The following is a 453,602-nucleotide window of genomic DNA, read 5'->3' as shown; positions in this document are numbered from 1 at the left end:
GCATCACGGCAGCAGGGTTGGCGATATAGCGGTCAAGCGCTTCCGGGGTCCAGATGATGCCGGACGCGGTCATCGCGCCGCTATAGGCAAAGCCGGTTAAGCTGCCTGCTTTGCGGCCAGCGACGCCATGTAAATTCGGTCCAGCGCCTGATGCGCCATCTGCTGCAACCGAATGGCATCCGGCGCAGGCGGCAAAGGCGGCTTTCCCGGCCGCGACCAAATCCGCTGGGCCTGCGGCAACGGATGCTGCTGCAGCGTCGCCTGGTTGCCGCACGATAATTTGCTCGGTTGGCTCCTCTGCCGGCTTGGACCCGCAACTGGCCAACAAAGCGGCAAATATTGCGCCGCCCAAAAGACATGCCGTTTTTTTGGCGGGGCTGTGCATATCGGTGTTCCTTCTCATGCGAAATGCTTTGCAATCGGCAGCTGATATATCCGTTTGCCGCCTGCGGCCCGGATCGCATTGGTAACGGCAGGTGCAACCGGCGGCAGGCCGGGTTCACCCGCGCCGCCGGGACGATCCGGATCGCCGTTGATGATCTCCACTATGATCTGCGGCGCTTCATTGATGCGCAGCATTTGGTAATCGTGGAAATTGCTTTGCTGAACCGCGCCATCCTTCACAGTAATTTCGCCATAAAGCGCGGCGCTCAGACCATCTATCACGGCGCTCTCCATCTGGGCTTTTACGCCGCCGGGGTTCATGGCAAAACCCACATCGGCGCAGCAAAATACTTTTGTTACCCTAGGTTTAACGCTGGTTAAATCGACCTCTGCCACCTCGGCAACTATCGAACCAAAGGAGGCGGCGATGGCAATGCCGCGGCCATGCCCGGCAGGCAGCGGCTTGCCCCAACCCGCCATTTCGGCAGCTTTGTTGAGCACCGCCAGATGGCGCGGCGCATTTTGCAGCAGCATCCGCCGCATTTCCAGCGGGTCTTTACCTGCCGCCTCCGAAACTTCGTCCAGAAAGCTTTCAATGAACCAGCTATGCTGGCTATGATCGACCGAGCGCCACGGACCAAAACGCAAATGCATAGGGACGTCCACCTTGCGGATCAGATGATTGTCAATGTCATAATAGGGCATGGTCGGCGCTTCTTTGGGATCGAATGAATGCGTGTGGATATTATTCCAACTTATCAATTTGCCATTCGCGTCGATCCCGGCTTCAAACCGGCTAATGGCAGACGGGCGGTAATGATCTTGCGCTGTATCTTCTTCGCGTGACCAGATCATTTTGACTGGATAACCCGCTGCCTTGGCGAGCCGTGCTGCCATTACGGGGACGTCGCTATCGCTGCGCCGCCCAAATCCGCCGCCGAGATAGGCGTTATGCACGGTTACGTTATCTTCGCCAATGCCAATGGCCGCTGCGACATCGCGGCGGACGCCAAGCGGATTTTGCGTGCCCACCCACAGGTCGCAGCGCCCATCCTTCACCCGCGCGGTGCAATTCATCGGCTCCATCGTTGCATGGGCCAGAAAGGGGGCCTGATATTCGGCTTTCACCTTTTTTGCGGCGCTCGCAAATGCAGCGGCGGCATCGCCTTTTTCGCTTTCGACATCGCCGCCATCTGCGCCTGCTGCGTCCAATGCTTTGGCATAAGCCGCAAATATGGCCGTTTGATCGGCGCTATCGCCTTCGGTCTTGGAATAGGCGGCGGTGATGGTGCCCAACGCTTGCTGCGCCTGCCAATATCCGTCGGCAATCACCGCTACAAAATCGCCCATATTCAATATTTGCAATATGCCCGGCATCGATTTTGCCGCCGAAGCATCCATTTTTTCCACCCGAGCGCCGGTCACCGGCGGCGCTTTGACGGCGGCATATTTCATGCCGTCCACTTTGGCATCTATGCCGAATATCGCGCTTCCATCGACCTTGGCCGGAATATCTTTGCGCGCAATGGCTTTACCCATCAGCCGATATTGATCGGGTGTCTTACGCGGCGGTTTCACCGGCATATCTTGTAGAGCGGCGGCGGCGGCAAATTCGCCATAGGTCGCTGACTTGCCGGAAGCCGTGTGGGTCAGCATGGATTTGGCGGTGGATATTTCCGCTGCTGGCACACCCCATTTTTCGGCTGCTGCGGCGATCAACATTTGCCGAGCCGCTGCGCCAGCGGTTCGCAAGCTGCGGTTGCCCGCGCCCCGTATCGAAAAACTGCCACCGGTAAAACCAATCGACATCATGTCGGCAAGCTTCAGGAAAGTGCCCTGAACCGTGGGTTCCAAAATATTCGGCACCTCCAATTCGGGGACCAGAAATTCGCGGCCGATGTCTGCCCCGGCATAAAGCGCGACGCCGGGCGCTTCCATAATTTCAACCTTGTTCCAATCGGCATCCAATTCATCGGCGAGCATCTGGGCTAAGGCCGAATGCGCACCTTGGCCCATTTCGGCATGGGGGACGATGGCGGTTACAATATTGTCTGGGGCGATTTTGACCCAGGCGTTAATCAACGCTTCGCCATCGCCGGTTGCGAGCATCGATTTCAGCTTGCCCGTAGGGTTGCCGGGCCGCACCGCAACTCCGACAATCAATGCCCCACCGGTCAGCGCCCCTGCGCCAATAAACGCGCGGCGGGTCCATTTGCCTTTTTTCTTCGGCGGATTTTTTGCGGCGGCTATTTCCGCCTTTTCATCGGTGCCGCTCATGCCGTTTCCTCCGGCTGAGTCGGCGATTCAATACCAGCGGCGACCTTTATGGCGCGGCGAATGCGGCCATACATGCCGCAGCGGCATATATTGCCTGCCATCGCACTGTTGATTTGTTCATCGCTCGGCTGCGGGTTGCGGGATAATAATGCGGCGGCGGACATCAGCTGCCCCGATTGGCAATATCCGCATTGCGGCACTTGTTCGCTTATCCATGCCTGTTGCAGCTTACTCAGGCTGCCATCTGCGCTGGCCAGGCCTTCCACCGTGGTCAATGACCGGCCATCGGCCTGCGATAGGGGCGTGGAGCAGGAGCGGACCGGCTGCCCGTCCAGATGAACGGTGCAAGCGCCGCATTGCGCGATGCCGCACCCGAATTTGGTGCCCGTCATCCCCAAATGTTCGCGCACCACCCATAAAATAGGTGTCGCTGGATCGGCATCAACTTCATGCGCCTTTCCATTGATGTTCAGCGTGACCATATTGCTCTCCTATGCGCGGTGCCGACTTATTTTGCGAAGGCTAGCAAAGCCAGTTTCAAAAACAAACCTAATATAAAGCCTTAATGCCCTGATGCCCTAATTTGCTGCCGCTGCAATGCTATCGGCGATGGCAACTGTGCGTTTGGCTTCTTCCAAATGCAGTAGCTCGGTCATGCGGCCATCCACTTTGATGACGGCTTGCCCTGCATTGGCCGGATCGGCAAAGGCGGCGATGACGGCGCGGGCCTGTGCCACCTCTTCGGCCTCGGGCGAAAATATCCGGTTGCAATGCGCCAGCTGCGCGGGGTGGATGGCGGTTTTGCCATCATATCCCATCATTCGGCCCTGCGCGCATTCTGCTTCTAACCCGTCTAGATCGCCAATGTCGTTAAACACGCCGTCAATCGCAGCTAAACCAAACGCGCGGGCCGCCATAACGGTCATGTGCAGCGCGGTGAGGAAGGGGGCGCGGCCGGGCACCGATGTTGCCCGCATTTCTTTGGCCAGGTCATTGGTGCCAACGACAAAAGCGGACAGGCGGCTGCTGCGCGATGCAGCGGCGATTTCGGTAATGTTTAAGATGGCGGCCGGCATTTCGATCATCACCCAAAGCGGCAGATCGGACGCTGCCCCAGCGGCAGTCATGGCGCTGTCAATGGCGGCAATATCAGCGGCGCTGGTAACTTTTGGGGCAAGCACCGCGCCCACGCCTGATGCAACAGCGGCGCGTAAATCATTCTGACCCCAGATGCTATCGGGCGCGTTGATGCGGATGACGGTTTCGCGCGCGCCAAATTTTCGAGCGGATATCGCGTCGCAGGCGGCCTGACGTGCGCTATCCTTGGCATCGGGGGCGACGGCATCCTCCAGATCGAGGATGATGACATCCGCATCCACGCTTGCCGCCTTGGCCATCGCGCGTTCGTTTGATGCGGGCATATAGAGGCACGAACGGCGCGGACGATGCGGCGGCGGATTTGATATTTGGGTCATGCGCCAAACCCTATCAAGCTTTACAGGTCGCGGCCAGTGGGTTCATGGCATATGGCCTGACCCTAATGAAAATCCCGGGATTTTGGTAATATGCGCACATTTCGGGGATGACCGGCGCGGGGAAATGCCGTTTGGATTCGGGAGCGGTTATCCCCTTGCGTTCGGGCCGATTGCCGGTCCTCCTGACGGTAAACCGGGCGTTTGACTTCATCGGCATGGGCCATGGGCATCGGCAGATTTTCCTGCGCAGCAACGCCGTGAAGCATGGCGGTGCAATCTTCGACCCGGCTGACCATCAAATGGGTCACGCCCTCGCGGCTATGCTGCACCTCGCCCGATGCGACCATCAACCGCGCGGCCATAACCGGGCGCCGCATCCGTTCAAACAGGCGCGCCCATAACAGCAAATTGGCCACCCCGCTTTCATCCTCCAATGTGATGAAAATCGCATTGCCCTTTCCCGGCCGCTGCCGGATCAGGACCACGCCGGCAACTTTGGCAAAGCTACCATTTTTTGCTTTGGCAAGTTCGGCGCAGCTTAAAATGCCTTGGCGCCGCAGATCATCCCGCAGAAATTCCATTGGGTGGCCGGTGAGCGACAATTTGATGCTTTGATAATCGCTGACCACATTTTCCGCTTTGGTCATAATGGGTAGCCGGGCGTCGGCTTCTTCGGCCAATTCGCGGGCATTGGCCGCTTCGAATAAGGGCAATATATCCGCTTGTACCCGCCGCGCCTCCCACAATGCCTGCCGCCGGTTCAATCCGATGGAGCGGCAGGCATCGGCATCGGCCAGCAGCCGGAGCGCGCGCTGCGGCAGTTTCGCCTTATGCGCCAGCTGCTCCATGCTATCAAATGGCCGCGCTGCCAAAATGCGCTGCGCCCATAGGGTGCGAAAACCGTCAATCTGCCGCAACCCGATGCGCAGCGCGTGGAGATGCGGGCCGGTTTCGGCAGGTTCCAGGCTATTGTCCCAATCGCTATAGTTGATGTCTATCCCGCGTATCTCAACATCATGGTCGCGGGCATCGCGCACAATTTGCGCTGGGGCATAAAAACCCATGGGCTGAGAATTGAGCAAGGCAGCGGCAAAGACCGGCGGATGATGGCATTTGATCCACGCGCTGATATAGACAAGGATCGCAAAGGATAGCGCATGGCTTTCGGGGAAACCATAGCTGCCAAAACCCTGAATCTGTTGATAGCAGCGTTCGGCAAAGTCACGTTCATAACCCCGTGCAATCATGCCTTCGACCATTTTTTCCTGAAAATGGTGGATGGTGCCGACATTGCGGAATGTCGCCATGGCGCGGCGCAATTTATTGGCATCGGCGGGGGAAAAATCGGCGGCAACAATGGCAAGCTTCATCGCCTGTTCCTGAAACAGCGGAACGCCAAATGTCTTGCCCAATACCGATTGCAATTCATATGGATCATGCGGCGGTGCAGGTGAAGGTAGCGTAACCGGTTCCACCCCCGACCGGCGCCGCAAATAAGGATGCACCATATCGCCTTCTATGGGACCGGGACGCACGATCGCCACCTGTATCACCAGATCGTAAAATTCACGCGGACGCAGGCGGGGCAGCATATTCATCTGCGCCCGGCTTTCGACCTGAAATACCCCGATACTATCGCCCGTGCACAGCATATCATAGGTTGCGCTATCTTCACGCGGGATGCTGACCAGATCATAATCGCCCAGCCGGTGCGCGCGCATTAGGTCAAAGGATTTGCGGATACAGCTGAGCATTCCGAGAGCCAATATATCCACCTTCATCAGGCCGAGCGTATCAATATCATCCTTGTCCCATTCGATGAAAGTGCGCCCGTCCATCGCGGCATGATGCACTGGCACGGTCTCGTCCAGCCGGTCCTGTGTCAGGACAAAGCCGCCGACATGCTGCGACAAATGGCGCGGGAATTTCAATATGGCACGGACCAGATCGGCGAGCCGCGCTATTTCTGGATTGTCCGGGTCCAGCCCGCTTTCGCCATAACGCGCATCGGGCGCTTTGCTTGAATAGCTGCCCCATACGGTGCTTGATAGGCGGGCGGTGATATCTTCGGACAGGCCCAGCGCCTTGCCGACCTCCCGAATGGCGCTGCGTGACCGGTAATGGACCACGGTTGCGGCGATGGCGGCGCGGTGGCGGCCATAGCGTGCATAAATATATTGGATCACCTCTTCGCGCCGTTCATGTTCAAAATCGACGTCAATATCGGGCGGTTCGCGCCGCTCCTCCGATATAAACCGGGAAAAAAGCAGGTCATGCTGCATCGGATCAACCGAGGTAATGCCCAGCACATAGCAAACCGCGCTATTTGCCGCTGACCCCCGGCCTTGGCACAATATTCCCTGACTGCGGGCATATTGGACAATGTCATATACGGTCAAAAAATAGGGCGCATAATCCAGCTTTCCGATCAGGGTCAGCTCTTCGTCTATCTTTGCCGTTAACGCAGCAGGAGCAGCGCCGCCATAGCGGGCATTGGCGGCGTCATGGGCGATTTTACCCAGCCAGCTTTGCGCATCCCATCCCTCTGGCACCGGCTCTTCTGGATAATGATAGCGCAACTCGTCCAAGCTAAAGCGGACCTGAGCAAGCAGATTTTGCGTTTCGGCAATGGCGGCGGGATAGGCGCTGAACAGGCGGGCCATTTCATCGGGCGGTTTCAAATGACGTTCGGCATTGGCCGATAGCAATTTGCCTGCCCTGGTGATGGTGGTTTTTTCGGCGATGCAGGTCAATATATCATGCAAGGGGCGTTGATCCGGGGCGGCGTAAAGCGGATCATTGCTGGCCAATAGCGGCAGGCCCAATGCTCGAGCTGCTGTCGCCAGCCGGGCGATATGCCGTGCGTCCTGTCCCTTGCGGTGCATCGCCGCCCCGATCCATAGCCGCCCTGGCGCAGCGGCGCAAAGCGGGGTCAGCAAACCGCATTGTTCAGGCGTGGCCGCCGCGATCATTAACAGGCCATCCTGATATTCCAGCAAATCGGATAGAAGCAAATGGCACGCTCCTTTTTTGCTGCGCAAATTGCCGGCGGACAATAGCCGGGTGAGCCGCCCCCACGCGGTGCGGCACGTAGGATAGGCGATAATGTCGGGCGTAGCGTCGGCAAAACATAACCGCGCCCCGACGATCAGTTTCAATGGCGGGGGCGTTAATCCTTGCGCCTCCGCTTCTTCCTTTAAGCTGCGCAGACTGGCATGGGCGCGCACTACGCCTGCAACGCTGTTGCGGTCGGCAATGCCAATGCCGGTCATGCCCAATGCCGCGGCCTGCGTCACCATATCGGCAGGCGAAGAGGCGCCATGCAAGAAACTATAATGGGTGGCCGCGCATAATTCGGCATAGGCGGGCGGGTTCCTATCCGCTGTCATGCGAATAGCCCGTGAATATACCAATTGGGGTCGGGTCGTTCGCGGTCATATAGACCGTGCCGGAACAGCCAATAACGCCGCCCGCGCACATCCTCTACCCGGTAATAATCGCGGGTCAGGCCGCCTTTTCCGGCCTTCTGTCCGTCCTTATGCTGCCACCATTGTGATGCAATACGTTCGGGGCCTTCATAACGGGAAATATGATGCAGCCGCCGCCGCCATTTGAAACGGCGCGGCGGGCCATCGGGCACTTCGGCCATCACCTCAATGCGCTGCGGCGGATCGAACATATGTAAGGGCCGCAGCGGAGGTTGCTCCCCTGTGGCGAGTGGCCATTTATAGGGCGGCGGGCTATCGAGCGCGGGCAGGGCGAGCAGGGCTTGTTCGGGAATATGGCTGTCTGCCGGAGCAAAGCGGACAATCCGGCCGCGGCCCAGCCGGGTGCTCAACTGTCCGATAAGCGCGGCTTCATCGCCTTTCTGGTCTTCGCCGCCCTCCAGCTGATATTGCTGCACCGTCATATTTTCGGCAGCGGTGATGGTCAGCCGGATCAGGTCATAACCAAAACCGGGATTGAGCGGATCATCAAGCGCATGGATCCGTTCGCGCAATAAGCGTTTGAACAAGGCCTGATCGCGGGTCGCTGCGCCGGTTTCAATGGTCAGCCGCGCGACATCGCCGTCACACCGGAATAACAGCATCCGGATCATCCGCGCACCTTGCCCGCGCCGTTCCATTTCGCCAGCGGCCTCAGCAAATAATTCCGCCAAACAGGACAGCGCGAAATCCACATGCGTCGATGGTTCGGCAAAGCGGCGCTCGGCCATCACGTTACCCAATCGCCGCAGCGGATTTACCGGTCTATCTTCGCGGCCCAATATCCGGTCCAGTTTCAACCCCAGCTCGCTGCCAAAACGGGCGGCCAAATTGGCGCGGGGCCGCGCGGCTAGATCGCCGATATGATATAGGCCGGCGCGTTCCAATGCGCGGTGGGTTTTGTCATCCATGCCCAGCGCCGCCACCGGCAATTGCGCTTCGGCTCCTTCCCGAAGGCCATAGCGGGCAAGTGCAAGCGCCGCATCACCGGTGCCCGCGATCGCCCATAAAGCCTCAAAACCGGCGCGGTCTAGCCTGTCTTCTACATCTTCGGCCAAGCGGTTTTCGGCCTGTGCCCGCTGCGCCGCTGTATCTATTTTGCCAAAAAAATGGGTGCAGCCGCTAATATCCAATATCAATGCATCGGGCGGCATGGCGGCCGATAGGGGGGTGTAGCGCAAGCAGGCTTCGGCCAGATTGCCAAGCAGCACCGCATCTTCGCGCGGGTCATGGTCAAATGCGCGCAATTCGGGAATCTGCGCCCGCGCATCGGCCAGCTTCATCCCGCGCATTATACCCATATGCGCCGCGTTCCGGTCAGCCGCCATGATCGTGACCGCACCCTTTATCTTGGCGGTCAGGACAAAAGGCTCACCCGGCGGCAGGTCAGGCGCGTTTGCGTATATTTTCGATATGCGTTCCGTTTCCAGAAACGGCAGGAACAGCGCCAATATCCGGCGCGTCCCGAAAAGATTTTTGTTCACTATGCCACTCCAAACGGGCGGACAGCCCCTCCAACCCGCCGCGATGGCGCAGCAGGTCGACGTCAAAAACTGGATAGCCGGGGGCATTGGCCTCCAATGGCTGGGCAGGGGCAGAGGCAATGCGCCAGCGGCTAAAAGCGGCGCTGGCCATCGGTGCGGCATCGATGCGCAAGCAGAAAACCGGAATGCCCGATTTTTGCGCTGACAGCGAAAGCCGCCGCGTCGCCGTCAGGTCCAAACCCTTTGGCCTGGCCCCCGATAATTCGGCAATGACCGCGCAGGGCACATGGCTACGCAGGGCATCGGCGGCGGCGCATAGCAATGCAATACTATCGGGCGCATCGACATATAATATCCGCGCAGGGTCAATACCAAGTTCGGTCAGGCCGGGAGGATATAAATAACCATTTTGCCGGGCATGGCGGCTTTCCCGCGCCCATAATATCGGCCGGTCTGGAGCATTTTGTCGCTTACTGCCTTTGGCTTGTAATGCGGCGCTGGCCCGTTCGGCGCAGAGCAGGGTAAAGGCCGACGCCGCGCCCATATCCTCTGCCTCCGCGCTGTAAATTTCGTGCAGGGCGGCCAGCGGCAGGCCAGCATATCCCGCGCCGCCCGCCATAGCCCGGTCAAATATCGCCGCACCCAAAGTGAAATATTCGCCGCAATCGCGCTGATCCGCAGGCACGGAATCTGCTGCTATATTCCCTATATCCTTTGCCCGCGCCATAGTCCTGAGCGCCGCGATACGTTCGGGCGGAGGCGTTTTTGCAAGAAAGGACGAATCGATAATGTTCATGTTATGTTCTAAATTATAGGATATTCAGAACAGGTCAAGCGGATAGCTTTGCGGGCCATGACCTTTGCCATCATGGCCCGCAAAAATGGGATTAGCTTCCTATTACGGAATCTTATTTTGCGCCGAGATCCAGCACATAAACCTGTCCGATTTCGACAGTCTGTTTCGCGCCGGCCAGTTGGAAACCGACCACCGCGTCTTTCTTGGCAATGTCGCGATTGGCGCGCATCTGGACTTCATGCAGATACCATTCGTTGCCTAGTTTCACATCGGCCTCGCCAAAACCGGGATAGGGTTCTTTATTCTCGTTAATCCGCAGCCGCAAATCACCTTTGCCATCTTCGGTTTCGGCTTTGGTAACCCGCGCCCAAAAGGCAACATTAATGACATGGCCGGTTTTAATATCGCTCATCAACGGGATATTGATGCCCATATCATATTTATTCGCACCTTTTTTGGTCACCTGCATTTGCATGGCAAATTTCCCGGGTGTTTCGGGGGCCTCAACCTGTTTTGGTTTTTTGCTATTGCCATAAAATACCCAGTCAATGACGGTCGGGTCATTGATCAAATCACCGGGCAAAGCATCGTCAATGGCTTGCAATACCGGATTGCTATGCTGTGCGGCGATCAACGGGCTGGATGCCAATAACAATGCGCCCAAGCCCAATAATTTGGTTTTATGTAACATGATTCTTCCCTGTTATTTGCGACTCTTAATTTTGAACAACGCGCTGGGCTTTTTTCGGCCCAGTCGGCTATGGTTAAAGTCTGTGTAGCGCATGAATGCACAGCGGTGCCGCCGCTATTTACACTTGCCTCGTCCCATTTATCTCTATCGTCTTTTTTGCCTGACTATAGGATGAATAAAATGACATCCTTGTCATAACAATGTCAAAATTTTTTTCAGACAGGCATTGCAAAACTGGGCTTTGCAAAACTGCGCTTGATGCCTTTGCAGACACGCCGTATCGCAGCATCCACCGGCATATACTGAAAGCCATTGCATGATGTTACCCTTGCCCATTGAATATCTGACCCGTCCAGAAACGACCGCGATAAACCGGTTGCCTTCCCGTGTGCCGCTGCGTGCCGATGGCGGTAAATTTTGTTTGGACCTAGACGGTATTTGGCGCTTCACCTTGTTGACCAACCCGGATCAGGCCGGTGACGACTGGCACAATGCAGATGGGCAGAGCGACGGTTGGCGCGACATCACTGTGCCCGGTGTATGGACGCGGCAGGGCACATTCGACAAACCGATTTACAGCAACGTGCGGATGCCATTTGCCGACCCACATGAACCGGGCGGCGTGCCGGATCATAATCCCACCGGGCTATATCGCCGTGACTTTACCTGGGACACCGCCTGGGATGGCCGCGACATCATCCTGCATATCGGCGGCTTTGAAAGTATGGCGCTCATCTGGTGCAATGGCAGCTTTATCGGCATGGGCAAGGACAGCCGCCTGCCGTCTGAATTTGACCTGACACCGCATATGCAGGCGGGAATAAACAAGTTGGCGATCATGGTGGTGAAATGGTCAGATGCCACATGGATTGAGGATCAGGACCATTGGCGGCATGGCGGCCTGCATCGCAGCATCCATATTGAAGCGCGGGCCAAGACGCGGATCGATGACCTGACCGTTATCGCGGATTATGACCCCGCTACCGGCCAAGGCGCACTATCCATTCGGGCAAAGGTGACCGGGGCGTTTGAAGGATATCAGGTGCAGGCGCGGCTTTATGATGCGCAGGGTAATCTGGCCGCCACCATGGCCGCCGTGCCGCCCGCCACATTTGCCCATGATGGCGGCTTGATGGAGCAGCTGCTGACCACCTATAGCTATCCAGGGCATGAGGCGCAGCTGAATGCGGTGGTTGATGATGCCGCGCTCTGGTCCGCCGAAAATCCGGCGCGTTACCGGCTGGTGACAGAGTTAGTAGATACCGCTGGCACGGTTGCCGAAAGCCATGAAAGCTGGACCGGGTTTCGCCGGATTGAGGTAAAAGACCGCCGCCTGCTGATCAACGGGCGGCCTGTCATCATCATTGGCGTTAACCGCCACGATCATCATGAAGTCAATGGCAAGACCTGCAGCATAGAGGATATGCGCGCCGATTTGGTGATGATGAAACGGCATAATATCAATGCCGTGCGCACCGCTCATTATCCCAATGACCATAGGTTGCTCGATCTGGCGGATGAGCTTGGCCTATATGTGATTGGGGAGGCGAATGTCGAATGTCATGCCCGCGCCCGGGCCGTGGCCAATGATCCGCGCTATCAATGGCCGATCATGGAACGGACGCAGCGGATGATTATGCGTGACCGTAACCATCCCGCGATCATCGGCTGGTCATTGGGTAATGAGGCAGGGCACGGTCCAGCGCATGACGGGGCGGCAGCGCTGGCCCGCAGGCTCGACCAGAGCCGCTTTGTGCAATATGAAGGGGCGGTCATGGACCGCTTCATTTCCTTTTGGAGCGACCCGGGCAGCCTGTCGCGTCAGGCGCCGGATCGTAGCGAGCGCAACACCACCGATATTGTCTGCCCGATGTATCCGCCCATTGACCTGATCGTAAATTGGGCGCGGTGGGCCGAGGAGACGAAGCTCGATGACCGGCCGCTGATCATGTGTGAATATTCGCACGCGATGGGCAACAGCAACGGTTCGATCACCGAATATGTCGATGCATTCTTCGCCGAGCCTGCATTGGGCGGCGGGTTTATTTGGGAATGGCGCGACCACGGGCTTGCCGAAACCGATAGCGAGGGCCGCTTTTACTGGGGCTATGGTGGGCATTTTGGCGAAGAGCGGCATGACGGCAATTTCTGCTGCGATGGGCTGGTCGGGCCTGACCTGACCCCGCATCCGGGACTGCGCGAATATATGTGGGCGGCGCGGCCGGTGACTGCCAAATGGCTCGGCGCGGGGCAAGTGCGGCTTCATAACCGTCAGAATTTCACCTCGACCGCGGGCATGGCGTTGACATGGTCGGTGCAAAAGGACGGCGAAACGGTCGAACGCGGAGAGATGGATTGCGATATAGCGCCCGGCGCTACCGCTGATATCACTGTCCCGATGCAGACGGTTCCAGATCAGCAGAATGAATATCATCTGACGGTGCAATGGCAGTTGAAGCAAGACAATAGCTGGGCCGAGGCCGGGCATATGTTGGCATGGGAACAGATGGCGATTTCGGATTTTGCCTTTGCGCCGCCGCCCATGCCGCTGCCTGCTATTTCCGTTTCCCATGATCTGGCTGGAAAGAAGATTACGGCAGGAGCGATCACAGTGACGCTCGATAACCGCGGCATGATCGGCGCAGTGACGCTGGCGGGAGAGCCGGTCATCGAAGGCGATGTGACCGCCTGCCTATACCGCGCGCCGACTGACAATGATGGGATACAAACACTGGAAGAAGGGGTGATGCCCAGCCGCTTAACCGAATGGCAGCAGTGGGGTCTGGACCGGCTGACTATGCAGGACGCATGGAGCCAAATGGCGCATACCGACGGCGAGACGCAGCTTTTGTTTGAACGCCACTGGGCGCATGAGAATGGACCGAAAGCTATTCACCGGTCGCGTTGGATATTGGCAGGGGACAGCGCCCGGGTTGACGAAGAAATTATCCTGCCCGGTGAATGGAAAGACAATCCCCGCGCCGGTATCCGTTTTACGGTTCCAGCAGGTTTTGAACAATTATCATGGACCGGTCTTGGTCCTGACGAAAGCTATAATGACCGGCATGGGGCGCAGCTACTGGGCCGATGGAGTAGCAGCATAGACGCGCAATATCATCCCTACTGCCTGCCGCAGGAACATGGCGCGCATCATGCCACGCGGGCCTTTACGCTGCGCAGGGAGGATGGAATGGGCCTAGCAATTGGCTTGCCGCGCCCGCTCAGCTTTGCCGCGCGGCATCATCATGATACCGATTTGGCCTGCGCGATGACTCTGGCCGATCTGGTGCGGCGCGATACGGTGGAGGTTCATATCGACGCCGGCTTGCGCGGTATGGGGACGGGAGCTTGCGGCCCCGATATTCTGCCGCCTTACCGTGTCGGGCCGGGTAGCTACCGCTTCAGCTGGTCGTTGAGCGCGGCATAATCAACCTTTGACCGGTGGCGGCGATCCATCGGAATCTCGGCCATCGCGGTGACGATAATATCTCCCAACGCAGCGGCTTTTGCCTGCCAATAGCCGGGGCTCGGTTCTTTGCCGGAAATAGCGAGGGTAGCCGGCTGGCGGCTGGGGATTAACGCTGCGGCCGTTACGCCGTCCCAACTGCGCGCTGCGACCTCCAACTCGAAGGGATAATAGGCGCCCGCCTTTGCCGACCATCGGCCGCGCAGCCACAGCCGCCCTTGCGCATCAAACCGTCCAGCATCGCCGGTGCGGTGCCAGATGTCTCCATCCATCGCGACTTTATTTTCTGCATCGCCGACGCCGTCCAAATAGCCTTTATTGACATGGTCGCCGGTCACGACAATTTCGTCGTCGATAATCCGCACGGCGGTTTCCGGAACCGGCGTTCCAGCTAGCAAGCCGCCCCCATTTTCCATCTCTGCCCAATCCGCAGCGCTCATATCCTCCAGCATCAAATGTGATATTGGTTCGGCCTCGGTTGACCCGTACACCGCCATGATGCGGGTACCGGGCATGGCGGCCATCATCCGGCGCATCAGGTCGGGGAATATCGGCCCGCCGCCGGTGAATATCGCCTGTAATCCGGGACCAGTGTTATGCCTTGCCAATATCTCACAAATTGACGGCGGGACCAGAGCGCGGCTGATATTCTCCCGCGCAATCAAACGGCAAATGGCGGACGCATCGGCGAGGTCATGCTGGCTGAGTTTCCAGTCGGGCAGCACCGATGTCACGCCGCTGCCCAAATTGGCGATGACAAAAACCGGAAAGGCGACAAGGTCAATTTCATTATCTTTGTCCGACGCGAGCATTTGTGAAACGCAATCATTTTGCGCCATCAAAAAGGCGTGGCTGCGCACGATGGCTTTGGGATTGCCGGTCGATCCGCTGGTGAAGGAGATGAGAGCAGGATGGTCGCTCACCACCTGTTCGCATATTGGAGCCCCCGTTCCCATGCCAAGGCGTAGTTTATGTTTCACCCGCCACAAGCCGGGGATAATGATGTTTAAGATACGATAGATACCGGAGGTCAGGACCGCTTGCGGCTCGGCGATGCGCACCGCATGGCGCAGGCCCTTTAACCCCATGGCAGGTTCCGGAAAAACAATCACCGCACCAAGCCGCCACAATCCCGCTATCGCCGCGTACAGATCAATGCCGACTGGCATAGCGAGCAGCACCCGGTCGCCTTTGCGTATACCCTTGCCTTGCCAATAAGCGGCATGCTGCGCCGACCTTTCGGCGAGTTCGCCATAGCTGATCCTTTGTCCATCGCCCGATATGACCGCAATCACATCGCGACGTTTTTCGGCTATATCCAGAAATTTGGAAAGCAGGTTCATATGGAGGCCTTTATAACTTCCGGCCCATCAGCGCATAGCGGCGGAATATGTGAGCGCGGTGCTTCTCGCTCGCCCAGCGGGATTTGTTATCCTCATGCATTAACGCATGGATGACATGAGTGAAGCCCATATCAATCGCGCGGCGGTGATAGCTATCGGCGAGCAAATGGCCGATACCGGGAATGGCGCTGGCATAGGTTTTGAGGATGCAGCTTTTTTCGTCTCCTTGCGCCAGATAATTGGGCGTGCCGAATAAAAAGCCCTGAATGTCCCCTGCCGTATCGCGGGCAAACAGCACATGATCCTTGTTAATGAATGGCAGGAGCGGCGTATAAATGCCAAGGAAGCTTTCGAAATCAATGGGCGTGAAAAACAGATTTTGTGCAAAGCTGCCCGTCGACATTTCAAACAGATATCGGATCAGCTTCTCCCCGTCCTGTCCGTCCCATGCTTCGATATGGATACCCGTTGGCACAGGCACTGGCGTGTCACCTAATGTATCGGTCAGGCGCGCTTTGGCGGACATATAATGCGAAACGGGGGCAAAACCGGCGGCGGTAAAAGCCGTCAGGTCATGGGCGCCGCTGACTGGCTCCATCATGAAAGGCGGTGATCCATCGCTGTCAAAAACAAGGCGGTAGCTATGCCATGTATCGCCGTCGAGCGGCCCCAACAGCGCCTCAAAACCCTCTGCCTTCGCCGCTATGCAAATTTGTTCCAGCAGCGCGCTACCCGCCTGCGATGATCCGAATTTAATGCCGCCAACGGCCGCAGTTTTCGTATCCTGCCATGCTGGACTGCGCCGATAAAATTTGGCCTCGGCATCGCCGGACGATACGGTTTCAAAATCACTCATAACATCACTCCATCAGCAACCAGTAAAATTGTGGGCACCAAAAAGGCAACGCCAAACGCCTTGGGGCTGCGCCAATCGGTGAACCAGCGTGGGCGGATAAAGGCGGCGGCCATGCATAGGCCAATGCTGACCGCTATGGGGGGAATAGCGCCGCCGTACCAAAAGGCATGGGCAGGCGTGAAATAGGCAATGCCCGCGCAAATGCCAAAGAGCAGCGCGGCCACCGGCAACACGGAGATATGCGCCCACCAGGATGCACCGTCCCGCCGGGCAGCCAGCGTTACGAAAATCATCGCGACGCCCGCAAAGCTGAGGTTGAAAAAGGTAATGGTGGTCTGCCCCAATGCTTCGCCGATCAGCAACCAGATCAAACCGCAGGCAGTGCCCGCCGCAAGGAAATCAAGTTCCGGCGTGCGGCTGCGCCCTGGATTATATTTGCGCACATAAATATGCGCCAATATCGCTGCTGCGGGCAGGATAGCGTTAATGCCATTGGTGAAGGTGACGAGCAAAAACAGCATAACCGCATAAGAGCGCACCGCATGTTTGGTCAGGCCAACATATTTTGCACAGTTAACCGCGATCAACACGGCAACAGTGAAGATCGCCGCAATGCCGAGCAATATCTCTGGACCTGTATATAAATGCCGTTCCAACAACAAATGCGCGCCCACCGGCACCAGCAAATTATCCAGCCCGCGCCAGCTATCGGCTTCCAGCGTCGCGCAAAATGCGGCGATTAAGAATGACAGGATGATGACATTCATCCGCCCCGTATCACTCATCAGCAGCAGCAGAATCATGCCGCAAATCCATGTCACCACGAAAAAGGCAATAACGCCTTCGATGCTTTTGGTTCCATCGGGAACCGCAAAACGCATCCGGCCATATGCGGTGCCGATCAGCGCGGATGCCGTGTCAGAAAGCGTCACCACCAACAGCGGCAGGACATATAGCACCGCTTGCCCATCGAGACGGAAAAATAGAAAAGCGACAGACAAAGCGAGATATATTTCGCCATAGGAGGGCCTGTCCACTTGATGCAGCACCGAACCCATACCGCCGCTTGCCCGCGCTTTTTTCCCGCGCAATTTGAACATCACTGCCAATGCGCAGGCGATCAGGATGAAGACCGGCAAAGGGCTGGAGAAGATCAACGGAAAAAATAAAGACGATGCCCCCACCGCAACATGGATAATCTTGCGCTGCAATTCAGGGGCTATGCCAAACCGGCCAGCACAAAAACGCACCGATGCCATCAATCCCAATATCGCGGCAATGACAACAGGGACGAGCGCGATTTCCCATGGATTGATAATCAACCACTTGTCTGTCAAAGCACATCCTCAACCACGAAATCGGAATAGAAAAAGGCTTTGTCCGCTTTTTTCCCTTCCATTTCCAAATCGCTTTGCGGCGCTATCTGAGTTGAAAATTTGGCTGGAACACGGCGCGGTACCATCATATTCCAATAGACCAGCCTAGCGCCCGGATTGGCGGCTTTCACGATGGATCCATAGACGCTTTCGAAAACCGATGCGTCCATATACTCGAAAATATCCGACAGGTTGAAGCCGTCGGCTTTCTCGCCCGTGGTCACAAAGGCTTCCAGCGATCCGCAGCGCAGATCCAGCCGGTCCAGACGGCTGCGTATCGTTTCATAATGCTCGGCGCGCCATGCCAAGGGCAGCGCTTCGCCCTGTATCCCCTTCAATATATAATGGAGATACGGATTGCCAGCTGGGTCCAAATCCACTCCGGCATGATACAGACGGCTGGCAACATGATCGGCGAGCGAACCTTCGACATGGTCAAAAAAGGCCGGATCACGGCCAAGCCGGCCCATGACGAAATTGGAGAAGAAAAATTTGAGCAGCCATTTCCAGCGGATATTATTCCAACGGCTTTCAAAAAACGCCTTGCGCTGCTCATAGGGTTTGGACCGAAATACCTCATCAATCGTGCTGCGCGACTGCGCGAGCGGCAACATCCATTTGCGAAACACCCGGAAATAGCGTTCAAATTTCCCGGTTCCACCCAGCCCGTAAGCGATGACATCATCGCGCCTATGCTGCCAAAATTCTGCGATATCGGCGTCCAATAGAGCCGCCGCGCGGTCCAACAAAATCCCGCGCTGTGCCGATGGCCTTGCTCCCATCAGCTCCAGAAATTCATCATGTGACAGGCTGCGATAGGCGGCGATGCGGATTTGCAGGCAAGCAATTTGGGCCGGTGACAAATCAATCGCTACCAGTTTCGCTGGATCGAGCAGCAGCATGGCAAGCGCATTGTCCCCCGCCGAACATATCGACACCAATGTCTGACCTTGCCGATTGCCCAAGGCGCTGGTCAGTACATCGGCATCCTCCCATAGCTGCGCATAGCGGATCGCATCAAAATTGGCGCGGGCGGCGATTGCGGCCTGTGGGAAGGCTTTCGGGGTAGCTTGCGGCGTGGCAGTGCTCATATTATCCTCCGAACCCGGCCATTGCCGCCGTCCACCTCAATCGTTTCACCATCTTTGATCCAATTCATCGCGTCCTTCATGCCGACAACGCAGGGTATGCCAAGCTCGCGTGCCACAATCGCCGAATGGGACAGCAGGCTGCCGCGCTCCACAACGATGGCCGACGCGTTGGCGAATACCGCAATCCAGCCGGGATCGGTATGGCGAGCGACCAATATGTCGCCTTTGGCCAATGCCTGCGTCCTGGGATCGCGGATGATCCGGGCTGTTGCGGTCACTGTTCCGGCGCTGCACCCCGTGCCGCTGCGGATCAATTCATCATTATTGCGGATGACAGGCGCGGGGACCAGCGCGGCCAAGTCAGCAAAAATCGCACCCCTGATTTCAATCCGTTCGTCTGGGTCGGGGCGTTTTGCGGCCTGCGCCATATGCGCACGGCGCAGTTCGATCAGGCCGCGCAAATCGCTATCCAGCCCAAATCCTTCAATCGCGCCCAAAATTTCCTGCACGCTTAGCAGGAAAATATCTTCGCGGTCGGCGATCACCCCCTGCGCAGCAAATTGCGCGCCTATGGTCCGAAACACCAGCCGCGCCCGTCCGAATATCCGTGTGCGTTCAAAGCGCAGATTTTCGCGGTCGCGCACCCGCGCCTTGGCCCAGCGCATTATCACACGCGCAATCATATGCCGCACGGGTTTCCCGCGCAGCAATTGTTTCAGCGCACCGCTTTGATCCGCGCTTTCCTTATGCCCGCCGCCGCCTGCTGCTATAGCGCGGTAGAGCGGGGTAGGATCACGGTCGAGCGTTACCGATTCCAGCTTCAACTCCTCTGTGCAGCGGTCGGCGAATTTTGCCAGATAGGATGCAATTTCAGCGGCTAGTTCAGGATGGGTTGCGATATCCACGCCGCTGCCACTTGCCATTTGTGCCTTTAATTCGGGATGGTCAGACAGCATCGCGCCCATCCGGCGGATACGCTGTGCCGGTTCGGCCGAGATAATGTCGCCTTGACCGATCATAATGTCATTATGCACCTCAAGCCCAAGCGGCCCGCCCCATTTTTCCAGCATTTTGCGCGACCCGCCAAAGGCCATCATGCATAGAAAATCATTGATCAGCGGCGCATCCCACCGGTCAAGTAAATCGGCCTCTATCCGCCGATATTCCTTTGCCAGCCCGGTCAGCGGCATAGCTTCAATCTCGCTGGCGGGAATAGCGAGGGCCGCATTGAGCCGCCTGTAAAAATCTGCCTTGGTCCGGTTCAGGCGAAATGCTTCAAAAGCAAGCTTGAAGCCCGACCGCGTGACCCGCAGCCATTCGGCCCACAATGCCGCGCCTTTTGCAGGCGGCGGGCCAATATTGTCGACCACCTCGGCGGGCAGGGGCTCGCTCACCCCCATCATCGTTTCCATATGGCTGCGGTTGATCGAAAATCCCGGCAGCAGCGCCAGCGCGCGGTACCAATTGACGAGATTATAATAAACCCGGCCATCAATCCGCCCGAGCATATTATCAAATACGGCGGCATTATGGGCGATTTTTGCCTCACCCACTCCCAGCAGCGACAGGAATGCCCGATACACGCGGGCATAGGCATATTGAGCGAAAGAATATGTCAGCGGCGACACCATGCCGGGATAGGATTCAACGATATTGCTATTATCAAAAATGGTCAGTGCGGTGTCCGCATTCACCGGCGGGAGTAAGGGCGTGGTAATGGGACGCGCTTGCAGCAGATAGAGGCGATCTCCTTCAAATGCCCATTCGATATCCTGCGGACCGCCGCAGGCTTGCTGCACCTCTATGGCGAGCTTGTGAAGCGCGCAGATGTCTTGCTGCGACAACACGCCCCTGGTTACATCGCCGTCGATGAGCTTACCGGAATCGCTGATGATATAGGTTTCACCATCCTCCTCGCCGCCGACCAACCGGTCGCCAAGGCCTGCTATTGCTGAGATAACAATGCGGTCGCGCCGTCCCGATACTGGATCGGCGGTGAAGGCGACGCCCGCTGCTCGGGCATCCACCATTTGCTGCACCAATACCGCCGTGCCGCCGCCTTCGCCGGTTAGACCCCTCGTGGCACGGTAACCTTGCACGCTATCTTGCAGCCCGCTTTTATAGACACGCTCGGCAGCGGCGGGGACCTCTTGTGCGGACAGGTTTAGCACAGAAAGAAATTGCCCTGCATGGCTGTGAGCATCGCCGTCCTCTTCCACCGCCGATGACCGGGCGGCATAGGGGCCGGGACCAATTTCAGCCAGCTTGCGTACCAAATCTGAATGAGCATTTTCCGGCAGGACATTTTTTTGGAACAAGGCAGGCGGCAATGTGAAAAATGCCGGTATATCGAAACCAGATGCGACCAGCCGCATTAAGGCAGCGGCCTTTCCGCCAGTTTGTGATATGTCGCAGCTATTGTTCATATCTACAATCATTATGCGGCCACCCAATTTGCCAGTGCGGGCGCAAATCCTGCCACCGCGTAACAGATAAACACCCACAGTCCGGCGATATTCTCAATCGCTTTTTCTCCTGCGCGGCTGGGCGCACGAATGAAGCGCAACGCTGTAATGGTCGCGATAGCGAGCGCGATAAAGCCCAATCCAGATATCAGCAGCGGGGCGCCCACCGCCCATCCCAACGCGCTCAGCAGCAGCCAAGCCGCCGCGCAAATGCCGCACCAGATGTAGGCCGCCCGCTTTGCGCCCCATAATCCCGAATAAGTCTCCACGCCCTCTCGTTCGCTATCCGGAGCCCAGATTTTGCGTCCGATTTCGAGGACGCAGCCATTGGTGAAGCTGAGCGCCAGGAACAGCCATAATCCGGCGGGCGGGCTATTGCCGTGCGGCAACCATTCGGCAGCAGTGATGAACAAATCGATCAGCGGCATAATCGCCATATGGGTGACCAGATAAATAAGCGGTCTTGCCTTGAGCCATTTGGGTGCGAAAAATTCGGCTGTCATCAATGCCAACCACACCCACACCAGCGCCAGTGGAAGCAGTAATAAGGGATAGATATTACCTGCCAGCAGCAGCGCCAAGCCAGCTGCGGCGATAGCGGTAATGATCACAAAGCGGAGCGAGATCAGCCCGCTGGGTATCGGTCGTTCGGGCCGATATGTGCGGTCATCCTCCAAATCTTTCCATTCGTCACAGGCGCGCATTTGGAAAAATAGGATGAATGTCACCGCCCAAACGGACGCAAAAACGGGCCAGCCGGGCAAAGGGCGCCCGCCCAAATGGGCCGATATACTGATACTGGCAGCAGAAAAAACCAGCAGCAATAGACCGGTTTTGAACAGCGGGAAGCGCTCGGCTTGATAAATCCACAGCCGTTCCGCCAAACCCGCCCCTGCCTTTGGGTGCCGCGCGATCTGCATTAACGAAGCCGGGCCAATTTATGATGGGCATGGGTGAAATGACCAGCCGCAATCGCAGCGACAATCGATATTTCGCCGCACATACAGGCGCTGGCAATCACCTCAGCCAAGGCCGGCGCATGGCCAGCTCCTTTTAGGCCCATGATAGCAAGGCCCGCCGATTGGCTGGGTAAACCGGTGCCGCCGCCCACGGTGCCGACCAATATATTGGGCAGGGTGACAGAGAAGAATATGCCCCCGTCGCGGCGTTCCATCCGGGTAAAGCCCACCGAGGATTCGGCCACACAGGCGGCATCCTGACCGGTGGCAATATATATCGCGGCGAGTGCATTGGCATAATGGGCCTGCGCCCCCATTTGCCCGCTTAAGATTGATCCCAATCCGGCAACCCGGCCATATGCCATCATCGCATCAGGATCAGCACGCAGATATTTGCGGATCATATCGTCGGGCAATGTCACACTGGCCGTTACTTTGCGCCCGCGCCCACTGTGCATTCCCAAATAGCTGGCTTTTTTATCGCCCGAAAAATTGGCCTCCACAAACCAATGGAGCGGTTTGATCGGGCAATGTTCGGCGATATAGTTGCACAATGCCTGCGTCGCCACGGTTACCATATTCTGCCCCGCCGCATCGCCCGTGGTGTAACGGCACATCAGGAAAACCAAATCGACATCCATAAATGGCTCTATCTGGATCAATTTGCCATGCCGCGTGGTTGCCTGTGCTGCGGCCTGCAGCGCGTCTTCATTTTCGGCGATCCAATTGATGAAATGTCCGGCTGTCAGCATATCGGGAAATATGAAAGCCGGAGTGCGCAGCACGCCTTCACGCAAGACTGCCGCAGAGACACCGCCGGCCCGGGAACATATTTCCGCTCCGCGCGCATACGACGCCACCAGCGCCGCTTCGGATGTTGCCATGGGCACAAAATAATCGCCTGCCGCGTGCAATCCATTGACGCGTAATGGTCCAATCACGCCCAATGGCAATTTGGTTGTGCCAATATAATTTTCGATATTGGCCGCATATTCGCTCGCCCTTGAGATCGACAGGCTATCGGCCAATTCGCCTTTGTCTGCGTCGCTGACCTGTGTGTCGCCTTGCAGTCTTTGCCAGATAGCCTCTACGCTTTTATCGCTCGCGGATTGCCGGGTCGGCATCCTTTGCGGCGGCGGCGCGTCCGACGGACCCATACGGCCGACAAAGCCATGCTCTGCCAATTGCTGCCGCAGCGATGCGAGCATTCGGTGCACATTATCCGGCAGCAAAGTCATGCAAACACCCTAAACCCCTATTCAAACAACATAGCCAAAGCTACGGATAGAAACTATTGATGAAAAAAGCCTTGTTGCAAAGAAATATATGCCGAGATTTTTCTCAGCCGGTCAAATAGGGGGAGGGTGATATGGCGGATAAGCTGAAACATCGCTGGAGTATTGGTCATAATTATATGACCGGTATCACCTTCGGAGCGTGGATGCGGGTGCTTGCAGAAAATAATTTCCATATATCTGCGCCTTATTGGCACCGCGCTGCTTTCATTAGCTTGACCAGTATGATGAACAGCGTATCCGCTGCGATGGAGAAGGCCCGATATGGCAAAGCCATTGATGCCGTTCAGATCAAACAGCCCCCGCTATTCATCCTTGGCCATTGGCGCAGCGGCACGACATTGCTGCATGACCTGCTGGCTCAGGATGATGCGCAGTTTAATTATGCCAACACCTATCAAGTGGTCAATCCGCTGACTTTCCTTACCACGGAAAATCTGATCACTCGGCTATTTCCGTTTTTGGTGCCGCCGACCCGGCCGATGGACAATATGGCGCTCAAATTCTCCTCGCCGCAGGAGGATGAATTTGCGCCGCTTTTGATGACGCTGAAATCGCTTTATTTAGGCACCAGTTTCCCAAGGCGGGAGGCGGAATATGAAAAATATCTGACCTTCCGTGATGCGAAGCGGGAGGAAGTGGAGGCCTGGAAAGCCGCGCTATATTATTTCTGTCAGAAATTGGCGTTGAATGATGACCGGGCGTTGCTGCTCAAATCACCGCCGCATACTGCGCGGATCCGCACAATATTGGAGGTGTTCCCAGACGCCCGCTTTGTTCATATTCACCGCGACCCCTACCGTGTGTTTCAGTCGCAGCGGCATTTTTTCGACACCGCCGGATGGTATACCTATCTCCAAAGGCCGAATTTGCCAGGCATTGATGAAGGCATATTGCAGCGCCAAGTGAATATGTATGATGCCTATTTCGAAGATTTGCCGTTAATCCCCAAAGGGCATTTTTGTGAGCTGCGTTTTGACGAGCTGGAAGCTGATCCTGTAGCGCAGATGAAATCGGTTTACGAGCAATTGGCATTGCCGGGTTATGGCGAATATCAACCCAAGTTACGCCGTTATTTGGATGGCATTAAAGGCTATCAGAAAAATGACTTTCTGCGCCTGACCGAGGATGAAAAGGCGATGGTTTATGACCGCTGGCGGCGCAGCTTTGACCATTGGGGTTATCCGCAATAGCCATGGCAACCGCTCCGCCTCCTGCCTCCCGCCGAACCGCTCCCGGTCCAAAAGGCGGATTGCTATGGGGTAATTTGCACGCATTTCAGGCCGATGCCACAGGCTTCCTGATGGAAACTGCGAGCCGTTACGGGGATATATCCCGGATGCGGTTTGGGCCGTTCCGGGCCTATTTGCTGAATAGTCCGGAATATATCCACCATGTGCTGGCCAAAAATGCGTCCAACTATGACAAGAAAACACGTAGCGTCGCGCAGATAAAGGAGACGTGCGGCGACAGCCTGTTATCTGCGAATAAACCCGCGTGGCAGCGGCAACGCCGCTTGATTCAGCCAGTATTCCAGCCCAAATATCTGGAAACGATCCTGCCCGCGATTGACGTTGAACTTGACCTGATGCTGGACCGCTGGCGGCAATGCGAACGGGAAGGACGGCCAGTTAACATCGTCGCCGAAATGCTGCATTTGATGATCCGTGCTGCCGCAAAAATGCTATTTTCGAGCAGCGTCGATGCGCGGCGGATCGAAGATGCGCTGGCCATCATATTGGACGATACATGGCGGCGGCTGCAAGCGCCGGTTGATCCTTCCTTCATTTCACCTCATTTTCACCGCCGCTCCTTCAAACGGGCAAAGGCTGAAATTGATAGCGTCATATTGGCCATATTGCGGGAAAGGCGGGACAGCGGCGGCAATCAGGATGATTTGCTCGCCCGGCTTTTGACCGCGCATGAGGCGGAGGGGGATATGCGACTATCCGATGCCGAGCTGCGTGATGCGGCGGTGACGTTGTTGCTCGCTGGCCATGAAACAACCGCCAATGCCTTGTCATGGGCATTTTATTTGATAGCCCGCTCTGCGCCCGGCATCGCGGCCCCCTATTCCCCGGCGCAGATATTTGCCGAAACGCTGCGGCTTTATCCGTCTATCTGGATCATGGAACGGCGCGCGGTTGGCCCTGATCACATTGGCGGTTACCATATTGAGCGCGGATCAATGATGCTAATGTCACCTTATGTGCTGCACCGGCATCCACATTTATGGGACCGGCCGGATGAATTTGACCCTGGCCGTTTTCATGATGATGGCAGCGATAAAGGCGCAAAAGGCCGTTATATACCCTTTGGCATTGGCAAGCATAAATGCGTTGGCCTGCATATGGCTAATATGGTGGCGCACCGTGTCATTCAATCGGTTACACAGTTATTTCAGTTGAAATTATGCGACGGCCAAACCATCACGGCAGAGCCTGGCATTACATTGCAGCATAAACACCCACTCCTAGTAACATTAACCGCTCATTGAAATTGATGGGGCGTTATCATTCTGGGTTATCCTCCGCATCGTTTGAGGCAGGTAGCTGTATCTCCATTATAGGTTGCAGGGGAGTGGTGTCTATCGGACGATAGCGGTCATCCGCCGACGGCATTGCGCTATAACCCTCCGCCGCGCCACTGCTGTCCCCGGCATATCCCGCGCGAAATGCGGCGCAGTCGTTGGAAGCCATATAACCTTTCAGGAAACTGCGGCGTGTGACGCCTGCAAAAACCGCCTCTTGGACTTTACGCCGATGGGCATTGGCACCCGACAGTCTGCGCACGATACCGCGAAAGGGAATGAAGCTACCAAGCAAGTTACCCCCCGCGCGCAACGCGGATTGCGCCACACCTGTTTTCTTCGCGTCCTCGTCGACATCGGGGCCCAATACGGCATTTAGCCGGTCGATTTCAGTGGCAACCATCGAACAGCTATTGAGCCCGTCCATCGAATAGGGATTATCTTGAATCAATAATAAGGCGGGCGGGATATCATCTTTGCTGAGGTTTAAATCATCGAGGGGCTGAACAATTGCTTGGGCTGCTTCCCCTCCAACCGAGCGCTGCTTCTCTCCGGATGTTTGCGCGATTGCCGTTATCGGGATCATCGCAGCCGCAATGGCCAAGGGTAGGCCGAATATATAGCTGCATTTTCTCTCGTTTGGCATAATGACCTTCCCGCATTTTGGGCCCGCATTTGGGCCCGGATCTGGGGAGAAGCATTTCCCAAAGAGCTCGCTCCTCCCCGGCACTTGCTCTTACGACCCAAAGAGCTTCCTGCCTAACCGGATTATAAGTTACGATTTAACTTGTGATGGAGCCGATCTGGCTGCGCTGTTCGGCATCCAATTTTAAAGACCTGCCCTGATCGACATCCGATTGGGCTTTTGCCAATGCAGACTGGGCTTTCGCTTGCTTTTTCTGAGCCTTTTCGAGATCAGCGCGGCCATCCAAGCGGCGGTCATCATGCTTGGCCCATTCGCCCGCGACCTTATCGACTTGGCGTGCCCACCGTGCCGCTTCATCGGCATCGGCGAAATATGGCACCGGCGAGGTCAGTTTCAAAAACTCATCCTTCGCATTATTGCCGATGGCACGGCTATTGTCGCGTTTCGACTGAGCCGCGATCACATCACGATTGGCATCGGCCAATGCTTTTTCGGCTTTTGCTCGCTCCTTTAGCCCCTTCAGCTCCAGCTGACTGCCCTTGTCCCACTGTTTTTGCAGCTTGGCCGTGACAACAATGGCAGGAGCACTCTCGTCCTGCTGAGCGACGGCCAATTGCGGTGTAGCAAAAGCCATTGATGCGGTGATCAATGATAGGATGATTTTCTTGTTCATATAAGGCTCCATTGGTTTGTTGAAACCAATATAGGGGCCGGAATATATTTTAGGAAACGGGATTGTTAGAATAATAAATTCGGTATATCCGAATTAAATGGATATTACGACCTTGAAAACATTTCTTGCCGCTGCCGAAACCGGCAGCTTTGCGGGCGCTGCGCAATCGGTTAACGCCAGCCCGTCCTCGGTTACCGAACGGATAAAGCAATTGGAGCATCGATTGGGCGTGACCCTGTTTGACCGAGACAGGCGTGGATGCCGTTTGACCTCGGCAGGGACGAAATTCAGGGATGCGGCGCGGCAAACGGTCCGCGCATGGGAATTGGGGCTGCATAATGTTTCATTGCCCGATGAATTTACCCGCTCCCTCTCTTTCGGGGGTCAATATGCACTTTGGCGGGCCTATCTACTGCCTTGGCTCGCCGATGCACGGCGGCACTTTTCTGATATCGCTTTCAACGTAACCGCTGGGGCTTCGCCGCGCCTCAACCGGGATTTGGCCGAGGGAAAGCTGGACATTGCGGTCATGTATAATCCGGTTTTTCGCCGCGACGTCGTCTCAGAATTGCTGTTTAACGACCCCCTAATATTGGTCGGACCGAAAGAGGACAGCAATTGGCGTGGACGCTATGTCCATATTGATTGGGGACCAACGCTGAGCCCCGAAATTGCGATCAACCATAAACTGCGTCCAATGACTGGCCTGAACATCGACCTGGGCGTGCTATCCAAAGAATGGCTGATCCACAATGAGATGTACGGTTTCATGCCATCAAGCCTTGTCCGGAAAGATATAGCCAACGGAAATTTATATCAAATCACGGAAATAGCCGAGATTGAAAATGCCGCCTATGTCTGCTGGCGGCGCGAGCTTGATAGCATTTTAGCCAGCGATATTATCACCCATTTGAAGACCCAGATCAGGTCCTGACCCTGCGCCCAGCTCATCAGAGTCCTAATCATCCGCTGCAAAAGTAAATGGCGGCAACATTTGAAACGCGCTGCGCAACGCATTGCCCCAGCCCGCAGAAATCTGCTGAAAATAAGGATCGTCCGCTTCGATGCGCTGCTGCGTTTTGATCCGGTAGCTGTCTGTTTCATAGACTTGCAAATCCAGCGGCAGGTCCACGGCCAAATTGGCGCGGATGGTTGAATCAAATGATACCAACATCAATTTGATGGCTTCTTCGAAGGACATCGCCGGATCATAAGCGCGGACCAATATGGGGCGGCCATATTTGGTTTCGCCGCTTTGGAAAAATGGGGTATCGGGGCCCGCCTCGATAAAATTACCCTCGGGATAGATCAGGAACAATCGGGGTTCGCTGCCTTTAATCTGTCCGCCCAATATCAACGTCGCGCCAAAAGGGGATTTTGCCTCTTGCCCTTCTTCGGCATAGGATTTGACGACTTCGCGCAATGTTTGACCGATAATGGTGGCGATCTGAAACATGGATGGCGCAGCCAGAATGGAAGGGCTACGGTCTTCGGGTGCCTTGCTGCGTTCATCGAGCAGGCTGATGACCGCTTGTGTGGTGGCTAGATTGCCGGCCGATAATAGCGTGATGACCCGCTCGCCCGGAATTTCCCAGCTGTTCAGTTTTTTGACCTGAGCAATATCGTCCACGCCTGCATTGGTGCGTGTGTCGGACATGAAAACCAACCCCTTATTGAGGCGGAGCCCTATACAATATGTCATTCTAATTTCCCCAGCGACCTCAATCAGGCCGCAGCAATGCGCTTATTGCTGAACTTGCAATTGCACAACCAGATTCTCTGACGACCCGCCGTAGCGCATACCCGAAACGGGCGACGCGTCTTTATAATCAAAACCGGTTGCAATGCGAATATAACGATCATCGGGTGAATAACCATTGGATATGTCAAAGCCGATCCAGCCAATTTCGTCAAAATAAGCTTCGGCCCAGCCATGCGTCGCATCTTGGTTCACGCGGTCGTTCATCATCAGATAACCGGACACGTAACGCGCCGGAAAGCCCAATTTGCGCATCGCCGCGATGAAAATATGGGCATGATCCTGACACACGCCGCCGCCAATTTGTAAGGCAGATTCAGCGCTTGTGCGGGCGTCGGTTTTGCCCAGAATATAGGGCACATGCTGCAGCACGAGCGCAGAGAGCGCATGGGCCTTGGCAATATCCCCGTCATACTCATCGCCCAGCTCTGCCAATAGCCTCGCCATATGCGGACCGGTTTTGGTTAGGGGCGTTTCGCGCCGGAAATTCCAGAGTGCCATGAAGCCTTGATGCTGCCCCACCACGCCGCCATTGTCGGTGACCTCAACCTCGCCCTCGCAATGGATGGTTAAATCAAGGCCGCCGGGATCAATACTGATTAAATCGACATGATTGCTATGCTGATCGACAAAACTACATTCTGTTTTGCCGCCGCTTACGGTCATTTGCCAATCAATAATTTTTTGCCCGCTGCGATCCTTAGGGGTTAAGCGCACTTGCTGTAGGCTGTAATCCAGCGGCGTGTCATATTGATAGCGGGTGGTATGATTGATTTTAAGCCGCATATTTATCCCTGAAACCGGAAATCTTTTTCAATCTGCGCGGCCAATTTGCCGTTCCGCAAAATGAAATCTTCCAAAAATTCGTGAAGCCCCTCTTCAAAAATTTGATCAATTGTAATGTGCTTTAACCTGTCGGCAGATGCCCGGGCGGCCGCACAGCTGGGATGATCGACACCATAATCACGCTGCAAATAGCCCAGATTATCTGCGATCTTTTCGCTACAGAAAATCAGCGAGCGAGGCATTTGGCCGTGTAAGATCAGGAAATCGGCGATGTTCAGCGGGCTCAGCTGCGCGCCATTGAGCCAGCGATAGGCACGCTGCGCCGATACCGACCGCAATATCGTCTCCCACTGCATAATATCGATCGCCGATCCAATTTGGGCAATAGACGGCAGCAGCAGATAATATTTCACATCCAATATGCGCGCCGTATTATCCGCCCGCTCCAAAAAGGTCCCCAGGCGGATGAAATTAAAGCCGTCATTACGCAGCAGCGTGCCCAGCGTCGCGCCGCGCACCTGAGCGCTTTGCTGACGGATCACCGTCAACACATCGGGCACTTCATTTTCATTCACCGGTTTCGACAGCAGCTGACGTAGCCGCATCCAGCTGTCATTGGTCGCTTCCCAAACTTCCCGGGTAAGCGCCGTGCGCACCAGCCGCGCATTGTCGCGCGCAGCTTTCATCGTTGATAATATACTCGATGGATTATTTGGATCACGCAGCATGAAGTTGATGACTTTGGCTGATTTGAACCCATCGTGGCGCGCCTCAAAATCGGCAAGGCTACCTGTCGTCGTTAAAATGGATTTCCACTCTGCCTCCGACGTTGCCGAGCGGGTCAGCGCAATACGAAATCCCGCATCCAGCAACCGTGCATTATTTTCGCATCTTTCCAGATAGCGGAACATCCAGAATAAACCGCCCGCTGTTTTACTAAGCATGCGCCCTATTCCTCCAATACCCAGGTGTCTTTGGTCCCGCCGCCTTGGCTGCTGTTCACCACCAGCGATCCGGGCGTCATTGCTACGCGGGTCAATCCGCCCGGCGTAATGTCAATCCGCTCTGGCGAAACCAGCACAAAGGGGCGCAAATCGACATGGCGCGGCGACAATCCCTTACGCGTGAAAATCGGGACAGTGGACAGCGCCAGCGTCGGCTGCGCGATGTAATTGCCGGGGTTGGCCATCAATTTCGCGCGAAATGCCTGTATCTCTTTTTTATTCGCGGCTGGCCCCACCAACATGCCATAGCCGCCCGACCCATGCACTTCCTTCACGACCAGTTCCGATAGGTTATCGAGCACATAGCGCAAATGATCTGCCTCGCTGCACCGCCATGTCTCGACATTGTTCAGCAGCGGTTTTTCGCCAGTATAAAATTCGACGATATCGGGCATATAGCTATATAGCGCTTTGTCGTCGGCGATACCGGTGCCCGGCGCGTTGGCGATGGTGATACCGCCCGACCGGTAGACGTCCATGATCCCGGGAACGCCCAGCACCGAATCTGGATTGAAATTCAGCGGGTCCAAATATTCATCATCGACACGGCGATAAAGCACGTCGATTGGCGTATAACCCTGCGTCGTGCGCATGGCGATGCGGCCATCCACCACGCGCAGATCATGCCCCTCGACCAGCTCCGCCCCCATTTGATCGGCGAGATAGCTATGTTCAAAATAGGCTGAATTGTGGATGCCCGGCGTCAATATTGCCACGACTGGTTTGCCATCACATTTATCCGGCATGCAATCCGATAGCGAGCGGCGCAGCTTAACCGGATAATCGCTCACCTGCTGAACCGAGATGCGCGAAAATAGCTCCGGAAACATTTGCAGCATCGTTTCCCGGTTTTCCAGCATATAGGAGACCCCCGACGGCGTGCGGGCATTATCCTCCAATACAAAAAATTCATCCACGCCGGTGCGTACAATGTCGGTGCCGACAATATGCGTATAAATACCGCCCGGTGGATTAACGCCAACCATTTGCGGTAGAAACGCGGCATTGTTTGAGATAAGCTCAATCGGGATACGGCCCGCGCGCAAAATTTCCTGCCGGTGGTATATATCATGCAGAAACGCGTTGATGGCGCGGACCCGTTGTTCGATCCCACGTGATAGCTTGCGCCATTCGGATCCAGCAATAATACGCGGCACAACGTCAAAGGGGATCAGGCGTTCGTCGGCATCTTCCTCTCCATAGACATTGAATGTTATGCCGGTGGTGCGAAAAAAAGCCTCTGCCTGCGCGGCTTTCTGCATAATACGTTTGGGGTTTTCCTGCTGCAACCAATGGCCATAGCCGGCATAGGGTGCACGCATATCAGGTTGCTGATCGGACCCACCCGGTTGCAGCATCTCGTCAAAATAATCGATCGTCATTCCCCCATGATTGGAGTGAAAAAACGTTCATCCCGTGATCACATTATTTTCTTGTTAGCCTAGCTTAACGCAAAAAACGCGCATTCATAGCATTTTGTTGAGGCGTACCGAATTATTAGGTGAGGGTCACGACTCCCGAGATCGATAGCCATAACTCAACATTTCAACAAGGAATTGGGGCTGCATGTTTCACGGTAATGCCCGCCGCTATTATTTCTTTACCGGTGGTTGTTTGCGGGTGAAAATTAGCTCGTCTTTGGTCGATGCCTTAATGTCATAACGATAGCCTTCGGCATTGAAATCTTTCAATCCGTCGGTGCGATCGATGCGGTTTTCGATGATCCAGCGGGCCATCAAGCCGCGCGCAAATTTGACATGATACATTAGCGCCCGGGCCTCGCCGTCTTTTATATTCAGGAACGACGCCGTGATGATGGGCACATTGAGCGCTGACCGGTCCACGGCCTTAAAATATTCATTTGACGCCAGGTTTACGATTGCCGGATGGGTATGACCGGCCAGATCGGCATTCAAGCTTTCCGCGATTTTACTGCCCCAAAAATCATAGAGAGATGCCCCGCGCGGATTGGCCATTTTGGTGCCCATTTCCAGCCGATAGGGCTGGATCGCGTCCATCGGGCGCAGCACGCCATATAGGCCCGACAAAATGCGCAGATGGTCCTGCGCATAATCCAGCGCCGCTGCGCTTAATGACCGGGCATCCAGCCCCCAATAAACATCGCCGTCAAAGGTCAGCCCGGCAGGCGCGGCGCTGTTGCTTTTGCCATCCAGGTCAAAGGCCTGGAACCGCTCCGCATTCAATTCGGCCAGTTTGTCGCTGATATGCATCAGTTTTTTCAAATTGGCGGCGGACTGCTGCTTTGCCACTTGCGCAATTTCCCGCATATCATCGGATAGCTGCGGCTTGGTCGTTTCCAACCCATGCATATCGGGAGTGAATTTCAATTTTTTGGCAGGTGAAAGCAGGGTGAGAATCTGTCTATCCTTTCCTCATAACATTGGCGGCCAGAAGAGCGCGCCGATATGCGTGGGTATTGTCTGTCTCCACAAATAAGCGCAGACTTTTGGATTGCAACCCAAAGCCCGAAAGTCTCAGCTATCGCGCACAATCAAGCTTTTCAGCTTTGCAAGGCGGGGCGTGACCATCGGGATCGTCAGCATTGTCGAACCGACCGCCATCAACAGCAGCGCAGTGAAGCTGGTGTTGCTGATAATCTGTTTATCGAGGAGGACATTGGCAAAGATAATCATAATCAATGCCTTTGTTTGCAGCAGCCAGCCGATGATGCTCGCCTCTCCCTTCTGCCATTTCAATATCCGCCCAGCCAGATGCACGCCCGCCAGCTTGCCCGCAATGGCGGCCACCAGCAATGCGGCGGCCGCGGCAAATACCATCACGCCGCCGCTTTCCCATTGGGTGCGCAGCCCCGTTGATAGGAAGAAAACAGGCATGAAGGCGAGCAATATATAATGGCGAAATAGGTCCATCCGCTCTTGATTAAACCAGCGCGCCTCCAGCACCATACCTGCCAAAAAGGCGCCAACCATGAAATGCAGACCGCACCAATCCGCGCCCAAGGCCACAGCCGCTAACCATACCAAGCTGACGGGCCAGCGGTCACGTTCCTGCAACGCCTCCATGAGCTTTCGGATCAGGAATGCCGCAATAATGAAAGCGACCAAAAATACCGCCTGTCGCCCGATCCTCTCCCAATCGAGGAGGATGAGCGCGAGTACGCCCCAAATGGCAATGTCATCAAGGCTGGCATAGCGCAAAATCCTCTGCCCCAGCGGCGCGCGCAAAATCTCCAATTTCTCCATAAACAGGATTAGGATGGGTAGCGCGGTGACGGCACAGGACATGCCCAGGCCCAATATCACTTGGACATTATTACCCTTATTTCCCGCCCAAATGTTGCTGCTATTTAACAGCCCCGCCGCAACCAAGCTGCCCAGTGCCATCGGTACGATCATCGCGAGGCCGGCCGTCACGGCGGTTTCACGGGCATTTGCCTTTGCCTTATGCAATTCCAGCTCTATTCCGGCTATCCACACAAACAGCATGACCGCCCATGTCGCAAGGCCAGACAACATCTTGATCACATCAGGGGTAAAGATAGTTTGGTAATAAGATGGAAATATCCCGCCCAATACGCCGGGGCCAAGCAAAATCCCGGCGACAATTTGGACCACAACCAGCGGCGCATAATATTCGGTTCGTCCCAATCGCCAGACCAAATAGGGCAGGCAATAAATTATGAGCATTGCCAATAAAAACAGCTCTGTGGTGGTGACAGGGTGCATCATCGCCCCATAGGCAAGCCGCTGCCCATAAACAAGCGGTTAGCTTTTGAGATTTTCTCGTCTCTTTGTAGGACTCGTTGCATCAGGCTTGGTTAATGCTCTGGAAGTTAACAGCGGCGTTATTGTATGCCGATACGAATTTTAATGACACAGGTGCCTTATGTCCAAATCGCCTTATATGATCGGTTCGCTTGTCGGTCTTGCCGCATTACTTGCTTGGGCGCATGACGCCTCCGCGCAGGCGGATCAGAATGCGCCATTTCAAATTGCCGAAACTGGACAGAAATTCAGGATATTGGACCAAGCGGTAAAAGCGATTGGAGACGGCGAGGGCACGATATTAATTCGGCCCGGCCTTTATCAACAATGCGCGGTGCAGGAAGAGGGCAGTATCGCCTACCGCGCGGCGGCCATAGGTCAGGTCATATTTGACCGTGCGACCTGCGAAGGAAAAGCCGCATTGGTGCTGCGGGGGCGCGGTGCAAGCGTGGACGGTATTATTTTTCAGGGCATGGCTGTGCCCGATGCCAATGGCGCGGGGATCCGTTTGGAAAAAGGCGATCTGGTCGTCACGCGCTCTATCTTCCGCGACAGCGAGCAAGGTATATTGACCGCGCCTGATCCATCGTCAAATATCCGCATTGATCAGTCAACCTTTTCCGGGCTTGGCCGCTGTGACCGCGGGCTTGATTGCGCGCATAGCATCTATATCGGCGATTATGGCTCGCTGACCGTCACCAACAGCCGCTTTGAACGCGGCAATGGCGGCCATTATGTAAAAAGCCGCGCCGCCCGCGTTGATATTCGCGACAATGCCTTTGACGACAGCCGGGGACGCACGACCAATTACATGATTGACCTGCCCGGCGGGGCAACCGGCACGATAAGCGGCAATAAATTTGTGCAAGGCGAGAATAAAGAAAATTACAGCGCGTTCATTACCGTTGCTCCCGAAGGCAAAAAGCATAGCAGCGCGGGGCTGTCTATTTTCAATAATGACGCGCGCATCGGTCCGGGTATTGATCGGAATAGCACTTTCCTTGCGGATTGGTCCGGCGATCAGATTAATTTGGGCGTCAATCGGCTCGGCTCCAATCTGAAAAGATATGAGCGCCGCTAACCGCACGGCCTTTAGTGGGCTCAGGCCCCTAAAACTTTATCACTATATCGATAGCCTGCCATTTGAGCAGCTTTTTCGGCGCATTACCATGCCTTACCCAAAATTGGTATAGCATACTGGTATTATATAAATGTCGGATTAGTTGCATAATTGGTCATATTTATTGGTTGACATCACTCTCATGCTGCCGCAAGAACGGATGAAAAGAATATTGACACCGGTGTCTTTTTCATTCACCGATGTTTGAGGGCGCTACCGATAAGGTAAGTCGGCGCGCATCTTGGAGAGCTTTTGGGAGGATTTTCAATGACTAAACACGCTATAACTACGTCTGGCCGGGATTCGCGGCGCATGCTTGCCGCCTTATTGGCCGGAACGGCACTCACTATGGGCGCGGCAACGCCTAGCTTCGCGCAAAATGTCGATGACACGGCTGCTGAAGAATCGAATGATAATGTCATTGTGGTGAGCGGTATCCGCGCTTCACTTGAATCCGCCCTCGGCGAAAAACGGGCATCGAACAATATCGTTGAGGTCATCCAAGCCGAAGACATTGGTAAGCTCCCTGACCAGAATTTGGCCGAAGTTCTGGAAAATGTCACCGGTATCCAAATCACCCGGCAGGCTGGTGTGGGTAATGCTGTGCAGATTCGCGGCACCGATGCAAACCGGACCGAAATTAACGGTGTTTCTACGGTAGGTTCAGGAGCTGGTCGTTCAGGTATTAGCTTCGAAGATTTACCCGCAGCGCTGATTTCTGCGGTTGAAGTAACGAAGGTTCCCGAAGCGAAAACGATTGAAGGTTCGGTTGGCGGCACAATTAACCTCAAAACAATCCGTCCGCTTAGCTTGAATGAACCTTTGATCGCAGCGCGTGTCCAATATGAAAATAGCGACCTTGCAAAAACAACATTGCCCCGCATCTCCGGCACGATTGGCAATCGGTTTGAAACGGGCATTGGTGAAATCGGCATCGTATTGAGCGGCAGTTATGCACGTCAGGATGTTGCGCAATTCGCCCCGCGTGTCGACCGCGACGCAATCAACCTGGCCAATTCCGGTCCAAGCTCCGAAAATTTCAACTTCCTGCAAATTCAGTTTTTCCAACAGGAAACCAACAATTTTGAATATGAAACCTACAATGGCACGGCGGCATTAGAGTGGAAACCAGCCGACAATCTGCGCCTGTATTTTGATGCAACCTTAAATGACCAGCAACGGTCGCAGGAAAGCAACCGCGTGCAGTTGTCTGGTGTATCTTCGCCGCTCGTTGTAAATACAACGAACAACACCGCCTTTGAAACTGTAAATCTGGGCAGTTTGAATGGCCCCAATGGCCCGATCAACCTGGGTTCGATCCAATCAACGGTCGCAGGGACGTTGGGCATTGGCGGCGTCAGCGGGGCTACGGTTGATCCAAATTTGCGCACTTCCAGTGATACCGGATCGCGGGTCACCAAAAGCCGGGTGTTCGATGCAGGGTTTGAATGGGAAGGCGAAAAGCTGACCGTCCGGGCAGAAGCTGCGCTGTCGACGTCAAAAACAACCAACCCCAATTTCTCGACGACGCTCGATTTTATCAATCCATTAGGACCGCAACCGGTATTCGGTAGGGGCAGCCTTGATAATGGCGTGCCGCTGGCATTCGACCTACGTAACGGGCTTACATTCGGAATTGACCAGAATAGCCCCTTTGCGCCGAGTGCGGAGCAATTGCTGAACCCTGCCAATTATCAGATTAACCAGGTCTCGCAGGGGGCCAGCAGGTCTGATAATAAGGAAAAAGCTGTTCGCTTTGATTTCACTTATGACACGACGGACCTGAACCCGTTTGTGACTTCAGTTGATTTTGGTTATCGGTGGAATGAAACCTCCGCGATCAACAATGACATCACAAATAACATTTCACTAACCGCAAATGGCAGCAATAACGCAGCTGCGTTGCTGGCGAACCGGTTTAATCGCCCAGAAGGAGATCTGTTCGCAGATATCTTAATCGCGGCGCCGACCAACTTTAACTCCGTTGATGGCCGCGAGTTATTTTTCCGCGACTTCCTGATCATTGATGGGGCGCTGTCCTTCAACGATCCGGCAGCAGTGCTGTCCGCGTTGAATGACGCAATCACCGCCAGCAATACGGCAAACCCAACATTACCCGCTGTGCCTTTGCTGGCTGGCCCGACCGAATCCGCCGTCGGTTTCTTCAGCATTAAGGAAAAAACCAACGCCGCCTATATTCAAGCGAATATGGAAGGTGAGATTTTCGGAATGCCTGCGCGGGGCAATATCGGCCTTCGCTGGTTGAGCACGACGTTGGCATCGACCGGCAACAATGTCGCAAACGGCGTTGCAACCGGAACAACCACGCGGCGGTCCAAATATAATTTCTTGCTACCACGCTTTAGCGCGGTGTTGGAGCCTGCATCCGATGTCTTGCTGCGCGCGGGTATCGCACGCGATATTCGTCGCCCCAATTTCGACGACCTGTCGACATCGAGGAATTTTTCAACATCCGCCGAAGCATTTGTCGAAGGTGGCAACCCCAATCTAATCCCGGAAGTGGTATGGTCATTTGACCTGTCGGGTGAATATTATTTCACACGGTCCAGCTTGATCAGCGTCGGTTTCTTCCACAAAAATCGGACCAATTTGTTCGGTACTTTGGTAGACGCACCGACACCGATCGGCTTTGTTGGTGTGAACCCGCAATTTTCAATCGATCCAAATTGCCCAGGCGGCGGCATATTTAACCCATTGGCCAACCGCAACATTAACAACGTAGCGAACCCCGGTAATGGTATCTGCGCACCGCTCAGCTCAAAGTTCAACGTACCAGGGTCGACAACTCAAACGGGTATCGAAATTGCGTTCCAGCATGATTTGTCGGCATATGAAGATGCGCTCGGCTTTGCGTCTGGTTTCGGCTTTATTGGTAACTTCACTTACCAAAAAGAAGGCGGTTCTGCTGAATCCTTCTTTACCGGCCTGCGCACACGTGAACTTGATGTTCGCTTGGGCTTTGATGCTGGTGAATTGCAAAGCAAGATCACGCTGCCCAATCTGTCGAAATATGCCTATAACGCCACTGTCTTCTACGACAAATATGGTTTGAACGCACGGCTGCGCTACACATGGCGTTCCGACTATGTCACCAATGAGCAGCAAAGATGGAATCTGCCGGTGATTGCTGGTGCACGCGGACAGCTTAATGCCAGCATCAATTACGACATTACCGACAATATCAATGTCGGAATTGAAGGGATCAACCTTCTGCGCGAAGATCAACAGCTTTTCTGCGTAAACAACAACGCCGTACTGTGCTTCCAAGGTTTCACCGACCGCCGCATCACGGGCGGGATCAGCGTGAAGTTCTAAACCGGTAAGAGCCCGGTTCGCATGAAAGGGAGCGCAGTTTAGCGCTCCCTTTTTTGTGTTTTATCGGTCACAGAGATGCGCCAAGAAGGCGGAGCGAAAATTGTCAACCAGGCTGTGTCCTGCCCCTAATCTGCCACGCGCCAGTTAATTTCTTCGCCACATGGAATAGGATGCATTTCCCTTTAAACCGCACACTTATGAGGTTTGCGGTCTATATTTTCTTTCGTTAAGAAGACGGATATAACAAACATAGGGTTCAGATTCGATATGCTGGGCGGGGTAGATCGATAGCAAAATATTATCTTGCTAAGGGGGCATCCGCAGTATGAAAGCACCATTTAAGACCTGATGAACATTATGGAATAACAGGGAGATATAATATGCGCACATCGGTGAAAATACTGGCAGCGATTTCCGCTTTGGCATTTACCACACCGGCTATGGCCGAATGGTGGCGGGCTCAATCCGACCATTTCGTCGTATATTCTGAAGGTAAAGAGCAAGAAGCGCTGGAACTAGCTACGCGCATGGAGCGGGTTGATATGGCGATGCGGGCTATGCAAAATATGACCAAAGATGAGGATCCGGTCCCGGTTACTATTTTTCGTTTCGGCGATACAGATGATATTGGCCGTCTGGCCGGAAGCCGCGGGGTAGCCGGTTTCTATATACCCAGTAGTAATGGTGCGGTGGCATTCATACCCGCCCGTAAACCAAGAGCAAGGGGATTGGGTACACGGTCCGATGGCGACCAACAACTGGATCCGAATATCATATTAGCCCACGAATATGGGCATCACTTCATGTTGCAGAATTTTCCGGCAAACTATCCGGCATGGTATGTGGAAGCCTATGCCGAAGTTTACGGAACCGTGGATATACAGCCCAAAGGCGTTTTTCGTTTAGGCTTGCCAGCGACGCACAGGGCCAATCAATTTCTATATGATGAGCGATTTCCTGCGAAAAAACTGTTTTTCCCCCCATCAAAATTAGAACCAGGTGACTCGCGGCATTTTTATTCCGTTGGTTGGTTGTTGGCGCATTATCTGACGTTTACCGATAAGCGGCCTGGGCAATTGACCGAGTATTTGAAATTGGTGAATGATGGCAAGACAAGCATGCAGGCGGCCGAGGCGGCATTCGGCGATTTGGAAAAATTATCGGAAGAGGTCCGCAAATATCAAAACACGGCTCTCGGGGCGATTGAATTTATACCAAATAATTACCAAGAGCCCATCATTTCTGTCCGCCAGCTCACTCCTGCCGAAGAAGCAGTGATACCCTATGTGATTAAATCCTCCAGGGGTGTGACAAAATCGACGGCTCCAGGCGTGGCTGACCGTATACGTTCTGCTGCAGCGCAATATTCCGATGACAAATTCGTTTTAGACGCGTTGATCGAGGCAGAATTTGATGCCAAAAACTTCGCTGCGTCCGATGCAGCAGCGGATCGCGCGTTGGCCGTTGATCCCAAAAATAGTAAGGCTCTGCTGTATAAAGGTATGATCCGAATGGAACGCGGCAAAACCGATAGTTCGGAATATGTCGCAGCACGACCCTATTTCGTAAAGGCATTTGAATCCGACGATCACAATGCGCGCTCGCTTATCCTAAACTATCTGTCTTATTATAAGGCAGGTGAGGCGATACCCGAGTCTGCGCTATTGGGGTTGGAGCAAGGGTATAAATTATCGCCATACGATCCTTATTCACGGATCGTGCTGGCACGGCAATTTTTGAACGAAAAAAAGGGTGATCTAGCCCGCTACATCTTAGGCCCTCTTGTGCAGGACCCTGATGAAGAAAAATCCGAGGATCGGAACAAGAAGGATGAAGACGACTTTATCGGTCGGTGTGTCAATTATATTGATGCTGGTGACTTAACAAATGCCAGCGCGGAACTGACTCGGATGCTGGATAAAGCGGAAGAAGATAACGGCTAAATCCGTTATCATTACAAAACCGGTGCCTGGCGGCTGGCTATTTTAAGCCCAGTCGCCAGTTAATTTCTTCGCCTGCGTGAAAGGGAACAATATCTTCCCCTGCCGCGGTCAATTTTTCCTCTACCTGGTGGCTTTGCCGGTGCAGGGTGATGGTGCCTTCATTCAGCGGTAGGCCGTAAAAGCGTGGGCCATTTTCGCTGGCGAAAGCCTCCAGCCGGTCTAGTGCATTTTCCTCATCAAATACCGCCGTGTAGCTTTCAATTGCATAAGGGGCGCCGAATATGCCGGCGCAGCCACATGCCGATTCTTTTGCGCCGACGCTATGCGGCGCGCTGTCGGTGCCGAGGAAGAATTTTCTGCTGCCCGATACAGCCACTTCGCGCAGGCGCAGCCGGTGTTCCTCCCGCTTGGCAATCGGCAGGCAGTAAAAATGCGGGCGAATGCCGCCTGCGAATATCGCATTGCGGTTAATGTGCAGATGTTGCGGCGTAATTGTCGCGGCTAAAGTCTCCGGACCGTCAATCACGAAATCAGCAGCATCGCGGGTGGTGATATGTTCGAACACGATTTTCAGCTCGGGCATATCGCGCACCAATTTGGACAGGGTGCGTTCGATAAATACCGCCTCTCGGTCGAAAATATCGACATGATGGTCGGTCACCTCCCCATGGATCAGCAGCGGCATACCGATCGCCTGCATTTTTTCGAGCACGGGATAGATTTTGGCAATATCGGTGACGCCATGCGCGCTGCCGGTCGTGGCGTGGGCGGGGTATAGCTTTGCTGCGACAAATACGCCTTCGCTGTGCCCACGCGCGACATCCATTGGATCCGTGGTGTCGGTCAAGTAACAGGTCATCAGCGGGGTGAAGTCCAATCCAGCCGGTATCGCGGCGATAATCCGGCCGCGATAAGCGGCGGTTTTTTCGACATCAGTCACCGGCGGCGACAAATTGGGCATCACAATCGCTCTGCCAAATTGCCGCGCAGTATAGGGCAGAACGGCCCGCATCATATCGCCATCGCGAAGGTGAAGATGCCAGTCATCAGGGCGGCGGATGGTGATGCTGTTGATCATGGTAATTGGGGATCCTGCGGATAGCTCTTGTTTGCGATTGCCGCTGTCCCTAACTCAGTGGGATGAATATCTCAAAAGATTTTGATGCCGCACACCTGAATGGCCGCCTTTTTGACCGCGCCGTTATCCGCCTGTCCCCCGCCGATGGGGGGGAGGATGTGCGCGGGTTTTTGCAAGGGTTGGTGACGCAGGACACGGCGCTGGTCTCGCCCGACCGCCCGTTATGGGCGGGGCTGCTGACGCCGCAGGGTAAGGCATTGTTTGATTTCATCCTGTTCGCCGACCGCGCAGCGCCGCTGGATATACTGTTGGATTGTCAGGCGGCGGCGGCAGAGGCGCTAATCACGCGATTGTCGCTTTACCGTTTGCGGCGCAAAATTACGATAGGGCTGGATACCACATTGGGCGTCTATTGGGCCGCGACGGGTGCAGGTCACGCCGCCTGCGACCCGCGCTTACCCGCGCTGGGCCACCGCTGGATTGCGGCTGTGTCCGATGGCGATGAAGATGTGAGCACTGCTTATCATGCCCACCGTTTATCGCTGGGCGTAGTGGAAGGGCTGAACGAATTGGGCGATGGGCAGACGTTATGGCTGGAGGCAAATGCCGCTGAGCTGAACGGGGTCAGCTTTACCAAAGGATGTTATGTCGGGCAGGAAAATACCGCGCGGATGAATTGGCGTTCCAAAGTCAACCGGCGGCTTGTGATCGTGCCGATCGACCAAGCCGACGAAAAACGGCAACGCGCCGCCTATCCGGCGCTCGGTCTTTCGGTGGAGCATCGCCGGATAGAGGATTTGGCCGAATTACAGCTGCCCGCCTGGTTATTGGACGCGGCGGGGCAGAGCAATGATATGTCCTAAAGCGGATCAGGCATACACGTTTTTATTGGCTTTGTTACCGGCCGTGCTGGCGGGATTGGGGCCATATTGATTGGCATTTTTATCGCCCGGGGTGCACATCGCAAAAATGTGGATAATGCCTGCCAAAAACCCAATATAGGGAATGGCGCCGATGACCATCAGGACAACAATCGTCCATCCCGAATTGCCAATATCATGCCAACGCCGCACGGTCAGCGCGATTTGTGGTAGCAGGAAAAACAGCAGATAAATGACTGATGCTATGACCAACGATGCATTGCCAAGCATTGCGGTCAACCATGCGCTGGATAGGAAAGGCGCGCTGATCACAGCGCTTGCCATGGCGACGCCGATACCCATGACCATCCCGACCAGCACTTGCAGCAGCATGAAGCTCCAATATTCGCGGCGGCAGGACCGGCCGGCGAAATCCATCATCCGCGCATATGGCAAAAACATATATTTCACGTAATTATCCCCGATAAACCCTACGATATCAAACAGGTTTATCCGAGAAGCGTTAATAATATATGACTGATTTTAAGTGGTTTAGCCAGTTGGTCATCCGACCAAATTTAGCTATCCACCATTTCCAACTTCACCCGTGCATGGCCGCTGCGGACCATACCGATTTCAACGGCGGCGGCATGGGAAATGTCGATAATCCGGCCGCGCGCAAATGGGCCCCGGTCGTTGATTCGGACCACAACATCGCGGCCATTGGACAGGTTGGTGACGCGGACTTGCGCTCCAAAGGGCAGGGTGCGGTGCGCCGCAGTCATCCCCGACGGGTCAAATCGCTCACCATTTGCGGTGCGGTTTCCCGCCAGCTCTTTTCCATAATAGCTTGCCATGCCGCTGCCCAATTCCATGATACTGGCTGATTGTGCCAACAATGGCACCCCGCCTGTCAGTAACGCAGCTACCGCAACAATTTTCAGCATTTTCATAGTAAAACCCTCACCCGGATTCGATCTTGGGGGCTTATGGGTCAGCGGTTGTTATGCGCCAATATTCGCTGCGATATGATGGCTGGCATTTGCGGCGGGGTGAGTGATTTCGCGCGTGTAGTCAGCATCTTTTGGTGAGCGCAAGCAAAAGTGCCAGCGGAAACACGCAATTTCCACTGGCCCCTAAACGTGTCAACGATGAGTTGGATCAATCGGCGATATTAAAAAATCTCAAACAATCCGGCCGCGCCCATGCCGCCACCGACGCACATGGTGACAACGGCATATTTGGCACCGCGCCGCTTACCTTCAATCAAGGCATGGCCGGTGCAGCGCGCACCTGTCATGCCATAGGGATGGCCGATAGAGATGGAACCGCCATTGACGTTGAGCAGTTCGTCCGGAATACCCAGTTTATCGCGGCAATAAATCACCTGCACCGCGAAGGCTTCATTCAGCTCCCACAGGCCGATATCGTCCATTTTCAGGCCAAAACGCTCCAGCAGTTTCGGGATAGCAAAAACAGGACCAATGCCCATTTCATCAGGCTCGGTTCCTGCAACGGCCATGCCGATATAGCGGCCCAAGGGGGTCAGACCTTTTTTCTCCGCCAGCTTGCTTTCCATGACGATGCAAGCTGACGATCCATCCGACAGCTGGCTCGCATTACCCGCCGTGATCGTCATATCTGGCCCCATGACAGGTTGCAGCGATTGCAGGCCTTCCAATGTGGTTTCCGGGCGGTTGCCTTCATCCTTTGCGATGGTCACTTCTTGCTGGCTAACCTCTTTGGTTTCCTTATTCATCACATTCATCATGGTGGTGACAGGAATGATTTCGGCATCGAACAAACCGGCGGCCTGTGCTGCGGCGGTGCGCTGCTGCGATTGCAGCGAATAGGGATCGGTCTGATCTCGGCCGACATTATAGCGTTTCGCGACGGTTTCGGCGGTTTGCAGCATGGGCATGTAAATGGCGTTATGCATCGCGATCAATTCACGGTCTGGGGCGACTCGCATTTCTGCGGTCTGCACCAGGCTGATCGATTCCTGACCACCAGCGGCCACGACATCCATATGGTCATGCACGACTTGCTTTGATGCGGTGGCAATCGCCATCAGGCCCGACGAACATTGCCGGTCCAGCGTCATACCCGATGTGGTGATGGGAAGACCCGCACGCAGCGCAACCTGACGCGCCAGATTGCCCGCTTGCGTGCCCTGTTGCAGCGCGCTGCCCCAGATACAGTCGTCAACCTCTGCGCCTTCAATGCCCGCCCGCTCAACGGCGGCGGCGAGCGAATAGCTGCCCAAGGTAGGGCCAGATGTGGCGTTAAATCCGCCGCGATAGGCTTTGCCGATGGCGGTGCGGGCGGTGGATACGATGACGGCGTCACGCATAATGGAAATCCTTGTTTGAAACGCTCCCTTGGGGACGGGAACTGGTGAAATAAACTGGTCCGTTGGCCGGACTATTATCGCGGGTTTATACGAAAATCTGGCTGATCCATTCGGCGATCAGGGCAGGCTTATCCTCGCCCTCTATCTCGACTGTGAATTCCAGTGTTTGTTGCCATTGGCCGGGGCGTTTTTCGACCATTTCAAGCAGCTTAAAATGGCCGCGCACTTTTTTGCCTGAACGAACAGGGGCCAAGAACCGGGTTTTGTTGCCGCCATAATTGACGCCCATTTTCGCGCCTTCGACCTTGGGCATTTCCGATTTGGCGGTCATCACCGGGAATAGCGACAGCGTCAAAAACCCGTGCGCGATCGTGCCGCCAAAGGGCGTCATTTTCGCCATTTCTTCGTTTACGTGGATGAATTGATGATCGCCTGTGGCATCGGCGAATTTATTGATCATCTCTTGATCGACCAAAATCCATTCCGAAGTGCCGATTGTTTCGCCAACCTTTGCGGCAAGATCATTGGGGCTGATAGTAGACATGCTGTTCTCCCGATTCTGTTATCGAGTTAACATTGCCTTGCCCTTAACGTAAAGACAAGGCTCTGAGCGCAGATTTCTGCTATTTTTTCGCCCTGACGCTACGGTTTTGGGGGATGGCCGCATAGGGCATGATCATCTCTCCATCGGGCGCGGCGGTGAAGGTGGTTTGCGTGGGATAGGCAAATTCCAATCCTTCCTGCGCAAAGGCTTCGATAATGGCTATTCCGACGCGGTGCCGCCCGGCGAATATCTCTTCAAAATCCGCAGACAGAATATCGAACAATAATTCAAAATCGATCGAACTGTCGCCAAAGCCGACAAAGCCCGCGCGCACAAAAACGCCGCCTTCGCGTTCGACAATTTGCTGGAGCAATGCCGGAATCGCGCGCGCCTTTTCCGGCGGGGTCTGATAAATCACACCGATAGGATATTTGGTGCGCCGGTAATTGGTCTGCGTGAAATTGGTGATCTCCATCTCCAACAATTTGGCGTTGGAGATAATCAGCTGCTCACCCGTGACAGAGCGCAGCCGGGTGCTTTTCATGCCAATTTTTTCGACCGTCGCAATATGGGTGCCGAATTGTACCACCTCGCCATTTTTGAATGGCTTGTCCAAAATGATGGCGATGGCGGCAAACAGGTCGGAGAATATACCTTGCGCCGCCAAACCAATGGCAATGCCGCCTACGCCAAGCCCAGCGATCAGGCCGGTGACATTGACGCCCAGATTGTCGAGGATCAATATCGCAGCAATGGCAAATAGGGCAAAGCTGACCAATAGCCGGATCAGCACCATGGCGTTGGAAAGCGTTTCATCCTGCGCGCCGCCCTCACTCACCCGGCGTTCGAGTAAACCAAGGATGATTTCGCGCAGCCATATTGCCGCTTGCATGACCGCCGATATGGTGAATAAAATCACCACGACGCGGGAAATTGGTGCCGGTGTCTGCGCCATTTCATTGACCAGCTCGGCCGAAACCATGATCCGGAAAAAACGGCTGGTTTTGCCCAAAGTCCGCATCGCGATGCTTTTCAGGGCAAATGGGTCCGCTGATTTATCGGCGATGCTGGCCGCTCGGCGCCGCAGGAAACTCAACAATGTGTAAATCAGCCCGCCCATGATGGCGGCCACCATCAATTCGAACCAATGTGTTTGCATCCAATTGACCGCAATATTGCCATAGCTTTCGAGCCGCGATGAAATTTCAAGCAACGGGTTGCTGGCGGAGGTCGCGGCCGGTTTGGCAGTGATGAAGCTAATAACGGTCATAGCGCCATCTGTTAGGGGGATTGGCGCGCTGTGACAACGCCGGATTTTACACCACCGCGGTGCTCGCGGTTTTGATCCGTTGCTTCTTAATGGGCCGCCAAGCGGCTTCTTTGCGCCGCCGGGCCAAATAGGTATCGAGCCCGATTTGCAAACCGATCAGCATATAGACAAAGGGCTGAAACGCGATGCCGACGAATAGCGACCCGACCAGATAGATGATCTGCGCATTTTGCAATGCCGTGGCCAGCGGCGCGACCCATGCCTCGTCATCGCGCGCCCGTTTGCGATATAGCCGGGCCAGAAACTCCATTCGCCACACCCCGCCAATATGGATAATCAGCCAAACGATCAGGCCGGGATAGCCCTGTTCCCCCAGCATTTCGAAATAGCTGCTGTGAAAAGCGCGGCTTTCATCGACCACCTGCTTGGGGCCGGTTTCGGCTGGATAAGCACCGGCGGGGGCATCGGGGTCCGCTTTTTGTTCAATATCATAAACGATTTTATTCTGGCGGTAGCTGTTGAAGCCGCCGCCCAGCGGGTGATCCTTGGCAAATTCCCATGTCCATTTCCAAACGGCTATCCGGGTAAAAGCGGATTCGTCCTGCTTGTAATTTTTGATTGTGTCCGCTCGCTCGGTAAAGCTTTGCGGCAACAACGGAATAGCGGCAAGGCCAAGCAGCGCCGCACCGCCCAGATATAGCATCCGGTACCGGACAAAACGCAGCATCAATATGCCCAATACCGCAATGCAGATAATTCCGGTTCGCGCCTGCGTCCCTACGGGAATAAGCAAGCACGCAAAGACGAGGGCAGCGGCATAGGCGGTGACTCGCCATTCCGGTTTAAATATCGTGCCATGTTTTGACAGCCACAGGATGAGCGGGATAACAGCAATAGCGACGCAGCTGATGATACTGCCTTCAAACAGGCCGCTATAATCGTCGATCAACAGGACGAGCAGGCCATATCCACCGCCGCCCGCCATCGTTTTGATGCCGCCTGTCACAATTAGCGCCGATGCGCATAGCACCATGGTCAGCACCAATGCTTCAATCCGCAGCTTTGTGGTCAGCGTCAGCGGGAGGAAGGCCGCAAAAACAAGCGCTTTCCACACCCAGTCCCATTTTTCCCAAACCGCCACCGGCTCCACTGCCACTGTCGTAGTATAGCCGCAATAGATCAGCAGGAAAACGAGCAGCGCCCATCGCGGCGAAAGGCGGACATTTTTCTTGTCATCGCTGACCAAAAATCCCAGCACCGCAAGCGCAAATACGATCAGCGACAAGGGAATGGAATTGAGCATAAAATAGCTGAGCCGCTGCGGCGAGCATATATCGATATAGGCATAGATCAGCGTGAAGATAAAAGGCCGGTTGAACGCCAGCAGCAAGATCGCCCCGACATATGCCACAAAAATGAGGTCACGCATCGCCTGCTCCCCCTTTTTTGTTTGGCGGAACCGCTGGCTTACGCTTGAAGGGATTTTGCGGTTTGGGCCGGTTCACTCTGCCGCTTTTGACGCGGCCATGGGCAAAACCTTCGGGCTCGCTATCGGGCACGGGTGGCTCCTCCACATCGGTGTCATCACGCCGGATCAATATCCAGAATGTAATCAGCAGCAGACCGTGGCTGAGTAATATCGAAAAATTGTCGATCATGATACGCGGCTGCAAATCCCAAATAATTGCCCGAAAAATATCGGCTCTTCCATCCCATAGACAGATTGGGTTGACGTCCCGTTAATCCTTTTCTGCCAAATAAAACGCCATCATGCCGCGTATATTGCACATTTTGGATCATAGCCTGCCGCTCCACAGCGGTTACACATTTCGCACCCGCGCGATTATGAAAGCACAGATCGCCGCTGGCTGGGATGTTGCCGGAATAACCAGCGTGCGGCAATATCAGCATGGCGAAACCCGCGGGTTGGACATCGAGGCGGTCGAAGGATTAACTTTCCACCGCTGCACCGCCGAAGCAAGTGGTCCCAGTCCTTTGCGCGAATGGCGCGAGGTTTCGGTACTGGCTGATGCCATTTGCGCCCTTCACCGCCGATGGCCATTTGACTTGCTGCACGCCCATTCGCCTGCGCTCAATGGTTTGGCCGCAGCTTGGGCAGCACAGCGGCTCGGGCTACCACTGGTGTATGAGATTCGCGCTTTTTGGGAGGATGCCGCGGTCGGCAATGGCACAGGCAGCGAAGGTTCGGCCAAATACCGCCTGACCCGCGCGCTTGAAAATCACGTCGTGGCAAAGGCCGATGCGGTTGCCGTGATATGTGAAGGATTGCGCGGTGATTTGATTCAGCGCGGCGTAGCGGCGGACAAAATTATCGTTTCACCCAATGGCGTCGATATGGAGCTGTTCGGAAATCCGGCTCCGCGTGACGATGCTCTTGCCGCGCAGCTGGGCCTGATTGGCAAGGATGTTATCGGCTATATTGGCAGCTTTTACGATTATGAAGGCTTGGATGACCTGATAGCTGCAATGGCGCATATGAAAGGCAGCGTGAAGGACGCCCACTTACTGCTGGTTGGCGGCGGGCCAATGGAGGCGCCGCTGCGAGCATGGGCGCAGGCGTCACCGGCGGCAGATAAAATCCATTTCGTCGGCCGCGTCCCGCATGATCAGGTTGAGCTATATTATAGCCTTGTCGATATATTGGCCTATCCGCGCAAATCGATGCGGCTGACCGATTTGGTGACGCCCTTAAAACCGCTCGAGGCCATGGCGCAGGGGCGGCTGGTGGCGGCATCCGATGTCGGCGGGCACCGGGAATTGATCGAAGATGGCGTGACCGGCACCTTATTCCCAGCCGACAATCCTGCGGGTATCGCGGCGGCATTGGAAGGCTTATTGGATTCGCGGGCTTTATGGGACAATCGGCGTCAAACGGCCCGCGCCTTTGTTGCCAAAGAACGGAACTGGCAAGAAAATATTCATCGTTACGATCCTGTTTACCATTTGCTGTTAGGTCAGAGCAGTATTTGTAAAGCAGCCTGACAGACGGGCAAAACCGGAGCCAGTGGATATGGGTATGATAAGCCCGAACAATAACCAGATGAAAGCCATAATGATGGCGATAGGCGGCAGCGTGATTGCTGCGGCTGGCACAATGTTTATTCCTGTATCCATCCTCGAATCGATCACCGGTGCCACCGGCTTATCCGAGTTATTTCCGGCGACCGCTGCGCCGCTCGGCGATACAGCGCGGGCGTTAATCGCATTTGGCACAGGCGCCGTTGCTCTATTGCTGTTGCTCGCACTGGTGCTGCGCCCCAAAGAGGGCGAGATGGCTTCCGAAGCGCGTAGCGAAGCCGTAGATCACCATGCCGCCCGCTCGGCCGCCGAAAGCGGTCAGCAAAGCGGCGGTGCATTTGCCGCAATCAAACAGCGCTTGGCCGGGCTTATTCGCCCCAAAATGCCCTGGCAACGCGGTGAAGATGACATATTTGATCTTGCCGACCTGCCGAAATTGCGGGGCCAAGATAGTCATCCGGACGCACCCGTGCGAAAACCCATATCGGCACTAACCGATCTGGCTGGAGCCGATTTAATGGGCGATCAGCAGGCAGCTGCGCCGAATATATCTAAACTTGCCGCATCGCCGGAACAAGAAGCTTGGATGGCGGCTCAGGAGCCAAATATTGCCGTCTCGCCCGAACCAGCCCAGCCCTCGGCCCCTCTACCGGCCCCGCCACTGCCTGCCACTCCTGTGGACCAACCCGCCCCCACCGCGAAGCCCGCCCCCACCACGAAGCCAGGGGCCAGTTTGGCCGAAATGGTGGCGCAAATGGAGGCTGCGGTTGCCGAACGCAAAAAACAATTGGATGAGCTGGAAAAAGTGGCCGCACAAATGCTGCGCGCACAGGCCGAACCACAAATTGCAGTTCAAGCGCATCAACAGGCTGATGCCGAGCCGCCCATTGCGCCGCCCGCTGCACCTTTACCGGTGCCATCGCCGGCGCAGGAGCGTGCCGATCCCAAACCGATGACACGCCCACCATTGGAGGCCGTGCCAGCCTCCCCGCCGCAACCCGTAAATGCCGCCGCCGAAGAAGAAATGGACGATGCGCTCAATGCCGCTTTGGAGACATTGAGGCGGATGAATAACCGTTAATAGGAAATTTCCTTTGGCTCATTATGCCTAATCCGCGATCATCAATATGCTAATCTCTGCCGTAGTTTCAGCGTCAAGATCCGAAATATTTTCAACGATGATGTCCGCAATAAAATGCCTTTCCAGCGGGAATGGGTGATCGGGCAATAGGCTTGCCAACCGGCTGACACCGGCTTGTCCTGCGCGCCCCTGCCACAGGATATCATAGCGCAGCTGCCGTCCCTGAAATGTGGCGCTGCACCAATCGCGGCTTTCAATTTTTGTGATTTGTGCAGGGGTAATTAGTTGCATCAATTCTGATTTCAGGCGCATTTCATCGGCTGTTCCGGTCATATGCCGCACTCCTGCCGATAACGGTTCATAAATGAGCGCAGCTTTACAATTGTGCCGCTTCGCAATTCGCGGCCCATGCGAATGTCGAGCACGAGGCGCGGGTCATGCGCGGCAAGACGGCCAAATTTTGTGGCGGGCATATCCTGTTCGATCAGGAATTTTTCGATTTCGCGGTTGATAAACATTTCATCTCCTTTTCTTGCAACCGGATCCGCCACGCTCCAGCCGGAACGAATCGATGCGAACAAATCAGGAACATCAATGATAGGCGAAATCCTACTTGTCTAGGAAAAATCCTATGCTATGAAGCCGAAATGGATGAAAATGACCCTAGGGTGGTTTTGGACCGTTTGATTACGGACAATGGCGATGATTATGCTGGCTTGTCCAAATTGATCGGCAAAAATGCCGCCTATATTCAACAATATATTAAGCGCGGCACGCCGCGTTTTCTGGGTGAACGCGAACGCGGGATATTGGCCCGATATTTCGGTGTTTCCGAAACGGATCTGGGCGGGCCAGAGGGAAGAGCGCAAATGCCTGCCGGGCTGCGGCTTATGCCCAAACTGGAAATTGGTGCGTCGGCGGGCGCGGGGGCATTGACCGATGAAGAATGGATTGCGGGGCAGATTGGCTTTGATGAAAAATGGCTGAAAAAACTGGCAAGCGATATATCGCTGCTTTCGCTGATCCGGGTGCAAGGGGACAGCATGTCGCCGACTTTGCTCGATGGTGATGACATTATGGTGGATCGCGGCGCAGCACAGCGGCCCTTGCGCGATGGCATCCATGTCATTCGCATGGACGATGTGTTGATGGTGAAACGATTGGCGAAGGGGCCCGCAGGACGTTTGTCGGTGCTATCCGATAATCCATCCTATCCGGATTGGCCCGATGTTGCCGGCACCGATATTTCGGTCATTGGCCGGGTGGTCTGGACCGGCAGGCGGCTGTGATAATTCTATCAGAAAACCTTGCCATGGCGGCCTATTCGCGCCAGATAGCCAGACATGACGAATAATCTTTCTAATAGCACAGCAGCGGTGCAGCCGCCGTTAAAAGCCGCAATCATTCCTGTGACACCGCTGCAGCAAAATTGCTCGCTCATCTGGTGCACCGCCACCAATAAGGCAGCGTTGGTGGATCCCGGCGGTGATTTGCATAAGGTCAAATCGGCGCTGGCGCAGACCGGGGTCGAGCTGGAAAAGATCCTGATCACTCACGGCCATATTGACCATTGCGGAGAGGCGGGGATTTTGGCCAAGGAACTGGACGTGCCGATCGAAGGGCCGCAAAAGGAAGACCGGTTCTGGATATCGCAATTGGCCGAGGATGGACGCAAATATGGCGTCAATGGACAGGTTTTTGAACCTGATCGCTGGCTGGATGATGGCGACACGGTCACCGTGGGTAATCTGACATTGGATGTCATTCATTGTCCGGGTCATACGCCTGGCCATGTTATTTTTTACCATGGCCCATCAAAGCTTGCGATTGTCGGCGATGTCCTATTTCAAGGTTCAATTGGCCGCACGGATTTTCCGCGCGGCAATCATCAGCATCTGATCGACGCGATCACCCAGAAATTATGGCCGCTGGGCGATGATGTGACTTTCATCCCCGGCCATGGCCCCGCAAGCCAATTTGGCCATGAACGGCGGACCAACGCCTTTGTCGCTGACGATGTGCTTGCGGCGCGGCGATAGCCCAGAAAAAATAGCTATAATCGAATTTTAGGATGGTGCGGACGGCGGGACTCGAACCCGCACACCATTTCTGATAACAGATTTTAAGTCTGTAGCGTCTACCATTTCGCCACGTCCGCATAAGGTGTCGGCTGCGAAAACAATATATTGCCCTGCAGGTCAAGCTTATTGGAAAGAAAAATGAAAAACGGGACCTGATTGGGCCCCGTATCATTGCGTTCAGCCATTCAACCGTTCGCGTACTTCCTTACCCGGTTTGAAATAGGGGACGCGTTTTGACGGAACGTCCACCGATTCTCCTGTGCGCGGGTTGCGGCCTTTACGGGGGCTGCGCTCACGGGTTGAAAATGCGCCAAAGCCGCGCAGTTCGACGCGGCCACCATCGGCCAGCCGCTGAATAATCTGATTGAAGAACAGATCCACGATCCGCTCTACTTCTTCTGTTTTGAGATCCTGATTTTCGCTCTCAAGCTTTTTAACCAATTCGGATCGGATCATGTGTTTATCCCTCAAAAATGACGAACCTAGTGCAACCAACCTGCGGATATACCCCCATATAGCCGCATGCACTTCACGGAACTTAGACCATAATTTTGGCAGACTTTTTTCGATTTTACAATGAAAATGGCAAAATTCTTCGTCCCAATTGGGGTAAGGCGCATAAAAAAACCCGCCGGGCAGAAGCGCGGCGGGTTTTTTGTTTTCATTTGAAGCAGTTGCTTATTTTTCCTGCTTCTTGAGCGCTTCGCCCAAAATGTCGCCAAGCGATGCACCGGAATCGGACGAACCATATTGTTCAACCGCTTGCTTCTCTTCGGATAGTTGCAATGCCTTGATCGAGAAATTCGGTTTTTTCGAACGGTCAAATCCAGTGACCATCGTGTCGAATTTCTGACCAACTTGGAAACGGTCGGGACGTTGTTCGTCGCGGTCGCGGCCAAGGTCGCTGCGTTTGATGAAGCCTGTGACGCCATCTTCGCCCGCCTGAACTTCGAGCCCGCCATCGCGCACTTCAAGGACAGTGACGGTAACGGTTGCGCCTTTTTTCAGGCCGCTTGCCGAAGGAGCAGCCGATGGCGCGCCTTTTTCAAGTTGCTTGATGCCAAGCGAAATGCGTTCTTTCTCAGCGTCGATGTCGAGCACCACGGCTTTGACCATTTCACCCTTGCGGTGCAGGTGAAGGGCTTCTTCACCCGAAATGCCCCATGCGATGTCGGACATATGGACCATGCCGTCCACATCGCCGTCAAGACCGATGAACAGACCAAATTCGGTTGCGTTTTTAACTTCGCCTTCGACGGTCGAACCGACGGGAAATTTCTCTTCAAAGCTGGCCCATGGATTGTCCTGAGCTTGTTTGAGGCCAAGCGAAATGCGGCGTTTTTCCATGTCGATGTCGAGAACGACAACATCGACTTCCTGGCTGGTCGAAACGATTTTGCCAGGATGAACATTCTTCTTGGTCCAGCTCATTTCCGAAACGTGGACCAAGCCTTCGATGCCAGCTTCCAGCTCGATGAACGCACCATATTCCGTGATATTGGTGACTGCACCGGTTAGCTTCGCGCCAACTGGATATTTCTGCACCGCGGCATCCCATGGATCAGCTTCCAATTGCTTCATGCCAAGCGAGATACGCTGTGTATCGCGGTTGATGCGAACAATCTGAACCTTCACAGTGTCACCGATATTGATGACCTCGGATGGGTGGTTGATCCGCTTGTAGCTGATGTCGGTGACATGGAGCAGGCCGTCAATGCCGCCCAAGTCAACAAATGCGCCATAATCCGTGATATTCTTGACGACGCCCTCGATAACCTGATTCTCTTCGAGATTCTGGATTAAGCCGCTGCGCTGTTCGGCGCGGGTTTCTTCGAGGATCGCGCGGCGCGATACAACGATATTGCCGCGCTTACGGTCCATTTTCAGGATCACGAAAGGCTGCACAATATCCATGAGCGGACCGACGTCACGCACGGGGCGGACATCAACTTGGCTGCCGGGAAGGAACGCTACTGCGCCGCCCAGATCAACGGTAAAGCCGCCTTTGACGCGGCCAAAAATGGTTCCGTCAACGCGGTTTTCTTGTTCAAATTCGCCTTCCAATATATCCCATGCGGCTTCGCGGCGAGCGCGATCGCGGCTCAGCATCGCTTCGCCATTCATATTTTCTACGCGGTCAACAAAGACTTCGACTTCATCGCCGACTTTCAATTCGGCGGGTTTTCCGGGCGAAGAAAATTCGCGCAGCGGCACGCGGCCTTCGGATTTCAGGCCGACGTCGATTGTGGCATGATCGTTGTCGATTGCGGTTACGGTGCCTTTTACAACGCGGCCTTCAAAGCCGCCATCGGCGCCGCCGAGTGATTCGTCGAGCATTGCGGCGAAATCGTCGCGGGTTGGTGTTGGCGAAGTTGCCATAGATAAATTCCTTAACATCATTTTTTCCGGCCAGCCGGTTGGTTCCGGCGGTCTTTGACCGACATGCCCAAATGACCGAATGTCATAAAGGCATCCACCGGACTAAGCCCAAGAAAACGCACCGATAATATCCCGCACATAGCAAATGGCCGCCGTCACTTCCCCGCCTTCTCAGGCCGGAAAATAGGCTGCCCCATTATACATATGCGATGCGCCGGTTTCTGTTGTCAGTAATTGCCCGACCGGCTGCGTATCTGTGCGTTCACCAAGGCGATGGCCCGCTGAACGGCTTCGCCTATAGTCAAATCGCCAGTATCAAGCAAGAGCGCATCTTGCGCCGCTTTCAACGGTGCGTCTGCTCGGTTTGTGTCTCGTTCGTCGCGGGCGATGGTGTCGGATAAAATTGTTTCGAAGGCGACTTGCTCGCCTCTTTCGACCATTTCGGCATGGCGGCGGCGCGCCCGTATTTCGGCAGGTGCAGTGATGAACAGCTTCACATCTGCGTCCGGCGCGATCACCGTGCCGATATCGCGGCCATCCAGCAAAGCTCCGCCCGGCTGATGGGCAAAATCCACCTGGCGTTTATTCAGCGCGGCGCGCACCTGCGGATGCACCGACACCCGGCTGGCGAGGCTGCCCACCGCTTCGCTGCGCAGCGCCGGATCGTCGAGCAAGCTTTCGTCAAAATCGGATGCGGCTAGTGCATCTGCGGCGCTATCTGCGTCGCCGCCATTCAAATCAACCTGCCGTCCAACCGCGCGATACAAAAGGCCGGTGTCGAGATAAGGAACAGCAAAATGCGCGGCCAATTGCCTTGCGATCGTGCCTTTGCCTGAGGCGGTTGGTCCATCGACAGCGATGATCATGGATGGGCCCACATATCAAAAGGGATTCCACGCTTGGACATAGACCCGAACCAGCTGATCTTTCCCGTCAAATGTCAATCCCACTCCGGCGTCATATTCATTGTCAAAGGTAAAATTACAATAGACCTCGTCTGACAAGCGCACCTTCTTGGGTCCATCCGAGTCATAACTATAGTCGCATTCCAGCTGCTTGCCGCCTGAATATTCGGAAAATGCGGCAAGCACCTCTTTTTGAGACCGGGCCAAGCCAATGCCCAAGGCCTTTATCGGCTGGGCTATGGCGGACGGATCAATTTCGATGCTCTTGCCATAAAGACCATCATAAAAATTGTGCAGGACGCCGGTCTCGTCAATTAAGACGCCAAAATCATCTTCATCTTGATTATAGGTGACACCCTCAATCTTCAGCTTCTGCGCCTCTTCCTCTTTCATATCGAACGGGAAACGTGACATGTCCTTGTCGATCCGGTCGAACAATTCCTGATTCTGCATCGGGGTATTTTGGGCGAAGCAGGGCGGTGATGCCATGGCCAAGGCTATTGAGGTTAAGGCCGAATAGATAGGAAATTTCATATACAGTTACCTTCCAGCGGAAAATGCCTCCAACATCCCTTCAAAAGTCGGGAAGCTTGTCGCAATGGGGGATACGTCATCGACGGTTACCGCATCCCGGCAATTTTGTGCGGCGATGGCAAAGCTCATCGCAATGCGGTGGTCAAGCGCGCTGGCGATAGTGGCTCCTCCTGCTAAAGCCGCGCCGCCGCTGCCGTCGATGACTAAGCCATCTTCGCGTTCCGTTACCGTTGCGCCATTGGCGGTCAAGCCCGTGGCCATTAACGCCAAGCGGTCGGATTCCTTCACGCGCAGCTCATCAAGCCCGCTGGTCACTGTCCGCCCCTGTGCCATGCTGGCCGCGACGAAAAAGACCGGGAATTCGTCAATCATGCTCGGCGCGGCTTCGGGCGGCACTTCAATACCAGTCAGCGCCGAATGCCGGGCAGTAATGTCGGCCACCGGCTCGCCGCCCACTTCGCGTTCATTGGAATAGGTCAGGTCGGCGCCCATCGCTTCGAGCATTTTATAAATGCCGCTGCGTGTGGGATTCAGGCCGACATTGCGCACGGTAATTTCGCTCCCCTGGGTGATCAGCGCCGCGACGATGGGAAAGGCTGCACTGGATGGATCGCCCGGAACATCGATATTTTGCGGATTTAACTCGGCCTCTCCGACCAAGCGAATGGTCCGCACACCATCTGCATCCACCTCAACCGTCAAATCCGCGCCAAATCCGCGCAGCATCCGCTCGCTATGGTCGCGGGTGGGTATCGGTTCGATCACCTCGGTAATGCCCGGCGTGTTCAATCCAGCAAGCAGGACAGCGCTTTTCACCTGCGCGCTCGCCACAGGCAGGCGGTAGCTAATCGGAACGGCAGGGCATATGCCGCGCACGGTCAGCGGTAATGTGCCGCCCGGGCTGCTGATAAATTCCGCGCCAATTTGCGACAATGGATCGGACACCCGGCCCATTGGGCGTTTCGACAAAGACGCATCACCGATAAAAGTTGCTTGTATCGCATGGCTCGCCACCAATCCCATCAGCAGCCGTGTTGATGTGCCGCTATTGCCCATATCGAGCGCGGTGTCCGGCTGCATCAATCCGCCGACGCCCACGCCATGCACCGTCCAAACACCGTCCGCACCGCGCGCTATGTCCGCGCCCATGGCCCGCATCGCTGCGGCAGTCGACAGCACATCTTCGCCTTCCAGCAATCCGGTAATGGTGCTTTTGCCCACGGCCAGCGCGCTGAACATCAATGCGCGGTGCGAAATGGATTTGTCCCCGGGCACACGCACATCGCCGCGCAGCGGGCCGGTATAGGAGAAGCTTTTGGGTCTTGCGATACTATCGGTCATGATGCGCGTGCTTTGCGGATAGTGGACGCGCAAGTCAACGGCTTCTGGCGGCAAGACGCATAACTTTTGACAGCGCGGCTTTGCTGTGGCAATGGCGGCGCAAATGAAGCGATTCAGGTTTTACCGTATCGCGTTTCTCGGAATTTTTTGACGAAGGATGAAAGCCCGACATGATTAAGGCTGAATGGGGAACCAAACGCGCTTGCCCGAAATGCGGCATCCGTTTTTACGATTTGGGTAAAGACGAACCGGTTGAATGCATCGAATGCGGCAACAAATGGACGCCCGAACCCGTATTGAAATCGAAACAGCCCTTGCCGTTTGAAGAAGCGGAGAAGAAGAAAGACGATAGCGATCTGGCGGCTGATGATGATTTGGACATTGATGTCGATGCAGTGGACGGCGACGATTCGCCTGACAATGATGTCGATTTGGGCGGTGATGACGATTTGGGCGTTACCAAAGCGGATGACGACGATAAGCCTGACGATACATGATCTGGCATCGTGAATGACGGGCAGAGCGAAAAAAGCCTCGTCGTCATTTACTGCTTGCAAAAAGGGATAGCCGAGCGCTAAAGGCGCTTCGCAACTTTTGCCGCGCTTTGCAGCAGCGGCATGGATGGGGCCTTAGCTCAGCTGGTAGAGCGCTACACTGGCAGTGTAGAGGTCAGGGGTTCGACTCCCCTAGGCTCCACCATCTTGCCTCCACCATCTTGCCTCCACCAGCCTTCGCCCTTCCGGCTTCGGCTGGCAAGCCGGCCAAAGCCGGATATAGGGCGGAGAGCTGTCCGCCCCCCGCAAACCATACCACAACAAACCATACGACAAAATGAGAGCGTAGCTTATGCTGGCCAAAATGGCGAGGCTCGCCTAAAGGGGCGTCATGCATTTCTTGGACCAAGCAAAAATCTTCATTCGTTCCGGTGCGGGCGGCCCGGGCGCCGTTTCTTTTCGGCGTGAAAAATATATCCAATATGGCGGCCCCGATGGCGGCAATGGCGGCAAAGGCGGCGATATTATTTTTGAAGCCGTCGCTGGACTGAATACATTGATCGACTTTCGCTATAAACAGCATTTCAAGGCGCAGCGCGGCATCCCCGGTTCGGGTCGTGACCGTCACGGTGCCTATGGCGAAGATATGATCATACAGGTGCCCGTTGGCACACAGATATTGGCCGATGATGAGGACCGCAGCTTGCTGCTCGACATGACCGCGGTGGGTCAGCGGGTGACATTCCTGCGCGGCGGCGATGGCGGCCGCGGCAATGCAAGCTTCAAAAGCAGCACCAACCGAGCCCCGCGCCAACATGGACCGGGTTATCCGGGTGAGGAAATGTCGGTGTGGCTGCGGCTGAAATTGCTGGCCGATGCTGGGCTGGTTGGCCTGCCCAATGCGGGCAAATCGACCTTTATCAATCAGGTGAGCAATACCAAAGCGAAGGTCGGGGCTTATCCTTTCACCACGCTGCGCCCGCAATTGGGCGTCGTCAGCCACCGGAGCCGCGAATTTGTGATTGCCGATATTCCCGGCTTAATCGCGGGCGCAGCCGAAGGTGTCGGCATTGGCGACCGGTTTTTGGGACATATTGAACGCTGTCAGATATTGATCCATTTGATCGATGCGACCGGCGATGATCCGGTTGAAGCATGGGAGACGGTCGGACATGAGCTCGCCAGTTACGGCGCGGGTTTGGAAGAAAAGCCGCAGGTCGTGGCGCTGAATAAAGGCGATTTGCTCGATGCGGAATTGATGGCTGATATTTCGGAGCAATTGATGGCGGCGGGCGCGGTTGACGTTATCGCGATATCCGGCGCAACCGGACAAGGAACCGATCAGGTGCTCGACCGGGTGCTGGCCGCACTGCCGGCAAAAAGCGGGTTGGAAAGCAGCCAAAGCGACGGGCTGGATGACGAAGGAGAATGGTCGCCGATATGAATGGCAATGAATTTGATCCCGAAAACTGTCCCTTTTTGGTGGTAAAAATTGGGTCGGCCTTGCTGGTCAATCCCGATGGCAGCGTGCGGCGCGAATGGCTGGAAAAGCTGGTTGCTGAACTGGGCCAACGCCACCGCGCCGGGCAGCAGATTATCATTGTCAGCTCCGGCGCTATTGCCCTTGGGTCACGCAAGCTCGGTTTTGAAAAGGGCGGCCGGGCGACGCTTTCCGAAGCGCAGGCATCGGCGTCGGTCGGGCAAATTATCTTGTCGAGCCTATGGGCCGAATTGCTGGCCAGTGAAGGCATTATTGCGGCGCAAATGCTGCTGACGCTCAATGACCTTGAAAATCGGCGGAGTTACTTGAATATTTCGGCGACATTCCGGCGGCTGCGGCGCAATCATGTTGTGCCGGTGGTCAATGAAAATGACAGCGTGACCACGCAGGAAATTCGCTTTGGCGACAATGACCGGCTGGCCGCCCGCGTGGCGCAGGCGGCGGGTGCAGACGGGGTTGTGCTTTTGTCGGATATTGACGGCCTATATGACCGGCACCCGGCTCATCCCGATGCGGAAATCATCGCAGAGGTGCCGAAGGTTGATGGAGAGATTGAAGCCATGGCCGACGATGGCGGGCCTTCGTCTGGCATGGGCAGCGGCGGCATGGCGTCAAAATTGGAAGCTGCGCGAATCGCCAATATGGCCGGGATCAGCCTGGCGATTATTTCTGGCATTGAAGACAGCCCGCTAACCCGTTTTGCCAAGGGCGGCCCCGGCACATGGTTCCACCCGCAGGAAGAACAAAGCGCTCGTAAGGTATGGCTTGGCGGATTGCTGAGCGGGGATGGGCAGATATTCTTGGACGATGGCGCGGTACGCGCGCTGCGTGACGGAAATAGCCTGCTTGCCGTGGGCGTAGTATTGATAAAGGGCGAATTTCAGCGCGGTGATGTGGTGGATATTTTGGACAAAGACGGCGTCATTGTCGCACGCGGTCTGGCCGAATATAAATCCGCTGATGCCCAGCGTATCATCGGCAAAAACAGCGATGAGATTGAGGCAATATTGGGCCATTCGCCGCGATCCTCCCTGGTTCACCGCGACCATATGGCGATGTTGTAGGTTATGCCGATGGGCGTTGTCGCATTAACCGGCGCAACCGGATTTGTGGGTAAGACAACCATTGAACGCTTGATTGAAGCGGGGTGGAATGTCCGCGCACTGACCCGGCGAGAGCAACCGGCAAAATCAGGCGTTACTTGGGTGCGCGGTTCCTTGCAGGATCGGGACGCGCTGCTGCAGCTATGTGATGGGGCGGATGCCGTTCTGCATATTGCAGGCGTTGTTAATGCGCCTGATAAAGCGGGTTTTGAGGCAGGCAATGTCAGCGGCACGGATCATATGATTGAGGCTGCGAAAGCTCAAGGCATCCGGCGCTTTGTCCATGTATCATCGCTGTCCGCGCGCGAACCGGCTTTGTCGCTTTACGGGGCCAGCAAGATGCGCGGTGAAAAGCTGGTGGCGACGTCTTTACTCGATTGGACGATAGTGCGGCCGCCCGGGGTATATGGTCCCGGCGATACCGAAATGCTCGATATTTTCCGGATGGCGGCAAAAGGTTTTGCCCTGCTTCCCCCGCGCGGGAAAGTGTCATTGATCCATGTTGATGATCTTGCCCGGCTGCTGACGGCGTTGCTGCCAGCGCATGAAGATGCCACTGCGCAAATATACGAAGCCGATGATGGTAAAGTAGGCGGCTGGACGCATAGCGGCTTTGCCCGCGCGATCGGATGGGGAATGGGCAAGAGGGTAAGCGCCGTGCACGCGCCCCGGCCGCTATTATTCGCAGCGGCCTATGGTGACCGGTTGCTGCGCCGTGATAAGGCCAAGCTAACACCCGACCGGGCCAGCTATTTGGCGCACCGTGATTGGACCATCGACCCCGCCCGCCGCCCGCCCGCCGCATTGTGGCAGCCGCAAATTGACACGCGCGCAGGGGTAAAGGAAACCGCTCGCTGGTACCGGGCGCAAGGATGGTTGAAATAGGATATAATTCACCCAAGCTTTTGCCCTTTTGCCGCCTTATTCCCTTGCCATAGCGGCTGGTGATACGGCACATGCTGCCTTTTACGGATTGGATTTATGATGACTGACCGCGCAACCATGTATGACAAGCTCGCCGAGCTGATTGGACCATTTAACAAAAAAGCTGTGGAACTGTCCGAAGCGACGACTTTTGCTGGCGATCTTGAATGGGACAGTTTGACGGTGATGGATTTTGTTGCCGAGGTGGAGGATGAATTTGATATTGTCATCTCCATGAATCAGCAGGCCGAGATTGAAAATGTCGGGCAACTGGTCGATGCCGTCACCAAACTGGTGGGTTAATTGCGGGCTTTGGGATAGACGATATGAACGATCTTTTTTCAAAATTTGACGCCTTGATTGCGCAGCGCGAGGCATTGCTTTCCACCGGCATTACCGATCCATTTTCGCTGGTGATGGAAGAGGTAAAGTCGCCGACCGTAGCGGTATGTAATGGGCGTGAGACCATATTGCTGGGCACGTATAATTATATGGGTATGACCTTTGACCCGGACGTCATCGCGGCGGGCAAGGATGCGCTGGAAAATTTTGGTGCAGGCACCACCGGCAGCCGCGTTTTGAATGGCACCTTCCAAGGGCATAAGGAATGCGAAGAGGCGCTGAAAGAATTTTACGGCATGGATCATGCCATGGTTTTTTCCACCGGATATCAGGCAAATCTGGGCATCATCAGCACGATCGCGGGCAAGGGTGATTACATTATCCTCGACATTGACAGCCACGCCTCCATTTATGACGGCTGCGCCATGGGTAATGCCGAAATTGTCGCTTTTCGCCATAATGATGTTGAGGCGCTGGAAAAACGGTTGAAACGATTGCCTGCCGATGCCGGTAAGCTGGTGGTGCTCGAAGGGGTCTATTCGATGCTTGGCGATGTCGCGCCGTTGAAAGAAATGATCCGCATTTCAAAAGAACACGGCGCGATGGTTCTGGTCGATGAAGCACACTCAATGGGCTTTATCGGCGAAAATGGACGCGGTGTGGCCGAAGAACAACGCGTGATGGACGATGTAGATTTCATCATCGGCACTTTTTCCAAAAGCGTCGGCACCGTCGGCGGCTTTTGTGTGTCGAACCATCCGAAATTTGAGGTGATGCGCCTCGTCTGCCGCCCCTATGTCTTTACCGCCAGCCTGCCGCCCAGTGTAGTGGCGACATCAGCGACCAGCATCCGCAAGCTGATGCATAATGGCAATAAACGCGCGCATTTGTGGGAAAATAGCAAGACATTGCACAAAGGCCTGCGCGATCTGGGCTTCAAGCTTGGCACCGAAACACCGCAAAGCGCGATCATCGCCGTCATCATGCCCGACCTGGAACGCGGTGCAATGATGTGGGAGGCGCTGCTGCATGAAGGGCTTTACGTCAACCTTGCAAGGCCGCCCGCAACGCCCGCCGGTATGACCCTGCTGCGCTGCTCGCTCTGCGCCGAACATAGCAGCGAACAAGTGAGCGAGATTTTGGGAATGTTTGAGGCAGCTGGGAAAAAAATCGGGATTATTTGATGTCATTGCCGAAGCGCCGTCACTGGATATATGCCGTGGCGACACTACCTGCGCTGGCCATTATACTAGGTTTATTTTTATCGCCAATATGGGCATTTTGGGTGATGTTATTCTGGCCGCTGTATCTGGCGATACGTTTCGACAATCATACCGGATCACTGCTGATCTTAGCCGTCATGCTATATGTAGTTATTGGAATATTGCTGGCGGTTGTCGTGTTGATGGGTGTCAGATCAACTGCGAATCTTTAATGCAGCAAATATATTACATTCGGAGAGCGATATATGACCCATTTGCTGAATATTGAAAGCCCGCTTGCTGGTATCGAAACCATCACGCTGAACCGGCCCGATAGCTTGAATGCGATGAACCGGGCGCTGATCATGGCATTGCAGGAATATTTCCGCAGCCTGCAGGATCGCCACGAGATCCGCATTGTCATTTTGCGCGGGGCAGGGCGGGCTTTTTGCGCGGGGTTGGATTTGAAAGGATGGGATGACGGGGCGAAGGCGGGCGATGAATTGGGCAGCGTCCATGCCGGCTGGGCCACGCAGCGTAGCATTGCCACGGTCATGGAGCTGATGCGAAAATGTCCGCAGCCGATCATCGCGCTGGCGCAGGGCGCGGCCTGCGGCGGGGGCTTGTCGCTGCTATTGGCCAGCGACGTGCGTTATGGTGCGCCGTCGCTCAAGATAAATGCGGCCTATATCAAAATCGGCCTTGGCGGATGCGATATGGGATCAAGCTATTTCCTGCCGCGCCTTGCGGGCGCGTCGCTGGCGTCGGAAATGATACTGACCGGAAAATTCATCTATGCCGAACGGGCGCTATCGGCCGGCTTGATCAGCGAGATTGTCGCCGAAGATGCGCTGCATGATAAAGGGTTGGAGCTGGCGCGCGAAATGCTGCTGACATCGCCGATGGGCCTGCGGCTCAGCAAAGACGCGCTCAACCGGAATATCGACGCGCCCAGTTTTGAAGCAGCGCTGGCGATTGAGGACCGGCAACAGATTTTGCTCAGCATGACCGAAGATTATGCCGAAGCCCGCGCGGCATTTATGGAGCGCCGGGCACCTGAATATAGGGACCGCTAAATACTATCGTACCGCGCCCTTGGCCAGCAGTTTCGGGACGAGGAACAATGCTGCGACCAGCGGCCATTTGCGTTGCCAGGGCTTGATTTCCAGCTTCGTTCCGGCATGGCGGTTGATCTTCCACGCAAGATAATCAATGCCGCCCTGATAGGTGAAGGCGGCCTTTGCCAACCGCGCAACGGTGAGCAATTTGCCGCGCCGCCGCAATGCAGGCCAGCGGCGGCGTTCTTTTTGCGCGCGCTGTTCGGGATCAGCTATCAGATACACCCGCTCGCCCCTTATTTCATTGGGGATCATGGTATGGTGTAGCGCGGCATGGCCAAATAGCTGATAGCGGTCGCGGTCAAATTCGATCACCGATGCGGGACGGCTTTTCCGCTCGGCGCGCAGCTCCGCTCCGTAGGTCATGGCATAGCCCGATTGCCACAGGTCGATCACATCAACCTCCCGGTCCATATGCGACAGAGCAGCATTGAGCAAAGTGGGCGCAGCGCCCGACACCGACAGCACCATTTTTTTGGCAGTCTCTTGATCACGATGCCACACAAGCCGGGAAGGCTGCGAAAACCGGGCCCATACGGATACGGCGGATGCGCTGGGCCGGTTGAGTTTATGAAAATCATCCTCACTCAACACGGCGACTTTCGCCATCAAACCTTGATATTGGAAGGGGAACACATTGGGCGGCAGGCGGCGATTCCATTTCGCCAGCCAAGGTTTTTGATAGGCCGCGTCATAGCTGGAAACGATCAAGTAGAAATCCAGCATTTCACCGGTCAATTGCTCACTGCGCAGGCACGAGCCATAGAAAAGAACCGCGCTGGCTGCATCGCCATATTGTGCGGCGATATGCTCCGCAAAAGCGGTCACATCGGGATGCACTGGTTCGGCCAATTCCTTGGCCACGAGTTGTTGAAGCGAAAGCATGGCCGCCGCCTAGCGCGAAAAGGCGCATATGTCGATTGCCGGTTTTAATGCACAGCCGACCGGCTGTTTGACCATAAGGGCTGGTTTACGCGGCGAGGCGCAAAAATGGCACGGGCGGCGTTGACCGCAAAATGATGGGTTTATTGTTGCTGGCTTCGAAAACCTCACCGTCCAGAACGACGCTGCTCCGGATGCTGTCGATGCGTATCACATCGCCCTGTTCGATGTGGATACCGTGCACTTTATGACGGCCCAGCCTGCCGCCTACCGCCGCCGCAACGGCGCGCAGCATGGTCCATGGCCGCTGATCCACGGCCATGAATTTTAACTGTCCCGCCTTTTGCGACACCGCTGTTCGGCCGCCCAACAGTAATTTTTCGAGCGTCGTAACGATCAGCACGGAAAAAATACCCTGCAATTCACCTTGCCGGAAAAAGGAAATGCGAACAGGTTCTGCGCGGCGGGGTAGGAAATTGGCCCGCAAACCGAATATCGCGCTCATAAAAACGGCGATAGCGGCGATAAAATGGCTAAATCCATTGGGCAGGCCGAGCGGATAAATTTTATGACGGCAATATAAAATTGTCTCCGCCAGCCCTGCGCCGCCCAAAAACATTCCAAGCACTGGACGAGCATTTTCGCTGCCATCCGATAACGCTATCAATTCGCGTACGACAACATGCGGGGAAAGGTCACCCTTGGCCACGTCCAAAATGCGTTGCAGCGCTTCGATCGGATCGCCTTCTGAACCCAGATCAAGCGCGATCAAATTGGTTTTGCCATTGGGCAGAACAGCGACGGGCGGCGGTTCGCCTTCAAAATGACCGCCATGGTATAATTCGGTCAGCGCCGATTGCACCGTCCCGTCGCCGCCATTGATCACCAACACTTTCGGTTTCACGCGGGCAATGGTTTCCAAGGCTTTTTTGACCTGCCCGATTTCCTCCACTTCATAATGGAAAATATCGGGGTTGCGCGCGCAAAAGCACCGCACCTTCGGCAATAGCGAGCGATTGCCGGTCGAATGCGGGTTGGACAGGAGCGCGACAAGGGCCAATCAGTTTATCCTTATCAAAAATATTTCATCGAAATCGACAATTGGGTGATGCCGCTGCCCGCGTAGAAAGATGTCTTGCTGACCGAAGGTTTGCCCAAATTGAAGATATTGATGCTGGGATTGTTCGACATGCCGCCGCCATCTTCGCGAATGTCGGTTTTGCCATTGCCATTTTTATCGTGACGAATGGCGATGGCATAATTGCCTGCCGATGGAACCGGCACGCAAAAACGCATGGTCGATCCGGTTGCTTTGGTTTCGATCCGGTGCAACCAAGCGCCTTTTTTCAGCCATGATTGCTTCGTCGCGGGATAGCTTTGGACTCGCATCTTACCGCTCGCGCCTTCAATGCCGGTTACCGTAATCATTACCGCTGGGCCCTTGCCAGCAGAACAATTGGAAAGGTTATTGGATATGGTTGTGCCTGCGTTTGCGCTACCCGAAACGGCCAATAATGCGATGGCAGTGGCAGCAAAACGAAAATTCAACATGACTAAACTACTCCTTGAGGTTATTCCGGCGCTGAAATTTACAGCGCCTTATGGAAAACGCCCCTGAACCTGTTATGGGTATGCTGGTGCTTTAAGGCAAAATTAGGGTGACAGGGCGTCAATAAGTTGAAATTCATACCAGCCACAGACCGATATATCGCCCGTTTAGTCTTCGTGCCCCTGATTGGTACGTTGGTGATCGCGTCGATGTTGCTGTTGCTGGAAAAAATGCTGCGCTTGTTTGACTTTGTCGCAACCGAAGGCGGACCGGTTAGCGTTGTGTGGCGGATGCTTGCCAATTTGATCCCCGAATATATGTCGCTGGGCATTCCCATTGGCTTGCTGCTCGGCATATTGCTGGCATTTCGGCGGCTGGCGACGACATCGGAATTGGATATATTTCGCGCCGTTGGGCAGGGTTATTTGCGGTTATTGCGTATGCCTTATGTTTTTGCCGTCACGCTGGCGCTGCTCAATCTCGGCATTGTTGGCTTTTTGCAGCCGGTATCGCGTTATTTATACGAGGAACTCCGCTTTGAGCTGCGTTCCGGGGCCTTGGGCGCGTCGATCAAAGTCGGCGAATTTAACAATTTGGGCAAAAACCTGACGATGCGGGTGGACCAAAGCCGCAATGATGGCAAAAGCCTGACCGGAATGTTCGTATCGGCAAAAAGCAATAACGGACAATCGATTGCCGTCACCGCCGCCCGGGGGCAGTTTTTGCGAACCGACGATCCCGACACGATCATTTTGCGGCTGCAGGACGGTACGCTCATCCATGATGCGCCCAATTATAAAAACCCCCGCGTGCTGACATTTTCCAATCATGATGTGCCAATACCGCTCCCCAAGATTGAGAGCTTTCGCGGGCGCGGCGGGTCGCTGGATGACAATCGCGAGCTGAAAATCCACGAATTGTGGCAAGTGGGAACCAATGCAAAATTGCCGATTGAGCGGCGCAATGGGGCTATGGCCAATTTCCATTTCCGCTTGGTCGAGGTGGCGATGATGCTGTTATTACCGTTACTGGCATTGGCGCTGGCCGTTCCGCCAAAAAGATCGACTTCGGCATTGGGCGTGTTTTTGTCGATTATCATGGTGGTGACCTATCATAAAGTGAATGAATATGCCGAAGATGTAGGCGCATTGGGCGTTATTGACCCTGCGCTGGCGCTTTGGGTGCCGTTCCTATTTTTTGCCGCGCTGATACTGTGGATGTATCATGTAATCGCCCACGTGCCGGGCGGACAGCCGATTGGCGCTTTGGAGGTGGTTGCGGCGAAAACCGGCAAACGACTGCGCAAGCTGCTGCGATTTGGGCGAAAGCGTAAATTGGCGGGGGCCGAAGGATAATTTATGCAATTTTTCCCCTCTCGGCAGATCACACTTTATATGGGGCGGCTTTTCCTCGTGCGGACGTTGGCGGTGCTGGCCATGCTCGTGCTCATATTGCAGACGCTCGATCTGCTGGGCGAAAGCGGAAAGATCTTGGCGGTTGCTGGCAATGACCAAGGCGATTTATGGGCTTACATCAGTATGCGTGCGCCGCAGATTATCGCGCGGATGCTGCCCTTCTCGGTCTTGCTCGGCACGCTTATCACCTTCACCACATTAAGCCAGAATAGCGAAGTCGTCGCGATGAAGGCGGCCGGTTTGTCCGCGCATCAAATCCTCGCGCCGCTGATCGTTGCGAGCCTGCTGGTGGCGGCGACATCATTTTTGTTCAATGACCATATTGTCGCGCCAGCAACGGCAAAGCTAAAACAATGGCAGGATGTTGATTATGGCCCTGTACCGCTCGACAGCGGGATTAAAACCAATGTCTGGGTCCGCGAGGGGCAGGATATTATCAATGCCCAAACGGTGACAGCGGATAATGGTGAAACAAAACTGACCGGTGTAACCGTATATTTGCGTACGCAAAATGTGCTGACCAAGGTGATAAAGGCGGATAGCGGCCAATATCGCGACCGGGCATGGCAATTGACCAATGCTTCGGTGTTTAACGCGGGCACATTGCTACAGGAAAAATATGAAACGCTGACCGTTGGTAAGGGGATCACCCCTGACCGGTTCCAATATGTGAAGGTTGACGGGGAAGCATTGGGATTTGTCCCGCTTTACCGCGCGATACAGGGGCTGAAAGAAGGCGGGCGGCGGACCAGCAGTTTGGAAAGCATATTATGGCATAAAATTTCCGGGCCTTTGTCCGCGCTGCTGATGCCGTTGCTTGCGGCGGTTGCGGCATTTGGCCTTGCGCGTTCGGGCGCATTATTCCTGCGCGCGGTGATCGGGATGGCGCTGGGCTTTATCTATTTTGTCGCCGATAATTTTGCATTGGCGATGGGAAATTTAGGGGCCTATCCGCCCTTTATCGCGGCATGGGCGCCTTTTTTGCTATTCTTCTTAATTGGCGAAACCGTGTTGGTGCGGACCGAAGAATAGGGGCCTATTGCCCGCGTTTGAACGTGCTGCCTACCAATTGTTTGACCAATCCGGGGAGCCCTGCATAATTGGCCCCATGATAGGAGGATGCATCCGGCAATGCGCCAATTAAACGGCGATGCGCTTCGCCCAAATTATGATAAGGAACGCCGGGCAGCAGATGATGCAGCGCATGGTAACGCAGGCCAACCGGAGCCCATAAAGCGGGCAGCGTCGCGGGCGGCGGCACATTGACACTATCCAGATATTGCTGCGTCGCATTCATTTCACCGCCGTCATTTTCCCATAAATGCGCCACCAATGTGCGCACCTGATTGATCACCATCGTTCCCGACGCGATGCCAAGAAAGGTTAAAAATGCCGCCAAGGGAATGATCCCCGTTGCGGTCAAGGTGAGCAGGCCGATGGCCCAGATGCTCGTGGCGATCTCCAACGCGATCCAGCGGCTGCGTTCTTCGCCCTCGGGCATGCGGCGGCGAAATTCTGGGTTGATGACCAACCCCGAATAGCGCTCCACCACAATCCGGCGCAGCGGCGGGATGGCCAGCGACAAAGGCGCGAGCAGCGCATAACGGATCAGCAAGCCAATGGGCCCCAGCGCAGCAACTAGCACAAATAACGGGACGGTATAAGGCTTCATCAATGCCAGCGGCAGATATTCGGGGTCCTGCACCGTGCCATAGCGTTTGGGCATATGATGCTGGTTATGGACGCCCTCATACATGAAAGACGGGATCATCAGCGGGATGCCAGCCATAATATTCCACGCCAAATGAAATCCCGGTACATCGCGCCGTTTGATATGGGTCAGCTCGTGTATGAAGCTACCAGCGCGGTATAAAGCAAGGATAGAAAGAGCGGCTGCAAGCAAGCACAGCCAGATGGAGGGCGCAAAAATAGCCGCAAATAGCGCGGCGTAGCCGGTGAGCGCTGATGCCACGAAATCGGCCCAGTAAATCACCGGATTGGCGGCATTGAGATCGCGGGTCAGCGATGAGGCAGCCTTAATCATTTCCATATCATTGCCCGCGCCGCGCAAATTTTGCGCGTCACTGGCCGGATTGGCCCCGGCGGCCGATTCTCTGTTTATCGTCGTTGCCTGCATCATCATTCACCTATTAAACCCTTTCGCCTTAACCAGATGTATATGGCAAGATAAAGGCCGCTTTATGGACGCGCATTTTGCGCTACGCGCTTTCTTGACAAAATGGCCCTGTACGGCGCAATAGCCGCGCAGTTGCAATTTGGCGGGGACAGCTTTTGGTTTCTTCAACTATAATGGTTAGGCCGGTCACAGGCGAGGCGGATCGCAAGGCTTTTGTTGCACTGCCCTACCGGCTCTACGCAAATGATCCCAATTGGGTCCCACCGCTGCGCAATGAGGCGGCAGATGCGATTACGCCGGGTAAAAATCCATGGTTTGAACATGGCAAAGCGCAGCTATTTCTGGCGGAGCGGGACGGGCGGCTTGTCGGACGAATCTCTGCCCATTATGACGAGCTGGCGCTGACGCAGCCCGTTGCACAGGGCATGGGGCCCGGTGTCGGCAATTGGGGGCTGTTTGAAGCAGAAGATGCTGATATCGCAGAGGCATTGATAGCAGCCGCCGAAAACTGGCTGCGCGAACAGGGTATGACCAAATCATTGGGGCCGATCAGCCTGTCAATCTGGGAAGAACCGGGCCTGTTGGTCGAAGGGCATGACCATCCGGCCACAATCATGATGGGGCATGATAAGCCCGAATATCAAAGCTGGATTGAGGCCGCCGGTTATCATCAGGTAAAAGATTTATATACCTATGAAATTCCTATCAAGACCGACTTTCCGCCGCTCGTCCAACGGATTGTTCAATCGGGCGAACGCAACGAGCGGATCACCATAAGGCGCGTCGATAAAAGCCGTTTTGATGAAGAAGCCGCGCTGATCTTAAGCATATTAAACGACGCCTGGTCCGACAATTGGTGGTTCGTGCCGATTACGGATAGTGAAATCGCCTTTACCGGCAAAAAATTGCGCCCGCTGGTATATGAAGATTTGATCCGCATTGCCGAAGTCGATGGCGAGCCTGTCGCCTTCATGATGACGCTTCCTGATGTGAATGAAAAGCTGATTGGCTATGGCGGAACGCTGTGGCCGTTCAACTGGCTGAAACTGCTCTGGTGGCTGCGCAAACCGCACGTGCGGACGATGCGCGTGCCATTAATGGGCGTCGTCAAAAGGCTGCAATCGACCCGCTTGGCGAGCCAGCTTGCATTTATGCTCGTGGAGTTTATCCGGCGCGATGCCGTCGCAAAATACGGCGCCGAGCGCGGAGAATTTGGCTGGGTGCTCGACGATAATGGCCCCATGCGGTCGGTGGGTGAAGCGATAAATGGGAAGATAAATAAGATCTATCGTATTTATCAAAAATCGCTTTAACATACAGGTTTAGGCCGCATCGCGACATATTGATATCTTCCGGATGCCGGGGATGCCTATGTTGTTTGGCGGCATCGGGTAACGCCTTCCAAAATGATCACCGCCCCGCCGCTTTCGGTCCTTGAAGATCTCAAGCGGCGGGACTGGGTGATGCTTATCGCAAGATGCTATCATTGCGGGTTGTGGCTGCCGCGTGCTTTTCTGCTTCGGCGGGCGCTTCATAGGGCATTTGGTCGTGGATCCAGTCGGCAACCTTGCGCCCATGACGGGTAACCGCGCCCATGTTAAAGAAATGCATCGCGCCCAAAACCAATGTTGCAATGCCAACATACCAGCCAAGGAAACGCATCACTTCTGCAACATTTTGCGGCTCGCCAGCGGTGCTGAGCGCCAATGCGATGAAGCCGAAGTTGACCAGGTAAAATCCGACAACGAGCAGATGATTGATGCTGGTCGCCAATTCCTCGTCATGGCCAAAGCAGCGGATGAGATAGACTTTACCATTACGAGATAAAGTAAACGCGACCCAAATGGTCATTCCGATCGCGATAGCGAGATAGAGGCTGTAAGCAATTTCCGTCATTTTCTTATCCTTTCGTAAATTCTGTAAATAATGAAATTTTTAGATATGGTTCGATATGGGCGGCATTTTGGTATCCTTTGCTATGGAATGTTGCGTGTCCTTCCGGCGCGGAGCCATCGCTCGCGTCGGATTTATCCTTTTGACGTTCCGGGAATGAAGCGGGTGATTTTTGACCCCAGCTTCATCAATGTGACCAGTGTATTTTTGTTGATCCGCCTAACATCATCATACCAGTTGGACAGGGTCGAAATAAATTCGTGCATCCGGCCAATGCGTTCCTGCACATGAACCGGCAACTGGCTATTGCTGCCCATACGTTCTTTCAATTCGGCGAGCTTGGCGATGGTCGGGTCAATCTCTCGGCGTTTCCGCTCAGCGGCCAGCGCCATGAAAAGGTCCCATAATTCGGTTTCGGCCACAAAATGATCCCGCCGGTCGCCCGCGATATGCGTGCGGCGCACAATGCCATAGGCCTGCAATTCCTTCAGCGAATTGGACACGTTGGATCGCGCCAGATCGAGCGCGCCGCAAATCGCCTCGGCGTCCAGCGGCTGATCAGACAGATACAGCAGGGCATGAACCTGCGCCATGGACCGGTTCGCACCCCAATGGGTTCCCATTTCCCCCCAATGAAGGATGAATTCCATAGCTTCCGGATATTTTTCAACGCCCATGACGTATTTCCATTTAGACTCAATTTTTGTTATTTCTGTTTTTCCAGAAATTGGGATAAGTGTCAATAGAGAAGAATTCAGCGGTATGATGCTGCGGATTCTTTGATGCCCATCTTACGGCTGATCACCCATCGTATAACGCGGACCCGAACCGAATCGCGCCGCCTTATCACCCGGATTATAGAGCGCACATTTTTTGAGCGATAAGCAGCCGCAGCCGATGCAACCATCGAGATTTTGGCGAGTTTGTTGCAATTGAGCAATTTGGTCATCCAGATTTTGACGCAGTTTTGCGCCGATTTTTTTCCAGTCGCTTTGACTCGGCGTCCGGCCGCTCGGTAGGCCTGATAATTCTTCTCTGATTTTGTTGATTTTCAGCCCGATGTGCTGCGCAATCAGGATGAAGGACAGGCGGCGAATATCGCTGCGAAAAAATAGCCTTTGATTACCGGCGCTACGCATCGGCTCTATCAAGCCTTTTGCCTCGTAAAAACGGATTGCCGATACCGAAATCCCGGTTCGCAGCGATAGCTCCCCGATCGACAGCCGGTCTGTGCTTCGCATGAACATTCCTTCCTATGTAACCTTGACCTCAATTTAGGTTGAGGTTGCATAACAGGCAATACCCGATTCGTAACGCTGACGGGAACCAATAAGGAGACATTAAAAATGAACAGCAATTTCATTGAGCATATCAATCTAACTGTCCGTGACCCTGATCGCATGGCAAAGTTGCTAACCCAGATATTTGGCTGGCATATCCGGTGGCAGGGCCCAGCGATGGATAATGGTTATACTGTCCATGTCGGGACGGACACATGCTACATCGCGCTATATACCAAATTGGGCCGAGATTATGCGGTTAACGAGTTCGACAAGGGTCAACCGTTAAACCATGTCGCTATTATTGTAGATGACCTGACCGCGGTGGAGTCAAAAGTAGCAGCAGCAGGGCTTATTCCTTTTGGCCATGATGATTATGATCCAGGGCGGCGCTTTTACTTTTACGATTATGACGGCATTGAATTTGAGGTGGTGAGCTATGCTCTGGCGCGCACAGGTGGGTAAATTGCTTCGGTCTGCGCTGCGACGACTCTATTTCGGCCCGCAGATTTTGCTTGTAACAGGCGGGCGTCGGCAGCTGCTATCGCGTCTTGGAGACTGCTTCGCGCTGGCCAGGCTGCGACGCCAAATGACGCGGTGATGTGCAATTCGGCAGGCCAACCAGTTTCGCTGTAATCTTCAAATGCTGTTCTTATCTGTTCAGCGATTTCGGCAGCCTGCATTTCATTTTTCGCCGCAAGGGCGACCACAAATTCCTCTCCGCCCCAACGTGCGGCGGCATAATCTTCGGACGCGGTCAGGTCATTATTCGACAGAACCATCCGCGTAAGATCGGCTGCCGCGATCAAAGCTTTGTCGCCGTCCATATGGCCGAAACGGTCGTTGATGGACTTAAAATGGTCGAGATCAAATATGATGATGGCACCGCTCTGTGCCGACCGATCAATATTCAGGCTTGTGGCCGCTCTGTCAAAATCGCGCCGATTTAGCAGGCCGGTCAAGCTGTCATGCCGCGATAAATATTGCGCTCTGTCCAATGCGGCAGCGAGCTCTGCTGTTAGCTCGTCTTTCTCCAATTCGGTTTTGAGATTGCGGACCGCCTCGCTGCGCATGATCGAAGCGATATTGAGCATCGCAACAAACATCAAAAATGCTCCTGAGGTCAGCAGCGCCCCTTCCATGTCATAAAAAATGATGGAGGACGGAACCGCAGTAATAATGAAGCCAGCGATGATTGATCGCGGCAGGCCGCTGGCGTTAGAGGATACAAGACATCCGGCGGACACAGTGACCATGATGACGGCGGTAATGATTGGGCGTTCTGGCCCCGATATTGCTGGATCGGTTACCGGCCACAGCATCAAACCCCATACAGCTCCGCACAGAAATTCCACCGTCAGCCATATATATCTTTCCGCATTGATATTACGCCCTTTTTCAATCGCTGTTTTCACGCGCCCCGCTGTATAGGCAGCGACAAAATTGACCGCGATAAAAATGCCGATCAGCGCCCATAATGTGAGCCGGTGAGGGATATTGACCGCCGCTATTCCAATAACAAGCAACGAAAAAAGCGTCGGCATCCGGTTGACAAAGGGACGTCCGATGGCGCGGCGGAGCAGCTCATTGCGGACTGCCACATCGGAAATGGGCGCACGGGAGATAATGTCATGGTCCGTGACGCATTGTGTCGATGATGCCAATTCCATTTCGGCTGCGCTCCGGCGTTGGTTCGCAAACGGACTAGCCGGATATGGTTAACAATATGCTATTGTAGCCGGATTTTTGGCACTGAGCGTTTGAGCGCTGACTTTAACTATCCAATTGGCCCTGCGGCTTTGGCGCGCTGTCAGGTGTATGTGTGGTCATATTCAGGCCAACCGCACCCACGATAATCAGCGCGATACAACCCATTTGCACGGCGCTCAAATTCTGTTTGAAAATCAACCAGCCGATCAGCGCGATGGCAAGGATACCCGCCCCTGACCAGATCGCATAGGCAACGCCGACAGGAATTTTGGTTATCGCCAAGGCCAGAAATGCGAAGCAGACCCAATAGCAAGCGATAGAGGCGGCACCGATACCCCAGCGGGTAAATCCGTCTGATGCCTTGAGAAAGCTTGTGCCCGCAATTTCGAAAATTATAGCTACGGCCAACAAAATCCATGGGTTCATCGTGAATGTCCTTTCTGTTAAAGGGGGTGGCGGCAACAATATCTGCTGTTTGCCGCCACCCGTTACCGATCAATATGCGTTATTGGCTGCGCATCCACGCAGGGACCGGGCCGATATCCTTGCCCGCGGCCAATGCTGCGGTTGTCGCAGCTGAAATGAAGTTCCATGCCTCGAATGAAAAGCCAGTATCCACGCGGTTTTGCCATTTCGGCATATCGGCATAGAATTTCCGGCTGCCTTCCCACATTTCGGGCGTTGACACCTGGCTGAAAGGTTCGAGCAAAGTGAACCATTCGCGCACGAAGGCCAGCGCCTCATCGCTTTCGGGGGCGAGCGGCTGGGCTGCTTCAATCCGTGCGCTTAATTCCTTCCACTGGGCAAGATAATTTTCCTGCTGAAAAAGATTTCCCAGCGGCTTCGTCTGCTCAAGCCAGCTTGCCTGCTCCTCTGGCGTATAATAATCGTCGATCAACTCTTTCCATTTATTTTCCTGTTTCATCATTTTGTCTCCACTTTCGATAAGCGAGCAAAAAGTCTCGGCGTCGATCGGCTCGCCTCGATCGGTGCGGGACAGAGCAAATTGGATAACGCCGCGCGCTTTGTCGATCTGCGCGGCTTCTTCATCCAGCATTTCAAGCTGCGCCCTTAATAAAGCGGCCAGATCAACAGGCCGCCCTTCAAACAGGCGCTTCATTTGTGCAAGGCTAAGCCCTGCGGATTTGAGGACGATAATCTGGTGCAGCCGTTCCAATTCCGCCTTTGCATAATACCGCGCGCCCGACGCAGTGCGGATGGGGCAGACTAGCCCTTTTGCTTCATAAAATCGCAGCGCCCGGCTCGTCAGGCCGGTTTGTTTGACCACTTGGCGGATGTTCATCGAATCATTCATGACGCCTTTATGGCGCTTGACCCTGCGTCAACTTCAAGCGCTTTTTTCAAATCGTTGCGCTTCCCCGCTTTCGCTGGCATCAGATGGGTTGAGCAGAGGAGCCGATATGACCGCCAACACGCCCCGTCCTTTTACCGTCAACATTGCGCAGCAGCAGCTGGATGATCTGCAGACGCGATTATCGCTAACCCGCTTTCCCGAAAAAGAGACGGTGGATGACTGGGATCAGGGCATCCCGCTGGCTTATGTGCAGGAACTGACCGAATATTGGCGGGACCAATATAACTGGCGCCGCTGCGAACAGCTGATCAACGGCTGGCCAAATTATCTCGCCGAAATTGACGGGCTTGATATTCATTTCCTGCATATTCGAAGCGAAAATCCAAATGCGCGGCCGATCATCATGACGCATGGCTGGCCGGGCAGCGTGCTGGAATTTGCCGAGGTTATCGAACCTTTGTCACGCGATTTCCATCTCATTATCCCCTCGCTTCCGGGGTATGGTTTTTCGGCTAAGCCCACAAAGCCCGGCTGGGATATTCATCAGATCGCCCGCGCTTGGCACACATTGATGACGCTGCTGGGTTATGACCGCTGGTTTGCGCAAGGCGGCGATTGGGGCGCGGCAGTCACCGATGCCATTGGACAGCAAAATCTGGGCGGCTGTGCGGGGCTCCATGTCAATATGGTGATCGCGCGGCCTGACCCCAAAACCATGGCGGACCTGACACAGCGGGAGCAAGGCGCATTGGCGCGCATGGCATGGTATCAGGCAAAGGATAATGGCTACTCGACGCAGCATGCCACCCGGCCGCAGACAATTGGATATGGCCTGGCCGATTCACCTACCGGGCAAATGGCATGGATTATTGAAAAATTTCACGGCTGGGCCGATTGCGGGCATAATGACCGGGCCAGCGCAATGGGCGGACATCCAGAAAATATTTTCTCCCGCGATCATCTGCTCGACAATGTAATGTTATATTGGCTGAATAATTGCGGCGCGTCATCGGCGCGGCTATATTGGCATAGCTTTCGCGATACGGAGCGGGCGGATATTATTTTGCCGGTTGGCGGGACAGTTGCGCCTTATGAAATATTTGGTCCCTCGCGCCGATGGGCGGAGCAGCGGATGAAGAATATTGTATATTGGAGCGAACCGGACAAAGGCGGGCATTTTCTGGCAATGGAAAGGCCGCAGCTATTTGTAGAAGAGGTCCGCGCCGCCTTTGCCGTGATGGAGCTATAGGGCCCGTCCGCAATGTTGCAACTTATCGCCCGCCGCCTGATGACTGCTATTCCCACATTGCTGGCGATTATCGTCCTGTCTTTCCTGTTGATGCGGTTTGCGCCGGGGGGACCATTTGACGGTGAACGGCCATTGGCACCGGAAACCCGCGCTGCGCTGGAAAGCGCTTATGGCCTGGACAAATCGCTGCCTGAACAGGTCGCGCTCTATCTTGGACGATTGGCGCAAGGTGATTTTGGGCCGAGCCTAGTCTACCGGGACTTTACCGTTACAGAGCTAATCGCGCAAAGCCTGCCTATATCCTTGCTATTGGGCGGCTTGGCGCTGCTGCTCGCGAGCGGCATGGGTATATTGGCGGGACTATGGGCAGCGATGCGGGCTGGACAATGGCAGGATCAGGCGTTGATGCTGACCGCCACCCTGCTGACCGCGTTGCCGACTTTTGTAACGGGGCCGTTATTGGCGCTTATTTTTGGGCTGTGGCTGGGCTGGTTGCCGGTATCGGGTCAGGGGGCGGGTACTGCGTGGCTGATCCTGCCGGTCGTCGCATTGGCTTTACCCGTGGCAGGCGCTATCGCGAAACTTGCCCGCGCTGGACTTGCCGAAATATTGGGGCAGGATCATATCCGCGCCGCCCGCGCCCGGGGCCTGTCACCGTTCATTGTGCTGCTCCGCCACGCCCTGCGTCCCGCTCTTGTGCCCGTGGCCAGCTATCTGGGACCAGCAGCGGCCGGATTGCTGACGGGCGCGGTGGTCATTGAAACCGTCTTTGGCCTGCCCGGACTTGGCCGCTATTTTGTGCAAGGCGCGCTCAACCGCGACTATCCCCTCGTGCTGGGCGTGGTAACGCTTTATGCCGGGCTTATCATCCTGTTCAACCTGATCGCCGACCTGATCTATGGCTGGCTCGACCCCCGTATGCGAGAGTGCGGGTGATGCGCATTCCGCTGATCATTGTCGGCTCTATTGCTTTGGCAGCGTTGCTGATGCCGCCATTGCTGCCATGGGGTCATGCGCAGATTGATTGGGATAATGTGCGCAGCGGATTGTTCAGCCATGGGCATTTGCTGGGCACCGATGATCTGGGCCGGGACCGTCTGGCGCGGCTGCTGGTGGGAACGCGCACGACGCTGTCGGTGGCGCTTGCGGCGGCATTGGTAGCACTAGTCATCGGGACCATTTGGGGCGCGATTGCTGGATGGGCGGGCGGGCGCACGGATGAGGTGATGATGCGGATTGTCGATGGCCTCTATGCTCTACCCTTCATGTTCGTCGTCATATTGTTGATGGTGGTGTTTGGCCGTTCGATTTTCCTTGTTTTTCTGGGTATTGGTGCGGTCGAATGGTTGACCATGGCCCGGGTGGTGCGGGGGCAGGTGATGGCGCTTAAAAACCGGCCATTCGTGCTTGCTGCCGAAGCCGCTGGTTCACCCGGACGCGTCACCCTGATCCGCCATATTTTGCCCAATGTCGCGGGCGTAGCGGTCGCCTATCTGCTGCTCACCGTGCCGCAAGTGGTGATGGTGGAGAGCTTTCTCTCTTTCCTCGGCCTTGGCGTGCAGGAACCGCTGACATCGCTCGGCATATTGGTCAACGAAGGCGCGGATGATATGGATATGCATCCCGCTGCGCTGCTGCTGCCTGGGGCGATGCTGGCGGCAATTATCATCTGCTTGACACTTGCCGGCGAGCGTTACCGCGATATCATGGCGAAAGCGGCCAGCCGGTGAGTGCGCTCTATTCCGTACAGGGTTTCTGCGCTCAGATCAACGGACAGCAGCTGGTTCGCGGCGTCGATTTTGAAATTGCGGCGGGGGAAATAGTGGCGCTTGCCGGGGAATCGGGGGCAGGGAAAAGCATGACCGCTATGACTCCGTTTGGTTTAAGCGCGGCCACGGCATCGGGCTCGGCGGTTCTAGGCGGGCAGCAGCTGATCGGCATGGGTGAGGCGGGCCTGCGCCGGATACGCGCCGCACATATCGGTTTTGTGTTTCAACAGCCGCTGACCGCACTAACCCCGCACCGGACAGTTGCCGCGCATTTAACCGAGGCGGTAATGCAGGCTGGGGGCGATAGGCCGTCCCAAGGCGCGATGATCGCCATGTTGGCGCAAGTTGGCCTGCCGCGGCCTGATGAAAAGCTGCGGCAATATCCGCACCGTTTGTCGGGCGGCGAAAGGCAAAGAGTGTTGATCGCGGCGGCCATTGCTCATGGGCCCGAACTGCTGGTGGCCGATGAACCGGTAAGTGCTTTGGACGCCGCGCTGCGCGGGGAGATTATGAATTTGCTCACCGGGCTATGCCGGAAAAATGGTATGGCGATGTTGCTGGTCAGCCATGATCTGGCCGGGATTGAACTTTATGCTGATCGCTTGCTGGTCATGCGCAGCGGGAAAGTGGAGGAAGCCGGCGAGGCGCGGCAAATCGCGAGGGCCCCATCGACCGATTATGCGCAGGCGTTAATGGCAGCCACACCGCGGATGGACGATCCCATGCCACCACTGCCCAAACCGAGCGATAGGATGTTTGAAGCGCGCGATATTCACGTTCGCTTTCGCGCGCCGAGTTGGCGCAGCGGCCATATTGATGCGGTTCAAAATGCCAGTCTTCAGTTGGCCAAGGGTGAGACATTGGCGATTGTCGGCGGATCGGGTTCGGGCAAATCCACGCTGGGTCGGGCGCTTTCGGGATTGGGACCGATGCAGTCGGGTCAGATTTTGTGGAATGGCACGTCCCTGCCGCCGCGCGGAAGGCGAAAGGCGGAACATCGCCGCCTGATCCAGCCGGTGTTTCAGGATCCGGTCGCCAGCCTCGATCCGCGCTGGACCGTCAGTGATATCATATTGGAACCGATGCGCTGGTTATTGCCGGATGCAGGCGGCGCGGCGCGGGTGGAACTATTGCTGCACGAAGTTGACTTGCCGCCGGACATAGCGCGGCGCAAACCAGCGGCACTGTCAGGGGGGCAGGCACAGCGGGTGGCAATCGCGCGGGCGCTGTCGGTGGATCCGGAGATATTATTGCTGGATGAAGCGACATCCGCGCTCGATCCGCTGGTTGCCAATGGCATCATGCAGCTATTTGTAAAATTGCAGGAAGAGCGCGGTCTTTCGCTGTTATTCATTACCCATGACCTGGCGCTGGCAAGGCGGAGCGCGCACCGGATTGCGGTGATGGAACAGGGCCAGATTGTCGAAACGGCCGAACGGGGTCAGCTATTCGCCGCGCCGCAGGCTGAGGCCACCAGGAAACTGATCGCGGCCAGCCATTAAATGCGCCGGACCCTAATTGCGCTGGACGGGGGGGCTTACTTTAGTTCTGTGGATTCAGTTTTAGTTTTGCGCGGCTTTGCTTTGGCGGCTGCTTTGGGCGGTGCAGCTTGTTCGCCGCCTGCGGCATAGCCCGGCGGTAAATTGCGGAAGTTAACATCGCGTTGCGGGAATGGAATTTCGATTTCATGTTCCTTAAACAGCCACCAGACCTCTTTTAGCACGGCTGAGCGGACATTGCCCACGCCTTCCTCCGGATCGCGTATCCATGCCTGAATTTCGAAATCGACGCTGCTGTCGCCAAAGCCTGTCATCCAAACCATCGGCGCGGGGCGTTTCAGCACGCGCGGACAAGCGACGGCGGCCTTTATCATCAGCTCTTCGACCAGCTTCATGTCGCTTGAATAAGATACGCCGACCGGAATTTTGACGCGCACATTTTTGGAAGAATAGGACCAGTTTTCGACCTCATTGGTCATCAAATTTTCATTGGGAATCAAATGCTCTTTGCCATCGCGGGTCAGCACCGAGACGGCGCGGATACCGATTTTATTGACCCAGCCGAAACTGTCGCCAACAACGATGACATCGCCCGGCTTGATCGAACGATCCCACAACAATATGATACCCGCGATCAAATTGCCGACGGTTTTTTGCAAGCCAAAACCAATGGCCAAACCAATAGCACCGGAAAAGACCGCCAGTGCAGTCAGGTCGATGCCCAGCATATCAATGCCGATGAAAAAGGCCGCGACGACCAGCGCAACCATGGCGAGCTTTTCGCCCAACAGCCGTTGGCCGTCATCTAGCCCCTTATTCCGGCGCAGCGCCAGCCGGGCGCCGCGATTGCCCAGCCGCACCAGCGCGATCAGGAAAATTGCGATCAAAGATGCCGTTACCAGCGTCAACAAAGAAAAACGGTGCGAGCCCACGGTGAAGCTGGCCTTGTCAAGCAAGCTGCTAAGCGGGGTTAATCCGCCGACACTTTGTGAAAATACAAAAGCGAAAAGCGCGGTAGCCGCTGGCATTGCGGTCCAAAAACCAAGACTGAGCGCCCGCAGCAGCCTGTAGGCCGACAAAGCCAATGCCAATGCAAGTGCCGCGCCGAGCAGCATTTCCGAATGGAATTGCCAGTTCCAGCTATTTTGCGCGATCATCAGCAGGATAGCGGTCACCGCGTGGCGCATGATCGCCGATGTTGCCTTCAACAAGGGATGGAAACGCTGATGCCAGTCATCATCGCCTTCGCCATCGGCAAAACGGGTGAAGCGGGCGGCGATGATACGGCCGATTAACAAGCCAATGACGGCTGCGAACAGGATGATTGCGGCGGCAATGCCCAATTCGGTGAAATCCATATTGCCGCTGAAATTAATGCGCAGCCGTTCTAACATGGTCAGGTCAACCGGGTCGACAATATCCTGGGGTCTATTGGTCATGCTATGTCTTTAGCAGCAGCAAATCCGTTTTCCAAATCGGCGATCAAATCGGCGCAGTCTTCCAGCCCGATTTGCAAACGGATGAGGGCATCCCCGCCTGTCCAAGGTTTTGCGCTGCGGAATTTTTCCGGGTGAACCGGCAGCGCGAGGCTTTCAAATCCGCCCCAGCTATATCCAATGCCAAATAGCTGCAACGCGTCGATCAACGCCGCTGCCTTCGCCTTGCTGCCATTGAGGACAAAAGAAAACAGCCCCGATGATCCGGTAAAGTCCCGCCGCCAATGGGCGTGACCGAGGCAATCGGGAAAGGCGGGATGCAGCACCTTGATCACCTCATCGCGGCCGTTTAACCAATGTGCGATTTTCATTGCCGATGCTTCATGTTGGCGAAGCCGCACCGCCATCGTCCGCAACCCGCGTGCCGCAAGATAAGCGTCGTCGGGTGACAAAACCTGTCCCATCGCCCGCGCTGTCTGCGCGACTTTATTCCAATATTTCTTGTTGGCCGTGACTGTTCCCGCCATCACATCGCTATGCCCGACAATATATTTGGTTGCGGCAAGGATGCTGATATCGACACCTTTTTCAATTGCCGTGAAGAAATAAGGCGTCGCCCATGTGTTATCGAGCAGAGTGCATATCCCCTTTGCCTGAGCGGCTGCGCATATGGCCGGAATATCCTGTATTTCAAATGTCAGGCTGCCGGGGCTTTCCAATAATATCGCCTTTGTACGATAACAAAAATAGGCGCTGATTTCGCCGCCTGCCATGGGATCGAAATAGCGTGTTTCTATGCCAAAGCGTTTCAAAAAACCCTCTGCAAAACTACGGCTTGGGTCATAGGCGCTATCCGTCATAAGCAGCACATCACCCGGTTTCAGAACGGCGAGCAAGGCGCAGCTGATCGCGGCAACGCCCGATGGATAGAGCATGGTTCCCGCCGCGCCGGGTTCCATTTCGGTCAGCGCATCGGCCAGCGCCCATTGGGTCGGCCCGCCGCGCCGCCCATAGAAAAATTCGCGGGCGTCGGCAGGCATGTTTTTCGATGCCTCCAAATGGGCGACATTTTCATATAAATGCGTGCTGGCCCGCCATACGGGCGGATTGACAACAGGGCCGGTCACCGTCTTGCTGCGGCCGCCGGTGATTAATTGGGTATCGGGCTTTGTGGGTGCTTTGCTTTTTTGGGTCAAGCCGCTGGGCCCTGTTCCTTTGGCGTGTCGTCGGCCATGCCCCATTCGGCCCAGCTGCCATCATAAAGCGCAATATCGGTTTTCCCTGTCAGCCGCGCCGCGAATAAAACCACGGATGCCGTCATTCCAGAGCCGCAGCTGGTCACCATGGGCCGACCAAGATCGACCCCGGCATCACGAAATATGGCGAGTAGCTCCTCACCTTGTTTCCAAGTGCCGTCGGCATTGAATAATTGGCTATGCGGGATGTTACGGCTGCCCGGAATATGGCCGCACGCCATGCCTTCGCGGGGTTCCGGCTCTTCCCCTGCAAAGCGGGCTGCGGGGCGCGCATCGACAATCTGTTCGGCATGGCTGTCCACGTTGGCGAGCATATCGGCTTTGCTGCGCACGTTGCTGTTATCGGCCCAAACGGTAAAATGGCGGTGGCGCAGCGCAGGCTTTCCGCTTTCAAGCGGGCGTCCTTCTGCTTTCCATTTGGCAAGGCCGCCGTCCAATATCGCGACATCATGCGCGCCGAACATGGTGAGCATGAACCAAGCCCGTGCGGAGCTTTTGAGCGGGCTATCATCATATAGCACAATGCGGCTGCCATCACCCAGGCCCAGCGATTGCATCCGGCTGGCAAATTTTTCTGGTGGAGGCAGGGTATTTTCAACCGCGCTTTTGTCATCGACCAGATCGGCGAGGTCCATGAAGATTGCGGAGGGAATATGGCCTGATTCATATTCGGCGCGTGCATCACGGCCGCTATCGGGCAGGAATTTGCTGGCATCAACGACGCGCAGATCCGATGCGCCAATTTCTTTGGCCAGCCATTCGGTGCTTACCAATAATTCCATAATATCGTCCTACCCGATTGTGATTCTGTTTTAACGGTTAAGATAACCGCTTTATTCTGACAGTCGAGGGGTAATCCGATCCGCGTCAGCTCAGCATTGGTCCTAAGAGCGGTCTTTGCCCCAGCGGCGCGAAGCTGCGCGGGCCAAGGTCAAGGCGGAACGGGGCCATTTTCGGCTGTGGCGGAACTGCCTCTCGCCCGATCAGGCACGACAGGCGCAGCTCTTGCCGGGCCGCCTGCGGGCCATAACCGATATTCACCAGAACGATGGGCACAAACAACCGGCGTTCCTGTAGCGCATAGGTTTTTAATTCATGCAGCGGAATGATCAGGTCGATTTCCAATTGGATAATCTCTGCGGCGGCCGCGTCACCGATGCTATTTGGCGGCGGCTGCGACCCTGCGTGAAAGGCGGCTATGGCCTGCTCCTGATCCTCGCTCGCCGATATGATTGAGGTGCGCAGGGTAATATTCCGCGCTGCGGTCTCACCGTTATTGGTCAGTTTTAACGCGCCTTTAATGGTCAGGTTGGCGAGGCTGATGGTCGCTTTGATAGGCGTGAAGGCCGCGTCCAAAATGGGCGCTTCAGCAGGCGTCACACTATCGGCTTGCGCGCCATCCGATAGGAATGCAGGCACAGTGAGCGGCTTTGCGAGCGACCTTGGGAGCGGCGTTTCCGGCGGCGCAGAGGATGCAGGCCGCACTGGCTCTGTCGGGGCAGGAGCGGGCGGGGCAGACCGATCATCGATGTGGTCGCCTGCGCGGCTGCGCGTGCTCCTGCGGCGCCAGAATAGGACCGCAATTCCCGCCAGTGCCAGCGCCATCAAAACAGCGATCATCTCCCATAATGGCCAGCCAGCTTCGGCGTTCGCCGCTGCATTCGCGCTTTCCCCCGCCGGTGCCGCCGCGGTTTCGGGCAAGGGCGCGGCGGCCTCTGTTCCTATGTCACTGCGCCCGGCGACATCATCCGAAGGTTGATTGGCGGCCTTGGGCGCGATGTCGCTGCTTTGCGCCGGAGCTGGGGCCTGCGGGCCAAGGTTGTTCGGCGCAGCTTCGCTATTGGTCTGGGGCGCAGGTGTGCGGATTGGCGCGCTTCGCTCTGCTGCGGCTTGCGGCCGGGGCGCGGTTGGACGGCGGCTGCTCGTTGCCGGGGGATCGGCCGCTTCAGGCAGGATCAGCGGGCTTGTTTGCGGCGATGTCTGGGGCCGAGGCGGGGCAGCTGGACGCGGATTTCGAACGTCGGGCTTATCAGGTTCCAGCTTAAAATCGCGCAGTTCAGGGGGACTATCTATAATATCGGGCGCGGCTTCTTGAGCCTGCAGAGCGGCAGGCATAAAGGACGGCAGACTAGCTGCCATCAATGTAGCCGCCATCCAAAAGCGGTCATTGCGCTTTTTTGTCCCTCCGGTAATCATAGCTGCCATTGCGTGCCGCGCGCCTGAATGGTGGGTGAATATATGGCCAAAGGCAATATGAACCGTTCCCATTGGGCGGCGAAATGGCTAAATGGCGGCCATGACCGATAAACCGAATCCGAAATTTCTGGGCAAGGATAGCCCGCTGCCGCAAAGCCCAGAAGAGGCTGTGCTCGATTATGTCCCCAATCCGCGCAAGGGAGCGCTTTACCTCACCCGTTTTGCGGTGCCCGAATTTACATCGCTGTGCCCAGTCACGGCGCAGCCAGACTTTGCGCATTTGGTGATTGATTATGCCCCCGATCAAGCAATCGTGGAGAGCAAATCACTAAAGCTATTTTTGGGCAGTTTCCGCAATCATGCCGCCTTTCACGAAGATTGCACCGTCGGTATTGGTCAGCGCCTGTTTGACGAGATGAAGCCGCATTGGCTGCGCATTGGCGGCTATTGGTATCCGCGCGGAGGTATCCCGATCGATGTGTTCTGGCAATCGGGCGAACCGCCGAAAGGGCTATGGATACCCGATCAGGGCGTGACGGGCTATCGCGGTCGGGGGTAAAAACACGCAAGGCTGCGCCTCCGCCGCCCGCGCTCCTCCGGCGCCTTAGGGCCAAGCCAATATCACCGCATCAAACCGCCCATCAGGTTGCGAGCAAAACGGCCAAGGCCGGGAAAACCAAAACTTTTGCCGATTTCGGTTGCGATTGTCCCGGCTGCCGCGCTCGCGGCGGATGCTTTGGGGTTGGCGCGGGATTTTTTGCCCATCATTGCGCTAGCCGCCATTGCCCCTGCCGATGATAGCGCCGCGCCCGCAGCGGCGCTGGCTGCCTTGCCCCAGATGGAGCTGGATTTGCGTTCGCGCTTGCCGACTTCCTCGGCGCCTTTTTCGTCCACTTCTATGGCTGTTTCAGCAGCATCGGCGGCTTTTTGCGCAAGCACTTCTTCGGCGCTTTCGCGGTCGACTTCTTCGTCATATTTGCCATCAAAGGGGCTAATTGATTGGATGATCGCGCGCTCTTTCTTGTCGAGTGGTCCGGTTCTTGAAGCGGGCGGTTTAATCAATGTGCGCTGCACGATGGACGGCGCGCCATCCTCCATCAACATCGAAACCAACGCCTCGCCGGTTTTCAGCTCGGTGATCGCCTGCGCAACGTCCAGATCGGGATTGATCCGGAAAGTTTCGGCTGCCGCCTTGATCGCTTTTTGATCGCGCGGGGTAAATGCCCGCAGTGCGTGTTGCACCCGGTTGCCGAGCTGCCCTGCGACTTTTTCGGGAATGTCGATGGGATTTTGGCTGATGAAATAAACGCCCACGCCCTTCGACCGGATCAGCCGGACGACCTGTTCAACCTTTAGCATCAACGCATCGGGCGCATCCTCAAATAACAAATGCGCTTCGTCGAAGAAAAAGACCAGTTTCGGCTTATCCGGGTCGCCCACTTCGGGCAGCGTTTCAAACAGCTCAGCCAGCAGCCACAAGAGGAAAGTCGCGTATAATTTGGGACTAAGCATCAATTTGTCGGCGGCAAGCACATTAACCTGACCGCGTCCTTTTTCATCAACTTGGATAAAGTCTGTGATTTCGAGCGCGGGTTCGCCGAAAAATTTGGCGCCGCCCTGATCTTCGAGGCTCAGCAATTGGCGCTGGATCGAGCCAACCGACGCTTTGGTCACATTGCCATATTCGCCCGCTATCTCGCTGCTATTTTCGCTGCACCACATCAGCATCGCCTGCAAATCGTCGAGGTTCAGCAGCAATAGCCCTTGATCATCAGCGACGCGAAAGGCGATGTTCAACACGCCTTCTTGTGTGTCGTTCAAGCCCAATATGCGCGCGAGCAATAAGGGGCCCATTTCGCTGATCGTGGTGCGAACAGGATGGCCTTGTTCGCCAAATAAATCCCAGAAAACAACTGGATTATCGGCATAGCTATAGCCTTCATAACCAATATCATCGGCTCGTTTGGTAAAGGGTTCATGCAATTTGCCGCTGGCCGATCCCGCCATGGCGAGGCCGCTCAAATCGCCCTTTACATCCGACACGAACACCGGCACGCCAGCGGCGGAAAAGCTATCGACCATGCCCTGAAGTGTGACCGTTTTACCGGTGCCCGTTGCCCCTGCGATCAAGCCGTGGCGGTTGGCGCGTTTCAGGTTCAAATATTGGGGGTTTGCTCCGCCGCTCATCGCGCCGATAAAAATGCCGTTTTCGCTATCCATGATAAATGCTCCTGCGCCTAATCGATCTTCTTTCCGGTGAACAACGCCAGCCGCCATGCGTCAAGTCAAATATTGAAACGCCAAAGCGCTCCATTCATCGCTGACACAGAATCATTCACCGCAAAGCGCGTTCATGCTGATTTCATTCGCCCGTTGCTAACGATAAGCGCTAAAGCCACATTTTCGGGAGATTTCATTTGGCCGCGCATCGCAATTTTAGAGCAATTTGGGGCAAATTTTGCGCATTGATAATGCTCGGTTCGATGATGACCGCTTGTGTATCGGCCGATGGTCCCCGCATTGTGCCCCGGCCCCCTGCTGACCGCCCAGTATCTTCGCCGCCGCCCAGTCAAACGACTATGCCCGCGCCCCCACCGCGCACCAGCACACCGCCGCGTAGCGCGGGTTCTATTGACCCTGCCTTGCAGCAGTTTATTTTTGAAGAATGGCGCAAATTTCCCGGTAAAACCGGCGTGGCCGTTCTGCGCATTGACGGCACTGGTTTGGTGGGACAGCGGCTGACCGATTTATTCCCGCAACAAAGCGTTTCGAAAACTTGGGTCGCCTTGACGGTGCTCGATCAAGTTGACCAAGGAAAGCTGAGCCTGAACCAAAATGTCCGGATTACCCCCGATGACGTCGCGGTATTTTATCAGCCGCTGGGTGACCGCGTCACGCGTGAGGGTGTGGTGAATGAAAGCATCGCCCGTTTATTGGAGCTGGCCATCACGAGCAGCGACAATACCGCCAATGACAATTTGCTGCGCGTGGCGGGCGGCCCCGATGCGGTGCGCGCTTTCATTGGCAAACATGGGCTGGGCCAAATCCGCTTTGGTCCCGGCGAAAGATTGCTGCAAAGCGGTATTGCCGGGATGGAATGGCGGCAGGAATATTCGGTCGGCCGCCGTTTCTATGCGGCGCGTGATGCTGTGCCCTATGACCGGCGCAAGGCAGCGCTGGATGCCTATTTGGCCAACCCGGTTGATGGGGCCAGCCCCGAAGCGATCGCCAATGCGTTGGCCCGGCTGGCGCGCGGGGAGCTGCTATCGGCTTCTTCAACCCGGTTGATGCTTAGCCTGATGGAACAAGTGAAAAGCGGCCCCAATCGGTTAAAGGCCGGAGTGCCCGCTGGTTGGCGCTTTGGCCATAAAACAGGGACCGGTCAGATATTGCCGCCGGTTTCCACAGGATATAATGATATAGGGATTATGACGGCGCCCGATGGAACGCGGTATGCCGTGGTCGTGATGATGGCGGACACAACCGCATCGGTTCCCGAACGTATGCAGTTTATGCAATCGATCAGCCGGGCCACGGCCAATCTGCATCAACCATAAACGGGTTTAACGGACGGCGGCGAGACGGCGGAAATTATCGGCACTGCTGCCTTTGGGCAGTTCGAAGCTGATCCGCCGGTTCGTGAAATCGATCACGACCTTATCAAACAGCCCGAGTGCATCCATGCCCAGGAAAATAGCAGGCTTATTCTCCAAACCCAATGTTTTCATTGCGTAATTTTCGGAAAAAGTAATGGGCAGGTCCATGATCTTCACCCCGCCAATTTCAATCGACCTGATTTGCGTAAATTGGCCGGTCATGACATCACCAATCACGCTTTTCATGGCTACATCCTGATAATCACCTTTGCGGTCGCGGCGGCGTAAAAGGTCGCGTAGCTTGTAATTGCCCATGCTCGATTGCGCGCCGGTATCAATAATTATATCGACCTTGGCACCGTTGACTAGGGCATTGGAGAGGATCATTCGGCCCGCTTTGCGCCGGGCGGTCACGACGATCATCCCGCGCTCCAGCTTGGTTGAGCCGCGCCGTTTTTCCGATGGCAGAACTTGCATTTCGCCCTTTTTGAAATCGAGGAAAATTTTATTTTCTTCAAGGCTGTCGATTCCGAGCAGCCCGTGCGCGCCCAAATTTTGTCGTTTCAATCCCGGCGCTTCGACGCTTTCCATGCTGATTGTTGCCGTTGTCAGCTTGTCGATCAAATAGCTATTGACCGTCGCCGGCCCCGATACCGTGGCGAGCCGCAGCATATCACCGGTGTCGAGATTCAGATATTCGGCCAGCTCCTGCGAAATTACCGTGCGTTCGGAACCGGTATCAACGATGAAGGGAAAGCTTTTGCCGTCATTGATCGTGACCGGCACCGTCAGCCGGTTGGTCCGATCCACGGTAAAATCCTGCAGCACCGGAACCAGCGCTGGCAAATTGCTATTGTCTGCGGTTTCGGATGGCACTTCAGCGGGAAGGTCAGCGGCAGCGGCGGGTAAAGGGGTGAAAAATGCGGCAATTCCCGCTATCCCTGCGGTAACATTGATGGCCCGACATATGCGGTCAAAACTGCGCATTTCCTCATCTCCTATGGCCCTAGGATAGGGTCATTTGGGCAGCAGGGCAAGCGTAGGAAAAACGCTTACAACGGCGGCGTTTATCCGACATTTTACGGGCGCATTGCGGCGGCGGCCATGGACTCGGCCTCAATTAAGAGCGCATCGTCGGTTGACCCTTGCGCCACGCTTTCGCGGCCGATCATCACCAGAACGGGGACCGCCATTGGACTGATCCGGTCGAGGTCAACATGCAGCATGGTATCCGCCGCCCGGTCCAGCAAATCGCCCAGCCGTCCAACATCGGTCATCCGCGCCCGGGCATCGGCCCATGCCGCCTCCAACAGCAAATGATCGGGTTCATATTTGCGCAGCACATCATAAATCAAATCGCTGGAAAAAGTCACTTGCCGGCCGGTTTTCCGTTTGCCCGGATGTTGCCGCTCGATCAGGCCGCTAATCACCGCGACCTCGCGGAATGCGCGTTTGAGCAGATAGCTACCTTCGATCCAGTCGGCAAATTCATCGGCCAATATGTCGGCGCTTAACAGCGGGGCTGGCTCGGTTATGGGATCGACGCTCCACACCGCCAGCGCATAATCATTGGCGACAAAGCCCAATGGCTTGAGGCCCCGGTCCTCCATCCGCCGGGTTAAAAGCATCCCAAGCGATTGATGCGCATTCCATCCTTCAAAAGGATAGAGCACCATATAATGGCGGTCCTGATGCGGGAATGTTTCGATTAGGAGCTGCCCGGGTTCGGGCATCTGGCTGCGATAATCCTGCATTTCCAGCCATTCGCGCACATCATCGGGAAAGCGGGCCCATCCGGCGCGGTCGGTTAAAAATTCCCGCACGCGCTGCGACAAATGGGTGGTCAGCGGTAAGCGTGCCCCCATATAGCTTGGGATCATCGCGGCTTTTTTTGCCGCGCGGACAATCAGGTCGGTTTCCTTGATGCTTTCGACCTCGAGCGGCATTCCGGCAAAGGTGAAACTGCTACCCGGTGTTAGCTGCGCGGCGAAATTTTCTTCGACCTTGCCCAATTTGCGGCCATTGCGAAATCGGACATCGAGCATCGGAAGGTCCACGATAATGCCGGCATTGAGCCGATATTGTGCGGCGAATTGAGGATGGGTCAAATGCCAGCATCCGTCCGCATCGCGGCGCAGCTTTTTGAATTTATCATAGGCGCGAAGTGCATAGCCGCCGGTGGCCACAAATTCGATCACGCGGTGCAGCGTTTCGGCGTCCATGCCGCTATAGGGCAGGGCCGACTGCACCTCTGACAAAAGCTGCGCCTCGTCAAACGGTCCGCTGCAGGCGCGGCCCATAATATATTGGGCCAGCACATCCAATCCGCCGGGACGAAAAACCTCCCCGTCCCGAACACCTTCTTCGACGGCGTCAAAGGCGGCCTGCGCCTCCAGATATTCGAAACGATTGCCCGGCACCAATATCGCCTTTGACGGTTCATCCATCCGGTGGTTGGACCGCCCAATCCGCTGCAGCAGCCGCGACGATCCCTTGGGCGCGCCCATTTGGATGACGCAATCGACATTACCCCAATCGACCCCGAGATCGAGCGAGGCCGTGCACACCAAAGCGCGCAATTCGCCGCGCGCCATCGCGCCCTCGACCTTGCGCCGCGCCTCGACCGATAAGGAGCCATGATGGATACCAATCGGCAGATTGCTGTCATTCAATTCCCATAATTTCTGGAAAGTAAATTCCGCGAGGAAGCGTGTGTTGCAGAAAATCAGCGTGGTGCGGTTGCGGCCAATTTCCTCCAGCAACTGCGGCACGGCATAATGGCCGCTATGCCCCGCCCAGGGCACCCGGCCCTCGGGCAGCAGGATTGCCAAATCGGGCTGCGCTGCGTCCATCCCCTCGACCAGCTGCACCGCGTCCATATCGCCATAGGGTGCGAGCCAAGCGCGATAGGCATCGCCATCGGCAACGGTCGCAGATAGCGCCACGCGCTGCATATCGGGCGAAAGGCTATGCAGCCGCGCGAGCGAAAGGTTGAGCAGGTCGCCCCGCTTGCTGTTGGCAAAGGCATGAACCTCATCGATGATGATCCGCCGAAGCTTGGCAAATAGTTCTTCGCTTTCGGGATAGCTTAGCAACAGTGAAAGCGATTCCGGCGTGGTCAGTAAGATATGTGGGGGCCGCGCGCGCTGCCGCGCTTTACGCTCGGACGGGGTGTCGCCGGTGCGGGTTTCGACGCGTATCGGCAGGCCCATCTCCTCAATAGGGACCAGCAAATTGCGCCGCACATCTGTGGCAAGCGCTTTCAGCGGTGAGACATAGAGTGTATGGAGATAATCCTCGCCGGGCAATTCGCACAGGGTCGGCAAAAAACCAGCCAGAGTCTTACCCGCCCCCGTTGCGGCGATAAGCAGCGCATCTTTGCCCTGCCGGGCGGCTGCTACCATCTCCAGCTGATGCCTGCGCGGTTTCCACCCGCGTTCGGCAAACCAGTCATTTATGATATGCGGCAATGTTGCCGCTGGTTCATCCGCCATTTATACCGCGTCTTTGGCCAGCCAGTGCTTCATCATTGCGGGCGCTGGGCTGGCGTGCATTTCGGTTTCATCAAGCGCAGCAATCGCGCGGGCGCGGTCGGCATCGTCAAAGCTGCCGGTGGTCAGGCAGAATTCGACCATATTGCCGTTAGGGTCACGGGTGTAAACCGAGTGGCACCAGTTATGGTCTATTTCCAGCACATCAAGCCCCGCCGCATTCCATTTGCTGTCATCGCCGTCCATGCGGTAGAAAAAATGCTTGCCCCATCCGCCGCCCATCACCGGCGCGATTTCCACCTTGACGAGTTCAAATCCCATCACGCCTTCGTAAAAATCGTGGACCGCCTTCATATCCTTCGCGGCCAATGCCAGATGGTGATAGCCCATATCCTGCTCCTATTTCTCTCTTTTATCGACCATACCCATGACGTCGGCGGTCGCGCCTTCGGGGGCGGGCACTTCGCTCACGGGATCATCCACATCATCATATTCGAGCCGCAGCGCCCGGCTCATAACCCCGTGCATCATATAGGTGCAGGTGATATAGGTTAGCTCAATAATCTCGGTCTCGCTCAAATACTGCTTCAACGCGTCAAATACCGCATCGGGCACCCGCCCATATTGCAGGACCAGCGCATCGGTATAGGCCAGTACCGCCCGTTCCTTCGCATCGAAACAATCGGCCACATTCCAATGATCTATGGCTTGCACCTGATCCTCTGTCAGGCCGGAAAAACGCGCGGCCTTCATATGCTGCGAATAGACAAAGCGCGATCCGACAAGGTAACCGGCGCGTGTCTGTCCCAATTCACGCAACTGATCAGGCAGCTTTCGGTTTTTGCTGCGGTAAAAGCCAAATCCTTCGGTTGTGTGTTTGAAGGCGTCGGGCACCTGCGCAAAAACGGTCCACCAATTGCCAGGGGTGCCGGTCGCGGTGCCCGGCTCTGCCACCGGGTCACGCTCCCCGAATAACGCGGTGTAGAGTTTCAAAATATAGGGATCTTCAACCTGATCCCGGGCCATTTCGGTCAATCGCGGCACATCATTCTCCTCTGCTCGTAAACTATAAGGCGAAGCGCAGCGAAAAGGGAAGGCAGGATTTATGCTGGCTAAGGAGAGGTCTATTCCGCTTTTCGCGCAAACCAGATTACATGGCGGGGGCCTTTGCCATTGGTGCGGGCGCGTACGGGGACTTCATCGACCGCAAAGCCCGCTTGCTTGATCCTTTTGGTAAAGCGGGGGTCGGGTGCCGCCGACCATATGGCCAGCACGCCGCGGGGGCGTAACGCCCGCTTGGCTGCTTGCAATCCTGCGGGTGAATATAGTCCGTCATTGCCCGCCCGCACCAATCCGTCGGGGCCATTATCGACGTCCAGCAATATGGCGTCATAGCTGCGATCCGCCGCGCCGATGACTTGCGCAACATCGCCCATGGTCAAAGTGACACGCGGATCATCAAGGCAACCATTGGCGATTTTGGCCATTGGTCCTTGTGCCCATGCGATAATTTCGGGAACCAGTTCCGCCACCGTGACGCGGGCCTGCGAGTTCAGTTTGGCGAGCGCAGCGCGCAGCGTGAAACCCATGCCATATCCGCCGATGAGCAAATGCGGCGCTGCGCAGTGACTGATCCGTTCGATACTCATTTCGGCGAGCGCAATCTCGCTGCCCTGCATCCGCGTGCTCATCAGCTCATTGCGGTCGAGCACGATCATAAAATCATCGCCGCGGCTATAGAGATGCAAATCCTCCCCGCCCGGGACATGGGCCGTGCCAAGATGGATGCGGGGGGTCATTTTCGCGTGCCTGCTTGTTTCAAGCTTTCATTGAAAAAACGGACGATGCGCTCCTGATAAACGATGTCTTCTAAATCGCTGAGTTGGTCATGCTCCAGCTTGCCAACAATCCAAAGCCAGCTTTGCCCTGTAAAAGCATTAGACAATGCCTCGCTCTCTGCCACGGGGGTGTAACTGTCCTTTTCGCCGCCAATGACGAGGACGGGTTTGTCGAATCTATCAGCATTTTTGATCGGGCTGACTTTATCTGGCGCGACCCCGAAACGAAAATAGGCCTGGTTGGTAAGTAACGGGGTAAGGAGTGCAGATAATATCGACCCGCCATGCACTGCTATTCGGTTGCGAATGGCGCGATCAATATCTGGATAAACCGCTTTCAGCACCATAGCATCAACTGGCAAGGGACCATTGGGGCCAGTCAGCGATGCCGCCCCGCCAAGCGACACGCCGATGACGCCGATTTTTGCTTGCGGCTGTTGTTGCTTGATCCACCGGACAGCTGCCTCGGCATCTCTTGATTCAAAATAGCCAAAGCTTTTTGGTTGCAATTGCGACTCCCCATGGCCCCGAAAATCAATCGCCATGGCCGAAAAACCAGACCGATTGAGCCACGCAACATGGCTCGTAAATTGGCGGCGAGATGCGCCGTTGCCATGCAGCAATAATATAACCGGCGCATCTGTTTGCTGGGCAGGGAAATAGCTTGCCGATATTCGGACGCCATCCTCGGCTGTTAAAGCTATTTCCTGCTCATTAGCGGCCATCCTGCCGACATTTGACGGGGTCGGGCGCGTGGACATATGCCCGAATAGCAAAATCACTCCTGCGCCGCATAATAGTCCGGATAGCGCAAAATAGATCAGCCCTTTTTTACTTATTTTCAATGCCCCACCGTCTCTCCGCGTTCCAGACCGCTGGCCGCAAGCTGCGCGTCGATTTGTGCCATTAACCGCTCTAGCCCCGCCTCACTTGACGCCTCTGCCCGCGCGACCAGCACGTCCTGCGTGTTGCTGGCGCGCAGCAGCCACCAGCCATCGTCGGTATTTACGCGTGCGCCGTCGGTGTCATTGACGTCCGCGCCCTCTGCTGACAACCGCGCCAGCACTTCATCGATAACAGCAAATTTGCGGCTTTCGTCCACTTGAAAGCGCATTTCGGGAGTGTTGATCATTTCGGGCATTTCGCTGCGCATCTGGGTCACGCTTTTGCCCAGATCAGCGCTCGCCCGAATCAAACGGAGCGCGGCGTAGATCGCATCGTCAAATCCATAATAATCATGTTTGAAAAACACATGGCCGCTCATTTCGCCCGCCAATGGGCTGCCCGTTTCCTTCATTTTGGACTTGATCAGGCTATGCCCCGTTTTCCACATCAAGGGCTTTCCGCCCAATTCGGCGATCCGGTCATAGAGCGCCTGACTTGCCTTCACATCGGCGATAATCGTTGCGCCGGGCATATCGCTCAGCAAATGTTCGGCGTAAATCTGTAGCAATTGATCGCCCCAGATCACGCGGCCCATACTGTCAATCGCGCCGATCCGGTCGCCATCGCCATCAAAAGCCACTCCAAAATCGAGCTTCTTTTCCGCGACAAGCCGTTTCAGGTCGTCCAGCGTAGCTTCGTCGGTGGGATCGGGATGATGATTGGGAAACTGGCCATCCACATCCACAAACAAAAGATGATGTTCACCTGGCATCTTCTTAACCAGACGCTCGATCACTGGTCCCGCCGCACCATTTCCCGCATCCCAACCGATGCGAAACCCGCAATCGGGAAGGCCGTGAAGGAGGCGTTCGACATAATCATCCATTATATCATAGGACGATGCCGAACCGGGAGCCGGGCTGTCCCAATCTCCCGCCGCCGCCATATGGCCCAGCCTTTGGATATCCGCGCCAAAAAACGGTCGTCCCTGAAATACCATTTTGAAGCCGTTATAATCGGGGGGATTATGGCTGCCGGTTATCTCTATGCCGCCATCGACATGATCGAGCGATGCTTCGGCATAATATAGCATCGGGGTTGGCCCCATGCCGATCCGCAGCGCGTCGATGCCGCTGTCATTCAATCCGCGCACCAATGCCTCTTCCAATATGGGCGAGCTCAGCCGGCCATCATAGCCGACCGCGACGCATTTGCCCCCTGTTCGCCCCAGTAACGTGCCAAAACTGCGGCCAATGGCGTAGGCGTCTTTATCGTCGAGCGTCTGACCCACAATGCCCCTGATGTCATATTCGCGTAAAGATGTGGGATGGAATATATGGCTTTGGGGGGAGGGCATTGCGGCGTTCCTCTGTTGTCTTATGGTTGTTGCTTGGTAAGTTCTGCCAATAGCAGATCGCGGGCCTTGTTCAACATGGCCGCGCGTTCGTCGCTACCGCCGGTATCGGGATGATTTTCGGTAATCAGCTTGCGGTGCTGCGCGCGCACTAGGTCGGCGTCATATTCACCGGTAATCCCTAACAAGCTGCGCGCCTGATCGAGCTGATAGGCGCGGCTTTGATGTTGATTGACCGGCTTTCTTTTGCCCGCAAACCACGCAATGCCAATCACAAGGACGGCGATCCCGCCCAGAAACTGCCCCTTTACGGTAATGCCTGCGCCCGCGATAATCAGCAACGCCGGCAAAAGCTGCGACGGCAGCAGCTTTTTCGTCCATAAGGCCCAGCCAAGCGCCACGGCGATAAGGCCCAGAAGAATGAGCATTATACCAATTCCGCTTTGCTACGGCTGGGCAGCGCCAGCCCCGTGACCAATTCGCGCAATTCCTGGCGTGCGGCGATATGTGCGGTTCCCAACTGTCCCAAATGCCCTTTGTCGATCAGCGTTAAGCCCGATGGGAATAGCTCACGGTAAATAACCCGCTCGTTTAATCCCGATATCGTCCGAAAACCAACCCGTTTGGAAAGCTCGTCTATCGCATCGCTCATCCGCTGTTGATTGCGGGCTTCGACGCTTTGCACACGGTTGCGCACGACGATCCAGTCGATCGTCACCCCGTCTGTTTTGGCCCGCGCCTTGCGCGCTTCCCAGATAAGTTCAGCATAAAAGCTGAGCCGCTTCACCTTAAATGTTTCGGGGTCAACCTGTCCGATCAAGTCAAAATCGACAAAGCTGTCATTGATCGGCGTGACCAGCGTATTGGCGCGGGTGGCCACGAACCGGGCATATTGATCGTCACGTCCCGGAGTATCGAACAGGATGAAATCATGGCTTTTTTCATAATGCTCGGTCATGCGTTCCAGCCGCGCGAGCGAATCATGTTCGAAAACTTCAAAATCGGGAATGGGCAATATGACATCGCGCCGTTTCATCGTTTCCTGGCGGTTTTCCAAATAGCGATAGAGCGTGCGCTGCCGGCTATCGAGGTCAATGCAGGCGACTTTGGCCCCGCGTGCGGCCAATGCAATGGCCACATGGACCGCGGTTGTGGATTTGCCAGTTCCGCCCTTTTCATTGGCGAATACTATATGATGCGCGCCAGCCATTTCGCTCTGCAATTGCCCCCTATTGTTTATTGGCTTAGATAAGCCGCAACTTCCATAATCAAGGGCAAGGCAGCGTGCAAACAATCAATCAGCTTGACTCATTGCGGGACAATATTCGCAGCTTAAAAGCGCAAGGCAAGAGCATCGCTCTGGTCCCGACAATGGGCGCGCTGCATGCGGGCCATATGGAGCTGGTCCGCCGAGCAAGGAACGAAGCGGATGCGGTGGTTGTGTCAATATTTGTGAATCCCAAACAATTTGGTGCGGGCGAGGATCTGGACGCCTATCCGCGCCCGATGGAGAAGGATCAGGCGATGTTGACGCAGGCCGGGGTCGATCTGCTGTGGGCTCCGGGGCCAGAGACAGTATATCCGGCGGGGTTTTCGACGAGCATCCATATGACCGGCCTATCTGATGATTTTTGCGGGGCGGCGCGGCCTGGGCATTTTGACGGTGTCGCGCTGGTGGTGGCGAAACTATTCAACCAAGTGCGGCCCAGCTATGCCTTTTTTGGCGAAAAAGATTTTCAACAGCTCGCCGTAATCCGCCGTATGGCGCTTGATTTGGATTTCAATCTTCAGATTATCGGTGTGCCGACGATGCGCGATACCGATGGGCTCGCGCTATCATCGCGCAACGCCTATTTATCCGCCGAACAACGGTCGGCTGCCGCCACATTGCCGGCTGCGATACATGCCGCCGCTGCCGATATACGCGCGGGCAGCGATGTGCCCGCCGCATTGTCCCGCGCGCGCGCGGCGATATTGGCGGCTGGCTTTTCGCATATAGATTATTTGGCACTGATTGATGCTGCCAATTTACAAAAATGCGACCACCTTCCGACAGGAGAAGCACGAATATTGGTCGCAGCGAAAATTGGCACGACCCGTTTGATAGATAATATTCCAGTTTAACCTATTGTTTAATAACAATAATAAAAATATATGAGCCGCGTTAACCTTTTATTATCCATATTCCGGTGAATTGGCCTCCTCATTTGGATGTGGGGGTTGAGTACATGGCTAACAGTATAAAGAGTGCAGATTTTCTGATGGAAAGTCGTTTGGCGGATGCCGCCAATGGCGACGTGAACGCTTTGTTTGATTTGGGCATTGCCTTTTCAACGGGTGCAGGTGGCGTGGATGTCGATATGATTGAAGCGCATAAATGGTTTAATCTTGCCGCTCTCAATGGCAGCGAAGAAGCAATGATGTGCCGTGCGGATATTAGCGACGATATGACCGCCCGGGAAATCGCAGAAGCACAGCGGCAAGCCCGCGCATGGTTGCAAGCGACCGACCGGCGGGCGGCCTAACCGTCCTTATCGGCGCTTTCGGCTAATGACTGCGCGATCCGCCGTTCGGCGATCATCCGGCCGGTATCTCTCGGCAGGCCGAGCGAACCCGATAGCGGTCCGCCCATCAGTGCATCGCCGAGCGCGAGCAACACCAATTCCAGCGTAATTTCGTGCAGATGATTGTCCGCATGACCATCCTCGGCAATTTCATCGACCAGTTTATGGATGGTGTCGACGATTGGGTTCAGGGCATCCTCATTGCCCGATAGCAGCATCCAAGACGCGAGCGCGCCAGCACCGCCCTGATCAAAACTGTCAAATATCAGGTCCGCCAATTGCCGCGGCGGCATGTCGCCGCCCTGCAGCCGCGCGACCGCTTGACCGATGGTGCGGCATATACCCTGCGTCAAATATTCAGCCAGGTCCCTTTGCAAGCCCGATGCTGAACCAAAATGATGTAGCAAATTGGCGTGGGTACGGCCAATGCGTCCAGCGACCGCTTTTAAGGTGACCGCTTGAGGCCCGGATTCGATCAACAATTCCCGCGCGGCTTCCAAAGCCAAAGTGCGGCTTGCCTCGGGGCTTAACCGTTTCGCTTGTTTAGAAGATTTTGCTGCGCTCACCCGGTGATCCATGTTTATTCATTATTTCTAACTGAATGAACCGCCAAATGCCCAGCGGCAACAGAAAAATGATCAAATGCACACTCATAGGCGAACAGAGTCGCTTCGGCATACCGACCAGAGACTGCGATTATAACCATCTATGCTCAGCAAACTGTTTGACGAGAATTTACACCCTTAATCCAGGCAAGCTATTGTCTTTCCGTGTCAAAAAGCCGGTTTTAAGGGTAAATTAATAACGTCTGTTATGCGTATATTTATAGGAATTTTCTAAAAATCCCTATGCGATCCAAATATCAGATAGACGACGACCAACAGGAGAGTGTTCCAGCGCGCGCAGCTGGGACCGGTGCTGTGATGCAAAAACGGGATTTTCGCACCGACACGCCGCCTGCGCCGAACCGGCATTGGGTGCGCGGCGATCCTTTTCACAGCGCCTTTTTCAATGCGCTGTCGGCGGTATTCCCGGCCGGTGAAGCATTTATGATCCGCAGTATAAAACCGTGGCAAAAACGCACGCCCCCGACACTTGCGGCCGACATTCGCAATTTTGTGGAGCAGGAAGCAGGGCATAGCCGCGAACATGATGTGATGAATGATTCCATCATCGCGGCTGGATACGATATTGAACCGCTGAAGCAGGTGATCCAGAAATTTATTGGCCGTTTTAAAAAAAGGAGTGCGCTTACCCGTTTGGGCGCGACCATGTGTATTGAACATTTGACCGCCATTGTTGCCGCAGAAGTCATGGAAAACGACCATCATTTAGAAGGTTCGGACCTTGATCTGCGTGAACTTTGGATATGGCATGGGCTAGAGGAAATTGAGCATAAGGCCGTTGCCTTCGATGCCTGGCAATATGCGGTTAAAGACTGGAGCCCGCTGCGCCGTTACGCCGTGCGGACAAGCTTTCTCACCGTTGTAACGATCAGCTTCCTGATCAACCGGACGCGCGGGCAGATGGAATTGCTGCGGCAGGATGGTTATGGATTCTGGCGCTCACTCTTCGGCCTTATGAAATCCGGATTTGGCCGCAGCGGAATAGGGCGCGCGAGCATTCGGCCATGGTTTGCGTTTTTCAGGCCGAATTTCCATCCTTGGGATATTGACGACCGGCATCTGATTGCAAAAGGCGAGCGCCTGTTGGCCGAGATTAAAGCGCGAAAGGCTAAGGCCGAGCCTGATCAGGATGCGGGGCAACAAGAATTTGCCGAGCGCCGCAAAAATCCTCGCATGGCGAAGGCCGCCTGATCCACCGATCAAGCGGCCATTGGCTGCGCATCATAGGGCATGACAGGGTCAGGGGCGTCATAATCACGCCCGGCAAATCCATCCTCTTCAGCCAGCGGCATTTCATATAATGCACAAGGCACTTTTGATCCGCGGCCTGCACTATGGCGCAGAACAACCTCGCCCGTGGGCCGAAACCCAATTTTGCGCAGCACGCGGCCCGATGCGGGATTGTCAGTAAAATGGCCAGAGATGAGGCGGCGGTGGCCGATGGCCCGCGCAATGCTGACCACAGCGCGGGCGGCTTCACTGGCATAGCCGAGGCCCCAATAGGGCCGGGCAATCCAATATCCGATTTCTGCGCCGCCTTCGCGCGCAACTAATCCGCAGGAGCCAATGATGCGAGGTGCGCCATCGGTGCGCTGCAACAGCAGAAAATTGGGGTAAAGCGGATCTTGGTCCAGTGCGGCAAATGAGCGCGCATCGTCCAGCGTATAGGGCCAAGGGACCATAGCGAGGTTGCGGGCAATGGCTTCATCACAGGCGGCCCGGTGCAGCGCTTCGGCATCTTCGGGCCAGCTGGGCCGCAACAGCAATCTTTCGGTTCTTGCGAACATTTCACTCTCCATTTTCCTGTCGCCGCGCCGCCACTAGCGTGGCTTCGTTACAGCATTGCGACAAAGTCCAATTGGCCCTTTTGGGGGCGGGAAAACAGGGAGGTTGAGGCAAAAAGAAAGGGAGACCGGTTGACCCGTCTCCCTGTCAGGTGAAGCGTTGCATAATGCAGACCGCTTCCGGGTCGTCCGATTGGACAACCCGTCATCGATTGTCCAAAATTATTCTGCGGCTTGGGCCGGCATATCCACCGACACATATTTTCGGCCGAGTTTACCGGCGTGGAATCGCACGCGGCCTGCGGCGAGCGCAAAGAGAGTGTGATCACGGCCACAGCCAACATTGGCACCGGGATAGACTTTGGTGCCGCGCTGACGCACGATAATATTGCCGCCAATAACTTCTTCGCCGCCAAATTTTTTGACGCCAAGACGGCGGCCTACGGAATCGCGGCCGTTACGTGATGAACCACCTGCTTTTTTATGTGCCATGGTCTAAACTCCTAAAATATCTTGCCCGAGCGGTTGCGGCTCAGTCGGCTTTCTTGGCGGCGGCTTTTTTGGCCGCTGGTTTCTTGGCAGCTGCGGCCTTTTTAACAGGCGCTGCTTTTTCTGCTTCGGCCTCTGCCTTTGGCGCGGCTTCTTTCTTCGCGTCGGGCTTGGCTGCTTCTTTGCCCACGCCCAATATGCGAAGCAAAGTCAAGCTTTGACGATGGCCCTGCTTGCGGCGGTAGTTATGCCGGCGCTTTTTCTTGAAGATGATGATTTTTTCACCACGTTCCTGCGCAATAATTTCGGCGGAAACAGAAAGACCCTTGGTATCGGCGGGTTTATCGCCTTCGCCTGCAAGCAAGACATCATCCAGCGACACTTTGTCACCAGCTTCACCGGGCAGCTTTTCAACTGCAATTTTATCTCCAGCGGCGACGCGATATTGCTTGCCGCCAGTGCGCACGATAGCGAACATGGCTAATATTTCCGTTCCAAAATTTGGCGTTCAATTCCGATTCTATGCCCTGTGAGGGGCGCAGAAAACCAACAGTGTTGAGCCGAAAGATGATTCGGTCTCGCCCCGTTAGAGAGCGGCCAGTTAGTCCGCCCTCCGCCTTTTGTCAACGCCTTTTGGCGGTTTTTCGGCAGTTTCGGGTAACTATTATCAGCGCGCTTTTTATGTCTGAATATATATCAAATGCGCTTGGGCCGCACCTATCACTTGCTTGCGTCCGTGCTGCGCCGTAAACGGTTTGCCATGACGCCGAAATCAGTCCTATCGATAATTGTCCCATTGACGCTTGCCGGATGTGCGACGCCGAGCGGCGAATTCCCGTCTTTGGAGCGGCGGCCATTTGAACAAAATAGCGCGATAGAAGCCCCAATTGTCCCGCCCACTCCAGTCGCCACCAGCCTGCCTGCCGACATAGCCGCCAAAGTAGACACACTGCGCGCGCGATATCGCGCAGCGGCGGGGGGCTATGCGGCGATGCTGCCAAATGTTCGGGCTAGGGCTAATGCAGCGGCCCGCACCCCGTTGGGCAGCGAAAGCTGGATACAGGCGCAGCTGCTTGTCTCCCGGCTGGATAAGGAGCGCAGCGATGCGGTCAATGCTGCAGCGGCCATGGATGATTTGGTGGTGGCGCAGCTTGATGTCGAATCGCAAAAGCCGATAATCATTATTTCGCCCCTGCTGCGCCCTATTCAGGCAGAGATGAACGACGGTGTTGCAAAACAAAATCAGGAAATTGACCAGCTTTCTAAAATAATCGGGCTTTGATTACCGAAAATTGAAACAAAAAGTTGCGAAGCGCTTGACCTGCGGCCTTGGCACAGCAATTAGGGCGGCATGACTGAAACTGCACCCAAATCGACCATTTCCCAAAATCCCGATATCCGCTTGCTGGGCAAAATGCTCGGCGACGTTATTCGCGCGTATGGCGGCGATAAATTATTTCGGCAGACCGAATATATCCGCTCGACCAGCGTTGACCGCTATCGCGGGGTTGCAGGCGCGGATAGCAGCGACCGGGGACTGGGCGCATTGTCGCTTGACGACACGCTCGATTTTGTGCGCGGCTTCATGTTATTTTCTTTGCTCGCCAATTTGGCCGAGGACCGCCAAGGCGTGGCGAAAGAGGAAGGCGCAAGTTTTGAGGAGGCGCTGATCCGGCTGCGCAGCGAAGGCGTGGATGATCACACATTGATGGAACTGCTGTCCAATAGCCTGATCGTGCCGGTGCTGACGGCGCACCCAACGGAAGTAAGGCGCAAAAGCATCATCGACCATAAAAACCGGATCGCAGCTTTGATGGCGATGCGCGACGCGGGGCGGGATGTGACCCCCGATGGTGACAATGTGGACGATGCCATTTACCGTCAGATTGCGCTGCTATGGCAAACCCGCCCGTTGCGGAATGAAAAGCTGTTTGTTGCCGATGAGATTGAAAATGCGCGCAGTTATATGCAGCAGGTTTTCCTTACCGCTTTGCCCAAGCTCTATATGCGGTGGGAGAAGGCGCTGGGTCACCGGCCGCCCGGTTTTGTGCGGCTAGGCACATGGATTGGCGGGGACCGGGACGGCAATCCGTTTGTGAATGCCGAAACGCTGCGCTACGCCATGGCCCGCGATGGCGGCACGGCCATTCGCCATTATTTGGAACAGATCCATATACTCGGCGCGGAAATATCGATCAGCAGCCGCAATAGCGATACGCCAGCCGCCGTGATGGAGCTGGCCGAACGCAGCGGCGATACCGCACCCAGCCGCGCGGATGAACCCTATCGCCGGGCAATGTCAGGCATTTATGCGCGGCTTTGCGCGACCCATGTTGCTTTGGTCGGGGATCAGCCGCCACGGCCATCGGCGCTGGCCGGAGAGGCTTATGCCACGCCCGATGACCTTCGCGCCGATCTGGTGACGTTGGCCAATGGTCTGGCCGCGGGCGGCGGGGGAGCATTGTCAACCGGCGGCGCACTGGGCCGGTTGATCCGCGCGGTTGAAATTTTCGGCTTTCACCTCGCGACGCTCGATTTGCGGCAGAATAGCGTTGTGCATGAACGGGTGGTGGCAGAATTGATGAAGGCCGCTGGGGTAGAGGCTGACTATCTGGCGCTGGATGAGGACGCTCGGGTCAAATTGCTGCTCGCCGAATTATCGCATAACCGGCCGCTTGCCGATGAATGGCATGACTATAGCGAAGAAACCGCAAAAGAACTCGCCATCGTGCGTGCCGCCGCATGGGCGCAAAAACACTATGGCGCCGGCGCTATCACCACATATAACATCAGCCAGACCGAAAGCGTCTCGGATATGTTGGAAGTATATGTAATGGCCAAACAGGCAGGCATGTACCGTGTGGCAGAAGACGGCACTCCGTCGGCGACGATCATGTCCGTGCCCCTATTTGAAACCATCGCCGACTTGCAAGCTGCACCCGAAACAATGAAGGCGTTTTTTGCGTTGGAACCGATGCGCGCTCTGGCGCAGGCACGCGGGCATCAGGAAGTGATGATCGGCTATTCCGATTCCAACAAAGACGGCGGATACATCACCTCGACATGGGAGCTGTATCAGGCATCGTCCGCGCTGGCCCCGGTATTTGCCGATGTCGGCGTGTCGATGCAATTATTCCATGGACGCGGCGGTGCAGTGGGGCGCGGCGGTGGCAGCGCGTTTGGCGCGATTAAAGCGCAGCCCAAGGATACGGTGCAAGGCCGCATCCGTATTACCGAACAGGGCGAAGTGATCGCTGCCAAATATGGCACGGTCGACAATGCCGTTACCTCGCTTGAAACAATGGCATCGGCGACGATGCTGGCCACGCTGTCGCCCGATAAAATTGATGCAGGCGATGAAGCCCGGTTTCGCGCCGCGATGAGCGAATTGTCCGCCTCCGCCTTTCGCCATTATCGCGGGCTGGTTTATGAAACCGATGGTTTCCGTCAGTTTTTCCGGCAAATGACACCGATTAACGAGATTGCGACCCTGAAAATTGGATCGCGCCCCGCCAGCCGTAAGGCGAGCGACGCGATTGAAGATTTGCGGGCCATCCCTTGGGTATTTAGCTGGGCGCAGGCGCGGGTTATGTTGCCGGGTTGGTATGGCACGGGTCAGGCGCTCGATGATTTTGCGGATAAGGGCCTGTTGAAAGCCATGGCCAGCGAATGGAGCTATTTCCAAACGATTTTGGCCAATATGGAAATGGTGCTGGCCAAATCCGATATGGGCATTGCGTCCCATTATGCGGGACTGGTTGAGGATCAGGCGATGGCTGGCACCCTGTTTGGACAGATCAAGGGCAGCTGGCAAAAGGCGCATGACAGCTTATTGGATGCGACCGGACAGGCGCATCTGCTGGACGCCAATCCCGCGCTCAACAATTCGATCCAGCTGCGGCTCCCGTATATAGAGCCGCTGAACCTGCTGCAGATTGAATTGATGAAACGGCACCGCGCTGGCGAAGCCGATCCGCGCATCGGCGAAGGTATTCAGCTGACCATTAACGCCATTGCAACCGCGCTGCGCAACAGCGGATAGCGCAGCAGCGGATAGGCGGCTTAGCTGCGTGTCCGCCCGCAAGGGCCAAGCGCATCGATGACATATTGATAGTCGGCCTGCGCCTTTGCTGCGCGCTCGCCTTCGTTGGCTTCTATCAGGCTGCTATCCAAACTGCGCGGCAATCCGCAGGCAAGCCGGTACCATAGCAACGTGTTGCGGCGGGGCGTTGCGGCGCCTTCTTCGATCAGCTCGCTGGTTGATACAGACCAGATTTTGGACTGACCGGGGCGGCTAGCGACGGAAATGGAAAAAGGCTGGTTACCCGCCGTCCGCAGGAATATTTGGCTAATGCCTTCGCCAATAACCGTGCCGGGGCTATAAAATGCGCTTGATACGCCCAGGACGGCCGGCGGCGCGTCCAATTTGACGGCTTCCTGCGTGATACCGCGCAGCAGCGCATTATTGGCCTCGCTATAGCTGACAAGCGCGTCGGGGCGCGACAACTGTATCATATCGGGGCGTCCGTTAACGCTTTTGCCTAATATAAAGAAACGCTGTTTTTTCAGCTTTGGAATTTTGCCTCGCGCATCCTTGGGAATATCGAGCAAAAACCGAACCTGGCCCGCCACGCCTTTTGTACCGCGAATCAGGGCGTTGATGTCAGCGATTATCACCGTTCGTTGGATATTTTGCGGCACGCCGACGCTCTGTTCAGCGGATAATTTCTGCACTTTTTTGACGGTTGCATCCAAAATCATGGGCGAAATTGTAACGAGATCGGCGACATCGGCATAGGCCGCTCCCTCTGCGGGAAGGGCAAATTGATTTTGCGCAAATGCTGCAGGTGCGGTCAAACAAATGATTGATAATGAGGTTAAAAGATAATTACTTTTGCCAAGACGCATTGCGGACTCCCATTGATTGCGGTGGATCATTGATCCTTACATCGCGGCTATATGATAGAATATTACATGAATTGCACATGAATCTTCTAAATACGATTGCACGGGCGTTTTTGCGCCGCTAAAGCTTTGAGGGATTCGAATGAAAAAATAATATTTCGATCAAATGGGTGAGCAAAGATTAAGGTTAACGCCGAGTCCTGCCCACCCGATCAATAAGGGAAGTTAGGAGAGTCGTTTCCGCATGGCATATGCTGACCAACAAGGAATGAGTACGAATCGCATGATTGCGATTTTTTTCGTCGTTCTTCTCCACGCCTTTCTGGGTTATGCTTTTGTTACTGGTCTCGCTTATGAGGCGGTGCAAAAGGCGAAGGAAAGACTAAACGTCGTCGACGTCAAGGAAGAAGAACCCCCCGAAGAGGAAGAGCCACCACCACCCGAGCCCGAAAAACAGATCGAGCCGCCGGTTGTCTCGCCTCCGCCCATTGTGCGTACGGTAACCCCGCCGCCGACGGTTCGGACGGTTGTTGACCCGCCGCCGCAAATTCCGGTGACTCCGCGTGCCGCTCCGCCAGCTCCGGCTGCGCCGAAGCCGCCACCGCCGCCTCCGCCGCCTCCGCCTACGCCACCACCGCAACGGGCGAATCCGGAACCTCGTGGCAATCCAGGCAACTGGGCCAACGCCAACGACTATCCTCGCCGCGCATTGCAGCAGGAACGTGAAGGCACGACTGGGTTCCGTTTGACCGTTGGGCCCGATGGCCGAGTAACCGATTGTCAGATAACGAGTCCAAGCGGACACGCTGATTTGGACGCGGAGACCTGCAAGCAAATGACACGTCGCGGTCGGTTTAATCCGAAGTTGGATGGGAATGGAAATCCAACGACGGGCACCTGGTCGAGCCGTGTACGCTGGGAAATACCGAGATAATTTTGTTCGGCGCGAGGGGGTCTTGCGCCGGACCTACATGAAGAGAATATTTTTCTGAGAGGAAATGAAGATGTCGTTAGCAATTTTACTACAGGCTGCTGAAGAAGCACCGAAAAACAAATTTGGCCTTATTGAGGCATTGAACGAAGGTGGTCCAATTTCATGGTCGATTTTCGTTGTGCTCGTGATCATGTCAATCGGGTCATTCTATATTTTGTTCACCAAGTTGCTCGAGCAGAATAAAGTGATGAAGCAGGCGCAACAGGTTCGCGCTGGTTTTTGGCGCGCAAACAGCCTGAAAGAAGGCGCTGCGAAATTGGATAAGAATAGCGCCTATCGTCAACTGGTTGACGACGGCATCGAAGCCGACGCGCAGCACGGTTTGCTGACCGATCCGGTTGAAGCGCATGACTGGCTCCACGGCGCGATGTCGCGTTCGGAAAATTCGATCAATAATAAACTGGCGGGCGGTCTGTCCTTCCTGGCAACGGTGGGTGCAACGGCTCCTTTCGTTGGTTTGCTCGGAACGGTTATCGGTATTTACTCGGCGCTGATTAAAATTGGTATCGCTGGTCAGGCATCGATCGATGCGGTTGCTGGCCCGGTTGGTGAAGCGTTGATCATGACTGCTATCGGTCTGTTCGTTGCTGTTCCTGCTGTGCTTGCTTATAACTGGCTTCAGGCCCGTAATAAATCGATCGCACGTAGCCTTGCGGCATTTTCGAATGACGTGCTGGGCTACATCAGCTCGGATGGTAAGGTGAAACCTGCCGCTCCAGCCGCTGCGCCAGCGCGTCCAGCAGCAGCGCCAGCTCAGCCAGCACCAGCAGCTAAAAAGTAAAAATGGGTATGGCCGCTCGGTAAACGGGCGGCCCATTGCCGGCATGTCCGGTCAATAATTTCCCATTTAACGAGAGAGGATTAGCCAATGGCTATTAGTTCAGGAGGCGGTGGCGAAGACACGCCGATGTCCGAGATTAACACGACACCCCTAGTGGATGTTATGTTGGTTCTGCTCATCATCTTCCTCATCGCCATTCCGGTGGTTATTCAGACAGTGGAGATGGAGCTACCCATCGTGCCTTTTGACCCCACAAAGTCAAAGGCAGAGAATATCGTGCTGGCCGTTACAACAACCGATGCGGCAGGGCGCGATCCCGGTGATCCGGCTTATGAAGGTGCCAATCCGGGCGGTGAATGCCGGGTATATATCAATGTTACGCCAATTGATTCAAACGAGCTGGTCGATAAGGCCGTTGCGCGTTTGAAACAGCAGGTCGAAGCATTGGGCGGCCAAGCCGCAATTGATGCCGGACAGGTGGCTATCGAAGATTTGCCAGAGGCGCATATTCGCGGTGACGTCAATACACCATGGCGCTGCATTGGCGGTGCGGTTTATTCGATGCAGTTGGCCGGATTTGCAAAGGTAGGCTTTATTTCATCGCCTATCGATCTGTCTGCGTCAGCAGTCAAATAACCACTTATCCTAAGGAGTAAATATTATGGCAATGAGTGGCGGTAAAGACGATGGCGAACCGATGATGGAAATGAACACGACGCCGTTGATCGACGTTATGCTTGTTCTCCTCATCATGTTCATCATCACCATTCCACCGATCACCCATACGGTCGAAATCGACTTGCCGGTGCAAAATAACGATCCTGTGGATCAGCCGATTGTTGATCCTGTGATCAACAAAATTGTGATTTTGCCCGACAATACGATTCAATGGAACGGCACACCCGTTTCATTGGACCAGATGGAACAGTTTTTGATCCAAACGACGTCCATGAAGCCTGAGCCGGAATTACAATTTCAGCCGGCACCCAATGCGGTTTATGATACCGTCGACCGGGCGTTGGCCAAGGTGAAGGGCAGCGGTATTACCAAATTCGGCTTTGTCGGAAATGAACAATATCGCGTCTTTGGTAAAGCGGCGCGTCCACCAAATTGATTTTGGTGATCGGTAACAAAACAAAACAAGGGCGGCCATTTGGTCGCCCTTTTTATTTTGGGGTCGCGCATTGTTCAAATGAGATGAATGTTGCGGGAGCTTGGTCAGCCACGCGAACAAATATCGTTGCATCGCTAAATAAGAATGATATATTATAACATACAGAGGAGACGGTAATATCGAAGGAGAGATGATATGGCAAAATTGCATTTTGGCAAATTCAGCATCGCGAAGGGCACCGGAAAGATTGGCGATCAGCCAAAAGGAGGCAATCCCATGATGGAAATGAACACGACTCCGCTCATTGACGTTATGCTTGTCCTCCTTATCATGTTTATCATTACCATCCCGCCGGTGACCCATGCGGTTACCATCGATTTGCCAGCCGCCCCGCCGCCGGGCGCCGTCGTCGAACCCAATCCCGTCATCAACAAAGTGGTGATCCTGCCCGACAGTACGATCATGTGGAATGGCACAGCGGTATCACTGGACCAACTCGACAATTATCTGCGCCAAACAACGGTGATGACGCCTGAACTGGAACTGCAATTTCAACCATCGCCGAACGCGGTCTATGATACCGTCGATCGGACCATGGCGTTGATTAAAGGCAGCGGAGTTCAAAATTTTGGCTTTGTCGGTAATGAACAATATCGGGTCTTCGCCAAGGCACAGCGCCTTCCGCGTTGAGCGGGCGATTAGCGGCAAAATCGGTGCCTTGCCGCGGATATGCAACTATGGACTATCATTACGCGGCATTATCGCCTTCCCATGATGAACGCCGCTGGCATGATCATCTTCCGCTTGCGCGATAGTGGTTCCCATAAAGTGTTTTTGCATATAGCATTATGCATGATAGCTGCTCAGCAGTGATAATGGAGGGGCAAGTAAACATGGGCAATATATCAAGGGTTGCTGGTATAGTAGCGATGCTATCGGTGTTGGGTGCCATTGCAATGAGCGGCGTTTCATCGCTGTTCGGCTTCAGCGGCGGGTTACTCTTGGCTGGGCTGTTGCTTGCCATAGTGGCGATGATTAGCTGGTTTTTCGGCCGCAAGATGGACGGTCAATCCAAGGCCGCAAAAACCGGCATAGTCACCGGGTTATGTGCCTTCATTAGCGGCTTTGCCTTCTCGCTCTACGCCACGCCGGTTTCCATGGATAGCAGCGATCCGGTTGGCGGCCCAGTAGACATGGCCGCGCCTGAATAACATATGATCAGACGTTTATCCTATATCATCACTATGGCTCTAGCTCTAAGCTGTTTGTCGGTAGGTGTCAGTCATGCGGAACCTGACAATGATACCGCTTTATCCTTATATATCGGCCAATATTATCCAAGCGGTCAGGCCTATCTGGTGCCACTGACCAACGAAGAGGATGGATCAGAAGAAGCCTCTGCGCAAACCAAGACCGCGCCCAAAACTATCCAATTGGCCTCCTTCCCAAATCAGGCAGAGACACCGCCGAGCGGATCGAATTCGCAAAGCGCGAAGCGGACTGGGTATCAGGGTGATGTTTACCCGCCCTATCTCGAACATATGCCTGCCGATGATATGTGTGGCTCAAATCACCGGGTTGATCCCCAAAACCAATATCTTGATATCACACAATACCCTCCCAACATGCCGTTCACCGATTTTTTCAATCGCGGCATGCCGGATAATTGCGAACCGGAACAAATGGTCGCACAATATATGGTGCCAAATTGGGGGCGCAAATCTATCCCCGTTATCGCAGTTGCGGACATTGCGAATTTTACCGTTGACCAGAGCAATGCGGGGAAACCAAGGCCATTAACCGCCACCGAACGGGAACAGGTCGCGGCATATAAAGCCGATTATATCAAAAGCTATGAAGCGGCCTATGATGAAAATTACGATATTGGCGATATACTGTCCTTGGCCGACGCCCATATCTTGTTTGAATTAAAGCTTTCGGATGACAGGCGAAGCGTCCGTGTTTCGCATTGGCAATCTGTGTCTATCGCTGACCATCTCTATCTGGTGATCGTTGTTGATGAGTTGGTCGACGGCATAGTTATCAACACAAGCGAATACCGGCGCGCTCAAGGGGTCCTGTAAAGTGACTGATGCATTGGCACCAGACCCGTTCTGTGCATCACGCATCAAATTGTAGGCTGGCGAGGCGGGCGTAAAGGCCGCCGGCTTTGCTCAGATCGTTATGGGTGCCTTCCTCGACGATCCGGCCTTTATCCATCACGATGATCCGCTGTGCCGACCGAACGGTAGCGAGGCGGTGGGCAATGACGATGGTGGTCCGGCCCTCCATAAGCTTATCGAGCGCATCCTGCACGAGCCGTTCACTTTCCGCATCAAGCGCCGATGTAGCTTCATCCAGTAGCAATATCGGAGAATCGCGCAGCACAGCCCGGGCAATGGCAATACGTTGCCGCTGCCCGCCCGAAAGCCGCGCTCCGCCCTCACCCAAATAAGTGTCGAGCCCATCGGGCAAATCGCGCAAAAATCCTTCTGCATTGGCTTTTCGCGCGGCTTCCCAGATCATGTCGTCGCTCGCATCCCAATTGCCGTAGCGCAAATTATCGCGCGCGGATGATGCGAATAGCACCGTATCCTGCGGCACATAGGCCATGCGGACGCGGATGTCGGCGGGATCCGCACTGGTCAGGGCGACCCCGTCCATGCGCACTTGTCCGCTTTCGGGATCGTAAAAACGCTGCGCCAGTTGGAACAAGGTTGATTTGCCCGCACCTGATGGCCCGACGACCGCCACCGTTTCACCGGGGCTGACTTTCAGGGTGAAATCCTCGAGGGCCAGAACCTCTGGCCGGGTGGGATAGCGGAAATTTACACGGTCGTAGGATAGCTGCCCGCGCGGCGGCACGGGCAATGCAACGGGTTTTGCAGGCGGCGCGATATCCGGCTCCTCATTCAGCAGCTCGGCCAAGCGGCTGGATGCGCCCGCGCCGCGCACCAGATCGGCATAAACCTCGCTCAATGCGCCAAATGCGCCTGCCACAATCCCCGCCGTGATAACGAAAGCAAGGATGGACCCGCCGCTCATCGTATTGGCGCGGACCGCCTCTACGCCTTGCCATACCAGGATCGTGATCCCGCCAAAAATGAGCATGATAAACATCGCGGTCAGCGTCGCGCGCAGGAAAATACGACGCTTTGCGGTTTTGAAGCTTTCCTCAACCGCGGTGCCAAAGCGTTCGCCCTCGCGCTGCTGCTGACCAAAGGCTTGCACAATTTTCATGGCGCCCAATGTCTCGGAAACGATCGTCCCGACATCGGCAACCCGGTCCTGGCTGGTGCGGGCGACCGTTTGCAATCTGCGGCCATAGAGGATGACGGGCGTTAGCACGAGCGGAATACCGATAAGCAGGCCGCCGGTCAGCTTTGGCGCGAGCCACAGCAAATAGCCAATGCCGCCAAGCCCCAGAAAGAAATTTCGAATGGCGACCGACACGGTTGTGCCCACCACTTGTTCAATCACCGCGGTATCGGATGTCATGCGCGATGCAATTTCGGCCGGGCGGTTTTCTTCAAAAAATTTTGGCGCAAGGCGCAGCAGGTTTTTCTGCACATCAGTGCGGATGTCGGCGACAACCCGCTCCCCCAGCCAGCTGACGAAATAAAAGCGAAAGGCCGTGGCGATACCCAACACAACCGTAATCCCCATTAAGCCGTAAAAATAGGGCGTGATGTCTATATCCTGATCGATAAATCCATTATCGACAATCGCCTTGAAACTGGCGGGAATTGAGAGGGTTCCGGCAACCGCGACAATCAAGGCAAGGAGCGCGAAGACCAGCTGTTTGGGATAGGCTTTCACCCGCTCCCAAATCATCCACAGGCTGGATAGTTTCGGTTTTGCCTTTTGCTCGGTCACTGCGCGACTTTGCGTTGAATCGGCATCATCGGATGAGATCAGGCTAGCGGATGCGGAAGGAGTATCATTCATGACGCCGCTCTAGCAGGCTCACCGCTGCGTCACAATTGAACATAGGTTCAATTTTGCAATTTGTCGCTTTTCTATGGTGCAATGCACAATTTATGCCTATGTATGCAGGCTAAGAGCTTGCAGGGTCGCATCTATGCAGGCCAGAAATAGGGGCAAATAATGCTATATACAGCTTATGAAATGCAGAAAAATATACTCGCCGGTGCAGGCAAGATCGCGGGCTGGCAGGCGCAGATACTCAATAGCCCGCTCAATCCGGTCAGCTATCTGGGCGGCAGCGTCGCTGCATCTGCGCTTGACGTATTTGCCCATTCGGTTGAAATTCGCGGCAAACCCGAATTTGGATTAAACAGTGTCACCATTGACGGCACGGAATATCCGGTCGAGGAAATGGTTGAAGCGCGCAAACCGTTTGGCCAATTGAAACATTTCGTTCATGCCAAAAACCGCAACGCGCCGCGTTTGTTGATCATTGCGCCTATGTCGGGCCATTTCGCCACCTTGCTGCGCGGCACGGTTGAGCGGATGATGCCGGACCATGATGTCTGGATTACGGATTGGCGCGACGCCCGTGATGTCCCGCTTACCGGCGGGGGTTTCGATTTGGAAACCTATATTGATTATATTATTGAGTGGCTTGAATTTCTGGGCCCGGATAAGGACGGACGCGGAGCGCATTTGCTCGCGGTGTGCCAACCATCGGTGCCCGCTTATGCTGCCGCCGCGATCATGGGGCAGAAAAACCATCCGCTCGCCCCGCGCACGCTGACCATGATGGGCGGACCGATTGATACCCGTGAAGCGCCAACCGCAGTGAATGATCATGCGACCGACAAACCGCATGAATGGTTCATCCAAAATGTAATCGCCACCGTACCGCGTTACTACCGGGGTGCAGGCCGCCGCGTCTATCCCGGATTTTTGCAGCTATATAGCTTCATGTCGATGAATTTGGGCAGCCACATGACCAGCCATTGGCAAATGTTCAACCATCTGGTCGATGGCGACGGCGATGGTGCCGACAAGCATAAGGAATTTTACGACGAATATCGCAGCGTTTGCGACATGACCGCCGAATTTTACCTGCAAACGATCGATGTCGTGTTCCAGCGTCATTTACTGCCCAAGGGCGAATTTAACTATCGCGGTATGCTGGTCGACCCAGCGGCGATTACCCGCACAGCAATCATGGCGGTTGAGGGCGAGCGCGACGATATTAGCGGCATTGGTCAGACAAAGGCTGCGCTATCGCTGGCGAGCAAATTGCCGGATGAGAATAAGCATTATTATCTAGTCCCCGAAGTTGGCCATTACGGCATTTTCAATGGCAGCAAATGGCGCACAAAAATTGCGCCGGTGCTGGAAGATTGGATCCGCAAACATGATGGCAGCGCCAGTTAACCGCGCGCCATCCACCAATAGCTGATCAGGGCAATTGCGGCGGCCCATAGCAGGATAATTGCGGCGGCCCCGGCAAAACTAACGGGCCGGTCTGCGGCTGCCTCTGCTTGTTCCAATGCCCGAGCATAAATTTCGGGCGGCGTTATCCGGCGGAACAACCAAATGCCTGCCGGTATCAGCAGGGCATCATCCATCAGCCCTAGAACCGGAATAAAATCAGGGATCAGGTCAATCGGCGACAAGGCATATGCAGCGATGCAGAGCGCCAACAATCTGGGCCCTGACCCTAAGCTCGGATCGCGCGCGCATAGCCAAGTCGCATGGGCATGTAATTTCAGCTTTTTGGCTATTCTGCGAAGATTTTTCATGTCATGACGCGCTCATGGGATTGATGATCAGCGCTGTCATAGAATGCTGGCCCGTGAATGGCGAGTTTATCATCGCGCGCGGGGCAAAAACGGATGTCGATGTGCTTGTCGTTGCGGTCTGCGACGGGGACTATACCGGCATGGGTGAAAGCACAGCCATTTACTATGACGGCGAAACCGCAGGCCGGTGCCTGAATCAAGTCATGTCGGTGGCAGATCAGCTGCACGATATGGAGAGTATGACGGCGAAGCAGGCGGTGCAGTCGCTTTTGCCGCGCGGTGCGGCGCGCAATGCGCTGGACTGCGCCCTGTGGGATTTGGCGGCGCAGCAGGCCGCAATGCCGTTATGGCAATTTGCGGGCCTACCGCAGCCGAAACCCTTGCTGACCGCCTTTACCATATCGCTGGGTGAAGCTGGCGCGATGCAGGCCGATGCAGCGCGGGCGGCGGAGCAAGGCTACCGCTTGCTGAAACTGAAACTAACCGGTGATGGCGATGCCGAACGAGTGGCGGCGGTCCGCGCCGGTGCGCCCGATGCGCGGTTAATTGTCGATGCGAATGAAAGCTGGACCGGATTGGACATCGCCGCAGAGGCACAGGCGCTGGCCGATTTGGGGGTGGAGATGGTGGAGCAGCCATTGCCGCATAGTGATGACGGCGCACTGGCGCGTGTCACCGCATCCTTGCCGTTGATCGCTGATGAAAGCTGTCACGATGCGGGCGACGTGGTCCGCTGCGCCCATTTATATGACGGTATCAATATCAAACTCGACAAAGCAGGCGGCCTGACAGAAGCCATCGAAATGGCGCATCAGGCACGGGCGGCGGGCCTGAAAATTATGTCGGGTTGTATGCTGTCAACCAGCCTGGGTATCGCGCCCGCGTTTCTTTTGGCGCAGCTTGCCGACTGGGTGGATTTGGACGGCCCGGCGCTGCTCGCTGGCGACCGCGACGATGCTTTTCGTTTCGCAGACGGGATGATATTGCCGCCACTATGATATATACAGCGCCCCGATTGGAGACTGAGCGGCTCATTTTGCGCGGGCATGAACGTGCTGATTTTGAGGCTATTTTTGAAATGGGCCAAGATGCCGAGCGGACCCAATATAAAGGCGGGCCGATTACTGTTCGCTCGCTCGCTTGGGAGAAATTCCTGCGCGGTCCGGCCATGTGGGCGCTTTTGGGTTATGGCATGTGGATTGTCGAGCGGCGCAGCGACGGCACCGTGCTGGGGCAGGTGGGCTATGCCGATTTCATGCGCGATATGGACCCGCCGCTTGCCGATATTCCCGAAATGGCTTGGGTGCTGGGGCGTGCGGCGTCGGGGCCCGTTGGGCAAGGACTGGGCTATGGCAGCGAAGCGTTAGCCGCGGCGCTGCAATGGGGGGATGCGCATATGTCGGCGCGGGCCTATCAATGTATCATCAGCGACGGCAATATCCCATCGATCCGGTTGGCGCAGAAATATGGATTTCAGGAGATACGCCGGACTTTATACAAGGAATCCGAGACGATCGTGCTTGAACGCCCGCGCCCCGCCAGCCCCCCTTCTAGCCCCACGGCCAAAATCTATTCAGCCTCATAGGGTTGGCAAGTTTGCAGCGGATCACACGTCCAAATTCGCCACATTAAGCGCATTTTCGACAATGAAGTCGCGCCGTGGCTCCACCACTTCGCCCATCAATTTGGTGAAAATATCATCGGTCAAATCGGCCTGTTCAACCGTGACTTGCAACAAGGAACGATGATTGGGATCGAGCGTGGTTTCCCATAGCTGTTCCGCGTTCATTTCGCCCAAGCCTTTATAGCGCGAAATAGCCAGCCCTTTGCGCCCGGCGGCCAAAACCGCATCAAGCAACTCGGATGGCCGCGTGATGAGCGTGCCCGCACCTGTATTTGCGTCAAATTCTTCCTCAACCGCTCCATCATCGCTGGCCGCCACATTGGCAGCTTTAACCAGCCGGGAGGGTACGGAATAGCTACCGCTTTGTTCGGCGGCAAGCTTGTGCAATTTACGCGCCTCAGCGCTGGTCAGGAATGCCGGTTCGATAATGTGATGGTCGGTCACCCCGCGCCATAGCCGCTCGAAATGATAGCCGCCTTCTGCTGAAATGCGTCCGGTCCACCGGCCTTCGCTATCCTGCGCCTGCATCCACAAAGCCGCTTTTTGCACGGCATCGCTGCGATCCTGGCTATCAATCTCGCCACTATAATCGGGATTTAGGGCGCCGGTGAGCGCCATCGCTTCGATGATCGTGCTGTCATAGCGGCGCGGCACATAAGCCATCAAGCTGCGCATCCGCCGTGCATGTTCAACCAGCGCGGCCAGATCATTGCCGCTGCGCGCGCCTTCGGATGTTTCCAAAATGACACCCGAAAGACCGGTTTCGACCAAATGAGCATCGAGCGCGTTATTGTCTTTCAAATAAATCTCACTGCGTCCTTTGGCGACTTTATACAGCGGCGGCTGCGCGATATATAAATGCCCGCGTTCAATAATCTCAGGCATCTGCCGGTAGAAGAATGTCAGCAGCAAGGTGCGAATATGCGCGCCATCGACGTCAGCATCGGTCATGATCACGATCTTGTGATAGCGCAATTTTTCGATGTTAAACTCTTCGCGGCCAATGCTCGTGCCCATCGCTTGAATCAGCGTGCCGACCTCTTTGGAAGACAGCATCCGGTCAAAACGGGCTCGTTCGACATTCAGGATTTTACCCTTTAGCGGCAATATCGCTTGATAGTGACGATCGCGCCCTTGCTTTGCGCTGCCACCTGCGGAATCACCCTCGACGAGGAATAATTCAGATTTGGCGGGATCGCGTTCCTGACAATCGGCGAGTTTGCCGGGCAGCGAGGCGATGTCCATCGCGCCTTTCCGCCGGGTCAGCTCGCGCGCTTTTTTCGCGGCTTCACGGGCCGCAGCTGCATCAATCACCTTTTGGATGACCATTTTCGCATTGCCCGGATTTTCTTCCAGCCACTCGCTCATTCGGTCAGCCATCAAGCTTTCCAGCGGTTGGCGCACTTCCGATGACACCAGCTTATCCTTGGTCTGTGAGCTGAATTTTGGATCGGGGAGTTTTACCGAGACAATCGCCGTTAAACCTTCACGCATATCATCGCCGGTAAGCGACACTTTTTCTTTTTTGAGCATCCCCGATTTGTCGGCATAATTGTTGAGCGTGCGAGTCAATGCGGCCCGGAATGCCGCCAAATGCGTCCCGCCGTCGCGCTGCGGTATGTTATTGGTAAAGCACAGCACATTTTCATAATAGCTGTCATTCCATTCGAGTGCGACATCAATACCAATGCCGTCCCGCTGCGATGAAATGGCGATGGGATCGGGCAATAAAGCCGTTTTATTCCGGTCCAGAAATTTAACGAAAGCGGCAATTCCGCCTTCGTAGAAAAGATCGACCTCTTTTGTTTCTTCATGCCGTTTGTCGCGCAGGAATATCCGCACGCCGCTGTTCAAAAAGGCAAGCTCGCGGTAGCGATGTTCCAACTTGTCAAAATCAAATTCGGTGACATTTTTGAACGTGTTGGTCGAAGCCATAAAGGTCACACGCGTGCCTTTTTTGCCATCGGGCGCAGGCCCGCGCTCGACCAGCGGTCCGACACTGTCGCCATGCTCAAATCGCATCCAATATTCTTTACCATCGCGCCAGATGGTCAGCTCCAAAAATTCGGAAAGCGCATTCACCACCGACACACCGACCCCGTGCAGGCCGCCGGACACCTTATATGCATTATCATCGCTGGTATTTTCAAACTTACCGCCGGCATGCAGCTGCGTCATAATCACTTCGGCTGCCGACACGCCCTCTTCTTTATGCATATCCACCGGAATGCCGCGGCCGTTATCTTCCACGCTGACACTGCCATCCGGGTTCAGCTCAATCAGCACCAGGTCGCAATGCCCGGCAAGTGCCTCATCAATCGCATTGTCCGACACCTCAAACACCATATGATGCAGGCCAGAGCCGTCATCGGTGTCGCCAATATACATGCCGGGACGTTTGCGAACGGCATCGAGGCCCTTCAGCACTTTGATGGAATCGGCACCATATGCATTTTTATTGGGATTGGCGGCGCTATCGCCGCCGGAGCCTATTTCGTTGGTTTCATCAGTCATCGAGTTACTATAGGGAAACGGGGCGGAAAACCCAAGCAAAACGGGTATTTTTCCACAGGCTTTTATGATTGTAAAACAATGACCTGTATATTCTTTGAGGTTATGTTGCAGTGATGTAAAGAAGGCACAAAGGAAAAAAGGCCACAAAGGGGGCTGGGCTATGCTCGAGAGGGCAGAGAAACTCGCAAGTATTGCGATTGACTGCGGGTTCAAGATACACACCGAGATTGGGCCGGGTTTGCTCGAATCCGTTTATGAGCATGTGTTGGCCAGGCGGCTGGAGCAGCGCGGGTTAAGGGTTGACCGGCAAAAGCCGGTCGGTATCAACATTGATGGTATAAGCTATCCGGATGCGTTTCGGTATGATCTTTTGATCGAAGACACTTTGTTGATTGAAGTGAAGTCGATTGAAAAGCTGGGTCCTATTCCTGTGAAGCAAACACTAACTTATATCCGGTTGATGCAGCTCCCTTTGGGTCTAGTATTCAATTTTGGAAGCGAAACTTTCCGGCAGGGAATAAGGCGCATCATGAACAATATTGCATAGAAATATTCCTCGCGCCTTTTTTTCTTCGTGCCTTTTTTACAAAATATGGCACTATCCTCAAGCTTGAGAGGAGAGAATAATTTGCAGGAATATCCAGTTACCATGACGATCGCGCTGCCGTTGCTTACAGGGTGTAGCAAGACGGCAGTGAGGGCTTCGGCGCGGATTGTAAGGAAACGCTTGCCTTGGTTGGCCGCAATATCCCGCCCAACAGCGTGCAATAACTTATGACCACCAATCCAATCGAATATCTCGAAGAGCCTTATGGCGATTTCTCCGCGCTGATTGCTGCGCATGGCGAACAGCGCGAGAGCCAAATTGCGCTGGATGATGGCGATGAAAAGCTGACTTGGGGGCAGGTTGATGCCTTGACTGCGCGCATCGCGGCGCAGTTGCAGGCGGACGGGCTGCAAAAAGGGCAGGCGGTCGCCATTCTCGGCACCACCACGGTGCATTATGCGCTCGCCTATCTGGCCGCGATCCGCGCAGGGGGATGCGCCGCGCCGCTGACCACCAGCGCCGCGCCGCAGCAATTAGAGGCGATGATGGCGGATTCGGGTGCGGTCCATCTCTTCATCGATGCCGCCAAGTTGGCCGATATGGCGGGGCGGACAATCGCGCCGAAACATATCATCATGCTGGACGGTGCGCAGGGTGATCACCCCGATTATCGCTGCTGGATGGCGGCACAGGGCGCAGCGCCCGCTGACCCGGATTGCACCGCCGACGACCCGTTCAACATCATTTACAGCTCCGGCACCACGGGCACGCCAAAGGGCATTGTCCATTCACGGCAAATGCGCTGGCGGCAATATGCGGGGCAGCCGCATTTCGGGGTGGCGGGGCAGGCCACGATGCTGTCCACGCCGCTTTATTCGAACACCACTTTGGGGCTGTTCCTGCCGACAATGGCCTATGGCGGCACCGCGCTATTGATGAAGAAATTTGACGTGAAGGGCTGGCTGCAACGCGCCGCCGCGGCCCGCGCGACGCATACGATGCTGGTGCCCGTCCAATATAAGCGCCTGATGGAATATCCGCAGTTTGATGATTATGATCTGTCGGCGATGCAGCTGAAATATTGCACTAGCGCGCCGTTCAGCGCGGAGCTAAAGGCCGAGGTGCTGGAGCGCATGCCGGGCGGACTGGTCGAGATTTATTCGATGACCGAGGGCGGCGTGGTGTGCCTGCTGCTGGCACATGAGCATCCCGACAAGCTGCACACCGTGGGCGTGCCGTGGGGCGGCAGCGAGGTTTTTACGATTGATGAAGAAGGCCGCCGCCTGCCCGATGGAGAAATTGGCGAGCTGGTCGGGCGGTCGCGCACGATGATGAACGGATATCAGAACCAGCCCGAAAAAACGCGAGACGCGAGCTGGTTCGATGCAGACGGCAGCCGCTGGCAACGCATGGGCGACATTGGCCGCGTTGATGCCGATGGCTTTATCGAGCTGCTCGGCCGGTCAAAGGATATGATTATTTCGGGCGGGTTTAATATCTACCCGGTCGATCTGGAAAATGTGCTGATGGAGCACCCCGATGTTGCCGAGGCCGCAGTCATTGGCGTCGAATCCGACCGCTGGGGCGAAACGCCCTTGGGCTTTGTCGTCGCGCAAAAGGGCGCGGCGCTTGATACAGATGAAGTGCTTGCGGCGACCAACGCCAAGCTAGGCAAAACGCAGCGCCTCTCCGCGTTGCACGTCATCGAAGAAATGCCGCGCAGCCATATCGGGAAATTGCTAAAGACCGAGCTCAGGGAGATGGCCTTAAATAAGGTGACCTGATTTTACTGGCAATGGCGGAGTCATGTGATAATATTACCTTCTGACAGAGGGATGAGATATATGAACCAATTCGGGTACCGGCACCTCGTGCTGATTTGCTTGCTTTTTTTGGTCTTGAATTTGTCAACAACGGCGCTCGCGGGCGACGGGGCTATGGCCAACCCTAACCTGACAGCGGAAATTGACGGTATAGACAGCGAGGAAACCCGAAGCGACATGCTGCGCTTCAGCGAATTTACGCTGGATATGAAAGCACAGGGCAATGTTGCGGATGCCGAATTGACGGTGACTATCGTAAATCCCAGTGAAAATGAGCTGGAGGCACAGCTGGCCTTTCATTTGCCCAAGGGGGCTGCGGTGACCGGCTATGCCATTGACCTCGAAGATCCAGATGAAGCCGCGAAAGGCCTGCTGATCGACGGGGTATTGCTGGAGGAAAAAAAGGCAAGGACTGCGTATGAAAATCAGGTGCGCGGTGAAGTGGACCCCGGTCTGGCTCAGGTTTCGCGGGCCGGAATTTTTACAACCAGCATTTATCCAGTAAATGAAGATGGCGGCACGCGAAGAATGCGCCTCAAATTCTCATTTGCTATTGGTCCCGATTTCAACTGGCCGATAATGCTTGCGCAAAAGGCGGACAAATGGGCGATCAATCTCGAACTGAACGGGCTCAAAAAACCGCCAGTCGCCTCACTGCCAAATGGCATCCAATTCAAGCGCTCCGGAATAGACGGCTATACTGCCCAGATTTCTGGCGCGAACAGTGTTATCGAAGGGGCGATACGCCTATCGGAGCTTCATCCTTCCGATGTGCTGATCAGCAGGCATAAATCAGGCGATGAAATTGTGCATCTTTCAGGGCCGCTTCCCAAGGCCGGAGTAAAGGCGCAGCGGCCCGAATTAGTCCGCGTCTATTGGGACAAAAGCCTTTCGCGCAACCAGGGCAATGTGCCCATGGAACGCAAGCTGGCGGTTGATGCTATATCCGCTTTAAACCCTGCGGGGATTGAATTTATTGCCTTTGACGCCGATGCGGTGGAAATTTCTGGACAGGCCGATAGCGCGGCATTGGGTAATGAATTGGACGCCGTCCGCTACAGCGGCGGTAGCGGGCTTGGCGCGCTTGCCAAGAACCAGCCCGAAGCAGAGGCTGAAATCTGCCTGATGTTTTATGATGGCCTGGCAACAGTAGACCGCAAGGCTGAATTTGACCCCAATTGCCGCCTGCATATTTTTAGCAGTGTTCCCGCGGCAAATACGGCGCGCCTGTCGGCGATGGCGCGGCAATATGGCGGACAATTTCATGCCATAGCCAGCAATGGCGATTTGGCGGCGGTTATTGCCAAGCTAACTTCGGGCAGGCCGATATTGCAGGCGATACGGGGGGAACGGGGAAAGGCATTGCCCTTTATCACATTGCCCGCGCCCGATGGGTATTGGGCTGCTGTTATCAAGTCGCAGCGTGATACGAAACTTGATGTCAGGCTGGCTGCGGGCGGCAAACGCTTTCGCCGGCAAATCCCGCTCGATGCAAGTGCAGAAAGCTATGACGGGGCGGGCGCACTATGGGCAAAATCGGAACTGGCGCTGCGTGATGATGGCATAGACCGCAAGGCCTTTCTGGAATTTGCACGCCGATATTCGGTCGAATATCCAGGGCTTAGCTTTCTTGTTCTTGAAGACCCGGATGATTATGTCCGCAACGACATTGCCCCGCCAGGCAGCTATCCTAAAGAAATGCTCTCCGACTTTCGTGAGGCGCGCAAAGACGCAGACGAAGAAATCCGTGAAGAGAGGGAGGAACGCTTTGCCAATCTGCTCAAAGACTGGGAAGAACTGAAAGAATGGTGGGCAGAGGAATATGACGAGGAAGACTGGAAATTCGCCAGTAAGAAAAGACGCAATAATCCTGAAAATGATACCGATGGCTATGCATTGGAAGACGCAGCCGATGCAGCTGCTGAGGGAGCGCCTCTACCGCCATCTCCGCCGCCGCCGCCTCCAGCGGGAGTAATACAATCTTCGATAGTTGCAGAAGATATCGCAGCGGCGGAACAAGAACCCGCATTTCCCGGCGGGGGTCGCGGTGGTTATTATGGTGATGACCATGACGTTGTTATAGTAACAGGCACCCGAATTGATCCGAAAATTGATGTCAAAATTGACGCGTGGCAGCCCGACCGCCCTTATTTGAAGGCGCTGGATGCTGCAGGCGATGATTATGCCGCTGCTTTCCTGATTGAAGAGAAAAAGCATGGCAGCCTGCCCGCATTCTATCTGGATGTATCACGCTGGCACGCCGAAAATGGCCGCGATCTGCAGGCACAGCAGACTTTGCTTTCTGCATTAGAATTGCCAGTGGCCAATGATGAAACGATGCTGATTGTGGCGCAAAGGCTGCTGCGCTTCGGGCAGCATGACCGGGCCATTGACCTGCTGGATTATCTCGCCGCGCGGCAGCAATTCCTGCCCCAGCCCAAACGGCACTTGGCCCTTGCACTTTTGAAACGCGCCCGCATGGCGGAAAGCAGAAACGCAAAAGACGATTATGAACGCGCCATCGCGCTGCTCTATGACATTGCCGTCAATCCGGTTCGCGACGGAGATGAAGGGATTGATCTGGTTTCACTGGTCGAGGCGAATGCCGCACTGTCCGCGGCAAAAAGCACAGGAGCCAAGATTGAAATGGATGAACGGTTGGTGGCGTCGCTTGATACCGATGTCCGCGTTGTTATCGATTGGACCACCGAGAGTACTGATCTGGACCTGTGGGTCATCGAACCGACGGGCGAGAAAGCCTATTATAGTAATCGAAGCACCAGCATAGGCGGGCATATGTCGGATGACATGACCGATGGCTACGGACCTGAGGAATATATGATCCGCCGGGCGATGCCGGGAGATTATCAAGTGCGTGCGCATGTCTATTCCTCAGACAGGATTAACCCCAATGGTGTGTCCATCTTGACTGCACGGTTGATCCGCAATTTCGGAAGGCCTGGCGAGAGTGAAGAATATGTTGATATTGAGCTGGGCAAGCCGTTGCCGCGCGATCCAGACGCTGACCCTGAGCAGGATAATGATGATGAGGAAGAAGACAAAAAGGTCGGTGTTATAACCGTCGCCAAGCCGGAATAATGGGAGTGCCTTTTATTTTCCTGATGCAGCGATCCGCGCCACCACATCATCGCGCACGGCGGGCGTCACGAATTTGCTGATATCACCGCCATAGAGTGCGATTTCCTTCACCAGCCGAGATGCAATGGGTTGTAGCGACACGTCGGCCATCAGGAATATCGTTTCCACGCGGTCATTGAGCTGCCGGTTCATGCCCGTCAGCTGATACTCATATTCGAAATCGGTCACGCCGCGAATACCGCGCAGGATTACGCCCGCCCCTTGCGCATCGGCAAAGTCCATCAGCAGCGAGTTGAAACCAACGACTTCGATATTGGAGCTGCCTAATGCCGCAATTTCGCGTTTTACCATGGCGATGCGTTCATCATCGGAAAACATGGGCGATTTTGCGATATTGGTGGTGACCCCGATTATCAACCGGTCAACCAGCTTTGCCCCGCGTGTGATGATGTCCATATGCCCCAGCGTGATGGGATCAAATGTCCCGGGATATACGCCAATCCGTTCTTTCATATCCGCCCCCTTTAATGATCGCGTTCCAGCACATAACGGGCAATCGCGCGCAGCAAATCGGCCTCTTTGCCATAAGCAGACAGATGCTCCATTGCTTGGTTGACGAGCATCGCCGCCTGTTCTTTTGCGCGGTCCAATCCCATGAGCGACAGGAACGTCGCTTTGCCTGCTTCGGCGTCTTTATACAGCGCTTTTCCGGCCAATTCCGGGTCGCCCTCCACGTCCAATATGTCATCGGCAATTTGGAAAGCGAGCCCAACATCCCGGGCATAGCCGCGCAAATGCGTGCGTCCGGCGGCAGGGACATGGCCCAAAATCGCGCCCATTTCCACGCTGGCGCTGATCAGGGCGCCGGTTTTCAACGCTTGCAAACGGGTTACGGTGGGCAGGTCGAAATTGGCCTTTTCCGCCTCCAAATCCATCATTTGCCCGCCGGCCATCCCGTCAGGACCGCTGGCCTGTGCCAGACACAGGATCAACTCGCTGCGCACAAACGGGTCAGCATGGGTCGCGGGGTCGGCCAATATTTCAAAAGCGAGCGCGTGCAGGCTATCCCCCGCCAGCACAGCCGCCGCCTCTCCAAATGCGCGGTGGACGGTGGGTTTGCCCCGCCGCATTTCATCATCATCCATGCAAGGCAGGTCATCATGGATCAGCGAATAAACATGGATCGCCTCAACCGCCGCTGCGACACGCAGTGCAACGTCCCGCTCGACATGAAATAGGCTCGCCGTCGCAACCAGAAGCAATGGCCGTAACCGCTTGCCACCGCCAATCGCCGCATGACGCATCGCTTCGTATAAGGGCGCGCGGGCATCGCCTGGAATTTGCAGCAAGCTATCAAATTCGGCGTCAATTTCGCCTGCGATCTGATCAATGGCGGACAATAGGTCGGCGGTCGTCAGCGGCGGCGATGGCGGCGATGTCATCGCGTCAGTCCTGATCGAACGGCTCTGTGCCAACCGGCGTGCCGCCCGCGCCCAGGCTGATCGCCTCAATTTTCGCTTTGGCTGCTTCGAGCCGTTTCTGGCATAATTCTCTCAGCGCATTTCCGCGTTCATAAAGCGCAATGGATTCGTCCAGTGGCGCTTCCCCGCTTTCCAGCTTATGGACTATCGCTTCCAGCGCTTTCAACGCCTCTTCAAAATTCAACGCCTGATCGGCGGATTGTGCATCGTCATTCATGGCGCACAGCTTTGGCGCGGCCATGCACGGCGGTCAAGCTTTTCAGCGAAGAGCCTGCAAAAGCGGCTGTGCCTGCGGAACGTCCATGCTGCCGATTTTGGCTTCACAATGAATATCGGTGCCGCTAAACGTCCGGGACTATGAAAAAAACTCTCTTCCTGATCGCCCCCGTTGCTTTGCTAGCTCTTGCAGCATGTAACAAAACCGAAACCCCCGCCGAAGGCGAAACCGAAACCGCTACGGCTGAACCCGCTGCGCCGATTGAGATGCCGCCGCCGATTACTGCGTCGGACACATATCGCTGTGCCGATAATACCATCCTTTATGTTGATTTTCTGGGTGAGAATGTTGCCGCAGACATTCGCATCGGCGACAAAACGGCCAGCGCAATTCGCGTGAGCCAGCCCAAAGCAGAAGTGCCCGCAGCAGGTGAAGCGTCAAGCGCGCCGGCTGCTCCCGAAGCAGAAGCCGCCGCTGGACCCTTGAAATCGGACGATGGCGAAGCATCGCTGTCAGGCAGCGGTAAGCAGATAAATGTGAAATTGCCCGGCAAAGGCGCGCAAACCTGCAAAGGCGCATAAGCTCAATCTATCCTATAATGAATATCGCAGGGGTCGGCTGGTCCGGCCCCTTTCTTTTTGCCCAAAAGCGGCTAGGCTGATCGCTCACAGCATAGAGGAGCGCGCAAATGTTCATTGGTCATTATGCTCCGGCGCTTATTGCGGCGGCCCATCCAAAGGCGCCGCGACTGGGCGTAACCTTCATTGCTGCGCAATTGGTCGACCTGGCTTTCTTCGCTTTTGTCCTGACCGGCACCGAAAAAATGCGGGTAACGCCGGGGCTGACCGAAATGAGCCCGCTGGATTTCTACCATATGCCGTATACGCACAGCCTCGCCGGCGGCATTATTTTCGCGGCGGTCATGGCATGGGTGATCTATTATTTTTCTCGCAGCGCAGCAGCAGCGATCATCGGCGGCGCGGTTGTTGTGTCACACTGGTTTGTCGATCTGCTTGTCCATGCTCCCGATCTGACCTTATTTGGCGGCCCGCCAAAACTGGGCTTGGCGCTGTGGGATTACCCGCTGATCGAAATGCCGCTGGAGCTTGGCATTACCGGAGCAGCGCTCGGATATTATTACACAAAAGTGAGGGCGAGGGACGGCGCGTGGGTCGGCGGCGTGATTAAAAAACCGCTATTGTCGCTGGGCGGCGTGATGCTGGTGCTGCAACTGTATAGCTGGTTGTCCTCCGAACCTGCGGAGGTTGGCCTGGCGTTGCCGCTGACGGCGCTGGCTGCCTATGGTTTATTCATCTGGCTTGCCTTCCGCGTGGACTGGGCGCGCCGCCAAGAAAATTGAATGCGCCGCTGCGCGAAATGGGTCTAGGCTTGAACTAAAATGGCCGCTAAAGGCGGGGTCATGTCAGACATTAAATCCCAAATCACCCCTCAGGTCGTTGCCGAACATGGCCTGAATGAAGAAGAATATGCGCGCATCCTAGCCGCCATGGGACGTGAGCCCAATTTGGTTGAGCTCGGGATATTCTCGGTCATGTGGTCGGAGCATTGTTCTTACAAAAGCTCGCGTATCCATTTGGCAAAGCTGCCAACCGAAGGGCCACAGGTCATTTGCGGCCCCGGCGAAAACGCGGGCGTCATCGACATTGGCGAAGGGCCGAATGGGCAAAAGCTGGCGGCGATTTTCAAAATGGAATCGCATAATCACCCGTCCTACATTGAACCTTATCAGGGTGCGGCGACCGGCGTGGGCGGCATCTTGCGCGATGTGTTTACCATGGGCGCGCGCCCAGTGGCGAATCTGAACGCGCTGCGTTTCGGAAGCCCTGACCATCCCAAGATGAAGCATCTGGTGCAGGGCGTGGTGGCCGGGATCGGCGGCTATGGCAATTGCGTCGGCGTGCCAACTGTGGGCGGCGAAACCAATTTTGATCCGGCCTATGATGGCAATATTCTGGTCAATGCAATGACGGTGGGCGTTGCCGATCAGGACAAGATTTTCTATTCCGCCGCCACCGGTGTGGGCAATCCGATTGTATATGTGGGCAGCAAGACGGGCCGCGACGGCATTCACGGTGCGACTATGGCCTCGGCCGATTTTGCCGATGATGCCGAGGCGAAACGCCCAACGGTGCAAGTCGGCGACCCGTTCACCGAAAAGCTGCTGATTGAGGCGTGCCTGGAGCTGATGGCGACCGATGCGATTGTGGCTATTCAGGATATGGGTGCGGCAGGGCTGACTTCGTCGAGCGTTGAAATGGCGACCAATGGCAAAACCGGCATCCGGCTCGACATGAATAAAGTGCCGCAGCGCGAAGAGGGCATGACGCCTTATGAAATGATGCTGTCGGAAAGCCAGGAACGGATGCTGATGGTGCTGAAACCCGGCAAGGAAGCGATGGCCGAGGCAATCTTCCAAAAATGGGAGCTGGATTTTGCTGTCATAGGCGAGGTGACCGATACGCAGCATATGGTCCTTGAGTGGAACGGTGAAGTAGTATGTGACATTCCGCTTGGTCCGCTGGCTTCCGATGCGCCGAAATATGACCGGCCTTCGATGTCCAAAGAAGAGTATAAAGCATGGGCGAATGTGAAACCGCTGGACCCGGCTACTATCCCAGAAAGCACCGACATTGGTGCGGATCTGCTGAAGCTAATGGCTAGTCCCGCGCTCGCCAGCCGCGCATGGATTTGGCAGCAATATGACAGCCAGGTTGGCGCGGACACGGCGCAGCTTTCGGGCGGTGATGCGGCGGTGGTGCGTATCCACGGCACCAACCGGGCGCTGGCGATGAGCACCGATTGCACGCCGCGCTATTGCTATGCCGACCCCTATGAAGGCGGCAAGCAAGCCGTGGCGGAAACCTACCGCAATATCTGCGCGGTCGGCGCAAAGCCGCTGGCGATTACTAATTGCCTGAATTTCGCCAACCCCGAACGCCCCGAAATTATGGCGCAGTTCACCGGCTGCCTCGAAGGCATGGCCGACGCCTGCCGCGCGCTCGATTACCCCATCGTGTCGGGCAATGTGTCGCTGTATAATGAAAGCAAGGCGACCGGCGGAGGGAGCGCAATTTTGCCAACGCCTGCGATTGGCGGCGTCGGCGTGCTCGAAGATGTAGCCAAAATGGCGACCATCGGTTTTAAGGCCGAGGGCGAGCATATCGGCCTGATTGGCGGGCGCGGCACGCACATGGGCCAGAGCCTGTGGCTGAGCACTTTGCATGACCGCAAAGAAGGCGCGCCGCCTGCGGTCGATCTGGCGGCCGAGCGGCTGCATGCCGAAATTATGCGCGATCTGATTGCCGCCGGGCTGGTGACGGCGGTGCATGATCTGTCCGATGGTGGGCTTGCGGTGGCGCTGGCGGAAATGGCGCTGGCCAGCGGCATTGGCGCGGAAGTTTATGACATGAAAGACGCTGGCCTTGCCGGGCGCTGGTTTGGCGAGGATCAGGGCCGCTATCTGTTCACGGTTACTGACCGGCAAGCCGCGATGGCAATGATTGCCGGGCGCGCCAATGTCGATTGGATTGGGGTTACCGGGCGCGACAATATGCAAGCCGGCGGGCAGGATATTTTCTTCAGCTTGACCGCGCCAGCCACTCATGCGGTTGAGCTTGGCACTTCGGTGTCGCTGGCTGACCTCAGCGCTGCGCATGAAAGCTTTTTCAAGGACTGGATGGAGAGCTGACCCAAAGGACCTGATATGGCGCATTGGGTGCAATTTTTGCTCCATTACAGCGGCCATTGGATCGTGCCCTTTGGCATCGCGTGGATGATCTGGCGCACACGGCCGGGGACGCAATGGCGCGCCGCGGGTCTTTATATGATCGCGGCCAATTTAATCGACCTCGACCATCTGCTCGCCACACCGATATTTGATCCCGGCAGATGCAGCATCGGATTCCACCCGCTGCATACCATCTGGGCGGCGCTGGCCTATGCCGCGTTGCTCGCCATACCGTCGTGGAAATGGCGCGCCTTTATGCTCGGATGTTTATGGCATCTCGCGGTGGATAGCGGCGATTGCGGGATGCAGATATTATCTGCGTGATATCCTATGCAGCAACCGCCGAACCAAAGCTGTGATTGGGGTCGATCCCGGCCCGGTGATAACCATCCAATATGGCGCGGTAAGTCACCGGCGGGCGGATATTCAACCGCGCCCGCACCTGTTCCAACGGCAGGGGCAGCAGGCTGACGATATCCTGATGTCCAATCTTGGCAGCGATGCGGCCATTGCGCTGACCTTCTTTGATCGCGCGGAAAATTGGGGTGCCGCGCGGCGTAATCCGTTTTTCCTCCAGCGCGCCCATCCATGCAATGAATAGAAAGCCGAGGCTTTTATTCTGCGAATAAGAAAATGCGAGCAGCGATAATTCACCCAGCGGATCGCGGCCATAACCGCTCAAAATATGGAACATATCATGCGTGTCGCGCAGCCGATTATTATACCAGTCGAGCTGGTCATCATAATGGGGCACTTGCGCGGCGAATTTTTGCTGTTCTTCGACAAGGCCAGCAGCACTCAGCCCTTCGGCCTCCATGAAATCGGCATAAGCATGGGCGAGCGAACCGGCTGGCATTTTGCGTAAAGCGTCATGGTCGTCCAAAATTTCGGGCAGATATTCGCCGCTTTCCTGCAGCCGCCGTCCCAAGGGCGATGTCAAAAATGTTTTCGCTTCGGCAACAAATTTCCGGCCGCGCAGGTCATTGGTAATGTGGAACACCTGTTCGGTATCTTCCTTATCGGCCACAAGCTGCCGAAAGTGGCGCAGCGCCTTAATGGGGCGCAGACCGGCGCCGGGGCGGCCGGGATGGATCAGGGGGAGAGTGGTCATATCATTATCCAACAATCATTTTCATGCTCGCCAATATCGGCGAAGAATCGGTCCTTGCATTTCTTATTTACATCGATGTCAGTAAATTTCAAGCGGAAAATGACGGCTTGGCTGCTGCTCAATCGGGCTTTCGGCTTTTCAGCGGCGCTTATGCGGTATAGGGAGGGCAGATGAAACCGCATGAACATATCCCTTATACGGCGCTGCCTGATTATAGTGACGCTGAACGGATCGACCGGGCGCGAATGGTGTATGAACAGCTGAAAACCCGGCGGACATGTCGCCATTTTTCGGATGCGCCGGTTCCGCGTGAGGTGATAGAATATGCGCTGCTGGCCGCCGGAACCGCGCCCAATGGGGCCAATCATCAACCTTGGCATTTTGCAGTTATTGAAAGCGCGGATAAGAAAAAAGCGGTACGGGAAGAAGCGGAACGTGAAGAGGCCGCTTTTTATGATGGTAAAGCCAGCGCCGAATGGATCGAAGCGCTCGCTCCGCTTGGGACGGATGAGAAAAAACCTTATTTGGAAACCGCTCCCTATTTGATTGTGATATTCGGGCAGCGGCGCGGCGGGATGTTTCCGGGCGAAAAAAAGCAAAATTATTATGTGACCGAAAGCGTCGGTATCGCGGCGGGCCTGTTGATCGGTTCCCTTCATGACGCGGGCCTCGCGACGCTGACTCATACGCCCAATCCGATGAAGTTCCTCAATGAAATTTGCGGCCGGCCGTCGGATGAAAAGCCGATGATGATATTGGTGGTGGGAAAGCCTGCACCCGGTGCGACGATCCCTGTTCATGCTACGCATAAAAAGCCGTTGGACCAAATATCATCTTGGCTATGACAACTCCGCTATGGCCGCCACAATGAAGCTTGCAGCCCCTTCGGATAATGCGCATAGCGGTGCGGCTGCAGCAGCTCCCGCCCCCGCTGCCCAGTCCCGCTTTGTCAGTTTGGATTTTCTGCGTGGCTGCGCGGTTATGGGTATATTGGCGATGAACATTGTTGCTTTCGCCATGCCCGAAATCGCATATATCAATCCGGCTGCCTATGGCGCAGGCGATGGCGGCAATATAACCGCATGGCTGTTTGGATTTCTGTTTTTTGATGGCAAGATGCGCGGGCTATTCTCGCTTTTATTTGGCGCGAGTATGATGATTGTCATCATGCAAATGACCGAGCGCGGCGAAGATCCGACGAAACGTCACTATGCGCGGATGTTCTGGCTGGCTATTTTTGGCTTACTGCATTTTTTCCTAATCTGGTGGGGCGACATATTATTCAGCTATGCCGCGGCTGGATCGGTTGCCTATCTGTTTCATCATTTATCATCGCGCAGTTTGATCAAATGGGGGCTCATCCTTTATGCAGCCGCTTTCCTGACCATATCGCTGGCTTCAGGGGCAATGCTCTACACCCAATATCGCGCATATCAGCCGGGCGCGAGCGCAACCGAAATTCGCGATTATCGGGTATTGATAGAAGATACAGGCTATGGGCAGGCCGCCATTGACCGTGATCTTGCGGTTCACCGGGGCAGTTATGCGGGCATATTGGATGATAAGCTGACGGAAAAGCTATTTGATCCGTTATTGGGAATAATTGGCGTCTTGTTGGAAACATTGCCATTCATGTTGATCGGTATGGCGATGGCGCAAAATGGATTTATCACCGGGCAAGCAAAGCCGCAAACCTATCGGAGATTTGCGATATGGGGATTTGGCGGCGGATTGATCCTGACCGCTCTATGCGCAGCGGTGAACATTCGAACGGCTTTTGATCCCGTGACCGTGATGGTGATTGAAATGAACGCAGCCATGCCAGCGCGGTTATTGATGACGGTGGGATATGCCGCGTTGCTGATATTATTCATTCGCCGTTTTTCGCTGGCATGCATCAGCCAGCATATATCAGCCGCCGGGCGAGTGGCATTTACAAATTATATCGGAACCAGTGTTTGCATGACCGCGATTTTCTATGGCTATGGCTTTGGCCTTTACGGCCAAGTGAGCAGGCCGTGGCTTTATGGATTTGTGTTATGCGCGTGGGCGGTCATGCTTTTATGGTCAAAGCCGTGGCTCGCCCATTTTCATTACGGCCCGCTGGAATGGCTTTGGCGGTCATTGGCGCGCGGGCGGTTGCAGCCGTTGCGGCGTGTCGCCTAGCCTGCGCGACAGGAGCAGGCCAGACTGTGACGCCGGGCTGCGCCTCTGGGCTGTGACTTTGGGCCGCGTGATTTCTAGTAACGCTGCAGCGGCGGCGGCATGCGTTCGCCCATGTCTCTTGCCTTTATGGCATCATCGGCGAGTTTGGTCATATCCTCCAATTTACGATTTCGCGCCGCGCGTTTTGCCTTTGGGGTAAGGCCAGAGATATTCTCCATTATCCGTTCGGCATCCTGGTTATCCATGCCGATAACAAGGGCCAGAAACACGGCTGCTAAACCGAGCGACATGAAAATGATTATTGCATTATCCGGTGACATATTTTTCTCCCTTTCCCGCACAATCATAACTGGGCCAGTTGGTAAAGATCAGCCTGTTGCCTTGGGTTAGCAAATACTGCAGCAGCAGCGTTAATCCCGAGCCAATGAAATTGGTGAATGCCGAATTGGTGATTTAAGTGTCTGAACTTGCGAGGTCTTGACCCGGAATGCTGACCCCAACAAGCAGATATGCCGCCGCTATCCGGCAGCCCCTGTTCATTCTGCCGCAAGCTACTTGTTTTTATCGTATTTCCAATCGGTCCATTATGACGTTAGTCTTAGCGTTGGGGAAGATTCGCAGATCAATCATGCTGGGGAGCAACTGGGTGAAAAAGAATGCGCGCAACATCGTTTATATGATCGCAGCCGCAGGAACCGTTGCGGCTTGCGGCGGGGGCGGCACCCCGCCGCCGCCTGTATCGGTCCCGGCAACGGCGACGGTTACACCTCCTACTCCGCCGGTTAGCTCGGCTTGCAGCCTTCGGTCTAGGCAGGATTGGGCCGCAGCGCAGATTCGCGAATGGTATCTGTTTCCCGAAACTTTGCCTGCTACGGCTGACCCGTCGGGCTTTACGACAGTGTCCGCTTATATTGATGCGTTGACCGCAACGGCGCGGGGACAGGGACGGGATCGGTTTTTCACTTTTATCACATCAATCGAACAGGAAAACGCCTTTTTCCAAACGGGATCAAGCGCAGGTCTAGGTATAAGACTTAACTATGATATCGCCAATGGCCGGGTATTTGTGGCCGAAGCTTTTGAAGGCGCTCCTGCGCTGGCTGCCGGGATCGACCGCGGCACCGAAATATTGGCGATTGGCACGAGCGCCAGTAATTTGAGCAATGTCAGCGTCATCTTGGGATCACAAGGGGCAGCAGGTGTGTCTCAGGCTTTAGGACCGAATACCCCAGGGACGACCCGTTTTCTGCAAATAAGAAACGCAGCGGGCACCAGCACGGTGAGCGTTGCAAAAGCAGAATTCAACATCCAGCCCGTATCGAGCCGCTATGGGGCTACCATCATCAATGATGGCGGAAAGCAGATTGCTTACATCAATATGCGCACCTTTATTTCTACGGCGGACGCGCAATTGCGCAGCGCTTTTGCCAATTACCGGGCGCAAGGCATCACCGATTTTATCATCGATTTCCGTTACAATGGCGGCGGCCTTGTATCCACAGCGGAGTTGATGACCAATTTGCTGGGCGGGGCGCGCAGCAATCGTGATATTTTGTCCCGCACGACATTTCGCGTAGAAAAAAACAACAATGACCGGACCGAATTTTTCACCCCGCAGAGCCAGTCGGTCGGCGCTTTGAAAATAGCCTTTATCGGGACGGGAAGCACCGCATCGGCCAGCGAACTGGTGATGAATAGCTTCACGCCGTATATAGGGGTCAATGCCGCCTTGGTGGGTAGCGACACATTTGGCAAACCCGTCGGTCAAATTGCGTTAGATCAGGCATCATGCGATGACCGATTGCGGGTCGTTGCTTTTTCGACGCAAAATTCCGCCAATCGCGGATTTTACTATAATGGCATAGCCAGTGTGATGGGCACCACTTGCCAAGCGAGCGACGATTTGACCCGCCCACTCGGCGATCCGGCTGAAGAATCAGTGGCTCGGGCAATTGATTTTATACAGGGACGTAGTTGCACCGCGATCAGCAGCGCGGCTTCCGCAAAGACACAAGCGAAGATTTCCGGCGGCAAGCGAATTAGCAGCCAAATGCTGACCCCGGATGCACCCACACCAGCGCAGCGCGAGGTGCCGGGGCTATTTTAGGTTGATGCCGTTTGGTTCAGGACGTTGATGGCGGAATGGACGCGCCGTTCAATTTCGTCTCGCGGCAGGCCCGCTGGGATTTCCTCACCAATGCGATATTGGATGACGCCGGGCCGGTAAATCCAGCTGCTGCGCGGAATACATTTGCCGCTATCGACCGCGATCGGAACCACGGGCAGCTTCAGCATTTTATAGAGACCTGCAAAACCCGATTGCAGCGGCGGGCGATTGCCGCGCTCCACCCTAGTTCCTTCGGGAAATATCACAATGGGCCTTTCATCGACAATGGCCTGCTTCGCCTGCGCCAGCATTTGCCGCAATGTTTGCGCGCCGCCATCGCGGTCAACAAATATCATACCATAACGGCGCGCAGCAAATCCCCAAAATGGAATACGCGACAATTGCACCTTGGCGACCACCGCCGGATAGTCGAAAAACCGGTGCATATCGATGGTTTCAAACATGCTTTCATGTTTAATTGCAAATAGCACTGGCTTGTCGGGAATATAGCCATCAATTTTCACATGGACGCCCAATATCCAGCGCGCGCAAAAAGTTTGATAGCGGCTCCAGCAACGGACCACCCAACGCATCATGCGAACCGAGAAAATACTACCGGCAAAAGCGATGATGACATGCAGCGTCGATCCGCCGTAAAACACCAGCAAGAATAATATGGTTCGTACCGCCGCCACCAATTATAAACCAATCAGCGCTGCGAGGGCACGCAGCCAATATTTATTATATTCTTTGAACAATATGGCCAGCGAGGGGCGCGTCATCACGGCGTCATTAACGATCCGGATATTGTCCGGAATGGCTTGGTCCAATTCCAACCGCGCGCGGCGCATATGCCAGTCATGGGTTATCAGCCGCAATGATTTCACCTGATGCTTGGACACCCACCGCGCGGTTTCGAGGGCGTTGGAGCGGGTGTCGACCGCACGGAAGCCCAATTCGACGCAGCATTTGAATTGGCGGCTATATCCGGGATATTGCGCGGCCAGTTCCCCCGGACGCACGTCGCGGTCGACGCCCGATATAAGCATTTGTTTGGCTTGCCCAGCCTCCAAGACGGTCAGGCCATGATCGATGCGGTTGGCGCCGCCGGTTAAGACAACGACGGCATCGGTTGTCTGGGTCGGCGCCGGCTGCGGCAGCAATAAGGCAAACCAAGCAAAGCCCAGTATCCAAGCCAATAGCGTAAAGGAGGCGATCCGTTTCATCATCGATTGGGTATCAAATTCCGTTTAGAGCATTTTCCTGAGGGCGGAAACCACCGTCCACCGTGCCATAAGCATAGCCAGCCCGGTAACCGCAAGCGGAATGAGCGCCAATATGATCCACCCATACCATGGCATCGACGCCGAGGTGAGCATGCCGGGGCCCAAAGCGGAGAAACGGCCGGCCAAAAACCAGAATATAATCAATGCCGCGACAAACCCAATCAGCCCGCCGAGAAGGGAATCCAGTGCGACCCTACGCTGAAATAAACGGGCCGCCTGAATATCGGTCCCGCCGAGCATATGCATGATGTTGATCGTCTCTCGGTGGGTGTTAAGCGCGCTGCGCACCGCCAGGATCACGGCGGCCGATGTCGCCAGCAGCAATAGGAAAATAACGCCAGCGGCAAGCCATAACAATGCGCGCATCAACTGTAGATAAGGGGCCATCCACACCGCATGGCTATCAATCCTTGCCGAGGGCGAAAATTGCCGGACGGCGGTGCGCAGTGCCTTTATCTGCTTTTCATCAGGGCGATCTTTGAATGTCACATCAACCAGAGCGGGTATCGCAATATCCGCATCGATGATGTCTCCGCCCAGCCATGGTTCGAGCAGGTCGCGAACTTCGGCGTCTGGCACGGCCCTGATGCTTTCTATGTCGGCATTTGCCTGCAATGCCTTGCTGATCGCTGTGCGCTGAGCCGCTCTGACCGATGGGTCGGGCTCGATAATCTGGACAGTAATGCGAGAGCTTAGATCGTCGCTGCCTTGCTGTGCCGCATCGACCAGCAATAATCCGGCAATAGCCGACAGCAGGGTCAGGAACATCATGATCGCAATGACCCACGGCATCGGCCCAGAAATCCGGCCTTCGGGGATCAGCTGTCTTTCATGATCGGGCAAGGCAAAATCGAGCAGCATCAGTTTTTCAGCACCAATGGCCGCGGCGGGTTTTTTAGCAAGCCCGATGGATCGGAAAGCCGGCCTTTATCAAGGCGCATCATCTGCGCCCCTTCAATCTCATTCAACAGATGAATATCGTGAGTCGCCACCACGACCGTCGTGCCCAGTTTGTTCAGCGCAGCAAATAGCTGTAGCAGGCGTCTTGCCATATCGGGATCGACATTCCCGGTTGGCTCGTCCGCTACCAATATTTCAGGGCGGCCGATGACCGCGCGGGCGATGGCAACGCGCTGCTGCTCTCCGCCCGACAAGGTGGCGGGCCGCGCATCGGCTCTTTCGGTGAGGCCAATCCAAGCCAGCATTTCGGTGACGGGACCTTTCAGGTCCTTTTCCTGTATCCCCGCAATGCGCAGTGGCAGGGCGATATTATCAAAGGTCGATAAATGCGGAACAAGGCGGAAATCCTGAAACACAACGCCGATCCGGCGGCGAAATCCGGGGATTCGGTCTCGCGGCATGGTGACCGCATCCTTGCCGAACATACGGATGGCACCCCGGCTGGGCCGGTGGGCAAGATAGAGTAATTTGAGCAGCGACGTCTTCCCCGCGCCCGACGCGCCGGTCAGGAAATAGAAACTGCCCGGATAAAGCGTGAAGCTTAAATCCGTCAAAGTTTCCGCGCCGGTGCCGTAACGAAGCCCGACATTATCAAATTCTACCACGCTCTGCATTGCGCCCCAAATGGCATAATATGCCCGCTTTGGCCAAGCGAATAGTTAAGCTGCGGATTCAATAACACTAGCGTTGAGGTTTGAGGCCATTTTGCTCAGGGATAGGAAGTAAGCCGCAGCACTGCGCAAAATGGATCAGATCCCGAAGGCCACCAAAATGGGTTTGATCTCGTCGCAAAAGAGGCTTGCGGGCAATATAACTACCTGACTGCGCGCATTTTGCCCCGATATGTTCAGCTACGCTGGCCTGCGGCTCCGCCATTTTGGCGTCTCGATGATGATATTTATGCGTTTACGGCTTAGCGTTCCTCCGGCTATACTTGGACTTATTCTGTACAGGAGGTTTTGGTGCGCCATTTTTTGTCTGCAATAGCGATGACCGCGATGATGACCGCAGCGCCAGCACATGCCGCCGCCTACTCGTGTAACTTTGAAAGTAGAGGCACTGATTACATGTTGTCGATCAGCGTTGCTGGTAAATCGGTCACTTCCCTCGCGTTATATATGTCCCGCGCCGTCAACGAAAGCGCCCATGAATGTGAGATGTCATTTGCCACGGGCGATGGATTATCAAGCTGGGTGAATGATCAGTCAGGCAGCTATGCAAGAGTTGAAGGCGGAGCGGATTTTTTCGAGCTGTTGTTCATCCCAAATGGTGACGAATGGTCGCTCACTATTGGCGGAGCTACGCCAGGAGAGGCCGCACGGTGTGGTACTTTTGCCCTACCAACGGAAATTAGCATATCATTGGAACCTAGCGGTCAATGCAGCGTGGCTGTTCGGGCCGACGATTGATCTGGCGCCGCCTTCTTTTGACAAAAATGCGCCGTATATTCGCGCGCTTCCCTACTCATTTTCCAAGCGGCATTTGACCTTATCTTCTTCGGGGATAGTGTCGCCCATTAAACCCCATTGGGACATATCAGGTGTGAACATGGCCGCTATTGCGCCATCATTGGTTTGATAGAAATAGGACCCGCTAGTTGCCGGATAAGTGACGCCCTTATAAGTGATTGAGCTATTATCCGGGCTGGTGTCTATCGTCACGGTCCCGGCAAGGGGGAAGGCGCATTGATATACGCGGCCTTTCGCCGTGGCGGGCGGTGCATTGTTCGGCGCGGCTGTTTGCGTTTCTGCCGCCGCCTGCTGCGTTTCGGAGGCCGAACAGCCGGTCGCCATCGTCATCGCCAATAATGAAGCCATCGCTTTTTCAAGCGTCATACCAATCCTCCGCGATAATCATGTTACAGGTCACATCCTTTAATCCAGCGGATGAAACAATAATCCGGCAAGGGTAATCAATTCACGCATGCCATCAAGCTCCAGCTTGCGGATGACATTATTCATATGCGTCCGCACCGTCGGTTCGCCGCAATCCAGCAGCAGCGCAATATCGCTATTGGCGCGGCCCCATCCCAATAGGCGCAATGTCGCAGCCTCCATTCGGGTCAGGCCATGCAACCCGGCAATCATGCTGTCGGGTACGCGCACGGCGGGCACCGAAAATTCGCCGATCACAATTTGCTGCGGAGCGTCGCTGCGGCTCTCTTCGGATTTTTTTATGAGCGCAATTAGCTTAGCTAGCTCCGCATTGTCGGTGATGCCTTCTCCGGCCAGCTGGCTGCCCCCCATACTTTTTTGGCCCGCCTGACTGCTGGGCCGCTGCGGTGCGGCGATTGTTTTTTGTTGGATGAGGTCGCGGGGATCGGTTGTCATGGCTCGCTCTGCTCATTGGTATTTTCCTGCGGCGGCTGGGGCGAGGCGGGGCCGGAGCCCGGCGTCCCTTGTTTGACGCCTTGGGCGCGTGGATCGCTCACCGTTCGTTGCAGCATTTCGGCGGCCACCCCTTCGCGCGACGCCATATCCGAGATAACCGCCTGCGCCAATAGCGGCAACAGCATGATGATGACCATCGTCGCGGCGACCGATTTGATCGGCAGTGAAAGCATGAACACATTAAATTGCTGCGCAAAACGATTGAGAAAACCAAGCGCGAGATCGACGATGAATAATATCGTGATGACGGGCATCGAAAAGAAAAAGGCCCAGGCAAAAAGCCGCCCCAGCTCGCCTTCAAAAAATATCACGCTGCCTGCCTCAAGATTAAGCTGCCCTGTGCCCATGGGCCAGATGAGGTAGCTTTGCATAACCGTGCCGACCAGAAGCGTCAGGCCGCCCATCGACACAAAGACGACCTGCGCAAAGCGGCCCAATAATATTCCGTTGAGCGATGTGTGCGTCCCCGACAGCGGGTCAACAAGCTGCGCCATTGTTGCGCCGACTTTCGTGTCGATAATCTCTCCCGCCGCCGCCATCGCCCACATGACAGTGCCAAAGAAAAACCCAATGATCGCGCCTGCGGCAACCTCCCGGATCAACAATAAAAGCCAGCCAGCGGCCGATAGATTGGCGGGCGCAAAATCGGGGCGCATAGCAAGGGCGACAAGGCCAAAGGTTACGATGATGCTGTTGCGCACCGTTGCGGGCATAACTTCGCGCGAAAATATGGGCACAAAGATAAAGGAAAAAGCGAAGCGTGCCGAAGCGACGCCGACAAGTAAAATCTGATCAAGCCAGGGAATGGCAGTCAGCAATGGTTCGCCGACATCACCGCTTAGCCCCTCGGTCATGCTAGCCGCTGTGGCGAAAAGCATATAATCAGCCAGCATCAGCGGCCCACCGTTGCAAGACCGCTGAAAATCTGGTCAGTATAGGCATATAAGCTGCCCGCAACCAGCCCGCCGGTAATGAATAAGGCGATGACAATGGCGAAAAATTTCAGCGTGAATTGCAGCGTCTGTTCCTGCAGCTGCGTCGCTGCCTGAATGATGGCCACCAAAAGGCCAACGACCGACGCCGCAATGATGGGCGGGGCCGAAAGCAACAGGACAAGCCACATGGCCTCTATCGTCAAACCCGTAAGGTCCAAGGTCATAAGCCGCCCCTCCGCCGCACTTGCCAGCTGTTTCGATCTGCGCCGCTAAACATAAGATAGCACCAGATTATGGGACAGTTTCACCCACCCATCGACCAGCACGAATAACAATATCTTAAATGGCAGGGAAATGGTCACGGGGGATAACATCATCATCCCCATCGCCAGCAATATGTTGGAAATCACAAGGTCGATTATCAGGAAAGGTAGAAATATCAGAAAACCGATTTGAAAAGCCAGTTTCAATTCCTTGACCACAAAAGCAGGGATCAAGACGACAAAATCATTTTCCGATATTGGGTCATCCCTGCCTTCGGCTTGCATGATGCGTTTTTGGGTGCGCAGGAAAAAACCGCGTTGGCCCGCGTCGCTATGTTTGATCAGGAATTTGCGCAATGGTTCCTTCGCCCGGTCGGCGGTGGCAAAAATATCGCCGCTATTTTCCAGCGGGCTGACCGTTGTAACGCTGTCGCCCTCGATGGTTGGCCCGGCCATATTGGTGCCTGTTGATGCTTCATACATTTGGTTCAATGTCGGATACATGACATAGACGGTCAGGATCAGCGCAAGGCCGTTAATGACAACATTGGGCGGCACTTGCTGCAGACCCAGCGCGTTACGCACGAGGCTCAGCACGACGGCTATTTTGGTGAAACTGGTCACCATCACCGCAAAAAATGGGGCCAGCGCGATAAGAATGACCGTGACGAGCGCCGAACCCGGTGTGAATTGTGATAAATCCATTTACCCCTCCTGCTCTGAAATATGGACCGTTTCATCGCCGTATATCTCATCCACTGCAACCGCCATTCGGTCGCGTAAGGATAGGATACGGCCCAGTGCGACCGCGCGGTCGGCGATGAAAATTTCGCCTGCCTGACCCTCCGCCAATGGGGCGATCACCGCTGGTTCGCCCGCAGCGATGTCTAATAACCTGTCGGCGTTGATACCGTTGAAGCTGGTATGGAATTGCCATGCAGCGCATTCACCGGCACTGCCCATATGATCTGCGCCTGCCCCGTCTGCTGATGGTTCGAACTGACCTGTGTGCAAAGCGAATATGCCGGTTAAGACGGGCGGGCAGCCAATGGCCTCTATGTGCTGCGCGACATTTGGCGCGGCCTGCCGGAGGGTCAATGATGCCGCGGCCGATTGCGGTAATAGCAACCAGTCACCGATGGCCAGCCCCTGCGCTCCGTCCAGGCTGAGCTCTCCTCCATGCAGCGCCAGCCTTGCGGGCAATTTCAACGTCGCCGGATCGGGCGGGAGCAGCGCCGCCGCTTGTTGCCACAAAACCTGACGGGGATGATTATCGGCGATGAATAGGATCATCGCTTCATCGCCCAAGGTGATGTGATAAGCGTTATAGGCCCCTGCGGCGGATTGCCATTGGGGAAAAGGGGCAATGGTCGCAGGATCGAGTGGTAAACCAATTGCGGCCTCGATGCGGGATAATAACGGATCAAAAAGGTCCAATATCGGCATCGCTGCCTCGGCACTGTTTGCCGGTAATAAGGGCGCTCCGGTGGATGCTACCGGCATCCATGCGGCATGACCGTCGATCCAAAATAGGCCTGCATCCAAAGCCGCATAATATCCGTCATCATTGCGAAAAGTAAAATCGCACTGCGCTGCCCTCAGCAACGCTGCCACATGTTGCGGCCCGCTGGCTGGACCGGCCGGCGCATCGGCGTCATCGCCGGGCTCATTCCAATCGGTCAGCAATTCGCGTGTCATAGGGCGCTTCGCTCCATAGCAGAGCTGCCGACTAAGGCATTCCCATCCTGATCCCAATGCGCGAGCAGCGATATATTACCCGCAGTAATGCCGATCAAAAACCGTTCTCCATCAATCTCGATAATCGCCACCCGTTCCCTTTGCCCCAATGGCAAGGCACGCACGAAGCGGATATTCCCCCTGCCATCGCCTTGATCGGCGAGGCCCATTTGGCGGTCCTGCAATTTTTTTAACAGCCATATTGCGCCCCACGCCAGAGCGATAACCAGCGCCAGCGCGATGATGATTGCCAATATTGATGAAATGACGGTTCCAATACCCATAAATGCCCCTGACTATTTTTGTGATGTTATTATGATGAGAGACAAGTTCATGATGCAGCATCTCCGCCCGCCAATTTTGCGGATTTTATTGATCTTGCCTGCTGCTGCGCCGGGGCCTGTGCCTTCGCTTGTCCCGAAGCTTTTGTATGGGCTACGCGGTCCATATCATACCACATATCTGCTTGGCCCTCCCGCGCGCGCTTCGCCCAAAGGATGATTTCGGCAATCGCATCAAACATATCTTCGGGCACCATTTCGCCGATTTCGCCGCGCGCCCAAAGTTTGCGGGCCTGCGCAATATTGCGAATGATCGGCACTTCGCAGCGTTCGGCCTCGGCGCGCATCGCGGCGGCAATATCACCCTGTCCTTTGGCGGCGATGACCGGAATGGGGCATTCGGTTTCATCATAATCCAGCGCGATGGCAATATGCGTCGGATTGACCAATAAAGCAGATGCTGATCCAGCCGCGCCAATGGCATTTTGATTGGCCCATTGCTGCTGCAATTCGCGGCGCTGTGATTTAATATGCGGATCGCCTTCATCATCCTTATGTTCCTTGCGAATGTCGCGCATGCTCATCATCATTTTTTTGGTGAAACGATGTTTCTGGTAAATCCGGTCCAGGACACCGACCAGCAGGAACATAATAACGACCAATCCCAAAAAGGTCAGCGTTAGACTATAATTAAATTTGGCTGCGGCCAATGCGATCTGCTGCCGCTGTCCGCCCACGGGCGTGGTTTCGGACAAAGACACAAAATTGAAAACATCGCGCAGCGCCATCTGCAAAATCGCATAGGCAATGATGCATACCACAATCACCTTGACCAGCGTTTTGACCAATTCGGCAAGTCCCTCCATGCCAAACATACGCTTCAACCCTTCAACCGGGTTAAGTTTGTCAAGGGACGGCTTCATCTTCTCACTCGTAATCACCGGGCCGACTTGCAAATATTCGGCAAAAAGGCCGAGCAAGGCGATAGGGACCAATATTATCAGCGATAATTTCATCAGCAGCATAACACCCGCCCATGCGGTAGAACGCAAAGCATGACTGAAATCGGTTTCCGCTGTGCTATCCAGCGTTTGTTCGAAAAAATGATATATTTCGGTTGATATATAGGAAGCGCCCAGCGCGATCAGGACAAACCAAGCGAGCGTTAACAGGCCAAGACTGACATCTTTCGACTTTGCGACATCGCCTTTTTTTCGGGCGTCGCGTAATTTTTTGGGCGTTGGTAATTCAGTTTTGTCGCCACTGTCGTTTTTGTCAGCCATAATCTCCCCTGTCAGGCAGGACTATTTGAAACAGTTTCGAACCGGCGGTTGTTTTACTTGGCTAACGGCAAACACAACGACTGGTTTCTCTGAAAGAGAATACAGCCGTTGCTGCGTCACGACACGTCGCGACATTTTACCAATGGTCAGGCCGGTTTGGGAGGGGACCAAAAGAATCCGGCTGCAATAGGGGTAGGACTGGGCCAAAAGCTTGTCAATATTCTTTATTATTCTGTTAACCTTAACGGATGTTCATAAAGGGACTGATACTGTCCCCCGCCGGGACATCGCAGGTGCAGCCGGATTTTACATTGTCGCCTATATCTGGGTGGTTATCTGGAAAATGGATGCGGCGAACACCGGCTGGGCGCACAGTAGCTAAGGCGCGGAATCTCTATAGTTGGGTGGTAATACGCTACAATAATATGACCCGTTAATGACAGTAATGTTAATATAAGTCATTGCACTATATAAACAAAAATCGCATTCATTTTGCATTTAATGCCATATTGGGGTTGCAAGCTCCGATTTTTGGGTGGTATCTATCGACTCACTCGATACGAAAGTTGTCTGGGTGGGGACCACAGTTCATTTGGCGGCGTGAATGCCGCGCTTGGGGAGTTGTGGTATGCGATATGTAGCTTTTGCAAAGCTGGTGGCGGTCTCGTCATTCGCTGGTTTATTGACATTATCCGGATATGCACCGGATGCAGACGCCAAAAGCAAAAAGAAAGAACCGGAACCGGTTGCTTGTCCGGTAGACACAGCTATTCGCACGGCGGATCCTGCGCTCCTGCGGCGCTTCGGCTTATTAGAAGGCTGCGCTGCACAGATAGCGGTCATGCCTGCTACGCCGGATGAGTATCTGGATCCCAATGTGGTCATGATAAATGCCGACGAAATTGAGCAAAATTATGGGCAGCCACCTGCTCAAGCACCGGGTAGTAATTTTGCTGGCTCGAAAAAGCGCGGCAAGAAAGATGAGCCCTTTTCCATGTTCAGCTACACCAACGTCAATCATGCGGATAAAGGCCAATTTTATTATGTCGAAGATGCGGTGCAGGCCGACTTTGATGATTATGCGCAAATGCCGTTGTCGGGCAATGGTGTCGCGGTCTCGGTTCGGCCAAGCGCGCGGGAAATTGCGGTTGACGCAAGATTATTGAGCAGCGGGGCGATGGACGGTCAATATGGGCTCGGCGCTGCTGCCGATTATGGAGATTATAGCAATGCGGCAGGATCGCTCGATATATTGGGGATGGAGCCGCGAAGTTACCGGACAATCCATGACAACCTAATCACCCGTACCGCCCAAAAGCACCGTATTGATCCGTTGCTGCTCCATGCGGTGATTAAACAGGAATCGGGATATAAATCGGGTGCGGTCAGCCATGCTGGCGCGCGCGGATTGATGCAGATCATGCCCGCCACTGGCCGCTCTTTGGGTGTGGCACCGTCTAACTTGCACAATGCAGAAGTGAATGTCGATGCAGGGGCACGGTTGCTGCGCAAACTATGGTTCAAATATGGCGGCAATGTCGATTTGATGCTCGCCGCTTATAATGCCGGTGAAGGCGCGGTAGCCAAATTTGGCAATAAAATCCCGCCGTACCGCGAAACGCAAAATTATGTGAAGGTAATCAAGGCGCATTATTATAAATTGCTTGCGGAACAAACAGCGGGCCAGGCGCAGCAGTGAATAAAAGCTCACGCCTGTCTTCTGTATTAGCTGGGGGGGCTATGCTCTCATCGCTTTGGCTGCCTATCGCGGTGCTGGCGATATTCCTGCTGTTGATCGTGCCGCTGCCTCCCTTTATCCTCGACATGTTTGTCGCGGTGAATTTGACCATCGGCGTCCTGTTGCTGCTCAGCGCTATTTACGTCACCAAGCCGCTCGATTTCAGCACATTTCCGACCGTTTTGTTATTCACAACTATATTCCGCATCGGGATTTCGGTCGCGACAACGCGCGCCATTTTGGCGGAGATGGACGCTGGTCACATCATTCAGCAATTTGGCGAAATGGTGGCGGGCGGCTTGCTTGCCGTGGGTCTTGTCATTTTCCTGATTCTCGCCATTGTGCAATTTATCGTGATTGCGAAAGGCGCAGAGCGCGTTGCCGAGGTTGCGGCGCGGTTCAGTCTGGACGCGATGCCCGGCAAGCAATTGTCGATCGACAGCGACCTGCGTTCTGGCCTTTTGAGCAAGGATGAGGCGCGGGAAAAACGCCGCGTTCTTGAAATGGAAAGCAAGTTTAACGGTAGCCTCGACGGCGCGATGAAATTTGTGAAGGGCGATGCGATTGCCTCCATCTGTATCGTGCTCATCAACTTAATCGGCGGCATTGCGGTGGGGATGTTTTCGCATGGATTGTCCTTGTCACAATCCGCAGAGGTTTTCTCCATATTGACCATCGGTGACGGGCTTGTGGCGCAATTGCCCGCGCTATTTTCCGCCTTGGCCGCCGGCATTTTGGTGACCCGTACAACCGATGAAGAACGGGAAAAAGAACTGGCCCCGGTCATTGCGCAGCAAATTGTCGGTAAACCGCATGTGTTATTCATTGCGGCTGCGGTTTGTGTCTTATTGGGGTTGATCCCCGGTTTTCCCATGCTGACCTTTTTCGGCCTCGCCGCTGTGCTCGCCGGGACGGGGCTGTTCCGGCATCCTGTTTCGGCGCCTGTGGTTCGGGCGAAATTGGGAATGCCAGAGATTCAGATGGCTCCTGTTGGTCAGGCGCGTATTGCCGCAGCGGCCCCGATAGCAGTTGAACCCTTGCGGCTTACCGTTGGCATATCGGGCAATAGCGCCGATTTTGCCGCGTTAAATGACGAGGTAACGGCCGCTGTGGACCGCGTGCAAGCGCGCAGCGGCGTTCCTATCCCCGCGCTATCGTTGCAAAGCGTGGATGGTTTGGACGCAAATGCCTGGGATTTGCAGGCTTTTGAAGCGCCGCTCGGGCAAGGTATATCGAAGGCCGAAAACCCGCCTTTGCATATCGCCTTGCTGACCGAGCACCTGCTGGAAAATAATCTCTCGATATTTTTGGGACTTCAGGAAGTCACCAATATGCTCGACCAGCTGGGCGAGGAATATCCCGAGGTTGTGAAAGAAGCCGTGCGAGCAGTGCCCGTTGGCAAAATAGCCGAGATATTGAAAATCTTGGCCGAAGAACGCGTTTCTATTCGCAATTTGCGCGACATCGTAGAAGCGATAGCCGACATATCGCAATATGAACGCGACACCGGACCAATGGTCGAACGGGTGCGCGTTGCCATTCGGCGGCAATTAAATGCCCCGCTATGCGTCGATGGCCGGTTGAAGGCTTTGATGATCGGCGGCGAATTAGAAGCAATTATCCGCGAAACTTTGACAGAAGTAGACGGCCAGTTCCGGCTGGCGATTAACCCTGCGCAAATGCGGGCCCTGATCGCTTTGGTGCGCAGCGAAAGCGAAGCGACGGGCGCGCAAGTTATCCTGACCTCACAAGATTTGCGCCGTCCGATGCGGCTATTGATCGCTGCCGATTTACCGGGGACGGCGGTGCTGTCCTTCAATGAATTAAACCCCACTGTCCCGCTTGATATTTTGGGCGAGATGAACCGCGCGGCTGACGCGTTGAACCATGATGAAAATATATCTGCCTCAGAGAGGAGCGCTGCATGACCAAGAGATTCTTGCCTTTGGCTGTTGCTATGTTGACACTATCTTTTTCGGCTATGGCCATGGCATCGGAGCCGCCATTTCCGTCCAAAAAGATTAAACTATCACCGCAGCAGGATAGTGTGCAGGCGACCGTAATGGATCTTTTTGCGCAATCCGGTTTGAAGGTGAAAATCAGCAACCGGATCAGTAAAAAAAATCTGTCGGCAACGTGGATAGATACGCCGAGCAATATTTGGCGGCAAATGGCGAAGACATTCAATATGGTGGCTTTTTACGATGGTTCGGTGGTCCGCATATATTCAGCCGATGAGATCAGCTCGCGCAGTTTTCGGTCCGACGCGCCCGCTACTGTCGTCGCGCAGGCGCAGCGGCAGAAGCTGACCGGAAATGGCAATTCGGTAAAGGCCGGCAATGGCAGCGTGATGGCATCGGGCGTGCCTGAATTTTTGGAGCGCATTGCACAGCTGTCGCAAACTGCGGCTGCGCCGCCTGTCATCGCATCGGCAGAGGTAACGCAGGCGGCGATTACGCCAGCGGTTCCCGATGGATCGACGATTGTTTCGCCGCTGAACAAGCCGGGTCAGGAATTGAGCGCGCGCAGAACGCTGCCCAAGAAATATGATCCATCGAGCTATGAACCTGATTTCAGCGTATCGAACCGATCAACCGAACGGCAACCGTATGAGGTACGGACCTATTTCCTAAAATATGCCGAAGCGCAGGACCGCACAATCGTAGCCGGCGAAGATAGTATCGTGATCCCCGGCGTTGCGTCGCAAATCACCGCTATAATGGGTGACGGTGCGGTGCAAAGCGCGGAGGTTATTGCAAAGGGGAACCGTCAGCTGCCATCGCGAGCGGAAGTGGATAGCGGGGTTTTATATGGCAATGACAATGCCAACCCATTTGCGCCGCCGGTAGTCGTGCAAAAAGATCGGGCCCGCCCTGATCCCAACGGTCCGCGCATCACCGCGGTGGCAGACCGCAATGCCGTGATGATCCGCGACCGGCCAGAGGCTATGGAGGTATATGACGGCTTGATCCGCACATTGGACCGGCCGAAGGTTCAGGTTGAAATTGAAGCCGTTATTTTGGACCTTGATGTTTCAAAGCTCAGCTCGCTCGGCATTGATTTAAGCTTTGGCGTATCGGCGCTGGGCGGAATATTTGGCGGGCGGTTGAATGATGGCGGCGCATCGCTCGACCTGCGTTCGGTTGATAGCCTGACTTCGCCGGCAGAATTTGTAACCGCACAGATCAATGCTCTTCAAAACAAAGGCTATGCCCGCGTGGAGCAGCGCCCGCGTCTCATCACCCGTGACAATGAACCCGCGATCAGCGACAATCGCCAAATCTATCCGGTGGTGGCGCAGGGTGAGCGCGTGGCGCAAATTGTGAATTACCGGTTTGGCACCTTCATGAAAATCCTGCCGAGCGTCACGCGGGAGACGGATTCTTTGATGGTCCGTTTGAATATCGATGTGCGCGATGGGCAGTTGATCGGGATTCAGCCCAATAGCAACCTGCCTATTATCAAGAATAATCTGCTCACCACCGCAACCGATATTCGCGAAGGGGAGAGTTTAATTATCGGCGGGATTTCGATTGAGGAAACGACACGGACGAAACGCGGCTTGCCCATTATCGGAACCCGGACAAAAGGATATCGCCGGATCGAACGGATTGTCATCATCACCCCCCGCATATTATCAAATCGCGCTGGGCCAGAGGTCGCATCCGATGCGCAAGGCGCAAATTTCAACCCGATTGATTTGAATAAATTGCCGGATACCGGTGGCAAGAAAACACGCGGAGAGCGGTATGATTGATGCCGCAGGCTGTATCCTCACATGGAGATGGCCATGAACGCGGCCAGTAACCGTCAAATGCAGACCGGTATGATTTTGCGCGTCCTGACGGGTCGTCAGCGCGATGCCCGTTACCGCCTGTCGCCTGGATTGAAGATTACGATCGGACGCAGTTTTTCGCACGACATTGTTTTGCGCGGAGGGCGCGGCGGTGATTTTTCGCTAATCCTTCATTCGGGCAAGGATATTTCCGTCATTGAAATGGTATCGGGTAGCATCACTTTATTGGGGCAGCAGTTGAATGAAGGCGCAAAAGCGCAGCTGCCGTCCTTTGTGCCATTTGAGGCAGGCGGCATTTTCATTGCCATTGGCGATGCTGAATCGAATAGGTGGGACGAAGCGCTGCGGTTGACCGAGCAAAATTGGCCTGCCGATGAGGTGCCAGATGACGATGCTGTGCCCGCCGCAGGTGATGCCGCAGAAGAGCAGCCGATGGCCGCTGCGGCTCATAATGCGCCGGCAAAGAGTGTGGCGGGACAATTGCTGACTAAAATACCGGTCGAAGGCGCGACATTCCAACATATGCTCACCCATTTTTCCGCACGTTACCGGGTGATTGAGGAACAATGGCAATTGGACCGGCGCTGGCCATTTTTGGCGGCCGCGGCGGCTTTATTATTGATCGGGCTGGTTATGTATAATCCGGCGCGTGATTGGATCGGGCAAACGTTTAACGATCCAGCGGCGGTAGAGGCGCGGTTGGAACGGGTCGGCTTTCCCGATTTGTCGGTAGAACGCACCGCCGATGGCCGCTTGATGATTACCGGCTTACTGCGCACCGATGCCGAATATAACCGTTTTCGCGATTATGCCCGCGAAAAATATCCCGATGCCGAAATTGCGGTGCAAAGCATGGACGGCCTCGCCGATTCTGCGACAGCTATATTAGAGGCGCAGGCAATTGATGCGCAGGCAAGGCCGGGTAATGGCCGGTCGCTGGTGATTGACAGCGAATATTTACCGGGCGATCGTCAGGCCGAATTAAAGTCAGCAATCTTGGCTGATTTGCCGCTGATTAAATCGGTTACTTTTGTCATGACGGGACAAAGGGGCGATGATAATTTGCAATATTTCTTCTCGAAAAGCGGATTTGGCTATGCCTCTTATGTCGAAGGTGATCCTTCCTATATCCGCACGGCGGATGGAACGACATGGATGAAGGGCGCGAAGCTTCCCACAGGTCATACGGTTCTGGATATTTCATCGGGCCGCATCCGGTTTGAGCGCATGGGCGTTACGGAGGAATTGGTGGTGATCGAAGGCGCCGACCCGGCCATGGATGACGGCACCAAAACCGATATAGAATCAACTGCTGCCCCCGGGGGCGGCAATGATAGTGAAGTGGTCGCAAACCAATGAAGATGTTTAGTCAGCAAGGAAGGAAATGAAGATGAGTAATCCTGTCGATAGTGTGAATAACAACAATATAATGTATTCGCCCATGCTGGTATCGGGCGGACAGCGCAGCAAAAACTGGTTTGAAGCATTTGCCAATGCGTGGGGTGAGGCATTGGACAAGCAAGCAGATGTGATCGTGCAGCGGTCGAATGCGTTGGGCCAAGAAGGGCTCGACCGGCCATCGGATATTACCCAGCTTACTGCAGAATCGATGCGCATGAGCTTTATGGCCAACAGCTCTCACACATCGCTCGACTCTGTATCGAAAGCGTTGGAGACGATGGCCCGGAAAGGATAAAATATGGCAGCCGAATCTATGGTCGTATCCGCTGTTGGCAATGGTTCGACATCGGGTGCAATGCGGACCCATAATCTGGATGAAATGTTTGGAGCAAAAACCGGCAGTCCGGAGATGAATGCCCGTTTCACCCAATCAATGCAGCGAGCCGAGGCAAGCGCACCTGTGGGCGGCAGTGAAATGCCTGCGCCTGTGAAAACCATGTTTTCCGCATTGGATAATGTGAATGTGCAGGCAAAGGCGGTGTCGGATTATGCCGCAACCGCCGAGGCAAGTGGCGGGCAATTGACGCCCGGAGAAATTGTCCAACTGACCATGAAATGTCAGGAGTTCATGTTCCAGTGTCAGTTAACCTCCAACATTGCCAACCGCAGTTCGGACGGGGTGCAGCAATTATTCCGTCAGCAATAAAAGGGGAGCAGACGTTTTGAACATTGATTTTCCGGCACATGCCGGACTGCAGCCGCTATGGCGCAAATGCCTTCTCTATATGCTGCTGTTAACGGGGATATTGTTTCTGGCGGCCTGTAGCGAACAAAAGCTGCAATCTAATTTGAATGAACAGGACGCCAATGAGATAATTGCGGTGCTGAACGAAAATGGTGTGTCGGCTGGTAAGACCGCTGCGGATGAAGGCAAATGGGATATTACGGTCGGCGACGGTGACTTTGCCAAATCGGTGGCTCTGCTACAGGCGCGGGGTTTGCCGCGTACGCAAAGCGATACATTATGTTCCGCATTTCAGCCCAGCGGATTCGGTGAAACACCGTTATCGCAGCAGGCCCGTTTGGTCTGTGCCACCCAAAATGATATCGCGCGCACAATCACGGAAATTGACGGCGTGGTCAGCGCAAGAGTGCAATTGGGGATGCCCGAACCCAATGCAAGCACAGGCGAGGTAAAGCCGACAACCGCATCGGTCCTTGTCAAATATCGCAGCGGCTTCGACGTGCGCCAACATACCAGCGGGGTCAAAACACTGGTCGCCAACGGTGTGGATGGCCTGGCGCCTGATAATGTCTCTGTCATGATGGTGGCGGCGGCATCGGGACCGCCGGCAGCAGCAAAGGCAGATGGCGCAAATGGCGGTTCCCTCTTGCGCATATTTGCCATTCTGGCTGCTCTGGCTCTGCTTGGTCTGGCGCTGAAGGCATGGTCGGCGCGGCGGAAAAAGAGCAATAGCAAGGTTCCTGCTCCTATGGACGGGAATCCGGCGGAATGACGGCGGCGGACGCTCTTGACCCTGCACCATCGCAGTACAGGAGCGAACGCAGCGCTAATTTTGCGCGCCGATTGCAAGTGGCCGGTATTGAAACCGGCAAATTGCGGAGCAGCCGGTTTCAAAAGGCGGATAATGCCAATGACGACCGGCTGGAATTATTGCGCATAATGCCGGCATGGATCGGCTGGCCAAAAGAGGCGCAGGACAAACTGGCGCAGGCTGTTGCCATTTTATCCTGCCGCAGCGCCATTGATCTGGAAATTTCTGGGCCAAGGCTCACGTCTTTTGCCGAAATTATGGGTGATGACCTGTTTGAAAGCTTGTGCGATCTGGAACTGGATGAGGAGGATCAAAGTCCGCTCAGCCATCTTTTGCCGCGCCCCGATATGCTGGTTCATTTGGGACGGAAATTATTGGCCGCTGGGTTGCCGCCCATGGCCGCTGGACAATTTGCAGGGGCCGCCGGGAATGTCCCGGCCGCGCGGCTCGCCGCTATTGCCGCGCCATTGGTGCAGCGCCGCCGCGAACAAGATGCGATGGAAGGTGCGCCGGTATGAGCTATTTCCTCCTCGACCTGCCCGAGGGGTGCTTTGCCGGGACCGGCAATGGCATATTGAAAGCGACAGAGCGGCAGCATTTTGACGATGCGGCGCAGCTGCTGGCGCAGGTCCGCGACATGGTGGCGGAGCAGCAATCGTTATTAGAGCAGGCGCGGCAAAATGCCTATGATGCAGCACTGGCAGAGGCGCGGGCCATGCTGACAGACGGTCTCGCCCAAAATGCCGAAGATTTTGCGCGGCAAATTGCGGCGATCGAAACCCGGTTGTCGGCCTCGGTCGCACAGGCAGCCTTGGCGGCGGCGCAGAGTATCATTGACGACCTGCCCAAACCAGTGGTGACGGAGCATATTGCAGCCAAATTGCTGCGCAGTTACGGCAGCGATGGACCGATCAGCTTATGCGTCAGCCCGGCCAACGCCGAATATCTCTCTGGCAAATTAGATATGCCGAGCAGCGTTAGCATTATCGCCGATCCGGCGTTTGGTGATACAGATTGCCGCTTGCTGGATGGAAAACGGACAATCGTTGCCGATTTGTCGGTGCAATTGTCGGCCATAGCGGAAAAATGGGGCATCGCGGCGGCCCCGATGGCGGAGGAGGAGGAATGACCCCTTCCGGCAGCAACCTTGTCGCTGCGCTCCACGGCGAGCCATTATTTGAACAACGCGGGCGGATTGTATCGGCGCTCGGCACCACATTGACGGTCAGGGGCATTTCGGGCCGTATCGGTGACAGCTGCCGGATTGTCAGCCCATCGGGTGAACATTTGTTATGGGCGGAGATTATCGGGCTGCACGGCGAGGATATTATCCTGACCCCGCTCGGCGAATTGCGCGGTATCGCCCCTGATAGCGAGGTGGTCCTGCGCAGCGGCCGAGCGGAAATTCCGTGCGGTGATGATCTGCTTGGCCGGGTCTTTGATGCCCGGATGCAGCCTATTGACGGGCTTGGACCGGTCGCACAGGACCATCTGCGCCCGTTAAATGGAGAGGCGCCCAATCCGCTCGACCGGGCGCCAATATCGCAGCCAATGGAAAGCGGTATTCGCACCATTGATGGCTTAATGACCATCGGCACCGGGCAACGCATCGGGGTGTTCGCCAGCGCGGGCTGCGGTAAATCAACGCTGATGGGTTTGCTCGCCCGTCAGGCAAAGGCCGATGCCATCGTCATCGCACTGGTCGGGGAACGCGGGCGCGAAGTGCGAGAATTTATCGAAGATGTGCTGGGGGAAGAAGGGCTTTCGCGCTCGGTCATTATCGCGGCGACTTCGGACCGTCCGGCGATGGAGCGTGTGCGCGCGGCGCGCGTTGCCACCAGCATTGCCGAGGGCATGCGCGACCAAGGAAAAAATGTCCTGCTGTTGATGGACAGCGTCACGCGTTATGCCCGGGCCTTGCGCGAGGTCGGCCTGTCGGCGGGAGAACCAGCGGTCCGGCGCGGCTTTCCGCCCTCTGTCTTTGCCGACCTGCCGCGCCTATTCGAACGAGCCGGCGTTGCTGCCAAAGGGTCGATCACCGGCATATATACCGTCTTGTTGGAGGAGGAAGATGGCGATCCGATTGGTGAGGAGGTCCGCTCTTTACTCGATGGCCATATCACCTTGTCGCGCCAATTGGCCGCGCGGGGCCATTATCCCGCCATAGATATTTTGGACAGCCTGTCGCGGCTCTTCACGCGGCTGGCGTCGCCCGAACAGCAAAAATCGGCTGCCTTGGTCCGCGCGATGCAGCAAAAGCTGCGCGATACCGAATTGCTGATCCAAATGGGCGACTATGAACCCGGGCGTGACCATATGGCGGACCGGGCCATAGACAACCGGGAGGCGATGGACGCGTATTTAAGGCAGGAATCGGGCGAGATCAGCAGCATGGCACAATCCATTGCGCGGCTGCGGGCATTTGGCGATGACGGATTATGACTTCCAATGACCGGATAGACCGCGTGGCGCAGGCCCGAAAAGTCACCGCCGCACGCCTGATGAAAGCAGAGCAGCTATTGTCCCGCGCATTGCAAGCCCATGGCGCCGCGCGGCATGGGTTGGAAAGCGCGGCGGCGGCGGTGCATGATTCCCGCGCGCGCCTATTGCATGCAAAAGAGGAAATGCGCGGTGAGCCGCAGTCCGAACATCTGCGGATTTGGGCGGGCGAGACGGAAAAACAGCTTGATCAGGCATTGGAAAAAGAGGCCGAGGCACGTGAGATATTGGCCGAAGCGGAAATAGAATTGCAGCAACGGCGGCGCATGGTGAAAGCATCCGAAGCCCGGATAGAGGCCCTGCAGCGCGAGCATAAACAGCTGCTGCGCCGCCAACAGGAACGCCAGGATGAAGCGGCGGCAGACGATATGCATAAAATAAAACAGCAGCCAGAAGCGATCGGCGCAGCGCAAAAAATTGCAGGAGCATTCAGATGATTTCAGGCAATAATAAAAATAACCCCGCCCCGGTAACGCAAGGCGGCATCGCCGCCCCGCCAAGCAACCGCAATGCGCCCGCCGCAACGCAGGAACGCCAAAATCTGTTCAAGAAAAGCCTCGACCGGCAAGCGGGCAAAATGGATGATAAGAAAAATCCCGACGCCAAAGAGGATGCGAAGAAAATAATGCAGCATCCGCAAGGCGGCCGGTTGAAGGACGAGCGGGAGGCAGGCGGCGAACGCGCCGATGCCGCGATGCCGGTGCGCAGCGCCGCCGCAGATCTTTCGGTGGCAACGGCGCAGCAAGCACAGCCGGGCGGTGAGCCTTTACCCGCGCATTTGGAAAAAATGGCCGCTGCCATCCAAGAGCTGGCTGGCCGCGGGCTGAATGCGCAGTTTCAGTTGCAGCTTCCCATGGGCGCTATGTCCGTGGAATCAGTTATCCTAGCACGTGATGGCGCAGGCCGCTTGGCCATTCAATTGCACGGACAGGGGCAATTGCCAGCCACAATCATGAACCGCGTCGCAGCGGATTTGGCGCACCGGTTGAAACAGAAAAAGCTGCGCATCGCGTCGGTGGAATTTGCACAAATGCAGCCGGGGAAACTGCCCGGCCACCCCGCCAAGGGGCAGGCATAAAGCCTAATCGGCTATACCGGCTATTTCCGGCGATATAGTTTGCTCCTGCAATAATAGCAGCCGCCGTTCGCTGGCCTTACGTTCTTCGGAAGACCGGTCAGCCGATTTATTCGCATCGCGCGCTGTATCATCCCGTTGCAGGTCATTTATCCTCGAATAAGCCATTGATACCGACATGATGGATAAATTGCGGACCATGATGGCGACGATTTTTTGCAAAAATTCCTGCCCGCTTTGCTTATCGGTTTGCGGCCCAAACCGCCCGCCTTCCATCGTTTTATCAAGCAATTTCTGATCCAGAACTGCGCCATTTTCATGCTTATAGTCGCCATCGCGTTTTTCGACCAACAGCAAGCCATCTTTATGGATTTCATCCAAGTGATAACCCGATTTGCCGCTGTCGATTGTCAATGGCACGCCGGGTTTGCCAAGCCCTGAAATGACGCTGCCTTTATGTTCCGACGATATGATGATGTCGCTGATTTTGACCGGATCGGTTTGCCCCGGCTTATAGTCCGTGATCAATGTTATTTTGCTGTCATTGCCAAAAGCGAGACTGGTTTTTCCAACGAAATTCAGCTTGTCTCCGCTCTCTGGCATGATGGCCGCATCTTGCGCAAAAATGGTAATGGCCGTGCCCAGCTTTTGATTTTCCAGTTTAACCGATGCGCCCATTTGATCGAGCGTCAATTGATAATCCCGCTCCAGCCGCGCCTCCAGCAGTCCGGGGGACGTTTGGGTAAAGCCAATTTCATTGCGGCTGGAACCGAGTTTTTGAACTGGTTGAAAATCACCTGCTAAACCGCCCGCGTTCATTGCAGGCAATCCGGGGTGCAATGATGGAGTGATGGTCATCATACCACTTGCCTCCGAATTAAGCTGGTTGCGCGGTCAACGGCATCAGCGATAGTGCGCAGCGACGCATCGCCCACATCGGGCGCTTTTTCGGCGGCCTCAATCGCTTTTTGAATGTGGCTTAAGGCCCGCGCTTCGGGCCGGGCCGCAAATAGCGCCGCTCCTTCAATGGCAAAATCATGCAAACTACGGGTCAGCCGCCCGCGATCGGCGGCGCTGCCCGGATATGTTTTTTGCAAGTCATCGCATATGGTTTCAATTTCATAGGGGTCCGTACTGTCGCCAAAGCCGCCATTGCCGTCCCCATCGACAAGGTTAAATGCGTCTGACAGAGCAGCGCCAATACGGCCTGCAATCCCCGACATTTCCTGTGCCGCAACATTATTTGCGCTCGCACCTTTTCCTGCCGCGCCGACATTGGAAATGATTTTGCGTCTTATACCGTCAATTCCGGTCACGATGTCGCCCCTTCATTCTGTCCCAGCTGCCAATTGGCGGCGGCCGGTTTGCTACATTTTATACCCCTATTGGCCTTTGTGTAACAGATTCATGACAGCCTGTATCTCCACATAATGTTTAGGTCCTGACCCTAGCCTGACCCTATGCCCCGCAGTCCAAACACCTAAACATTATGTCTAGTTACAGCGGGGCAGATTTAAGTCATATTGGCAGAATAAGTAAGAATTTTCGGCGGAGTTGAAGCAATGACATGGGCAGTAGGGCAGGCTTCCGGCCTGTCTGGGTCAATAACAGGGCGGGTTTTAACCGAAGCATTGCGGCATATGCCGCTGGTGCCGCGCGATATTATTGCCGATGCGATATTGGCCATTCCTTCCCGCGAGATTGCCGCCTATGCGCTGCCCTCTGCGGCGGTAAAATTGGCGACGGCGGGCATATCCGCGCTGCAATCGTCCAACGCCCCTGCGGCTGGACCGCAGCCGCGCGACCTCGCATTATTGGCGCAGGATGTATATCGGGACCGGGCCAATCCGCCATCGGGATACCGCGCGGCAACGCCGGGTGATTTAGGCGCTCTGGGTCTCAACCCGCAGGATTTATCATCGACGCAAAGCGCATTTAAGGCGCGGGTTTATGTGACTGGCACTGGCGCCGATACGCAATATGTGGTTTCGTTCCGCGGTTCGCAAAGCGCGAGCGATTGGCGATCAAATTTCCAGCAAAGCGTTGGTCTTTCCACCGATAATTACCGCAAAGCATTGGAAATTGGTCAGAAGATCGCGCTTTATGGCAATGGCAATGTGACATTCACTGGCCATTCGCTGGGCGGTGGATTGGCTTCGGCTGCGGCTATATCGGGCGGCATCCCTGCGGTCACTTTCAACGCATCGGGGTTAAGCGCCAAAACGATTAAAACTGCCGAACAAATGCGCATGGCGGCGGGCGTAGAGCAAGCCGGTGCAGTGGATGCCTATTATGTGCGCGGTGAGATATTGTCGCTAATCCAAGATGGGGGGGACCGGTTTATCGGCGGCGTGCTGGGCGGTTTGTTGGGGGCGGCGGTGTTGGACGCGCCCGAAGCCTATGGCAGACGCATCGGCATTGACGCCGTGCGGCCCGAAGGCGTGAAATGGTATCAGGATAATCCCGCCGCGCGCCACGGGATAGCATGGGTCATCAGCAGCGTTTGAAGCTGTAATGGCGGGTTGCAGGCAAGCGATTGCCAGCTATTCTTTCATGCGTTATCACCGATGGGATAAGCATATGCAAAGCCGCCTATATTCTCACACTCTGCTGCGGATGGCGCAGGGACGCCGGGTAAAAGCGGCTCTTTTGGGGGCGATGGCGTCTCTGCTGCTCGGAGGATGTGACTTGGCTCAGGATAATTTATGCTTTTCCGCCCGCCCTGCGGTTATTCGCCCGTCGATGCAAAGCGTGTCAGCGCATTTAAGCAGCGGGCAATCGGGCAAAATACTGGCCGAAGCCATATTCGCAGGCGATTTGGAAAAGGCCGCAGGGTTAATTGACGATGATCCCAAATTATTGGGGACGCAGGTGCTATATGACCCTGATATGGACGCGCCGCCGACGGGCCAATATGGCGATTTGCTAACCTTTGCGGTTGCCAGTTGCAACGCCGATATGCTCGGCTTGCTGCTCAGCAAAGGGGCAGAGCCGAACGGCGTGCAAAAAGGGGAGGCACTCACCCTTGCCTTATTGGCCGATAGCCCGGTGATGGCGGAAATTCTGCTCCAAGCGGGTGCGAGTAGCGATGCCGCCAAATTGGACGGCAAAAACATCATGAAGGAGCTGTTTGCTTTTGACGCGAAAGGCGGGGTGATGACCTTATTGCGGCATGGCGCGGACGTGAATGCCAGCGACGCTTTTGGTTTCACGCCCATTCATGATGCACTGTCCATGGAAAATTACGAAATCGCGCTTCTGCTGCATGAACATGGCGCGGCGCTATGGCAAATTGGCGGGGCCGGGGCATTGCCGGCGTGGCAGCTGACCAAGCCGTCGGTTCTGGATGCGGGTAAAGCGCAACGGGAGGCGAAGGCAAAGCTGCTCGAGAAAGCCAAGGCATCCGGCCTGCCATGGCCGCCGCCGCCGCCGCCAGAGGTGCGCAAATTGATACTATCGGGCAAATGGCCGACACCGGAATTGGAAAAATCCGGGCTGACCATTCACCCCAATGCAAAGCAGGATATTATCACGCGTTTCGGAAAATCCGCGCAATAAAGGATGATCTGTAGCCCTCTGGCTTTAATCGATGCGTTTAAACTACAAGTTCAGTTCAAAGGTGGGCCTCAGGTGAGGGACCCCCGCCTTCGCGAGGGCGACGGTATTTTGTTTTGGACTATAACCGTTTTTGGCACCGTTTCTGGAACCTCAATTGCCCCTAATTCAGGCTATTCCACAGCCGGTCAAAGTCAGCGGCTCCCATCGGGATATAGGCAAGGCTTTGGCCGGGTGCAGCGGGGCAGCTTTCGCCGGTGCCTATGGCGGTATAGCCCGATATATCCATCATCATCCGGTCATTAAAACTAAAGGCAATCAACGCCCCAGAACGCCGTTTGTCGGTGACATCTTTATAGAGATTTGCTGCCCGAAACGCCGCGCGCTCGCTGCGCAGTTGGCAGATATTCTGACCCTCTGCATCCCGGTAGGCGCCGCGCAGTTCAAAAGCACCTGCATCATTTGTCCGGCGCATCAAGATAATATGGCTGCTGGTACTGGTCAGCACAGGCGCGACTTGTTCCAATGCGGCCGCTCCGTCCGGTTTGCCGGTATCAAGCGCGGTTTCCACAAACACCGCATAAGGCGCGCTGCCGGACCAGGCTGGTGCGACAGCTGCAGGCAGCAAGGCCATCCGCCGCGCGGTCAGGGCTTGTTTCAAACAAGCGGACTTTGCCGCCATATCCTCGTCCGCGCTACAAGTTTCAATGGCTTGCTGATGCTCGCTTAGCGCCCGGAGCGCCGCACGGCGGCTATCGCCTGTGGGGGTCAGCATTGTGACATCGCGCGCTAATGCAAATAGGCCATCATCCTTTGTGTCGCAGGCAAAACGCGCCGCACTATCGGCAATGTCTTCGCAGTTTCTGGCCTGCATTTCGGCGAGTGTAGTAAGCGACGACGCGCTGATGCTGCTAATCTGTCCGGCGCCTGCGATCAAAATTCTGTCTTCTATTTTTGCGCCGGCAAAATAGGGCAGTTGGTTCAACGTAATGATCGCATTGTCGAGCCGAGTGGCCGACCAGTCGCTGTCCCAAAGCGCGAAATTTATCAGCGTCGAATTGCTGAAATCCGCGCCATTGATGATGACGCCCTGCCGGTCAAAGGCGCAGCCATTGCTTTCGGCATTGCCGCAACTGAAACGGAAACTTTGCAGCTTCGCCTGACTTAAATCCCAATTGGCAATGGACGCATCCCAGCCGCCATCAAATTGCCCAAAGCTGAAATCGGCATTTTTCGCATTGCTATTTTCCATTATGGTCGAGCGTATCAACACATGCTGCATAACGGCGTTCGATAGATTGGCGCCGGTCAGGTTGGAGTTGATAAATCCCATGCCGTCATACCGCTGCCCCGACCAGTTGCTGCCCGACAGGTCAGCATTTTGAAAACAAACATTGGACAGGTCTTTAATTTCACTCATGTCCCAATTTTTGAAATCGCCGCCATTGATGACCAGTAAGCTGCCATCTTTCGCCTTTTTGCGAATTTTCTTCAGCTGCGACTCTTTCTTCAACGCCGTGCCGTCGATGCTTTGCGGCAAATCTGCGCCGCTGCCGTCCAAATTGCCTGCTTTTGCAAGGCAGCTATTGGCAGGGATGTCAGACATATTGATACCGGCAGGAATGTCTGCTTGAACCTCTTGGGCAGCGGGCGGCGTTTCTGCTGCGGCTTCGGGCGCTGGTTCGGGTGCGGCTATTTCCGGCTCAGTGCCGGGTAGCTCCTGCCCCATGGCGACGGGGGATGCCAATAAACCGGCGGATAATAAAACGCCATAGCATGGCAGCTTTATCCACGGAGCGATGAAGGAAGAGCGCATAGAGAATCCTTTATCCATTGAAATATAGGATAGCCGACAAAAACCGGAAAACCAGAGGTTTATTTCGCTTAATATTTGTTTTTCCAGCAATGATACAGAACACGGCTATCGCGACTCGACAGTGCATTAACATTGATGTAAGTAACGGCCATGTCAGATATCGCTCCTGATTTGCCCGACATCATCCTATGGGCCATCCCCGCTTTTATCATCCTGATAGTGGCGGAATTGCTGCTGAATAAACGCGGCAAGGGCTATGAGCTGCGCGATACGGTCACCTCGCTTGCAATGGGTTTGGGCAGCCGCGTTGCTGGTTTTCTGACGCTTGGTCCGATATTGGCTATTGCTTATGCTGCGCATGATTTGGCACTGTTCGATATTGGCTATGTCTGGTGGGCATGGCCGATTTGTTTTGTGCTCGATGACCTGGCTTATTATTTGTTTCACCGCAGCGCGCACCGCGTCCGCTGGTTTTGGGCCAGCCATGTGAACCATCATTCGAGCGAGCATTATAATCTGTCCACCGCATTGCGGCAAACATGGACCGGTTTCATTGCCTTTGGCTTCATCTTTCGCTTGCCGATATTGCTGATCGGATTTCCGGTGGAGATGGTGCTGTTTTGCGGCGCGATCAACCTGCTCTATCAATATTGGTTCCATACTGAGGCGATTGATAAAATGCCGCGCTGGTTTGAATATCTGTTCAACACGCCCAGCCACCACCGGGTCCATCATGCGGTTAATCCCGCGTATCTGGACGCCAATTATGCTGGCGTGTTGATGATATGGGACCGGATGTTCGGCAGCTTTGTCGCAGAAGACCCGGCCGATCCGCCGCGCTATGGTTTGGTTGCTAACCTTGGCACGTTTAATCTGGTCAAGGTCGCCTTTCATGAATGGACCGCGATTGCCCGTGATGTCTGGTCCGCACCATGGCGGCATAAGCTGTCTTACATGATCCGCGAACCCGGTTGGAGCCATGACGGCAGCCGCGAGACGAGCGCAATGATTAGGGCGCGGGCGAACAGCGAAAAATCTTCGCCTACAGGATAAAACCCCATTGCTTCAATTTAATCGCGTGATTAAACCTTCCGTATGAGGAGACAATCATGGACGAGTTTGACATTATCGTAATCGGCGGCGGCAGTGCGGGCAGCGCGGCGGCAGGGCGGCTTTCCGAAGATGGAAAATATAGCGTCTGCTTGATCGAGGCAGGCGGCACGAATGACAATTTCCTTATAAAAACACCGGGCTTCATGCCGTTTTTGCCAGACAAATCCAACTATCGCTATGAAACCGTCCCGCAAAAAGGGATGAATGGACGCACCGGATATCAACCGCGCGGGCGCGGCCTGGGCGGGTCGAGCGCGATCAACGCCATGGTATATATTCGCGGGGCGAAATGGGATTATGACAATTGGGCGGCGCTCGGCTGTGATGGCTGGGCCTATGACGATGTCCTGCCCTATTTCAAACGCAGCGAAGGCAATGAACGCGGCGGCGATGACTATCACGGCGCGGATGGTCCGCTCAGCGTGATGGATCAACATTATTCCAACCCGGGCTCCGCCGCCTTTATCGAAGCCGCCGCTCGGCTCCAATATCCGCGCACCGATGATTTTAACGGCGCGCGGCAAGAAGGTTTCGGCATGTATCAAGTCACGCAAAAGGGCGGCGAACGCTGGTCGGCGGCCCGGGCCTATGTGGAACCGGCAAGATCGCGGCCCAATTTCACCGTGCTCACCGACAGTTTGACGGAGAAGATCATCGTCACCGGCGGGCGGGCGGCTGGCGTACAAATCCGTCAGGGCGGGAAAAGCAGACAGATTATGGCGCGCGGCGCGGTCATCCTGTCGGCAGGCGCGTTTAACTCGCCGCAAATTTTGATGCTGTCGGGCATTGGCCCTGCCGCGCATTTGCGCGAACATGGCATTGATGTCGCTCTCGACAAGGCCGCTGTCGGCAACGACCTGCAAGATCATATTGATTATGTCAGCCGATTTATGACGCAGTCGCGTGAATTTATCGGCGATTCGCTCCCTGGCACATTGCGTATGGCAAAGGCCGTGATCGAACACCGGCTGAAACGCACAGGCATTATGACGACGCCTTATGCCGAAGCTGGCGGCTTCATCAAATCCGCCCCCGACGTGCCGGCGCCCGATGTGCAATATCATTTCGTGCCCGCGCCGCTGGAGGATCATGGCCGGGAAAAGGTGAGGGGGCACGGCTTTAGCTGCCATGCCTGCGTCCTGCGTCCTGAAAGCCGGGGAACGGTGCGGATCGCCTCCGCCGATGCCGCCGCCGCGCCCGTCATCGATCCCAATTTCTTGGACGATGACCGCGATATGGCGGTCCTGCGCACCGGCGTCAAAGTCATGCACCGGATCATGCAAACCGCCCCGATGGCCTATTATGGCGGTGTCGATGTGAATAACACGCCGCTTGATGATGACGATGCGCTCGATGCGCTGATCCGCTCGCGGGCCGATACGGTCTATCATCCGGTCGGCACTTGCCGGATGGGCAGCGATGCTGATGCCGTGGTCGATACCCAGCTGCGGCTGAATGGGATAGCGGGGCTGTATGTCGCCGATGCCAGCATCATGCCCCGTCTAGTCAGCGGCAACACAAATGCGCCGAGCATTATGATCGGCGAAAGATGTGCCGATTTTGTCCGGGCGCATTTGCATTGATCTTGCGGTAAGCGCTTCCTATCGCTAACCGGCTTTCGGACAGCAGACGGGAATCCGCATGAAATATCTTAGTACCAGAGGAAATGCCTCCAATCTTGATTTCGAAGGCGTAACGCTCGCCGGGCTTGCCAGCGACGGCGGATTATACGTCCCCGAAACATGGCCGCGTTTCAGCGAGGCGGAAATCGCGTCGATGCGTGGGCTGAGCTATATTGATCTTGCGGTGCGGGTGATGACGCCTTTTACCAAAGGGTCGCTATCGGAGGCGGAACTGAAGGAATTATGCGAGGCGGCCTATGGCAGGTTTAGCCATGCCGCTGTCACCCCGCTGGTGCAGCTGGATAGTCAGCATTGGCTGCTCGAGCTGTTCCACGGGCCGACATTGGCATTTAAGGATGTCGCATTGCAGCTTTTGGGACAGCTATTTGAAAAATTCCTGTCGGGTTCGGATAAGGCGCTGACGATTGTTGGGGCGACGTCGGGCGACACCGGATCAGCGGCGATTGATGCGGTTGCCGGGCGTGAGCGGGTGGAAATTTTCATGCTGCACCCGCATAACCGGATCAGCGATGTGCAGCGGCGGCAAATGACCACCGTGCTGGCCCCCAATGTCCACAATATCGCCATTCAGGGCAGTTTTGATGATGCGCAGGCGATGGTCAAAACGATGTTCAACGATCCCGATGTCAATAGCGTGCTGAATGTGACTGCGGTGAACTCGATCAACTGGGCGCGTTTGATGGCGCAGATTGTCTATTATTTTGCCGCCGCGCTGAAATTGGGCGCGCCGGAGCGTAAGGTTGCCTTTTCGGTGCCGACCGGCAATTTTGGTGATGTGTTCGCTGGCTATGTTGCCGCGCAAATGGGGCTGCCGGTGGAGCGGTTGATTGTGGCCACCAACGTCAATGATATCCTGCACCGCGCCTTGTCACGCGGCGATTATTCGGTCAGCGGCGTGACGCCGACCAGTGCGCCGTCAATGGATATTCAGGTGTCGAGCAATTTTGAACGGTTGCTATTCGACCTGGAGGGCCGCGATGGGTCGACCACGGCGGCGCGGATGAAATGGTTTGAACAAATGGGCAAGATGGTATTGTCCGCCGATATGCGCAAACGGGCCAGCTTCTTTGCCAGCGCCCGCGCCGATGCCGACGAAACGGCAGGTGCAATGCGGTGGGCCTATGAACAATGCGGGCAGATTATTGATCCGCATACCGCGATCGGATTGCACGGTGCGCGCACCGCCAATATCGCAGCAGACGTGCCTGTAGTGACGCTCGCCACCGCGCATCCGGCAAAATTTCGCGATGCGGTGGAACAGGCAACGGGCATTCGTCCGGCCTTGCCCGGGCGCGTGGGCAATTTGTTTGAGCGGGAGGAACGCTACGAAGTCCTGCCCGGCGAATATGCGGCGGTGCGCGACTATATCCTGTCCAATGCCGCGCGTCCTGCATTGCTGTGAACGGCCTATCGCCCAATTTCGTGACGCTGATCAGCGAGCCGCGCACCGATTATACATTGATCGATAGCGGCGCGGGCCGCAAATATGAACGCTATGGCGATAAGAGCTTCATTCGCCCCGAACCACAGGCCATGTGGCAACCAGCGCTCAGCGACTGGGATGCCGACGCCGAATTTATCCCCGGCAGCGATGATGAAGGCGGCGGGCGATGGTATAATCATCGGCCCGTGCCAACCGATGGCTGGCCGCTATGCTGGAACGACGAAGTTACCTTCAACGCGCAATGCACGCCGTTTCGCCATTTGGGATTTTTCCCTGACATGGACCCGGTTTGGCGCTGGATGCGCGGAAAGCTGACCGGACTTGCTGAACCCGATGCGATGAATTTATTTGGCTATACCGGCGTTGGCACGCTCGCTCTGTCGGCGGTGGGAGCCAAAATGGTCCATGTTGATGCATCGAAAAAATCGGTGGCACAGGCGCGGGTCAATGCAGAAATGTCGGGCATGACGGACCGCCCGGTGCGCTGGATCATCGACGATGCCGCCAAATTTGCCGCGCGGGAGGTTCGGCGGGAACGGCGTTATGACGCGATATTGCTCGACCCGCCCAAATATGGCCGCGGCCCTGATGGCGAAATTTGGCGGCTGGAGGAAGATTTGCCGCCGCTGATCGCCGATTGCCGCCGGTTGATTGATGCCAATTCCCGCTGCCTTTTCCTAACCGTATATGCCGTGCGAATGTCGGCGATGGCGCTTGGAGCTTTGCTGAAATCGCATTTTGGCGACTTGCCGGGCAGGGTGGAATTTGGCGAGCTTGCGGTGCGCGAACAGACACGCGGCCTGTTGCTGCCCACCGCCATATTTGCGCGCTGGTCGCAGGATTGAGAAAGAAATTATGACCGATAGCCTCACCCTTGAAGTGCATGACCTTGTCGTCAATGTCCTGACCGGCATTTACAGCCAGGAAACCCATCTGCCGCAGCCGCTGCGTATTTCGATGAGCGTCGATCTGTCGATGGCCGATCATTATGCGCCCGGCACGCCTTTATCCGCATCGAAAAATTACATGGATTTGAAGGATGCCGCAACCAAGCTGCCCGAAGGTGTGCACTTCACCCTGATCGAAGCGGTGGCGGATCATATCATGGATAAATTATTCGCGCAGGATGACCGGGTGCTGCGGATCACCATCAAAATCGTGAAGCTGGCCATTGCCGAGGATGGCGAAAATATCGGCATCACCATGGTTCGGGCCCGCAAATGACGGCGCCGCGCCCGCTCGCCCTCATCACCGGCGGGATGCGCCGCGTCGGCGCGTATATCGCGATGAAACTGGCGCGGGAGGGCTATGATCTGGCGCTGTCAACGCATCAGGAATGTGACGTGAAGCCGTTATTGCTGGATGTGTTGACCGAAACCGATACCCGGTGGAAAGCCTTTGTCGCGGACCTGTCCGAACCCGCCGCAGCGCCCATGTTGCTCGATCAAGTCGCCCATGAATTCGGACGCACGCCCGATCTTCTGGTCAATAATGCCGCGATATTTGGGCAGGATGGGTGGCAGGATATGGACGTGAGCAGCCTTGAATCGCAATTCCGGCTCAACCTATTTTCGCCGCTTCTGCTCTCCCGCGCCTTGGTCGCGGCGGCAGGTGAGAGCGCCCGGCCTGCGATCGTGCATATATTGGATCAGCGCATCGTAAATCCGCATGGCGATCAGATCAGCTATACTTTGTCCAAACAGGCGCTCGCCGCGTCAGTGCGGTCGATGGCGGCTGCCTTTGGCGGGCGGGCGCGGGTCAATGGCGTGGCCCCGGGGCTGGTTATATCCACGCCCGATTATGACGCCGCGTTGGAAAGCCGGCTGGCCGGGATGATGCCGCTCGGCGCGCTTCCTGACCCTGCGGGCGTGGCCGATGCGGTTCACTATCTGGCCCATGCCGGGCATGTGACTGGGCAGATTTTATATGTCGATGGCGGCGCGCATCTCAAAAGCTTCGAGCGCGATTTTATGTATCTTTAATTTTTGACGCGCCAGACTTGGATGCCGCCGCCTACTGGTTTCATCGGCTCCAACCATAAAGGCGCCTTGCCTGCGTCCATTTGGCTCCATAGGCCGCCCGGATTTTTGTGTTTGTAATTGTCCAGTTCGGCCTCGCCCGGGCATAGGGCAATATGGGTAATTTTACGGCGGTCAATCACCGCTTTTGCTTTGGCTGGCTGCGACAGGAATATCTCAATCTGGTCGTGCATCGCGCCCTCGTTACGGTGATGGCTGCTGGCAAGCACTTCATGCGGCGTGGTCAGCAGGATCATCGGCCCCATGTCAAACGGGGCAAGGATACGGGCGTTCGGCAAAGCACTCAATGCCGCAACCGATGCGGCGGATTCGCATTGCTGCGCGGTAGCTTCGCCTTGTTGCTCCCCTTTCGCTTTCGCCTTTGGCACGGCGAGCGCGCTCAGTTGTCCGGCAATTGCGCCGGGCACGAGCAGGCTGAGCATAACAGCGACCATTGCAACGCGGCGGACAGGTTCTTTGCTGCGGCGGTAATTGTGGAATAGCGTCACGATAAAGACGGCCACCGCCGGAACCGCAAAGGCGGACGCGACCGAAACCGTGCGAAATACCAATAGGGACAGCAGCGCCGAATAGAGCATGAAAAATGCAGCAACGCGAAGCTGTTTGCGGGTTGCACCGGCCGCTTCGCGCAGGAGGAACATCATCGTGATCAAGGCGCAAATCGGGGCCGCGAGCAAGGCAGAGGCCGCGCCGAAATTTTGATGCCACACTGGCAGGCCTTCGTTGACATGGACATACCAATAATCGCGCACCAGCGGATCGAGATTGCCAAAAGCGCCCGCCGAACATTGCGGCGCGAGCAGCAGCAACGTGCCCAATGCCGCGGCTCCTGCAAGCGCGGCTGCGCCCAAACGGATGCGCCAATCCTTTGGCGTGGCCATGATCGCGGGAAGCATAATCGCCGCTGCCAAAGCGATTGCGGCGATATGCGGAGGGGAAACTGTGTCGCAAAAAGCGGGCGCACCTAGCGGAGAATTTTGCGTCCCAAAAAACAGCAGAAAGGACGCCCCAGCAAAGCTGCTAATCGTCCAGATCAACCGTTGGCCATGCGCCTTTTCAAATATCCAGCGCCAACCCAGCAGCAGAAAGAATGCGGCGGTCAGCGGTGCGCCTTCCAACGATATATGCAACCAGATGGCGAGCGCGATGCCAAGGACAATGCCGCCGCGCTTTTTATTGGGCCAAAATATTGTCCACAGCGCCAGCGTCGCCATGACAATCTGCCAACCATGATGATCGATCCGCATCGGCCGAAATTGCATCAACAATGCAGGCGACAATAACGTTACCAGCACAGCGACAATGCCCGCCTCCCGCGAGGCAAGCTGCGTTGTATTGCGTCCAATCATCCAAGCAACAAGGCCAAGGCCCAGCAGCGGGACCGCAGTGCCCGCAACCATTTCCGCGCCCGCTTGCCCGATCAGCGGTGATAGCAGGATGACGATAAGCGCAAGCGGCAATTCAATCAGCCGCGACCAATGCATCGGCGCACCGGCATCGCCATTCATCCGATATTGGGTGATATCAAACCAGCTTTGCCCGGCCAGAAAATCGCGCAGCTGCACCATGCGCAGTTGATCATCGGGATCCCATCCGCTGCGGGTGACGATATTGTCCCATCCGGTAATAATCATGATCGCCGATATCGCCAGCCACAGCGCCGCCACCGGCATCCATGGCAATTTGTCGGACCTGTTTTCGAACATGCCTATTGTGCTCCGCTATTGTCCTTGCGGCGCAGATACAGCCATGGCACGGTTTCCGGGTCGAATTGAGTGCGCTGATGCTTGTCGAAAAAGGGCGGCATATGGTCGCCAACGATCAATATGTCGGTATCGGGGAAATCCTTTGCGGTTATTTCCCGCACCATTGCGACATCAATATCGTTCCAGATCGCAAATTGGCGGCAAATCTGCGGAAATTCTTCGGCCAATTTGGGGGATACGCGCGCGCATTTATCGACATTCAGGTTCAGCCCCGGCGGTACCGGAAGATGCGAATTGAGCGTCAGCCAATAGAGGAAAGTCGGTTGTTTTGCGGCGCGTAGTTTCTCGCCCAATATCTTTACAACATCGCGGTCACAGGCCCCGGGGAACACGCCGCCGCATGGCCGGGCGCCTTGTCCTTTCAGGTCGCTGGCAAAGCTGCGTTTTTCAAATCCGATATTGGGATACCATTCTTCGCGCTTGAAAAAGGAGCCGACAAAGCTGTGCACCGCTTCGGTTGCATATCCTTTTTTGGCGAGCTGCGCCGGTAAGCAGCCTGCATCTTTTTTATCGAGCAAGTCATAATAATCACCCCAGCGCCCGCACAATTCGCGCACTTCACCGGCGGTGGTGCTGTTGTAAAAGGGCGTTGTCCCTTGCGACACATCATAGCGGGCACCGACCGCCGCGCTTTCTTTATAATGCGCGAATAGCAGCCGGTTCATCTCGGCATTATCCTTTGGCACGCCAAGCGATTCAACGATTACCAGCATCAGATGGCGTTTGCCATCTGTGCCCGCGATAAAGCCGCTTTTCGATGAAGCCGAGCCAAATACCGCGCCTTCGGGGGCGCTGCGGAAATAATGGCCGCGCATGTCTTTGCCCATTTGAATGTCAAGCGCCGCAAGGCTGAGGAACGCAGCCGCGCCGCCCAATATCATCCAAGGGTTGGCGAAATTTTGATCGCGGCGGATCACTTTGAACGCGAGCCCAAGGATCAGCAATATGACCACGCCAACGCCGATATATTCCACCGAATTTTCCGGCTTGAGCTCCAGGAAAAATTGGATCGAATAGAGCAATGATGACATCGTCAGGCTGAACAATCCGCCGACGAATTTCAGCACGGTCCAAACCATGAAGCCTGCAAAGCTGATGTAACGCAGCCAAAAGGGGAAGCGTTTGACGATCAGGCCAACGAAACCTGCCACAACAATGTCAAAAAAGCGCGGCGGCGCGCCGACAAACCAAAGCGCGACAAAGCCGATATTGGTCATAACGACCCAAGTGAGGAGCCAATTGCCAAAACGGCGCCATTCATCGTCAAAGGCAAAGGCCGGTTTGGTTTCGATCGCTGCGGCTGTCGTCACCGGAAAACTCCCCATTTACGCGCGGCATAAACCGCAACAAAGCTGATCGCTACTGCGGCGCCTTTGGCCGCGACGGCATGGATGCCAATTTCGGTGAGCAGAAATACGGTGGCAACGGTAATGCCCAGACCCAGCAGCGCCGATCCAGCAAATAAAACGCGTTGCCATTGCAAAGCAGCGCCCTCGCGGGTTTTGCCAGTGAATACGAAATTGGCGCTGACCATCCAATGGATCACTATTCCTGCGCAATATCCGATTGCCGAGGCATAGGCCGCCTCCATATGGAGCGCGACCGCGCTTGAAAATATCGCGACGTCAAAGGCAAGCGCAACGATGCTGGCCACCAGATACCGAGTGATGGTAAAACGGTGCCACAGGTCAAGCGCAGAGGATAGGGCGCGTTCCATGGATGTTATGCTGCTTTGCTATCGCTATTCTGGGCTTCATCGTCATCCTTGGCGATACGTTTTGGCACATCGCGTTCGGATTGCAGCGCGGCGGCTTGTCCTTCCGACAGCTCCGCGCCTTTGGCGGCGGGGGCTTCGGTAAAGACGGCTTTTTCGCCTTCGTCACCGCTTTCATGATATTCGGCGTCTTCGTTGACATTCCAGATATTATAGACCCGTGCACCGGCATCGATATTTTCGACGGTCAGCATCGCCGTCATCATGGCGTGATCCTGATTATTATAGCGGTGCATCCCGTTGCGGCCGACCATATGCAATGTTGGAAATTTGCTTTCCAGCTCGCTGCGCATCGCTTCTACATTGGCGGCATAGCTATCGTCATAAACAGGATAGGCTTTTTCCTGACGCACCACCACGCCGCGAATGACGTCTTCGGGTTTGCACAGGCCCAATATGCCCATTTCCTTTTTGCCAAGCTCAACCAAAGCTTCATCGGTTGACGACCAGAGGCCATCATTTTCGAAGCAGAAATATTCCAGGCCAACACAGGCAATCGATGGGTCGGGCACCATTTCTGGGGACCAGCTGCGATAATTTTGGACGCGGCCAACCTGCACCTTGCTGTCATGGATATAAATCCAATTGTCGGGGAACAGGTCATCCGATTTGATCATCAAAACAACTGTGAGGTAATCGCGATATTTCAGGTCCGACGCCTGCGGAATCGAGGTAGGCAGCGGATGGATACGCGCGGCCAGTTCGCGCATCGGCGCGCTGCTGATCACATGTTTGGCGGTAATCACCGTCTCGCTGCCATCGGTTTTTGTGGCGGTCATGCGCCAATTGCCAGCGGCATCCTGCGCCAATTGTTTGAAACTATGGCCCATCAGCACGTCATTGCCCGCCGCGCGAACCTTGTCCCGCGCCGCTTCCCACATCATGCCAGGACCAAGCCGGGGATAGCGGAAAGTTTCCAGCAAGGTTTTGGTCGCCATGCCGTCATTGGGCCGCTTATTCAGGCCTAGGCTGCGTTTCAATCCGTCGGTCACCGCGCTCCACAGTGACAGGCCCTTGATACGCTGCGCCGCCCAATCCGCGCTCATTTCGTCGCAGGGCATACCCCATACTTTCTCCGTATAGGTTTTGAAGAAGATCGAATACAGCTTGTAGCCGAATTGATTAACCGTCCAATCTTCGAAGCTTTTGATTGTCTTGTTGGGAAGCAGTTTCGCCTTCGCATAGCTCAGCATACACAGCGTTGAGCGATAGATGCCCAAGTTGAACAGCGCCTCAAACGCGCGCAACGGATAGCTGTAAAATTTGCCTTCATAATAAATGCGGCTCATCCGGGGGCGCTGAATAAAATCATCGGGCAGGATTTCGTTCCACAGGTCGACGACCTCTTTGGACTTTGAAAAAAAGCGGTGGCCGCCAATATCAAAACGATACCCGTCCACTTCGACCGTGCGGCTGATCCCGCCGACATAGCGTTCGTCTTTTTCAATAACGCTGACGGTATATCCTTTTTTGGACAGCAAATAGGCGGCGGTTAAGCCAGCTGGCCCCGCGCCGATAATCGCCACATCGACAATATTGGTATCTTTGGTCACGTTCACATCCCCAATTGATTTGTATAAATCCGGTGTTGAGGAAAGCTGTGAACGAAATATGCTAATGGATGGTTAACAAGCGGTTAGGAAATTGTGCCGAAATGGGATTTGTTTGGTGAACCGCCCCGACCTTAATCCTACCCCCGGTCCTTGGCCGCGCGTCTTTCGGCGAGCTGCTCTACGCTTGCGGCCCGCATAAACGGGTTGGTCGCTTTTTCCGCCGCGATGCTGGTGGGAACGGTTGGCTCGCCCTTCTCCCGCATCGCGTCAACTTGCTCCATGCGGGCCAATAAAGCGGCGTTATCCGGCTCGACCGTCAAAGCGAAACGGCCATTGCTTTGTGTATATTCATGCGCGCAATAAACGAGCGTGTCGTCGTCCAACGCCTCCAGCTTGCGCATATTGGCATACATTTGATCCGGCGTGCCTTCGAATAATCTGCCGCAGCCCATGGCGAATAATGTGTCGCCCACGAAAGCCGCTTTTTCGGAGGCGAAGTGATAGGCGATATGCCCCGCCGTATGCGCCGGAACATCTATCACGCGGGCATCGACATCGCCCAGCCGCACTATGTCGCCTTCGCGGACCAATATGTCGAGCGTGGGAATGCGCTCTGCTTCTGCTGCGGGGCCGGTGATGGTGCAGCCGGTTGCTTCCTTAATCGCCTTATTGCCGCCAGTATGGTCGGGATGCCAATGGGTGTTCCAAATTTGCGTTATCGTCCAGCCGCGCGCCTGCGCCTGTGCCAGGACCGGCTCGGCGACGGCGGGGTCCACCACCATTGTCTCGCCGCTTTTGGCTTCATGCACCAGCCAGACATAATTGTCGGATAATACCGGGATACGGACGACTTCGATCGCCATCACCATTCCCCGACATTGGGCATGGAGGCCCATGGTTCCTGCGGCGGCAGATTTCCGTCTTGTAACAGCTCAACCGAAATCCCGTCCGGGCTGAGCACAAAGGCCATATGCCCGTCGCGCGGCGGGCGGTTGATCGTCACGCCCGCATCCATCAGCCGCTGACAGGTTTCATAAATGTCATCGACGCGGTAGGCCAGATGCCCGAAATTGCGCCCACCGGAATAGCTTTCGGGCGCGCCGCCATCTTCGGGCGGCCAATTATAGGTGAGTTCGACCTCGGCAAGTCCGGCTTGCCCCGGGGCGGCCATAAAGATCAGTGTGAAACGCCCGGCCTCGACATCGAAACGGCGCACTTCCTCCAATCCAATCAATTTGAAAAAATCGGTGGCGGCATCGGGATCGCTGACGCGGATCATGCTATGTAGATATTTGACGGACATCGTAACTCCATTCATCGCTGTTCAGAAACGGTTCATCGCGGATAGCGCATTTCGCCGATCAGGGTGCTTCGCAATATTTGGACCGGAATAAAGGCATATACAAGCCCCCGGCCCGCTTTTTAGGACGGAGTGTAGGATGGTACAGGAAGATCAAAATAACAATGCGCCAAAAACGGGATTATTGGCGCGGATCAGCAACGATAATCGTAAGGCTTGGCTGGCGGGCAGTGCGCTGCTCGCAGGCGGCCTGATTATCGGCGGCTATTTAATGGGTGATGGGCTGGTGCGGATGAAGGGCGCGGACCGCGCGGTTACCGTGCGCGGATTGGATGAACGCGATGTAACAGCCGACCTTGCGACTTGGACGATCGCTTATTCGGCAACAACCGGCGATTTGCAGAGCGCGCAGGCAAAGGTGGACCGCGATACACAATCGATCCGGGCATTTTTCAAAATATTGGGTTTTGACGGCGAAGCGATCCAGCCAACCGGGGCCAACGTCACCAGCTATATCAACAATGGGGTTGCCACCTATACCGTGAAGCAGCGGATGAGCCTGCGCACCACCGACATTAAAAAGGCTCAGGCGGCGGTCAAACGGCAATTTGACCTAGTCAAAAGCGGCGTGGAAATGGAGGAAGGATCGGGCATGACCTTCACCTTTACCAAGCTGAACGACATCAAACCGCAGATGATTGCAGCAGCGACCAAAGACGCCCGCAAATCGGCCGAACAATTTGCTAAGGATAGCGGCACCGGCGTCGGCAGCATCAAATCGGCAACGCAGGGCTATTTTGAAGTCACCTCACGCGACGGCGATTCCGGCGGCTGGGGCGTGGCCGATTCGCCCTATAAAAAGGTCCGCGTGGTCACCACTGTGGAATATTATCTCGATTAACCCGCAGGCGCTGTCCTGCGGGATTATGGGCCGAGCGGGGGTTTTGCTAGGGGCGCCCGCTCGGTTCGCCCATCGGCGTTGACTGCGGCGCAGGGGTGCCCCGCGATGTCAGGCCAAAATGGTGATGCTAGCGTGTTTCACTGCCTGTGTCGGCGGCATTTGCTTCGATTGCATCCAGCTCGCTCAGCAATATTTTGGCGGCCTGTGCCTGCGGGCTGTCGGGGGCGATTTTGATGACTTGCTGCCATTGTTCGCGGGCGATGCGATAGGCACCAGCGGCGGCCGCAATATTGCCCGCCTCCAACGCCACTGCCGCGTCGCTGGGCGACAGGTCCGCTGCGGTTTTGATGTAATTTTGGGCATTCGCCAGATCACCGCTGCGCCGCGCCAATGTAGCGGATAACAGCCATGCCAAGCCATTATCCGGCGTGATCCGGCGGACTTCGGCCAAATCAGCATTGGCAGCGGCCACATCATCCTCGGCCACATCATTACCGTCGGCACCATCACTGGCAACCTGCGCTCTTGCCCGGTCGATCAGGATTTCGGCGCGTTTCTGCGGGGGTTGCCCGGCCCCGTCCAATGCTTTGGTCAGATAGGTTATGGCATTTGCGTTTTGTCCAGCGGCGATAGCGGCATTGCCCGCTTGCGCCCATAAATTTGCAGCGCGGTCGTCCTTTGCAGATGCGGCGAGCGCGGCGGCTTTCGCAAAAATATCGGCGGCTTTGGGATAATCGCGCGCCGACGCATGCGCCTCTGCTTGGCAAATATCGGCCAGATACCCACCGCCTGCACGGGTCATTATATCGGCATTGACAATCGCCGAGTTGGGGTCGCTGCGTGCCAGCTTTATGCAATCGCGCAGCTGCACTTCCTGAAAACTCGGCAAGGCTGCGCTTTGGAGCAGCAATAATGCGGTCAAAAACATGGGCCTTAAATTATCCTTTTGATGGTCAGGCCGGCATTTGGCTGAGGATATTGAGCAGCAGGTCAATATCCTGATCGCGGGAAAGCCGGTGGTCGCCATCTTTTACCAGCATTATCTGCACGTCGGATGAACGCAGCGCCGCGGCCAGCTGTAAGGAAATGTCAAACGGCACATCGGCGTCGCATTGCCCGTGCAGCAGGCGAACCGGACAATCAATTGCGATGGTGGCGCCCAGCATCAGCTGGCTTTGCCCATCTTCAAACAGCTTCCGATAAGTCGGCGTGGGTTCAGGGCCATAGGGGTTATCTTCATACACCACGCCTTGTTCCAATAGGGTTCGTTTTTGCGCTTCGCTATAACCCCAATTGGTAAAGTCCGGCGCAGCGGCAATGCCGATCATCCCTGTAACCCGGTCCCCCAATGCCAGCGCCAGCAGCAGCATCAGCCACCCGCCCATCGATGATCCGATCAGCAACACTGGCCCTGTAACCACCGCGGCCAAAATAGTCACTACATCGTCCCGCCAAACCGTGAAGCTGCCATCGGCAAAATCGCCGCCGCTTTCGCCGCAGCCCGAATAATCCAGCCGCAACATGGCGCGGCCGTTTGCCCGTGCCCATGCCTCGACCGCCTGCGCTTTGCCGCCCTGCATATCCGACATATAACCGGGCAGGAACAGGATCGCCGGGCCATCGCCGGGACTGTAGCGATAGGCGAGGCGGACGCCATCTGCGCGGGTCACAAAATCGGGCGGGGACGGGGCCTGATCCATCTCCATGACTAGATGATATATTCGATGCTGTGCATTTCGCCATTGGCCTTGCGCTTGGCCTCGCGCTGTTCGACCACGCTATCATTTAATTTGCGGATCGTGCTGCTGCCCGTGCTTTTGCAAAGGCCGGGGATGATGGCGTGAACGACTGCGCCCATACCCCCCCAAATCATCCGCAACCCAAATTTCGCGGCAAAGCGGAAATGTTCCAAATAGCTTTCATCAACGGTTTTCGGATGGTCAATGAACAGGCGCTTGAACATTTTCAGGGCTACTCCTTTGGGTCAGGGCCCCTATAATCGGGGCCATTTATGGCTTTTCCTTAGGATCCTTTTGCCCAAAGTCAAAACCGAAACCCGATTTCACATCTTTATCATCGCGGCACATATTACGCAGGTCATTCCATTCGGCCTTGGTCAATACGGGGCGGTAAGATTTTCCTTTAATCAGGCTTTTTTCAAATTGCGCCTTGCGATTTTCCGACAGCGGGTGGCTGGATAAATATCCCATCAGGGTTCCCGCATTATTCGTTTTTACGTCGGCTTTTTGTCCCTTGCCATTTTTGGCCGCGCCATCTTGCTCCCGCTCTTCCTCAAAGCTTTCCAATTGCGCGAGCTTGTCGAAAAACTGGGCGGTGGGAATGGGCGAAATATCGGACCGGGCGAGCGCTTTGATGGCGTGATTATCGGCCTCCGTTTCCGCCGCGCGGCTATAGCCCATGGATAACAGGCCGTTGAGCGTGCCGCCGACATTACCGTCCAGCCCGCCCATGACAACGCTTAAACCCATTTGCCGGATCAACGACTGCATCACATGGCGTTCGCGCACATGACCAATTTCATGGGCCAGCACGCCCGCGACCGCGTCGGCGGACGGGGTATCCTGCAACAATCCGTTGAAGATAATGACTTTCCCGCCGGGCAGGGCGACGGCGTTAATCATATCGATATTGGCCACCTCAATATCAATGTCGCTGACATTTTCATCAAGCTGACTAGCGAGCTTGGTCAATGCCTGCTTGCCCGGTTTGGTGTCGCAAAACCGGCCGCCAAAATCGCCGACCAGCGCGTTGCCCAATTGCTTCTCCACGCTCGGCGGAACCAGCGGCGCGAGCCATTGCGGGCTCCATAATATCACCGCAACGACGGCGGCGCTGACACCTGCAAAAACGACTATCGCTTTGCCGAGCCCAATTTTGTCAATCCACCGGCCATATTGACCGCGCGCCGGCAGCAAGCCCTCCAGCTCCGCCGGGACGGACCCTTGCATGCCCATGCGCCAACCGTCGATATCATCATGCTTATAGACATGGGAAACACCCTGTTGCCCCGCATAATGCAAATCGGCAAAGGCATAGGGGCCATGACGGCGTTCGACTTCGGCCAGATAGAAATTCTTGCCAATGGCTTGAATCTCTACATCGCGCCGCGCCGCCGTTTTGCCGTCATAAAACCATGCCTTTAACGACATTTATATCGCACCCACATCAAAGGCGTCGAGCAATCCTTCGCCATGTTTCGCGGTCGTTGTTTCCGATTGGGTTAGCTCATCGAGGTTAATTTCGCCGTAGCATTGCAAATAGGTGATGAAAAAACGCCAATGCCGGTACCGGATAAACGGCCCGATCAGCAGGAAGGGAATGACCGCGAAAATTATCATCGGAACAAACAGCGTCAGATAGACAGCGGCCGCATCGTCGCCCGGCTGCGGAAATTGAAAATCATTTAACCAGCCGACGGTTCCGGCCAGCGCGATCGCGGGCAGGGCGACCGCCGCCGCCGCCAGTAACCACAGGCCCGCATCGCCCAGGAACAGGATCAACCAATCCTTCGTCCGCGCCGAAAATCCGAAATCAAGCTTTTGCAGGGATAAACCGTCAATCGCCACACGGAAAAATTTGGCGTAAAATGCCATGGCGATCAGGCCAAGCCCGATGTAGAAAAACAACACCAACCCAATTACCGATACCGCTGCGGTGGTGGGTGATCCCATACCGACTGACACGGCACCGGCGAAAAAGCCGCCCACGATCAGAAGGAACGGTGACAGGTAAAAGAGCAAATAGCGTTTGAATGTATCGCTATAATCGCCAATCGCGTGGAATTGATGCTGGCCAAAACTCATTTTGCCCCAGCGTTCATTCCATAGCGACATCATCGACCATGGAATAAGCAGACCCATTACCGCATATCCGATGAAGGTTTTCCACATATAGGACACGCCGTAGCCCAACCCCTGATCATCGCTGCCGCCCCGGATCCCGTGCCAATAAGTGCGCGACAAACGATACCGCAGCGCGCGATAGCGGGCGAGGCCAGTGATGTAGAATATCAATATGAACAACACCATAGTCAGCGAACCCGCCGCCGCCAATTGATCACGCGCGACCAAGGCCTGCTGCAAAAATTGGATGCCGAGCAAAGGCACAAAAAACAGGATGATAACAAGGACAAAGCCGATCAGCAATTCAAGGCCCGTGCCCGTCCATTCCAGCCGGTCATCAATGAAACGGGTTTCGGCCCATAAATATTTGCGTTCCCGCGTCGTCGCCCAAAAACGATAGACGCCGAGCGTCACGATCGTCAGCAGCAAATTGGTGAGCGCAATTTTACCAAACGCGGCCCAATTGCCCTTAAATTCAAACGCGCTGCCCTCTGGCGTGGCCGGTGTTTCCTTGTCAATATGACCGTGCATACCCTTTGATCCCCTTATGCAAACCGAAAGTCATTTGTTCGCAGTTATACAGGGGGACTGTCAAGCGGGATAACAGAGGCGCAGCGGCGTTATTGGTGCAATATTGAAACGCAGGCGCTTGCAACGGCGCCGACCAACGGGCACATTCACCCGCCCCGCCGGATAATCTCATTGTCGAGCGTGTCGCGTTTATGGATCCAGTCGTTCAGTTCGGGGGAACGCTCTTCGGCGGGGAGATCATATTCCTGCTGTATCATTTTGTCATAGCTGTCCATTGCACCGCGCAGTTTTTGGATGGCGGCGGCATTTTGGCGGGCTTTTGCTTTTTCGGTCTCGGCCAGATGCTCGGTAAAATCCATATCGGCGGCGAACGGGCCAAAACGGCGGGATTGTGTCTGACGCAGCAAGAAGGTGAGCAGCCGGTTGTCATACCAGCGGGTTTCGCCCACCTTCTCGCCCTTATAATAATGCGGCACCGCAACGCCGTTCACCGCCCGATCCATTGCTATATCCTGAAGCCGTGCAAAACCGCAATTTTGCGCCTTGTCCCATGCCTCGGCAAATTCCTCTGCGCCATCGGCATCGCGCAGACGGTAGGCGCTGATCCGGTTCATGCCCACCCGTTCAGCCGCGGCAGAGACAATCCCGCAATCGGCCAGCGCCGCGATAAATTCGCGTTGCCGCGCCGCGCTCCACCCGTCGGCACGGCTACGTTTGCGGGGGACGGGGGTGAAGGGGAAGCTATTTGACATAAGGACAATATAACCATATAGGTTCGTAAATGTCAATATATTTTCCAAATACCATCCTTATCCGCCTATGCGCCGCCCTGCGCGGCTTTTTGCCTCGCCGCCTGTTTCCCTTTTTCTTTTATGATGCTGTTGCTTTTGTAGCTTTAACAGGATGGTATCTCGCTTATCTGCTCTTGCCGCGTGGGGACAAACTCGGCATAGGATTTGGCCATGACACAGATGATACAAATTACCCTTCCCGATGGCTCTCTGCGCGAGGTGGAAAGCGGCACGACGCCGGGCGATATTGCCGCTGCCATTGGCCCTGGCCTTGCCAAGGCAGCGATTGCCGCGCGCGTCGACGGGGAGCTATATGATATTATGCGCCCCTTGGAACGCGACGCCGCTTTGGCGCTTATCACCGCCCGGGATGAGGCCGATGCGTTGGAGCTCGCCCGGCATGATTTTGCCCATGTGCTGGCCGAAGCGGTGCAGGCGCTGTATCCCGGCACGCAAATCACGTTTGGCCCCGCCACCGATGACGGATTTTATTATGATGTCATGGCCCCTGCCTCGCGCGGGCCGTTTACCACCGACGATTTGCCCGCGATCGAAGAAAAAATGCGCGAGATAATCCGCGCCGACAAACCGCTGCGCCGCGAGGTTTGGAGCCGCGCCGACTTGATCGCCAAATGGGAAACGGACGGCGAAGCGTTTAAGGCGGAATGGGCAAAGGAGCTGCCCGAAAATGAGGAGCTTACGGTATATTGGTCAGGGGATAATTGGCTTGATATGTGCCGCGGGCCGCATCTTGCCAGCACTGGAAAGCTGGACCCCGATGCGTTCAAACTCACCCGCGTGGCTGGGGCCTATTGGCGCGGGGATCAACGCAATGCGCAGCTGACCCGCATTTACGGCACTGGCTGGCTCAACAAGAAACAGCTGAACGCGCATCTGACCATGCTGGAGGAAGCGGCAAAGCGCGACCACCGGCGGCTGGGTCAGGAAATGGACCTGTTCCATTTGCAGCATGAAGCGCAAGGCAGCGTCTTCTGGCATCCGCATGGCTTTACCATCTGGCGCCAGCTGGAGGCTTATATGCGCCGCGCAATCGATGATGGCGGTTATAATGAGATTAAAACGCCGCAGCTGATGGATGTGCGGCAATGGGAACAATCGGGCCATTGGGGCAAATATGCGGAAAATATGTTCGCGGTGCCCGATATTGTGCCCGATGGCGAAGATGGCTCGCCCCACATTGCCGATGACGCCGCTTGGATGGCGATGAAGCCGATGAATTGCCCGGCGCATATCCTAGTGTTCAAACAGGGTATCAAAAGCTACCGCGATTTGCCGCTGCGCCTGTATGAAAATGGCTGTTGCCACCGCAATGAACCGCATGGCGCGCTGCATGGATTGATGCGGGTGCGGCAATTTACGCAGGATGATGCGCATATTTTCTGCCGCGAGGATCAAGTGGTGGAGGAGGTGCGCAAATTCTGCGCGCTGGCCGACCGTATCTATCAGGATTTCGGATTTACCTATCAGGTCAAATTGGCGCTGCGCCCCGAAAAACGCTTTGGCAGCGACGCCGATTGGGACAAGGCGGAACAGGAAATGCGCGATGCGGTGGCCGCAGCGGGCATGGATAATGCGGAATATGGCTGGGAAGAGCTGCCCGGTGAAGGGGCATTTTATGCGCCTAAGCTGGAATGGCATTTAACCGACGCCATTGGCCGCACATGGCAAGTCGGCACGATACAGGGGGACCGCGTGCTGCCCGACCGGCTCGATGCCAGTTATGTCGGTGAGGATGGCGCACGCCACCGCCCCGTTATGCTGCACCGTGCGATCTTTGGATCTTACGAACGCTTTATCGGCATATTGATCGAACATTTCGCGGGCCGCATGCCCGTTTGGCTCGCGCCGGTTCAGGCGGTAGTAGCGACAATTGTGTCCGATGCCGATCCCTATGCCGAAACCGTAATGGCAAAGCTGAAAGCCGCAGGCATCCGGGTAGAAAGCGATTACCGCAATGAAAGCATAAATTATAAGGTGCGCGAACATAGCGTCGCCAAAGTCCCGCACATATTGGTGATCGGCAAACGCGAAGCCGAAGAGGGCAAGGTGGCGATCCGCACCTTGGGTAGCCAAGGGCAGCGGATTATGAGCGTAGACGAAGCGGTGGCAATGCTGTCCGAAGAAGCGACGCCGCCGGATTTGAAAGGACACCGATCATGAAGAAATTAGCTTTACTGCCGCTTTTGCTGCTTGCCGCCTGTACGCAGCCGGAACATGACCCCAACGCCGGCGAACGGGTGCCGGATCCAGAGGCCGCTGCGCCCGATACAGCGGGGATGAACGAAGCTCAAAAAGCCTATACCGCCGCCAATGACAAAATGCATAAAGGCATGGGCGATATTCCCGCGGATGCCGACGAAGCCTTTATGCGCGGCATGATCCCGCATCATCAAGGTGCAGTGGAAATGGCGGAAATTGCCTTGAAATATGGCAAGGACCCGGAAAGCCGGGCGTTGGCCGAGGCGGTGATCAAAGCGCAAAAAGCCGAGATTGCGCAAATGGAAGCTTGGTTGAAAAAACGGGGGATTGATCCTGCGGCGGCGGGCAGCGATGCTGTGGACCATGCAGCCATGGGGCATTGATAATCAATAGGGGGGAGAGGTTATATGTTGATTTGGGGTTCAAAGGGTAAAATGGTCGCCGCCGGTGATGGCGGCACGCAATATTGCGATGTGTGCAAGGAACAGCGCAGCTTCACCCATTTTGCCAGTTACAAAATGCGGCATATTTGGTTTGTGATCCGGTGGGCCACGGGCCTGCAATATCATCGGCGCTGCGCCACCTGTCACAATCTTTACGATATGCCCGCGCCGGTGCAGACAGACGGCCTATCGGGTGAGGCGGTCAAATCCAAAAGCCCGGTTCCGTTTTTTGACCGCTGGGGCTGGGCAATAGCCGCCGGAGCGATTGTCCTATTCATCGCCTCTGCCGTGGTTACTGGCAATCGGGAGAAGGCAGAAGAAAAATTGCTGATCGCCGCGCCAAAGGCAGGAGATATTTATCAGGTTGCGGTCGACCGGTTCATCCCAGAAGCAGAAAGCCAAAGCCTGGGATCAGATTATGGCGTGGTGCGCGTCGAACGGGTTGACGGGGATAGGGTAACGCTGTCGCTGCCCCGGACAGTATATAACCGCGCAAAAGGAGCCCGTCAGGATATCAGCAGCGGTCAGGCGCGTTCCGATACATATTATGAAGGCACAATTGAAATGCCACTTGCGACCCTAAAAGCGCGGCATGACGACGGCGCCATTTCGAATGTGGTCCGGTAGCGAAATATGCTGCGGCGCGGAAAGAATGTGGTCGTTACCGCTGGTCTGGGCACATCAATCGTGCCGCTCCGCTATGGTGCGCCGCCTGATGTGTGGCTGGTCACTTTGAAAAGAGCTGGCGGCAGCGAGGCAGTGCATTAGGATTCGATTAACCATGTTCTTTAGCCCCGCTTTCGGCATTGCTCGCTACGTCCATGTTAACCATGCGACCGCTGACGATCCTTTTGCTCTTGCTAGCTTTCTTGCACTCGGTATCCGCACGGGCCTTGAACGAAGACCTGCAATGTGTGCCCTATGCGCGGGCGCTGACCGGCATAGAAATACGCGGCGATGCGCACACATGGTGGGATCAGGCGCAGGGGCGCTATCAACGCGGGGAAAAGCCGCGTGTTGGCGCGATCATGTCTTTTCGTCCGCATGGATCGATGCAATTGGGCCATGTCGCTGCCGTGCGTCAGATTATCGACAGCCGGACCGTCATCATCAGCCATGCAAATTGGTCGACGATCAACGGCAAGCGCGGCCATGTTGAAGAAAATGTCAAGGTTGTCGATGCCTCCGACGCGGGCGATTGGAGCCGGGTGCGCGTATGGTACACCCCCAATGATGCGCTGGGCACGACCGAATGGCCGCTCAATGGATTTATCTATCCCAAACAGCGGCGCAGCGACCATGAGGCACTTTTGGCACTGGCGCAGCTTTTGGGGGGTAATGCACGGATCACTCCGGCCGGACAGCGCCAAGGTGAGGTGCGCGTCGCCGTCAAAGCAGACACCGCGCTGGCCCGCAGCTTTAACTTGTCAAGCCGGACCCTTTCGGAAGTCACGAGCAAAGCGGCCAATGAACAAAAAACCACATGGCCCCGCCCCGCAGCTCCGATAGGGAGAATGACGAAACCTGCACCCACCGCAGATAAGGACGTGATCGGCGACCTAATCGGATCGCTGGGCAATTAAGCGGCCAATAGCCCCGCCTTCTGAAGCAATTTGATTTGGTGGTCCCCGAGCAGACCGTTGAATGTTTTCTGTCGTCCGCTTTTTAAGATAGTATAGCCCCCTTGTCCCCGCTTAAGACCGCCTGGCCCACATAAGGAATCCCCAACAGTGCGCAATTTCATGACCTTGTCGGCCTTAGCTTTGCCAAAATGCACCTTGCGTATCTCGACAAGCATTGACGAAAAATTTTCTCCCGACGACGTTAGCGCCCTAATCTCAACAATAGCTTGAGAGTTTTGGGCGAAGTTTATGAAATCCTCTTCTTGCTGCTTTTCAATTTCAATTCTCTCCTCGTCTGTCAGCGACTGCGGTGGAGGTGGACTGCAAGCCAGACCGGGGTATGAAGAAGCCAAAATCAACACTCCTATTGCCTTACTGATTTGCATATTAACCTCCCCACTTCCTCTGCTTTCGCCCGTACCGCATTTTCCGCGTTCCGGGCATGCCTTCGGTTGACCGTCCCTTGGGCGTAGCTTTCCGGTCATCAGCTGGCAACCCCAGCTCGTCCGCTTCCAGTTTACGGATTTCGTCGCGTAGCCGTCCGGCTTCTTCAAATTCCAGGTCAGCAGCGGCGGCACGCATTTTGTTTTCCAGCTCCTCAATATAAGCGCGCAGATTATGACCCACGAGGTTATTCTCGCCCTCGGCATCTATCTCCACCAGCACGCCGTCGCGCGATGCGGTGTCGGCGACGATATTATGGATATCGCGTTTGATGGTGGCCGGCGTAATGCCATGCAGTTCATTATAGGCTTTCTGCTTCTCTCGCCGCCGGTCGGTCTCTGCCAGCGCTCGCTCCATGCTCCCTGTCATCCGGTCGGCATAAAGGATCACGCGGCCATCGACATTGCGCGCCGCGCGTCCGATCGTTTGGATGAGCGAGGTTTCGCTGCGCAAAAATCCTTCCTTGTCAGCATCCAATATCGCGACGAGTCCGCATTCGGGAATGTCCAGCCCTTCGCGCAGCAGGTTGATGCCCACCAGCACATCATACACGCCAAGCCGCAGGTCGCGGATCAGCTCAATCCGCTCGAGCGTCTCGACATCGCTGTGCATAAAACGCACGCGAAGCCCAGCCTCATGCATGAACTCGGTCAAGTCTTCGGCCATGCGTTTGGTCAGCGTGGTGACCAGTGTGCGGTAACCGGCTTCTGCCGTTTTGCGGCATTCGTTGATGCAGTCCTGCACTTGATCCTCGACCGGTTTGATCTCGACCGGCGGATCAATCAAGCCGGTGGGGCGGATGACCTGTTCGGCAAACACGCCGCCCGATTGCTCCATCTCCCAATTGCCGGGAGTGGCGGAGACAGAAACGGTTTGCGGGCGCATCGCATCCCATTCGTTGAAACGCAGTGGGCGGTTGTCGATACAACTGGGCAAGCGGAATCCATATTCGGCCAGCGTCAATTTGCGCCGATGGTCGCCCTTTGACATAGCGCCAATTTGCGGGATAGTCTGGTGGCTTTCATCAACAAAGAGCAGAGCATTTTCGGGCAGATATTCGAACAGCGTCGGCGGCGGTTCACCGGGCAAGCGGCCTGTTAGGAAACGGGAGTAATTTTCAATCCCGGCGCAGCTTCCGGTTGCGGCGATCATTTCCAAATCAAAATGCGTGCGCTGTTCCAGTCGTTGATGTTCAAGCAGCTTGCCTTCTGCCTCCAATTCTTTCAACCGCTCGGCCAGTTCAAATTTAATCGCTTCGGTGGCTTGCTTCATAGTCGGACCAGGGGTCACATAATGGGAATTGGCATAGACCCGAACGCTGTTCAACTTTGCGCCAGTGGTTCCGGTCAGCGGATCAAATTCGGCAATCTCTTCTATTTCATCGCCAAAAAAACTAATCCGCCATGCCATATCCTCATAATGGGATGGGAAGATTTCCAGATTGTCGCCGCGCACCCGGAAATTGCCCCGCGCGAAAGCATGGTCATTGCGTTTATATTGGAGCGCGACAAGCTGGCGGATCAATTCGCGCTGGTCAGTGCTCGTGCCTTTTTTGAGGTCGAAAATCATCGCCGAATAGGTTTCGACGCTGCCTATGCCGTAAATACAGGATACCGATGCAACGATAAGAACATCGTCGCGTTCCAATAGCGAACGAGTTGCCGAATGGCGCATCCGGTCGATCGCCTCATTTACGCTCGATTCCTTTTCGATATAGGTATCGCTGCGCGGCACATAGGCTTCGGGTTGGTAATAGTCGTAATAGCTGACGAAATATTCAACCGCATTATCGGGAAAGAAGCTTTTAAACTCGCCATATAACTGCGCGGCGAGGATCTTATTGGGGGCTAACACCAAGGCCGGGCGTTGCAACTCTTCAATCACCTTAGCCATCGTGAAGGTTTTTCCTGACCCCGTTACACCCAGCAGAACCTGATCCTTTTCCCCGGCCAACGCGGTTTGAACCAGTTCCTTAATCGCGGTCGGCTGATCCCCTGCTGGTTGATAATCCGACACAATGCGGAATGGCCGTCCGCCCTCAAGCTTTGGCGGACGTTCGGGCCGGTGCGGAACAAAATTATTCTGTGTATCGGGTTCTTCAAGCCCCCGCCTTATGATCAATTCTGACATATACCCTATATGCGCCCGGTAACGGCGGCTGTCATCCCCTGAGCATAGAAAATTCCGCCGCAAACCGATTGCCTTTTCGGTTGGCGCACGACATGGTGAAGCATAGAGGCGGGAGGAGCTTATTTTGCGTTATTTTGCGATATCAGATATAATTTCAGTATGATGATGGCCGGACGCCTTTACGCTATGCCCGCCGCGCTGCTTCTGGCCGCGACGCTGCTGTCATCTTGCTCACGCGAGGACGAGCCGCAACGATCACAGGTGGAGGCGAGCGCTCTGCCGATGAAACCGGGGCTGTGGAAAAGCGAGGCGGAGTTTACCGATGCTGAAATGACGGGAATAGGTGACAAGAGGAAACAGGAACTGCTTGCCGAAATGTCCAACCGGCTGTCTGGGGAGTCTTGTCTCACGCCGGAACAGGCGAAAAAGCCGGATGCGAATTTCTTTGCCGGTGGGCAGAGCGATGATTGCAAATATAGTAAATTTGAGGTGACCGATGGCCGATTGGATGTAGCGGTCAGTTGTTCGGTTAAATCGATGGCCACGCTGGATATGTCGATGACTGGGCTGGTATATGAAAGCGAATATAATCTCGACATTCAACCCGAGCTGCGCCTGCCGATGATCGGCAAGGTGACATTGAACGGCAAGATCAAGGGACGCTACCTGGGACCATGCGGCTCCGGGCTGTAACGGCTGCGCTATCCGTTTTTGCGGTGGCAGGGTGCGCTCCTATGACGTCGCAGCCGATATTACCTGCGCCAGCCCCGGTCAGCGGGTCTGTGCAGCCTGCACGGGTCAGCTTGCGGGTAACCCCCGATGGCAAGCTGTTTAGCAAGATAAGCGGCCATGCAGGAACAATGGACCGGATGGTGGCTGCAGACGATCCTGTCCGCATTGCGTCAATCTCAAAACTGGTGACGGCATTAGGGGTAATGGTTCTGGTCGATGACGCCACGCTCGACCTTGACCGGGATGTGGGCGATTATCTGGGGCAGCCTTTTCGTAATCCTAATTTTCCGGATCGTCCGATCAGCTTGAGGATGCTGTTATCGCACACATCCGGTTTGCGCGATGGCGGGGAATATTTCCTACCACTCGATGGAAAATGGACAGACTTGGTTGCGGGCCGCGCGGCTTGGGATAGCGCACATCCGCCGGGTGAATATTTTAGCTATGCCAATCTCAATTCACCGATTGTCGCGGTCATAATGGAACGCGCAACTGGTGAGCGCTTCGACCATTTGATGCAGCGGCTGGTAATGAAACCTTTGGGGCTCAACGCCTGTTTCAATTGGAGCGGCTGTGATGTCATAAGCCGCCAGCAGGCGGTCACCTTGCTGCGCCCGGATGGGGAATTGGCCAAGGATGCACCATGGACGCAAAGCGAGGAAGAATGCGTGTTCGTCGCTGCGACAAACGGAGGGTGTGACATCCGTTTATATGTGACCGGCGAGAATGGATCTAGCTTTGGCCCGCAAGGCGGCCTGCGCATATCGGCGCGCGATCTTCTGAAAGTCGCAAATGTGCTCACAAATAGAGGTGCCCCGTTATTTTCGGAGAAAAGCTTTTCCGAAATGACAAAACCTTATTGGCGTTTTGATGGGCAAAATGGGGACGTCGAGGGCGGCGCATTTCATGCTTATGGCCTTGGGATAGATATCCAGCCGGGCGGTTGGATCGGCCATGTTGGCGACGCATTCGGACTGCGCGCTGGCCTGTGGGTGAACCAGGGGAGCGGTGAAAAACGGGTGCAATTTGTAACCATGGTGGACGAAAAGCTGCCCGTTGGCCGCTGTCTCGATAATTGTCCATAAAGGCCCATATCGTGAGCAGCGCGCCCCTATTGGGAAATAGGCGGCTGATAGCTGAATAGCCCTCAGCCACCCATAACCGAACTCATTATTCAGCAGGCAAAATGTCAGGCTTGCCTTTTTCGCCGCGTGTTTTCCAAAGCGACCAACCGACACCGCCCGCAATCAGACCAGCTGTGACAATCAAGCTCAGCACCGGCGGAAATTTACCGCCGTCGAGCAGGAAGTCTGCAACGAATATCTTACTGCCAATGAATACCAGCACCAAAGCCAGCGCATATTTCAGATAATGGAAACGATGCACCATGGCCGCCAGCGCAAAATAGAGCGCCCGGAGACCCAAAATCGCCATTATGTTGCTGGTATAGACAATGAATGTATCGGTAGTGATTGCGAAAATCGCCGGTACACTGTCGATTGCGAACACGAGGTCAGCCAGATTGATGACGATCAACGCCAATAATAACGGCGTGATCGCGCGAACCATTTTTCCGCTTTTTTCGTCCTGCACTTTAACGATAAATTTTTCGCCATGCAGCTCTGGTGTGACGCGCATATGTTTTGAAATCCAGCGAACCACCGGATTTTTCGAAACATCCATTTCCTGCTCGCCAGAGAATAGCATTTTGATGCCAGTCGCAACTAAGAAGGCCGCGAAAATATAGAGCGTCCAGTAGAAATTTTGAACGAGTGCCGCGCCGCCGGCGATCATCAAGCCGCGTAGGACGATTACCGCCAAAATGCCCCAGAGCAATGCTCGATATTGATATTTGGCAGGGATAGCAAAATAGCTGAAGATCAAACTGATCACGAAGACGTTATCAATGGACAGCGCTTTCTCAATGAAGAAGCCCGTATAATATTTCATCCCCAGATCGGCGCCGCGGGCAAACCATATCCAGATACCAAACAGCAGCGCGATGCTGATGTAAAAAACGGAAAGCTTCAGGCTCTCCGAAATGCCCATTTCCTTGTCCTCTTTATGCAAGATGCCAAGGTCGAAAGCTGTGAGAGCGATGACGATGCCGATAAACGCGGCCCAGAACCAAATTGGCGTTCCCAGCCAGTCCATGAATAGAAAATCCATCAAAAATCCATTTCTTATAACAATGATATCGGGCCATTATGATCCGGCGAGGGGGTGCCGAGGTCATAACAGCCCGCTTATGCTCCACCTGTTAAGATGTAGCAAAGTTGTGTAGATGTGTTTTACGCTCCGGTGGTTCGTGGCCCGGATGCAAGGCGCGCAAGCCGATCTTTAACGGCCAGCTTTAGCCTTTTTAGCCGCTGAATCTGCAGCATATCCGGCCAGCGGCGAGCCATCTCGGCGCGCAATTTGCTGTCCAATTTCTGATGATATTGCATCAAACGGAATATATTTTGTGACACTGATTTTCTCCTCAAGAACTAAAATGTTCAATCGGATGAACCGGTCACAGCCAAGGGCTTGTTTGGGAAGGGAGGGTAAGACGCCCAAAGCCATGCACCGGTTCTATCCGATGCGGCCGACATCACGCTATCTCATTCCCGAAGACCTGCGAAGATCACTTTGGCAAATGAGACGAGCGCCAGAGGGGCCCGGTCCGCACTGTTTAATTAGAGTGATTCGTTCTAATTAGCAAGCGAAACCGGTTGTCATTTGTCGATAAATATTGGCTGTTAGTCGCGCAGAAGCTCATTAATTCCAGTTTTACTGCGGGTTTGCGCGTCCACTGTTTTGACGATAACTGCGCAATATAATGCCGGTGATGGGGCCGCCGCGCCCGCTGGGTCAGTGACAGAAGGCATAGATCCGGGAACGACAACTGCATAGGGCGGAACTTTACCAATATGAATTTCGCCGGTTTTGCGGTCGATTATTTTGGTCGATGCGCCCAGATATACTCCCATGGAAAGCACGGCACCTTCGCCGACAATGACACCTTCGGCCACTTCGCTGCGCGCGCCAATGAATGCGCCATCCTCGATGATGACAGGGCCAGCCTGCAGCGGCTCTAACACGCCGCCAATGCCTGCTCCGCCCGAGATATGGACATTTTTGCCAATCTGTGCGCAGCTGCCAACGGTGGCCCATGTGTCAACCATTGTGCCTTCATCGACATAAGCACCGATATTGACGAAGCTGGGCATCAAGACGACGCCTTTGGCGATATAGCTGCCGCGCCGCGCGGTCGCACCGGGGACAACGCGAAAGCCAGCATCGCGAAAGCGATTTGCGTCCCAACCTTCAAATTTGCTCGGAACCTTATCAAAGGCGGGCGCTCCAGCGGCCCCGCCATCCATGACCACATTGTCATTGAGACGGAAAGACAGCAGCACCGCTTTTTTCAGCCATTGGTTGACGGTCCATTCGCCACCGGATTTTTCCGCCACCCTGACCTTGCCTGCATCCAGCATGGCCAAGGCTTCATTGACCGCGTCGCGCACTTCGCCCGCGGTGCCATGGTTTATCTCTGCGCGATTTTCCCAAGCGGCATCGATGATTTGGGCAAGCTGAGCGGTCATAATAATGGTTTCCTTATAGAGCAGAGATTTGGAGCGTCTCTATAGCGCTCTCTAGCCAGCCTGCAAGGCTGTCGATCCGGTAATCGACATGGGCAAATCGATCATCGCCGCCGCCATCATGGCCCCAGGTGGATTCATGCCAGCCACTGTCAATCCACACAGTCTGCATCCCCATTTTTTTTGCGGGCAGCAGATTACGGGCCATATCCTCAAAAAATATCGACCGGGCAGGGTCAATCCCGGTTTTTTCGAGCAGCGTATCATAGGCCGATTGCGCAGGTTTCGGTTCATAGGAGATGGTGTGAATATCAATGATTTGTTCGAATATACCTTCAAGGCCCAACCGGTCCAAAACTCGCGCAGCATAGGGCGCATCGGCGTTGGTAAAGATAACCTTCCGCCCGGGCAGGGCCGATAGATGCTCCGCCAAACGCGGCGCGTCATCTATAGCACTGAGCGAAAAATCATGGACGTCAGCCAAATATTCATAAGGGTCGGTGCCATGTTCAGCCATCAGTCCGGACAGGGTGGTGCCATAATTTCGGAAATAGTCTTTCTGAACCCGGTGGGCCGCGTCGTCATCCAGCCCCAATGTGCGTCCAACAAAAGCGCGAATACGCATATCCATTAATTTATGGAGGCCGGAACTTACTGGATAAAGCGTGTTATCGAGGTCGAATATCCAATTATCGATTTGGTGAAGCGCGGCGGTCAAACCATGAAGCTTTCACCGCATCCACATGCCCCCGTCGCATTGGGATTGTTGAACACAAAACCGGCGGTGAAATCATCTTCCACCCAGTCCATGGTTGATCCGACCAGATACAGCACGGACCCGCCATCAATGTAAAAGTCGCCGCCGGGCGTAGAGATATGTTCGTCAAATTTATCGGCTTCGGTGACATAATCGACTGAATAAGCGAGGCCGCTGCACCCCCGGCGCGGGGTGGAAAGCTTCACACCAATCGCATCGCTCGGCGCTTTGCTCATCAATTCGGCAATGCGTGCTTCGGCTGCGGGCGTCAAGATAACGGCGGCGGGGCGGGCTCTTGTACCTGTGGTCATGCTGCCAACTCCTTTTGCCAGAATAATGCATGTCCTTTGGCCGGGTCCAATGCATAATCGCCATACCCAAGCGATGCATATAATGCCTTGGCCGGTTCGTTGCCGCTCAATACTTCCAAGGTCACTTTGCAGGCATCTTGGGCCTTTGCGATCGCTTCAATTTCGGCAAATATTGTCTTGGCGATCCCCTGGCCGCGATACTCCGCTTTCACGACAATGTCATGGATGTTGATCAGCGGTTTTGCGGCAAAGGTGGAATAGCCAATAAAGCAATTTGCTAGCCCTGCTGCGCTGCCATCAACATACGCGATCAGCGAGAAAGCATTGGGCTGCTTGGCCAGTCCGCTGGCAAGGTTGTCGCGGGTATTATCGTTCAGCGGTTTGCCACCGCCCATCGGATCGCAGGCATAACTATCCAGCATCTCGACCAGATCAGCGGCATGCTGCGGATTCTCATAATCAATACGAATTATCTCCAACGCCATTACAACATCCCCAATTCGAGCCGAGCTTCATCGGTCATATTGGCGGGCGACCATGGCGGATCCCAAACCAGATTGACCTCCGCATCCATAACGCCCGGCACGGCGGCTGCGCGCAATTCGACTTCGCCTGGCATAGATTCAGCCACGGGACAGTGGGGCGTGGTCAGCGTCATCGTGATAATGGCTTGACCTTCATTGACCTCGACATTGTAAATCAGGCCAAGATCATAGATATTCACTGGAATTTCTGGATCATAAATCTCCTTGAGCGCGTCTATAATAGCGGCCTGCAAATCACCGCCCGCGCCATCCAGATCGGGGGCCGCTGGTTTTTGTGACAGGAAACCTTCGAGATAATCCTTCTTCCGCTCCAGCTTCGCCGATGACGTCTCGCTCACGTCCCCGCCGCCATTTTGCGCCGCCGCCATCTCGTCCAGATCAACGCGGGCTTTGGGCGGTTTTTCGACGCTGTTCACTGTTTCGGTTTTAATATCGTTCGTCATCCGAATATCCTTGATACACGTTCTAATCCTGCGATCAGCGCCTCTACATCGCTTTCATCGCTATATAATCCAAAGCTGGCCCGCGCCGTGGCGGGTATGCCATAATGGTCCATCAAAGGCTGCGCACAGTGATGGCCCGCGCGGATTGCCACGCCCTCTTCATCCAATATAGTGCCGATGTCATGTGGATGCACCCCTTCCATGGTGAAGGAAACAATGCCCGCCGATTTTTCCGGCCCATAAAGCGTGATTGAATTTATGTTGCGTAGCGCGGTCCGCGCCGCCGTAACCAATGCGCTTTCATGGGCAAAGAGCGACGCCATGCCGCCTTCACCGGCCACTGCCGTCACATAATCAATTGCGGCATGGAGCGCGATGACCTCGGTAATCATCGGCGTCCCTGCTTCAAACCGGCCAGGCGCGGGAGCATATGTGGTGCCGGCAAAGCTAACCTTGTCGATCATCGCGCCGCCGCCTTGATAAGGAGGCATCGCCTCCAATATGTCGGGCCGGGCCCAAAGCACGCCAACGCCGGTTGGGCCATACAGCTTATGGCCCGACCAGACATAGAAATCGCAGTCCAGCTCCGCCATGTCGATCCGCATCCTTGGCGCAGCCTGACATCCGTCGAGCAGTAGCTTTGCGCCGACCTTATGCGCAGCCTTTGCCGCACGCTGTGCGCCGAGCACACTGCCTAGCACATTGGATACATGAGCCAGCGACACGAGCTTATGCGCTTGTGTCAAATTGGTTTCCAACCAGTCAAGGTCAATCCGGCCATCGGCGGTGAGCGGGCAGACATCAATATGCGCGCCCTTTCTTTCGGCGAGCATTTGCCACGGCACGATATTGCTATGATGCTCCAGCTGGCTCAGCATGATGCGGTCGCCCGCGCCAATATTCACGCCGCCCCAGCTGCTGGCAACCAGGTTGATCCCTTCGGTCGCACCGCGTACGAAGATGATCTCATTCTCGCTGCCCGCGCCCATAAATTCCGCTGTCCGCCGCCGCGCCGCCTCAAAAGCCAGCGTCATGTTGGCCGAACGTGCATAGACGCCGCGGTGCACGGTGGCATAATCTTCGCCCATCGCGCGCGCCATCGCATCGATAACAACCTGCGGTTTCTGCGCGGTCGCTGCGGTATCGAGATAATGCCATCCGCCCGCAAGGCCGGGGAAGTCGTCGCGGATATTCCCCTCCCGCTTGCGGGAGGGGTTAGGGGTGGGCGCGAGAGAGGCGAGCGAAGAGCCAGCTTCAGACCCACCCCCAGCCCCTCCCGCAGGCGGGAGGGGGGAATTGGCTTGCTGCCCATTCACACCAGCTCTCCCAATTTTGCCAGCGCCGCTGCTGTCAGTTGTTCTTCATCGGCCGCGCCGACAAACACATCGGCAACAAATGCCTGCAGCAACAACTTCTTTGCTTCAGCCGGCGGTAGCCCGCGAGAGGCCAGATAAAACAGCGCGCCCGCGTCCAGCTCGCCTACCGTCGCGCCATGCGCGCACAGCACGTCATCGGCGTAAATCTCCAGCTCCGGCTTTGAATTGGCCGTCGCCGTGCGGTCAAGCAGCATGGACTTTACCGACTGTTCGCTGTCGGTCTTCTGCGCGTCACGGGCCACGGCGACCTTGCCAAGATAGCTGCCGGTGGCCTTGCCCGCCAATATGTTGCGGACGATCTGGCTCGAAGTCGCGTTGGGCTCGGCGTGAGTAACGGTGGTGACGATTTCCAGTGTTTGCGCATCGCCGCCAATCTGCACCGCGCCCAGCTTAAAATCGGCGCCGTCATGCAAGGTCACATTCAGCTCAATCCGGCCAAAATCGCCATGGATATTCAGCGCATGGATGGCTGCGCGTCCACCCTTGCCAATGGTCAGATCAATCTGCGTTATGCTGCCTTCAGACATGAGCAATGTGCGCGCAAATTCGCCGCCTGCAGGCACGACAATGCTTTCGGGCGCGGGCAACGGCCATGCCGCGGTGAGCGCGGCAATATCGCTATAGCGCCAAGCTTCGTTGCGGTTGGTGGGAATTGCGTTTGTCATCACGCGGCCTCCGCAATCGCCTCATAGCCTTCGGCCTCAAGCTGTTTTGCCAGCTCCGGCCCGCCGGTTTTGACAATCCGGCCACCTGCTAGCACATGGACAAAATCGGGCTGCACATAATCGAGCAAGCGCTGATAATGGGTGATGAGCAGCACGGCCTTATCGGGGCTGCGCATGATGTTGTTAATGCCGTCGCCGACAATGCGTAGCGCGTCGATATCCAGCCCGCTGTCGGTCTCATCCAATATGGCGAGCGTGGGATCAAGGATGCCCATTTGCACCATCTCGTTGCGTTTCTTCTCGCCGCCGGAAAAACCGACATTCACGGGGCGCTTGAGCATCTCCATATCCATTTTGAGCAGCGCCGCTTTTTCCTTCGCCAGTTTCAGGAAATCACCGCCCGACAAAGGCTCCTCCCCGCGTTCCTTGCGCTGCGCATTCAATGCCTCGCGCAGGAATTGAACGTTGGAAACGCCCGGGATTTCCACCGGATATTGGAAGCCGAGGAACAATCCGGCGGCTGCGCGTTCATGCGGGTCCATGTCGAGCAAATCCAATACCTCACCGTCGCCCCGCACTTGATGCGGGGCTTGGCTTTTTTCTGCACCGTCCGAAGCAGAGCCTAACCCCGTGTCAAGCACGGGGTGACGAGGTTGGAATGTAGCGCTGCCCTCGGTCACCTCATAACCGGGCCGCCCGCCGAGCGTATAGGCAAGCGTGGATTTACCCGCGCCATTGGGGCCCATGATCGCATGAATTTCACCCGCATTGATGATGAGCGACAGCCCCTTCAGGATCGGCTTGTCAGCGATGGTGGTGTGGAGGTTAGTTATGTTTAGCATTTTGATCTCATCATTTCTTCTCCCCTACCGCTTGCGGGAGGGGTTGGGGGTGGGCTTGTTTCGGCAAGCGTTTTGGCAATCGAACGAACTACGCCTTCAAGATTATCCATCACATCCGCATTGGTAAAACGCAGCACATGAAAACCCTGCTGCGCCATAAAGGCATCACGCCGCTGGTCATATTCCTGACTTACGTCGTGCGAATACCCATCAAGTTCAACAACAAGCTTTGCAGCGCGGCATAGGAAGTCTGCGAAATAGGGGCCAACGGGCATTTGGCGGCTGAATTTATGGCCCTCCAATTTTCGGTTACTGAGGGCGGTCCACAGCAAGCGCTCCGCAGGGGTCGCTTGATTGCGCAATTCGCGGGCGCGGCCTGTGTCGCGTGATTTGAATTCGCCAGTCATGCTAGTGAACCCGGCTGGCCCACCCCCAGCCCCTCCCGCAAGCGGGAGGGGAGTGCCAGCGTCGCCCCATCAATCCCCCTCCCGCCTGCGGGAGGGGTCAGGGGTGGGTGGGAGCCAAAAGCGGCGTGGAGGTTATGGACTTGGAGCATTATTGCTTTTTCATCCTGAAAACAAAAATAAGTATAGCCGCCACAATCAATGCACTAGCAAAAATAACAAATATCGGACTCATCACCCCACGCTCCCCTCAAGCGAAATCTCAAGCAACGCCTTCGCCTCCACCGCAAATTCCATGGGGAGCTGGCTCAGCACTTCCTTCGCAAAGCCGTTGACGATCAAACTCACCGCTTGTTCTTCATCCAGCCCGCGTTGCTGCGCGTAGAACATTTGGTCGTCGCTGATCTTGCTGGTGGTGGCTTCATGTTCGATGGTGGCCGATGGGTTGCGCACTTCGATATAAGGGACGGTATGCGCGCCGCATTGATCGCCGAGTAAAAGGCTGTCGCATTGCGTGAAATTGCGCACGCCCTCTGCGGTCGGTGCCACGCGGACGAGGCCGCGATAGGTGTTGTTGCTGTGCCCGGCGCTGATGCCTTTGGAAATGATGGTGGAGCGGCTGCCCTTGCCGTTGTGGATCATCTTGGTGCCGGTGTCGGCCTGCTGATAATTGTTGGTGACCGCGACCGAGTAGAACTCGCCGACGCTGTCCTCACCGTTCAACACGCAGCTGGGATATTTCCACGTCACCGCGCTGCCGGTTTCCACCTGCGTCCAGCTCACCTTGCTGCGCGCGCCCTGGCATAAAGCGCGCTTGGTGACGAAATTGTAAATGCCGCCTTTCCCTTCCGCATCACCCGGATACCAATTCTGCACAGTGCTGTATTTGATCTCAGCATCGTCCAGCGCGACCAGCTCCACCACCGCGGCGTGCAGCTGATTCTCATCGCGCATCGGCGCGGTGCATCCTTCGAGGTAGGAGACATAGCTGCCCTTATCCGCGACGATCAATGTGCGTTCAAACTGGCCGGTATTTTCGGCGTTGATGCGGAAATAGGTGGACAACTCCATCGGGCAGCGCACGCCTTCGGGAATGTAGACAAAAGTCCCGTCCGAAAAGACCGCGCAGTTTAGCGTCGCAAAATAGTTATCTTGCATCGGCACAATCTTCCCTAGCCATTTTTTGACCAGATCGGGATATTCGCGGATCGCTTCCGAAATGGAGCGAAAAATGACGCCGGCTTTTTCCAATTCCTCGCGAAATGTCGTCGCGACGCTGACGCTGTCAAATACCGCATCGACTGCAACCTTACGTGCGCCCTCAACACCGGCGAGCACTTTCTGCTCCTCAATCGGGATGCCCAGTTTTTCGTAGACGCGCAATATTTCGGGGTCGACCTCGTCCAAGCTGCCCAGCTTTTCCTTTTGTTTGGGCGCGGCGTAATAATAGGCATCCTGATAATCAATCGGCGGGACATTGAGCTTCGCCCAGTCGGGCGGCGTCATCGTTTTCCACATCGCAAAAGCTTTCAGTCGCCATTCGAGCATCCATTCCGGCTCATTCTTCTTGGCCGAGATGAAGCGGACCGTATCTTCATTCAGACCCTTCGGCGCAAAATCCTGCTCAATATCGGATGACCAGCCATGTTGATAATCAGCAGCACGAGCGGCGGCGTCATGCGCGGCTTGATCCTTGATCGGGGCGTCCTGTGTATCGGTCATGCTTCTATCTCAATCTGGTTACGGGCTGGCGCGGCGGATAACTGGCTCAGCGATATATTGGCAAGCGCGCCGCGAATGGCGCTGTTTACGATCGTCCAATGGGGTTGCACGGTGCACAAGCTTTCAATCGCGCAATCATGCTTGTTACCGTCAACGCAAGCGGTCATGGCAATTGGTCCTTCCACTGCTTCGATAATGTCGGCCAGGCTGATCGCTGCGGCGGGGCGGGCCAGCTGTATACCGCCGCCGCTGCCCCGCGAAGATCGCAGCAGGCCGGCCCGGCTTAATATGCTCACCAATTTTTGCGTAGTGGGAAGGGCAATGCCGGTTTCCTCCGCAAGTTCCGATGCGCTGCTGCGCGCGCCCCCGCAATGACGCGCAGCGGCGCTCATTGTAACAACGGCGTAATCAGCCATATTGGAAAGGCGCATGGTCCGCTCCTGCGAATCTAAATCAGACTAAATTGTTCTGATTAAACATATGCACCTGCATTGCAGCAAAATCAAGAGGTCTGCGGCATTTTCCATGGAGGGTGTTTGGAGGAATTATTGGCGCAATTCGCGGATATTTTCTTTATCGAGCCACATGCTCAATAATGTCCCTTCCTCGCCCGAAAGACGATAGGGTGTGCGTCCCGCAAAATGGCGAATTTCCCGGATCATATGGGGTTGATCATAAAATAAATCCTGCACCTTGGCGGCTTCCTCATCGCTGCAACTTGGATCGTTGAGCAGCATGGCGGCGCGAACTGCCCGGTATTTGCGCATCAATTGTTTGGGGGCGCAGCCGAAATAATCACCGATCACCCGCTGCGCCTGACGACGCGCGACTGGCAAGCGGGCGTAAAGTTCTTCCACATCCGGAGTTAAGGAACCATCAAGCCATGATGTGGTGGCGGAGATAATCTCCGCATGGCGGGGCAGGATAGGGCGCAAGCGGGGCAACAGGAATTGTTCCGCCTTGGCCACCATCGCGGAATATTGCGCAGCGCCTTGAGTGGTTTTTTCGATATGTAAAAGGTCAGCAAAAAAGCTCGCCGCTGCGCCGCCAAACACAGCATCGCTGTCGGCAAACTGATCCGCGCTTTCGGTCGCAGACAGTCCGGTGACCGCGCGCCAACCTGCGGGGGTAAAGCCGCATCCGAGCACAATCAAAGGCCCTTTAACCACATATTGCATGGCTGCATTGGTCGGCCCGATCAGCGATACAGGTTGCCTTACATCTACCCGGCCACTTGCAAATCGCGCTTCGCCCTCGCCGGACAAGAACACCATCATATGTCCGGTATTGGCGGGTTGCACATCCTTGATCCATTCTCTATCGGAGTGGAATTTGAAGAAGGTTGTGACATAGGATGCAAGCGAAGGCGGCGGTTCGATAAAATCGAGGCGAAAGCTATCTGGCGCGCTCAATACGGCGCTGCGGTCTTGCCAAATTTCATCAAATACGGTGCGAAACATCGTTTGCGCGAAGCCCTGTTTTGAATGGAAAGCGAGTCATTCCGTTTCAAAAGACTATGGAATTGCTCAAAAATGCGCAACCCTTTTGGCAAAAATAATAAACATCACACAAGACAGCGTTATGGCTATTGTTGTTTTGTCACAGGTTTGTCGCGATTGGCATTTACCGGCAGATTGTATCAACCAGAGCTCTTTATTCTTCCGCTTTGGCCAACCCTTTTTCGGCGGCGAGCTCGTGCAATTCGCCTGCCTCATACATTTCCATCATAATGTCGCTACCACCCAGAAATTCGCCCTTCACATAAAGCTGCGGGATGGTTGGCCAGTCGCTATATTCTTTAATGCCCTGACGTATTTCCATATCCTGAAGCACATCGACACTTTCATATTTCAGGCCAAGATGGTCGAGAATAGCGATGGCGCGGGAAGAAAATCCGCATTGCGGGAATAGCGGCGTGCCTTTCATAAACAGCACGACATCATTTGCTTTCACAAGCGCTTCGATTTTTTCATGGGCAGGGTTCGACATGGTTCAATCCTTCATTCGGGTAAGGCAGTAGTGAGCTGTAATGCATGGAGTTCGCCGCCCATTTTACCACCTAACGCGGCATAAACGGCGCGGGTACGGGCGAGCCGGTTCATGGCAGCAAATCCGTCCCATACAACATGGGCCGCGTAATGGTCGCCGTCGCCTGCAAGATCCTTGATCTCAATAGTCGCGCCCGGCATTGCTGCTGCAATCATATTCTTTATGTCTTCGGCGGCCATCGGCATGGAACTAAACCTTATACACCTTCGATAAATTGCCGCCGTGCGACGGCCATATGTTCGTCCAATGCCGCGCGAATAGCGGCATCGTCAATTTCTACGCCAGCAGAGGTTAAATCGCCCAGCAATTTGCGGATCACATCTTCGTCGCCTGCCTCTTCAAAATCGGCCTGCACCACAGATACGGCGTAGCTATTGGCCTCTTCGTCGGTTAGCTGCATTTTTTCGGCCGCCCATAGGCCGATAAGCTTGTTGCGCCTTGCGGTTACTTTGAACTGCAATTCCTGATCATGGGCAAATTTATTTTCAAAAGCGTTTTCGCGGTCGTCAAAAGTGGTCATCATGGGTCCTTGCAAAGATGCTATAGTCACCTGTTACCTAATACTGCGGTGCCCATTTAACAAGGCGCACGCAGATTAAATTGGGGGCTGTTGTGGGGAGAGCCTGCTTAAAGAGTAACGACAACCTTGCCCGTGGCTTTTCGGTCCATCAGCAGTTGAATGGCCTCGCCGCCTTTATCCAGCTGGAACTTCCCCGAAATACGCGGTGTTATTTTACCGCTGGCATATAAACCGAATAGCTCAGCGATATTGGCATGATTTGCCTGCGGATCACGCGCCGCAAAAGCGCCCCAGAAAACCCCGCACACATCGCAGCTTTTCAACAGCGTTAGATTGAGCGGTAGCCTTGCAATTCCGGCTGGAAAGCCAACAACCAGAAACTTCCCTTCCCAGGCAATGGAACGCAGGGCAGGTTCAGAATAATCGCCGCCGACTGTGTCATATATGATGTTGAATCCATCACCGCCTGCTGCGGCCTTGAATGATGCGGCCAATGCCTTGGATGCGTCTTTGTCCAATGGTTGATAGGGATAGACCACAACATCATCGGCGCCGGCCTCACGTGCGATTTCGGCCTTCGCCTCGCTCGACACACCAGCGACCACGCGCGCGCCATAGGCTTTGGCAAGCTCAATCGCGCTGATCCCGATACCGCCCGCCCCGCCGAGCACCAGCACATTGTCACCGGCCTTGATATTGCCCCGCTGTTTATAGGCATGGATCGAGGTGCCATATGTCATCAGCAGCGACGCGCCATCTTCAAAGTTCATGTCATCGGGCATTTTGAAAGCATTGAGCGCACCAACCGCGACTTTTTCGGCCAACCCCCCGTTGCCGCATAAAGCAATGACCCGGTCACCCACCGCAAATCCTGTTACGCCTTCGCCCACGGCTTCGACTATGCCTGCGGCTTCCCCGCCCGGCGCAAATGGGCGCGGCGGTTTGAACTGATATAAATCCTGAATGATCAGGACATCGGGATAATTGATGGAACAGGCTTTGACCGCAATTACAATTTGACCCTTTCCGGCGACAGGGTCCGGCAATTCTCCGATGGTCAGCATATCGGGACCGCCTGTTTCCATTGATAGCAATGCGCGCATTATACATCCTCTCCTCGATCATCAGCGGCCTGAACGGTATGACGCTGTGCGCGTGCCGTCAGCGGGCCATGACTTTGACGGTCTCTATGGGATGAAAATAGCATAGAGACAAGTTCGCGCTTACTATTTTTATGGACCGAGCGCGGGGTCATCACCTGAATAACGGCCGTTGCGTGCGACGTTTTGTCGCGCTGCAACATAAAAGGTTGCTTTTTTAATATTTCAACGCCATATGCCGATCAACGCATGAGGCGAGCGGAGTACCGCCGCAGGTTGCACAGCGTGAGTATCGGCCCAAATAGGCTGGTTCCCGTCAACCGAACGAGATGCGTATGAGCAAAGAGGCTTCCCAAATCACGCGGGGTTGTTTCCAAGGAATAGTGAGCGGCAATTCGTTGCCCGGCGCTTTTCCTACAACCACCGCCTTGTCCCGTGCCGACGATAATGTTGGGCGCGGCGGGGCCGATATTATTGAAAGTTATTATGTCTTATTTTGAACAACTGGGCCTTGCTGCCCCGATATTGAAAGCATTGAACGCTGCGGGTTATGACAAACCAACGCCGATTCAGGAGCAAGCAATCCCATCCTTGATGCAGGGCCGCGACCTATGCGGTATCGCGCAAACCGGGACCGGAAAAACGGCGGCATTTGCGCTGCCATCGCTACACCATTTTGCCACCAAGCCAAAGCCGCGTCAGGCGAAGAGCTGCCGCATGCTGGTCTTGTCTCCCACGCGTGAGCTTGCGGCGCAGATCGCCGAAAGCTTCCGCACATATGGCAAATTCCTTGGCCTGTCGGTCCTATGTATTTTTGGCGGTGCACCCGTTTTTACCCAGAAAAAGAAGCTGGAGGGCGGTGTTGACATTTTGGTGGCAACCCCCGGACGCCTGATCGACTTGATTGAGCAGCGGGCATTGACGTTGAAAGATGTTGAAATCTTCGTTCTCGATGAAGCCGACCAGATGATGGATATGGGTTTCATCCACGCGCTCCGCCAAATCGACAAGCTGCTGCCCAAAAAACGGCAGAGCCTGTTCTTTTCCGCAACCATGCCGAAAACCATTGCCGAATTGGGCAACAAATTTCTCGACAACCCCATTCGCGTATCGGTTGCGCCGCAATCGACCACCGCAGAGCGGGTGATGCAATATGTGACCTTCGTCGAACAGCGCGAGAAGCAGACTTTGTTGACATTGCGGTTGCAAGAAGAGGGTATAGACCGTGCCTTGGTCTTCACCCGCACAAAACACGGTGCGGACCGCGTCGTGCGCGGCTTAAAAGGAGCCGGGATCGAAGCGGCTGCTATCCACGGCAATAAATCACAGGGGCAGCGGACAAACGCGCTGGAACAATTTCGGGCGGGCCGCATAAAGATTTTGGTTGCCACCGACATTGCTGCGCGCGGGATCGACGTGCCCGGCGTATCGCACGTATTCAACTTTGAATTGCCCAATGTGCCTGAACAATATGTCCACCGTATTGGCCGGACCGCGCGGGCCGGCGCAGAGGGCGTAGCGATGAGCTTTGTCGCCGATGATGAACGCGCATTTTTACGCGACATTGAACGGACAACACGGGTGAAGCCGCGGATATTGAAACTGCCCGAAGGTTTCCGCGAAGCCGTAGCGAGCCTGCCGCCACCTGCGAAAAAATCAAATAACGAAATGAAGCGCGAAGATGGCCGGGGCGGACCAGGGCGTGCAGGGCAAAACCGCCGCAAATCGCCAGCCAATGGCGGACGAGGCCGCAACGGCGACACGCGCGCGCAAAGCCGCCCGCCACAAGGCGGATGGCAACCCGCTGCTGGACCGCGTGACGGTGCACAAGGCGAAAATGACCGCCGCCCTGCTGCGGATAACAGAGGTGGAAAGCCAAATCGGAGCCGCAATTATCGCGGCAAAAGCGGCGGCGGAAATCGCTCATCGCAGGGCAATAGGTCCGCCGCGAAAGTATAAACTAGCACTGTGCTTTGAGTTTCGCTTTATAAATGCATTAAATACAATTGCATAGTTACCCCCGCGAAAGCGGGGGTCCATCACCTAACCTACCCGTTTCAGCTACTAGCCTGGCTCAAAATTGAACCGCAGGTGATGGATTCCCGCCTTCGCGGGAAAGACGAATTTATGTTTGGGATAGCCACTACTTTTTGAATTCCAATAGGCTGCAGGTTGGCTAGTTTTCGGGCAGTTACCCAATCGGTTTAATGCCGGAAATGCCGCATACCGGTGAAGACCATCGCTAGGCCCGCCTCATCGGCGGCGGCGATGACTTCGTCGTCGCGCATTGATCCGCCGGGTTGGATGACCGCAGTGGCCCCTGCTTCCGCGGCGGCGAGTAATCCGTCGGCGAAGGGGAAGAATGCGTCGGAGGCAACCGCGCTGCCGACCGTGCGCGGCTGCGCCCAGCCATAGGTTTCCGCTGCCTCTTTTGCTTTGATGGCAGCGATGCGGGCGGAATCGCGCCGGTTCATCTGGCCTGCGCCGATCCCTGCCGTTGCGCCATCCTTGGCATAGACAATTGCGTTGGATTTGACGTGCTTGGCAACGGTCCAAGCAAAGCGGCAATCGGCAAGTTCCTGCGCGGTGGGGGCGCGTTTTGTAACGACTTTCAAATCCTCGTCGGCGACATGGCCGTTGTCGCGGCTTTGCAGCAGATAGCCGCCGGCGATATTTTTCACCATCATCCCGGGCCGTTTTGCATCGGGTAATTCGCCGGTGATGAGCAGGCGGAGATTTTTCTTCTTCGCAAATATCGCGCGCGCCGCATCGTCGGCGCCTGGCGCTGCAACAACCTCGGTAAATATCTCCGTCATCGCTTCGGCAGTCGGGCCGTCAAGCGGCCGGTTGACCGCGACAATTCCGCCAAAGGCCGACACGCTGTCGCATTCCAGCGCCGCGCGGTAGGCTTCGATCAACGTGTCACCGGTCGCCACGCCGCAGGGATTGGCGTGCTTTACGATAACCACGGTGGGCGGGCCGCCGGCAAATTCGCTCACCAGTTCGAGCGCGGCATCGGCATCATTATAATTATTATAGCTCAGCTCTTTACCCTGCAGCTGTTCGGCCTGCCCAATGCCGTTTATGCCGCCAAAATGCGGGGTGTAGAATGCTGCTTGCTGATGCGGATTTTCGCCATAGCGCAGCGTTCCTGCAAGCTTTCCGCCGAAGGTAAGGCTGGCCGGAAATTGCTCACCTTGATCGGCGAAAGCGAACCAGCTGGCAATCATGCTGTCATAGGCGGCCGTCGCAGCATAGGCTTTGGCGGCCATTGCGCGTCGGAATGGCAATGTAGTCGCGCCGTTTGATTCCTCCATTTCCGCAATCAATGTATCATAGTCGGCAGGATCGGTGACGATCGTTACATAGTCATGGTTTTTGGCGGCGCTGCGCACCATGCTGGGCCCGCCAATATCGATATTTTCAATGATCTCTTCCCGCTCCGCACCCTTTGCGACAGTTGCGGCAAAGGGATATAGATTGACGACCACAAGGTCGATGGCGCCGATATCATGTTCCTGCATCGATGCGGCATGTTCGGGATTGTCGCGCACGGCAAGCAGGCCGCCATGGACTTTGGGATGCAAGGTTTTGACGCGCCCATCCATCATTTCAGGAAAGCCGGTGAGGTCGGATATATCTTTTACCGTCAGCCCCGCTTCGCGCAGCGTTTTTGCGGTACCGCCTGTCGATACCAGCTCCACGTGCCGCGCGGCCAGCGCGTGGCCCAATTCCACCAGTCCCGCCTTGTCCGAAACGGAGAGCAACGCGCGCTTAATGCCAATATCTGTCATAACTTATCCTAAAAATTTAAACTGCCATCCAATGGAGGTGCCGCCTTTGCCAACATTATTGGCAATGACCAGTTGCTGTGTGGGATGAGGACGGCCATTGCCGTCTACCCAGATGCTCTCGTCAATTTCTAAAGCTCCGGTTCCCGCCACAAACAGCCAGCTGGTGCCGTCGGGAAGGCGCAGCGTAATCGCTTGTTTATTGCCGCCCTGCGCCAATTCTATTCCGCTGCCCAAATGAAACCGGACATGCACGGGTATGCTATCCTTTGCCTTATACCGGCCGTGGGGCAGCAGCGTATCTTCGCCGCGCAGTTCCAGCCCGTCGCTGCGCAATATCAATGTCCTGCTATGCGTGAAGCCGTAGGCGCGGGCATAGCCGTCATGGCTCGCCTCAATGCGGGTTGCCTTGTCAATGTCCCGCCGGTCGAGCCCTACCTCTGTCACGCCGCGGCCCAATTGGCCCCCTGCTAATATCGCGGTTGAGTTGCTATCGTCGATGCACAGCGTGCTATGCGCCGCAGTAGTCCGCAGCCCCCGTGCCAAGGCTGCTGGAATGGCCGCGCCTACTAATGCCGATCCGCCGCAATTGACGATGATCCGGTGAGCGCCATGCGAGAGTTCAAAAGCCAGCGTCGATGCACAGCCAGCGGCAGATTGTTTCGCCAGTGGTGGCGGTCCGGCGTCGAGCAGCAACACCGCATTGCCCGCTGATATTCGTTGATAGCCCCAATCCAATGCCTGTCTTTGCGGGCGGGCGCGCACTGCCGATGCTTCGACCAGCGCCTGTATTTCCTCGGCATCGATTTGTGCTGATCCTTGCCACGCGCCCAACCCGCCATCGGCATGGGTCAATCCCAATAAGGCCGGAACCGAGCGGCCGAGCGCTGCTGACAGAAAATCGGGTATATTCTCATTACACGCAAGATAACATTGACGCAGTAAGCTGAGCAGGCCGATTAGTTCCATCAGCTGTAACGGGGAGCGGGATACCACGCCGCCATCGTCAAAGACGCATTGGTCAATGGCATCGGACAGGCCCGCTTCGCCAACGACGCGCCGTGCCTTACCCTCCGGCAGCAGCAGCGACGCCGCGACCACGCCCGCCCATCCGGTCAGCCGCGCATAGCGGTTTTCGCCGCGCGGCGCACTGCGATCCAAATGCCGGGCATTGCGGGCGATGTGGTTGAGGACCGAGGATCGATAAACAGGGTCGCTGCTGGATAGGATAAGCGGCGCCCATGCCGCCATATTGAGCAGCCGCCAAGCCGAATTGTCCACGCGCCAGGCAGGCGGCCTGACTTTCTTACTATTGCCGGCAATCCACGATTCGGTAATTGCCGCAGCAATTGGCGCCCCATCGGCGCGATTGGTGGCAGCCGCCAAATCACGCAGCCAATCAAAACGGTGGATATAGTCCGTCATCGCTGGCGGTAATGGCAGTTTGTCATACGCAATATCTGCGATGGATTGTTCCAGCCCGTGAAATCGGAACTTGCCCATACGCACGGCTTGTCCGCGCGGCAAATGGGGGGGCAGGGGATCGGAGGGGACGGCCAGCAAACGCAGCGGCAATTTACCGGTAAGCCGCATATTATGAAGCGGCGTGCGCCAGGTTAGCATGTAAAAGGCGCGGGTTACTTTTTCGGCCAAAGACTGCCCCGGTCCTGTTTGCCGGACGATCAAGGCCGAACTCCCCCGCATATCCCGATCACTGCCACGGTCGTTATTGTCAATATTATCCGGCTGCGCGTTCATTCACCCCTCAGGGCCCGGATATTCGCGGCATATTGGCTGGGACCACCGGTAAATGTTGCTGTCCCCGCGACCAGTACATCTGCGCCTGCGGAAATCGCCAGCGGCGCTGTGTCAACGGTGATGCCGCCATCCACCTCTAGATGGATGTCCCGTCCGGTCTGGTCGATCATCTTGCGGATAGCGTCAACTTTGCGCAGCTGGCTGGAGATAAAGCTTTGTCCGCCAAAGCCTGGATTGACACTCATCACCAGAACTAGGTCCACTTCATCGATCAAATAATCGAGCATTTTTGCGGGTGTTCCGGGGTTTAGCACCACGCCTGCCTTTTTCCCCAAAGCCTTGATCGCCTGAATAGTGCGGTGGCTATGCGGCCCCGCCTCTGGGTGGATCGTAATAATGTCGGCGCCCGCTTCGGCAAATGCCTCCAAATAGGCATCGACGGGGGAGATCATCAAATGCACGTCAAACAGCTTGTCTGTATGCGGGCGCAGCGCTTTTACGACTGCGGGGCCGATGGTGATATTCGGAACGAAATGGCCGTCCATCACGTCTACATGGATCCAATCGCACCCCGCCGCGTCGATTGCACGTATCTCTTCGCCCAATTTGGCAAAGTCAGCAGATAGAATGGACGGCGATATTTTTACAGAGGCGGTCATAGCGCCGCCATAGCGAAGTGGCGGTTTTTCAACAAGCAGTCAGGGGAAAAAGCTGTGGAAAGTCGGGTAAAAATTACGTCCGTTTGAAACGGGCGACAAAAAAACCATCAAGGCCGCCTTGGGCCTCTAACATGGGCGGTGCTGTGCGAATATATCCGGTTGCGGCTGGCGCAATGCCAGCAGGTAGATCATCGGCGTTCACAGGGTCGATCGCAAAATGGGTATTGCGTTCCAAAAAGGCTTCGGCCTGCGCCTCGCCCTCATGCGGTTCGAGCGAACATGTCGCATAGACCAAACTGCCACCGGGTTTGAGCCAGCCCGCTGCCCGGTCAAGCATCGCGCTTTGCAAAGCCGCCAACTCGTTAATCTGCCGCATTCCGATCCGGTGCAGAACATCGGGGTGGCGGCGCATGGTGCCGGTCGCGCTGCACGGTGCATCCAGCAATATTGCGTCGAATTTTTCGCTATTGTCCCATGTCATAATGTCGGCTTTGACCAGTTCCACATCCATCTGCGCCCGTTCCAAATTGCGCGACAGTCGCTCCATTCGCCGGGCCGACATATCAACCGCCGTCACTCGCCAGTCGGCGGCGGCCAATTGCATCGTCTTCCCGCCGGGCGCCGCGCATAGGTCAAGTACTGTGCGGCCTTCGCCCGGACCCAATGTCCGCACTGGGAGGGTTGCCGCCAGATCCTGCACCCACCATGCGCCTTCGTCATAACCATCGAGCTTTTCAATCGCCGTTCCGCGCGGACAGCGAACATGACCCGGCATCAGGCTCACTCCGCCAAGCCGTTCGGCCCATTCACTGGTCCGTGCAGGATCGCGCAGTGCAATGTCGAGCAGGGGCGGGTGGGCAAGCGCAGCCTGCGCCGCAACTAGCATATCGTCGCCCCAGGCCATTTGCCAGCGCAGCGCAGTGCCATCGGGTAATGACGGTAAATCGGGCAGCTTCACCTCGCTGCGCAGCAATGCGCCCAAAACGCCATGCACCAACCGGCGAGGTCCGCGCTCCATCATCGGTAATGCCGTTGCGATGGCAGCATGGGCAGGGGTGCCAAGACGCAAAACCTGCGCCAACGCCATGCGCAGCACCATCCGCGCCTTTGCATCATCGGGCAGGCGCTGTTTGGTCGTGCTATCGATCAACGCATCCAGATCCACCATCCAGCGCAGCGTTTCCTGTGCGATTGCAATGGCCAAAGCGCGGTCAGCAGGCGGAAGGCCCTTGCACGCGCCATTCGCGGCATGATCCATCGGGGTGCCCATTTGCATGACAGCGCCCAGCAGGCGCATCGCGGCCCGCCGCGCGGGAAGGCCGGATATTTCGGTGTCGAGATCGCTCATCCCTTGCGCCTTATGCGGCAAAAGGCGTCAAGGAAAGAGCCAATAGCGGCTAATTACGGCCAAGTGGGTCGAGCGCGCTGCGTTTTGGTCCGCCGGTGATGCCTGCATCACCGCGATAGCCGCCGCCAAATCCATTTTCACCCGCCATTTCTTGCAATCGGGCGATCCGTTCCTCGGTCGCTGGATGCGTCGAAAACATGTTCGATAGTCCAACCGGTACGATGTAAAGCTGTGCCGTGGCGGGATTGCGTTCGCTTGCGTGATTAGGGATTTGCTGGGCCGGAAGGGCGATTTTCGATAGCGCAGAAGCGAGCGCCAGCGGTTTTCCGCTTATTTCTGCGCCCGCCCGATCAGCGCCATATTCGCGCGTGCGGCTGATCGCCATTTGCACGATCATCGCAGCGAAAGGTGCAACGAATACCGCAAGCAATCCGGCAAGGCCAGCATTGCGGTCGCGGAAGAATAAGCCGAAATTTGCGAGCATCGAAATGGCACCCGCAATCGTCGCCACCATCGTCATAATCAGAGTGTCACGGTTTTTGACATGGCCCAGTTCATGCGCCATCACGCCTTCAATTTCGTCACGGTTGAGCCGATTGAGCAGTCCCGTCGTCGCGGCCACTGCGGCATGTTCCGGGTCGCGCCCGGTGGCGAAGGCATTTGGATTATCTTCATGGATCAAATAGACTTTGGGCATGGGCATTTGGGCCCGCTGCGCCAAGGCGGCGACCAGTTGATAAAAATCGGTTCCTGGCTCGACTTCCTGCGCATTGTGCATTTTCAGGACGATTTTGTCAGCATTCCAATAAGTGAAAAAATTCATTCCCACCGCTACCAACAGCGCGATCACCATACCGCCGCGTCCGCCCAGCGTAAAACCCAGCACCATGAACAAAGCGGTCAATGCCGCAAGCAACATCCCCGTCTTCATATAATTCATCGTCAAATCTCCATACCGTATAATGCCGCTATTGTTTTTAGAGGCGGCACCGCAGATATGGGGAGGGTAAAACGTAATTTCAATTCTGACTCGGAAATGAAAAAATGGCAGATAAGCAATTAATAAAACGCGCGACAAAAAGGCCCGCGTATTTGGACCTGCCCTATCCGCTGTCCAAAAGCCCTCCAATCCCGAAAGCCGCCGAGGCTAAGGCACAGCAGGCCGGAGAGAAAGATCAGCGCACCCGCTATGGCGATTGGGAGCGCGAAGGTATCGCTTGGGATTTTTAGGCCTGACAGTGCCAGATAAGTCCCTGATAAAATCACAAATTAAACCTTCATTTACCATGACACGCTATGCCAATCGGCGTTGAGGTTTGTGGAGTGGTCATGTGGAAAATCAATTTACCCTGATTTGGCTATGCCTGTCGGTCATTTTGGTTGCGGGCATGCAAATAGGATTTCTGTTTGTGGAGGCGGGGTTCGTCCGGTCCAAAAACAGTATCAATGTCGCCATGAAGAATGTTGCCGATTTCGCGGTTGCCGTTCTTGCGTTCGTGATGTTTGGCGCTGCATTGATGTTTGGGACCAGCCATTCCGGCCTGGTCGGTTGGAGCAGCGGGCTCATCGGTTTTGGCACGAGCGATCCTGCGGATCTTGCCAAGCTCCTATTTCAGGCCATGTTCTGCGGCACAGCGGCAACCATCATTTCGGGTGCGGTGGCGGAACGGATGAGGTTTAGCACTTATCTCGCTATCACTTTGTTGCTCGTGCTGCTCGTATATCCGATAATCGGCCATTGGATTTGGGGTTCCGCGATTTTGGGTGCTGGTAATGCTGGTTGGCTTGAGTCGATGGGTTTTATCGATTTCGCTGGCTCGGCGGTTGTCCACATAACAGGCGGCATCGCGGCGCTTATCATCGCATTCATCATCGGGCCGCGTATTGGGCGCTATGATGAAAATAGCGGCATACCGTCGGCTATACAGGGACATAGCCCCGTGCTGGCGGCGGCAGGAGCGTTGATATTATCGGTTGGCTGGATGGGCTTTAACACAGGCGGTTTATCCCCGGGGAGCGCGGCATTTTCCTTCGCCATTGCAAATACCGTGTTGGCCGGCTGTGCCGGCTGCGTCGCGGCCATGTTGATGGGCCGTAAATGGGATGGCCTATACCGACCCGATCGCGCGATAAATGGTCTGTTATCAGGGCTGGTCGCGATTACGGCCAGCGCCCCTTATGCCTCGCCGTTACCGGCGATTGTATTGGGCGCAGCGGCGGGGATTGTAACCTTTTTAGCGGCAGAGTTTATCGAACGGAAATTGCGCATCGATGACGCTGTTTACGCTATCGCAGTGCACGGCGTTGGCGGCATTTGCGGTATATTGGCCGTGCCGTTTATTCGCCGCGCCGAACTGGGCGGATTGCCTATGTTCGAACAATTGGCGGTGCAGGCATTGGGTGTGGTGAGCCTATGCGCCTTTTTATGCCTCACCATCGGGGCCACGGCCTGGGCCTTAAAGCGCGCCGGATTGCTGCGCGTGAGCGAGAAGGACGAGATTGCCGGGCTTAATTATGCGGAACATGGGGCGTTGTTGGGCACGGCCCGCTTGCAGAAAATATTAACCGACCTGAATGCCGGGGACAGCAATTTGACCATACGCGTTCCGGTTGATGATTTTGATGAAGGCGCGGACCTTGCCCTTGCGTTTAATGATTTTCTGGCGCGGGTGGAGGCTGCTGAAATAGAGTCGCGGGCCCGCCTGCAAGCAGAACAAGCCGCAGCAAATGCTCAAGAGCAGAAATTACTGCGCGATACAGCAGAGCGTGAAAAACAACAGCGCAAGACAATGGATCAGACTTTGCAGAATTTCAGCACCGAGTTTGGCGCTCTCGTTTCTGCACTTAATCAGCAATCGCTGAAGCTAAATGAACAAGCCATACAGCTTGGCGAAAATAGCAGCAGTTCGTCCAAAGGAGCATCCGCCGCGCGCACAGCATCGCGCGAGGCCATGGCCGTCAGCAGCGAGATGGCGCAGGCAACAACGGGGCTCGCCGCCATGTTATCGCAAGTGGCAACCAATGTCTCGGCGGCGGGACAGTCGGCTGAACAGGCGCTATCGGCCAGCCATAGCGGAAGCGCCGCTGCCGCTGCGCTCGAAAATGGAGCCGCCGATATCGGCAAGCTGGTGGACGGAATTCAGCTCATCATGCGCCGCGCCAATATCTTGGCGCTTAACGCTGCGATTGAGGCGGCAAATGCCGGGGCGTCGGGGGGCGGATTTTCGGTGGTGGCGCAGGAAATAGGCGATCTTGCCAAACAAACTCAAAAAAGCTCGCGCGAGATTGCCGTCATCGTTGAACGGCTGTCCTCATTAATCGGGGACAGCGTGGCCCATTTCCGGATCATCAATGATGAGGTCAGCCTTATGGCTGGGGCGAGCCGTGAAATAGGTGAGGCTGCCAATGAACAGGCGCGAAATGGGCAAAGGCTAGGCGAACTTGCCGCCCGCGCCACCAATTTGTCCAAACAAGCAGAGCAGAGCGTCGCGGGAACCGCCGAAGGCGTTGATGCAACCGCATCTACGGCCACTCGGCTGGAGGATAGCGCCGAGGAATTAAATCGGATCGCCGCGCGTGTAGGCGATAGCTTTCAAGCTTTGCAGAACAGCTTGCGCCGGCAGGGATGAGATGCTGTTAACTGGGCGTCTGTAAAAACGGCGCCGCAACATCGGCCGGGATGCGCAGCAACCGGCCACTGACTTTATCGAGCATCGCCCAGCGGGTTTTGGCGCGGACAATGACTTTCCCGTCACTATTCACAAATTCAACATTGCGATCAAATTGCGCACCGCGCGGCGGATCCGAAATCCATGTCCGCCCGGTTACATGCTCGCCCAGCTTTATATTGCCCCGGTAATCAATCTCATGCCGCGTCACCATCCAGATATAAGCGGCTATATGCACTGGCGAGGCGGTGGCATCCCAATGCGCAGTCGCCATATCCTGAATCCACCGCACCCACACGGCGTTGTTCACATGGCCGAGCTCGTCAATGTCGGCGGGGGCGGCGGTAAAGGTTAGGGTGAAGGGAATTAGTGTCGCCCTTCAATCTCGTTTCTGGCCGCTTCGGTTAAAAATGCGCTACGCGTCAATTTACGTATGGCCGCTGCATTGTCGATAGCATCCAGCATGCCACGGTCGAGCGAGATATTCACCCGTGTCGGGCGGCCCTTTGTTATCATATAGGGAACGGCGAGAAGGAAAGCGCCTTGTGCCAGATCATCCGCCGCCAATTTAAGAATTTCTGACAGCGGAGATGGCACAGGCATTTTTTCGCCTTCAAGATATAATATGACGGCTTCACAGGCATTGGCCAGCAAATCATCGAGATTATCCGCTGCAGAAAAGCAGCCCGGCAAGTCGGGAAAATGCACGCCAAAGGCGCTATCTTCATCCTTGTGGACGATTGCTTGATAAACGATCATGGTGCAAACTCCTTCATATCCAGCCCGCCATTCTGGCAGTGCTGCGCGGTGCCTAACGGTAAATCTCGCTTGGGGTGAGGCACGATGACAATCATGCCTCCTTTGCGAAATTTATGATGCGATGCTTTGGTGGCAACAAGCTCAAAGCCCTCGGAAAGAAGGCGTTTGACAATCTTCTTGCTATTTCGTTCCATGGTTTCGAATAGCGATGATTTGCCTGAATGTCAATATAAATGCGCAAATATATACACACAAATGCATGAATTACGCCGATGCTAAAGCTTAAATCCACCACACCCACACGGCGTTGTTCACATGGCCGAGCTTGTCAATGTCGGCGGGCGTCGGGGTGAAGGTTAGGGTGAATGTGGAGAGACCAGAAGCTGCCACGGATTTCCTTTCAGTCATAATATAGCGTAGCAACTAAAGCCGACCCGGCTTGTGGCATCTCACTGCGCTTTTGAGAACATTTCATCGTTAAACCAAATGGGTCCGCCCTTTTCTTCTTGGAACATGGAGAGGATTCGAGTTTCTCCATCATCATAACTGAGATAGAGCGCGCTGCCTTTGACAATGTAACGGCCAGTTCGGCCTTCGCGTCCGCCGACGGAGGAAACAGCATCGCTCGTCATCGAAACGCTACTACCTTGAGCAAACCGGCCATCTGGTGCGAAGCTGTAATCGTCGTTGCCAACAACGAAAATGCCGCTGCCTGCATTGGTGATCCGTTCGCTGCTGTAAATGCCTGATAGAGCGTAACCATCTGGGAATAGAATTTTGGGCGACATAAATTTGCCGCGATAATTCAGGCTGATGCCATCTTTATCTTTGCGATAATCAATATCCTCAACATCACCAGAGGCATAGTTCAGAATAATTCTATTTCCCTGAATCACATACCGGCCCGCCGTATCAGGCTGTTCGCGCATAACCGCTTGGATACTTGCATCATCCATTCCTGTCCCTTCGCCTACTCCGAGCATGAAGAGGCCCGATTTAGAAAAAATGATGCTGTTGGAAAGCGCTACCAGCGTTAAGCCGCTTGGGTACCGAAATTGATTTTCAACCCAATCGCTTCGCCAAAGGCCGACAAGCCCGGCAGGGGTTTGTAACTCGCTGTCAACTGATGTGCGTGAATGAATGTCTTTGGACGAACTAGGCGTAGCGGCTCGTGCGCTTGAATTCGCTTTTGGTTGGCCCATTTTTTGCGCGAGCCAAGTTTTTACTGCGGCCTGCGTATCTGCGTTCTTTTGCGGCTTTGCAATGTACCCGACCGCATATAACCGGTCATTAAATTTGGTTATTGAGCCATAGCATTTTGCCCCTATTTCTGGACTATCCGCGGTGCCCTCCAGCGTATCACCGCCATTAAGCTGTCGCAGGCTCGCCGACGCCAAGTCAGGGCATAATTGTGGAACAAATAGAAAGGCCATATTTGTTTCCCACGCTTGCTTCAGTGATTGCCCATCCATATGCGGCGCTGTCACACCAAAGATAATTGCGCTTTCATCAGGGGCGACAAATATCTCTGAATCCGGGCGAGGGGTGCTTTTGGTCCAAGCCGATATATCCTGTGCCTGCGCTATTTCACCAGCCAAGCATGACGTGGCCAGCGCCAGTGCGATTGGCATCCCGGCACGCAATTTCAATGGCCGCGTCACTCCCCCATCCCCAGCTGCCACAGGATAAATGCTTGCTCCTCCGCTGTTTCATACAGGCTGTTCCAACGGCCTGATTTGCCGCCGTGGCCCGCGCCCATGTTGATTTTCAGCAGCAGCAGGTTGTCATCGGTCTTCATGCTCCGCAGCTTGGCGACCATTTTGGCCGGTTCCCAATAGGTCACGCGCGGATCGTTCAGCCCGCCGGTATAGAGCATGGGTGGGTAGGCCTTTGCCTCGACCTGATCATAGGGGGAATAGCTGCGGATCAGTTCAAAATCCTCTTTGCTGGTAATCGGGTTGCCCCATTCGGGCCATTCGCCGGGGGTTAAAGGCAGGCTTTCGTCGAGCATCGTGTTGAGCACATCGACAAAGGGCACATGGGCCACCACCGCGCCGAAAATTTCGGGGGCTTGGTTGGTGACCGCACCCATCAATTCGCCCCCGGCGCTGCCGCCGCTTGCGGTCAGCTTTCCTGCGCTGGTATAGCCGCGCTCGATCAAGCCTTTGCCAACATCGACAAAATCGTTGAATGTGTTGGTCCGCTTTTTCAGCTTCCCATCCAGATACCAGCCATAGCCCAGATCATCGCCGCCGCGGATATGTGCAATGGCATAGGCAAAGCCGCGGTTGACAAGGCTGAACCGCGTAGTGCTAAACCCGGGAGGCACGGCATAGCCATAGGCGCCATAGGCATAAAGATGCAGCGGCTGTGACCCGTCTTTTTTGAAGCCTTTTTTATACAGCACCGATACCGGCACCTGCACCCCGTCCCGCGCCGTGATCATCAGCCTTTCGGTTTCATAGCTGGCAGGGTCAAAGCCAGAGGGGATTTCCTGAACCTTTAGCGTTTCGAGCCGTTTATCCGCAATGTGATAATCATAGACCGTATCGGGGGTAACCATGCTTTCATAGGCAAGCCGCAGCTTTGTCACATCATATTCGGGATTGTCCGATAGGCCCGCGTCATAACTCGCCTCTGGGAATTTAATGCGGTCGGTAACGACGGCGCTCGCATAATCCCTTATCTCCACCTGATCGAGGCCAGCAATGCGGCTTTCGGTCACGAAGAAATTTTTGAACAGCGAGAAATCGGTTAAGTACACCTCATCACTGCCCGCGACCAAGGTTTTCCAGTCACTGGGCTGCGTCAAGGGCGCGGAAGCAAGGCGGAAATTGATGTGATCATCATTGGTCAGGATGAATAGTTGCCCATCGCGGATATCGACTGAGTATTGCAGGCCCTTTTTACGCGGCTTGATAAGCACGGGCTCTGCCGACGGGTTATTTGCGGGTATCAGCCGGATTTCGCTGGTTTCATTGTCGCCGGTGTTAATAATCAACCAATCTTCCTGCGCAGAAAGCGCGACCCCAGCGGCAAATCCTTCGTCTGATTCTTCGTAGATCAGCTGGTCCTCGCTTTGCGGCGTGCCCAATTTATGCATCATAATTTTGTCGACGCGCCAATTGTCATTGACTAGGCCGTACAATAGACGCGTGCCGTCTGAGGTGAAAACGATGTTGCCCAAGGAACCTTCAATAGCATCATCGCCCCATGGCGCACGGACGCCGCACAGATTGTCCTCCATATCCTTACCCTGATCCAAACAGCGGAAGCGGACCTGGTATCTTTCCGATCCGTTATCGTCGACCGAATAGGCTATGATCTTGGCATCTCGGGAAAGGGCAACCGCGCCTAGGCGGAAATAGTCTTTGCCTTCGGCCAGAGCGTTTTCATCGAGAATCAGCTGCTCGGTTCCGCTGCCATCGGCGGCTTTGCGGTAATGTTTGCGATATTGCGCGCCTTCGTCGAATTTGCTCCAGTAAATCCAGTCGCCATCCTTTTGCGGGACGCTGCTGTCATCTTCCTTAATCCGCGCCTTCATCTCTTCGAACAGGCTATCGACCAATGGCTTTTGTGCCGCCATATTGGCCTCGAAATAGGCATTTTCAGCCTTTAGATAATCCAGCACATCTGGATCATCCACAACAGGATAACTTTGATCTTTTAACCAATGATAGGGATCCTCCACCGTAATCCCGTGATGGCTAAAGCTAAAAGGGCGCTTTTCGGCAACGGGCGGCGAAGCAGCGGAAGTTTTTTCGGTCATTTTTCGGGTCGGCTTTCATTATTGGTTTGGGCAAATGCAATCGGCGCGGCGGGCAGCATAGACAGAAGGTAAAGCGCTGCTGCTGTTTTGATGACCTTCATATTTCGCTCCAGTTGCTTATGGTAAATCGCGGATAATGCGCTTATGTTATGGCTTAAATTGATATTCAAGAAAATTGGAGCAGCCCCATGTTGATGCAAACCCATGAAGCCCGTCTTTCCGCCCTGCGTGAAGAATTGAAACGGCGCGGCCTGTCCGGTTTTGTGGTGCCCATTTGCGATGAACATATGAGCGAATATGTCGGCGAATATGCGCAGCGCCTGGGCTGGCTCACCGGATTTGGCGGCAGCGCGGGGAGCGCCGTGGTTATGGCGAACAAGGCCGCGATCTTTACCGATGGCCGCTATACGGTGCAGGTCCGTGAACAGGTGGACGGCAATCATTATGAGTATGTGCCGGTCGGACAAACCAAACCGCATGAATGGATAAAGACCCACGCCAACGCCGGAGATAAAATTGGCTATGACGCATGGCTACACACCGAAGCATGGGTCAAAATGGCGAGCGATGCTGCGGCCAGCGTCGGCGCGCAAATGGTCGCGGTGGACGGCAACCCCATTGACGCGGTATGGTCCGATCAACCCACTCGGTCCGATGCCCCGCTCGCGGTGCATACCGATGCCGATGCGGGTAAGAGCAGCGATCAGAAGCGCAGCGAAATGGCCGAAGAATTGCGCGCAAAGGGCGTTGACGCCGCCGTTATTGCGGCACTTGATTCGGTTGCCTGGGTGTTTAACATTCGCGGCGGCGATGTCGCCAACACGCCGGTTCCGCTGGCCTTTACCTTGCTGCACAGCGACGGGACTGCCGAGCTTTTTGTGGCACCGGAAAAAATGACGCCGCAGGTGCAGGCGCATTTGGGCAATCAGGTTACCGTGCGCCGCTATGATGAACTGGCGGAGCAGCTGGGCACGCTATCGGGTAAAAAGGTTGCGGTGGACCCTGATATGTCGGTTGCGGCGATATCACAGGCTCTGAAATCGGGCGGTGCGCAAATCGTTCAAATGCGCGATCCAGCAATCTTGCCCAAAGCGATCAAGAATGAACGCGAGCGGCAGGGGACGCGCGATGCCCATATCCGCGACGGTGCCGCGCTCACTCGGTTTTTGCGCTGGTGCAGTGAGGAGCTGGTTAAGGGCGGGCAGGATGAGTTGTCGGCGGCGGCAAAGCTGCGCGAATTTCGTGAGGCGACGGGCGTGCTGAAAGATATCAGCTTCCGAACAATTTCAGCGACCGGCCCGCATGGCGCGCTGTGCCATTATTCGGTGAATGAAGAAACCAATCTTCCTATCGAAGATGGACATCTGTATCTGGTTGATAGCGGCGGGCAATATTTGGACGGCACGACCGATGTGACGCGGGTAGTTGCGGTCGGCGAACCGACGGCAGAAATGCGCAAACGCTATACGCAGGTGCTAAAGGGCCATATCGCGCTCGCTCAGGCGCGTTTCCCCGATGGCACGGCCGGCGGAGCGCTCGATGCGCTGGCGCGGCAATATCTGTGGGCGGACGGGGTCGATTATGCACATGGCACTGGCCACGGCGTGGGCAGCTATCTCGCTGTGCATGAAGGGCCGCAGCGTATCGGTATGAGCGCAGGGGTTCAAGCCGGAACGGGCGAGCCGCTGCGCGCAGGCATGATCCTGTCCAACGAACCAGGTTATTATAAAGAAGGCGCCTTCGGCATTCGCATTGAAAATCTGGTGCTTGTGCGCAAAGCCGATATTGATGGGGCAGAGGGTGATTATCTGGAATTTGAAAATCTAACCTGGGCGCCATTGGAACCCAAGTTGATCGACGCGGCTTTGTTATCACCCACCGAAATCGAGTGGGTGAATAACTATCATACGCAGGTTTTGGATATTGTCGGCCAGCAGCTTGATGGTGACGACAATATCTGGCTTGAAAAAATGTGCCAACCTATCGGGTAAAATGCTGAGCAGGTTTATCCTGCCAACATATTGGAATAAACGGCAATCAGCGCCATGACCGCCAGCCCCAATTGGGTGAGCATGGTGATGATCGTGCCCACCAATCTCGCTTTTTCGATCGAGCCGCCGTCCATACCAAAGGCGTGGGCAATGCGTCCGAAAATATAGATTACACCTACCGCCCATAGCCAAGTCGATGTTCCTCCGGTCAGTTCGAGCACTGCGATCAGGATCAGAACAATCGGCGTGTTTTCGGCAAAATTGGCATGAGCTCGCATCCGGCGGATCAGAAATTCGTTGCCGCCATCGCCAACCGAGATTTGATTTGCGATCCGCGCCTTGCCGCAACGCATCATCAACCATATGTTCAACAACGCAGCCGCCGCCGCGATGGTAAGCGTTATTTCTAATTTCATTGGTTCATTCCCTCTGTGAATTTTATCATTCTTCCTACACATCATGTCTATGGTTGCAAAGCTTTGAAAATTGGCTATACGCGCCGCTCACCCGAATGCTTGAGCAATGGGCTGGTGATTCTGGCGGGCTTAGTTTTTGCCCGTTCTTGCCACTAACCGCTTATTGGCTTATGCATTTATGACCATTATTTGATTTGAAACGGAACAGGTGCCGAAATGGCTGTCCCTAAGAGAAAAACTACTCCTTCCAAGCGCAACATGCGCCGTAGCCACGATTCGCTGAAAGCAGAGGCGTTTCAGGAATGCCCCAATTGCGGTGAATTGAAACGCCCGCATCATATGTGTGATGCCTGCGGTCATTATAATGGCCGTGAAATTTTGGCGGCTGGCTAATATTCCATTGGCTGGTTTCCTGACATTACGCAATTTCAGGGAGAATAGACAGTGACCATGAACCCGCGTATCGCCATTGACGCGATGGGCGGCGATGAAGGCGTGTCTGTTATGGTCGCCGGGGCTGCGCTTGCGCGGCATCGGCATAGCGATTTCAAATTCCTGCTGGTGGGGGACGAGGCGCGTATTAAATCCGCGCTGGATGATCATCCCAATTTGCGGAGCGCGTCGGAAATCCTGCACACTGATGAGGTTGTTTCGGGCGATGACAAGCCAAGCCAAGCGCTGCGCAAATCGCGCGGCAGTTCGATGGGCCTAGCGATCAATGCGGTAAAGGCAGGGGACGCAGCTGCTGCTGTCAGTGCGGGCAATACAGGCGCGTTGATGGCAATGGCGAAAGTTGCCTTGCGCACAATGCCGGGCATTGACCGGCCTGCGCTTGCGGCATTGCTACCGACATTGATCGACAGCGATGTTGTGATGTTGGACCTTGGCGCTAATACCGATTGCGATGCGGGAAATTTGGTTCAATTCGCGGTTATGGGCGCCGCCTATTCGCGGGTAATCTACGGATTTGACCGGCCACGCGTTCGCCTTTTAAACATCGGTACAGAAGATATGAAGGGCACCGACGAGCTGCGCGATGCCGCTGCGCATCTGCATGATTCGACCCGGCTTGCCATGGATTTTCAGGGCTTTATCGAAGCAGATAAGATCAACCGCGGCGAATGTGACGTTGTGGTATGCGATGGATTTTCGGGCAACATTGCGCTGAAGGCAATTGAAGGGTCGGCGCGCTTTGTGACTGATTTGCTAAAGCGGGCCTTTACCAGTTCTTTTCGGTCGAAGGTCGGGTTTTTGGTGTCGCGGCCAGCAACGGAGCTGTTGCGGCATCATCTGGACCCTAACAATCATAATGGCGCGGTGTTTATGGGCTTGAACGGCGTAGTCGTTAAAAGCCATGGCAGCGCCAGTGTCGGCGGTGTTGCTAATGCCGTAGAAGTCGCAGCGCGGTTGGTGGAGGAGGATATTACCGACCGCATCACCCGCGACCTTGCCAGTATCGCCAATGGCGGTGACACGGCTTCATGAGTGACGCTGCTTTCCGCGCTGTCATTAAAGGAACGGGGTCGGCCCTTCCCAAACAGCGGGTTTCCAATAGCGAGCTTGCCCAGCGGGTTGATACGTCCGACGCATGGATCACCGAGCGCACGGGTATCAAATATCGCCATATTGCTGGCCCAGACGAGACCACGGCGACGCTGGCTGCGAAAGCCGCTGAACAGGCGCTTGACGCTGCCGGAATGCAGGCCAGCGATATTGATTTGATCATTGTTGCCACGGCCACCCCAGATCAAACTTTTCCGGCAAGCGCGACTATCGTGCAAAATATATTGGGCGCAAATGGCGGTGTTGCCTTTGATGTAGCCGCCGTTTGCTCTGGATTTCTCTACGCTTTTTCTGTCGCCGAAAGTATGATCCGGGCTGGTTCAGCCAAAAATGCATTGGTCATCGGATCGGAAACATTCAGCCGGATTTTGGACTGGGAAGACCGGACAACCTGCGTGCTGTTTGGTGACGGCGCGGGGGCAGTGGTGCTGTCGGGAGAGACTGGTGAGCGCGGCGTTTTGGCCACGAAATTGCATGCCGATGGCCAGCATAATCAGCTGTTATATGTCGATGGCGGGCCTTCGACTACGGGCACTGTCGGCAAATTGCGGATGAAGGGGCAAGAGGTTTTCCGCCACGCTGTGACCAATTTGGCCGATGTCATGGCCGAAGTGCTGACGGCTGCCGATTTACCGGCCAGTGATATTGACTGGGTGGTGCCGCATCAAGCAAATGCTCGGATCATAAACGCAACCGTGCGTAAATTGGGGCTGTCACCTGATAAAGTGGTGCTAACCGTGGATCAACATGCAAACACGTCTGCTGCATCGGTGCCGCTGGCACTCGATGTTGCTGTGCGCGATGGCCGCATCAAAAAGGGTGATTTGGTCGTTCTAGAAGCGATGGGCGGCGGCTTTACCTGGGGCGCGTCGATCGTGCGTTTTTAGACGCTTAAATGGATCAGTTCAGAATTGCTTTTGTCAGATTTTACATTACAGTGTTTCGGCGGTATAAAAATAATCGAAGTTTAGCTGAACAAGTGCTGGAGACGTTGAATGGCTGACGCAGGAACATTAACACGGGCCGATTTGGCCGAAACATTAAATCGTCAAATTGGTCTTTCGCGGACCGAATCGGCGGCAGTGATCGAATCCATTTTGGATCACATGACAAATGCTTTAATCGGCGGAGAGAATGTGAAAATATCTGGTTTCGGCACATTCGTGCTCCGCGACAAAGGGGAGCGTGTTGGCCGCAACCCCAAAACTGGCGTTGAAGTGCCGATTACGCCGCGCCGCGTTTTGACCTTTCGTGCGAGCCAAGGTATGCGCGAACGCGTCAAATAATTTGTCGCGGGAGTAATATTTTGGACAAAGCATCCGGAGCATTCCGCACCATCGGTGAAATGGCAAGAATATTGGGCGTCAAAACCCATATTCTGCGATACTGGGAAGAACAGTTCCCCATGCTGCAACCGTTAAAACGAGCGGGCGGCAGGCGGCATTATCGCAGCGATGATGTCGCACTGCTCCAAACGATAAACCGGCTGCTCAATAGCGAAGGCTATACGATCAAAGGCGCGCGTAAATATTTGGAAAATGGGGCGCGCGCCCATAGCTCCGCCACTAACGGCAGTGGCAAATTGCCCAATTCCGATGGCGCGCCGGTCCCCGCCGACTCTAACGCTGTTTCTATCGATGCGTTAAAAGCGATACGAGCAAGGCTTGCTGATGCGCTCGCGGCAGCCTGACACTTAGGTCCTGACCCTTAAGCCATTACCCTAATATTCGTCATCTGGACCAAGTTCCGGGTCCAGATCGCGCGGCCGGATAAAGCGTTTCAAGCTTCCTGTGCCGCGATCAATTTCGGCCCAATGGTCAATGTCGATCGCAATTTGCGCGAGCGCAGCGGTGGGATATTTTGCATATACACTGGCGCGCAGGTCGCCGTCCTGTTCGGGCACCAGATCGAGGATCAAATCCTCCATTCCCGGATTGTGGCCCAACATCAAAATATGGTCCAATCCATCATCCATTTCGCGCAGAACATCCATCAATGTCGCCGACGAAGCGAGGTAAATGCGCCTTTCCCATTTGGGCTCAATCCGTTTGCCATAGCCCGACCCTACATGATCGATCGTTTCGATAACACGAATGGCGGGGCTAGCCACCACATGGTCGAACACAAGCTTTTCGCTGCGCATATATTGGCCCATGACGCGTGCGGCTCGTTCGCCCTTTTTATTTAATGGCCGGTCAAAATCGCGCGCAACAGGATCGTCCCAGCTCGATTTGGCATGCCGTAATAGGGTAAGAGTTTTCAAAAGGGTATATCCTCGTCCACCGGGTTAATAACACCCTCCTGCCCGAATTTTGTTGCAGGTGAAAGACCCGATTTCACCGCGATAACGGCCTGATCCAATGTGACACGGCGGATATTGGTTCCTGCGGGAAAAGCGGTCATTAACCGCGACGGGGCGGCTGCGGATAATAGCACAAAATGACCCTTGTCGTCCTTACTACGGATCAACCGGCCAAAGGCCTGCGCGAGCCGTGCGCGGATGATGCGGTCGTCATAACCGGTGGCTCCGCCCGGGTCATCCTTTGCGGCAAGGCGGCGGGCACGGTGAACAATATCAGGACGCGGCCAGGGAATTTGTTCCATGATCACACATCTGAGCGAATGGCCGGGCACGTCCATTCCATCGCGCAAGGCATCAGTACCCAATAGGCTGGCATGCGGATCATCCCGGAAAATATCCACGAGCGTGCCGGTATCGATCGGGTCGATATGCTGCGCATATAGGGGGAGGCCATCGCGCGCCAGCCGGTCGGCAATGCGGGCATGCACGCTTTTAAGCCGGCGTATGGCAGTGAATAGTCCCAGCGTTCCACCGCCCGATGCATTGATAAGCGCTGCATAGGCCCCGGCCAGAGCCGCTAGATCGCCGCGTTTAACGTCGGTAACTATCAGGACCTCGGCTTGGTTTGCATAATCGAACGGGCTGCCTGCGCTAAAATGCTGTGCACCATGATCGAGATGAACCGCGCCCGTGCGGGCATCGGCGTTGGACCAATCGCCGCCGCTTCGCAGCGTCGCTGAAGTAGCCAGCACGCCATGGCTTGGCTTCAATACAATCTGTGCAACCGGCTTCATTGGGTCGATCCAGCGCCGGTGCATCCCAATGTCAAATTCACGGCCCTCTATCCGGTCAATCGCCAACCAGTCGGCAAAATCGAGATCAGCAGGGCCGCTAATCCGGCCTAACATCGCGGTCCAAGCGCGTAAAGTGTCGGCGCGCCAGCCAAGACTGCCGATCGCTCCTTCAATCCGTGCCCGCGCCGCACCGTCGAGCCAATCCGGCGGATCGGTGATGATCGCCTCCAACCTTTGCCCCAATATGGTGAGCGGCCGCGCTATGGAATCAAGCGCCGCCTGCGCCTGCGCCGCTGCATCGATCAATAAGGCGGAGGGGTCGGCCAACTCGGTTTCCAAGCCATAGCCGGCCTCTGCATCGCCATTTTCGTCGCGGGCGAACACCATCGTACGAATGGCGGCGAGCAGCTTTTCAATAGGACCCGACGCCGCATTTTCCTGCAACCGGGAAAGCCATCCTTCGCCGGGTAATGCTTCTGCGGCGATGCGGGCCATTTCAATCGCCGTCCCGCCTTCACCGTCATAGCTGGCCACATCGGCCAGCCGCGCTGATAAACCCCGCCTGCGCCCGCGCGCTTTGCCCTCTGGGCCAATGATCCAGCGGCGCAGCTCAATTGCCTCTTGCCCCGTCAGCGCGGCGGCAAACATTGAATCGGCGGCGTCGAACAAATGGTGGCCTTCGTCAAATATGATCCGGGTCGGCCGGTTCGCCTCATCACGCCCGCTGCCAAAGCCCCCTCTGGCGGCGTTGACCATCATCAAAGCATGATTGGCGATGACGATGCTCGCATGCTGGCTCGACCGCGCGGATCGTTCGATATAGCATTTGCGGTAATGTGGGCATCCCGCATAGATGCACTCGCCGCGCCGGTCGGTCAGCGCCGCCGGGCCATTGCGGCGGAACAGCGTCGTTAGCCATCCCGGCAAATCACCTCCCACCATGTCGCCATCGGATGTATAGGCGGCCCAGCGGGCGACCAAATGCGCCAATATCGCTGCGCGCCCGGTAAATCCGCCTTGCAAGGCATCCTCCAAGTTCAACAGGCACAGATAATTTTCCCGCCCCTTGCGCACCGCGACCCGCCGCCGAAACTCGCTTTCATCCGGGCATATCCGGCGCGTTTCGCGCACCAATTGGCGTTGCAGCGCCTTGGTATAAGTGGAAATCCAAACCGCGCCGTCCGCCGCTTCACTCCATAGCGATGCAGGCGCGAGATAACCCAAAGTCTTGCCAATGCCGGTACCGGCCTCCGCCAGCAACATATTGGGTTCGCCCTTGCGCGCGCGGGGGGCAAAAATTTGCGCCGTGGCGGCGGCAAATTGGCGCTGTCCGTCCCGCGTTTCTGCGCCGCTGCCGACCAGCGCGGCGAGCCGGGCCTGCACCTCTCCCTCGCCAAGCGTTACTTGACGCGGCGCCGGTCTTGGCGGTGCCTCCTCCCATTCGGGCAAGCGGGAAAACAGGATACGCTCCGCCTTTTCAGGTTTTTTCAAATGTTGCAGAACCAAGTTGGCCCATGGCCAGCGCAGCCGCATTAACGCCTGTGCGCTGTCCCACGCGCCCTCGCGTTCGGCCCAATTAGGATCGGACAGGGTCGCGAGCAATTTTTGCGCAGCGGCAATATAGAGGCGGGGTATATCCGCCTCCCGTTCGTGCGAGGGACTAGGGGTGGGCGCGTCAATATGTGCAGCCCCCTCTCCTTCCGCAGCTCCGCTGCTCCCTCCTCTCCCCTGAAGGGGAGAGGGCTTTTCCAACCCCAAAACATCCGCCAGCCCTTTTGGTGTGGGGACCATGAATTGGGCCGGGTGGACAAATGCGAACAGCTCCAAGAGATCGAGCCCTGACAAATCCCCATAGCCCAGCCGCTGCGCCACCAGCGGCGCGTTGAGTAGGACCAAAGGCGTCTCCGCCGCCCGCCCAGCGGCCTCGCCCTTGCTGACCCGCGCAATATTCCCATCCGGCGCCGCGATCCAGATACCGGCATGGCTTGCATGCAGCGCAGGAAAGTTTAGGGACAAATCCACGCCGCTATGCATACGCGAATCAAGAACGAAAAGGAAACAGGTAAAGTGAACGAATTTCAGGAAGCAGCGCAGCAGAGCAAGGCTTGGCCCTTTGAAGAGGCGCGGCGGATTCTGAAACGGTTGCCAAATGGCAAGCCTGATGGCTCGCCTATTTTGTTTGAAACCGGCTATGGCCCGTCGGGCCTGCCGCATATCGGGACGTTTAACGAGGTGCTGCGCACCACGATGGTGCGGCGGGCGTTTGAAACGCTGACCGGCGGGGCGATACCCACGCGGCTGGTGGCGTTCAGCGACGATATGGACGGGCTGCGTAAGGTGCCTGATAATATTCCCAACCCCGACATGTTGACCGAAGATTTGCACAAGCCATTGACGCAGGTGCGCGATCCGTTTGGCAAATATGAAAGCTTCGCGCATCATAACAATGCGATGCTACGCGCGTTTTTGGACCGCTTTGGCTTCGATTATGAATTTGTGAGTTCGACAGAGCAATATACCAGCGGCGCGTTTGACGATGCGCTTCGCAACCTATTGCGCAATTATCAGGCGGTGATGGACATCATGCTGCCCACGCTGGGCAAGGAGCGTCAGGCGACCTATTCGCCGGTGCTGCCGATATCGGCGAAATCGGGTCATGTGTTGCAGGTCGCGGTGGAGGTGCTGGATGCAGACAGCGGCATGATCGCATTTGAGGATGCGGGCGAGCGCGTCGAACATTGCATCCTTTCGGGCGGAGCTAAACTGCAATGGAAAGCGGATTGGGCCATGCGCTGGGTCGCGCTGGACGTGGATTATGAAATGTATGGCAAAGACCTGACCGAAAGCGGCGTGCAATCGGGCCGGATTGCCAAGGCGCTGGGCGGGCGCAAGCCGGAGGGGCTGATCTATGAAATGTTCCTCGATGAAAAAGGCGAAAAGATTTCCAAATCGAAAGGCAATGGCCTGACGCTGGAACAATGGCTGGATTACGGCAGCGAGGAGAGTCTTGCCTTCTACATCTACCGCGAACCGAAATCGGCCAAGCAGCTGCATATCGGGGTGATCCCGCGCGCGGTGGATGAATATCTGCAAATGCGGGGCACCTACCCCGATCAGGATGCGGACAAGAAGCTCGGCAATCCAGTCCATCATCTCCATGCGGCGCGCGGTGAAGCGGTGCCGGCGGCGGTGCTTCCCGTCACCTATGGTCTGCTGCTTAATCTGGTGGGTGTGATGGGCGCGGATGCCAGCAAAGGCCAAATCTGGGCCTATCTCGGCAATTATACGGACGGGGCGAGCGCGCAGGATTATCCCGAACTCGACAAGCTCATTGACAATGCGATGGCCTATAACCGCGATTTCGTTGCGCCCACGCTCAATCGCCGCAAGCCCCTGGGCGGGGAGGTTGCTGCTTTGCAGCAGCTGGATGCGCAGCTCGCGGTGCTATCTGATGATGCAAGCGCGGAGGATATCCAAACCATCGTATATACCATCGGCAAGGAAGGCGGATTTGAAAATCTGCGCGACTGGTTCAAGGCGCTGTATGAAACGCTGCTCGGGTCCAGCGCGGGTCCGCGCATGGGCAGTTTTATCAAGCTATATGGCATTGAAAACAGCCGGCGGTTGATTGCCGAGGCGCTGCAGTAAACAGGCATTACTCTGGAAGGATTGAATAGAATGAAAAAATATGTGGCCGCTGTAACCCTTGCGATATTGGCTGCGCACCCTGCCTTTGCCCAGCCCGCTTATACCCAAGGCAATGATCCGGTTACGTTAAGCGCTATCGATGATTTGGACCCCTGCAGCTATGGCGTGATCGCCGATCAGGGACCGGAGGGCGCAGTCAATGTCTATTCCGGCCCCAGTCTAGAATTGGAACCGGTAGATTATATTTCCGGCGGACAAGCAGTTTGGATATGTGAAAGCAGCAATGATGATAGCATGATCGGCATTGTCTATACATTTGATGACAATATGGACTGCGGTGTCAGCTCGCCAGTGGCTGAGGATACCGACTATTTCGGGCCATGCCAGTCCGGCTGGATTGTCGCCGACGCTGCCGAGATGCAGGCTGGGTAAGCCCGCAAGGAGAGATGGTAGCATGGTTATAACCGCAAACAGGATCAGCCAGTGACGTTAATCGCTGCCCGCGTTTACCGGGACGGGCGCTTATTAACCGATGTATCGCTGGACCAGGCCAGTGCCAAGCTGGAGAAGGCAGGTGATTTTGTTTGGATCGGCCTGCATGAACCTGATGATCAGGAGTTGGACCTTGTTCGCAAACAATTCGGCCTGCATGAACTCGCGGTCGAAGATGCGCTCGATCCAAAGCATTTGCCCAAGATGGAAAGCTACGGCGACCACCTTTTTGTCGTTGCCCGAACGATGCTGCTGGAAGGGCCGCATGGCCAAGAACGCATTGCTTATGGCAATACCGCGATCTTTGTCGGGCGGCAATTTATCATCACCGTGCGCCATGGCAGCGACCGAGGCCACAACCCAGTGCGCAAGCAATTGGAGGCGACGCCATGGTTGCTGAAAAACGGACCTGATTATGTCCTGCACGCCATATTGGACTTCATTGTCGACGGCTATTTTGAGGTCATCGATCTGGTCGAGGAAGGCGTATTGGCCATGGAGGATCGCAGCTTTGACCATTTCCTGAACCGGGAGGAAACGGCGCGGCTATTTTCCCTGCGCCGTGACCTTTTTCGGTTGCAACGGATATTGGGGCCGATGGAGGATTTGGCGGGGCGCTTCATCAACATAGACTTGCCGCAGATTGATCATGAGATTGATCCCTATTTCCGTGATTTGGCCGATCATGTCCGCCGGGTCAGTTACCGCGTGGCGGGGCTGCGTGATACTTTAACCAGCGTGATTGAGACCAGCGGGCTATTGGAACAGCAGCGCCAGGGCGTGATCACCCGGCAGCTGGCGGCATGGGCAGCTATACTTGCCGTGCCCACCGCGATTGCGGGGATTTACGGGATGAATTTTGAACATATGCCCGAACTTGGCTGGGAATATGGCTATGCTGCGGTTTGGGGCATGATGCTGATCATTTGCGTCACGCTGTATATCCGTTTCAAACGCGCCGGGTGGTTATGATCGAAATTTTCACCACCGGCGGCACGATAGACAAGGTCTATTTTGACGCGCTATCTGAATATCAAATTGGACCGGCGGCGGTGCCAGACCTGCTGGCCGAAAATAACGTCCATGCCCCCCACCGCGTGACGCAATTGCTGCGCAAGGACAGCCTTGATATGACAGAGGCGGACCGCGCCGCCATTCATGCAGCGGTGGCCGCGAGTGATGCGGCGCAGATCTTGATCACGCATGGCACCGACACTATGGTCGAAACCGCCCGCGCGCTGTCGGACATTGACGGCAAGACCATAGTGCTAACGGGCGCAATGCAGCCTGCGACCCTGCGCAATAGCGATGCGGAATTTAACGTCGGTTTTGCCTTTGCGGCGGTGCAGACATTACCCTCCGGCGTTTATCTTGCGATGAATGGGCAGATTTTTGACCCGGCCAAGACGAGCAAGGACCGGACAGCGGGGCGGTTTATTTCACCCTAGACTCACCTGTTTGAGGACGTGTTGGTAATCGGGCGCAATCGTCATCCGGCCATGATAACCGCCCTTCCTAAGCAACGCATGGGCCGCAGGCAGATTATAGCAGGGAACACCCATGAACAGATGATGCTCGCTATGATAATTGACCCAATAAGGCGCCACGCTGGCCCGAGCCAGCCATCCCGCATAGGTTGTCCGGGCATGGGTGAAGGGATCGTCGCTACCCGTGGCGGTGCAGGCATGTTCGGCAATGTTGCGAATGCGCAGGAATAGCTGGAAACTTGTCGCCAGTGCGGTGAGCCACAATAGGAATGGCATCCATCCCAGCGTGACCAAGCTGAGGGTTAGTAATAAGATCTGGATCAGCAGGAAACGGCCGGCGGTTTTCGCAGTGATTTTTGCTCCGTCAATATTGGCGGTGGGCGCATCCACACCGCTGCGGCTTTGCAGATTGAATGTTCGCCCCGCGCTGGTGTCCCGTTTCCCGCTATTCGCGGATGCGCCCGCCATGATGGCTTTTAACCCGGTCCACGCGGCGGCGAATTGATGGCTGCGTTGTTTGAAGAAAGTTTGCCCTGTCAGGTCGCGGATCATTTTGCGCTTCAGGCTGGCTTTGCTGACCGGAAAGGGTGCCGATAATGACAGGTCTGGGTCTTCCGCTTGTTGTGTAAAGCGGTGGTGGGTCAGGTGATAGGCGCGGTAGGCATGAAGATCGCTGCCCGTTGCCGCGCCCGATAACCATTGGCCAAAGAAATTGTTGATCCGGCGATTGGGGTGGAGCAGGCCGTGGGCGGCCTCATGCATTAAGATTGCCAGCCCCAATTGCCGCCCGCCGATGATGGCGATGGCAAACGGTGTTGCCGCCAAACCAGCTGCGAAATGCCATCGCCACAGGAGCGCGCAGGCCCCCGCCGCACATAGCGTCACGAGCCAAGCATGGGCCACCAACCAAATGCCGCGCCAAGGCGATAGGCGGGTGATGCGGGCCCAGTCATCGGGCGCAAAAATATCCTTTGGTCTGGCGGCCTTTACTGCGGGCATGGTGCATCTCTCCAATGATGGAGAGCTTACGCCTTTTCGCCCCGATTGCCAAATCCGTTAGGGCAAAGCGGTGATGGCGATTTATTGCAGAGCCTCGGCCAATCGCTCCATAAAGGCTGCCCCTCGCTCTATTTGATCGGCGGCGATAAATTCATTGGGCTGATGCGCTTGTTCGATGGAGCCGGGGCCGCATATCACGGACGGGAAGCCTGCCTTTTGGAACAAGCCAGCCTCGGCGGCATAGGCAACCGCGCCCGCCGGGCCATTGTCGCCGGTCAATGCGCGGACGAAGGCTTCGGCAGCCTCATCTGCTTGCGGGGTTAAAGGCGGTGTGCCCGAAATCTTGTTGACCCGGATGCCCGTTCCCGGAAACGTCGCCGCCATTTCCCCGTCGAGCGCTCGGCATTTTTCCATGAAGGGCGCTAATATCGCGTCGGGATCATCTTGCGGTGGGCAACGCAGATCAAAGGCAAAACGGCAATGGCCGGCGAGTATATTGGTTGCCGTGCCGCCGCTTATTTCACCAATGGTCAGCGTCGAATGAGGCGGGACAAAAGGGCTGTCGCTGGGCGCTATATCCCAAAGCTCTCGCGATAAGCTTGCCAGATCATGCATCAGTTCGACGGCCACCATATTGGCGGACAATCCCAAATGCGTCAGGCTGCTATGCGCTTCATGGCCAGTGACGATCACCTCATGCACGACGATACCTTTATGCCCGTTAATCACGCCCATCATCGAAGGTTCACCGATGATCGCAAGACGGGGCATGGGCAATTTATCTGCAATATCTGCAATCATCGCAGGGGCGCCCCGGCAACCAATTTCTTCATCATAGCTGATCGCCAGATGCACCGGTTTTTGACCGGTTTTGAATAGGGGCACAGCAGCGAGGGCCAGCGCAATAAACGCTTTCATATCGCAGGTGCCTCGGCCGTAAAATCTGCCGTTGGAAAAGGTCAACTTGAACGGATCGCTGCTCCAGTTCTGACCATCGACCGGCACCACGTCGCTATGCCCTGATAATATCACGCCGCCTTCGACATTGGGGCCTATGGTGGCGTATAAATTGGCTTTTTCGCCATCCGAATTTGGCAGGCGCACCGATGAGACACCGTGACCGGCGAGATATTGTTGGGTCCATTCAATCAGCGCGAGATTACTGCCGCGCGATGTCGTGTCAAAGCCGATCAGCGTTTCAAGAATATCGATTGCGGAGGAGAATAAAGCGGAAGGCATGGATGGTCTGTATCAAGTTCATAGGACCGGTACCACCATTGTTAGAGTCAGCACCGGTGATAATGCCTCATTTCCGGGCGGTTCTCTCAACTTTAAAGCGGTGTATTCGCCAAACTATTTACGCAATATTTGCGGCGCATAGGCCGCCTGAGGGCCATAGCCAGTTTCGATCCAATTTACCTCCGGTTCGCCGATGGAGTAGGTACCGTGCAATTCATATATGTTACGATATCCATAACCATATAGATTGATAAAAGTGGGGATGTTCAATGCCAGTGCCGGTGCTTTGGTTAAAACCGGCCTTATGTTGTCACGAAAATTATTGTTGCAGTAAATCAATATTTCCCGGTCGGTATTCTCACCAATGATTTCGGCGAGCTTACCTTCTGTGAAATCGGAAAAAGGAAGGTTTATCGCGCCATCAATATGTCCCATTGCAAACGCAGAAGCCGAGCGCGTGTCGAGGATGAGCGTATCGGCTTTGGCCGCACGCATCTTAAATTCATCCAGCTTAATCAGCCGGTCATCGCGGTAGGACATGACTTCGGCAGACAGCTTGTGAAATCCGGGATAGTCGATAAGCGTTTCCGCCTCAGCGATTTTTGCATTATTCTGAGCTGCTGCGGGCTGCGCTGCGATCAATGCGGCTGTCAAAAGCAATGGCGAAAAATAGATTTTACGTGTCATATCAGTATTCTCCCTACACAGCGAAAATACTTATTCGCTGCTGAATAGGGAGTGAATGGTAACAGCAATTCTTCGCGGGATCAGCTTTTCGGAGTGGTCAGTTCCAACCAGTTATTTTGCCGATACCATTTTGTAATGATGTATTTTGTGCCTTTTTGGACTGGCGTTCCGCTATGCAGTGTTTTGTAATTCAACGTACCATCCATATTCATATTGTTCCAGATCAACAACATGCCTGCTTGCGGCCGAACGCCGATGCCAATATTTGGAAATTCGGTGTTTCCACCTTCTTCCGGTTCGTTCAGAAATATCATCGCGGTCCAGCTGCGTTGACCGCCTGCTGGCCCTTCTTGTTGCCAGTAATCTTGGGCTGGATGAAAAAAATCGTGATGCGCCTTAAACTCTTGCCCCACTTGATAGCGTTGGCCCTGCATGGTTTCGGCAAAGTCATTGTCAATGCCAAGGACGTCGCTCATCCGCGCCTCGATCCGGCCGACATCTGGGTCCCACCGGCTTAGATGGCAGCTATAGCTCGTTCGAAAGCCCGCTTGCTCTGTCCCTTTATACAGGGTGGAGGGCACCGCATCCGCGTCGATTTTATCGATCAATATTTTGCAATCTGCTGGTCCCAAGAACCCTTGGTAGACATATAATTGCACGCCCGGCGCTTCGACATCGACTACCAAGGAATTTGCCGCCAGCCGCTTCGTTACAAATTTGCTGATTTTCGACAGCTTTGCTGGATCATTATTGGGATCAAATTTTTTGGGTGGTGCAAGTGTTTCTTCCATGGTCCATTCCGAATCAGATCAAGGTGTATTTCCCCTTTATTATTCAATCACCCGCCCGCTGGCCATGACCCATTGGACTTTTTCCAATGTGCGGATATTTTCGAGCGGATTGGCGTCCACGGCAATCAAGTCAGCGGAATAGCCGGTTGCTATCCGGCCAATTTGGGTCTCCATGCCGAGCACCTTGGCGGCGATGGTGGTGGCGCTGGCAAAAGCCTCTTTTGCGGTTAGGCCAGTGTCTACCATCAACTGAAATTCCTCGGCATTTCGCCCATGGCCAAAAACGCCCGCATCGGTGCCAAATGCCACGGGCACCCCCATTTGTTTGGCTAGAGTTACTGCCTTGCCAACTTTGCCCAGAGTCTGGCGGATTTTTTCTTCGACCACCGGCGTGTATACACCTTTATCCAGCCCCTCACTCACGCCCTTAAATGCCATCAGTGTGGGGACAAGAACGGTGCCATTTGCCTTCATGACTTTCAGCGCCGCCTCATCGGCAAATGTGCCATGGTCGATGGTGTCAATACCCGCCCGAGCAGCGGCCTCAATGCCGCGTGCGCCATGGGCATGGGCCATCACCTTCAGGCCCAGCGAATGCGCGGTGTCGGCGATTGATTTCATCTCGGCATCAGTAAAATGTGCCTCCAGCCCGCGCCCTTGCTGAGACAGGACGCCGCCGGTTGCCGTTATCTTGATGATGTCGCTGCCCGCGCGGGACGCTTTGCGCACTTTCTCCGCGCATTCTGTCGGACCGGTGCAGCTATAGCCGCTGGCGAGCAGATCGTTGACATCTTCGGTAAAGCCTGTCGTATCACCATGCCCGCCAACAATGGCGAGTGCAGGTCCTGCAGCGATAATGCGCGGACCGGGGATTATCCCTTCGGCGGTTCCGCGGCGCAAAGAAAAGGCGCTATATTGCGATGATCCCGCTTCGCGCACCGTGGTGAATCCAGCCTTGGCAGTTACCAATGCGTTTTTGGCCCCGACAACGACGCCCCATTCAGCAGGCTCGGTTGCCTCTTTCCAGAAATCGCCGCCCGGATCACCCGTAAGATGGACATGAAGGTCGATCAGGCCGGGCACGATGGTTTTCGTGGACATATCGATGATATCCACATCACCCGCAGTGCTGATTTTAGAAATGCCTTTTACAATCGCGCTGATCTTGCCATCGGTGACCGTAATGGTCGCAGGCCCAATGGGACCAGTATCGGCGTCGGGAATCACATTACCTGCCAATATGATACTGGTTTTGGCCATTGCGGGCTGTGCGGTTGCCAAAAACAAACTGGCGGCGATCAAGCTGCGGATCATATTTTCCTCCTGTGCGGTTATCAGCGGGCACAGTGGGTTGTGTAGCGCAGGCTTTCAAGCAAAAAACAGACCCGAGGCGCAGAAGCGCCCCGGGCCTGCTGTTTCTGATTATCCTTGAGAGGTTTTACCAGAAGAAGTCGTGGATTACGTCGGCAACATACCCATTACGAACGTCGATCAATAGCACATCATCGTAATAACGGACCCAGCGGTAATTGCCATAAGCAGGCGGCAACCGGTAGCTATAAGGATCACTTAGCCAATAGCGGGAACTGTAGTAAGGTGTTCCGATTTGGAAACCAATGTTGAACCGGCTGTAACGGTGTCCGCGATATGGCGCATAATAGCGGCCTATCTGGTAATGGCTGCGATATTGGTTGCGATGTCCGTACCAATCATACCGGCGGTCATTGCGCCAGCTATGGTTCCAGCTCCTGTTGCTGCCTCGATTATATCCGCGGTCATAACCCCGGCTGTATCCACGATTATATCCGCGGTCGCGGTAGCGAGAATCATTCCGGTCATAGCGCCGATCGTTACGATTATAATCGCGGTCATTTCGGCTATAGCTGCGGTCGCCCCAGCGGCGGCCATCGCGGTAGGTGTCCCTGTTCCTGTCGCGCTGCACCGTACGATTTTGCACTCTGCTTTGCCGCTCGCTGCGGATTACCTGCTGTGCAGCTCGGTCGCCCATGACAGAACGGCGAAAACCATTGTCATTGCCCCGCACATTTTGTCCGCCACGCCGCGCCTCACCGCCGCGATTGCCGCCGCGCCTTGCTTCGCCGCCACGCCTGCCTTCGCGATTTTGGAATTGTTGTATATCGGCAATCGATGCCGCCTGGGTCTTGCCCAGCGCTGCGGTCATATCCGCTGCGCTTGCTGCTCCCGGAGTGAGCGATGTGGCAAAGGCCAGTGCGAGAATATATAAACTTCTCATAATCCTGTTCCCTTGTTGCGGGAAGCACCATGCCGCCCTGATCATGGAACAGGGATACAATAAAGATTCTGACGCTGACCTGAACCGAGCATAAATATTCAGGAAAGGAAGTGATTACGTGAACAGAAAAATCAATCGGCGTCTTTAGCCAACCATTCCTCAAGCCATTTGATCGTGTAGTCGCCATTTTGGAAATCGGGATCGTCAAGCAACGCCTGATGCAGCGGAATGGTTGTCTTCATCCCTTCAATCACAAATTCACCAAGCGCCCGGCGCAGCCGCATCAGGCACCCTTCGCGGGTATGGCCAAATACGATGAGCTTCGCGATCATGCTGTCATAATAAGGCGGCACTTTATAGCCATGATATAGGCCGCTATCTACCCGGACATACAGGCCGCCCGGTGGGTGATACCAGCTGACCGTTCCGGGCGAGGGCATAAACGTCCGTGGGTCTTCGGCATTGATCCGGCATTCGACGGCATGGCCCTTAAACTGAATCTGATCCTGAGTGAAACCGAGCGGTTTGCCTTCTGCAATACGGATTTGTTCACGGACCAGATCAATGCCGGTGATCATTTCGGTCACGGGATGTTCGACCTGCAGCCGCGTGTTCATTTCAATGAAGTAAAATTCGCCATTTTCCCACAGAAACTCGATTGTACCTGCACCGCGATAGCCCATATCAGCCATGGCTTTAGAGCAGATTTCCCCCATGCGGCTGCGTTCGGCGGCCGACAGGACGGGCGACGGGGCTTCTTCCAATACTTTTTGGTGGCGGCGCTGCAGCGAGCAATCTCGTTCGCCCAAATGCACGGCATTGCCGCTGCCATCGCCAAATACCTGAAATTCAATATGACGCGGATTGCCGAGATATTTTTCCAGATATACGGTGGCATCGCCGAATGCGGCTTTGGCCTCGCTCCCGGCCTGCTGCATCTGGGTTTCTAATTCTTCCTCATTATTGACGACTTTCATACCGCGGCCGCCGCCGCCCGATGCCGCCTTGATGATGACGGGGTAGCCGACATCTGCTGCGATCTTCTTCGCTTCTTCAACGTCGCTGATTGCGCCGTCGCTGCCCGGAACTAGCGGAAGGCCAAGAGCGCCCGCGCTGCGTTTTGCTTCCACCTTATCGCCCATGGTGCGGATATGTTCAGGCTTTGGCCCGATCCAAGCAATATCATGGCTTTCAACAATTTCCGCAAATTGCGCATTCTCGCTTAGAAAGCCGTAGCCTGGATGAATGGCATCGGCATGGCTGATTTCGGCGGCGGAAATAATTGCCGGGATGTTCAGATAGCTATCGGTCGCGGAAGGCGGACCGATGCAAATCGCTTCATCGGCAAGCCGCACATGCATGGCATCGGCATCGGCGGTGGAGTGGACAGCAACCGTTTTGATACCCATTTCATGCGCAGCGCGGTGGATGCGCAGCGCAATCTCACCGCGATTGGCGATGAGTATTTTCTGAATAGCCATATTTACGCAACCACCATCAACGGCTGATCAAATTCGACGGGCTGACCGCTTTCAACCAAGATCTCTTGCACTGTGCCTGCGGCGGTTGCGGTGATCGGGTTCATTACCTTCATCGCTTCGATGATCATCAACGTGTCGCCCGCTTTCACCGATTGGCCAACAGTGACAAAGGGCGCGGCAGACGGATCGGGCGTCAAATAAGCGGTACCGACCATCGGCGATTTCACCGCATTAGCGGGTACTAGTTTCGGAGCAGGTTCAGATGCGGCAGTTGCAGCCGCTGGCGCAGCCGCCGCAGGGGCTGCAGCAACCGGTGCGGGGACAGCCACGCTGGCGGCGGCGGTAATGGTGCGTGTTACCCGAATTTTACGGTGGCCATCCTCAACCTCAATTTCGGAAAGGCCGGTCTGATCCAGCATTTCGGCAAGTTCGCGTACCAAGTTGGTATCGACTTGCATTCCTTCACCATTGCCAGATTTAGCGGCCATTATTACGCTCCCGAAATTATTTTTACAGACCCGTTACGTTACGTCCGGCCCCCTTTAGTCAAAAGCGGGCGGCTGCGTCTAGAGCAAGTTCATAGGACTTTGCACCATGCCCCGCAAAGCATAATTTTGCCGCCATGCCGACATAGCTGATATGGCGAAATGGTTCGCGGGTGGCCGGGTCGGACAAATGGACCTCAACCACTGGCACGTTGATCGCTTTGATCGCGTCATGGATCGCGATGCTCGTATGGGTAAAGCCTGCGGCATTCAGCAGCACAGCCTTGGCTCCCGCTGCCTGCGCTTCATGTAACCAGTCGATCAAATGTCCTTCATGATTGGATTGGCGGAAATCAATTTCAATTCCCAAGGCCTGACCCTGATCCTCCAACCGTCCGGCAATATCATCAAGAGTGTCGGTTCCGTATATCTCTGGCTCCCGCGTGCCAAGCAGGTTGAGATTGGGGCCATTCAGAACGAAGATAAGCGGTTTGGTCATGGGCCGAGCCTATAGACCGTTATTACAAGGACGAAAAGGGGAAGTGATATATCCAACGACCGTCACAGCCATGCTGCTAAATAGGAGCAAAGGATATTGTCACTGGTCTTATTGAAATGGAAAGCTTGGCAAATTCATTCGCTTTCATATATCTTGCCGATCACGATGCCGCATAATCAAAGATCGGGACCAATGAAAATATTGTTAGCTTTATCGTCGGCATTGTTCATGTCCGCCGCGAACGCGAATAGCTTGCCAGAGGGGTGGACGGAGCAGCAAAATAACGGGATGACCCTTTACGAAAATGGAAAAGAGCTGAGCAGCATTTTAGCGACTGAGACCATTTTGAACGACGGCACGACATTTGCGGACTATGAAATTGGCATCCGGCAATTGCTGTCACAGGGCACTGGCTGCAAAGGATTGGATGAAGCGGAAACCACGCCGCTATTCAATAACAGAGCGATGGTTGCCAAAGTCAACATTACCGGCCCCAACGGTAAAGCCATCACCTGCATTTCTATGACTGGTTTTCAGGATAAGAAATTTTTCACGAAATTGTTGATCTCGGACCCCGCTTACGCGGCAAAAGGCGCAAAACTTATGGCCGATTTGATGACCCGAGATTTGGGATTAGGCGCTGGCCAGCCTGTTATAGCTGCCGAGGCCCCACAAACACCGAACGCCAATAATAGCCGCAACCCAAAGACAATAACCGCAAATGTCGACAGCCTGCGCTTCTTCTATTTCGCTGGCGGCCCGGGCGGAGTTGATCCCCGGCCAGTGGTGTTATTCAAGGGCGGATTGCTGTGTGACTGCGCCGAATATGCACTGGGAACGGCGAACCCCGAAATTTACAGGTCCAAATATCCCGGTGACTTCGGAAAATGGCGCCGAACGGCAGCCGGGGAATATGAGGTTCTGTGGGATGAGGACAGCAGCGGCAACTGGTCCGGCCTATCCAGTTCCGCCGCCAAACCTCTACCAGCAGCATGGCGGGGGCAGGGGACTTGGCGGCGCACGAGCAGCGTCGGCATGCTGGGCGGTGACGCACCGGTCACCTCGTCGATAAATCTTTTGACATTCAATTTGGATGGCCGGTTTTCAGAAGGCAATGTCATATCGTCAACTTCGCCGACCGTATTTGCCGGGGGTAGCTCGGCAGAGCGAGAGGGGCGTTATGATATCGACGGATATTTTATTGTGCTGCGGTATGATGATGGGGCTACCGAACGCATGTCTGCCGTTTGGGAAAGCGACGAAGATGTGATCTGGTTCGATGGTAAGGGATTTATCCGCTGATGAATGATAATTTGAACATCTCGCTGACGTTGAACGGGGAGCCGTTTCGCATTCAATCCGGGTCGTCAATCGCCGATTTATGCCTATTGATTGACCTTGATCCGGCCAAGGTCGCGGTCGAGCGCAACTTGGAGATTGTGCCACGTTCCACGCTTGCTGATGTGATACTATGCGATGGGGATGCGTTGGAGATTGTGCATTTTGTTGGCGGGGGGTAAGGCCCGGCCATGACTGATTCACCCAACATGACCGACCTCGCCGACAGCTGGACCGTTGCCGGTCGGACATTTCATTCGCGCCTGATTGTCGGCACTGGCAAATATAAAGACTTCGAACAAAATGCTGCGGCGTTGAAGGCTTCGGGGGCGGAGATCATCACCGTTGCTGTGCGCCGTGTGAATGTGTCCGATCCCAAAGCGCCGATGCTGACCGATTATATCAGTCCGAAAGACTATACCTATCTGCCCAACACAGCAGGCTGCTTTACGGCAGAAGACGCGATCCGCACGCTGCGTCTGGCACGGGAGGCAGGCGGCTGGGACCTCGTGAAGCTGGAGGTATTGGGGGAGGCAAAGACGCTCTATCCCAATATGGTCGAAACGATCCGCGCGACCGAGGTGCTGGCCAAAGAAGGTTTCCTGCCGATGGTATATTGCACCGACGATCCGATTGCGTCGAAACAGCTTGAGGATGCAGGTGCGGTTGCGGTCATGCCATTGGGCGCGCCGATTGGGTCGGGCCTCGGCATTCAAAACCGCGTGACCATCCGTCTTATCAAAGAGGGTGCGTCGGTGCCCGTGCTGGTTGATGCGGGCGTCGGTACCGCCAGCGACGCAGCGGTAGCCATGGAACTAGGCTGCGACGGGGTGTTGATGAATACCGCAATTGCCGAAGCGAAAGACCCAGTGCGCATGGCCCGCGCGATGCGTTTGTCGGTCGAGGCCGGGCGCGAGGCTTATTTGGCGGGACGGATGGGCAAGCGGCTTTATGCGGACCCATCGAGTCCTTTGGCTGGCCTAATTTGATGCCGATTTGCGGCGATCAACTGCAATAAAAATTACATGATTGGACTTTTGTCGACATGATTATGTCGTTGGTCGTGTCGTTCGTCGTTTTGACGGAAAGTCACAGAAGCTTATCGAAGCTGTAGTGCGTCTGTAATACAGTTCGGCTAACCCAAGATGGCAGGCCGGACTTAAAAATGCTCCCCAGCTATTTGAACCGGCCTGCAACCCTCTCCCACGGGATCGCGCTTTGCCGCGAACCTAAAAAGTCAAGGATTGCGAAATGATGACCCTTAAAAAATTAGCTCCCTTTGCCATTACCGGCTTCTCGCTATTGGCGGCCTCGGCGGCTTCTGCTGCTGATTCTTCAGAACTTACACCGATCAGCCGCACCGTGGAATATGGTGATCTTGATCTGGCAAGCGTTAAAGGCCAACAGCGTTTTGAAACGCGGATCAAATATGCGGTAAAGATGGTTTGCCAAGACAGCTACGCTCGTACGCTACAACAAAAAGCTCTTGCCAATCAATGTAAAGCGCAGGCAATGGAAGGCGCCATGAAAGACGCCAAAATTGCCATAGCCAATTTTAACAAAGGCCGGTTCGCATCTGGTCAGATGGTTGTCGCGGGAAATTGATAAGATATAGATTTTGTCGAAATTGAATTCGCTATTCCCCCTGATCGGGGAATGGCGAATTTTTTCAGGCCGTCCTTATTTGCCAGCCATTTTTTTCACATCGGCGAGATATTTACGGCCAATGCGCATCGAAACGTCGTTGTCCATCAAGGCGTGCCACACGCCGCCGCCTTCATGGCGCAGACCATTGATCAGGTCGCGTCGGACAATATGACTCCGGTGGATGCGCAGGAATTTTTCGGGATCAAGCCGTTGTTCCAATGTGGAAATTGTTTGGTGCAACAAATAGCTGCGCCCCCCGGTGAACAGCCGCATATAATCCCGCTCGGCTTCAATGCGTTCAATATCGATCGCCGCAACCCGAATTAGTTCAGAACGATGCGATACCCAAAACTCGCTGGCATAATCGCTTTCATCTTCAGGCTCTTTTGGCTCAGCGCCCATGGTCACACTGGCCGCCGCGTCCGCCGCGCGGCCAATGGCTCGCTCCAACCGTTCGGCCGAAACTGGTTTCAGCACATAGTCGGCTATATCGAGGTCAAAGGCTTCGACCGCAAAATTGTCATAAGCGGTCACAAAAATAATGGCTGGTTTGCGTTGCAATAGCGACAATGCGCGCGCCGCGCTCATCCCGTCCATTTTGGGCATTCCAATGTCTAGGAAAATTAAGTCGGGCGACAATTCCTGCACCAGTCGGATCGCCGCGGCTCCGTCGCTCGCCGTCGCGACCAAATCGATTGCCGGGATCGCAGCACATAATATTTGCAGCCTTTCGACGGCAAGCGGTTCATCATCGACGATGATGGTTCGCAACCGGCCAGCTTGTTCTTCTGTCATACCCTCCTACCCTCCAATGCTATGGTGATGGTCGCAATGAATCCGCCGCCGGGCTTGTTAAATGTATCGATCCGCGCCCTTTTGCTAAAGCGCGCCTCTAAACGGTCCCTGACATTGGGCAGGCCAATGCCGTTACCATGATTTTGATCAGATGGTTCCAATGCGTCGCCATCATCTTCAATGCGGATAATCGCGTTGCCTTCATGGCTGTGGGCGACAATTTCTATGGTAACCGGCCTGTTGGAACGGGACACTCCATATTTGATTGCGTTTTCGACCAAAGGTTGAAGGATCAGGGCAGGCACGGGCAGGTCAGCCAACGATGCTTCAATGTCGATTTTTGTGCGCAGTCTTTCTGGATAACGGACCATCTCAATATCCAGATAGAGTTTTTGGAGCTCCACTTCCTCTGACAAAGTCACATCTTCTAACGGGTCACTTGACAGGCTGTTGCGATAGAAATTGGACAAATTATGAATCATTGCCTCGGCCCGGTCATTTTGACCTTTGATGATCAGGCTGGATAGCGAATTGAGCGTATTGAATAGAAAATGGGGATTTACCTGATAACGCAAAGATCGCAGCTCGGCATTTTGCGCTGCCTGTGCGTAACGCGATGCCACACGCTCTGCTTCGCGCACTTCACGGGCATTGCCCACCGCTAGATAAAGCAGCGCCCAAGCGATGATAAAGAAATAGCGCGTAATCGCCACCTCGGCTATCTGCTGAAACGGTGTGACGGCAATAATGTCTTCCAATTCTTCGGCAGCCGGACCGCCATTGGCATCGTCGAAAAGGCTGACCGGATCGTAAATGTTGAAGATCAGATAATTGGCCGCAGCGAATATCAGGGCGATGGGAATGGACGCAATAAAGGCCGCCGCCACGCGCACGATTAACGGCTTTCTGTCGAATAGGCGCAGGAACAAGTATAATAGCCAGGTCAGGGCGATCCCCGCGATCGTTACGACAACGCGCCGCCCGGCTAATTCGTCTTGTGCAGGAAAATCCATAACGCTCGCACGCAAAGACACAATGAGCGCGTGGAAGATCCAAAACCCGATGATCGTCAAAAATGCGATTTTCGGGCTGACAAGTGCACTGCGCTTTTTCGGGCTTAACAACATACCTTTGTGATAGCCTATTTCTTGCATTTTGGGATAGCATTCCGGCGCAGAAACCGACTTTCATCGAAACCGGGGGCATATTGGTCGAACATCGCCGCCATTAACCATTTGCTAACCAAGTTTATGGCACGCTTTATCTGCATGAAACAGGGATATGGATTATGACGAGCGGTAATCGAAATACGCCGGGGCTTTTGACTTTGGCCGAAATCAAGGAATTTGCGAGCTTTAGTGCATCGGCACAGCGCTATATTCGCAGGTCGCTGGACGTGGCGTTTGATCGGATTGACGCGGTCGCGCTATGGTCACGCGATGCTGCCGAGGCGGGTAGCATATTGGCGCAGCAGAAAATATATCGGCGCTTGCCCGGCATCCGTGAAAAACTGCCCAAAAGCAGTTCGATTGAGGCGGCAGAGGATTTTTTCGCGTCGCTGGTCACCATATCGGCTTTTGATCTGGCGCAAGGTCGGATGGACAGCTTTGCGGCCTATCGTTTCCTATATGAACGGCTCATCGCGGCGGAGGCCCGTCCATGGCTACCTGCAACATTTTGCGCAGCGGCATCGATGCCGCATTTGCCGCCTGAGGCCCGCAAAAAATTGCTGCAATCGATTAGCGAAGCGGCGGCAACCGCGCCGGGATGGTCGAAACGCGAACCCAGTTTTTTCCCCGAATGGGTCGAAAAAGTTGAGGCTAGTAATTCGGCGCATTGATGGCCGCACACTGCTGTGACGGCAGCAACGATGCTCGTTCAATAACGCCGGTATCGGAAATACCAGACTTCATGCCCTTGCCGCCGCGCCTTTGCTTCGTAACGGGTTTCGGGCCAGCCGCTAGGCCGATTCAAGAAATTATCGGCCTGGTTGCACATCCACATAAACTGGTCGCGGTGCCGCTGCATCACCATCAATGCATGGCGCAGATACACCGGGTGATCGGTGCCAAAACGAAATTCACCGCCCGGTTTTAACTTGGCTGCAATCATGTTTACCGGGCCATCATTCATCATACGCCGTTTGGCGTGACGCGCCTTCGGCCAGGGATCGGGATGGAGCAGGTAGACGAAGCTGAGCGCGCCATCGGGAATACGCGCCAGCACCTCCAGCGCATTGCCCATATGCAAACGTACGTTGCCCAGCGGTCCAAGATCATTGAAATTATCTATATGCGCCAGCGCCGCCGCCACGCCATTTTCATATGGCTCGCAACCGATAAATCCATGGTCGGGCAGCATATCGGCCCGGGTTGCCATATGTTCGCCGCTGCCAAAGCCAATTTCGAAATGCAGCGGTTTGTCGGCGCCAAATAAGGCTTTTGCCGTAATCGGGCCTTGTTCAGGCACGCTCGCTTTTGGCAACAGCTCGTCCATCAGGTCGGATTGAAAGCCGCGCAGCTTTTTGCCCTTGGTGCGGCCATATAGGCGGTTCAATGTCGTTGGATCACCGGATTTATAAGCAGTCATAGCCCCGCGCATAAACTTTATGACAATTTTGGCAAGAGCATTGCGGGAGGGCAGCCGTGCTCTGACTAAACGATGGGAGGTCGACCACATTAACGCAATCGTTAACCCAATATTGGGCTTTACTGGCTAATGCCGCAGGGTGGATTTGCTGATGTTCAATTTGTTGATCGCAATGATTACCCTATTGTTTTTTATAGGTTTCATGACGATCTATTTCACCAACCGTCAAATGAAGGCGGCCGGTTGGATCTCTGCGACCTTTTTGTTCGGCATCATAGCGCAAGTGGCCGATCAATATCGGTCACTCCTGGCAAGTTTTTACGCTACATCATTGGCCCCTGCGGCTTTTTGGGGCAGCTGTATCTGCGTTGTCATGGCTTACAGCAGCCGCACTCAGGCCAAGCCAAATTTGAAAATGATAGGCGCCTTATTCTGCATTGGTATGGCGGTTGTCAATGCGACCGACATAACGCCAGTTCAAGCTGTTCTCATGGATTGGATCTCCGCAGGCATATTGATGTGCGGCGCCATGGTTTTGAAACATCATCGCGGCCAATATACGCATAATTTATTATTCTGGTTCAACTTGTTATGCGTGGGCGTTTTTGTAATGCGTCCGATGATCATCATCATGGATATTGCGCCAGCGCCTATGCAATATAGCTATGATTTCTATACGGCGGTTTTATATTTAAGCAGCTCCATCTTAAGTGTTATTGGCGCGAATATCATTTTTGTCGCTTTGGGAGCTGACCTTGTTGAACAACATCAAAAAGAGGCGCTGGCGGACCCATTGACAGGCTTATTGAACCGGCGCGGCATGTCCAATATTTTTCGTGACATGGATGCTGATCCAGATAAGCTCAGGCAGCCGGGGCGGGCGGTTTTGCTGTTTGATATTGACCATTTCAAATCGGTGAATGACGAATTTGGACATGATGTTGGGGATACGGTGCTCGCCAATATCGGTCATACTGTGACCCAAATCATGCAACAACATGGGCAGGCATCGCGGTCGGGCGGGGAGGAATTTGTGTTCCTGTTCAATATGGAAAGCAGCCCGGCGGCATTTCTGGTCGCTGAACATTTACGCGTCGCGCTATCATTGCTGAAGCATGAAGGTATGCCCGATGACCGGCGCGTTACCGCCAGTTTTGGCCTTGCATTCACGCGGCCCGATGAACCGATGAAGCGCCTGATCCGGCGCGCTGATGTCGCGCTTTATGCGGCGAAGGATGCCGGGCGCAATCGGCTTCGTATCGCGGAAGGGGACAGTTTACCCGACGCCGATGAAAGCATGATCCTGCCGCGCCCATCACAAAAGGAAAAGCGCGCGGCCAATATCAGCGTGATGTAGCTTCAGGACGCTTACGTCCTGACCTAGCCCTATCCGGCGCTGCTGGCGCCAGTGCTTATGATAGCGCAGCGTTGAGCTTGTCCACCAGATCGGTTTTTTCCCATGGGAAGAAATCACCTTCGGCTGCACGTCCAAAATGACCGTAAGCCGCGCTTTTGCGGTAAATGGGTTTATTCAGCCCCAAATGCTCCCGGATGCCGCGCGGCGTCAGGTTGATGAGCGACGGAATGGCTGCCTCAACCGCATCTTCGGTAACGCCTTCTTTCGCGGTGCCATGCAAGTCGACGTAAACCGATAATGGGTGTGCAACGCCAATGGCGTAGCTTAATTGGATGGTGCAGCGGCGGGCCAGCCCTGCTGCAACGATGTTTTTCGCAAGGTACCGGGTGACATACGCGGCTGACCGGTCAACTTTGGTGGGGTCTTTGCCCGAAAAAGCGCCGCCGCCATGCGGGCTGGCACCGCCATACGTGTCGACGATGATTTTGCGTCCGGTCAAACCCGCATCGCCATCAGGGCCGCCAATTTCAAAACGGCCAGTCGGGTTTACGTGGATTTCGGTTTTGTCAGTGATAAATCCGTCGGGCAGCACGCTGTGGAATACGCCCATTACATAATCGCGCAGCTCGCCATATTTGGCTTCGTCGCCTTCGCCATTGTGGAAAAAATATCCGGGAGCATGCTGCGTTGATACCACCAGGGCGGTTGCCTCAACGGGCTTTTCATTTTCGTAGCGTAAAGTAACCTGACTTTTTGCGTCGGGTTCCAGAAATGACACTTTGCCCGATTTGCGGTCGGCGGCCATTTGGGCCAGAATCTTGTGGCTGAAATCCAATGTTGCGGGCATCAGATCGGGTGTTTCGTCGGACGCGTAGCCGAACATAATGCCCTGATCGCCTGCGCCCTCATCCTTGTTGCCGCTCGCGTCAACACCCTGCGCGATATGCGCCGATTGACCATGGAGATGATTTTCAAAGCTGAACGTTTCCCAGTGGAAACCATCCTGCTCATAACCGATTTCTTTCACGGTTTTACGAACAACCGCCTCAATTTCTGCCAGAGCGCCATCCGCCCAAGCATCATTTTCAAAGACACCCTTGCAGCGGATTTCTCCGGCCAGAACAACGCGGTTGGTCGTGGTCAATGTTTCGCAAGCAACGCGCGCTTCGGGATCTTTTGACAGGAAAAGATCGACGACCGCATCCGAAATCTGGTCCGAAACCTTATCAGGATGACCTTCGGATACGGATTCAGAAGTGAATAAGAAGCTAGAGCGCATTGGGGGTGTCCTATATGATATAAAGAAAGCTTTATGTGTTGTTTGGGGCCCTTTAGCGCGATTTGCGAGCCGAGACAACAGGCAAGAATGCGAAAATAAGCATGAACAGCGCCAAGCAGACGGGCATGACATTTCCATATCGCGCAAATATCGTCGGACTGTCGGCGGCGGGCAATGTACCGTCGATACGCCCGGCTGAACCCAGTGGCAGGCTTTTCAATATGCGGCCATTGCTGTCGATTATCGCGCTGATGCCGGTCGGTGTCGCACGGATGACCGGCAGCCCCTCTTCGATTGCCCGCATCCGCGCCTGTGCCAGATGCTGCGGCGGGCCGGACGGACCAAACCAAGCGTCATTGGAAGAATTGAAGATGAAATCAGGCCGGTTGGCGCGGTCGACGACCTGACCAGAAAAAATGATTTCGTAACAAATTTGAAAGCCGACATTCGGGCGTCCTGGGCCAAGCTTTAATGTCTGCGGTCCCGGCCCCGGCCAAAAATCAAGATCGCCCGGGACTAGCCGCGCTAGGCCGAGGGGCGTCAACAGCCAGGACATCGGCAAATATTCCCCATAAGGCACCAGATGTGATTTATCATAGCTACCGATTACATCGCCCGCATCATTCAGGGTGATCATGCTATTGCGCGCGGCGATCAGCTGTCCTTCTTCGTCAACAACCAATTTGGCTCCGCCAGTGATCAATATGTCGCCTTCACCCATCAACTGCGTTAATCTTTGCCGAGCGCCGACCGCCGAATCTCCGGGTTGGCCTTGATAAAACCGATAAGGATAGCCGGATTCCAGATAATCTGGGATCGCGGCCTCTGGCCATAACAGCAACCGCGGTCCTTGGCCTTTTAACGGGCGGCTATATTGGGCAAGCCGTGCGAAGTTGATGGCATCATAGCCCGGTTCATATTTTTCGGCCTGGCTTATATTCGGCTGAGTTATCGTGATCGGGGTGCCGGCGCCTTTTTGGGCGATCCGATGGCCAGCGCCAATCCAACCAAAAAAACCTGTGACGATCGCCAGCAATACCAAGTCGAGCAGCCGGGCAAATATGGCCTTGCCATTGGCATTGAGCATGGATGCAATCAGCCCCCAGATCATCGCGGAGCCCAATATCACAAGCCCCGACAGGCCGTAGCTGCCAATGGTCCGCATCGCATATTCCCCGCTGGTGCCCAGCATCGCGGCGGACAGAGGGTTCCAAGCAAAGCCGGTGAAAAGCCAACTGCGAAGCCATTCGGTCAATATCCAAAAAGCGCTGAATGATAAAACGAAGCATATCGTAGGATTACCGCCTTTTTTGCGGACATAATCGCCGCAGCTCCATGCTGCTATACAGGCAAGGGCAGGGAAAACTGCAAGATAGAGCGCGAGCGCAAATACGGCGATATATCCCAGCCATACCGGCATTGTTGCTTGATAGGTAAAGGCAATGGCGATCCAGTCATTGCCAATCGTGAAATGACCCACACCAAACAGCCAGCCCAGGATAAAGGCAGATTTGCGCGTGGGCATCGCCGAAAGCAAATGAATGAGGAGCGCCAGGGCGGCGATCGTTACCGGCCACAGATGATAGGGCGCAAATCCGAGAGCGCTGAGCGCCCCGATAAGAGGCGCAATCCAATAACGATAGCGTTTCAGCTGTTCTAACAAGGCATTCATATCGGCTTGCACCAATGCCTTGCCGCTACGCGGATTGCAATTTAAAGATGGCCGATGTTTGTTTCCCTACTCCTCTTGTTGCAAGCCGCGCCGCCAGTGCCGCCCGCGCCGCCATCTGCACCGCTCGCAAAACCGCTCGACAAAATGCAGATGCAAACAATCGGGTGTATCGCAACATTGGGCCTTGTTGCTTATGACCAAAAACGCGGGGACAGCGGCGTGCAGAGATTCCCCGACGTTACCGAACGGGGCCGGAAATATGCCGGTATTATGGGGGACAGGATCGTGTTTGAAAGCGGGCAGCCCAAAGAGGTCGTCGCCCTTGCTATCCGTCAATCGGTACGCGATCAGCAGCAAATGGCGATAAATGCCGCTAATGATGCGCAGCGCATGGCTCTATGGGATCGGTTAATGGGCTCGTGCTTGCCGCTACTCGATGCCGAGGTTCCGGTGCAACAAAAGGTAACCGAATGATGGATTTAAGACCCTTTCACTTGGCTGTCACGGTCGATGACCTTGACGCAGCGCGGGCATTTTATGGCGACTTAATGGGCTGTGAAGAAGGGCGATCGGACGCGCGCTGGATTGATTTTAATTTATTTGGCCATCAATTTGTGGTCCATTTGGACGAGCATAAAATGCGCGCAGAGGCGAGCAATATAGTCGATGGCCACGGTGTTCCTGTGCCGCATTTTGGCATCGTTCTGACAATGCAGGATTGGCAGATATTGGCCGAAAAGCTGCGCCAGAGCCAAATGGAATTTGTGATAGAACCAGCAATCCGCTTTGCCGGTCAAGTGGGCGAGCAGGCCACGATGTTCTTCCGCGACCCTGCTGGCAATGCACTGGAATTCAAAGCTTTCGCCGATGACGCGATGCTGTTTGCAAAGCAGTAATATTCGGCGTTTGACTGTTCAAACGGAGAAGCTCGATCCGCATCCGCATCCCGCTTGCGCATTGGGGTTGGTTACTTGAAAGCTTTTTCCGCCCAATGATTCGACAAAATCGACCGCACTTCCCCGCACCAGATCAAGGCTCATCGGGTCGACCACCAATGTGGCACCTTTACCCGTAACTTGGACATCGTCCGCATCGATGTCATCGGCCAAGCCAAAACGATATTGAAAACCGGAGCACCCTCCGCCCTCCACCGACAGGCGCAGCACGGCGTCCTTGCCAAGTTTTTGGGCAATTTCTGCTACACGGCGCGCAGCATTTTCGGTCAGGATGATTTTCGCAGCATCTGTCATAATTGATATGTAGGCATAAACAAAAGGGGCGACAAGGCTTTCGCCCTGTCTGCCCCCAGATTTACACCCTCTCCCAAAGGTGATGCGTTAAGCGTTCCAGCTTAGTCAGCTGGGCCACCAATAGCATCGCTATCAGTTTCATTTGTCGCAAGCAACTCTTTTGACTCCGAGTTGGAAGCTTTATCTGGAGCCAAGAAGGACATTGGGTTCACCGCGACGCCGGAAATCCGCACTTCATAATGCAGATGGCTGCCTGTGGAATTACCGGTTGAGCCCATATAACCAATGATATCGCCTTTTTTGACGCGTTGGCCGGCGACTACGTTTAATGCTGACATATGCCCATAACGGGTCTCAATTTCATTGCCATGTGACAATTCAATATATTTGCCATAGCCGCGCACCCATTGTGACCGGTTAACGATCGCATCGGCGGTTGCATAAATCGGCGTACCTACGGGACCTGGAATATCGATGCCTTTATGATTGCGGCTTGCACCCCGCATTGGTGCACGACGATTACCGAAACCGCTCGACAGGCGCATCGATTCGACCGGGTCGATCGAGGGAATAGAAATTTCAATTTTGGGGGCGGTTAGCCCGTTCACTTTACCCCAGCTATTGTGCAGCGAACGAAAATCAGGGTCGGCCACACCTAATGCGGTTTCATTCGCCTTCACATCTTCTGGGTTAATCCGGAAGCTGTCCGACGTCGCCGCTGCCGAAGATGCCATTGCTGGAGACGCTGCTGCCGAAGCAACAAAAGCCAACCCCAAAGCAAGAACGGATTTTTGAACGAGTGAATGGCATGATGCCAAAGCGCTGCGTTTCATAAGCGTGTGTAACCTTTTATTTTTGCGACCCACGCCTAAACGCAGCCCCGAATTATGCGGCGATTATTCGCCTACCCCTTATCGTTGAAGTCCTTGTAAATTTAATTGGAACGACATTGCAACCTACGCGTAGTAATCTGTCGTTAGACCGGCCCGGGAACGCGCTGAGTCGTTGAATGGCCCCTTTAGGCCACCCCGAAAGTGGCTTTGGACAAGGCTTTTCCATGTTTCATGGGTTAACAAATCCTTACCACGACAAGCCGATTCAAACCATTTCGTCCCATATGAAACATGGCGAATTTCGTCCATATATATGCGCTGCAATATCTTTGCAGAGCGCGAATCATTTGCCTTCGTAAAATTGTCTATCGTAGCAGGCGTAACATCAAGGCCGCGTGCTTCGAGCACCATCGGCACAATCGCAAGGCGGGCGAGGACATCATCCTTGGTCTTTTCCGCTGCTTCCCACAATCCGGCATGAGCGGGCAGGGCGCCGTAATAGCTTCCCAATTGTTCAAGCCGCCGAGCGAGCAGAGCAAAATGCATAGCTTCATCCGCACCGACCCGCATCCAGTCATCCGTAAACTCGCACGGGAACTGTTCCCCGAAACGTCCGATTAAGTCAAAGGCCAGATCAATCGCTGCAAATTCAATATGGGCAAGCGCGTGAAGCATATTGACCCGATTGCGCTGTGACCCGGCTCCTTTGCGCTTGGGCATGTGGCCAGGCGGCAAAAGAACAGGTTGGTCTGGCCGCGCGGGCGCATCCGGCATGGAGCAATCAAATCGCGATTCTAACCGTCCCAGCCGCCATTCGCGCGCCGCACGCCGCGCCGCCATAATCTTCGCGGCTGGATCGGCGGTCAGCAGGACATGGCGGCAGGCATTGGCGACGCTGGACATTATCTGTGCGGCTTAAAGCGCTTGCGCAGCGGACAGCACTTCGGCGGCATGACCCTTGACCTTCACCTTGCGCCAAATCTGCGCCACTTTACCATCTGTGCCGATCAGGAATGTCGCGCGTTCAATGCCCATATATTTTTTGCCATACATATTCTTTTCAACCCAAACGCCCATTTGCTCGGTCGCATCGCTTTGTTCGTCGGACAAAAGAGTGATTTTGAAATCATACTTGGCCGCAAATTTTGCCAGTTTTGCGGGGGTGTCTTTGGAAAGGCCGTAAATTGAGACACCAAGCTTGTCGAAATCCGCCTTCAACGCGGTAAAATCCTTGCCTTCATTGGTGCAGCCGGGGGTGTCAGCTTTGGGATAATAATATAGCACGAAGGGCGGTTTCAATTCGGACAGCTTCACATCTTGATCTGCGCTATCTTTCAATGTCACATTTGGAAGTGGATCGCCAATTTCGGTCATAACGTCATCCTTTGCCGGGTTGATCTGTGCCCAGCGAATCGCGCGGCGGCAGATATTTGTTCCACTCCTCCAACACGATGCTGCGTGCCTTTTCAACCGCCAGCATCAGTTTATCCCAATCATCATATTTCAAAATCTGCGCGATCAACCGCTGCGTTGCTTCGCCCGGTATTTCGCAATCTGGTGCGACGAGCCGCAGGATGATAAGGAACCGGGATAATAACGCATCGGCCGGATTGTAGTTTTCCGGCAAATCGCCGCTATTGGTCAGCATCGCGATGGCGTCGCCCAATTGCGGCACCGGTTTTGCCCGCCCGGACAATTGCAGCATATGGACAATAAATTCACTATCAACGAGCCCGCCAGGCATCAGCTTGAAATCCAGCGGTCCTTTTGGGGGTTTGTGCCGGTCCATTTCTGCGCGCATTGCTGCGACGTCGTTAATCAGCTTTTGAATATCGCGCGGTTGCGCCAGCACGCTGTCTATCACCTGCTGCGCTGCACCGCGAGCGTTTGCCGAACCAAATACCGGCCTAGCGCGGGTTAGCGCCATATGCTCCCAGGTCCACGCGTCATTTCGCTGATACCGTTCAAAACTGTCCATCGAAACGCATAGCAGACCCTGTTCGCCCGATGGCCGAAGCCGTGTGTCTATTTCATACAGCGCACCAGATGCGGTCGGAACGCTAAGCGCGGCGACCACGCGCTGCGCCAGCCGGTTGAAATATTGCGTGGCGCCCAGCGGCTTTGGTCCATCCGATTCGGTTTCATAACTACCGGTAAACAGCATCACGAGGTCAAGATCGGACGCATGGGTCAGACCTTCGCCGCCCAGCCGTCCCAGCGCCAGAATAACGAGCTCGCCGTTAGGCATAGAGCCATGGGCCTTTTTAAATTCGGCGATGGTGGCCTGCGTCAATATTTGCACTGCGGCTTCGGCAAGATGGGCGTAGCCGCGTGCCACGCGCAAGGGGTCATGCTGCCCTTCGATCAACTGCACGCCCAAGGCAAAGCGCCGTTCGCCAACAAATATCCGTACATTGTCGAGCAGCAGCTGATAATCATCAATGCTCGTAAGCGTCTGCATTTGGGTCACCAGCTCATCGGTTCCAGCGGGCAGATTGAGGGCGGTTGCATCGATCAGCCCGTCGAGCAGCTCAGCGCGCCGGGCAAGCACATCGGCGAGCGTTGGCGCATAGCTCAATATATGACCGAGCAGCGTCCGTAATTTGGGCCGCGCCTCCAACAGCAGGAAGAAATTGACCGCGCTGGGCAGCGCCTCAATCAAGCTGTCGAACCGCGCGAGGGCGCGTTCGGGATCGGGAGAGGCGATAAAGGCGGTCATCATTTCAGGCAGCACCGCTTCAAAAGCATCGCGTGCGGCATCACTCCTCACCGCCCTTAATTTGCCAGAGCGCCAGCGGGCAATCCGCTTTGCCACATTGTCCGCATCAGTAAAGCCGATGGATTGCAGCTGATCCAACAGCGGCAAATTATCGGCGGCCAGCGGCGGCGCGCCTTCGCCGTCATCTTTTGCCAGCCCATCATAAATTTCCTGAACCCGGGCGATATGCGGTGCAATTTGGGCGAGCAATTCCTCTGCACTGCTTAGGTCATGGAGCCGCGCTACGGCTTCGCACCCGGCCAAATCATTTGGCAAGCTATGCGTTTGCCGGTCGTTCATCATCTGCAGCCGGTGTTCCACTTGGCGCAGCGTGGCATAGCTTTCGGACAATGCCTGCGCTTCTTCCTCACCAATCCATCCAGCCTGTGCCAGCGCCGACAATGCGGTGCGGGTGTCGGCAATGCGGAGCGCGGGATCGCGTCCGCCGTGAATTAACTGATGCGCCTGCGCGAAAAATTCGCACTCCCGAATGCCGCCGCGCCCCCGTTTTAAATCATAACCCGGCCCGGCTTTTTGCCCGCGTGAATAATGGTCGCGGATTTGGGCGCTCATTTGCTGAATATTTTTCAGCTGCCCAAAATCCAGGGACCTGCGCCAGATGAAGCTATCGATACTGCGCAGGAAATAGCTGCCAAGCGTTTCGTCCCCTGCCGCAAAGCGGGCGCGGATAAACGCTGCTTGTTCCCATGCCAAAGCGCTCGATTCATAATATCCGATGGCCGCCTCCACGGGCAATGCCACCGGGCTGACCTCCGGCGAGGGGCGCAGCCGCATATCGACCCGGAATACATATCCATTTTCATCGACATGATCGAGAAGTTGGATGATACGTTTGCCAATGCGGACCGCGCTTTCTTGCGGGTCATCGCCGTCGCGGCAGGGGAGCGTTTTCGGGTCGAACAGAAATATCGGATCAATATCGCTGCTATAATTCAGTTCGCGCCCGCCATGTTTGCCAAGCGCGATGACGGCAAAACCCTGAACCGGTGCGCCGGGCACTCGCTCCTCAATCGCCGCAGCAATGGCCATATCCAGCGCGCTATCGGCAAAGTCCGACAAAATCGCGGTAACCTTGGTCAAATCCCATAGGCCCGACAAATCCCCGATGGCGGTGACCAGCGCCAAGCCTTGCCGCCGCCGCCGCAGCATCGCTGCAATATCGTCCCCATCCAAAGCCAGCGCATTGGCAAGCGCACCATCCAGATCGCCCGCGGCGATCATTTCCAGCAACGCCGGATGCCGTTTCATAAGGCCGCTTAAAAAAGGGCTGTTGTTTTCAGCCCGGCTCAGGGCATCTGCAATATGCGTGGTCATATCATCATGCCGGGCAATCTAACGCTTTTTCTTGTCGATCAAGACGGCTTGCTGCCATTTGCTAGGCGCTTTGTCTGTGCGGTGGATGCACCCCGGCCAGCAACATGGCCGTCGTTTGCCCTCTTGCAACTCTTCCACTGCCCGAATGATCCGGCGTTCGCGGGTCTTTGCCTGCTTTGCGTCTTCCACCCAGCAGATAAATTCATTGCGGCCAAGCGGTGTAAGATCCTGCCAGAGTGCAAGCACAGCCGCATCGGCCTCTATAGCGCCGCGCATGTCTGTCTGCGCCTGATGCACCGTACCGTGGAGAAAATCCTCGCTCATCCCGCTACATTAGCCATTTCGTCCTGATCAGCGCAAGTATCTGCTACGGAAATCACGCGCGAATGCGGCAAAGCCGCCCGCCGCAATCGCATCGCGCATCGCCGCCATCAGCGATTGGTAAAAATGCAGATTATGCTGCGTCATCAACATGGCCCCCAATATCTCCTTTGACCGGATTAAATGGTGCAAATAAGCGCGGCTCCATGTGGAGCAGACGGGGCAGTCGCAATCCGGGTCCAGCGGGCCGGTATCTTCGGCATGGCGGGCGTTGCGGATATTGACTGGACCCTGCCACGTAAAGGCCTGACCATTGCGGCCCGACCGGGTGGGCAATACGCAATCGAACATATCGATGCCGCGCTCCACAGCGCCAACGAGGTCATCGGGTTTGCCGACCCCCATGAGATATCTCGGCCGGTCGGCGGGCAGCATACCGGGTGCATAATCGAGCACGCCAAACATCGCCTCTTGCCCTTCGCCAACGGCCAGTCCGCCCACGGCATAGCCATCAAAACCAATGTCGATCAGCGCGTCGGCGCTCTCCCGGCGCAGCGCCTCGTCCAGCGACCCCTGTTGTATCCCGAACAGCGCCGCCCGCGATGCGTGTTCGGTTCCGCTGTCAAAACCTTCACGCGATCTTTTGGCCCACCGCATCGACAGCGCCATGGATTTTGCGGCTTCATCGCGCGACACGCCATTGGCGGGGCATTCGTCAAAGGCCATGACGATGTCGCTGCCGAGCAGCCTTTGGATTTCCATCGACCGTTCGGGGCTAAGCATATGGCGCGATCCGTCCAAATGGCTTTGGAAAGACACGCCCTCTTCGGTGATTTTGCGCAAGGCGGATAAGCTCATCACTTGATATCCGCCGCTATCGGTCAATATCGGGCGGTCCCATCCGGAAAAAGCGTGCAGGCCGCCGAGCTTTGCCACCCGTTCTGCACCGGGGCGCAGCATGAGGTGATAGGTGTTGCCCAAGATGATATCCGCGCCGGTGGCACTCACCTCGGCGGGGCGCATTGCCTTTACCGTTGCAGCTGTGCCGACGGGCATAAATGCGGGCGTGCGGATCTCGCCGCGCAGCATCTTGATCGTCCCGGTGCGGGCCTTTCCGTCGGTAGCCGCAATTTGAAAGTCGAATCTTTTGGTCATGCCGATCCCCATAGCGTCACAGTTTGCCATTGTAACCTTTATCGCTTTATGTACGAACACAGGCCTTAGATGGCCGAACCGCCATCATCCAATTTAAAGGGAAGGTATACGCTATGAACAAATTATCCGGAATGGCCGCCGCTTTGGCTGGAGCCGCAGCCTTGGCGGCTTGCGGCAGCGCAAGTGATGCTCCGGCAACCAAAGAAGCATCGGCGGGCGGTGCAACCACCGCTGCGGCAACGACCAGCGAGAAAGTAAAATGCTATGGCGTTTCGCTGGCCAAAGGAAATGATTGCGCAGCAGGTCCGGGTACAAGCTGTGCCGGAACATCGACCATCGATTATCAAGGCGACGCTTGGAAATATGTGGAAAGTGCGGATGCCTGCACCAATGCGCAATTGCCCGATGGCAAAAAAGGCTCGCTGGAACCGTTGACCCGAGACCTGGCCGCATAATAACAAGACTGGATGATATTGCCCGATGCGGTTATAGTCGCGCTATGGGGCATTTATCTGAAACCACATTGAAAAAATATGCAAGCGCGCTCATTTGTTTGGGCGCGCTTGCCTCTTGTGGGGACAGTGGGGACACCGGAACGGTGACCGTTACCTATACCGCCGAAGGTGATGGAAAGCGCGTGCCGACGCCGAAATTGGCGGCGCGGGAAAAATGCTATGGCATCGCGCTGGCGCAATATAATGACTGTGCGGCGGGCCCCGGAACAGAATGCGCGGGAACAGCGGAAACCGATTATATGCCGGACCGCTGGAAATATGTCCCTGCAGGTCAGTGCACAGGTTTAGGCGGCACATTGGCGCCGCCGGGGGCAATGTACCAAAGCGAGAAATAGCTTAGGTCCTGGTCCAAATTTGAGGGCTGCTAACCAAATCACAGAAAAAACCCCGGATCATTGCTGACCCGGGGATAGTTGGTTGTTCGCGGGAGGAACAAGTTGAGGCGGCGAGTTTAAGAAGGAGAGAAGAGAGCTCGCCGCCAAACTATGTGCCGGATTGCGGTTCTTATTCAAACTGCCGCAATCCGGCTTATTACTTAATAATTATAGGCACGCTCGCCATGTTCGCCGAGGTCGAGCCCTTCGCGCTCGACTTCTTCGGTGACGCGGAGGCCGGTAACGGCTTTCGCGATGTAGAAAGCGATGGCCGAGCCAATGGCTGCCCATGCGATGGCCACAGCAACCGCCATAATTTGGATGCCGAGCTGCGCGCCCATGTTATAGTCATCGCCAGCCTGACCGCCGAGCGCAGGGATATTGACGATAGCCACACCGATGGAGCCGATGATACCGCCAACGCCATGGATGCCAAATGCGTCCAAGCTGTCGTCAAAGCCAAACTTTGCTTTCAGTTTCATGACGAAGAAGCAGCAAACAATGGCAGCGATACCGCCCAACAGGATGGCACCCGCTGGACCTGCGTTACCTGCCGCTGGGGTAATTGCGACGAGACCCGCAATCGCACCCGAACAAGCTCCTAGCATCGACCCTTTATGTCCAAGCGCGCGCTCAGTCAGCATCCAGAAGAGCACGCCGCCTGCGGTCGCTGCAAAGGTGTTGATCATCGCAAGGGCGGCGGAACCATTGGCTTCAAGCGCGGAACCAGCGTTAAAGCCGAACCAGCCCACCCACAGCAGGCCGGTACCGATTAAGGTCATGGTCAGGCTATGCGGTGCCATGATCTCTTTTTGGTAGCCAATGCGTTTGCCAAGAATGATAGCGCCAACCAAAGCCGAGATGCCCGCGTTAATATGCACAACGGTGCCGCCAGCGAAATCAAGTGCGCCCCATCCAAAGATCAGGCCAGTGGATGCCTCATCGGCGCCAGCATACCAAACCATATGCGCAATAGGGAAATAGACGATGGTCAGCCAGATTGCCGCAAATACCATTAGCGCGCTGAACTTCATCCGTTCTACCAGACCGCCGACGACCAGCGATACGGTAATCGCGGCAAAGGTCATTTGGAATGCGATAAAGACATATTCAGGGATTTTGAAACCGTCGCTGAATGTCGCTGCCTGTGAATCAGGGCCAACGCCAGCAAGGAACCATTTGCCCGTAGAAATAAACTGATTGGCATCACCGCCAAACGCGAGGCCATAGCCATACATGACCCAGATAACCATCGCGAGCGACGCCACGGCGATAATTTGCGTCAATACGCTCAGCATATTTTTGGTGCGGACGAGGCCGCCATAGAAAAGCGCAAGGCCCGGCACGATCATGGCCATAACCAGGACCGTTGCGGTCATCATCCACGCGGTATCGCCCTTGTCCACGACGGGCGCTGCCGCTTCGGCTACTTCTTGGGCAAAAGCGGGCATTGCGGCCAGTGCCGCCAGCCCCGCTGCGCCAAGATATTTGATTGATTTCATCATAGATTTCTTCCCTAACATCATTATTGCGCCTCTTGTTTCAGAGCGCGGTTTCACCGGTGTCGCCAGTGCGGATACGCAGCGCGCCCGCTAGGTCGAATTCGAAAATCTTGCCGTCGCCGATGGAGCCCGTTCCGGCTGCATTGGTGATGGCTTCATTGACGGCAGCAACAGTGTCTGCAGAACAGGCAATCTCAATTTTGATTTTTGGCACCATATTGGTGGTATATTCAGCGCCGCGATAATTTTCGGTCTGGCCTTTTTGGCGGCCAAAGCCCTTGACTTCGCTGACGGTCATGCCCGCGACGCCAATGCCGGTCAGCGCTTCACGCACCTCGTCCAGCTTATGCGGTTTGATAATGGCGATGATATATTTCATGCGTTACCCCCTAGATTATTATTGTTGCGAAAATTCCTGCAGCAAGGGGCGTGCCAAAATCGAAATATATGGGTTTTCTGGGGTTTTTGTTGCAATGCAACAAATCGGCAATCGGTGAAATGCTTAAAATTTAGTCACCAGATATTATCTGCTTAAAAAATAGGCAATCATGATAGGGATAAATCCGCCCATATAGGCAAATGATCGGAGGCCTTTTGCGATAGCGGGCTGTTATGCGCCCCATGTGCCAGTACGTTGACTTCGTGGCTCACGATAATCCGGTCCAGCCGCGCAACCGGTTTGCTCGCGTGGAAACTTTTGGGCGTGTCAATTATCCGGTGATGGTGAAATGCAAATTCGGACAAGGCGCCCCGCCGGGACCATTGATTGAAATCGCCCATTATAACGGATGGCATGTGACGCGGCTCATTATCCAAATGCGCCAATATCTGCCGTATCTGCCGCCGCCTCCATAGGCCCGATAGGTCCAGATGCACGCCAATAATGCGGATGACGCCGTGCCCGGTTTCAACCTCGCTACATACCGCGCCGCGTGGTTCCAAAGTCGGCAAATCCAGCGGCCGCCCGTTTTTTATCTCCATTTCGTCGCGAACCAAAATGGCGTTGCCGTGCCAACCAATGCCATTGGGCCTTACGCCCCACGGCACGTGCTTCCACGGCGTTTCTGCGTCAATTTTGGCGAAAGGCAAACAGGTTTCACGTTGTCCAAAACGCCGATCGGCCTCTTGTAAGGCGATAATATCTGCGTCCAACTCTCGCAATACGTCCAATATACGCTCAGGGTCGCGTTTCCGGTCGGTGCCGACGCATTTGCGGATATTGTAGGTTGCAACCTTCAGCGGTCTGTTCATGCAAGATCAGCTTCAAGCAGCAATTTTGCCGCTTCGTCCCTGTCTTCGTCCAGTACCATCAACCGCGTTTGGATCATGATCGGCACACCTTCGGCTCCGTTCATGCCGCTATCAAACACCACCGCGCCGATACCGTGCGATTCCAGATAAGTGCGCGCGATTTCGGCATTCATCGCAAAGGGGTAACGGGATAGTTCGACCAGCGCCATTCATTCATCCCCGGTAATAAACCGGTCGGTTGGACGCACGGGCAGGCCATCTATACTGCGCGTACGGCCCTTCATTTTGGTGACCCATTGTTCCGGCTCCGACTGACGATGTGCTTTTTTCAATGTTTCCCGTTCCGCGCTTAACGTCATAAACGGCACGCCCCAGCCGCAACTGTCCTGAACGCTGTCAATATCAATCACGAAAATCTGCCGGGTACCGGGCAGCAGGGTGAAATGCGCCGCCAACTGCTCCCATTCGGCATCCTGCGGCAATACGGGCCGGCCTCGTCCATAGATCCGCAGGATCAACGCAGGCCGGTCAAAATTGCAAAACATAATCGTGATCCGGCCATCCGCCGCCAAATGCGCATGGGTTTCATTGCCGGACCCGCCCAAATCAAGATAGGCGACCTGCCCCGGGGACAGCACGCGAAAGGCATCATATCCCTTGGGTGATAGGTTAATTCGGCCATCTGCCGCCGCCGTTGCGACGAAAAATACCGGCTGCTTGCCGATCATTTCCTTATGTTTGTCGTTCAGGCATTCATAAAATTCGGACATTGGACGCTCCTTTGTCCCTTTGGGTTCAGGCGGTTCCGCCAACGGTCAGTGCGCTGACGAGGGTCGTCGGCTGCCCCACACCCGCAGGAACGCTTTGCCCTGCCTTTCCGCACACGCCGATACCTTCGTCCAAAGCCATATCGTTGCCGATCCCAGTGACTTTGTTGAGCGCCGTATACCCATCACCAATCAGCGTTGCGCCTTTTATCGGATCGCCCAGCTTGCCATTTTTCACGCGGTAAGCCTCGGTGCAGCTGAAAACAAATTTGCCCGATACAATATCAACCTGACCACCGCCAAAACTCTTGGCAAATATGCCGTCTTTGACGCGGCTGAGCAGTTCGGCGGGATCATCATTGCCGCTGCGCATGAACGTATTGGTCATTCGCGGCATCGGGGCATGAGCATAGCTTTCGCGCCGCCCATTGCCCGTTGCCTCGACGCCCATCAGGCGGGCATTCATTCGGTCCTGCATATATTTTTTCAAAATGCCATCCTCGATCAGGACATTTTCCTGTGTCGGAGTGCCTTCATCATCGATCGACAGCGATCCCCGCCGGTCCGCCATCGTACCATCGTCGACGACAGTGACGCCCGGAGCAGCGACGCGCTGTCCAATTTTGCCGCTGAATACGCTGGAGCCCTTGCGGTTGAAGTCGCCTTCGAGGCCATGCCCCACCGCTTCATGCAGCAGCACGCCGGGCCAGCCGGGGCCAAGCAGAACCGTCATTTCGCCCGCAGGTGCATCGACGCTGCGCAAATTGGTCAGCGCCTGTGCCAAGGCTTCATCAATCGCGTGTTGCTGCATATCGTCGTCGAACAGCCGGTCGTAGAGATAACGGCCGCCAAAACCATAAACGCCCGATTCGCGTCTGCCATTTTCTTCCACGACAATATTGACGTTCAGCCGAACCAGCGGACGGATGTCGGTGGCGACAAAACCGTCAGCACGAACAATTTCAATGACGCTCCAACTGCCCGACATGGACACGCTGACTTGCGCCACGCGCGGGTCACGGGCGCGGGCGGCAGCATCGATTTTCTCACACAGCGCCACTTTTTGCGCAAAGGGGATCATTTCGAGCGGATTGCCATCGGTATATAAATGCCGGTTATTCTGACGCGGTGGCGGGGATGCGGCGCCTTTTGCCGGGTCAAGCAGTTGCAAAGTTTCGCCAGCGCGCCGGATCGCCGCTTCGCTAATCTCATTGGCGTGGCTGAAACCGGTCATTTCACCCGATACACCGCGCAGCCCAAATCCGCCGCCAGTAGAATAATCGGCAAGCTTCAACCGCCCATCATCAAAGCCAAAGCTTTCTGACGCGCTATATTGAAGATATAATTCGCCATCATCGCAATTGGCCAGGGCCTCCTTTGTGATGCGCAAAGCGCCATCGGGATCAATCAAGCCGGGTTGATATAGAAAAGAGCGCGGATCGGTATATGTCATTGCCCCGATATAGGCAGATTACCAGCCATTGAACAGAGGCTGTTTATCACGTGTGATGATTTAGGCGGCGGTCATTTTGCGGTTTTTACATCCGCTGGCCCGCCGATAAGGACGAACCGCCGGTCACAATAGCCGCATTCCACATATCCTTTTTCATCAATTTCCAAAAATACTTTGGGATGGCCCAATGCGGCAGGAACATCGCCACTACCGTCGCAGGCAACGCGTTTATCGCGGACAAGGATTGTTTCAGGAATATTGCTCATGCGCGGCCATTAGCAAAGCGTCTTGATTGCCGCAATCCGGCAAATGGACAAAAATTAGATTGCGCAACTATTGATAATTGAGCGTGATATTCCAAGTACCTGAATATTTCCCAGGTGCTTGGTTTGCAGCGACATTCAGCCGCGCCCCTACGGTGAATGCGAAAATACCATTTGCCGATGCAATGCGGAAACGTGTCGGCGTGGTTGTCAAAACAACCGATGGCGTGCTGCCGATGGTAAAGGTGCTGACCGTCATCGGCGTGCCCGCTCCGTTGATTACGATGGTGTTGGACGCCAGCGAGATATCGACCCGTTGGTTAAATGTGCCTTGCCCTGTAAAACGGGCGGCTTGATGATCTGTGCCGACCAGGACGATGTTACTGTTATTCGTGGTCCGCGTGCCATTTGGTGCAACCGTCACCGTCCCGGCGGTTGATGCTGGGATGATTTTGCCAAAATTCAAATCTTCATAGTTGATGAATGATAGCGGACGAATGATGACTGCGCGGCCGTCTGCGCTTTCAACATCTGCATGCGCTGGCATAGATACAAGAGCTGCAAGAGATGCACCCAAAATGGTTACGCTATTTTTCAAGCGAGAGAAGTTTGCCCCGTTCATGACGTTGGGATTACGCGGTAAATGGTAAATATTAGCTGTAGAGGATGGTTAACCGATGTTAACTTCTATACTATTAAATCTCTGTTTATATTAAATAATATATCCATTTCGGACCGAAAATGCGCTGAGGTTGCGATGCAAAATATTGTAAAATACTATTACCTACCGGATAAGCCGGGCCATAAGGCTCGCACCTTGTTCCTAGATCTTCCATTTACGGCTTAGGGCTTGGCCCTAATTACCCCAGCGAAGTTCCGTCAAACTCATCGGCTTTCAGGCCGATACCAATCATCCCTTTCGGGATTTCATTTTCCGATGACACTACGGGATAAGCGACTTGATCAGCGCTATAATAGCCGCCGGGCCGGCAATTGCCCGACAAGCCGACACCGCCGCATGGCGCCTGACCAATGCTGCCATTTGTCGCGGCATTCCAATTGACGATCCCGGCCCGGCTATTTGCCCAAAATTGGTTATATTGTTCGGGTGATCCGCCAATCAATGCCGTGGTCAGGCCAAAACGAGTGTTGTTTGCCTCGTCAATCGCCATCTCAAAATCGGGTACGCGCACGCATTGGAGCAGCGGGCCGAATAGCTCTATATCGGGCCGTTCGATCATCGTGCTCACGTCGATGATCCCTGGCGTTAGAAACGGCCTGTCTTTGATCGGGCGCGCCATATGTTTAATCGGCCGGCCGCCGTGGCTCATTAAAGCAACAAAACTTTCGGTCAGGCCGTCGGCCGTATCATTGTCGATAACCGGTCCCATAAAGGGTGCGGGCTCACCGTGAGGATCGCCAATTACGAGCCGGTCGGCTAAGCGCTTAACTTCGCTCACCACCACATCGAATAATTCATCTTTAACGATCAACCGCCGTGCAGCCGTGCAGCGTTGCCCAGCGGATAGAAAGGCCGATTGAACGATCAGCACAGCGGCGCTGTGAATATCCTTTGTATCCCAAACAATAATGGGATTATTTCCGCCCATTTCGAGCGACAACAGCTTATCGGGCCGGTTCGCTGACTGACGGTGTAGCTGTATTCCGCTATTTGCCGAACCGGTGAATAAAGTGCCGTCTATTCCGGGATGTTCGGATAATTTGCGCCCCGCTTCTCCGTTGCCTTGGACGATGCGCACAACGCCAGGAGGAATGCCGGTTTTGTGAAACAGGTCTATCAGAAATTGGCTCGTGGCGGGGACTTTTTCGGATGGTTTGAAAACAACGGCATTGCCGGCCACTAACGCGGGGATGATATGGCCCGCCGGGATTAGCACGGGCATATTGAAAGGCGTAATCACGGCCAAAACACCATGCGGTTTGTGACGCAGCGCGGAGCGGACGCCAGGCTTGCCGTCGACTCGCCGCTGCGAGCTGCGGTCGGCATAGGCTTTTACCGAAATATCGACCCGTTCGATCACGCCTTCTATTTCTGCGCGCGCTTCCCATAATGGCTTGCCCGTTTCGCGTGCGATCAGGTCCGCTAGTTTTTCCGTCTCTCCGCGCATCCGGCTCGCAACTGCACGGATGACGGTCAGCCGCTCTGACAGTGACGATGCCGCCCATCGCGGCCAAGCTTCACGAGCGGCGGACACTTCACGGTCAATGTCGCCCGTTTTTCCACGCCACAGCTCCGCCCCCGTTGCGGGTTCGTAAGAGATTAGGTCAGTGACAATATTTTGGTCCAAGGGTCGACTTTATGCTATTATCTAAGGGGCTTCGACCAAGCCGTAGCGTTTAAAGTTAAATAATTGCTTACCATTTCCGGGATTTTTTGCGAGGTTTGCGGCATTATCCGCCGCGCAGAGCAACGCCCATTTGCCTAATTTCCTCAATCTTTTGGGTCAGCGGGCCCCAATCGTCCCGTTCGGATATTGCATCCCAGATCATCTCCACCTCGTCGATCAATAGAGAGCAGGTTTTTTCTGATTGCCAATAAGGGTGGCCGTGCGTTTCGCCCTTATATCCGCGCAGCTGCCCCATCAAATTGGCATAGGCGTCGCTATGCCCCAATTTTGCATCGCTGCGCCCACCGTGATGGGCGTGGAACATGTTATCCACCGCAATATTATCTTGGATCATAGCCCGCTCGGCCGCCTCGACCAACGCCCGGTCTTGCTCATCTCCCGCGGATTTGACGCCAAGTCGCCATAAAAACCGACTAATCAGTCTTGATTGGAATAGCTGGGGAAATCGCTCCAATGCCTCAATCAGTGGCGGCGCATCACAAATGAGCCGCAGCGCGACGGCGAGCTGGCCTAGATTCCAGTGCATCGTTTCGGCCTGCCGCCCAAAGGCGTATAATCCATAATCGTCAAAATACGCCGCCGTGAAACGCGGGTCCCAAAATTGCGTGAAACGCCATGGGCCATAGTCAAAGCTTTCACCGGTGATGTTGATATTATCGGTGTTGAGCACGCCGTGAACGAAGCCCGCGACCATGAAGGCTGCTGCTTGATCCGCAATCCGCTCCATGGCTAGGTTCAACAAAGCCGCAGGATCGGAGGCGTTTTTTCGATCATTGTATAAAAACGTCATGCAATAGTGGACCAGATTTGCCATCATCTCTTCGTCTTGTTCAAAGGCGATGCGTTGAAATGTCCCAATGCGGATATGGCTGTGGCTTAACCGGACGAGCACAGCCGAGCGGGTGGGCGATGGTTCGTCCCCGCGCATCAGCTGTTCACCAGTTTCGATCAGGGAAAATGTTTTCGAAGTCTCTACGCCGAGCGCCTCTAGCATTTCGGTCGCCAATATTTCGCGGACGCCTCCCTTTAACGTCAATCGTCCGTCGCCGCCCCGGCTGTAAGGTGTTGTGCCAGAACCTTTGGTGCCAAGGTCCATCAACCGGCCTGCGCCGTCGCGCAGCTGCGCGAACAAAAACCCCCGGCCATCGCCGATTTCGGGGTTATAATTGCGGAATTGATGGCCATGATAGCGCAGCGCCAGCGGTTGCGGCAAATTACCGGGCAGAGGATCAAAGCGTCCGAAATGCGCCAGCCACTGCTGATCGCTGAGTTCGGCCAGGCCAACGGTCGCCGCCCACCGGTCATTACGGAACCGCAATTTGGTGTGCGGAAAATCGGCAGGGCGGACAGGATCACCAATTTGTGAACCAAGGCTGGTGATTTTCGGATCGGCGTTGTAAGCGCCAGGGGAAGGTTTAATATTCATATGTCCTCAATGGTCATAGCAATAGGGAAAGGCAAGCATGGCGCGGGCACGCATTTTGCATTTGCACAGCAGTTTTGATCTGGGCGGAAAAGAAGCCCGGTCGGTAAAGTTGATGAATCACTTTGGCGATTTGGCCGAACATGTGGTTTTGAGCGCTGATGCAAATGCGCTGGGCGCACGCGACGCGATTGACAAAAATATCAAAGTTGAATTTCCCGGCGATGCTGCGCCGTCGCTGCAAGGTGTGCCGGGCATGGGGCGATACCGGCAAATCGCGAAATATATGAAACGGTTCAACCTTATCCTTAGCTATAATTGGGGCGCGATGGATGGCGTGATGGCGCATACATTGCTGGGTAAGACAATGGGGCTGAGTCCATTGATCCACCATGAGGATGGATTTGAGGCAGATGAAATCGAACGATTGAGCCGCAAACGTAATTGGTTCCGCACAATCGCGCTGCAACGCAGTCACGCATTGGTCGTCCCGTCAAAAATGCTCCAAGAAATTGCGGTAAAACGCTGGCATCAACCATTTGAAAAAGTCGCGCGTTTTCCCAATGGAGTGGATGTTAAGCGTTATTCGAAAATATGCCAAAAAGGATCGTTCCCCGGATTTAAGAAACGGGACGGAGAGGTGGTTGTCGGCACCGTCGCGGGGCTGCGAGAAGTGAAAAATATCCCGCGCCTGCTGCGCGCGGTCGCGGCGGCGGGTGATCATGTAAAGCTTGCGATTGCCGGCGACGGGCCACAGCGCAGCAATATCGAGGCATTGGCCCGGCAATTGGGCATGGAAAAACGGTTAATGATGCCGGGGTTCGTCCGTGACCCTGCCCGATATATCGGCTTGTTCGATATATTTGCTTTATCATCCGACAGCGAGCAATATCCGATATCACTGATTGAGGCGATGGCGGCAGGCTGCGCGGTTGCCGCAACCGATGTCGGAGACGTGCGTTCTATTGTTGATGAACAATCCCGTCCCTATATCGTGCCAAGAGATGATGATGCGTTGGCGGAGGCGATACGGACGCTGGCAAGCGATCCAGATTTGCGGGAAAGATTGGGCGAACGAAATCGCAACAAAGCCTATAATGAATATGACGAACAGCGTATGTTCGCGCGTTATCGGCAGCTATACGGCAGTGCCATGGGCCGTGCCGATTTTGCGCGACAAGATTAGGATGATAGTCTAGCGCGAACCGCAGCAGCGGGATGCGCAGAAATTTTGCGAACAGAATTAAGATAATAGGGGTCGAATATTGTGTTTAAGGGTCTGAAACCCATACTATATGCTGGACGTGAAGTTTGGCCGTTAATCGAAGGCGGCAAAGGCGTTGCAGCAACGAATCATGCCAGCAGCGGCGCTTGGGCAGCCGCAGGCGGCATTGGCACAATTTCTGCTGTGAATGCCGATAGCTATGACGAAAATGGCAATGTCATCCCGCAAGTGTTCCATGGACGAACCCGCGAAGAACGACACGAAGAGCTTGTCGAATATGGCATAAGAGGCGCCGTAGCACAGATTAAGCGTGCCTATGAAATCGCCGGCGGTAAAGGCGCGATAAACATCAATGTCCTGTGGGAAATGGGCGGCGCTCAGCGTATATTGCATGGCGTGTTGGAGCAAACCAAGGGCATGGTGCAGGGCGTAACCTGCGGTGCGGGTATGCCTTATAAGCTCTCTGAAATTGCAGCTCAGTATGAAGTTTTCTATCTTCCGATCATAAGCTCCGCCCGGGCATTTCGCGCGCTTTGGAAGCGGGCTTATCATAAAGTGCCCGAATGGATGGCCGCTGTGGTCTATGAAGACCCTTGGCTCGCCGGAGGGCATAATGGCCTGTCCAATGCCGAAGACCCGCGCTCTCCCGAAGATCCCTATCCCCGGGTAAAGGCGCTACGTGACGTGATGCGTGCCGAGGGTATATCGGATGACTTGCCGATTATTATGGCGGGCGGCGTTTGGCATTTGCGCGATTGGAATGACTGGATTGACAATGAAGAGTTGGGCCAGATTGCGTTTCAATATGGCACCCGGCCCCTGTTGACACAGGAAAGCCCCATTCCGCAAGGATGGAAAGATGCGCTGACGAAAATCCCTGAGGACGGCGTGCTGCTGCATAAATTTTCACCGACTGGTTTTTATTCGAGCGCGGTGATCAATCCATTTTTGCAAGAGCTGCAAGCGCGCAGCGACCGGCAGATCGCGTTCCGCAAAGAACAAGATGATTTGCATAGCGCGCAGCTGGATGTCGGCGTAAAGGGTAAGAATTTCTGGGTAACGCCGGGCGATTTGATGAAGGCCCGCGAATATTATGCCCGCGGCTTTACCGAAGCGTTGAAGACGCCCGATGACACGCTGGTTTTCGTCACCCCGCCGTCGCGCGATGTGATCCGCAAAGATCAGAAGGATTGCATGGGATGCCTATCGCATTGCGGTTTTTCGTCGTGGAAAGACCATGACAATAACAGCACGGGCCGTCTGGCCGATCCGCGCAGTTTCTGCATTCAAAAAGCGTTGCAAAATATTGCTCATGGTGAACCGATTGATGAAAATCTGATGTTTGCGGGACATAGCGCGTATATGTTTGGCAAAGATCCTTTTTATTCCAATGGTTTTGTTCCTACCGTTAAGCAGTTGGTCGACCGGATTCTTACGGGCGACTAACCCGCAGCTAGTGCGAGATTTTGAACTGCTCCACTATGGACAGGTTGCAGGTGATCGTTAACCACCGGCCGCTTAACTAGCCCTCCGCTAAAAGGAGGCATTGACCATGCGGCATGAAAGATTACCCCAACAGCGGCGTGGCAACCGCGTGGACCGGCGCGAGGCATCGCGCCACATCGTCGCGCTGCGCCTCGTACAATTGCAGACGGGCAAAATGGGGCGGCATGAAGCCCATATTTCGGAGATTGCCGTCTATGGCTGCCGCCTTTACACGCCTGCGTCGCTTCTCCCCGGCGACAGAATCATGTTCAGCCTCGATAATATTGTGATGACAGGGGCCACGATTATTTGGCGCGAAGGGCAGTGCTATGGCTGCCGGTTTGATTTACCGATAGATATAGATTTGCTCAAAAAAATGGCATTCGATCTGGCATAGATGCGTCGTTCAAGATCAAACGGAACATGCAGGCTGTTATAGCTCCATTTTTCATTGACGCTCGGCAAAGCCAGCTTCATGTTTAATCACACGATTAAAAAGGAGATGGAGCCATGGATTTCAACCTTACGGAGGAACAGCTGGCATTGCAGCGCAGCGCACGTGCCTTCGCTCAAAAAGAGTTGGCGCCGCTCGTATCCCAATGTGAGGAGAATAACTCGGCTTTACCTCATACTATGGTGCAACGTATGGCACAAATGGGGTTTTTGGGGATAAATATCCCGGCTGAACTTGGCGGCATGGGGCTGGGCAATCTGGAAGCGCTCATCGTTTTGGAAGAGCTGGCCAAAATATCGAGCGCGGTCGCATTTCCGGCTTTTGAAGCAAATGTAGGGCCCGTCCATGCCATCCGCCACTTTGCGCCCGATGCGCTTAAAAAACGGGTCGTTCCGGCTGTATGTGCAGGCGAGATGATCGTCGCTGTTTCGATGTCGGAACCCGATGCCGGAACCGCGCTGACCGATTTGAAAACGCGCGGCATAACTGATGGGGATCACGTAATCCTAAACGGCACAAAGCGGTGGTGCTCGGGCGGCGGGCATAGCGATGCCTATTTGATCTATACCCGGCTATCCGATGCGCCGGGTGCCAAAGGGATAGGCGCGGTGCTGGTAGAAAAAGATACGCCGGGATTAAGTTTCGGAGAGCCGGAACAGCTGATGGGTTTTCGCGGGGTTCCGTCTGCGGATATTTATCTCGACAATGTCCGCGTTCCGCTGGGTAATATTGTGGTCCCGGCGGGCGGCTTTGCCAAGTTGATGGAGGCATTTGATCTGGAACGATGCGGCAATGCGACCATGGCGCTGGCACAGGCATCAGGGGCGCTGGAAGACGTACTGGCATATGTTCAGCAGCGGCAGCAATTTGGCAAGCCGCTCGCCGATTTTCAGGCGGTTCAGATGAAATTCGCCGAAATGCAGATGGAGGTGGAGGCCGCACGCCTGTTAATCCACCGGGCAGCGGTTAATGCCGATAATGGCCTTCCATCCATCCTCGACAGCAGCACAGCGAAATGCTTTGCCAATCAAATCGCGCGCAGCGTCACGGGCAATGCGGTGCAGATGATGGGCGGCTATGGCTATTCCAGCCAATATCCGATGGAACGCCGGATGCGCGACGCATGGGGATGGGGCATAGCGGGCGGCGCAATCGACATTCAAAAAGTGAATATCGCCAGCGCAATGATCGGCCGCCGTTTTGACCAGCGGCGGTGAACCTGCCTGCTAGAGTGGTGGCTATCGTTTAGGTCCTGACCCTAATCCAAATCCCATGCCCGCTCGCCATGGCTCGCAATATCGAGCCCGTCGCGTTCGGCATCTTCGCTGGCGCGCATCGGGATGACCATGGATACCATATAGCCGATAACGAGCGTGACCACCGCGGAATAGACCGCGACAATGCCCACAGCTTTCACCTGAATCCACAGCTGTGACGCCATGCTGGCGCCTTCGCCATAGCCCGCACCGCCAAAGCTTTCACTCGCGAAAATAGCCAATAGGATCGAACCCAATATGCCGCCGACGCCGTGCACCGCAAACACGTCCAAGCTATCGTCAATTTGCAATGTGCCTTTGACGAGGCCAACCGCATAAAAGCAAACCAGCCCGCCCAATAGTCCCAATATCACCGCGCCGCCCGGACCAACCGAACCTGCAGCGGGCGTGATCGTTGCCAGTCCGGCAATTGCGCCTGTCGCGAAACCGACCGCCGTTGCCTTGCCCACCTTTATTTTTTCAACAAACATCCAGATTAGCGCGGCCATGGATGCCGCGATATGCGTGTTGATGATCGCACTGGCCGCGCCCAGATCGCTCGCCGTCAGAGCCGATCCGCCGTTAAAACCAAACCAGCCCACCCATAACAGGCCTGCACCGGCCACGGTCAGCGCGGGGCTATGCGGTAGCATCAATGTTTTGGGGAAGCCTGCACGCTTGCCCAGCATGATAGCGACGACCAGCGCGGAAATACCTGCGGTCGTGTGAACGACAATGCCACCTGCAAAATCAATCGTGCCGCCTTCGGCCAAAAATCCATTGCCCCATATCCAGCGAGCAACCGGCGCATAGACCAGCAGCGACCATAGCGCCGAAAACGCCACAACCCACCCGAAACGCGCTCGTTCCACCCATGCGCCTACAATCAGCGCGGGCGTTATGATTGCGAAGGTCATTTGGAACAGCCCAAAAACCAGCTCCCCTATTGTTTGCCCTTCCCGTACAGCAAGCATCTGATTAAACATGAAATTTTGAACGGTTCCAATATAGGGGCCGCCATCGGAGGAAAATGCGAGGCTATAGCCAATCACCACCCATAAAAGCGACACAAGGGCCGTAATCGCTCCGATTTGCACCAGCACCGACAGGAAATTTTTGGCGCGGACCAGACCGCCATAAAATAGCGCCAGTCCCGGCAACGTCATCATCAGCACCAATGCCGACGCGGTTAAAATCCATGCTGTATCCCCGCTATCGGTCAGCACTTCAGGTGAAGCCGCTGCGGCATCTTGTGCAATGGCAGGCGCGGCTAGCAAGCCTGCACCCAATATTGCTGCTGTGAATAGTTTTCTCATTGCTGTCCCCTGAACCCGCTATAAGTTCTCGCGCCTGACTAAGCCAGAGCAGCGATTGGCTCAATCTATAAATTACAAAAGTTAAGGTATATTTGGCGTTTTATTATGGCGCTGGGATGGCCAGGCGATGGTGATCAACGGATGACGGTCCCCAATGGCCTAGGCCAGGCCACTGTTTGCTAAGCGCAAGGCCGTTGAACATAAAAAAGCCCCGCACTGACTGTCAATGCGGGGCTTTTTCTATTCGGTTCAGCTGGTTTATTCAGCGATAGCAACCGCCACATATTGGGTTGCGCCGCGCTGCGGTTTTACCCCCAAAAGAAGCGTGCGGCGGCCGGCAGTTTTGGCTTCTTTGATCGCCGCGACGAGGTCCGCTGTTGTGCCAATGTCCTTGTAATTTGCAGATACAATCACATTGCCCCGGCGCAGTCCTTTTGCTGCGGCAGTTCCGGCGCGCCCGACAATGTCAACCACAAGGCCTTTTTGGTCGGCGGGCATACCGAGCTGACGGGCGATGCGTTCATCCATCGGCAGGACGCTGATACCAAAGCTGTCACGAATGACTTTCGCATCGCTGCTTTCGGTATCGCCTTGAAAATCTTTTTCTTCATCTGGGTTGAAATTGCTTTGCGCGATTTCCTGTTCGGTTGGCCGTTCGCCAACGACAACATCGATCTTTTTCGGTTTGCCCTTGCGCAATATGTCGAGCGTGATTTTGGTGCCGGGTTTGATATTCGCAACAATGTAAGACAAAGTCTGCTCTGGGGTTACCTCTTTGCCCGCGACTTTGAGCACAATGTCACCTTCCATCAATCCAGCTTTCGCCGCCGGTTGATTGGGCTGAATATTACCTACAAGCTCACCGCGATTTTTTGCGATGCCCAGCGAATCGGCGGTATCTTCATCCACGGGGCGAATACCAATTCCCAGGTAACCACGCTGCAGCTTTTCGCCCTTGCGCAGTGCCTCTACAACTGGTTCTGCTTCTTCTGCGGGGATAGCAAAGCCCACGCCGATATTCGCGCCAATGGGCGAAATCAGGCGGTTGTTGATGCCAATGACTTGCCCTTTGAGGTTGAACAAAGGACCGCCGCTGTTGCCGGGGTTGATCGCGGTGTCGGTTTGAATAAACCGGTCATACGCGCCGCCCGCGCCGATATTACGTTGTAATGCGGAAATAATCCCTGCGGTCACCGTGCTGCCAAGGCCCAGCGGGTTGCCGATGGCAATCACCCAGTCACCGACGCGGCTTTCCTGCGATGACGCCATTTCCACAAAAGGAAGGTCCTTTGCCTTAATCTTAATCACCGCCACGTCGGAGGTCACGTCGCGGCCAATAATTTCCGCTGCATATTCCTTGCCGCCAAATAAGGTGACGGTGACGCTATCTACTTCATCATTCTGCCCAGTGCCGCTGGCAATGACGTGGTTATTCGTTACGATATAACCATCGGACGAAATGATGAAGCCCGATCCGCCGCTGGCCTGTTCGCGCTCAATCGGGCGTTGTTCGCCAGTGAAGGGATTGAAGCTGGTTGCGACGCGGACCTTTTGCTTGGTGGCGATGTTGACAACCGCCGGCTGCAATTGAGCGGCCAAATCGGCGAAGCTGTTGGGCGCGCCGGCCGGTGCGAGGCCGGCTTGCGACACGGGAACGGCGGTTTGTGCGGTAACCGGGTTTCCAGTGACCAAGGAAATCACGCTTCCCGTCAGCAACAAAGCCGTTGTTACAGAATAAGCAATACGCACAGATTTTTTCCTCTCTTGTTGTTCAAATGGCGATAACTCCGCCCTCTTGCCTGTCCCTATAGCGCGAAGCTGAACGGCAATTGAATGACGTTTTGCCGCATGGCCGTGATCCGTCCAAAATCAATATGCTTCGACAAACGACATTTGACTGGGTTATCCCAGCCTTTATTTACTGCCCTTCCTTAAACTTTCGCAGATAATCGTTGTTCGGCGACAAAATCATATTTGTTTCAGCATCAGGGCTCAAAAATGTCTGGCGATAACTTTGCATGGCGCGGTAGAAATCATAAAATTGCGCGTCCTTGCCATAGCTTTCGGCATAGATACGGGCCGCTTCGGCATTCGCCTCGGCGCGGATGATCTGCGCTTCTTTCAAACCTTCGGCCTGAATGGTGGCGCGTTCTTGCTCTCGGGCCGACCGCATCCGTTCATAAGCCGAATCGAGCGGGGTGCCGGTGGGCAGGTCCGCTCGCTTGATCCGCACATCAATGACGGTTGCCCCGTATTTCCGGGCTTCGCGGTTGAGCTGCGTTTCGATATTCTGCATCACCTGACCGCGTTCGGCGCTCAGCAATGTGTCAAATGACCGGCGGCCCAGCTCGTTGCGCAAGGATGAACCCAATGTTTCGGCCAAGCGTAAATTAAGCGCAGCTTCGGTCCGCACCGATTTATACATCATCAACGGTTTGGTAATCCGGTAACGGGCAAAGGCATTGACCTGCACCTGCAACTGATCGGTCGATAGCACTTCCTGCGGTTCCATCTGAACGCTCAACACCCGTTTATCAATTTCTTGTATCTGTTCAACAAACGGGATCCGGAAGGTCAAGCCGGCGTTGGTCGAACCGAAATTTTCATTTTCTTTATAGGCGTTCACGATGCGTTTTGGTTCACCGAAGGAGGTGACAATCGCCTGTTTCGTTTCGGGTACAACAGATACCGTCATGCTGCTCAAAACAACCAGTGCCAATGCGCCCAATGCAAGCGCAATCGGGTTTTTCATGATATTACGGTCCATCATTTCTTCCCCTGAACTTTTACATCACTTGCCGCTGGTTCGGCGGCTTTGCTGCGGCGCGCCAATTCGGGCAAGGGCAGATACGGCGTGACATTGCCTGGCTCTACGATCGTTTTGTCCGTGCGGCTCAAAACTTCTTCCATGGTTTCATAATAAAGCCGCCTTTTGGTAACCTCTGGCGCCTGCCGGTATTGTTCATAAATTTTGTCAAATTCGGCGGTTTCACCAATGGCTCTTTCGGTCACCTGCCGCGCATATTTGCGGGCTTCGTTCAAATAGCCTTCGCGCTGCTGCTTGGCGGCGTTGACGGCGCGGAACGCTTCTTTGACCTCTGTTGGGGCTTCCGATTCCTGAATATCGATGGCTTGAACCATGATGCCCGCGCGGTAGCTGTTCAAAATTTCCTGCATCCGTTTTTTCACGTCTGCCTGTATTTCACCGCGCCCGGGGCCAATCGCTGCGGTCAGGTCAAAATTGGCGACTGCCGCCCGCATTGCGCTTTCCGCGACTTCGCTGACCGTGTCATTGGGATTGTCCAATTGGAACAGGAACTGATCGGGATTGGCCACTTGCCAACGCACATTATACGCCATGTCGATAACATTGCGGTCCCGCGTCAAGATAAGATTTTCAGCTTTCGTACCTGGCGCCCCGATGGTGATCGTGCGCGACTCCCCGGTATTGACCTTTTCCATCATTTCAAACGGGGCCGGCAACGTCCATTGGATACCCGGACCCATGGTACGGTTATATTTGCCAAGCTGTGTTACCACTCCGCTTTCGGCGGCGTCTATCCGGTGAATGCTGGTAAAACCAATCCATAGCGCGGCCAATCCAATTACGATAAACGGCCAGTAGGATTTACCGTCGGCGCGTTTGGGCAAGCCGCCCCATCCGCCGCCGCCGCCCCCGCCGCCCGCACGGCGGAGCAATTCTTCTAAAGACGGGCCGCGTTCTTTGCCCTTCGCCTTGCCGCCCTCTATGGAAACAGGCTCCCAAGGATTGCCGCCTTTTTTGCCGCCATCGGCAGGCTGATTTCCGCTCCCCGATGGCGCAGGCGAACCGCCCTTGCCGGCACCATTTCCGCCCCCGGGATTGTCCCATGGCCCATTGCTTTCACTTTTGTGCGGTTTGCCCGCCCCGTTATCAATCATATTGTCCATAATTTCTTTATAGGAAGCATATTTCAGAAAAACAGTGTCAATCCTGCAAAACTGACTCTATTCGCTATTTTTATGGTTACTGATGAACAGATTTTCAAATTGCTCACCCCCTTTGCAGATGGTCGGGTGGGCGCGATCCGGACCAAAGATGGTCAGCTTACAGTGATGCTGGACATGTCGGGTCTTGCGCCATCCGCCCGCAATTACATTGCACAGCAGGCAGAGGCTGCCTTGGCCGGATTGGACGGCATAGATGCCGTGCGAATTTTGCAGACAGCACAGCGGTCTGCGCCTGATCTGATCGCGGTGGCGAGCGGGAAGGGCGGCGTTGGCAAATCGACGCTGTCGGCCAATCTGGCCGTTGCAATGGCACGGGCGGGCCGCGCGGTTGGCCTTGTTGATGCAGATATTTACGGACCATCACAGCCGCGTTTGCTCGGCATGGAAGGTTCAAAGCCAGTGGCGGAGGAGAAAAAAATGCTGCCGGTCATAGGCGCGGGCGGCATACCGTTTTTATCCATGGGTCAGCTCGCCAAGCCTGGGCAAGCGATTGCATGGCGCGGGCCAATGGCGGGCAATGCGCTGACCCAATTGGTTGACGCCCATTGGGGCAGCGTCCGCGAACTGATTGTCGATTTGCCCCCCGGAACCGGCGATATACAATTGTCGATGGTGCAAAAGCATAAGCCCATTGGCGCCGTTATTATCTCCACGCCTCAGGATCTGGCGCTGATCGATGCGGCCCGCGCGATTAGTTTTTTTGATCAGGCAAAGGTGCCAATCATTGGCGTTGTTGAAAATATGTCAGGCTATATATGCCCCAATTGCGGCGATGTCAGCAATCCATTTGGTGCCGGCGGCGCGGAAGCGGCGGCAAAAGAGCTTAATCTGCCCTTTCTTGGCCGCATCCCGCTTGACATTGCCATTCGCCATGCGAGCGACGATGGTGTGCCGCCCGCTCTCGGAGACGGGCCGATTGCCAAAGCCTATGCTGATATTGCGGCAAAGGTCGCGGACTGGGCGGACCAGCGCACAGCGAATATGGGCGGATAGAAACAGCAGGGCGGGACAATATGGAAGGCAAGCAATCAAAAGGATTAAGCCGCCGTCAGTTGCTGATCGGCGGCGGAGTGGGGGCAGGGCTTATCGTCGGCTACGCATTGTGGCCGCGCCAATATGCCCCCAATCTGGCCGCAGCTGAGGGTGAATATGTTTTTGGCCCGTGGATTAAAATTGCCGAAGACGGTCAAATCGTCGTCGCCATCCCGCAGGCCGAAATGGGGCAGGGCGTGTTCACGGTCTTGGCGCAGATTGTTGCCGGCGAATTGGGGGCAGATTGGCGCACGGTCGCGGTGCAGCCCGCCATGCCCAACCCATTATTTGCCAATACGCTTTTGGCGCGTGAATGGGCCGCGTCCTTTGTGGGTTCTGGCATTGATGTGACCAAAATCGATATAGGCGGCCTGATCGGCCAATATGCCGAACGGCACGGCTTTGTAATTACGGCAGGATCATCATCGGTGCGGCAATTTGAACAAGCCGCGCGGGAGGCGGGTGCGGCGGCACGGGTGCTGTTATGTCAAGCCGCAGCGGACCGGTGGGATACGCAGTGGGAAAATACCGACACGGAAAACGGCTTTGTAACCTTCGGCAAAAAACGGCTGGCCTTTGCTGAGCTGGTTGCGGCGGCGGCCGAGCTGACGCCGCCTGACCCGGTGCCGCTGCGCGCGTCACCCGATAATGGGATTAGCGGTAAAGATGTCATGCGGCTTGATGTCGCAGCGAAAGTGGACGGCAGCAGCAGCTTTGCCGGTGACATTCGGCTGCCCGATATGCTGTATGCTTCGGTTCGTGCCGGGCCCTTTGGCGACACCACATTAAAATCCTATAATAAAAAAGCACTAAAAGGTATGAAAGGCGTGCTGTCGGCAATCACTACGCAGCGGTGGATTGCGGTATTGGGCAGCAATTGGTGGGCAGCAAATCAGGCCTTAGATATACTCGCTCCGCTATTTGAGACAAAGGGGCGATTGGCCGAGAGCAGCTTCATCAACGAGCATCTGGAAAGCCGTTTTTCCAAAGGAAAAGGTTGGCGGCTGCATAATGTTGGGTCCTATGAAGGGACATTGGCAAAGGAAAATGGAACGCGGTTGATCGACGCCGATTATACGGTCAGCGCGGCGGTGCACGCGCCGCTGGAGACACGCAGTGCCACCGCACATTATAGCAATGGCCGTCTGCGCCTCTGGATCGGATCGCAAGCTCCCAAAGCGGCAATCGCGGCAGCGGCAAAAGCGATTGGTATAGCCGAAAATAACGTCGTGCTTTTCCCGATGATGTCGGGGGGCAGCTTTGGCCGCAATCTGGACGCAGAAATTGCAGCACAAGCGGCGATACTGACCAAGCAAGCGGGCCGTCCGGTGCAGGTGATCTGGTCACGGCCCGAAGATTTTATGCGCGACCATTATCGTTCGCCCGCCATCGCCAAAATGGCCGCCACATTGGATGTCAGCAATCAGGTGCAGGGGCTTTCCGTGCGTATCGCCGTGCCGTCAAGTGGCCGCGAATTGGCGCAGCGATTGGAGGGTGCGCCGCCGCTGGACGCGATTAAAACCGCCAGTGAGACGTTTGACGCTTCGGCGATTGAAGGCGCGCTCCCGCTATATGCGATTCCCAATCTGGCGGTGGAGCATTTCCCGGCAAAGCTGCCTATTCCATCGGGCCGGTGGCGCGGAAATGCAGATAGTTACACCGCGTTTTTTGTTGAATGCTTCATCGATGAACTGGCGGCAAAAGCCGCGGTCGAACCATTATCCTACCGGATGCAGATGCTCGTCGGGCAAACGCGGCTTGCCAGGTGCCTGACGGGAGTGGCGGCGCTGGCTGGCTGGGACGGCGGCGCGGATGGCAGCGGTAAGGGCATTGCCTGCCATCATATGCGTGGCAGCTATATCGCCGTCATTGCCTCGGCGCGAACCGATGAAAATGGCGTGCGCGTTACCCGCATTTCGGCAACCGTGGATTGCGGACGGATCATCAACCCCGATATTGCCCGGCAACAGATTGAAGGCGGCATTGTTTTTGGCCTGGCCCAGGCATTGGGCGCGTCGACAGAATTTGAGGCTGGCCTGCCCACGGCGCGGCGGCTGCGTGATATTGATTTGCCGATATTGTCAGACGTGCCAGAGGTTGAGATAGAATTTATCCGCAGCGACGAAGAACCCGGCGGGATCGGCGAATTGGGCGTCGCTGCTGTCGCTCCCGCCATCGCCAATGCGCTTTTTTCGGCATCAGGTGTCCGATTAAGAGAGCTGCCATTGCTTTCACGCGGTCTGTAACCCATAAGACGTTGATGCAGATACCTTCCGATCATCCGCCGATAAAATCACCCAAAACCGGGGTGTTGCTTGTCAATTTGGGAACACCTGACGCGCCCACGCCGTCTGCGGTGAAACGATATTTGAAACAATTTTTGTCGGACCGGCGCGTTGTCGAAATTCCGCCGCTTGTATGGCAGCCAATATTGCGCGGGATTATTTTGAATACCCGGCCTAAAAAATCGGCCGCCGCTTATGCAAAAGTTTGGACTGATAAAGGATCGCCCTTGGCATGGCATACAGCGGCGCAGGCAGAGGCATTGGCGGCGCGGATGGGCGACGCAGCTGACGTGCGTTATGCCATGCGCTATGGTCAGCCATCGATTGAGCAGCAATTGCGCGCCATGAAGGACGATGGGTGCGAACGAATATTGCTGGCCCCTTTGTACCCGCAATATTCCGGGGCAACGACCGCGACCGTGATGGATGAGGCATATCGCACGCTGGCGGGAATGCGCTGGCAAATGGCGCTCCGTTCGCTGCCGCCTTATTATGATGATCCGGTTTATATCGGCGCGCTGAAGACAACATTGGAGGCGCAACTGGCCGGGCTGGATTTTACGCCCGATGTGGTGCTCGCCAGTTTCCATGGTATGCCCGAACGCACATTGGAACTGGGCGATCCCTATCATTGCCATTGCCGTAAAACCGCCCGTCTATTGTCGGAGGCAATGGGCATTCCGATGGAGGTCAGTTTCCAATCGCGCTTTGGCAGGGCCAAATGGCTGGACCCTGCGACCGACGTGACGCTGGAGAGGTTGGCGCAAGAGGGTCAGAAGAAACTAGCCATTTTTGCCCCCGGATTTTCCTCCGATTGCCTTGAAACGCTGGAGGAGCTGGCAATGGAGGGCAAGCATCAATTTGAAGAAGCTGGCGGCACCCATTTTGCCTATCTGCCCTGTTTGAACAGCGGCGAGCCGGGAATGGATATGATCGAACATCTGGTGCGGCGGGAGTTATCTGGTTGGCTATAGATGCGCGCGATAGTCATGCGGCAAAATGTCATTATGCTGCGATTATTGTGCGCAATATATAACTGACGTTTGCGTCAACTTGCCGTGCGTCAAATCCCTGCTAGTCGTGAAAAACCAAATATCAGTTTTTCAGGAGAGAGCATCATCATGGGCAGAGTGGCAATTGTAACCGGCGGCACCCGGGGTATTGGCGAGGCGATCAGTTTACGGCTCAAAAAAATGGGTCATACGGTTGTGGCAAATTACGCGGGCAATGATGCCAAGGCACAGGAATTTGCCGACCGGACAGGAATAGCCACCTACAAATGGGATGTTGGCGATTATGACGCCTGTATGGAAGGTTGCGCTCAGGTCGCTGCCGATTTGGGTGACGTAGACATTGTCGTCAACAATGCCGGCATTACCCGCGATGGCACCTTACACCGGATGAGCTTTGACGATTGGAATGAAGTGATGCGGGTCAATCTTGGCGGGTGCTTTAACATGGCAAAAGCTTGCTTTCCCGGAATGCGGGAACGCGGATGGGGCCGGATTATCAATATCGGTTCTATCAATGGTCAGGCCGGTCAATATGGTCAGGTCAACTATGCCGCCGCAAAATCGGGTATTCACGGTTTTACCAAAGCGCTAGCTCAGGAAGGCGCGAAATATGGTGTCACCGTGAACGCGATTGCGCCAGGTTACATTGATACCGATATGGTCGCGGCTGTGCCCGAAGCGGTGCTCGAAAAAATCATTGCAAAGATACCGGTGGGCCGCTTGGGTCAAGCCGACGAAATCGCCCGCGGTGTTGGATTTTTTGCATCCGAAAATGGAGCATTCGTGACAGGCTCGACCATGTCGATCAATGGCGGTCAGCATATGTATTAAAAACTATCCCCGCCCAGCGTTGTGAACCGCTGGGCAGGGGTGTTGGCTATGTTAGCTTTTCGGCATTACCACGGTGTCAATGGTGTGGATTACGCCATTGCTGGCCTTAATATCGGTACCAGTGATAGTCGATTTTCCGCCATTGGCGTCGGTCAAGACGACCTTGTCGCCGTCCATTGTTGCGGTCAATTCGCCATTCAGCGTTTTGATCATCGCCTTTCCGCCGCCATCAGTGATCATCTTCACCACATCGGCTGCCATCACATTTCCGGCCACAACGTGATATTTCAAAATTCCGCCAAGCGCGTCCTTGCTTTCGGGCTTCATCAAACCGTCGAGCGTTGCTTTGTCCACTTTGCCAAAGGCATCATTTGTGGGGGCAAAGACCGTGAAAGGACCTGTACCTGACAAAGTTTCACCCAGCCCGGCAGCGGTGACAGCGGCAACCAAAGTCGAAGTCGCTGGATTGCCTTGCGCAATTTGAACGATGTTTTCTTCGGCGGTAGGCATCGCATCACCGCCCTCGACTGGCATATCTTCGACAGTGGTTGTGTCATCCCCGCTCGGCGCGGCTGTCTCGGATCCTGAACAAGCGGACAGTGCTAATGCGGATAACCCGGTGACCAAAGCAATGTTAAATTTCTTCATGGTGTTTCTCCTATTGTGGTTACTACCAACTATAGCAACGAACGAGAGCGCATAATGGATGCAATATTTTTTATATGCCGCAAGACAAGAGCGTCCGAGCGAGCTAAAAACGCCGCGTGATAACCGAAAAAACCATCATATCCCGCTTAGCAGAAGCCGCCACCGACCTATCGCTGGTTAGCGATACAGCGCGTTTGGACGCCGAAATTTTATTGGCCCATGCGCTGGGTATGGACCGGAATGAAATGCTGATGCGGCATCAGGATCTGCGCGTTCCTGCATCATTTGAAGCAATGCTGGCGCGGAGGGTGGCGCATGAACCTGTGGCTTATATCACCGGGGTCCAGCATTTTTGGGATCTGACACTTTGCGTCACGTCCGATGTTCTGATCCCCAGGAGCGATAGCGAAACATTGATAGATGCCGCTGAAAAATATTTTGCCGGCACACAACATCCAGCAGAAATATTGGACCTAGGCACGGGGTCGGGCGCGCTGATATTGGCGGCACTGTCTTTATTTCCGCGGGCACGGGGCACCGCAATTGACGCCAGCGCGGCGGCACTCGCCATCGCGTCGCAAAATGCCGATCATACTGGCTTTGCAAACCGGCTGCATCTATCCTGCCTCAGCTGGCATGAAGATGGCTGGACGCAGCAGCTTGGCGGCCGGTTTGATCTGATTTTATGCAATCCGCCCTATGTGGAAAATGACGCCGATTTGTCACCGATGGTGCGCGATTATGAGCCTGCCTCTGCATTGTTTGCGGGCGATGATGGGCTGCACGATTATCGGGTCATTATTCCGCAGATAGCCGGTATATTGGCACCGGACGGCGCCGCCATTTTTGAGATTGGCGCTGCGCAAGCACAATCTGTGTCAGAAATAGCACAAGCCGCTGGTTTCAAAGCGGTTTTGACGCATGACCTTGCCGGAAACCCAAGAGCATTAACCCTCACCAGGGCGGGATGAAATTTTTTTGCTTGGAATCGCCGGATCAAGCAGCTAAGGCACAAATTGCTTTGGTGCATTATTCCTTTTTAAGTGTTTGCACAAAGCCGCCCCCAGCGAAAGATGGAATTGACAAGGCCAAAGGGGCCTTAACGCGAGGCACAGCTTCATGGGTATTGGAAAAGCAGGGGCGGGCGAATTTTGCCGATCATGAAACAACAATATGAGGGTGGATAATCCCGGATGAATAATAATCGTCAATCGAATAACCGGCGTCGCGGTCGCAATAATAATAACAGGTCAAATAACAACAACCGCAGCGGTTTTGACCATCAAAACCGGATCGACAATCGTGCGCGCGGTAATGCGGCTCAGATGCTTGAAAAATACAAGAAACTGGCCAGCGATGCGCAGCATAATGACGACCGCGTAAATGCCGAATATTATCATCAATTCGCCGATCATTATTTCCGGGTATTGGCAGATTTCCGTCTCCGTCAGGAGGCAAAGCAGGAAGAACATCAACAGCGCCGGAAAAATCCGCGCGACGATGATGACGATCAAGACGAAGTCAGCCATGATTCGAACGATGGCAATGAAGATGCGGGCGATGAGGAAGAAGCGCCGAAGGAGCAGCGCAAGCCTCGTGAAGTCAGCGATAAACCGGCGCGCGGGCGGCGGAAGCCGAAAAACGATGATCGCGGGCAGGATAGCGATGAGGGCGGATTGGACGTGAGTGTCCTGCCGCCGTCTATTTCAACGCTGTCTGATGACGAAGAAAAACCTGCAAAACCAGCGCGGAAGCCGCGTGCACGGCGTGTCAAGTCGGCGGACGAAACCTTGGACGCAGCCGAATAGGTTATTGGCTCAATCCCAAAATTCGCAAATTTATATTAAGCTTGTAGCAATCTAGCGCGAAATAAGTCATCCTCTGGAAACTATCCAAAGGGGAGACACGATGATGCGCATATTCTTGCTACGCGGTTTGCTGTTGGGAATAGGGGGAGCGGCTTCTTTGCCCTTATTGGCGCAAAGCAGTGATATTCCCGTTCCAGGCGAAGATAATGCGCAGGGCAATGTTGCGGTTACCATCTATCAAAATGGCCAATCGCTGATCCAAGATGTCAGGCAGCTATCCCTTCCTAAAGGCCGTTCTAAACAAGAGCTTCCGGATGTATCGGCGGTCATCCGCCCCGAGACAGTTACCCTATCAGGCCCGGGTATCGGCATTGTGGAGCAAAATTTCGATTATGATTTGCTGACCCCGGCAAAATTGATGGAAAAGGCGGTGGGTCAAACCGTCACATTGTTACGGACTAATGTTGCAACCGGCGCGGAAACGCGGGTGCGGGCAAAGGTCCTCGCGGTCAATGGCGGCGTCGTCCTGCAAATTGGAGATACGATAGAAGTGCTGCGCGACGATGGCTTGCCTGTGCGCGTGATATTTGACAAAGTGCCGCCGAACATGCGGGCGCGGCCCACGCTGTCGGTGACGGTGGAGGCGCAGGGCGGCAATGTTCCCGCCACGCTCAGCTATCTGACGCCGGGTCTGGGTTGGAGCGCCGATTATGTCACGTTATTTGACGACGCCGCGCAGACTATTGATGTGCAAGGTTGGGTTACGCTGACCAACAATACAGGCACCGGCTACAAAGAGGCTAACGTGCTGCTCGTCGCCGGTAACACCAACAATGGCGGCGGCTTTAGAGGTGGCTACAGTTGGCCCACTGGTACCATTGATGAGGCCGGAACCGAAAGCAATGACCGCGAACGATTGGGTGACAATTATCTGTATCCTTTGGCGGAGCGGACAACGATTGCCAATGCGCAGCAGAAACAAGTTAGCTTCCTGGATGTGAAGCGCGCGCCGGCCAAAAGCACCTATGAATTTACCAATGGCTGGCTGTCCACGAACGAAGCGGCCAGTGCAGCGTCGGTGCTGAAATTTTCAACCACTGGCAAGGGCGGCGGATTGGGTGATCAACTGCCCCAAGGCACCATGCGCGTCTATATGAAAGACAAGCGGGGCGATCCGCAGTTCATTGGCGAAAGCATCATCGAAAATACGCCCATGGGCAGTTCCATGTCGATCCGCACAGGGGAGGCATTCGACGTGAAGGTGAAAACCGTCGTCGAAGAACGCACCCGGATTAACAGCCGCCGTTGGCGCACAAAAATGCGTTATGATCTAACCAATGCCAGCGCCAAGGATATCACCGTTGATTTGGCGCAGGCCGGTCTGTGGGGCGATGTCCGCGTCATACAGCAGAGCCAAGAAGGCAGCCGCGTTTCTGCCGATAAAATGGAGTGGAAAGTGCCGGTGTCTGCCAATGGCAAGGCGACGCTGAGCGTTACATTTGACAGTCGTTACTAATCCGCATGATTATGCGCTTCGTCTTTGCTTTGGCTGGCTCCCTTACCGCGCTATATGCCGCGTTACCCGCAGCCGTGCAGGCAAAAGGCCCGGCGCTGGTGACATCGGACGGACCGGCATCGGTGATTATGACGGTGTATCGTGATCCCTACCGGGGTGAGCAGGTGATTAACTCAAATTGGCCCGGGGGCTATGCGCTCATCACTGAAACGCGCACGATCCAGATTCCAGCGGGCGAATCGGTGATCCGATTTGAAGGCGTGTCAGAGGGTATGTATCCCGAAAGCGCCATTGTCACCGGCCTGCCCGAAGGGGTCAAAGAGAAAAACCGCGATGCCCGGCTATTGTCACCCGCCGGATTGATCGATGCCTATCTGAAGCGCGAGGTTGAGCTGACCCGCACCAACAAGGCAACCGGCATATCGCGCAAACAAAATGCGATGATTACCGCAGGTCCCGGCGGCGGCGTGATATTGGAAACTGGTGAGGGCTTTGAAGCGCTACGCTGCACCGGCCTTCCTGAAAAGTTGAATTTTGCGCGCGTACCAAAGGATCTGGCAGCAAAGCCGACATTGTCGGTTATCACGCAAAGCAGCAAAGCGGTGAACGCCACCGTCACGCTCAGCTATATGGCTGCTGGTTTTGACTGGCAGGCCAATTATGTGCTGAATGCAGGCGATATTGCGGCGGATCATAAACTGGATATGAATGTCTTTGCCTGGCTCACCGTGGCCAATGGCGGCAATCAAAGCTTTGATCAGGCGAGCCTGCAGGTGGTGGCAGGAAAGCTGAATAAAGAACGCAATGCTGCGCTTCCCGCTGGTCCTGACCCGTTTTTGCGACTACAATGCTGGCCAATGCAGCGCACCGATCAAGTGCCCTTTCGGCAGCCTTATGGCACCTTCACCAATCCATCCTTCGTCGAATATGAGGATGCGGCGGCTGAATCAATTATTGTCACAGCATCGCGGATGAAGGGGGCGCCTATGGAGATGGCGATGGCACCCGCGCCTCCTCCTCCTCCGCCAGCGCCCGCAATTGTGGCGCAGCAGGAGGAACTTGGCGATTTGAAATTATACCGCGTGCCCGAACCGATGGACGTGAAGGCCAAAGGGCAGAAACAAGTCGCGATGATCGTGCAGCCGGAGGCGGAATTTAAGCTGATATACCGGGTGAAGCGCGAGACCCTATATGGCGGCAACAATTATATTCCGGTCCTGCCGACATTGATCAGCAAAAATGACGAGGAAAAAGGCCTTGGCGTGCCGCTACCGTCCGGGCAAGGGATGGTATTCGAAAATGCCATGTCCGCTTATTTGCTGGCCGGTGAAGTAAAAGTCGCCGACCGCGCCGTCGGGGATAAGATTGAATGGGTCATGCCCGCCAGCAATCAGGTAAAGCTTCTCCATCTGATCACTGCAAATGACGCCAATGGATATGATATCAGCCTGAAACTAACCAATGCCAACCCGTTTGACATTGAGGCAGAGATTGAATTGCCAGAGGGGATAGGGAGGTTGCCCGATAATGTCCGCCGCGTGGATGGCAAGAATATCTGGTTTGTCACGCTGCCCGGCAATGATGAAATGAATTTGGCCTATCGCATCAGCTTTAAGCGGTGACCGCCTAATCCCGTTGCCAATCCTGGGCCTAATCCTGTGGTAGAGGCCGCGGCCGGTGATTTTCATCTAGCGCAACGAAAGTGAACAGACCTTCGGTTACCTTAACCTCTTGCTGTCCCCGGTCGCGCGTCGCGATCACTTCGATCCGAATAGCCATGGATGACCGCCCGCGTCTCTCCAATTTCGCATAGACAGAGATAATATCGCGCAGCAAAATCGGTGCGATAAATTCCATCGTTTCAATTGCGACGGTGGCCGTCGGACCTTGTGCAATGCGCGCCGCAACTATCCCGCCAGCGATGTCCATCTGGCTCAGCACCCATCCGCCGAAAATATGGCCATTGGCGTTAATATCCTTTTGCGCAGGCACCACCCGCAGCACGGGGTCGCTGCGTTTCGGCAGATTGCGTATTTCATCGGTCATAAGGATATACCTTTATTTGTCGGCTTCGTCGCGGAATGGGTCGTCGATGGATTCGTCATGCCCCGTACCGCTGGACAAGAAGACAAGCCCCATCAGGCTTGCGGTGAGTAATATCGCAGCAATCATCGCTCCGGCTGTGGCAATGTAGAAATGGATCGATACCCAGCCATATTTGAACCAAAATGCACCCAGCACCAATATGGTGATCGATATGGTAAACGCCGCCATCCAGCGCATCAGCCGCCAATAACGCTTCCACGCAAATTCCGCATAATCGGGATCATCAAGGGGGGAGGGGTTCACCATATTTTATCCTGACGCTTCTCTATGCTATAACCTTGCCCAGACGCAAGACGAATAGGAGAGGGATATGACAATATCAGCGATATTAGCAGGCCGCGAAGGCCCCATATATAATGCCACAGCAGATGAGAGCGTTGCATTAGCCGCGGCGCGGCTTGCCGAACAAAAAATTGGCGCGCTTCCCGTTATGGACGGAAATATCGTTGCAGGTATATTCTCCGAGCGCGATGTGATTTACGGTTTGGCCATGCATGGAACCGCAATGCTCGATAAAAAAGTGGGGGAGGTGATGACTGCGCCCGCCATAATGGTGAGCAGCGACACACCGATATTATCCGCGCTTTCGCTTATGACGCGGCGGCGTATCCGGCATTTGCCGGTGGTCGACGCAGGAAATCTGACCGGATTTATTTCCATCGGCGATCTGGTCAAACACCGGATAGAAAAAATCGAAGCAGAAGCGGCGGCAATGCGCGATTATATCCAAATGGCGTAAATGGGGCGGTGCATTTGGGACAAAAATACGAAAGACACTGGCCCTCCCGCTAATTTATCCGATCGGTTCGCTGCTGATATCTGCGGACGGGGCATAGCCTGTGGGAGCAAGGCCGCTGGCTTGCGCTGGCGCGCCGTATAAGCGGTTCCATTCGGCCAGTTTCGCCTCATATTGGGCATAGCTGTCGAAAAAGCGGATGAAAATTCCGTCTAGGTCGCTCAATGCACCGACGCTATATTCGGGCAAAACGCGCCAATCGACTGCAGCGGCTTCTTGGCTTTTGATCAGCGCAGCATCGCAGAATTCTTGTCTGACCGTTGGTAAGGAGAAGTAATTATATAAATCGGTCATTTTGGTATCGCGAACCCGCAAAGCATTTTCACCGGGATAGCGGGTTTTATATTCCTGATCGATCACCTTGCTGATTTTGCGCAGCGTCAATTTATTATTGCCGATGAAGCTGTTGTAATTGGTTGCAATTGCATCCCATACCGGACCCTGACAATTGAGCGCGGCGACGTTGATCGCGGAACGGAAATGCCACACGGCTTCATTGCTGCTGATAAACCTGTTGGGTGTTTCACGGACGCCGTCAATACCAACGGGAGGCATAATTAACGTCGCCGCAGCACCCGCAGGCGGAAGCGGCCGAGCTGGCGGCGGCGGGGGCGCGACAATGACTGGCGGCGGTGGCGGAATGGGAGCGGGCGGCGGCTTTGGCGTGCAAGCTGCAATGACCGTGAAGGCGAAAACCACACCCAAGTTGCGAAGCCCCAAGCTCATTTGATATTCTCCATTACCATTGCCCATTCCTGTTAATCACCGTTCAACACCATGTCGCCGGAAAAATAAAGGGGGCTTAGCTTTTGGGACAAAGAAAAAGGCCCGGAAGTTTCCAACCGGGCCTTTATAGCTGATTTTACATGAACCTTCGATTTAATGGTCGAACCATCAATCCTGACTGCCAAAGAAGCTCAGCAGAAACTGGAACATATTGATAAAGTCCAGATACAGGCTCAACGCACCCATGATGGCCGCTTTGCCGACCATATCGGAACCGCGCACCTGCAAATAGACATTCTTGATCATCTGCGTGTCATAGGCGGTCAATCCTGCAAAAATCAGGACGCCCAGAAAGCTGATAACCCAGCCCATTGTGTCTGAGCCCAAGAAAATATTCACAATCGATGCGACGATCAAGCCGACCACACCCATGATCAGAAAGTTACCCCAGCCGCTCAAATCCTTTTTCGTCGTGTAACCCCACAAGCTCAAACCTGCAAAAGCAGCCGAGGCAGCAAAAAAGGTTTGTGCGATAGACTCGCCGGTGAACATCATGAAGATACGCGACATGGACAATCCCATAAGGACAGCGAAGCCCCAGAAAATTGCCTGCAAAGCCGGAGTTGACAGCTTGTTCACGCCAAAGCTCATCACCAATACAGCGACCAGCGGCGAAAGAATGATTACCCAGCTAAGCAAGCTAGGGTTCAACATCAAATCTTGCGCAAATTGGGTTTGCGCAAATGTCATGGCGACAATGCCGGTCAAAAGCACAGCCGACGCCATATAATTATAGACTTTCAGCATATGGGACCGAAGTCCCTGATCAATCGCTGCGGCTTCTTGGACACCGGCCCGCGAAGCCATAGCGGCTTCCGCTTGACGTTGTTGCGGGTCTAGCCATTCGGACATAATAATCTCCTCAAAAACACGGCACGATAGCCTTATTCGATAATATCGGGTGTTTTTCAGTCTATTTCAAGCAAAACCGGACAAATTACGCAAAGAATATCGTGACCGGGGAGTTAGGGTCCGGACTCGATAGAAACAGCACCGAGGTTTGAAGCCATTTTGCTCAGGGCTAGGAAGTGAGCCGCCGGGATATACATATATCTCAAGGCTTGCTGACGCAGCACTGGGCAAAATGGGTCAAATCCTAAAGGACGTCAAAATGGCTTCGATCTCGTCGCAAAATACGCTTGCAGGCAGAATAACTGCCTGACTGCGCGCATTTTGCCCCAATATCTTTGCCATTTTGACGCCTCGATGCTGTTTCTATTGGGTCCGGACCCTAACCATTTTTTGCCAGCATATGCGCCAGACTTTCGGTGGCCGCCTGCACCTGATGCCAGCAGGAGGCAAAGTCATCTTCATCGCCATAATAGGGATCAGCCACGCTTTGCCCCTGCCAGCCCGGCAAATGGTCAAGCAGCAAGCTTAACTGCGCCGTCCCGGTCCCGCTCATGGCCTGTAAATCGGTAAGGTTATTGCTGTCCAAAGCGCAAATCAGATCAAATTCCACAAAATCGCTTTGGCGCACTTGCCGCGCCTTATATGCCGAAATATCAATGCCGCCATATTGCAGCGCCGCAGCCCTAGCGCGCCGATCCGGGGCATGGCCAATATGCCAGTCGCCCGTGCCAGCAGAGTCAATCTTCAGCGTCAAATCCTTCTGCTTAGCGGCTTGACGCATAGCTGCCTCGGCGAGGGGAGAACGGCAGATATTGCCCAAGCAGACGAATAAAACGGATTGTATCGGACGGATGACGGTCATGCGGCACTCTTCTTGGCTTGCGCTTTGTCTACGGCTTGCTTACGCATTAACGCAGAGAGAATAAAAATAAAGAGGAGAGCGAATATGGCCAGCAGCGCGGAAGCAGCAGCGGGATCAACCTCAACCGGTCAAGCGTTTGGCACGCCGGGTTATCGCAATTATGTCCTGTTCACCTTGTTGTTGTGCTACACCCTCAACTTCATTGACCGCATTTTAATTCAGGTCCTGTCTGAACCGATCATTAATGAATTTGGCCTGAAAGATTGGCAATTCGGCTTGTTATCAGGATTTGGCTTCGCGCTTCTCTACACCATTGCTGGTATACCTATCGCCCGGCTTGCGGAACGAATGAACCGGGTAAAGATCATCGCCATCAGCATCGTAATCTGGTCGCTGATGACCGCGCTATGCGGTCTTGCGGGCAGCTTTATCGCGCTACTCGCTTTCCGTGTCGGGGTCGGCATTGGTGAGGCGGGGCTGACGCCGCCGGCCAATTCGATCATCGCCGATTATTTTCCGCCGCGCAGCCGGGCCCGGGCGCTGGCCGTTTATGCCATGGGCGTGACGTTGGGCAGCGTGCTTGCGGCGGCCTTTGGCGGACCGATTGCGCAGGCCTTTTCATGGAGAGAGGCGTTTTTGCTGCTCGGTATTCCCGGCATATTGGTAGGTGTCGTCGTCTGGTTCACGATAAAGGAGCCGCCGCGCGGCTATTCAGACCCGGTGGGAACGCCCAAAGTGGAATCGCGTGGATTTGGGGAAACTTTGGGACGGCTGGCGGGCAACAGAAGCTACTGGCTCAACGTCACAGCGGCGACGATAGTCGCGTTTGTCGGCTATGGTGTTTCGTCATTTCAGGCATCTTTTTTTGTCAGGGCCTATGATCTCAGCTTAGCGCAGGTTGCTACGCAATTTTTGATACCTCTTGGCCTCGCTGCGGCAGGTGGGACATTTTTGGGCGGTTTCCTCACCGAAAAATTAAGCGGCCGTTTCGGCACTGCGGTGGCCTGGCTGCCCGGATATGGCCTTATCCTCGCCGTTCCTTTTTATTGGTTCGGATTTGGCAGCAGCGATCCGTTCATCGCATTCTGGCTGCTATTTGCAGCTGCAATCCTGCATTATAGCTATTTGGGCGCGCAATATACGATTTGTCAGGGTGTTGTAGGCGCCCGTTCACGCGCGACGGCGATTGCAATCATGCTCTTCGTCGTCAATTTCATTGGCTATGGCGCAGGGCCTTTGGTGGTCGGATTGCTGAGTGATCATTATGCAACGGCGTTTCTGGCCTCATCGCAATTTGCGGGTGAACTTACCATTCCGATGTGCAAAGGCGACGGAGCCACGTTGCTGCAAAATCTGGGCGCGACCAAAGCCGCATTTTGCTCGCAGATGAGCGCAGAAGGTCTGCGTCAATCGGTTAAGCTGGTGTCCTTGCTATTCGGCGTTGCCGGGCTCGTATATCTGATGACATCGAAAACTTTGCACAAAGACATGGTTGCCAAAATGAATTGACGGCGCGTTTTTCCGCCAAACCGTAATGGCGCGGCATAAGGATTTTACTGGCATTGCATGAATTTAATCGTGCGATTAAAAAACAACTTGACGTTCGCGTAAACAAGCTGTCAATTGCCGATAAAAATTCAGCTCAATAGGAGAATAGCCATGTCATTGGATAGCATCCCCCGCAGTGCCTATAACGAAGATCATGAAGCGTTTCGCCGCACCGTGCGGCAATTTATGGAAAATGAAATCGCTCCCAATGCCGCGAAATGGCAGGAAGAAAAAATTGTCCCCAAATCTATCTGGCCCAAGGCAGGGGAATTGGGGATGTTATGCCCGACTGTGCCGGAGGAATATGGCGGTCTAGGTCTCGATTTCGGTTATAACGCCATCGTTGACGAAGAAAGCAGCTACTATGGCGGTGCGGCCACTGGATTTTCGCTGCAAAGCGATATCGTGGTCAATTATCTCGTCAGCTATGGCAGCGAAGAGCAGAAGAAACATTGGCTGCCCAAATTGGTGTCGGGCGAGGTAGTAACCGCCATCGCCATGACTGAGCCTGGCACGGGATCCGACCTGCAAAGCATGACGACCACGGCCAAAAAAGACGGCAATCACTATGTCATCAACGGCAGCAAAACCTATATCACCAATGGGCAGAATGCCGACCTGATATTGGTCTGCGCCAAAACCGACACCGAAGTTCAGCCCGCTTGGAAGGGCGTTTCGATTATCCTGGTGGAGGCGGAACGCGAAGGTTTTAAGCGCGGCCGCAACCTCGACAAAATCGGCATGGATGAAGCCGATACATCGGAGTTATTTTTCGAAGATGTCCGTGTGCCGATGACCAATTGTCTTGGCGAAGAGGGCAAAGGCTTCATCTATTTGATGAGCGAATTGCCGCAGGAACGTCTGTCCATCGCCGTATCGGCCATGGCATCGACGCAAAAGGCGTTCGACGAAACCGTCGCCTTCGTGAAAGAACGCAAAGCGTTTGGCAAAACCGTGTTTGATTTTCAAAATACCAAATTTGTCTTGGCCGATATTAAGGCAAAGCTGCAAGTTGGCTGGGCGCATCTCGATTGGGCCTTGAACCGCCATTATAAAAAAGAGCTGACCGCCGAAGAGGGCGCAGCGGCCAAGCTGTGGCATACCGAATTGCAATGGGAAGTGATGGACAAATGCCTGCAATTACATGGCGGCGCGGGATATATGAATGAGTATGCCATTGCCAAAATGTGGCGCGGTGCCCGCGTTACCCGGATTTTCGGCGGTACCAGCGAGATTATGAAAGAGCTGATCGGACGCAGCCTGTAACCGGCAACCCAATCTTTGACTTGACGTCGCCACCCCTGATCTGTTTGGGGGCGGCGATTTTATTTTGATGAAAGTAAAAATATGGCCCGCCCTGAACCGTGGCAATTGCTACCCGAAAGCTATCCCTTTAGCCATTTGACCGAAACCCGCTTTGCCGACCTCGATCTGCTGGGCCATATCAACAATGTATCGATGGCCGGGCTGTTTGAACATGGCCGGGGAATGTTTAACCACAGCATCGCGGCGCAGCGCCGGACCGAGGGGCAACGCTGGTTAATCGCAGCGGTCGATATCAACTATATTGCCGAGGCACATTTCCCGCAGCCAGTGCGCATTGCCAGCGGGATCAGCCGGATCGGCAATAGCAGCTGGGACATTGCATCCGCCGCATTTCAGGATGGCGAATGCAAGGCCACCTGCCTGACCACAATCGTCCTCACGGAAGCGAGCGGCTCGGTCCCGATCAGCGACGATCTGCGCCGCGAATTTGAACGGCTCGGCATTACCCGCTGATCCCGCAGGCGAACGGCAATCAGGAGAGGCTGGCCCGTTAACAGCTAGAATATTTTCACGCGGGATGGGCGTTGCCCTTGTCCGTACCGGCGGCCAAATCATTCACATCATCAAGGCCAATCGCGCGCAGAAATACCATGCCTTCCACCCGCTGCATTAGAATTGCCGCTTCGCGCGCCCGCGCGCTCTCATTTTCGCTAACCAGCTGCGCCTTGGCCCATTCGAAATAGACGCGGCCCATCTGCTCGCCCACTTGCCGGTAAAATGGGTCGCCTTGCGCGGACAGTGATGCGATTTGCAGGAAAAGCTGCAAATAGGGCGTGAAGGCCGCCTGCCCCAAAATGGATATGGTCCGGGTGATGCAGGCATCCAGCGGCAACGGCGCATTCGCTCCGCCCGCCAACATCATGGCAGTCGTGCGCGCGGCGATCCGCTGCAATATGGCGGTCATCAGCCCAGCTTTGTCACCAAAATAATAGACCAGCATACGGTCGCTCGTCCCCGCCGCCTTGGCCAGCGGGCGCAGGCTTGCTGCATTGAGCCCAGCCGTAAGCACATGGTCAGCCATTTTCTCAAGCGACGCCTCGCGCTGCATTTCGGTCTTTTTCATTTTAGGCTTGTAGCAGCTGCTACAATATTGTAGCAAGTGCTACATAATCGGGGTTGAAAGGAGTATTGGAATGGACGACTCGGCATATATTTTGGGCAACGCTGGGTTTATCCTTTTCACGCTAGGACTGATTATCGGCGCGGTGATCCCACGCCTCCGGAATGCCAGAATGGCGTTATCGGCGCATTTGACCGCAGTCCAGTCGGGCCTAGCCTTGATGATATTCGCGGTCTTCTGGCCGTTTTTCGGATTGCCCGATTGGGCGGCTGCGCCGGTTGGCTGGTCATTGACCATGTCCTTTTATCTGCTGACCACTGGCATCACTCTTGCCGCCCATTTTGGGGCCAGCAAGGCGTTACCCATGGCGGGTGAGGGGTTTTCGAGCAGTAGAGTAAGGGAAAATTTGGTCTCCATACTCACAATCGGCAGCTCGGTTTGGATGTTGCTGACCTGCCTTTTCGTCTGCTTTTTCTTACTCACTGCTTAACTTCTAGAGGGAGGTATCGATGTCTGATTTATACCATAAATGGCTAACCACCTGGGGCTGGGGCGTTGTCCTGTTTGGTTTGGCCCTCGCGGGTATCGCATGGGATGCCACCAGCGGCTTCACGCGGATATTCTTCGACTTGGTTGGCAGCCCGATTGCCGAAGCACCTGATACGCAGATGCGTTTTGTGATCGGGTTGATGGGCTGCGTCACCGCCGGATGGGGATTGACCTTCATGGCCGTTTTTAAAGCAGCAGCGCAGCTATCGCCAGAAACCGCGCGGCCTATCTGGGGCGTGACCACCGCAGCCGCCCTGTTTTGGTATGGCACCGACAGCGCCATTTCGATTGCGCTCGGCTACCCGCTGAATGCCGCGTCAAACACGGTACTGTTGGCGCTCTACCTCATCCCCATATGGCGGAGCGGAGTGCTACGGGGAAAATCAACCTTCTCTCAATCATGCAAGCAATTTAATAGGTCCTGAGCCTAAACCCGGGCATTTCTATGGCGCGAGGAAATAGGTTTCACGCAAAGGCGCAAAGATTTTGAAGACGGCAGCGTAAGCGGTGAGGCAGCAGGCAGGCCCCGTCCCCTTGATAAACTTCGCACTCTTTTTGTTAAGTTCGGGGCTGGTGATCGGGACTGTTTGGTATTATGTGCCCTTAATTCGTGCTGAATTTTAGCGTTGGATGCTACTTCGATGGCTATGTGACTAAGTCTAAGGGTAGATCAGATATGTCCCTTAATCTTTTACCGTCTATCATCGTATCTAGTAACTCAAGCGTGTCTTCCCTCCTCAAATCAAGAAGTGCGTCTCTTAGTTCGGGTAAGGCAAAATGGTAAACACAGTCTATGTCTCCCGTGCCGAGAGCTAATGAAGCAATACGAGTCGGCATGGGTTCGCCAGTAATGACAGCGATGTGAGGCAAGCGTCCCTTACGATTTCTGACAAGGTTTAAACCTTCAGATCTTGCATTTTGAGCGCGATCGCTTCGAAGTGTCCATTTACAGCTGAGCGATGCATGGAGGATTGGCTGATTGTTGTTAAGCGCTCTTAAGCTTGACAATTTAGCTGTCTGATCATCGACTAACACAATGCTCCTATTTATAGTCTGATCGGTTTCGGGCATTCGTCCTACGATGATGTCTGGCTTTATTAGGTAGTCTGAACCTAGAGCAGTTGCGATTTGTTTGTTCGTTTTTGCAATTGCCTCAAGGTCGTCGAGGTGAGCATATTGATCGAATTGAGCAATCCCGCCGCCCTTATTTACAAAAAAGTTACCAGGCCTAAGGTGTTGCATCTGCTCAAAACAAAGTCTGACGAAGGTAGCAGTTATCTCTTCAAAATTTGAACCGGCAGTTTGTCCGGGTAATTTTCCCGCAGTTTTGGCAATTCCAATTCTATCCAAAATCGCGCTAGCAATGTCGACGCTTATTCTGCTGCCACTGTCAGCATTGCTTGGAACGCCTTTGGTGTTTTGTGTCAATGTTTCCAGCAAAATGGTGGCGTGGAATTCCGTTCTTGCTTTGGAAAGCCAAGCATCAGCCATTATGCGGCCCGTACAAGAAAATGTTTTTGTACCGACAATGCAATTTTCAAATTATGCGCCACGGCTCTCGCCACCGGCGGAGGAAAGGCGTTGCCAACTTGCCGGTAGCTGGCGGTTTTTCTGCCGTGGAATTGCCAGTCATCTGGAAAACCCTGCAGCCGCGCCACCATACGCACGGTGAGGCGCGGCGTGCCGACGAAATCGGGGCCGGGGGTTTCGTTGAACAGGCTTTTGCCCTCTACGCCCAGCGTGGCCCAAGCGCGGCGCGCGCGGGTGGGGCCAAGATCGGGGCCGCCATGTTTCTTGCTGCCGCCCACGATAGTAGGCGCGATGTCATCTGCGCCCGCCGCCCATTTCTTCGCACCGCGCCAGCCGCCCGCCGCCATCAGGTCCAGCAATGTTTCCCCCACAGTGGGCGGATTATGCGGCTGTGCTGTTGGCCAATCAAAAGCATCGACATATTCCCGGCGCAGGGCGACAATCACAACCCGGGGGCGCAGCTGCGGGACGCCATAATCGGAAGCGTTGAGCAAACGCCAGTCGGCTTTATAGCCCAGCTTTTCGAGCTGTGCCTTCAACCCGTTGCGATAATCCTCAAAGGCCGCCGATAAAAACCCGCGGACATTTTCGATCATGATCGCGCGTGGACGGATCTCATCGATAAGGCGGATGGCGGCGGGGAACAGATTGCGCTCGTCTTTTTCGCCCAGCTGCTTTCCCGCGATGGAAAAGGGCGGACAGGGCAGACCGCCGGCGAACAAATCGGTTCCAGCAAATTCGCGTCCGTCAAACGCATTCATATCGGCGCAGCGCACATCCCATGCGGGGCGATTGAGCCGCAGCGTCGCCGCGCAATCGGTGTCAATCTCCACCAGCGCGTTGTGATGAAACCCGGCCTGCTCCAACCCGAGAGCCTGACCACCGGCACCTGCGCAAAATTCGATAGAATGCATGATGAAGTTCCCTTTTTGCGAACTTCTATGTTCTTGCAATGTTCACGTCAAGAAGGAAGTTCGGGATGGCGGAGGAATCTTCGTGACTTTGCGCCTTTGCGCGAGATTATTTTGGTTCACGCAGAGGGCGCTGAGGCGCGCAAAGACAGGCGGTTAATTCAGTACATTGTGCCCGGAATTCCGAGAGTGAAAAACAATTTTACCTTAGCCGAGGCTTTCAATAATCATTTTTTCGGCATCAGCCATTGCACCTGCATAACGGTCAAATAGAGCTTGTTTTTCCTCATCGTTTAACACTGGCCAACCGCTTGCTTTCCACGTTTGAATGCTTCGCTCATTTTTAGAATAAGCGGCAACTGGGGTGCAGATTATTACCGCATCAGAACCTCGAAACTCCTCAAGCGAGAGAATCGCCTCCGAAATCAATGTGGACAGGATCCTCTTTTGATACGGCGTCAAATCCATTTTAGCCCAACATATCAAAAAGTAAGGAACAAGCTTGCCGTTGTCATTCACTACAAATGTCGGTTTTACTGGTACCCGAACGCCGGCAGAAACCGGGAAGAACTCTATCATGTCCCTGAAGATTTGGATACCGGCCCAACCTTTACGCTCTTTCTCAGAGTGAAATGCTTTGAGAATCCATTTTGCTCGTTGCTGTGCAGCAGGGTCTTTGATGCTGTCTGAGCACTTGAGAGCTTGTGTGATTGAAATGCCATCAACGACAATTGCCACGCATATGCTCACTGTAGAAAGCAAGCTCGTTCTTGGTGGGTTGATTGCGAAATTATGTAAGGCAAATGCAGTAGCATCCCGTCTCGGGCGAATGTTTTTTACCCAGTTGTGAACTGCTGGAGGCCTGCTTAGCTTTTTAAGCAATTTTGGGAGAGACTTTTTCATTTGCTTTACCTTACTATCTAGATGTCATCTTACTTTCTAAGATCAATTCGTCAGAAATCTCCATTCCTGGATTTGAAGAGCTTTTATGGTTCCAAACTTTTGACCATGCGCCACCCAAGTCGTGTGACATTTCACGAAGAATAAAGGCAGGGAGTCGAATCAAAGGTTCGATCGCCTCAACTATGATAGCTTGGTCAGAAAGCTCAATAGTAGGATTCACGTTTTCCACACTATTTGTTTCGGTATTGTACCGAGTTGCACGGTCTGTGATTGGATCTGCGCCAAATTTTTTGAATGCAGAATATACTTCCCTAAATACAGGACCATGATCCCATGCCTCAATTTTTGCTAGAGTAAGCTTTCTACTCTCTTTCAAAAGAGCATATTCATAAGCAAAATATATAAGCTTATTTAAAGCCATGTTGGTCGGCCGCTCCCCATGATTTTCGCAGAAATCTAAAATCCAGTTAGCAACCTCTTTTACGCTGTATGTTGAAGGGGAAGTCACTTTCTCACTCCGCCGCAACCCCTGCCGCTTCGAACATATCTGCGCCATCGTCGTCGGTGGCGGCGTCGTTGGCTACTTTCTTTTTGCGCTTGTCGAAGCTGCCCCATACTTCGCCCCAATTGCCACGGGTGGAGGCTTTGGAATATTCGGTGGCGCGGGTTTCGAAGAAGTTGGCGTGTTCCACCCCGTTGATCAGCGGTGCGAGCCATGGCAGCGGGTGATCCTCCACCATATAAACAGGTTGCAGGCCCAGCCCTTGCAGGCGCCAATCGGCAATATAGCGGATATACCGTTTAATTTCTTTGGCGGTCATGCCGGGAACGGGGCCCATTTCGAAGGCGAGATCGATGAAGCGGTCCTCCAGACGGACCACTTTTTGGCAGCAATCGATAATGTCTTCTTTCACCGCCTTGGTCAGGCAATCGCGTTCCTTGGTAAAGGCGTGGAACAGTTTGGTGATGCCTTCGCAATGCAGGCTTTCGTCCCGGATTGACCAGCTGACAATCTGACCCATGCCCTTCATCTTGTTAAAGCGTGGGAAATTCATCAACATGGCAAAGGAAGCGAACAGCTGAACCCCTTCGGTAAAGCCGCCGAACATGGCGAGCGTGCGGGCGATATCCTCGTCGCTGTCGATGCCGAATTCGTCGAGATAATTCACCTTGTCGGCCATTTCTTCATATTCGAGGAAGGCGCTATATTCGCTTTCGGGCATTCCGATGGTGTCGAGCAGATGCGAATAAGCGGCGATATGCACGGTTTCCATGTTGGAGAAGGCGGTGAGCATCATCTTCACTTCGGTAGGTTTGAACACCATGCCGTATTTTTCGTGATAGCAATCCTGCACCTCAATATCGGCTTGCGTGAAGAAGCGGAAAATTTGCGTCAGCAGGTTGCGTTCATGCTCGCTGATTTTCTGCGCCCAATCGCGGCAATCTTCACCCAGCGGCACTTCTTCGGGCAACCAGTGAATCTGCTGCTGCCGTTTCCACATGTCATAAGCCCATGGATATTCAAACGGCTTATAGCTTTTACGTGCTTCTAACAATGACATATTTTCTGCTTCCTCTTAAACTTTCAAACTCGATCAAAATACTATTTTGATCGAAATTATTACTGACATGCCAAACATTCATCATAGTCCGTGGTGCCGGCGGTGGTCATCAGCTCGACCTTTTTGGGGTCCAGCGTATTGTCCGCCTCGACGCCGCCGCCTGCTTGGCCTTCGGTATTGTCGCTACCTGCAAAACCGGCGCGCTGCATCGATTTGCTGCGCAGATAATAGAGCGATTTGACGCCCAGTTCCCATGCGCGGAAATGCAGCATCAACAGATCCCATTTTTCCACATCGGCGGGGATGAACAGGTTCAGCGACTGCGCCTGATCAATATAAGGCGTGCGGTCGGCGGCCAGTTCGATCAGCCAGCGTTGGTCGATTTCAAAGCTGGTTTTGAAGCTGTCTTTTTCCTCCGGTGAGAGGAAATCAAGATGCTGTACACTGCCGCCTTTTTCCAGGATGCTGTTCCAGACGTTGTTGCTGTCTTTCGATTTATCCTTCAGCAATTTTTCCAGATAGGGGTTTTTCACGATGAAGCTGCCCGACAGGGTTTTGTGCGTATAGATATTGGCCGGAATAGGTTCAATGCACGCGCTGGTGCCGCCGCAGATGATGGAGATGGACGCGGTGGGCGCAATCGCCATTTTGCAGCTGAACCGCTCCATCACGCCTTGATCGGCGGCGTCGGGGCAGGGGCCACGTTCCTTGGCCAGCATCATCGACGCTTCATCGGCTTGCGCGCGGATATGTTTGAAGATTTTCATATTCCACGATTTGGCCAATGCGCTTTCAAAGCCAAGGCCGCGCGCTTGCAAGAAGCTGTGGAAACCCATGACTCCAAGGCCAACGCTGCGTTCCCGGCTGGCTGAATAACGGGCGCGGGCCATTTCATCGGGCGCACGGTCGATAAAATCTTGAAGGACATTATCGAGCATCCGCATCACATCTTCGATAAAGCCTTTCTCCACGCTCCACTCATCCCATTTTTCGAGATTGAGCGACGAGAGGCAGCATACGGCGGTGCGGTCTTCACCCAAATGGTCGCGACCCGTGGGCAATGTGATTTCGCTGCAAAGGTTAGACGTGGATACTTTCAGGCCCAAATCGCGGTGATGTTTGGGCATATTGTTGTTCACCGTGTCGGAGAAGACAATATAAGGCTCTCCGGTGGCCAGCCGGGTTTCGACCAGCTTTTGAAACAGGCTGCGTGCATCAACCTTGCTGCGCACTTCGCCGGTTTTGGGGGATTTTAGTTCGAATTCTGCGCCGTCGCGCACCGCTTCCATAAATTCATCGGTAAGCAATACGCCATGATGGAGGTTCAGCGCCTTCCGGTTGAAATCGCCCGAAGGTTTGCGGATTTCCAGAAACTCTTCAATTTCGGGATGATGCACGTCAAGATAACAGGCCGCGCTGCCCCGGCGCAGCGAGCCCTGGCTAATGGCAAGGGTCAAGCTGTCCATCACGCGGACGAAGGGAATGATGCCGCTGGTTTTGCCGTTCAGGCCAACCGGCTCACCAATACCGCGCACGCTGCCCCAATAAGTGCCAATGCCGCCGCCGCGTGAGGCAAGCCAGACATTTTCATTCCACGTGTTAACGATGCCGCCAAGACTATCATCCACGCTGTTCAAATAACAGCTGATCGGGAGGCCGCGTCCGGTGCCGCCATTGGACAAAACCGGGGTGGCGGGCATGAACCACAAACGGCTAATAGCATCATATAGCCGCTGGGCATGACCTTGATCATCGGCATAGGCGTCGGCGACGCGGGCAAACAAATCCTGATAGGATTCACCGGGAAGCAAATAGCGGTCCTGCAATGTTTCCTTGCCAAATTCGGTTAGCAATGCGTCACGGCTGCTGTCGGTTACGATTTTATAACGGCGCGCGTTGACTTTTTTGCTGTCGTCTTTTTGCGCAGGCTTTTCAGGCGCAGCAGAGGCCGCAGCGCTTTGCTCCGATTTTGCTTTATCGATCAGGCCGTCTGCCTTCAACGCACCTGTGTCTGTTTGAGCGGCTGCTTTGCTGCTATTTTTTTCTTCTGCTATTAACATTTCGCTCACACCATCGGCTCCTTCGCCTGATCCGCTATCTCTGAAATCCATTTTCTTTGCGCTCCCCTAATGCCGTTTTTCTGGCGGCGCATGTCCGGTAAACGGACAACGCTGCTCTGACCCTGTCGGACAAGGCGATGTTCGCTACTTGTTCGACTCGGAGTGCGAACACTCCTGTTACCATATTTCCGAGCCCAGGAAGCATCAAAATTATGTTTTCCCACACTTATCAACGGGAATATTTGCTTGACTACAGAATCACCTTCTGCAGCGCTATAACACAATTTGTAGGTATGCCCCCTGTGGCCAACCGCTACCTATAGTGCCTCATTCATTTTGAAACGCAAGAGGGTAAATGGTTAATTCACCATTCGGTTCGTCGCTATTCTGATTCCACTCATCGCAGACAAATTTATGTTGCAGTGCAGCGACGCGTGGAGTTTCTATGGCTGCAACGATATGCAAGGCCCAAAACGGAGATAATGAATTTTTTCGGCCCAGCCCACCGTCCATGGCCGCTTGCACGCACAATGCCTACTAAATATGGGGGACGGCTGTTTCGGATCTAACCTTATCCGGCAATCTGGAATTTATCTGTGGAAAATTCAAATTCTGGACAAGGTCGCCGCGATTGATATGACAGTGGGCAACCGACTCTCCTAATTTGAAGGCCCGTTCATGACCGTCACCATCACCGAATCCGACCTGATTGAAAGCATCGCCGATGCGCTGCAATTTATCAGCTATTATCACCCGATGGATTATATTCGCGCGTTAGGCGAGGCGTATGAGGCGGAACAAGGCCCTGCGGCAAAAGATGCTATAGCGCAGATTTTGACCAACAGCCGGATGTGCGCCGAAGGCCACCGGCCGATCTGTCAGGATACCGGTATCGTCAATGTCTTCATCAAATGGGGTATGGATTGTCAGCTCGACAATCGGTCGCGCAGCTTGCAGGATATAGTCGATGATGGGGTGCGCCGCGCGTATCTGCACCCCGAAAATAAACTGCGCGCGTCCGTTTTGGCGGACCCTGCCTTTACCCGCCGCAACACCAAGGACAATACGCCGTCGGTTTTGTCGGTGGAAATGGTGCCCGGACAAACCGTCAGCATCGATGTCGCAGCAAAGGGCGGCGGTAGCGAGGCGAAGAGCAAATTTAAGATGATGAACCCGTCCGATAATATCGTGGAATGGGTGAAGGAAATGATCCCACAAATGGGCGCAGGTTGGTGCCCGCCCGGAATGTTGGGAATTGGCATTGGCGGCACGGCCGAACATTCCATGCGGCTGGCCAAAGAAAGCCTGATGCAGCCGATTGATATGGGCCAATTAAAAGCACGCGGCGCGAAAAATGATCTGGAACAGCTGCGCATCGACATCTTTGACGCCGTCAATGCGATGGGTGTGGGCGCGCAGGGGCTGGGCGGGCTGTCCACCATATTGGATGTCAAAATCCTCGATTACCCCTGCCATGCGGCGAATAAGCCCGTGGCGATGATCCCCAATTGCGCCGCCACGCGCCACGCGCATTTCACGCTGGACGGCAGCGGCCCTGCGTATCTGGAACAGCCAGACCTATCACAATGGCCCGATGTGCATTGGACACCCGATGCCAGTGCAAAGCGGGTCAATCTCGACATTCTGACCCGTGCAGAAGTGCAAAGCTGGAAACAGGGCGACCGGCTGCTTCTGTCGGGAAAAATGCTTACCGGACGCGATGCTGCGCATAAACGCATTGCCGATATGCTGGCCAAAGGGGAGGATTTGCCCGTTTCGTTCAAGGGCCGAGTGATTTACTATGTCGGCCCGGTTGACCCGGTGGGCGAGGAAATCGTCGGTCCTGCTGGTCCCACCACGGCGACACGGATGGACAAATTCACGCGCATGATGCTGGATCAAGGCCTGTTGGCGATGGTGGGTAAGGCCGAACGCGGGCCAGACGCGACAAATGCAATCCGCGAAGGCAAAAGCGCCTATTTGATGGCGGTCGGCGGGGCGGCTTACCTCGTGTCCCGCGCGATCAAGGGCAGCAAGGTCGTCGGTTTCGAAGATTTGGGCATGGAGGCGATTTACGAATTTGAAGTGCAGGATTTCCCTGTCACGGTCGCGGTCGATAGCGAAGGCCATAATGTGCACCAACTCGCGCCCGCGATGTGGCAGAAGAAGATCGCCGATGAGGGTTTGTTGAGCGATGCATAAAGGCTCCTGCCTGTGCGGTGCGGTTAACTTTACCGTTGCAGGCGATCTTGCGCCGCCCGATGCCTGCCACTGTTCGCAATGCCGCAAACAATCGGGGCATGTTTGGGCCTCCACCGATGTGCCGGAGGAGCGGATTAGCATTTCGGGGCAGGAGCATATCAGCTGGTATGCGTCATCCGAAAAGGTGCGGCGTGGCTTTTGCAAAAATTGCGGCTCGGTGCTGTTCTGGGACCCTATCCACCATCCCCGCATCGCCGTTGCCATGGGCGCGTTTGATCCGCCGACGGGGACAAAGCTGCACGTGCATATTTTCACCGCCGACAAGGGCGATTATTATGACATTGCCGATAATGTCCCGCAGGAGTGAATAATAACAGATGGCCGATAGGGTAAAAGCAAAGGGCCCCAATAGCCTAACCCTGCCGGTCCGGTTGTTTTCGCCGCATGACCCGGTAAAATTGGCGACCATATTGAAAAATGCGGGGTCAGAAGAAACCAAAGCCGCTCACTCAAACCGGCGCACCTCAGGATATATTGGATTATCTGGCAAAGACAGTGGATGCGCGGCCAATGCAAGGATAAGGCGTGCACTGAAGAATTGAGTGCGCGCCTTCCCGTAAATCAGAGCTCCGGTGCGATTGCTCGAACCCTGCCGATAAGCTACCGCGATTATTGTGCCTGCTGGCCGCGCATTTGCGCTTCTAATTGGGCTTGGATTTCCGGAGGAATACCTTGGCTCGCGCCCGCGCCCGCGCCCGCACCGCCGCCCGCTTTTTGTGCGGCTTCTTGTTGTTCACGCATCTGCGCCATGCCTTTTTGGAACTCTTCTTGGCTGATAAAATCTTTCAGCTCAATTTCGAAGATTAACACGCTGTCGCCCGGCATAATGACTTCACCGGTTTGGGGGTTGGTCCGGTCATCGGGACCATAGCCGAGCGCCGATGGGATCCAGACTTTATATTTGCCGCCCTTTTGCATTTTTTTAAGCGCTTCGGAAAAACCAGGAACCACGCCATTGACGGGCAGCGGCGCTTGTTCATTCTGATCAAATACGGTGCCGTCGCGCAGCGTTCCTTTATAGGCGATCAGGGTCACATCGGTATCGGTGGGTGATTTACCTTCGCCTGCGCGAATGGTTTGGAATTGCAGGCCCGATTTGGTGGTTTCTACACCGGACGTTTTGCCATTGCTCGCCAAAAAGGCTTCGTTGCTTTGATATTTGCTGCGGACATCCGACGTGCCGAACCATGCCAGCGCGCCTGCCGCGATCAGGACAAGCGCAATGCCGACCCAATATTTGGTCAGCGAGCCTTTGGCAATCGGGCGGATTGGAACGGTGGTGACGGACATGAGCTATTTCCTATTATGTGAAGCGGTTGTGTTTACCGGGCTAATGCTCAGCAGCTATAGACAGGGAATGCGGACAAAAAAAGAGCGCCGATCAAAGGCGCTCTGTTTTTTATCCAGAATGACAGCTTACTTTACGCCGTCACGCTCTTGCTGCTTGCGCTCCATCTTGCGGGCGCGGCGGACAGCGGCGGCTTTTTCCCGAGCGCGCTTTTCCGAAGGCTTTTCAAAATGACGACGCAATTTCATCTCGCGATAAACGCCTTCCCGCTGCAATTTCTTTTTCAAAGCGCGTAGGGCTTGGTCTACATTGTTATCGCGTACCATGATTTGCATAAAAAACTTCACTCCAAACGATTCGGTGCAGCGGGTGGTAAAGTCCCGTAAATCTGCGGAAAAAATAAAAAATGCCGCGAAAAATGCGGCCTGTTGAGCGGGGCATTAACCGCGCTCTCAACCAATATCAAGTGTTTATAGCAGGAAAAGCCCGCATTTGGCAAGCTTTGGCGGGCTAGTGCGACTGTTTTGCAGCAGCTTGCCAACCGCATTGCGCCGCTGTAGCGACATACACCATATGACCAAATTCACTGTCAATGAACGCCCGGTGCAATTCAACATGGATCCGCAAACGCCGCTTTTATGGGCGCTTCGCGATGCCGCCAATTTAACCGGCACCAAATTTGGATGCGGCGCGGGTGATTGCGGTGCTTGCATGGTGGATATTGACGGCGAAGCAATCCGAAGCTGCCTTGTCACTATTGCCGAAGCCGAGGGGCGGTTTGTAACAACGATCGAGGGCTTAAGCCGTGACCGGAGCCATCCGGTGCAGCAGGCAATGGTGGCATCGGGCGCGATCCAGTGCGGATTTTGCACGCCCGGCATCGTGATGGCGGCGCAGGCATTGCTCAAATCCAATCCCAATCCAGTGGATGCGGATATAGACGCGGCCATAACGAATATCTGCCGCTGCGGTGTATATCCCCGGCTGCGCGATGCGATAAAGCAAGCCGCGCGGATTGCCCGGGGTGAGGCCCGCGCCCCAGCCGCTGCACCGCCGCCGGGCATCACGCCCGAAGACGCGGCAAGGGCTGTTCCCGCGATGACTATATCGGACAAAAACAAAATCTAACTTATATCCTCGCGATAATTACTCTTGTTCGAAACAGTGTTGGCATTTACGCTGCCGTCAAACGCAAAAGAGGGTCGTTGTATGTTGGGGAAAAATAACAAGCCGATAATTTATTTGTGCTTGGCTGCGGCCGCTGTGGCAGGCTGCGGCGGAGGCGGTGGGAGTGGTTCAACGCCTCCAGTTGCTGTGCCGCCACCTCCGCCCCCACCACCGCCACCTCCGCCCCCACCACCGCCTCCTACTGGCAATGTTACTATTTCGGGGGTTGCGACCTTTGACCGGGTCCCGCACAGCGCTGTTACCAATGCGCTAAATTATAACGCCATCGTTCAGTCGCCAATCCGCAATCATGTCGTCGAAGCCGCCGACGCGGCTGGCACCATTATCGCGACAGGTTCGACCGATTTGACGGGACGATACAGCCTATCGGTGCCCGCCGGTACGCAGGTTCGCGTTCGCGTTCGGGCGCAATTGCTCAGCACCAGCGGCGCGACTTACAATATAGAAATTCTCGATAATACCAATAACCGTGCGCCATATATTCTGGCGGGTAGCCTAACAACTTCGGGTAGTGCCAATTCGACCCGCAACTTGAATGCAGCATCCGGCTGGGGCGGCACATCCTATACCGGAACACGGGCGGCCGGGCCGTTTGCCATTTCGGATTCGGTCTTTGAAGCTGTTCGCGACATCATCGCCGTGGACAGCAGCGTCGCGTTCACCCCGCTCGATATTTATTGGAGCGTGAATAACCGCCCTGCGAGCGGCGATTTCGCCAATGGGGATGTTGGAACATCCTTTTTCTCGGATACCGGGCAGGCTGGGTTTCCGGGGCCGTTAATTTCTATTCTTGGCGCGGCTGATAATGATTCAGATGAATATGATGCCCATGTTATCGTGCATGAATTTGGCCATTATTTCGAAAATACTTTGTCCCGTTCCGATTCGATCGGCGGTAGTCACAATGACAGCTTTGCGCTGGACCCGCGGCTGGCCTTTGGTGAAGGATTTGGCAACGCATTTTCCGGGATGATCTTAGACGATCCTGAATATCGAGATAGTTTTGGCGCGCGGCAGGCCAACGGTTTTGAGGTAAATGTCGAAGATAATACCTACAGCCCAACCGGATGGTTTAACGAAGGTTCAGTAGGGTCCATCCTGTATGACGTCTATGACAGCAATTCAGACGGCTCGGACAATATCTCGGCAGGCTTTGGCCCCATTTACCGGGCATTTCGCAGTGCCGATTATCAGAGCACTCCGTTAATAACCAACCTGCACAGCTATTTGGGCGCCTTGTCGGCCCAACCCGGGGTCAGCGGAGGCTCCCTCGACGCTTTGATAGCACAGCAGTCAATCGGCAGCCGCAATGCCGATATGTCAGGTGAGACAAATAATGGCGGCATTGCAGCCATTCTGCCCTTCTATAAAAATGTCTCCGTCGGCGGCGGGCCAGTGACGGTGTGTTCGACAAATGCGGCTGGCACCAGAAATCGGCTGGGCAATTATGATTTTGCCAGGTTGAATAACCCGACCGCCCGAAATGTGACAGTAACCGTCACGGCCTCCAGCGGTCCAAATGCGGCCACCACCGATCCGCTGTTTCAGATTTTTAACCGTGGTGTGCAGGTGACGCGCCGGGATGTTAGTGCTGGTACATCGGAAACGCAGACATTGTCCCTTCCCGCCGGTAACTTTATCATCGCGGTCGCAAGCTTTGTGAATATAAACGGCGATCCAACGGGCGACAACGCATGTTATAATCTGACGGTGACAGGATGACGGGAGAATATGTGATGACCCATAAATATGTGATCGGCCTCTCGCTGTTGGTGGCGGCAGTTACGACAAGCGGTTGCACCGAAAATAAGGTTGCGGCGTTGCAAGATGGCGCAGCTGCTGATGCTTCAAAGGCAGCCGAGCATGGAGGCAAAGAGCATCGGACGGTAAAAGTCGGCGCTGGCCTTAGCTTCACCCATGATATGCCAACTGGAACGCTGCAACCGGGTGGTAGTTATAGCACGACTGTGAAAATTGTGCATGGCTATACCGGCGGAACATTGTCGTTAACCGCCAATGCCGATGACGGCCTAACGCTGGGTGCTCGGCAAACCGCGATGCAATTGGCGAAAGGCAGCGCGGCCAGCTGGACGATACCGTTCAAAACATCGGCCAATGGTGTATATTATATCAATATGGTTGGCACGGTGACGAAAGCAGACGGCGCATCAGAAGCGCGTGCTTATTCGATCCGCGTCGAAGTGGGCGATCAAAGCCGGCAACAAAAACCCGCGCTGAAAGAAGTGATATTACCTGCCGAAGAGCAGATTTCCGAGTAACCCATTACGGGATCGCCAGCGCGTCAAACAAGCGCGCTGGCTATTGCTCCAGTTCGACATCCCAATAGAGCCAGTCCCGCCATGTTTCATGCAGATGGTTGGGCGGGAACGCGCGGCCAATATGCTGCAATTGCCAGCTGGTTGGACGAATGGGTTTGCTGTGCAGTTGCATATGCGCTTGCTGCGGCGTGCGGCCACCCTTTTTCAAATTACATGGCAGGCAAGCCGCAGCGACATTTTCCCAGCTGGTTCCCCCGCCCAAACGGCGCGGTATCACGTGATCAAAGGTTAAATTGTCGCCTGAGCCGCAATAGACGCATTGGAATTTATCGCGCAGGAACAAGTTGAACCGGGTGAAGGCCGGATATTCGGAAGGCTTCACATATTGTTTCAGCGCAATCACCGAAGGGATTTGCATATCCAAGCTGGGGCTATGGACCTGTTCATCGTAGCTCGCGATAATGTCGACCTTGTCGAGAAAAACGGCTTTGATCGCGGTTTGCCACGGCCATAGGCTGAGCGGATAGTAGCTGAGCGGCGTATAATCCGCGTTCAGCACAAGGGCCGGGCAGTTTTCCGGGTGCCTCGCTGGTGCTGCTGCTTCTAATAATCCTGCTTCATACATGGCTTCGATCACTCTCCCCCGTTTTGCAACTCCGTTATGAACCCCTTTGCAGCTTTTCAAAAGCTACTTTTGCTCTTCCTTCATTGTCGTTACAGCTTTTTGACATATGCCACATTATTTACAACAAATATGACGTCAAGAGGGCAAATACCCCAATATATTGCGTTGCCCGATGCTGCAGCGGATATGTCACAAGATCCGAAAGCGCGGATCGTAACCACGCGCTTTGCACCCAGCCCCAATGGTCATTTGCATTTGGGACACGCTTATGCGGCAATTTGCGCGCATGATTTTGCCCGCGCCCATGGCGGCCGGTTTCTGCTGCGGATAGAGGATATTGACGGCACACGCAGCCGCCCTGAATTTGTGGGTGGCATATTGGCGGATATGCAATGGCTTGGTCTCTGCTTTGATGGCGATGTGATTTTTCAGTCAGCCCGGGTGGACAGTTACCGCCAAGCGTTGGAACAGCTTCACGCCATGGGATTGGTTTATAAATGTATCTGCACACGCGGCGATATTGCCGCAGCGATACAGGCGAAGGCCGTGCGCCATGGGCCAGACGGGCCGGTCTATCCCGGGACGTGCAGAGGCCGCGATGTGCCCGCGGACAAGCCTTATTGCTGGCGGCTCGATATGGGCAAAGCGTTGGATCGGGCGGGCCCTATTGGTTGGACCGACCTGATCGCTGGGGATCAATTTGGCGATGCGGCGCAATTCGGGGACATCGTGCTGTGGCGTAAAGATGCTCCGGCGAGCTATCATTTGGCCGCAACGCTAGACGATGCGGCGGACGAAATTACATATATTGTGCGGGGCAAAGACCTGTTTGCTTATACGGCGGTGCACCGGCTGTTGCAAAATCTGCTGGGTTTGTTGCAGCCTGCGTATTGGCATCACGAGTTATTCTGCGATGATAATGGCGAAAAACTGGCCAAGAGCCGCAGTTCAGCGGCGCTTTCGGCCCTGCGTGCTGGCGGCAGGGACGGGAAAGAAATCGCGCAAATGCTGCGTTCGGGCAAGCTGCCGCTTGGAATCTCCTTATCCAATAGCTAGATAGATAATGTCCGGGCCGCCGGACATGGCTCATCCTATGACGGCATGGGCGAAAAATAAGGAATTCCCAATGGGTATTATTTTGATCCTCCTCCTCATCGTTGCCATGGGCGCAGTTGTGTTTGCGGTGATAAAAGGACTGCACGCCTTTGCCAATCTGGAGCCGGAAAATGTCGACGAAAATGGCGTCCCGCTGTCCCTGAAAGTTCAGAATAAGGCGATGTTCGCGCGTGTGAAGTGGCAGGCCATTGCCATATTGCTGGTAGCTGCATTGTTATTGCTTAGCCAGACTGCTTGATCGGTTTTATCGATGGTAAAACTGAATAAAATCTACACCCGCACTGGCGATGACGGCACCACCGGGCTGGTTGATGGATCGCGCCTGTCCAAATCCGATGCGCGCCTTCATGCCATTGGTGAGGTGGACGAGGCGAATAGCGCATTGGGCATCGCCATTGCCGAGCTGGATGAGGACGGTGTGGATGACGATCAGATAGAAAGCCTGCAGCGGATACAGAATGACTTATTCGATCTGGGCGCGGATATCGCGACGCCGGCTTGTGACGACGACGTTTTCACCCCGTCGCAAATGCAACTGCGGATCGTGCAGGAACAGGTGGAATGGCTGGAGGCGGCAATTGATGCCGCCAATGAACAATTGGAACCGCTGACCAGCTTCATATTGCCTGGAGGCAGCGAGTCCGCGGCGCATATGCACCTGGCCCGCGCGGTTACGCGCCGCGCCGAACGCGCTTTGGTCGCCGCCGCGCAAGATGTACGGATCAATCCGCTCGCCATCCAATACCTCAACCGCTTGTCGGACTATCTGTTCGTTCTGTGCCGGTTGATAAACAGCACGCGTGACGGCGACATACTATGGGTACCGGGCCAATCGCGGTAACATTGCTTGATAGATACCGCGCCGTCCGTAGCTTGACGGAGGCGTTGGTGTATGGGCTGTCCGACGCCGACGCCACGGTGCAGTCCATGGAGGATACCTCACCCACCAAATGGCATTTGGCGCATGTCACTTGGTTTTGGGAAACGTTTATCCTGCGCGACAATGTCCCGGGCTATGACCCGTTTAACAATCAATATGCTTTTCTGTTCAATAGCTATTACGAAGCCGAAGGTCCGCGTCATGCCCGGCCCAAACGCGGGCTAATAACGCGGCCGTCGCTGGAATGGGTTATCCGATACCGTCATTTTGTCGATGAGCATATCGAGGCCGCATTTGAAAGCCTGCCGCCCGAAGCGCTGGTGCTTTTCGAGTTGGGCTTGAACCATGAACAGCAGCATCAGGAATTGCTGCTAACCGATATTAAGCATTTATTCGCGCAAAATCCATTGAAACCAGAATTATGGCCGGGTGATTCCGATCGCTACACCTCTTCCGAGACGCCAATGGAATGGGTCCGGGGCCGCGAAGGCGTGGTGCAGATCGGCCATGACGGGCAGGGTTTCGCCTTTGACTGCGAAGGACCGCGCCATGATGTTGTCTTGACACCGCATGCGCTGGCCAGCCGTCCGGTGACCAACGCCGAATGGATAGAATTCATCGCCGATGGCGGCTATCAAAAGCCGGAATATTGGCTATCCGACGGCTGGGCCTGGGTTCAGCAGGAGAGTATCATCGCGCCGCTTTACTGGGAAGAGGTGCGCCCAGGGCGCTGGTGGAGTTTTCAGCTCAACGGAATGCATCCATTGGACGCGCACGCGCCGGTAACGCATATCAGCCTGTATGAAGCCGACGCCTATGCCTGCTGGGCGGGGTGCCGCCTGCCCACCGAAGCCGAATGGGAAAGCGCGGCACAGGATATGGCGCCGGATAACCCCCCGAATGGCGGAGGGTTATTATCAAGCGATGGGATGGTCCGGCCCTATGATGCACCTTATGACACTGCCGCGCTGAAACAGATGTTTGGCAGCGTGTGGGAATGGACCGGCAGCGCCTATCGTCCTTATCCGGGGTTTCGTGCCGCACCGGGCGCAGTGGGCGAATATAATGGCAAATTTATGAGCGGTCAGTTTGTTCTGCGCGGCGGCAGTTGTGCAACCCCGCGCGGACATATGCGTTCCACTTATCGTAACTTTTTCTATCCCCATCAACGCTGGCAATTTACCGGATTAAGGCTCGCGCGTGACTGTTGAAACAATGTTGAATGGCCAGGTTGATCCGCAATTCCGTGCGGACGTGCAAAAGGGGCTGCGCGGACCAAGGCGCGCCATATCTGCGCGCTGGTTATATGACCGGCGCGGATCGGAATTATTCGACGAGATAACGCGGCTGCCCGAATATTATCCAACGCGGGTTGAGACCGAGCTGCTGGCCAAGATTGGGACCGAATTGCAGGAACATATCGGCACATCAGGAGCGGTCGTGGAATTTGGCGCAGGCAGCGTGACAAAGACACCGTTGTTGCTCCGCGCGGTTCGGCCTACCGCCTTTGTCCCGATTGACATATCGGGCGATTATTTGCGCGCTGAAGCGGCGAGTTTGTCGGGCGAATTTCCTGACCTTCTCGTCAGTCCGGTAGAGGCTGATTTTACCGGTGCAGTGGCATTGCCCGCCGCGATAGCTGATATGCCAAAGCTGGGTTTTTTCTCCGGTTCGACAATTGGCAATTTTGTCCCGCGCAGTGCAGTCAATTTGCTGCGCAATATGCGTCAAACGCTGGGCGAGGGAGCGATGCTGCTGATCGCTTTCGACCGGGTGAAGCCGCTTGACCTGTTGATCCCGGCCTATGATGATGCCGCAGGCGTGACAGCGGCGTTTAACCTGAACCTATTGGAACGGATCAACCGCGAATTGGACGGCACGATTGATATCAGCAGCTTCGCCCATAAAGCGATTTGGAATGACCGGGAATCGCGGATTGAAATGCATTTGAGGGCGGGTCGGGACATGGAATTTTCCGCCGCTGGAGAAGATTTTGCGATCAAAGCGGGCGAGAGCATTCACACTGAAAATAGCCATAAATATGACCTGCGCAGTGCCCGCATATTGCTAAGCGCGGGCGGGTGGACGGCAAAGGCCGAATGGAGCAGTGACGACGATGGCTTCAGCTTGATATTAGCTGAAGCCATGCCGGTTTATGATGCGCCTTAATTGATCCCAAGCGACGCCTTATTGCTCACGGTTATTTCCTTGTGTGCCTCGGCGGGGCGGTAATATCCGTTCGCTGCGCGCTGGTCTTGCGGCAGGTGCAGGCTGGGCCGATGGTGCAGGGCGCGAGGCGGGTGGCGGCGGTGCGGGCCGTGCAGCTTGTTGTTGACGGGCCGCTGGCGGCGGTGATTGCGGCGCTGCGGCCCGGGCCGCGCGGCCCATGATGCTTTCGCGCGCATTTGCTGGCCGCGCGGCTGGTGCGGGCCGTGCTTCTTGTTGTTGACGCGCCGCTGGCGGCGGTGTTGACGGCACAGTGTTACGAGCGGCGCGGCCCATAACGCCGCCCCGCGCATCTACTGGTGGCTGAGGCGCTACGGCCGTGTCACGGGCACCACGCTCGCGACCTTGATAGCCGCTATCGCCATCACGCCGGCCACGCGGAGGGTTGGCTTGCCTTGCCGCCCTGTCGCCAAGGACGGCCCGGCGGAACCCGTCGGAATTGCTGTTGTCTCGGTCGTTATCGGCATGACCGCCATTGTTACCACCATGTCCATTACCACCATGGCCATTTCCGTGACCGTTTCCGCTATGTCCACCACCGTGACCGCCACCGTGACCGCCACCGTGGCCGCCACCATGACCATAGCCACCATTCCCGCCATGACCGTAACCGCCGCGTCCATATCCACCGCGATGACCATGCCGACGTTCGCGATACCAATTATACCGCTGCAAACCCCAATAATCTAAATAGCGGTCGCGAAGCGGGAAACGGCGGCCGTAATTGTCGAATAGGTACATTCCGTAGCCGGGATAATAAAAGTCATTATACCAGCCACCACCAAAGCCGATATTGACGAAGCCATAACCATAATCGCAGCCATAATAATCGTTATAGTCATAGTAAGGATCGCATTCGTTGGCGGCATAGCCATCGGTATAATAGCCTCCCTCACCAACCGTATAGGCGCATCCCGAAACAGCCAGTCCCAACGCCGTGACCGCGGCCAAACGAAGCGCTGCTTTGCGATTTAGCTTGCTCAATGATATTTTCATTATCCTGCCCCTTTATTCTGTACCTCAGCCGGTCCATTCACCGACTCACAGGCACATTTCATCTTATATCAACATTTATGCTCGATCAGTTGAATTGCAGGTGAACATAGCTGTAGCCTTTTATTCAGCAAAGCGGATTTCAAGGCTTGTGCCATATTGACAAGAATGGCAGTAAGCATTTTAATCGCACGATTAAACCGGAGATGTCCCATGCCGTATGCCCACAGCCAAGCCGCCAACCCGCATTGGGTGCCGCGCGCGAATCTTGATGCCTTGTCTCATATCCCAGGCGAAATCGGGCCGCCTGTCATCGGCACAACGCTGCGCGTGCTGAAAGATCCGCCAGCCTACGGTAAGCATATGTTCGAAACCTATGGCAAAGTGTTTAAGGTCAATAGCTTTGGCAACCCCAGTGTCATGTTGGTGGGGGCAGAGGCCAATGAATTGATGCTGTTTGACAGGGACAAGCTATTTTCATCCGAGCAAGGGTGGGGACCGGTGCTCAACCTGCTATTCCCGCGCGGATTGATGCTCATGGATTTTGACCATCACCGGCTCGACCGCCGGGCGCTGGGCATTGCATTCAAACCCGAACCGATGCGTGCCTATGCCATCGATATGAATCAGATTTTGGGGGAACAGATTAAGGCGTGGAATGGCGAAATGCTGTTTCAACCTGCCATCAAACAATTGACGCTGGATGTCGCGGCGCGGAGCTTTTTGGGCATCCCGCTGGGCGATGAGGCCGACCGGATTAACCATGCCTTTGTCGATATGGTGCAGGCATCGATTGGCGCGGTGCGCACGCCCCTACCGTTCACCAAAATGCGTAAAGGGGTGAAAGGACGCGAATATCTGGTTCGCTATTTCAGCCCGCAAATTGAGGAGCGGCGCAATAACGAAAACCGTCAGGATATGTTCAGCCAATTCTGCCGCGCGCGGCGCGAAGATGGCGAATATATGACCGATGGCGAATTGGTGGATCATATCAATTTCCTGATGATGGCGGCGCATGACACCATTACATCATCGCTGACATCGATGGTTTGGTATCTGGCCAAAAATCCCGAGTGGCAGGAAAAGCTGCGCGCCGAATGCCTGTCCATTGCGCCAGCTGGCGCGGATATTACGCAGGACCATGTTGCCGATTTCGTCCTGACCGAATATTTTTTCAAAGAAGTGCTGCGGCTGGCATCACCAGTGCCATCAATCCCGCGCCGGGCGCTGCGTGAATTTGAATTTATGGGCTATAAAATCCCGGCCGGAACACCGGTGGGCAGCTCCCCCGGTTTCGTCCATACGATGGAGGAATATTGGGAGGAACCCCTGAAATTCGATCCTATGCGCCATACGCCGGAGCGGACCAAAGCACGGCACCGCTATGCTTTTGTCCCCTTTGGCGGCGGCGCGCATATGTGTCTTGGCCTGCATTTTGCTTATTTGCAGATGAAGATATTCATGCACCATCTGCTGACCAGCAGGCGGATCGAGGTGGAGGATGGCTATGCGCCGGAATGGCAAGCCTGGCCTATGCCATTGGCGAAGGATGGTTTGAAAATACGGTTGGCACCGCTGTAATTGCTCTACCGCTGCTTTTGGCTGCTTAGCAGAAAATCGCCACCGACTGCATCCCGGTCATCACTGGCTGCCCGCTGCTATTCCATACGGTCATATATTGGCTGCTTGCGCCATGCATTGCGTGATGCGTTTCGCTGGTCAGATACCACCAGCCATCTTCGGTTGCGGGCGCTTCGGTCAGCATATTTATCTGCCAATTCATGGAGCTGACCATGCCTTTTTCGGTCATCAGCCCCATAGCTGATGGCGGCAGCGCATCACCGATACAAATAAGCTCCGCAATGGCGTCCAATCCATCACGTTCAGTAATCCTGTGCCAATTAGCCAGCTGGTTGGTCGCCATGCCCAATTCCAGCCTTTTATTTGGATATTGCAGATGGCCGGTAAAAAATTCCGGCGGACCGCTGCGTATACCATCTGCATCAGGGATGGGCGGGAATTCCGGTCGGTTCAGCCCTTCATAATCCAAATGGCTTTGGCGGCGGTTCATAAAAATAAAGTTGCAGCTGAGCCCGGTATCATCGCCGCTCACAATGTCGGAGCGAATGAAGGCGGTGTTGCGGCCCCGGCGCAGGGTTGCCGCGTTTATCGCTACCTCGCCCGCCAGCGGCCCTGCAAAAGCGATCTGCGCCGATTGTAACGGCGGCAGGTCGTCTGCGCTATGCACCGCCGCCTGATAAGCAAGCACGGCGCTGAGCCCGCCATAGCAGGTGCGGCCCTGATGCCAGCTGGGCGGGATAGTGATATTTTGATGGTCAGCGCCGGGCGTGAATGTCGCCAAAAGGTCGGGAAGGTTCATAGGACCATGACTAACAAGCCCCACCACGGAGCGCTAGCGCAAATTTTTAAGGTGCAGGTGAAGGGAAAATGGTGGACGTAGCAAGGTTTGAACTTGCGACCCCTGCAATGTCAATGCAGTGCTCTACCGCTGAGCTATACGTCCATGGTTCGGTCCCTCTAGCGAGGCTTGCGATTCTGGGCAAGAGTCAATTAAGCCCGCTTGCGCTTTCGGGGGCAAATATGCGTTCTACTTCGAGGACTAGATCTTTGAGGTGGAATGGTTTGGATAGGATTTTGGCATTGGGCACGCTCTCACCAGCGCGCAGCACCACGCCCGAAAACCCCGTGATGAACATCACCTGCGTTTTGGGCGACACTTTGCTGCAATGGCGGGCAAGCTCGATCCCGTCCATTTCCGGCATGACAATATCGGTCAGCAGCAGGTCGAAATGCTCATTTTCCAACAAAGGCGCAGCTTCGGTACCGCGATCGACAGCGACCACTTCATAACCATTTTTTTCCAGCGCCCGGGCCAGATATTCGCGCATGGCCTGTTCATCTTCGGCGAGCAAAATACGAGTCATCTTACATCCTGTGTTATTGGCCGCTGTATCCTACGCGGTTTATGGTTATGCCCTATAGCGTGATAGATTTAATTTTTTCTACATGAGGTGCATTTTTCTGTCAAAAGCGTTAAGGATAAGAAATGACCAGAGAAATGCATACGGATGGATAGCGATCAGGCTGCATTACAGCTGTGCCGACAATCGGACGCATTTGCTGTCTATAACGTTTCTAACCCGTCGATCCCGATTTTGATCTCTGTACCCCACGCTGGACGCGATTACCCAGCAGGTATCATTGAAAATCTGCGGTTACCCGCCGACAGCCTTGTTCGTTTGGAGGACCGTTATGTCGATCTATTGGCGCGCGGCGCTGTTGCAGCGGGTGTCCCTGTTATCATGGCCAAATATGCGCGTGCATGGATCGACCTGAACCGGGATGAGCAGGATATTGACGCCGAAATGGTCGCGGGATTGGATAGAACCGAATTACCGTCACCCAGCGCGAAACAGCGCGGCGGTCTTGGCCTGATCCCACGCCGATTGTCGGGGCTAGGCGATATTTGGAAGCGGTCGTTGGAGCGCGAGGATGTAGAACAACGCATTGGCATGGTCCACCGGCCCTATCATGCCCAGATTGACCAGATATTGTCCGCCATGCGCCGCCGCTTTGGTGCGGCGTTGCTGCTCGATCTGCATTCTATGCCGCCGGTCGATGATAAAATAATCCCCGATCCGCCGCGCTTTGTCATTGGCGACCAATATGGGCGCAGCGCATCCAGCCGATTTTCCGAATTGGCGCTCTCTCATATTCGAATGAGCGGTTTTGCGGTCAATCTCAACTATCCCTATGCGGGCGATTATATCCTGCGCCGCCATGGTAGGCCCGCCGCCAATATTCATGCTATTCAATTGGAGGTGGACCGCTCGCTCTATCTCGACGAGCTACTGCGTGAACCAGTGGACGGCGTTGCGCGGATTGCAAAGCTAGTTACCGATTTGACGCAGATATTGGCCGACGCGGTCCTTGATAATGATGTACCAATTGCTGCCGAGTGAGAGACGTTCGGTCACAGCCATTCTGTCACGGCCGCTGCGCTAGAAAAAACCACCCGGGAAAAATCCCGGGTGGCCAAGGTTCAGGGAGTTGGGGCCGAGTTTCGGCACCCATAGGACAGGATAGAGGGAGGGAGGTCATCCTGTCCTATCCGGTATTTGGCCCTCGCCGTCGGCAAAATCAATAGCATAAACGTAAAAAATGCTGCGCTGCGACGAAATGGGCTGCAAATGCTGCCAATTCGGTAAAGTTGACGGCATATCGGCCAAATTTCTCCTCGTTTGCAGTGGTAGGAAAAACAGGCCTTGACGCCCTCTCCAATTGATATAATGATAATGCGAACGATTTGCATTAAAGGGCTGCCGATATGCACAGTCCATGTTTCGGAGATGTCGATGCTGCTTTCTAAAATCTTCCCGGCTGCTGATAACTGTTTGTATGATGTGCCAAAAAATGATGCTTGTTTGATCTTGTCGGTGCGCAGCTGGTTCGTAATGCGCCATGCCGGAGAAGATCCCTTGCCGCATATATCGCGCTATTTGGGATCATCGATTATCGCAATGCGTTTTGGTGTGATGATGGAGGTTGTACAACAAATTTGGCCAGACCGGTTCGCTATATGCAGGCCCTGCTGCCGGGGTGTCAGCATTGACGAAATGCTGCTCATTCGCTTAATCCGCGCCGCTAGAGAAGGAGCCGCCCCGGTTTTTGATCAATTATGCGCCGAAATGATCGGCCGCGATGGCCGTCATTTGCTGTATCATCATGACGTCCGGTTATGCGTGGATGAATAACGGCAGGGCCACTATTGTTGTTACGGCCACATACGCTGAATAAACGGCATACGGTCGATTAACTGATGTTTGAGCGCGGCAAGAATATGCAGGATGACCAGTATCAGCATCGCCTTGCCGCCTATCTCATGCCCTTCATGCAGCAGGTCGCCCAAAGCCTCATTGCCGGTGACAGGCAGAACCGGCATCGTGAACAGGCCAAACATATCAATGGCGGCTTTGTCGCCATGAGTCGACATCCACAGCCACCCGCCCAGCGGCATCCCGATTAGCAGGACGTAAAAGACAAAATGTACAGCTTTGGACAGCAACCGTTCCCACCCAGCAAGCGATGCGGGCAAGGCAGGGCGCGGGTGCGTCCAACGCCAGCCCAATCGTAAAAAAGTCAGGAACAAGATGCATATTCCAAAGGATTTATGCAGGTCCATATAAGGTCCCCGAGCGGCGCGGGTCATATCCTCCGTCAATTCGGCAAGGCCAATATTGGCAATCACCAACGCAGCAATGATCCAGTGAAAAGCGATCGCACCTTTTGAATATTTGCTGATGTTCATATGGTTCATGCCGTCCTCCTTAAAAACAGGTGACGACATGAACCAAGGCTGGCTTACTTAAATCAGGCCGCAGGTGCTTGTGTCACTTGCGGCACTTTACCCTGTTGAACCTGTTGTGCAAATATATCGCGCATCAATTGCAGCGAAAACAGATGCGCATGGATCAAGGGTAGCATACCATTCTGGTTTATTTTGCGCAGCTTGTCGCCTGTCATATCGCGCAGTTTTTCTTCATCGACCATTTTGAACCCGCGATAGACAAATGGAGTGTCGTTGCCCACTTGGCTGATCGACACTTCGCCGTCCATCAACAGGTCAAGCTTCTTCAATTCTTCCATAAATGCCTGTGTGCGAGCACCGGCCTGTTCAAAATCTTCACAGAATTTCAGAATATTCTGTGTGTTTTCCGAGGGCTTATTATCTTCGAACAAAGGAAGGGCGTCCTTCTCCTTCTTCATCTCACCCACTGCTTCGCTGGTCGGGTCAAAGCAGAGTGACAATTCGTCACTATCGGGATTGAGCCGCGCCAACAGAAATGGATAGCGGCGGATATAAGCCGGCAGATAAACCGGATTGGTGAATTTCCCGGCGTCATCCATGAAAATATTGACGCCTTCATTCAGGCCCATCAACACCAATGGTACTGGCGTGTCCGAATCCGAAAAAATGATCGGGAAATGACGGCCCGCAGACACAAATTCTTCAATGGTCAATGGGATGGCATGTTGGCCTTCCATGAATTTTGCATCGTCCAGCGATTTGGTTTTCCAATCCGAATGCTCTTTACTGTTCAAAGGAATCAGGTCTTTGTAGAATAAGGGAAGGGATTGTTGTGCCGCTGCGCTCGCCATTTGAAAAACTCCGTTAGAAAAAAGCTATTGACCGAGCGCTTTACGTATGTGTCCGCCGCTAGGCAAGAGGAACAAGCTTTCCAGGGTTCATAATTCCGTCCGGATCCATTGCTTTCTTAATCGCACGCAGCGTTAACAACCGCGCTGGATCGGCCAATCGCGCCAATTCTCTCACCTTTAACTGACCAATGCCATGTTCGGCCGAAATGGACCCTTTATAGCTGGTAACCCGGTCATATACGGCGGCGCTGATCGCTGCCATATTATTTTCATACCAGTTTTTCGGGTCGGCATCCTTTGGCGCTTTCACATGAAAATGAATATTGCCATCGCCCAAATGACCGAAGGCAACAATTTGTGTGCCTGGAAAGGCGGCTTCGATTTGCGGGCTTTCATCGGTGATGAAGCGGGCCATATCCGCAACCGGCACGCTGATGTCATGCTGTAGTGCGGGCCCTTCGGCGCGTTCGGCCTCCGCGACCGAGTCACGAATTTTCCAAAAGGCTTCGGCTTGCGTTTCGTTGACCGAACACGCAGCATCTTCGATCAAATTCTGTTGCAGCGCCTGCGCCATAATCTCGGCGGCAATATCGCCCGGCGCGTCGGCGGCGGGATCATCCTGCACAATTTCCATCAAGACATGCCATGAATGATTGCCCGTTAACGGCGGCCGCGTGCCATCAATATGTTTGAGCACAGCGGTCAGCGCACGGCGCGGCAATATCTCGAAGCCTTCCAACTGCTCGCGCAATTTTGACTGCATGAATAATAGCAGCTGATGTGCGGCCTGCGGGCTTTCCACCCCGGCCCATATAACGCAGCGATCAATGAGCGCGGGCACCAGCTGTAAATTTGCAGCGGTGACAATGCCCAGTGTTCCTTCTGCGCCAATCATCAAATGCTTCAGGTCATAACCGCGATTGTCTTTTTTCAGCGGCGACAGACCGTCATAGATCGACCCGTCGGGCAGCACGGCTTCTATACCATTTACCAACGCCCGCATGGTCCCATGGCGCAGGACCTGTGTGCCGCCCGCATTGGTGGAAATCAGGCCGCCAATCGTCGCCGACCCTTTGCCGCCCAGGGTCAGCGGAAATCGTAACCCGCGGCTCGCCGCAACGTCATGCAGATTTTGTAAGATCACACCCGCTTCGCAGCATATCGTGCGCTCGCCTTCGTTGAACCCTATGATCTGATCCATCCGCCGCATCGACAATAGCACGGCGTCGCCTGTCTCATCGGGGGTAGCGCCAGCGACCATACCGCTATTGCCGCCCTGAGGAACCAGCGCGATTTTATGGGCGGCGGCGATTTTTACCAGCGCAGATACCTCAGCACTATTGGCAGGCGACAGCATTGCCGCCGCGCGGCCTGTATACCGTCCGCGCCAATCGGTCAGCCATGGCGACAGGACATCCGGATCATCGCTATAGCCTTTCGGTCCCAGCAGTTTACGAAAAGCATCCAATGCGTCCTGTTTTGATCCCATGCCGGTCATATTGTCCTTTCCGCTATTTTATCGCCACTTTTATCGGGTTATCGGCGTATCAATTAATGCCATGTTCAATCGCATGGTCTAAATAATCACGCTATACAGGATTTTATGGGATTCGGATTGCGGAAATTCCTCATCTTTTTAAGCTTGGCCGGCGGGGTAATGGCGGGCAATGCAGCGGCATGGAGCAAAGAAGGCATCAGCTTTCTGGGCCGTCAGATGATTCCGCAAATTGATGCAAGCAACGGTTATTTTCAGGTGCGGGTGCAAAGCCGCGTCATCATCCGCGTATCGCCGATCAATAACCGGGATACCTTTGGGCGGACCGTCCCGTCATCGGAGAATTTTTCCGAAAAGAAAGCTCGCAAATGCTATGCAATGTCGCAATTTATCGGCTTTCGCAGTGGCAGCGGGAATAAACAAAATCTGGAATTACTGACCCGTGATGGCAGCTTGGTTCGCGCCTATTTGGCTGATGGCTGCCTATCCCGGGAATTTTACGCAGGCGCGTATATGGAACGCCCCTCCGATGGCAATTTATGCGAAGATCGCGACATCATGCACGCCCGCACGGGTGCGAAATGCGAGATTGATAAATTCCGCCTGTTGGTCGCAAAGCGGTAGATGGGTTCAGGACCCTGCGGCCGCTGTTCGCTTGGCCTACCGTCTTTTTACCCGAAATTCCGTCGCGGTCATAGCGGGCCAAGTGGCTATTTTCTTGACATTTGGCGGGATCATCGCCTAAGCGCAGGCCCAGCTGAGGCGGATGCGACATGCTCAGCCAGATACTCATTTTCCGGAACCCTATATGCTATTTGCCGACATCGGTCTTTCTGACGAATTATTGCGTGCCGTGACCGAGGCAGGTTATACCGAGCCAACCCCTATTCAGGAACAGGCGATCCCGCCGGTTTTGATGATGAAGGATATTATCGGCATTGCCCAAACGGGCACCGGCAAAACCGCATCTTTCGTCCTGCCGATGATCGATATTCTGGCGCAGGGCAGGGCACGGGCGCGGATGCCGCGGTCGTTGATTTTGGAACCGACCCGCGAACTGGCCGCGCAGGTGGCCGAAAATTTCGAAAAATATGGCAAATATAGCAATCTATCCATGGCGCTGTTGATTGGCGGCGTGTCGATGGGGGATCAGGTAAAGGCGCTGGAAAAAGGCGTCGATGTGCTTATCGCGACTCCCGGACGCCTGATGGACTTGTTCGCGCGCGGCAATATCTTGCTGACCGGCTGCGACCTTTTGGTGATTGATGAGGCGGACCGGATGCTCGATATGGGTTTCATCCCGGACATCGAAGAAATCTGCACCAAGCTTCCGGCGCAGCGTCAGACATTGTTATTCAGCGCAACGATGCCGCCGCCGATTAAAAAGCTGGCCGACAAATTCCTGACCAATCCCAAATATATTGAGGTTGCCCGCCCGGCGACGGCGAATGTCAACATCGAACAGAAACTGGTCAGCGTTGCGGCCAACCGCAAACGGGCAAAGCTGAGCGATTTACTGCGGGCGGAAAAGGTTGAGACAGGCATTATTTTTTGCAACCGCAAAACCACCGTGCGCGATTTGAATAAATCGCTAACCCGCGATGGTTTCCGCGCCGGCGAAATCCACGGCGATATTGATCAGGCAACACGCCAAGCGCAGCTGGCTCTGTTCAAAAGCGGGGAGATTAATCTGCTTGTCGCATCCGACGTTGCCGCGCGCGGATTGGATATTAAAGGCGTCAGCCATGTGTTCAACTATGACGCGCCTTGGCATCCCGATGATTATGTCCACCGCATTGGCCGCACCGGACGCGCCGGTGCCAAGGGCAAGGCCTATACCTTCGTCACCAAAGCCGATGAAGAAGCGATCGACAATATTGAAAAGCTGGTCGGCTATAAAATCGCCCGCGACAGCGGCGCGCCTGAATCTGCGTCCGGCGCAGACGAAAAAGCGGAGAAACCCGCTGATAAAAAACCGGCAGATAAAAAAACGGCGCGGGCGAAATCCGATAGGCCAAAAGACGACCGTCCAAAACGTCCAGCGCGCAGCGATAGCAAACCCAAAACGCCCCCGCCCGCCAAAGCCAAGTCAGCCAAAAAATCCGATGTCAATGACGGCAATGACGATGGCTGGAACGGCCCGCTGCCCGATTTTCTGGGCGTAGGTTTCGGCGATTAAGCACAAAGGCGCAGGGCCATTACGGCGCGGCATGGCCGGTAACCCCGCCGTCCCCATTCCGTCACCCCCGCGAATGCGGGGGTCCATCACCAAAGCCGCAGGTTTACCCTGCAAGCCCGGACCAAAATGTGGCCTTGGGGGAAAGATGCCGTCCCAGGCCACCGTTATTTATTGATTGTCTTTACGTAATCCCAACTATATTTATTGGTAATGGATAATGCACTCGTGTGAGTGCGTTAGCGGTGACGTGGGAGGATGGAATGGCGAAACATACTGGCTTGGTGCGCGTAATTGTGGGAACAACAGTTTGCGTTGCCGTTGGCTTGTCGGCGACAACTGCATCGGCTCAATGGACGCTTAGTTTACCGCCTCCAGTGCAAACCGCATCCTATTTTGCTGCTGACAATATTGGTCGGGAAGTTGCCGAAGAAAATTCTAACACAGAAAATGACCCAATAAGATCAAAGGTAACCGCTCCTGTATCCTCCCTCACCTACACCCCCTCCTCATCACGCACCCGCGCGAACATGCAGGCCTTTATCGCCCATGCGGAGAAGCAAAATCCGGGCAATGGGGCGCAGTTGCAGCTGCTGGTGAACTCCATGGATGTCATCGGCACCGTCAGCGGCGCAATTAATCAGCTTGGGCTGGACCCGAATAATGTCGCCGATGTCTATGCCATTTACTGGATCGTATATTGGGGCCTGGCCAACCGCTATTATGACGACCCATCGCCCGCCTCTTATCGCGCCGTTGCAAATCAAGCCGCGCGCGGCTTTGCCTCCTCCCCTGAATTCGTCGCCTCTTCGGATGCGGATAAGCAGAAGATGGCCGAAGAATTGATGCTGAATATCCTGTATTTCAGCAGCATCGCCGAAGAGGCCAAGACCAACAAAGCGGTGGCCGACCAATTCGCCAAAGCATCGATGGAAGGCAGCCGGAAATCTGGGCTGGAACTCGACAAGATGACGCTGACCGAAGACGGCTTTGTGCCTAAGTCAAAAACGACCGGCGGATAATGCAGGGCGCGGGGGGTGATGGCAAGAAACCATTTTGGAAATGTTAAGAAACAGATACTTAAGGCTTGCGACGTTAGCACGATATCAGAAAAAAACAGCAATTTTAGGATACAATTATGAGATTAATTTTCTTATCACTTTTGCTCTTATCTGCCCCGTGTTCTGCTCAATTCTATGATTTTGTGGGAAGCATGTCTCCTAATTCTTGGAACAATACTACCCAATATTTGGACACCTCGACCGTCTTAGATACTGATGAAGACTCGAGTGACAATGACGATACGGACAAAAATTTTGGCCAGCTATCCTCCCTCACTTACACCGCCTCCGCTGCGCGCACCAAAACCAACCTTCAAAGCTTCGCCAACAAAACACGCGCATCTGACCCTGAAGGGGCGGCGAAAATGGAGCAGTTGTTCGCCTCCACCGATATTATCGGTGCGATTGGCGGGGCGATGGACGGAGTTGGGTTGAATCACAGCAATGCGGCAGATGCCTTTGCGCTTTATTGGGTGTCGGCATGGAAAGCCGCCAACGGCGACAGCAGCAGCGCGGCGGCACGCACCTATCAAGCCGTGGCGCAGCAGGCGGCGCGCGGGCTTTCCTCCTCCCCCGAATTTGCCCGCGCCACCGACGCCCAAAAGCAAGAGATGGCAGAAGCGATGATGATACAGGCCGCGCTTATTGATGCCTATGTCGAGGAATATGCATCCGACCCCGCGATGCTGCGCAAAGTCAGCCAAGCCGTGATGCAAGGCGCGAAAGCGTCGGGCTTGGAACTCGACAAGATGACGCTGACCGAAGGCGGTTTTGTGAAGGCGAAATGAAATTGCGCGGCTCCGCTGGTATGGCGGCGCAATCATTGATGGGTGCGGCGACCGGTTAACGGCCTTCGCCGGTTATCGTTTTATCCTGGCTGTCTTCATTACCGCTTTTGACAGCGCTGCGTTTATAGACCGGGCGGCCGCCGACCCATGTTTCTTCGACGATAGTGGCGCGAATGTCGCGGGGGCTGGCGAGCAGGGGGTCGGTGTTGATGAGGATGAAATCCGCGCGGTATCCGGTCGCAAGCCGTCCGACTTTCCCTTCGGCAAAGGCCGCATAGGCCCCGCCGGTGGTAAAGCCCGCCAGCGCCTGTTCACGGGTCAGCCTCTCTTGAGGCCGCCATCCGCCAAAGGGCGCTCCATTGGCATCTTCGCGGGTGATGGCGGCGGCGATCCCGGCAAAGGGATTGGCCGGTTCCACGGGCACGTCGCTGCCCAAGGCAAGCTTTCCGCCCGCTTTCAATATGCTTTGCCAGGCATAAGCGCCGCCGAGCCGGTCGGGCCCCAGCCGCGCTTCGGCCATTAACCGGTCGGATGTTTGATGCACTGGTTGCATCGACGAAATAATGCCGTGTCGGCCCAGGCGGGGCAGGTCCACTGGATCAACAATTTGGGCATGTTCAATGCGCCAACGCCGGTCGCCAGTGAAGGTATCCGACAATTCCTCTACCGCATTGATCACTTCGGCATTGGCGGCATCGCCAATCGCGTGGACGGCGGGTTGGAAACCGTCCATGACGGCGCGGACCATCAAATTGCGCAGCTCCGCACTGGCCAGAAATTGCAGGCCTTTTTCCTTGGGCGCATCGGCATAGGGTGCCTTGAGCGCTGCGCCCCGGCTGCCCAATGCGCCGTCGAGATACAGCTTCACGCCGCCCAGCCGCAGCTTGTCATCATACAGCCAGGGGGTCGGGCGCGGTCCGGCTATCGCAACCATATTGTCGATGCCGCCCGCATATCCGAATATCCGGATCGACAGCCAGCCGTCGTCGCCCGCACGGCGATAGCTTTGCCAATCGTCAATCGTGGTGCCCATATCGGCAATGGCGGTAATCCCTTGCGACAGCAAAATCTCCTGCGCCTTGGCCAGCGCAAGGTCACGTTCAGCGGGTTTTGGCGTGGGCACGAATTTTTGGATCAAGCCTGACGCTGCATCAATGAAAACGCCAATGGGCTTGCCATCCGCTTTTTCGATCCGCCCGCCATCGGGGGATTTTGTTGCCGGCGTGATGCCCGCGATTTCCATCGCCCGGCTATTGGCCCAGCTGGCATGGCCGTCGACCCGTTCCAAAAGGACAGGGCGGTCGGCGACCACGCTATCGAGATCGGCGGCGGTGGGAAAACGACCAAGGCCCCATTTTTCCTGATTCCATCCGCCGCCAATGATCCAGCGGCGATCAGGGTATTTGGCAGCATAAGCGGCAATTGCCGCCTGCGCCTCGGCAAGGCTGCTGGTATCGCTAAGGTCGAGCGTAAGCGCCTGAAACCCGGTGCCCATGACATGGCCATGCGCGTCGATCAGGCCGGGCAGCATCGTCATACCCTTGCCATCGGTTTTATAATCCAATTGCTTGGGCGGTTTATCCTTGCGGGTCAAAAGCTGCGACACCTTGCCATCGCGGTCGATCAGCAAGGCGGTAAAGCGCACCACCTTGCCATCTTCGTCCAAGGTGATGCCGTTGACATTGTCGATCAGGCCGTCGGCATGGGCGGGCGCGGCGAGCAGGCATAATGCGAGTGCCGCCGATGTGATTGGCCATTTCATCTTTTGGGTAATCTCCTGACCAGCGCGCTGGTATCCTGTCTGCCGCCGCCCATATATTGGACGTCGGAATAATATTGATCGACCTGTGCCGCGCACGGGATAGACGCCCCATTGGCGCGCGCCTCGTCCAGCGCCAGCCCCAAATCCTTGCGCATCCAATCCACCGCAAAGCCGAAGTCAAATTCGCCCTTTGCCATCGTTTGCCAGCGGTTATCCATTTGCCAGCTTTGCGCCGCGCCGCCGGATATCGCCTCAAATACCTTATCCAGATCAACCTCTGCACATTGTGCAAAATGGAGCGCTTCCGACAGGCCTTGCAGGACGCCGGCAATCGCAATCTGATTGACCATTTTCGTGGTTTGCCCGGCGCCAGCGCCGCCGACATGGACGATCCGTTTGGCATAGGCCTGCATGATAGGTTCGCCGGCGGCAAATGCCTCGGCACTGCCCCCACACATGATCGACAGCGTGCCATTTTCCGCACCCGCCTGTCCGCCCGAAACCGGCGCATCGATGCAATGCAGACCGCGGGATTTGGCCTCTACCGCCAATTGCCGGGCAATCCGGGCCGATACTGTGGTATGGTCAATGAACACAGCGCCTTTCGCCATTGCGGCAAATGCGCCGTCGCGGCCCAGCGTAACGCTGGCCAAATCATCATCGGTACCGACGCAGGCGATCACCACATCTGCGCCCGTTGCAGCCTCCGCCGGAGTGGATGCAACAGTCCCGCCGTGCGCCGCTGCCCAAGCGTCTGATTTAGAGCGTGAGCGGTTATATACGGTCATCTCATGCCCTGCCGCCTTCAAATGACGCGCCATAGGCCCGCCCATTATCCCGATTCCAATGAAAGAAATTCTTGCCATATGTTTGTCCTAATGACTGTTTTCTCTTTAGGCTAGATAAGATAAGGGCCATTTCCATATGACCGACCAATTGACCTTAACGCACATCCGCGCCGCGCATGAACGGATTCAGGATGCCATCGTAAAAACGCCGACTTTGCACAGCAAGACTCTGTCCAATCTGACGGGCGCGAATATTTATTTAAAATTCGAAAATCTTCAATTCACCGCTGCGTATAAGGAACGCGGGGCGCTCAACGCCTTGCTGCTGCTGAGCGAAGAAGCGCGCAGCAGGGGGGTGATAGCGGCATCAGCGGGCAATCATGCGCAGGGGTTAAGCTATCACGGCACGAGATTGGGCGTGCCGGTGACCATCGTCATGCCGGTCACAACGCCGACGGTAAAAGTGATGCAAACCGAAAGCGTTGGCGGCACTGTGGTGCTGCATGGTGAAACCTATGACGATGCCAGTAAATATGCGCGGGAATTGGAAAAGGAAAAAGGCCTGACCTTTGTTCATCCATTTGATGATCCCAATGTTGCGGCGGGGCAGGGTACGGTCGCGCTGGAAATGATGGAAGCGGTGCCCGATCTGGATATGATCGTCGTGCCCATTGGCGGTGGCGGGCTACTGTCCGGCATGGGAACCGCCGCCCGCGCTCTCAAACCCGATATTGGAGTTATTGGGGTGCAGGCGGAACTTTACCCATCCATGTATGCTCAGCTGAATGGCAAGCAAATGGCATGCGAAGGCGATACGCTCGCTGAAGGTATCGCCGTGAAAGTGCCGGGCGCCTTTACATCGAAAGTCGTTGAAAAGCTTGTCGATGAAATTTTGCTGGTGTCCGAACCGGCTTTGGAAACAGCGGTAAGCCTGCTGTTGCAGATTGAAAAAACGGTGGTGGAAGGCGCAGGCGCGGCGGGCCTTGCGGCGATCATGTCGCATAAGGAAAAATTTGCGGGGAAAAATGTCGGCGTGGTGCTGTGCGGCGGAAATATCGACACCCGGTTGCTTGCCAATGTGCTGCTGCGCGATTTGGCGCGTTCGGGCCGGTTGGCGCGGCTGCGTATAACGCTGCAGGACCGGCCCGGTGCTTTGTTTAAGGTGATGCGCTTATTTGATGAGCATAACGTCAACATCATCGAAATTTACCATCAGCGGATATTCACGACTTTGCCCGCAAAAGGTTTAATTACCGATATTGAATGCGAAGCCCGCGATGCGGCGCAGTTGCAGGGATTGGTCGATGGCTTGGCGCAAAGCGGATATGAGGTGGAGCGGGTTGAGTTAAATTAATTCACAAATTTCTTGGTAAATACTCTTTTCACATAGGTCCGCTGCGGGCATAAAGAGGTGGTCCAACAATAATAGCATCGGTTCACGGGTCAGGCATGAGCGCACCAGTTAAATTTCCTCGATTCTTCGTCACGAATCCAGGGCCTTGCCCTTATTTGCCGGGGAAAACCGAACGTAAAGTTTTTACCGAATTAAACGGCCCGCACGCCGATGAGTTGAATGACGCGCTTGGCCGTATCGGATTTCGGCGCAGTCAAAATGTTGCCTATCGGCCTAGCTGCATTGATTGCAAAGCGTGTGTGTCGGTGCGCGTCCTGACCGAAGAATTTGAACCCAATGCGACGCAGCGGAAAATCCTGCGCCGCAATGCGGATTTAACGGTCAATGCGTGCCGCCCATGGTCAACGTCCGAACAATATGATTTGCTGCGCCGTTACCTGCAACAACGCCACCCTCATGGCGGTATGACCGATATGGACGATATGGACTATGCCGATATGGTCGAACAATCGCCGGTCAAGAGCCACATCGTTGAATATCGTGAACCTGGCCGTTTTGGTCAGCCCGGAAAATTGGTGGGCGCGTGCCTGACCGATCAACAGGGGGACGGGCTGTCCATGATCTATAGTTTTTATGATGCAGATATTGAGGGCCGCACGGGTCTTGGCAATTTTATTATCCTCGACCATATCATCCGCGCACGTAAGGCTGGGTTGCCATTCGTCTATCTTGGCTATTGGGTCGAAGGTTCACCGCGAATGAATTACAAAACCCGCTACCGCCCGCTCGAACGTCTTGGTCCCGATGGTTGGAAGCGTTTTACCGGGGAATGAGCTTTTAACCCCAGCTCCACATCGCAGCGGCACCTGCTGCGCCTGATAGCAGCGCCAGCCCCAAATAGCGCCAAAAACCGCCCCCACTGCGTTCCTTTTTGTCCCAGATCAGCTTCACCTCGGGCAGGGGCGGGGGATCGGGCGCGCCGCCCTTGCGCGGTAATTGCGCATCGAGGCGGCGGATCAAATCGGGGATCAGCTTGATCGTTTCGGCCTGCTTACGGATTTCCTCGGCAACCGCAGCTTCGGGGCCAAGCTCACCGCGTATCCAGTCCCTGACATAGGGCGCGGCCACATCCCACATATTGATGGCAGGGTTCAAGCTGGTCGCGATACCCTCCACCATCACCATAGTTTTTTGCAGCAGCAACAGATGCGGCTGGGTCTGCATATCGAAATCGCGCGTGATCGCGAACAGGCTATCGAGCATTTGTCCGACCGAAAGCTCGCTCACGGGTTTGCCGCGCGTTGGTTCGCCGACAGCGCGCAGTGCCGTCGCAAATTCATCGACATTGTGATAATCAGGCACATATTTTGCCTCAAAATGGATCTCTGCCACCCGCTTATAGTTGCCGGTGGTCAGGCCATAGAGGATTTCAGCGAGCCAGAAACGCGCCTGCCGGTTGATCCGTCCCATAATGCCGAAATCAATGGCGACAATCGTGCCGTCGGCGCGGACGAATAAATTGCCCTGATGCATGTCGGCATGAAAATAACCCTCAGCAATGGCTTGCCGCAAAAAGGTAAGGACCAATTTTTCGGCCAGCGCATTAAGATCATGCCCGGCGTTGCGAAGACCCTCCACATCGGCAATTTTAATGCCGTCAATCCAATCGAGCGTCATGACCCGGCCCGATGTCCGGTCCCAATCGATGTTGGGTACTTCATAACCTTCCACCGCTACCATCGCTTCTTTCAGTTCGGACGCGCTGGCCGCCTCGCGGCGCAGGTCAAGTTCGCGCAGGGTCCAGCGTTTCAAATTGGCGATGACCAGCTGCGGCCGCAGCCGTGCTGCCTCTCCGCCCAGCGCCTCCAGATGCGCTGCCGCCCATTCATAAGTTTCAATATCGCGGCCAAATTGTTCGCGGATGCCGGGACGTAATATTTTTACTGCGACATCACGGCCATCGCTGGTGCGTGCTTTGTGCACCTGCGCGATCGATGCGGCGCCAACGGGTTCGGGTTCGATATGTTCGAACAGCTCAGCCGCCGGTGCATTTAAGCTGGTGTCTATCGCTTCATAGACCAGATTGAAATCGGCGGGCGGCAATTGGTCTTGTAGGGTCAGCAGGTTGATCGCCGGTTCTACCCCAATGATATCGGGCCGGGTTGCCAATGTCTGCCCCAGTTTGATGGCAGCGGGGCCGATCGCCCGGAACGCGCCTGCATAATCGGGCTGTTTGGGTTGGACTGTGCCGAGACGCGCGATGCGGCATAGCCGTTTCACCTGCGCCGGTGTATTCCGGTCGGCCTCAATCGCCCGCAATGCGCCATGACGGGCCAAGATGCGCCCCCATTTCAGCAGGCGGAATATGTGAGTGATGGGACGTGTCATGAAGCGGCGATCAAACCTTCCATCCCGAATGGATGGCGACCAATCCGCCCAATATCGGCTCGACCTTCACCTGCGCAAAACCGGCATCGACGATCATGTGTTTGAATGTTTGCATATCGGGAAAACGCCGGATTGATTCGGCCAGATAACGATAGCTGTCCTCGTCATTGGCGAGCAGCTTACCCAGTTTGGGCAGGATATTGAGTGAATAAAGATCATTTAATTTCGACAGGCCGGGCCATTCCATCGTTGAAAATTCAAGGCAGTAAAAACGCCCGCCATAGCGCAGCACACGGTGCGCCTCACGTAGCGCCTTTGGAATGTCGGTGACGTTGCGAATCCCAAAAGCAATGGTGTAGGCATCGAAATGGAGCGCCGGAAACGTCAACTCCTCGGCATTTTGCTGGCTCCACACCATGCTATCAAGGCCGCGCTTTACCGCCCTCTGCATCCCGACATCCAGCATCTCGGCATTGATGTCAGAGACGGTGATATTCGCGCCTGATTTTTCCATGCGAAAGGCGATGTCGCCCGTGCCGCCCGCCATATCCAGTATATCTTCGCCTTCGCGCGGGCGAACGCGGGCGACGAATTTATCTTTCCACAGCCGGTGCGTGCCTGCGGTCATCGCATCATTCATTAAGTCATATTTGCTGGCCACGCCGGAAAATACTGCGCCCACACGCCGCGTTTTTTCATCGGGCGCGACTTGTTCAAAACCAAAGGATACTTTTTCGCTCATGCTAAGCGCCTTAGACAATAGTTGCGGCAACCGCAAAGACTGTTAGGTGAATTTCATTATGCCTGAATTACCTGAAGTGGAAACCACCGTTGCGGGCCTGCGCAATGTGATTGATGGTCAGATATTGATCCGCGCCGAACCGCGCCGCGCCGATTTGCGATGGCCGATGCCGCCCGATTTGCGGCAAAGGCTCACTGGCGCACGGGTCGTGTCGCTCGGCCGCCGCGCAAAATATGGGCTTATTTATACCGACCGGGATGATGTGCTGATTTTCCATTTAGGAATGTCGGGCCGTTGGCGTGTCGATCCTGTAGACATTGAAAAGCATGATCATTTTATTTTGGAAACCGAACAGGGGCGCGTTGCGGCGCTGAATGATCCGCGCCGATTCGGCTCGCTGGACCTGATACCGGCGGCGCAGCTGGCCGAATATAAGGCCTTCGTGACCATGGGCCCGGAGCCCTTGTCCGATGCCTTTGACGCGGCAGCGCTGCACACGGCCATCGCCAGCCGGGCTGCGCCGATAAAGGCAATGCTGCTTAATCAGAATATCGTTGCGGGACTTGGCAATATCTACGTGTGCGAGGCGCTGCATATGGCCGGAATTTCTCCGGTGCGCCCGGCAGGCAGAATCAGCAAAGCGAAATTGACCATTCTGGTTGGCGCGATAAAAACCGTGCTGCAATCGGCCATTGAAGCTGGCGGATCGACGCTGCGTGATTTTGCCGCGCCCGATGGCGAGCTGGGCTATTTTGCGAAACAATGGCTGGTTTACGGTCGAGAGGGGCAAGCCTGCGCCTGCGGAGCAGCGGTAAAAAGGCGGGTTGATTCGGGCCGCTCCACCTTTTACTGCAGCCAATGTCAGCGGTGAAAAACAGGGAAATCCTTCACTTTGCCGTTGACGTAGTGATAGATGATGGCTAATGGCCGCGTCTTCCAAGGGTGTTTTGTGATTCTAACCGCCCTGCACAACATTCAGTTTTTTGAGGTTATCTATGGCAAATACGCCGCAAGCAAAAAAGCGTATCCGTCGCAACGCGCGCCGCACCGATGTAAACACGAGCCGCATCAGCCGCATTCGTTCGTTCATTAAGAAGGTCGAAGTTGCAATCGAATCGGGCGATAAAGAAGTTGCCGCTGCTGCATTGAAAGCAGCGCAGCCCGAAATTATGCGCGGCGTTTCGAAAGGCGTGTTGAACAAAAACATGGCTTCGCGCAAATTTAGCCGTCTTAACAAGCGGGTAGTTGCCCTCGGTTAACTCGCCGCTTCGGCGCATTAGAAAATTGGAAAAGCCCGCCCTTTGTTGGCGGGTTTTTTTTGCCCAGGGTACCGGTTATTTTCACTGGTGTTAACACCCTAGGGATTCCGGCGATTCGGAACAGCATGAGCCAACCGAATTCAATATTATTACTATATATCAATATTTTATGGATTATTTAACGCAAATCCTTGGCTTGGTTCGAGTCAATGGCATTTATTTCATTTTTTTTACGCCCCTGCTCTTGATCGACTCGTTTACCCCTGCGTAAAGAGTTTAACCGGTGACGCAATTCTTCGTGATGCTTCGCCCTATATCACAGTGATATTCTGCTTGTTTCATTTGTATGCGCAAATGGGCCGTGTCTTATGTCGCCAAAATATAGGAGAATGAAGCACATGGTTAATTGGTGGATCCGAAAGGGGTGACAAAGGGGCGAATTAGGGTGAGAGCACAGACAAATACCGGGCCGCAAAAATCAGCATTTGAAAATAACAATATAGAGGCTGGCGCGTTGACCGCACAATTTGAAACAGATTGGCAAAGCATTTCTTCGGGCCTGCGCCGGGATTTGGGTGCACAAATTTATGGTCAGTGGATCAGGTCGATCACATTGGGCGATTTTTGCGACCTTACGGGCACGCTGGAGCTGATCCTTCCGTCCGAATTTTCGGCGAGCTGGGTTGCCGATCATTATGCGGACCGGTTGAGCCTCGCGTGGAAAAGCACCAATAAAGCTGTCCGCCAATTGAAAATCCGCACGCGGCCGGGATCTGTGCGCGTCGAAAAATTGCCGGATGACAGCAACGCCGCAAAATTGACGGCGATCTCATCATCGCCGGTCCGCGCGACGCTCGATCCGCGCATGACCTTTGCCAATTTTGTGAAAGGCCAAACCAATATTTTGGCGCTGAGCGCTGCTGAACGGGTTGCTGCGGCGGACAAGCCCCTTTTTAACCCGCTGTATCTGCAAGCCGCAACCGGGCAGGGCAAAACCCATTTGATGCACGCCATTGGCCATGCCTATGCCGACATCAATCCCACTGCGCAGATTTTATACATGTCTGCTGAAAAGTTCATGATGGAATTTGTGACCGCGATGCGGGCGAAGCAAGTTATGGATTTCAAGGCGCGGCTGCGCGCGGTCGATGTGCTGCTGATCGATGATATCCAATTTATCATTGGCAAAGTTTCGACACAGGAAGAATTTTTGCATACGATCGACGCGATCATCGGAGCGGGTAAACGCTTGGTTGTCGCCGCCGACCGGGCGCCACAAGCGCTGGACGGGGTTGACCAGCGGATATTGTCGCGTCTGTCCATGGGGTTGGTTGCCGATATTCAACCGGCTGATCTGGAGCTGCGCCGCACGATATTGGAACAGCGGCTGGCACAAATGCCCGGAACAATATTGGGCGAAGATGTGATAGAATTTCTTGCTCGGACAATCAGCCGTAATGTCCGCGAGTTAGAAGGCGGCCTCAATAAATTGCTCGCTTACGCGCAGCTCACTGGACGCCCTATTACCCGCGCATTGGCTGAAGAGCAGCTGAAGGATATATTGAGCGCGTGCCGCCGCCGGATCACCATCGATGAAATCCAGCGTGCAGTATGCGAATATTACCGCATCGATCGTAGCGAAATGTCATCTAAACGCCGTGCTCGTGCGGTGGTGCGCCCGCGTCAGGTGGCCATGTATATTGCGAAGATTATGACACCGCGCAGCTATCCAGAAATTGGCCGTAAGTTTGGTGGGCGCGATCATAGCACCGTCATCCATGCTGTGCGTCTCGTTGAGAATCTGCGCGATCAGGATAGCGAAATGGACAATGATGTCCGCACGTTATTGCGGCAATTGGAAGCCTGATCGATACGCAGGGGCTTTTCATCGCGATAAAGTGTCTCTATCCATGCCTCGGTCAACACAGGAGGCATGATTGCTTAGATATTGTACCGCTTGCGGATCTGAATTGTCGCCCGAAATGCGTTTTTGCGGCTCGTGCGGAACGGCAGTAAAAGCACCATCGGCACCGCCGCCCGCCGCAGCAGCACCGCCCGCCAGCATACCGCCGACACCGCCAGCTCCCACGGCCCCGCAAACGCCAGTTGCTGTGCCGCCACCGCCTCCACCTCCACCTCCACCTCCACCTCCAAATGGTGCTGGTGACCCGCCGGTTGAGGCTATGTCAATTTCGGCTGCGCCCATTTCGCCGACACCGGCCGTGCCGCCCGAAAGCGTTAGCATCCCGGGATATGCCCTTGATGACCCGGACGATCAGGATGGGCCGGGATTTAACAAATTGTGGATCGGCATCGGTGCGGCGGCTGTGCTCGTCCTCGCCTTGCTCTATTATTTCTTGTTTATCGCCGATGATATTGGCGGACGGGAGGGCGGAACGCCCACAGCACAGACCGATCCTGAACAAGTTGTCACCGCCGAAACCAAATTATTCTATGCGAATAGCGCGGCCAATATTCGAGATGCTGCGTCGGTTGAAGGCAGCAAGATCACCGGAAAGTTGAAACGCGGGGATGAGGCAAAGGGAAAAATTATCGCCAGCGAAAAAGATGGCGATCAATGGCTCGAACTCGAAGATGGCCGGGGATTTGTCAATCTGGTCAATTTGAGCGAAAATGAAATGCCAGTTTTGGCGACCGATCTGGCGCGCAAGTCTATAACCTTGGGCGGCAATGTCGAATTATGGAATGCACCGGCCGATGACGCAGTGATTATGGATCGCCTGTCCAAGGGGTTGACGGTGACCGCGTCGGGAATCACTCAAAATGACTATATCGAAATCATCCTAAAAAAAGGCGGAGTAGGCTACATTGCAAATGGCGCATCGGTGCTGGCTGAGGCAGGGAAGGCGGCGATGGGGCCGCCAATCGCGATCAAGCTTGATCCCAATGGCTGCGCAGCCGGACCGGACATAAAAGCGTTGTTCGATCAAATCTATGCACGTCAAGCGGCGCAGCGCAAAGCGATTGAGGATGCCGACTATCCCAATGATGAGGCCCGGGACGCGGCGCTGACCAAATTTGAAAATGGGCAGGAAGGCAATAGCCGATTCTTGAAAGTGCAGCGCAGCTTTAAGGGGCTCAGCGTTACCGGTATAGCGCAGCATTACGAATCGCAATCGGTTTACTTTGCCGATCCGCCCGAAAAAGTGCGGGAAGTATTTCGTTCGCTCGGTGTTAAAGTGGGTGATGATGGCCAACTGCCCTCGCGGGAAATATATGCTGGTATCGACCCGTCGAATAACCCAGCCTATGGAAAAACCGATTTGGGCTGCGGCGTTTAGGGGGCGGGGCTGTCCCGCATAATACCTTACCTCATATCAAAAAAAGGGCGGGATAACCCCGCCCTTTTATTTTGATATCAGCAAATGCCCCGCTATTTTTTACCCTTGGGCTCTGGCGCCACGGAGATGCGAACGACTTCGCCGCTATTGCCCGGGAAGCCGGTGAACATCGCCTCAATCAAATTGGGCACCAGATAGGGCAGTTTGTTCGACCGCGATTTGGCCTCTGCCTTTCCTTCGAACAGGCTCTTGCCATCGCTATTGCGGGTGATTTTCATGTCGATGTCGCCGGTATAGACCGTGAAACTCTCAACATCATAGCCGCCGTTAAAGCCGTAGCCGCCAAACAGGAACGGATCATAAAAGCCGTAGACATAACGGCGCCCATGACGGCCCCTAAAGCCCACCGGGCGGTAAAACCCGCGATAGCCAAAGAAACCAGCGCGGCCATAGCCCCAAAAGGGATCGTAAAAAGGATCAGCACGCAATACGCGGCGTTCCTTGCCATCATCCACGCCATAATCAAGCGACACCGTCAGGTCCGCATTTGCTCGGTCAGCGGCAGGAACATAGCCAAGCTCCGACATTTTTGCGGCGACCAATGACGCATATTGATCAAATTCAATACCGCCTTCATTTTTTGGATCGGCTGGCGCAATCGCAAAGCTTTGACCCTGTGTCTCGGGCAATTGTTGAAAGCGTGATACTTCCGCCCGGAAAGGCGTGGCGCAACCCGACAGGGTCAGCAAAGCTAATGGGGCCGCCATTAATGCGGTTTTACGGATGATGTTTCGGACCTTTGCCATCATATGTTCCTTTTCGCAGCAAGCTGATCTTCCCCAATAATGAGGTAGATCATATCCCATATAGGATGAACCGCAATTGAATATCAGTGCTGTCCTTGCCGCTAACGCAGCAAGCCCAGTGCATTATATGTGGCATCTAATGTTGGTTTCGCAAGGGCTGCCGCTTTTTCTGCACCTTTTTTCAGCAGCGCGTCGGTGGCGGCCTGATCTTGTTTCAAATCAACAAACCGCTCTCTTATCGGGCGCAGAGTTTCGACGAGCAATTCGGCCAAGGCCGGTTTGAATGCACCGAATCCTTGTCCCGCAAATTGGTTCAACACCGCCTGCGGTTCCATATTGGCGGTTGCCGCATAGATATTCACCAAATTGCGCGCCTCCGCCCGGCCTTCCAAGCCGTCCAATTCCGAAGGCAGCACATCAGCATCCGATTTCGCTTTGCGGATTTTTTGCGAAATCACGTCGTCATCATCGGTCATATTGATCCGGCTCGCGTCGCTGGGATCCGATTTCGACATTTTCGCCTCACCATTGCGCAGGCTCATCACCCGCGTGGCGCTGCCGGTAATATAGGGTTCGGGCAGGGGGAACAGACCGGTATCATAATCCGTATTGAACTTTGCGGCAATGTCGCGGGCAAGTTCCAGATGCTGTTTCTGATCCTCTCCCACCGGGACATGGGTTGCCTGATATAATAAGACATCCGCCGCTTGTAGGACGGGGTAAGCAAACAGAGCGATGCTTGATCCTTCTCGGTTTTTGCCGGCTTTATCCTTAAATTGAGTCATCCGGTTCAACCAGCCCATGCGCGCCGTCCCATTGAGCAGCCATTGCAGCTCTGCATGAGCGGGAACGCGGGCTTGATTGAATAATATAGACTTATCAGCATCCACCCCCGCCGCAATCAACGCCGCCGCCATTTCACGGGTCGACGCGCTGAGTTCAGCAGGATCATGCGGCATGGAAATCGCGTGCAGATCAGCGAGGAAGAACAGGCATTCGCACTGATCCTGCATTTTCACCCAATTTTTAATCGCGCCCAGATAATTGCCCAGATGCAAATTTCCGGTGGGCTGTATGCCCGATACGACACGCATGATGATTTTCCCTATTCAGTTGATGCTGGCGCGTTATCCTGATTGCGGCGGCGGCGCAACATGCTGACAATATCATCGCGGTCGACGGCGCCAACCATCCATCCGGTGACCGCATAGACGAACAGTCCCGATCCGCACAGCAACAGCAACGACCAGATTTTTTCGAATATACTGCCGGAAAAATGCGGCATCAAGACATCCATCAACCACCATAACAGAGCGGACATCACCGCCACGGCAACCAATTGCCGCAGGATGCGGGCAAACAGCTTTCCAGTAAAATAAAACCACCCGCGCTTGTGAAGCACTGCATAAAGTAGCAGGCAGTTGAGCGTCGCAGACAGGGCGGTCGCGCCCGCCAATCCAACAATTCCCCAGCCGAGGCCCCAAATGAACCAGATGTTGAGGCCGATATTAAAGGTCAGCGATATCAGAGCCGTAATGACGGGTGTGCGGGTATCGGAGCGCGCAAAAAATCCGGGGTTCAATATTTTGACAATGACATATGCCGGTAGGCCCGCGACCAGCGCCATAGTGATATTTGCCATGATTGCGCCATCATTGGCGGTGAATTTCCCCGCCACGAAAAAGGCGCTGGTAAAGGCCGGCGCGCAAATGGCGAGCGCAGCGGCGGCGGGCAGAGTTAACAAGGTTGCCATTTCAAAGGCATTGGATTGCAGGCGCTGCGCCTCCGCCTTATCCTCGCTTTGAATATAGCGGGATAACATGGGAAGGATCGCCGTGCCCAGCGCAATGCCCACAATGCCCAGCGGCATTTGGTTTAGCCGGTCGGCAAACTTCAGCAGCGTCAGCGACCCTTGCGGCAGTGATGTCGCAAAGAATGTGTCGACAAACTGACTGATTTGGTAAATCCCGGCACCAAAGGTCGCAGGCAGGATAACCATGCCGAGTTTTTTGACCTCTGGAGTCAGGCGGGGGCGCGAAATATGTAGCTTCAATCCCGCACGGCGGACCTCCCAAAATAAATAGACCATCTGCACAAAGCCGGACAAGGCTACCGCTGCAGACAGGGCATAGACAACATATGTATCGTCGCCGCTGTTCCCGCGCCAATAATAGCCAGCCGTTATGCCGCCGATCAGGACGAGGTTGAACAGGATTGGTGCGATGGCGCCGGGCGCAAATCGGGAGCGGCTGTTCAAAAGGCCGGTGAGCATCGCAACCACGCTGATAAAAGCGAGATAGGGGAATGTGACCCGGCTTAAAAATACGGCCAGATCAAATTTACCTGGGACCGATTGAAATTCGCCGGCGAGGAGCCACACAACGCCGGGCATGGCCAGCATCATGATGGCCGAGAATATCAGCAATATCCAAACAAACACCGACAAAACATCATCGGCAAATTTCGCCGCCGCTGCCTCACCATCTTCACTGGCGAGCATCCGCGAATACATAGGGACAAACGCCACCGAAAATGCGCCCTCGGCGAATAATCGGCGGAATGTGTTGGGGAAAGTGAACGCCAATTGATAGGCGTCGGCGGCAAGCCCCGCGCCCAATACCCGCGCCAAAATCATGTCGCGGATAAAACCGAATATCCTGCTGATTATGGTGAAACCGGCGATGGTCGAGGTGTTTTTAATCAGACTCATGGAAGGAATCCTGATAAACAAAGGGGAGCATTATTGCTCCCCTTGTAAAAAACGTCTAATTTTATGCTTCGCCTGCTGGCTGTTGTTCGGCCATTTGTGCGGCTTGTGCGCGTTGTTGGATGTAGAGCTGATTAAAATCAATCGGCTCCAAGACCAGCGGCGGAAATCCTGCGTCGCGCACTGCATCGGCAATCACGCGGCGGGCAAAGGGAAACATCAAGCGCGGCGCTTCGCCAAATAGGAATGGGTGCGCTTGCTCGTCATTGATATTGCGCAGGCCAAATAAAGTCGCATAATCCAGTTCGACGTTAAACTGCACGCCTTCATCGGTTGCTGCTTTCACGCCCAACGTCATGACGACTTCGTTCACTTCTTCATTAATCGAATTGACCTGGATATTCACTTGCACGTCGACCTGCGGCTGGCTGGTCCAGCTATAGCTGCGCGGGGCGTTGGGGTTTTCGACCGATAAATCTTTTATATATTGGTTCAGCATGCCCACTTGCGGTGCGGTATCCGCTCCATTTGCGGCAGCCGCATCTTGATTTCCGGATGTGATATTGCCCTCTTCTTCGGCCATTGTCTTAACTTTCCCATCAATTGTATGATTAGGGCAAATGCCCCCGAATTTATCAACCGCCGCGCCTAGCAGGGGGTTAAGCAAAGGGCAATCTTTTGTGCGCTATTGCGTGCAAAAACCTTATCGTGGCTTTTATTTGGCAAAGCGGTTTGAAACTTTGCTTAATAATGCCTATGTGGGGGTTATGACCGTATGGAAAAGTTGGCTTTTCCATGCTTAATCGATCCAACAATTCCCAATTGGGCGGAGGCTTTGTGTCTACATCAATATCAATCATCTTGCTGGCGATGGTAGCTGGTTTTCTAGGTCTCCGGCTTTATTCTGTGCTGGGTAAACGGACGGGGCATGAACAAGAGCCTGTTGCACGCCAACCATTGGATGAACAACGCAGTGCGCCCGTAATTGCGCCCGCCCCGATGATGCAGCCAGCGGGAGCGAACAATCCGCCTGCTGGGTTTGACATGGACCAAGGCGCCGAAAGCGGCTTGCGGGCAATCATGAATGCGGACCGTCAATTTGATCCTGCCCTATTTGTCGAAGGCGCGAAATCCGCCTACAAGGTGACATTGGAAGCTTTCTGGAAGGGCGATCGCAGCACGTTGCAATTTTTATGCGATGACGATGTTCTGGATGATTTTGTTGAGGTGATTGCGGAGCGTGAAGAACGCGGGGAGGTATTGGAAAACCGCCTTATCCGTATTGAAACGGCGCGTATCGTCCGCGCTGAATATGATCATCCACTGGCCCGTATCACAATGCGTTTTGACGCCGATATTGCCGCATTGGTCAAAGATGGCGAGGGCAATATCATTGGCGGCACAATGTCAGATGCCGTCGAAGCGCATGATATTTGGACATTTGTTCGCGACGTAAAAAGCGGTGATCGCAATTGGAAACTTGACGAAACCGATGCTGTGTAAACGGTTGCCGCGCCCTGCGCGCGCGTTCGTCCTGCTGATTCCATCATTATTGCTATTTTCGGCATGTTCCAGCGGCATCATACCCAATGGCGGGGTGAATCCCGCCTCATCGCCGCCTGTGTCAAGCGGACCGGAGGAGCGCGCGGCGCAGCCTGTTGCGTCCACACCCAATGCTACGTTACCAGCGCCCGTCCCGGCGGGCAGCGGCGAAAATGCGGCGGCGCTGGGCGTGGTGCGCGGTCCGCAAATAGCGACCTTACAAATCAGCCGGTCTAAAGCGGATTCCGCCATGGCGGCTTTTCGAACAAGCTGTCCCGGATTGCTGCGCCGCACGGACCAATCGGGGCTAACCCAAAATTCGGATTGGCAGGCAGCCTGCGATGCGGTCAAAAGCTGGACCGGGGATTCCATTTCCTTCTTCGCCACCTATATGGACGCGGTACAGGTGGGCGATGGCAAAGCGTTTGCCACAGGATATTTCGAACCAGAAATTGCGGGATCACGCACCCGGCAGCGCGGCTATGAAGTGCCCGTTTACAAACGCCCATCGGATTTGATTGACGTCGATTTGGGCCAGTTTTCAGACGATCTAAAAGGTAAGAAAATCCGCGGAAAGGTGCAGGGTAGCAACCTGACCCTATATGATGACCGCGCGGCGATTGAAAGCGGTTCCCTATCGGGACGAGGGCTGGAAATTGCCTATGCCGCCGACCCTGTCGAGTTTTTCTTCCTGCAAGTGCAAGGCTCCGGCAGGCTCCGCTTGCCCGACGGGAATGTGATGCGCATCGGCTATGACAGTCAAAATGGCCGCGATTATACTGGCATTGGCAAATTGATGAAGGATCGCGGCCTGCTTGGCCCCGGCGAATCGTCGATGCAGGGCATTGTCAGCTGGTTGCGCCGCAACCCCGAAGAGGGGCGGAAAATTATGCAGGAAAATAAAAGCTTCATTTTCTTCCGTGAGCTGACCGGACCCGGGCCTTTGGGCGCGATGGGATATCCGGTGGTGGGCGAAACCAGCGTGGCGGCGGATGTGAAATATGTGCCGCTCGGCGCGCCGGTGTTTCTGTCAATGGACCGCGCGGAGCCCAACGGGCTTTGGATTGCGCAGGATACCGGCGGTGCGATAAAAGGCAGCAACCGATTTGATACATTTTGGGGCGCAGGTGACCGCGCACGCAGCATCGCGGGCGGGATGGCGGCGCGCGGAGCGGCCCTAATCTTCCTGCCCAAGGCGTCGGTCCAGCGCCTCGGGCGTTAGGCGGCGGGCCATGGCGCGTCCGCTAAATGATGGCGAAAAGGCGCTTTGGAGCCGGGTGATCGAAACGGTGCAGCCTTTGCACCGGACCGCTCCGCACAAACCGCCTGCATCGATTGGCCAACCTGATTCTCCCCAGCCCAGAGCAGATTCGCTCTCCAGCCCAAAGCGATTACCGGACGCGGCGGCCCTGCCTGCGAAAAAATCGAGAAGCACAGCGCCTGAGCGGCCGCCAGCGCCAAAGGTGCTGAACCATAATCTCGATGGCCATTGGGACAGGCGGATCGGCAAGGGCGCGATCATTCCCGATGTTCATGTCGACTTGCATGGCACGGCTTTGTCGGGCGCCTATAATCGGCTCGACGGCGCTCTGGAGCAGGCGATAGCGCAGCGTGCCCGGGTTCTGCTGCTCGTTACCGGAAAGCCGCGCAGCCATGACCGGCATAGCGGCGAAGGTCGCGGCGCAATTGCCAGTGTAGTGCGCGATTGGCTAGCCGCGTCGCGCCATGCTGGATCGATAGCCGCCGTACGCAATGCCCATCCCCGCCATGGCGGTGCAGGCGCGCTCTACATTATTTTGAAACGTTAGGTTCTGACCGTAAGTATCGCCGTCACTATCCGGCGGTAAATTTCGGTGAGCTGGTCGAGATCGGCAATCGCCACGGCCTCATCCAATTTATGCATTGTTGCATTGCATAGGCCAAATTCGACCACGGGGCAGATTTTTGACAGGAAACGGGCATCGGACGTACCGCCAGTGGTCGACGGTTCGGGGTCGAGACCCGTGACCGCCTTCACTGCCGATGCAATCGCATTCGATAATTCACCCGGCGGCGTGAAAAATGGTTCGCCGGAGATGACCGGCTTTAATGTACCGCCGCCCCGTTCAACAATTTCTGCAATCATTTTGGACAAGCTGTCACCGCTATGCCGGTCATTAAACCGAATGGACAGCCGCGCTTCGGCCCGCGCGGGGATTACATTATGCGCCGGGTTGCCGACGGTCAGGTCGGTCACCTCAATGTTGCTCGGTTGGAAAAACTCCGTGCCTTCATCCAGTATGAGCGCGTCAATCTCCGCTAATATCGCTGTCAATTTGGTGATCGGATTGTCGGCCAGATGCGGATAAGCGACATGGCCTTGGACGCCTTCGACGGTGATCCACATATTGACGCTGCCGCGCCGACCGATTTTCATCATATCGCCAAGTCGGTTGACGCTGGTGGGTTCGCCGACAAGGCACATGTCTGGAATGGTGCCTCGCGCCTGCATATGATCGATCAGCGCGCGGGTGCCGTAAATGGCGGGGCCCTCTTCATCGCCGGTGATAATCAAGCTGATCGTACCGGCATCCTCCGGTATATGTTTCAGCGCGGCGATGAAGGCCGCGATGCTGCCCTTCATATCCACCGCGCCGCGCCCATAGAGCAGGTCGCCGCGAATTTCTGGTTCAAATGGGTCGCTGGTCCATCCGTTGCCCGGCGGCACCACATCGAAATGGCCGGCAAAGGCAAAATGCCGCCCCCCATTACCGCGTATCGCGAACAGATTTTCCACCGGCGCGCCATGATCGGGATCATCGTCCCCTTCGCCCGCCAAAAACCGTTCAACAGTAAAACCGAGCAGTTCGAGCATGGCTTCGGCGGCGTCAAACACGCTGCCGGTTGCAGGGGTGATGCTGGGACAGGCGATCAAAGCCTTGGCGATGGAAAGGGGGGTATGGTCATTCATGCTTCCCCACAAATGGCAATATGGCTAGCCTTTGTCCATTCAATTTATGCTTGCTGTAGGAAAGGAAAATGCCATGCCGAAAATCAACTTGAATGCCATAGAGCAAGTGAACAATACCGGCTATCCGACACCGTTCGACCGCGAGGTGGCGGGACGGTGGTATCGCCGTCTTGCGCCGCCATCAGGGCTAACACAAATGGGTGCAAGCCATGTTGTGTTGAAACCCGGGGCTTGGTCGTCACAGCGCCATTGGCATGACGGCGAGGACGAACTTGTGATCATGCTGTCCGGAGAAGCTGTCCTTGTCGAGGACGCAGGCGAAACGATCATGCACCCCGGGGATATTGCGGCCTTTCCAGCGGGCGTCAACAATGGACATCATTTGCAAAATCGTAGCAAAGCCGATTGCATATTCATTGCCGTCGGTGCGGGGGACCGGTCAAGGGGAGGGGGCTATAGCGATATTGATATGATATTTGGGGAGGAGGGATACTTCCATAAGGATGGAAAGCCATATGAAGCACAGCGTTTGCCATAATCCGTTTATGTTGCCGGCGTTTCAAACTTTTCGATTGTCCATTCCTCTTCACCGGCGGCTTGAAACCATTCTTCCATCCACCTGTGCCCCATCATCGTTTCAGCATAGGCGGCGGCAAAGCCGGGTAGGGTGAAGCCATAGGTGATGAAGCGGGTAACCACGGGCGCAAACATGATGTCGGCCGCGCTGAATGTGCCGAATAAATAGGGGCCCTCTTTGCCGAAACGGCTGCGCGCCTCGGCCCATAGCTGTAATATGCGGATGGCATCCTGCCGTGTTTCACCGCTGATCGTGACATCTTCGAATGTCTTGCGAATGTTCATCGGGCATTCGCGGCGGAGCGGCAAATAGCCCGAATGCATTTCCGCACACATGGACCGCGCCATGCCGCGCGCAACCTCATCCTTTGGCCAGAAACGGTCGCGGCCAACCTTGTCGGACAGATATTCGATGATCGCCAAACTGTCCCAGATGACCGCATCGCCGTCCCATAATATCGGCACTTTGCCCGATGAAGGGGCCAGGTCTTCTTCGCGTTTGCGCTCGTCCCAGCCTTCATCATAGAGCGGCACGGTAATCTCTTCGAATGCAAGACCGGATTGTTTCGCCGCCAGCCATCCGCGTAAGGACCAGCTGGAATAGGCTTTATTTCCGATGATCAATTTCATGTCATACCCTTTATACGGCCAGCGGTGCGGGATTTAACTTCAAATATATACTGCCTCTAACACGGCGCTGCGCAATTCATCAATGCCGCCCTTTTTTTCCGCCGATGTCACCGACATTTCAGGATAGGCGGCGGCGCGTTTGGCGAGAGCAACCTGTGTTTCGGCGACGACCTTCTCCAGTTCGCTAGCCTTTATCTTATCGGTTTTGGTCAGGACAATGCGGTAACTTGTAGCGGCGGCATCCAACATATTGAGTATCTCTTTATCGACATCCTTTATACCATGGCGGCTGTCGATAAGAACAAATACGCGTTTGAGCACCGTGCGCCCGCGCAGGTAATCGTTGATCAAATACCGCCATTTTTTCACTGTTTGCACCGGTGCCTTCGCATAGCCATAGCCGGGCATATCGACGATACGGAACAGCAGCGGGTCGCCGACGTCAAAGAAATTCAGCTCCTGCGTCCGGCCCGGCGTGTTTGATGCACGCGCCAATGCCTTGCGCCCGGTCAGCGCATTGATCAGGCTCGACTTGCCCACATTGCTCCGTCCGGCAAAGGCAATTTCCGGTACTTCCGCATCGGGCAAATGCTGCAATTGCGGCGCAGATTTCAAGAAGGAAATCGGCCCGGAGAATATCTTTATGTCATTGGGGTCGTTGGTCACATGGATCAGCTTTTTATCTTGGCGCTATCTTTTTCCTCGGCATCCTTCGCGGCTTGTTGTTTCAAAACCGGATGGCGGGAATAGAGCCATTTTTGCTGCAATATCGAAATACAGTTGGACACAACCCAATATAACTGAAGCCCCGCCGCAAATGGCGCCATGATGAACATCAGGAACCAGGGCATGATCGCAAAAACCTGTTTCTGCACTTCATCCATTGGCTGCGGGTTCAATTTCTGCATCAACCACATGGTCACGCCCAGCAGGATTGGTAGGACACCAATGGCTAGGAAGGCGGGCAAGACTATCCCTGTGCCCAGCGCATCCCAGATAATATGCGCCGATGGATCCGGCGCGGACAAATCCTGCAGCCACAATGCAAAAGGTTGGTGACGCATCTCAATCGACAACATCAACACTTTATACAGCGCGAAGAATACCGGGATTTGGAGCACGATTGGCAGGCATCCAGCCAGCGGATTGACCTTCTCATCCTTATACAGCTTCATCATTTCCTGCTGCAGCTTCGGCTTGTCTTCCTTATATCGTTCTTGCAGTGCTTTCATCTTCGGCTGCAACACCCGCATCGCGGCCATACTACCAAACTGACGCTGCGCGACAGGGAACATAAACATCCGAACGATAAGCGTGAGGCCAATAATCGCGACCCCGAAATTGCCGAAAATTCCAAACAGCCAATGCAATATCCAAAAGAACGGAATGGCAATGAACCAGAACCAGCCCCAATCGATCGAATAGTCGAGATAGGTAATGCCCAGCTTTTCGGTATATTGATCGAGGACCTGCACCTCTTTCGCCCCGGCAAAAAGGCGGGAGCTTTGCGTGGCGCTTTTGCCGGGGGCAATCGCGGTTTTTTGGGCAGTGACCATATCGGTTTGATAATTGTCGCCGCCGGCCCGCATATTGGCCTCGATCGGTGTTTTTTGATCGGGGATCATTGCGGCGAGCCAATATTTATCGGTAAAGCCGATCCAGCCGCCAGTGGTCTTAAAGCTTTGCTGTTTACCCGGTGCTTCATCGAGATCGTCATAATCCCATTCATAATTCGCTGCGCCGCCAAATACGCCCATGGGGCCTGCGTGAATGTTAAACGTGTCGGGATCGGCCGATTTTCCGTCGCGGCTGATCAGGCCAAAGGGCGCAACTTGAACTGCGGCTGCACCGCCATTGGTTACGCTTTGCTGTGCAGTGATCAGGTAATTTTCGTCGATCGACAATGCGATGCCAAAGGTCTGCCCGCTGTCATTTTTCCAGCTGAGTGTGACCGGCGTTGTCGGGGTCAGCTTTGCGCCGCTGGCCGTCCACAGTGTGTCTGCGCCCGGAACTTTTATCCCCGATGCTGTCCAGCCAAAGCGCGCGAAATACGCTTTTTCGGTGCGCGACGGAGAAAACAGGCGCACAGGCGGCGAGTCTTTGGCCAGCTCCGTGCGGTGGGCGAGCAGCAGTAGGTCGTCAAACTTCGCGCCCTGCAAATTAATGGAGCCTTTTAACTTAGGCGTCTCAATGGCAACCCGGGGACTTGCGGCAAGAGCAGAAGCCAGCGTAATTTTCTGCTTTGGTGCAGGCGCAGAGCCAATGCCGCCATCTGTAACCGGAACATTTCCTGCGCCGCCCGCAGATGGAGCAGAGCCGGGCGCAGCCGAGTTGTTGCCCGTGGCCGCAGGTGCGCTTTGTTCAACCGGCGGCGGGACGAGGTCTGGGAAAAATATGCGGGTCAGCGGCCCCCATGCAAATAGAATCAGCGCCGCGAATAGCATGGCGATTATGACGTTCCGCTTGTCTTCCACTGGTATATATTCCCTGTTTCTATCTGTCAGTCATTCAAATGCGCGGCAGGTTGCCTTTCATTAAGGCACCGGATCATGTCCATGGCCGCCCCATGGTTGGCAGCGCAATAGCCGCTTGAGCGCGAGCCAGCTACCCTTAATTGCCCCATATTTTTGTAAGGCGATAATTGCATATTGCGAACAGCTCGGGCTGTATCTGCAACTTGGCGGCAAAATCCGCGATGGTCCCAATTGCCAACCGCGCGCGATCAGGATGAACAGCTTTGCAATCATTGGGCAATCCGGTCAAAGGCCATGTATAAATCACGGCGTAGCTGGTCAAATTCCATCTCTATGCCGCCATCGCGGCCGATCAATATATGGTCCGCACCGGCTTTGCCTTTTTCCTCCAGCATCTCCCGCATCAAAGCGCGAAAGCGCCGCCGCATCCTGTTACGCACCACGGCATTACCGACTTTTTTGGTGATGGTAATGCCAAGCCGTTTTGTTGGATCATCGTCGCGCCGGTCGGATACCAGCAAAACAAAACCGGGACGCGCGAATCGCTTGCCCCGGTTGGCGCTGAGAAAATCAGCGCGTTTTTGTATCACGGTATAAGGCGGCATCAGCACGCCTCCGCCAGATCAGTGATTAAGCAGACAGCTTCTTGCGGCCACGGGCCCGGCGTGCGTTCAAAATCGCACGGCCAGAGGCAGTCGCCATACGGTGACGGAAGCCGTGACGGCGTGAGCGGACTAGGTTGCTCGGTTGAAAGGTGCGCTTCATGGCGGTAATCCTTAGAATATTCGATGTCTAAAAAGCAAAAGGCCGCCGAATCTGTACGGCGACCGCCTTTGTTGATGGGCGCATTATGGCGGCGGGCGGCAAAAGTCAACCGCGCCTGATCCGAAAAAAGCGCAATATATCGCGTTTGAGCGGTGGAACAGGAGGGCGCGTGCCTTCTTTTTTCCTGCGGAGCGCCCAATCAGTCCACCGCCCATATTCGGGATGGCGGTCACGCAGCTTCAAATATTGCTTTTTGGCCCAGCGGGAATTTTTCAAAACCATGGCCAAACCGATAGGAAATAAAATCAAGAAGCCCGGGCCCGGTAAGGCGCCGATAATCGGCGATGCAATGATTAAAAGCCATCCGATGACGAGCATGAGCATCCGCCACCCCGCGGTATTGCGGCGCTCTTTCGGGCTCAATTTGGTATATTCGGGTTCTTCGTGGTCCATATTCCTGATGTGGTGCGATGCGCAAATGAATGCAAGTGCGCTTCATCGGCGGATATGGGGTGCTGATCGATTGGTTGCCGGTGTGAAGTAGCTTCCGGTCAATCCAAAGGAATATAAGCTGCGATATCGGAACGGCCGAGATACAAGGCATCATCATGCCCGACGCTGTTGGTCAATGCATAGAATGCATTTGCCTTGTCCTGTGGCAATCCCATTTCGGTGTAGAAGCGGATATATTCCATATTGACCGGATCATCGGCGGCATAATCATCCGCCTCCATCCCGTCGCTGTCGCGCCAGCTATGCACCGCAAATTCCGCCGTAGGTGCAGCGCTGCGTTTGGCTCCGGACAGGAACAGCTCAACCGCGCCCGATGCAACAAATCCGCCATCGGGGACATGGGTTGCAATTCCTGCGCGCCTGACCAAGCGGGCAATAGCAAATATCGCGGCATCATCGCCGGTTCCGGGGCAATCCACCATGTCGATCTGCATAATCCCTGGCCAAGCGGACAGCATCGCGCGAAATTGCCCAACACTGCTGCTTTCGATACTGCCGGCGAGCTCAACCCGGTCATGACCCACTACATGAAAGGGACCATAGCTCGCCAGCAGTTTGCGACCCGAATCGACCTGTTGCGGCAGCATAGTCGGAGCAGCAGCAAGTTCCTGTTCGGGGACAGATTCTGTCCATTCGTAAATTTCAGTTTCAACGGTGATCGAAGCGGCGCTGCTGGGCCCTGCATAAAACAGCAGAGACAAAGCAGGCAATGCCGCCCTGAACGCTGTCGTCTGCAATCCTGAGCGCATATTCATTACCCCCTTTTATACCGCGCAATAGGAGTAGCTGAGGCACAGTTGAGGGCGCGTAACCGGACAGGGTTTCGCAAAATTTAACCCTATCCCATCGTATATGAACGGCATCGCTGGACTCGGAGGAAAAATCGCGCCATGTCTATAGGAACAAATAGGGGGTATTATGGTTTCCATTGTTTCGACCGTGGCGTATCTGGGGCTGGAGGCGCGCAGTGTAGAGGTGCAGTGTCAGGTCGCGCCCGGTATGGTCGGATTTTCAGTTGTTGGCTTGCCGGATAAAGCCGTTGCGGAAAGCCGGGAGCGGGTGCGGGCCGCGATTTCTGCGCTGGGCCTATCGCTGCCGCCCAAACGAATTATCGTCAATTTATCGCCGGCGGACCTGCCCAAGGAGGGGTCGCATTATGACCTGCCGATTGCGCTTGCGCTGCTGTCCGCGATGGGCGTGGTCGATGCCGAAGCATTGGCGCAATATGTTGTTGTCGGCGAGTTGGGGTTGGATGGCCGCGTTGCCGCGTCACCCGGCGTATTGCTGGCGGCGATTCATGCGGGATCGCAGGATATGGGGCTGATCTGTCCTGCCATGCAGGGGGCAGAGGCGGCTTGGGCCGGGCAGATTGAGGTATTGGCCGCGCCCGATTTATTGACTTTGCTCAATCATTTTAAGGGGCAAGCGATCCTGTCGCCGCCGCGCCCGGGGGAGGTCGAACCACCAGCGGCTGGCCCGGATCTGAAAATGGTCAAGGGACAGGAAACGGCGAAACGCGCGCTCGAAATTGCTGCAGCTGGCGGGCATAATCTGCTGATGTCCGGGCCGCCCGGGGCGGGGAAGTCGTTGCTGGCGTCGTGCCTACCCGGAATTTTGCCCGAACTGACACCGTCGGAGGCGCTGGAGGTGTCGATGGTGGCATCGGTTGCCGGCATGCTGGAGGGCGGGCGGCTATCGCGCACCCGCCCCTATCGCTCACCACATCATAGCGCGTCCATGCCCGCGCTGGTCGGCGGCGGATTAAAAGTGCGTCCGGGTGAGGTGAGCCTAGCGCATTTGGGGGTATTGTTTCTCGACGAACTGCCCGAATTTCAGCGCGGCGTTCTGGATAGTTTGCGGCAACCATTGGAAACCGGAGTGGTCAGTGTGGCACGCGCCAACAGCCATGTTACCTTCCCCGCCAATGTGCAGCTGATCGCTGCGATGAACCCATGCCGATGCGGCCATTTGGGCGATCCTGCACTCGCCTGTTCGCGGGCACCGCGCTGCGCCGCCGATTATCAGTCGAAAGTGTCAGGGCCGCTGCTTGACCGGATTGACCTGCATGTTGAGGTGCAGGCGGTGAGCGCGGCTGACCTTGTCCTGCCGCCTGCCGCCGAAGGTTCGGCCGAGGTTGCGGCGCGGGTAAAGGCGGCACGGGACCGCCAAAGCGAGCGATTAATGGGCATGGCGGCGCGCACCAACGCTGAATTGGACGGGGATGCATTGACTGATCATGCTGCGCCTGATGATGCAGGGCGAACATTGTTGGCGCAGGCCGCAGAGGCAATGCGTTTATCGGCGCGCGGCTATACGCGTATATTAAGGGTTGCAAGGACGATAGCCGATCTGGCAGGAAACGATGCAGTGGGCCGCATTCATATCGCCGAAGCATTGTCGTACAGGCGGCAAGCTCCGCGTAATTAATGACGAGGAATAATCATGGCCTATTTAATGTTAAGGTATAATTTGAAAGACGGCGTTACGCCGGAGCAGTTTGAACAATGGGTGCGCGAAACCGATCAACCGGCAATGCGCGGATTGAAACGAGTGGAAAGCTTTGAAACTTTCCGGGTAACCGGCTTGCTCATGGGTGAAGGCGCTCCGGCGCAAAGCTATTTTGAGATTTTTGAAATTTCTGATCTCGCTGGATTTACGGGCGAAGATATGCCCGGCGAAACGGTACAGGCGATCATGGGTGCATTTATGCAAATGGCCGACAATCCGGAATTTAATATCGCCGAACGGCTGTGATTCTAGGGGCTGGATCCTAACCCTCATTCTGGCAAGAAAAGATAAGCAACTCATTGGGCTGCTCCGGTAATATATCGCGCAGGCTTTGGTTCATTCGGGTGATGCGCTGCGCCTTATCCTTGCTGGTGGAGCAGCCTTTCACATTAAACTGCTGCCGCGCTGAACGCGCCTTTTGCATGGCGTCGAGACCAAGCAGATAGCGTTCGATGCGGTAGCTATTATTGTCGGGATTATAGCTGACCAAAGAGACCTGTTGATCACTGCCCGGAACGAAGCCGCGTGTCCAGTTGCTGCCATCTAACGCATATTGGGTGCGGTCATTGACGCAGCCGGTATTTTTCCAGTCAAAGCGAATATCGGCTGTGCTCGAAACGGTTACCTTGCTGCGGTCAGGCACGAAGACGCAGCTTTTTGCGCCGCTGCTATTGGCGTCGGTGCTGGTAGGGGTTTTGTCATCTGCGGCCTTCTGCTGTGCTGGCTTCTCATTCTTCATCCGGTCGGCGACATCGGCAAAACTTGGCCGCCCAGCAAAAATAAGCAGCGCAGCAAAGGTCAGCGCCCCGCCAACAATCGCGGCTATCTTTCCATGTTGCCCGCGTCCTGCCTGAAACAGCGCATAGGAAATGCCCCCGCAGCCGAGCGCAAACAGCAACAATAGGCCCGATAGAGCCATCCGGTTTTCCCGCTCGGCAATAATGTCCAGCTCCGCGTCACGCCGCGCTTGCGCCTCGGCTTTGTCACGGGCGGCGTCGGCGCTGCGCTGCTCCTCCGCAATTTTGGCGCGGGCGGCTTTTTCCCGCTCTGCTTCGGCTGCGGTCAGTTCGGCGACGGAACGGCAAGGTCCGCTGACGCTATTATAGGCGACTTTTTGCGCGCGCAAAAATGCGGTCAGCTCTTTGACCGAAATGGCAAAGTAAAATTCCGATCCGCCATTTTCGTTGGTCGAACCAAAACTGTTAATACCGACCACCCGTCCGCAGGCATCGACCATTGGGCCGCCGCTATTACCCGGCGCAATAGGGGCGGTATGCAAAATAGTGTCAAATGCCTTTGCCGAGCGGCCCGACGATACCGTGCCGCGCGTTTTGACGGGGGATTGCGGGCGCATTGTCTCTGCTTCATCCAGCTGCATGGCGATATCGACGTTGGCGGGATAGCCAATGGCAAAAACATCGCTGCCATCGGGCGCGTCGCCCGTTAACAGGCTCGCCGCTGGCAGGCGGGCTCCTACCTCCAATTGGAGTAAAGCCAAATCATTTTCGGGCGACCATTTGACCAAGGTTGCAGTATAGCTGTCGCTTCCTTGTGACGGGACAATGCGAAATGTGATGCTGTCATTATAAAGCGATTCTTCGACAACATGGGCGTTGGTGATAATTTTATCAGGTGCCACGACCAGCCCCGAACCATGGCCGATCATGCGCCGTTCGCCGTCTACCTCGCCAAAAATTGCCACGCGCACGACGCTGCGGCTGGCGGCCTGAATATCCCCGCTATCGGCTTGGGCGCACGCCGGAAAAAACATCGCCAGCAGCAACAAAAGACAGGAAAGCATCGGCGCAGGTTTCATCATCATCCCTGTTTGCCCCCATGTCCGTCCGCTGGCAAGAGCAGTTACAAAAAGCTGTAGGGATCGACATCGACCCCAACGCGCACTCCGCGCGGCCAGTTTAGCTCGTTCAACCAGTTGCGGATCATGGATTGCAGGTCGACGCTGCGCTGCGCATGGACCAGCAATCGGTGCCGGTAACGCCCGCGCAGCATGGCGAGTGGTGCGGGCGCAGGGCCATACACATATATGCCGTCCGCTTTTGGCGCGGCCGCCCCTATCGCACGAGCAGCCTCAATGGCTTCGCGTTCGTCCTCGGATGAAATGATGATTGCGGCATAGCGGCCAAAGGGCGGTGCGCCTGCGCTTTTGCGCATTTCGGTTTCGGCATCGTAAAATGCGTCGCGGTCGCCGTCCACCAACGCGGCGATCACGGGATGCGCTGGGCTGCGCGTTTGGATCAGCACTTCGCCGGGTTTTTCGCCGCGCCCCGCTCGTCCAGCGGCTTGGGCTATTTGTTGGAAGGTGCGTTCGGCGGCGCGCAAATCCCCGCCCTCTAGGCCAAGGTCAGCGTCGATCACGCCCACTAATGTCAGATTGGGGAAGTGATAGCCCTTAGTCACCAGCTGCGTCCCGATGATAATGTCGACCGCTCCTGCCTCAACCCTGGCGACAAATTCGGCCGCTTTTTCGGGTGACCATAATGTATCCGATGTGGCCATGATCGTGCGCGCATCGGGGAATAGGCGCTGCACCTCCTCAGTGATCCTTTCGACCCCAGGACCGCAGGCGACAAGGCTGTCTTCCTCGTGACATTCGGGGCAGGCGCTGGGCGGCGGCATGACATGGCCGCAATGATGACAGGCCAGCCGCTTCACGAGCCGATGTTCAACCATCCAGCTGGTGCAATTGGGACATTGGAAACGGTGCCCGCAGGTCCGGCACAGCGTCAACGGCGCAAAGCCCCGCCGGTTGAGGAAGAGCAGGCTTTGTTCGCCGCGTTCGATCCGCTCTTGCAAAGCTTGAACCAGCGGCGGGGCGATCCAGTGATGGCGTTCGGGCGCATCGAGCGTCAGGTCCACCGCCTTTATCTCTGGCAATTTTGCCGCGCCAAAGCGTGATGGAATTTCCAGACCGGTGTAAATGCCGGTCTGCACCATATGGCGGCTTTCCAATGCCGGCGTGGCGGATGCCAAGATGACTGGAAAACCTTCAAATTTGCCGCGCATCACCGCCACATCGCGGGCGTGATACCGCACGCCATCCTCTTGCTTGAAACTGGTTTCATGGGCTTCGTCGACGATGATGAGGCCGGGGTTCATATAGGGTAGGAATAGAGCGGAGCGGGCGCCGACCACGACCTTTGCGCTGCCGTCTGCAACGGCGCGCCAAACACGGCGGCGCTGCGTGCTGCGCATCCCGCTATGCCATGTGGCAGGTTGCGTGCCGAAGCGTTCTTCGAACCGTTTCAAAAAAGGCTGCGTCAATGCTATTTCAGGCAGCAGAACCAATGTCTGCTTGCCCAGCCTAAGCGCAGCAGCGACCGCTTCGAAATAGGTTTCGGTTTTGCCTGATCCGGTTACGCCGTCGAGGACAAAGGGCGCAAATTGTTGCTGTTTGACGGCACCAACCATCGCGGCGGCCGCTGCCGATTGTTCGTTGTTCAAAACCGGCGCGGCAAAATCGGGATCGGGCAGGAGAAGCGGCGTATCGATGCCAACCTCGACAGGTTCAAAGGCCCCTGCTTTTATCAACCCGCGAATGACAGCGTCGCTGACACCCGCTTCGGAGGCCAATTCGCGCACCAGCCCCTGCGCGCCTTCCAGCTGATCAAGTGCGGCGGCGCGCAATTCGGTCATTCGCGTTGGCACTCGGCTAGTTGCGCGATATTCGGTGATGGTTGCCGCTGACGATAGCGCCGATGAAGAGGACAGCACCATCCGCAATATATTGGCATGTGCGGTGATATAATAATCGGCGGCCCAGTTGACGAGCTGGCGCAGCCCCTTCGCCAAGGGCGGCGTGTCCACCAATTCATAGACCGCGCGCAATTTTTTCGGGTCTACCGGGTCCAGCGGGAAGGCATCTTCATCCCAAACCACGCCCACCATTTTGCGCGGACCCAGCGGAACGACCACGATGCTGCCGGGCTTTGCCGCCATTCCGGCGGGCAATTTATAGTCGAGCGGGCCGACAGCCTGAGTAAGCAAAATGACGCGGACGCGATTCATAATGCTGCTATAGGTTGCGGCGGCCACCGCGTCATCAATGCTATCGGCTTTCGTGAAATTCTGTTAGCAAGCAGCGAGTCATATGGGAGAGAGTTTCATGCAAATAGAGATAGATCGCCGTCAGCTATTGCTTGCCGGATTGGCCGGGGCGGCGCTGACCCTGCCGGGATGCCAAAGCTTGCCGGGTTTCAGCTTGACCGAAGCGATCAGGCGGCTGTTGACATTGTCGTCGCAAAATGCCTTCGCGTTATTGCTGCAGCCCAATGGATTTTATGACAGCCAAGTGGCGCGCATCGCCTTGCCGGACCGATTGGGCGGCGGCGCAGGTAGCGGGATTTTGTCGGCCGTGTTGCAGAGCGGCGCGTTTCGCGACAAGCTGCAGCGGCAATTGAATCGCGCAGCGGAAAAGGGCGCAGAACGGGCCGCGCCGCTGGTTGCCGAAGCGGTGCGCAATGTCAGCATAGAGGATGCGGCGAGCATCGTGCGCGGCGGGCCGCAAGCCGCCTCGACTTTCCTGCGCGGTAAAATGGGCAGCGCGGTGCTCGATGCGATGCTGCCCGGTATATCTGAAGGGCTGCGCTTATTTGACGATGCCACGATCAGCCGCGCGGTGCAGTCGGTGTCGGGTTTTGACATTGGCGCTTTGGCCAATGACATCACGCAAAAAGCCGATAATGCCGTGTGGGCGGCGATCGGCGCAGAGGAAGCGAATATTCGCGCCAACCCTAGGTCCACCAATGATCCTGTGCTGATCGGGGTGTTCGGGCTTGGCAGCGCGCTGAAATAAACTGTTGGTACCGCGCTTTCCGGGAGACTGCGTCAGTCGCCCTTCATTCCAAATGCGTCGCCGCTGGCATCGCCCAATTCGCTGCCGCCGTCGACATTGATGATCGCGCCAGAGACGTAGCGAGCTGCGTCGCTGGCCAGCCATAGGCACGCATCGCCAATGTCATCTTTGGTCCCCCAATCGCGCAGGGGGATTCGTTTCTTGCTGGCCTCAACCGCTTGTTCATTCGGGGCGAGCCGTATCATGCCTTCGGTGTCGCCAATCGGGCCGGGGGAAATGCCGTTCACGCGGATATTTTTCGGGCCCCATTCCATCGCGAGGCATTTTATCACCTGATTAACTCCCGCCTTTGCGGCGCAGGCATGGATTTGATACATCATCGGCCGCACTGCCTGACCAGCGGTAATCGCCACCAACGATGCGCCGCCCTCGTTCAAATATTCATAGCAGCCGTGAAAGACATTAAATGTACCAAGCAGATCAATGTCGACAACCGTCTTAAACGCATTCGCGCTCATCCCCAATGCAGGTGCAATGAAGTTTCCAGCGGCCCCCGACAATACGATATCAATCGGACCATAGGCATCGCGGCAAGCGGAGAGAGCCTCTTTCAACCGCGCCGCATCGCGCACGTCGCAGGCCATCCCGGTCACGTCCAAGCCGTCACCGCGAAGCTGCTGCGCTGCGGCGGCAATCTTATCCTCGCTGCGGCTGATGATGAATACGCGGGCACCCGCTTCGGCATAACGGCGCGCGCATTGCAGGTTTATACCCGATGATGCGCCGGCAACAAAAGCAGTTTTGCCTTTCAGCAAATCAGGTAGAAAAGTCTGTGACAAAATCGCGTCCTCCGTGGATTTTTATAAAATAGCCTGTGCAAGCTGACTGCATTTTGCCATGAAGGCAATAGAGTGATTCCTCCTATTCCAATCTACCTGAAGGTACCTATTTTTATGAAGTTTTTTGCCGACACTGCCGACACTGCTGAAATTGCTGATCTTGCCGAAACAGGTTTGCTTGACGGGGTGACGACCAACCCTTCGCTGATTAAAAAATCGGGCCGCGACATTATCGAGGTAACCAAGGAGATATGCGGGCTTACCGATGGCCCGGTGTCGGCTGAAGTGGTGGCTCTCGACCATGCGGGCATGATGAAAGAAGCGGAGATATTGCGGAAAATTGCGGATAATGTCTGCATTAAAGTGCCGCTGACCATTGATGGCCTGAAAACGTGCAAAGCGCTGACCAGCGACGGATCGATGGTAAATGTGACCCTGTGCTTTTCGGCCAATCAGGCGCTGCTTGCGGCAAAGGCGGGCGCGAGTTTCATTTCCCCCTTCGTTGGACGGCACGATGATAACGGCTTTGATGGAATGAGCCTGATTGAGGACATCCGTTTGATTTATGACAATTATGGTTTCGATACCGAAATATTGGTCGCCAGCATTCGTCATGGCATCCACGTGTTGGAGGCCGCCCGTATCGGCGCAGATGTAATTACGGCCCCGCCTTCGGTGATTAAAGGCCTGTTCAAACATGTCTTGACCGACAAGGGTATGGAAGCATTTTTGAAAGATTGGGCTGATACCGGTCAGGCCATCGGCTGATCGGCGTATCGTGAGTCAGGGGCGGCGTTGATTTGGGGCTGTTTGGCAATTCAAAACTGAAATGCGCGGCATGCGGAACGGAATTGCCACCTGTTATGACGGGCGGCGGTGACCGTGAAGATGATTTGCTGAAACGATCCGAGATCAACCTCCCCAAATATCGTGCCGCCAAATTATGCTACAAATGCAGCGAACGAACAGCGCGCCATAGTGGTTATCACGCAACGCTAAATGTTTCGCCGCCGCCGCCGTCAGCTCCTCCAAAATCAGTTTCAGCTCCGCCCGTTCCGGCTCCGCCGCCTTCAAACCCGGCGTCACCGAACTCCCCGCCGGCTGCACGCGTCAGCACCGCCGCGTATTCAGCTTCCAGCGAAGATGGCCGTAAAAACACCTCCCAAGCGCGAAATCCTTGGGCCGATAACGCGGGGCAAATAAACGAGGCAAGGGCCAAATATCAACGCGGCGGTGGCTATAAAACAGAAGAAGAATTATACGCAGAACGGCAAGCGTCATACAGCAGCTCGGAGCCGCCCAAAAAATTGGCAGGCAATGATAGCCCGGCCGGCGTCAGTCTGTTTGACTGGCTGATTTGGCTGGTTACCACGAAAACCGGCCGCAATATCCTGTTCGGAGCTGCTGTTTTGTTTTTCATCCTTCCATCCATGTGCAGCCGTGACGAGGATAATGATGAGCGGGGCGATTTTCGGCCAGTTTTTGAGTCATCCAAAAGCCAGCAATCGGATGGTGCGCCGGACGGCAGGCGGGCGGGACGAGGTCAAGAGACGCCGACTTCGTTTCCCAGTCCCTCACCGCCAATAGTTTTTATGGCGCAGCGCGCGATGCCGCGCGGTAATATCAGCAAGTGGGTTACAACCAATGACTATCCCGCGCAGGCTTTATCCGAAGAACGGGAAGGCGTGACAGCGGTCCGCCTTGACATCGGCAAAAATGGAGAAGTAACCAATTGTGCCATCACCCGAAGCAGCGGACATGAAGATTTGGATCAAGCCACCTGTTCATCTTTGCGGCAGAGGGCTAGGTTTAATCCTGCATTGGACGGAGCAGGCAATTCCTTAGAAGACGGCTGGGCCACCCGTGTCCGCTGGCAAATACCGAATTAGAGAAAGTGAATAATGCCCAATACACCGCAACCCAAAATCGATGTTCCCGACCATGTGCAGGATGCAATCCGCACGTTATTGGAATGGGCGGGTGATGACCCGAACCGGGAAGGCCTGCTCGATACGCCCGCGCGAGTCGGTCGTGCTTGGAAAGAATATTGCAACGGTTATCATGAAGACCCCGGCGTGCATTTGTCTCGCACTTTCGAAGAGGTCGGCGGATATCATGAATTGGTCCTGTTGAAAGACATTCCGTTCCATTCGCATTGCGAGCATCATATGGCGCCGATTATCGGCAAAGCGTCCATCGCCTATATGCCCACCGACCGGGTTGTTGGCATCTCCAAACTTGCCCGCGTGCTGCATGGCTATGCCCGCCGGTTGCAAGTGCAGGAACGCCTAACCGCCGAAGTGGCCAATTGCATTTACGATCATTTGAAACCCGAAGGCGTCGCCGTGGTGATAGAGGCGCAGCATGGCTGCATGACGGGCCGCGGCGTTCGCACGCCCGGCGTTGGCATGGTAACGTCGAAATTGCTTGGCTGCTTCCTGGACGACCAAAGCAGCCGTAAAGAAGTCATGAGCCTGATGGGATATTGATCGAAAGAGCTACGGGTTGAAATTACAAATATCAGCAATAGCTGAGTGGCGATTTGCCAGTTTTTCAACCCATTTCATGGCTGTTTTCAACTCACCACCATGCCGCATCTTTGCCTCGTTTTGCACATCACGGCGTAGATCGGCGCTATAACCATGTTCGGGGGCCTTGGAATAGCTGCGCATGATCGGTCCCTGCAAAAGAGCGGACACAAGTGGCTGTTCGACGGAAAGATCAAAAAATTCTGCTATTTCAGTTAACTGGGCGTTTGGCATAGCGAGGAAACGATCAAAATCCTGCCATTTTACCGATCCGGTCGGGGCTGTTTTCTCGGCCCGATGCAACGTTACCATTTCGCATAACCAGCTCATCGCGACGCGCTGCGCAGGTGTCAGCTCCCACAACCGTGCTGGCGGTTCGTTCAGCGTCGCTGTGAGCCTTTCAAGCCGCGCAGGCGCCATCGCCATCGTTTCATGCATAGATGCTTCGCCAGCCAATATGGTCAGCATATAGCTTTCCAAATTGGTCTTTAGGAACAGCGCTTTAGTGTCGGACTTTATTAGCTGCGGCGCGAGCGGGCTAACGAAGCTGCTCGCCTTGACCATCGGGCGTTGTTCATCGTGGAATGATCGCGATAGCCAGCGGGTGATCAGATCGCGCCGCGCCGCATATTGTTCGGGTGACCAACGCGAGTGCGGTGCATCGAGCGTCTGCCAAATCTCGGCTAAATTGCGCAATATCAATGGCTCGCGGAGTGCCAAAATATTACTCCATTCGCCGAGTAAACGGGAGATCAGGGTCGATCCAACATGGCCGATATGAAAGATATAATAGGGCGTAGGGGCGGACGGTAGCGGAATATTTTCGACATCGCTCCATTCCAACAGATTCCGTTTGAGCTGCGGCGTGAACATTCTCTGGTCCAGAAAGCTCGCCGTGTTGAAATTTTCCTCGGTCAGATGCGACATCAATATTCGGTCGGATATCAATTCCAACATATGAGGAAAAAGCACCGCATTACTTGCAAAAGCTTGCGCCAGACTGTCTGCCATTCGGGATTAAGCGCCCCACATTCGCATTAGATTATATTGCACCAGCTGCAGCCGCGAAAAGTTCTCTGCCGTCATATTATTGCCCTCCAATGCGGCGACCTCATTCAAATCGAACAGCAAATCGCGTTTTGCATTATCGGCAATTTTGCTTTGGATGAAGGTTATCGCGACGTGACGTTCGCCGCTGGTCACCGGTTCAACCTCGTGCAGCGTGTTTGATGGATAAATGACAGCCCTACCAGCATCAAGGCGGAAGCGTAGATCATCATCCCCAAGGCGAATGTGTAGTGCTCCGCCTTCGTATCTATCTGGTTCATTTAGAAAAATTGTACAGCTGAGGTCTGAACGTAACGGGCCATCAGGCAGGTTAATTGTCGCGCTATCGGGGTGGAGGCCATAATTCTGGCCTACTCCATATTTTGTCATCAATGGCGGAGCTACGCGCTGAGGAAAGGCAAATTCATGAAATTCCGGATTGGCGACCAGGGCATCGAACAATAATTTGGAGGTTTGCTGATAGGCTTGTGGGTCGTGCAGCTGCTGATTATTTTTAACTTTGCTATGAGGGTTGCTAATTTTTCCGTCCACATAATTGGCCGATGCGGCGATCTTCATGAGCTGCGCAATTTGTGCGTTGTTCAATATCCGAATTTTTCTGATCATGGACGAAGGGCTAATCCCTTGTTGTCGATTTGTCCAATTCGATCATTGGTTCCGAGCCAAAAAATTCAGCATCTAAAAACAAAAAAACCGCCCAGTCTTTCGACTGGGCGGTCTCATTTTGTATTGGATTGAAGCTTAGTCTTCCTTGGCTTCGTCTCCGCCGGAAAGGCCTTCGCCTTCGCTTTCGGCGGCGCGGGCTGCTTCAGCGGCGGCTTTCATTTCGGCGCGCTTGGCTTGTTCAGCTGCTTCGGCTTCATCAGCGGCCACTTCCGCTTCTTCTGCCGCTACGATGGCTTCTGCTGCGATCTCGGCCTGTTCTTCTTCGAACATTTGATCGATCACGTTAACGCCGTCTTTTTGCAGTTCGGCTTCATCGTCGCTGCGGGCGACGTTGACGCTTACCTTCACCGATACTTCGGGGTGCAAAACGACTTTCACGTCATATACGCCGAGCGCCTTGATCGGGCGTTCCAGAATGATCATGCCTTTGTTCACATCTGCACCATCAGCATTCAGGCCTTCGGTAATGTCGCGCACCGTTACCGAGCCATATAGCTGACCCGTGTTCGATGCGGCACGGATCAGGACGATCTGTTTGCCTTCAACATTTTTCGAAGCAGCTTCTGCTTCGGTGCGGCGATCGGCGTTATCGGCTTCGATCTTGGCACGGTTTGCTTCAAACAGCTTTTTGTTGCTTTCATTGGCGCGGAGCGCTTTTTTGTTGGGCAACAGGAAGTTGCGGGCATACCCGTCCTTCACGGTTACAACATCGCCGATGGCGCCCAATTTTTCTACGCGTTCGAGAAGTATGATATCCATGTCGCTTCTCCCTTAACGTACGATATAAGGCAACAGGCCGATATGGCGTGCGCGCTTAATGGCTTTGGACAGCTCACGCTGTTTAATGGCGGAAACGGCGGTGATGCGCGAAGGCACAATCTTGCCGCGTTCGGAGATATAACCTTGCAGCAGGCGTACATCTTTATAATCGATTTTCGGTGCGTCCTTACCTTGGAATGGGCAGGATTTACGGCGACGGAAAAATGGACGTGACATTATGCATTCTCCTCTTCGCGTGAACGGCGGGGCGCGCGGGGTGCCCGTTCGGTGCGGTCATTTTTGCGCATCATCACAGATGGACCTTTTTCATGGGCGTCAACGCGCACGGTCATGTAGCGGATCACGTCTTCGTTAAGACGCAGCTGACGCTCCAGCTCGGCAATAACATCGCCGGGGCCGTCAATTTCAAGCATCACAAAATGCGCCTTGCGGTTCTTCTGAATCTTGTAAGTAAGCGTGCGAAGACCCCAGGTTTCGGTCTTTACGACCAGGCCTTTATTGTCTTCGATGATTTTGGTGGCTTCCGCCGCCAGCGCATCAACCTGAGCCTGGCTCAGGTCCTGACGCGCCAAAAATATATGCTCATATAGAGCCATTGGCACTTCCTTTATATTACCGATCGCTGACGCCGCACCATGCAGACACGCCCCTCCGGCCTTCTTCTGATTCCCGCTAGGGAGCGCCGCGCATAGGCGAAGGGGCCTACATATGCAAGTGAAGAGTTACTATCTGAAGCATGAACCTTCGGTCAAACCGATGCCTTCACCAATTGTCCCAATATATCCGCGGCAAAAGCGCTCAGCGTGTCATCGCGGGCGCCCATGATGACGATGCGGTCGCCGGGTTTGGCGAGTTCGACGATGCGTGTCCCGCAATCTTCGCGCGACGGGATATGTTCGGCGTGGCGGCCGGCGGCGGCGACGGCGTCGGTGATCGACTGGCTGCCGATGCTTTTGTCGACGGTGCCGCCAAAATAAACCGGATCGCATAGAATCAATATGTCATCGCGGCCCAGCATCCGGGCGAAAACTTGCGCCAATTCCTGACCCATCACGCGGATCGGGCCAAAGCCATGGGGTTGGAAAAAGGCGATGACGCGGCCGGGAAAGGCGCGCAATGTGGCGAGCGTTGCTGCGGTTTTATCGGGATTATGCCCGAAATCATCGATCACCGTAATACCGCCTGCAATGCCGACAATATCGAAGCGGCGGGCAAGGCCGGTAAAGCGTTCCATCGCGGCCACGGCCTGCGGCGCGGTGACGCCCATGGCTATGGCGGCGGCAATTGCGGCGAGCGCGTTGCTGATGTTATGCCGTCCGGGCACTTGCAAAGTTACGGGCAATTCGCTGCCATGCGCTTGCAGCGTAAAGCGGCTGCCTAGCGGAAGATCGACTACATCGGCGGCGCGTATATCGGCGCGGTCAGAAAAGCCGAAGCTGATCGCGCCTTCCAATTTCAGCGTCCCTATCAACGCCACCGTTTCGACGTCATCCGCATTCCAGATAGCGGTTTTGGCGCTGCGAGCGAAATCGCCAAATAGCTGCCGCAATTCATCGAGGCTTTTATGGTCCAGGCTGACATTATTCAGCACCGCAACCTCGGGTGTGTAAAGCGCGATGGAGCCGTCGCTTTCGTCAACTTCGCTGACAAAAATTTCCCCGCAGCCCACGCGCGCACTGGCAAAGGGAGCGTCGGCGGAGACGAAATTTTTCATCACGCCGCCATTCATGATGGTGGGGTCCATTCCGGCATGGGCAAGTATCCATCCGGCCATGCCTGTCACCGTTGATTTGCCGCTGGTCCCGCCAATGGCGATGCTACGCGGCGCAGCGTTGAAAATTTCGGCCAGCAATTCGGCGCGGGTCATGCGTTTGCATCCCAGCTCCTTGGCCTTGGCAATGTCGGGCACGCTATCCTCTATTGCGGCAGATGCGACGAGTATCTGATCCCCACTGACAAGGCCGCTGCCATCCTGATCATGCAGCGATATCCCTTTGGCTTTCAGATATTCGAATTTATCGGCCAGCCTGCCTTGGTCCAATGCGCGGTCGGACCCGGCCACCGCCGCGCCGCCTTCGCGCAATATCATGGCCAGCGGTAACATCCCCGAACCGCCAATTCCGCAAAAGAAATAGGATTTGTTTTTGTTCATCCGCTTCGCCTATTGAAAGGGAGAAGTTTTGGCAATTGGCAAGGTAAAGAAAAAGGGCCTTCGAAAAATGAAAATCGGTATTTGCGCCCCATCCACGCCCTTTAGCAGGCCTGATGCCGCGCGGGTGACGAGCTTGGCCGAAAAAGAATTTCCGCACGTAAAGCTGATCTGGCACGAACAATGTTTTGCCGAGCAGGGCCATTTTGCCGGATGCGATGCCGACCGGCTGGCCGCTTTCACATCAATGGCCAATGATGCAACAATCGGCGCAATCTGGTTTGTGCGCGGCGGCTATGGCGCTTGCCGTATTGCCGAAGATGCCGTGCGCCGCCTTGGCGATACGGCGCGGGATAAAATCTATATGGGCTATAGCGACGCGGGCAATATGCTCGGCGCGTTATACCGCGCCGGAATTGGATTTCCGGTGTACGGCCCGATGCCGACCGACATCAGGCGCGAAGGCGGTGAAGTGGCGGTATGCCGGGCGTTAAGCTGGATAACCGGGGCGGACAGGTCCGCGGTTGAGCCAGCGGTTCAGCTGGGCGCACGCTATGCCGCATTTAACCTGATGACGCTCAGTATGATGATCGGCACGCCGGTCATGCCCGACTTATCCGGCCATGTGCTGATGATAGAGGAAGTGTCGGAGCATCTCTATGCCTTCGACCGAGCGATGTTTCATGTCACCAGCGCTTTATCGGATGCGGGCCTTGCCGGTATCATGCTTGGCCGGGTGGGTGATGTGCCCGAAAATGACCGGCCATTTGGTGAAGAACCGGAGGAAATCGCCCGCCGTTGGTGTGCGCGGACGGGTATAGCCTATCTGGGGCGGGCCGATATTGGCCATGATGCCGATAACAAGGTCGTACCTTTCGGGCTTGCAACCGCGCCGTCAACGCCATAACCGCCTTTGCCGAAACGGCGGATAGCCAACTAAAATATATTGGAGGATCAAATCATGCGCGCATTTATTTTTCCGGGACAGGGCAGTCAGGCGGTCGGTATGGGCCGCGATCTCGCCGCCGCAAGCGCCGCCGCGAAGGCTGTGTTTCAGGAGGTTGACGATGCGCTCGGTCAAAATCTGTTCCGCCTGATGTGCGAGGGACCAGAAGAGGAGTTGACCCTTACCGAAAATGCGCAGCCAGCGATCATGGCCAACGCGATCGCTACTTTGCGCGTGCTGGAGGCAGAGGGCAGGGTCACGCTGTCCGATAAGGCGGCGTTTGTTGCGGGGCATAGTTTGGGCGAATATACGGCGCTCTGCGCGGCGGGCAGCTTTGACCTTGCCACTACGGCACAGCTTTTGAAGCTGCGCGGCCGTGCGATGCAAGCGGCGGTGCCCGTGGGTGTGGGCGCGATGGCGGCTTTGCTGGGCGCCGATATTGAAAAGGCGGAAAGTCTTGCCGCCGCTGCTGCGGACGGTGAAACCTGCACAGTTGCCAATGATAATGACCCCGGCCAAGTTGTGATTAGCGGGCATTTGGCGGCCATCGAACGGGCGATTGACCTGACCAAGGAGCACGGCATTAAGCGCGGCATCAAATTACCGGTCAGCGCGCCATTTCACTGCCCATTGATGCAACCGGCGGCAGAGGCCATGGCCGCAGCGCTGGCCGAAACCGTTATCAACGCCCCTGCCGTGCCGCTGTTCGCCAACGTCACGGCTGCACCGGTTCGCGATGCGGATGTCATCAGGACGCAGCTTGTGGAACAAGTGACAGGCCGCGTCCGCTGGCGGGAAAGCGCGATTGCCATGGCGGGCGCAGGGGTCAGCGAGTTCGCCGAATTTGGCGGCAAAGTGCTGTCCCCGATGGTGAAACGCAGCGCGGGCGGCGATGTGAATACCGTCAGCTTAATCAGCATGGATGATATAGAAGCCTATTTGGGGACGCTATAAAAACGGCACTACCCTCCGCGTCTTCGCGTCTCCGCGTGAACCAATGATTGGATAACACATGACTGACCTTATTCTCGAAAAACGCGATGGCGCTGTGTTGACGATTATTCTCAACCAACCCGAACGCCGTAATCCTGTGTCCGATAATGCGGTGATTGACGCGCTGTCGGATGCGTTGCTGGCGGCGGATGCGGATATTGATATACGCTGCGTGATCCTGACGGGGGCGGGGCATGTCTTTTCATCGGGCGGGGATTTGAAGCAGATGAAGGACGGCACGGGGCTGCGTTCGGACAAAGCGGTGCAAACAAGGCGCAATTACCGGCAGGGGATACAGCGGCTGCCGATCCTGTTTGAAGGATTAGATATTCCGGTGATTGCCGCAGTGAACGGTCCGGCGATCGGCGCAGGATGCGATCTGGCGCTAATGTGCGACATTCGTATCGCCAGTGATGCGGCTAAATTCGCCGAAAGTTTTGTAAAGCTGGGCATTGTGCCGGGCGATGGCGGAGCATGGCTCTTGCCGCGCATAGTCGGTTTTTCGCGGGCCTGTGAAATGGCGTTAACAGGTGAGATGATCGATGCCCATACCGCGCTGTCCCATGGCCTTGTCAGCCATGTGACGGCGGCGGAAGATTTGCTGCTAAAGGCGCAGGAAATTGCCGCGAAAATCGCCGCCAACCCGCCCCATGCCGTGCGGATGACAAAGCGTTTGCTGCGCTCTGCGGGGAGGACCGATTTGGCCACCAATCTGGAAATGGCCGCCGCGATGCAGAGCCTAGCTCATGCCACCAAAGACAATGCAGAGGCGATCGACGCCTTTCTGGAAAAACGCGATCCGAAATTTACAGGAGAATAAAATGTTTGATTTAACAGGAATGACTGCGCTTGTAACCGGCGCATCGGGCGGCATCGGCACCGCGATTTGTGAGGCTTTGGCGGCGCAGGGTGCGCGGCTGGCGGTTTCGGGCAGCAATGCGGAAAAGCTGGCGGCTTACCGTGATACGCTTGGAGGCGATCATGTCGCCATCCCTTGCAACCTGTCCGATCCGCTGAGCGTCGAGGCGCTGGTTCCGGCGGCGCTCGAACAGCTGGGCAAGCTCGATATATTGGTCAATAACGCCGGAATTACCCGCGACAATCTGACCATGCGGATGAAAGATGATGAGTGGGCCGATGTGATCGCGGTCAATTTGGAGGCGAGCTTTCGCCTGATGCGCGCCGCCGCTAAGCCGATGATGAAGGCCCGCCACGGCCGGATGATCTCAATCACCAGCGTGGTCGGTGCGACCGGCAATCCGGGTCAGGCCAATTATGCCGCGTCCAAGGCGGGAGTGGTCGGCATGTCCAAGGCGTTGGCGCAGGAGCTGGCAAGCCGGGGCGTTACGGTCAATTGTGTTGCCCCCGGCTTTATCGCTACACCGATGACCGATATCCTGCCCGATGCGCAGAAAGAGGCGCTGAATGCGCGTATTCCCATGGGACGTATGGGCGAGGGTTGCGATATTGGCGCAGCGGTTGCCTATCTTTCAAGCAAAGAGGCGGGCTATATCACTGGACAGACATTGCATGTAAATGGCGGCATGGCGATGTTGTAACAGCGTGGTGCTGACGCCAGGAAGCCAGAACTGTATGGCTTGATTTAACCGCAATTCGCATTGCCCTCTTGCCAATGGCGCGGCTGGGTATTAGGGCGATGGCACAAATTTCATCCTCCCAAGCTTTGAAGGGGCAAATATATGAGCGACACCGCAGACCGGGTCAAAAAAATCGTAGTCGAACATCTGGGCGTCGAAGCCGACAAGGTGACCGAAGCGGCTAGCTTCATCGACGATCTCGGCGCAGATAGCTTGGACATTGTCGAGCTGGTCATGGCGTTTGAAGAAGAATTTAACGTCGAAATTCCCGACGATGCTGCCGAGAAAATCTCGACCGTCAAGGATGCGATTGATTTCATCGACGCCAATGGCTAAGCCTTCAAACGGCGCGGTATAGCGCTTTTTGGAAGCTACCCAATGTATTAAACGGCTTTCCGGTTTGTTCCGGAAGGCCGTTTGCATATTTGCTAACCCGAATTCGCCTGTTAAGAGCGAAAAGGTTGATGCTCCACGATAGGGGCGTGAGCAGGAATATAAATGGGGATTGGCGGAAAACCGCCTTGTTTGGAGAATGTTATGCGCCGTGTTGTTGTCACCGGATTGGGTCTTGTTACGCCTTTGGGCGGGGATGTCGAAACCAGCTGGGCCAATATTTTGGCGTCGAAATCTGGTGCTGGCCCGATCACCCGTTTTGATGCCAGCGACCAAAAATGCACCATCGCTTGCGAAGTGAAGGGCCCTGACCATGAATATGGCTTTGACCCTGCCAAGCGCGTCGATCACAAGGTGCAGCGGCAGGTTGATCCCTTCATCATCTTTGGCATTGATGCCGCTGGACAAGCATTGGAAGATGCCGGCCTGACCGAAATGACCGATGCGCAGAAATTGCGCGCTGGCTGTTCCATCGGTTCGGGTATTGGCGGATTGCCGGGCATAGAAAGCGAATCGCTGGTGCTGGCGGAAAAAGGACCGGGCCGGGTTAGCCCGCATTTCGTCCATGGCCGCTTGATCAACCTTATCTCTGGTCAAGTCAGCATTAAATATCAGCTGAAAGGCCCCAATCATGCGGTAGTGACCGCTTGTTCCACGGGTGCCCATTCGATTGGCGATGCGGCGCGGATGATCCGTGATGATGATGCCGACATCATGCTGGCGGGCGGCGCGGAAAGCACGATCAACCCGCTGGGCGTGGCGGGATTTGCTGCGGCACGCGCGCTGAACAGCAGCTTTAACGACCGTCCGGAGCAGGCGAGCCGTCCCTATGACAGGGACCGCGACGGATTTGTTATGGGTGAAGGCGCGGGCGTTGTTGTGCTGGAAGAATATGAGCATGCCAAGGCACGCGGCGCGAAAATCTATGCTGAGGTTGTTGGTTATGGCCTGTCGGGCGATGCCTATCACGTCACGGCGCCGCATCCCGAGGGCGACGGAGCCTATCGGTCGATGGAAATGGCTTTGAAAAAAGCCGGGATGCAGCCATCCGACATCGACTATATCAACGCCCATGGCACATCGACCATGGCCGATACGATTGAACTGGGTGCGGTCAAACGCTTGTTCGGCGACGATATTGGCGGCGCATCGATGAGCAGCACCAAATCGGCCATCGGTCATTTGCTGGGCGGCGCAGGCGCGGTGGAGAGCATATTTTGCATCCTTGCCTTGCGCGATCAAATCGTTCCGCCGACGCTCAATCTCGATAATCCGGATGAAGGTTGCGAGGGCGTGGACCTAGTCCCGCTGGTCGCTCGGAAACGGGATGTCCGTGCGGTGCTGAATAACAGTTTCGGTTTCGGCGGCACCAATGCCAGCCTTATTATGAAGAAAGTGGATTAACCGCCCATGCGCGCCGTCAAGATATTGTCCGTCATCGGCTTGTTGCTGTTCCTGATTGTTGGCGGCAATTTCGTATACGGCTGGACGGCGGCTGGACCATCAACCCGTGATGTGACGATTATAATCAAACCGGGGTCAAGCATTGCGCTCGCCGCGCAGCAGCTTGAAAAAGGCGGGATCATCAAATCCGCCGACGCCTTTGTTACCCGCGCCAAAATATTGGGCCGCGGCAAAACAATAAAAGCCGGAGAATTTGAAATACCCGCTCGCGCGTCCAATTCCGACATATTGACTATATTATCAGGCGGGAAAACGGTTCAGCGGATGGTGACGATCCCCGAAGGCATGCCGTCGATCATGGTCTATGAACGGTTGATGGCGAATGAACAATTGAAGGGCGAAATCGCTGTGCCGGCCGAAGGTTCGGTCTTGCCCGATAGTTATGCTTTTGAAAAAGGTGAAAGCCGCGCGGCGGTGTTGAAACGGATGCAGGATGCAATGAGCAAGGCTTTGAACGAAGCCTGGGAAAACCGCAGCAGCACGGCCGCTGTCAAAACGCCGCAAGAGGCCGTCAATCTGGCCGCGATCGTTGAGAAGGAAACGGCAAAAAAATCGGAACTGCGCAAAGTGGCTGGTGTCTATTCCAACCGGCTGTTCAAAGGAATGCTGCTCCAAGCCGACCCGACGATCATCTATCCGGTGACCAAGGGTAAGCCGCTGGGCCGCCGGATCCGGCGTAGTGAGATTGAAGCGGTGAATGGCTATAACACCTATACAAAAACCGGCCTGCCCGATGGACCGATCGCAAATCCGTCGAAAGCGGCGATAGAGGCGGTGCTCAATCCTGAAAAAACCAGCGCACTTTATTTCGTAGCGGACGGAAAAGGCGGGCATATTTTTGCCGACACGTTGGAAGAACATAATGCCAATGTCGAAAAATGGTTCGCGATTCGGCGGCAACGCGGAGAGATGTGATGGGCTGCAGAATATTATGAAGGCTATGGCGGAGCAACTATCAATGGCCGGAACCGGTAAGTCAATACCAACCCATCTGGCATTTGAAGCTGCTATGGAAGCAGGAGAGATTCTCAATGGGCCCTTCGGTGCTATTGGCGAAGACAATCGGGGTCCGGACCGAAGTGCATTTTTACTTTAACTAACAATTTGTTTAACCTCTCATCTTAAGAGTGCCATTGGGAGTAAGTAACAATGGCAATTTCACTGATAACGCATTCACAAGATTTGGTGTTCGAAGCGCGGGTTATTAGTGCAACGCCCTCTGAGAGCGTTTTCGATGAACTCGAAGCTTCCATTGAGGCACTTAAAGAACATATCGATAGCAAGCCGTCGACTTATTACATCGCACTCAACGTATGCGTAGCTGGGGCCGATAACTACCCCTTCCTAAAAAAACGTGGAAAAAAATGTACAGTAGACAAATACGTCCCTTACAACATGTTTTCGTCGACCTTTTGGGATGTTATGATTAAGCAGCGCAGCTCACGCAAAAGGTTAGAGTTGTTTCTGAAGAAGGTCGAGGATTTCTCGAAATATGCCACCCGGCCGGGCGGCATGTATTACCTGAACGAGCATGACGACATTCTATTCTGCCAGCCGCTTTTCTTCTATCTGGCCATGCAACACAAACGTTACATCCGCCACTATTGTCGAATGCTACGTTATTGGCAATTTGACGGGGCAGGCGGATGGCTTGACGATGATTTGATCAAAATCATCGAGAGGTATGGACCTCGGCCGAGTACGTTCAAGATTTATTGGACTGCGATAATGCGTTTACGGTAACACATTCCCTTACCCCGCAACAAATCTCCTGTGCCAAGCTTCGCCCACTTTGTGCTTTCGTGCCATTATGTGAACCAAAAAATACTCACACGAAGACACGAAGGTCATGAAGGAGGGATAAGGGTGCTCCACCGCCCTGCACAACTCTGCGGACCTCTGCGCCCTCTGCGTCAACCTAAAAAAGTTTCACGCAAATAATATCCAGAGCCATTCGGTGACAGGCAGGCAGCAGATGAAATAAATTTTAATGGCAGTTACAGTGCAGGATTGTGCCGTCGGGTTTTACCGACAATTCTTCCAAGACACATCGCCGCGCCGCTGCTATCGAATGGCGATGCCTGATGATTCCGAAACCCCGCAAAAGCATCTCTACCTCGTCGATGGTTCGGCCTTCATTTTCCGCGCTTATTATAGCCTGCCGCCGCTGACCAATCCCGAAGGGACGCCAGTGGGTGCGATTTTGGGCTATAGTAATATGCTGTGGAAACTTGCCGATGATCTGCACGCCGCCGATGGCCCGACGCATATGGCGGTCATTCTGGATAAAGCCGGGACCAGTTTCCGCAACGACATTTATGATCAATATAAAGCGAACCGCCCAGAAGCGCCCGAGGATTTGAAACCGCAATTCCCCATCATCCGAGACGCCACGCGCGCCTTTTCCCTGCCCATGGTGGAGGAGGAAAATGTCGAAGCCGATGACATGATCGCCAGCTATACCAAGGAAGCAGTAGCGCGCGGATGGAAAGTCACGATTGTGTCGTCGGACAAGGATTTGATGCAGCTGATCGAGCCGAAAGAAGACAGCCTTGTCGACATGCTCGACACAATGAAAGACAAGCGCATCGGCGCCGCCGAGGTGGAAGAGAAATTCGGTGTTGGGCCGCAGCTTGTCGGAGATATGCTGAGCCTGATGGGGGATAGCAGCGATAATATACCCGGCGTTCCCGGCATCGGCCCTAAAACCGCAGAAAAGCTTCTGACCGAATATGGTAGCTTAGAGGGCGTTTTGGCCGCCGCGCCGGAAATGAAGAAATCGAAAATGCAGGAACGGCTGGTGGAGTTTGCCGACATGGCGCGATTGTCGCGGGTGCTGGTCACGCTGAAGGATGATTGCCCGCTGCCGATCGCGCTCGACGATATGGAACTGCAAACCATTCCCGAAGGGCCGCTCGTGCCGTTCCTCGAAAAGCACGGATTTAAGGCGCTGCTCAAACGGGTTGGGCAAGTCACCGATACGGACGCCGCGAATAAGGCGATCGCCGGACAGCCGAGAGCGACCACCATCGGCAATGCCGCCGCGCCCGCTGTCACTGTATCTGGTGCGCCGATGGCCGCTCGTCCGCCTAAGATGCCGCCCATTGACCCGGCAGCTTATGAATGTGTCACGACGCTCGATGCGCTTGGCCGCTGGATTGCCGAGGCCCGGGCCGAGGGGCTGGTCGCATTCGATACCGAAACCGACAGCTTGGAGGCGGTGACCGCGAATTTGGCGGGTTTCAGCCTTGCCGTGCGGCCAGGTCAAGCCTGCTATGTGCCACTATCCCACGGCGGCAGCGATATGTTCGCGGAAAAAGCCGATCAGGTGCCATTCGATGAAGCGATGGCGATGCTAAAGGATTTGCTGGAGGATGACAGCATCCTGAAAATTGGGCAAAATCTGAAATATGACATGAGCGTACTGGTGCAGCATGGCATCACTATTGCGCCCATTGATGACACAATGGTGATGAGCTTCAACCTTGATGCTGGCGAACATGGGCATGGTATGGATGAACTGGCTAAGCTGCATCTGGGGCATGAATGTATCAGCTACAAAAGCGTCACTGGTACGGGCAAGAGCCAGATTCGATTTGCTGAAGTGCCCTTGAGCGAAGCAACCAAATATGCCGCCGAAGATGCAGATGTAACTTTGCGCTTATGGCATCATTTGAAATTGCGGATGGCGCCTGAACGGGCAGTGCGTATTTATGAATTGACCGACCGGCCGGTGATCCAGGTGCTGAGCAAGATGGAGTGCCGCGGGATAAAAGTGGACCGCGCAGTACTCGCCCGTCTGTCTGGCGAATTTGCCGAACAGATGCAATCGTTGGAAAGCGAGATTCACCAAATAGCAGGCGAGCCTTTCACCATTGGCAGTCCAAAGCAGCTGGGCGAAATCTTATTTGAAAAAATGGGATATAAGGGCAAGCGCAAGGGCAAATCGGGGCAATATTCGACCGATGTTACCATATTGGAAGACATGGCTGGACAAGGGATTGAAATTGCGCGCAAGGTGCTCGACTGGCGGCAATTGGCGAAGCTGAAATCAACCTATACCGATGCGCTCCAAGAACAGATTAACCCGAATACCGGACGGGTGCATACCAGCTATGGCTTAGTCGGGGCGCAGACCGGGCGGCTCTCCTCGACCGATCCGAACCTGCAAAATATCCCCATCCGCACCGAAATCGGTCGGCAAATACGCGACGCCTTTGTTGCTGAGCCGGGCAATGTCATCCTGGCGGCTGACTATAGCCAGATTGAACTGCGCCTTGCCGCGCATATCGCCGATGTGGCGCAATTAAGGGACGCATTTGCAGCGGGAGAGGATATTCACAACCGCACCGCGCAGGAACTATTTGGTGAGGTAAACCGGGATACGCGGGGACGGGCCAAGACGATCAACTTTGCAATTCTATACGGTATCTCCCGCTGGGGCCTAGCGAAACGGTTGGAGGTGGAACCCGACGAGGCGCAGGCGATGATCGACGCCTATTTCAAAAGCTTCCCCGGCATCAGCGCCTATATTCAGGAAACTTTGGCGAGCGTGCGGGAAAAGGGATATTCCGAAACGCTGTTCGGGCGCAAAACATGGTTTCCCCGGATCAATTCGAAAAATCAGGCGGAACGACAAGGCAGCGAACGCGCCGCGATTAACGCGCCGATACAGGGGACCAGCGCCGATATTATCAAACGTGCCATGGCCCGTATGGATGATGCGCTGGCAAAGGCCGGTCTGGCCCATGTCAAAATGCTGCTACAGGTGCATGACGAATTGGTATTCGAATTGCCCGAGTCCGATGTCGCAGCGGCAAGCGAAGTTATCCGCAATGTAATGATGGGCGCCGCTGAACCCGCCGTCACCATCTCCGTCCCGCTGGGCGTCGACATCGGCACCGGCAAAAGCTGGGGCGAGGCGCATTAGGGTGGGTGCCGTATTTCGAGCGGCCCGAACAAATGTCTGCGTCTGCTGCGTTTGATGCCGGATGATACCTTTAATGGCTCATCCGGCGATCCAGGTTCATTTTGCGGCTTCGACCTCGGCGCCTGCGGCGGGTTCAGCCGCCACTTTAGCAGGATCAACAATCATCCGATAACTGCGCCGGTTGGCATCGGTCAGGTATTTTTGTGCCGCAGCCTGTATCTGTGCAGGGGTGACGGATTCATATAATGCCTTTTCCCGGCGCCAGCGGTCGAGCCGTTCTGGCCGGCTTTGGGCTTCCTCGGCGATGGCCAGCCAAGCGCCATTATCGCGGCCGCTCTGCTCAATTTTTTCAAGCAGGGGTGCGCGCGCTCTTGTCAGCGCATCGTCGCTAGGCGCGCCGGCCCGTAGTTCAGCGGTGACGCGGCTAATCGCAGCCTCGACATCGGCGATTTTAGCGGGATCCACAACAATCGTACTGCTGATATGGCCGTAACCAGTATAGGTGGAGGACGCCAAATTTGTTGTTTGCGGGGAGTAAGTGGCCCCCAATTTTTCGCGAATTTCATCGCGTAACGCCGATTTGAATACTTCGTTTAACATATCGCGCACAATTTCTGCGGCATGGTCACTATCATCGGTTGTTGGCCAATAGGCGACGACCATACCCTGATCCGCCTCACCTTGGTGATAGAGCGTTTTGACCGCGCTATCGGCGGTGAACGACATTTTACGCCGTTTGCTATAATCGGGTTTTGCGGCGGATCGTTTGGGCAAAGCGCCGAAGGTCCGAGCAACTATATTTATAGCGGATTGTTCGTCAAAATCACCGACGAGGGTGATTTCAATCGGAGCGTCTTTTGCTGTATCCAGTGCTGCTTTCATGTCCGACAATCCGACTTTCGTCGCATCACGCAGGTCGGCTATCCCAAAGCGGGGATCCTCGCCTGTTAGATAATAAGGCGGGATGATTTGAGCCAGAACCGGCGGCTGTGCCTCGACCGCTGGAATGACCTGCGTCATTTGACTTTGATAAAGCGTATCGGCCTCTGCGCGATAGCCAGGATCGGTCAGCATAGCGGCCAACAGCTGCATCTGCAGCTCTAGATCGGTAGCGGTCGTCGCGCCGGTAGAGTTGAAGCTGTCCTCGTTTAAGTTCAGTCCAAATTGCACGGCTTTACCAGCGGATAAGCGTTGAATTTCGCCAATATCGTGCTTTCCAAGACCGGCCAGTCCAGCCGATAGCTGGAAAAACAAATCCAGCCCTGGCTTGGGCTCAGGCAGGGCCAGTTGCCCGCCGCCAAAGCGCACCGAGTAGCGCAGTTTGCCGGCCTCAAAATCAGTTTTTTTCAGGTTTAATTTGACATTATTCGCAAACCGAATGGTGCGAATGCCAAGGTCCGCGATGGTTTTGTTTTCGGTAATTTTCCCGGACGGCCCAAAATCGCTATAGGCAAATGCAACAGCCTTAGCCTCTTCGGGCGCAGTGACTGCAACCTTGGCGCTTTCGGCCAAGACTTGTGTTGCTGCGGTTTTGACGTCGGTAATGTCGGTCTTGCTGCTGATATGCAGGCTGCTCGGCGCGGTCCCAAATGCGCTGCGCAATTTGGCGTTGACCGCTTCGACGGTCAAGCTGGGTTTAACCGCGTCAAATATCTCCAATTCGGTCTGCGGGGAGGCTGTGACATCACCGCCATAAATGCTACCCATCAACTGTTGAGCGAGCGCGTCGCTTTTCCGGGTTGCAGCCTGCGCTGCGGCGTTGCGGACAGTGGTATCGATATTGGCCAGCTGTTCCTCAAGCTCGCTTTGGGTAACGCCGAATTGTAGGGCACGGCGCAGTTCCTGCTCACCAGTGGCAAGTGCGCCTTGCCAATTATTTTGGGTGCCAATGGTGATCAGGCTGGCCAGATCCGCAACCTCGATCAATGAGCTTATACTTATGCCGCCGCCCAAAATCTGTGCGCCGGGTTGCCGTGCAATTTTTTCGAACCGCTGCGCCATAATTGCCGATGCCAATTGCGTCACATATTGATCGCCGCGTTTGGCGATGCTGTCGGGTTTTTTGTCAATCGGTTTGGCAAAGTCGATTGAAACAAATGGCTGAATAGCCGGATCGGTGAAGCTATCAAACACCATGGGTTGATCAACATTTACGGTTCCCCGGGTCATGCGGCCTGCCGGACCAGTGCCTTTCCAGTCGCCGAATTTCGCTTTGATCTCCGCTTCCATCTGTGCGACGTCGAAATCACCTACCGCAACCAGCGTGGCATATTCCGGACGGTAGAAACGATAATAATAGGATTTGAGCATTTCTGGGCTGATGCTGGTATAGGTCTCTGCGGTCCCACCTAATCCGGGTTTGCTGAGCGGTGTGTCAGGCAAAACGGCGCCGAGCAAATCAAAGGCTCGCCGCCTGTCTGGTGTGTTGCGAGTTTGAACTTCGGATAATAATATACCGCGCTCGCGGTCGACTGCTTCAGGATTGAAGCTGATATTGCCGGCAACCTCGCGCAGCAGGAACAAGCCTGTATCAATTGATTCCGCATCGGTGCGGGGCAGGTCGAGTTCAAAGCTGGTGAAATCCAAACTGGTGGTTGCGTTGCTGTCTGCACCAAAGGCTAGACCCTGCCGCTCTAAGATGCGCACCATTTCGCCTTCCGGGACGTTTTTTGTGCCGTTAAAAGCCATATGTTCGATGAAATGAGAAATGCCCGCTTCCGGTGCCGTTTCGGATATATAACCCGCCGCAATATGCAGCCGCAGCGAAGCGGCGTTTTTTGGGGTCTGGTTTTTCTGAATGGCGTATTTCATGCCGTTGGGCAGGACGCCATAAACGATTGACGGATCGGCTGAAACATCGACCGATTGAACGCCCCATGCCGTGTTGGTCGCCATTTCAGATGCGCCCATCGCCGGGCTTTCGGACCCATCCTGCGCGGCAGCCAAGGGTGCCGTGCCAAGTGCCAGCGTCAATGCCAGCGCGGAACTTACGGATAATATGCTAGATTTAATCGTCGGTTTCATCATGTGCTCCCCATAAAATATGCTAATAAATTGAGAGGAAAACCGCATCGATTGCATATCGTTTTCGATGAACGGCATCATAGTCCCACGAAGGGGGAAAATCGGTCGACCAACAAAAATTTGGCCCATATTCAATGAGCAACATAGTTGCCATACTCACAGAAAAAAAGGCAGGCCGTATGACCGGGCCTGCCTTTCTCAATTTTTGCAACCGGACTAAATTAGCCGATTGTATGAAGACTCACTCTGTTCCTGATTGTGTCTTGTCGCTTACAATCCGGAATTCCAGATTATCCGCATCTTTCAAATATTGCTGAGCTGCTGCTTGAATATCGGCGGTGGTAACCGCTTCGAACAGGGCTTTTTGCTGGCGATAGCGCTCCACCCGGTCTGGTTTGCCTTGGGCAATTCCAGCGAGCCCAAGCCAGAAGCCATTTTCGCGCAATTGTTTTTCAAACCGCTCCATAATCGGCTGACGCGCGCGCAGCAGAACATCGTCGCTGACTGGCGCATCGCGCATTTGCTGGGTCACCTCTTTGACAGCTTTGGAGATGACATCCATCTTATCTGGCGCGGCGATGACAAAGCTGCTGATATAACCATAGCCGGTAAAGTCATCCGAAGCGAAGCTGCTGGCGCTGGGCGAATAAGTCGCGCCCAATTTTTCGCGGATTTCATCAAGCAACAATAGGCTCATCGCCTCTGCGGTCAGATCACGGATGGCTTCGGATTTCAAATCGCTATCGTCGGTGGTCGGCCAATAAGCGAGCAGTAAGCCCTGATCGGCTGCGCCTTTATGATATAAAGTTTTCACACCGCGATCGGCGGTGAAGGACACTGCCCGGGCCGCAGGATCAACTTCGGATGATGCCAACCGCTGCGGCAATGCGCCAAAGCTTTCCGCCACGGCCTTAATCGCGCCATCTTCGTCAAAATCGCCGACAATCGCAATTTCAACTGGTGCCGTCATCGCAATCGGTTCCAGCACAGCCTTTACATCTGCAATATTGCGCGCTTTTAATTCCTCCGCGCTGCCGATGCCAAAGCGCGTGTCGCCATTGGCCAGCATCCTGGGAACAGTGAAGCGAGCAATATTTTGCGGCAAGGCGTCAAGCTGCGCCGCAAAGCCATCAACCGCATTTTGCCAAACGCCGTCGGCTTCGCTGCGGTATCCGCCCTGAGTGACGAAAGCGGCGAGGATTTTCATCTGCATTGAAAGGTCGTCGGCGATGGTGGTTCCCGATGTGCCAAAGCTATCTGTTCCTGCCGATAATCCGGTGCTGACATTGCGCCCGGCAAGGATCCGGCGCAATTCGACAGCATCATGTTCTTTTAGCGCGCCTGTGGCCGACATGGATTGCATAAAGGTGGCTAAGCTGCCCTTATCTTGCGGAAAGGACAATTGCCCATTGCCAAAACGCAGCGAGAAACGGACCTTACCTTTTTCAAAGTCGGTTTTTTTCAGGTTCAATTTCACATTATTGGCAAAGCGGATCGTGCGAATGCCCAAATCGTCAATCATATTGTCGGCAGCAATGGTGCCTGCTTTGCCAAAATTGTCATAGGCAAAGGCTTTCGTCACGACCTCTTCGGGGGCGTCGACCGCAACCCTCATGCTTTCCGCCAGAACCGCCATTGCTTCGCCTTGGACATTTTCAATTGCCTTTTTGTCCGTGATGAACAGAGTATTTGGAGGACGCGATACGGCCGATTTGAAAAATTCGTTGATGGCATCCAATGTCATCGCTGGACGCAATTCCATATAGATGGCGAGATCATCCTTAGGCGCGGTGATGATGGTTTTTTTGTCAACCGACCCAATGATTGCATCGGCCAATTGCTGGTTACGCCGGGTATCCGCTTGCTCAGCCTGATCTTTAAAATAAGTGTCGAAATTGGCGAGCGTTTCGTCCAGCTCCGCCTGGGTAAAACCGTAAGTCAGGGCGCGGCGTAATTCCTGTTCACCGACCATCAAACCGGTTTTCCAATCACCCTCCTTTGCGTTGATGGCAAGACTGATTTGGTCAACGACCCCGTAAAGGTCGCTAAACGATACAGAGCCGCCCCGGATTTTCGCATCACTGGCCAGCGCCAGTTTCTGAAAACGGCGGCTCATGATGCTGTTGGCTACGGATTTAAAAAAGTCCGTTTTATATTTTGCTTTGCTGTCGTCTTCGCGGGCATAGGGTTTGAGGATAGTCATTTCCACTTCGCTGCTGACCGCGGGGTCGGCAAAGCTGCTGATGGCAAAGGCCCGGTTGGGGTCGACGGTGCCAAATTCCATCGGCGCGCCGGGTTCGCCGACGCCTTGCCAGTCTGCAAAATCCTTTTTGATCTTTGCTTCCATCGCATCGACATCAAAGTCACCAACAATGACCAATGTCGTATTTTCCGGGCGATAATAGCGTTCATACAGGCCTCTGATCCGCTCGGCAGGCGCGGTTTTCAAAACCTCTTCCGCACCGATGGGAAGGCGCGTGCCAAAAGCGGTGTCGGGCGCTTCAAATTTAATCTGTTGCTTAAACTGCCGCAGGCCAGGGCTGTTTCGGAACTGCATTTCGGATAGGACAACACCGCGCTCCCGGTCCACTGCTTCGGGCGCGATAGTCAAATTGCTCGCCGTTTCGCGCATTAGGAATAGCGCCGTATCGACAGTTTTATCGTCGGTTTTGGGCAGGTCGAGCTTGTATACCGTCTCATCAAAGCTGGTATAGGCGTTGGTATCGGCCCCAAAGCTTAAACCTTGCCGTTCCAATATCTTGACCATCTCGCCTTCGGGAACATTTTTGGAACCGTTAAACGCCATATGCTCCAAAAAATGCGCAAGGCCTTGTTCGTTGTCGGCCTCTGCGACTGAACCCATGGCGACCTTCATCCGAACGACCGCTGTGCCTTTCGGTGTTTCATTTTTGCGCAGCGCATATTTCATACCATTTTCCAGCACGCCGTAACGCACAGCAGGATCGGCAGGGATATCGATCGATTGATGGCCCCATGGCGTTACAGTCATCGGGGCAGCAGGCGTTGTTTGTGCGGCCGTATTTTCCTGTGCGAGCACTTGCGATACGGGCATGGATACCGACAGGGCAATTGCCGATACAATGAATAAGCTGCTGCGTTTCAAACGAAATTTCATCAATAATGCTCCCCAGTTTGGAATATGGCATATCTATTACGGATAGCGGCGGTTTAGCCTATGGCCGTTCGACAAACGACATATCTATCCGGCGAAAAACGCAAGGCTTTTTTGCCCTGCGTGCCGGTACCCCCTTTATATCAGCCCGATAAACTGCCACATGGAAACCATGGACGAAGACAACTGGCCCGATAGCATCCGTGCAGGACAGACGCAGCAGCATGAGCCGCTGGTCCGCCGCGTGCTTGCGCCCAATCCGTCGCCTTATACCTTTACCGGAACGCAGACATGGCTGGTAGGTGCAGGCTCGGAAATTGCGGTGATTGATCCGGGGCCAGCGGGCAGCGGGCTGAGCGTTGGGGATCCGCTTCAGCCCAATGACGCCAATGGGGAAGGCCATGTGGAGGCGATATTGCGGGCGGTGGGAACGGCGAAAGTCACTGCGATTTTGTGCACCCACACGCACCGCGACCACAGCCCCGCCGCCGCGCCGTTGAAACAGGCAACCGGTGCGCCGATCATCGGCTGTGCCCCATTGGCATTGACCGACACCGGCCCGCGTGCCGATAGCGCCTTTGACCCGGATTATAACCCCGACCACGTCCTCGCCGATGGGGAGCAGGTTACTGGCGCTGGCTGGACATTGGAAGCCGTGGCAACTCCCGGCCATACCAGCAACCATCTGTGTTATGCCCTGACCCAAAGCGGCGCTTTGTTCACAGGCGACCATGTGATGAAATGGTCGACCAGCGTGGTCAGCCCGCCCGACGGCGATATGGCCGCCTATATGGCCAGCTTGCAGAAATTATATGAGCGTGAGGATGCCGTTTATTATCCCGCGCACGGCCCTGCAATCACCAAACCGAAACAGCTTGTGCGCGGCATGATCGGGCATAGGCGGCAGCGCGAGCGGCAGATACTCAAATGCCTTGGCGACGGGCCGCAGGCGATAGCCGATATGGTCGCGGTGATGTATAAAGGGCTCGACCCGCGCTTAAATGGCGCGGCGGGGCGCAGTGTACTGGCCCATTTAATTGATTTACAGCGGCGCGGAGTGACGGTTGCAGAGGGCGAGAGTTGGCGGCTGATCGATGCGTAAAGTCGCGATCATCGTGCTCGTTCTGGCGTTACTCGGGGCGCTGCTGTGGGGGTGGCAGGCACGCCGGGGTCAGGAACAGGCCGAGTTGCAATTGGGCCTCGACAGCAGCCGTGTGTTGGAACAGCAATTTCGCGCCGCGCGGCAGATTAAGGTCGCGGCAATTGACGGCCGGATCGTCGCGAGAAGCAGCGATGATGGCTTTTTCGGGATATTGAAATCGACGCAAACCAAATCCGTGCCGTTCACCGTCGATTATCTGGTCGACCTTTCGGATGCGGACGCGAGCGATTGGCGCTGGGATGAGGACAGCCGCACGTTGATCGTTGCGATTCCTGATGTTCAGGTCGGCTCGCCCAACGTCGATGAAAGCCGCGCCGTGACGCAGCAATCGGGCATTTATATTTCACGGGAGGCTGGGCTGAACCTTAATCAACGCGCGGCATCGGCGGTGCGGGCGCGGGCGCAGAAATTTGCCCGCTCGCCTGAAAATCTGCAAAAAGCGCGGGCGGGCGCGAAAGAGGCCGTGGCCGCATTGGCGCGCCTGCCCTTGGAGGCGGCGGGCAAAAGCAATATAAAAATTGTGGTCAAATTCCCGTTTGAAGGCGGAGAAAATCTTGACCGATGGGATGAATCGCGTCCAATTGCGGATGTCATCCGCGAAATCGAAAGCCAATAGGAGCAAATGCAATGAACGCCCCCGTTTCTCAAAAAAGCGCCATGCCCACCGGGACCGACTTGCTGGACGAGATCGCGCGGCTGAAAAATGAGCGTAATGCGGTTATCCTAGGCCATTATTATCAAAAACCGGAAATTCAGGATCTGTCCGATTTTGTTGGAGACAGCCTCGAACTATCGCGCAAGGCGGCGGAAACGGATGCGGATGTGATTGCCTTTTGCGGGGTGAAATTCATGGCCGAGACCGCAAAAATCCTGTCCCCGCAAAAAACCGTTATCCTGCCCGATATGAAGGCGGGATGCAGCCTGGAGGATAGCTGTCCGCCCGAAAAATTCCGCAAATTTCGCGAGGCGCATCCCGATCATATCGCGCTGACCTATATCAACTGTTCGGCGGAGGTGAAGGCATTGTCCGACATCATCGTGACCAGCAGCAGCGCCGAGACGATCATCGCCCAAATCCCGCCGGAACAGAAAATCATCTTTGGTCCCGACCGGCATCTGGGCGGATATATGAACCGCAAATTCGGCCGCGATATGCTGTTATGGCCGGGCGTGTGCATCGTCCATGAAGCGTTTAGCGAGACCGAGCTGCTCAAGCTGATTGCGCAGCATCCCGGCGCGCCCGTTGCCGCCCATCCCGAATGCCCGCCGCATATTATCGACCATGCCGATATGGTGGGCAGCACCAGCGCGATCCTGAAATTCGCCAAAGAAACAGACAGTGATACGGTGATCATCGCCACCGAACCGCATATCATCCACCAGATGGAAAAAGCAGTGCCGGGAAAAACTTTCATCGGCGCGCCCGGCGCGGACGGCAATTGCGCGTGCAATATCTGCCCTTATATGGCGCTCAACACGCTGGAGAAACTCTATGTGGCATTGCGCGACCTGACCCCGCAAATCCATCTGGAAGAAGACGTGATGAACGGCGCACGCCGCAGCCTGACCCGCATGCTCGATATGACCGGCGGCAAAGCCACCTATGGCGATCTGGGCCCGATGGATTTGATGCATAAATCATGACTTCGCACTGCTGTTAAATCAGATTAGCAAGGGAGAAGTGTGCAAACGGTCCTTATGCTTGGAAAACCATGGGAGAGAAAGGCATGAATAGATTAAACTTTCCCATAGCATTGTTCATTGCGCTGGGTGCTTGCAACAGTATCCCGCCAGAATTTACTAAGGAACAATTGTCTGAATATCAAAATCCGTCGGTCCAGACCCGAGTAAAAATAGACGCTCAGTTTCCCGCAGCTTTGCAGTTTTTTGAAAAGACACAGGAAGCAGCGTTAAAACTTGGAAGATCTTTAACTCAGGCCGAAATAACCGATGCTAAGGCTGTTGGTGTAACCCATCCTGAAAAAATCCGCATTTATGTAACCGGCAATTTTCCTATCTTCACTGATCCCGTTACTGGTAAGAAAGACAATCAATCACGCGCAGGCGCGATGGCAATGGGGTACGGAATTTTTATAAAACCCAAATATAGTTCGGCGCGTTGGGTCAAGGCACATGAATTTGTTCATGTCAGGCAGTTTGAAACGCTTGGCCCTAAAGATATGATCCGGCAGGTTTTGTTGGAAAAACAGGTTTTCTCCAATAATCTCATTCCGACCGAGAGAGAGGCGATTGAGGTTAGTGAAGCTTATATCGGTAAAAGTGCCCCGAAATACGCCTATTGATTGGCTTTGCTCTTGAATACATTCGGCAAATCAAAGTTAACACGCTTATCGCCCGCATAAATCTGCGATATAAAGCCTCATGGCGCAGCATATCTTGAAACGGCCCCGGCGGCGGGCATCGGTGCATTGGCTTTGGCTGGGCATACCGCTCGTGCTGGCGGTGCTTGCTGCTTACGTATGGCTGCGGATATTGGGCGAGGAACAGGCGCTGGCCAGCGATAGCGGCGTTGTCGCGGCAGAAAGCAGCGTCCAACCCGGATCATCCAATGACACGGCCTCCGCCCCCGAACCGCCCCGGCTACTGGAGCAGCAGGTAGCCGCTTTGGGCGAAGCTTTCGGCGGTGATGTCGGCATTATTGTGCAGCCTGCCGGTGGCGGCTGGAGCGCGGAATTTAACGGCGATATGGTCTTGCCGCAACAAAGCCTGTCAAAATTATGGGTCGCTGCCGCCATATTGGACCGCGTGGACCGGGGCGAATTGACGCTGGATCAGCAGCTGACCCTGACCAGCGCGGACCTGTCGATATTCCACCAACCGATCCGAAAACAGATATTGGCCGCCGGGCGTTATCAGGTCAGCATTGCCGAATTGCTGCGCTATGCCATGACGCAAAGCGACAATACCGCCAATGCCGTGCTGTTCCGGCAAGCGGGCGGGCAGGCCGGGGTAATGCGCTTTTTGGCATCGCGCGGCCTCAGCGAGATACAAATGGCGACGAGCGAGACCGATTTGCAAATGGGCATTGCCGGGATGCAGTGGCGCAGCGCCTATAGCTATGGCCGGAATTTCTGGACCGCGCGGGCGGCGTTGCCCTTTGACCATCGCGCCAAGGCGCTGGGCGCGTATCTCGCCGATCCGCCCGATGGCGCGACGCCGCGCGGCTATGCAAAGGGGCTGGGCCTATTGGCGCAGGGCAAATTGCTGCGCCCGCAGACATCGGCTTATCTGATTGGTTTAATGGGCCAGTCAAAAACCGGGCCGCAGCGGCTGCGCGGGGGATTGCCCCCTGCTGCGCCCGGCGCTGATCCCGGCCTTACTCCCGATGCGGCTGGCGTGGCGCAGTCCGGCTGGACCCTGCCGCATAAAACCGGCACGGGTCAGGTGCTGAAACAGCTTGCCACCGCCTATAATGATGTCGGCATTCTGACCGCGCCCGATGGCCGCCGCTATATCCTGACGGTGATGATCGGTTCCACCAATCGCAGCGTGAAGGAACGGCAGGAGATGATGCAGGCGGTAACCCGCAGCGTGATTGCTTGTGATGAGGCGGGGATGTGCCGGTCTTGATCCTCGATAAGCGGATCATTCGAAGGCTGGGGCAAAATTTCTGTTCTTCCGGTTTGGCTTCATGCTAAGCCCGCTCCATGCCATTATCTCTCGATATAACGTCTGCAAAAACTCTCATGAAATGCCCCTACCGGGCTGGTAACTTTGGCAACTTTGGAATCAACAGACTATGAGCTTCAATATTCCCCATTTTGATCTGCCCGGCTTTATTGCCTCCACCTTTGCCGAAGATTTGGGCGATCCAGCTTATGGCGGCGGGCATGATGTGACATCGGAAAGCGTCATTCCGGCGGATGCGGTCTTCACCGGTGTGATGGATGCGCGGCACGAATGTGTGGTTGCGGGCTTGCCCATTGCGGAGGCGTTTTTCCGCCATCTGGACCCAGATGTGGAGATAGACATTCTGGCGAAGGAGGGCGAATTGGTCCCGGCGGGCAGCGACCTGATGCGCCTGCGCGGCAGGGGGCGAGCCATGTTAACCGCGGAGCGCAGCGCGCTCAACACGGTGCAGCATTTGACCGGCATCGCCACGATGACCCGCGATTATGTGCGCCGGATTGAGGGGACGGGTTGCACCTTGCTCGATACCCGCAAGACGATACCCGGGCTGCGCTTGATCGAAAAATATGCGACGCGGATGGGCGGCGCGGAAAATCACCGCATGGGCCTATGGGATGCGGCGATGATAAAGGATAATCATGTCGCGGTTGCTGGCGGCGTTGCCGAAGCCGTGCGCCGTGCGGTGGACCATGGGGTCAAACGGATCATATTGGAGGTGGACCGGACCGATCAGATTGAACCTGGCATTGCGGCTGGTGCGACCCATTTGCTGCTCGACAATATGGATGCCGATATGCTGCGAGAGGCAGTGGCGATAGTCGCGGGCCGCGTGGTGACGGAGGCATCTGGGGGCGTAACGCTCGACACTATCAGGGCCAAGGCCGAAACCGGCGTCAATTATATCAGCGTCGGCCGCCTGACGCAAAGCGCCCCTGCCGCCGATATAGGGCTGGATTTTGCGCAGGTTTGATGCGGGCTTGCGCTATGGTCTGCTCGCCGTGATGGCAGCGGCCATGGCCTCATCCGCGCCCTATGCGCCATTGGGGGCACAGGCATGGCAATGCCGGGCTCCTGCCAATTTGCCGAGGCCGCAAATCGAATTGCCGCCATCGGGATCGGTCCGGCGAACGCCGGTGGACGGCTATATCCTTGCGCTCAGTTGGAGCCCGGAATATTGCAAGGGACGGCGCGGCAAATCGCTGCAATGTGATGGGAAAATCGGTGATTTCGGGTTTATCCTGCACGGATTATGGCCAGAGGCAAAGGGGCCGGATTATCCGCAATACTGCCGTAAAACAGCGCTGCTGCCGCGAAAGGTTGTTGCCGAAAATATCTGCATGACCCCCGATGTCCAGCTGCTGCAACATGAATGGGCGAAGCATGGCAGCTGTATGGCGCGGCGCCCCGAAACCTATTTTGGCGCAGGCACTTTGATGTTCGAAGCGATTGAATTTCCGGATATGGACTGGTTGTCACGGCGCGGCGCGCGTGAAGCAAGGGCTGGAAAGCCGATGACCGCAGCGGCATTTGCCGATGAATTTGCGAAAATCAACGACGGGCTGCCCGCCAGCGCCATTCGCGTTAAAGCCAACGGCCGCCGCTGGCTTCAGGAAGTGCGCATCTGTTTGGGTAAGGATTTCAAGCCGCGTCCCTGCCGCGCCTTCACTGGCGGGACGCGCGCCGGGGCAGAGGTTAAGATATGGCGCGGAGGTTAAGCGTCAATCGTCATGCTGCCCGGATGATTCTTATCTAAATGCTTTTTGATAATGCGTAGATTTTTGCTGTTGGAACGCCAGACAAAGTCAAACGCGTCGCCCACGAGAGGTATCGCACCGAGCGCCGTATCGATACCAATATTGGCCGCCATACGGGTCAATTGCCATTTGCTCATGCCGAGATTGCGCGCTTCCCAGACCATATAAGCGCCCATGGCTGCGGTGACCAGATCGCCTACCACTGGGATGAAGCCGACGATCGAATCGAGGCCCACCGGAATGCGTGTGCCCGGAATATGGAAAGACCGTTCAAGCAGCAGCTCCAACGCCTCCACCCGTTTTCGTACTGCTTGCGGATCGCGGCTCATCGCTGGGATCTGATTGGCTATCTTGTCAAATTGTTCCTGCGACATCGGCATGGACAACACTCCTTTGCCCCTATGTGGGAGGGCGGCCGAGATATTGCAATAAGTGCAGCCCGCGCGGATTGGGGGAATGACCGAGCAGCCCATCGCGGGTCAACGACCACCGCATCGGATTGGCGAGCGGGATGAAGTTACGGCTTTCCTGCAATTTCGTCTCCGCTTCGCCCAATAGCCGCTGCCTTTCTTCGGCGGTGCGGGCCATGCGGGCGGCTTCGACCAATGCGTCTGCCTCTGCGTTACAGACCGACGTTATCTCACAGCTCATCTGCGCCAGATACCAGCTGGGGCTCGACATTTGAGCTACCCGGTCGACCAAGACCAGATCGGCATTGTCGCCAAATGAAACCCGGCGGGCGTCCAAACCAATCGCGACAAAATCACGCCGGATACGAGCGAATAATATTTTCCCGCCCGGCCCCGCGGGCAGAGCGATCCGCAATGGGCGGACATTGCCATTGGCCGTTTTCCAGCGGGCAATAGCATCCCGCGCCAATGTTTGCCGCTGGTCCACTGATAATGGTGCCCATGTTGGCGGCGCGACACTCGCCCGGTTCTGCAATGTGTCGGGCATCAATAAGATATTTTCTTTCCAAGCGAAATTTTCGAAGGAAGTAAGCAGTTTGGGCCGGTCAATTGCCATGGCAATCGCCTCCCTGTTGCTTCTAACGCTTAAAAATGGTCCAGCTTCTACAAATAGCAATCCAAACAGACCCGGCACTGGGTCCGATTGCACAACGCCGTCCGATATTTTTGCAGCGGTCAGTTCGGGCAGATGCTGAAAATGTCCGCCATCGACCAAATCTATTTGCCCGGCCTTAAACCGGGTCAGCGCCACCGACGCCCGATTGGCTTGCAAGGTGATGCGATCATTTTCGAGCACGGGATTGCCGCGTTCATCAATGCCTTTCAACCGCAATTGCATCGCGCGGCCCGATTTGGTGGCTATCATCGGCCCCGACCCAGTGGATTTGAACACAATGCCAAATTGGGGCTGTGCCAACAGCTCTAGCAAATTCGGCATCGGCGCTTTCAACCGGATTTCGACAACTTTACCGGTCATAGACACGGCGCGATCAATCCCGATCAATTCATCGCCAAAGGCGCTTTGCCGCAATTCTGTGATGCGGCTATTTAATATATCCGCGACTTGTTTTGCGGTGACTTGCCGCCCGTCGTTCCAGCGTATTTTGTCGAGCCGGAAAATGTAGGACAGGCCGTCATCTGTTACGATCCAGCGTGATGCCATCGCCGGTATAACCTTTCCCTGCGCATCAAAGGCAACCAGGCCCTGCGCTGTTGCGGCGCGCAAATATGCCGACGCCGGATCGAGCGGCAGGCGGCTAATGGCGAAACCTGCGGCTTTGTCTTCGATGATATCGACCGATAAACGGCTATTGTCGATCCCGCGCGAACAGCCAGTAAGCGTCAACGATGCGATCAACCCCAAAATGGCGGTTCTCAAGATGATAGGACGGGCGGGGGAATTGGACATTATTTCGCTATTGCCAGATTATAGCTGGGATGCACATTGGCAATATTATCGTGCCACCCAGAAATTTTCGGATGGACCAAGGCGGTGCTCACATAAAAATAGAGCGGCAATATGGGCATATCGCCGATCAATATTTCCTCGGCAGCGCGCATCTTTGATGCGCGCCGGTTGGGGTCCGCCTCGGCCAAAGCCTTATCCAATGCAGTGTCGAACCGGGCGCTGGCATAGCCGGAATAATTTTGCGGTCCCGTATCGCTGCGGTGGACCAAAAGAAAATTTTCCGGTGCGGGTAAATCCGCCACCCATCCCGACCGCGCCAGTTCAAAATCACCCCGCTTCAAACTGTCGAAATGCAGGCTTGCCTCGCTATTCAGCAGCGACGCCTCCACTCCCAATGGCCGCCACATGGTAGCCATTGCGGCGGCGGCGCGGCGATGTTCGGGGGAGCTGTTAAACCTGATTTCGAAACGGAGCGGGTTTGCCGCGCCATATCCTGCGCTGGCGAGCAATCGCCTTGCCTGTGCCAAACGGCGTTCCTTGGTCCAATTGGCCCAAACCGGGCGGAAAGCGGTATCACCGCTAAGACCCGGCGGCAATAATCCCCATGCAGGCGCATTTCCCGCCGCGATCATCTTGTCTGTCATCCATCGCCGGTCGGTGGCCATCGCCAATGCCCGCCGGACGTTGGCATTGTTAAACGGCGGACGGCGGGTGTTGAATGCGAAATAATAAGTAGCGAGATAGTCGCTGCCATGCACCATCTGCGAATAATGTTTCGTCAGCCATGCTTGGCGATTGGCAGGGTAGGCGGTGCTGATATGCGCCCCGCCCGATAGCATGAGCCGCATCGAGGACAGCGGATTATCCATGCTTTTCCAAATCAGTTTCGGTGTTTTGGGCTGTCCCCCTGTCCAATGTGGATTGGCCTCCATCTCCATTCTCTGGTTCAACTTCCAATCGGTCATGCGATATGCACCGCTGGTGACAAGCGGCCGCATGCTTGTCCATTTTTCGCCCATTGGACCGATCAAGTGAAATGGCAGTGCGGCCATTGCGGGATGCGCCAATAGCGCGGGCAGTTGCGGAAACGGGCTGTTCAGACGGATGATCACCCGCCGCCGATCGGGCGATTCAACCGTTTTAATTATCGCGAACAGCGCGGCATGCGGCGAGCCAGTTGCCGGGTCGTTGATCCGGGCCAGCGCCTTTGTGAAAATCTCTGCCTCAACCGGCGTTCCATCCGAAAATCGCAGATCGGGCTTTAACTGGAACGTCCATTCCAGTCCGTCTGCTGATACTGTCCATCCTTGCGCCAATGCGGGCTCGACTTGCCCCGTTGCCATATAGCGGGTGAGCCCTTCAAATTGATCGGATGCAATGCGGATCGAGGACAGGTCGGACACCATTTGCGGGTCAAGTCCGCGTGCCTCCGATTCGGTTAACCGGACGAGCGTATCGGCGGGCAGTCCAGAGCCCTTTGGTCCATCATTGGAACAGCCCGTCAAAATCAACAGGAAAGTCAGCAGAAGGAAGCGCATCGGGGGATGATTGCCCGAAAAACCTGGCAGCAACAAGAAGAGAAAGCTCGTGAGTTTTTTATCGATACAAAAATTCGACGATCCAAAATTTCTCGTCTCACTCGATAAGGCGCTCATAAATTTGCGGAAATGGCCAATCACACTAATATTACAAAAATATTGCAATAGATGTCATAATACTGTAATAAAGAGGCAAGGATGATGAGGAGACATACCGTGAAAATATTATTGATGGGTTTGCTGGCAGTTACCATTTCCGGAAGCGCGATGGCGAATGAGACCAGCGGCGAAGTGGGTTATGAGCGCGGTTCGCTAGGCTATGATGCACTGTTAGCGGGCGAGAATAACAAAGCGTTGAAGCAGATTTTGGCATCGGACGTGGAAATGACCGACCCGGCGAAACTTATCAACTTAGGCGTGGCTTATGCCCGTGTCGGACAAACGGCTAAGGCAGAGGCCGCGTTTCAAGCGGCCCTTGATTGCCGGAATCATGGGGATTTGGAATTGGCAGACGGCCGCATCATGAACAGCAGGACCGCAGCAGCGTTATCGCTGAAAAATTTGCAGTCGCGCACCGCCATGCGTTGATTAGATCTCAACACATATTTTGGCAAAAAGGGGGCTTCGGCCCCCTTTTTTTTGCTATGCGCCAAGTATCTTTTTGCGCATCTTTTGAAGCAGTCTTTTTTTTGTCAAAAAACTTTCTTCCAACTGTCTTGGTTAGAACATTTGACCGTCATGCCCCGCGCCTAGAGCGGCGTGGAAGTCGGTCGGGGGGCTGTTTGATTCTTCTCCATACCGTCTGAATGGCCCGGTTTTGGTGCCCCAATTTTGTTGTGGAGATATAAGATGATGAATCCCAAATTGCGCGGGATAGTGTTTGTAACGGCCGCCGCTGCGGTCCTCACTGGCTGCGGTGCTGATGACATTGCGTCGCCCGGTGCTGGCGGAAATGTAACGATCAACAATAACACCCCGCCGCCGCCTCCGCCTCCTCCTACGCCGCCAACGACTACTTTGGTTACGCCGGCATCGGGATGTCCCACGATTGCAGATGCGCAGGGTCTTACCGACGGCGGAACAATTACTGGGCCAACCGGCACCTACCGCGTTTGCAGTCTGCCTTCGCGGATTAACCGCAGCTCGACTTTGCCAAAAATTGCCGGCGTTTTGTATCAATTACCAGGCCGCGTTGACGTTGGAACAGACCAAGGGCCGTCCTCGACCAATACCGATGTCACCCTCACCATTGAGCCGGGCGTAATCGTATATGGCGGTACTGGCGTTTCGTGGCTCGCGGTCAACCGGGGTAACCGGATCAATGCGGTGGGAACTGATACTCAGCCGATTATTTTTACAAGCCGCGATAATATCCTCGGCCTGAACAATGACAACTCGTCTGGTCAATGGGGCGGTATCGTCCTTTTGGGCCGTGCACCAATCACCGATTGCGCAGCGCCCGGTGCAGCTCCTGGAACGGTTGCCTGCGAACGTCAAACCGAAGGCGCGGTTGACCCAGCGCTGTATGGCGGCGCGAATGCGGCTGACAATAGCGGCCGGATGAGCTTTGTTCAAATCCGCTATTCCGGCTTTGTATTGTCGGCAAATAGTGAGCTGCAAGCGCTCACCACGTCCGGCATCGGCAGTGGGACCCAGCTGGACCATATCCAATCGTTCAATAGCTCGGACGATGCGGCCGAATTTTTCGGCGGCGTTGTGAATATGAAATATTTCGTTGCGGTTGGCGCGGAAGATGACAATTTGGACACTGACACCGGCGTAAAGGCGAATTTCCAATATGTGATCGCGGTTCAGCGTTCGGATGGCAGCGGCGATTCGATGATTGAAGCTGACTCAGACAATAGCGTCGATGGCGACAATCCGCGTCAAAATACGAAAGTTGCAAACGCGACCTTCATTCAGCGCAGGGCGAGCAATAGCGCGGGAGCTTCGATATTGATCCGAGGCGGTGCCGACTATTCGATCGTGAATAGCGTGTTATCTTCTCCCGAAAATCCCTGCTTGCGGATCAGCCGAACGCAAACCGCATCGACCACGGTCAACGCGGCAATTGACGAAGCAGGTGCTCCCTTCTTCCGGTCGTTTGTCATGGCAGGCTGCACCGCGTCACCATTTGTCGGCAGCAACGGCGTAACTTCCGCTGATGTTGCTGCGATCTTTGGCAGTGGTTCGAACGGCAACAATTCCGCCTTCACCCTGTCGCTGACAAATCTGTTCGTTAATGGAGCCAATGAAACCGCAGTAGCGGCGTTTGACCCCAAAAGCATTTCAGCTTTCTTTGACACCACGAACTATGTCGGCGCAGTCCGGGATGCAAATGACACATGGTACCAAAATTGGACCTGCAATTCGGCAACGGCCAATTTTGGTGGAACGGGTGGAATGTGCACATCGCTGCCCACCACTTGATTTGACACAAGGATAATGAAGCGGGGCGCGGCAGATTTGCGGCGCTCCGCTTTTTCGAAATTTCACCAAGGGATTATATTATGTTGAAGCTGTCAGGCTTTAAATCGCTATTGCTGCTATCGACCGCGATCGCCTTTCCTTCGCTCTCGTTGGCGCAAGAGGCACCACAGGCGGATGAGCCTGCAGCAGAGGCGGATGCGGATGCAAGCGCAGAACAACCGCAAGATACCGCGTCCGACGACGCGCAGGACCAGGTCGATGTCTCCGTACCCGGCGGCGGTTTTGAATCTGAAATTATTGTGCGCGGACGCCGGACCAATCCGGTACGCGATACGCCGCAAGTCGTTTCCGTTTTATCGAGCGAAGATATTGAACGAACAGGCGAAGGCGATATTGCCGGCGCATTGGGCCGCGTAACGGGCCTCAGCGTCGTTGGTAACGGCTTTGTCTATGTGCGCGGTTTGGGCGATCGTTATTCGCTCGCATTGTTAAATGGGTCGCCATTGCCTAGCCCGGAACCATTGAAGCGAGTTGTTCCGCTTGACCTTTTCCCAACAAGCGTGATTGCCTCTTCTCTGGTCCAGAAAAGCTATTCGGCCAATTTCCCCGGTGAATTTGGCGGCGGTGTGATCAATTTGACCACAAAGGCGATTCCGGAGGAAACATTTGTTACGTTTGGCGGAGGCATTGGCTGGGACACTGAATCGACCAATGAGCTTGGCTATACCTATTTTGGCAGCAGTTCAGACTGGACCGGATTTGACAATGGTAACCGTGATTTGGCACCCGCCTTGTCGGCATTTCTCGCGAGCGGGGAACGCATCAGTCTTGGTTCGGTTGATACTCAGGCGATTGCGGGCGAATTGGTCCGTGGCCGCGATGTCATCGTTCAATCTGTGCCCAATCAGGCACCCAATTTCTCTGGATCGCTGAGCACCGGCACTGCTATCGATATAGGCGATACTCGTCTGGGCATCATCGCGACCGCCGGATATAGCAATAAGTTACGCACCCGCGACACGTTGCAACAAACCGCAGCCGATACCGAATTGTCGCAGACTGAATTGGATTTCCGCCGTGTCATTACCGACAACCGCATCGTCGTCAACGGCCTGCTGGGATTTGGTTTGGAATTTGGCGACAATAAGCTGCGTTGGACCAATGTCTACATTCGCGACACATTGAAACAGGCTCGTATCGGCATCGGTACGCGCGAAACAACATCGCCAACTGCGACGTTGCAACAACAAGACACGGCGTGGTTTGAACGTCAATTGATCAATACGCAGTTGGTTGCAGAATTGCGTCCCATCGACGATGTGAAACTCGATGTTCGGGCAAGCTATGCCAACTCGCAGCGCGAAGCTCCCAATGAATTTAGCTTCGAATATTTTCGCAGCAACTCACCAACCGATCCTTTCGGTGAATTTTTCATCAACCGCCTGAATAATGGCCAGGAAGGCAGCGCGTCGGTCAGCTTCAGTGATTTGAACGAAGATCTCTATTCGGCTGGCGTTGATCTGTCTTACCGTTTTGCGCCGACGATTACCGGAACAGTGGGCTATGCCTATGCTGATACCAGCAGGCGGACCGAACGGCGTGATTTTCTCTTCACCGCACCCAGCAGCCTGCCAACAGGCGTTGCATTGCTCCGCCCCGACTTGCTGCTTCAACCATCGGTAATAGACGCATTTGGCATTGCATTGATCGACACCAATGAAGCCAACCCCGTGTTTGATGCGGCGCTTCGCAATCACGGTGCTTATGCGCAATTGCAGGCGGATGTTACCGATGATCTGAGCGTGAATGTCGGCGTCCGGTATGAAACGGCGAAACAATCTGTTACGCCGGTTCAAGTGTTTAATGTGCCGACGGCTTCCCTAGCGGGCACAAATTTGAACAATGATTATTGGCTTCCCGCTGCAACCATTACCTATAAGGTAGGTGACGATTTTCAATTCCGTTTGAATGCGTCGAAAACAATTGCAAGGCCGCAATTTCGCGAGTTAATTTTCCAGACCTATTTTGACCCGGATTCAAACCGTCAGTTCCGTGGGAACCCGCTCCTTACCGATAGTGAGTTGTTCAACGTAGAAGGACGCGCGGAATATTATCTGGGCAGGGATGAGCGCGTTTCGCTTACTGGCTTCTTCAAGCGGATCGATAACCCGATCGAAACTTTTGCTAGTTTCAGCGACAATACTGTTATCTCCAGCTTCGCTAATGCGCCGCGAGCCAATCTTTATGGCGCGGAATTGGAAACACAGAAATATTTCAATTTCGACAGCGAAAGTCCATTTTGGGATAATCGCCGGATCGTTGTGATTGGTAACTATACCTATACCAAATCAAATATTTCGGTGAATGCAGACGATCCGGTCGCAGTGTTCGCAAGCGCGTCGACAAGCGCAAGCGACTTCTTCCGCGATGGCGAACCCCTGACCGGGCAATCGGACCATCTGGTGAATATCCAGCTAGGGTTGGAGGATACAGATAAATTGTCGCAGCAGACATTGCTATTTTCCTATGCGAGCAATCGGGTGACTGCGCGCGGTGCCTCTTTGCAACCGGATATTTTCGAAAAGCCGGGCATTCAGCTTGATTTCGTAATGCGCCAAGGCATCAAAATTGCCGGAGCAGAAGCCGAGTTGAAATTTGAGGCGCGCAATTTGACCGGTACCAAATATCAGGAATTGCAACAGAACGGCGACAATCAGATATTCTACAATCTGTATAATGTCGGCCGGACATTTTCGGCTAGCTTGTCGATCACATTCTAATCTTTGGGACGGCCTCAGTTTGGGGCTGTCCTAGTAGCTTCTCCCAGGGCGGTGCGCTTCCTCCCCGCACCGCCCGCCACAGACTGTCACATTTATGAAATTTCGTCGTCACGCCGCCGTAATCGTATAGACCTAGCGCAGATACAATAATAGGGGTCTGATTCGTGGCAACAACCTTAATGAAGGCGGTGGAACATTGGCGGCAGCGGTTACCGCGTCCTAACCTCTTTTCGTTTTTTCTAGCATTGCTGGCGCTCTTTTTGATCATCCAGTTAGCCCGGCTATTTTGGACATTGGCAACGCCCGTTGCCCCGCTGGGCAATTGGCAAGCACCCGTCCCGCCAGTAATGTCGGCATCGGCGCGGGAGCAGATTTTTGGCAGCTTCGATCCATTTTTCCCGAATAGCAATGCCGTTACCTCGGCAAACAATGAAGGCAATGAAGTCATCACATCGCTGTCCATCACCTTATTTGGTATCAGGAGCAATGAGGCATCGGGCGGCGGGTCGGCTATTATCGCCGATCCCGAAGGCGTGCAGCAAAGCTTTGCCGTGGGACAGGAAATCATGCCGGGCGTGACATTACACGCCGTCGCGTTCGATCATGTCGTTATCCGTAATAATGGCACCCTTGAAAAACTATATCTGGATCAATCCGTCCCGGCTGAAAATGTCACACCGGTGGCGGCGGCGGAACAGCAGCCTACACCGGAGGCGGCGATAGCCAAGGCACCGGTGGCCTTAACCGCCGATAATCTTGCCAAAAATGTGGGGCTTGCGCCGCGCAGTGATGGCGGAAAAATTACCGGACTTGTCGTGTCGGCAAAAGACGATGGTTCTATTTTGCGCGCAGCCGGTTTACAGAGCGGCGACATAATAACGAGCGTGAACGGGAAACCGGTGACGTCGCCATCTGATCTTGCCTCTCAATTTAGTCCGGGTTCGCGGCTATCGGTGCAGATTGAACGCGGCGGACAGAAAATTCCCGTGGCGATCATTTTGGATAAGCCATGAAAAAATTTCTAATTCATATCGCAGCGCTTGGTGCGTTGACCCTGGCACAGCCCGCTGCAGCGCAATATCAACTGAATGTGCGCGAGGCCGATATTCGGGCTTTTGTACAGGACGCTGCCCGCGTCACCGGAAAGACCTTCATTGTTGATGGCCGGGTTCAGGGCAAAGTTTCGGTTGTCACCGATCGGCCATTATCGCGATCAGAATATTTTGAGGTATTCCTATCCACCCTACGTGCCAACGGATTGGTGGCGATTCCGATGCGCGGAGGAGGCTACCGCATACAATTGGCCGATGGCGCCGCGACGCAGCCGACGCAAGTTGGGTCGAAAAACACGACAGCCAGCCAGTTTGTCACGGAAGTATTCCGGCTTCGTTCCATCGATGCCACGGCGGCCGTCGAAACATTGCGCCCGCTCGTCAGCCGCGAAGGTTCCATCACTGCCAACAGGAATGCCAACAGCCTGGTCGTCGCTGACTATGCCGATAACATCCGGCGGATGCGCGATTTGATCCGGCAAATTGACCGCGACAGTGCGGCGACACAGGTCGTTCCGCTAAAAAATGCCGGTGCGCGCGAAATTGCAACCTCATTGCAAACGCTTGCTGGACAAGGGGGCGGCGAGGGAGCCGCCGCGCCGGTCACAATCGTTGCCTTTGACAGCAGTAATTCGGTTGCGCTGCGCGGTGATCCAACATCGGTGTCGCGCTTTGCCGCCATGGCGCGCGACCTCGATAATCGGGCGGAGTCCGGGGCGGAAATCCGTGTCTATAATTTGCAGCATGCCGATGCCGCCACGCTATTGCCGACGATCCAGGCGTTGATCGGCGGGCAGGAAAGCGCCAGCAGCGACGCCAATTCACGCCAAATAATTACGCCCGTTTCGACTGCTCCTACCACGCAAGCGTCGGGCAGTAATGGACAGGCCGGACAAACCAGCGCTGCGCCCGTTACCAGCGGCCCGGTTGCGGTCAGCAGCAATGGCGGCGGGGGTATTGCAAAGCGCGGTCCGGTCATCGTGACCCGGTATGAAGGCGTCAATGCGTTGATCATCGCAGCCAACCCCGATGTGCAGCGCCAGCTTGGCGAGCTGATCCGGCAGATTGATGACCGCCCTGCGCAAGTGGTTATTGAAGCCATTGTGGTTGAAATTGGCGACGATGCGGCCAAGCGTTTGGGTGTGCAGTTCCTTTTCGCGGGCGAAAATGCGCCATTTGTGTCGACTAGCTATTCCAATGCGCAGCCCAACATATTGACCATCGCAGGCGCATTGGGCGCAGAGGAGCTTAACCGGCAGACAACTACAGTAAACGGCACCACGACCGTCACGACAACAAGCAGCGCGCTGGGCACCAGCTTACAAGAAGCGGCGGCCGCTTCGATTTTGGGCGTTACCGGCGGGCTGGGCGGCTTTGCGGTGCAATCAGGCAGCAATATTTTCGGCGCGATTATCAATGCGGTGCAATCGGATACCAATAGCAACTTGCTCGCCACACCGCATATAACGACGCTGAATAATAAGCAGGCGAAATTCCTCTTTGGTCAGGAAATCCCCGTGAGCACCGGTGAGGCATTATCGAATAATTTCGACAATGCCTTCCGCACGGTGCAGCGCCAAGAGGTCGGTATCAAATTGGAGGTAACGCCGCAGGTCAACGATAATGGCGAAGTCACCATGTATATCAATCAAGAAGTGTCGAGCGTCGCAGGTCCCGTGTCGTCGCGCTCCAGTGACTTGATCGTCAACAAACGGCAATTTCAAACCACGATGGTGGCGCAGGATGGCGAAATCATGGCGATCGGCGGGTTGCTGAATGATGATGAGCGGCGGACAATTGAGAAGATACCGTTCCTGGGCGATTTGCCGGTGATCGGCAATTTATTCAAATCGAAAAGCCGGTCGCGTTCGAAAACCAATTTGGTGGTTTTCATTCGTCCGACCGTATTGCGGACCAATGCCGATGGGCAGGCGGTAACGGCGCGGCGTTATAATTATGCCCGGTCAATGCAGTTGCTGCGTAACCCAGATCAGGAACCTTCGCTCGACCAATTGGTGCGCGACTATATGGGCACAGTGCCGCCAGTGGGAGCCGTTGTTGGACCCAATGATGCGTTAATCGGGGCGTCGGACCGTTTGCCGTCCCCGCCCCCTGCATCGCCCATAATTCCGGTTGATGTTCCGCCGTCCGGAGGGGATGAATGAAAATAAAAAGGGGCAATGACGATCCGGCGGCGGGCGAGAATGATATTCCGCCGGTGACGGAGACATTGCCACAGGCTGTAATGCCGATTGTGGATTTGCCCTATGCCTTTGCCCGCAAACATGGCTTTGTCCTGCTATCCGAAGAAAATGGCCGGATTGCGGTTGCCATGCGCAGCGGCGCAGACCCCGTCATGCTGTTGGAGGTGCGCCGTTATCTGAATATGCCATTTGACGTGCAAATGGCCGATGATAAGCAGTTTGACGCCTACCTGTCCGATCATTACGCCATGGATGGCAGCGCCGCCGCGATGGCCGATGCTTTTGATCCAGACGGTGATAATCGCGACCTGTTGACCGCCGACTTGCCCACCGCCGATGACTTATTGGATAGCGCGGATGATGCACCGGCCATTCGCCTGATTAACGGCATTATCGCAGAAGCGGTGCGGCAGGGTGTGTCGGATATTCACATCGAACCTTATGAAACCGGGCTTGTTGTCCGGATGCGCGTCGACGGCGTTTTGCAGGAGCGGCTGCGTATGCCGCCTCATGTTGCGCCGGTTGTGGTCAGCCGGATCAAGGTGATGGCGCGGCTTGATATTGCCGAACGCCGCATACCGCAGGATGGGCGGATCGGGATTACGCTGGGCGGCAAACTTGTCGATGTGCGCGTATCGACTTTACCAAGCAGCGCGGGCGAGCGCGTGGTGATGCGGATATTGGATAAGGATAACAGCTTCATCTCGCTCGACCTGCTCGGAATGTCGGACAATGCGCGGCAGGTTATGGCCGAAGCGTTGGCGGAACCCAACGGCATCATTCTGGTTACCGGTCCCACAGGTTCGGGTAAGACGACAACATTATATGCCGGACTGAAGGAATTGAATGACGGTACGCGCAATATATTGACGGTCGAAGATCCGGTTGAATATGCGGTTGAGGGTGTAGGCCAAACGCAAGTCAATGCCAAGGTCGGCATGACATTTGCTGCGGGCCTGCGGGCGATATTGCGGCAGGACCCCGATGTCGTGATGGTGGGCGAGATACGCGACCGCGAAACCGCCGAAATTGCGGTTCAGGCTGCGCTGACGGGGCATTTGGTCTTGTCTACCGTTCATACCAATGATGCCATCGGTGCGATCACACGGATGCGCGATATGAAGATTGAGCCTTTTCTGTTGGCCTCCACCTTGCGCGCGGTCATCGCGCAGCGGTTGGTGCGCAGGCTGTGCCAATCCTGCCGCGAACCGGTGCAGGCCGATGGTAGTGTTGCGTCCCTGTTGGGTTTTGATAAAGGCACGATCGTATATCAGGCCAAGGGATGCGAGGCGTGCAAAAACACTGGATATCAAGGGCGAATTGGCGTGTTTGAAGCCATTCGGATTGATGATACAATCCGCAAATTGATTAACAGCGGCGGGGACGAATCGTTGATTGCACGGCACGCCTTTATGAACCAACCCAGCCTAAACTCGGCCGCTCGCAAGCTGGTCCGTGCAGGGGAGACAACCCCGGAAGAAGCTGTGCGCATTTCGCGGCGGGAATCGGTGGACGAAAATGGGTGAATTTGCCTATCGCGCCATTGATGAAAAAGGGCGGGAGAAAAACGGACGGATCAGCGCCGCCAACGATAGTGATGCGCGGCAGAAGCTGGAACACCGGCGGTTATATGTTGTCCAAGTTGAACCCGCGAAAAAATCGGAGAGCCAGAAACGACCCGCCTTTGCGCTTGGCAACCGCAGCAAGCGATTGGGTTCCAAGCAGCTAACGCTATTCACTCGGCAGCTTGCATCATTGACGCAGGTCAGCCCGTTGGAAGAGGCGCTGCGCACCATTGGACGGCAAAGCGAAAAAGAACATGTCCGCAATATCATCGGCAATGCTCATGCCGGCGTCGTAGAGGGTCAACGCCTGTCAGAAGCAATGCGGCGCGAACAACGCAGCTTTCCGCCTTTATACCGGGCGATGATTTCGGCAGGCGAAAGCTCGGGCAGCTTGCCGGATATATTGGAACGCCTTGCCGATTTGCTCGAAAGGCAGGCGGCAATGCGCGGAAAATTATTATCTGCGCTCGCTTATCCAATCATATTGTCGTTGGTTGCGATATTGGTCGTAACCGGGCTTATGGTCTCGGTTGTGCCGCGCATCGTCGAACAATTTGACGGCGTGGAAGAACGCCTGCCTACTGTCACCCGAGTGGTGATGGCAATATCGGAATTTCTGGCGGCTTATTATAACATTATCCTGATCTTGATCGCATTGGCAGCTGCGGCATTCACGCTGGCTTTGCGCAAGGATGCTTTTCGGTTGGCGACTGACCGGATGATATTGAAGCTGCCCCTAGTGGGCCGGATGGTGCGCGATTTGAATGCGGCGCGGTTGGCCCGGACATTGGCGACGATGGTGGCAAGCCGCCTGCCGCTGCTCGAAGGATTGAAGTTGACGCGTGAGACTGTATCGAACCGCGTGCTGCGTCATGCCAATGACGATATGGTAGAGGCCGTGCGCAGCGGCGGCAGCTTGTCGGGAGCGATGCGGGCGAGCGGCGTGTTTCCTCCGCTGCTGGTGTATCTCACCGCTGGCGGGGAAAGCAGCGGGCAGCTCGACATGATGCTGTCACGCGCCGCCGATTATCTCGAAAGGGAATTTGACAATTTCACCTCGGCGGCGCTGTCGATGTTGGAACCGGCGATTATCGTGATTATGGGGGGGCTGGTCGCGGTCATCATTTTGTCTATATTACTGCCGATATTACAATTGCAGAATCTTGCGGGGATTTAAGGAATGTTGACGCTGAAAATGATCTTTAACTTGTTCACCGATATGCGCATGCCCGACCCGAAATATCGCCGCGTGAAAAATCAGCAGAGGGTAAAGCCGAAGGCTAATGGTTTTACTCTCGTCGAAATGTTGGTGACGGTGTTCATCCTCGGTTTGCTGACGACGATCGTGGTGCTCGCCGTCCTACCCAATCAGGATAAGGCGATGGTGCAAAAGGCCAAGGCCGATATTGCAACCTTGTCGCAAGCCATGGAAATTTACCGCCTTGATAACGCAGCCTATCCCGATGCGGGGCAGGGCCTGCAAGCGCTGGCGGCGCCCCCTGCGGGCGGCGGAGCGGGCGGCGCTTATATCAAAAAACTGCCCAATGACCCATGGGGCCGCCCCTATCAATATAGCAATCCCGGACGTAACGGCGGATTTGATATTTACTCGCTTGGTGCCGACGGCGCGCCGGGCGGTGAGAATGAAAATGCGGATATTTACAGCGGCTAGATTCTCAGCCTCACCTTCTATTCGAACAAATGGATTTACGCTGGTCGAGCTGTTGGTGGTGGTGTTCCTGATTGGGCTGGCCGCCGCTGCGGTTGTGCTGTCGCTTCCCGGAGACGAGGCGAAATTGCGCGATGATGGCGAACGGCTTGCGGCGCGGATCGCCGCGCTTCGGGATCAGGCAGTGCTCGAATCCCGCCCTATGGCAATATGGATTCGGCCATCGGGCTATGGTTTTGAACGGCGCAGCGGCGGCGCGTGGGAAGCCGCTGCGGGCAAAAGCTTTGCTCAGGTCAATTGGACCAATGGCACAAGGCTATCAGGATCAGGCGCTACGGCAACAAGGCAGAACCGGCTCGTCTTTGACGTGACGGGCTTGCCCTCTGCTCCCGCCCGGTTTCAGCTTGTCAATGATGGCGCGGCATTGACGGTCAATGTCAGCGCCGCCGGGAGCGTTCGTGTTGGCGAATAAAAAACGCCCGTCTGCCAATGGCTTTACGCTGCTCGAAGTGCTGGTCGCCTTGTCGATTTTCAGCCTAGCCGCGTTGGCGTTGATACGGCTTCAGGCCTTTACGCTGCGTTCGGCCAGCGATGTCATCTCGCACGATATGGCATGGCAAGTGGCACGCAACCGCGCGGCATTGCTGCTGTCCGATCCGTCGCCCCCCGTACTTGGCGAAAGCGGCGGCACAGACGAAAATGCGGGTCGCAGTTACAGGTGGATACAAGGCGCGCAGAAAACCGATGATAGCCGGATCGTCCGGATCGATATTATCGTAATCGGCACCGATGGCCGCCGGGCGCGGCTGCAAATCGCTAGGCCGGTGCAGCTGTGACCCGCTGTTCATTCATCAAGCCGACCAATGGTTTTACGCTGGTTGAGCTGCTCGTGGCGCTGTTTATTTTCAGCCTGATTTCCGTGGCAGGTTTGGCCTTGCTGCGCAGCAGCGCCGATGGTCAGGTGGCGATTAAAAACCGGCTGGCGCAGCATAGCGACATGATGCGAACTGCCAACTTGTTGGAGGCTGATCTCGCGCAGGCAATATCGCGGCAAGTCAGGGACAATAGCGGCAATAACCGCGCTGCCTTCGTTCACGGTGCCGATGCCGGGCCTATAGGATCCGGAGGAGCGGAGGCCCTTTTCGCTTTCACGCGTACGGGCCTTCCGGCTGCTGCTGGCGGCTCGGCGATTGGGCGTGTGGCCTACAGCTTTGTCAATGGCGCGTTCAGGCGTACCGCATGGTCGGCGCCGGATGGCGGGACGGCATTGGAACCGGCGGTGCTTTTGGACGATCTGCAATCCGTTACGGTGCGCTACCGCGACAATGGCGGCCAATGGCGAAGCGATTGGAGCGCGTCGGATACAGCGGCTTTGCCCCGCGCTGTGGAATTGACCATTACCCCCAAATTGCGCCCGGCATATCGCATTGTCTTGCTGGTGGGAACGCAGGTGCGTCCGGCTCCGCAAATTCCAGGGGCGGCGGGAGCGGCACGATGACGACCCCGCCTGAGAACAAGCTGGCTGTTCAGAAAACACCGCCCGACAGCGAGCGCGGCGCGGCCTTGCTGACGGTATTGTTGTTGGTTGCGGTCATGTCGGTGATTGCTGCGACGGCGCTCGACCGGCTGCAATTGTCAACGCGGCTGGCAACAAATGGAGCCGCGATGACGCAGGCCCGTTATTATAGCTATGCCGCCGAAGCCATCGCTATGTCGAGGATCGAGGATTTGCTTGCGCGGGAGCCGGAACAATTGACGCTAGAGGGCGGCTGGCTCGACCGCGAAATACCAATTCCGACCGACCGCGGCGTTGCCACGGCGCGGATCAAAGATGCCAATAATTGTTTTAACTTGAATAGCTTAGTTGTTACGCCGCCCCAACAAACAGGCCCGGTTAGCAGCTTTGCCAATCCGGCCAGCATGGGGCAATTCGCCCGATTGATGACCATGCTGCAAGTTCCGGAAAATGAAGCGCAGGCGATAGCGCAGTCGGCGGCGGATTGGATTGACAGCGATGATCAGCCTTTACCGTCGGGCGCAGAGGATAGCCATTATCGCGGGATAGAAAATGCCGCATTGCCCGCCAATCAATGGATGGCCGACCGTAGCGAGCTGTTGGCCGTAAAAGGCATGACGGCGGCCTATTATGCGCGGATTGCGCCTTGGGTATGTGCTGTGCCGGCGGCGGGACCGACGGAGATAAATATCAATACATTGTCGCCCGACCAAGCAATTTTATTTGCAATGTTGTTTGACGGCACCGTTTCAATCGGCGACGCAAAAGCGATCCTCGCCAGACGCCCCGCAAATGGCTATGGCAGCTTGGTTCGATTCTGGAGCACACCATCGTTGGCAGCGATCAACCCCTCTGCGGCGGTACAAGGACAGGTGAAGTTGAAAAGCAGATTTTTCCAATTGCAGCTGAAAATCCGGGCGGAGGATGTGGAGCTGGAGGGCGGGGCGCTGATCGATGCAACGCCCAATGGCGGCGCAGTGCGGCCTTATATTGTCTCGCGCAGTTGGGGTGAACCGATATGAGCTTCACCAATGGCCTGATTGTCTTTCTGCCCGAAGATGGGCGGGACCAACTCCCCTGGTGGAAAGCGGACAATGGCGCGATTTCAGCGCAGGGTATTGCCGACCTTAACGATCCAACTCTGGTTTTTCCGCAATTGGACAGCGATGCAGGCATATTGGCGTTGCTGCCGGCATCGCAAACGGTTGTGCGGTGGATGGACATGGGCGATTTGGCACCGCGTCAGGCCGAAGCCGCAGCGTGCCTGAAGCTATCCGACGATAGCCTGGGTCAGTCCGATGACCTGCATCTTGTCGCCGCGCATCAAGGGGCGAACAATGTGATTGCCGTCACCATCAATAACGCACAGATGAAATGGGCGCTGGAACGGCTGGCAGCATATGGGCTTGATCCCGATATCATCATGCCATGCGGCCTTACTTTGCCAGAGCCCGAGGCCGGATTTGTGCAAGCCGATTTTGCTGGCACTGGCGCGGTGCTGCGCGGGGTTCGGATGATTATTCCCGACGAACCAGCGCTACGCAGCCTGCTGGCTGGCGACGATGATGCTATCATCAGGCTGGATGCAAAGCAGCTTGCCGAATATTTGGCGGCGGCGCTTGGGGCGCCGGTCATTAACCTGCGCAAGGGTATATTCGCGAAGAAAGAGAGCCGCATCGGAATAGATGCCCGGCAATGGCGAATATTGGGCTGGACTGCGGCGGCGGGCATTGCGGCGAGCCTGCTGCTTGCGCTCGCGACCTATTGGCAATTTGACCGCGCGGTTGACCGCGAAAATGAACGCGCATTGGCCGCTGCACAAAAAGCATTGCCACAAATTTCCGACGTCGACAGCGCCGTTGCCGCGCTTGACCGCGACATGATCCGCAAAGGTGCAGCTGGACGGACGTTCACCGCGCCCGCATCGGCGCTATTCACCGAATTACAGGTAGAGCAGGGGGCAAGCTTGCGCGATATGCGCTATTCAGCGGATGGCATTTTGGCTTTCACTGTTGCTGCGCCGACCGTCGATCCCATAAACCGGATATTGGCGATATTGCAGCAAAAAGGCTATAAAGTAACCGCCACTCCGCGTCAGGATCCGAGCGGCCTTTCTATGGCAGATATCAGCATGAGGGTGCCATGATCGAAACAGTCAGCACTTGGTTTCAGACGCTAAGCCAGCGTGAAAAAATATTGGTCGCCGTCGCCGGATTATTGAGCGCGGTGGTGATTATCGTCCTGTCGGCAATCGGACTGATAAATGCGATCACCGCAAAACAGGAAGAATATTTTGCTGCGCTTGACCGCCGAGCACAGATTGAGCGCCGGGTCGCGGAAATGGCAAAGGCAAAAACTGTGCAACAAGCCGTCGGTGGCCCGCTGCAGACTATCATCGCGCAGAGTGCAGCCGAGGCTGGCTTTGCGCTCGACAGGGCGGATGCGCCGCGTCCCGATATTGTCGATATTGCGATGGCGAAGGCGAAGCCCCGTGCGCTGATGACATGGCTCAACGGATGGGAGGCGCAGGGCATAGTAGTGCAGAAAATCGACATTAAGGCCGCCAATGATGGCACCATATCGATGACGGCATCCTTGGCGCGGCCCGGATCATGATGGCGGCCATTATGCGTCATAAGGGCCTATTCCTGCTGGGCTTAATCGCTGCCTTGTGCGCTTTACTATTGTTTATGCCGCTGCGCTTTGCGCTTAATATGGTTTTGCCATCGTCGAGCACGCTCACCGCCCGTGCAGCGTCAGGCACCATTTGGAGCGGACAAATTGCGGGCATTAAAATGGGACAGATTTCGCTAGGCGATATGCAAGCGGGTTTGGCGATCTTACCGTTGTTCACGGCGCATGCCGAATATCATTTCGAACCCATGGCAAACGGCACCGCGCAGCCGTTACAGGGGCGCGTGGGCACCGGTTTTGGCGGACGATATGTTGCCGATCTGAATGGGCAGTTACCCTTGGAGGGTGTGGATGCGCGCCTGCCATTATCGCATTTGGAGCTGACCGGATTTTCGGCGGCTTTTGATGGCGGCGTGTGCCGGCGGGCGTCGGGATCGGTCCGAATGCTCTTAAAGCCCGGTAGCTTGGACGCACTTGGCTTAAACAACGGTTTTTTGGGGCAAGCGAAATGCGATAAAAATGCGCTATTGCTGCCGCTGGTCAGCCAATCTTCCAACGAACGGGCGGAGATCCGGTTGCAGGCCAGCGGGGATTATGTGGTCACGGTCACCATTCAAAATGAAAATCCCGAAGTTGGCCTCGCGCTTACCGCAGCCGGATTTGCGCCCATTGCGCAAGGTTACCGGATGTCTGTTAAGGGGCAGCTTTGATCGCGGCGTCATGGTTGTTGCCTTTGGCGGGCGGGATATTGGGCGCAATTTTCGGTAGTTTTATCGGCGCGCTATGTAGCCGCTGGCCCGGCGGCCGGTCGGTGATGACGGGCCGGTCACAATGCGACCAATGCCAGCGCACATTATCCGCAATGGAATTGATCCCGCTGCTGTCCTTCATCCTGCAACAGGGCAAATGCAGGTATTGTAGCGGCGCAGTGGATAGCGACCAGTTTGGTGCAGAGATGCTGGCGGCGCTGATAGGGGCGGCGGCATTTGCATTTTTGCCAGTGGAACCAGCAGCGGCAACCGCAATAATGGGCTGGCTGCTGCTGCCGTTAATCTTTCTGGATTACCGGCATTTATGGTTACCAAACCGGTTGATTCTGCTTTTGGCCGTGGCTGGCCCGGTGGCCGGACATACCCTGATTCCGGGATATCAGTTGACGGTGCAGTTATTGGCCGGTGCAGGTGCTTTTGCGGCAATGGAATTGCTGCGTCATGGTTTCAAATGGCTGCGCGGAAAAGAGGGCATGGGGGCTGCTGACCCCAAATTATTTGGCGCGATTGCGCTGTGGTTGCCGCCGTTGGCGATCCCATATCTGCTGTTGGTGGCCAGCGGATTGGGGCTATTGATGCTATTTTTGCTGCGCAGCAAAGATGCAGCATTTTCCGATAAGATGCTTCCCTTTGGCACTATGCTCGGTATCGCTGCGATTGCTGTGCAATTTGCCGTCCTGTTATGATCGTTACCCGCTTGCAGCGAATATCCTGCAAGCGGGGTGATCGAGGACCAATGAAGGTTGGGCTTAAGGTTTAGTCTTGGCTGCTTTTTTGCGCTGCTCAAGCTGATATGTGTGCAGCGATGGCACCGAATTAACCGGCTTATTCAACCATTCAACATAAGGATCGGGACGGTAATCGAGCCGGATTGGACGGTTGCCGTGCATCCCGATGATGCGCGCTCCTGGACCTTGACCGGTACCCTGGATAACAATCTCTTTGCCTGGCTCTACGCCGCCATCGACCAATATGTTGATATTCCATTGCGTGTTAAATTGCCCATGGCCCGGTTTCCAATATCCCGCGCCGCCTGCCTTATACAGGTCAAACATGGGCGTACCGTCCTCGGTCTTTCCCTCTGCGCTTAGGTGAATTGTGATGTTGTCATACAAATTTTGATGGTTCGCACCGGCATGCTGATCCAAGCTGGGTGTCGTCCATGCGGTGGAGTTTTTGTAAACTGACTTGGTCGCTTGGGTGTTAAAAGTAAAAGTATGGCGGGTCGGGTTATACACCTGCACATTGTCGATCAGGACATTATGAACATTGCCAACATGGACGCTATAATGCGCCGGGTGGTCGCCTTTGGTAATGATGTTGGAAATTGTGACATTGGCGAGGTCATCGGTGATAATCCCGCTGTCGGCATTGCTTATGGTCAGGTTGTTGATCCACCCATTGTGCACACCGGTAAAATAGACACCGTTAAATCCAGACTCATTATGATGCCCGAAATATGGATTTTCCGGGAATATCATCGCAAAATCCTGCAAGCCCACATTTTTCAAATGGTCCCATTCTGCGAAATAAGCAGGCAGGCTGCTGTCAATATCATGCAGCAATGGGTCGGCGATGATTATCTGATTGCCGTTAATGGCCTCGATACGTGTTGCCTGACGAACCAAGGGACGGTCCTCGATGGTCCAATGGCGGTCGCCGATTTTTTCCTTCGTATTGCCATAAAGCGATTTGACCAACGCGCCATCGGGGCCCGCACGGTTATGCCAATGAATTTGCAGCACGTCTCCCTTGGCCAGTCCCTTGACGCTCTCCATACGCAGCGCTTTGGTTCCGCGCTTTCCGCCCGCAATATCGGCAATTTTTGTGATAGGACGGTCATATCGTTCCAAATAGGTCGCATGGCGGCCGCCCGGCGTCCGCGCCCAAATAAACCCGGCGCTCCAGCTATATTCGGAAAAAATGACGTCCAAATTTGCCTCTGGTTGTTTCTCGCGCTTATCAAGCTCCACCAGATATTCTCTAACCTCTTTCAATGCGCCGCCGTCATCAATCTGATTTAACGGACGCGGCATATATAGCTGCGTCCCGCCATCGCCATTCCCCATGCCCGAAAGCACGATATCGCTGCGTTCGATCCAGAGAATTTCGCTTAAAATATAACGTCCAGCCGCCATTTGGACACGAACAGCGCCGTTTTTTTCCGAAGCCGCTGCAATTGCCGCTTTTAACGCTGCGCTATCGTCTGTCTCATCATCGGGAACGGCGCCAAAATCGGCAACGTTAATCACTTGCTCAACATTCGGAACAGGGGCCAAACCGAATTCATATCCAGCATAGGAAAAATCGGGAAGATAATTTTGCTGCGCAACATTTTTGTCGGCCAGAATCTGGGGCGCTTCCTGCGCTCCTGCCGTTGTAGATACGCAAAAAGCTAGAAAAGCGGCTGATTGAAAATAGTTATATTTCAACATTTTAATTTCCTCTCTGTGCTGCGTGTAGCACATAATCTCTCAAATTATCCCATACAGCTATTGACCTTGAATGGCACCGGTGTCAATTATATGGTAACCGGTGTCAATATCGGATTGAGGGAGAAAAGCCTAATCAAGGCACAATAAGAGGGAGGGATTCGTGCGAATTTATACGGTCGAAGGTCGTGACAATTCAGGCAATGGTAAAAAGATATGGGCGGGTTCGTTTAGGGCTGCTTTGATGTTATCTGCTATGTTGGTTATTCCAGCACCGTTAATGGCGCAAGATACCGACAGCGCAGCCGACGCCGACGACCAAGCTGCACCCGCCGAGGAAGATGTGATCGTCGTCACTGGTGAAATCTCGCGCACAATCGAAAGCTCGTTGAAAGCGAAGCGCAATCTTTCGGTCATCGGTGATGCGATTATCGGAGATGAGGTTGGGGACCTGCCCGATTTGTCGGTTGCCGAAACGCTTGAACGGGTGGTTGGTGTTACATCTGACCGGTTCAAGGGCGGCGCATCTGAATTGTCGGTTCGCGGGCTGGGTGCCTTTTTGGGTTCTTCTTACTTGAACGGCCGCGAAGTATCGTCGGGTAGCGATGGGCGCGATGTTAATTACGGGCAATTTCCATCGGAGCTTATAAATGGCGCGGTGATTTATAAGACGCAGCAGGCAAGCTTTATCGAAGGCGGAGTGTCCGGCATTATCGAGCTGCAGACTTTGCGCCCATTGGACTATGGCAAGCGCCGGATTCAGCTGCAAGGGCTGGTGGGATATAGCGATTATGAAGACCGCGTCGAAGACGGCAAGCCGCTCAGCTACCGGTTGACTGGTTCCTATGTCGATCAATTTTCAACGCCAATTGGTGAAATCGGCATTGTTTTGGGTGGTCAGCTGCGTCAGGATACAGCGCCAGAGGACATTTACACAACAAGCTCTACATTTCGCCCATGCAATACCATTGAGGGCGTCGACCGCAGCAATGACTGCACCTATTTGACGGATTCATCGGGTGCCCCCACGGGGGCATCGGATACTTATTTCGTATCGAACCAATATATCTACCGTGCCATGTCAACCGAGGCTGATCGAAGCGCTATTATGGGCGCGATTCAATGGCAGCCCTCGCCTGATCTCGAGTTTAATTTCGATGCGCAATATAGCTTTCGTGACGATATAGAGGAGCGAGGCAACCTCGTGATTGCCGATGGCCGGCGCGATATTGCTCCTATCGCTATTTCGCCTACCGGGGCTTTGCTGGCTTGGGCAGGTGAAAGCCGGATCGAGAATCAGACAGTCTGGCGTCAGCGCAAGGAAAAATATCTTGGGCTTGGCGGCAATGTGAAATGGACAGGCGACAAGCTTTCATTGGCAGCCGATGTCGGTTTTTCCCAGACCAAGCGGCGGCAGGATGAGCTTGATATGCGGATCCGGACCAATAGCCGCATTCGGTATGAGATTGATACTCGCGACTTGCTTATTCCGTCGCTGACATTCACTAGCGTGACACCGGTTGAAAATAATACCGGGCTCACATTCGACCTGAATAACCACGCTCTCTATAATAATGGCGCGCGAGCTCGCCGCCGCTTGGAAAATGTTGACGACGAAATTTTTGCGGTGCGGTTGGACGGCGAATTTCAAATGGACGGCTTTTTTTCATCGCTTCAGGCGGGCGTGCGCTATGGTGAGCGGACGCGGTTCCATGATGACGGAATTGACGAAGAGGTCAGTCTGCTGCCCGGCAACTATTTCAACGACGCAGCGATCGCAGCGCGGCAAAGCACTTTCATCGTCCGCGATCTATTTGCAGGAGCCGATACCCCGGCTCGCGGCCTTACATTTGCAACATGGGATGCCCGCGCGCTATACACGGCTTTGACCGGTGATATTGATGCCGGGCTCCCCACTGGCTCGACATTATCGGCGCAGGATACCGATGTGTCTGAGGAAACATTTGCGGGCTACTGGCAAGGCAATTTTGACACCAATATGTTTGGGCTGCCCGCCACAGGTAATTTCGGTATTCGGGCAATCCGTACCAAAATCACCTCGCTGGGGATCAGCTCAGCGCTGGAAACAAGCCCGGGTCCCGATCCTGACACCATCACAGTGACCGAGGTCGGCGTTCCGACAATCAATGTTGAAACCAACAGCTTTTGGAATATCCTGCCTAGCGCCAATCTGGTCTTGGAGCTGGCGGATGATAAATTGCTGCGCTTTGCGGCTTATCGGGCGATAGCGCGGCCGGATCAGGAATCGATGTCTGCGGCGCTGACGTTCGACGATACGGCGGATTTGGGTGATCTTGGATCGATTGTGAGCGCGAGCGGCAACCCATTTTTGGAGCCGTTGCAATCATGGAACGCCGATATTTCCTTCGAATGGTACGCATCACCGACCAGCTCCATCGCGGTTGCGGCTTATTATAAAAGCCTGCAAACTGGGTTTCGAACCGATGTCAGTAATTTGACATTGAATGTGGACGGTGCGCCCACGGATGTTGTGATTGGCCGCACAGTCAATTCAAACGATAAAAGCTCGCTTTTCGGATTTGAAATTAGTGTGCAGCATAAGTTAAATTGGTTGCCCTCGCCGTTGGACGGTTTAGGGTTTCAGGCCAGCTATAATTTTGCGGATTCAAACTTTGAATTTCCTGACCCCACTGTGGTCGACGGGCTTGCATTGGCAGATTTCACCGAGCCTGCAAATATTCCTGGCTATTCAAAACATTCGGCCAATGCCACGTTATTCTATGAAAAAGGGCCATTCGCTGCGAGGGTCGCCTACAAATATCGTTCGGATTATTTTAAGCCATTCCGTTCCGATGCGAACCGGTTTACGGCAGATCAAGGATTTCTTGACTTTTCAGCGAGCTTAGATTTGACCAAAGCTGTGCAATTTAGGTTCCAAGCCTTAAACTTGTTGGACGAGCCCAATGTATTTTACCGTCCAACAGGCGATAGTCTTGCGGAAACAGACTATTCGGGGACGCGTTATTTTGTCGGGCTAAGGGCGCGTTTCTAGTGTTATATCGGGGGAATGGAAGTTATGGGAAAACATATGGGCGCTGAAGACATGCTATCTTCTATTTCGAGTGCTCTTGTCCAGGCACGCCGGCAGGCTGTCGCTTTGGACGGCTTTCCCGGCGCGCTACCGGTGACTTTGGAAGCTGCTTATGATGTGCAGGCAAGGTCGCGTCATATTTGGACGGATCAGGTCGGCGGGTGGAAAGTGGGCGGCGTTCCTGCTGCCTATCTGGACAAATTTGACGAGACGAGGCTGGCTGGGCCGATATTCCGCAAAAATATTTTGACCGCAAATTGGGGCGAAGTGACGTCCATGCCTGTCTATCCCGGTTTTGCCGCGGTCGAGGGTGAGCTGGTTTTTTGCCTGGGCGAGGATGAGCAGGATGACCGCCTGCATGTCGGAGTGGAAATTGCGAGCAGTCCATTGCCTGCGATCAATGATATGGGGCCGATCGCGGTCATTTGTGACTTTGGCAATAATGGCGGGTTAATTCTTGGTCCGGAAATTGAAGATTGGCGGTCCTATAAACCATCAGTTTTTAAGGTCGTTACCGAAATTGAAGGCGGCATAGTCGGACAAACCGAAATGCGGAATTTTGGCGAGGACGCTTTGGTTGCGCTCGCATTCATGCGCCGCCATGCAAAGCAATATGGCATTGATTTGCCAGCCGGTACATATGTGTCCACCGGCGCAATTACCGGCGTGCATGAAACGGCCGCAGGTTCCCGTTCTGAGGTCAGTTTTGGCGATCTTGGTACATTGCGAATACATCTCGTTCCTGCAGAGCCGATGCCATGAAGCGGGACGATGATACCTTCATGTCAGAAAAACAGCTGCAGCTAGGCCGGCGCTTATTCTTGGCAGGCGGAGCGGCGATGCTGGCGTCATGCAAGATGCAATTGTCCAATTTGCTGACATCGGCTGACACGCATGTGTCCGATTATCCCACAGTTCAGGCCGTCGCGCGCTTTGGCGAATTGTTGAAAGCCAAAACTGGAGGCAAGCTTGGGGTGAAGCTATATCCCGGCGGCCAACTTGGCAACGAACGCGATACTTTGGAAATCACCACATTTGGCGGCCTTGATCTGAATCGGGTTAATCTCGCGCCGCTCAACTCCATTGAACCATTAACCATCGTCGCGGCGCTGCCATTCCTGTTCCGTTCGACGCAGCATATGCGTAGCGCAATGGACGGGCCGATTGGTGACGAGATATTGGCGTCGCTGGAAAAACACGGGCTGATTGGGCTATGCTTTTATGATTCCGGAGCGCGAAGTTTTTACAATATTCGCGGCCCAATAAAGACCCCCGAAGATATGAAGGGTTTGAAGCTGCGCGTGCCCAGTTCCGACCTATATGTCGCGATGATTAAGTCATTGGGCGCTGATGCGACACCCATGCCGCTTGATGAAGTATATCAGGCATTGGCCCAAGGGGTGATTGATGGTGCGGAAAATAACTGGCCATCATTTGAAAGTGGCCGTCATTATGAGGTTGCCCGGTATTTCAGTTTGACCAACCACTTGCTTGCGCCTGAAGTATTCGTGATGTCGAAAATCAGCTGGGACAAGCTATCCAGTGCAGAGCAGGTTGCGGTGCGGTCCGCCGCGCGGGAATCGGTCCCTTACATGCGGGGTTTATGGGATGCGCAGGTTGAAAAAAGCCGCAAGGCGGTGCTCGCCTCCGGTGTTGCGGTCAATGAAGTGGATACTGAGGCATTTACCCGGGCGATGACCGGAGTGTGGGATAGTTTCATCACGACATCGCGGCAACGCGAGCTGGTGGATCAAATTTTGGCCATGGGAAAGGCGGGTAGCTGATGTTGGATAAAATTTCCAATGGGCTTGTCAATATCGGCGCGGCAGGGCTCGTCCTGATGACGGCGATTATTGGCTGGCAAGTATTTGGCCGTTTCATTTTGGACAGCAGCCCGTCTTGGTCGGAGCAGGCGTCATTATTGCTGATGATTTGGTACGCGCTTTTTGCCGCCGCGGCTGGAGTAAGAGAAGGTTTTCACATCCGTATCGCCTTGCTGGAAGATGTCAGCTCAGCCGAGGCGGGGCGAAGAATCCGGTTGCTGATCCATGCGTTGGTCGCCTTATTTGGAGCGGTGATGCTATATTATGGCGTTGAACTTGCATGGCTGGTCCGCGATCATGTCATCCCTTCGCTCGGCTTAAGCCGCGGTATTGCCTATATCCCGTTGCCGGTTTCGGGATTATTGATCACAATTTTCGCCATTGCCCATTTGCGCAATGAATGGAAATCAACACCGGCGAAGGAGAGCAACTGATGGAAATTTTGTTGCTTTTGGGTGTATTATTTATCCTCCTCGCGCTCGGAACGCCGGTGGCATTTGCCCTGCTGGGCGCTGCTTTGGCGACATTTATCGCGATCGACATTCCTTTGGTGGTTGCGGTGCAGCGAATGGCGGCGGGGATCAGCGTATTTACCCTTATGGCCATTCCTTTCTTCATCTTTGCGGGTGATCTGATGTACCGTGCGGGCATTGCCGACCGGCTTGTCCAAGTGGCCGATGCCGCTTTTGGCCGGGTACGCGGCGGATTGGGGCTGGTCGATGTCGGGGCATCGATGATGTTTGGCGCCGTATCTGGGTCCGCCATTGCCAGCGCCTCGGCCATCGGATCGACGATGGTGCCATTGATGAAGGACAAGGGCTATCCTGCCGACTATGCGGTCAATGTGACTGTCACGGCGGCTATTGTTGGGCTATTGATTCCGCCGTCGCATAATATGATCATCTACGCGGCGGCATCGGGTGTCGGCGTGTCGATTGGCGATCTATTTTTGGCGGGTATTATTCCCGGAATAATGACCGGCCTGATGCTGATGTTCACCGCATGGATCGTGGCGCGGCGCCGCAACCTTCCTAAAGGCCGCTTTCCCGGTTGGCGTCAATTTATCCGGGCGGCAGTTTACGCCATTCCAGGATTGATGACCGCGATTATCATCATGGGCGGCATTTTGAGCGGCATTTTTACCCCAACTGAATCGTCGGCCATCGCGGTCATCTACACGATACTGGTGGGCACATTTGTCTATCGCAGCCTGGGTTGGAGCGGCTTTGCTGAAGCCGCCAAAACATCAGTACGAACCGCATCAATGGTGCTGTTCATCATCGCCGCCGCGACCGCTTTCGGCTTTGCATTGGCGTTGCTGGAGGTCCCGGCGCAGTTGGCATCGTTAATCACCTTGATGACGGATAATCCGATATTGACCCTGCTGATTATCAACGTGATGCTTTTGGTGCTGGGCACATTCATGGATATGGCGCCGTTGATCGTTATCACGACACCAATATTCCTGCCGGTGGCAACTGCGGTAGGGATTGATCCGGTGCATTTCGGCATCGTTATGATGCTGAACCTTGGCATCGGCCTTGTGACCCCGCCGGTTGGATCTGTGCTATTCGTCGGTTCGGCGGTTGGTAAAACGCCGGTGCCGGTACTCGTGCGCACCATCTGGCCTTTCTATTTCACGCTGATACTGGCGCTGTTGCTCGTGTCTTATATCCCCGAATTATCGCTTGCGTTGCCACGTGCATTCTGACCGGACATACAACATGATAAAGGGCTTGCATCTGTTAGTGACACCGGTTACCTTTTTGACAATTGCCGGGGCGAAGCTCTGCCTAAAACGGCCCATTTCAGATAAAATTTGTGAGGTATTATGAAAATTGCATTGATCGTCGAAAACAGCCAAGCTGCGAAAAGCAGCATCATTCATGACGCGCTGTCATCGGTGGCAGGGTCTTATGGCCATGAGGTTTTTCACTATGGCATGTATAGCAGCGAAGATGACGCGTCACTAACCTATGTAATGAATGGCCTTTTGGCAGGAATTCTGCTGAATTCAAAAGCGGCCGATTTTGTCGTAACTGGCTGCGGCACTGGCATGGGTTCGATGCTCGCTTGTAATTCGATGCCGGGCGTTTTTTGCGGGCTGGTGATTGACCCCACTGACGCATTTTTGTTCAGTCAGATCAATGCGGGCAACGCCATATCCATGCCCTATGCCAAAGGATTTGGCTGGGCGGCGGAGCTTAATCTTGAAGATTGCTATCACAAGCTATTTCAAAATGAGCCCGGCCTCGGATATCCCAAAGAACGCGCGGCAATAATGAAAACAAATCGCGGCATATTGTCGGACCTGAAATCGGCCGCTTGCCATGATATGTTGACCGTACTCAAAAATGTCGATCAAGATTTGCTGAAGTCGGCGATAGCGGGTGAGAAGTTTGAGCAGCTATTTTACGCCAATTGCCAGGATCAGGCGATCGCCGACTATCTTCGGTCATTGTAAACAATAGGGTTGATCCATAATTTTGCAGACCAGGTGGGCTATGAATAGTAAACTTTTCGACTTGAGCGGCAAAACGGCCATCGTTACCGGAGCCAATACCGGTATTGGCCAGGGCATTGCCGTTGCGCTTGCCGGGGCGGGAGCAAATGTGGCGCTGGTCGCACGTCGTCAACCGGATGAGACGGTGGCTATGATAAATGATATGGGCGGGAAAAGCGCGGTCATTGTCGCCGATTTATCGACAATTGACCCGTGCGAACGGGTGATCAGCTATGCTCAGGCTGAATTTGGCGGGGTCGATATATTGGTCAATAATGCCGGCATTATTCGCCGCAATGACGCGTTGGATTTTACCGAGGATGATTGGGATTCGGTAATGGACGTCAATCTGAAAAGCCTGTTCTTTTTATCGCAGGCTGCCGCACGGGTCATGGCTGAAAATGGCGGCGGGAAAATAATTAACATTGCCTCGATGCTGACATTTCAAGGTGGCATTCGCGTGGCCAGCTATACTGCGTCCAAAAGCGGCGTTGGCGGTTTAACCAAATTGCTGGCGAATGAATGGGCGGCCAAGGGCATAAATGTGAACGCGATCGCGCCAGGCTATATTGCGACGAATAACACTGCTGCTTTACAAGCCGATGAGAAGCGCAATTCTGAAATATTGGGGCGCATTCCGGCGGGTCGTTGGGGCGATCCGTCTGATCTGGGCGGTGCGGCAGTTTTTCTCAGCTCCGATGCGGCCAATTATGTTCATGGGCATATATTGGCGGTTGATGGAGGATGGCTGGCGCGGTGATAGTCGGCTTGACACGGATAATATTGGCTGCCGCCATTCTTGCAGCGTTTTTGCCGGTTGCTGCCAGAGCAGAAGTTGGTCCTTTATCACCCTTGGAAAATGCCGCTAGATGTAGCGGCTCAAACGGTTATGCAGCCGATTTTGACGGACGGCGAACATTTTTATGGCGGCCCCAATGGCTACGCCAAGTGAAAGCAGATGAAAAGGCAAGTCAGGCTTATGTTAAGGCTGGCGAAAAAGCGCTGCGTAGCCCGATTTACAGCGTGACGGATAAGCCAAAGCTGGTGCCCGGTGCAACCGCGCATGATTATGCGTCAATTGGTCCTTATTGGTGGCCAGACCCAAAGAAAAAATCGGGCCTGCCTTATATTCGCCGCGACGGGCAGGTTAATCCCGAACGTGACGGTCCTGAATTTGATAAAGACCGACTGCGGCAACTCAGCAATGACGCGCGCGACCTTGCAATCGCCTATTATCTGACGGGAGATGAGCGCTATGCCGAACATAGCGCCCGCCAATTGCGTGCTTGGTTTATCACTCCAGCGACCCGGATGAGCCCTCATTTTAACTTTGCTCAAGGGATACCTGGTAAGTTGAATGGCCGGGGTGAAGGCATAATCGAAGCATCGCATCTGTCTACGATTGTTGAAGCAATTGGCCTGCTACAACCCTCGCCAGCGCTTACCGCTTTGGAGAATAAAGCGATTGAGCAATGGTACCGGGAATTTGCCACGTGGATGGCTACGAGTGACATTGGCGGCGATGAAATGCGCAAGACGAATAATCATGGTGTATTCTTTGATTTTTATCTTACCCATTTCGCGCTTTACGGGCGGCTCGATTCGGTTGCAGCGAATATTGTCACCGCCTTTCCGCAGCAAAGATTGGCGGTGCAAATGGACCGGCAGGGGCGGTTTTTGGCCGAATTGAAACGGACGCGCAGTTGGCATTATGCTCACTTCGTAGTGGACGCTGCCGCGCGAATTGCAACCATCGGCGAATGCGCGGGGTTGGATTTGTGGAGCTATGAATTGCCCGATGGCCGGGGCATGAATAATGCCCGTTCTTTTTTGGAAAAATACTGGGCAGACGGCGCGAAATGGCCATTCCCCGATATTGACGGCGATAAAGCCGACGCCAAACAGCGCCGATCAAAATCCGCGATGGGGGTAAAGCGTCTCTTGGGCTATGTCCCGGCGGATGACAAAGCCGAACAAACGGCCCTGTCCACTTGGATACCCTGACTCTGGCTTTTAATGCCTAAGACCCTTAGCTTAGTCGGTGAAATTCGCCGCCCGTTTCTGCATGAACGCCATTACCGCCTCCATCTGGTTCGGGTTCCGTGCCACCTTGTCCTGTTCAACCGACTCCATCATTAAAATCGCATCTTCATTCATATCAGGCAGGGCATTGATCAGCCGTTTTGCCGCCTGGACCGCGTTGGGATTTTTACCGGCAATGTCGCGCGCCAATTCCATCGCTCGGCCATGGGGGTCTTCGGCCAAATGGGTTGCAAAGCCCAAATCTTTCGCTTCCTCGCCGCCGAATATTCGGTTGGTATAGGTTAATTCGCGCAGGACATCGTCGCGCACGAAATTACGCCACGTGGCATAGCTGCCCATGTCGGGGATCAAACCCCACCGCATTTCCATGATTGACATTTTTGCCGATGGATGGACCACGCGTATGTCGGCTGCACTCGCAAATTGCAAGCCGCCGCCGATGCACGCACCGTGCACTGCGGCAATCACCGGCGCGGGCAAACGGCGCCATTGCAGGACGATATGCTGGAATATATTGGCATTGCCATGGGTGCGCTCAACCAAATCGCTGGTAACACTATTACCCGGTTGGAACAGGGACATATCCAGTCCCGCGCAAAAAGCATCACCATTGCCCGATAACACGATCGCGCGGACGCCTTTGGCTGCGGACAGTTCCTTGCCTGCCTCAATGATCGCCTCTATTTGTTCGCGGTCGAGCGCGTTCAATTTATCGGGCCGGTTAAAGCGGACGTCGGCAATATGGTCTTGAATATCTATAGTAACGCGGCCTGTCATTGTCGTCTCCACCTTGTCTTATTTTACAGCTGTGATAGCTGCTTCTACAAGCGGCAACTGGTCATTGCCAAAATACATATCGTCCCCATTCACAAATATCGATGGGGAACCATAGCCGCCGCGTGAAATAACCTCTTCGGTATTGGCGCGCAGCCGGTCCTTCACCGATTGATTGTCAGTTTGCGCAATCAACGCTGCGCCGTTAAATCCTGCATCATCGGCGACAGCGGCCAGGATCGCCGGATCATCCAAATTGGCCTGTTCCGTGAAATATGCAGAAAAAGCCGCTTCGGCGAATTTTTCCAAGGCAGGCTGATCTTCTTCCAATATGCAACAGGCCCGCATGGCCAGCACACTTTTCAATGGGTGGTGCGCTGACGGAAAGTTCATGGGAATATTGGCGAGTGCGGCCCAGTCTTTCAACGACTTTGCATAATGGCGCGCCTTTGGTCCGCGCATATCTTCGCGCGCGGCATAAACCGATTGGTTGACCGCATTAAACACGCCGCCCACAAGGATCGGACGCCATAATATCTGCGCGCCATTTTCGGCGATTATCCGGCGGATATTATGAAAAGCCAAACAGGTCCATGGACTTGACAGATCGAAGAAAAATTCGACTTTTGCGCTCATCTCATTGCCTTTCTCAACCGTTTATCCGGCGGTAATATCGATCGTATCAATCCGCCTGCGCGTCAAAAGCAGCAAATTCTGCGCCCAGCCATTCGGGCAGGGGCGCGGGCCGGTGGGTTGCTAAATCGACCTGAACATAGACCATTTCAATCTCAGCACGCAAATCATCTTGCTGCGTTGCTGTGCCGTGAATTTCGACAATTTGCGTGAAGCTCGTCCGGCCAACATGGGGAGTGCGGACCATCACTTCGATAATTTCATCAGGGCGAATAGGCGCGGACCACAGGATGGTCGCCTTTTTCACATGGGTATGCACCGCCGTATCGGGGTATTTTTCTGCAAAATTTAACGCCCGCCAATATTCGGTAATCGCAATATCGGCATAGTCCAGATAGCGGGCGTTAAACACAATTCCCTGCGCGTCGGTTTCGGACCAACGCACACGGAATTGATGGTGAAATGCGAAATCAGCGCGCGACATATTGCCTGTTAAATCGCCTCTTTCTGGCCGGCTGTGTCGACGCCCATGCTTTGCAGATATTTTTTCACGTTGCGCGCGGCTTGGCGGATGCGCTGTTCATTTTCGACCATGGCGATGCGAACATAGCCTTCGCCGTCTTCGCCATAGCCAACGCCGGGCGCAACCGCGACGCCCGCGTGAGTAAGCAATTGTTTCGAAAATTCGAGGCTACCCATATTATGCAGCTTTGGCGGCAAAGGGGCCCATGCGAACATCGATGCGGGCGGCGCAGGAATATCCCAACCGGCACGGCCAAAGCTTTCGACCAGAACGTCGCGGCGTTTATGATACAGCTGCCTATTTTGTTCGACAATATCCTGCGGCCCGTTGAGCGCGGCGCAGGCGGCGGCCTGTATCGGGGTGAATGCGCCATAATCGATGTAGCTTTTAACCCGGGTCAACGCAGCGATCAGCGTCTTATTACCCACCGCAAAACCAACCCGCCAACCCGCCATGGAGTAAGTTTTCGAAAGCGACGTGAATTCCACCGCGACATCCTTCGCGCCCTTCGCCTGTAGAATGGACGGGGTCGGTTTGCCGTCATAATATAACTCTGAATAGGCGAGATCGGACAATATCCAGACCTTATTATCCTTGGCCCAAGCGACGAGCCGTTCGTAAAAGGCGAGGTCCACGGTTTCCGCCGTCGGGTTTGACGGATAATTGACCACCAGCAAGGTCGGGCGCGGCACCGTAAAGGCCATCGCGCGTTCGAGCGTTTCAAAATAGCGTTCGTCGGGCGTCGTCGGAACACTGCGCACTGTGGCCCCGGCGATGATGAAACCAAATGTATGGATCGGATAGCTGGGATTGGGAGCAAGGATACAATCGCCCGGTGCGGTGATCGCAGTGGCCAGGCTGGCCAGCCCTTCCTTGGACCCTAAGGTCACGACAACTTCGCTTTCGGGGTCAAGTTCGACACCAAAACGGCGGCCATAATAATTGGCTTGCGCCTTGCGCAACCCCGGTATGCCCTTGGACGCGGAATAGCCATGGGCATCGGGTTTTTGGGCCACTTCGCACAGCTTGTCGATCACATGCTGCGGCGGCGGCAGATCGGGGTTACCCATGCCCAGGTCGATAATATCCTCTCCGCCCGCGCGCGCCGCCGCCCGCATCGCGTTCACTTCGGCGATGACATAGGGGGGCAGGCGTTTAACGCGGTAGAATTCTTCGGACATGATCTCTTTCCGTTACTTGGTTGATAATTTTCAAGCCATGCGGGATTTTAACGGAAACTTCCAGCAAAAGCTTACCCGGCCTTACTTTTGCTCGAAGAGTGCAAAACTAGGAATCGAGTAACAGATTGACTGTAAGTATCACCCGCGTGCCGCTGCCTTCTTTTCCAACCGATATTTATGCAGCAGCGGCTCGGTATAACCGTTGGGTTGAACCAATCCTTCAAAGACGAGCGCCCGCGCGGCTTTAAACGCAATGCTGTCTGGCGTCAGTTTCTCATACAGCGGGTCATCTGCATTTTGGGCATCGACCTTCGCCGCCATTTTGGAAAAGGCGCTGTCGACTTGTTCACGCGTGGCAATGCCGTGATGAAGCCAATTGGCGATATGCTGCGAACTGATGCGCAGTGTCGCCCGGTCTTCCATCAGGCCGATGTCATGGATGTCTGGCACTTTTGAACAGCCGATACCCTGATCAATCCAGCGCACCACATAGCCCAAGATGCCTTGTGCGTTATTTTCGAGCTCCTGCGCGACGTCGGCTGCCGACCAGTTATGTCCGGCAGGCGCAACGGGAATGGTGAGCAAGGGATCAAGTCCCGGAACTGCCAATGCCGCCACCTCCTTTTGCCGCGCAAACACATCGCAGCGATGATAATGGATGGCGTGTAAAGTGGCTGCGGTCGGGCTGGGTACCCATGCGGTATTCGCGCCTGTCATGGGATGACCGATTTTCTGCACCATCATATCGGCCATCATATCGGGCGCGGCCCACATCCCCTTGCCAATCTGCGCCTTGCCCGACAGGCCGCAAGACAGACCAATGCCGACATTGCGCGCTTCATAGGCGGTGATCCAGCTTGATGTTTTCATCTCGCCTTTGCGAATCATGGGTCCGGCTTGCATGGCCGTATGCATTTCGTCGCCAGTGCGATCCAAAAAGCCGGTGTTGATGAAGACAATCCGGTCCCTCACTGCATGGATACAAGCGGCAAGATTGGCCGAGGTCCGGCGTTCCTCGTCCATCACGCCGACTTTGACTGTGTACCGGTCCAGCCCCAATATATCCTCAACCGCATCGAACAGGTCATTGGTAAATGCGCATTCTTCCGGCCCGTGCATTTTCGGCTTCACAATATAGATTGACCCTGCGCGGCTATTGCGCAGCGGACCTAATCCTTTCAGATCATGCATGGCGCAAAGGCTAGTGAATAATGCGTCCAATATGCCTTCGGGCGCTTCGCTACCATCGGGCAGGAGTATTGCGGAGTTGGTCATTAAATGGCCCACATTGCGCACGAATAACAAACTGCGTCCGGGCAGCGTCAGTCCGTCTGAATATTGGCGATCGGGATTTGCGGTGCGCGATACCGTCTTCCCGCCTTTTTCGAAAGAGGCGTCCAAATCACCGCGCATCAGGCCGAGCCAGTTTGAATAGCCGAGCACTTTATCCTCGGCATCAACCGCGGCAACGCTATCCTCCAAATCGATGATCGCGGTGAGCGCGCTTTCCAATAACACATCGGCGATACCCGACGGATCGTCCTTTCCAATGGGATGGGCAGGGTCGAATATGACTTCAATATGCAGGCCGTTATGACGGAACAGCCTGCCTTTTTCGCTTTGGCCGACATATTGCGCCGGATCGGCAAGTGCGATGCCATGAGACGGATCGCCGAGCTCTGCCCATTTGCCCGAAGCCAAGGGGATGGCTTCGTCCAGAAATGCCTTCGCCACTGCGACCACTGCTGCGCCTCGTGCCGGGTCATATCCGCCCGCTTTTGCCGGCGGGGCATCGAGCGCATCGGTGCCATAAAAGGCATCATAGAGGCTTCCCCAGCGGGCATTAGCAGCATTCAGGACGAAACGGTCATTCAGCGCGGGGACCACAAGCTGCGGTCCGGCCATCGTTGCGATTTCTGGATCCACATTTTGCGTGCCGATAGTAAAAGGTGCAGGTTCCGGCACCAAATACCCAATCTCCCGCAGGAAAGCTTGATAGGCAGGCATATCGGCAATGGGGCCAGGATTTGCTTTATGCCAATCATCCAGCTTCGCTTGAATCGCATCGCGCTTTGCCAAAAGGTCTTTGTTGCGCGGCGCAAAGCGATGCAATAGCTGCGATAGCCCGCCCCAAAAAGCCTCTACCGCAACGCCTGTTCCGGGCAGCGCTTTATTCTCGGCAAAATCGGCAAGTTCTGCGGCAATTTGCAGTCCGGATCGATTAACATATTTGGTCATAATGGCTCCATAAAGATGATGGTGCCCAGGGAGAAATAATTGCGGCTTTTACCGCTTGCCCTACCTCCTAGCGTCAGAACGCATCCAAAAAAAGGGCAAATTTGTTGACCGGTCGGAGTTTATCGATTCATCAACCAGTTAATGTTACTAAGGGACCATGAAACTGGCAAAGCAAATGGTGGCGAAACCGTGGGGTCGGTGCGATATTCCCGGCAGCTTTGCCGTACCCGCTGGACAGCGCATTGGCGAAATATGGTATGAGGCGCCGGAAGGCGGTAATTCGCCGTTGCTAGTAAAATGGCTGTTCACTTCCGAGAAGCTATCTGTGCAGGTGCATCCCAATGATGCGCAGGCAAAAGCCAGAGGCTATCTTTCCGGCAAGGAAGAATGCTGGTATATTGTCAGCGCACAGCCCGGTTCGCTCCTCGGTATCGGATTGCGACAAGCGATCAGCAAAGACGATTTACGCGCCGCCGCCTTGTCGGGCGGTATAGAGGCGTTAATCGATTGGCGTCCGGTTCATGCGGGTGAATATTATTATATACCAGCGGGCACCATTCACGCCATTGGCCCGGGGATTACCCTGGTCGAGGTGCAGCAACATGCCGATATTACCTACCGCCTGTATGATTATGGCCGGCTGGATAATGGTCATCTGCGCACATTGCATCTGGACGATGCGCTCGCTGTTGCCACCTTGTTGCCTTATAGCGATAGCCGTTCGGGCAAGGCGAAAACAGGAGCGATGCTGACCGACGGTCCCTTTTTCCGGCTATTATTGGCCGATGCAGGAAGCCGGGATAAAATATCCGGTTTGACCGGGAGCAAATGGATTGTCCCTGTTGCCGGGGCTGTGTCGATAGATGAAGAAATCGTAGATGTTGGTGAATGTCTGTTGGCCAGTGAAGATGCGGTCATTGACCTGACGGATGATGGCTTGGCATTGATTGCGGCGGCGGTGCTTCGCTAGGGTCAGGACCTATTAATTCCGCGTCTGAGGCAAAGAAATGGCGAACATATCGGATGAAAGCGTCCGCCGCGAACAGTGGTTCTGTTTGCAAGGCCGCTTTTATTCGAGATGGAAGCCATTTCTTTGTCCCATAGGATTTGGCCAATTTTGCCCAGCCCTGCGTCAAAGAACCTTGCATTAGCAGGCTAGTGCAGCGGCTCTTTTCCTAGGTCTGAACAAAATTGACTCAAACCTCAGTCGCGCAATTAATAGGTCCTGACCCTAAATACGTTTAGCGGCAATGATCGGACCGGCGGCGGGGCGCTGCACCAAAATTACCGTATCAAAATTGCGATTCTGGTTGGCCGGGACCGCGTATGTCGCTGGCTTGCCTGCCCAATTGCCCAGCTTTACCAATTGCCGGACGACATTTTTATGCGGCAAGCTCCGCCCGCTATTTTCGCCGGCCTTCACCGCGACATTCTGCACATTGCGGTCATAGCGGATCAGCCAGATGTCGGCTTTTCCGCCGCCTCCACCAACCGTCACTTTTCCGGCCGAATGGTTTATCGCTGGCCCGCCGCTAACGGGGACGGATGCTGCAATTGCGCCATTGAGCTCGCCCGGATTATTGCCGACAATATCGCTGCGGCCATTGATAACAACCTGCGGTGTATACACGTTGGGATTTTTTAACGCGGCGGCATAATCATATTGCCGCTGCGTATATTTGGGATCGCCAAACGTGTCCTTCCAGCCCAGTCGGTCCCAGTAGGTAACCGAAAAATTCAACGCAATGACGTCGCTGCGCCCTGCTTCGGCATTCAGCGCGGCATTTGCAGGCGGACAGGAGGAACAGCCTTGGCTTTGGTACAGCTCAACCACAATGGGGTTAACTGCGCTGGCTTTTTTAACCGCTCCTTGCTTACCTGCTGCGGCATTTGCAGGCGGAGTGACTGGATTGCTCTGCGAACATGCCGTGAGGGCAAAGGGCAGCAAAATGAACAATAAGCGCAGCATGACATATCCTTTCGTCTAAACCGACAATGGGTTGGACAGGAAAAAGGGGGAAGGGTTTTTCCCTGTCCAAACGAATATTCGTGCTCGTGCGGCAAAAGGTTACGCGGTAAAGCTGTTTCTATCGAGGCTGGACCCTAAGTGAGAGGACGTGACGCCATGTCAACTCGGATCATTTGTTTCAATATGTCCAGATCTATTCCAGATAGGCGGCCGAAATAGAGGCAGCTCTTGCCGAGCTTATGCTTGCCCAGTTTCGTTCGCAATGCGTCGATCTTTGCCGCTGTTTCGGGATTTTCATATCCGCCGGTAAGATACACGACCATATTCGCCTTACGCGGGCTGAATCCGCAGCGCATAAAGTCCCCTTCGCGGCCGCTATCATATTGATAATGATAGCTGCCAAAGCCGATGATGCTCGGTCCCCACATGCGGGGCGGAAAGCCGGTTACCACTTCAAATAAGTCCAGCAGGACCAGCGCATCCTCGCGCCGGCCTGCATCGGCCACGCTGGCGATAAAATGACCCACATCGCCTTGATTTTCGGTCGTCTTATTCGGCTTTTGCGGCATAAATCACCTTTATTTTTTACCCTTTAGCTCTTGGACCAATGCGGGAGCCGGATAGAGGACTTCCAATCCCTGCTGAATGGCTTCAGTGGATACGGACACGGTGCGGTTCAGTTCGCCGTCATAGCCATAATTACCGCCCAGAGAATGAATGTTGCCGTCAAATGCTGCACCGATCACTGTGCCTTCCTTGTCGAGCACGGGCGAACCTGAATTGCCGCCAATAATGTCATTGGTGGACACAAAATCATAGGTCGCATTTTTATTTATCTTAGCCTCATTTTCGGCAAAAGCCTTGGCCAAAACATAAGGTTCGGCGCCGGTCGCACGGTCATATGTGCCGCCCATCACCGTGCGTGTGGGAATATCAATGCCATTTTCGCGCCAGCCTTTAACTGTGCCATAGCTTATCCGCAAGGTGAAGGTCGCATCGGGATAATTGGCATCGCCATAAGCGGCAAAGCGGGCGTCGGCGAGCTTTGCCTGTGCCGCCGTAACGGGCGCTTCGTATACCTCTTCAAATTGTTTGCGTAAAGCGCGCGAACGGGCATCTTGCGACAATGCCAATTGGATCAGCGGATCATCGGATGCCTTAATCGCCTCCATCCCGCCATCCCATAAGGCTTTGCGCACCGCTGGATCGGCCAGCTTCGTGCCAGACACCAAACGCTGTGCCATGCCTTCGGGTGATTCCTTGCCCAATAAAGCCTGCACGTCGGGATGGTCTGTGGTCAATTTCTCACGGGTTTTGGATAGCCAGAAACGCAGGCTCATTTCTTCTAACCACGCATAGGTTGGCACAGGATCGAGCACCCGTTTTTCCGTGAGCGGGAGGCGCGATTCGGTATATTGCGGCAGGCGTTCGTTGTTCGGCTTTTCGCGTTCTGCGGCCGCGCGCACCAATGTGCGGGCATATCCGTAAAGCGCCGATCCGCCGCTGCTGTCAATCTGCCCTTCGACTTTGGCAAAATCGCGATAGGCATTGACCGCCTGTTCAATATCGGCCCACGGATCACCGTCGATCTTGCCTGCGCTTTTGGCTTTTAAGTCCGCCTCGCTCGCGTCTAATTTGGCCGCAAAGGATGCATTATTCAGCGCCTGCATCCGGCCATAAAGCGCCTTGAAGCTATTTTCATATCCGAACAATGTGTCCTTGCCTTCGCGAAGGCGCGCGGGGTCGGTGCCCATGGCCTCGATCAACCGGCCGCGAAATTCGGACAATTGGATCAACCTATCGGGCAATGCTACTTCGCGCTGAAATGCGCGCTGTGCGGCAGTCATGCCCCGCTGTGTTGAGCCAGGATTGCCCACGACGAAGGTCATTTCGCCATCAACCGGCGCACGCGGGTTCCATTTCAAATGTACCGGCGTGCTGGCAGGCTTACCGCCTTCATAAGCGCGCAAAAACGCGCCATCCATGGCATAACGGGGGAAGTTGAAATTATCCGGGTCACCGCCAAAAAAGGCTGCGTTAAATTCGGGTGCCCATGCGATGCGGACGTCGGAATATTTGCGATATTGATATAGCTTATACTGGCCGCCGCCGAACAGAGTGACCACCTGACACCGCGTTTTATCGCGGTCGGGGCACTCGCTTGCTTCTATTTCCGAAATGCGGGCATCGCGGGCCTTGACCAAAGCTTCCCCTTTGGCATCGCCCATTGCCTTTTTAATGTCCATGGTAACGTCGCTGATCGATGTCACGACCTCTGCCTGTTGCCCGGGGCATTGCTTTTCGCGCAAGCGGTCGCCTGCGTTAAACCCGTTTTGAACGAAATCGCTATCGGCGCTGCTCAAATCCTGCAGGCATCCGATGACGCAATGATGATTGGTTAGGATTAAACCGTCGGGGGAGACGAAGCTAGCCGAGCAACCACCGGCAAGCCGGACAGCGGCTGCGCGGGTGCGGTCCAGCCATTTTTGGTCCGGGGCCCAGCCATGCTCTGCCTTCACTTTCGCAGTGGGAAAACCATCAAATGTCCACATACCCTCCTCCGCCGATGCGGCAGGAGCGAAGGCAGCGGCCGCAGCAATGGTCGCAGCGGACAGGGTGAAAAATAGCGGACGGATTTTTGGCATGTTTGAATCAACCTTGCTTGTGTGAAATTTACCAGACCTTATCGTCTTGCACGCCTGTGTCCAGCCTGATAGGCGGCGGCGAAACATGCTATTACAGGAAGAGCCGCTGATGAAAGATTCGATCAAAAAAGTTGTCCTCGCCTATTCGGGCGGATTGGATACCAGCGTCATTTTGAAATGGTTGCAGGTCGAATATGGCTGCGAAGTGGTAACCTTCACCGCTGATCTGGGGCAGGGAGAGGAATTGGAGCCGGCCCGGGCCAAGGCGAAACTGATGGGCATACCCGACGAGCATATTTTCATCGACGATCTGCGCGAAGAATTTGTCCGCGATTTTGTCTTTCCCATGATGCGCGCCAATGCGCGGTATGAAGGTGACTATCTGCTGGGCACATCAATCGCGCGGCCGTTAATATCAAAGCGCTTGATTGAAATTGCACAGGAAACAGGGGCCGATGCGGTTGCCCATGGCGCAACGGGTAAGGGCAATGATCAGGTGCGGTTCGAACTATCGGCCTATGCGCTGAACCCCGATATTAAGGTCATCGCTCCATGGCGCGAATGGGACTTAACCAGCCGCACCGCCCTGATCGAATTTGCCGAAAAGCATCAAATACAAGTGCCCAAGGATAAGCGCGGCGAAAGCCCATTTTCGACCGATGCCAATTTGCTCCACACGTCATCCGAAGGAAAAGTGCTTGAGGACCCGTGGGAAGAAACGCCGGATTATGTATATAGCCGCACGGTTAATCCCGAAAATGCGCCCGACACGCCCGAATATATTGAGATTGATTTTGAACGTGGTGACGGTGTTGCGATCAATGGCACGGCCATGTCGCCCGCAACCTTGCTCACGGCGCTGAATGAATATGGCCGCAAACATGGCATTGGCCGTCTTGATCTGGTCGAAAACCGGTTTGTGGGAATGAAAAGCCGGGGCATGTATGAAACGCCGGGCGGCGAAATTTATGCGCAGGCGCACCGGGGTATAGAGCAAATCACGCTCGACCGAGGAGCGGCGCATTTGAAAGATGAGCTGATGCCCAAATATGCGGAGCTGATCTATAACGGTTTCTGGTTTGCCCCTGAACGCGAAATGTTGCAGGCGGCGATCGACCATAGCCAGCAAATGGTGACGGGAACCGTCCGGTTGAAACTATATAAAGGGCGCGCCGATGTGGTTGGCCGCAAATCGCCGCACAGCCTGTATAGCGAAAAGATCGTCACGTTCGAAGATGACGCCGGTGCCTATGATCAGAAGGATGCAGCGGGCTTCATCAAACTCAATGCCCTGCGCCTGCGCCTGCTAAACCGGCAGGGCAGAAGCTAGTTCCTGACCCTAAGTTAGGCGGCGGAACAGATCGAAATGAAGATGCCCAACATCCTCGTTTTATGCACCGGCAATTCGGCTCGCTCGATATTGGGCGAAGCGTTGCTGAACCATCATGGGGCAACGACCGGAGCATTTCGGTGACCGCTACATCGCTGCACCGGCCGGTCGCTGCTGAGGCTATTGGTTCTTTTTTCCTATTCGCGGTCGTCGTTGGTTCGGGCATCATGGCGGAGAGTTTGTCGGGCGGTAATGTTGCAGTGGCCCTGCTTGGCAATACCCTTGCAACCGGAGCGATATTATTTGTCCTGATAACAATATTCGGACCGATATCCGGCGCGCATTTCAACCCGGCTGTCACGCTGGTCATGTGGCTGCGAAAAGACGTGCCTGCGAGTGGCGCGCTGTTTTTCCTGATGGCGCAGCTTGCAGGCGGGATAGCCGGAGTGCTTGCCGCGCATTTCATGTTCGACCAGCCTTTGTGGCAATTGTCGGAAAAAATCCGTTCGGGGCAAGGGCAATGGCTGAGCGAAGGTATTGCAACATTCGGTTTGATATTGACCATTTTGGGCAGTTTGCGCCAACGGCCCGATTGGGTTGCACCTGCCGTGGCGCTATATATTACCGCAGGCTATTGGTTTACGAGCTCGACCAGTTTCGCCAATCCGGCAATTACGCTGGCCCGGGCATTGTCCAACAGCTTCGCCGGGATTGCGCCAGCGAATGTAGCAGCCTTTATGATCACGCAATTTTCGGGCGCCCTATTGGCTTGGATGCTGGCGCGCTGGTTATTTGCGGAAAAAACCGATTAAGACGGATACAATGCCGTGGCTGGAGCTGCGAAGCCTAGCCATTCCTTAACCATTTTGCGCTAATGGCAGCATATGGAAATTGCGCCTCAAAGCCTGCGGCAAAGCGCCGACCCGCGCCCTGTTTCGGCGGTGTCGCACCGCGTCGGACTATGCGGTATTGCGGGCTTGATCCTTTGGGTCATGATTGCCCGTAATTTTGGCAGTTTGGCCGCAATGCTGGGTTTTCCGGGCTTCCCCGAACGGGCCGATGGGCCATATTCTGCGCTGATCGCGGTGGTATTTACCGGGCTGCCCATGGCGTTATGGTCGCTGTCGGTGGACAAGGTGCATCGCCGTGCGTCAACCGGCCTTGATTGGTCATTGGCGCGGCCAGTGGCGCAGGTGCTCGACGATTCAATCGTGAAGCTGGCTGGACTGTGGTTCACATGGGGGATGATTGCGGCGGTATATATGTTGTTCCGCTTTTGGTGGTCGACGCAATATGCCAACTTCCCTTTTTCGATGGATATGTTTGAAGCCGCGGTCATCCCGCTGGTCATATTGTCCGTCCCCTATGTTATCTGGATCGACCGCTATTTGGTGAACCCGCGCGAGGGTGCCTGGCATCTGGGCGCGTGGATTGCGGGCCAAGATGGCTGGAATGCGGAGGATATTTTCCATCATTTGCGTGCTTGGGCCGTGAAAGGATTTTTCCTCGCTTTCATGATTTCCATCGTTCCTGGTGGGTTTCAGGAAATCGTCAATCTGGACCCGGCAAAGGTCATCCAAAATCCTGTATGGCTGGCGACTGCGCTTATCACGGCGATGTTCCTTGTGGATGTGCAATTTGCGACGGTCGGCTATTTGCTGACGATGAAGCCGCTTGATGCGCATATCCGCACTGCCAATCCCTATATGGCTGGCTGGGTCGCTGCGCTGATTTGTTATCCGCCCTTCATCCTGATGACCAGCGGCGGCCCGCTCGATTATCATGTCGCCACCAGCGACTGGGCTTTTTGGTTATCCGATTATCCCATTTTGTTGTGGATATGGGGCGGTATTCTGGTCGCCCTCACCGCGATCTATGCTTGGGCGACGGTGGCGTTTGGCCTGCGTTTTTCGAACCTGACACACCGAGGCATATTGACCCACGGTCCCTATGCGTGGACCAAGCATCCGGCCTATCTGTCGAAAAATATCTATTGGTGGCTTGCCACCATGCCCTTCCTCGTCACCAGTGGTTCGATGAGCGATATGGTGCGCAATAGCGCAATCATGCTGGCGGTCAGCGGGATCTATTATTGGCGCGCGCGGACCGAGGAGCGGCATTTGCTGGCCGATCCCATATATAAGGAATATGCCGAATGGATGGACCGCAACGCCGCCATCCCGCGCTTTTTTCAATGGCTAAAGGGCTTTGCCGGCAACCGTCTATATGGGAATAGGGCGAAGGCGCAGGATCATTCTGTGCAGCCTGCGGAATAAATCAAAATATTCGCGGCCATTGCGCCGAAACCTGTCATTTCAACGTAGGATGCAACCTCGCAGGCCGCCTCAGCCCCATGGTTCAACATGGGCGACAGGGAGAGGGCTTTTGAGGGAATATAGCGATGTTAACCGGCTTTTTTTGGCACCCTGATATTTTGGGCATAACACCCAATCTGCCGCACTTTAACCATACGATTAAATATGCTATCGAGAGAGGAGAGAGACGAGGAGGATAGCAATGCATGATATGGTCATTCGCGGCGGCAGGATCGTGGACGGGACGGGCGCAACGTCCTTTACGGCGGACATAGCCATTGACGGCGGCTTGATCAGCGCGGTCGGCCATGTTGAGGCGCAGGGCAGGGAAGAGATTGACGCATCGGGCCTGACGGTCACTCCGGGCTTTGTTGATATCCACACCCATTATGATGGGCAGGCGACATGGGATGCGGAAATGGCACCGTCAAGCTGGCACGGCGTGACGACGGTCGTGATGGGCAATTGCGGTGTCGGATTTGCGCCCGCCAAACCTGAAAAGCATGAATGGTTGATCGGATTGATGGAAGGGGTTGAGGATATTCCCGGAACCGCGCTGGCCGAAGGGATGAAATGGAATTGGGAAACATTTCCGGAATATCTTGATGCGCTCGAAGCGATGCCCCGCACCGTCGATGTGGCGACCCATGTCCCCCATGGCGCCGTGCGCGCCTATGTGCTGGGTGAGCGCGAGCAACCCGGCGCAGTGCCAACCGAAGCGGACATTCAGCAGATGGGCAAAATTGTGGAGGAGGGCGTGCGTGCTGGCGCGCTTGGCTTTTCAACTAGCCGCACAATATTGCATCGCAGCGTTGACGGCGAATTGGTGCCAGGCACGACCGCAACGAAGGAGGAGCTGATCGAAATCGGCCGCGCCATGGGCCGCGCCGGCCATGGTGTGTTTGAAATGGCAAGCGATCTGAACCGCGAATGGGATGAATTTGGCTGGATGGGCGCGTTAAGCCGGGAAACTGGCCTACCGGTAACTTTCGCCGCATTACAATCCATTGCAAAGGATCTGCCGCTGGATGAACAGATTCGTGAAATGCGAGCGCAAAATGACAATGGCGCCATTATTGTCGCGCAAATTGCGCTGCGCGGAAATGGTATCATCATGTGTTGGCAGGGAACCGTCCATCCCTTCATTCGCAAGCCGAGCTGGGAAGCGATGGCGGAGCTTGACTGGGCCCAAAAATATGCGCGCCTGCGTGATCCGGCGTTCAAAAAGCAATTGATTGAGGAACAAAGCCTGCCAGCGGAAAATGTCGATATGGCACCGATCCAGTTTATCGTCACCAACGGATGGGCGATGCAATATCAGATGGATGACGGGTTTAACTATGAACCGACGGCCGAAGAAAGCATTAACGCGCGTGCCAATGCGGCGGGGGTCATTCCGCCCGAATATGCCTATGACCTGATGATGCAGGGGGAAGGCAAGGGCATGATATACCTGCCGATCCTGAATTATATTGATGGCAATCTTGACTTTTTGGAAGAGCTGCAACAGGCGGATGATACAGTGAACAGCCTGTCGGATGGCGGCGCGCATTGCGGCACTATCTGCGATGCGGCAAGCCCGACCTTTATGCTCGAACATTGGGTTAAAAACCGCAAGCGCGGCACGCTTAGTCTGGAGCATGCGGTGAAGCGCCAATGCATGGATACCGCACGGCTATATGGTCTGAATGACCGGGGTGTGCTGAAACCAGGTTATTTGGCCGATATCAACATTATTGATATGGACCGGATTAAGCTGGAAAAACCTTGGCTGGCATTCGATTTGCCGGCAGGCGGCAAGCGCCTTCTGCAAAAGGCGCAAGGCTATGTCGCGACAATCAAATCCGGCAAGGTGACATTTAAAAACGGCGTCATGACCGGCGAAACGCCCGGCACGCTGATCCGCGGTCCGCAAAATGTCGAGATGCTGGAGGCGGCGGAATAGTGACAGCGAATTGGCGCGGCTCCGCCATTTAATGGCTCAGGCGGCATGTGGCCGATGGATGGTCACTGATCGTTGCGCTTTGCGACAATAGAAAAATCGACGGGCAATGAGCCCGACGCCAACTTTGCGGCGAGTTCATCGGCTTCGCGGAGTGAAAGACGACCGGATATTTGTAGCATCCCGCCCAAAATCGGTTCGTTGATGCGCGGAGCTGTTAAGATTTTACCATCGAGGACCACCGCGATTAATTTACCGACATTGGCGTGCGTCATTTTGCCAAATTTCTGGCGTCCTTCATCATCAAGCAGAATGTCGACGGCGGGCATATTATCGCCTTGGGTAAAGGTCCGCTGGGCCCGCACAATATATTTACCAGACAATGCGCCTGCTTGGCGGATCGCCAATTTTGAATAGCCGTCGGCCATGGGCAATAGGATACTGCCGGTCGGTGCTTTGCCTGCTTCTATATCTTCAGCAGAGAGCTGTTCATTGACCAGATGAAACGACAAAGCCCCGCGGCCCTGCAAAGCGGCGGTTAATAGCTTTTCCGGGTCCTTGGCCGACAAGGTGACAGATAATTGGTCTGCACCCAATCGCTGCACGGAAACCGTGCGGCCACCCATTTTGGTTAGCCTGATTTGCAATATTTGCGCGCTTTTAGCCATGACAATATTGGCGGCCTCCGCCGATTGGGGAAGCTGTTGCCGGTCGGCTTGCACCGTAAATATCTGACTGGATGCCGTTTGCGCGGCCAGCGGACCGGAGGGCGTTATAGAAAATAACGCAAGTAGCAGCAGAAATGCAAACTGCCGCATCAACGCCATCATTTCGCGGCCGCCATATGACCGGATCACACCCGCATAGGCATCAGCACATAGAGCGCAGACGATTTGTCATTTTCGCGGATCAATGTCGGTGCGCTGCCATCGGCGAGGTGAAGCTCGACCAAATCGCCTTCGACCTCTCCCAATATTTCCATCAAATAACGAGCGTTAAAGCCAATTTCAAAGCTGTCATTCTTATATTCGCCCGGCACTTCTTCGGTGGCGGTACCATTTTCAGGGCTGGTCACGGACAAGGTGATTTTGTCATTGTCGAGTGCCATTTTGACCGCACGGGTTTTTTCGGTGGCGATGGTTGCAACACGGTCCACCCCTTGAGAAAATGCCTTAGGATCAATTCTCAGCAGCTTGTCGTTGCCGGTGGGAATGACGCGGCTGTAATCGGGGAAGGTCCCATCAATCAGCTTGCTGGTCAGGATCGCATTGTCGAAGGTAAAGCGTATCTTGCTGGCCGACAAATCAACCTGAATATTGGCCTCACCAGCCTCATCGAGCAGCTTGCGGATTTCGCCAATACATTTGCGCGGGATGATGACATCGGGCATGCCGTCCGCACCATCGGGGCGGGGCAGCGTCACACGGGCCAGCCTATGGCCGTCGGTTGCCGCAGCCTTCAGCACGGGGGCATCATCTTCGGCGACATGCAGGAAAATGCCGTTCAGATAATAGCGCGTTTCTTCGGTGGAAATCGCGAACCGGGTTTTATCGATAATCTGGATCAGCGAAGCAGCAGGCAGTTCGAACGACGTCGGCAGATCGCCTTCGGCAATGATTGGGAAATCGTCGCGGGGCAGCGTGGACAGGCTGAAACGGGCGCGCCCTGCATTCACCGCCATGCGGCTGTCGGCGGCGTGCAGCTGCACCTGACTGCCTTCGGGCAATTTGCGGACAATTTCGAATAATGTGTGAGCGGAAACCGTTGTCGCGCCAGCGGTTTCAACGTCGGCGGCAAAAGTTTCAACAATTTGCAGATCCAAATCCGTAGCGGTCAGCTTAATCTGGCCATTTTCGCTCGCCTCAATCAAGACGTTAGACAGGATTGGAATGGTATTGCGCCGTTCGACAACAGACTGAACATGGCTCAGGCTTTTCAGCAAAGTCGCGCGTTCGATCGTGGCTCTCATATGTATATTCTTCCCCACAAGGTCATATTTGCAAGGCCGATTGATATTCGGCCTGATGATTTATTTCGCGCCCTTTTGGCGGAAAAGGTCCACTCTTCCTTACCGATAAACTGGACAAGGGCAAGCCGATAGGCTTTGCAAGCGGCAATATCCTGTGGAATAAGCGCCAAATATGACGATTTCGACAAATGGCAAACGGCTTTTCATCGCGCGGCATGGGGAGACGGTCTATAATCTGGCGGGGCGGATGCAGGGCATGAACGCGCACACGCCGCTCACTTGGCAGGGCTGCGAGCAAGCGGCGAAAATGGGCGAGGCGCTGCGCAGTCACATCGCTGATCCTGATCAGCTGCAGCTGATATCATCACCCAGCGGACGGACGTTGCAGACATTGGCGCTGGTTGCCGCAGGCATCCACGCCGATTGGCACAGCCATAGCATTGATCCCCGGCTTCGTGAGATTGATGTCGGTGAATGGGAGGGGCATTATTATGCCGACCTATTTCCAGACATTAGCGAATTGATCGACATGGAGCATAAGCTGTTTAAGCAGGTCGCGCCGGGCGGAGAAGACTATCCAGCGGTTGAAGCGCGGCTGCGTGATTGGATCAGCGATCAGAGTTTTCGCCAGGATATGCTGATTATCAGCCACGGCATGACGGCGCGGGTGCTGCGTGCTTTATTGCTGGGATTGCCCATACTGACAGGCTTTGGAGCGCCCATCGCGCGCAGCTTGTCGCAAGGAACAATGGTTATGATATGCGATGGCCGCGAAGAAATCGTCATAAGCGGCGATGGCAGCGGGGAAAAAGCATGAACAGGGTGCAGCAGGGTGGGCCAAGGCAGCAAGGGGCAAAGCAATGGCCATTGCTTATTACCCTGACGATCGCTGCGGCAGTGATGGCGGCGCCTGCTGCTGCGCGGGACCGGCTGGGGATATATAATGGCTGGGCGGCATTTAAGGACGCGGAGACCCCGCGTTGCTATGCCATTGCCTCCCCCGAAGAACGGATTAGCGGTTCGACGCGTCCCGGCTATTTATCGATCGGATTTTGGCCCAAACGGGGCGTCACGCATCAGCTTTACGTCAGCTTGTCACGTGACCGTTCGGCCAATAGCGCCGTGACCTTGACCGCCGGCGGACGCCGGTTTCGGTTGCAGGGGACACAGACGGGCGGATGGGCAACCGACCGGCGCATGGATTTGGCCATTATTGCTGCCATCCGTTCGTCCGCTTCGCTGAGCGTGGAGAGTATTGGCCGCGATGGCCGGTCCATTGTCGATGCCTATAACTTGCGCGGGGCACCGAGTGCAATCGACGCCGCCGCACTGGGTTGCGCTGGGTAGCGAGGGACAGGCACGCGGCGAGCGGAATTATACTCCTGCCGTTGCTCTGATCCATCTGACGCGGCAGGGCTTGGCTCAACGAAAAAGCCCCGCCAATGATCGGCAGGGCTAATCCTTAATCTATCAGTTGCCTATCAGCGGCGCTGCCGGTTCAGCAGTGGCATTTTTTCCGTGCAGGTGCGGGCCGGCGTAGCCCTTTACCCTTCCGGCGCACGGGCGCGGTATACACATCTTCATATACCACTTCCTCGGTCGTCGTTGTGGTTGTGGTCGCCGTACCGGGGGTGACGGTAATTGTCGTCACGCTTGCCGGTTGCTGCGGATAATAATAGCCCTGCCATCCATAGGCGTAGGGTTGCTGAGGATAGCCTTGCGGGTAGGTTTGCTGCGGATAATAAGCGGGCGGCGCAGGGTAATATTGCGGACGCGCCTGTTGCTGCGGCAGATATTTTTTGCATTTATTGGTGGCTTTTTCAATGCCAGCGCCAGCAATAGCGCCGATACCGCCGCCGATCAGCGTCCCGGCGAGACGGTCACCGCGTCCTGCAATGCGGTTTCCGGCGATACCACCCAATATTGCGCCAATCGCGCCACCAGTTAGGCCTCGGCTTTTTAGGCATTGTTCATAGCGTTCATAGCCACCTGGAACCGAATAACCATCATCGGGATAGCCCCGGTTGACAGGGGCAGGATAAGCCTGCGGTGCGGGGTAAGGTGCGCCTGCGGAAGGCACCGGTGCGCCGCCGGTGCGGTATACAGGATCGCCAACGGCGGTCCCGCGATAGGTGCCTTCATAAACCTGACCTTCGTCATCGGTGTAGGTGCCGTCCCATTGACCCCGATAAGTGCGCTGTTCCTCATCAATATAGCGGCCTGTCCATTCACCTTCATAAGTGCCGGCATCGGTTGTGCCGCCGGCGCGCGGGTCATTGGCATCTTCACCCCAACTATAGACGCCATCATCGGCTTCGATAGCGGGGCCATAATCGGCTTGTTGATAACCATTTTGGGGCGCGTAATATCCTTGCTGCGGTGCCCAGTTCACATTGGGGACGCTATCATATACATAGCCGCGACTATTCATCAGCACGGCATCGTCATAATAACGCGACCAATAATATCCGTTCGATGGAGCGCGAAGGCCGTAAATGGCATAATTTTGCACGGAAAATCCCGGGTTTATCCAATAGCTCGGCAGGATGAAGCCGCGAAATGGCGCGCGGTAAGCCGCATATCCGCCCGGCGCTCGCATCCCGCCATGCCAGCGGCCATAGACTGGATTGTGCCCCATGCGGACGCCATGGCCACCGCGAACGCCATGGCCCATACGGACGCCATGCCCGCCGCGATTCTTGCCATTTGCGGCTAGGTCAACCGACGCCGCTGATTTGGTTTTGGGTGATGCCGAAAACGAGTCGGCGGCGTTGGCTGGTGCAATGACCAGCATCATGGCGCTTGTCGCAACGCCTGCAAAAATAAGCTTCTTCATGGTTAACGGCTCCCTAATCATCTGCCGCTCGCAGCCGGGCCCGGCGCAAGTGGTTAAAAAAGCATTAACATTTTTCTGTAAGAGAATCCAATTCGCTGATCGCAAAATGACCTGCATTTGCCGCTCTTGTCTCAAAATGAGGCAGTTTGCCGTTTTTTCTCCAGCTGAACCGGTGCCGAAACAGGTTTCAGTCTAAATTCGGCTTGATAAAAGCGCGGCTAACGCTTCGATACCCACCGCATCATCCGCGTCAAAGCGCGCGGGAACAGGGCTGTCGAGGTCGATGACGGCAACCACTTGTCCGCTGCGTACTACAGGAACAACCAATTCGGAACGGCTGTCCGCGTCGCAGGCAATATGCCCCGGAAATGCGTGAACATCATCGACGAGTTGCGTCTGTCCGCTTGCTGCAGCGGCCCCGCACACGCCCTTATCCAATGCGATACGGATGCAGGCGGCCTTGCCTTGAAACGGACCAAGTATCAGCTCGTCATTGCCTGCTGCATCACTACCCATGCGGTAAAATCCAGCCCAATTGAGATCGGGTAAAAACTGCCACAGCAGCGAAGAAATATTGGCCATGTTGGCCACGCCGTCTGGTTCGCCGCTGGTTAAGGCATCGGCGGCCTTCAAAAGTTCTGCATACAAAACGGATTTGGGTGCAGCCGCGTCGATATCAAAATTATACATGGTGAACGGTTTAGGCGGTGCCCCGGCACAGTCAAGCGGCGGTTCAATCAAGCGCTGGTTTACTGCGGTTCTTTTTGACCGTGCCGCGTCCTTTTTTGGTATCGACCCGCTTGCGTTTGGCCGCTTTGCTCGGTTTTGTCTTGACGCGTGGGGGTTGGCGTTCGTGGGCTTGGTCGATTAAGCGGATGACGCGCCGCCGCGCTTCTTCTCGGTTTGCTTCGCGGCTACGATGGCTACGTGCGGTGACGATCAATTCGCCGCCCAGCGTCATTTTGCTGCCCGCTATTACTTTCAAACGGCGATACGCATAAGGCGCAAGGCCCAGCGCAAATATATCCACCCGCAGTTGACAAGCAGTCGCAACCTTATTCACATTCTGCCCACCTGGCCCGGTGGAGGCGAGAAAGGTTTCTTCGATGGTATCTTCAGGCAGGATGAACGACATAATATTGCGGATCAAGCGCTATCAACCATAACCACTTCGGCGTCATCCAATGCGATTAATTGTAAATTCCCAGCAGATATTGCGACACCATCGCGTTCGCTCAATATGGTGTTTCCTATTGAAATCCTGCCTTTTGACACGACCAGATAGGCATGGCGGTCATCTTTAATAACATGATGGATGCTCTCACCTGCAGCCATTTTTGCGCCAAATACACGTGCATCGGCATTTATAGCGAGTGCCTTATCGTCGTCATAACCGCTGGCTAGAACGGTAAAACCACTGGCGTCTTTTGATAGAAACTCTTTTTGATCCCAATGTGGGCGCACATTTCGTTCGCGCGGCAAGATCCATATCTGGAAAAGGCGGCAGGATACATCTTCCAAGTTAAACTCGCTGTGTTGTACGCCGGTTCCTGCGCTCATCACCTGCACATCACCTGCTTTGGTGCGCCCTACATTTCCCATGCTGTCCCGGTGCGTGATCGCGCCTTCACGAACGTAAGTGATGATTTCCATGTTATCATGACTGTGCGGAGGGAAACCCGATTGAGCAGCGATGTCGTCGTCATTCCATACGCGTATATTGCCATGGCCCATGCGCTCAGGATCATAATATCCCGCGAAACTGAAATGATGATTGGCCTCAAGCCAACCATGATTAGCTTTGCCTAGCGAGGCAAAAGGCCGCACATCAATAGCTGCAGCTTTGGATGTTACAGAATTTGAACTCATTTATTTTGCCAAACATCAGCGGGGAAAAATAACCGCTGGAACGGTGAGAATGTGGGTTTCGGAATTGGATTTGACAAGTGGCAAGGCCATATCCGCCGGAAATTGAAGTTTTTTCAAATTTATTTTACCGTTCCATAATCTGCTCAAACCCGCAGAAACGAGTCGTTTCTTAACGATTTTGCCATTCGCGACTCGCCGGTTTTGCTACGTTAACGCGAAATTAACCTTTTAAGTTCATTTCCCTTATGGTTAATAAATACCAACGCCATTTTGATTTGGCCCACACGACAGGGCTAGGACGAAATGGGGTTGGGGGACGCAAATATAGCATGAGGGGTTTTACCAGATGCGAGTATTATTGATAGAAGACGAGCCAACGACCGCAAAAGCCATCGAAATGATGCTCGCGACAGAAGGCTTTAATGTCTACACGACCGATCTGGGCGAAGAAGGCCTCGATTTGGGTAAGCTGTATGATTATGACATCATCTTGCTAGACCTGAATTTGCCCGATATGCATGGCTATGATGTGCTCAAAAAGCTGCGCGTCGCCAAAGTGCAGACACCGGTTCTGATCTTGTCCGGCATTAGCGAGATGGACAGCAAAGTTCGCTCCTTTGGCTTTGGCGCTGACGATTATGTCACTAAACCATTCCACCGTGAAGAATTGGTCGCGCGCATCCACGCCGTTGTGCGCCGGTCAAAGGGCCATTCGCAGTCAGTGATCCGCACAGGCAAACTCTCGGTTAACCTGGATGCCAAAACTGTCGAAGTCGACGGTGCGCGTGTGCATTTGACGGGTAAAGAATATGCGATGCTGGAATTGCTCAGCCTTCGCAAGGGTACGACGCTCACCAAAGAGATGTTTTTGAACCATTTATATGGCGGAATGGATGAGCCAGAATTGAAAATTATCGACGTTTTCATCTGCAAGTTGCGTAAGAAACTCGCGCTGGCTTGCGGCGGTGAAAATTATATCGAAACCGTATGGGGCCGCGGCTATGTTCTGCGCGATATGGACAGCGATGAAGCGCCGCAACCTCAGGTGGCCTAAACAAGTTAATACACCCCGTAGTAACATAAAGGGCGGCGTTCGAGGAGAGCGCCGCCTTTTTTGTTGGGCTTACCTTCCTTGCATGACAAGGGTTTGAACGCTGGTAGTTTTATTCTCTGGGCGGCAAACCTGCGAAGGTCACGATGCTTTCGGCGCCCGATGCGCTGACCGCTGCAACGCCAGCGAAATAATCATCGACAATCACGCCCTCTAATTTCAGACTGGTCTGATCCGCGCTCACCATGCGGCTATCCTCCCAATCCCGCTGGTCGCTGCGCCGCCAATAGACTTTGTAACCCGCTGCACCCTCCACAGCTTGCCAGTTGACGATGGTGTCCGATGATACAGCGCCGCCTAATGATGCGCTGTCGGGAGCAGCCGGCGCTGCACCCAACTCTCGGATCGTCGCAATATTGAGCGCGGTTACCCGCGTCAGATAGTCGAAATCCATTTTGTCGACGGTATCGCCATATTCCAGACCATCTTCGCTGCGCAGGTCCTGATGCTGACCCACATAATTTTCCACGCCAACGGTGAAGCGCACAGCGGGAAAGCCCAATTCCAGCGCAGGCAGATGATCCCCGCCTCTGCGGAAACGGTCGGGGCGGCGTACGCCAAACACCTCCAACCGCAGATCGTCATTCCGTTCGGCTGCCCGCTCTGCTGCTCGCATTAACGCGCGGGACGGGCCGTCATCCTCTCCGCCGCTGCCGCGCCGGGCCATCATCGCGTCGATATCTTCCGAGGCCCTGATCCCCTCGCTAAAGACGCGGACGCGGTCGGCGACAACGCGGCCATCGGTGCCGACGCTGTTGCCCACTATGTCATTGTTCAACATGGCGGAGACTTTCCATCCGCGCTTCTTGGCGATTTCGGCCAGCAATGTGCCGCCCCAAAGCCCCTGTTCCTCTCCGGATAATAGGGCATACACGATGGTTGCCTCCATCTCTTCCCCTGCCAACACCCGCGCGGCCTCCATCACCAAGGCAGTGCCGCTGCCGTCGTCATTTGCGCCGGGGGCATCATCTGTAAAATTCATCGGATCGGTCACGCGGCTGTCAATATGGCCTGCGACGATGATCACATGGTCCCATCCCCTTTTGCCCATTTGCACAGCCAGAACATTGACTACATTGACGCCGTCGGGCGCGCGCGGGCCCGAAAAAACGCGTTCGATATTTTCGACCGTCAGGCACCCGCCGCAGCCTTTTGAAACGCTCTTAAATTCATCGGCCGCCCACCGCCGCGCCGCGCCAATACCGCGCGTGGGGTGATCTGGCGACGATAAGGTGTGACGGGTGCCAAAGCTAACCAGCTTTTCGACCGTGCTTTGCAAGGAAGCGGCGTCGGGGGAGGCTTTAGCACCAGCAGGGGGAGTGATAAATAATGCAGCTGCGCTAACAAATAGGGTAAGTTTTCTCATGCCCATAGGCTGCAACATGGGCGCGGCAGATGCAAGGATAAACCCGCTATGGGTTGGTGGCTTAGGCGGTTTCTTTCTTCGCTGACTTTTTGCCGCCCTTCTTCGCTTCGCCCGTCTGCAGATACCAACGCTCACCGCCTTCCAGCCCGATTGCGGTCAATTTTCCGCTGTCATAGGCTCCTGTATCTATGCCGATCCGGCTCCGGCTCTCATCGACATCTTTGGTGATGGTGTGGCCATAGACGACGACCTTTTCAAAATCGCCCTTGTGGTTCAAAAAGCTACCTCGGATCCAGCGCAAATCCGTTGCCTCCTGATCCTCGATTGCGACGCCGGGACGGATACCAGCATGAACAAATATATAGTCCCCAATCACTATCTGATCTTCAAAACTCGTCAGAAAATCGACATGTCTTTGCGGAATAATCTGAGGAAGTTTTTCAGCCAGTTCCTTCATATCCATTTTCAGATAGTCTTTGCGGCTGATCGGATAGGATAATATCGTGCTTTCGCCGCCGATACGGATAAAGAAGCGGACAATTTTCGGATCGCCGCTGTTCACTGCGTCCAGAAAAACTTCCTCATGATTGCCGGTCAAGAAACGGGTGTTGGGTTTCCAGTCCTTCAACGCCATCGCAGTATCGATTACTCCGGCGCTGTCGGGGCCTCGGTCGACCAAATCGCCGAGCATGATAATCTGCATGTCTGCGGGGCCGCGCGCATTGTCATCGTCCAAAATCTTCCGCAATAATTCCTTCAATAAATCATTTCGGCCATGCACATCGCCAATCGCATAAACGCGCCTTCCAACCGGAATTTGCGCCGCATCAATGGGGCGAGGCTTGGATTTCTGTTTGAACAGAGTTTTGAACATAGGCGGAGCATTTAAGCATTGGCGCTCAACATGGGAAGGGCCATTGCGTAAATTCGTCCATCAACCCGGCAGCTTGAATTATCCTTCGACGGCGAAGGTAAGCCCAGCCCGTTGCTGCAATTGATCGACCAACGGCTCACCCAGCGCCGATGCAGGCGTCCAAATGCCGCCTGGCGTATCGCTGGTCAGTAAAGCGATTCCGGTTTCCGCGATCATTTTGGATGTCGAGCCATAACCAGGGTCTTTATCACCTTTGACCGACAACATCGCCATTTGACCATCGGGATATTCGGCAACGAACAGGGCGTCATAAAAACCATTTTCGCGCTCTTCTTTACTCGGCCCTTCGCCCGGTTTCGGATCATTCGGCGTGCCCATGGTCGGGGTATTGGCGACATAATTGGCCGCTGCCTCCCCTTTTTCGCCGGGCCCCGTCAGCACCATTTCATCATAGACAAAATCGGTGCCATAAGGGTGGCCCATTAACGCGTTCGAACGGTGAACATTTTTGGTGTTGATCGGTGCCATGACAAATGGCGCACACCAGCTGTTCAGCTTTTCATCGAATAAAGGTTTATTGCCCGATGGTTGTGCGGGTCCTTCAAATCCGCCCGCAAGACTGAATGGGTTCGCCAGATAGGCGATGATATTTTTATCCTGCGCCGCCGCCGTCATTGTAGCTTTCAAACTGGCTGCGGTACCGCCCGAAAACGTGCCCTGCATTTTACGCATCCGGCCTTTGATCCGGGGGGCAGGCTTGCCAAATTTTTCGGTGCAATGTTTTTGCAGCATCATCACGCCAAGGTCGAATGGAATAGAATCAAAACCGGCGGAAAATACAATGCGTGCGCCCGATGCCTTGGCCGCGTCCAAATGCTCGTCAATTTTCTGACGCATCCACGCTGGTTCCCCCGATAAGTCGGTATAGTCGGTGCCGTTTTTCACGCAGGCGGCCAGCAGCTTGTTGCCATAAAGCTGATACGGGCCAACGGTGGTTATAATAACACGCGCGCGCTGAGTCATCGCGTCGAGCGAGGCTGGATCGCTGGCGTCGGCAACAACCAGCGGCGTATCGGCGGGCGCGCCAATTTCGTCGCGCACGGCCTCTAGTTTCTCTTGACTCCGTCCGGCCATCGCCCATTTCGGGGCGTCTGTGCGGCTGCAAAGATACTCAGCAACTAAGCGCCCGGTAAAGCCGGTTGCGCCATATACGATGATGTCAAATTCGCGGGGGGTCGTCGTCATATCTCTCTCCAATCGTTCCGATTCCTCTATCGTGTCAGCTATGGATTAAAGTTTGGGGAGAGTCACGCCCTGCTGACCCATATATTTTCCAGACCGGTCGGCATAGCTCACTTCGCAAGGCTCATTGCCTTTCAGGAAGAGGAATTGACACGCACCTTCGTTCGCATAAATTTTTGCGGGCAGGGGGGTGGTGTTACTGAATTCCAGCGTAACATGGCCTTCCCATTCGGGTTCCAATGGCGTGACATTGACGATGATGCCGCAGCGGGCATAGGTGGATTTACCCAAACAGATAACCAGCACATCGCGCGGTATGCGGAAATATTCCACCGTCCGGGCGAGCGCGAAGCTGTTGGGCGGGATGATACAGCAATCGGTTTTCCGATCGATGAAGCTATCGGGGTCAAAACGCTTTGGATCGACAACGCTGCTATTCACATTGGTGAATATCTTAAACTCGTCCGACACCCGTGCGTCATAGCCATAGGATGACAGGCCATAGCTGATACATCCTTCGCGCTTTTGTGCTTCCACAAAAGGTTCAATCATGCCGGCATGGCGGGCTTCGTTGCGGATCCATTTGTCGGATAATATCGGCATAAATTCTCGCTTATTTCAGGTTTGCCGGGCCAAAGGCGTGCGGCAATAATTCGGACAGCAGGTGCGTATCACAGCCGCCGTCATGGGCGCAATGCACCGGAATGTCATGCGCGGTAATATCGGCAACTTCTTTGATAATTTGACGGCATCTGCCGCACGGGGTTACTTTGTGAATGCCGACCTGACCCGCCGGACCGCCGACGATCGCAATATCGCGAATCTGATCCAATCGCCCCGCGCTGTTGGCATTCGCAATCGCCACGGTCTCGGCGCAAAGCGTCATGCCATAGCTTGCATTTTCGAAATTGGCGCCGGTGATGATGCTGCCATCGGATAATCGCAGCGCGGCGCCCACATGATAGCCGGAATAGGGGGCATAGGCATTTTGTGCCGCATCGCGTGCCGCCGCGATCAGCAAGGTTATATTCTCGCTCATTCGTGCACCACTGCCCAGCGAACGGGTCCGTCGAGGCCGTCAATGATCCGGCCACTATTGGCTGTCCACATCACCCATGGGCGGGCCGAATAATCCGGCAGGAACCAGTTGCTTTCCAACCAGACATTGCGGTCTATCGACTTACTGATTTGATATTCCTTTTCAAAATCCCGGTTGAGCAGTAGCACCGCCGGAACGCCGCTATGCACTTCTATTTGTCCCAAAAATGTTGCGAGTTCTGATAGGATCAGGCCCCGGTTAGGACGGCCGGTGCAGGTGTCGGAAAAGTCGAGCTGAACCGCAGGCGGCAGCGCGTTTTCCGAACGCGGCACGGTTGTGATGAATAGATTGGCTTGATCCGATGCCAGGCGGCAAATGTCGAAATGATGTAATGCGCCAAAACGAATTCCGGCTTCGCCCGCGCCTTTCATATTCGCCTGAAAGCTTTTATCCCGCTCCGCCGCGCCTTCCGTTGCGGTTAAATAGGCAAAATCGACACCAGTTGCCCCCAGCTGTGACCAATTGGGCGAACCATTTTCGGCGCTGACGACAATACCTTGAACGGCGTAGGTGTCGCGGGATGGAGCCCAGCTGCGCGCATAGCTCCAAAGCACAAATAGGCTAAGCAGCAATGCAACCGCGATCGCGATGATGCGGAAATTGATGTTAAATTTGCCGGCCATGGCCTGCGATATTCCCCTCTGATACGTATATTTCGGTGCCGCGAATCGCTATTGTTTTCTTGGCTTTTAGCCTTTGATATGCAGCACGCAAATCAGCGTGAACAACCGTCTCGCTGTGGGAAAGTCAACCTCTACTTTGCCATCGAGCCGGTCCATGAGCAATTCCGCTGCTTGATTATGAACGCCGCGCCGCGCCATGTCGATGGTTTCAATTTCGGCTGCGGTGGATTTACGGATCGCCTGATAATAACTGTCGCATATGGCAAAATAGTCGCGCACCGGCCGGCGAAACCGGCCTAGGCCCAATAT

General features: G+C 55.1%; 449 protein-coding genes, 3 tRNA genes and 3 pseudogenes (2 of these 455 only partly in view). 208 read left to right on the top strand and 247 right to left on the bottom strand.

Features of this window, described 5'->3' with window-relative positions:
• The 8 genes from ACFOWX_RS12465 to ACFOWX_RS12430 form a co-directional block, all read right to left on the bottom strand.
• Positions 1-385: the 5' portion of a c-type cytochrome gene (locus ACFOWX_RS12465; protein ID WP_381424589.1), read on the bottom strand. The gene continues 86 nt to the left of window position 1, outside the view; 385 of the gene's 471 nt are visible here — the first part of the coding sequence; its start codon is at positions 383-385; the stop codon falls past the left edge of the window.
• A gap of 14 nt (positions 386-399) precedes the next feature.
• The gene (locus tag ACFOWX_RS12460) at positions 400-2,661 is read right to left on the bottom strand and encodes a xanthine dehydrogenase family protein molybdopterin-binding subunit (RefSeq protein WP_381424587.1); all 2,262 of its coding nucleotides are present in this window, start codon (positions 2,659-2,661) and stop codon (positions 400-402) included.
• Entirely contained in the window at positions 2,658-3,143 is a 486-nt protein-coding gene (locus ACFOWX_RS12455) for a (2Fe-2S)-binding protein (protein WP_381424585.1), read from the bottom strand. Before ACFOWX_RS12455 ends, ACFOWX_RS12460 begins: the two co-directional genes overlap by 4 nt.
• A gap of 96 nt (positions 3,144-3,239) precedes the next feature.
• On the bottom strand, positions 3,240-4,136 hold the full coding sequence (locus ACFOWX_RS12450; protein WP_381424583.1) for an HpcH/HpaI aldolase/citrate lyase family protein: 897 nt from the start codon (positions 4,134-4,136) through the stop codon (positions 3,240-3,242).
• 62 nt (positions 4,137-4,198) lie between these two features.
• The gene (locus ACFOWX_RS12445) at positions 4,199-7,525 is read right to left on the bottom strand and encodes an error-prone DNA polymerase (RefSeq protein ID WP_381424581.1); all 3,327 of its coding nucleotides are present in this window, start codon (positions 7,523-7,525) and stop codon (positions 4,199-4,201) included.
• Positions 7,522-9,105: a Y-family DNA polymerase gene (locus ACFOWX_RS12440; RefSeq protein WP_381424579.1), complete on the bottom strand. Its 1,584-nt coding sequence runs from the start codon at positions 9,103-9,105 to the stop codon at positions 7,522-7,524. The genes ACFOWX_RS12445 and ACFOWX_RS12440 overlap by 4 nt, the downstream gene beginning before the upstream one ends.
• The gene (locus ACFOWX_RS12435; RefSeq protein ID WP_381424576.1) at positions 9,008-9,901 is read right to left on the bottom strand and encodes an ImuA family protein; all 894 of its coding nucleotides are present in this window, start codon (positions 9,899-9,901) and stop codon (positions 9,008-9,010) included. The genes ACFOWX_RS12440 and ACFOWX_RS12435 overlap by 98 nt, the downstream gene beginning before the upstream one ends.
• A gap of 112 nt (positions 9,902-10,013) precedes the next feature.
• A complete protein-coding gene (locus ACFOWX_RS12430; RefSeq protein WP_381424574.1) occupies positions 10,014-10,592 on the bottom strand; it encodes a hypothetical protein in 579 nt (192 codons plus the stop codon).
• Between the two features lie 316 nt (positions 10,593-10,908).
• On the opposite strand from ACFOWX_RS12430, the gene ACFOWX_RS12425 reads away from it, so the two are divergent.
• Positions 10,909-14,019 carry a glycoside hydrolase family 2 TIM barrel-domain containing protein gene (locus ACFOWX_RS12425; RefSeq protein ID WP_381424572.1) on the top strand — a complete coding sequence of 1,037 codons (3,111 nt, stop codon included), beginning with the start codon at positions 10,909-10,911 and terminating at the stop codon, positions 14,017-14,019.
• Here the strand turns inward: ACFOWX_RS12425 and ACFOWX_RS12420 are convergent.
• The 7 genes from ACFOWX_RS12420 to ACFOWX_RS12390 are packed head-to-tail and all read right to left on the bottom strand — an operon-like array spanning position 13,986 to position 23,386.
• Positions 13,986-15,401, bottom strand: a complete 1,416-nt coding sequence (locus ACFOWX_RS12420; RefSeq protein WP_381424570.1) for an AMP-binding protein — start codon at positions 15,399-15,401, stop codon at positions 13,986-13,988. The genes ACFOWX_RS12425 and ACFOWX_RS12420 overlap by 34 nt on opposite strands.
• A gap of 10 nt (positions 15,402-15,411) precedes the next feature.
• Positions 15,412-16,257 (bottom strand): hypothetical protein, encoded by an 846-nt coding sequence (locus ACFOWX_RS12415; RefSeq protein ID WP_381424568.1) that lies wholly within the window; start codon positions 16,255-16,257, stop codon positions 15,412-15,414.
• The gene (locus ACFOWX_RS12410) at positions 16,254-17,594 is read right to left on the bottom strand and encodes a diacylglycerol/polyprenol kinase family protein (RefSeq protein WP_381424566.1); all 1,341 of its coding nucleotides are present in this window, start codon (positions 17,592-17,594) and stop codon (positions 16,254-16,256) included. The genes ACFOWX_RS12415 and ACFOWX_RS12410 overlap by 4 nt, the downstream gene beginning before the upstream one ends.
• On the bottom strand, positions 17,591-18,724 hold the full coding sequence (locus tag ACFOWX_RS12405) for a DUF3419 family protein (RefSeq protein WP_381424564.1): 1,134 nt from the start codon (positions 18,722-18,724) through the stop codon (positions 17,591-17,593). The genes ACFOWX_RS12410 and ACFOWX_RS12405 overlap by 4 nt, the downstream gene beginning before the upstream one ends.
• Entirely contained in the window at positions 18,721-21,150 is a 2,430-nt protein-coding gene (locus ACFOWX_RS12400; protein ID WP_381424563.1) for a PEP/pyruvate-binding domain-containing protein, read from the bottom strand. Before ACFOWX_RS12400 ends, ACFOWX_RS12405 begins: the two co-directional genes overlap by 4 nt.
• 11 nt (positions 21,151-21,161) lie before the next feature.
• Positions 21,162-22,109: a UbiA family prenyltransferase gene (locus tag ACFOWX_RS12395; RefSeq protein ID WP_381424561.1), complete on the bottom strand. Its 948-nt coding sequence runs from the start codon at positions 22,107-22,109 to the stop codon at positions 21,162-21,164.
• Positions 22,109-23,386 carry a hydroxymethylglutaryl-CoA reductase gene (locus tag ACFOWX_RS12390; RefSeq protein WP_381424559.1) on the bottom strand — a complete coding sequence of 426 codons (1,278 nt, stop codon included), beginning with the start codon at positions 23,384-23,386 and terminating at the stop codon, positions 22,109-22,111. The genes ACFOWX_RS12395 and ACFOWX_RS12390 overlap by 1 nt, the downstream gene beginning before the upstream one ends.
• Positions 23,387-23,517: 131 nt before the next feature.
• On the opposite strand from ACFOWX_RS12390, the gene ACFOWX_RS12385 reads away from it, so the two are divergent.
• Both ACFOWX_RS12385 and ACFOWX_RS12380 read left to right on the top strand, forming a co-directional pair.
• Positions 23,518-24,636: a sulfotransferase family protein gene (locus tag ACFOWX_RS12385; RefSeq protein WP_381424558.1), complete on the top strand. Its 1,119-nt coding sequence runs from the start codon at positions 23,518-23,520 to the stop codon at positions 24,634-24,636.
• Between the two features lie 2 nt (positions 24,637-24,638).
• Entirely contained in the window at positions 24,639-25,940 is a 1,302-nt protein-coding gene (locus ACFOWX_RS12380) for a cytochrome P450 (protein WP_381424556.1), read from the top strand.
• 16 nt (positions 25,941-25,956) lie between these two features.
• Here the strand turns inward: ACFOWX_RS12380 and ACFOWX_RS12375 are convergent, their stop codons facing one another.
• Both ACFOWX_RS12375 and ACFOWX_RS12370 read right to left on the bottom strand, forming a co-directional pair.
• Positions 25,957-26,619: a hypothetical protein gene (locus tag ACFOWX_RS12375; RefSeq protein WP_381424553.1), complete on the bottom strand. Its 663-nt coding sequence runs from the start codon at positions 26,617-26,619 to the stop codon at positions 25,957-25,959.
• Positions 26,620-26,755: 136 nt separating this feature from the next.
• The gene (locus ACFOWX_RS12370; RefSeq protein ID WP_381424551.1) at positions 26,756-27,292 is read right to left on the bottom strand and encodes a hypothetical protein; all 537 of its coding nucleotides are present in this window, start codon (positions 27,290-27,292) and stop codon (positions 26,756-26,758) included.
• Between the two features lie 112 nt (positions 27,293-27,404).
• On the opposite strand from ACFOWX_RS12370, the gene ACFOWX_RS12365 reads away from it, so the two are divergent.
• Positions 27,405-28,226, top strand: a complete 822-nt coding sequence (locus ACFOWX_RS12365) for a LysR family transcriptional regulator (RefSeq protein ID WP_381424549.1) — start codon at positions 27,405-27,407, stop codon at positions 28,224-28,226.
• 24 nt (positions 28,227-28,250) lie between these two features.
• On the opposite strand, the gene ACFOWX_RS12360 is transcribed toward ACFOWX_RS12365, so the two are convergent.
• From ACFOWX_RS12360 to ACFOWX_RS12335, 6 genes are all read right to left on the bottom strand, one after another.
• The gene (locus ACFOWX_RS12360) at positions 28,251-28,994 is read right to left on the bottom strand and encodes a peptidase (protein ID WP_381424546.1); all 744 of its coding nucleotides are present in this window, start codon (positions 28,992-28,994) and stop codon (positions 28,251-28,253) included.
• A gap of 42 nt (positions 28,995-29,036) precedes the next feature.
• The gene (locus ACFOWX_RS12355; RefSeq protein ID WP_381424544.1) at positions 29,037-29,837 is read right to left on the bottom strand and encodes a transglutaminase family protein; all 801 of its coding nucleotides are present in this window, start codon (positions 29,835-29,837) and stop codon (positions 29,037-29,039) included.
• 2 nt (positions 29,838-29,839) lie between these two features.
• On the bottom strand, positions 29,840-30,781 hold the full coding sequence (locus tag ACFOWX_RS12350) for an alpha-E domain-containing protein (RefSeq protein WP_381424542.1): 942 nt from the start codon (positions 30,779-30,781) through the stop codon (positions 29,840-29,842).
• Positions 30,782-30,786: 5 nt separating this feature from the next.
• A complete protein-coding gene (locus ACFOWX_RS12345) occupies positions 30,787-32,223 on the bottom strand; it encodes a circularly permuted type 2 ATP-grasp protein (RefSeq protein ID WP_381424540.1) in 1,437 nt (478 codons plus the stop codon).
• 210 nt (positions 32,224-32,433) lie between these two features.
• Positions 32,434-33,210, bottom strand: coding sequence for a peroxide stress protein YaaA (yaaA, locus tag ACFOWX_RS12340; protein WP_381425058.1), 777 nt, complete (start codon positions 33,208-33,210; stop codon positions 32,434-32,436).
• Positions 33,211-33,336: 126 nt separating this feature from the next.
• Positions 33,337-34,548, bottom strand: coding sequence for a cation:proton antiporter (locus ACFOWX_RS12335; RefSeq protein WP_381425056.1), 1,212 nt, complete (start codon positions 34,546-34,548; stop codon positions 33,337-33,339).
• Between the two features lie 160 nt (positions 34,549-34,708).
• On the opposite strand from ACFOWX_RS12335, the gene ACFOWX_RS12330 reads away from it, so the two are divergent.
• The 3 genes from ACFOWX_RS12330 (at position 34,709) to ACFOWX_RS12320 (ending at position 40,986) form a co-directional block, all read left to right on the top strand.
• Positions 34,709-35,668 (top strand): right-handed parallel beta-helix repeat-containing protein, encoded by a 960-nt coding sequence (locus tag ACFOWX_RS12330; RefSeq protein WP_381424538.1) that lies wholly within the window; start codon positions 34,709-34,711, stop codon positions 35,666-35,668.
• A 306-nt stretch (positions 35,669-35,974) separates the two neighbouring features.
• Positions 35,975-39,043, top strand: a complete 3,069-nt coding sequence (locus ACFOWX_RS12325; protein ID WP_381424536.1) for a TonB-dependent receptor — start codon at positions 35,975-35,977, stop codon at positions 39,041-39,043.
• Between the two features lie 380 nt (positions 39,044-39,423).
• Positions 39,424-40,986 (top strand): tetratricopeptide repeat protein, encoded by a 1,563-nt coding sequence (locus ACFOWX_RS12320; RefSeq protein WP_381424534.1) that lies wholly within the window; start codon positions 39,424-39,426, stop codon positions 40,984-40,986.
• 37 nt (positions 40,987-41,023) lie between these two features.
• Here the strand turns inward: ACFOWX_RS12320 and pyrC are convergent, their stop codons facing one another.
• Positions 41,024-42,064, bottom strand: coding sequence for a dihydroorotase (gene pyrC, locus ACFOWX_RS12315; protein WP_381424532.1), 1,041 nt, complete (start codon positions 42,062-42,064; stop codon positions 41,024-41,026).
• Between the two features lie 62 nt (positions 42,065-42,126).
• Between pyrC and ygfZ the strand changes: the two genes are divergently transcribed.
• On the top strand, positions 42,127-42,927 hold the full coding sequence (gene ygfZ / locus ACFOWX_RS12310; protein ID WP_381424529.1) for a CAF17-like 4Fe-4S cluster assembly/insertion protein YgfZ: 801 nt from the start codon (positions 42,127-42,129) through the stop codon (positions 42,925-42,927).
• A 6-nt stretch (positions 42,928-42,933) separates the two neighbouring features.
• Here ygfZ and ACFOWX_RS12305 read toward each other — a convergent pair whose 3' ends face one another.
• The 7 genes from ACFOWX_RS12305 to ACFOWX_RS12275 all read right to left on the bottom strand — a co-directional run bounded on the left by ACFOWX_RS12305 (position 42,934) and on the right by ACFOWX_RS12275 (position 48,749).
• Positions 42,934-43,386 (bottom strand): DUF805 domain-containing protein, encoded by a 453-nt coding sequence (locus ACFOWX_RS12305; RefSeq protein WP_381425054.1) that lies wholly within the window; start codon positions 43,384-43,386, stop codon positions 42,934-42,936.
• 116 nt (positions 43,387-43,502) lie between these two features.
• Entirely contained in the window at positions 43,503-43,877 is a 375-nt protein-coding gene (locus tag ACFOWX_RS12300; RefSeq protein ID WP_381424527.1) for a septal ring lytic transglycosylase RlpA family protein, read from the bottom strand.
• 221 nt (positions 43,878-44,098) lie between these two features.
• Complete coding sequence (locus ACFOWX_RS12295) at positions 44,099-45,277, bottom strand: acetyl-CoA C-acyltransferase (protein WP_381424525.1); 1,179 nt, start codon at positions 45,275-45,277, stop codon at positions 44,099-44,101.
• Positions 45,278-45,362: 85 nt separating this feature from the next.
• Positions 45,363-45,821: a MaoC family dehydratase gene (locus tag ACFOWX_RS12290; protein WP_381424523.1), complete on the bottom strand. Its 459-nt coding sequence runs from the start codon at positions 45,819-45,821 to the stop codon at positions 45,363-45,365.
• 79 nt (positions 45,822-45,900) lie between these two features.
• Positions 45,901-47,091, bottom strand: a complete 1,191-nt coding sequence (locus ACFOWX_RS12285; RefSeq protein WP_381424521.1) for a mechanosensitive ion channel family protein — start codon at positions 47,089-47,091, stop codon at positions 45,901-45,903.
• Positions 47,092-47,137: 46 nt separating this feature from the next.
• On the bottom strand, positions 47,138-48,520 hold the full coding sequence (locus ACFOWX_RS12280) for a putative O-glycosylation ligase, exosortase A system-associated (protein WP_381424519.1): 1,383 nt from the start codon (positions 48,518-48,520) through the stop codon (positions 47,138-47,140).
• Positions 48,513-48,749: a hypothetical protein gene (locus ACFOWX_RS12275; RefSeq protein ID WP_381424517.1), complete on the bottom strand. Its 237-nt coding sequence runs from the start codon at positions 48,747-48,749 to the stop codon at positions 48,513-48,515. The genes ACFOWX_RS12280 and ACFOWX_RS12275 overlap by 8 nt, the downstream gene beginning before the upstream one ends.
• 112 nt (positions 48,750-48,861) lie before the next feature.
• Here ACFOWX_RS12275 and ACFOWX_RS12270 point away from each other — a divergent pair, with 112 nt between their 5' ends.
• On the top strand, positions 48,862-50,094 hold the full coding sequence (locus tag ACFOWX_RS12270; RefSeq protein WP_381424515.1) for a TIGR04063 family PEP-CTERM/XrtA system glycosyltransferase: 1,233 nt from the start codon (positions 48,862-48,864) through the stop codon (positions 50,092-50,094).
• A 28-nt stretch (positions 50,095-50,122) separates the two neighbouring features.
• Positions 50,123-51,211, top strand: coding sequence for a hypothetical protein (locus ACFOWX_RS12265; RefSeq protein WP_381424513.1), 1,089 nt, complete (start codon positions 50,123-50,125; stop codon positions 51,209-51,211).
• 27 nt (positions 51,212-51,238) lie between these two features.
• On the opposite strand, the gene ACFOWX_RS12260 is transcribed toward ACFOWX_RS12265, so the two are convergent.
• Positions 51,239-51,544, bottom strand: a complete 306-nt coding sequence (locus tag ACFOWX_RS12260) for a hypothetical protein (protein ID WP_381424511.1) — start codon at positions 51,542-51,544, stop codon at positions 51,239-51,241.
• Complete coding sequence (locus ACFOWX_RS12255; RefSeq protein WP_381424509.1) at positions 51,541-51,729, bottom strand: hypothetical protein; 189 nt, start codon at positions 51,727-51,729, stop codon at positions 51,541-51,543. The genes ACFOWX_RS12260 and ACFOWX_RS12255 overlap by 4 nt, the downstream gene beginning before the upstream one ends.
• A gap of 129 nt (positions 51,730-51,858) precedes the next feature.
• On the opposite strand from ACFOWX_RS12255, the gene ACFOWX_RS12250 reads away from it, so the two are divergent.
• Both ACFOWX_RS12250 and ACFOWX_RS12245 read left to right on the top strand, forming a co-directional pair.
• Positions 51,859-52,500, top strand: coding sequence for a S24 family peptidase (locus ACFOWX_RS12250; protein WP_381424507.1), 642 nt, complete (start codon positions 51,859-51,861; stop codon positions 52,498-52,500).
• 54 nt (positions 52,501-52,554) lie between these two features.
• Positions 52,555-53,250: an MBL fold metallo-hydrolase gene (locus ACFOWX_RS12245; RefSeq protein ID WP_381424506.1), complete on the top strand. Its 696-nt coding sequence runs from the start codon at positions 52,555-52,557 to the stop codon at positions 53,248-53,250.
• A 33-nt stretch (positions 53,251-53,283) separates the two neighbouring features.
• Here ACFOWX_RS12245 and ACFOWX_RS12240 read toward each other — a convergent pair.
• From ACFOWX_RS12240 to aroA, 6 genes are all read right to left on the bottom strand, one after another.
• Positions 53,284-53,369, bottom strand: a tRNA-Leu gene (locus tag ACFOWX_RS12240).
• Between the two features lie 100 nt (positions 53,370-53,469).
• Positions 53,470-53,748, bottom strand: coding sequence for an integration host factor subunit beta (locus ACFOWX_RS12235; RefSeq protein ID WP_381424503.1), 279 nt, complete (start codon positions 53,746-53,748; stop codon positions 53,470-53,472).
• Between the two features lie 222 nt (positions 53,749-53,970).
• Positions 53,971-55,671 (bottom strand): 30S ribosomal protein S1, encoded by a 1,701-nt coding sequence (gene rpsA, locus ACFOWX_RS12230; protein WP_381424501.1) that lies wholly within the window; start codon positions 55,669-55,671, stop codon positions 53,971-53,973.
• 227 nt (positions 55,672-55,898) lie between these two features.
• Entirely contained in the window at positions 55,899-56,537 is a 639-nt protein-coding gene (locus ACFOWX_RS12225) for a (d)CMP kinase (protein ID WP_381424499.1), read from the bottom strand.
• 15 nt (positions 56,538-56,552) lie between these two features.
• On the bottom strand, positions 56,553-57,110 hold the full coding sequence (locus ACFOWX_RS12220; protein WP_381424496.1) for a hypothetical protein: 558 nt from the start codon (positions 57,108-57,110) through the stop codon (positions 56,553-56,555).
• Positions 57,111-57,116: 6 nt separating this feature from the next.
• A complete protein-coding gene (gene aroA, locus ACFOWX_RS12215; RefSeq protein ID WP_381424494.1) occupies positions 57,117-58,451 on the bottom strand; it encodes a 3-phosphoshikimate 1-carboxyvinyltransferase in 1,335 nt (444 codons plus the stop codon).
• A gap of 170 nt (positions 58,452-58,621) precedes the next feature.
• Here aroA and ACFOWX_RS12210 point away from each other — a divergent pair, with 170 nt between their 5' ends.
• From ACFOWX_RS12210 to ACFOWX_RS12170, 9 genes are all read left to right on the top strand, one after another.
• The gene (locus ACFOWX_RS12210) at positions 58,622-58,948 is read left to right on the top strand and encodes an FYDLN acid domain-containing protein (protein WP_381424492.1); all 327 of its coding nucleotides are present in this window, start codon (positions 58,622-58,624) and stop codon (positions 58,946-58,948) included.
• 126 nt (positions 58,949-59,074) lie between these two features.
• Positions 59,075-59,150: transfer RNA gene (locus tag ACFOWX_RS12205), tRNA-Ala, on the top strand.
• Between the two features lie 186 nt (positions 59,151-59,336).
• On the top strand, positions 59,337-60,389 hold the full coding sequence (gene obgE / locus ACFOWX_RS12200) for a GTPase ObgE (RefSeq protein WP_381424490.1): 1,053 nt from the start codon (positions 59,337-59,339) through the stop codon (positions 60,387-60,389).
• Entirely contained in the window at positions 60,386-61,510 is a 1,125-nt protein-coding gene (gene proB, locus ACFOWX_RS12195; protein ID WP_381424488.1) for a glutamate 5-kinase, read from the top strand. The genes obgE and proB overlap by 4 nt, the downstream gene beginning before the upstream one ends.
• A 3-nt stretch (positions 61,511-61,513) precedes the next feature.
• The gene (locus ACFOWX_RS12190) at positions 61,514-62,434 is read left to right on the top strand and encodes an NAD-dependent epimerase/dehydratase family protein (protein ID WP_381424486.1); all 921 of its coding nucleotides are present in this window, start codon (positions 61,514-61,516) and stop codon (positions 62,432-62,434) included.
• 99 nt (positions 62,435-62,533) lie between these two features.
• Positions 62,534-62,776, top strand: coding sequence for an acyl carrier protein (locus ACFOWX_RS12185; RefSeq protein WP_381425052.1), 243 nt, complete (start codon positions 62,534-62,536; stop codon positions 62,774-62,776).
• A 23-nt stretch (positions 62,777-62,799) separates the two neighbouring features.
• Complete coding sequence (spt, locus tag ACFOWX_RS12180) at positions 62,800-63,999, top strand: serine palmitoyltransferase (RefSeq protein ID WP_381424484.1); 1,200 nt, start codon at positions 62,800-62,802, stop codon at positions 63,997-63,999.
• The gene (locus tag ACFOWX_RS12175) at positions 63,999-64,250 is read left to right on the top strand and encodes a hypothetical protein (protein WP_381424483.1); all 252 of its coding nucleotides are present in this window, start codon (positions 63,999-64,001) and stop codon (positions 64,248-64,250) included. The genes spt and ACFOWX_RS12175 overlap by 1 nt, the downstream gene beginning before the upstream one ends.
• A 33-nt stretch (positions 64,251-64,283) precedes the next feature.
• Entirely contained in the window at positions 64,284-65,093 is an 810-nt protein-coding gene (locus tag ACFOWX_RS12170) for an enoyl-CoA hydratase/isomerase family protein (protein WP_381424482.1), read from the top strand.
• A 3-nt stretch (positions 65,094-65,096) separates the two neighbouring features.
• On the opposite strand, the gene ACFOWX_RS12165 is transcribed toward ACFOWX_RS12170, so the two are convergent.
• From ACFOWX_RS12165 to ACFOWX_RS12155, 3 genes are all read right to left on the bottom strand, one after another.
• Positions 65,097-66,020, bottom strand: coding sequence for a hypothetical protein (locus ACFOWX_RS12165; protein WP_381424480.1), 924 nt, complete (start codon positions 66,018-66,020; stop codon positions 65,097-65,099).
• A gap of 85 nt (positions 66,021-66,105) precedes the next feature.
• Positions 66,106-67,077, bottom strand: a complete 972-nt coding sequence (locus ACFOWX_RS12160) for a diacylglycerol/lipid kinase family protein (protein WP_381424478.1) — start codon at positions 67,075-67,077, stop codon at positions 66,106-66,108.
• Between the two features lie 14 nt (positions 67,078-67,091).
• Positions 67,092-67,568, bottom strand: coding sequence for a DUF2141 domain-containing protein (locus tag ACFOWX_RS12155; protein ID WP_381424477.1), 477 nt, complete (start codon positions 67,566-67,568; stop codon positions 67,092-67,094).
• 126 nt (positions 67,569-67,694) lie between these two features.
• Here ACFOWX_RS12155 and lptF point away from each other — a divergent pair, with 126 nt between their 5' ends.
• Together lptF and lptG are read left to right on the top strand one after the other, a co-directional pair.
• Positions 67,695-68,921 carry an LPS export ABC transporter permease LptF gene (gene lptF / locus ACFOWX_RS12150; RefSeq protein WP_381424475.1) on the top strand — a complete coding sequence of 409 codons (1,227 nt, stop codon included), beginning with the start codon at positions 67,695-67,697 and terminating at the stop codon, positions 68,919-68,921.
• Between the two features lie 3 nt (positions 68,922-68,924).
• Positions 68,925-70,013 carry an LPS export ABC transporter permease LptG gene (gene lptG / locus ACFOWX_RS12145; RefSeq protein ID WP_381424474.1) on the top strand — a complete coding sequence of 363 codons (1,089 nt, stop codon included), beginning with the start codon at positions 68,925-68,927 and terminating at the stop codon, positions 70,011-70,013.
• A 4-nt stretch (positions 70,014-70,017) separates the two neighbouring features.
• Here lptG and ACFOWX_RS12140 read toward each other — a convergent pair whose 3' ends face one another.
• On the bottom strand, positions 70,018-71,121 hold the full coding sequence (locus tag ACFOWX_RS12140) for a fatty acid desaturase family protein (RefSeq protein WP_381425050.1): 1,104 nt from the start codon (positions 71,119-71,121) through the stop codon (positions 70,018-70,020).
• Between the two features lie 170 nt (positions 71,122-71,291).
• Between ACFOWX_RS12140 and ACFOWX_RS12135 the strand changes: the two genes are divergently transcribed.
• Positions 71,292-72,431, top strand: coding sequence for an N-acetyltransferase (locus ACFOWX_RS12135; protein ID WP_381424472.1), 1,140 nt, complete (start codon positions 71,292-71,294; stop codon positions 72,429-72,431).
• 154 nt (positions 72,432-72,585) lie between these two features.
• On the opposite strand, the gene ACFOWX_RS12130 is transcribed toward ACFOWX_RS12135, so the two are convergent.
• The 3 genes from ACFOWX_RS12130 to soxR form a co-directional block, all read right to left on the bottom strand.
• Positions 72,586-73,014 (bottom strand): hypothetical protein, encoded by a 429-nt coding sequence (locus ACFOWX_RS12130; protein WP_381424470.1) that lies wholly within the window; start codon positions 73,012-73,014, stop codon positions 72,586-72,588.
• A 131-nt stretch (positions 73,015-73,145) separates the two neighbouring features.
• Complete coding sequence (locus ACFOWX_RS12125) at positions 73,146-73,688, bottom strand: GbsR/MarR family transcriptional regulator (protein WP_381424469.1); 543 nt, start codon at positions 73,686-73,688, stop codon at positions 73,146-73,148.
• A gap of 114 nt (positions 73,689-73,802) precedes the next feature.
• Positions 73,803-74,252, bottom strand: a complete 450-nt coding sequence (gene soxR / locus ACFOWX_RS12120) for a redox-sensitive transcriptional activator SoxR (RefSeq protein WP_381424467.1) — start codon at positions 74,250-74,252, stop codon at positions 73,803-73,805.
• A 105-nt stretch (positions 74,253-74,357) separates the two neighbouring features.
• Between soxR and ACFOWX_RS12115 the strand changes: the two genes are divergently transcribed.
• Complete coding sequence (locus tag ACFOWX_RS12115; protein ID WP_381424466.1) at positions 74,358-74,756, top strand: VOC family protein; 399 nt, start codon at positions 74,358-74,360, stop codon at positions 74,754-74,756.
• Here ACFOWX_RS12115 and ACFOWX_RS12110 read toward each other — a convergent pair.
• The 3 genes from ACFOWX_RS12110 to ACFOWX_RS12100 form a co-directional block, all read right to left on the bottom strand.
• The gene (locus tag ACFOWX_RS12110; RefSeq protein ID WP_381424464.1) at positions 74,729-75,961 is read right to left on the bottom strand and encodes a GGDEF domain-containing protein; all 1,233 of its coding nucleotides are present in this window, start codon (positions 75,959-75,961) and stop codon (positions 74,729-74,731) included. The two genes, ACFOWX_RS12115 and ACFOWX_RS12110, sit on opposite strands and share 28 nt — an antisense overlap.
• A gap of 103 nt (positions 75,962-76,064) precedes the next feature.
• Positions 76,065-76,427, bottom strand: a complete 363-nt coding sequence (locus ACFOWX_RS12105) for a DMT family transporter (protein WP_381424462.1) — start codon at positions 76,425-76,427, stop codon at positions 76,065-76,067.
• Positions 76,428-76,506: 79 nt separating this feature from the next.
• Positions 76,507-77,316 carry a MerR family transcriptional regulator gene (locus ACFOWX_RS12100; RefSeq protein ID WP_381424460.1) on the bottom strand — a complete coding sequence of 270 codons (810 nt, stop codon included), beginning with the start codon at positions 77,314-77,316 and terminating at the stop codon, positions 76,507-76,509.
• A gap of 106 nt (positions 77,317-77,422) precedes the next feature.
• On the opposite strand from ACFOWX_RS12100, the gene ACFOWX_RS12095 reads away from it, so the two are divergent.
• The 4 genes from ACFOWX_RS12095 to nikE are packed head-to-tail and all read left to right on the top strand — an operon-like array spanning position 77,423 to position 81,836.
• On the top strand, positions 77,423-78,565 hold the full coding sequence (locus ACFOWX_RS12095) for an epoxide hydrolase family protein (RefSeq protein ID WP_381424458.1): 1,143 nt from the start codon (positions 77,423-77,425) through the stop codon (positions 78,563-78,565).
• A gap of 12 nt (positions 78,566-78,577) precedes the next feature.
• Complete coding sequence (locus ACFOWX_RS12090) at positions 78,578-79,501, top strand: ABC transporter permease (RefSeq protein WP_381424456.1); 924 nt, start codon at positions 78,578-78,580, stop codon at positions 79,499-79,501.
• Positions 79,501-80,295, top strand: coding sequence for an ABC transporter permease (locus ACFOWX_RS12085; RefSeq protein WP_381425048.1), 795 nt, complete (start codon positions 79,501-79,503; stop codon positions 80,293-80,295). The genes ACFOWX_RS12090 and ACFOWX_RS12085 overlap by 1 nt, the downstream gene beginning before the upstream one ends.
• Positions 80,292-81,836, top strand: coding sequence for a nickel ABC transporter ATP-binding protein NikE (gene nikE / locus ACFOWX_RS12080; RefSeq protein ID WP_381424453.1), 1,545 nt, complete (start codon positions 80,292-80,294; stop codon positions 81,834-81,836). Before ACFOWX_RS12085 ends, nikE begins: the two co-directional genes overlap by 4 nt.
• A gap of 35 nt (positions 81,837-81,871) precedes the next feature.
• Here nikE and ACFOWX_RS12075 read toward each other — a convergent pair whose 3' ends face one another.
• The 4 genes from ACFOWX_RS12075 to ACFOWX_RS12060 form a co-directional block, all read right to left on the bottom strand.
• Positions 81,872-83,272: a mechanosensitive ion channel family protein gene (locus ACFOWX_RS12075; RefSeq protein WP_381424451.1), complete on the bottom strand. Its 1,401-nt coding sequence runs from the start codon at positions 83,270-83,272 to the stop codon at positions 81,872-81,874.
• Entirely contained in the window at positions 83,269-84,510 is a 1,242-nt protein-coding gene (metC, locus tag ACFOWX_RS12070; RefSeq protein ID WP_381424449.1) for a cystathionine beta-lyase, read from the bottom strand. Before metC ends, ACFOWX_RS12075 begins: the two co-directional genes overlap by 4 nt.
• On the bottom strand, positions 84,462-85,307 hold the full coding sequence (gene sseA / locus ACFOWX_RS12065) for a 3-mercaptopyruvate sulfurtransferase (protein WP_381424447.1): 846 nt from the start codon (positions 85,305-85,307) through the stop codon (positions 84,462-84,464). The genes metC and sseA overlap by 49 nt, the downstream gene beginning before the upstream one ends.
• 85 nt (positions 85,308-85,392) lie before the next feature.
• Positions 85,393-86,730 carry a hypothetical protein gene (locus tag ACFOWX_RS12060; protein WP_381424445.1) on the bottom strand — a complete coding sequence of 446 codons (1,338 nt, stop codon included), beginning with the start codon at positions 86,728-86,730 and terminating at the stop codon, positions 85,393-85,395.
• A gap of 91 nt (positions 86,731-86,821) precedes the next feature.
• Here ACFOWX_RS12060 and queF point away from each other — a divergent pair, with 91 nt between their 5' ends.
• Entirely contained in the window at positions 86,822-87,280 is a 459-nt protein-coding gene (queF, locus tag ACFOWX_RS12055; protein WP_381424443.1) for a preQ(1) synthase, read from the top strand.
• A gap of 62 nt (positions 87,281-87,342) precedes the next feature.
• Here queF and ACFOWX_RS12050 read toward each other — a convergent pair whose 3' ends face one another.
• Entirely contained in the window at positions 87,343-88,941 is a 1,599-nt protein-coding gene (locus tag ACFOWX_RS12050) for a helicase HerA-like domain-containing protein (RefSeq protein WP_381424441.1), read from the bottom strand.
• Positions 88,942-89,138: 197 nt separating this feature from the next.
• On the opposite strand from ACFOWX_RS12050, the gene ACFOWX_RS12045 reads away from it, so the two are divergent.
• Entirely contained in the window at positions 89,139-90,278 is a 1,140-nt protein-coding gene (locus ACFOWX_RS12045) for a serine hydrolase (RefSeq protein WP_381424439.1), read from the top strand.
• 6 nt (positions 90,279-90,284) lie between these two features.
• Here ACFOWX_RS12045 and ACFOWX_RS12040 read toward each other — a convergent pair whose 3' ends face one another.
• The 9 genes from ACFOWX_RS12040 to ACFOWX_RS12000 form a co-directional block, all read right to left on the bottom strand.
• Positions 90,285-91,304 (bottom strand): aspartyl protease family protein, encoded by a 1,020-nt coding sequence (locus ACFOWX_RS12040; protein WP_381424437.1) that lies wholly within the window; start codon positions 91,302-91,304, stop codon positions 90,285-90,287.
• A gap of 92 nt (positions 91,305-91,396) precedes the next feature.
• A complete protein-coding gene (locus ACFOWX_RS12035) occupies positions 91,397-93,811 on the bottom strand; it encodes a ligase-associated DNA damage response DEXH box helicase (protein ID WP_381424436.1) in 2,415 nt (804 codons plus the stop codon).
• Positions 93,812-94,198, bottom strand: a complete 387-nt coding sequence (locus tag ACFOWX_RS12030) for a VOC family protein (protein ID WP_381424434.1) — start codon at positions 94,196-94,198, stop codon at positions 93,812-93,814.
• 9 nt (positions 94,199-94,207) lie between these two features.
• Positions 94,208-94,852 carry a carboxymuconolactone decarboxylase family protein gene (locus ACFOWX_RS12025; RefSeq protein WP_381424432.1) on the bottom strand — a complete coding sequence of 215 codons (645 nt, stop codon included), beginning with the start codon at positions 94,850-94,852 and terminating at the stop codon, positions 94,208-94,210.
• An 80-nt stretch (positions 94,853-94,932) separates the two neighbouring features.
• A complete protein-coding gene (locus ACFOWX_RS12020; RefSeq protein WP_381424430.1) occupies positions 94,933-95,607 on the bottom strand; it encodes a spermidine synthase in 675 nt (224 codons plus the stop codon).
• Positions 95,604-96,491, bottom strand: a complete 888-nt coding sequence (locus ACFOWX_RS12015; RefSeq protein ID WP_381424428.1) for an alpha/beta hydrolase — start codon at positions 96,489-96,491, stop codon at positions 95,604-95,606. Before ACFOWX_RS12015 ends, ACFOWX_RS12020 begins: the two co-directional genes overlap by 4 nt.
• Positions 96,488-97,888, bottom strand: coding sequence for a phosphoglucomutase/phosphomannomutase PgmG (pgmG, locus tag ACFOWX_RS12010; RefSeq protein WP_381424425.1), 1,401 nt, complete (start codon positions 97,886-97,888; stop codon positions 96,488-96,490). The genes ACFOWX_RS12015 and pgmG overlap by 4 nt, the downstream gene beginning before the upstream one ends.
• Before the next feature lie 20 nt (positions 97,889-97,908).
• On the bottom strand, positions 97,909-98,313 hold the full coding sequence (locus ACFOWX_RS12005) for a hypothetical protein (RefSeq protein WP_381424423.1): 405 nt from the start codon (positions 98,311-98,313) through the stop codon (positions 97,909-97,911).
• Entirely contained in the window at positions 98,313-99,095 is a 783-nt protein-coding gene (locus ACFOWX_RS12000) for a division plane positioning ATPase MipZ (RefSeq protein WP_381424421.1), read from the bottom strand. The genes ACFOWX_RS12005 and ACFOWX_RS12000 overlap by 1 nt, the downstream gene beginning before the upstream one ends.
• Before the next feature lie 74 nt (positions 99,096-99,169).
• Here ACFOWX_RS12000 and panC point away from each other — a divergent pair, with 74 nt between their 5' ends.
• Together panC and ACFOWX_RS11990 are read left to right on the top strand one after the other, a co-directional pair.
• A complete protein-coding gene (gene panC / locus ACFOWX_RS11995) occupies positions 99,170-100,009 on the top strand; it encodes a pantoate--beta-alanine ligase (protein WP_381424419.1) in 840 nt (279 codons plus the stop codon).
• A 104-nt stretch (positions 100,010-100,113) separates the two neighbouring features.
• The gene (locus ACFOWX_RS11990) at positions 100,114-100,410 is read left to right on the top strand and encodes a hypothetical protein (protein ID WP_381424417.1); all 297 of its coding nucleotides are present in this window, start codon (positions 100,114-100,116) and stop codon (positions 100,408-100,410) included.
• Here ACFOWX_RS11990 and ACFOWX_RS11985 read toward each other — a convergent pair.
• Complete coding sequence (locus tag ACFOWX_RS11985; protein ID WP_381424415.1) at positions 100,407-101,015, bottom strand: TetR/AcrR family transcriptional regulator; 609 nt, start codon at positions 101,013-101,015, stop codon at positions 100,407-100,409. The two genes, ACFOWX_RS11990 and ACFOWX_RS11985, sit on opposite strands and share 4 nt — an antisense overlap.
• A gap of 357 nt (positions 101,016-101,372) precedes the next feature.
• Here ACFOWX_RS11985 and ACFOWX_RS11980 point away from each other — a divergent pair, with 357 nt between their 5' ends.
• Positions 101,373-102,266, top strand: a complete 894-nt coding sequence (locus tag ACFOWX_RS11980; protein WP_381425047.1) for a metal-dependent hydrolase — start codon at positions 101,373-101,375, stop codon at positions 102,264-102,266.
• Positions 102,267-102,274: 8 nt separating this feature from the next.
• Here the strand turns inward: ACFOWX_RS11980 and ACFOWX_RS11975 are convergent, their stop codons facing one another.
• The 3 genes from ACFOWX_RS11975 to rplU all read right to left on the bottom strand — a co-directional run bounded on the left by ACFOWX_RS11975 (position 102,275) and on the right by rplU (position 103,826).
• Complete coding sequence (locus ACFOWX_RS11975) at positions 102,275-102,862, bottom strand: GNAT family N-acetyltransferase (RefSeq protein ID WP_381424413.1); 588 nt, start codon at positions 102,860-102,862, stop codon at positions 102,275-102,277.
• Positions 102,863-103,081: 219 nt separating this feature from the next.
• The gene (gene rpmA / locus ACFOWX_RS11970) at positions 103,082-103,351 is read right to left on the bottom strand and encodes a 50S ribosomal protein L27 (protein ID WP_381424411.1); all 270 of its coding nucleotides are present in this window, start codon (positions 103,349-103,351) and stop codon (positions 103,082-103,084) included.
• Positions 103,352-103,391: 40 nt separating this feature from the next.
• Positions 103,392-103,826, bottom strand: coding sequence for a 50S ribosomal protein L21 (gene rplU, locus ACFOWX_RS11965; RefSeq protein WP_381424409.1), 435 nt, complete (start codon positions 103,824-103,826; stop codon positions 103,392-103,394).
• Between the two features lie 222 nt (positions 103,827-104,048).
• Here rplU and ACFOWX_RS11960 point away from each other — a divergent pair, with 222 nt between their 5' ends.
• Together ACFOWX_RS11960 and ppc are read left to right on the top strand one after the other, a co-directional pair.
• The gene (locus tag ACFOWX_RS11960; RefSeq protein ID WP_381424407.1) at positions 104,049-104,630 is read left to right on the top strand and encodes a hypothetical protein; all 582 of its coding nucleotides are present in this window, start codon (positions 104,049-104,051) and stop codon (positions 104,628-104,630) included.
• Between the two features lie 69 nt (positions 104,631-104,699).
• Positions 104,700-107,390, top strand: a complete 2,691-nt coding sequence (gene ppc / locus ACFOWX_RS11955; protein ID WP_381424405.1) for a phosphoenolpyruvate carboxylase — start codon at positions 104,700-104,702, stop codon at positions 107,388-107,390.
• Positions 107,391-107,410: 20 nt separating this feature from the next.
• Here the strand turns inward: ppc and ACFOWX_RS11950 are convergent, their stop codons facing one another.
• Positions 107,411-108,256, bottom strand: a complete 846-nt coding sequence (locus ACFOWX_RS11950) for a hypothetical protein (protein WP_381424403.1) — start codon at positions 108,254-108,256, stop codon at positions 107,411-107,413.
• A 241-nt stretch (positions 108,257-108,497) separates the two neighbouring features.
• On the opposite strand from ACFOWX_RS11950, the gene ACFOWX_RS11945 reads away from it, so the two are divergent.
• The 7 genes from ACFOWX_RS11945 to ACFOWX_RS11915 all read left to right on the top strand — a co-directional run bounded on the left by ACFOWX_RS11945 (position 108,498) and on the right by ACFOWX_RS11915 (position 113,226).
• Positions 108,498-109,187: an energy transducer TonB gene (locus ACFOWX_RS11945; RefSeq protein ID WP_381424401.1), complete on the top strand. Its 690-nt coding sequence runs from the start codon at positions 108,498-108,500 to the stop codon at positions 109,185-109,187.
• A 70-nt stretch (positions 109,188-109,257) separates the two neighbouring features.
• Positions 109,258-110,028: a MotA/TolQ/ExbB proton channel family protein gene (locus tag ACFOWX_RS11940; RefSeq protein WP_381424398.1), complete on the top strand. Its 771-nt coding sequence runs from the start codon at positions 109,258-109,260 to the stop codon at positions 110,026-110,028.
• An 87-nt stretch (positions 110,029-110,115) separates the two neighbouring features.
• Positions 110,116-110,664 (top strand): ExbD/TolR family protein, encoded by a 549-nt coding sequence (locus ACFOWX_RS11935; protein WP_381424396.1) that lies wholly within the window; start codon positions 110,116-110,118, stop codon positions 110,662-110,664.
• A gap of 25 nt (positions 110,665-110,689) precedes the next feature.
• Positions 110,690-111,142, top strand: coding sequence for an ExbD/TolR family protein (locus ACFOWX_RS11930; protein ID WP_381424394.1), 453 nt, complete (start codon positions 110,690-110,692; stop codon positions 111,140-111,142).
• A gap of 276 nt (positions 111,143-111,418) precedes the next feature.
• Positions 111,419-111,832, top strand: coding sequence for an ExbD/TolR family protein (locus ACFOWX_RS11925; RefSeq protein WP_381425045.1), 414 nt, complete (start codon positions 111,419-111,421; stop codon positions 111,830-111,832).
• A gap of 203 nt (positions 111,833-112,035) precedes the next feature.
• Positions 112,036-112,353 (top strand): hypothetical protein, encoded by a 318-nt coding sequence (locus tag ACFOWX_RS11920; protein WP_381424392.1) that lies wholly within the window; start codon positions 112,036-112,038, stop codon positions 112,351-112,353.
• A 3-nt stretch (positions 112,354-112,356) separates the two neighbouring features.
• On the top strand, positions 112,357-113,226 hold the full coding sequence (locus ACFOWX_RS11915; RefSeq protein ID WP_381424390.1) for a hypothetical protein: 870 nt from the start codon (positions 112,357-112,359) through the stop codon (positions 113,224-113,226).
• A gap of 37 nt (positions 113,227-113,263) precedes the next feature.
• Here ACFOWX_RS11915 and ACFOWX_RS11910 read toward each other — a convergent pair whose 3' ends face one another.
• A complete protein-coding gene (locus ACFOWX_RS11910; RefSeq protein WP_381424388.1) occupies positions 113,264-115,090 on the bottom strand; it encodes an ABC transporter transmembrane domain-containing protein in 1,827 nt (608 codons plus the stop codon).
• Positions 115,091-115,249: 159 nt separating this feature from the next.
• Here ACFOWX_RS11910 and ACFOWX_RS11905 point away from each other — a divergent pair, with 159 nt between their 5' ends.
• Positions 115,250-116,491, top strand: a complete 1,242-nt coding sequence (locus ACFOWX_RS11905) for a polyhydroxyalkanoate depolymerase (RefSeq protein ID WP_381424386.1) — start codon at positions 115,250-115,252, stop codon at positions 116,489-116,491.
• On the opposite strand, the gene ACFOWX_RS11900 is transcribed toward ACFOWX_RS11905, so the two are convergent.
• Positions 116,488-116,859 (bottom strand): YkvA family protein, encoded by a 372-nt coding sequence (locus ACFOWX_RS11900; RefSeq protein WP_381424384.1) that lies wholly within the window; start codon positions 116,857-116,859, stop codon positions 116,488-116,490. The genes ACFOWX_RS11905 and ACFOWX_RS11900 overlap by 4 nt on opposite strands.
• Positions 116,860-116,873: 14 nt before the next feature.
• On the opposite strand from ACFOWX_RS11900, the gene ACFOWX_RS11895 reads away from it, so the two are divergent.
• Both ACFOWX_RS11895 and ACFOWX_RS11890 read left to right on the top strand, forming a co-directional pair.
• Positions 116,874-117,857, top strand: a complete 984-nt coding sequence (locus tag ACFOWX_RS11895; protein ID WP_381424382.1) for a dipeptide epimerase — start codon at positions 116,874-116,876, stop codon at positions 117,855-117,857.
• Positions 117,854-118,444 (top strand): GNAT family N-acetyltransferase, encoded by a 591-nt coding sequence (locus ACFOWX_RS11890; RefSeq protein ID WP_381424379.1) that lies wholly within the window; start codon positions 117,854-117,856, stop codon positions 118,442-118,444. The genes ACFOWX_RS11895 and ACFOWX_RS11890 overlap by 4 nt, the downstream gene beginning before the upstream one ends.
• Positions 118,445-118,465: 21 nt before the next feature.
• Here ACFOWX_RS11890 and gyrB read toward each other — a convergent pair whose 3' ends face one another.
• Positions 118,466-120,997, bottom strand: coding sequence for a DNA topoisomerase (ATP-hydrolyzing) subunit B (gene gyrB / locus ACFOWX_RS11885; RefSeq protein ID WP_381424377.1), 2,532 nt, complete (start codon positions 120,995-120,997; stop codon positions 118,466-118,468).
• A 160-nt stretch (positions 120,998-121,157) separates the two neighbouring features.
• On the opposite strand from gyrB, the gene ACFOWX_RS11880 reads away from it, so the two are divergent.
• From ACFOWX_RS11880 to ACFOWX_RS11870, 3 genes are all read left to right on the top strand, one after another.
• Entirely contained in the window at positions 121,158-121,544 is a 387-nt protein-coding gene (locus ACFOWX_RS11880; RefSeq protein ID WP_381424375.1) for a GxxExxY protein, read from the top strand.
• Between the two features lie 227 nt (positions 121,545-121,771).
• Complete coding sequence (locus tag ACFOWX_RS11875) at positions 121,772-123,328, top strand: class I adenylate-forming enzyme family protein (protein WP_381424373.1); 1,557 nt, start codon at positions 121,772-121,774, stop codon at positions 123,326-123,328.
• Positions 123,329-123,481: 153 nt separating this feature from the next.
• A complete protein-coding gene (locus tag ACFOWX_RS11870) occupies positions 123,482-126,466 on the top strand; it encodes a VIT domain-containing protein (RefSeq protein WP_381424370.1) in 2,985 nt (994 codons plus the stop codon).
• Positions 126,467-126,478: 12 nt separating this feature from the next.
• Here the strand turns inward: ACFOWX_RS11870 and coaD are convergent, their stop codons facing one another.
• The 3 genes from coaD to ACFOWX_RS11855 are packed head-to-tail and all read right to left on the bottom strand — an operon-like array spanning position 126,479 to position 128,164.
• A complete protein-coding gene (gene coaD / locus ACFOWX_RS11865) occupies positions 126,479-126,979 on the bottom strand; it encodes a pantetheine-phosphate adenylyltransferase (protein ID WP_381424367.1) in 501 nt (166 codons plus the stop codon).
• A gap of 11 nt (positions 126,980-126,990) precedes the next feature.
• Complete coding sequence (locus ACFOWX_RS11860) at positions 126,991-127,908, bottom strand: polyprenyl synthetase family protein (protein WP_381424365.1); 918 nt, start codon at positions 127,906-127,908, stop codon at positions 126,991-126,993.
• Positions 127,909-127,912: 4 nt separating this feature from the next.
• Complete coding sequence (locus ACFOWX_RS11855) at positions 127,913-128,164, bottom strand: exodeoxyribonuclease VII small subunit (protein WP_381424363.1); 252 nt, start codon at positions 128,162-128,164, stop codon at positions 127,913-127,915.
• Between the two features lie 140 nt (positions 128,165-128,304).
• Here ACFOWX_RS11855 and ACFOWX_RS11850 point away from each other — a divergent pair, with 140 nt between their 5' ends.
• The 4 genes from ACFOWX_RS11850 (at position 128,305) to ACFOWX_RS11835 (ending at position 132,236) form a co-directional block, all read left to right on the top strand.
• The gene (locus ACFOWX_RS11850; protein WP_381424361.1) at positions 128,305-128,745 is read left to right on the top strand and encodes a hypothetical protein; all 441 of its coding nucleotides are present in this window, start codon (positions 128,305-128,307) and stop codon (positions 128,743-128,745) included.
• A gap of 107 nt (positions 128,746-128,852) precedes the next feature.
• Positions 128,853-129,524 (top strand): hypothetical protein, encoded by a 672-nt coding sequence (locus tag ACFOWX_RS11845; RefSeq protein ID WP_381424359.1) that lies wholly within the window; start codon positions 128,853-128,855, stop codon positions 129,522-129,524.
• Between the two features lie 60 nt (positions 129,525-129,584).
• Positions 129,585-131,873, top strand: coding sequence for a phosphoribosylformylglycinamidine synthase subunit PurL (gene purL, locus ACFOWX_RS11840; protein WP_381424357.1), 2,289 nt, complete (start codon positions 129,585-129,587; stop codon positions 131,871-131,873).
• Between the two features lie 15 nt (positions 131,874-131,888).
• Positions 131,889-132,236 carry a DUF6122 family protein gene (locus ACFOWX_RS11835; protein WP_381424355.1) on the top strand — a complete coding sequence of 116 codons (348 nt, stop codon included), beginning with the start codon at positions 131,889-131,891 and terminating at the stop codon, positions 132,234-132,236.
• A gap of 4 nt (positions 132,237-132,240) precedes the next feature.
• Here the strand turns inward: ACFOWX_RS11835 and ACFOWX_RS11830 are convergent, their stop codons facing one another.
• Positions 132,241-133,023 (bottom strand): Coq4 family protein, encoded by a 783-nt coding sequence (locus ACFOWX_RS11830; protein ID WP_381424353.1) that lies wholly within the window; start codon positions 133,021-133,023, stop codon positions 132,241-132,243.
• 170 nt (positions 133,024-133,193) lie between these two features.
• Here ACFOWX_RS11830 and ACFOWX_RS11825 point away from each other — a divergent pair, with 170 nt between their 5' ends.
• Entirely contained in the window at positions 133,194-133,868 is a 675-nt protein-coding gene (locus tag ACFOWX_RS11825) for a nitroreductase family protein (RefSeq protein ID WP_381424351.1), read from the top strand.
• Between the two features lie 22 nt (positions 133,869-133,890).
• Positions 133,891-135,189 (top strand): DUF418 domain-containing protein, encoded by a 1,299-nt coding sequence (locus ACFOWX_RS11820; RefSeq protein ID WP_381424349.1) that lies wholly within the window; start codon positions 133,891-133,893, stop codon positions 135,187-135,189.
• Between the two features lie 74 nt (positions 135,190-135,263).
• Here ACFOWX_RS11820 and ACFOWX_RS11815 read toward each other — a convergent pair whose 3' ends face one another.
• Positions 135,264-135,509: a hypothetical protein gene (locus ACFOWX_RS11815; protein WP_381424348.1), complete on the bottom strand. Its 246-nt coding sequence runs from the start codon at positions 135,507-135,509 to the stop codon at positions 135,264-135,266.
• 326 nt (positions 135,510-135,835) lie between these two features.
• Here ACFOWX_RS11815 and ACFOWX_RS11810 point away from each other — a divergent pair, with 326 nt between their 5' ends.
• Positions 135,836-137,296 carry a S41 family peptidase gene (locus ACFOWX_RS11810; protein WP_381424346.1) on the top strand — a complete coding sequence of 487 codons (1,461 nt, stop codon included), beginning with the start codon at positions 135,836-135,838 and terminating at the stop codon, positions 137,294-137,296.
• Here ACFOWX_RS11810 and ACFOWX_RS11805 read toward each other — a convergent pair.
• The 4 genes from ACFOWX_RS11805 to ftsE are packed head-to-tail and all read right to left on the bottom strand — an operon-like array spanning position 137,293 to position 140,156.
• A complete protein-coding gene (locus ACFOWX_RS11805; RefSeq protein WP_381424344.1) occupies positions 137,293-137,991 on the bottom strand; it encodes a lysophospholipid acyltransferase family protein in 699 nt (232 codons plus the stop codon). The genes ACFOWX_RS11810 and ACFOWX_RS11805 overlap by 4 nt on opposite strands.
• Positions 137,992-137,994: 3 nt before the next feature.
• On the bottom strand, positions 137,995-138,525 hold the full coding sequence (locus tag ACFOWX_RS11800; protein WP_381424342.1) for a YdcF family protein: 531 nt from the start codon (positions 138,523-138,525) through the stop codon (positions 137,995-137,997).
• 21 nt (positions 138,526-138,546) lie between these two features.
• On the bottom strand, positions 138,547-139,443 hold the full coding sequence (locus ACFOWX_RS11795; RefSeq protein ID WP_381424339.1) for a cell division protein FtsX: 897 nt from the start codon (positions 139,441-139,443) through the stop codon (positions 138,547-138,549).
• Positions 139,443-140,156 carry a cell division ATP-binding protein FtsE gene (gene ftsE, locus ACFOWX_RS11790; protein ID WP_381424337.1) on the bottom strand — a complete coding sequence of 238 codons (714 nt, stop codon included), beginning with the start codon at positions 140,154-140,156 and terminating at the stop codon, positions 139,443-139,445. The genes ACFOWX_RS11795 and ftsE overlap by 1 nt, the downstream gene beginning before the upstream one ends.
• 348 nt (positions 140,157-140,504) lie before the next feature.
• On the opposite strand from ftsE, the gene ACFOWX_RS11785 reads away from it, so the two are divergent.
• On the top strand, positions 140,505-140,951 hold the full coding sequence (locus ACFOWX_RS11785) for a hypothetical protein (RefSeq protein WP_381424335.1): 447 nt from the start codon (positions 140,505-140,507) through the stop codon (positions 140,949-140,951).
• A gap of 51 nt (positions 140,952-141,002) precedes the next feature.
• Here ACFOWX_RS11785 and ACFOWX_RS11780 read toward each other — a convergent pair whose 3' ends face one another.
• From ACFOWX_RS11780 to ACFOWX_RS11745, 8 genes are read right to left on the bottom strand one after another with little or no spacing between them, the layout of a single operon-like run.
• Positions 141,003-141,377: a hypothetical protein gene (locus tag ACFOWX_RS11780; RefSeq protein ID WP_381424334.1), complete on the bottom strand. Its 375-nt coding sequence runs from the start codon at positions 141,375-141,377 to the stop codon at positions 141,003-141,005.
• A gap of 39 nt (positions 141,378-141,416) precedes the next feature.
• Entirely contained in the window at positions 141,417-141,872 is a 456-nt protein-coding gene (locus tag ACFOWX_RS11775; protein WP_381424332.1) for a helix-turn-helix domain-containing protein, read from the bottom strand.
• Positions 141,869-142,786, bottom strand: coding sequence for a type III secretion system export apparatus subunit SctT (gene sctT / locus ACFOWX_RS11770; protein ID WP_381424330.1), 918 nt, complete (start codon positions 142,784-142,786; stop codon positions 141,869-141,871). The genes ACFOWX_RS11775 and sctT overlap by 4 nt, the downstream gene beginning before the upstream one ends.
• A gap of 38 nt (positions 142,787-142,824) precedes the next feature.
• On the bottom strand, positions 142,825-143,091 hold the full coding sequence (gene sctS / locus ACFOWX_RS11765; protein ID WP_381424329.1) for a type III secretion system export apparatus subunit SctS: 267 nt from the start codon (positions 143,089-143,091) through the stop codon (positions 142,825-142,827).
• Positions 143,092-143,136: 45 nt separating this feature from the next.
• On the bottom strand, positions 143,137-143,835 hold the full coding sequence (gene sctR, locus ACFOWX_RS11760) for a type III secretion system export apparatus subunit SctR (RefSeq protein ID WP_381424327.1): 699 nt from the start codon (positions 143,833-143,835) through the stop codon (positions 143,137-143,139).
• Positions 143,836-144,828 carry a hypothetical protein gene (locus tag ACFOWX_RS11755; protein ID WP_381424325.1) on the bottom strand — a complete coding sequence of 331 codons (993 nt, stop codon included), beginning with the start codon at positions 144,826-144,828 and terminating at the stop codon, positions 143,836-143,838.
• Positions 144,825-145,151 carry a flagellar biosynthetic protein FliO gene (fliO, locus tag ACFOWX_RS11750; protein WP_381424323.1) on the bottom strand — a complete coding sequence of 109 codons (327 nt, stop codon included), beginning with the start codon at positions 145,149-145,151 and terminating at the stop codon, positions 144,825-144,827. The genes ACFOWX_RS11755 and fliO overlap by 4 nt, the downstream gene beginning before the upstream one ends.
• A gap of 47 nt (positions 145,152-145,198) precedes the next feature.
• Positions 145,199-146,431: an EscU/YscU/HrcU family type III secretion system export apparatus switch protein gene (locus tag ACFOWX_RS11745; protein ID WP_381424322.1), complete on the bottom strand. Its 1,233-nt coding sequence runs from the start codon at positions 146,429-146,431 to the stop codon at positions 145,199-145,201.
• 628 nt (positions 146,432-147,059) lie between these two features.
• Between ACFOWX_RS11745 and ACFOWX_RS11740 the strand changes: the two genes are divergently transcribed.
• Genes ACFOWX_RS11740 through ACFOWX_RS11685 form a run of 12 tightly spaced genes read left to right on the top strand, consistent with a single transcriptional unit; the run spans position 147,060 to position 158,499 of the window.
• Positions 147,060-148,130, top strand: coding sequence for a lytic transglycosylase domain-containing protein (locus ACFOWX_RS11740; protein WP_381424320.1), 1,071 nt, complete (start codon positions 147,060-147,062; stop codon positions 148,128-148,130).
• A gap of 41 nt (positions 148,131-148,171) precedes the next feature.
• Entirely contained in the window at positions 148,172-150,097 is a 1,926-nt protein-coding gene (locus tag ACFOWX_RS11735) for an FHIPEP family type III secretion protein (RefSeq protein WP_381424317.1), read from the top strand.
• Complete coding sequence (locus ACFOWX_RS11730) at positions 150,094-151,926, top strand: secretin N-terminal domain-containing protein (protein WP_381424315.1); 1,833 nt, start codon at positions 150,094-150,096, stop codon at positions 151,924-151,926. Before ACFOWX_RS11735 ends, ACFOWX_RS11730 begins: the two co-directional genes overlap by 4 nt.
• A 33-nt stretch (positions 151,927-151,959) precedes the next feature.
• On the top strand, positions 151,960-153,324 hold the full coding sequence (locus ACFOWX_RS11725) for a hypothetical protein (protein WP_381424313.1): 1,365 nt from the start codon (positions 151,960-151,962) through the stop codon (positions 153,322-153,324).
• Between the two features lie 31 nt (positions 153,325-153,355).
• The gene (locus tag ACFOWX_RS11720; protein WP_381424311.1) at positions 153,356-153,661 is read left to right on the top strand and encodes a hypothetical protein; all 306 of its coding nucleotides are present in this window, start codon (positions 153,356-153,358) and stop codon (positions 153,659-153,661) included.
• A 3-nt stretch (positions 153,662-153,664) separates the two neighbouring features.
• Positions 153,665-154,072, top strand: coding sequence for a hypothetical protein (locus ACFOWX_RS11715; RefSeq protein WP_381424309.1), 408 nt, complete (start codon positions 153,665-153,667; stop codon positions 154,070-154,072).
• 16 nt (positions 154,073-154,088) lie between these two features.
• Positions 154,089-154,883, top strand: coding sequence for a type III secretion system inner membrane ring lipoprotein SctJ (gene sctJ, locus ACFOWX_RS11710; RefSeq protein WP_381424307.1), 795 nt, complete (start codon positions 154,089-154,091; stop codon positions 154,881-154,883).
• Entirely contained in the window at positions 154,880-155,440 is a 561-nt protein-coding gene (locus ACFOWX_RS11705; RefSeq protein WP_381424305.1) for a hypothetical protein, read from the top strand. Before sctJ ends, ACFOWX_RS11705 begins: the two co-directional genes overlap by 4 nt.
• On the top strand, positions 155,437-156,051 hold the full coding sequence (locus tag ACFOWX_RS11700; protein ID WP_381424303.1) for a hypothetical protein: 615 nt from the start codon (positions 155,437-155,439) through the stop codon (positions 156,049-156,051). Before ACFOWX_RS11705 ends, ACFOWX_RS11700 begins: the two co-directional genes overlap by 4 nt.
• Complete coding sequence (locus tag ACFOWX_RS11695) at positions 156,048-157,364, top strand: FliI/YscN family ATPase (protein WP_381424301.1); 1,317 nt, start codon at positions 156,048-156,050, stop codon at positions 157,362-157,364. Before ACFOWX_RS11700 ends, ACFOWX_RS11695 begins: the two co-directional genes overlap by 4 nt.
• Positions 157,361-157,858 carry a hypothetical protein gene (locus tag ACFOWX_RS11690; protein WP_381424299.1) on the top strand — a complete coding sequence of 166 codons (498 nt, stop codon included), beginning with the start codon at positions 157,361-157,363 and terminating at the stop codon, positions 157,856-157,858. Before ACFOWX_RS11695 ends, ACFOWX_RS11690 begins: the two co-directional genes overlap by 4 nt.
• Complete coding sequence (locus ACFOWX_RS11685; protein ID WP_381424297.1) at positions 157,855-158,499, top strand: hypothetical protein; 645 nt, start codon at positions 157,855-157,857, stop codon at positions 158,497-158,499. The genes ACFOWX_RS11690 and ACFOWX_RS11685 overlap by 4 nt, the downstream gene beginning before the upstream one ends.
• Before the next feature lie 3 nt (positions 158,500-158,502).
• Here the strand turns inward: ACFOWX_RS11685 and ACFOWX_RS11680 are convergent, their stop codons facing one another.
• On the bottom strand, positions 158,503-159,357 hold the full coding sequence (locus ACFOWX_RS11680; protein ID WP_381424296.1) for a DUF1521 domain-containing protein: 855 nt from the start codon (positions 159,355-159,357) through the stop codon (positions 158,503-158,505).
• Entirely contained in the window at positions 159,354-159,812 is a 459-nt protein-coding gene (locus ACFOWX_RS11675) for a hypothetical protein (RefSeq protein ID WP_381424294.1), read from the bottom strand. The genes ACFOWX_RS11680 and ACFOWX_RS11675 overlap by 4 nt, the downstream gene beginning before the upstream one ends.
• A gap of 246 nt (positions 159,813-160,058) precedes the next feature.
• On the opposite strand from ACFOWX_RS11675, the gene ACFOWX_RS11670 reads away from it, so the two are divergent.
• A complete protein-coding gene (locus ACFOWX_RS11670) occupies positions 160,059-161,003 on the top strand; it encodes an Mbeg1-like protein (RefSeq protein ID WP_381424291.1) in 945 nt (314 codons plus the stop codon).
• 73 nt (positions 161,004-161,076) lie between these two features.
• Complete coding sequence (locus tag ACFOWX_RS11665; protein ID WP_381424289.1) at positions 161,077-162,054, top strand: ankyrin repeat domain-containing protein; 978 nt, start codon at positions 161,077-161,079, stop codon at positions 162,052-162,054.
• A 160-nt stretch (positions 162,055-162,214) separates the two neighbouring features.
• Here the strand turns inward: ACFOWX_RS11665 and ACFOWX_RS11660 are convergent, their stop codons facing one another.
• Positions 162,215-163,867 carry a pentapeptide repeat-containing protein gene (locus ACFOWX_RS11660; protein ID WP_381424287.1) on the bottom strand — a complete coding sequence of 551 codons (1,653 nt, stop codon included), beginning with the start codon at positions 163,865-163,867 and terminating at the stop codon, positions 162,215-162,217.
• A 150-nt stretch (positions 163,868-164,017) separates the two neighbouring features.
• Here ACFOWX_RS11660 and ACFOWX_RS11655 point away from each other — a divergent pair, with 150 nt between their 5' ends.
• The 6 genes from ACFOWX_RS11655 to ACFOWX_RS11630 are packed head-to-tail and all read left to right on the top strand — an operon-like array spanning position 164,018 to position 170,049.
• Positions 164,018-164,920: a sterol desaturase family protein gene (locus ACFOWX_RS11655; protein WP_381424285.1), complete on the top strand. Its 903-nt coding sequence runs from the start codon at positions 164,018-164,020 to the stop codon at positions 164,918-164,920.
• A gap of 56 nt (positions 164,921-164,976) precedes the next feature.
• Entirely contained in the window at positions 164,977-166,563 is a 1,587-nt protein-coding gene (locus tag ACFOWX_RS11650; protein ID WP_381424283.1) for a GMC family oxidoreductase, read from the top strand.
• A gap of 58 nt (positions 166,564-166,621) precedes the next feature.
• Entirely contained in the window at positions 166,622-168,025 is a 1,404-nt protein-coding gene (gene thrC / locus ACFOWX_RS11645) for a threonine synthase (RefSeq protein ID WP_381424281.1), read from the top strand.
• A complete protein-coding gene (locus tag ACFOWX_RS11640; RefSeq protein WP_381424279.1) occupies positions 168,022-168,912 on the top strand; it encodes a class I SAM-dependent methyltransferase in 891 nt (296 codons plus the stop codon). The genes thrC and ACFOWX_RS11640 overlap by 4 nt, the downstream gene beginning before the upstream one ends.
• A gap of 10 nt (positions 168,913-168,922) precedes the next feature.
• Complete coding sequence (locus tag ACFOWX_RS11635; RefSeq protein ID WP_381424277.1) at positions 168,923-169,291, top strand: dihydroneopterin aldolase; 369 nt, start codon at positions 168,923-168,925, stop codon at positions 169,289-169,291.
• Positions 169,288-170,049, top strand: a complete 762-nt coding sequence (locus ACFOWX_RS11630) for an SDR family oxidoreductase (RefSeq protein WP_381424275.1) — start codon at positions 169,288-169,290, stop codon at positions 170,047-170,049. Before ACFOWX_RS11635 ends, ACFOWX_RS11630 begins: the two co-directional genes overlap by 4 nt.
• Here ACFOWX_RS11630 and ACFOWX_RS11625 read toward each other — a convergent pair.
• The 6 genes from ACFOWX_RS11625 to ACFOWX_RS11600 all read right to left on the bottom strand — a co-directional run bounded on the left by ACFOWX_RS11625 (position 170,046) and on the right by ACFOWX_RS11600 (position 176,502).
• Positions 170,046-171,812 carry a hypothetical protein gene (locus tag ACFOWX_RS11625; protein ID WP_381424273.1) on the bottom strand — a complete coding sequence of 589 codons (1,767 nt, stop codon included), beginning with the start codon at positions 171,810-171,812 and terminating at the stop codon, positions 170,046-170,048. The two genes, ACFOWX_RS11630 and ACFOWX_RS11625, sit on opposite strands and share 4 nt — an antisense overlap.
• Before the next feature lie 2 nt (positions 171,813-171,814).
• The gene (locus tag ACFOWX_RS11620; protein WP_381424271.1) at positions 171,815-173,182 is read right to left on the bottom strand and encodes a sulfatase-like hydrolase/transferase; all 1,368 of its coding nucleotides are present in this window, start codon (positions 173,180-173,182) and stop codon (positions 171,815-171,817) included.
• Positions 173,179-173,589, bottom strand: a complete 411-nt coding sequence (locus tag ACFOWX_RS11615; protein WP_381424268.1) for a GtrA family protein — start codon at positions 173,587-173,589, stop codon at positions 173,179-173,181. Before ACFOWX_RS11615 ends, ACFOWX_RS11620 begins: the two co-directional genes overlap by 4 nt.
• A gap of 5 nt (positions 173,590-173,594) precedes the next feature.
• A complete protein-coding gene (locus tag ACFOWX_RS11610; RefSeq protein WP_381424266.1) occupies positions 173,595-175,199 on the bottom strand; it encodes an NAD(P)/FAD-dependent oxidoreductase in 1,605 nt (534 codons plus the stop codon).
• A gap of 137 nt (positions 175,200-175,336) precedes the next feature.
• The gene (gloB, locus tag ACFOWX_RS11605; protein ID WP_381424264.1) at positions 175,337-176,068 is read right to left on the bottom strand and encodes a hydroxyacylglutathione hydrolase; all 732 of its coding nucleotides are present in this window, start codon (positions 176,066-176,068) and stop codon (positions 175,337-175,339) included.
• Complete coding sequence (locus tag ACFOWX_RS11600; protein WP_381424262.1) at positions 176,062-176,502, bottom strand: VOC family protein; 441 nt, start codon at positions 176,500-176,502, stop codon at positions 176,062-176,064. Before ACFOWX_RS11600 ends, gloB begins: the two co-directional genes overlap by 7 nt.
• Before the next feature lie 136 nt (positions 176,503-176,638).
• Here ACFOWX_RS11600 and ACFOWX_RS11595 point away from each other — a divergent pair, with 136 nt between their 5' ends.
• The gene (locus tag ACFOWX_RS11595) at positions 176,639-177,400 is read left to right on the top strand and encodes an SIMPL domain-containing protein (RefSeq protein WP_381424260.1); all 762 of its coding nucleotides are present in this window, start codon (positions 176,639-176,641) and stop codon (positions 177,398-177,400) included.
• A 127-nt stretch (positions 177,401-177,527) separates the two neighbouring features.
• Here the strand turns inward: ACFOWX_RS11595 and ACFOWX_RS11590 are convergent, their stop codons facing one another.
• From ACFOWX_RS11590 to ACFOWX_RS11565, 6 genes are all read right to left on the bottom strand, one after another.
• Positions 177,528-178,322: a hypothetical protein gene (locus ACFOWX_RS11590; protein ID WP_381424259.1), complete on the bottom strand. Its 795-nt coding sequence runs from the start codon at positions 178,320-178,322 to the stop codon at positions 177,528-177,530.
• Between the two features lie 31 nt (positions 178,323-178,353).
• Positions 178,354-179,100 carry an alpha/beta hydrolase gene (locus ACFOWX_RS11585; RefSeq protein WP_381424257.1) on the bottom strand — a complete coding sequence of 249 codons (747 nt, stop codon included), beginning with the start codon at positions 179,098-179,100 and terminating at the stop codon, positions 178,354-178,356.
• Between the two features lie 8 nt (positions 179,101-179,108).
• Positions 179,109-179,363, bottom strand: a complete 255-nt coding sequence (locus tag ACFOWX_RS11580; protein ID WP_381424255.1) for a DUF6356 family protein — start codon at positions 179,361-179,363, stop codon at positions 179,109-179,111.
• A 46-nt stretch (positions 179,364-179,409) separates the two neighbouring features.
• Positions 179,410-180,570, bottom strand: coding sequence for a M48 family metallopeptidase (locus ACFOWX_RS11575; protein WP_381424253.1), 1,161 nt, complete (start codon positions 180,568-180,570; stop codon positions 179,410-179,412).
• Positions 180,571-181,794 carry a YjgN family protein gene (locus ACFOWX_RS11570; protein WP_381424251.1) on the bottom strand — a complete coding sequence of 408 codons (1,224 nt, stop codon included), beginning with the start codon at positions 181,792-181,794 and terminating at the stop codon, positions 180,571-180,573.
• A gap of 146 nt (positions 181,795-181,940) precedes the next feature.
• A complete protein-coding gene (locus ACFOWX_RS11565; RefSeq protein WP_381424249.1) occupies positions 181,941-182,582 on the bottom strand; it encodes a hypothetical protein in 642 nt (213 codons plus the stop codon).
• Positions 182,583-182,756: 174 nt separating this feature from the next.
• Here ACFOWX_RS11565 and thrS point away from each other — a divergent pair, with 174 nt between their 5' ends.
• The 5 genes from thrS to ACFOWX_RS11540 all read left to right on the top strand — a co-directional run bounded on the left by thrS (position 182,757) and on the right by ACFOWX_RS11540 (position 186,831).
• Positions 182,757-184,766 carry a threonine--tRNA ligase gene (gene thrS / locus ACFOWX_RS11560; protein WP_381424247.1) on the top strand — a complete coding sequence of 670 codons (2,010 nt, stop codon included), beginning with the start codon at positions 182,757-182,759 and terminating at the stop codon, positions 184,764-184,766.
• On the top strand, positions 184,763-185,188 hold the full coding sequence (gene copM / locus ACFOWX_RS11555; RefSeq protein WP_381424245.1) for a CopM family metallochaperone: 426 nt from the start codon (positions 184,763-184,765) through the stop codon (positions 185,186-185,188). The genes thrS and copM overlap by 4 nt, the downstream gene beginning before the upstream one ends.
• Positions 185,189-185,212: 24 nt before the next feature.
• Positions 185,213-185,875, top strand: coding sequence for a hypothetical protein (locus tag ACFOWX_RS11550; RefSeq protein WP_381424243.1), 663 nt, complete (start codon positions 185,213-185,215; stop codon positions 185,873-185,875).
• Between the two features lie 6 nt (positions 185,876-185,881).
• Positions 185,882-186,016, top strand: coding sequence for a hypothetical protein (locus ACFOWX_RS11545; RefSeq protein ID WP_381424242.1), 135 nt, complete (start codon positions 185,882-185,884; stop codon positions 186,014-186,016).
• A gap of 125 nt (positions 186,017-186,141) precedes the next feature.
• Positions 186,142-186,831 carry a CHAP domain-containing protein gene (locus tag ACFOWX_RS11540; RefSeq protein ID WP_381424239.1) on the top strand — a complete coding sequence of 230 codons (690 nt, stop codon included), beginning with the start codon at positions 186,142-186,144 and terminating at the stop codon, positions 186,829-186,831.
• Here ACFOWX_RS11540 and ACFOWX_RS11535 read toward each other — a convergent pair.
• Together ACFOWX_RS11535 and uvrB are read right to left on the bottom strand one after the other, a co-directional pair.
• The gene (locus tag ACFOWX_RS11535; protein WP_381424237.1) at positions 186,828-187,256 is read right to left on the bottom strand and encodes a hypothetical protein; all 429 of its coding nucleotides are present in this window, start codon (positions 187,254-187,256) and stop codon (positions 186,828-186,830) included. The two genes, ACFOWX_RS11540 and ACFOWX_RS11535, sit on opposite strands and share 4 nt — an antisense overlap.
• 1 nt (position 187,257) lies before the next feature.
• On the bottom strand, positions 187,258-189,444 hold the full coding sequence (gene uvrB / locus ACFOWX_RS11530; RefSeq protein WP_381424235.1) for an excinuclease ABC subunit UvrB: 2,187 nt from the start codon (positions 189,442-189,444) through the stop codon (positions 187,258-187,260).
• A gap of 159 nt (positions 189,445-189,603) precedes the next feature.
• Here uvrB and ACFOWX_RS11525 point away from each other — a divergent pair, with 159 nt between their 5' ends.
• Together ACFOWX_RS11525 and ACFOWX_RS11520 are read left to right on the top strand one after the other, a co-directional pair.
• Positions 189,604-190,137 carry a DUF3617 domain-containing protein gene (locus ACFOWX_RS11525; protein ID WP_381424233.1) on the top strand — a complete coding sequence of 178 codons (534 nt, stop codon included), beginning with the start codon at positions 189,604-189,606 and terminating at the stop codon, positions 190,135-190,137.
• Between the two features lie 41 nt (positions 190,138-190,178).
• Positions 190,179-191,261 carry a serine hydrolase domain-containing protein gene (locus tag ACFOWX_RS11520; protein WP_381424231.1) on the top strand — a complete coding sequence of 361 codons (1,083 nt, stop codon included), beginning with the start codon at positions 190,179-190,181 and terminating at the stop codon, positions 191,259-191,261.
• A gap of 85 nt (positions 191,262-191,346) precedes the next feature.
• On the opposite strand, the gene ACFOWX_RS11515 is transcribed toward ACFOWX_RS11520, so the two are convergent.
• The 18 genes from ACFOWX_RS11515 to ACFOWX_RS11430 all read right to left on the bottom strand — a co-directional run bounded on the left by ACFOWX_RS11515 (position 191,347) and on the right by ACFOWX_RS11430 (position 204,497).
• Positions 191,347-192,345, bottom strand: coding sequence for a TerC family protein (locus ACFOWX_RS11515; RefSeq protein WP_381424229.1), 999 nt, complete (start codon positions 192,343-192,345; stop codon positions 191,347-191,349).
• A 122-nt stretch (positions 192,346-192,467) separates the two neighbouring features.
• Positions 192,468-192,581 carry a DUF465 domain-containing protein gene (locus ACFOWX_RS11510; RefSeq protein WP_381425043.1) on the bottom strand — a complete coding sequence of 38 codons (114 nt, stop codon included), beginning with the start codon at positions 192,579-192,581 and terminating at the stop codon, positions 192,468-192,470.
• Between the two features lie 336 nt (positions 192,582-192,917).
• Positions 192,918-193,763, bottom strand: a complete 846-nt coding sequence (gene dapD / locus ACFOWX_RS11505) for a 2,3,4,5-tetrahydropyridine-2,6-dicarboxylate N-succinyltransferase (RefSeq protein WP_381424227.1) — start codon at positions 193,761-193,763, stop codon at positions 192,918-192,920.
• A gap of 13 nt (positions 193,764-193,776) precedes the next feature.
• Positions 193,777-194,478: a pyrimidine 5'-nucleotidase gene (locus ACFOWX_RS11500; RefSeq protein WP_381424225.1), complete on the bottom strand. Its 702-nt coding sequence runs from the start codon at positions 194,476-194,478 to the stop codon at positions 193,777-193,779.
• Complete coding sequence (locus tag ACFOWX_RS11495) at positions 194,475-194,828, bottom strand: HesB/IscA family protein (RefSeq protein WP_381424223.1); 354 nt, start codon at positions 194,826-194,828, stop codon at positions 194,475-194,477. The genes ACFOWX_RS11500 and ACFOWX_RS11495 overlap by 4 nt, the downstream gene beginning before the upstream one ends.
• A complete protein-coding gene (locus ACFOWX_RS11490) occupies positions 194,825-195,313 on the bottom strand; it encodes a GNAT family N-acetyltransferase (protein ID WP_381424221.1) in 489 nt (162 codons plus the stop codon). The genes ACFOWX_RS11495 and ACFOWX_RS11490 overlap by 4 nt, the downstream gene beginning before the upstream one ends.
• Positions 195,313-195,816 (bottom strand): SUF system Fe-S cluster assembly protein, encoded by a 504-nt coding sequence (locus tag ACFOWX_RS11485; protein WP_381424219.1) that lies wholly within the window; start codon positions 195,814-195,816, stop codon positions 195,313-195,315. The genes ACFOWX_RS11490 and ACFOWX_RS11485 overlap by 1 nt, the downstream gene beginning before the upstream one ends.
• Positions 195,813-197,006 carry an aminotransferase class V-fold PLP-dependent enzyme gene (locus tag ACFOWX_RS11480; RefSeq protein WP_381425041.1) on the bottom strand — a complete coding sequence of 398 codons (1,194 nt, stop codon included), beginning with the start codon at positions 197,004-197,006 and terminating at the stop codon, positions 195,813-195,815. Before ACFOWX_RS11480 ends, ACFOWX_RS11485 begins: the two co-directional genes overlap by 4 nt.
• A 122-nt stretch (positions 197,007-197,128) precedes the next feature.
• Entirely contained in the window at positions 197,129-197,857 is a 729-nt protein-coding gene (locus tag ACFOWX_RS11475) for a SufD family Fe-S cluster assembly protein (protein WP_381424217.1), read from the bottom strand.
• Positions 197,857-198,699 (bottom strand): Fe-S cluster assembly ATPase SufC, encoded by an 843-nt coding sequence (sufC, locus tag ACFOWX_RS11470; RefSeq protein WP_381424215.1) that lies wholly within the window; start codon positions 198,697-198,699, stop codon positions 197,857-197,859. The genes ACFOWX_RS11475 and sufC overlap by 1 nt, the downstream gene beginning before the upstream one ends.
• On the bottom strand, positions 198,693-199,106 hold the full coding sequence (locus ACFOWX_RS11465) for an endonuclease domain-containing protein (RefSeq protein ID WP_381424213.1): 414 nt from the start codon (positions 199,104-199,106) through the stop codon (positions 198,693-198,695). The genes sufC and ACFOWX_RS11465 overlap by 7 nt, the downstream gene beginning before the upstream one ends.
• Before the next feature lie 231 nt (positions 199,107-199,337).
• Positions 199,338-200,825: a Fe-S cluster assembly protein SufB gene (gene sufB / locus ACFOWX_RS11460; RefSeq protein WP_381424210.1), complete on the bottom strand. Its 1,488-nt coding sequence runs from the start codon at positions 200,823-200,825 to the stop codon at positions 199,338-199,340.
• Entirely contained in the window at positions 200,822-201,256 is a 435-nt protein-coding gene (locus tag ACFOWX_RS11455; RefSeq protein ID WP_381424208.1) for an SUF system Fe-S cluster assembly regulator, read from the bottom strand. Before ACFOWX_RS11455 ends, sufB begins: the two co-directional genes overlap by 4 nt.
• A 114-nt stretch (positions 201,257-201,370) precedes the next feature.
• A complete protein-coding gene (locus tag ACFOWX_RS11450; RefSeq protein WP_381424206.1) occupies positions 201,371-202,285 on the bottom strand; it encodes a helix-turn-helix domain-containing protein in 915 nt (304 codons plus the stop codon).
• Between the two features lie 193 nt (positions 202,286-202,478).
• On the bottom strand, positions 202,479-202,814 hold the full coding sequence (gene grxD / locus ACFOWX_RS11445; protein ID WP_381424204.1) for a Grx4 family monothiol glutaredoxin: 336 nt from the start codon (positions 202,812-202,814) through the stop codon (positions 202,479-202,481).
• An 11-nt stretch (positions 202,815-202,825) separates the two neighbouring features.
• Positions 202,826-203,059, bottom strand: a complete 234-nt coding sequence (locus ACFOWX_RS11440) for a BolA/IbaG family iron-sulfur metabolism protein (RefSeq protein WP_381424202.1) — start codon at positions 203,057-203,059, stop codon at positions 202,826-202,828.
• An 11-nt stretch (positions 203,060-203,070) separates the two neighbouring features.
• Entirely contained in the window at positions 203,071-203,394 is a 324-nt protein-coding gene (locus ACFOWX_RS11435; protein WP_381425039.1) for a DUF1476 domain-containing protein, read from the bottom strand.
• A 107-nt stretch (positions 203,395-203,501) separates the two neighbouring features.
• A complete protein-coding gene (locus ACFOWX_RS11430) occupies positions 203,502-204,497 on the bottom strand; it encodes an NADPH:quinone oxidoreductase family protein (RefSeq protein ID WP_381424200.1) in 996 nt (331 codons plus the stop codon).
• 483 nt (positions 204,498-204,980) lie between these two features.
• Between ACFOWX_RS11430 and ACFOWX_RS11425 the strand changes: the two genes are divergently transcribed.
• Entirely contained in the window at positions 204,981-206,453 is a 1,473-nt protein-coding gene (locus ACFOWX_RS11425) for a DEAD/DEAH box helicase (protein ID WP_381424198.1), read from the top strand.
• A 245-nt stretch (positions 206,454-206,698) separates the two neighbouring features.
• On the opposite strand, the gene purH is transcribed toward ACFOWX_RS11425, so the two are convergent.
• The 5 genes from purH to htpX form a co-directional block, all read right to left on the bottom strand.
• Entirely contained in the window at positions 206,699-208,288 is a 1,590-nt protein-coding gene (gene purH, locus ACFOWX_RS11420) for a bifunctional phosphoribosylaminoimidazolecarboxamide formyltransferase/IMP cyclohydrolase (protein ID WP_381424196.1), read from the bottom strand.
• 3 nt (positions 208,289-208,291) lie between these two features.
• A complete protein-coding gene (locus ACFOWX_RS11415) occupies positions 208,292-210,043 on the bottom strand; it encodes a heparinase II/III family protein (protein WP_381424194.1) in 1,752 nt (583 codons plus the stop codon).
• On the bottom strand, positions 210,040-210,702 hold the full coding sequence (gene rpe / locus ACFOWX_RS11410) for a ribulose-phosphate 3-epimerase (RefSeq protein WP_381424192.1): 663 nt from the start codon (positions 210,700-210,702) through the stop codon (positions 210,040-210,042). The genes ACFOWX_RS11415 and rpe overlap by 4 nt, the downstream gene beginning before the upstream one ends.
• 73 nt (positions 210,703-210,775) lie before the next feature.
• Complete coding sequence (locus ACFOWX_RS11405; RefSeq protein ID WP_381424190.1) at positions 210,776-212,050, bottom strand: RsmB/NOP family class I SAM-dependent RNA methyltransferase; 1,275 nt, start codon at positions 212,048-212,050, stop codon at positions 210,776-210,778.
• A 49-nt stretch (positions 212,051-212,099) separates the two neighbouring features.
• Positions 212,100-212,990, bottom strand: coding sequence for a zinc metalloprotease HtpX (htpX, locus tag ACFOWX_RS11400; RefSeq protein WP_381424188.1), 891 nt, complete (start codon positions 212,988-212,990; stop codon positions 212,100-212,102).
• Positions 212,991-213,094: 104 nt separating this feature from the next.
• Between htpX and ACFOWX_RS11395 the strand changes: the two genes are divergently transcribed.
• Positions 213,095-213,280 (top strand): DUF1674 domain-containing protein, encoded by a 186-nt coding sequence (locus ACFOWX_RS11395; RefSeq protein WP_381424185.1) that lies wholly within the window; start codon positions 213,095-213,097, stop codon positions 213,278-213,280.
• A gap of 101 nt (positions 213,281-213,381) precedes the next feature.
• Positions 213,382-215,679, top strand: coding sequence for a methyl-accepting chemotaxis protein (locus ACFOWX_RS11390; RefSeq protein ID WP_381424183.1), 2,298 nt, complete (start codon positions 213,382-213,384; stop codon positions 215,677-215,679).
• A 7-nt stretch (positions 215,680-215,686) separates the two neighbouring features.
• Here ACFOWX_RS11390 and ACFOWX_RS11385 read toward each other — a convergent pair whose 3' ends face one another.
• The 5 genes from ACFOWX_RS11385 to ACFOWX_RS11365 all read right to left on the bottom strand — a co-directional run bounded on the left by ACFOWX_RS11385 (position 215,687) and on the right by ACFOWX_RS11365 (position 220,246).
• Positions 215,687-216,085: an acyl-CoA thioesterase gene (locus ACFOWX_RS11385; protein ID WP_381425037.1), complete on the bottom strand. Its 399-nt coding sequence runs from the start codon at positions 216,083-216,085 to the stop codon at positions 215,687-215,689.
• The gene (locus ACFOWX_RS11380; RefSeq protein ID WP_381424182.1) at positions 216,085-216,477 is read right to left on the bottom strand and encodes a type II toxin-antitoxin system HicB family antitoxin; all 393 of its coding nucleotides are present in this window, start codon (positions 216,475-216,477) and stop codon (positions 216,085-216,087) included. Before ACFOWX_RS11380 ends, ACFOWX_RS11385 begins: the two co-directional genes overlap by 1 nt.
• Complete coding sequence (locus ACFOWX_RS11375) at positions 216,474-216,671, bottom strand: type II toxin-antitoxin system HicA family toxin (RefSeq protein WP_381424180.1); 198 nt, start codon at positions 216,669-216,671, stop codon at positions 216,474-216,476. The genes ACFOWX_RS11380 and ACFOWX_RS11375 overlap by 4 nt, the downstream gene beginning before the upstream one ends.
• Positions 216,672-216,926: 255 nt before the next feature.
• Entirely contained in the window at positions 216,927-218,138 is a 1,212-nt protein-coding gene (locus ACFOWX_RS11370) for a hypothetical protein (RefSeq protein ID WP_381424178.1), read from the bottom strand.
• Positions 218,135-220,246, bottom strand: coding sequence for a S9 family peptidase (locus ACFOWX_RS11365; RefSeq protein ID WP_381424176.1), 2,112 nt, complete (start codon positions 220,244-220,246; stop codon positions 218,135-218,137). Before ACFOWX_RS11365 ends, ACFOWX_RS11370 begins: the two co-directional genes overlap by 4 nt.
• A gap of 194 nt (positions 220,247-220,440) precedes the next feature.
• On the opposite strand from ACFOWX_RS11365, the gene ACFOWX_RS11360 reads away from it, so the two are divergent.
• Positions 220,441-222,237, top strand: a complete 1,797-nt coding sequence (locus tag ACFOWX_RS11360; RefSeq protein ID WP_381425035.1) for an aminopeptidase P family protein — start codon at positions 220,441-220,443, stop codon at positions 222,235-222,237.
• Positions 222,238-222,251: 14 nt separating this feature from the next.
• Here the strand turns inward: ACFOWX_RS11360 and ACFOWX_RS11355 are convergent, their stop codons facing one another.
• Positions 222,252-222,653, bottom strand: coding sequence for an MAPEG family protein (locus ACFOWX_RS11355; RefSeq protein ID WP_381424174.1), 402 nt, complete (start codon positions 222,651-222,653; stop codon positions 222,252-222,254).
• A gap of 216 nt (positions 222,654-222,869) precedes the next feature.
• Here ACFOWX_RS11355 and rpmF point away from each other — a divergent pair, with 216 nt between their 5' ends.
• The 5 genes from rpmF to ACFOWX_RS11330 all read left to right on the top strand — a co-directional run bounded on the left by rpmF (position 222,870) and on the right by ACFOWX_RS11330 (position 225,906).
• Positions 222,870-223,046, top strand: a complete 177-nt coding sequence (gene rpmF / locus ACFOWX_RS11350) for a 50S ribosomal protein L32 (RefSeq protein ID WP_381424172.1) — start codon at positions 222,870-222,872, stop codon at positions 223,044-223,046.
• Positions 223,047-223,103: 57 nt separating this feature from the next.
• Positions 223,104-224,138 (top strand): phosphate acyltransferase PlsX, encoded by a 1,035-nt coding sequence (plsX, locus tag ACFOWX_RS11345; protein WP_381425033.1) that lies wholly within the window; start codon positions 223,104-223,106, stop codon positions 224,136-224,138.
• Positions 224,135-225,103 (top strand): beta-ketoacyl-ACP synthase III, encoded by a 969-nt coding sequence (locus tag ACFOWX_RS11340; protein ID WP_381424170.1) that lies wholly within the window; start codon positions 224,135-224,137, stop codon positions 225,101-225,103. Before plsX ends, ACFOWX_RS11340 begins: the two co-directional genes overlap by 4 nt.
• A gap of 108 nt (positions 225,104-225,211) precedes the next feature.
• Positions 225,212-225,502: an integration host factor subunit alpha gene (locus ACFOWX_RS11335; RefSeq protein WP_381424168.1), complete on the top strand. Its 291-nt coding sequence runs from the start codon at positions 225,212-225,214 to the stop codon at positions 225,500-225,502.
• A 20-nt stretch (positions 225,503-225,522) separates the two neighbouring features.
• Positions 225,523-225,906: a MerR family transcriptional regulator gene (locus tag ACFOWX_RS11330; protein WP_381424166.1), complete on the top strand. Its 384-nt coding sequence runs from the start codon at positions 225,523-225,525 to the stop codon at positions 225,904-225,906.
• Positions 225,907-225,936: 30 nt separating this feature from the next.
• On the opposite strand, the gene ACFOWX_RS11325 is transcribed toward ACFOWX_RS11330, so the two are convergent.
• Positions 225,937-226,479 (bottom strand): SixA phosphatase family protein, encoded by a 543-nt coding sequence (locus ACFOWX_RS11325; protein ID WP_381424164.1) that lies wholly within the window; start codon positions 226,477-226,479, stop codon positions 225,937-225,939.
• Complete coding sequence (locus ACFOWX_RS11320) at positions 226,476-229,346, bottom strand: ATP-dependent DNA helicase (RefSeq protein WP_381424162.1); 2,871 nt, start codon at positions 229,344-229,346, stop codon at positions 226,476-226,478. Before ACFOWX_RS11320 ends, ACFOWX_RS11325 begins: the two co-directional genes overlap by 4 nt.
• Here ACFOWX_RS11320 and ACFOWX_RS11315 point away from each other — a divergent pair.
• From ACFOWX_RS11315 to ACFOWX_RS11300, 4 genes are read left to right on the top strand one after another with little or no spacing between them, the layout of a single operon-like run.
• Positions 229,341-230,960, top strand: a complete 1,620-nt coding sequence (locus tag ACFOWX_RS11315; RefSeq protein ID WP_381424160.1) for a lysine--tRNA ligase — start codon at positions 229,341-229,343, stop codon at positions 230,958-230,960. The two genes, ACFOWX_RS11320 and ACFOWX_RS11315, sit on opposite strands and share 6 nt — an antisense overlap.
• A 30-nt stretch (positions 230,961-230,990) precedes the next feature.
• Positions 230,991-231,392, top strand: a complete 402-nt coding sequence (locus ACFOWX_RS11310; RefSeq protein ID WP_381424158.1) for a hypothetical protein — start codon at positions 230,991-230,993, stop codon at positions 231,390-231,392.
• A gap of 51 nt (positions 231,393-231,443) precedes the next feature.
• Positions 231,444-232,424, top strand: coding sequence for a magnesium and cobalt transport protein CorA (locus ACFOWX_RS11305; RefSeq protein WP_381424156.1), 981 nt, complete (start codon positions 231,444-231,446; stop codon positions 232,422-232,424).
• Entirely contained in the window at positions 232,421-232,900 is a 480-nt protein-coding gene (locus tag ACFOWX_RS11300; protein ID WP_381424154.1) for an asparaginase domain-containing protein, read from the top strand. The genes ACFOWX_RS11305 and ACFOWX_RS11300 overlap by 4 nt, the downstream gene beginning before the upstream one ends.
• On the opposite strand, the gene ACFOWX_RS11295 is transcribed toward ACFOWX_RS11300, so the two are convergent.
• From ACFOWX_RS11295 to ACFOWX_RS11255, 9 genes are all read right to left on the bottom strand, one after another.
• On the bottom strand, positions 232,892-233,938 hold the full coding sequence (locus ACFOWX_RS11295) for a fatty acid desaturase family protein (RefSeq protein ID WP_381424152.1): 1,047 nt from the start codon (positions 233,936-233,938) through the stop codon (positions 232,892-232,894). The genes ACFOWX_RS11300 and ACFOWX_RS11295 overlap by 9 nt on opposite strands.
• An 81-nt stretch (positions 233,939-234,019) precedes the next feature.
• Complete coding sequence (gene argE / locus ACFOWX_RS11290) at positions 234,020-235,177, bottom strand: acetylornithine deacetylase (RefSeq protein ID WP_381424150.1); 1,158 nt, start codon at positions 235,175-235,177, stop codon at positions 234,020-234,022.
• A gap of 114 nt (positions 235,178-235,291) precedes the next feature.
• Positions 235,292-235,864 carry a rhodanese-like domain-containing protein gene (locus ACFOWX_RS11285; RefSeq protein WP_381424148.1) on the bottom strand — a complete coding sequence of 191 codons (573 nt, stop codon included), beginning with the start codon at positions 235,862-235,864 and terminating at the stop codon, positions 235,292-235,294.
• Positions 235,865-235,944: 80 nt separating this feature from the next.
• The gene (locus ACFOWX_RS11280) at positions 235,945-236,655 is read right to left on the bottom strand and encodes a prolyl hydroxylase family protein (protein ID WP_381424146.1); all 711 of its coding nucleotides are present in this window, start codon (positions 236,653-236,655) and stop codon (positions 235,945-235,947) included.
• 39 nt (positions 236,656-236,694) lie between these two features.
• Positions 236,695-237,969, bottom strand: a complete 1,275-nt coding sequence (locus tag ACFOWX_RS11275; protein ID WP_381424144.1) for a metal-dependent hydrolase family protein — start codon at positions 237,967-237,969, stop codon at positions 236,695-236,697.
• Positions 237,970-238,093: 124 nt separating this feature from the next.
• Entirely contained in the window at positions 238,094-238,909 is an 816-nt protein-coding gene (locus tag ACFOWX_RS11270; protein WP_381424142.1) for an RcnB family protein, read from the bottom strand.
• Positions 238,910-239,040: 131 nt separating this feature from the next.
• Complete coding sequence (accC, locus tag ACFOWX_RS11265; RefSeq protein ID WP_381424140.1) at positions 239,041-240,390, bottom strand: acetyl-CoA carboxylase biotin carboxylase subunit; 1,350 nt, start codon at positions 240,388-240,390, stop codon at positions 239,041-239,043.
• A 2-nt stretch (positions 240,391-240,392) separates the two neighbouring features.
• Entirely contained in the window at positions 240,393-240,878 is a 486-nt protein-coding gene (accB, locus tag ACFOWX_RS11260) for an acetyl-CoA carboxylase biotin carboxyl carrier protein (RefSeq protein ID WP_381424138.1), read from the bottom strand.
• Positions 240,879-240,936: 58 nt separating this feature from the next.
• Positions 240,937-241,374, bottom strand: coding sequence for a type II 3-dehydroquinate dehydratase (locus ACFOWX_RS11255; protein ID WP_381424136.1), 438 nt, complete (start codon positions 241,372-241,374; stop codon positions 240,937-240,939).
• Between the two features lie 192 nt (positions 241,375-241,566).
• Here ACFOWX_RS11255 and ACFOWX_RS11250 point away from each other — a divergent pair, with 192 nt between their 5' ends.
• The 3 genes and pseudogenes from ACFOWX_RS11250 to ACFOWX_RS11240 all read left to right on the top strand — a co-directional run bounded on the left by ACFOWX_RS11250 (position 241,567) and on the right by ACFOWX_RS11240 (position 244,317).
• Complete coding sequence (locus ACFOWX_RS11250; protein ID WP_381424134.1) at positions 241,567-242,676, top strand: hypothetical protein; 1,110 nt, start codon at positions 241,567-241,569, stop codon at positions 242,674-242,676.
• Positions 242,676-243,701 (top strand): annotated as a pseudogene (gene thiS, locus ACFOWX_RS11245) (sulfur carrier protein ThiS). The gene ACFOWX_RS11250 and the pseudogene thiS overlap by 1 nt, the downstream one beginning before the upstream one ends.
• Before the next feature lie 262 nt (positions 243,702-243,963).
• Complete coding sequence (locus ACFOWX_RS11240) at positions 243,964-244,317, top strand: UrcA family protein (RefSeq protein WP_381424132.1); 354 nt, start codon at positions 243,964-243,966, stop codon at positions 244,315-244,317.
• Positions 244,318-244,392: 75 nt separating this feature from the next.
• Here ACFOWX_RS11240 and ACFOWX_RS11235 read toward each other — a convergent pair whose 3' ends face one another.
• Both ACFOWX_RS11235 and ACFOWX_RS11230 read right to left on the bottom strand, forming a co-directional pair.
• Positions 244,393-245,154 (bottom strand): LytR/AlgR family response regulator transcription factor, encoded by a 762-nt coding sequence (locus ACFOWX_RS11235; protein ID WP_381424130.1) that lies wholly within the window; start codon positions 245,152-245,154, stop codon positions 244,393-244,395.
• Entirely contained in the window at positions 245,151-246,281 is a 1,131-nt protein-coding gene (locus tag ACFOWX_RS11230) for a sensor histidine kinase (protein WP_381424128.1), read from the bottom strand. Before ACFOWX_RS11230 ends, ACFOWX_RS11235 begins: the two co-directional genes overlap by 4 nt.
• Positions 246,282-246,442: 161 nt before the next feature.
• On the opposite strand from ACFOWX_RS11230, the gene ACFOWX_RS11225 reads away from it, so the two are divergent.
• Complete coding sequence (locus ACFOWX_RS11225) at positions 246,443-246,994, top strand: hypothetical protein (RefSeq protein ID WP_381424125.1); 552 nt, start codon at positions 246,443-246,445, stop codon at positions 246,992-246,994.
• Positions 246,995-247,032: 38 nt separating this feature from the next.
• Here ACFOWX_RS11225 and trmB read toward each other — a convergent pair whose 3' ends face one another.
• Positions 247,033-247,743, bottom strand: a complete 711-nt coding sequence (trmB, locus tag ACFOWX_RS11220; RefSeq protein ID WP_381424123.1) for a tRNA (guanine(46)-N(7))-methyltransferase TrmB — start codon at positions 247,741-247,743, stop codon at positions 247,033-247,035.
• A gap of 202 nt (positions 247,744-247,945) precedes the next feature.
• Here trmB and ACFOWX_RS11215 point away from each other — a divergent pair, with 202 nt between their 5' ends.
• Positions 247,946-249,100, top strand: a complete 1,155-nt coding sequence (locus tag ACFOWX_RS11215; protein WP_381424121.1) for a GGDEF domain-containing protein — start codon at positions 247,946-247,948, stop codon at positions 249,098-249,100.
• 55 nt (positions 249,101-249,155) lie between these two features.
• On the opposite strand, the gene metK is transcribed toward ACFOWX_RS11215, so the two are convergent.
• Both metK and lnt read right to left on the bottom strand, forming a co-directional pair.
• Positions 249,156-250,379 carry a methionine adenosyltransferase gene (gene metK / locus ACFOWX_RS11210; RefSeq protein ID WP_381424119.1) on the bottom strand — a complete coding sequence of 408 codons (1,224 nt, stop codon included), beginning with the start codon at positions 250,377-250,379 and terminating at the stop codon, positions 249,156-249,158.
• A 52-nt stretch (positions 250,380-250,431) separates the two neighbouring features.
• Positions 250,432-252,051, bottom strand: coding sequence for an apolipoprotein N-acyltransferase (lnt, locus tag ACFOWX_RS11205; protein WP_381424117.1), 1,620 nt, complete (start codon positions 252,049-252,051; stop codon positions 250,432-250,434).
• A 54-nt stretch (positions 252,052-252,105) separates the two neighbouring features.
• Here lnt and ACFOWX_RS11200 point away from each other — a divergent pair, with 54 nt between their 5' ends.
• Both ACFOWX_RS11200 and ACFOWX_RS11195 read left to right on the top strand, forming a co-directional pair.
• A complete protein-coding gene (locus ACFOWX_RS11200) occupies positions 252,106-252,525 on the top strand; it encodes a hypothetical protein (protein WP_381424115.1) in 420 nt (139 codons plus the stop codon).
• Positions 252,525-252,947: a VOC family protein gene (locus ACFOWX_RS11195; protein WP_381425031.1), complete on the top strand. Its 423-nt coding sequence runs from the start codon at positions 252,525-252,527 to the stop codon at positions 252,945-252,947. Before ACFOWX_RS11200 ends, ACFOWX_RS11195 begins: the two co-directional genes overlap by 1 nt.
• An 18-nt stretch (positions 252,948-252,965) precedes the next feature.
• On the opposite strand, the gene erpA is transcribed toward ACFOWX_RS11195, so the two are convergent.
• The 7 genes from erpA to tgt all read right to left on the bottom strand — a co-directional run bounded on the left by erpA (position 252,966) and on the right by tgt (position 259,703).
• Positions 252,966-253,301, bottom strand: coding sequence for an iron-sulfur cluster insertion protein ErpA (erpA, locus tag ACFOWX_RS11190; protein ID WP_381424113.1), 336 nt, complete (start codon positions 253,299-253,301; stop codon positions 252,966-252,968).
• Between the two features lie 101 nt (positions 253,302-253,402).
• The gene (locus tag ACFOWX_RS11185; RefSeq protein WP_381424111.1) at positions 253,403-254,035 is read right to left on the bottom strand and encodes a M23 family metallopeptidase; all 633 of its coding nucleotides are present in this window, start codon (positions 254,033-254,035) and stop codon (positions 253,403-253,405) included.
• Between the two features lie 222 nt (positions 254,036-254,257).
• Positions 254,258-255,037, bottom strand: coding sequence for a ferritin-like domain-containing protein (locus ACFOWX_RS11180; RefSeq protein WP_381424108.1), 780 nt, complete (start codon positions 255,035-255,037; stop codon positions 254,258-254,260).
• 12 nt (positions 255,038-255,049) lie between these two features.
• Complete coding sequence (locus tag ACFOWX_RS11175) at positions 255,050-255,508, bottom strand: peroxiredoxin (protein WP_381424106.1); 459 nt, start codon at positions 255,506-255,508, stop codon at positions 255,050-255,052.
• Between the two features lie 4 nt (positions 255,509-255,512).
• Positions 255,513-258,227: a bifunctional [glutamine synthetase] adenylyltransferase/[glutamine synthetase]-adenylyl-L-tyrosine phosphorylase gene (locus ACFOWX_RS11170; RefSeq protein ID WP_381424104.1), complete on the bottom strand. Its 2,715-nt coding sequence runs from the start codon at positions 258,225-258,227 to the stop codon at positions 255,513-255,515.
• Between the two features lie 18 nt (positions 258,228-258,245).
• Positions 258,246-258,551 carry a YdeI/OmpD-associated family protein gene (locus ACFOWX_RS11165; protein ID WP_381424102.1) on the bottom strand — a complete coding sequence of 102 codons (306 nt, stop codon included), beginning with the start codon at positions 258,549-258,551 and terminating at the stop codon, positions 258,246-258,248.
• Positions 258,552-258,578: 27 nt separating this feature from the next.
• Complete coding sequence (gene tgt, locus ACFOWX_RS11160) at positions 258,579-259,703, bottom strand: tRNA guanosine(34) transglycosylase Tgt (RefSeq protein ID WP_381424100.1); 1,125 nt, start codon at positions 259,701-259,703, stop codon at positions 258,579-258,581.
• Between the two features lie 113 nt (positions 259,704-259,816).
• On the opposite strand from tgt, the gene ACFOWX_RS11155 reads away from it, so the two are divergent.
• Together ACFOWX_RS11155 and ACFOWX_RS11150 are read left to right on the top strand one after the other, a co-directional pair.
• Positions 259,817-260,158: a BufA1 family periplasmic bufferin-type metallophore gene (locus ACFOWX_RS11155; protein ID WP_381424099.1), complete on the top strand. Its 342-nt coding sequence runs from the start codon at positions 259,817-259,819 to the stop codon at positions 260,156-260,158.
• Between the two features lie 44 nt (positions 260,159-260,202).
• Entirely contained in the window at positions 260,203-260,553 is a 351-nt protein-coding gene (locus ACFOWX_RS11150) for a BufA1 family periplasmic bufferin-type metallophore (protein WP_381424097.1), read from the top strand.
• Positions 260,554-260,753: 200 nt separating this feature from the next.
• Here the strand turns inward: ACFOWX_RS11150 and ACFOWX_RS11145 are convergent, their stop codons facing one another.
• From ACFOWX_RS11145 to ACFOWX_RS11100, 10 genes are all read right to left on the bottom strand, one after another.
• Entirely contained in the window at positions 260,754-262,097 is a 1,344-nt protein-coding gene (locus ACFOWX_RS11145) for an ammonium transporter (RefSeq protein ID WP_381424095.1), read from the bottom strand.
• A 37-nt stretch (positions 262,098-262,134) separates the two neighbouring features.
• Positions 262,135-262,473, bottom strand: coding sequence for a P-II family nitrogen regulator (locus ACFOWX_RS11140; RefSeq protein WP_381424093.1), 339 nt, complete (start codon positions 262,471-262,473; stop codon positions 262,135-262,137).
• Between the two features lie 167 nt (positions 262,474-262,640).
• Positions 262,641-263,345 carry an endonuclease/exonuclease/phosphatase family protein gene (locus ACFOWX_RS11135; RefSeq protein ID WP_381424091.1) on the bottom strand — a complete coding sequence of 235 codons (705 nt, stop codon included), beginning with the start codon at positions 263,343-263,345 and terminating at the stop codon, positions 262,641-262,643.
• A complete protein-coding gene (locus tag ACFOWX_RS11130; protein WP_381424090.1) occupies positions 263,342-263,554 on the bottom strand; it encodes a putative signal transducing protein in 213 nt (70 codons plus the stop codon). Before ACFOWX_RS11130 ends, ACFOWX_RS11135 begins: the two co-directional genes overlap by 4 nt.
• Positions 263,555-264,115, bottom strand: coding sequence for a pyridoxamine 5'-phosphate oxidase family protein (locus ACFOWX_RS11125; protein ID WP_381424088.1), 561 nt, complete (start codon positions 264,113-264,115; stop codon positions 263,555-263,557).
• Positions 264,116-264,140: 25 nt separating this feature from the next.
• The gene (gene tldD, locus ACFOWX_RS11120; protein ID WP_381424086.1) at positions 264,141-265,565 is read right to left on the bottom strand and encodes a metalloprotease TldD; all 1,425 of its coding nucleotides are present in this window, start codon (positions 265,563-265,565) and stop codon (positions 264,141-264,143) included.
• 71 nt (positions 265,566-265,636) lie between these two features.
• Positions 265,637-265,831, bottom strand: a complete 195-nt coding sequence (locus ACFOWX_RS11115; protein ID WP_381424084.1) for a zinc-finger domain-containing protein — start codon at positions 265,829-265,831, stop codon at positions 265,637-265,639.
• A gap of 67 nt (positions 265,832-265,898) precedes the next feature.
• Positions 265,899-266,375 (bottom strand): DUF4402 domain-containing protein, encoded by a 477-nt coding sequence (locus ACFOWX_RS11110; protein ID WP_381424082.1) that lies wholly within the window; start codon positions 266,373-266,375, stop codon positions 265,899-265,901.
• 313 nt (positions 266,376-266,688) lie between these two features.
• Positions 266,689-268,125 carry a succinylglutamate-semialdehyde dehydrogenase gene (locus ACFOWX_RS11105; RefSeq protein ID WP_381425029.1) on the bottom strand — a complete coding sequence of 479 codons (1,437 nt, stop codon included), beginning with the start codon at positions 268,123-268,125 and terminating at the stop codon, positions 266,689-266,691.
• 115 nt (positions 268,126-268,240) lie between these two features.
• Positions 268,241-269,623, bottom strand: a complete 1,383-nt coding sequence (locus ACFOWX_RS11100) for a protein adenylyltransferase SelO family protein (RefSeq protein ID WP_381424080.1) — start codon at positions 269,621-269,623, stop codon at positions 268,241-268,243.
• A gap of 37 nt (positions 269,624-269,660) precedes the next feature.
• Between ACFOWX_RS11100 and ACFOWX_RS11095 the strand changes: the two genes are divergently transcribed.
• The 4 genes from ACFOWX_RS11095 to ACFOWX_RS11080 all read left to right on the top strand — a co-directional run bounded on the left by ACFOWX_RS11095 (position 269,661) and on the right by ACFOWX_RS11080 (position 274,001).
• Entirely contained in the window at positions 269,661-270,806 is a 1,146-nt protein-coding gene (locus tag ACFOWX_RS11095) for a glycosyltransferase (protein WP_381424078.1), read from the top strand.
• A gap of 78 nt (positions 270,807-270,884) precedes the next feature.
• On the top strand, positions 270,885-272,291 hold the full coding sequence (locus ACFOWX_RS11090; protein ID WP_381425027.1) for an NAD(P)H-dependent flavin oxidoreductase: 1,407 nt from the start codon (positions 270,885-270,887) through the stop codon (positions 272,289-272,291).
• A gap of 106 nt (positions 272,292-272,397) precedes the next feature.
• A complete protein-coding gene (locus tag ACFOWX_RS11085; protein WP_381424076.1) occupies positions 272,398-272,727 on the top strand; it encodes a hypothetical protein in 330 nt (109 codons plus the stop codon).
• 113 nt (positions 272,728-272,840) lie between these two features.
• Positions 272,841-274,001, top strand: a complete 1,161-nt coding sequence (locus tag ACFOWX_RS11080; RefSeq protein WP_381424074.1) for an acyl-CoA dehydrogenase family protein — start codon at positions 272,841-272,843, stop codon at positions 273,999-274,001.
• Between the two features lie 41 nt (positions 274,002-274,042).
• Here ACFOWX_RS11080 and ACFOWX_RS11075 read toward each other — a convergent pair whose 3' ends face one another.
• The 4 genes from ACFOWX_RS11075 to hflK all read right to left on the bottom strand — a co-directional run bounded on the left by ACFOWX_RS11075 (position 274,043) and on the right by hflK (position 279,286).
• The gene (locus ACFOWX_RS11075; protein ID WP_381424072.1) at positions 274,043-275,356 is read right to left on the bottom strand and encodes an ammonium transporter; all 1,314 of its coding nucleotides are present in this window, start codon (positions 275,354-275,356) and stop codon (positions 274,043-274,045) included.
• A 258-nt stretch (positions 275,357-275,614) separates the two neighbouring features.
• Complete coding sequence (locus tag ACFOWX_RS11070; RefSeq protein WP_381424070.1) at positions 275,615-277,105, bottom strand: trypsin-like peptidase domain-containing protein; 1,491 nt, start codon at positions 277,103-277,105, stop codon at positions 275,615-275,617.
• A gap of 169 nt (positions 277,106-277,274) precedes the next feature.
• On the bottom strand, positions 277,275-278,123 hold the full coding sequence (gene hflC / locus ACFOWX_RS11065; RefSeq protein ID WP_381425025.1) for a protease modulator HflC: 849 nt from the start codon (positions 278,121-278,123) through the stop codon (positions 277,275-277,277).
• Positions 278,123-279,286 (bottom strand): FtsH protease activity modulator HflK, encoded by a 1,164-nt coding sequence (gene hflK, locus ACFOWX_RS11060; RefSeq protein ID WP_381424068.1) that lies wholly within the window; start codon positions 279,284-279,286, stop codon positions 278,123-278,125. Before hflK ends, hflC begins: the two co-directional genes overlap by 1 nt.
• A gap of 72 nt (positions 279,287-279,358) precedes the next feature.
• On the opposite strand from hflK, the gene ACFOWX_RS11055 reads away from it, so the two are divergent.
• The 4 genes from ACFOWX_RS11055 to phbB all read left to right on the top strand — a co-directional run bounded on the left by ACFOWX_RS11055 (position 279,359) and on the right by phbB (position 284,507).
• Positions 279,359-280,339 (top strand): Mrp/NBP35 family ATP-binding protein, encoded by a 981-nt coding sequence (locus ACFOWX_RS11055; protein ID WP_381424066.1) that lies wholly within the window; start codon positions 279,359-279,361, stop codon positions 280,337-280,339.
• A 20-nt stretch (positions 280,340-280,359) separates the two neighbouring features.
• Positions 280,360-282,624, top strand: coding sequence for a xanthine dehydrogenase family protein molybdopterin-binding subunit (locus tag ACFOWX_RS11050; protein ID WP_381424064.1), 2,265 nt, complete (start codon positions 280,360-280,362; stop codon positions 282,622-282,624).
• Between the two features lie 14 nt (positions 282,625-282,638).
• A complete protein-coding gene (gene hemH / locus ACFOWX_RS11045) occupies positions 282,639-283,637 on the top strand; it encodes a ferrochelatase (RefSeq protein ID WP_381424062.1) in 999 nt (332 codons plus the stop codon).
• Positions 283,638-283,784: 147 nt separating this feature from the next.
• On the top strand, positions 283,785-284,507 hold the full coding sequence (gene phbB / locus ACFOWX_RS11040) for an acetoacetyl-CoA reductase (RefSeq protein WP_381424060.1): 723 nt from the start codon (positions 283,785-283,787) through the stop codon (positions 284,505-284,507).
• A 51-nt stretch (positions 284,508-284,558) separates the two neighbouring features.
• Here the strand turns inward: phbB and ACFOWX_RS11035 are convergent, their stop codons facing one another.
• Positions 284,559-285,155 (bottom strand): fasciclin domain-containing protein, encoded by a 597-nt coding sequence (locus tag ACFOWX_RS11035; protein WP_381424058.1) that lies wholly within the window; start codon positions 285,153-285,155, stop codon positions 284,559-284,561.
• 116 nt (positions 285,156-285,271) lie between these two features.
• On the opposite strand from ACFOWX_RS11035, the gene prmC reads away from it, so the two are divergent.
• The 4 genes from prmC (at position 285,272) to ACFOWX_RS11015 (ending at position 290,101) form a co-directional block, all read left to right on the top strand.
• On the top strand, positions 285,272-286,126 hold the full coding sequence (gene prmC / locus ACFOWX_RS11030) for a peptide chain release factor N(5)-glutamine methyltransferase (RefSeq protein ID WP_381424056.1): 855 nt from the start codon (positions 285,272-285,274) through the stop codon (positions 286,124-286,126).
• A gap of 222 nt (positions 286,127-286,348) precedes the next feature.
• Positions 286,349-286,963, top strand: coding sequence for a DUF4167 domain-containing protein (locus tag ACFOWX_RS11025; protein WP_381424054.1), 615 nt, complete (start codon positions 286,349-286,351; stop codon positions 286,961-286,963).
• Between the two features lie 100 nt (positions 286,964-287,063).
• Positions 287,064-288,479, top strand: coding sequence for a DUF4139 domain-containing protein (locus ACFOWX_RS11020; protein WP_381424052.1), 1,416 nt, complete (start codon positions 287,064-287,066; stop codon positions 288,477-288,479).
• A gap of 11 nt (positions 288,480-288,490) precedes the next feature.
• Positions 288,491-290,101 (top strand): DUF4139 domain-containing protein, encoded by a 1,611-nt coding sequence (locus ACFOWX_RS11015; protein WP_381424050.1) that lies wholly within the window; start codon positions 288,491-288,493, stop codon positions 290,099-290,101.
• A 28-nt stretch (positions 290,102-290,129) separates the two neighbouring features.
• Here ACFOWX_RS11015 and ACFOWX_RS11010 read toward each other — a convergent pair whose 3' ends face one another.
• Entirely contained in the window at positions 290,130-290,525 is a 396-nt protein-coding gene (locus ACFOWX_RS11010; RefSeq protein WP_381424048.1) for an acyl-CoA thioesterase, read from the bottom strand.
• Positions 290,526-290,537: 12 nt separating this feature from the next.
• Positions 290,538-290,831 carry a hypothetical protein gene (locus ACFOWX_RS11005; protein WP_381424046.1) on the bottom strand — a complete coding sequence of 98 codons (294 nt, stop codon included), beginning with the start codon at positions 290,829-290,831 and terminating at the stop codon, positions 290,538-290,540.
• 64 nt (positions 290,832-290,895) lie between these two features.
• On the opposite strand from ACFOWX_RS11005, the gene ACFOWX_RS11000 reads away from it, so the two are divergent.
• Positions 290,896-291,324, top strand: a complete 429-nt coding sequence (locus ACFOWX_RS11000; protein ID WP_381424044.1) for a CBS domain-containing protein — start codon at positions 290,896-290,898, stop codon at positions 291,322-291,324.
• A gap of 54 nt (positions 291,325-291,378) precedes the next feature.
• Here the strand turns inward: ACFOWX_RS11000 and ACFOWX_RS10995 are convergent, their stop codons facing one another.
• The 3 genes from ACFOWX_RS10995 to ACFOWX_RS10985 all read right to left on the bottom strand — a co-directional run bounded on the left by ACFOWX_RS10995 (position 291,379) and on the right by ACFOWX_RS10985 (position 293,881).
• Positions 291,379-292,107 (bottom strand): hypothetical protein, encoded by a 729-nt coding sequence (locus tag ACFOWX_RS10995; protein ID WP_381424042.1) that lies wholly within the window; start codon positions 292,105-292,107, stop codon positions 291,379-291,381.
• 168 nt (positions 292,108-292,275) lie between these two features.
• Positions 292,276-293,019: a Bax inhibitor-1/YccA family protein gene (locus tag ACFOWX_RS10990; RefSeq protein ID WP_381424040.1), complete on the bottom strand. Its 744-nt coding sequence runs from the start codon at positions 293,017-293,019 to the stop codon at positions 292,276-292,278.
• Between the two features lie 379 nt (positions 293,020-293,398).
• A complete protein-coding gene (locus tag ACFOWX_RS10985; RefSeq protein ID WP_381424038.1) occupies positions 293,399-293,881 on the bottom strand; it encodes a low molecular weight protein-tyrosine-phosphatase in 483 nt (160 codons plus the stop codon).
• An 84-nt stretch (positions 293,882-293,965) separates the two neighbouring features.
• On the opposite strand from ACFOWX_RS10985, the gene ACFOWX_RS10980 reads away from it, so the two are divergent.
• From ACFOWX_RS10980 to ACFOWX_RS10970, 3 genes are all read left to right on the top strand, one after another.
• Positions 293,966-295,390, top strand: coding sequence for a spinster family MFS transporter (locus ACFOWX_RS10980; RefSeq protein ID WP_381424036.1), 1,425 nt, complete (start codon positions 293,966-293,968; stop codon positions 295,388-295,390).
• 150 nt (positions 295,391-295,540) lie between these two features.
• Entirely contained in the window at positions 295,541-296,695 is a 1,155-nt protein-coding gene (locus ACFOWX_RS10975; RefSeq protein ID WP_381424034.1) for an acyl-CoA dehydrogenase family protein, read from the top strand.
• A gap of 81 nt (positions 296,696-296,776) precedes the next feature.
• On the top strand, positions 296,777-297,208 hold the full coding sequence (locus ACFOWX_RS10970; RefSeq protein WP_381424032.1) for an acyl-CoA thioesterase: 432 nt from the start codon (positions 296,777-296,779) through the stop codon (positions 297,206-297,208).
• A gap of 55 nt (positions 297,209-297,263) precedes the next feature.
• On the opposite strand, the gene ACFOWX_RS10965 is transcribed toward ACFOWX_RS10970, so the two are convergent.
• The gene (locus ACFOWX_RS10965) at positions 297,264-297,818 is read right to left on the bottom strand and encodes a TetR family transcriptional regulator (protein ID WP_381424030.1); all 555 of its coding nucleotides are present in this window, start codon (positions 297,816-297,818) and stop codon (positions 297,264-297,266) included.
• 70 nt (positions 297,819-297,888) lie between these two features.
• Between ACFOWX_RS10965 and ACFOWX_RS10960 the strand changes: the two genes are divergently transcribed.
• The gene (locus ACFOWX_RS10960; protein ID WP_381424028.1) at positions 297,889-298,305 is read left to right on the top strand and encodes a hypothetical protein; all 417 of its coding nucleotides are present in this window, start codon (positions 297,889-297,891) and stop codon (positions 298,303-298,305) included.
• A gap of 19 nt (positions 298,306-298,324) precedes the next feature.
• Entirely contained in the window at positions 298,325-298,789 is a 465-nt protein-coding gene (locus ACFOWX_RS10955; RefSeq protein ID WP_381424026.1) for a hypothetical protein, read from the top strand.
• 220 nt (positions 298,790-299,009) lie between these two features.
• Here the strand turns inward: ACFOWX_RS10955 and ACFOWX_RS10950 are convergent, their stop codons facing one another.
• The 6 genes from ACFOWX_RS10950 to ACFOWX_RS10925 form a co-directional block, all read right to left on the bottom strand.
• Complete coding sequence (locus ACFOWX_RS10950) at positions 299,010-299,855, bottom strand: NgoMIV family type II restriction endonuclease (protein WP_381424024.1); 846 nt, start codon at positions 299,853-299,855, stop codon at positions 299,010-299,012.
• Positions 299,855-300,808, bottom strand: a complete 954-nt coding sequence (locus tag ACFOWX_RS10945; RefSeq protein WP_381424022.1) for a DNA cytosine methyltransferase — start codon at positions 300,806-300,808, stop codon at positions 299,855-299,857. The genes ACFOWX_RS10950 and ACFOWX_RS10945 overlap by 1 nt, the downstream gene beginning before the upstream one ends.
• A gap of 204 nt (positions 300,809-301,012) precedes the next feature.
• Entirely contained in the window at positions 301,013-301,708 is a 696-nt protein-coding gene (locus ACFOWX_RS10940; RefSeq protein ID WP_381424020.1) for a hypothetical protein, read from the bottom strand.
• A gap of 13 nt (positions 301,709-301,721) precedes the next feature.
• The gene (locus tag ACFOWX_RS10935; RefSeq protein ID WP_381424018.1) at positions 301,722-302,216 is read right to left on the bottom strand and encodes a Panacea domain-containing protein; all 495 of its coding nucleotides are present in this window, start codon (positions 302,214-302,216) and stop codon (positions 301,722-301,724) included.
• Between the two features lie 4 nt (positions 302,217-302,220).
• Positions 302,221-303,270, bottom strand: a complete 1,050-nt coding sequence (locus ACFOWX_RS10930; protein ID WP_381424016.1) for a ribonucleotide-diphosphate reductase subunit beta — start codon at positions 303,268-303,270, stop codon at positions 302,221-302,223.
• 59 nt (positions 303,271-303,329) lie between these two features.
• Positions 303,330-305,381 carry a ribonucleoside-diphosphate reductase subunit alpha gene (locus tag ACFOWX_RS10925; protein WP_381424014.1) on the bottom strand — a complete coding sequence of 684 codons (2,052 nt, stop codon included), beginning with the start codon at positions 305,379-305,381 and terminating at the stop codon, positions 303,330-303,332.
• 627 nt (positions 305,382-306,008) lie between these two features.
• On the opposite strand from ACFOWX_RS10925, the gene ACFOWX_RS10920 reads away from it, so the two are divergent.
• Together ACFOWX_RS10920 and ACFOWX_RS10915 are read left to right on the top strand one after the other, a co-directional pair.
• On the top strand, positions 306,009-307,532 hold the full coding sequence (locus ACFOWX_RS10920) for a fumarate hydratase (RefSeq protein WP_381424012.1): 1,524 nt from the start codon (positions 306,009-306,011) through the stop codon (positions 307,530-307,532).
• Positions 307,525-307,899: a GFA family protein gene (locus ACFOWX_RS10915; protein ID WP_381424010.1), complete on the top strand. Its 375-nt coding sequence runs from the start codon at positions 307,525-307,527 to the stop codon at positions 307,897-307,899. Before ACFOWX_RS10920 ends, ACFOWX_RS10915 begins: the two co-directional genes overlap by 8 nt.
• 302 nt (positions 307,900-308,201) lie before the next feature.
• On the opposite strand, the gene ACFOWX_RS10910 is transcribed toward ACFOWX_RS10915, so the two are convergent.
• Positions 308,202-308,882: an FKBP-type peptidyl-prolyl cis-trans isomerase gene (locus ACFOWX_RS10910; RefSeq protein ID WP_381424008.1), complete on the bottom strand. Its 681-nt coding sequence runs from the start codon at positions 308,880-308,882 to the stop codon at positions 308,202-308,204.
• A 126-nt stretch (positions 308,883-309,008) separates the two neighbouring features.
• Complete coding sequence (gene rpsU / locus ACFOWX_RS10905; protein ID WP_381424006.1) at positions 309,009-309,215, bottom strand: 30S ribosomal protein S21; 207 nt, start codon at positions 309,213-309,215, stop codon at positions 309,009-309,011.
• A gap of 238 nt (positions 309,216-309,453) precedes the next feature.
• On the opposite strand from rpsU, the gene ACFOWX_RS10900 reads away from it, so the two are divergent.
• The 3 genes from ACFOWX_RS10900 (at position 309,454) to ACFOWX_RS10890 (ending at position 312,347) form a co-directional block, all read left to right on the top strand.
• The gene (locus tag ACFOWX_RS10900) at positions 309,454-310,008 is read left to right on the top strand and encodes a (2Fe-2S)-binding protein (protein WP_381424004.1); all 555 of its coding nucleotides are present in this window, start codon (positions 309,454-309,456) and stop codon (positions 310,006-310,008) included.
• Between the two features lie 114 nt (positions 310,009-310,122).
• Positions 310,123-311,790, top strand: coding sequence for a hypothetical protein (locus tag ACFOWX_RS10895; RefSeq protein ID WP_381424002.1), 1,668 nt, complete (start codon positions 310,123-310,125; stop codon positions 311,788-311,790).
• Positions 311,791-311,804: 14 nt separating this feature from the next.
• On the top strand, positions 311,805-312,347 hold the full coding sequence (locus tag ACFOWX_RS10890; RefSeq protein WP_381424000.1) for a hypothetical protein: 543 nt from the start codon (positions 311,805-311,807) through the stop codon (positions 312,345-312,347).
• Between the two features lie 40 nt (positions 312,348-312,387).
• On the opposite strand, the gene ACFOWX_RS10885 is transcribed toward ACFOWX_RS10890, so the two are convergent.
• Complete coding sequence (locus tag ACFOWX_RS10885) at positions 312,388-312,972, bottom strand: HNH endonuclease (protein ID WP_381425023.1); 585 nt, start codon at positions 312,970-312,972, stop codon at positions 312,388-312,390.
• A gap of 186 nt (positions 312,973-313,158) precedes the next feature.
• Between ACFOWX_RS10885 and gluQRS the strand changes: the two genes are divergently transcribed.
• The 5 genes from gluQRS (at position 313,159) to egtD (ending at position 317,137) form a co-directional block, all read left to right on the top strand.
• Positions 313,159-314,028, top strand: coding sequence for a tRNA glutamyl-Q(34) synthetase GluQRS (gene gluQRS, locus ACFOWX_RS10880; RefSeq protein WP_381423998.1), 870 nt, complete (start codon positions 313,159-313,161; stop codon positions 314,026-314,028).
• 70 nt (positions 314,029-314,098) lie between these two features.
• Positions 314,099-314,326 (top strand): hypothetical protein, encoded by a 228-nt coding sequence (locus ACFOWX_RS10875; RefSeq protein ID WP_381423996.1) that lies wholly within the window; start codon positions 314,099-314,101, stop codon positions 314,324-314,326.
• 12 nt (positions 314,327-314,338) lie between these two features.
• Entirely contained in the window at positions 314,339-314,929 is a 591-nt protein-coding gene (locus ACFOWX_RS10870; RefSeq protein WP_381423994.1) for a cob(I)yrinic acid a,c-diamide adenosyltransferase, read from the top strand.
• Entirely contained in the window at positions 314,905-316,179 is a 1,275-nt protein-coding gene (gene egtB / locus ACFOWX_RS10865; protein WP_381423992.1) for an ergothioneine biosynthesis protein EgtB, read from the top strand. The genes ACFOWX_RS10870 and egtB overlap by 25 nt, the downstream gene beginning before the upstream one ends.
• Before the next feature lie 4 nt (positions 316,180-316,183).
• Positions 316,184-317,137 carry an L-histidine N(alpha)-methyltransferase gene (egtD, locus tag ACFOWX_RS10860; RefSeq protein WP_381425020.1) on the top strand — a complete coding sequence of 318 codons (954 nt, stop codon included), beginning with the start codon at positions 316,184-316,186 and terminating at the stop codon, positions 317,135-317,137.
• An 18-nt stretch (positions 317,138-317,155) separates the two neighbouring features.
• Here the strand turns inward: egtD and ACFOWX_RS10855 are convergent, their stop codons facing one another.
• Positions 317,156-318,190, bottom strand: a complete 1,035-nt coding sequence (locus tag ACFOWX_RS10855; protein WP_381423990.1) for a hypothetical protein — start codon at positions 318,188-318,190, stop codon at positions 317,156-317,158.
• A 210-nt stretch (positions 318,191-318,400) separates the two neighbouring features.
• Between ACFOWX_RS10855 and ACFOWX_RS10850 the strand changes: the two genes are divergently transcribed.
• On the top strand, positions 318,401-319,768 hold the full coding sequence (locus ACFOWX_RS10850; protein ID WP_381423989.1) for a cytochrome P450: 1,368 nt from the start codon (positions 318,401-318,403) through the stop codon (positions 319,766-319,768).
• Positions 319,769-319,793: 25 nt separating this feature from the next.
• Here the strand turns inward: ACFOWX_RS10850 and ACFOWX_RS10845 are convergent, their stop codons facing one another.
• The 3 genes from ACFOWX_RS10845 to cpdR form a co-directional block, all read right to left on the bottom strand.
• Positions 319,794-320,567, bottom strand: coding sequence for a thioesterase family protein (locus ACFOWX_RS10845; RefSeq protein WP_381423986.1), 774 nt, complete (start codon positions 320,565-320,567; stop codon positions 319,794-319,796).
• 69 nt (positions 320,568-320,636) lie between these two features.
• Positions 320,637-320,711 (bottom strand) — tRNA-Val (locus ACFOWX_RS10840).
• A gap of 43 nt (positions 320,712-320,754) precedes the next feature.
• A complete protein-coding gene (gene cpdR, locus ACFOWX_RS10835; protein ID WP_381423984.1) occupies positions 320,755-321,132 on the bottom strand; it encodes a cell cycle two-component system response regulator CpdR in 378 nt (125 codons plus the stop codon).
• 144 nt (positions 321,133-321,276) lie between these two features.
• Between cpdR and ACFOWX_RS10830 the strand changes: the two genes are divergently transcribed.
• Positions 321,277-322,170: an N-formylglutamate amidohydrolase gene (locus tag ACFOWX_RS10830; RefSeq protein WP_381423982.1), complete on the top strand. Its 894-nt coding sequence runs from the start codon at positions 321,277-321,279 to the stop codon at positions 322,168-322,170.
• Positions 322,171-322,563: 393 nt separating this feature from the next.
• On the top strand, positions 322,564-322,962 hold the full coding sequence (locus ACFOWX_RS10825) for a hypothetical protein (RefSeq protein ID WP_381423980.1): 399 nt from the start codon (positions 322,564-322,566) through the stop codon (positions 322,960-322,962).
• 20 nt (positions 322,963-322,982) lie between these two features.
• Here ACFOWX_RS10825 and ACFOWX_RS10820 read toward each other — a convergent pair whose 3' ends face one another.
• From ACFOWX_RS10820 to ACFOWX_RS10810, 3 genes are read right to left on the bottom strand one after another with little or no spacing between them, the layout of a single operon-like run.
• The gene (locus ACFOWX_RS10820) at positions 322,983-323,525 is read right to left on the bottom strand and encodes a cytochrome b (protein ID WP_381423978.1); all 543 of its coding nucleotides are present in this window, start codon (positions 323,523-323,525) and stop codon (positions 322,983-322,985) included.
• Between the two features lie 53 nt (positions 323,526-323,578).
• Entirely contained in the window at positions 323,579-324,367 is a 789-nt protein-coding gene (locus ACFOWX_RS10815) for a SapC family protein (RefSeq protein ID WP_381423976.1), read from the bottom strand.
• Positions 324,368-324,425: 58 nt separating this feature from the next.
• A complete protein-coding gene (locus ACFOWX_RS10810; RefSeq protein ID WP_381423974.1) occupies positions 324,426-325,865 on the bottom strand; it encodes an FAD-binding oxidoreductase in 1,440 nt (479 codons plus the stop codon).
• A gap of 105 nt (positions 325,866-325,970) precedes the next feature.
• Here ACFOWX_RS10810 and ACFOWX_RS10805 point away from each other — a divergent pair, with 105 nt between their 5' ends.
• The 4 genes from ACFOWX_RS10805 to ACFOWX_RS10790 all read left to right on the top strand — a co-directional run bounded on the left by ACFOWX_RS10805 (position 325,971) and on the right by ACFOWX_RS10790 (position 329,887).
• A complete protein-coding gene (locus ACFOWX_RS10805) occupies positions 325,971-326,486 on the top strand; it encodes a hypothetical protein (protein ID WP_381423972.1) in 516 nt (171 codons plus the stop codon).
• Positions 326,487-326,670: 184 nt separating this feature from the next.
• On the top strand, positions 326,671-328,041 hold the full coding sequence (locus ACFOWX_RS10800) for a DEAD/DEAH box helicase (RefSeq protein WP_381423970.1): 1,371 nt from the start codon (positions 326,671-326,673) through the stop codon (positions 328,039-328,041).
• A gap of 260 nt (positions 328,042-328,301) precedes the next feature.
• The gene (locus ACFOWX_RS10795; RefSeq protein ID WP_381423968.1) at positions 328,302-329,060 is read left to right on the top strand and encodes a DUF6683 family protein; all 759 of its coding nucleotides are present in this window, start codon (positions 328,302-328,304) and stop codon (positions 329,058-329,060) included.
• 191 nt (positions 329,061-329,251) lie between these two features.
• Positions 329,252-329,887: a DUF6683 family protein gene (locus tag ACFOWX_RS10790; RefSeq protein ID WP_381423966.1), complete on the top strand. Its 636-nt coding sequence runs from the start codon at positions 329,252-329,254 to the stop codon at positions 329,885-329,887.
• A gap of 55 nt (positions 329,888-329,942) precedes the next feature.
• Here ACFOWX_RS10790 and ACFOWX_RS10785 read toward each other — a convergent pair whose 3' ends face one another.
• Complete coding sequence (locus ACFOWX_RS10785; RefSeq protein ID WP_381423964.1) at positions 329,943-331,649, bottom strand: amidohydrolase; 1,707 nt, start codon at positions 331,647-331,649, stop codon at positions 329,943-329,945.
• Positions 331,646-332,515: an NAD(P)-dependent oxidoreductase gene (locus tag ACFOWX_RS10780; protein WP_381423962.1), complete on the bottom strand. Its 870-nt coding sequence runs from the start codon at positions 332,513-332,515 to the stop codon at positions 331,646-331,648. The genes ACFOWX_RS10785 and ACFOWX_RS10780 overlap by 4 nt, the downstream gene beginning before the upstream one ends.
• A gap of 58 nt (positions 332,516-332,573) precedes the next feature.
• Between ACFOWX_RS10780 and ACFOWX_RS10775 the strand changes: the two genes are divergently transcribed.
• Both ACFOWX_RS10775 and ACFOWX_RS10770 read left to right on the top strand, forming a co-directional pair.
• The gene (locus ACFOWX_RS10775) at positions 332,574-333,791 is read left to right on the top strand and encodes a threonine ammonia-lyase (RefSeq protein WP_381423960.1); all 1,218 of its coding nucleotides are present in this window, start codon (positions 332,574-332,576) and stop codon (positions 333,789-333,791) included.
• 95 nt (positions 333,792-333,886) lie between these two features.
• Positions 333,887-334,624, top strand: a complete 738-nt coding sequence (locus tag ACFOWX_RS10770; protein WP_381423958.1) for an arginyltransferase — start codon at positions 333,887-333,889, stop codon at positions 334,622-334,624.
• Positions 334,625-334,628: 4 nt separating this feature from the next.
• Here the strand turns inward: ACFOWX_RS10770 and ubiB are convergent, their stop codons facing one another.
• Positions 334,629-336,179 carry a 2-polyprenylphenol 6-hydroxylase gene (gene ubiB / locus ACFOWX_RS10765; protein ID WP_381423956.1) on the bottom strand — a complete coding sequence of 517 codons (1,551 nt, stop codon included), beginning with the start codon at positions 336,177-336,179 and terminating at the stop codon, positions 334,629-334,631.
• A 10-nt stretch (positions 336,180-336,189) separates the two neighbouring features.
• Positions 336,190-336,921: a class I SAM-dependent methyltransferase gene (locus ACFOWX_RS10760; protein ID WP_381423954.1), complete on the bottom strand. Its 732-nt coding sequence runs from the start codon at positions 336,919-336,921 to the stop codon at positions 336,190-336,192.
• Positions 336,922-336,979: 58 nt separating this feature from the next.
• Between ACFOWX_RS10760 and mutM the strand changes: the two genes are divergently transcribed.
• From mutM to ACFOWX_RS10735, 5 genes and pseudogenes are all read left to right on the top strand, one after another.
• Positions 336,980-337,792 (top strand): bifunctional DNA-formamidopyrimidine glycosylase/DNA-(apurinic or apyrimidinic site) lyase, encoded by an 813-nt coding sequence (mutM, locus tag ACFOWX_RS10755; protein ID WP_381423952.1) that lies wholly within the window; start codon positions 336,980-336,982, stop codon positions 337,790-337,792.
• A 124-nt stretch (positions 337,793-337,916) separates the two neighbouring features.
• Positions 337,917-338,180: a 30S ribosomal protein S20 gene (gene rpsT / locus ACFOWX_RS10750; protein ID WP_381423950.1), complete on the top strand. Its 264-nt coding sequence runs from the start codon at positions 337,917-337,919 to the stop codon at positions 338,178-338,180.
• Positions 338,181-338,625: 445 nt separating this feature from the next.
• Positions 338,626-340,047, top strand: coding sequence for a chromosomal replication initiator protein DnaA (dnaA, locus tag ACFOWX_RS10745; RefSeq protein ID WP_381423948.1), 1,422 nt, complete (start codon positions 338,626-338,628; stop codon positions 340,045-340,047).
• A gap of 70 nt (positions 340,048-340,117) precedes the next feature.
• Positions 340,118-340,162 (top strand): annotated as a pseudogene (locus tag ACFOWX_RS10740) (hypothetical protein); the annotation flags it as partial.
• Between the two features lie 201 nt (positions 340,163-340,363).
• Positions 340,364-341,482, top strand: a complete 1,119-nt coding sequence (locus ACFOWX_RS10735; protein ID WP_381425077.1) for a hypothetical protein — start codon at positions 340,364-340,366, stop codon at positions 341,480-341,482.
• A gap of 92 nt (positions 341,483-341,574) precedes the next feature.
• Here ACFOWX_RS10735 and ACFOWX_RS10730 read toward each other — a convergent pair whose 3' ends face one another.
• The 4 genes from ACFOWX_RS10730 to secB form a co-directional block, all read right to left on the bottom strand.
• On the bottom strand, positions 341,575-342,288 hold the full coding sequence (locus ACFOWX_RS10730) for a DUF4136 domain-containing protein (protein WP_381425018.1): 714 nt from the start codon (positions 342,286-342,288) through the stop codon (positions 341,575-341,577).
• Between the two features lie 101 nt (positions 342,289-342,389).
• The gene (gene trpS, locus ACFOWX_RS10725) at positions 342,390-343,382 is read right to left on the bottom strand and encodes a tryptophan--tRNA ligase (protein ID WP_381423945.1); all 993 of its coding nucleotides are present in this window, start codon (positions 343,380-343,382) and stop codon (positions 342,390-342,392) included.
• 11 nt (positions 343,383-343,393) lie between these two features.
• Positions 343,394-344,998 carry a murein biosynthesis integral membrane protein MurJ gene (gene murJ, locus ACFOWX_RS10720; protein ID WP_381423943.1) on the bottom strand — a complete coding sequence of 535 codons (1,605 nt, stop codon included), beginning with the start codon at positions 344,996-344,998 and terminating at the stop codon, positions 343,394-343,396.
• A 61-nt stretch (positions 344,999-345,059) separates the two neighbouring features.
• Positions 345,060-345,578, bottom strand: a complete 519-nt coding sequence (secB, locus tag ACFOWX_RS10715) for a protein-export chaperone SecB (protein ID WP_381423941.1) — start codon at positions 345,576-345,578, stop codon at positions 345,060-345,062.
• A 287-nt stretch (positions 345,579-345,865) separates the two neighbouring features.
• Between secB and ACFOWX_RS10710 the strand changes: the two genes are divergently transcribed.
• The 3 genes from ACFOWX_RS10710 to ACFOWX_RS10700 are packed head-to-tail and all read left to right on the top strand — an operon-like array spanning position 345,866 to position 348,345.
• Positions 345,866-346,498, top strand: coding sequence for a Tim44/TimA family putative adaptor protein (locus tag ACFOWX_RS10710; RefSeq protein WP_381425015.1), 633 nt, complete (start codon positions 345,866-345,868; stop codon positions 346,496-346,498).
• Complete coding sequence (mltA, locus tag ACFOWX_RS10705; protein WP_381425013.1) at positions 346,488-347,759, top strand: murein transglycosylase A; 1,272 nt, start codon at positions 346,488-346,490, stop codon at positions 347,757-347,759. The genes ACFOWX_RS10710 and mltA overlap by 11 nt, the downstream gene beginning before the upstream one ends.
• Positions 347,760-347,769: 10 nt before the next feature.
• Positions 347,770-348,345, top strand: coding sequence for a Smr/MutS family protein (locus tag ACFOWX_RS10700; protein ID WP_381423939.1), 576 nt, complete (start codon positions 347,770-347,772; stop codon positions 348,343-348,345).
• Here the strand turns inward: ACFOWX_RS10700 and dapE are convergent.
• On the bottom strand, positions 348,342-349,487 hold the full coding sequence (gene dapE / locus ACFOWX_RS10695; protein ID WP_381423937.1) for a succinyl-diaminopimelate desuccinylase: 1,146 nt from the start codon (positions 349,485-349,487) through the stop codon (positions 348,342-348,344). The genes ACFOWX_RS10700 and dapE overlap by 4 nt on opposite strands.
• Positions 349,488-349,560: 73 nt before the next feature.
• On the opposite strand from dapE, the gene ACFOWX_RS10690 reads away from it, so the two are divergent.
• Positions 349,561-350,025, top strand: a complete 465-nt coding sequence (locus ACFOWX_RS10690; protein ID WP_381423935.1) for a cupin domain-containing protein — start codon at positions 349,561-349,563, stop codon at positions 350,023-350,025.
• Between the two features lie 5 nt (positions 350,026-350,030).
• On the opposite strand, the gene ACFOWX_RS10685 is transcribed toward ACFOWX_RS10690, so the two are convergent.
• From ACFOWX_RS10685 to ACFOWX_RS10650, 8 genes are all read right to left on the bottom strand, one after another.
• On the bottom strand, positions 350,031-350,693 hold the full coding sequence (locus ACFOWX_RS10685) for a glutathione S-transferase family protein (protein WP_381423933.1): 663 nt from the start codon (positions 350,691-350,693) through the stop codon (positions 350,031-350,033).
• 39 nt (positions 350,694-350,732) lie between these two features.
• Positions 350,733-351,359: a ribosome biogenesis GTP-binding protein YihA/YsxC gene (yihA, locus tag ACFOWX_RS10680; RefSeq protein ID WP_381423931.1), complete on the bottom strand. Its 627-nt coding sequence runs from the start codon at positions 351,357-351,359 to the stop codon at positions 350,733-350,735.
• A gap of 5 nt (positions 351,360-351,364) precedes the next feature.
• Positions 351,365-353,167 (bottom strand): membrane protein insertase YidC, encoded by a 1,803-nt coding sequence (gene yidC, locus ACFOWX_RS10675; protein WP_381423929.1) that lies wholly within the window; start codon positions 353,165-353,167, stop codon positions 351,365-351,367.
• A gap of 60 nt (positions 353,168-353,227) precedes the next feature.
• Positions 353,228-353,440 carry a membrane protein insertion efficiency factor YidD gene (gene yidD / locus ACFOWX_RS10670; protein ID WP_381423927.1) on the bottom strand — a complete coding sequence of 71 codons (213 nt, stop codon included), beginning with the start codon at positions 353,438-353,440 and terminating at the stop codon, positions 353,228-353,230.
• Positions 353,437-353,772, bottom strand: coding sequence for a ribonuclease P protein component (rnpA, locus tag ACFOWX_RS10665; RefSeq protein WP_381423925.1), 336 nt, complete (start codon positions 353,770-353,772; stop codon positions 353,437-353,439). The genes yidD and rnpA overlap by 4 nt, the downstream gene beginning before the upstream one ends.
• 25 nt (positions 353,773-353,797) lie before the next feature.
• Positions 353,798-353,932: a 50S ribosomal protein L34 gene (rpmH, locus tag ACFOWX_RS10660; RefSeq protein WP_381423923.1), complete on the bottom strand. Its 135-nt coding sequence runs from the start codon at positions 353,930-353,932 to the stop codon at positions 353,798-353,800.
• 105 nt (positions 353,933-354,037) lie between these two features.
• Complete coding sequence (locus ACFOWX_RS10655; protein ID WP_381423921.1) at positions 354,038-354,385, bottom strand: PGPGW domain-containing protein; 348 nt, start codon at positions 354,383-354,385, stop codon at positions 354,038-354,040.
• Between the two features lie 98 nt (positions 354,386-354,483).
• Positions 354,484-355,194 (bottom strand): hypothetical protein, encoded by a 711-nt coding sequence (locus ACFOWX_RS10650; RefSeq protein WP_381423919.1) that lies wholly within the window; start codon positions 355,192-355,194, stop codon positions 354,484-354,486.
• Positions 355,195-355,363: 169 nt separating this feature from the next.
• Between ACFOWX_RS10650 and ACFOWX_RS10645 the strand changes: the two genes are divergently transcribed.
• Together ACFOWX_RS10645 and ACFOWX_RS10640 are read left to right on the top strand one after the other, a co-directional pair.
• Positions 355,364-356,872, top strand: a complete 1,509-nt coding sequence (locus ACFOWX_RS10645) for a YifB family Mg chelatase-like AAA ATPase (RefSeq protein WP_381423917.1) — start codon at positions 355,364-355,366, stop codon at positions 356,870-356,872.
• Positions 356,873-356,887: 15 nt separating this feature from the next.
• Positions 356,888-357,199, top strand: a complete 312-nt coding sequence (locus ACFOWX_RS10640) for a hypothetical protein (RefSeq protein ID WP_381423915.1) — start codon at positions 356,888-356,890, stop codon at positions 357,197-357,199.
• A 16-nt stretch (positions 357,200-357,215) separates the two neighbouring features.
• Here the strand turns inward: ACFOWX_RS10640 and ACFOWX_RS10635 are convergent, their stop codons facing one another.
• Complete coding sequence (locus ACFOWX_RS10635; protein ID WP_381423913.1) at positions 357,216-358,775, bottom strand: S1C family serine protease; 1,560 nt, start codon at positions 358,773-358,775, stop codon at positions 357,216-357,218.
• A 38-nt stretch (positions 358,776-358,813) separates the two neighbouring features.
• Positions 358,814-360,979 (bottom strand): primosomal protein N', encoded by a 2,166-nt coding sequence (locus ACFOWX_RS10630; RefSeq protein ID WP_381423911.1) that lies wholly within the window; start codon positions 360,977-360,979, stop codon positions 358,814-358,816.
• A 97-nt stretch (positions 360,980-361,076) separates the two neighbouring features.
• Between ACFOWX_RS10630 and ACFOWX_RS10625 the strand changes: the two genes are divergently transcribed.
• Entirely contained in the window at positions 361,077-361,766 is a 690-nt protein-coding gene (locus ACFOWX_RS10625) for a DUF4197 domain-containing protein (RefSeq protein ID WP_381423909.1), read from the top strand.
• A gap of 32 nt (positions 361,767-361,798) precedes the next feature.
• Here the strand turns inward: ACFOWX_RS10625 and ACFOWX_RS10620 are convergent, their stop codons facing one another.
• Complete coding sequence (locus tag ACFOWX_RS10620) at positions 361,799-362,605, bottom strand: SDR family oxidoreductase (protein WP_449325418.1); 807 nt, start codon at positions 362,603-362,605, stop codon at positions 361,799-361,801.
• Between the two features lie 114 nt (positions 362,606-362,719).
• On the opposite strand from ACFOWX_RS10620, the gene fsa reads away from it, so the two are divergent.
• From fsa to folE, 3 genes are all read left to right on the top strand, one after another.
• Entirely contained in the window at positions 362,720-363,373 is a 654-nt protein-coding gene (fsa, locus tag ACFOWX_RS10615) for a fructose-6-phosphate aldolase (protein ID WP_381423907.1), read from the top strand.
• Positions 363,374-363,468: 95 nt separating this feature from the next.
• Complete coding sequence (locus ACFOWX_RS10610) at positions 363,469-364,494, top strand: energy transducer TonB (protein WP_381423906.1); 1,026 nt, start codon at positions 363,469-363,471, stop codon at positions 364,492-364,494.
• 12 nt (positions 364,495-364,506) lie between these two features.
• On the top strand, positions 364,507-365,094 hold the full coding sequence (gene folE / locus ACFOWX_RS10605; protein ID WP_381423904.1) for a GTP cyclohydrolase I FolE: 588 nt from the start codon (positions 364,507-364,509) through the stop codon (positions 365,092-365,094).
• A gap of 9 nt (positions 365,095-365,103) precedes the next feature.
• Here folE and ACFOWX_RS10600 read toward each other — a convergent pair whose 3' ends face one another.
• The 6 genes from ACFOWX_RS10600 to ACFOWX_RS10575 all read right to left on the bottom strand — a co-directional run bounded on the left by ACFOWX_RS10600 (position 365,104) and on the right by ACFOWX_RS10575 (position 369,799).
• Positions 365,104-366,144: a hypothetical protein gene (locus tag ACFOWX_RS10600; RefSeq protein WP_381423902.1), complete on the bottom strand. Its 1,041-nt coding sequence runs from the start codon at positions 366,142-366,144 to the stop codon at positions 365,104-365,106.
• A gap of 6 nt (positions 366,145-366,150) precedes the next feature.
• A complete protein-coding gene (locus tag ACFOWX_RS10595) occupies positions 366,151-366,807 on the bottom strand; it encodes a Fe2+-dependent dioxygenase (protein ID WP_381423900.1) in 657 nt (218 codons plus the stop codon).
• A gap of 135 nt (positions 366,808-366,942) precedes the next feature.
• On the bottom strand, positions 366,943-367,626 hold the full coding sequence (gene rplI / locus ACFOWX_RS10590; RefSeq protein WP_381423898.1) for a 50S ribosomal protein L9: 684 nt from the start codon (positions 367,624-367,626) through the stop codon (positions 366,943-366,945).
• A gap of 12 nt (positions 367,627-367,638) precedes the next feature.
• Positions 367,639-367,863, bottom strand: a complete 225-nt coding sequence (gene rpsR / locus ACFOWX_RS10585; RefSeq protein WP_381423896.1) for a 30S ribosomal protein S18 — start codon at positions 367,861-367,863, stop codon at positions 367,639-367,641.
• Positions 367,863-368,243 carry a 30S ribosomal protein S6 gene (rpsF, locus tag ACFOWX_RS10580; protein ID WP_381423894.1) on the bottom strand — a complete coding sequence of 127 codons (381 nt, stop codon included), beginning with the start codon at positions 368,241-368,243 and terminating at the stop codon, positions 367,863-367,865. The genes rpsR and rpsF overlap by 1 nt, the downstream gene beginning before the upstream one ends.
• Before the next feature lie 152 nt (positions 368,244-368,395).
• Positions 368,396-369,799 (bottom strand): UDP-N-acetylmuramate--L-alanine ligase, encoded by a 1,404-nt coding sequence (locus ACFOWX_RS10575; protein ID WP_381423892.1) that lies wholly within the window; start codon positions 369,797-369,799, stop codon positions 368,396-368,398.
• 67 nt (positions 369,800-369,866) lie between these two features.
• On the opposite strand from ACFOWX_RS10575, the gene ACFOWX_RS10570 reads away from it, so the two are divergent.
• The 9 genes from ACFOWX_RS10570 to polA all read left to right on the top strand — a co-directional run bounded on the left by ACFOWX_RS10570 (position 369,867) and on the right by polA (position 380,120).
• The gene (locus ACFOWX_RS10570) at positions 369,867-370,703 is read left to right on the top strand and encodes an LD-carboxypeptidase (RefSeq protein WP_381423890.1); all 837 of its coding nucleotides are present in this window, start codon (positions 369,867-369,869) and stop codon (positions 370,701-370,703) included.
• 54 nt (positions 370,704-370,757) lie between these two features.
• Complete coding sequence (gene fabD / locus ACFOWX_RS10565) at positions 370,758-371,696, top strand: ACP S-malonyltransferase (protein ID WP_381423888.1); 939 nt, start codon at positions 370,758-370,760, stop codon at positions 371,694-371,696.
• A gap of 58 nt (positions 371,697-371,754) precedes the next feature.
• On the top strand, positions 371,755-372,555 hold the full coding sequence (locus ACFOWX_RS10560) for a crotonase/enoyl-CoA hydratase family protein (protein WP_381423886.1): 801 nt from the start codon (positions 371,755-371,757) through the stop codon (positions 372,553-372,555).
• Between the two features lies 1 nt (position 372,556).
• Positions 372,557-373,294: a 3-oxoacyl-[acyl-carrier-protein] reductase gene (fabG, locus tag ACFOWX_RS10555; RefSeq protein ID WP_381423884.1), complete on the top strand. Its 738-nt coding sequence runs from the start codon at positions 372,557-372,559 to the stop codon at positions 373,292-373,294.
• Between the two features lie 141 nt (positions 373,295-373,435).
• The gene (locus tag ACFOWX_RS10550; protein ID WP_381423882.1) at positions 373,436-373,669 is read left to right on the top strand and encodes an acyl carrier protein; all 234 of its coding nucleotides are present in this window, start codon (positions 373,436-373,438) and stop codon (positions 373,667-373,669) included.
• A gap of 201 nt (positions 373,670-373,870) precedes the next feature.
• Positions 373,871-375,130, top strand: a complete 1,260-nt coding sequence (fabF, locus tag ACFOWX_RS10545) for a beta-ketoacyl-ACP synthase II (RefSeq protein ID WP_381423880.1) — start codon at positions 373,871-373,873, stop codon at positions 375,128-375,130.
• A gap of 6 nt (positions 375,131-375,136) precedes the next feature.
• Positions 375,137-376,105 carry an endolytic transglycosylase MltG gene (gene mltG, locus ACFOWX_RS10540; protein WP_381423878.1) on the top strand — a complete coding sequence of 323 codons (969 nt, stop codon included), beginning with the start codon at positions 375,137-375,139 and terminating at the stop codon, positions 376,103-376,105.
• A 234-nt stretch (positions 376,106-376,339) separates the two neighbouring features.
• A complete protein-coding gene (locus tag ACFOWX_RS10535) occupies positions 376,340-376,933 on the top strand; it encodes a hypothetical protein (protein WP_381423876.1) in 594 nt (197 codons plus the stop codon).
• A gap of 334 nt (positions 376,934-377,267) precedes the next feature.
• Positions 377,268-380,120, top strand: a complete 2,853-nt coding sequence (gene polA / locus ACFOWX_RS10530) for a DNA polymerase I (RefSeq protein WP_381423874.1) — start codon at positions 377,268-377,270, stop codon at positions 380,118-380,120.
• Positions 380,121-380,216: 96 nt separating this feature from the next.
• Here the strand turns inward: polA and ACFOWX_RS10525 are convergent, their stop codons facing one another.
• Together ACFOWX_RS10525 and ACFOWX_RS10520 are read right to left on the bottom strand one after the other, a co-directional pair.
• The gene (locus ACFOWX_RS10525) at positions 380,217-383,147 is read right to left on the bottom strand and encodes a M16 family metallopeptidase (protein ID WP_381423872.1); all 2,931 of its coding nucleotides are present in this window, start codon (positions 383,145-383,147) and stop codon (positions 380,217-380,219) included.
• Positions 383,148-383,385: 238 nt separating this feature from the next.
• Complete coding sequence (locus tag ACFOWX_RS10520; RefSeq protein ID WP_381423870.1) at positions 383,386-386,280, bottom strand: M16 family metallopeptidase; 2,895 nt, start codon at positions 386,278-386,280, stop codon at positions 383,386-383,388.
• Positions 386,281-386,449: 169 nt separating this feature from the next.
• Between ACFOWX_RS10520 and ACFOWX_RS10515 the strand changes: the two genes are divergently transcribed.
• The 7 genes from ACFOWX_RS10515 to ACFOWX_RS10485 all read left to right on the top strand — a co-directional run bounded on the left by ACFOWX_RS10515 (position 386,450) and on the right by ACFOWX_RS10485 (position 392,805).
• Positions 386,450-387,379 (top strand): MBL fold metallo-hydrolase, encoded by a 930-nt coding sequence (locus ACFOWX_RS10515; protein WP_381423868.1) that lies wholly within the window; start codon positions 386,450-386,452, stop codon positions 387,377-387,379.
• Entirely contained in the window at positions 387,372-388,055 is a 684-nt protein-coding gene (locus ACFOWX_RS10510; RefSeq protein ID WP_381423866.1) for a DUF4230 domain-containing protein, read from the top strand. The genes ACFOWX_RS10515 and ACFOWX_RS10510 overlap by 8 nt, the downstream gene beginning before the upstream one ends.
• Positions 388,056-388,066: 11 nt before the next feature.
• Positions 388,067-389,083, top strand: coding sequence for a quinolinate synthase NadA (gene nadA, locus ACFOWX_RS10505; protein WP_381423864.1), 1,017 nt, complete (start codon positions 388,067-388,069; stop codon positions 389,081-389,083).
• Positions 389,084-389,166: 83 nt separating this feature from the next.
• A complete protein-coding gene (locus ACFOWX_RS10500) occupies positions 389,167-389,742 on the top strand; it encodes a hypothetical protein (RefSeq protein WP_381423862.1) in 576 nt (191 codons plus the stop codon).
• Positions 389,743-389,821: 79 nt separating this feature from the next.
• Positions 389,822-391,030 (top strand): serine hydrolase, encoded by a 1,209-nt coding sequence (locus tag ACFOWX_RS10495; protein WP_381423861.1) that lies wholly within the window; start codon positions 389,822-389,824, stop codon positions 391,028-391,030.
• A 169-nt stretch (positions 391,031-391,199) separates the two neighbouring features.
• On the top strand, positions 391,200-392,060 hold the full coding sequence (gene nadC, locus ACFOWX_RS10490) for a carboxylating nicotinate-nucleotide diphosphorylase (protein WP_381423859.1): 861 nt from the start codon (positions 391,200-391,202) through the stop codon (positions 392,058-392,060).
• A complete protein-coding gene (locus ACFOWX_RS10485; protein WP_381423857.1) occupies positions 392,047-392,805 on the top strand; it encodes a ribonuclease T2 family protein in 759 nt (252 codons plus the stop codon). The genes nadC and ACFOWX_RS10485 overlap by 14 nt, the downstream gene beginning before the upstream one ends.
• On the opposite strand, the gene ACFOWX_RS10480 is transcribed toward ACFOWX_RS10485, so the two are convergent.
• Genes ACFOWX_RS10480 through ACFOWX_RS10470 form a run of 3 tightly spaced genes read right to left on the bottom strand, consistent with a single transcriptional unit; the run spans position 392,802 to position 396,260 of the window.
• Entirely contained in the window at positions 392,802-393,224 is a 423-nt protein-coding gene (locus ACFOWX_RS10480) for a DUF4112 domain-containing protein (protein WP_381423855.1), read from the bottom strand. The two genes, ACFOWX_RS10485 and ACFOWX_RS10480, sit on opposite strands and share 4 nt — an antisense overlap.
• Before the next feature lie 19 nt (positions 393,225-393,243).
• A complete protein-coding gene (locus ACFOWX_RS10475) occupies positions 393,244-394,722 on the bottom strand; it encodes an ABC transporter substrate-binding protein (RefSeq protein ID WP_381423853.1) in 1,479 nt (492 codons plus the stop codon).
• Entirely contained in the window at positions 394,722-396,260 is a 1,539-nt protein-coding gene (locus ACFOWX_RS10470) for a peptide ABC transporter substrate-binding protein (protein WP_381423851.1), read from the bottom strand. Before ACFOWX_RS10470 ends, ACFOWX_RS10475 begins: the two co-directional genes overlap by 1 nt.
• 216 nt (positions 396,261-396,476) lie before the next feature.
• On the opposite strand from ACFOWX_RS10470, the gene ACFOWX_RS10465 reads away from it, so the two are divergent.
• From ACFOWX_RS10465 to ACFOWX_RS10390, 16 genes are all read left to right on the top strand, one after another.
• Positions 396,477-396,848: a hypothetical protein gene (locus tag ACFOWX_RS10465; RefSeq protein ID WP_381423849.1), complete on the top strand. Its 372-nt coding sequence runs from the start codon at positions 396,477-396,479 to the stop codon at positions 396,846-396,848.
• Positions 396,849-397,109: 261 nt separating this feature from the next.
• Positions 397,110-398,690, top strand: a complete 1,581-nt coding sequence (locus tag ACFOWX_RS10460) for a hypothetical protein (protein WP_381423847.1) — start codon at positions 397,110-397,112, stop codon at positions 398,688-398,690.
• Between the two features lie 80 nt (positions 398,691-398,770).
• On the top strand, positions 398,771-401,470 hold the full coding sequence (locus ACFOWX_RS10455; RefSeq protein ID WP_381423845.1) for a TonB-dependent receptor domain-containing protein: 2,700 nt from the start codon (positions 398,771-398,773) through the stop codon (positions 401,468-401,470).
• 164 nt (positions 401,471-401,634) lie between these two features.
• Positions 401,635-402,483, top strand: a complete 849-nt coding sequence (locus ACFOWX_RS10450; RefSeq protein WP_381423843.1) for a type II secretion system protein N — start codon at positions 401,635-401,637, stop codon at positions 402,481-402,483.
• On the top strand, positions 402,480-404,687 hold the full coding sequence (gspD, locus tag ACFOWX_RS10445) for a type II secretion system secretin GspD (RefSeq protein ID WP_381423841.1): 2,208 nt from the start codon (positions 402,480-402,482) through the stop codon (positions 404,685-404,687). Before ACFOWX_RS10450 ends, gspD begins: the two co-directional genes overlap by 4 nt.
• 80 nt (positions 404,688-404,767) lie before the next feature.
• Complete coding sequence (gene gspE, locus ACFOWX_RS10440; RefSeq protein ID WP_381425009.1) at positions 404,768-406,252, top strand: type II secretion system ATPase GspE; 1,485 nt, start codon at positions 404,768-404,770, stop codon at positions 406,250-406,252.
• Entirely contained in the window at positions 406,245-407,468 is a 1,224-nt protein-coding gene (gspF, locus tag ACFOWX_RS10435) for a type II secretion system inner membrane protein GspF (RefSeq protein ID WP_381423839.1), read from the top strand. Before gspE ends, gspF begins: the two co-directional genes overlap by 8 nt.
• 48 nt (positions 407,469-407,516) lie before the next feature.
• Positions 407,517-407,963, top strand: coding sequence for a type II secretion system major pseudopilin GspG (gene gspG / locus ACFOWX_RS10430; protein WP_381425007.1), 447 nt, complete (start codon positions 407,517-407,519; stop codon positions 407,961-407,963).
• Entirely contained in the window at positions 407,935-408,432 is a 498-nt protein-coding gene (locus ACFOWX_RS10425) for a GspH/FimT family pseudopilin (RefSeq protein ID WP_381423837.1), read from the top strand. The genes gspG and ACFOWX_RS10425 overlap by 29 nt, the downstream gene beginning before the upstream one ends.
• Entirely contained in the window at positions 408,422-408,796 is a 375-nt protein-coding gene (gspI, locus tag ACFOWX_RS10420) for a type II secretion system minor pseudopilin GspI (protein ID WP_381423836.1), read from the top strand. The genes ACFOWX_RS10425 and gspI overlap by 11 nt, the downstream gene beginning before the upstream one ends.
• Positions 408,793-409,458: a type II secretion system minor pseudopilin GspJ gene (gspJ, locus tag ACFOWX_RS10415; protein WP_381423834.1), complete on the top strand. Its 666-nt coding sequence runs from the start codon at positions 408,793-408,795 to the stop codon at positions 409,456-409,458. Before gspI ends, gspJ begins: the two co-directional genes overlap by 4 nt.
• The gene (gspK, locus tag ACFOWX_RS10410) at positions 409,455-410,498 is read left to right on the top strand and encodes a type II secretion system minor pseudopilin GspK (RefSeq protein ID WP_381423831.1); all 1,044 of its coding nucleotides are present in this window, start codon (positions 409,455-409,457) and stop codon (positions 410,496-410,498) included. Before gspJ ends, gspK begins: the two co-directional genes overlap by 4 nt.
• Positions 410,495-411,622 carry a type II secretion system protein GspL gene (gene gspL, locus ACFOWX_RS10405; RefSeq protein ID WP_381423829.1) on the top strand — a complete coding sequence of 376 codons (1,128 nt, stop codon included), beginning with the start codon at positions 410,495-410,497 and terminating at the stop codon, positions 411,620-411,622. The genes gspK and gspL overlap by 4 nt, the downstream gene beginning before the upstream one ends.
• Complete coding sequence (gene gspM / locus ACFOWX_RS10400) at positions 411,619-412,092, top strand: type II secretion system protein GspM (protein WP_381423827.1); 474 nt, start codon at positions 411,619-411,621, stop codon at positions 412,090-412,092. The genes gspL and gspM overlap by 4 nt, the downstream gene beginning before the upstream one ends.
• A gap of 11 nt (positions 412,093-412,103) precedes the next feature.
• Positions 412,104-412,820 (top strand): type II secretion system protein N, encoded by a 717-nt coding sequence (gene gspN / locus ACFOWX_RS10395; RefSeq protein ID WP_381423825.1) that lies wholly within the window; start codon positions 412,104-412,106, stop codon positions 412,818-412,820.
• Positions 412,817-413,566 carry a prepilin peptidase gene (locus ACFOWX_RS10390; RefSeq protein ID WP_381423823.1) on the top strand — a complete coding sequence of 250 codons (750 nt, stop codon included), beginning with the start codon at positions 412,817-412,819 and terminating at the stop codon, positions 413,564-413,566. Before gspN ends, ACFOWX_RS10390 begins: the two co-directional genes overlap by 4 nt.
• 63 nt (positions 413,567-413,629) lie before the next feature.
• Here the strand turns inward: ACFOWX_RS10390 and ACFOWX_RS10385 are convergent, their stop codons facing one another.
• Positions 413,630-415,315, bottom strand: coding sequence for a glycosyl hydrolase family 28-related protein (locus ACFOWX_RS10385; protein WP_381423822.1), 1,686 nt, complete (start codon positions 415,313-415,315; stop codon positions 413,630-413,632).
• A 160-nt stretch (positions 415,316-415,475) separates the two neighbouring features.
• Between ACFOWX_RS10385 and ACFOWX_RS10380 the strand changes: the two genes are divergently transcribed.
• The 8 genes from ACFOWX_RS10380 to ACFOWX_RS10345 all read left to right on the top strand — a co-directional run bounded on the left by ACFOWX_RS10380 (position 415,476) and on the right by ACFOWX_RS10345 (position 424,715).
• Complete coding sequence (locus tag ACFOWX_RS10380; protein ID WP_381423821.1) at positions 415,476-418,346, top strand: TonB-dependent receptor; 2,871 nt, start codon at positions 415,476-415,478, stop codon at positions 418,344-418,346.
• A 36-nt stretch (positions 418,347-418,382) separates the two neighbouring features.
• A complete protein-coding gene (locus ACFOWX_RS10375) occupies positions 418,383-419,147 on the top strand; it encodes a 2-keto-4-pentenoate hydratase (protein ID WP_381423820.1) in 765 nt (254 codons plus the stop codon).
• The gene (locus ACFOWX_RS10370) at positions 419,144-420,169 is read left to right on the top strand and encodes a TRAP transporter substrate-binding protein (RefSeq protein ID WP_381423818.1); all 1,026 of its coding nucleotides are present in this window, start codon (positions 419,144-419,146) and stop codon (positions 420,167-420,169) included. The genes ACFOWX_RS10375 and ACFOWX_RS10370 overlap by 4 nt, the downstream gene beginning before the upstream one ends.
• The gene (locus ACFOWX_RS10365; RefSeq protein WP_381423816.1) at positions 420,169-420,642 is read left to right on the top strand and encodes a TRAP transporter small permease; all 474 of its coding nucleotides are present in this window, start codon (positions 420,169-420,171) and stop codon (positions 420,640-420,642) included. The genes ACFOWX_RS10370 and ACFOWX_RS10365 overlap by 1 nt, the downstream gene beginning before the upstream one ends.
• On the top strand, positions 420,642-421,919 hold the full coding sequence (locus tag ACFOWX_RS10360) for a TRAP transporter large permease (protein ID WP_381423814.1): 1,278 nt from the start codon (positions 420,642-420,644) through the stop codon (positions 421,917-421,919). Before ACFOWX_RS10365 ends, ACFOWX_RS10360 begins: the two co-directional genes overlap by 1 nt.
• A gap of 120 nt (positions 421,920-422,039) precedes the next feature.
• A complete protein-coding gene (locus ACFOWX_RS10355; protein ID WP_381423812.1) occupies positions 422,040-422,672 on the top strand; it encodes an RpiB/LacA/LacB family sugar-phosphate isomerase in 633 nt (210 codons plus the stop codon).
• A gap of 40 nt (positions 422,673-422,712) precedes the next feature.
• A complete protein-coding gene (kduD, locus tag ACFOWX_RS10350; protein WP_381423810.1) occupies positions 422,713-423,471 on the top strand; it encodes a 2-dehydro-3-deoxy-D-gluconate 5-dehydrogenase KduD in 759 nt (252 codons plus the stop codon).
• On the top strand, positions 423,456-424,715 hold the full coding sequence (locus ACFOWX_RS10345) for an alginate lyase family protein (RefSeq protein ID WP_381423808.1): 1,260 nt from the start codon (positions 423,456-423,458) through the stop codon (positions 424,713-424,715). Before kduD ends, ACFOWX_RS10345 begins: the two co-directional genes overlap by 16 nt.
• Positions 424,716-424,745: 30 nt before the next feature.
• On the opposite strand, the gene ACFOWX_RS10340 is transcribed toward ACFOWX_RS10345, so the two are convergent.
• From ACFOWX_RS10340 to ACFOWX_RS10320, 5 genes are all read right to left on the bottom strand, one after another.
• Positions 424,746-425,531 carry a crotonase/enoyl-CoA hydratase family protein gene (locus ACFOWX_RS10340; protein ID WP_381423806.1) on the bottom strand — a complete coding sequence of 262 codons (786 nt, stop codon included), beginning with the start codon at positions 425,529-425,531 and terminating at the stop codon, positions 424,746-424,748.
• A gap of 18 nt (positions 425,532-425,549) precedes the next feature.
• Entirely contained in the window at positions 425,550-426,164 is a 615-nt protein-coding gene (locus tag ACFOWX_RS10335; RefSeq protein WP_381423804.1) for a 2-hydroxychromene-2-carboxylate isomerase, read from the bottom strand.
• Between the two features lie 46 nt (positions 426,165-426,210).
• Positions 426,211-426,645 carry an acyl-CoA thioesterase gene (locus tag ACFOWX_RS10330; RefSeq protein WP_381423802.1) on the bottom strand — a complete coding sequence of 145 codons (435 nt, stop codon included), beginning with the start codon at positions 426,643-426,645 and terminating at the stop codon, positions 426,211-426,213.
• 8 nt (positions 426,646-426,653) lie between these two features.
• Positions 426,654-427,865 carry an LL-diaminopimelate aminotransferase gene (locus tag ACFOWX_RS10325; protein WP_381423800.1) on the bottom strand — a complete coding sequence of 404 codons (1,212 nt, stop codon included), beginning with the start codon at positions 427,863-427,865 and terminating at the stop codon, positions 426,654-426,656.
• Positions 427,866-428,003: 138 nt separating this feature from the next.
• A complete protein-coding gene (locus ACFOWX_RS10320) occupies positions 428,004-430,103 on the bottom strand; it encodes a malate synthase G (protein ID WP_381423798.1) in 2,100 nt (699 codons plus the stop codon).
• Between the two features lie 157 nt (positions 430,104-430,260).
• Between ACFOWX_RS10320 and ACFOWX_RS10315 the strand changes: the two genes are divergently transcribed.
• Positions 430,261-431,073, top strand: coding sequence for a class I mannose-6-phosphate isomerase (locus tag ACFOWX_RS10315; RefSeq protein ID WP_381423796.1), 813 nt, complete (start codon positions 430,261-430,263; stop codon positions 431,071-431,073).
• Positions 431,074-431,334: 261 nt separating this feature from the next.
• Here ACFOWX_RS10315 and ACFOWX_RS10310 read toward each other — a convergent pair whose 3' ends face one another.
• The 3 genes from ACFOWX_RS10310 to ACFOWX_RS10300 all read right to left on the bottom strand — a co-directional run bounded on the left by ACFOWX_RS10310 (position 431,335) and on the right by ACFOWX_RS10300 (position 434,717).
• Complete coding sequence (locus ACFOWX_RS10310; protein ID WP_381423794.1) at positions 431,335-432,072, bottom strand: DUF1223 domain-containing protein; 738 nt, start codon at positions 432,070-432,072, stop codon at positions 431,335-431,337.
• A 134-nt stretch (positions 432,073-432,206) separates the two neighbouring features.
• Positions 432,207-432,641 (bottom strand): DUF1801 domain-containing protein, encoded by a 435-nt coding sequence (locus ACFOWX_RS10305; protein WP_381423792.1) that lies wholly within the window; start codon positions 432,639-432,641, stop codon positions 432,207-432,209.
• A 9-nt stretch (positions 432,642-432,650) separates the two neighbouring features.
• Entirely contained in the window at positions 432,651-434,717 is a 2,067-nt protein-coding gene (locus tag ACFOWX_RS10300; protein ID WP_381423790.1) for a S46 family peptidase, read from the bottom strand.
• 109 nt (positions 434,718-434,826) lie between these two features.
• Here ACFOWX_RS10300 and ACFOWX_RS10295 point away from each other — a divergent pair, with 109 nt between their 5' ends.
• From ACFOWX_RS10295 to ACFOWX_RS10275, 5 genes and pseudogenes are all read left to right on the top strand, one after another.
• Positions 434,827-436,047, top strand: a complete 1,221-nt coding sequence (locus tag ACFOWX_RS10295; protein WP_381423788.1) for an argininosuccinate synthase — start codon at positions 434,827-434,829, stop codon at positions 436,045-436,047.
• Between the two features lie 36 nt (positions 436,048-436,083).
• Positions 436,084-436,170 (top strand): annotated as a pseudogene (locus ACFOWX_RS10290) (arsenate reductase ArsC); the annotation flags it as partial.
• 17 nt (positions 436,171-436,187) lie between these two features.
• Positions 436,188-436,859, top strand: a complete 672-nt coding sequence (locus ACFOWX_RS10285) for an aquaporin (RefSeq protein ID WP_381423786.1) — start codon at positions 436,188-436,190, stop codon at positions 436,857-436,859.
• A 72-nt stretch (positions 436,860-436,931) separates the two neighbouring features.
• Positions 436,932-438,323: a methyltransferase family protein gene (locus ACFOWX_RS10280; RefSeq protein ID WP_381423784.1), complete on the top strand. Its 1,392-nt coding sequence runs from the start codon at positions 436,932-436,934 to the stop codon at positions 438,321-438,323.
• Between the two features lie 241 nt (positions 438,324-438,564).
• Entirely contained in the window at positions 438,565-440,307 is a 1,743-nt protein-coding gene (locus ACFOWX_RS10275; RefSeq protein ID WP_381423782.1) for an N-acyl-D-amino-acid deacylase family protein, read from the top strand.
• 62 nt (positions 440,308-440,369) lie between these two features.
• On the opposite strand, the gene ACFOWX_RS10270 is transcribed toward ACFOWX_RS10275, so the two are convergent.
• Both ACFOWX_RS10270 and dnaN read right to left on the bottom strand, forming a co-directional pair.
• On the bottom strand, positions 440,370-441,161 hold the full coding sequence (locus tag ACFOWX_RS10270; protein ID WP_381423780.1) for a preprotein translocase subunit SecD: 792 nt from the start codon (positions 441,159-441,161) through the stop codon (positions 440,370-440,372).
• Positions 441,158-442,273, bottom strand: a complete 1,116-nt coding sequence (gene dnaN, locus ACFOWX_RS10265) for a DNA polymerase III subunit beta (protein WP_381423779.1) — start codon at positions 442,271-442,273, stop codon at positions 441,158-441,160. The genes ACFOWX_RS10270 and dnaN overlap by 4 nt, the downstream gene beginning before the upstream one ends.
• Before the next feature lie 172 nt (positions 442,274-442,445).
• Here dnaN and ACFOWX_RS10260 point away from each other — a divergent pair, with 172 nt between their 5' ends.
• Both ACFOWX_RS10260 and ACFOWX_RS10255 read left to right on the top strand, forming a co-directional pair.
• Positions 442,446-443,090, top strand: coding sequence for a histidine phosphatase family protein (locus tag ACFOWX_RS10260; RefSeq protein ID WP_381423777.1), 645 nt, complete (start codon positions 442,446-442,448; stop codon positions 443,088-443,090).
• A complete protein-coding gene (locus ACFOWX_RS10255; protein ID WP_381423776.1) occupies positions 443,087-443,620 on the top strand; it encodes a hypothetical protein in 534 nt (177 codons plus the stop codon). The genes ACFOWX_RS10260 and ACFOWX_RS10255 overlap by 4 nt, the downstream gene beginning before the upstream one ends.
• A 151-nt stretch (positions 443,621-443,771) precedes the next feature.
• Here ACFOWX_RS10255 and ACFOWX_RS10250 read toward each other — a convergent pair whose 3' ends face one another.
• The 4 genes from ACFOWX_RS10250 to ACFOWX_RS10235 form a co-directional block, all read right to left on the bottom strand.
• The gene (locus ACFOWX_RS10250; RefSeq protein WP_381423775.1) at positions 443,772-445,109 is read right to left on the bottom strand and encodes an RcnB family protein; all 1,338 of its coding nucleotides are present in this window, start codon (positions 445,107-445,109) and stop codon (positions 443,772-443,774) included.
• A gap of 192 nt (positions 445,110-445,301) precedes the next feature.
• Entirely contained in the window at positions 445,302-445,799 is a 498-nt protein-coding gene (locus ACFOWX_RS10245) for a GAF domain-containing protein (protein ID WP_381423773.1), read from the bottom strand.
• 43 nt (positions 445,800-445,842) lie between these two features.
• On the bottom strand, positions 445,843-446,244 hold the full coding sequence (gene arfB, locus ACFOWX_RS10240; protein ID WP_381425005.1) for an alternative ribosome rescue aminoacyl-tRNA hydrolase ArfB: 402 nt from the start codon (positions 446,242-446,244) through the stop codon (positions 445,843-445,845).
• 11 nt (positions 446,245-446,255) lie between these two features.
• On the bottom strand, positions 446,256-446,978 hold the full coding sequence (locus ACFOWX_RS10235) for a pirin family protein (protein WP_381423771.1): 723 nt from the start codon (positions 446,976-446,978) through the stop codon (positions 446,256-446,258).
• A 346-nt stretch (positions 446,979-447,324) separates the two neighbouring features.
• On the opposite strand from ACFOWX_RS10235, the gene ctrA reads away from it, so the two are divergent.
• Positions 447,325-448,032: a response regulator transcription factor CtrA gene (ctrA, locus tag ACFOWX_RS10230; protein ID WP_381423769.1), complete on the top strand. Its 708-nt coding sequence runs from the start codon at positions 447,325-447,327 to the stop codon at positions 448,030-448,032.
• A gap of 109 nt (positions 448,033-448,141) precedes the next feature.
• Here ctrA and ACFOWX_RS10225 read toward each other — a convergent pair whose 3' ends face one another.
• The 7 genes from ACFOWX_RS10225 to ACFOWX_RS10195 all read right to left on the bottom strand — a co-directional run.
• Positions 448,142-449,455, bottom strand: a complete 1,314-nt coding sequence (locus tag ACFOWX_RS10225; protein ID WP_381423767.1) for a M28 family metallopeptidase — start codon at positions 449,453-449,455, stop codon at positions 448,142-448,144.
• A gap of 61 nt (positions 449,456-449,516) precedes the next feature.
• On the bottom strand, positions 449,517-450,329 hold the full coding sequence (locus ACFOWX_RS10220; RefSeq protein WP_381423765.1) for a metallophosphoesterase family protein: 813 nt from the start codon (positions 450,327-450,329) through the stop codon (positions 449,517-449,519).
• Positions 450,330-450,407: 78 nt separating this feature from the next.
• Positions 450,408-451,574 (bottom strand): saccharopine dehydrogenase family protein, encoded by a 1,167-nt coding sequence (locus ACFOWX_RS10215; protein ID WP_381423763.1) that lies wholly within the window; start codon positions 451,572-451,574, stop codon positions 450,408-450,410.
• Positions 451,575-451,619: 45 nt separating this feature from the next.
• Positions 451,620-452,174, bottom strand: coding sequence for a dCTP deaminase (gene dcd / locus ACFOWX_RS10210; RefSeq protein WP_381423761.1), 555 nt, complete (start codon positions 452,172-452,174; stop codon positions 451,620-451,622).
• Positions 452,175-452,184: 10 nt separating this feature from the next.
• On the bottom strand, positions 452,185-452,610 hold the full coding sequence (locus tag ACFOWX_RS10205; protein WP_381423760.1) for a cytidine deaminase: 426 nt from the start codon (positions 452,608-452,610) through the stop codon (positions 452,185-452,187).
• The gene (locus ACFOWX_RS10200) at positions 452,607-453,293 is read right to left on the bottom strand and encodes a GH25 family lysozyme (RefSeq protein ID WP_381423758.1); all 687 of its coding nucleotides are present in this window, start codon (positions 453,291-453,293) and stop codon (positions 452,607-452,609) included. Before ACFOWX_RS10200 ends, ACFOWX_RS10205 begins: the two co-directional genes overlap by 4 nt.
• Before the next feature lie 66 nt (positions 453,294-453,359).
• On the bottom strand, positions 453,360-453,602 hold the 3' portion of the coding sequence (locus tag ACFOWX_RS10195) for a UPF0262 family protein (protein WP_381423756.1). The gene runs 240 nt beyond the window's last position; the window shows 243 of its 483 coding nt (coding positions 241-483); its start codon lies off the right edge, out of view; the stop codon is at positions 453,360-453,362.

The organism is Sphingorhabdus arenilitoris (assembly GCF_042651485.1).
Classification (GTDB): Bacteria; Pseudomonadota; Alphaproteobacteria; order Sphingomonadales; family Sphingomonadaceae; genus Sphingorhabdus_B; species Sphingorhabdus_B arenilitoris.
The sequence above is the reverse complement of the archived record's forward strand: the minus strand, read 5'-3'. Positions and strand labels throughout refer to the sequence as shown.

What these genes read in the sequence shown, in the direction of transcription:
- sctT (WP_381424330.1), bottom strand. Translation starts at nt 142,786, where the DNA reads ATGACCGAGGGGCTAAGCGGTGATGTCGGCGAACCATTGCTGACTGCC.
- ACFOWX_RS10535 (WP_381423876.1), top strand. Translation starts at nt 376,340, where the DNA reads ATGGCAATTTCACTGATAACGCATTCACAAGATTTGGTGTTCGAAGCG.
- ACFOWX_RS12020 (WP_381424430.1), bottom strand. Translation starts at nt 95,607, where the DNA reads ATGACCCCCCGCATCCATCTTGGCACGGCCCATGTCCCGGGCGGGGAG.
- ACFOWX_RS11980 (WP_381425047.1), top strand. Translation starts at nt 101,373, where the DNA reads ATGCAAAAACGGGATTTTCGCACCGACACGCCGCCTGCGCCGAACCGG.
- ACFOWX_RS10885 (WP_381425023.1), bottom strand. Translation starts at nt 312,972, where the DNA reads ATGTATGAAGCAGGATTATTAGAAGCAGCAGCACCAGCGAGGCACCCG.
- ctrA (WP_381423769.1), top strand. Translation starts at nt 447,325, where the DNA reads ATGCGAGTATTATTGATAGAAGACGAGCCAACGACCGCAAAAGCCATC.
- ACFOWX_RS11690 (WP_381424299.1), top strand. Translation starts at nt 157,361, where the DNA reads ATGACTTCCAATGACCGGATAGACCGCGTGGCGCAGGCCCGAAAAGTC.
- ACFOWX_RS10925 (WP_381424014.1), bottom strand. Translation starts at nt 305,381, where the DNA reads ATGGATTTCAGAGATAGCGGATCAGGCGAAGGAGCCGATGGTGTGAGC.
- ACFOWX_RS10760 (WP_381423954.1), bottom strand. Translation starts at nt 336,921, where the DNA reads ATGAGCGAAAAAGTATCCTTTGGTTTTGAACAAGTCGCGCCCGATGAA.
- ACFOWX_RS11235 (WP_381424130.1), bottom strand. Translation starts at nt 245,154, where the DNA reads ATGACAGAAGAACAAGCTGGCCGGTTGCGAACCATCATCGTCGATGAT.
- ACFOWX_RS10550 (WP_381423882.1), top strand. Translation starts at nt 373,436, where the DNA reads ATGAGCGACACCGCAGACCGGGTCAAAAAAATCGTAGTCGAACATCTG.
- ACFOWX_RS11225 (WP_381424125.1), top strand. Translation starts at nt 246,443, where the DNA reads ATGACGAGCGGTAATCGAAATACGCCGGGGCTTTTGACTTTGGCCGAA.
- ACFOWX_RS11925 (WP_381425045.1), top strand. Translation starts at nt 111,419, where the DNA reads ATGATGGAAATGAACACGACTCCGCTCATTGACGTTATGCTTGTCCTC.
- gspM (WP_381423827.1), top strand. Translation starts at nt 411,619, where the DNA reads ATGATCGAAACAGTCAGCACTTGGTTTCAGACGCTAAGCCAGCGTGAA.
- ACFOWX_RS11550 (WP_381424243.1), top strand. Translation starts at nt 185,213, where the DNA reads ATGTTGATTTGGGGTTCAAAGGGTAAAATGGTCGCCGCCGGTGATGGC.
- ACFOWX_RS11735 (WP_381424317.1), top strand. Translation starts at nt 148,172, where the DNA reads ATGCTCTCATCGCTTTGGCTGCCTATCGCGGTGCTGGCGATATTCCTG.
- ACFOWX_RS10805 (WP_381423972.1), top strand. Translation starts at nt 325,971, where the DNA reads ATGGGATTCGGATTGCGGAAATTCCTCATCTTTTTAAGCTTGGCCGGC.
- ACFOWX_RS12430 (WP_381424574.1), bottom strand. Translation starts at nt 10,592, where the DNA reads ATGTTACATAAAACCAAATTATTGGGCTTGGGCGCATTGTTATTGGCA.
- ACFOWX_RS10890 (WP_381424000.1), top strand. Translation starts at nt 311,805, where the DNA reads ATGACCCATAAATATGTGATCGGCCTCTCGCTGTTGGTGGCGGCAGTT.
- ACFOWX_RS12210 (WP_381424492.1), top strand. Translation starts at nt 58,622, where the DNA reads ATGATTAAGGCTGAATGGGGAACCAAACGCGCTTGCCCGAAATGCGGC.
- ACFOWX_RS11945 (WP_381424401.1), top strand. Translation starts at nt 108,498, where the DNA reads ATGGCATATGCTGACCAACAAGGAATGAGTACGAATCGCATGATTGCG.
- ACFOWX_RS11425 (WP_381424198.1), top strand. Translation starts at nt 204,981, where the DNA reads ATGTCTTATTTTGAACAACTGGGCCTTGCTGCCCCGATATTGAAAGCA.
- ACFOWX_RS11585 (WP_381424257.1), bottom strand. Translation starts at nt 179,100, where the DNA reads ATGGATCAGGCCCCGTCCCCGCCCGATTTTGTGACCCGCGCAGATGGC.
- ACFOWX_RS12260 (WP_381424511.1), bottom strand. Translation starts at nt 51,544, where the DNA reads ATGACCGGAACAGCCGATGAAATGCGCCTGAAATCAGAATTGATGCAA.
- ACFOWX_RS10560 (WP_381423886.1), top strand. Translation starts at nt 371,755, where the DNA reads ATGACTGACCTTATTCTCGAAAAACGCGATGGCGCTGTGTTGACGATT.
- ACFOWX_RS12110 (WP_381424464.1), bottom strand. Translation starts at nt 75,961, where the DNA reads ATGGAATTGGCATCATCGACACAATGCGTCACGGACCATGACATTATC.
- ACFOWX_RS11115 (WP_381424084.1), bottom strand. Translation starts at nt 265,831, where the DNA reads ATGAGCAATATTCCTGAAACAATCCTTGTCCGCGATAAACGCGTTGCC.
- rplI (WP_381423898.1), bottom strand. Translation starts at nt 367,626, where the DNA reads ATGGATATCATACTTCTCGAACGCGTAGAAAAATTGGGCGCCATCGGC.
- sctR (WP_381424327.1), bottom strand. Translation starts at nt 143,835, where the DNA reads ATGGATTTATCACAATTCACACCGGGTTCGGCGCTCGTCACGGTCATT.
- gspL (WP_381423829.1), top strand. Translation starts at nt 410,495, where the DNA reads ATGAGCTTCACCAATGGCCTGATTGTCTTTCTGCCCGAAGATGGGCGG.
- ACFOWX_RS10685 (WP_381423933.1), bottom strand. Translation starts at nt 350,693, where the DNA reads ATGAAATTGATCATCGGAAATAAAGCCTATTCCAGCTGGTCCTTACGC.
- lnt (WP_381424117.1), bottom strand. Translation starts at nt 252,051, where the DNA reads ATGAATGCCTTGTTAGAACAGCTGAAACGCTATCGTTATTGGATTGCG.
- ACFOWX_RS11180 (WP_381424108.1), bottom strand. Translation starts at nt 255,037, where the DNA reads ATGTCCAGCGTCGCCAATGCCTGCCGCCATGTCCTGCTGACCGCCGAT.
- rplU (WP_381424409.1), bottom strand. Translation starts at nt 103,826, where the DNA reads ATGTTCGCTATCGTGCGCACTGGCGGCAAGCAATATCGCGTCGCCGCT.
- gspE (WP_381425009.1), top strand. Translation starts at nt 404,768, where the DNA reads ATGCCGATTGTGGATTTGCCCTATGCCTTTGCCCGCAAACATGGCTTT.
- ACFOWX_RS11365 (WP_381424176.1), bottom strand. Translation starts at nt 220,246, where the DNA reads ATGACCGAAAAAACTTCCGCTGCTTCGCCGCCCGTTGCCGAAAAGCGC.
- dapD (WP_381424227.1), bottom strand. Translation starts at nt 193,763, where the DNA reads ATGACCGCTCAGCTTGCCCAAATCATCGATGCCGCTTGGGAAAATCGC.
- ACFOWX_RS10870 (WP_381423994.1), top strand. Translation starts at nt 314,339, where the DNA reads ATGGTAAAACTGAATAAAATCTACACCCGCACTGGCGATGACGGCACC.
- ACFOWX_RS11850 (WP_381424361.1), top strand. Translation starts at nt 128,305, where the DNA reads ATGAAAAAAACTCTCTTCCTGATCGCCCCCGTTGCTTTGCTAGCTCTT.
- ACFOWX_RS12450 (WP_381424583.1), bottom strand. Translation starts at nt 4,136, where the DNA reads ATGACCCAAATATCAAATCCGCCGCCGCATCGTCCGCGCCGTTCGTGC.
- ACFOWX_RS11615 (WP_381424268.1), bottom strand. Translation starts at nt 173,589, where the DNA reads ATGGAACGCGCCCTATCCTCTGCGCTTGACCTGTGGCACCGTTTTACC.
- ACFOWX_RS11795 (WP_381424339.1), bottom strand. Translation starts at nt 139,443, where the DNA reads ATGCTGCTCGATTTTGCCTTGCCCGATCATGAAAGACAGCTGATCCCC.
- ACFOWX_RS10735 (WP_381425077.1), top strand. Translation starts at nt 340,364, where the DNA reads ATGTCAATTTCGGCTGCGCCCATTTCGCCGACACCGGCCGTGCCGCCC.
- erpA (WP_381424113.1), bottom strand. Translation starts at nt 253,301, where the DNA reads ATGACAGATGCTGCGAAAATCATCCTGACCGAAAATGCTGCGCGCCGT.
- ACFOWX_RS12075 (WP_381424451.1), bottom strand. Translation starts at nt 83,272, where the DNA reads ATGACCAATAGACCCCAGGATATTGTCGACCCGGTTGACCTGACCATG.
- ACFOWX_RS11435 (WP_381425039.1), bottom strand. Translation starts at nt 203,394, where the DNA reads ATGACCACTTTTGACGACCGCGAAAACGCTTTTGAAAATAAATTTGCC.
- ACFOWX_RS12390 (WP_381424559.1), bottom strand. Translation starts at nt 23,386, where the DNA reads ATGACTTTGCTGCCGGATAATGTGCACCGAATGCTCGCATCGCTGCGG.
- ACFOWX_RS10355 (WP_381423812.1), top strand. Translation starts at nt 422,040, where the DNA reads ATGAAAATTGCATTGATCGTCGAAAACAGCCAAGCTGCGAAAAGCAGC.
- ACFOWX_RS11800 (WP_381424342.1), bottom strand. Translation starts at nt 138,525, where the DNA reads ATGATGAAACGGATCGCCTCCTTTACGCTATTGGCTTGGATACTGGGC.
- ACFOWX_RS11465 (WP_381424213.1), bottom strand. Translation starts at nt 199,106, where the DNA reads ATGACTGGCGAATTCAAATCACGCGACACAGGCCGCGCCCGCGAATTG.
- ACFOWX_RS12185 (WP_381425052.1), top strand. Translation starts at nt 62,534, where the DNA reads ATGACTGACCGCGCAACCATGTATGACAAGCTCGCCGAGCTGATTGGA.
- ACFOWX_RS12300 (WP_381424527.1), bottom strand. Translation starts at nt 43,877, where the DNA reads ATGAAAATGCTGAAAATTGTTGCGGTAGCTGCGTTACTGACAGGCGGG.
- ACFOWX_RS12330 (WP_381424538.1), top strand. Translation starts at nt 34,709, where the DNA reads ATGTCCAAATCGCCTTATATGATCGGTTCGCTTGTCGGTCTTGCCGCA.
- ACFOWX_RS10365 (WP_381423816.1), top strand. Translation starts at nt 420,169, where the DNA reads ATGTTGGATAAAATTTCCAATGGGCTTGTCAATATCGGCGCGGCAGGG.
- ACFOWX_RS10200 (WP_381423758.1), bottom strand. Translation starts at nt 453,293, where the DNA reads ATGGCCGGCAAATTTAACATCAATTTCCGCATCATCGCGATCGCGGTT.
- ACFOWX_RS11920 (WP_381424392.1), top strand. Translation starts at nt 112,036, where the DNA reads ATGGGCAATATATCAAGGGTTGCTGGTATAGTAGCGATGCTATCGGTG.
- ACFOWX_RS11315 (WP_381424160.1), top strand. Translation starts at nt 229,341, where the DNA reads ATGCATACGCGAATCAAGAACGAAAAGGAAACAGGTAAAGTGAACGAA.
- ACFOWX_RS11300 (WP_381424154.1), top strand. Translation starts at nt 232,421, where the DNA reads ATGATCGAAATTTTCACCACCGGCGGCACGATAGACAAGGTCTATTTT.
- ACFOWX_RS12170 (WP_381424482.1), top strand. Translation starts at nt 64,284, where the DNA reads ATGACCCATTTGCTGAATATTGAAAGCCCGCTTGCTGGTATCGAAACC.
- ACFOWX_RS11010 (WP_381424048.1), bottom strand. Translation starts at nt 290,525, where the DNA reads ATGACCGATGAAATACGCAATCTGCCGAAACGCAGCGACCCCGTGCTG.
- ACFOWX_RS10955 (WP_381424026.1), top strand. Translation starts at nt 298,325, where the DNA reads ATGTCTGATTTATACCATAAATGGCTAACCACCTGGGGCTGGGGCGTT.
- ACFOWX_RS12060 (WP_381424445.1), bottom strand. Translation starts at nt 86,730, where the DNA reads ATGGCAGCTATGATTACCGGAGGGACAAAAAAGCGCAATGACCGCTTT.
- metC (WP_381424449.1), bottom strand. Translation starts at nt 84,510, where the DNA reads ATGGGGCATGGCCGACGACACGCCAAAGGAACAGGGCCCAGCGGCTTG.
- tgt (WP_381424100.1), bottom strand. Translation starts at nt 259,703, where the DNA reads ATGACCAAAAGATTCGACTTTCAAATTGCGGCTACCGACGGAAAGGCC.
- ACFOWX_RS12250 (WP_381424507.1), top strand. Translation starts at nt 51,859, where the DNA reads ATGGATGAAAATGACCCTAGGGTGGTTTTGGACCGTTTGATTACGGAC.
- hflK (WP_381424068.1), bottom strand. Translation starts at nt 279,286, where the DNA reads ATGGACAATATGATTGATAACGGGGCGGGCAAACCGCACAAAAGTGAA.
- ACFOWX_RS10235 (WP_381423771.1), bottom strand. Translation starts at nt 446,978, where the DNA reads ATGAGTTCAAATTCTGTAACATCCAAAGCTGCAGCTATTGATGTGCGG.
- ACFOWX_RS11870 (WP_381424370.1), top strand. Translation starts at nt 123,482, where the DNA reads ATGGCCAACCCTAACCTGACAGCGGAAATTGACGGTATAGACAGCGAG.
- gspD (WP_381423841.1), top strand. Translation starts at nt 402,480, where the DNA reads ATGAAAAAATTTCTAATTCATATCGCAGCGCTTGGTGCGTTGACCCTG.
- ACFOWX_RS12090 (WP_381424456.1), top strand. Translation starts at nt 78,578, where the DNA reads ATGTTGCAACTTATCGCCCGCCGCCTGATGACTGCTATTCCCACATTG.
- ACFOWX_RS12350 (WP_381424542.1), bottom strand. Translation starts at nt 30,781, where the DNA reads ATGCTTAGTAAAACAGCGGGCGGTTTATTCTGGATGTTCCGCTATCTG.
- ACFOWX_RS10780 (WP_381423962.1), bottom strand. Translation starts at nt 332,515, where the DNA reads ATGGCAAGAATTTCTTTCATTGGAATCGGGATAATGGGCGGGCCTATG.
- ACFOWX_RS11310 (WP_381424158.1), top strand. Translation starts at nt 230,991, where the DNA reads ATGAAAAAATATGTGGCCGCTGTAACCCTTGCGATATTGGCTGCGCAC.
- ACFOWX_RS11175 (WP_381424106.1), bottom strand. Translation starts at nt 255,508, where the DNA reads ATGACCGAAATTGGCGATCCACTTCCAAATGTGACATTGAAAGATAGC.
- ACFOWX_RS11720 (WP_381424311.1), top strand. Translation starts at nt 153,356, where the DNA reads ATGAGTAATCCTGTCGATAGTGTGAATAACAACAATATAATGTATTCG.
- ACFOWX_RS10455 (WP_381423845.1), top strand. Translation starts at nt 398,771, where the DNA reads ATGTTGAAGCTGTCAGGCTTTAAATCGCTATTGCTGCTATCGACCGCG.
- ACFOWX_RS11510 (WP_381425043.1), bottom strand. Translation starts at nt 192,581, where the DNA reads ATGGCTCGCCGCTGGCCGGATATGCTGCAGATTCAGCGGCTAAAAAGG.
- ACFOWX_RS10570 (WP_381423890.1), top strand. Translation starts at nt 369,867, where the DNA reads ATGAAAATCGGTATTTGCGCCCCATCCACGCCCTTTAGCAGGCCTGAT.
- mutM (WP_381423952.1), top strand. Translation starts at nt 336,980, where the DNA reads ATGCCTGAATTACCTGAAGTGGAAACCACCGTTGCGGGCCTGCGCAAT.
- ACFOWX_RS11275 (WP_381424144.1), bottom strand. Translation starts at nt 237,969, where the DNA reads ATGATCCGCAGCTTGATCGCCGCCAGTTTGTTTTTGGCAACCGCACAG.
- egtD (WP_381425020.1), top strand. Translation starts at nt 316,184, where the DNA reads ATGTTGAATGGCCAGGTTGATCCGCAATTCCGTGCGGACGTGCAAAAG.
- ACFOWX_RS10990 (WP_381424040.1), bottom strand. Translation starts at nt 293,019, where the DNA reads ATGTCCGAATGGCTAGACCCGCAACAACGTCAAGCGGAAGCCGCTATG.
- ACFOWX_RS11845 (WP_381424359.1), top strand. Translation starts at nt 128,853, where the DNA reads ATGTTCATTGGTCATTATGCTCCGGCGCTTATTGCGGCGGCCCATCCA.
- ACFOWX_RS10460 (WP_381423847.1), top strand. Translation starts at nt 397,110, where the DNA reads ATGATGAATCCCAAATTGCGCGGGATAGTGTTTGTAACGGCCGCCGCT.
- ACFOWX_RS12335 (WP_381425056.1), bottom strand. Translation starts at nt 34,548, where the DNA reads ATGCACCCTGTCACCACCACAGAGCTGTTTTTATTGGCAATGCTCATA.
- ACFOWX_RS11665 (WP_381424289.1), top strand. Translation starts at nt 161,077, where the DNA reads ATGCAAAGCCGCCTATATTCTCACACTCTGCTGCGGATGGCGCAGGGA.
- ACFOWX_RS11095 (WP_381424078.1), top strand. Translation starts at nt 269,661, where the DNA reads ATGGCGCGGGCACGCATTTTGCATTTGCACAGCAGTTTTGATCTGGGC.
- ACFOWX_RS11110 (WP_381424082.1), bottom strand. Translation starts at nt 266,375, where the DNA reads ATGCCAGCGCATGCAGATGTTGAAAGCGCAGACGGCCGCGCAGTCATC.
- pgmG (WP_381424425.1), bottom strand. Translation starts at nt 97,888, where the DNA reads ATGCCCTCCCCCCAAAGCCATATATTCCATCCCACATCTTTACGCGAA.
- ACFOWX_RS11050 (WP_381424064.1), top strand. Translation starts at nt 280,360, where the DNA reads ATGGAAGGCAAGCAATCAAAAGGATTAAGCCGCCGTCAGTTGCTGATC.
- ppc (WP_381424405.1), top strand. Translation starts at nt 104,700, where the DNA reads ATGACTGAAACTGCACCCAAATCGACCATTTCCCAAAATCCCGATATC.
- ACFOWX_RS10500 (WP_381423862.1), top strand. Translation starts at nt 389,167, where the DNA reads ATGAATAGATTAAACTTTCCCATAGCATTGTTCATTGCGCTGGGTGCT.
- ACFOWX_RS10280 (WP_381423784.1), top strand. Translation starts at nt 436,932, where the DNA reads ATGGAAATTGCGCCTCAAAGCCTGCGGCAAAGCGCCGACCCGCGCCCT.
- cpdR (WP_381423984.1), bottom strand. Translation starts at nt 321,132, where the DNA reads ATGACTCGTATTTTGCTCGCCGAAGATGAACAGGCCATGCGCGAATAT.
- ACFOWX_RS11525 (WP_381424233.1), top strand. Translation starts at nt 189,604, where the DNA reads ATGATGATGGCCGGACGCCTTTACGCTATGCCCGCCGCGCTGCTTCTG.
- ACFOWX_RS12175 (WP_381424483.1), top strand. Translation starts at nt 63,999, where the DNA reads ATGTCATTGCCGAAGCGCCGTCACTGGATATATGCCGTGGCGACACTA.
- ACFOWX_RS10785 (WP_381423964.1), bottom strand. Translation starts at nt 331,649, where the DNA reads ATGAAATGGCCAATCACATCGGCGGCACTCGCATTATGCCTGCTCGCC.
- argE (WP_381424150.1), bottom strand. Translation starts at nt 235,177, where the DNA reads ATGCCTTCCGCTTTATTCTCCTCCGCAATCGATATTCTTGAAACGCTG.
- ACFOWX_RS10575 (WP_381423892.1), bottom strand. Translation starts at nt 369,799, where the DNA reads ATGAACAAAAACAAATCCTATTTCTTTTGCGGAATTGGCGGTTCGGGG.
- ACFOWX_RS10245 (WP_381423773.1), bottom strand. Translation starts at nt 445,799, where the DNA reads ATGTATAATTTTGATATCGACGCGGCTGCACCCAAATCCGTTTTGTAT.
- ACFOWX_RS10345 (WP_381423808.1), top strand. Translation starts at nt 423,456, where the DNA reads ATGGCTGGCGCGGTGATAGTCGGCTTGACACGGATAATATTGGCTGCC.
- ACFOWX_RS11895 (WP_381424382.1), top strand. Translation starts at nt 116,874, where the DNA reads ATGGGATTGATGATCAGCGCTGTCATAGAATGCTGGCCCGTGAATGGC.
- obgE (WP_381424490.1), top strand. Translation starts at nt 59,337, where the DNA reads ATGCATTTCTTGGACCAAGCAAAAATCTTCATTCGTTCCGGTGCGGGC.
- ACFOWX_RS10520 (WP_381423870.1), bottom strand. Translation starts at nt 386,280, where the DNA reads ATGAAATTTCGTTTGAAACGCAGCAGCTTATTCATTGTATCGGCAATT.
- ACFOWX_RS11455 (WP_381424208.1), bottom strand. Translation starts at nt 201,256, where the DNA reads ATGCGCCTTTCCAATATGGCTGATTACGCCGTTGTTACAATGAGCGCC.
- ACFOWX_RS11280 (WP_381424146.1), bottom strand. Translation starts at nt 236,655, where the DNA reads ATGGAAGAAACACTTGCACCACCCAAAAAATTTGATCCCAATAATGAT.
- ACFOWX_RS12305 (WP_381425054.1), bottom strand. Translation starts at nt 43,386, where the DNA reads ATGTTTTTGCCATATGCGCGGATGATGGATTTCGCCGGCCGGTCCTGC.
- ACFOWX_RS10690 (WP_381423935.1), top strand. Translation starts at nt 349,561, where the DNA reads ATGCCGAAAATCAACTTGAATGCCATAGAGCAAGTGAACAATACCGGC.
- ACFOWX_RS12345 (WP_381424540.1), bottom strand. Translation starts at nt 32,223, where the DNA reads ATGACGATCGATTATTTTGACGAGATGCTGCAACCGGGTGGGTCCGAT.
- ACFOWX_RS10385 (WP_381423822.1), bottom strand. Translation starts at nt 415,315, where the DNA reads ATGTTGAAATATAACTATTTTCAATCAGCCGCTTTTCTAGCTTTTTGC.
- ACFOWX_RS11700 (WP_381424303.1), top strand. Translation starts at nt 155,437, where the DNA reads ATGAGCTATTTCCTCCTCGACCTGCCCGAGGGGTGCTTTGCCGGGACC.
- ACFOWX_RS11200 (WP_381424115.1), top strand. Translation starts at nt 252,106, where the DNA reads ATGTTTGTTTCCCTACTCCTCTTGTTGCAAGCCGCGCCGCCAGTGCCG.
- ACFOWX_RS11170 (WP_381424104.1), bottom strand. Translation starts at nt 258,227, where the DNA reads ATGACCACGCATATTGCAGATGCCCTGAGCCGGGCTGAAAACAACAGC.
- ACFOWX_RS11015 (WP_381424050.1), top strand. Translation starts at nt 288,491, where the DNA reads ATGCGCTTCGTCTTTGCTTTGGCTGGCTCCCTTACCGCGCTATATGCC.
- ACFOWX_RS10910 (WP_381424008.1), bottom strand. Translation starts at nt 308,882, where the DNA reads ATGTCCGTCACCACCGTTCCAATCCGCCCGATTGCCAAAGGCTCGCTG.
- ACFOWX_RS11495 (WP_381424223.1), bottom strand. Translation starts at nt 194,828, where the DNA reads ATGACCACAGGTACAAGAGCCCGCCCCGCCGCCGTTATCTTGACGCCC.
- sctS (WP_381424329.1), bottom strand. Translation starts at nt 143,091, where the DNA reads ATGACCTTGGACCTTACGGGTTTGACGATAGAGGCCATGTGGCTTGTC.
- ACFOWX_RS10710 (WP_381425015.1), top strand. Translation starts at nt 345,866, where the DNA reads ATGGTAGCTGGTTTTCTAGGTCTCCGGCTTTATTCTGTGCTGGGTAAA.
- ACFOWX_RS12395 (WP_381424561.1), bottom strand. Translation starts at nt 22,109, where the DNA reads ATGCAGATCGCGCGGCACCCAAAGGCAGGGGCGGGTTTGGCGGAACGG.
- ACFOWX_RS12280 (WP_381424519.1), bottom strand. Translation starts at nt 48,520, where the DNA reads ATGCGTGACCTCATTTTTGTGGCATATGTCGGGGCGATCTTGCTGCTG.
- ACFOWX_RS10845 (WP_381423986.1), bottom strand. Translation starts at nt 320,567, where the DNA reads ATGAACCTTCCCGACCTTTTGGCGACATTCACGCCCGGCGCTGACCAT.
- ACFOWX_RS11820 (WP_381424349.1), top strand. Translation starts at nt 133,891, where the DNA reads ATGAAGCTTGCAGCCCCTTCGGATAATGCGCATAGCGGTGCGGCTGCA.
- ACFOWX_RS12030 (WP_381424434.1), bottom strand. Translation starts at nt 94,198, where the DNA reads ATGGGCTATCACCATCTGGCATTGGCCGCGAAGGATATGAAGGCGGTC.
- ACFOWX_RS10635 (WP_381423913.1), bottom strand. Translation starts at nt 358,775, where the DNA reads ATGATGATGAAACCTGCGCCGATGCTTTCCTGTCTTTTGTTGCTGCTG.
- ACFOWX_RS10995 (WP_381424042.1), bottom strand. Translation starts at nt 292,107, where the DNA reads ATGAGCTTGGGGCTTCGCAACTTGGGTGTGGTTTTCGCCTTCACGGTC.
- ACFOWX_RS11855 (WP_381424363.1), bottom strand. Translation starts at nt 128,164, where the DNA reads ATGAATGACGATGCACAATCCGCCGATCAGGCGTTGAATTTTGAAGAG.
- ACFOWX_RS11940 (WP_381424398.1), top strand. Translation starts at nt 109,258, where the DNA reads ATGTCGTTAGCAATTTTACTACAGGCTGCTGAAGAAGCACCGAAAAAC.
- ACFOWX_RS12220 (WP_381424496.1), bottom strand. Translation starts at nt 57,110, where the DNA reads ATGAAATTTCCTATCTATTCGGCCTTAACCTCAATAGCCTTGGCCATG.
- ACFOWX_RS11655 (WP_381424285.1), top strand. Translation starts at nt 164,018, where the DNA reads ATGTCAGATATCGCTCCTGATTTGCCCGACATCATCCTATGGGCCATC.
- ACFOWX_RS12385 (WP_381424558.1), top strand. Translation starts at nt 23,518, where the DNA reads ATGGCGGATAAGCTGAAACATCGCTGGAGTATTGGTCATAATTATATG.
- ACFOWX_RS11355 (WP_381424174.1), bottom strand. Translation starts at nt 222,653, where the DNA reads ATGAAATTAGAAATAACGCTTACCATCGCGGCGGCGGCTGCGTTGTTG.
- ACFOWX_RS10945 (WP_381424022.1), bottom strand. Translation starts at nt 300,808, where the DNA reads ATGCATTCTATCGAATTTTGCGCAGGTGCCGGTGGTCAGGCTCTCGGG.
- ACFOWX_RS11960 (WP_381424407.1), top strand. Translation starts at nt 104,049, where the DNA reads ATGCGCTTGGGCCGCACCTATCACTTGCTTGCGTCCGTGCTGCGCCGT.
- ACFOWX_RS12085 (WP_381425048.1), top strand. Translation starts at nt 79,501, where the DNA reads ATGCGCATTCCGCTGATCATTGTCGGCTCTATTGCTTTGGCAGCGTTG.
- ubiB (WP_381423956.1), bottom strand. Translation starts at nt 336,179, where the DNA reads ATGACACGTCCCATCACTCACATATTCCGCCTGCTGAAATGGGGGCGC.
- ACFOWX_RS10310 (WP_381423794.1), bottom strand. Translation starts at nt 432,072, where the DNA reads ATGCTGCGCTTATTGTTCATTTTGCTGCCCTTTGCCCTCACGGCATGT.
- ACFOWX_RS11990 (WP_381424417.1), top strand. Translation starts at nt 100,114, where the DNA reads ATGGCTAACAGTATAAAGAGTGCAGATTTTCTGATGGAAAGTCGTTTG.
- ACFOWX_RS12400 (WP_381424563.1), bottom strand. Translation starts at nt 21,150, where the DNA reads ATGAACAATAGCTGCGACATATCACAAACTGGCGGAAAGGCCGCTGCC.
- ACFOWX_RS10730 (WP_381425018.1), bottom strand. Translation starts at nt 342,288, where the DNA reads ATGGCAAAGGTCCGAAACATCATCCGTAAAACCGCATTAATGGCGGCC.
- trmB (WP_381424123.1), bottom strand. Translation starts at nt 247,743, where the DNA reads ATGACTGCTTATAAATCCGGTGATCCAACGACATTGAACCGCCTATAT.
- ACFOWX_RS11715 (WP_381424309.1), top strand. Translation starts at nt 153,665, where the DNA reads ATGGCAGCCGAATCTATGGTCGTATCCGCTGTTGGCAATGGTTCGACA.
- egtB (WP_381423992.1), top strand. Translation starts at nt 314,905, where the DNA reads ATGGGTACCGGGCCAATCGCGGTAACATTGCTTGATAGATACCGCGCC.
- spt (WP_381424484.1), top strand. Translation starts at nt 62,800, where the DNA reads ATGAACGATCTTTTTTCAAAATTTGACGCCTTGATTGCGCAGCGCGAG.
- ACFOWX_RS10700 (WP_381423939.1), top strand. Translation starts at nt 347,770, where the DNA reads ATGGCGCGTCCGCTAAATGATGGCGAAAAGGCGCTTTGGAGCCGGGTG.
- ACFOWX_RS11080 (WP_381424074.1), top strand. Translation starts at nt 272,841, where the DNA reads ATGGATTTCAACCTTACGGAGGAACAGCTGGCATTGCAGCGCAGCGCA.
- ACFOWX_RS10375 (WP_381423820.1), top strand. Translation starts at nt 418,383, where the DNA reads ATGGGCGCTGAAGACATGCTATCTTCTATTTCGAGTGCTCTTGTCCAG.
- ACFOWX_RS11215 (WP_381424121.1), top strand. Translation starts at nt 247,946, where the DNA reads ATGACGATCTATTTCACCAACCGTCAAATGAAGGCGGCCGGTTGGATC.
- ACFOWX_RS12155 (WP_381424477.1), bottom strand. Translation starts at nt 67,568, where the DNA reads ATGTTGAATTTTCGTTTTGCTGCCACTGCCATCGCATTATTGGCCGTT.
- tldD (WP_381424086.1), bottom strand. Translation starts at nt 265,565, where the DNA reads ATGACATATACCGATCCGCGCTCTTTTCTATATCAACCCGGCTTGATT.
- ACFOWX_RS11000 (WP_381424044.1), top strand. Translation starts at nt 290,896, where the DNA reads ATGACAATATCAGCGATATTAGCAGGCCGCGAAGGCCCCATATATAAT.
- ACFOWX_RS11745 (WP_381424322.1), bottom strand. Translation starts at nt 146,431, where the DNA reads ATGGCTGACAAAAACGACAGTGGCGACAAAACTGAATTACCAACGCCC.
- dnaN (WP_381423779.1), bottom strand. Translation starts at nt 442,273, where the DNA reads ATGAGAGCCACGATCGAACGCGCGACTTTGCTGAAAAGCCTGAGCCAT.
- ACFOWX_RS10340 (WP_381423806.1), bottom strand. Translation starts at nt 425,531, where the DNA reads ATGACAGGCCGCGTTACTATAGATATTCAAGACCATATTGCCGACGTC.
- ACFOWX_RS12040 (WP_381424437.1), bottom strand. Translation starts at nt 91,304, where the DNA reads ATGCGCAGTTTTGACCGCATATGTCGGGCCATCAATGTTACCGCAGGG.
- ACFOWX_RS12380 (WP_381424556.1), top strand. Translation starts at nt 24,639, where the DNA reads ATGGCAACCGCTCCGCCTCCTGCCTCCCGCCGAACCGCTCCCGGTCCA.
- copM (WP_381424245.1), top strand. Translation starts at nt 184,763, where the DNA reads ATGAAGAAATTAGCTTTACTGCCGCTTTTGCTGCTTGCCGCCTGTACG.
- ACFOWX_RS11635 (WP_381424277.1), top strand. Translation starts at nt 168,923, where the DNA reads ATGACCGATAGCCTCACCCTTGAAGTGCATGACCTTGTCGTCAATGTC.
- ACFOWX_RS12275 (WP_381424517.1), bottom strand. Translation starts at nt 48,749, where the DNA reads ATGATCGACAATTTTTCGATATTACTCAGCCACGGTCTGCTGCTGATT.
- fabD (WP_381423888.1), top strand. Translation starts at nt 370,758, where the DNA reads ATGCGCGCATTTATTTTTCCGGGACAGGGCAGTCAGGCGGTCGGTATG.
- ACFOWX_RS11075 (WP_381424072.1), bottom strand. Translation starts at nt 275,356, where the DNA reads ATGAGAAAACTATTCACAGCAGCAATATTGGGTGCAGGCTTGCTAGCC.
- ACFOWX_RS11975 (WP_381424413.1), bottom strand. Translation starts at nt 102,862, where the DNA reads ATGTTCGCAAGAACCGAAAGATTGCTGTTGCGGCCCAGCTGGCCCGAA.
- plsX (WP_381425033.1), top strand. Translation starts at nt 223,104, where the DNA reads ATGAACCCGCGTATCGCCATTGACGCGATGGGCGGCGATGAAGGCGTG.
- ACFOWX_RS10515 (WP_381423868.1), top strand. Translation starts at nt 386,450, where the DNA reads ATGGACGAAGACAACTGGCCCGATAGCATCCGTGCAGGACAGACGCAG.
- ACFOWX_RS10650 (WP_381423919.1), bottom strand. Translation starts at nt 355,194, where the DNA reads ATGCGCTCAGGATTGCAGACGACAGCGTTCAGGGCGGCATTGCCTGCT.
- ACFOWX_RS11335 (WP_381424168.1), top strand. Translation starts at nt 225,212, where the DNA reads ATGGCTGACGCAGGAACATTAACACGGGCCGATTTGGCCGAAACATTA.
- ACFOWX_RS11890 (WP_381424379.1), top strand. Translation starts at nt 117,854, where the DNA reads ATGATATATACAGCGCCCCGATTGGAGACTGAGCGGCTCATTTTGCGC.
- ACFOWX_RS10325 (WP_381423800.1), bottom strand. Translation starts at nt 427,865, where the DNA reads ATGTCCGAAGAATTCTACCGCGTTAAACGCCTGCCCCCCTATGTCATC.
- fsa (WP_381423907.1), top strand. Translation starts at nt 362,720, where the DNA reads ATGAAGTTTTTTGCCGACACTGCCGACACTGCTGAAATTGCTGATCTT.
- sufC (WP_381424215.1), bottom strand. Translation starts at nt 198,699, where the DNA reads ATGCTAAACATAACTAACCTCCACACCACCATCGCTGACAAGCCGATC.
- ACFOWX_RS11320 (WP_381424162.1), bottom strand. Translation starts at nt 229,346, where the DNA reads ATGCATAGCGGCGTGGATTTGTCCCTAAACTTTCCTGCGCTGCATGCA.
- ACFOWX_RS10930 (WP_381424016.1), bottom strand. Translation starts at nt 303,270, where the DNA reads ATGTCATTGTTAGAAGCACGTAAAAGCTATAAGCCGTTTGAATATCCA.
- ACFOWX_RS10820 (WP_381423978.1), bottom strand. Translation starts at nt 323,525, where the DNA reads ATGAACCATATGAACATCAGCAAATATTCAAAAGGTGCGATCGCTTTT.
- ACFOWX_RS11340 (WP_381424170.1), top strand. Translation starts at nt 224,135, where the DNA reads ATGAGTGACGCTGCTTTCCGCGCTGTCATTAAAGGAACGGGGTCGGCC.
- nadA (WP_381423864.1), top strand. Translation starts at nt 388,067, where the DNA reads ATGAACGCCCCCGTTTCTCAAAAAAGCGCCATGCCCACCGGGACCGAC.
- ACFOWX_RS11155 (WP_381424099.1), top strand. Translation starts at nt 259,817, where the DNA reads ATGAACAAATTATCCGGAATGGCCGCCGCTTTGGCTGGAGCCGCAGCC.
- pyrC (WP_381424532.1), bottom strand. Translation starts at nt 42,064, where the DNA reads ATGATCAACAGCATCACCATCCGCCGCCCTGATGACTGGCATCTTCAC.
- ACFOWX_RS12445 (WP_381424581.1), bottom strand. Translation starts at nt 7,525, where the DNA reads ATGACAGCGGATAGGAACCCGCCCGCCTATGCCGAATTATGCGCGGCC.
- rpmH (WP_381423923.1), bottom strand. Translation starts at nt 353,932, where the DNA reads ATGAAGCGCACCTTTCAACCGAGCAACCTAGTCCGCTCACGCCGTCAC.
- gspN (WP_381423825.1), top strand. Translation starts at nt 412,104, where the DNA reads ATGCGTCATAAGGGCCTATTCCTGCTGGGCTTAATCGCTGCCTTGTGC.
- ACFOWX_RS11880 (WP_381424375.1), top strand. Translation starts at nt 121,158, where the DNA reads ATGCTCGAGAGGGCAGAGAAACTCGCAAGTATTGCGATTGACTGCGGG.
- ACFOWX_RS12320 (WP_381424534.1), top strand. Translation starts at nt 39,424, where the DNA reads ATGCGCACATCGGTGAAAATACTGGCAGCGATTTCCGCTTTGGCATTT.
- ACFOWX_RS10315 (WP_381423796.1), top strand. Translation starts at nt 430,261, where the DNA reads ATGAAACTGGCAAAGCAAATGGTGGCGAAACCGTGGGGTCGGTGCGAT.
- secB (WP_381423941.1), bottom strand. Translation starts at nt 345,578, where the DNA reads ATGGCCGAAGAAGAGGGCAATATCACATCCGGAAATCAAGATGCGGCT.
- ftsE (WP_381424337.1), bottom strand. Translation starts at nt 140,156, where the DNA reads ATGCAGAGCGTGGTAGAATTTGATAATGTCGGGCTTCGTTACGGCACC.
- ACFOWX_RS10610 (WP_381423906.1), top strand. Translation starts at nt 363,469, where the DNA reads ATGACGGGCGGCGGTGACCGTGAAGATGATTTGCTGAAACGATCCGAG.
- purL (WP_381424357.1), top strand. Translation starts at nt 129,585, where the DNA reads ATGTCAGACATTAAATCCCAAATCACCCCTCAGGTCGTTGCCGAACAT.
- ACFOWX_RS10205 (WP_381423760.1), bottom strand. Translation starts at nt 452,610, where the DNA reads ATGAGCGAGAATATAACCTTGCTGATCGCGGCGGCACGCGATGCGGCA.
- ACFOWX_RS10220 (WP_381423765.1), bottom strand. Translation starts at nt 450,329, where the DNA reads ATGTTCAAAACTCTGTTCAAACAGAAATCCAAGCCTCGCCCCATTGAT.
- ACFOWX_RS11285 (WP_381424148.1), bottom strand. Translation starts at nt 235,864, where the DNA reads ATGACACGTAAAATCTATTTTTCGCCATTGCTTTTGACAGCCGCATTG.
- ACFOWX_RS11360 (WP_381425035.1), top strand. Translation starts at nt 220,441, where the DNA reads ATGCAAACCCATGAAGCCCGTCTTTCCGCCCTGCGTGAAGAATTGAAA.
- fabF (WP_381423880.1), top strand. Translation starts at nt 373,871, where the DNA reads ATGCGCCGTGTTGTTGTCACCGGATTGGGTCTTGTTACGCCTTTGGGC.
- mltG (WP_381423878.1), top strand. Translation starts at nt 375,137, where the DNA reads ATGCGCGCCGTCAAGATATTGTCCGTCATCGGCTTGTTGCTGTTCCTG.
- ACFOWX_RS11535 (WP_381424237.1), bottom strand. Translation starts at nt 187,256, where the DNA reads ATGCAAATCAGTAAGGCAATAGGAGTGTTGATTTTGGCTTCTTCATAC.
- gloB (WP_381424264.1), bottom strand. Translation starts at nt 176,068, where the DNA reads ATGGTGATGGCGATCGAAGTCGTCCGTATCCCGGTATTATCCGACAAT.
- fliO (WP_381424323.1), bottom strand. Translation starts at nt 145,151, where the DNA reads ATGGGTATTGGAACCGTCATTTCATCAATATTGGCAATCATCATCGCG.
- ACFOWX_RS10600 (WP_381423902.1), bottom strand. Translation starts at nt 366,144, where the DNA reads ATGGCAGACAGTCTGGCGCAAGCTTTTGCAAGTAATGCGGTGCTTTTT.
- ACFOWX_RS11150 (WP_381424097.1), top strand. Translation starts at nt 260,203, where the DNA reads ATGGGGCATTTATCTGAAACCACATTGAAAAAATATGCAAGCGCGCTC.
- fabG (WP_381423884.1), top strand. Translation starts at nt 372,557, where the DNA reads ATGTTTGATTTAACAGGAATGACTGCGCTTGTAACCGGCGCATCGGGC.
- ACFOWX_RS10475 (WP_381423853.1), bottom strand. Translation starts at nt 394,722, where the DNA reads ATGTCCAATTCCCCCGCCCGTCCTATCATCTTGAGAACCGCCATTTTG.
- ACFOWX_RS11195 (WP_381425031.1), top strand. Translation starts at nt 252,525, where the DNA reads ATGGATTTAAGACCCTTTCACTTGGCTGTCACGGTCGATGACCTTGAC.
- ACFOWX_RS10915 (WP_381424010.1), top strand. Translation starts at nt 307,525, where the DNA reads ATGCATAAAGGCTCCTGCCTGTGCGGTGCGGTTAACTTTACCGTTGCA.
- ACFOWX_RS11035 (WP_381424058.1), bottom strand. Translation starts at nt 285,155, where the DNA reads ATGAAGAAATTTAACATTGCTTTGGTCACCGGGTTATCCGCATTAGCA.
- ACFOWX_RS10295 (WP_381423788.1), top strand. Translation starts at nt 434,827, where the DNA reads ATGAAAGATTCGATCAAAAAAGTTGTCCTCGCCTATTCGGGCGGATTG.
- rpsA (WP_381424501.1), bottom strand. Translation starts at nt 55,671, where the DNA reads ATGGCAACTTCGCCAACACCAACCCGCGACGATTTCGCCGCAATGCTC.
- purH (WP_381424196.1), bottom strand. Translation starts at nt 208,288, where the DNA reads ATGACAGATATTGGCATTAAGCGCGCGTTGCTCTCCGTTTCGGACAAG.
- ACFOWX_RS11685 (WP_381424297.1), top strand. Translation starts at nt 157,855, where the DNA reads ATGATTTCAGGCAATAATAAAAATAACCCCGCCCCGGTAACGCAAGGC.
- ACFOWX_RS11255 (WP_381424136.1), bottom strand. Translation starts at nt 241,374, where the DNA reads ATGACCAAACCGCTTATCTTCGTTCTGAATGGCCCCAATCTCAACCTG.
- ACFOWX_RS12420 (WP_381424570.1), bottom strand. Translation starts at nt 15,401, where the DNA reads ATGAACCTGCTTTCCAAATTTCTGGATATAGCCGAAAAACGTCGCGAT.
- ACFOWX_RS10510 (WP_381423866.1), top strand. Translation starts at nt 387,372, where the DNA reads ATGCGTAAAGTCGCGATCATCGTGCTCGTTCTGGCGTTACTCGGGGCG.
- ACFOWX_RS10940 (WP_381424020.1), bottom strand. Translation starts at nt 301,708, where the DNA reads ATGAAAAAGTCTCTCCCAAAATTGCTTAAAAAGCTAAGCAGGCCTCCA.
- ACFOWX_RS10810 (WP_381423974.1), bottom strand. Translation starts at nt 325,865, where the DNA reads ATGACCGGCATGGGATCAAAACAGGACGCATTGGATGCTTTTCGTAAA.
- soxR (WP_381424467.1), bottom strand. Translation starts at nt 74,252, where the DNA reads ATGCGAAGCACAGACCGGCTGTCGATCGGGGAGCTATCGCTGCGAACC.
- ACFOWX_RS11100 (WP_381424080.1), bottom strand. Translation starts at nt 269,623, where the DNA reads ATGAATATTAAACCTTCCCCTGGCGCTTACAACGCCGATCCGAAAATC.
- ACFOWX_RS12295 (WP_381424525.1), bottom strand. Translation starts at nt 45,277, where the DNA reads ATGCGTGACGCCGTCATCGTATCCACCGCCCGCACCGCCATCGGCAAA.
- rpsF (WP_381423894.1), bottom strand. Translation starts at nt 368,243, where the DNA reads ATGGCTCTATATGAGCATATATTTTTGGCGCGTCAGGACCTGAGCCAG.
- ACFOWX_RS11900 (WP_381424384.1), bottom strand. Translation starts at nt 116,859, where the DNA reads ATGAAAAATCTTCGCAGAATAGCCAAAAAGCTGAAATTACATGCCCAT.
- ACFOWX_RS10255 (WP_381423776.1), top strand. Translation starts at nt 443,087, where the DNA reads ATGAACAGGGTGCAGCAGGGTGGGCCAAGGCAGCAAGGGGCAAAGCAA.
- ACFOWX_RS10370 (WP_381423818.1), top strand. Translation starts at nt 419,144, where the DNA reads ATGAAGCGGGACGATGATACCTTCATGTCAGAAAAACAGCTGCAGCTA.
- ACFOWX_RS12000 (WP_381424421.1), bottom strand. Translation starts at nt 99,095, where the DNA reads ATGGCTGGCGCGCATCATATAGTATTCGCCAATGAAAAGGGCGGAACT.
- ACFOWX_RS10825 (WP_381423980.1), top strand. Translation starts at nt 322,564, where the DNA reads ATGCTGCTTTCTAAAATCTTCCCGGCTGCTGATAACTGTTTGTATGAT.
- thrC (WP_381424281.1), top strand. Translation starts at nt 166,622, where the DNA reads ATGAAATATCTTAGTACCAGAGGAAATGCCTCCAATCTTGATTTCGAA.
- aroA (WP_381424494.1), bottom strand. Translation starts at nt 58,451, where the DNA reads ATGACCGATAGTATCGCAAGACCCAAAAGCTTCTCCTATACCGGCCCG.
- rpmA (WP_381424411.1), bottom strand. Translation starts at nt 103,351, where the DNA reads ATGGCACATAAAAAAGCAGGTGGTTCATCACGTAACGGCCGCGATTCC.
- ACFOWX_RS12460 (WP_381424587.1), bottom strand. Translation starts at nt 2,661, where the DNA reads ATGAGCGGCACCGATGAAAAGGCGGAAATAGCCGCCGCAAAAAATCCG.
- ACFOWX_RS12050 (WP_381424441.1), bottom strand. Translation starts at nt 88,941, where the DNA reads ATGGATAGCGAAAACGGCATTTTTATCGGCGCGATGAGCGGCGGAGCA.
- ACFOWX_RS10480 (WP_381423855.1), bottom strand. Translation starts at nt 393,224, where the DNA reads ATGCCGATGTCGCAGGAACAATTTGACAAGATAGCCAATCAGATCCCA.
- ACFOWX_RS10320 (WP_381423798.1), bottom strand. Translation starts at nt 430,103, where the DNA reads ATGACCAAATATGTTAATCGATCCGGACTGCAAATTGCCGCAGAACTT.
- ACFOWX_RS11430 (WP_381424200.1), bottom strand. Translation starts at nt 204,497, where the DNA reads ATGCGCGCATTGCTATCAATGGAAACAGGCGGTCCCGATATGCTGACC.
- ACFOWX_RS11670 (WP_381424291.1), top strand. Translation starts at nt 160,059, where the DNA reads ATGACATGGGCAGTAGGGCAGGCTTCCGGCCTGTCTGGGTCAATAACA.
- proB (WP_381424488.1), top strand. Translation starts at nt 60,386, where the DNA reads ATGAATGGCAATGAATTTGATCCCGAAAACTGTCCCTTTTTGGTGGTA.
- ACFOWX_RS11055 (WP_381424066.1), top strand. Translation starts at nt 279,359, where the DNA reads ATGGTTACTGATGAACAGATTTTCAAATTGCTCACCCCCTTTGCAGAT.
- gluQRS (WP_381423998.1), top strand. Translation starts at nt 313,159, where the DNA reads ATGTCACAAGATCCGAAAGCGCGGATCGTAACCACGCGCTTTGCACCC.
- phbB (WP_381424060.1), top strand. Translation starts at nt 283,785, where the DNA reads ATGGGCAGAGTGGCAATTGTAACCGGCGGCACCCGGGGTATTGGCGAG.
- ACFOWX_RS11835 (WP_381424355.1), top strand. Translation starts at nt 131,889, where the DNA reads ATGGCGCATTGGGTGCAATTTTTGCTCCATTACAGCGGCCATTGGATC.
- ACFOWX_RS12455 (WP_381424585.1), bottom strand. Translation starts at nt 3,143, where the DNA reads ATGGTCACGCTGAACATCAATGGAAAGGCGCATGAAGTTGATGCCGAT.
- ACFOWX_RS12375 (WP_381424553.1), bottom strand. Translation starts at nt 26,619, where the DNA reads ATGCCAAACGAGAGAAAATGCAGCTATATATTCGGCCTACCCTTGGCC.
- hemH (WP_381424062.1), top strand. Translation starts at nt 282,639, where the DNA reads ATGCAGATACCTTCCGATCATCCGCCGATAAAATCACCCAAAACCGGG.
- ACFOWX_RS10770 (WP_381423958.1), top strand. Translation starts at nt 333,887, where the DNA reads ATGAGCGCACCAGTTAAATTTCCTCGATTCTTCGTCACGAATCCAGGG.
- uvrB (WP_381424235.1), bottom strand. Translation starts at nt 189,444, where the DNA reads ATGTCAGAATTGATCATAAGGCGGGGGCTTGAAGAACCCGATACACAG.
- gspG (WP_381425007.1), top strand. Translation starts at nt 407,517, where the DNA reads ATGCCCGACCCGAAATATCGCCGCGTGAAAAATCAGCAGAGGGTAAAG.
- ACFOWX_RS12115 (WP_381424466.1), top strand. Translation starts at nt 74,358, where the DNA reads ATGAACAGCAATTTCATTGAGCATATCAATCTAACTGTCCGTGACCCT.
- ACFOWX_RS12325 (WP_381424536.1), top strand. Translation starts at nt 35,975, where the DNA reads ATGACTAAACACGCTATAACTACGTCTGGCCGGGATTCGCGGCGCATG.
- rpsR (WP_381423896.1), bottom strand. Translation starts at nt 367,863, where the DNA reads ATGTCACGTCCATTTTTCCGTCGCCGTAAATCCTGCCCATTCCAAGGT.
- ACFOWX_RS10980 (WP_381424036.1), top strand. Translation starts at nt 293,966, where the DNA reads ATGGCCAGCAGCGCGGAAGCAGCAGCGGGATCAACCTCAACCGGTCAA.
- ACFOWX_RS11705 (WP_381424305.1), top strand. Translation starts at nt 154,880, where the DNA reads ATGACGGCGGCGGACGCTCTTGACCCTGCACCATCGCAGTACAGGAGC.
- ACFOWX_RS10830 (WP_381423982.1), top strand. Translation starts at nt 321,277, where the DNA reads ATGGATAGCGATCAGGCTGCATTACAGCTGTGCCGACAATCGGACGCA.
- ACFOWX_RS10470 (WP_381423851.1), bottom strand. Translation starts at nt 396,260, where the DNA reads ATGCGCTTCCTTCTGCTGACTTTCCTGTTGATTTTGACGGGCTGTTCC.
- ACFOWX_RS12135 (WP_381424472.1), top strand. Translation starts at nt 71,292, where the DNA reads ATGGTTAGGCCGGTCACAGGCGAGGCGGATCGCAAGGCTTTTGTTGCA.
- ACFOWX_RS11165 (WP_381424102.1), bottom strand. Translation starts at nt 258,551, where the DNA reads ATGAGCGAGGATTTTCTCCACGGTACGGTGCATCAGGCGCAGACAGAC.
- ACFOWX_RS10215 (WP_381423763.1), bottom strand. Translation starts at nt 451,574, where the DNA reads ATGACGACGACCCCCCGCGAATTTGACATCATCGTATATGGCGCAACC.
- accB (WP_381424138.1), bottom strand. Translation starts at nt 240,878, where the DNA reads ATGGCCGCTAAATCTGGCAATGGTGAAGGAATGCAAGTCGATACCAAC.
- thrS (WP_381424247.1), top strand. Translation starts at nt 182,757, where the DNA reads ATGACACAGATGATACAAATTACCCTTCCCGATGGCTCTCTGCGCGAG.
- ACFOWX_RS12005 (WP_381424423.1), bottom strand. Translation starts at nt 98,313, where the DNA reads ATGCTCATTCTTCTGGGCCTTATCGCCGTGGCGCTTGGCTGGGCCTTA.
- ACFOWX_RS12190 (WP_381424486.1), top strand. Translation starts at nt 61,514, where the DNA reads ATGCCGATGGGCGTTGTCGCATTAACCGGCGCAACCGGATTTGTGGGT.
- ACFOWX_RS10800 (WP_381423970.1), top strand. Translation starts at nt 326,671, where the DNA reads ATGCTATTTGCCGACATCGGTCTTTCTGACGAATTATTGCGTGCCGTG.
- coaD (WP_381424367.1), bottom strand. Translation starts at nt 126,979, where the DNA reads ATGAAAGAACGGATTGGCGTATATCCCGGGACATTTGATCCCATCACG.
- ACFOWX_RS11250 (WP_381424134.1), top strand. Translation starts at nt 241,567, where the DNA reads ATGAAAATATTGTTAGCTTTATCGTCGGCATTGTTCATGTCCGCCGCG.
- ACFOWX_RS11875 (WP_381424373.1), top strand. Translation starts at nt 121,772, where the DNA reads ATGACCACCAATCCAATCGAATATCTCGAAGAGCCTTATGGCGATTTC.
- ACFOWX_RS11545 (WP_381424242.1), top strand. Translation starts at nt 185,882, where the DNA reads ATGCTGCGGCGCGGAAAGAATGTGGTCGTTACCGCTGGTCTGGGCACA.
- ACFOWX_RS11240 (WP_381424132.1), top strand. Translation starts at nt 243,964, where the DNA reads ATGATGACCCTTAAAAAATTAGCTCCCTTTGCCATTACCGGCTTCTCG.
- ACFOWX_RS12100 (WP_381424460.1), bottom strand. Translation starts at nt 77,316, where the DNA reads ATGAATGATTCGATGAACATCCGCCAAGTGGTCAAACAAACCGGCCTG.
- ACFOWX_RS11515 (WP_381424229.1), bottom strand. Translation starts at nt 192,345, where the DNA reads ATGGATTTTCTATTCATGGACTGGCTGGGAACGCCAATTTGGTTCTGG.
- ACFOWX_RS10330 (WP_381423802.1), bottom strand. Translation starts at nt 426,645, where the DNA reads ATGTCGCGCGCTGATTTCGCATTTCACCATCAATTCCGTGTGCGTTGG.
- ACFOWX_RS11395 (WP_381424185.1), top strand. Translation starts at nt 213,095, where the DNA reads ATGGCAGATAAGCAATTAATAAAACGCGCGACAAAAAGGCCCGCGTAT.
- ACFOWX_RS10645 (WP_381423917.1), top strand. Translation starts at nt 355,364, where the DNA reads ATGGTTTCCATTGTTTCGACCGTGGCGTATCTGGGGCTGGAGGCGCGC.
- ACFOWX_RS11595 (WP_381424260.1), top strand. Translation starts at nt 176,639, where the DNA reads ATGGTACAGGAAGATCAAAATAACAATGCGCCAAAAACGGGATTATTG.
- ACFOWX_RS11450 (WP_381424206.1), bottom strand. Translation starts at nt 202,285, where the DNA reads ATGTTTCGCACCGTATTTGATGAAATTTGGCAAGACCGCAGCGCCGTA.
- ygfZ (WP_381424529.1), top strand. Translation starts at nt 42,127, where the DNA reads ATGAATATCTCAAAAGATTTTGATGCCGCACACCTGAATGGCCGCCTT.
- ACFOWX_RS11695 (WP_381424301.1), top strand. Translation starts at nt 156,048, where the DNA reads ATGACCCCTTCCGGCAGCAACCTTGTCGCTGCGCTCCACGGCGAGCCA.
- sufB (WP_381424210.1), bottom strand. Translation starts at nt 200,825, where the DNA reads ATGACCGATACACAGGACGCCCCGATCAAGGATCAAGCCGCGCATGAC.
- ACFOWX_RS10225 (WP_381423767.1), bottom strand. Translation starts at nt 449,455, where the DNA reads ATGAGAAAACTTACCCTATTTGTTAGCGCAGCTGCATTATTTATCACT.
- arfB (WP_381425005.1), bottom strand. Translation starts at nt 446,244, where the DNA reads ATGTCGTTCATCCTGCCTGAAGATACCATCGAAGAAACCTTTCTCGCC.
- murJ (WP_381423943.1), bottom strand. Translation starts at nt 344,998, where the DNA reads ATGAGTCTGATTAAAAACACCTCGACCATCGCCGGTTTCACCATAATC.
- polA (WP_381423874.1), top strand. Translation starts at nt 377,268, where the DNA reads ATGCCTGATGATTCCGAAACCCCGCAAAAGCATCTCTACCTCGTCGAT.
- ACFOWX_RS11405 (WP_381424190.1), bottom strand. Translation starts at nt 212,050, where the DNA reads ATGAGCGATCTCGACACCGAAATATCCGGCCTTCCCGCGCGGCGGGCC.
- ACFOWX_RS11490 (WP_381424221.1), bottom strand. Translation starts at nt 195,313, where the DNA reads ATGGCGTTGGAGATAATTCGTATTGATTATGAGAATCCGCAGCATGCC.
- lptG (WP_381424474.1), top strand. Translation starts at nt 68,925, where the DNA reads ATGCAATTTTTCCCCTCTCGGCAGATCACACTTTATATGGGGCGGCTT.
- folE (WP_381423904.1), top strand. Translation starts at nt 364,507, where the DNA reads ATGCCCAATACACCGCAACCCAAAATCGATGTTCCCGACCATGTGCAG.
- ACFOWX_RS11775 (WP_381424332.1), bottom strand. Translation starts at nt 141,872, where the DNA reads ATGACAACCGATCCCCGCGACCTCATCCAACAAAAAACAATCGCCGCA.
- ACFOWX_RS11270 (WP_381424142.1), bottom strand. Translation starts at nt 238,909, where the DNA reads ATGAGAAGTTTATATATTCTCGCACTGGCCTTTGCCACATCGCTCACT.
- ACFOWX_RS11520 (WP_381424231.1), top strand. Translation starts at nt 190,179, where the DNA reads ATGACGTCGCAGCCGATATTACCTGCGCCAGCCCCGGTCAGCGGGTCT.
- ACFOWX_RS11185 (WP_381424111.1), bottom strand. Translation starts at nt 254,035, where the DNA reads ATGGCATCTTCGGCAGCGGCGACGTCGGACAGCTTCCGGATTAACCCA.
- ACFOWX_RS10640 (WP_381423915.1), top strand. Translation starts at nt 356,888, where the DNA reads ATGGCCTATTTAATGTTAAGGTATAATTTGAAAGACGGCGTTACGCCG.
- ACFOWX_RS12415 (WP_381424568.1), bottom strand. Translation starts at nt 16,257, where the DNA reads ATGAGTGATTTTGAAACCGTATCGTCCGGCGATGCCGAGGCCAAATTT.
- ACFOWX_RS11145 (WP_381424095.1), bottom strand. Translation starts at nt 262,097, where the DNA reads ATGATGAAATCAATCAAATATCTTGGCGCAGCGGGGCTGGCGGCACTG.
- ACFOWX_RS12270 (WP_381424515.1), top strand. Translation starts at nt 48,862, where the DNA reads ATGCCGCGTATATTGCACATTTTGGATCATAGCCTGCCGCTCCACAGC.
- ACFOWX_RS12370 (WP_381424551.1), bottom strand. Translation starts at nt 27,292, where the DNA reads ATGAACAAGAAAATCATCCTATCATTGATCACCGCATCAATGGCTTTT.
- gspK (WP_381423831.1), top strand. Translation starts at nt 409,455, where the DNA reads ATGACGACCCCGCCTGAGAACAAGCTGGCTGTTCAGAAAACACCGCCC.
- gspF (WP_381423839.1), top strand. Translation starts at nt 406,245, where the DNA reads ATGGGTGAATTTGCCTATCGCGCCATTGATGAAAAAGGGCGGGAGAAA.
- ACFOWX_RS10300 (WP_381423790.1), bottom strand. Translation starts at nt 434,717, where the DNA reads ATGCCAAAAATCCGTCCGCTATTTTTCACCCTGTCCGCTGCGACCATT.
- ACFOWX_RS11440 (WP_381424202.1), bottom strand. Translation starts at nt 203,059, where the DNA reads ATGCCGATGGCCGCCGAAGACATAAAGAATATGATTGCAGCAGCAATG.
- ACFOWX_RS12265 (WP_381424513.1), top strand. Translation starts at nt 50,123, where the DNA reads ATGGGTATGATAAGCCCGAACAATAACCAGATGAAAGCCATAATGATG.
- dapE (WP_381423937.1), bottom strand. Translation starts at nt 349,487, where the DNA reads ATGAATGACCATACCCCCCTTTCCATCGCCAAGGCTTTGATCGCCTGT.
- metK (WP_381424119.1), bottom strand. Translation starts at nt 250,379, where the DNA reads ATGCGCTCTAGCTTCTTATTCACTTCTGAATCCGTATCCGAAGGTCAT.
- ACFOWX_RS10425 (WP_381423837.1), top strand. Translation starts at nt 407,935, where the DNA reads ATGAAAATGCGGATATTTACAGCGGCTAGATTCTCAGCCTCACCTTCT.
- ACFOWX_RS12140 (WP_381425050.1), bottom strand. Translation starts at nt 71,121, where the DNA reads ATGATGCAGGCAACGACGATAAACAGAGAATCGGCCGCCGGGGCCAAT.
- rpsT (WP_381423950.1), top strand. Translation starts at nt 337,917, where the DNA reads ATGGCAAATACGCCGCAAGCAAAAAAGCGTATCCGTCGCAACGCGCGC.
- ACFOWX_RS10960 (WP_381424028.1), top strand. Translation starts at nt 297,889, where the DNA reads ATGGACGACTCGGCATATATTTTGGGCAACGCTGGGTTTATCCTTTTC.
- rnpA (WP_381423925.1), bottom strand. Translation starts at nt 353,772, where the DNA reads ATGCCGCCTTATACCGTGATACAAAAACGCGCTGATTTTCTCAGCGCC.
- ACFOWX_RS11905 (WP_381424386.1), top strand. Translation starts at nt 115,250, where the DNA reads ATGCTATATACAGCTTATGAAATGCAGAAAAATATACTCGCCGGTGCA.
- ACFOWX_RS12130 (WP_381424470.1), bottom strand. Translation starts at nt 73,014, where the DNA reads ATGACGGAAATTGCTTACAGCCTCTATCTCGCTATCGCGATCGGAATG.
- ACFOWX_RS10335 (WP_381423804.1), bottom strand. Translation starts at nt 426,164, where the DNA reads ATGAGCGCAAAAGTCGAATTTTTCTTCGATCTGTCAAGTCCATGGACC.
- ACFOWX_RS11415 (WP_381424194.1), bottom strand. Translation starts at nt 210,043, where the DNA reads ATGAACGCGCAGCCGGATAATATTGACAATAACGACCGTGGCAGTGAT.
- ACFOWX_RS11485 (WP_381424219.1), bottom strand. Translation starts at nt 195,816, where the DNA reads ATGACGAACGATATTAAAACCGAAACAGTGAACAGCGTCGAAAAACCG.
- ACFOWX_RS10525 (WP_381423872.1), bottom strand. Translation starts at nt 383,147, where the DNA reads ATGATGAAACCGACGATTAAATCTAGCATATTATCCGTAAGTTCCGCG.
- ACFOWX_RS10305 (WP_381423792.1), bottom strand. Translation starts at nt 432,641, where the DNA reads ATGCCGCAAAAGCCGAATAAGACGACCGAAAATCAAGGCGATGTGGGT.
- ACFOWX_RS12290 (WP_381424523.1), bottom strand. Translation starts at nt 45,821, where the DNA reads ATGTCTACTATCAGCCCCAATGATCTTGCCGCAAAGGTTGGCGAAACA.
- ACFOWX_RS10875 (WP_381423996.1), top strand. Translation starts at nt 314,099, where the DNA reads ATGGGTATTATTTTGATCCTCCTCCTCATCGTTGCCATGGGCGCAGTT.
- ACFOWX_RS11600 (WP_381424262.1), bottom strand. Translation starts at nt 176,502, where the DNA reads ATGTCCGTCAAATATCTACATAGCATGATCCGCGTCAGCGATCCCGAT.
- ACFOWX_RS11680 (WP_381424296.1), bottom strand. Translation starts at nt 159,357, where the DNA reads ATGATGACCATCACTCCATCATTGCACCCCGGATTGCCTGCAATGAAC.
- ACFOWX_RS11475 (WP_381424217.1), bottom strand. Translation starts at nt 197,857, where the DNA reads ATGACAAACGCAATTCCCACCAACCGCAACGAAGCTTGGCGCTATAGC.
- ACFOWX_RS10775 (WP_381423960.1), top strand. Translation starts at nt 332,574, where the DNA reads ATGACCGACCAATTGACCTTAACGCACATCCGCGCCGCGCATGAACGG.
- rpmF (WP_381424172.1), top strand. Translation starts at nt 222,870, where the DNA reads ATGGCTGTCCCTAAGAGAAAAACTACTCCTTCCAAGCGCAACATGCGC.
- ACFOWX_RS10625 (WP_381423909.1), top strand. Translation starts at nt 361,077, where the DNA reads ATGCAAATAGAGATAGATCGCCGTCAGCTATTGCTTGCCGGATTGGCC.
- yidD (WP_381423927.1), bottom strand. Translation starts at nt 353,440, where the DNA reads ATGATTGCAAAGCTGTTCATCCTGATCGCGCGCGGTTGGCAATTGGGA.
- ACFOWX_RS12105 (WP_381424462.1), bottom strand. Translation starts at nt 76,427, where the DNA reads ATGAACCCATGGATTTTGTTGGCCGTAGCTATAATTTTCGAAATTGCG.
- ACFOWX_RS11660 (WP_381424287.1), bottom strand. Translation starts at nt 163,867, where the DNA reads ATGCGCTCTTCCTTCATCGCTCCGTGGATAAAGCTGCCATGCTATGGC.
- ACFOWX_RS11950 (WP_381424403.1), bottom strand. Translation starts at nt 108,256, where the DNA reads ATGCGTCTTGGCAAAAGTAATTATCTTTTAACCTCATTATCAATCATT.
- ACFOWX_RS11005 (WP_381424046.1), bottom strand. Translation starts at nt 290,831, where the DNA reads ATGGTGAACCCCTCCCCCCTTGATGATCCCGATTATGCGGAATTTGCG.
- ACFOWX_RS12235 (WP_381424503.1), bottom strand. Translation starts at nt 53,748, where the DNA reads ATGATCCGATCCGAATTGGTTAAAAAGCTTGAGAGCGAAAATCAGGAT.
- ACFOWX_RS12165 (WP_381424480.1), bottom strand. Translation starts at nt 66,020, where the DNA reads ATGCTTTCGCTTCAACAACTCGTGGCCAAGGAATTGGCCGAACCAGTG.
- ACFOWX_RS12435 (WP_381424576.1), bottom strand. Translation starts at nt 9,901, where the DNA reads ATGAACATTATCGATTCGTCCTTTCTTGCAAAAACGCCTCCGCCCGAA.
- ACFOWX_RS12225 (WP_381424499.1), bottom strand. Translation starts at nt 56,537, where the DNA reads ATGATCATCGCTGTCGATGGACCAACCGCCTCAGGCAAAGGCACGATC.
- ACFOWX_RS11815 (WP_381424348.1), bottom strand. Translation starts at nt 135,509, where the DNA reads ATGTCACCGGATAATGCAATAATCATTTTCATGTCGCTCGGTTTAGCA.
- ACFOWX_RS11860 (WP_381424365.1), bottom strand. Translation starts at nt 127,908, where the DNA reads ATGACATCGCCGCCATCGCCGCCGCTGACGACCGCCGACCTATTGTCC.
- queF (WP_381424443.1), top strand. Translation starts at nt 86,822, where the DNA reads ATGACCGATAAACCGAATCCGAAATTTCTGGGCAAGGATAGCCCGCTG.
- ACFOWX_RS12360 (WP_381424546.1), bottom strand. Translation starts at nt 28,994, where the DNA reads ATGACATATTGTATAGGGCTCCGCCTCAATAAGGGGTTGGTTTTCATG.
- ACFOWX_RS11570 (WP_381424251.1), bottom strand. Translation starts at nt 181,794, where the DNA reads ATGCACGGTCATATTGACAAGGAAACACCGGCCACGCCAGAGGGCAGC.
- kduD (WP_381423810.1), top strand. Translation starts at nt 422,713, where the DNA reads ATGAATAGTAAACTTTTCGACTTGAGCGGCAAAACGGCCATCGTTACC.
- ACFOWX_RS11910 (WP_381424388.1), bottom strand. Translation starts at nt 115,090, where the DNA reads ATGAATGATACTCCTTCCGCATCCGCTAGCCTGATCTCATCCGATGAT.
- nadC (WP_381423859.1), top strand. Translation starts at nt 391,200, where the DNA reads ATGAGCTTCAATATTCCCCATTTTGATCTGCCCGGCTTTATTGCCTCC.
- ACFOWX_RS11630 (WP_381424275.1), top strand. Translation starts at nt 169,288, where the DNA reads ATGACGGCGCCGCGCCCGCTCGCCCTCATCACCGGCGGGATGCGCCGC.
- ACFOWX_RS11135 (WP_381424091.1), bottom strand. Translation starts at nt 263,345, where the DNA reads ATGAACAGACCGCTGAAGGTTGCAACCTACAATATCCGCAAATGCGTC.
- rpe (WP_381424192.1), bottom strand. Translation starts at nt 210,702, where the DNA reads ATGACCGCCTCTGTAAAAATATCGCCGTCCATTCTATCTGCTGACTTT.
- gyrB (WP_381424377.1), bottom strand. Translation starts at nt 120,997, where the DNA reads ATGACTGATGAAACCAACGAAATAGGCTCCGGCGGCGATAGCGCCGCC.
- ACFOWX_RS11140 (WP_381424093.1), bottom strand. Translation starts at nt 262,473, where the DNA reads ATGAAATATATCATCGCCATTATCAAACCGCATAAGCTGGACGAGGTG.
- ACFOWX_RS11755 (WP_381424325.1), bottom strand. Translation starts at nt 144,828, where the DNA reads ATGACACGCGAATTGCTGACCGATTGGAATGAGCCCGGCGATGACGCC.
- ACFOWX_RS11830 (WP_381424353.1), bottom strand. Translation starts at nt 133,023, where the DNA reads ATGACCACTCTCCCCCTGATCCATCCCGGCCGCCCCGGCGCCGGTCTG.
- ACFOWX_RS10790 (WP_381423966.1), top strand. Translation starts at nt 329,252, where the DNA reads ATGTCTCCTAATTCTTGGAACAATACTACCCAATATTTGGACACCTCG.
- sseA (WP_381424447.1), bottom strand. Translation starts at nt 85,307, where the DNA reads ATGGAATTATTGGTAAGCACCGAATGGCTGGCCAAAGAAATTGGCGCA.
- trpS (WP_381423945.1), bottom strand. Translation starts at nt 343,382, where the DNA reads ATGCGTGTCGTATCGGGCATACAGCCCACCGGAAATTTGCATCTGGGC.
- ACFOWX_RS10920 (WP_381424012.1), top strand. Translation starts at nt 306,009, where the DNA reads ATGACCGTCACCATCACCGAATCCGACCTGATTGAAAGCATCGCCGAT.
- ACFOWX_RS11825 (WP_381424351.1), top strand. Translation starts at nt 133,194, where the DNA reads ATGAAACCGCATGAACATATCCCTTATACGGCGCTGCCTGATTATAGT.
- ACFOWX_RS10795 (WP_381423968.1), top strand. Translation starts at nt 328,302, where the DNA reads ATGGCGAAACATACTGGCTTGGTGCGCGTAATTGTGGGAACAACAGTT.
- ACFOWX_RS11725 (WP_381424313.1), top strand. Translation starts at nt 151,960, where the DNA reads ATGAACGCGGCCAGTAACCGTCAAATGCAGACCGGTATGATTTTGCGC.
- ACFOWX_RS10275 (WP_381423782.1), top strand. Translation starts at nt 438,565, where the DNA reads ATGCATGATATGGTCATTCGCGGCGGCAGGATCGTGGACGGGACGGGC.
- hflC (WP_381425025.1), bottom strand. Translation starts at nt 278,123, where the DNA reads ATGGACCGTAATATCATGAAAAACCCGATTGCGCTTGCATTGGGCGCA.
- ACFOWX_RS10250 (WP_381423775.1), bottom strand. Translation starts at nt 445,109, where the DNA reads ATGAAGAAGCTTATTTTTGCAGGCGTTGCGACAAGCGCCATGATGCTG.
- ACFOWX_RS12125 (WP_381424469.1), bottom strand. Translation starts at nt 73,688, where the DNA reads ATGGGCGTTGAAAAATATCCGGAAGCTATGGAATTCATCCTTCATTGG.
- ACFOWX_RS12255 (WP_381424509.1), bottom strand. Translation starts at nt 51,729, where the DNA reads ATGTTTATCAACCGCGAAATCGAAAAATTCCTGATCGAACAGGATATG.
- ACFOWX_RS12355 (WP_381424544.1), bottom strand. Translation starts at nt 29,837, where the DNA reads ATGCGGCTTAAAATCAATCATACCACCCGCTATCAATATGACACGCCG.
- ACFOWX_RS11375 (WP_381424180.1), bottom strand. Translation starts at nt 216,671, where the DNA reads ATGGAACGAAATAGCAAGAAGATTGTCAAACGCCTTCTTTCCGAGGGC.
- ACFOWX_RS11740 (WP_381424320.1), top strand. Translation starts at nt 147,060, where the DNA reads ATGCGATATGTAGCTTTTGCAAAGCTGGTGGCGGTCTCGTCATTCGCT.
- ACFOWX_RS10630 (WP_381423911.1), bottom strand. Translation starts at nt 360,979, where the DNA reads ATGAATCGCGTCCGCGTCATTTTGCTTACTCAGGCTGTCGGCCCGCTC.
- ACFOWX_RS10855 (WP_381423990.1), bottom strand. Translation starts at nt 318,190, where the DNA reads ATGAAAATATCATTGAGCAAGCTAAATCGCAAAGCAGCGCTTCGTTTG.
- ACFOWX_RS10950 (WP_381424024.1), bottom strand. Translation starts at nt 299,855, where the DNA reads ATGGCTGATGCTTGGCTTTCCAAAGCAAGAACGGAATTCCACGCCACC.
- rpsU (WP_381424006.1), bottom strand. Translation starts at nt 309,215, where the DNA reads ATGCAAATCATGGTACGCGATAACAATGTAGACCAAGCCCTACGCGCT.
- ACFOWX_RS10815 (WP_381423976.1), bottom strand. Translation starts at nt 324,367, where the DNA reads ATGGCGAGCGCAGCGGCACAACAATCCCTTCCCTTATTCTACAAAGAC.
- ACFOWX_RS11295 (WP_381424152.1), bottom strand. Translation starts at nt 233,938, where the DNA reads ATGCCCGCAGTAAAGGCCGCCAGACCAAAGGATATTTTTGCGCCCGAT.
- ACFOWX_RS11780 (WP_381424334.1), bottom strand. Translation starts at nt 141,377, where the DNA reads ATGACGCTTGAAAAAGCGATGGCTTCATTATTGGCGATGACGATGGCG.
- ACFOWX_RS11575 (WP_381424253.1), bottom strand. Translation starts at nt 180,570, where the DNA reads ATGTCGTTAAAGGCATGGTTTTATGACGGCAAAACGGCGGCGCGGCGC.
- ACFOWX_RS12245 (WP_381424506.1), top strand. Translation starts at nt 52,555, where the DNA reads ATGACGAATAATCTTTCTAATAGCACAGCAGCGGTGCAGCCGCCGTTA.
- ACFOWX_RS11125 (WP_381424088.1), bottom strand. Translation starts at nt 264,115, where the DNA reads ATGTCCGAATTTTATGAATGCCTGAACGACAAACATAAGGAAATGATC.
- ACFOWX_RS11915 (WP_381424390.1), top strand. Translation starts at nt 112,357, where the DNA reads ATGATCAGACGTTTATCCTATATCATCACTATGGCTCTAGCTCTAAGC.
- htpX (WP_381424188.1), bottom strand. Translation starts at nt 212,990, where the DNA reads ATGAATTATATGAAGACGGGGATGTTGCTTGCGGCATTGACCGCTTTG.
- ACFOWX_RS10495 (WP_381423861.1), top strand. Translation starts at nt 389,822, where the DNA reads ATGGCGCAGCATATCTTGAAACGGCCCCGGCGGCGGGCATCGGTGCAT.
- ACFOWX_RS10850 (WP_381423989.1), top strand. Translation starts at nt 318,401, where the DNA reads ATGCCGTATGCCCACAGCCAAGCCGCCAACCCGCATTGGGTGCCGCGC.
- ACFOWX_RS10655 (WP_381423921.1), bottom strand. Translation starts at nt 354,385, where the DNA reads ATGGACCACGAAGAACCCGAATATACCAAATTGAGCCCGAAAGAGCGC.
- ACFOWX_RS12425 (WP_381424572.1), top strand. Translation starts at nt 10,909, where the DNA reads ATGATGTTACCCTTGCCCATTGAATATCTGACCCGTCCAGAAACGACC.
- ACFOWX_RS10985 (WP_381424038.1), bottom strand. Translation starts at nt 293,881, where the DNA reads ATGACCGTCATCCGTCCGATACAATCCGTTTTATTCGTCTGCTTGGGC.
- ACFOWX_RS11935 (WP_381424396.1), top strand. Translation starts at nt 110,116, where the DNA reads ATGGCTATTAGTTCAGGAGGCGGTGGCGAAGACACGCCGATGTCCGAG.
- ACFOWX_RS11730 (WP_381424315.1), top strand. Translation starts at nt 150,094, where the DNA reads ATGACCAAGAGATTCTTGCCTTTGGCTGTTGCTATGTTGACACTATCT.
- ACFOWX_RS12035 (WP_381424436.1), bottom strand. Translation starts at nt 93,811, where the DNA reads ATGGCGGATGAACCAGCGGCAACATTGCCGCATATCATAAATGACTGG.
- ACFOWX_RS11580 (WP_381424255.1), bottom strand. Translation starts at nt 179,363, where the DNA reads ATGTTCAAGCGCCTGTTCATTGACCATCCGAAAACCGTTGATGAAAGC.
- dcd (WP_381423761.1), bottom strand. Translation starts at nt 452,174, where the DNA reads ATGCCGATATTATCCGACAAATGGATCCGCAACGAAGCCCGCCATGCC.
- ACFOWX_RS11230 (WP_381424128.1), bottom strand. Translation starts at nt 246,281, where the DNA reads ATGTTGTTAAGCCCGAAAAAGCGCAGTGCACTTGTCAGCCCGAAAATC.
- mltA (WP_381425013.1), top strand. Translation starts at nt 346,488, where the DNA reads ATGCTGTGTAAACGGTTGCCGCGCCCTGCGCGCGCGTTCGTCCTGCTG.
- ACFOWX_RS12405 (WP_381424564.1), bottom strand. Translation starts at nt 18,724, where the DNA reads ATGAGCACTGCCACGCCGCAAGCTACCCCGAAAGCCTTCCCACAGGCC.
- ACFOWX_RS10260 (WP_381423777.1), top strand. Translation starts at nt 442,446, where the DNA reads ATGACGATTTCGACAAATGGCAAACGGCTTTTCATCGCGCGGCATGGG.
- ACFOWX_RS11650 (WP_381424283.1), top strand. Translation starts at nt 164,977, where the DNA reads ATGGACGAGTTTGACATTATCGTAATCGGCGGCGGCAGTGCGGGCAGC.
- ACFOWX_RS10975 (WP_381424034.1), top strand. Translation starts at nt 295,541, where the DNA reads ATGTCATTGGATAGCATCCCCCGCAGTGCCTATAACGAAGATCATGAA.
- ACFOWX_RS11130 (WP_381424090.1), bottom strand. Translation starts at nt 263,554, where the DNA reads ATGGCGCTGGTCGAACTATCCCGTTACCCCTTTGCGATGAATGCCGAA.
- ACFOWX_RS11025 (WP_381424054.1), top strand. Translation starts at nt 286,349, where the DNA reads ATGAATAATAATCGTCAATCGAATAACCGGCGTCGCGGTCGCAATAAT.
- ACFOWX_RS12285 (WP_381424521.1), bottom strand. Translation starts at nt 47,091, where the DNA reads ATGACCGTTATTAGCTTCATCACTGCCAAACCGGCCGCGACCTCCGCC.
- ACFOWX_RS10595 (WP_381423900.1), bottom strand. Translation starts at nt 366,807, where the DNA reads ATGATCAGAAAAATTCGGATATTGAACAACGCACAAATTGCGCAGCTC.
- ACFOWX_RS11085 (WP_381424076.1), top strand. Translation starts at nt 272,398, where the DNA reads ATGCGGCATGAAAGATTACCCCAACAGCGGCGTGGCAACCGCGTGGAC.
- ACFOWX_RS11930 (WP_381424394.1), top strand. Translation starts at nt 110,690, where the DNA reads ATGGCAATGAGTGGCGGTAAAGACGATGGCGAACCGATGATGGAAATG.
- ACFOWX_RS10900 (WP_381424004.1), top strand. Translation starts at nt 309,454, where the DNA reads ATGACCAAATTCACTGTCAATGAACGCCCGGTGCAATTCAACATGGAT.
- ACFOWX_RS10970 (WP_381424032.1), top strand. Translation starts at nt 296,777, where the DNA reads ATGGCCCGCCCTGAACCGTGGCAATTGCTACCCGAAAGCTATCCCTTT.
- ACFOWX_RS11020 (WP_381424052.1), top strand. Translation starts at nt 287,064, where the DNA reads ATGATGCGCATATTCTTGCTACGCGGTTTGCTGTTGGGAATAGGGGGA.
- ACFOWX_RS12095 (WP_381424458.1), top strand. Translation starts at nt 77,423, where the DNA reads ATGACCGCCAACACGCCCCGTCCTTTTACCGTCAACATTGCGCAGCAG.
- ACFOWX_RS11625 (WP_381424273.1), bottom strand. Translation starts at nt 171,812, where the DNA reads ATGTTCGAAAACAGGTCCGACAAATTGCCATGGATGCCGGTGGCGGCG.
- grxD (WP_381424204.1), bottom strand. Translation starts at nt 202,814, where the DNA reads ATGTCGAACCCTGCCCATGAAAAAATCGAAGCGCTTGTGAAAGCAAAT.
- ACFOWX_RS11380 (WP_381424182.1), bottom strand. Translation starts at nt 216,477, where the DNA reads ATGATCGTTTATCAAGCAATCGTCCACAAGGATGAAGATAGCGCCTTT.
- ACFOWX_RS10965 (WP_381424030.1), bottom strand. Translation starts at nt 297,818, where the DNA reads ATGAAAAAGACCGAAATGCAGCGCGAGGCGTCGCTTGAGAAAATGGCT.
- accC (WP_381424140.1), bottom strand. Translation starts at nt 240,390, where the DNA reads ATGGCTATTCAGAAAATACTCATCGCCAATCGCGGTGAGATTGCGCTG.
- ACFOWX_RS10360 (WP_381423814.1), top strand. Translation starts at nt 420,642, where the DNA reads ATGGAAATTTTGTTGCTTTTGGGTGTATTATTTATCCTCCTCGCGCTC.